Origin of the sequence: Variovorax sp. MSC1_012, from assembly GCF_023667525.1 — a bacterium.
Taxonomy (GTDB): Bacteria; Pseudomonadota; Gammaproteobacteria; order Burkholderiales; family Burkholderiaceae_C; genus Variovorax; species Variovorax beijingensis_B.
Genome location: NZ_CM174443.1, coordinates 3,427,545 through 3,883,072, shown reverse-complemented (window position 1 = coordinate 3,883,072; position 455,528 = coordinate 3,427,545). Strand labels below are relative to the sequence as shown.

The window sequence follows — 455,528 nt, the reverse complement described above, 5'->3', positions numbered from 1 at the left end:
GCACCACCGGTGTCTCGAAGGGCGCGGTGCTGCTGCACCGCAACGTCATTGCGAACGTGCTGCAGTCCGAAGCCTGGAACGAACCCGCGATGGCGCAGGTGCCAGCGGGCGAGCAACCCACGAGCGTGTGCGCGCTGCCGCTCTATCACATCTTCGCCTTCACCGTGGGCATGATGCTGAACATGCGCACGGGCGGCAAGCTGATCCTGATCCCGAATCCGCGCGACCTCGCGGGCGTGCTGAAGGAACTGTCCAAGCACACGTTCCACAGCTTCCCCGCAGTCAACACGCTGTTCAACGGGCTGGCCAACCATCCTGACTTCAACACAGTCAACTGGAAGAACCTCAAGGTGTCGGTGGGCGGCGGCATGGCCGTGCAGGCGGCGGTCGCGAAGCTCTGGCTCGAAAAGACCGGCTGCCCGATCTGCGAGGGCTACGGCCTTTCCGAAACCTCGCCCTCGGCCACCTGCAACCCCACCGACAGCAAGGCCTACACCGGCACCATCGGCCTGCCGCTGCCGAGCACCTGGCTCAAGCTGCTCGACGACGAGGGCCGCGAAGTGCCGCCGGGCCAGCCCGGCGAGATCGCGATCAAGGGACCGCAGGTGATGGCCGGCTACTGGCAGCGTCCCGACGAAACCGCCAAGGTCATGACGCCCGACGGCTACTTCAAGAGCGGCGACATCGGCATGGTCGACGAGCGCGGCTACTTCAAGGTGGTCGACCGCAAGAAGGACATGATCCTGGTGTCGGGCTTCAACGTGTATCCCAACGAGATCGAGGACGTGGTGGCGCAGATTCCGGGCGTGCTCGAATGCGCGGCGGTCGGCGTGGCCGACGACAAGACCGGCGAGGCCGTCAAGCTGGTGCTCGTCAAGAAGGACGAGTCGCTGACCGAAGCGCAGGTGCGCGAATACTGCAGAGCAAACCTTACGGGTTACAAGCAGCCTCGAACCGTGGAGTTTCGTACCGAGCTTCCGAAGACGCCGGTCGGAAAGATCCTGCGGCGCGAGCTGCGCGACGTCAAGAAGTAAGGGTTCGGCCCGGGTAGGGCCGCGGCATCGATCTTGCATATTGCGGGTCGATGCTTCGCTTCCTCCTCACGCGCGTGAGCCTGCTGGTGCCGACCTTCGTCGGCATGACGCTGCTTGCTTTTTTTCTGATCCGGCTGGTGCCGGGCGATCCCATCGAAACCATGGCCGGCGAGCGCGGGATCGATCCCGAGCGCCATGCCCAGCTGCGCGCGGCCTACGGCTTCGACAAGCCGGTGATCGTGCAGTACGGCATCTACATCGGCCGCGTGCTGCATGGCGATCTCGGAAAGTCGCTCATCACGCAGGAATCGGTCGCCAACGAGTTTCTCGCACTGTTCCCCGCCACGGTCGAGCTTGCGGCGTGCGCGATCGTCTTTGCGCTGCTGCTGGGGCTGCCGGCGGGCATCCTGGCGGCGGTGCGGCGCAATTCCATCTTCGATCATGGCGTGATGGCCACCTCGCTCACTGGCTATTCGATGCCGATCTTCTGGTGGGGGCTGCTGCTGATCCTGTTCTTCTCGGTGCAGCTGGGCTGGACACCCGTGTCGGGCCGCATCTCGGTGCAGTACTTCGTCGAGCCTGAAACGGGCTTCCTCTTGATCGATGCGCTGCGCGCCGGCGACACCGGCGCCTTCTGGTCGGCACTGCATCACCTCGTCCTGCCGGCCATCGTGCTCGGCACCGTGCCGCTCGCGGTCATTGCGCGCATGACACGTTCGGCCATGCTCGAGGTGCTGGGCGAGGATTACATCCGCACCGCGCGCGCCAAGGGCCTCTCGCGCCTTCGCGTGGTGGGGCTGCATGCGCTGCGCAACGCGCTGATTCCGGTGGTCACGGTGATCGGGCTGCAGGTGGGCGTGCTCTTCACGGGCGCGATCCTCACCGAGACCATCTTCTCGTGGCCCGGTGTCGGCAAGTGGCTGATCGAGGCCATCGGCCGGCGCGACTATCCGGTGCTGCAGGGCGGCATGCTGCTGCTGGGCGGCATCGTGATGCTGGTCAACCTGCTGGTCGACGTGACCTATGGCGTCATCAATCCACGCATCCGGCACTGACTGATCCCATGGCAACGACACACGCAGTTTCGAACAGCGCCGGGGGTTCGGCGCCCCCCGGTCCCTGGCGCGAGTTCTGGACGGCCTTCTCGGCCAACCGCGGCGCGGTGATCGGCCTTGCCACCATCGCCCTGCTGTTGTTTGTCGCGCTGTTCGCGCCGTGGATCGCGCCGCATGCGCCCAACGAGACCAACAGCGCCGTCTTCCTGCTGCCGCCGGCATGGCAGCAGGGCGGCTCCGCGAGCTATCTGCTGGGCACCGACGCCATCGGGCGCGACATTCTTTCGCGGCTGATGTACGGCGCGCGGCTGTCGCTGTCCATCGGCGTGGCGGTGGTGGCGCTGTCGGTGGTCGTCGGCGTGGTGCTCGGCCTCGTCGCAGGCTTCTTTCGCGGCGTGCTGGAGATCGCGATCATGCGGCTGATGGACATCGTGCTCACGATGCCGAGCCTGCTGATGGCCATCGTGATCGTCGCGATCCTCGGGCCGGGGCTGATCAACGCCATGGTCGCGGTGGCCATCGTCGTACTGCCGCACTATGTGCGCATCACGCGCGCCGCGGTCATTGCCGAGATCTCGCGCGACTACGTGACCGCCGCGCGCGTGAGCGGCGCCGGCACGCTGCGCCTGATGTTCCGCGAAGTGCTGCCCAACTGTGCGGCGCCGCTGATCGTGCAGGCCTCGCTCGGCATCTCCACGGCCATCCTCGATGCGGCGGCGCTGGGCTTCATCGGGCTGGGCGCGCAGCCGCCGTCGCCCGAATGGGGAACGATGCTGGCCGATGCGCGCGAGTTCGTGCTGCGCGCCTGGTGGGTCGTCACTTTTCCGGGGCTCGCGATCCTCGCGGCCGTGCTGGCCTTCAACCTGCTCGGCGACGGCCTGCGCGATGCGCTCGACCCCAAATTGAAACGATGAACAGTATTGACCGTCTCATTCCAGAGATACCGCGGAACCGGCTTTGCCGGGCCGCAGGTATCGCCCCCTGCAAGGGGGTTGGCGTAGCGACACGAAGTGCGCGAAGACTGGGGGTGGGATGAGTCTTCTGGACATCAAGGATCTGCACGTCGAGTTTCCCACTCAGGGCGGCGTGCTGCACGCGGTCGACGGCGTGAGCCTCACGCTCGAGGAGGGCGAGGTGCTCGGCATCGTCGGCGAATCGGGCTCGGGCAAGAGCGTGACCATGATGGCGCTGATGGGCCTCGTGGGCTTTCCGGGCCGCGTGCGCGCGCAGCACATGCGCTTTGCGGGCAAGGAACTGCTCGGCATCTCCGACAAGGCCCGCCGCGCGCTGGTCGGCAAGGAGGTGGCCATGATCTTCCAGGAGCCCACCACCAGCCTCAACCCCTGCTTCACCATCGGCTTCCAGTTGATGGAAACGCTGCGGCTGCACCTGCGTCTGGACCGGCGCACGGCGAAGAAGCGCGCGACCGAACTGCTCGAGCAGGTCGGCATCCCCGCCGCATCGTCGCGCCTGGGCAGCTATCCGCACCAGCTCTCGGGCGGCATGAACCAGCGCGTGATGATCGCGATGGCCATCGCCTGCAACCCGCGCCTCCTGATCGCCGACGAGCCGACCACCGCGCTCGACGTGACGATCCAGGCGCAGATACTCGACCTGCTGCGCGAGCTGCAGAGGGAGCGCGGCATGGCGCTGGTGCTCATCACGCACAACATGGGCGTGGTCAGCGAGATGGCGCAGCGCATCGCCGTGATGTATGCGGGCCAGGTGATGGAGCAGCAGCGCGTCGACCGGCTCTTCGCGGTTCCGCAGCATCCCTACACCGAGGCCCTGCTGGCCGCGCTGCCCGAACGCGCCGCGCCCGAGGGGCGGCTGGCCACCATCGCGGGCGTGGTGCCGGGCGTGCACGACCGGCCGGCCGGCTGCCTGTTCGCGCCGCGCTGCAGCTATGTGACGACCAGGGCCTGCAATGTGCGGCCGGCGCTGCGGGCGGTTGCGTCGCCGCCCGGCGCCGAGGTGCGCTGCCATTTCCCGCTCGGCGAGCCGGGGCGGATGGCGGACATCGAGGCCGACCGGCCGCGGCCGCAGGCCGTGGAGGTGCAGCCATGAACAGCGATGTCGTCGTGGAGGCGCGCAACCTGCAGCGCACCTATGCAGTACGGCGCGGCATGTTCCGCGCGCCTGCGCAGTTGCGTGCGGTGGGCGACATTTCGTTTCGCATCGAGCGCGGCCGCACGCTGGCGGTGGTCGGCGAATCGGGCTGCGGCAAATCGACGCTCGCGCGCATGGTCGCGCTGATCGAGAAGCCCACGGCCGGGCAGCTCGTGCTGGCCGGCCACGACGCGGTGGACCCGCCGCCCGCGTACCGGCGCGAGCTGCGCCAGGCCGTGCAGCTGGTGTTCCAGAACCCCTATGGTTCGCTCAATCCGCGCAAGAAGATCAGCGCCGTGCTCGAGGATCCGCTCGCCATCAACACCGCGCTCGGCAAGCCCGAGCGGGCCGCCAAGGCGCGCGAGATGCTTGCACGCGTGGGCCTGCGGCCTGAGCATGCGAACCGCTATCCGCACATGTTCTCGGGCGGCCAGCGCCAGCGCATTGCCATCGCGCGCGCGCTCATGCTGGAGCCGCGCCTCCTGGTGGCCGACGAACCGGTGTCGGCGCTCGACGTGTCGATCCAGGCGCAGGTGCTGAACCTGCTGGCCGACCTGCAGGCCGAGCTGGGCCTGGCCTATCTCTTCATCTCGCACGACCTGGGCGTGGTGCGGCACATCGCGCACGAGGTGCTCGTGATGTACCTCGGCCATGCGGTGGAGCAGGGCCCCAAGGCACGCATCTTCGAGCGGCCGCTGCATCCCTACACGCAGGCGCTGCTGGCGTCCACGCCCGGGCTCAGCAGCCAGCGCATCGTGCTCAAGGGCGAGCTGCCGTCGCCGCTCGATCCGCCCACGGGCTGCGTCTTCAACACGCGCTGCCCGCACGCGACGCAGCGCTGCCACGAGGAGCGGCCGCTGCTGCGCGCGCTCGACGAGCGCCTGGTGGCCTGCCACTACGCGGAGAAATTCCTCGATGGCGCGCCGCCGGTCAGCGCCGATGTGCCCTTGTCCCCGCCGTTCGTCGCGCCCCTGGCGATGAATCCCTAGTTCACTTCAACCGTGTCCCAAGGAGTTGCCATGAAGAAGATCACTCAGCCATCCGTTTCGCGCCGCTCACCCAGGCTTGCCGCGCTGCTCGCGCCGGCGGCACTCGCCGTGCTCGCACTGGGCGCGGGCGCCGTGTCCGCCAAGACGCTGGTCTATTGCTCGGAGGGCAGTCCCGAGAACTTCTATCCGGGCGTGAACACCACCGGCACCTCGTTCGACGTGACCACGCAGGTCTACAACACCATTGTCGAATTCGAGCGCGGTGGCACCAAGGTCGTGCCCGGCCTCGCCGAAAAATGGGACATCTCGGCCGACGGCACGGTCTACACCTTCCACCTGCGCAAGGGCGTCAAGTGGCACAGCACCAGCAAGAGCTTCAAGCCCACGCGCGACTTCAATGCCGACGACTTCATCTTCATGCTCGAGCGGCAGTGGAAGGAGAGCGATCCCTTCTTCAAGGTCACAAGCCAGAACCACTCCTACTTCAACGACATGGGCATGCCCAAGCTGCTGAAGTCGGTGGACCGCATCGACGAGTACACGGTGAAGATCACGCTCAACCAGGCCGAGGCGCCGTTCCTTGCCAACCTCGCCATGCAGTACGCGGGCATCCAGTCGAAGGAATACGCCATTGCGATGCTGAAGGCCGGCACGCCCGAGAAGGTCGACCAGGACCCGATCGGCACCGGCCCGTTCTACCTCGTGCAATACCAGAAGGACGCGGTCATCCGCTTCAAGGCCTTCCCGCAGTACTGGGGCGGCAAGGCGAAGATCGACGACCTGGTGTTCGCGATCACGCCCGACGCCTCGGTGCGCTGGGCCAAGCTGCAGAAGGGCGAATGCCACGTCATGCCGTATCCGAACCCGGCCGACCTCGACGCGATCCGCAAGGACGCGAACGTGCAGGTGCTCGAGCAGCCAGGCCTCAACGTGGGCTACCTTTCGTACAACACCACCAAGAAGCCCTTCGACGACGTGCGCGTGCGCAAGGCCCTCAACATGGCGATCAACAAGAAGGCGATCATCGACGGCGTGTACCTGTCGACCGGCGTGGCCGCGAAGAACCCGATCCCGCCGACCATGTGGTCCTACAACGACGCGGTCAAGGACGATCCGTACGACCCCGAAGCCGCCAAGAAGCTGCTGGCGCAGGCCGGCTTTCCCGACGGCTTCTCGACCGACCTTTGGGCCATGCCGGTGCAGCGGCCCTACAACCCGAACGCCAAACGCATCGCAGAGCTGATGCAGGCCGACCTTGCCAAGATCAACGTCAAGGCCGAGATCAAGAGCTTCGAGTGGGGCGAATACCGCAAGCGCCTGCAGGCCGGCGAGCACCAGATGGGCATGCTCGGCTGGACCGGCGACAACGGCGACCCCGACAACTTCCTGTACACGCTGCTGGGCTGTTCCTCGGCCAAATCGGCCAGCGGCAGCAATATCTCGAAGTTCTGCCACCAGCCGTACGAAGACCTCGTGCTCAAGGCCAAGAGCACGACCAAACAGGCCGACCGCGATGCGCTCTACAAGAAGGCGCAAGTCATCTTCAAGGAGCAGGCGCCGTGGTTCACCATCGCGCATGCGGTGCAGCTGAAGCCGGTGCGCAAGGAAGTTGTCGACTTCAAGCTCAGCCCGTTCGGCCGCCATACCTTCTACGGCGTGGATATCAAGTAAGCGGTGAGCGCGCCGGTCGCCATCGTCGCTGCCATGCACGAGGAGCTCCGTGCGCTCCTCGCGCAGATGCCGGACGAGCAGCGCGTGCGCGCCGCGGGGCGCGACTTCTGGGTCGGCCACCTGCACGGCCAGCCGGTGGTGGCCGTGCTGTCGCGCATCGGCAAGGTCGCGGCGGCGGTCACGGCCACGGTGCTGCTCGAACGCTTCGGTGTGCGCGCGATCGTGTTCACCGGCGTGGCCGGCGGGCTCGCGCCGGGCGTGAACGTCGGGGACGTGGTGGTCGCAACGCAGCTGCTGCAGCACGACCTCGATGCCTCGCCGATCTTTCCGAAGTACGAAGTGCCGCTCATGGGCCTTTCGCGCTTTGCGGCCGATGCCTCGATGGGCGATGCGCTGGCAGCCGGGGCCGAAGCCGCGTTGCGAGATCCGGTGGCGCTGGTGGGGCAGGCGGCCGTCGATGAATTCGGCCTCCGGTCGCCGAAGGTGCACCGCGGCCTGCTGGTGAGCGGCGACCGCTTCGTCTCGACGGCCGCCGAGAGCGATGCCTTGCGGCGCAGCCTGCCCGATGCGATCGCGGTCGAGATGGAAGGCGCGGCGGTGGCGCAGGTGTGCCACGACTACGGCGCGCCCTTCGCGGCGATGCGGACCATCTCGGACCGGGCCGACGACGCCGCGCATGGCGACTTCGCGCGCTTCGTCGCCGAGGTGGCGAGCCGCTACAGCCTGGCTTTGGTCGATGCGTGGCTGGCCACGCTGCCTCCGAGCGGAATGCCGGCTACTACTTGAGCCAGCCGCGCCGGCGGAAGTACCACATCGGTACCAGCGCGCTCGCTGCCATCAGCGCCAGCGCATACGGATAGCCGAGCGACCAGTCGAGTTCGGGCATGAACTTGAAGTTCATGCCGTAGATGCTCGCGATCAGCGTGGGCGGCAGCAGCGCCACGCTGGCCACCGAGAAGATCTTGATGGTCTTGTTCTGGTTGATGTTGATGAAACCGACGGTCGCATCCATCAGGAAGTTGATCTTGTCGAACAGGAAGGCCGTGTGGTTGTCCAGCGATTCGATGTCGCGCAGGATCTGCCGCGCCTCCTCGAACTGCTCGGCGTTGAGCATGCGGCTGCGCATCATGAAGCTCACGGCGCGGCGCGTGTCCATCACATTGCGGCGGATGCGGCCGTTCAAGTCTTCCTGGCGCGCGATGGCGCCCAGCACCTCGCCGGCCAGTTCGTCGCTCACGTTGCCTTCGAGCACCTTCTTGCCCGCGATCTCGAGTTCGTCGTAGATGTTCTCGAGCGTGTCGGCCGAGTATTCGGCGTCGGCGTCGAACAGCTTGAGCAGCACTTCCTTGGCGTCTTCGATGAGGCCCGGCGCGCGGCGCGCACGCATGCGCAGCAGGCGGAACACGGGCACGTCCTCGTCGTGGATCGAGAACAGCACGCCGCGGCTGCGAAGCTCGGTGTTGTGCTGGTTCAGGATGAAGGCCACGCGCACCGACCGCGGGTCTTCGTCGTCGTCGATCAGGAAGTCGGAGCGGATGTGCAGCTCGCCGTTGTCTTCTTCATAGAAGCGGGCCGACTCCTCGATGTCCTCGTCCATCGCGTCTTCGGGAATCGAAAGGCCGTAGTACTGCTTGATCCAGCGCTTTTCCTCGAGCGTGGGCGATTCGAGGTCGACCCAGATCGGCTGGAACTTGGAAAGCTCCTCGAGCGCCTCGATCTCTTCCTGGACAAGGCGGCCGTTGGCGAGCGTAAAGATATTGAGCATGGGCTCACTCCCGTGAAATGGCTGAGGCGATGGGGCGAGGGGAGGGGTGCTTTCAATCCCCGGGCCCTGGTGTCAGCGATCGAGGCGCGTCAGGACGCGGGAGTTGAAAGCTGCCGAGACGGTGCGGTTTCCATGATGCGGTCTCCAGTTGCAGCGAGCGGCGATTATGTCATCGGCCATGTGACGGCAGGCCCGCCGATCTGGATGGACATACAGTAAAGTCGCGGGCATGCAGACCGCTGCGCTCCCCGCTTTTTCCGCCGCCCGCACCACCGGCGCCACCCAGGCCGAGCGCCTGGCCGCGGCGCTCTCCGCGCTCAACGACGAGCAACGCGCCGCCGTCGAGCACGGCGTCGGCACGCTGACCGGGCGCGACGAGCGGCCGCTGCTGGTGATCGCCGGTGCGGGCTCGGGCAAGACCAGCACGCTGGCGCACCGCGTCGCGTACCTCATCGCCGGCGGCGTCGATCCGCAGCGCCTGCTGCTTCTGACCTTCTCGCGCCGCGCGGCGCAGGAAATGGAGCGCCGCGCGGGCCAGGTGCTGGCACGCGTGCTCGGGCTCCAATCCGAAAAGCCGCCCGCGCTGCCCTGGGCCGGCACTTTCCACGGCATCGGCGCGCGCCTGTTGCGCGAATACGCCGCGCACATCGGCCTGAACGACCACTTCACCATTCACGACCGCGGGGACGCCGAGGACCTGATGGGTCTGGTGCGTCACGAGCTCGGCCTGTCGTCGAGCGTGAACCGCTTTCCGCGCAAGGGCACCTGCCTTTCGATCTATTCGCGCTGCGTCAACACACGTGCCCCGCTGGCCGACGTGCTGGCCGAGGCCTTTCCGTGGTGCGCCGAATGGGAAGCCGAACTCAAGCGCCTGTTCGGCGCCTACGTCGAGGCCAAGCAGCAGCAGAACGTGCTCGACTACGACGACCTGCTGCTCTACTGGGCCGGCATGGTGGCCGAGCCCGCGCTGGCGGCGCTGGTGGGCGAGCGCTTCGACCACGTGCTGGTCGACGAATACCAGGACACCAACCTGCTGCAGGCCTCGATCCTGCAGGCGCTCAAGCCCGATGGCCGCGGCGTGACGGTGGTGGGCGACGATGCGCAGTCGATCTACTCGTTTCGCGGCGCAACGGTGCGTAACATCCTCGACTTTCCGTCGCAGTTCTCGCAGGCCGCTCGCGTGGTCACGCTGGAACGCAACTACCGCTCGACCCAGCCGATTCTCGATGTCTCGAACCGGGTCATTGCGCAGGCGGCCGAGCGGCATGCCAAGACGCTCTGGACCGACAAGCCCTCGGCCGGCCGGCCGCAGCTGGTGCTGGTGCCCGACGAGGCGCAGCAGGCCGTCTGGGTGGCCGACAAGGTGCTGGCGCACCGCGAGGGCGGCCTTGCGCTCAAGTCGCAGGCAGTGCTGTTCCGCGCCGCCACGCACAGCGCGCCGCTCGAGCTGGAACTGGCGCGCCGCAACATTCCGTTCGTGAAGTACGGCGGGCTCAAGTTTCTCGAGGCCTCGCACGTGAAGGACCTGCTCGCGGTGCTGCGCTTCGCCGAGAACCCGCGCGGGCGCATGGCGGGGTTCCGCGTCACGCAACTCATCCCGGGCATCGGGCCGGCCACCGGTGCGCGGCTGCTCGACGCGATGGACCAGGCCGCCGATCCGGTGGCGGCGGTGCGCGAGTTCCTGCCGCCCTCGGCCGCACGCGCGGAATGGGCGGTGTTTGCCGACGCCTATGCCGCGCTGTGCAAGCCCTCGCTGCCCTGGCCGGCCGATGTGGAGCTGGCGGTGCGCTGGTATTTGCCGCACCTCGACCGGCTCTACGACGACCCCTCCGGCGTGCGGCGCGGCGACGTCGAGCAACTGGCGCGGCTGGCATCGGGCTACGCCTCGCGCGAGCGCTTCCTGACGGAACTCACGCTCGATCCGCCCGAAGCCACCAGCGACAAGCCGGGCCCGCCCTCGCTCGACGAGGACTACCTGATTCTTTCGACCATCCATTCGGCCAAGGGGCAGGAGTGGAATTCGGTGCACGTGCTCAACGTGGTCGACGGCTGCCTGCCGGCTGACGTGGCGCAGAGTGCGCACGAACTCGAGGAGGAGCGGCGGCTGCTCTACGTGGCGATGACGCGGGCGCGCGACCACCTGCATCTTCTGGTGCCGCAGCGCTTCTACGTGACGCAGCAGGCCGTGCGCGGCGACCGGCACCTGTATGCCAACCGCACGCGCTTCATTTCCGAATCGGATCTTGCGGGCTTCGAGCAGCAGACCTGGCCGCCGCCGCCCGAGCGCCCGCCCGCGGTGCCGCCGCCGGCCGCGGTGATCGACCTGCGCAACCGCATGCGCGCGGCCTGGAGCTGAGCCGGCAAGCCCTTCGCCTGGCAGGGTCACCGCTGGTGACGCTCTGAAACACTTGCTGCCAACGTGCCGCATCGACGGGCCGGCATGCGCGGGCCGCTATGGAATCGCTAGCGTGAGTGGCGCATGGCGCGTTGGCGTCCGTCACCCGGAGAAGTCTGCTATTGCAATACCGTGACAGCTTGGGCATAGTGAATCGACCGTCCCTTCTTTTCTCTTCTTCCCCTTTTCTCCCCAACCCCCATATCTGTTTCGCCGGCCACGCCCCATCCCGGAGCGGGGCCATTTCCCCAACCGTCAATTCTCAGGAGGTCATTCATGAATTTGACGATCAGCGGTCATCACCTCGACGTCACACCTGCCTTGCGCACCTACGTTACGAGCAAGCTGGACCGGATCACACGGCACTTCGACCAGGTGGTCGATGTGAAGGTGCTCCTCACGGTGGAAAAGCAGAAGGAAAAGGAACGCCGCCAAAGGGCGGAGTGCAACATTCACGTCAAGGGTAACGACATGTTCGCGGAGTCGAGCCACGCTGATCTCTATGCTGCGGTCGATGAACTGGTCGACAAGCTCGACCGCCAGGTGGTGCGCCACAAGGACCGCCTGCAGGACCACCACCACGCCGCCCCCAAGCGCGTGATGTAGCAGGCCACGGGCAGGGCTGCGGCCCTTGCCGACAAGCCGCCTCCGGGCGGCTTTTTGCTGCCTGTTCCTGTTACCGGCACTGACAGGGACGCGAGGCCTCTGGGCAACATGTAGCCAAAAAGTAAGTAACGGGAGTGGGGGTTTTTACCAAGCGGGTGCATAATCGCCCCCGCCCTTCCCCCACCATGAATCGCCTCGCGTCCATCCTGCCGCCCGCTCAAGTGCTTGTGAGCGTTGACGCTACCAGCAAGAAACGTGCTTTCGAAGAAGCCGGCTTGCTGTTCGAGAGCCTTCACGGCCTCGGCCGCGCGCTCATCACCGACAGCCTGTTCGCACGCGAACGCCTCGGGTCCACCGGGCTCGGGCATGGGGTGGCCATTCCGCACGGCCGCATCAAGGGCCTCAAGGCTCCCATGGCCGCGGTCTTCCAACTGGCAAACCCAATCGGCTTCGACGCGCCGGACGAGCAGCCCGTCGGGCTCCTGATCTTCCTGCTGGTGCCCGAGGCGGCCACGCAGAAGCACCTTGAAATCCTCTCCGAGATCGCCGAGCTGCTGAGCGACGCCAACCTGCGCGAGCAGATCAAGTCGAGCACCGACGCGGCCGAACTGCACGGACTCATTGCCGGCTGGCAGTCGACGCAAGTCGCCTGAAGTGCCCGCCCGCAGGCTCCCGCGGCCCCGCCAGGCCGGTTCCGCGGTATTCTGGCCGGCCTCCAACTAGGCGCGCAGCGCCATCTCTCTACGCATGAAGCCGACCGTCATCAGTGCCGACGCCATGTTCGAGGAATTCCGCGGGTCGCTCCGCTGGGAATGGCTCGCCGGGCTCGGGGCGTCAGAGCGCCAGTTCGACCCTGAAGTCATCAGCCGCGCCCAGTCGGCGGCCGATCTGGTCGGTTACCTCAATTACATCCATCCGTACCGCGTGCAGATCCTGGGCGCGCGCGAAGTGGCCTACCTGACGCGCGGCAGCCAGGAAGACTGCGCCCGGCGCATCGCCCGCATCGTCACGCTGGAGCCGCCCATGCTGGTGCTGGCCGACGGCCAGGCCGCGCCGGACGAGCTGCTATCGATTTGCGAGCGAGCCCAACTGCCGCTGTTCGCCACCCGCGAGTCGTCGGCCTTCGTGATCGACCTGCTGCGCGCCTACCTGTCCAAGCATTTCGCGGAACGCACCTCGATGCACGGGGTGTTCATGGACATCCTGGGCATGGGGGTCATGATCACCGGCGAATCGGGGCTCGGCAAGAGCGAGCTCGGGCTGGAACTGATTTCGCGCGGCAACGGGCTGGTGGCCGACGACGCGGTCGACCTTTTCCGCATCAACCAGAACACCATCGAGGGCCGCTGCCCCGACCTGCTGCTCAACCTGCTGGAGGTGCGCGGCATCGGCCTCCTGGACATCCGCGCGATCTTCGGCGAGACGGCGGTGCGGAGGAAGATGCGGCTCAAGCTCATCGTGCACCTGGTGCGGCGCGACAGCTTCGAGCGCGACTACGAGCGCATGCCCTCGGCGCCGCTCACGCAGGACGTGCTGGGCATCCCGGTGCGCAAGGTCATCATCCAGGTGGTGGCGGGGCGCAACATCGCCGTGCTGGTGGAAGCCGCCGTGCGCAACTCGATCCTGCAGCTGCGCGGCATCGACACCTATGCCGATTTCGTGGCGCGCCACCACAAGGCGATGGAAAGCGGGCGCGACGGGGACTGAACGGGCGCGCGGCGTTGCGGGACCATGCGGCCGCCGCCGGGCCGCCCCAAGGCGGGCCGCGCCTCCCCCTCGGGGGGTGGAGTTACACGCAGCGAAGCGAAGTGAAAAGCCGGGGGGCCTTACCTCTTGCTGGCGCAGTCGCCGCACAGGCCGTAGAGCGACATCGCGTGGTCCTGCAGGATCCAGCCCTTGTCCTTGGAGATCATCTGCTGGCGGCGCTCGATCTCGGCATCGTAGAACTCCTCGACCTTGCCGCACGAGGTGCAGATCAGGTGGTCGTGGTGGGTGCCCTCGTTGAGCTCGTAGACCGCCTTGCCGCTTTCGAAATGGCTGCGCTCGAGGATGCCGGCCTGCTCGAACTGCGTGAGTACGCGATAGACGGTGGCCAGGCCGATGTCGGAGTGCTCGTTCAGGAGCACGCGGAAAACGTCTTCGGCCGTCATGTGGCGCTGGCTGCCGGTCTGGAAGATCTCGAGGATCTTCAGGCGTGGCAGAGTGGCCTTGAGGCCGGTGTTCTTGAGTTCGTCGATATTGGCCATGATGGTTCCTGCGCCCTGGGCTGCAGACGGGCCCCAAAAAGGGCCAGCCGCTACAATGGCCGATCATATCGCTACCCCCCTTTTTCCTCCCATGCCTGCCATTCTCCAACGCCGTCCCTGGCTGCTGGCCGCGGCCGTCGCCGCGACGTTCTGCCTCGGTGCCTGCAGCGGCTTCAGCGATCGCACGCGTGGTGCGCTGACGGCCATCACGCCCTACAAGGTCGAAGTGGTCCAGGGCAATTTCGTGTCGAAGGAACAGGTCGAGGCGCTCAAGCCCGGCATGTCGCGCCAGCAGGTGCGTGAAATCCTCGGCACCTCGCTTTTGACCGACGTCTTCCACAAGGACCGCTGGGACTACGTCTTCACGATCAGGCGCCAGGGCGTCGATCCCCAGGAGCGCCGCCTGACCGTCTTCTTCAACGGCGAACTGCTCGAGCGCTTCGAAGGCGACCCGATGCCCAGCGAGGAAGAATTCGTCGCCACGCTGGACACCCGCAAGAAGAGCGGCAAGGTGCCGTCGCTCGAGGCGTCGGAAGAAGAGCTCAAGAAATTCGCCCCCAAGGACGACGGCAAGAAGGCCGATGCCACCACCGCGGCCACCGGCCTGGCGCCGCTTCCCGCCGCGTATCCCCCGCTCGAAGCTGCGCGCTGAGCACGCGCCAAACACAGGGCGAGGGCGGGCGCACCCGCCGGGTCAGGCGGGCGTGCCGGTTTCCGTGCCAATTTCGAAGGCTGAATCCGCGTGACTGAATCCATTTCCACTTCTTCGCTTCATTCCGAGTCTTCCACGCCCCCGCTGCGGCGCATCGCGATCGCGGGCGCCTCGGGCCGCATGGGCCGCATGCTGGTCGAGGCGGTGCGCGAGGCGCCCGATTGCCGGCTGGCCGGCGCGCTCGACATGGCGGGCAGCAACGCCATCGGTGCCGATGCGGCTGCGTTCCTCGGCTTCACGAGCGGCGTGCCGATCGTGGCCGACCTGCGCACCGGCCTCAAGGACGCGCAGGTGCTCATCGACTTCACCCGCCCCGAAGGCACGCTCGCACACCTTGCGGCCTGCCGCGAACTCGGCGTGCAGGCCGTGATCGGCACCACCGGCTTCAGCGATGCGCAGAAGGCCGAGATCGCCGAGATCGCGAAGGACATCGCGATCATGGTCTCGCCCAACATGAGCGTGGGCGTCAACGTCACCTTCAAGCTGCTCGAAATGGCGGCCAAGGCGCTCTCGACGGGTTACGACATCGAGATCATCGAGGCGCACCACCGCCACAAGGTCGATGCGCCCTCGGGCACCGCGCTCAAGATGGGCGAAGTGATCGCCGGGGCACTGGGCCGCGACCTGAAGGACTGCGCCGTGTACGCGCGCGAAGGCATCACCGGCGAGCGCGACCCGTCCACCATCGGCTTCTCCGCCATCCGCGGCGGCGACATCGTGGGCGACCACACCGTGCTGTTCGCGGGCACTGGCGAGCGCATCGAGATCACCCACAAGTCGGCGAGCCGCGTCACCTACGCGCAGGGCGCGCTGCGCGCCGTGCGCTTCCTGGCCGGCCAGAAAGCGGGCTTGTTCGACATGTTCGACGTGCTGGGCTTGCGCTGAAAGAACGATGAGCGTCCTCGAACTGCTCACCCAGGGCGACGGCGTCAGCCGCTCGGTGGCGGCACTGTTGCTCGCCATGTCGATCGCCAGCTGGGTGGTGATTCTGTGGAAGGCCTGGCTGCTGCGCGGCGGCACGCGCGACGTGCTGCGCAGCATTGCGGCATTCTGGCAATCGGCCACGCTCGCCGATGCGCAGCAGCGGCTCCAGGCCTTCGACCGCGCCATGCTGGTGGGGCCGGCCGTGAGCGCCATCAGGAATGCGGCAGCGGCAGATGCAGGCGACGCAACGCTCGGCGCCACCACCGGCGACCGCAACCAGCGGCTCACGCGGGCGCTGCGCGGCGCGCTTCATGGCGCGCTGCGGCGCCTGCAGTCCGGCCAGATCCTGCTGGCCACGGTCGGCGCCACGGCGCCCTTCGTGGGCCTGCTCGGCACGGTGTGGGGCATCTACGGCGCGCTGTCGGGCATTGCGGGCCAGACCGGCGGCTTCACCATCGACAAGGTGGCCGGCCCGGTGGGCGAGGCGCTGGTGATGACGGCCTTCGGCCTGGCCGTGGCCATTCCGGCGGTGCTGGCCTACAACGTGTTCGGCCGCGTCATCGGCCGCATCGAAGCCGAGCTCGAGGGCTTTGCGCACGACCTGCTCGGCAGCTTCGGCAGCGCCCCGGCACCGGCTGCGCCGCCGCCCGCGCGGCCCATGCCGGTGTCGGCCTAGCCGAACGGAGCACGGCAGAACCATGGCCTTCGGTCGCACCTCCCTGGGCAGCAGTGCCGCCGGCGGCGGGCGCGCGACGGGGGCGGGCGGTCAGCGGCCGCTGTCCGACATCAACGTCACGCCGCTGGTCGACGTGATGCTGGTGCTGCTGGTGATCTTCATCATCACCGCGCCGCTGATGGCGAGCTCGATCAAGCTCGACCTGCCGCAGACCGATGCCGGCCAGCCCAACGACACGCCCAAGTTCGTGAGCGTGTCGGTCGATGCCTCGGGCAAGACCTTCTTCAACGACCAGGCCGTGACCGACGAGGAACTGGCCGCCCGGCTGCAGAAGGCCGCCGCCGACAGCAAGGACACCGAGGTGCAGCTGCGCGCCGACCAGACCGTGCCCTACGGCAAGCTGGTGGCGCTGATGGGCATTGCGAACAAGGCGGGCCTGAACCGCATCGGGTTCGTGACCGAGTCCGAGGCGGCAGGCGAAAAGAAGCCGCGCTGACTTTGCCTTGTCTTGCTCCTTCCCCTTCCGGGGGAAGGTTGGGATGGGGGCGCGGCGGCCTTGACGACTGCGCAGCGGTCGAGGCCGTCAGCCCCCACCCCAGCCCTCCCCCAGCGGGGGAGGGAGAAAGACGAAGACTCAGCCCAGCACCACCGGCTTGGTGTGCCAGATCTCGTGCGCGTACTGTGCAATCGTGCGGTCCGAGGAGAACGCGCCCATGCCCGCCACGTTGAGGATGGCCATGCGCGTCCAGGCGTCCGGGTCGCGGTAGAGGGCATCGACCTCGGCCTGCTTCGCGACGTAGCTCGCGTAGTCGGCCAGCAGCAGGTAGTGGTCGCCCCAGTTCACCAGTGCGTCGTAGATGCCCTGGTAGCGCGAGGGCTCGCCGGCCGAGAACGCGCCGTCGCGGATCGCATCGAGCACGCGCCTGAGTTCGGCGTTCTCTTCGTAGATGTCGCGCGGCTGGTAGCCGTGGGCGCGAATGTCGGCCACCTGCGGCGTGGTGTTGCCGAAGATGAAGATGTTCTCCGCGCCCACGTTGTCGCGCATCTCCACGTTGGCGCCGTCGAGCGTGCCGATGGTGAGCGCGCCGTTGAGTGCGAACTTCATGTTGCCGGTGCCCGAGGCCTCGGTGCCCGCGGTGGAGATCTGCTCCGACAAATCGGCCGCGGGCATGATCACCTCGGCCAGGCTCACGCTGTAGTTGGGCAGGAACACCACCTTCAGCAGCTTGCCGACGCGGCTGTCGTTGTTGATGGTGTGGGCCACGTCGTTGATCAGCCGGATCACGAGCTTGGCCATCTGGTAGGCCGAGGCCGCCTTGCCCGCGAACACCACCACGCGCGGCACCATGTCGATCGGCCCGCCCGCGGCCTGCGCATCGAGGATGCGGTGGTAGCGCGTGATCACGTGCAGCACGTTGAGCAGCTGCCGCTTGTATTCGTGGATACGCTTGACCTGCACGTCGAACATCGCGTCGGTGTCGAGCACCAGGCCCATGTGCTGCTCGACCCAGTTGGCCAGGCGCAGCTTGTTCTCGCGCTTGGCATGGCGGAAGGCGCGCGCGAAGGGCGGCTGGGCCGCCATCGGCCGCAGCGCCTCGAGCTGCGAGAGGTCGCGCCGCCAGCCCTTGCCCAGGCGCTGGTCGAGCAGGCTCGCGAGCGGTGGGTTGGCCTGTGCGAGCCAGCGCCGCGGCGTGACGCCGTTGGTCTTGTTGTTGAAGCGCTCGGGGAAGATCTTCGCGAAGTCCGCGAAGATCGATTGCTTCATGAGCTCCGAATGCAGGCCCGACACGCCGTTGATCGAGTGGCTCGCGAGCACCGCCACGTAGGCCATGCGCACGCGGCGCTCGCCCGCCTCGTCGACCAGCGACAGCCGGCGCAGCAACTCCACGTCGTTACCGGCCTTCTGCGTCACGGCCGCGAGAAATTTCGCGTTCATGTCGTAGATGATCTGAAGGTGCCGCGGCAGGATGCGCCCGAGCATCTCGACCGGCCAGGTCTCCAGCGCCTCGTGCATCAGCGTGTGGTTGGTGTAGCTGAACACCTTCTGCGTGTGGGCCCAGGCCGTGTCCCACGCCATGCCGTGCTCGTCGAGCAACAGGCGCATGAGCTCGGGCACTGCGAGCACCGGGTGCGTGTCGTTCAGGTGAATGCTCACCTTGTCGGCCAGCTGGTCGAAGGTCTTGTGGTTGCGCAGGTAACGCCGCAGCAAGTCTTGCACGCTCGCGCTGCAGAAGAAATATTCCTGGTGCAGCCGCAGCTCGCGGCCCGAGGGCGTGGAGTCGTCGGGGTAGAGCACGCGCGAGACGTTCTCGGAGTGATTCTTGCTCTCTACTGCCGCCATGTAGTTGCCGCGGTTGAAGGCCGAGAGGTCGATCTCCTCGGTGGCGCGTGCCGACCACAGCCGCAGCGTGTTGGTGGCCTGCGTGCCGTAGCCCGGAATGATGGTGTCGTAGGCCACGGCCAGCACGTCGTGCGTGTCGACCCAGTCGGCCGCGCCGTAGGGCGCGTTCTTTCCCTCGCGCTTTTGCACGTGGCCGCCGAAGCGCACGCGGTAGTTCACCTCGGGCCGCTGGAACTCCCAGGGGTTGCCGCGCGTGAGCCAGTAGTCGGGCGTCTCGACCTGCTGGCCGTCGACGATGCGCTGGCGGAACATGCCGTATTCGTAGCGGATGCCGTAGCCCATGCCCGGCACGCCCAGCGTGGCCATCGAGTCGAGAAAGCAGGCCGCGAGCCGGCCGAGGCCACCGTTGCCGAGGGCGGCATCGGGCTCGCGCTCGGACAGCGCCGCCATGTCCACGCCGAAGTCGACCAGGGCTTCCCGCACCGTCTCGTAAAGGTCGACCGCCAGCAACGCATTGGTGAAGGTGCGCCCGATCAGGAACTCCATCGAGAGGTAGTAGACGCGCTTGAGGTCCTGCGCATAGTTGGCGCGCGTGGTCGCCATCCAGCGCTCGACCAGCTGGTCGCGCACGGCCAGAGCGGTGGCGTGCAGCCAGTCGTCCTGGCTGGCCGCGACGGGGTCCTTGCCGACCGCATAGATCAGCTTGTTGGCGACGGCGCGCTTGAACGCGGCCACGTCGCGGTCGGGATGGTCGTAGGCGAAGTCTTTGATGGTCATGGGCTTCGGTGAAGAGTGGTGGGGTTGTGCGCCGTGGCGCTTTGTTCAGGTGCCGGCGGACTCGAGCGCCTGCCGGTAGACCTCGATGTACTGGCCGGCGGCGCTGGCCCAGTCGGCAGGGCGCCGCATGGCATTGCCGCGCACGCGGCGCCAGTCGGGCGCGCGCTGGTAGAGCGCGAAGGCGCGCCGCAGCGCGCGATCGTAGTCGGCGGCGTCGAAGCGGTCGAAGACGAAGCCGGTGGCGTCGCCGCTGGCCATGTCCTCGAGCGTGCAGTCGACCACGGTGTCGGCCAGGCCGCCGACGCGGCGCACCAGCGGCAGGCTGCCGTACTTCAGGCCGTACATCTGCGTGAGGCCGCAGGGCTCGAAGAGCGACGGCACCAGCGTCACGTCGCCGCCGCCGAAGAGCTGGTGCGCCAGCGTTTCGTTGTAGCCGATGGTGACGCTGACCGAGCGCGGCGCGGCCGCCGCGCGCTCGCGGAAGGCGTCCTCGAGCCAGGCCTCGCCGCTGCCCAGCAGCGCGAGCTGCCCGCCTTCGGCCAGCAGGGTATCGAGGCCGCCGAGCACGAGGTGCAGGCCCTTCTGCTCGGTGAGCCGGCTCACCAGGATGAAGAGCGGCGCATCGGGGCGCTCGGCCAGTCCGAGCTGGTGCTGCAGCACCGCCTTGCAGCGCGCCTTGCCCGCCATGTGGCGGCCTTCGGGCGTGTGGTAGCCCTGCACCAGCGCGCTGTCGGTCGCCGGATTCCAGACCTGGCCGTCGACCGCGTTGAGGATGCCCGTGAGCACGCCGCCGCGCAGGCGCAGCAGGCCGTCCAGGCCGAAACCCTGCTCGGGCGTCTGGATCTCGCGGGCGTAAGTCGGGCTCACGGTGGTCAGGTGGTCGGCAAAGTAGAGGCCGCCCTTCATGAACGACACCTGCCCGTGGTATTCGAGGCCGTTCATGTGGAACGCCGGCGCGGGCAGGCCGAGGTCGGCAAAGTTCCATGGCGCCGAGATGCCCTGGTAGGCCAGGTTGTGCACCGTGAACACGCTGCCCGCGCGGGTGGCGCCGGCCTCGCGCGCGAAGTGCAGGTAGGCCGGCGCCAGCCCCGCATGCCAGTCGTGCGCATGCACGACCTCGGGCTGCCAGGCGGGATCGAGCCCCTGCGCCAGCTGCGCCGCGGCCCAGCCCAGCAGCGCGAAGCGCCGGTGGTTGTCGCCGTAGGGCTGGCGCGTGGCGTCTTCATACGGGTTGCCGGGCCGGTCGTAGAGCGCGGGCGCATCGATCACGTAGGCGGGGATCGGCGCCGCCGCGCCGTCGATCGCGATGCGGCCCGCGCGCAGGCCGAAGCGTTCCGGACCCCAGGGCGCCGTGAACTCGGCCACCGGTGCCAGGTCGCGCACGCCGGCCAGGATGGCCGGGAAGCCGGGCAGCAGCACCCGCGCGTCCTGTCCGGCGGCCATGAGCGCGAGCGGCAGCGCGCCGGCCACGTCGGCGAGGCCGCCGGTCTTGAGCAGGGGGAAGAGTTCGGCGCTGACCTGGAGGATTCGCATCGGGGAAGCGGTGCGGCCTCAGGCAGCCAGCAGGCGCTTGAGCATTTCGCGGGTGACCAGCACCACGCCGTTGTCGGTGCGCTCGAAGCGCGCGGCATCGGCCGCGGCGTCTTCGCCGATCACCATCTCGTCCGGAATGACGCAGCCGCGGTCGATCACCACGCGGTTGAGCCGGGCGCCGCGGCCCACCTCGACGTCGGGCAGCAGCACGGCCTCGTTGATGTCGCAGAACGAATGGATGCGCACGCCCGAGAACAGCACCGAGCTGCTGACCTTGGAGCCCGAGACGATGCAGCCGCCCGAGACGATGGTGTTGACCGTCATGCCGTGCTTGCCTTCGCGGTCGAGCACGAACTTGGCCGGCGGCAGCTGCCGCTGGTAGGTCCAGATGGGCCAGTCTGTGTCATAGATGTCGAGTTCGGGCGTGATGGAGGCCAGGTCGAGGTTGGCTGCCCAGAATGCATCAATCGTGCCCACGTCGCGCCAGTAGGCCTTGGCGTCGGGCCCGCGCGAGGCGCGCGTGACGCAGGACATGCCGAAGGGATGCGCCAGGGCGCGGCCCTGCGCCACGGCGCGCGGGATGATGTCCTTGCCGAAATCGTGGCTCGAATCGGGGTTGGCGGCGTCTTCCTCGAGCAGCTGGTAGAGGTACTCGGAATCGAACACGTAGATGCCCATGCTGGCCAGCGCCACGTCGGGATGGCCCGGCATGGCGGGCGGATCGGCCGGCTTCTCGAGAAAGGCCGTGATCTGGCGGCCGTCGTCGATGGCCATCACGCCGAAGGCGGTGGCCTCCATGCGCGGCACCTCGATGCAGCCCACCGTGCAGCCCAGGCCGCGCTCGGCATGGTCCTTGACCATGATCGAGTAGTCCATCTTGTAGATGTGGTCGCCGGCCAGCACCACCACGTAGTCGTGCCTGGTGGAGCGGGTCTGGATGATGTCCAGGTTCTGGAACACCGCGTCGGCCGTGCCGCGGTACCAGTGCTCGTCGCCCGTGCGCTGCTGCGCGGGCAGCACGTCGACCATCTCGTTGAGCTCGGCGCGCAGGAAGCTCCAGCCGCGCTGCAGGTGGCGCATCAGCGAATGCGACTTGTACTGCGTGACCACCGCCATGCGCCGGATACCGGAGTTCAGGCAGTTCGACAGCGCAAAGTCGATGATGCGAAACTTGCCGCCGAAGTACACCGCCGGCTTGGCGCGCCGGTCGGTCAACTGCTTGAGGCGGGAGCCCCGGCCGCCGGCCAGCACCAGAGCGATGGTGCGGCGGACCAGTTGATGCGCCTGCAGGGAAGCCTGCGGCGTGCTGTTGCTGCTGATGCTGTTGTTGTCCATCCTGTGTCTCCGTTCGTTTGGCGGTTTGTCGTCTTGTGGTCAGCGTTTCTGCAGCCAGCCTAGCACCGTGCGGCGCGGCTGGCTTCTACCTTCTTGCAATCCGGAGGCTCGAACGAGGTACCTCCACCGTGCCGCCGGGGGACTGTGGCAGCGCGGCAGCGGCATTGGGCGCCGGATCGTCGGTCGCGAGCCGCCACTGCCACGAACCCGCCGGCAGCGCAAAGGAAACGGCCGCCGGCCCCGCATTCACCAGCACCAGCCAGGCGCCCGCATCCGCTGCCGCGGCTTCGAAAAGGATTGCAAGCGCCGTGCCGCCGTGCCAGTCGGCCTCCTGCATCGGCTGGCCGTCGGGCCGCAACCAGTGGATTCCCGGCGCGCCCTCTGCAGGCTTGGCCGGCCACCAGCGCGTGCTGCGCAGCACGGGCGCTTCGCGGCGCAGCGCAACGAGCCGGGCGACGAAGGCGCTCAGGCGCGCTGCTTCGCTCGCGGGATCGTGGGCGCCGATCCACGCGAGCCAGGTGGTTTCGTTGTCCTGGCAGTAGGCGTTGTTGTTGCCTTGCTGGCTGTGGCCGAGCTCGTCGCCGGCCAGCAGCATGGGCGTGCCCTGCGACAGCAGCAGCGCGGCGAGCAGCGCGCGCTGCAGGCGGCCGCGCTCGCCCTGCACGGCGGGGGCATCGCTCGGCCCCTCGACGCCGCAGTTGTTGCTCAGGTTGTGCGCATGGCCGTCGCGGTTGTTCTCGCCATTGGCCAGGTTGTGCCGCTCTTCGTAGCTGAGCAGGTCGCGCAGCGTGAAGCCGTCGTGCGCGGTGATGAAGTTGACGCTGGCGGTGGGCGCGCGGCCGTGGTGGGCGAACTGCGCGCTCGAGGCGGTGAAGCGGTGCGCGAAGTCGCCGAGGCCTGCGGCGCCCTCGCGTCCCTGCCGCAGCCAGAAGCCGCGCTGCGTGTCGCGGTAGCGGTCGTTCCATTCGAGCCAGCCCGGCGGGAATTCACCCAGGCGATAGCCGCCCGGACCGACGTCCCAGGGCTCCGCGATCAGCAGCGTGCGCGAGAGCACCGGGTCTTGCGCGATGGCCGCGAAGAAGGGGGCGCGCGGGTCGAAATTGCCATCGGCGCCGCGGCCCAGCACCGGCGCGAGGTCGAAGCGGAAGCCGTCGACGCCGAGCGCGCAGGTCCAGTGGCGCAGGCTGTCCATCACGAGCTGCAGCACGCGCGGCTCGGCCAGGTCGAGGCAATTGCCGCAGCCGGTCCAGTTGGCGTAGAGCGCACGGTCATCGGGGCGCAGGTGGTAGTACAGCGCGTTGTCGATGCCGCGCAGCGAGAGCGTGGGGCCGAACTCGTCGGTTTCGGCGCTGTGGTTGTAGACCACGTCGATCACCAGCTCCATGCCGCGCGCATGCACGGCGTCGGCCATGGCGCGGAACTCGCTGGCCGGCGTGGTGCCGGCGCGGCCGCTCCAGTAGCGCGCCTCGGGCGCGAACCAGCCGATGGTGTTGTAGCCCCAGTAGTTGCCGAGGCCCATGGCGAGCAGCCGCTGTTCGTCGGCACGGTGCTGCACCGGCATCAGGCTCAGCGTGGTGACGCCGAGGGCCTGCAGGTGGTCGAGCACCACGGGCTCGGCCAGGCCCGCATAGGTGCCGCGCAAGGCAGCGGGCACGCCCGGGTGCAGCCGGGTCTGTCCGCGCACATGCAGTTCGTAGAGCACGCGCTCGCCGGCCGGGATGCGGGCATGGCCCGGTGCGGCCGAGCTGCTGCCGGCCGGCGCGACGCGGGCCTTGAGCGCGACGGCGCCGTTGTCGCGGGTGTTGCGCTGATCCGGATTGGCGGGGTCGTGCCCGAGGAACAGGTCGCTGCCGTCGTAGGTGCCGACGATCTCGCGCGCATACGGGTCGAGCAGCAGCTTCGCGGGATTGAAGCGATTGCCCTCGTGCGGCGCCCACGGGCCGTGCACGCGATAGCCGTAGACCAGGCCGGCACGGCCGCTCGGCAACTGGCCGTGCCAGACGCCGTCGGTGAAGGCGGGCAGCCGCAGGCGCTGTTGTTCGTGCTGGCCTGTGCTGTCGAAAAGGCAAAGCTCGACGGTTTCGGCGTTCGGCGCAACCAGCGCGAAGTTCACGCCGTTCGGCGACAGCGTCGCGCCCAAGGGGGAGGGATTGCCTTGGCTCAGCATGTTGCTGCCGCCTCTGAGGGTTTGCTTCCCGAGGCCGGGACTCGCCCCGGCGGGCGACCTACTTTTCTTTGCTTCGCCAAAGAAACGTAGGCAAAAGAAAGGCGACCCCACTGTCTGCGACCCCTTCGCTGCGCTACGGGGCAACCTGCGGTGCTCGCGTTTCGCGGGGTCTCGCCCAAACTCGCTTCGCTCAAACAAGGGCGAGCCCTGATCCGCGAAACGCTGCGCTCCTCGGCGCAGCCAGAGGGGAGGGGAGACCGCACGGGCCATTGCTGCGCTCGGCCACCAAGCCACCGCGGCGCGCAGCGCCGCGGTGGTTGGTATTGGCTGTTGGGATTGGTATCGGGCCGAGCGAAGCGACGGCCCGTCGGCTCCCACCCCTTCTGTATGCGCCGAGGAGCGCAGCGTTTCGCGGACAAGGGCTCGCAGCTGTTTGAGCGAAGCGAGTTCTGCGAGACCCCGCGAAACGCGAGCACCGCAGGTTGCCCGCAGCGCAGCGGAGGGACGCAGACAGCAGGGTCGCCTTTTCTTTGCTTACTTTCTTTTGGCGAAGCAAAAGAAAGTGAGTCGCCCGCCGGGGCGAGACCCGGTCCCGAAACCCAAACCAAAGCCAAGAACCTCAAACCAGCACCCACATCACAGTCCCCAGCGGCGGCACGCTGATGACGATCGAATCGGCCCTCCCATGCCACGGCACCGGCGAACTCTCGACCACGCCATTGCCGACCCCGCTGCCGCCATACACCGCGCCGTCGGTGTTGATGGCCTCGCGGTACGCGCCCGCCGCAGGCACCCCAAGGCGGTAGCCGTGGCGCGGCAGTGGCGTGAAGTTGCACACCGCCACCACGAAGGAGCCGTCGCGGGCCCGGCGCACGAAGGCGAACACCGACTGCTCCCAGTCGTCGTGCACCAGCCACTCGAAGCCGGCCCTTTCGGTGTCGAGTTCGTAGAGCGCGGGGAAGTGCCGGTACACGTTGTTGAGGTCGCGCACCAGCCGCCGCACGCCCTGGTGCGGCGCCTGCTCGAGCAGGTGCCAGTCGAGGCTGCGGTCGGCGTTCCATTCCGCCACCTGGGCGAATTCATTGCCCATGAACAGCAGCTTCTTGCCCGGATAGGCCCAGAGGTAGCCATAAAGGTTGCGCAGCCCCGCGAGCTTCTGCCACTCGTCGCCGGGCATGCGGCCGAACATCGAACCCTTGCCGTGCACCACCTCGTCGTGCGAGAGCGGCAGCACGAAGTTCTCGCTGTGCGCATACATCAGGCCGAAGGTGATCTGCTGGTGGTGGTGCTTGCGGTGGACCGGGTCGATGCCCGCATAGGCGAGCGTGTCGTTCATCCAGCCCATGTTCCATTTGTAGTGGAAGCCGAGGCCGCCGTCCTCGGGCGGCCGCGTCACGCCCGGAAAGCTGGTCGATTCCTCGGCCAGCGTGATGGCGCCCGGGCGCTCGACGCCCACCACCCGGTTCATGCGCCGCAGGAAGTCGATGGCCTCGAGGTTCTCGCGCCCGCCGTGGATGTTGGGCACCCATTCGCCGGGCTCGCGGCTGTAGTCGCGGTAGAGCATGGAGGCCACGGCGTCGACGCGCAGGCCATCCACGCCGTAGCGCTCGAGCCAATACAGCGCATTGCCGACCAGGTAGTTGCGCACCTCGGTGCGGCCGTAGTTGAAGATGAACGTCTTCCAGTCGTTGTGGAAGCCTTCGCGCGGATCGGCGTATTCGTAGAGCGCGGTGCCGTCGAAGCGGCCCAGGCCATGCGCGTCGGTGGGAAAGTGCGCGGGCACCCAGTCGAGGATCACGCCCAGCCCCGCGGCATGCGCGGCTTCGACCAGATGGCGGAAGTCGCCGGGCGTGCCGAAGCGCGAGGTGGGCGCATACAGGCCGATCGGCTGGTAGCCCCAGGAGCCGTCGAACGGATGCTCGCTGACCGGCAGCAGTTCGATGTGCGTGAAGCCCATGTCGCGCGCGTACGGCACCAGCGTGTCGGCCAGCTCGCGGTAGTCCAGCCATTCATGGCCGTTCTTGCGGCGCCAGGAGCCCAGGTGCACCTCGTAGATGCTCATCGGCGCATGGCGGCCGTTGGCGGCGGCGCGCCCGGGCGGCATCGCCACCGGCGCGGGCAGCGGCGCGACCACGCAGGCGGTCTCGGGCCGCAGGCGCGAGGAAAAAGCGAAGGGGTCGGCCTTGCGCAGCACCTCGCCCTGGGCCGAGAGGATCTCGAACTCGTAGCTGTCGCCCGTGGCCACCTGCGGCGCGAAGATCTCCCACACGCCGCACTCGCGGCGCAGCCGCATCATGTGGCGGCGGCCGTCCCAGTTGTTGAAGTCGCCGACCACCGAGACGCGCCGCGCATTGGGCGCCCAGACCGCGAAGGCCACGCCCTTGACGCCATCCATCTCGCACAGGTGCGCGCCCAGCCGCTCCCAGGGCCGCAGGTGCGTGCCTTCGGCCAGCAGCCACACGTCGGTGGCGCCCAGCACGAACGCAAAGCGGTACGGGTCTTCGAGCCGCGAACTGTGCGTGCCCCAGTCGACCTGGAACGAATAGCCCAGCAGCGCCTCCGCCGCGGGCACCAGGCCCGCGAAGAGGTCGGATCCTTCCTGCCGCGACAGCAGCGCCAGCGGCCAGCCCGTGCGCGTGTGCACCACGGCCACGCTCTGCGCCCCGGGCAGCAGCGCGCGTACCAGCAGGCCGTCGCGCGTCTCGTGCGGGCCGAGCACCGCGAACGGATCGCCGTGCTCGGCGCGCATCAGCGCATGGACTTCGCGTTCGGACAACAGCAGGGAAGGCATGTTGTTCTTCACATCGGTTCTTCTTCACCGGCGGGGCGGCCGAAAAAGACACCATAGGGCGCCAGCTTCAGCATGCGCCTTTCGGTGCCGGCCTGCAGGGACGACGACGATGCCAGCGGATGTCCCGCGAGCGGCTCGACCGCTTCACGCAGCGCGATGGACACGGACTCGCCTCCCAGATTGAAGACGGCCTGCAACGATTGCTTCCCTTCGCGCCGCTCGAACCATAGCACCGGCTCCGGCGCATCGATGAAGGCGATGCTGCCGGTGCGCAGCAGCGGCTGGGTGCGGCGCCAGCGCAGCAGCGCGCGGCTGAAGGCGAGCATCGAGTCGGGATCGGTGGACTGGCGGTCGACGGCCAGCGGCAGGTGGCGGCCGTAGACCGGCAGCCAGGGCCCGCCGGTGGTGAAGCCGGCGTGCAGTTCGTCGGCCTTCCAGGGCATGGGCGTGCGGCAGCCGTCGCGGCCCTTGAATTCGGGCCAGAAGGCGCGGCCGTACGGGTCTTGCAGCAGCTCGAACGGCACCTCGGCCTCGGGCAGGCCAAGCTCCTCGCCCTGGTAGATGCTGGCGCTGCCGCGCAGCGCGAGCAGCAGCGCGAGCCAGAGCCGGTCGCGCCGCGTGTCTTCCGGGCCGCCGCCGCTCCAGCGCGTGGCCACGCGCGGCACGTCGTGGTTGGACACGGCCCAGCAGCCCCAGCCGCCGGTCGGCGCGAGCGCATGGTCGAGCGTCTCGACCTGGTGGCGCAGGTGCCGGGCGCTGTGCTCGGCCGTCAGCAGGCTGAAGCTGTAGGCCAGGTGCAGGCGCTTGCCCAGTTCGGTGTACTGCGCCATGACGGGCGGTGCGTTCTCGTCGCCGACCTCGCCGAGCGCGACCGCGCCATAGTCGTCGAGCAGCCCGCGCAGGCTTTCCAGGAAGCGCAGGTTCTCCATCTGGCTTTTGTCGTAGAGGTGCTGCTGCATGGCATAGGGGTTGTCGGCCCGCACCGTGCTCACCTCGTCCAGCGAGGCGGCGCTGGCCGGCGGGTTGTCGCGCAGCAGCGCATCGTGGAACTGGTGGTTGCAGGCATCGAAGCGGAAGCCGTCCACGCCGCGCTCGCACCAGAAGCGTACTTCGCCGAGCAGTGCCTCCTGCACCTCGGCGCAATGGAAGTTCAGGTCGGGCTGCTCCTGGAGGAAGCTGTGCAGGTAGTACTGGCGGCGGCGCGAATCCCACTGCCAGGCCGGCCCGCCGAACACCGAGAGCCAGTTGTTGGGCGGCGTGCCGTCGGGCCGCGGGTCGGCCCACACGTACCAGTCGGCCTTGGGGTTGTCGCGGCTCGTGCGGCTTTCGGCGAACCAGGCGTGCTGGTCGGAGGTGTGCGAGAGCACCTGGTCGATGATGATCTTCAGGCCCAGCGCATGGGCGCGCGCCAGCATCTCGTCGAAATCGGCCAGCGTGCCGAAGATCGGATCGACCGCGCGGTAGTCGGCCACGTCGTAGCCGAAGTCCTTCATCGGCGAGCGGAAGAAGGGCGACACCCAGATCGCATCGACTCCCAGGCTCGCCACATGATCGAGCCGCGACGTGATGCCGGGCAGGTCGCCGATGCCGTCACCGTTGCTGTCCATGAAGCTGCGCGGGTAGATCTGGTAGATCACCGCGCCGCGCCACCATTCGCCATTGCTGCTGTCGTTGCTGCGCATGCTGCCCCTGTGGTCTGAAAATCATTGTGGCATGCGAGATCCGGGCCCGGTCCGTGCATGGGCCTGTCCCGGTCCCGCCTGAAAAGCTTTCTACACTGGGCAGGGTTCCATGCGAACCCGCTTCCCGTTTCGTTTTGCAAGATGACCACCGACGCCGCTTCCCCCACCCCATCCTCCCGCCCGCAAGGCCTTGCCGCGCTCGAGCAGCGGCTCGCCAGGGATCTCGAATGCCTCGGCTGGCCCGCGCGCGCATGGATGCCGGCTCGCACGCACGGCGGCGAGCCTGTGCTGGACGTGGCCATCATCGGCGCCGGCCAGGCCGGGCTGGCGGCCGCGGCCGCCCTGGCCCAGCAGGGCATCCGGGCCGTGGTGTTCGACCGCTCGCCCGCGGGCAGCGAAGGGCCGTGGGCCACCACGGCGCGCATGGAAACCCTGCGCTCGCCCAAGGAGCTGACCGGTCCTGCGCTGGGGCTGCCCGCGCTGACCTTCCGCGCCTGGTTCGAGGCCCAGTTCGGCTCGGAGGCCTGGACTGCGATGGACAAGATCCCACGTCTGCAGTGGATGGACTATCTGCGCTGGTACCGCCGCGTGATGAACGTCGATGTGCGCAACGACACGGCCGTCACCGGCATCCAGCCGCTCACCGATGGCGCGGCGGTGCGGCTCGCGCTGCGCACGCCGGCTGGTGCAGAGCAGGTGCTGGCGCGCCGTGTCGTGCTTGCCACGGGCCGCGACGGGCTCGGCGGCCCCGCGGTTCCCGCGTTCGTCAACGCGCTGCCGCGCTCGCAGTGGGCCCACTCCTCCGACGAGATGGACTACAGCCGGCTCGCCGGGCTGCGCGTGGGCGTGGTCGGCGCGGGCTCGTCGGCCATGGACAGCGCGGCCACCGCGCTGGAGGCCGGCGCGCACAGCGTCGAGCTCCTGATCCGCCGGCCCGACCTGCCGCGCGTCAACAAGGGCAAGGGCGCCGGCGTGCCGGGCCTGACGCAGGGCCACTACGACCTGCCCGATGCGTTCAAGTGGCGAATCCGCCACTACATCAACGTGGCCAACGTGCCGCCGCCGCATGGCAGCACGCTGCGCGTGTCGCGCCATCCGAACGCGTTCTTCAATTTCGGCTGCCCGGTGCTTGCGGTCGAGCCGCAGGGCGCAGCGATGCGCGTGGCCACGCCCAGGGGCAACTTCGTGTTCGACTTCCTCGTTGTTTCCACCGGTTTCAAGATCGACTGGCGCTGCCGTCCCGAGTTCGACACCATTGCATCGCATGTGCGCACCTGGAAGGACCGTTTCGTGCCCGCGCCCGGCGACGAAGACCAGGAGCTGGCCGATTCGCCCGATCTCGGGCCGGTGTTCGAATTCCGCGAGCGCACAGCGGGCCAGTGCCCGGGCCTGGCCCGCATCCATTGCTTCTGCTACCCGGCGGCCTTGTCGCACGGCACGGTGTCGGGCGACATTCCCGCGATCAGCGATGGCGCCAGGCGGCTTGCGAGCGGCATGGCCAGCCTGTTCTACCGCGAGGACTTCGAGCAGCACTTCGCGAACCTCGAGGCCTACAGCGAGCCCGAACTGTTCGGCGACGAATGGGTGCCCGCGCCGCCGCCGGCCGAACGCGGCTGAACTCCAGACTTCTTCATCGAAACGCATGACCACTCTTTCCGATTCATCCCCCGCCATCGACGTGATCGACGCCACGGTGCCATTGGTGCCCGGCCACGCCATCCGCATGCTGCGCCAGCAGCGCGACAAGGTCGTGGCGGCCACGCAGGGCAGCTACGACGCGATGTTCTCGCCATCGGTGGAAGGCCTCTCGGTGGCCGAGCGCCTGCTGGTCGCGCTGCATGCATGCAGCGTGTCGAAAGCCGCGACGCTCGCCGCGCACTACCGCGAGCGCTTGCTGGCCGAGGGCGTGGACCGCGAACTGATCGCGGCCGTGGGCAGCGGCGCCCCGGTGGCCGATGCGCGGCTGCGCACGGTGCTGGCATTCACCGCGAGCCTGATCGAGCGACCCATCGAAGGCGACAAGGCCGCGGTGCAGTCGCTGGCGGATGCGGGCCTCTCGACGCCCGCCATCGTCGCGCTGGGCCAGCTGATCGCCTTTCTCTCCTACCAGGTCCGCGTGGTCGCGGGGCTGCAGGCGCTGGCCGCCGCGGAGGCTGCAGCATGAGCAATGCGAACGCGCCGATCCGCATCAAGGGCTTCACCAACGAGGTGCTGAGCTGGAAGCCCTGGCTCGACCCGGTCGATGTCGCCGCGGCCACGCCGGCCCAGCTGGCCGCGCTCGACGAGATGAGCCCGCAGGCGCGCAGCTCGCCGTATTTCCTGGTGCTCGCGCACCAGCCCGAGATGCTGCTGCAGCGCTCCATCGCCTTCAACGCGATCATGTTCGCGCCGGGCGGCATGCCGCGCGCGGAGCGCGAGCTGGGCGCCACGGTGGAGTCGCGCGTCAACGGCTGCGTGTACTGCGCCTCGGTGCATGCGCAGCGCTTCGAGCAGCTGGCCAAGCGCAGCGACGTGATCTCGCAGGTGTTCGAGGAGCCGGCCTCCGCGGGCACCACGGCGCGCGAAAGGGCCATCGTCGAATTCTCGATCCGGCTCGGCGCCGAGCCCGGCAAGGTGTCGGCCGACGATGTGCGAACGCTCAAGGAAGTGGGGCTCAGCGAGCTCGAGATTCTCGACCTGATTCACTCCGTGGCGCTCTTCGCCTGGGCCAACCGGCTGATGCTCAACCTGGGCGAGCCGGTCTTTCCGGCTGCGGCTGCCGCGTCATAGGCGGGCGAGCAGGCCGGCCACGGTTTCGCGGTCCAGCCCGAGCGGCGCCAGCAGGTCGTTTCGCTGCCGGAAGTCGATGCCGCTCACCAGCGAGGCAGCGTCCACGATGGTGCGCGTCGCGGGTGTCGCCACGCCGGCGATGGCGCCGAGCGCTTCCACGAAGGCCAGGCCGTAGGGCATGTCCTCGCTCAGGTAGCGGGTGTCGGTGCGCACGGGGCCGGGCGGCCCGCCGCGCTTGGCATGCAGTTCGGCCGCGATGTCCTCGAGCCGCGCCGATTCCGTGCCGAAGGAGCGCGCGAAATGCTCCTCGATGGGACCGAGCGCGATGCCGAAGGCGCTGGCCACGGCCCGCCGCTCCCGGTCCAGCGCCTCGATCGCGCGGGCCACGCCGGGCGTCAGGCAGTGGTACTGCGGCCAGTTCTCCGCATGCTCGATGCGGGTCCAGTTGAAGACGGCCAGCGGGCCGTGGGACTGCGGGTTGACGTTGGCGAGCGCGCTGGCGAGCGTGTTCTCCTGCGCGAAGAAGCCGCCGCCGAACAGCGCGGTGCACAGTTCGATGGCGCTCTCGATTTCCGAACTCGGCAGCGCGGAGACGCCGACCGCCTGCCTCCGCGTCATCACCCTGACCTGCGTGGCGGATTCCCGGCGCGCGGTCAGCACCGTGGTGCCGAAGCTCGCGACCGTCACCCGCTTGCCCGCGTGCCGTGCGCTTTCGTGCAGATAGAGCGACGACAGCGAGGCCATCGAGCTGACGATCACGGTCTGCCCGTCGCGCAGGAAGGGCAGCAGCGCATCCATGACGCGCTTGTGTCCGTTGACCGGCAACGCGAGCAGCAACACATCCGATGCGCCGCAAAGCTGCGCCGCATCGCCGGCCACTTCGACCGCCACGCGGCAGGGCTGCACGCCGACCGCTTCGAGCGGCTGCGTGCGCAGGGCCTCGGCACCCCGGCCGCCCGGCGACCAGAGCATGGCGCCGTGGCCCGCCTGGCACAGCCACGCCGCGCTGGCCAGGGCGATCGCCCCGGTGCCTGCGATGCAGACGTGCAGGCGCCCTGTCGCAGGCTCAATCAATTTTGATCCCGCCTTGCTTGATGACCTTTGCCCAGCGCTGGCTGTCCTCGGCAATTACCTTGCCCAGCGCCGCGCCGCCGCCGCAGGTGTTCACCGCGCCCAGCTGGGCGAAGCGCTGCCGGGTCTCGGGCAGGTTGCACACCTCGACCAGCGCCGCGGAGAGTTTTTCGATGCTGGCCGCCGGCATGCGCGCGGGCGCCATCACGCCCACCCACACTGGCACGTCCATGCCCGCGAGGCCCGCCGCCTCCGCGACCGTCGGCGGCGTGCCGAGGCCGGGCAGGGCGGCGCGCGAAAAGGTGCCGAGCACGCGGGCCTTGCCGCTCGCGACCATCGGTTCGATGGAGGCGGCGCTGGTCACGATCAGCGCCACCTGCCCGCCCACCAGGTCGGTCAGCGCCGGCGCCGCGCCGCGGTAGGGCACGTGCAGCAGGTTCACGCCGCTTGCCTGCGCCAGCAGCGCGCCCGTCAGGTGCGAGACGGTGCCGTTGCCGGTGGAGGCGTAGGTCACTTGCCCGGGTTTCGCCTTGGCGTCGCGCAGCGCGTCGGCCAGCGTCTTGTAGGGGCTTTCGGTGCGCACGGCCAGGGTCATGGGCGTGTCGCCGACCAGGGCCACGGGCGCGAGGTCGTTCACGGGGTCGTAGGGCAGCCTGGACTGCAGGTGGGGCGCGATGGTGATGGCGCCGCCGGTGGCCAGCAGTACGGTGGCGCCGTCGGTCGCCTTGGCCACCGCATCGGCCGCCAGGATGCCGCCCGCGCCCGCCTTGTTGTCGACGATCACGCTGCCGCCGAGCTTGTCGGTGAGCTTGGCGCCCAGGTAGCGGGCGATCACGTCCTGCGCCCCGCCGGGGGCGAAGGGCACCACGATGCGCAGCGGCTTGTCGCCGTTCGGCTGCGCATGGAGCGGCATCCCGGCCAGGCTGGCGGCGGCCGCGAGGCCCAGGGCGAGGTGTTTCAGGAGCAGTTTCATCGCGTTTTTTCCGTCTGCGTCACGTGGCAGGAACTCGTGCATTTTTCGCGGAACACCGAGGAACCGGCTTTGCCGGGCCTCAGGTGTTGCCCCCGGTAGGGGGTGGGAGTAGCGACACGAAGTGCGCGAAGCCTGGGGGCGAGTCTAGTCCGGCGCGATAATCCGTCCTCCCCGGCCACCCCGCGCCGGGTCTTGCCGAACCGCCATGAACCCCAGCTACAAACCCAGCGACGTCGAGTCCGCTGCCCAGGCGCAATGGAGCGCCGCCGATGCCTACCGCGTCACCGAGGACGCGAGCCGTAAAAAGTACTACGCCTGCTCGATGCTGCCGTACCCCAGCGGCAAGCTGCACATGGGCCATGTGCGCAACTACACCATCAACGACATGCTCACGCGCTACCTGCGCATGAGCGGCTACAACGTGCTGATGCCCATGGGCTGGGACGCCTTCGGCCTGCCGGCCGAGAACGCGGCGCTGAAGAACGGCGTGCCGCCGGCCAAGTGGACCTACGAGAACATCGACTACATGCGCGGCCAGCTCCAGGCCATGGGCCTGGCGATCGACTGGAGCCGCGAGATCGCCACCTGCGACCCAAGCTACTACAAGTGGAACCAGTGGCTGTTCCTGAAGATGCTCGAGAAGGGCATTGCCTACCGCAAGACCCAGGTCGTCAACTGGGACCCGGTCGACCAGACCGTGCTGGCCAACGAGCAGGTGATCGACGGCAAGGGCTGGCGCACCGGCGCCACGGTCGAGCGCCGCGAGATTCCGGGCTACTACCTGAAGATCAGCGACTACGCCGAAGAGCTCCTCGAGCACACCCAGCACAAGCTGCCGGGCTGGCCCGAGCGCGTCAAGCTGATGCAGGAGAACTGGATCGGCAAGAGCGAGGGCGTGCGCTTCGCCTTCACGCACGACATCAAGGACGCGAGCGGCCGACTGATCCAGGACGGCCGCATGTACGTGTTCACCACGCGCGCCGACACCATCATGGGCGTCACCTTCTGCGCCGTGGCGCCCGAGCATCCGCTGGCCGCGCATGCGGCCACGCTCGACCCCAAGGTCGCGGCCTTCATCGAGGAGTGCAAGGCCGGCGGCACCACCGAGGCCGAGCTCGCCACGCAGGAGAAGAAGGGCGTGCCCACGGGCCTGACCGTCAAGCATCCGATCACCGACGAGCAGGTGCCGGTGTGGGTGGGCAACTACGTGCTCATCAGCTACGGCGACGGCGCCGTGATGGGCGTGCCCGCGCACGACGAGCGCGACTTCGCCTTCGCCAACAAGTACGGCATCCAGATCATCCAGGTGGTGCTGGTCGACGACGAGCCGCACTTCGACTATCACAAGTGGCAGGACTGGTACGCCGACAAGCAGCGCGGCGTGACCATCAACTCCGACAACTTCAGCGGCATGACGCACAAGGAGGCCGTGGCCGCCGTGGCGCATGCGCTCGCCCAGAAGGGCCTGGGCGAGATGCAGACCACCTGGCGCCTGCGCGACTGGGGCGTGAGCCGCCAGCGCTACTGGGGCACGCCGATCCCGATCATCCATTGCGACGAGCACGGCGCGGTGCCGGTCCCCGAGAAGGACCTGCCCGTGGTGCTGCCGACCGACTGCGTGCCCGACGGCTCTGGCAATCCGCTCGCCAAGCACGAAGGCTTCCATGCCGGCGTCGTCTGCCCGGTCTGCGGCAAGCCCGCGCGGCGCGAGACCGACACCATGGACACCTTCGTCGACAGCTCGTGGTACTTCATGCGCTACTGCGACCCGAAGAACGACCAGGCCATGGTCGCCGAGGGCGCCGACTACTGGATGCCGATGGACCAGTACATCGGCGGCATCGAGCATGCGATCCTTCACCTGCTGTATGCGCGCTTCTGGACCAAGGTGATGCGCGACCTGGGCCTGGTGAAGGTCGACGAGCCCTTCAGCAAGCTGCTCACGCAGGGCATGGTGCTCAACCACATCTATTACCACCGCGACGAGAGGGGCGGCAAGAACTACCACCCGCCGCTGGAGGTCACGCCCACGCTCGACGCGCAGGGCCGCATCGTCGGCGGTACCACCGCGGACGGCACCAAGGTCGAATACGGCGGCGTCGGCAAGATGGGCAAGAGCGAACGCAACGGCGTCGATCCGCAGGACCTGATCGAGAAGTACGGTGCCGACACCGCGCGCCTGTACACCATGTTCACCGCGCCGCCCGAGGCCACGCTCGAGTGGAACGACGCGGCCGTCGAGGGCAGCTACCGGTTCCTGCGCCGGGTCTGGAACTTCGGCGTGGCGCAGGCCGACGTGCCGCCTGCGGCCACCGGCGGCCAGGCCTTCGGCAAGAACGCCCAGGCGCTGCGCCGCGAGGTGCATACCGTGCTGCGCCAGGTCGACTACGACTACCAGCGCATGCAATACAACACGGTGGTGTCGGGCGCGATGAAGCTGCTCAATGCACTGGAAGGCTTCAAGCCCGATGGCAGCACCGGCGATGCCGCCGCACTGCGCGAAGGCCTGGGCATCCTGCTGCGCTGCCTGTATCCGGCCACGCCGCACATCGCCTACCAGCTCTGGCAGCAGCTCGGCTACGACAAGGAACTGGGCGACCTGCTCGACGCGCCCTGGCCCGTGGTGGACGTGGGCGCGCTGGAGCAGGACGAGATCGAGCTCATGCTGCAGGTCAACGGCAAGCTGCGCGGCGCGCTGCGCGTGCCGGCCGGCGCCTCCAAGGCCGAGATCGAAGCGCTCGCGCTCTCGTGCGACGACTTCGTCAAGTTCGCCGAAGGCGCTGCGGCCAAGCGCGTCATCGTGGTTCCCGGCCGGCTGGTCAACGTGGTCATCTGAACGAAACGAACGATAGAAGCATGAACAATCGCAACGCCCCGCTGCCGCGCCGCGGCTTTCTCATGGGCCTGACCGCGGCGGGTGCCAGCCTCGCGCTGGCCGGCTGCGGGTTCGAACTGCGCAAGGCGCCGGTGTTCGCGTTCAAGACGCTGTCGCTGTCGGGCAATTCGGAACTGATCAACCGGCTGCGGCGCGAGATGCGCGCCGCCGGCACCGTCACGCTGGTGCCGCCCGAGCAGGCCCAGAGCGCCGACGCGGTCCTCGAGATCCTCGGAGAAAACCGCGACCGCATCGTGATCTCAACCAATTCGGCGGGCCTGCTGCGCGAGCTGCAACTGCAATTGCGCGTTCGCTTCAGCCTGCGCACGCCGGGCGGCAAGATGCTGCTGGCGCCCACCGAGGTGTCGCAGACGCGCGACCTGAGCTTCAACGAAACCAACGCGCTCGCCAAGGAAGGCGAGGCCGAGCTGCTGTACCGCGACATGCAGGCCGACATTGCACAGCAGCTGATGCGCCGCCTCGCGGCCGTCAAGGAACTCTAGGATTCCATGCAACTTGCCAGCGCCCAGCTGGGCTCCCATCTGCAGAAGGGACTGAAGCCCCTCTACACGATCCATGGCGACGAGCCGCTGCTCGCGCAGGAGGCGGCGGATGCCATCCGCACCGCGGCGCGCGTGGCGGGCTATACGGAGCGCAGCTCCTACACCGTGGCCGGCGCGCACTTCGACTGGAGCGCGGTGCTTGCGGCGGGCGGCTCGCTCTCGCTGTTCGCCGACAAGCAGATCGTCGAGATCCGCATTCCCTCGGGCAAGCCCGGCAAGGACGGCAGCACTGCGCTGCAGCAGCTGGCCGAGGCCGCGCAGGGCAACGACAGCACGCTCACGCTGGTGATGCTGCCGCGGCTGGACAAGGCCACGCGCACCGGCGCCTGGTTCTCGGCGCTCGAGAACAACGGCGTGAGCCTGCAGGTCGACCCGATCGAGCGCAACGCGCTGCCGCAGTGGATCGCGCAGCGCCTGGGCCTGCAGGGCCAGCGCGTGATGCCCGGCGACGAAGGCCAGCGCACGCTGCAGTTCTTTGCCGACCGCGTCGAGGGCAACCTGCTCGCCGCGCACCAGGAAATCCAGAAGCTCGCCCTGCTGCATCCGGCCGGCGAATTGAGCTGGGAGCAGGTCGAGGGCGCGGTCAACAACGTGGCGCGCTACGACGTCTTCAAGCTCTCCGAGGCCGTGCTGGCCGGCAACCCGCAGCGCGTGGCGCGCATGCTCGACGGCCTGCAGGCCGAAGGCGAGGCCGAGGTGCTGGTGCACTACACGATCGCCGAGGACATCCGCGCGCTCAAGCGCGTGAAGGACGCCATGGCCGCAGGCCGGCCGCTGCCCATGGCGCTGCGCGAGAACCGCATCTGGGGCCCGCGCGAGCGCGCCTTCGAGCGCGTGCTGCCCCGCCTCGACGACCGCATGCTGGCCAGGCTGCTGCGCGCGGCCCATGTGGTGGACGGCATCTGCAAGGGGCTGAAGCAGCCCGACTGGCCCGCCGGCGGCTGGCAGGCCCTGCAGCGGCTGGCGCTGATGCTGTGCCGGGCCTGCAGCAGTGCTGCTCGTGCTCCCTCACCCTAGCCCTCTCCCGGAGGGAGAGGGGACAACACGGCAAATGGGCGAAGCCTGGGGTTGATCCAAATGCGGGAAAATGCCCGCATGAACGCGTTCAACGTCAGCGAGCACATGCAGACCCTCGGCCTGCAGGCAAAAACCGCTGCATTCCTCATGGCCCGTGCGGATGCAGCTACCAAAAACAGAGCATTGAAGGCCCTGGCCAAGCGCCTGCGCGAAGCCGGCCCGGACCTGGCCGAGGCCAACCAGAAGGATCTGGCGCGCGCCACGGCCGCCGGCCTGTCGGCGCCGATGGTCGACCGCCTCAAGCTCACGCCCAAGGTCATCGAGACCGTGGCGCTGGGCTGCGAGCAGCTCGCCGGCATGGCCGACGTGATCGGCGAGATCATCGGCATGAAGCAGCAGCCCAGCGGCATCCGCGTGGGCCAGATGCGCGTGCCGATCGGCGTCTTCGGCATGATCTACGAGAGCCGCCCCAACGTGACCATCGAGGCTGCGAGCCTGGCCATCAAGAGCGGCAACGCGGCCATCCTGCGCGGCGGCTCGGAAGCGATCGAGTCGAACAAGGCGCTGGCGCTGCTGGTGTCGGGGGCGCTGGCCGAGGCCGGCCTGCCGGTCGATGCGGTGCAGCTGGTGCAGACCACCGACCGCGAAGCCGTGGGCCAGCTCATTGCGATGCCCGAGTTCGTCGACGTGATCATCCCGCGCGGCGGCAAGGGCCTGATCGAGCGCATCAGCCGCGATGCCAAGGTGCCGGTCATCAAGCATCTGGACGGCAACTGCCATGTCTACGTGGACGACACGGCCGAGTTCGAGATGGCGCTGCGCATCGTCGACAACGCCAAGACGCAGAAATACAGCCCCTGCAATGCGGCCGAAGGCCTGCTGGTGTCGGCGGTGGTGGCGGAAGACTTCCTGCCCCGCATCGCCGCCATCTTCGCGGCCAAGGGCGTCGAAATGCGCTGCGACCCGGCGGCGGCCCGGATCCTGCGCGCCGACGAGGCACTGGCCGCTTCAGGCGCAAGAATCGTCGATGCGGTCGAGTCCGACTGGTCCGAGGAATACCTTGCCGCCGTGATCAGCATCAAGGTGGTCGAAGGGGTCGACGAGGCCATTGCGCACATCAACCGCTACTCGAGCCACCACACCGACGCGATCGTCACGCGCGACCATGTGCATGCGCAGCGTTTCCTGCGCGAGGTCGATTCGGCCAGCGTCATGGTCAATGCGAGCACACGCTTCGCGGACGGTTTCGAGTTTGGCCTGGGGGCGGAAATCGGCATCAGCACCGACAAGTTCCATGCGCGTGGGCCGGTCGGCATCGAAGGGCTGACCTCGCTCAAGTACGTGGTGCTCGGGCAGGGCGAAGTCCGCAGCTGATGCGCCGGAGGCGGGCGGACTGAACCAAGTCCGCTCTACGTAGTCTTGTCATTGGGGCGGCCATCCCCAAATCCTACAATTCCGCTCTACCTTTCAAGTACAAATCCAACAAGGCCGCCGCATGGTTCCGCATCTTGTCACCGCCCTGACCGGCCCGATCAACGAACTGGAGCAGCGGGTACTCGACTCGACGCCCGCCATCGAGCGCTGGTTCCGCCTCGAATGGATGGAGCACACGCCGCCGTTCTACAGCGCGGTCGACATCCGCAACGCGGGCTTCAAGCTGGCGCCGGTCGACACCAACCTCTTCCCCGGCGGCTGGAACAATCTCACCAAGGAGATGCTGCCGCTGGCGGTGCAGGCTGCGCAGGCGGCCATCGAGAAGATCTGCCCGGAAGCGCGCAACCTGCTCGTCATTCCCGAGAACCACTCGAAGAACACTTTCTACCTCGCCAACGTCGCCCAATTGGTGCGGATCTTCCACATGGCGGGACTCAATGTGCGCGTGGGGTCGATCGATCCGGCCATCAAGTCGCCCAAGAAGATCGAACTGCCCAACGGCGAAACCGTGTGCCTGGAGCCCGTGGTGCGCAGCAAGCGTCGCCTCGGGCTCAAGAACTTCGATCCCTGCACCATCCTGCTCAACAACGAGCTGACGGCTGGCACGCCGGGCATCCTCGAAGACCTGCACGAACAATACCTGCTGCCGCCGCTGCACGCGGGCTGGTCGGTGCGGCGCAAGAGCAATCACCTGCACAGTTACGAAGAGCTGTCCAAGCGCTTCGGCAAGCTGCTGGGCATCGACCCCTGGCTGATCAACCCGATCTATGCGCGCGCCGACGGCGTCGATTTTTCCGAAGGCCGCGGCATCGACGTGCTGACCAGCCATGTGGACGCGGTGCTGACCAAGGTACGCCGCAAGTACAAGGAATACGGCATCAACGAGAAGCCCTTCGTCGTCGTCAAGGGCCATGTCGGCGGCGACGGCCCGGGCGTGGTCACCGTGCGCGATGCGAAGGAAGTCGAGGGCCTGGTCGGCAAGCCGCGCAGCGCCCCGGCAGGCAAGGCGGGCGCGGCCGCCAGGGAACTGCGCGAGCCCGGCGAGGTGATCGTGCAGGAAGGCGTGCTGACCAACGAGCGCGTGCACAACGGCGTGGCCGAGCCGGTGGTCTACATGATGGACCGCTACGTGGTGGGCGGCTTCTACCGCGTGCATGCCGAGCGCAACCCCGACGAGAACCTCAAGCTCCCGGGTGCGAGCTTCGTGCCGCTGGCGTTCTCCGAAAGCGCGCATCTGCCGCAGCCCGGCGCCAAGCCTGGCGCGAGTGCCCCGAACCGCTTCTACATGTATGGCGTGGTGGGCCGCCTGGCAATGGTGGCTGCGAGCTACGAAATGGAAGCCACCGATCCGGACGCCGAAATCTACGAATGATTTTCCGGGGCGGCTTGCGCGGGCGTCGGTCGGCGGCAAAATAGCGGCCCCACAGCAAAGGAAACAAAAGGGCGGAGGGCGCGTGCGGCGGCTGGAAATTCCACCGCGGCAGCGTCTCGGTGCGTGTGACGTCTGGTTACGCGCGGGCAACCTCCCTTTTTCCCATCGACTTCGTGTCACCTCCCAAATCCTCTTCCGCCGCCGCCTTGATCATCGGCACCATCGGTGTCGTCTATGGCGACATCGGCACCAGCGTGCTGTATGCAGTCAAGGAAGTGTTCGGCCACGGCCACCTGCCTTTCACTGTCGAAAACGTCTACGGCATCCTGTCGATGTTCTTCTGGACGCTCACCGTCATCGTGTCGATCAAGTACGTGGTGCTGGTGCTGCGCGCCGACAACGAAGGCGAGGGCGGCCTGGTCGCCATGCTGGCGCTGGCCTCGCGCGCGGTGGCCGACAAGCCCCGGCTGCGCCATGTGCTGCTGCTGGTGGGCATCTTCGGCACCTCGCTCTTCTATGGCGACGGCGTCATCACGCCGGCCATCTCGGTGCTTTCCGCGGTCGAAGGCCTCGAAGTGGTGTCGCCCCACTTCAAGCACTATGTGCTGCCGGTCACGCTGGTGGTGCTGTTCGGCCTCTTCGTGGTGCAAAAGCGCGGTACGGCAGGCATCGGCAAGTTCTTCGGGCCCATCACGCTCGCGTGGTTCCTGGCGATTGCGGTGCTCGGCGTATCGCAGATCGTCCACCACCCTGAAATCCTCAAGTCGCTGAACCCCTGGTTCGCGCTGAAGTTCATGTGGGACAACCCGGGCACCAGCTTCATCCTGCTGGGCGCCACGGTGCTGTGCGTGACGGGCGCCGAGGCGCTCTACGCCGACCTGGGCCACTTCGGCAAACGGCCGATCCGGGTGGCCTGGTTCACGGTCGTCATGCCGGCGCTCACGCTCAACTACTTCGGGCAGGGCGCGCTGCTGCTGGAGAACCCCGAGGCCGTGAAGAACCCGTTCTTCATGATGGCGCCCGAATGGGCGCTCGTTCCGCTGGTGCTGCTGGCCACGGCGGCCACGGTCATCGCTTCGCAGGCGCTCATCACGGGTGCCTTCAGCGTCACGCGCCAGGTCATCCAGCTGGGCTACCTGCCGCGCCTGAACATCGAGCACACGAGCGTGCGCACGGCGGGGCAGATCTACATTCCGCTGGTCAACTGGGGGCTGTTCGTGGCCATCGTGCTGGCGGTGGTCATGTTCCGTTCGTCGAGCAGCCTGGCCGCGGCCTACGGCATCGCGGTGACCACCGACATGCTCATCACCACGGTGCTGACCTTCTTCGTGATCCGCTACGCCTGGAAGCTGCCGCTGGCGCTGTGCATTGCGTCGACCGCGGTGTTCTTCGTGGTCGACTTCCTGTTCTTCGCCTCGAACCTGCTCAAGCTGTTCGAGGGCGGCTGGTTCCCGCTGGTGATCGGCGGCGCCGTGTTCACGTTGATGATCACCTGGAAGGAAGGCCGCCGCCTGATGGGCGAGGTGCAGCGCGCCGACGCGATCGAGCTGAAGGCCTTTCTCGATTCGGTGTTCGAGAGCCCGCCCGCGCGCGTGGACGGCACCGCGGTGTTCCTCACCGCCGAACCCGGCGTGGTGCCCAACGCGCTGCTGCACAACCTGAAGCACAACAAGGTGCTGCACGAGCAGAACCTGTTCGTGACCGTGCGCAACCACGAAGTGCCCTGGATACCGATGGACAAGCGCATCGAGATCGAGGCGCTCGGCCACCATTGCTGGCAGGTCATCGTGCACTATGGCTTCAAGAACGACATCGACCTGCCGCGCGCGCTCGACCACGCGCGCCTGCGCGGCTGCCAGCTCGAGCCGATGACGACGAGCTACTTCCTCTCGCGCGACGTCGTCATTCCCACGCTGGGCAGCGGCATGGCGCCATGGCGCGAGAAGCTGTTCGCGCAGATGCACCACAACGCGAGCGGTGCCGCCGCGTTCCTGGGGCTGCCGAACAATGCGGTGGTGGAGCTGGGCTCCAAGATCGAGATCTGACCGGTGGCGGCCCGCGCGGCCTCGCGCAGCCGCCGGCCTCTGCCCCGCCTCAGCCCAGTCCCAGCATCTGCCCCAGGCTGCGCTGCGAGGCGGGCCGGTCGAGCGCGATGTTCTTCTCGAGCACCAGCAGGTGCTCTTCCATCAGGCGCACGGCCTCGTCCGCATCGCCGCGCGCCATGGCATCGACCACGCCCGCATGCTCGCCGTGTTCGCACGATGCATTGCCGGGCGGTTCGTAGAGCGCCACGATCAGCGAGCAGCGCGACATGAGCTCGTTCAGGTAGCGCTCCAGGATCGGATTGCGCGCGAGCTTCGCCACGCGCAGGTGAAAGGTGCTGGCCAGGCGCGCCCACTCGGGCTGCGCATAGCGGTGCATCGCCGCATGCTCTTGCTTCAGGTGGCGCCGCAGCTCGGCGATGTCGGCGCGCGTGGCATTGCGCACGGCCATGCGCACCAGCGCGGCCTCGAGCGCGCGGCGCGCCTCGAAGATCTGCCGCGTCTCCTCGGGCGAGGGCATGGCCACGATGGCGCCGCGGTTCGGCCGCAGCTCCACGATGTGGTCGTGCGCGAGCCGCTGCAGCACCTTGCGCACCAGCGCGCGGCTCACGCCGAACAGCTCGCACAGCGACGCCTCCGGCAGCTTGGTGCCGGGCGCGAGGCGCTGGCTGGTCACGCCTTCGAAGACCGAGCGGTAGATGCGGTCCTCGATGTCGCTGTTGTCGCCGTTCTTCGCCGCCGCACTGTCGGTGGACGGCGGCTTGCGCCGGGCGGGGCGCGGCGCGATGGCGGGCTTGGGTGGCGGGGAAGAAGAGCGGGGCATGAAGCAGGCGATGGGGGAACCTGCCCATTATCGAGCGCGTGCGGCGCGTGCCCGGGCCTATGCAAAGTCCGCGGGCCGGTCCGCCGCAAGCTGCTGCATGTGCGACGCGATCGCACCCGGCGTGGTGAACCAGATGTCGCCGCAGTCGCGCGCACGCGCCAGGTGCGCCAGCGCGCTGCGCAGGTGGCGCAGCCGGTAGGGCTGGCCGACGATGTAGGGATGCAGCGCGAGGCCCATCACCAGCGGCTGCGCACGCGACTGCTCGCGCATCTCGTCGAAGTTGTCGATCACCATCGCGCTGAAGTCCCTGGCGTCCATGAGACGCCCCACGATCATCGGAATGTCGTTGAGCTCCTGCGGATACGGCACCGACCAGATCGAGCCGCCACCGCGCGTGCGCATGCGCACCGGCTGGTCGTCGTGGCACCAGTTGAGCGTGTAGCCGTAGCCGGTCTCGGCCAGCAGGTCGGGCGTCACGGCGCTTTCGGATATCCACGGCGACAGCCATCCGGCCGGCGCCTGGCCGCTTTCGCGCAGCATGCGTTCGCGGCAGCGCGACAGCAGTGCGCGCTCGTGCGCCTCGTGCCATGCGCCCTGGCGCTCGGCGTTGCTGTGGCCGTGGCCGATCAGCTCGTCGCCGCGCGCCACGCAGGCCTCGACCAGTTCCGGGCAATGGTCATAGAGCGCCGTATTGATGAGTGCGCCGGCCGGTAATGCCAGCGCATCGAACAGTTCGAGGCAGCGCCAGGCGCCCACGCGGTTGCCGTATTCGCGCCAGCCGTGGTTCAGCACGTCGGGCTGCGGCGAGGCCGGGCCGATGCAGGCGCCCAGGCCGTCCCCGAACGCGAAATGCTCGATGTTGAAGCCGATGTACACGGCCAGCCGCGCGCCGTTCGGCCAGGCGTAGTCGGGCCGCCGCGTGATCGGGCTGTAGCCGAAGCGGCCGTGCGTGGGCAGCCGTTCGGGCCAGCGTGCGGTCATGCGCGCGGCCTCACAGCACCGCCAGTCCGGCGCGCACCAGCAGCCATTCGGCGCTGTCGTTCCACACGTCCATGCGGCTGATGAGGCCGCGGCGCACCACGTAGCGGTCGACATAGCGATTGCCCTCGAAGGCGGTGCCGTCGGGCCAGGCGCCGTACAGCGTGCCGAGGCTGTAGACCACCGTTTCCTCGGGCGTACCGCCCGCCACCACTTCGGTGCGCTCGATCTTCTTCTTCACCCAGGCGTAGCGCTTCGCATTGAAGGCCGAGGTGTCGCCGGGCGCGTGCATTTCGCGGTTGCCGGTGAAGCGGATGCGGATGTCGGGCGCGGTGAAGCGCGATGCCGATTGCGGATCGGGAATCATCACGAGGCGAAGGAATTCGTCGACCACTTCGGCGGGTGTGGAAAGATGCGGCGATGTGCGTGCATCGGACGAAGCAGGCGTGTTCATGGGTTCTCCAGCATGTGGGCCATGGCGGTGCATGGCGGGAAGCACGACGGTGCTGCAGCAATTCTCGTGCCGATTGTCGACGTTAATTGATGAAAATTGTCGACAATCAATGAGCGCGCCGGCGAAACCGGCAGCTGCGCGCCGCCACGGCGTCCCCGGCACAATCGCGCGATGCGTTTCTTCAAGGATCTGAGCCTCTCGGCCTTCACCGCGGGCTTCGTCGCGGTGCTTGTGGGCTTCACGAGCTCGGTGGCCATCGTGTTCCAGGCCGCGCAGGCCTTCGGCGCCACGCCCGAGCTTGCGGCCTCGTGGATGTGGGCGCTGGGCATCGGCATGGGCCTGCCTTCCGTCGTGCTGTCGCTGTGGTGGCGCAAGCCGGTGATGATCGCCTGGAGTACGCCGGGCGCCGCGGTGCTCGCCGTGGCGGCCGGCAGCTATGGCATGGGAGAGGCGGTCGGCGCCTTCATCGCCTGCGCCGTGCTGGTCGTGCTGGCGGGCGCCACGGGATGGTTCGAGCGCGTGATGAACCGGATCCCGATGGCCATTGCCGCCGCCCTGCTGGCCGGGGTGCTCGCGCGCTTCGGGCTCGACGCGTTCATCGCCGCGAGAACCGCGCTGCCGCTGGTGCTGCTGATGCTCGGCACCTACCTGGTGGCCAGGCGCCTGCTGCCGCGCTATGCGGTGCCGCTCACGCTGCTGGTGGCCATTGCGTTCGTGGCGGCGCACGGCGAGATGAGCCTGTCCGCGGTGCAGTTCTCGCTCACCTGGCCGGTGTTCACCATGCCCGTGTTCAGCTGGCAGGCCATCGTGAGCCTGGCGCTGCCGCTCTTCATCGTCACCATGGCATCGCAGAACCTGCCGGGCGTGGCGACGATACGCGCGGCCGGCTACGGCGACCTGCCGGTCAGCAAGCTCATCACGGCGACCGGGCTGGCCACGCTGGTGCTCGCGCCCTTCGGTGCCTTTGCCCTGAACCTGGGCGCGATCAGCGCCGCCATCTGCATGGGCCGCGAGGCGCACGAGGACCCGGCGCGCCGCTACACGGCCGCGGTGAGCTGCGGCGCGCTCTACGTGGTGATCGCCTTCTTCGGCGCGGCGGTCACCGGGCTGTTCACGGCCTTTCCGAAAGAGCTGGTCGCCGCCATTGCCGGCCTCGCGCTGCTGGGCACCATCGGCAGCGGGCTGGCTGCCGCGGTGCGCGACGAGCCGCACCGCGAGGCCGCGGTCATCACCTTCCTGGTGACGCTCTCGGGCGTGGCCATCGCGGGCATCGGCTCGGCCTTCTGGGGCGTGGTGGCGGGCGCGCTCGCGCTCGCGGTGCAGCAGGCCGGGCGCGCAAAGGCCTCCGCCGGCAAGGACATCGCAGCTTCCGGCAACATCGCGCCAGACAGCAGCAACATGGCGGCCACCCCCGGCGCCGGAAAGACTCCCAGATGAAAAACATCCTCTTCGTCGCCGATCCGCTCGATCACTTCAAGATCTACAAGGACACCACCTTCTCGATGATGCGCGAGGCCCAGCGCCGCGGACACCGCATCGCGGCCTGCCTGCCGGAAGACCTGCAGTGGGTGTCGGGCGGCCTGGTCACGGCCAACGTGCAGCAGATCACGCTCACCGGCGACAGCAAGGCCTGGTACCGCGAGGACATCCGCGAATCGAAGGCGCTGAAGGACTTCGAGGCGGTGCTCATGCGCAAGGACCCGCCCTTCGACGCCGAATACATCTACGCCACCCACCTGCTCGAGCAGGCCGAGCGCGAAGGCGCGCGCGTGGTCAACAAGCCGCGTGCGCTGCGCGACCACCCCGAGAAGCTCGCGATCATGGAGTTTCCGCAGTTCACCACGCCCACGCTGGTCACGCGCAGCGCGCAGGCCGTGCGCGACTTCCATGCCGAGCACGGCGACATCATCCTGAAGCCGCTCGACGGCATGGGCGGCATGGGCATCTTCCGCGTCAGGCAGGACGCGCTGAACCTCGGCTCCATCGTCGAGACGCTCAACAAGAACGGCGCCGAGACCATCATGGTGCAGCGCTTCGTGCCCGACATCGTGCAGGGCGACAAGCGCATCCTGATCATCGCGGGCGAGCCGGCGCCGTTCGTGCTGGCGCGCATTCCGCAGGGCTCCGAAGTGCGCGGCAACCTGGCGGCCGGCGGCAAGGGCGTGGCGCAGCCGCTCACGCCGCGCAACCGCGAGATCGCCGAGACCGTGGGCCGTGCCCTCGCACCGCGCGGCCTGCTTTTGATCGGGCTCGACGTGATCGGTGATTCGGTCACCGAGATCAACGTGACCAGCCCGACCTGCTTTCAGGAGATCACCGAGCAGACCGGCTTCGACGTGCCGAAGATGTTCATCGACGCGCTTGAAGCGCATCTGGCCGCACTGCGCTGAGTTCCTTCGGTGCCAGCTCGCGCTGGCGGCGCACCTGCACCAGCCGCGCGCGCCGCTTGCGCCACCAGATCACGATGCCCGTGATCGAAAGGCCCGCCACCGCGAGCCCCATGAGCGACATCAGGATGCGCCCCGGCAGCCCGAGGATGCGGCCGCCATGCAGCGGCAGCTGCAGTTGCGCGAACACGTCGGCCGCGGTGCCATGCCAGGGCCGGTTGCTGCTGATGACGCGGCCGTCGCGGCCGTCCAGGTAGAGGTTCGACAGGCCCATGCCGTCGCTGCTGTCGTGCGTGGCATGGTCGAAGAACGACACGTTGTAGAAGCCGCCGCGCTGGTTGTAGAACACCCCGCCGAGCGGCGTGGTCCAGCCGCGCCGCCGCGCCTCGGCCTCGGCGTCGGCAACGATCTGGCGAAAGCCGATCGTGGGCTCGATGCGCGTGCCCAGCGGCGCGAGCGGCACCAGCGCCGACGGCCCCGGTGTGGTCTTCGAGACCAGCGACAGCATCGGATGGAAGATCTCCTTGTAGAGATTCAGCGAGAACGAGGTGAAGGCGATGACGATGATCAGCAGCCACATCCACAACCCGCCCGCGCGGTGCAGGTCGAAATTGAGCCGGTAGCCGCCGGCCGCCCAGCGCACGGCCCAGGCCGGCTTCCAACGTTTCCACCATTCGCGCGGGCCGCGGTGCTCGGGGTGCGCGGCAGGGCGCAGCCGGCGCGGCGTCGTGAGGTAGAGCGCAACGAAGCTGTCGAGCAGCCACACCAGCGCCACCGTGCCCATGATCCAGTAGCCCAGCCGGTCGGTGCCCCACATCGCCGGCACGTGCAGCGTGTAGTGCAGCTTGCGCAGGAAGGGCATCAGCGTCTCGGGCTTGAGCGAGATCGCGCTCGCGTCGCGGCGGCCGCGCACCTCGGCCGTCACCGGGTCGACGAACACCTGGTTGTAGCCGAGCCTGAAGGGCTTGCCCGTGGCGGGATCGGTGCGCGGCTGCACGAAGTAGCGGGCTGTGTGGCCCTCTTCGAAACCCAGCGGCAGGTACGCGACCCGCGCGCGCGGGTCGTGGGCCTCGACCGCGGCCACCAGGTCGAAGGGGTCGCGGAACGGCCCGCGCGAGGCGGTGTCGTAGAGCTTGCGGTTGAGCCAGCCGTCGATCTCGTGGTCCCACGAGATGACGGCGCCGGTCAGGCCCGAGACGACGAGGAACAGGGCCACCGCCAGTCCCGCCCAGCGGTGCACGGCAGTCGCAAGGGCGCGCATCAGAACTCGAGCGTGGCCGAGAGGTTGAACGTGCGGGGCGCGCCGAGCACCAGGTAGCCGGAGCCGGGATAGCCGCCGACCGAGGACCAGTAATTGCGGTCGGCCACGTTCTCGATGCGCGCGCGCAGGGTGAGCAGCTTGCCGCTCACTTCGGTCACGTAGCGCGCACCGATGTCCATGCGGGTCCAGCCCGGCACGCGCAGCGTGTTGGCGGCATTGGCGTAGCTCGATCCGCTTGTCACCACGCGGCCGTCGAGCGAGAGGCCCTGCACGCCCGGCACGTCCCACTCGACGCCGATGCTGCCCTGCGCCTTGGGCACGCCGATCACGCGCTTGCCGTCCGTAACGCTGCTGCCCGTGTCCTTCTGCTTGGCGTCCAGCCAGGTCACGCCGCCCAGCAGCCGCAGGCCCTTGCTGACCTGGCCGAAGACGCTGAGTTCGGCGCCCTGGTGGCGGTCCTTGCCGTTCGCGGAGAAGTAGTTGCCCTGCACGAAGGCGCGCGGCTTCTCGGTGGAGAAGAAGGCCAGCGTGCCGCCGACCTGGCCGGCGTCGTACTTGATGCCGACTTCCTTCTGCTTGGAGACGTAGGGGCGCAGCTGCTGGCCGGCATTGAGCACCGGCTGGCCGCCGGACTGGGCGGGCGCGCTCTCGCCCTGCGCCAGTCCTTCGATGTAGTTCGCATAGACCGAGAGCCGGTCGTTGGCCTTGAACACGATGCCCGCCAGCGGGCTGGTGCGGCTCTGGTCGTACGAGGTGACGGTGCCGCCGGCGGCGGTCTGCTGGCCGTTGCTCACGACGCGGTAGCTGATGTCGCTGGTCTCGATCGTCTGGTGGCGCGCGCCGAGCATCAGGCGCAGGCGGTCGTCCATGAAGGACAGCGTGTCGCCGATGGCCAGGCTCTTGAGCGTGGTGGTGCCGTTGAGCGCGGGGTTGGCAAGGTCGTTGCCCAGGTAGGTCAGCGCCGGCGGGAAATAGCTGCGCGGATAGTAGATGCCGGTGTTGAGCGTGCCGCCGGCGCCCAGGCCCATGCCGTAGGCGTTCTTCTTCTCGAGGTCGAAATAGGAATAGCCCAGCACCCATTCATGGCCCACGCTGCCGGTGCGCAGCTTGCCGCGCACGCCGATCTCGGCCGTCTTGACCTTGTCCTCTCGCGTGTTGTCGAAGCGGGTCATCGTGGCCGCTCCCGTAAGGCCGTTGGAGACTGTCGCGCCCGCGAGGGAATTGTTCTCGTAGCTGCTGCGCGCGCCGGCGGCAGCCCAGGCCGTGATGTCAGGCGTGATGTCGTACTCGCCGCGCACCGAGCCGAAGGTGTCGCGCTCGTAGGAATAGGTCCAGGGCTGCGCGAAGTTCGTGCTGTTGTCGGGTGCCCTGGGCACCACCGTGACGCCGCTGCCGAGCGTCACGTTGGGACGCGTGTTGCGCAGGCGGTGCTCCTGGTGGCCGATGTCGGCCGAGATGCGCGCGTCGCGGCTGCGCCAGTCCAGGCCCACCGAGAGCACGTCGAGCTTGACGCCTTCGCCGTCCACGCCGGTGCCGCCGTCGCGGTGCGCGGCGTTCAGGCGCACGCCCACGCTCTGGTCGGGGCCGAAGCGGCGCGCGATGTCGGTCGCGGCATAGGCCTGCGAGCCGCTGGCCGTGCCGAGCGTGACCTGCGTGAGCGGCTCGTTCGGCGCGCGCTTGGGCAGCAGGTTGATGTTGCCGCCGATGCCGCCGCCCGAGGGCGTGGCGCCGTTCAGGAATGCGCTCGCGCCGCGGAACACTTCCACGCGCTCGAACAGCTCGGACGAGATGTACTGCCGCGGCAGCAGGCCGTAGAGCCCGTTGTAGGCGATGTCGTCCGAATTGACGATGAAGCCGCGGATGAAATACGACTCCTGGAAGTTGCCGAAGCCGCGCGCCACGCGCACGGTCGGGTCGTTCTGCAGCACGTCCGCCACGCTCCTGGCCTGCTGGTTCTGGATCAGCTCGTGGGTGTAGCTGGTGCCGGAGAACGGCGTGCTCATCATGTCCTGGTTGCCCAGGATGCCGACGCGGCCGCCGCGCGCCACCTGGCCGCCCGCGTAGGGCTTGGTCAGGCCTTCGGCCGAGGCATCGGCGCTGGCTTCGACGGTGACGGTGGCGAGCGTGCCGGTTGTCGACGGCGAGCCTGCCGGCGCTGCGGGCGCCGGCGTGGTCTGGGCAAGGGCGGCCACTGCATGAAGGGCCAGCAGCGAGGCGGCCACGGTCGGGCGAAGCCGGGGAAATGGAGCAGCGGACATGGAACGGTTCAATATGTAATACAAATGAGAACCGTTATTATTCGCTAGCAAGCGCCCGATTTCGATACTTTCCTGCACTGTTGCGGAAAAGTGTCAGATAAAAGTTGTCAGCCGAGGCGGCTGAGCGGGGCCGCGTTCAGAACGCCGCCAGCTGCCCATCCACGAACACGTGCAATTCGCCGGGCGCGAAGGCGGTCCAGCTTTCGTTGGTGGTGAGCGGCGCGGTCACGACCACTGCCACGCGGTCGTTCGGCGTGGTGTGCTGCGCGAAGTCGATCTCCAAGTCTTCGTCCGACAGCTGCGCGGTCACGAAAGGATGGCGCCGTTCCACGTACCAGAGGTGCGTGGAGGCGTGGGCCCAGAGCGCCTGGCCGTTCGACAGCATGAAGTTGAAGGTGCCGTGGCCCGCAAGCTGCGGCGCCAGTTCGCGCAGCGTGAGCGTGAGCTCCTCGATGCTCGGCACCCCTGCATGCGACTTGGCCAGCTCCTGCATGATCCAGCAGAAGGCGTGCTCGCTGTCGGTGTTGCCCACCGGGTGGAAATTGCCGTGCAGCCGCGGGCGGAAATCCTTCAGGTCGCCGTTGTGGGCGAACACCCAGTAGCGGCCCCACAGCTCGCGCACGAAGGGGTGGCAGTTCTGCAGGTTGACGGCGCCCTGCGTGGCCTTTCGGATGTGCGCAATGACATTGCGGCTCTGGATCGGGTAGCGCCGGATCAGCTCGGCCACCGGCGATTCGCTCGCGGGCATGTGGTCGACGAAGTGGCGCAGCCCGCGGTCCTCGAAGAAGGCGATGCCCCAGCCGTCGGCATGGTGGTCGGTGCGGCCGCCGCGCTGCGCGAAGCCGGTAAAGCTGAAGGTCACGTCCGTGGGCGTGTTGCAGTTCATTCCAAGCAGTTGGCACATGGCGCTATTAGAGCGCGAGCGCCGACTGCTCGGGGAACCTGGCCGCCCGCTCAGCGCACGAAGCGGCCTTCGGGCGTCACGCGCACCATCTCGATGAAGCGCGAGCCGGCATTGGCGCCGGTCGAGAAGTCGATGTCCATGCCGGCCAGGCGCAGCCTGAATGCCCGCAGCGTTGCGTGCAGGCGGGCCCGCGTCAGGTCGCGGCCGGTGCGCTTGAGTGCCTCGATCATCACCAGCGCGTTCAGGTAGCCCTCGAAGCTGCCGTAGCCCACCGGCACCTGCGCGCGTTCGGCCAGGCGGCGGTAGTCGCGCGTGACGGATTCCACCTCCCCCCAGGGATAGGGCGTGACCTGCGAGATGGCCAGGCCGCTGGCCTGCAGCTGCACCACCTTGGCCGTGACCTCGCCCGGCACGATCGACATGCCATAGAACATCGGCTTGCTGCCGGCGCCATAGGTCGCCTTGATCACCTCGCCGGCCACGGTGCCGGCCAGGTACATCAGCACGGCCTGGGACTGGCTGTCGGCCAGCAGCTTGCCAGCGGCCGCGGAGGTCGAGCCGTCGCCCTTCACCGACACCACCAGGGCGGGCGCCTGCTTGTGCGTGGCCATGGCCGCCTCGATCAGCTTCACCGCCTCGACGCCGCCGGGGTTGTCCAGGTGGGCGATCGCGATCTTGTTCACGCCGATGGTCGACAGGTGCTCGACCAGCGCCTGCGCCTCGCGCGCATTGCTGGCGCGCACGAAGTAGGCCGAACCCGCCACGCGCTCACGCGCGCTGTCGCCCACGCCGTAGCCGCCGACGCTGGGCGCGCCGCTTTGCTGCAGCAGCTTGGCCGCGGCCGCCGTGGTGCCCGAACCCACGCAGCCGAAGAAGGCGAAGACGCGGTGGTCGTTCAGCAGCTTGCCGTAGTTCTCGAGCGCCTTCTCGGGCTTGAGCTCGTCGTCCAGCGCCACCAGCTTGATCTTGCGTCCACCCACGCCGCCCTGTTCGTTGATGGCATCGAAGGCCAGCGCGGCGCCGTTGTGCACCACCTTGATCTGCGAGCCGAGCGGGCCGCTCAGCACGGCCGAACTGCCGAGCACGATTTCGGTGTCGGTCACCCCGGCCTCAGCGGCCTGCGCGGACGAGAGATGGGCCAAGCCCGCTGCGAAAACCGCCGTTCCGGCGACAAAACTTCTGCGTTGCATCAAACCCATCCCATCATTAGCTAACAAATGCTAACAATTAGAAACGATGGGTGCTTAAGTATTACTTGGTGCTTACCCTTGCCGGCTCGGGTTGCCGAAGCTGCCAAGCCGCGCAGATGGCCAGCGCGCACAGCCCGGCCAGCATCAGGAACACCTCGTCGAAGGCCGCCAGCCGCGCGGGGCTGCTCGCGGCATTGGCCAGCGAATCGCCATGAGCGGCCAGGCGCCACTCGAGCACGATGGCGCACAGGCTCACGCCGGCCGCGCCGCCGAGCATGCGCAGGAAGTTGATCGCGCTGGCCCCCTGCGGAATCAACGGCTTGGCCAGCGGCCGCATCGAACCGAGGTTGAGCGAGGGCAGGATGAAGCCGAGCCCGATGCGCCCGATGACGGCAAACGCCACCAGCAGCCAGAGCGCGCTGTCGAGCCGGAGCACCACCATCAGCGCGAACGAAGCCGCCAGCAGCACCAGCCCGATGCTCACCAGCATCCACGTCGGCTGCCGGTCGGCCAGCCGGCCTACGCCCGCAATGGTCAGGGCCAGCACGATGCCCGCCGGCAGCAGGATGGTGCCGACGTGCGACGCGGACAGCTGCAGCCCGACCTGCATGTACACCGGCAGCAGGTAGGTCGAGCCGAACAGCGCCGTGCCGTAGATGAAGGCGACCACGCTGCCCATGGCGAACTGGCGGTACTGGAACAGCCGCAGGTTCATCAGCGGTTCGCCGCCGCTGGCCGCGTAGCGGCGCTGCCACCAGACGAAGGCGCCAAAGGCCAGCACCGCGGCCGCCAGCAGCAGGCCGGCCTGCACCGGCGAATCGCCGCGCAGCTCGACCAGGCCGTTCAGCAGGCAGAGCGTGCCCACGGTGCCCAGCGCGAGGCCGCGCCAGTCGAGCCCGCTGCCGCGCGTGGCTGCCACGCCGCCGGGCGCCGTGGTGGGCACGAACCTGTAGGCCAGCCAGAGCGAGGCCAGGCAGAACGGCACCACCATGAAGAAGATCGAGCGCCAGCCGAACAGGTCGACCAGCACGCCGCCGATGCTCGGGCCGATGGCCGGGGCCAGCACCACGCCCATGCCGAAGATGCCGCTCGCGCGCCCCTGCTCGTGCGGCTCGAAGGCGCGCAGGATGATGATGGCCGGGATCGGCTGCACCACGCCCGCCGCGAGCCCTTCGGCCACGCGCGCCAGCAGCACCAGCGAGAAGTTGTTGGCCAGCCCGCCCGCAATGCCGCCCGCGAGCAGAAGCACCATCGTGCCCACGTAGGTGCGCCGGTAGCCATAGCGCGACAGCAGCCATGGCGTGGTCAGCATCGAGACCGTCATGGCCACCATGAAGCCCGAGCTCACCCACTGCGCGCGCTCCTGGCCCAGCGAGAAATGGTGGCTCATGCCCGGGATCGCGACGTTGACGATGGTCGAGGACATGATCGACGCCATCACGCCCACCATCACCGAGAGCAGCAGGTACCAGCGGTAGCGCGGGCCGTAGCGTTCGCGCAAGGTGCCGATGGAAGGCGGGGCCGGCGAGGCGGCTTCGGGCTTGGGAGTGGTGGTCATGGGCGGGGGTCCCGGCTTTTTTTTCGATGCGGGTCCGTCGTCCTACAAGCATATCGGGCTTTGCGCGGCGGAGCCGGCGCCTGCGCGTCCCACAATGCACCGCTGTCCCGCGCTGCCTTTCCAGAACAATGAAATGAATACGCCACCTGACCCCGCCAGCGCTCCCGAGCCGGGTGCGCCCTCCCACCTTGCCTCGGAACTCGCGGCGCCCACCGTGAGCCGCGCCTACCGCTGCCAATGCGGCCGGCCGGTGTTCCTGCGCAACAGCCAATGCCTGGCCTGCCGCACGCCGCTGGGCTATGTGATCGAGCGCCTGGGCGTCGTGCCGCTGGCGCCCGTCGAGACCGACGACCAGGCCGAAGGCGGCGCGGCCGACGGCGCCGAGCCTGAAGAACAGCTCTTCACCGTGTTCGGCAATCCTGACGGCCGCACCTACCGCCGCTGCGCCAACCTCATGACCGCCGCCAGCTGCAACTGGATGGTGCCGGCCCCGCGCGAGGGCGACGACCCGTCGTTCAACACCGACGGCCTCGCGCCCGGCTACTGCCTGGCCTGCAGCGTGACCCGCACCATCCCCGATCTCTCGGTGGAGAGCAACGGCGAACTCTGGCGCAAGCTCGAGCATGCGAAGCGCCGGCTCATCTCGCAACTGCTCGCGCTCGGGCTGCCGGTGGTCAGCCGCCATGCCGATCCGGTGCACGGGCTGGCCTTCGACTTTCTCGGCAACATGCCGGGCGGCCCGCACGTGATGACCGGGCATGAACAGGGCGTGATCACCCTCAACGCCGAAGAGGCCGAGGACGCCGTGCGCGAGCGCATCCGCGCCGAAATGCGCGAGCCCTACCGGACGCTGCTCGGGCACTTCCGCCATGAGGTCGGCCACTACTACTGGGACCTGCTGGTGCAGCCCACGCCGTGGCTCGACGAATTCCGCGCGCTCTTCGGCGACGAGCGCGCCGACTATGCCGCGGCGCTCCAGCAGCACTACGAACAGGGCCCGCCGCCCGACTGGGCCAACCGCTTCGTGAGCAGCTACGCAAGCATGCATCCCTGGGAAGACTGGGCCGAGACCTGGGCCCACTACCTGCACATGGCCGACACCGCCGACACCGCCATGAGCTTTGGCGTGGACGCCACCAACGTCGAGCTTGCGACCGACCTGTTCACCGCGGAAGACCTCTGGCAGCCCGAGCATCCCGGCGCCGCCAAGTTCCTGGACTTTCTCAACGGCTGGGTGCTGCTCACCAACGTGCTCAACGAGCTTTCGCGCAGCATGGGCCAGCCCGACTACTACCCCTTCGTGCTGCCGCGCGTGGCGGTCGGCAAGCTGCAGTTCATCCACTGCGTGATCACGCAGCAGCGTGACCGCGGCGTGTCCGCAGCCGCTTCGCCCGGTGTGCCGCTGCCGCCGGAGGCAAAGGCCCCCGCACCCGCTTCCGAAGCGGCGCCCACGCAAATACCGCAGGCCCAGAACCAGCAGCAGGGCACCGCTCAGTCCTGACGAGGCTCGGCCGCCACCCCCGCGGCGCATCGCGCGCACATGCAGGCCTTGCCGCGCGATGCCGGCGGCAGGGCCCCAAACGGCGCCTTGCCGAAGTCCGCCGCCATGCACCAGCAGGGCGGCTGCGACTGGCCGGTCTCGCGCGCGGTTTCCATCGCGCAGCGGTTCTCCTCGCCGCACAGCGGACAGCGCGTGGTGTCGATGGTGGCGGTGGCCGTGTCCATTGCGTCAGGCGAGTTCGAAGGCCGGCAGCTTTCTGGGCACGGCCACGTTGCGCAGGGTTGCATACACCGGCAGGCCGTTGCGGTAGGCGGGATAGTCCTCGCCTTCGATCAGCGGCAGCAGGTAGCGCCTGCACTTGTCGGTGATGCTCCAGCCGTCGTCCGAGATGAAGTCGCGCGGCATCGGTTTTTCGACATTCGCCACCGCATCGAGCGGTGCGCTGCCGATGCGGTAGCTGTAGGGCACATCGGAGGTGCGTTCGATGGTCGGCATCACCGCGTTGCGGCCCTCGAGCGCGAGCTCGACCGCGCGCTGCCCCAGCTCATAGGCCTGCCGCACGTCGGTGGCCGAGGCAATGTGCCGGGCCGCGCGCTGCAGGTAGTCGGCCACGGCCCAGTGGAACTTGTGGCCCAGCGCCTCCTTGACCATCTGCGCCACCACCGGCGCCGCGCCGCCGAGCTGCGCATGGCCGAAGGCGTCGCGCGTGTCCTGCTCGGCCAGGAAGGTTCCGTCGGGGTAGTGGCAGCCCTCGGACACCACCACCGAGCAGTAGCCGTGCTGCTTCACCAGTTCGTCGACGCGCGCGAGAAAGCGCGCCTTGTCGAACTCGATCTCGGGGAACAGCACCACCACCGGAATGCCATGGTCGGCCACGAGCCCGCCGGCCGCCGCGATCCAGCCCGCATGCCGACCCATCACCTCGAGCACGAACACCTTGGTGGAAGTGGCCGCCATCGAGCGCACGTCGAACGAGGCTTCCAGCGTCGACACCGCCACGTACTTGGCCACCGAGCCGAAGCCCGGGCAGCAGTCGGTCAGCGGCAGGTCGTTGTCGATGGTCTTGGGCACGTGGATCGCCTGCAGCGGATAGCCGAGCGACTGCGACAGCTGGCTCACCTTGAAGCAGGTGTCGGCCGAATCGCCGCCGCCGTTGTAGAAGAAATAGCCGATGCCGTGCGCCTTGAATACCTCGATGAGCCGCTCGTATTCGCGCCGGTTCTTCTCGAGCGACTTGAGCTTGTAGCGGCACGAGCCGAACGCGCCCGAGGGCGTGCTGCGCAGCGCCGCAATGGCCTCGGCCGGCTCGGCGCCGGTGTCGATCAGTTCCTCGGTCAGCGCGCCAATGATGCCGTTGCGCCCGGCGTAGACATTGCCGATGCGGTCCGGGTGTTTTCGTGCCGTCTCGATCACGCCGCAGGCCGACGCATTGATGACCGAGGTGACGCCGCCCGACTGGGCGTAGAAGGCGTTGAGGATGGGCATGCGGCCATTCTCCCGCAGCCTCAAGTCGGGCGCCAGTGGCCCTGTTTCAGCGCCCGCCCAGGCCCATCGCCCGCGTGATCACTTCCTTCATGATCTCGTTCGTGCCGCCATAGATGCGCTGCACCCGCGCATCGGCATACGCGCGCGTGATCGGGTACTCCCACATGAAGCCGTAGCCGCCGTGCAGCTGTACGCAGGCGTCCATCACCTTGCACTGCAGGTCGGTGGTCCAGTACTTGGCCATGCTGGCGGTGGCGGTATCGAGCTTCTCGGCCATCAGCAGCTCGATGCACTTGTCGACGAACACCTGCGCCACCTGCACCTCGGTCTGCAGCTCGGCGAGCGTGTAGCGCGTGTTCTGGTAGCTGCCCACCGGCTGGCCGAACACCTTGCGCTCCTTCACATAAGTTACCGTCTGGTCGATGGCGGCCTGCGATGCCGCCACTGCGCTGATCGCAATCTGCAGCCGCTCCCACGGCAGCTGCTCCATCAGGCAGACAAAACCGCGGTTCAGCTGCGCGGCGTCGCCGAGCAATGCATCGGCTGGCAGCCGCACGTCGTCGAAGAACAGTTCGGAGGTGTCCTGCGCCTTCAGCCCGAGTTTCTTGAGCCGCTTGCCCTTCTCGAAGCCCGGCATGCCGCGCTCGACCAGGAACAGGCTGGTGCCCTTGGCGCCCGCGGCCGGGTCGGTCTTGGCGACCACGATCACCAGGTCGGCATGCCAGCCGTTGGTGATGAAGGTCTTGCTGCCATTGAGCAGGTAGCTGCCGTCGGCCTGGCGGATGGCGCTGGTCTTCACCGCCTGCAGGTCGCTGCCCGCGCCGGGCTCGCTCATCGCGATGGCGCCGACCATCTCGCCGCTCGCGAGCCTGGGCAGGTAGTGCTGCTTCTGCGCCTCGGTGCCGTAGCGCAGGATGTAGGGCGCCACGATCTCGCTGTGCAGCCCGAAGCCGATGCCCGTGAAGCCGCGCGCCCAGAGTTCCTCGAACTGGATCACCGAATAGAGCAGGTCGGCGCCCGCGCCTCCGTATTCCTCGGGCAGCGCCATGCAGAGAAAGCCGTTCTCGCCGGCCTTGGACCAGACGGCGCGGTCCACATAGCCCTGTTCTTCCCAGGCCTCGTGGAAGGGCGCGATCTCCTTGTCCATGAAGCGGCGGAAGCTGTCGCGAAAGGCCTCGTGGTCGGCGCTGAAAAGCGTGCGTTCGATCATGGCCTCAGCGCCCGGGGAAGCTTGGAGGGCGCTTCTGCAGGAAGGCGTTCACGCCTTCGCGGAAGGTGAGGCGGTCGATCAGCTCGCGCTGGCGCTCGCTTTCGTAGTGCAGCTGCTCGGCCAGCGTATGGCGCTCGGCGGCCTCGAAGGCTTCGCGCGCCTCGACCACCGCATGCGCCGGCAGGCGCGCGAGCCGCTGCGCGATCGCGCGTGCTTCTTCCAGCAGCTGTTCGTCGTCGGCGCAGGCCCAGATCAGGCCCCATTGCACCGCGCGTCCTGCGCTCAGGCGTTCGTCGAGCAGCGCCATGCCCATCGCGCGCGCCCTGCCGGCGCGCCGCGGAATGGCCCAGGTGCAGCCCAGGTCCGGCACGATGCCGAGCTTGGGCAGGAAGGGCAGGTAGAAGTAGGCGCTGCGCGCCGCGATCGTCACGTCGGCCGCGAGCGCCAGGCCCACGCCGGCGCCGGCCGCGGCGCCGTTGACGGCCGCCACCACCGGCACGGGCAGCGTGCGCAGCGTCTCGATCAGCGGGTTGCTGAGTGACTGCATCCACTCCGCGGTTTGCGCGCCGAGCGACTTGCCTTCTTCGCCGGGTGCCATGGCGCTGAGGTCCGCGCCCACGCAAAAGGCCTTGCCGGCGCCGGTCAGGATCACGGCGCGCACCGCGCGGTCGTCGCGGATGCGCTCCAGTGTGTCGCGCAGCTCGACCTGCAGTTCGCGCGCAATCGGGTTCAGCTTGGCCGGCAGGTTCAGCGTGAGGGTGGCGATGCCGTCGGCCAGCTCGTAGAGCACATGAGGCTGCGGTGCGTTCATCAGAGCCTCTCCACGATGGTGACGTTGGCCATGCCGCCGCCTTCGCACATCGTCTGCAGGCCGTAGCGCTTGCCGCGCCGGCCCAGCGCGTGGACCAGCGTGGCCATGAGCTTGGTGCCCGAGGCGCCCAGCGGATGGCCGAGCGCAATGGCGCCGCCGTTCACGTTGAGCCGCGCCGGGTCGGCATCCAGCGCCTCCAGCCAGGCGATGGGCACGGGCGCGAAGGCTTCGTTCACTTCATAGAGATCGATGTCCTGGATGCGCATGCCGGCCTTCTTGAGCGCGCGCAGCGTGGCGGGCAGCGGTGCCTCCAGCATGATCACCGGGTCGTGCCCCATCACGCTCATGTGGTGGATGCGCGCGAGCGGCTTCACGCCCAGCGTCTTGAGGCCGCGTTCGTTGACCACCAGCACGCCGCTTGCGCCGTCGCAGATCTGGCTCGCGGTGGCGGCGGTGCAGCGTCCGCCCTCGGCAATCAGCTTGACGCCTGCGATGCCTTCGAGCGTGGCATCGAAACGGATGCCTTCGTCCACCGTGTGCTGCTCGCCCGTGCCGCTGCCGTCGGCCTGCAGGATCTCGATGGGCACGATCTCGTCGTTGAACGCGCCCGAGCGCGTCGCAGCCATGGCCCGGCGATGGCTTTCGAGCGCGTAGCGATCCAGCGCGTCCTTCTCGATGCCGTAGTTCTTCGCGATCATCTCGGCGCCGGTGAACTGGCTGAACTCCACGCCGGGGTAGCGCCTTTTCATGGCCGGGCTCATGTAGGTGCCCAGGCCCGCCTTGGCCGGCAGCGCGTTGGGCGTGAACATCGGCACGCGCGTCATGCTTTCGACGCCGCCAGCAATCACCGCGTCCATGGCGCCCGACATCACGGCCTGCGCCGCGAAATGCAGCGCCTGCTGCGACGAGCCGCACTGCCGGTCGACCGAGGTGCCCGGCACCGACTCGGGCAGCTTCGAGGCCAGCACCGCATTGCGCGCCACGTTGGTCGCCTGTTCGCCCACCTGGCTCACGCAGCCGAGGATCACGTCCTCCACGGCGGCCGGGTCGATGCCGCTCCTTGCCACCAGCGCGTCGATCACCTGCGCCGCCAGGTCGGCCGGATGCCAGCCCGCGAGCTTGCCGCCGCGCCGGCCGCCGGCCGTGCGCGCGGCGGCGACGATGTATGCCTCTGCCATGGTCATGTCCCTCTAGAAAAGAAAACAGCGCGAACCGGATACCCAACGCAAAAAAGCCGCCCGTCACAGCGGCGGCGTTCGGTGCTTGGGAGGTCCATGCATCGAGGTTCGATGCCGGGGGCGCTCAGGTCAAGCCGGGGACAACCCGAGCGGCAGCAGTCGCCAAGGCGACCGGCGGCGCACCGGCGCGGGCAGCGGCATGGCCGCGGGCTGCGCGTCCGAGACCGTGATGCACGAGGCTTCGAGTGCCGACACCAGCATGCGCCGGTGCTCGCTGCCTTCGAAACGCTCGCCCGGCGCGAGCACGATGTCGCGCGGGTCGCGGTCGAGCGTCACCCAGACCGAGCCGCTGCGGCATTCGATGCCCACGCCGGCGCCATCGGGCACGGCAAAGATGGAACGGGTCGGCAGGCTGACGTGAAAGCGGGAAGAAAGAGGCTGGGTGCTCATGGCAAGCTCCATTGCATTCGTGATACGAATGAATATAGTGAGTTGACGCCGCTCTTACACGCGGTCATTTGGAACTCGTTGCATGCATGCAGAGAATGCGAAGGCCCCCGCGGACCCGCTTCCCCCGCTCGAGCTGCTGCGCAGCTTCGAGGCGGCGGCCCGCCGGCTGAGCTTCACCCTGGCGGCCGGCGAACTGCACCTGACCCAGTCGGCCGTGAGCCGGCAGATCCAGCAGCTCGAAACCAGCCTGGGCGTGCTGCTGTTCGAGCGCCGCCACCGCGCGCTGGCGCTCACCGAGGCGGGTGGCGTGATGCAGCGGGCCGTGACCGACAGCCTGGAGCGCCTGCGCGACGCCACGGCCCGGGTGCGCGCCAGCTCTGCGCCGCGCCAGGTGGCGATCACCACCACGCCGGGCTTTGCGTCGCTGTGGCTCATTCCGAAACTGGCGCGCTTCACCGGCAGCCATCCGCAGGTCGACGTGCGCGTGTCGGCCACGCTCGATGTGCTGGACCTGGAGAGCAGCCGTCTCGACCTCGCGGTGCGCTTTGCGCCGATCGGCCGCGGCGTCGGCCCGGCGCTATTCGAGGAGTCGGTGATCCCGCTGTGTTCGCCGCAGCTCGCCGCCTCGCTGCGCGCGCTGTCCGATTTTTCGAAGCTCACCCTGCTCACCGTCGAATACCCGGATCACAGCGAAGCGCCCACCGCCGATTGGGAGCCCTGGCTCAAGGTGATGGGGCTCGACGACGTGCGCATGAAGAGCACGCTGCGCTTCACCCAGTACGCCGATGCGGTGGCCGCCGCGGTGGCGGGGCAGGGCGTGGTGATCGGCCGGCTGCCGCTGCTGCGCGAGCTGGTGCAGGACGGCCGGCTGGTGGCACCGCTCGGCGAGGGAGCGGCTTCGCACCGCGGCTACTTCATCGAGGCCTCGCGGCGCGCCGCGGGCAACCGCGACGCACAGGAATTCGCGCAATGGCTGCGCGACGAAGCCGAGGCGGCGCAGCGGAACTGAAGGATTTGCGCGAAGCGAGGCGTGGGCTTTGCGCCACAGCCGCGGGCGCCGCGCTTGCGCGCCGCGCGCGTGCTCGCCAGAATCCGCCCTTCGTTTTTCAGCAACAGTTTTTTATCCGCGCCTGGCGACGACCAACCTCCCGGGCGGCAACACATTCAATGAACCGTTTCCTGAACACCTGACCCGCACACCGACCGCCCCGGCCGGATGTGCATCCACGCATCCGCCGAGGCCCATCGACAAAGGCCCCGCGCAGCCATTCGCCGGGGCTTTTCTTGTTTCTGGAGTGTGCGCACATGAGTGCTCAACGAAAGGCCCGCGACGACGACAAGCGTCTGGGCCGGTTCTATTTTTCGGTGCCGAACGCGGCACCTCGCAATCCCGTGGTGGCCGCGATCGCGCGCGGCGAATCGAACCAGAAGGCGGGGCGCCACCTGCGCACGCACCGTGCGGAGCGGCGCGCGCAGAAGGTCGCATTGCAGAAGGCTGCGCGCAGTCTGGCGCGGGAGGGCTGACGATGCGCGAAGACATGGACAAGGTCATCGTGGAACGCCCACGTCGCGGAGGCGGCGTGCAGGGCGATGGGCGCGCATTCCGAAACAGCAGGGAGCGCGGTTCGCATCTCGGCATGAAGCGTGGCTACGACCACCCGAAAGGGCTCAACGAGAACCTCCAGCCGCTCAGGCGCTGGCTGCACAAGCAGGTGCACCGGCCGTGGGACAAGGTGTGGAGCGAGCTCTGCGAGGGCATCGACCGGCGCAGCACGGTGCAGGCGCACATCTTCCTGCACATCGACGACTTCGTCGTGCGCGATGCGGTGATGCACGGCGGCGAGGTGCTGGTGCGTTCGCGGTGGTGGGCGGGCAGCGACCGCGTGCCGCTGCGCGAAGCGCCCCACGTCGAACTCTTCGTCCATCCGGGCACCGGCATCCTCTTGCCCAACCGGTATCGGCGCGGCTCGGCGCAGCGCCGCAAGGCCGAACGCGAGGCGAAGGTGGCGGCGGCGGCGCAAGGGGTGGTGAAGCCCTACGCGCCCTACCATGCGATCGACGCCGTCACGCAGTGGCATCGCATCGATGGCTGCTGGTGGGAGGTGACGCTTGCGCGTGTGCCCGAGGTGCGCCGGCTGGAGCCCGCGCCGCGCTGCTACGACGTGCTGCGGCGCTGCCTGGTCACGCGCCGCGGCTGCGAGCCGCCCGCTTTCGGCACCACCGACACGATGGCGATGTATGGCCGGCCTCACGTATATGCAGAGTGCATGCGCAAGCTCGGCCGCGCGGAGGTGCGCTCGCGGCTGGGCGAGCGCGGTTGAGCGAGCGCCTGCGCGATGCCGCTCAGGGCCGCGCGGACGAGAGGCTCGCGCTTTCGTGCGCACGCGGCAGCAACAGGAATGCCAGAGTGCCCACCGCCAGCATGCCCGTGATCGTGAGGAACACCGCGCGAAACGGCTCCACGCCGTTCGACGCGGCCCACGATGCGGCCACGCCCGTGGTCCACTGCATCAGCGACACGCCGAGGAACATCGCCATGTTGAGCAGCGAGAGCGCGCGCCCCGTCATGGCCGCCGGATAGGCGGCGCGCGTGTACGAATACTGCAGCACCGAGTAGCCCGAGAGCAGGCCGTAGAGGATCGGCAGGCCGATGTCGACGGCGAGCGAATGCGTGAGCGCCATGAACGCGAACATCACCGCGGCCGCAAACGCGCAGCCCATGAGCCAGCGGCCGCGCCGCGCGCCGCCCGGGTCGAGGCGGCCGAACATGGCGGGGCTGATCATGCCCGCGATGGTCATCACCAGCGCCACGTTGCCGCTGCTGACCAGCGACAGCCCATGGCGGTCGTGCAGCACGGGGCCGAGCCAGAGGCCGCGCAGGGTGATGAACGCGGCATACGACACGCAGGCGAAGCACAGCAGGCCCAGCGTGTGCGGCATGGCAAAGAGCGGCAGCAGTTCGCGCACGGCCTTGGCGAGCGTCTGGCGTTCGTGCGGCGCCGCCCGCGGCGGTTCGTGCACGCGCCAGAACACGAAGCCCCACGACAGCACCGCGAAGCCCGCGAGGCAGGCGTAGCCCGCGCGCCAGCTCGCGGCTTCGATCAGCAGTGCGAGCGGTGTGCCGGTAAACAGGATGCCGAGCCCCGCCATGCTCATCACGAGGCCCGACATGGCAGTGAAGCGCGCGGCTTCGAAGTGCCGTGCGATGAACACGGTGCAGGCGAGAAAGGCCGGCGCGCAACCGACGCCGATCATGGCCTGCCCGAGCAGCAGCGCATGGAAGCTGGGCGCCGCTGCACACAGCACCGCGCCCGCAATGGCAAGCGGAAAGGCCGTGAGCACCGTGCGCCGCACGCCGTAGATGTCGATCGACACACCCATCGCGAGCTGCGTCGCGCCGAACATGAAATGGAAGGTGCCGGCCCACAAGCCCAGCGCCTGGGCGGTGAGGCCGAAATGCTGTGCGAGCGGCGTGGCCATCATCGCGCCGACGGTGCGAAAGGCCTGGCTTAGCGCGAAAGCGGAGGCCAGCACGATCAGCATCGATGTGGCCGAACGTGCCGAAGCGGGGGAGAGGGTCATGGGGGAGGCGCAGCGCTGGAGACGGAGGCAGCACGGATCCTAACGGCATGCCAAACGAAAAACGGCGCCTCGGGCGCCGTCGTTCTCAAGCCGATGCGCGAGCGCGGTCAGGCCTCGCCCTTCACCTTCAGCCGCCACGCATGCAGCAGCGGCTCGGTGTAGCCGCTGGGCTGCTCGATGCCCTTGAACACCAGGTCCTGCGCCGCCTTGTACGCGGCCGAGGTTGCGAAGTTGCCGGCCATCGGCTGGTACATCGGGTCGCCGGCGTTCTGCTCGTCGACCACCTTGGCCATGCGCTGGAAGGTCTCGTCGACCTGCGCCTTGGTCACCACGCCATGCAGCAGCCAGTTGGCGATGTGCTGGCTGCTGATGCGCAGCGTGGCGCGGTCTTCCATCAGGCCCACGTTGTGGATGTCGGGCACCTTGGAGCAGCCCACGCCCTGGTCGATCCAGCGCACCACGTAGCCGAGGATGCCCTGCACGTTGTTGTCGATTTCCTGCTGCTTCTCGGCATCGGTCCACTTGGCCCCGGCCGCGATGGGCACCTGCAGCAGCGCGTTCAGGATGTTGTCGCGTTCCGCGTCGGCGTCGATCTTCTCGAGCTCCTGCTGCACGGCCGTGACGCTCACCTGGTGGTAGTGCAGCGCATGCAGCGTGGCTGCGGTGGGCGAGGGCACCCAGGCGGTGTTGGCGCCGGCCTTGGGGTGTGCGATCTTCTGTTCGAGCATGGCGGCCATCAGGTCGGGCATGGCCCACATGCCCTTGCCGATCTGCGCCTTGCCGCGCAGGCCGCACGAGAGACCGACCAGCACGTTGTTCTTCTCGTACGCGCCGATCCACGCGCTGGACTTCATGTCGCCCTTGCGGATCATCGGGCCGCCTTGCATGGCGGTGTGCATCTCGTCGCCGGTGCGGTCGAGAAAACCGGTGTTGATGAAGGCCACGCGCGCGGCGGCCTCGGCGATGCAGGCCTTGAGGTTCACGCTGGTGCGGCGCTCCTCGTCCATGATGCCGAGCTTCACGGTGTTGGCGGGCAGGCCGAGCAGCTGCTCGACGCGGCCGAACAGCTCGCTCGCAAAGGCCACTTCGGACGGGCCGTGCATCTTGGGCTTGACGATGTAGATGCTGCCGGTGCGCGAGTTGCCCTTGCGCTTCAGGTCGATCATGGCGATGGTGGTGGTGACCACGGCATCGAGGATGCCTTCGGGGATTTCCTTGCCGCCCGCGTACAGCACGGCCGGGTTGGTCATCAGGTGGCCTACGTTGCGCAGGAACATGAGCGAGCGGCCATGCAGCTTCACGGGCCGGCCGTCGGCGCCGGTGTATTCGCGGTCGGGGTTGAGGCCGCGCGTGAAGGTCTTGCCGCCCTTGGCGACTTCTTCCGTCAGCGTGCCCTGCACGATGCCCAGCCAGTTCGAGTACGCGACCACCTTGTCGGCCGCATCGACCACGGCCACCGAGTCTTCGAGGTCGAGGATGGTCGAGAGCGCGGCTTCGAGCACCAGGTCGCTGACGCCGGCCGCATCGCCCTTGCCGATGGGCGTGCTGCGGTCGATGCGGATGTCGAGGTGGATGCCGTTGTGCTTGAGCAGCACCGACGATGGCGCAGCGGCATCGCCCTGGTAGCCGACGAACTGCACGGGATCGGCCAGGCCGGTGCTGCTGCTTTGCAGCGTGACGACGAGCTTGCCTTCCTTCACGCTGTAGCCGGTCGCCATCTTGTGCGAACCGTTTTCGAGCGGCGCGGCCTGGTCGAGTACGTTGCGCGCGAATTCGATGACCTTGGCGCCGCGCACGGGGTTGTAGCCCTTGCCCTTTTCGGCGCCGCCGGTTTCGGGAATGGCGTCGGTGCCGTAGAGCGCGTCGTACAGCGAGCCCCAGCGCGCATTGGCGGCATTGAGCGCGTAGCGGGCGTTGAGGATCGGCACCACCAGCTGCGGGCCGGCCTGCAGCGCGAGCTCGGAATCGACGTTCGCGGTGGTGGCCTTCGCGCCCTTGGGCTGCGGCAGCAGGTAGCCGATCTTCTCGAGGAAGGCGCGGTAGGCGGTCATGTCGGAAGGATTCGACGGATCACCTGCGGTGATGGGACCGGGGTTCTTCTTGTGCCAGGCGTCGAGCTCAGCCTGCAGGCGGTCGCGTTCGGCCAGCAGCGCGATGTTCTTCGGCGCGAGGTCATGGACGATGGCGTCGAAGCCCTTCCAGAAAACCTCGCTGGCCACGCCGCTGGCGGGCAGGACCTTGTCTTCGATGAAGCGATGAAGCTCGGTCGCAACCTGGAGGCCGTGGGTGGTGGTGCGGGCGGTCATGTTTTTCTCTCCTTGAGAACGGTGCAATGCTGAATGAAATGAGGAGCGGTGTCTGTCAGAAGAACCCGAGCACGTCGCGCAGGCTGCTGCCGATGCGTTCGGGCTGCGTGCCGAGTTCTTCGAACGGGAGCTGGTAGCGGTTGACCCAGAGCGTGCGGAAGCCGAACCAGGTGGCGCCGAGCGCGTCCCAGCCGTTGCAGCTCACGAAGGCAATGCGCGAAGGCCGCAGGCCGGTGGCGGCGACGCCGAGCTGGTAGGCGTCGGGATGCGTCTTGTACTTGCGGATGCCGTCGACGCTCAGCACGTGGCCCAGCAAGCCATCGAGCCCGGCGTTGCGCACGGCGGCGTCGAGCATGCCGGGGTCGCCGTTCGAGAGGATGCCGGTGACCACGCCGCGCGCCTTGAGTGCCTGCAGTACTTCGCGGCATTCGGGAAAAGCCGTGAGCGTGCGGTACTGGTCCATCAGCTGCTGCTCGGCGGCTTCGGTCAGGGTGAGGCCCAGCCGCTTGCAGGTGTAGCGCAGCGCAGCGCGCGTGAGTTCGCCGAAAGGCCGGTAGTGCGCGCCGTGGTTGCTGGTGGTGACGAGGCGCGTGTATTCGATTTGCTTGTCGCGCCAGCCCGCGGCCAGCGCCTGACCCTGGCCCGCGAACAGCCGCTCGGCCGTCTGCCCGACGCTGTAGACATCGAACAGGGTGCCGTAGGCATCGAAGAGCACTGCGCCGGGTTGATCCATGGCTTGGACTTTATTCGATACTTTGCCGATCAGTAATAACCAGGATCGGGATTTATCAGTGACAAAAATGAACGTAATCGCAGGGAGGCCTGCGTTTTCTCCTCCTTTTTGTCAGAGGGTTCCGCTCAACTCGCGGGCCGCCGTGCGCACCGGCTCGATGTGGCGCGCGTCGTAGCGGTGCGCCGGCATCGTCAGCGTGACCGCCGCGGCCAGGCGGCCGTCGGCATGGAACACCGGTGCCGAGATGCCGGCCAGCTCGGCCGTGCGGTCGCCCACCAGCGCGCAGTACCCCTGGGCGCGGATCGCGTCGTACAGCTTGCGCTCTTTGGCGCCGCGCGGGCGCCCGGCTTCGGGCCCGAAGGCGATCAGCACGCGCGCGCCCGCACCGCGGTCGTTGGGCAGCAGGTCGCCCGCACGCACGTGGTCGCGCACCACATGCGACGAATCGACGCGGAACTGGCACAGCCGCACCCAGCTGTCGCCCTGTTCCTGCCGCACGTGGTAGGCCGCGCTCTCGCCCGTCGTTGCGGCGAGCGCGCGCAGCACCGGCAGCACGATGCGGTCGAGCGACAGCGACGCCGCATAGAGGCCGTGCAGCCGCGCGATCTCCGCGCCCAGTGCATAGCGCCCGTCGTCCTGCCGGCGGATCAGCCGCGCATGTTCGAGCGAGGCCAGAAGCCGCAGCACCGTGCTCTTGTAGAGCTGCGTGCGCTCGGCAAACTCCGCGAGCGTGAGTGCCTCGTCGCCGGGCCGGAATGCCGAGAGCAGGCTCAGGGCGCGGTCGACGGCCGCGGCGCCGCCGGGCGCGGCGTTGAGATCTGAAACCGATTCGGTCTGGGCTTTGCGGGGCATGGCGTCGGCTTGACAGTGAAAGTCGTTCGGCGGTCTAATTCTGTTTAACGGAATTTAGTTCTGTAAGATAGAACTGTCAAGAGATCAGTGCCCGATCGCTCAAGCTCAAAGGAGACGAAACCGATGACTCCCCCCGACGTCCTCATCAGCGAGGTTGGCCCGCGCGACGGCCTGCAATCGGTCAAGGCCACCATGCCCACGGACCACAAGCTGCGCTGGATCGACGCGCTCCACGCGGCCGGCGTGCGCGAGATCGAGGTGGCCTCCTTCGTGCCCGCCAAATTGCTGCCGCAGATGGCCGATGCCGCCGAGGTGGTGCGCCACGCCATCACCTTGCCCGGCCTCACCGTGATGGCGCTGGTGCCCAACCGCAAGGGCGCGCAGGCCGCGCTCGAAGCGGGCGTGCACAAGCTCACGATGCCGGTCTCGGCCAGCGTGGCGCACTCGCTTGCCAACGTGCGCAAGACGCCGACCGAGATGGTGGACGAAGTACGCGCCATCTCCGAGCTGCGCCGCGCGATGGCGCCGCATGTGAGGCTCGAGGCCGGCATCTCCACCGCCTTCGGCTGCACGCTGCAGGGGCTGGTGCCTGAAGACGACGTGATCCGCCTCGCGGCGCAGTGCATCGAGGCCGGCGCGGAAGAAGCGGGCCTTTCGGACACCGTCGGCTACGCCAATCCCGCGCAGGTGCGCCGTCTCTTCAGGCGCCTGCGCGCCGAACTCGGTGCGCACGCTGGCGCCGCCCACATGCACAACACGCGCGGCCTTGGCATCGCGAACTGCCTCGCGGCCTGGGACGAGGGCGTGCGCACTTTCGATGCTTCGCTCGGCGGCCTCGGCGGCTGCCCGTATGCGCCGGGCGCCTCGGGCAATGCGGTGACCGAAGACCTCGTCTTCATGTTCGAGGCCATGGGCGTTCGCACCGGCATCGATATCCAGAAACTCATCGCGGCGCGCGCGCCGCTCATGGCCGGCCTGCCCGGCGAACCGGTCTACGGCATGACGCCCGAGGCCGGCCTGCCCAAGGGCTTCGTCCAACAGGAAACCACCGCACATGCCTGAATCCCAACCCCTGCCGTACGCCGGCGTCCGCGTCGTCGAGTTCACCCACATGGTGATGGGCCCCACCTGCGGCCTGCTGCTGGCCGACCTCGGTGCCGAGGTCATCAAGGTCGAGCCCATCGAGGGCGACAGCACGCGCCGCCTGCTCGGCTCGGGTTCGGGCTTCTTCCCGACCTTCAACCGCAACAAGAAGAGCATCGCGCTCGACCTCAAGACACGAGAGGGCGTGGAGGCCGCGCTGCGCCTCGTCGCCACGGCCGACATCGTGAGCGAGAACTTCAAGCCCGGCACCATGAAGAAGCTGGGCCTGGACTACGACAGCCTGAAGCAGCTCAACCCGCGCCTCATCTACGTGAGCCACAAGGGCTTCCTGCCCGGCCCTTACGACCACCGCACCGCGCTCGACGAGGTGGTGCAGATGATGGGTGGCCTGGCCTACATGACCGGCCGGGCGGGCGACCCGCTGCGCGCGGGCACCAGCGTGAACGACATCATGGGCGGCATGTTCGGGGCCATCGGGGCGATGGCCGCGCTGCGCCAGCGCGAGCTCACCGGCAAGGGCTGCGAGGTGCAGTCCGCGCTGTTCGAGAACAACGTGTTCCTGGTCGCGCAGCACATGATGCAGTTCGCCGCCACGGGCAAGGCCGCCGACCCGATGCCCAGCCGCATCTCGGCCTGGGCCGTGTACGACGTGTTCACCGTGAAGGACGGCGAGCAGATCTTCCTCGCGGCCGTGAGCGACAAGCAGTGGGCCATCTTCTGCAGGGCCTTCGGCCTGGAAGAAATGCTGGCCGATCCGCGTTTGAAGACCAACAACGACCGCGTGCTCGCGCGCGACTGGATGATGCCGATCCTGCGCTCGCACCTGGCCGGCTACAGCGCGGCCGAACTCAGCGCGGTGTTCGAGCAGAACGAGCTGCCCTTCGCGCCCATCACCAGGCCACAGGAGCTGTTCGACGATCCGCACCTCAACGCCACCGGCGGCCTCGCGCCCGTGCGCATGAACGACGGCCACATGGCCAAGGTGCCGCTGATGCCCTTCACGCTCGACGGCGAGCGCCCCGGCATCCGCCTTCAGCCGCCGCGCATCGGCGAGCACACCGGCGAGCTGCTGAGGGAAGTGGGCTACAGCGACGCGGAGATCGCCGCCCTCAGGACACGCAACATCACCTTCGGAGACTGACCCAATGCCTTCCATCCCGCGGCGCGCCTTGCCCGTCTTGCTCTTCTGCGCCGCGACCGCGGCTTGCCTTCCCGCCCTGGCGGCGGACACGGCGTGGCCCGCCAGGCCGGTGCGCCTGGTGGTCCCGTACGCACCCGGCGGCACTACCGACTACGCTGCGCGCCAGATCGCTCAGAAGCTCACCGAGCAGACTGGCATCTCCTTCTATGTGGAGAACAAGGCCGGCGCGAGCGGCACGATCGGCTCCAGCCTCGTGGCCAAGTCCATGCCGGACGGCGGCACCTTCCTGATCAACGACACCACCTACGCGATGCTGCCGCACCTCTTCAGGAAGCTGCCGTGGGGGCCCGCCGACCTGGTGCCGGTGACAACGATCGTCGATGCGCCGCTCGTGCTGGTGGTGGGCGCGAATTCGCCGTACACCTCCCTGGAGGCGCTGATCGGCGCGGCCCGCAAGAACCCCGACAAGCTGACCTTCGGCTCGGGCGGCGTCGGCAGTTCCACCCACCTGGGCGGCGAACTGCTCAAGCAGAACGGCAAGCTCGCGCTGACCCATGTGCCCTACAAGGGCGCGGGCGAAGCGATGCTGGGCGTGGTGTCGGGCCAGGTCGACGTGCTGGTCACCGCCGCGCCCACGGCCATTCCGCAGGTCAAGGGTGGCAAGGTGCGTGCCCTGCTCGTGACATCGCCCAAGCGACTTGCCGCCTTGCCCGATGTGCCCACCAGCGCCGAGGCCGGCCTGAAGGAATTCACCGCCACCAACTGGTTCGGCATCGCTGCGCCCAAGGGCACGCCGCAGCCGATCATCGACAGGCTGCAGGCGGAAGTGAAGAAGGCGCTGGCATCGCCGGACCTCGTGCAGCGGTTTGCCGAGCAGGGCGCCAGCCCCGGCGGGCTGCCCTCGGCCGACTTCGGCAAGTTCGTTCACAGCCAGACGCAAACCTGGGGCCAGGTGATCAAGGCCGCGGGCGTGCAGCCCGAGTGACCCCGTCGGAGACCGTGCAGCCATGTGGAACCTGAGCTTCCAACCCCCCGAGATCATCGAAGCGCGCGTGCTCACGCGCCTGCCCGATGCGTTTCGTACGCCGCGCCGCACCGACTGGGTTGACGCCAACAAACCGGGCCACGTGATGGACAGCTTCCTGGAAGGCCCCGCGTTCGACCGGGCCGGAAACCTGTACGTCACCGACATTCCCTACGGCCGCATCTTCAGGATCGCTGCGTCGTCGCTCGAATGGCAGCTCATGGCGGCTTACGAGGGCTGGCCCAATGGCCTGGCGATCCATGCCGACGGCAGACTTTGGATCGCCGACTACCGGCGCGGCATCCTGCGGCTCGATGCGGCCGGTGGCGTGGTCGAGACCATGCTCGGGCATCGCAACAGCGAGTCCTTCAAGGGCGTGAACGACCTGAGCTTCGACCTGGAAGGGCGGCTCTATTTCACCGACCAGGGCCAGACCGGCCTGCACGACCCCACCGGCCGCGTCTACCGGTGGAGTGCCGACGATGGCCGCCTCGATCTGCTGTTGGCCAACGCACCGAGTCCCAATGGCGTGGCGACGAGTGCCGACGGCAAGGTGCTGTTCGTGGCCGTCACCCGCGGCAACCAGGTCTGGCGCGCACCGCTGCTGCCCGACGGCAGCCTTTCCAAGGTCGGCGCGCTGCAGACCTTCTTCGGAACCAGCGGCCCCGACGGGCTTGCGCTCACGGCCGATGGCGGGCTGGTCGTTGCCCATGCGAGCCTGGGCGGGGCCTTCGTGCTCAATGCGCGCGGCGAGGTCACGCACATGGTCCGCAGCCCGGCCGGCCAGACCGTGACCAACGTCGCCTTCCGGCCGGGAACGCGGCAGCTGGTACTCACCGATTCGGCCACCGGCAGCGTGCTGGAAGCCGACCTGCCGATGGGCGGGGCCCCGCTGTATTCGCACTCCACGTATTCGCGGGCCCAGAAATAGCCGCTGCAGGTACTGGCCCATGCCCGCGGCGCTGCGGGCTATAGTTCCGCCGCCATGGATCGCCTGAAACAACTCGAATCCTTCGTCTCCGTGGCGACCCGCGGCGGTCTCACGGCCGCGGCCAAGGCCGAGGGCGTGGCGCCCGCGATCATGGGGCGGCGGCTCGACGCGCTCGAGGCGCGGTTGGGCGTCAAGCTCCTGGTGCGCACCACGCGGCGCATCACGCTCACGCATGAAGGCAGCGCCTTTCTCGAAGATTGCCAGCGCCTGCTGACCGAATTCGCCAATGCCGAAGCGAGCGTGAGCGCGGGTGGCGTCAAGGCCAGCGGCCACCTGCGCGTGACGGCACCGGCCGGTTTCGGCCGCCGCCATGTGGCGCCGCTGGTGCCGCGCTTCCATGCGCTGCATCCCGAGGTCACGATCTCGCTGAACCTGAGCGACCGCGTGGTCGACGTGCGCGGCGAGAGCTTCGACTGCGCGGTGCGCGTGGGCGACATGCCCGACTCGTCGCTGGTCAGCGTGCGGCTGGCCGACAACCGCCGCCGCTGCGTCGCCACGCCGGAATTCGTGCGCCGCCATGGCATGCCGCGGCATCCGAACGAGCTGTCGCGCTTTGCCTGCCTCACGCTGTCGAGCGACGCCTCGCAGACGCGCGGCTGGGCGTTCCGTGTTCCGCGCCTCGCCCAGGGCCAGGACCAGGAGCGCCCACCAGCGGGTGCCGGCGAGGAGGGCGGCGAAGAGCTGATCTACCTGCGGCCCGAGGGCCCGCTCGATTGTTCCGACGGCCAGGTGCTGCACGACTGGTGCCTGGCCGGCCACGGCATCGCGTGGCGCAGCACCTGGGAGGTGGAGGCCGAGATCGATGCCGGCCTGCTGGTGCCGCTGCTCGACGAATTCGCCGCGCCGCCCAATGGCATCTACGCGGTCTTCGCGGGCACCAAGCACCTGCCGCTGCGGGTGCGACTGTGGCTTGATTTCCTCAAGGAGCAGTACGGGCGGCCCGAATTCTGGGGCGGCAGGAGGTAAAGCGCGCGAGCGGCGTCACAATCTGCAAGCATTTGCAACCCCATTGAAGAAGAAAGCCATCGATGACCCTCGAAGCCATCCTCGCCTACCTGCACTTGCTGGCCATCCTCACGATGGTCGTGTTCATCTCGAGCGAAGCGGCGCTGTGCCGCGTGCAGTGGCTCAATGCCGCCGTGGTGGAGCGGCTCGCCAAGGTCGACATGGTCTACGGCATGGCCGCCATCGCGGTGCTGGCCACCGGCATCGCCCGCACGGTGTGGGGCGTGAAAGGCACGGCGTGGTATTGGACCAACCCGCTGTTGCATGTGAAGCTGGGCTTGTTCATCATCATCGGCGTGCTCTCGATCTTTCCGACGCTCACCTACTTCCGCTGGCGCAAGGCGCTGCGCGCCAATGGCACGCTGCCGGCCGAAGCCGACATCCGCAAGACGCGCAGGCTGGTGATGGTGCAGGCCCACCTGATCGCGCTGATTCCGCTGGTCGCCGTGTTCCTCGCGCGCGGCTTCGGCAAGTAGGCCCGCATGGGACGCACCGGCATCCAGCTTCTGTTTGCCGGCACCATCTTCAGCAGCGCGTTCCTGCTGTTCCTGGTCCAGCCGCTGATCGCCAAGCAGATCCTGCCCTGGTTCGGCGGCTCGGCCGCCGTGTGGTCGATCTGCATGGTGTTCTTCCAGGCCGTGCTGCTCGCGGGCTATGCGTATTCCGACTGGGCCACGCGCCGCCTTCGCGTGCGGGCGCAGGCCGCGCTGCACGTGGGGCTGCTGCTGGCGAGCCTGGCGTTCCTTCCGATCGTGGTGGCCGCGCGCTGGAAGCCCACCGGCGCCGAAGACCCGGCGTGGCTGATCCTCGGGCTGCTGCACGCGACCATCGGCCTTCCGTACTTTCTTCTGTCGACCACCGGCCCGCTGGTGCAGTCGTGGGTGGCGCGCACGCCCTGGAGCGCGCGGGTGTACCGGTACTTCTCGCTTTCCAACCTGGCATCGCTGCTGTCGCTGCTGAGCTACCCGGTGCTGATCGAGCCGCGCAGCTCGCTGCTGCAGCAGGCAGGGGGATGGTCATGGGGCTACGGCCTGTTCGTGCTGCTGTGCGCCGGCACGACATTGCTTGTGGCGTACCGCTGGCCCGCGGCCGTCCCGGTGCCGCCGGCGCAGGGCCAGGCCGCGGCCGCCGACGACGGCGAGCAGCCGCCGCGCTGGTCCGACGGCCTGCTCTGGCTCGCGCTGCCGGCGCTGGCGTCGTGGCTGTTGCTGGCCGTGACCAACCACATCACCCAGAACGTCGCGGCGGTTCCGTTTCTCTGGGTACTGCCGCTCTCGCTGTACCTGTTCACCTTCGTGCTGTGCTTCGAGAGCGACCGCTGGTACCGGCGCGGCGTCTTCCTGCCGCTGGCGGCGGGCGTGCTGCTGCTGTGCGCCTTCGGGCTGCAGAACCCCGTCGGCTCGGATGTGCGCACGGGGCTGCCGATCTATGTCGGCGGCCTGTTCGTGCTGTGCATGTTCCTGCACGGCGAAACCGCCAGGCTGCGGCCGGCGCCGCGCTATCTCACGCGCTTCTACCTGATGCTCGCGCTCGGCGGCGCGCTGGGCGGTGCCATGGTGGGGCTGGTGGCGCCGCATGTGCTGCCGGCGTATTACGAGTTGGGCATCGGCCTGGTGCTGACGGCGCTCGCGGCGGCCGCCGTTCTGCGCCAGCGGATCTGGCTGCGGGTTTCCGGCGTGGCATTGGCGGCCGGCTGCGCGTACTTCCTGATGGCGCAGATCGCGAGCGACAGGTCGGACGCGCGCTACCTGATGCGCAATTTCCATGGTGCGCTGATCACCTTCGACGTGCGGCGCCTGCACCCGTCGGACAGCGTGCGGCTGCTGTCGCACGGCTCCATCAAGCATGGCGAGCAGTTCCTGGACCCCGCCCGCCGGCGCGAACCCACCACCTACTACGGCGCCACCTCCGGCATCGGCCGCGCGATGGCCGCCGCACCAGCCGGCCCGCGCCGCGTGGGGCTGATCGGCCTGGGCGCCGGCACGCTCGCAAGCTACGGCCGAAGCGGCGACGTCTACCGGATCTACGAGATCAATCCGCAGGTGTTCGAGCTCGCGGACAGCGAATTCACCTTCCTGCGCGACAGCCCGGCGCGCATCGAGCGCGTGCTCGGCGACGCGCGGCTGGCGCTGGAGCGCGAGCCGCCGCAGGGCTTCGACCTGCTCGCGGTGGATGCCTTCTCGGGTGATGCGGTGCCGGTGCACCTGCTCACGGCGCAGGCCATGGATGTCTATCTGCGGCACATGAAGCCGGACGGCGTCGTGGCCTTTCACGTGACCAACCGCTTCCTCGAACTGGCACCTGTGGTCGCGCGGATCGCCGAGCTGAAAGGCCTGCACGCGGTGCTCGTGAGCGACGACGCGCAAGCGTCGAAATCGCTCGACCCGACCGACTGGGTGCTGGTGGCTCGCGACCCGGCCGTGCTGGCGCGCGAGCCCCTGCGCGGCGTGGCCTCGCCGATCGCGCTGCGCGCCGGCGTCCGCCCCTGGACCGACGACTTCAACAACCTGCTGGGCGTACTGAAGTAGCAGCCGCCGGCGCGGCCCTCATGAAAAAGCCCGCGCGCGGCGGGCTCTTTCTTCCTTGGCGCGCAATCTTCGGCGCGGCGTGGCGTCAGGCCTTGGCGGCATCCGCTTCGCACTTCTTCATGAAGCTGTTCTTGGCGGCACCCGCGAGCGCCTTGCCGTTCTTGTCGACCGCCTTGGCCGCACAGGCGGGCGCCGCGGCTGCCTTGGCGTCCTTTTCGCACTTCTTGACGAAACTGGTCTTGGCGGCGCCGGCCAGGGCCTTGCCGTTCTTGTCGATGGCCTTGGCTTCGCAGCTCGCGCCGGCGGCGGGGGCTGCTGCGGTGGCGGGCGCTGCGGGGGTTGCCGCCGCAGGAGCGGCGGGGGTAGCGGGCGTGGCCGCGGGAGCGGTGACAGGCGCCGGAGCCTTGGCCGGGGCCTTGTCTTGTGCCTGTGCGACGCCGAAGGAGAGACAGGCGCCCAGGGCGACCAGGGAAAGGAACTTCTTCATGGTGATATGTCCTTGCAAGGTGGGTTGTGACAGGTGCCCCGCCTCGGGGCCGAGGCTTCTAACGGCCGAAGGTAACGATCGGATGACGATGGTCAACTGCGCCCGGGTTTGCCCCCGGTAAAATTCGCAGATGCTATTGGTCAAACAGGAGCTGCTCGCGGCGCTCGCGAACACGCTCGAATCCCTCTCGCCCGGCGCTGGCTCCAAAGCCGCGTTCGAGTCGCCCAAGGTGGCTGCCCACGGCGATTTCGCCAGCACGGCCGCCATGCAACTCGCCAAGCCGCTCGGGCGCAAGCCGCGCGAACTGGCCGAGGAGCTCAGTGCCGCGCTGCTCGCCACCCCGGTTTTCGGCCAGTGGGTCGAAGCCATCGAGATCGCCGGCCCCGGCTTCCTCAACATCCGCCTCAAGACCGCTGCCAAGCAGCAGATCGTGCGCGAAGTGCTGGCCGCCGGCAGCGCCTTCGGGCAACAGCCCGCCACCGGCGAAAAGGTGCTGGTCGAGTTCGTCTCGGCCAACCCGACCGGGCCGCTGCACGTCGGCCACGGCCGCCAGGCCGCGCTCGGCGACGCCATCTGCAACCTGCGCGCCTCCCAGGGCGACACCGTCTGGCGCGAGTTCTATTACAACGACGCCGGCGTGCAGATCCAGACGCTGGCCAACAGCACCCAGCTGCGCGCCCGCGGCTTCAAGCCCGGCGATCCCGAATGGCCGAGCGGCGAAAAGGCGCCCGCCTACAACGGCGACTACATCGCCGACATCGCCGAAGACTTCAAGCAGAAGAAAACTGTCAAGTCGGACGACCGCGAATACACCGCCACAGGCAACATCGACGACCTCGATTCCATCCGCGAATTCGCGGTCGCCTACCTGCGCCGCGAACAGGACCTGGACCTGCAGGCCTTCCGCGTGCGCTTCGACAACTACTATCTCGAATCGAGCCTCTACACCAGCGGCCGCGTCGAGGCTGCGGTCCAGAAGCTCGTGGCCGCCGGCAAGACCTACGAGCAGGACGGCGCGCTCTGGCTCCGGTCGACCGACTACGGCGACGACAAGGACCGCGTGATGAAGAAGCAGGACGGTACGTACACCTACTTCGTGCCCGACGTCGCCTATCACATCGCCAAGTGGGAGCGCGGCTTCCACAAGGTGGTCAACATCCAGGGCACCGACCACCACGGCACCATCGCGCGCGTGCGCGCCGGCCTGCAGGCCGCGGGCGTCGGCATTCCCGAGGGCTACCCCGACTACGTGCTGCACACCATGGTGCGCGTGATGAAGGGCGGCGAAGAGGTCAAGATCAGCAAGCGCGCGGGCAGCTACGTCACGCTGCGCGACCTGATCGAGTGGACCAGCACCGACGCCGTGCGCTTCTTCCTCTTGAGCCGCAAGCCCGACACCGAATACACCTTCGATGTCGACCTGGCCGTGACCAAGAACAACGACAACCCCGTGTACTACGTGCAGTACGCCCATGCGCGCATCTGCTCGGTGCTGGCGGGCTGGGGCGGCGATGCGGCCGCGCTCAAGGACGTGGACCTGTCGCCGATCGAAAGCCCGGCCGCGCAGGCGCTCATGCTGCTCTTGGCCAAGTACCCGGCCATGCTCACGGCCGCCGCCAAGGATTTCGCGCCACACGACGTCACGTTCTACCTGCGCGAACTGGCCGCCAGCTACCACAGCTACTACGACGCCGAGCGCATCCTGGTCGACGACGAGCCGGTCAAGCTGGCGCGGCTCGCGCTCGTCGCCGCCACCGCGCAGGTGCTGCACAATGGCCTCGCGATTCTCGGCGTCAGTGCGCCGAGCAAGATGTGAACTGACTATGAAGAAGACAACCAGACAACGCGGCAACATCGTCATCGGGCTCATCGTCGGCCTGGTGCTGGGGTTGGGTGTCGCGCTGGGCATCGCGGTCTACGTGACCAAGGTGCCGATCCCGTTCGTGACCAAGACCCAGCGCGGCGGCGCCGAGCAGGACGAAGCCGAAGCCCGCAAGAACCGCGACTGGGACCCCAACGCGCCGCTGGCGGGCAAGGCCGGCGCGCCCAAGCCGCCGGCCGCGGCCGGCCCGGTGGCACCACCGGCCGGCGGTGACACCGCGGCCGTGGCGCCGGGTGCGGCGCCGCCCGCTCCGCCGGTGCCGGTGGTGGTTGCGCCGAAACCCGCGCGCCCGGCGCCGGTGCCGGCCGAGGCCAATTCCCTGCCGCCGTCGAACGATCCGCTCGGCGACCTGGCCCGTGCGCGCGCCGGCGGCAGCAGCGGCAGCACCACCACGGCTTCCGCCGCGCCCAGCAGCAACAGCGCGGCGCCGGGTGCCGATCCGTTCATGTACTTCGTGCAGGCGGGCGCCTTCCGCACCACCGACGATGCCGAGGCCCAGCGCGCCAAGCTGTCGCTGATGGGCGTCGAGGCCCGGGTCACCGAGCGCGAGCAGGCCGGCCGCACGGTCTACCGGGTGCGCGCGGGCCCGTTCAACAAGAAGGACGACGCCGATCGCCTGAAGGAGCGGCTCGACAGCGGCGGCCTCGAATCGGCGCTCGTGCGCGTGCAGCGCTGAGCTCGTCGGCAGCCGTCACGGATATTCTTTAAGCTTCGCCGCGCGGCACGGGCCGCCGCCAGGATCGTCCTGGGCATGCCGCAAGCGGGAACTCCGCGCGGCGCGCCGGCTCAGTCTGCCGTACCCAACAGGAGAACTCTTTCAATGAAACGTCGTGACTTTTCGCTGGCCGCCACCTCGCTGGGCCTGCTTTCGCTGGCTGGCAACACCGTGCACGCCCAGGCGCGCGCGCCCAAGGCCGGCACCGAGTACCTGGTGCTCGACAAGCGCGTGCCGGTCGACGCGCCGGCGGGCAAGGTCGAGGTGATCGAGTTCTTCTCGTACAACTGCCCGCACTGCAACGACTTCGAGCCGCAGCTGGAAGCCTGGCTCAAGACGGCCCCCAAGGAAGTGGCCTTCCGCCGCGTGCCCGTGCCTTTCGTGGGCAACGACGTCGAGGCCAAGCAGCGCCTGTACTACGCGCTCGAAGCCATGGGCAAGATCGAGGAATTCCAGCCGAAGGTCTTCAACGCGATCCACAAGCAGCGCCAGAACGTGAACGGCGATGCCAACATCATTGCCTGGGCCTCGGCCAACGGCCTGGACGGCGCCAAGTTCAAGGAAGTCTTCACCTCCTTCGGCGTGGCCAGCAAGGCCAAGCGCGCCGCGCAGCTGACCGACGCCTACAAGGTGGCCGGCGTTCCGGCGCTGGCCGTGGCCGGCCGCTGGTACGTGGACGGCGAACTGGCCGGCAACATGACCAAGGCGCTGCAGGTCACCAACTACCTGATCGGCGAGGCCAAAAAAGGCTGACCCCAGGCTGCGCGGCACTTCGTGTCCGCTGCGCCCACCCCTTGCAGGGGGCGACACCTGCGGCCCGGCAAAGCCGGTTCCGCGGTGTCTCCCGATGGGGACACCGGCCCGCCTCGGCGGGCCTTTTTCATCGGCGGTGGTGGCTGGGGTTAATCCGCCGCATACAATGGTTCAGAGCAAGTTTCGTGCCTCTATGACATTGCCCTCCTATCCTCACACCATCCCCTTCGTTCGCCGCATCGGCCGCCTGGCCGCTGGCGCGCTGCTGCTGGCTGGCCTCGCCTCGGGTGCCCTGGCCGAGACCGCCGACCGCAGCAAGCCGATGAACATCGAATCCGATGCGATGCGCTACGACGATCTCAAGCAGACGAGCGTGTTCACGGGCAACGTGCTGGTCACCAAGGGTACGATCATCATCCGCGGCGCGCGCATCGACGTGCGCCAGGACGCCGAGGGCTACCAGTACGGCGTGGTCACGGCGGCGCCCGGCAAGCGGGCCTACTACAAGCAAAAGCGCAATGCGCCCGACGAGTGGATCGAGGGCGAATCCGAAGTCATCGAGTACGACAGCCGCGCCGACAACGTCAAGTTCATCCGCAATGCCGTCATGCGCCGGCTGATCGGCGCCACGCCCAACGACGAGAGCACCGGCGCGCTCATCGTCTACGACCAGAGCAACGATACCTACACGGTCAACGGCTCCACCGTGCCGCCCAACACGGGCGTGAACGCACCCGCGGGCGGGCGCGTGCGGACCATCCTCACGCCCAAGAGCGCCACCGCGCCGGCCCCCGGGGCCTCGGCGCCCGCCGGCGGACGGGCCGCGCCGGCGGCGGCCGCGCCCCAGCCGGCGCCCGGCGCCGGCCTGCGCTCGACCACCACGCTGGGCGGCGAAGGGGAAAGGCGCAAGTGATCGAAACCGCTGGAACCCAGAACGCCGACGGCACGCCGGGCAGCCGCCTGGTGGTGCGCGGCCTGCAGAAAAGCTACGGCAGCCGCAAGGTCGTGCGGGATGTCTCGCTCGACGTGCAAAAGGGCGAGGTCGTGGGGCTGCTCGGCCCCAACGGCGCCGGCAAGACCACTTCGTTCTACATGATCGTGGGGCTGGTGCGGGCCGATGCGGGCGAGATCACCATCGACGGCGAACCCATCGCCCACATGCCGATCCACCGGCGCGCGCGCATGGGCCTGAGCTACCTGCCGCAGGAAGCCTCGATCTTCCGCAAGCTCACGGTCGAGGAAAACGTACGCGCCGTGCTCGAGCTCCAGCGCGAACCCGACGCCAGCGGCAAGCCCGCGCCGCTGAGCCGGGAGCGCATCGAAGAGCGCCTCTCCGGCCTTTTGGCCGACCTGCGGGTGGACCATCTTCGCGACTCGCCCGCGCTCGCGCTCTCGGGCGGCGAACGGCGCCGGGTCGAGATTGCCCGCGCGCTGGCCACGCAGCCGCGCTTCATCCTGCTGGACGAGCCCTTTGCCGGCATCGACCCGATCGCGGTGATCGAGATCCAGCGGATCATCAGCTTCCTGAAGGAGCGCGGCATCGGCGTGCTCATCACCGACCACAACGTGCGTGAAACGCTGGGCATCTGCGATCACGCGTTCATCATCAGCGACGGGCATGTGCTGGCACAAGGCACACCCTCGGAGATCGTCGACAACGCCGAAGTACGCAGGGTGTACCTCGGCGAGCACTTCCGGATGTAAGGGAGGAGTCGGTCTCCATGAAGCAAGGGCTGTCCCTTCGCGTTTCGCAGCACCTGGCGCTCACGCCCCAACTGCAGCAGTCGATCCGGCTGCTGCAGCTGTCCACGCTCGAACTGAGCCAGGAAGTGGAGCAGATGCTGGACGAGAACCCGTTCCTCGAACGCACCGCGGAAGAAGCCGCGCGCGAGGAATTCGGGCTCGACGCCATCGACACGCCGGTGCCGCGCGACGAGGCCGGCGAGGCGGCCGAGGGCGAATTCGTCTCGGCCCCCGTCAGCAGCACGACCACCACGTCCAGCGAAACCGCCTCGACGGCCGAGTCCGAGGTTCCCGCCGCCGACGCCACCGAGCGCGAGCCCGACTGGGAAGGCGACGGCACTGTCGACATGGCGCCCGACGACAGCGAATGGGGCAGCGATGCCCCCGCGCGCCAGAACAACCTGGGCGACGACGAGCGCGCCGACGCCACCGAACTCGCGCGCAGCCAGGAATCGCTGCAGTCCTTCCTGCACCGGCAGGCGCTGAGCCTGCGGCTCAACGAGAACGACAGCGCCGCACTGCGCTTCCTGATCGAATCGCTCAACGACGACGGCTACCTGGAGGATTCGCTGCCGGCGCTGGCCTCGGGCCTCGCGGGCGACGACAACGACCAGTTCGACGAACTGGTGCACCACTTCCAGGTGGCGCTCGGCCTGCTGCAGAGCCTGGAGCCCGCCGGCGTCGGCGCGCGCGACCTGGGCGAATGCCTGTGCATCCAGCTGCGCGCGCTTGCCAGCGAAAGCGAGACCGAGGAACAGGCGCTGGTGCGCAAGACCGCCATCGCCATCTGCAAGCAGCCGATGGAGCTGCTCGCGCGGCGCGACTTCAAGCGCCTGGCCACGCTCACGCGCACCAACGAAGAGGTGGTGCGCTCGGCGCTGCAGGTCATCTCGCGGCTGGAGCCCAAGCCGGGCCGCCGCTTTGTCGACGTCGAGCGCAACATCGTCATTCCCGACGTGATCGTCACCAAGATCGGCCGCGGCACCAACGCCAAGTTCCGCGTCATGCTCAACCCCGAGGTGATGCCGCGGCTGCGCGTGCACGACATCTATGCCGGTGCGCTCAAGTCGCACAAGGGCGAGGGCAGCCAGGCGCTGTCGCAGCGGCTGCAGGAGGCGCGCTGGTTCATCAAGAACATCCAGCAGCGCTTCGACACCATCCTGCGCGTGAGCAACGCCATCGTCGAGCGGCAGAAGAGCTTCTTCGTGCACGGCGAACTCGCGATGCGGCCGCTGGTGCTGCGCGAGATTGCCGACGAACTCGGCCTGCACGAATCGACCATCTCGCGCGTGACCACGGCCAAGTACATGTCCACGCCTTTCGGCACGGTCGAGCTCAAGTACTTCTTCGGCTCGGCGCTCGGCACCGAGACCGGCGGCAATGCGTCGAGCACCGCGGTGCGCGCGCTGATCAAGCAGTTCGTGAGCTCCGAGAGCATCAAGAAGCCGCTGTCCGACAGCCAGATCTCCGAGATGCTCAAGGAGCAGGGCATCGAGTGCGCGCGCCGCACCGTGGCCAAGTACCGCGAAGCCCTGCGCATCGCGCCGGCCAACCTGCGCAAGGCCCTGTAGAAAGCCGCCGATGGCCCGCCGCCTGCTGTCGCGCTGTGGGCAATGGGTCTTCGCCATGGCGGCGGCGCTGCTCTTCGCCGGCTGCGCCACCCTGCCCGACGAGGCGCCGCGCCCCCCCACCAAGGCCATCGCCGCCTCGGCCGACACCGCGCTCGGCAAGATCGCGCTGGCCTCGCAGCCCGACCCCGACCTGAGCGGCTTTCGCCTGATGCCGGGCGGCGACTTCGCCTTCGACACGCGCATCCAGCTCGCGCGGCGCGCCCAGCGCACGCTCGACGTGCAGTACTACCAGATCGAGAACGACGAGACCGGCCGCTACCTGCTGCGCACGCTGCGCGATGCGGCCCGGCGCGGCGTGCGCGTGCGGCTCCTGATGGACGATCTCTACACCTCGGGCGAGGACGAGCTGCTGCTCGGCCTGGCCGCCACGCCGAACGTCGAGCTGCGCCTGTTCAACCCGTTTCCGGCCGGGCGCGGCAGCCTGCTCAGGCGCTTCACCGCTTCGCTGTTCGACTTCAGCCGCGTCAACCGGCGCATGCACAACAAGCTCTTCATCGCCGATGGCGCCATGGCGGTGGCGGGCGGGCGCAACATCGGCAACCAGTATTTCAGGCGCACGGCGGGCGAGAATTTCATCGATCTCGACACCTTCGTGGCCGGGGCGCTGATTCCGCGCCTGGGCGCGCTGTTCGACCAATACTGGAACAGCGCCTACGTGCGGCCGGTCCAGTCGGTGGTGGCCAGCGAGCTGCCGCCGGACGAGTTGCAGGCGCGCTTCGAAGCCGCCACCGGCCCGGGCACCACGCCGCCGCCGCCCCGGCCCGCGCCCAACGACCTGCTCGGCTACAGCCCGATCGCCGAAGACCTGGACGCCGGCAAGCTCAACCTGATCTGGGCCCTCGCCGAGGCGTACGCCGATTCGCCCGAGCGCGTGATCGGCAAGACCGCCTCGTACGGCGGCGTGCCGCTGCTCGACGTCGACAGCGTGCGCTACAACGTGGTCGAGCAGATGCGCCGCGCGCGCTCCGAGGTGACGCTGGTCTCGCCCTACCTGATTCCAGGCAAGGCGGGGCTCGAAGTGATGCGCGAGATCCGCCGCCGCAATGTGAAGATCAGCATCGTCACCAATTCCTTCGCCGCCACCGACGAGCCGCTAGTCCACACCGCCTACCGCCGCTACCGGCCCGAGATGCTCGAACTCGGCGCCGAGCTGTACGAACTGAGCACCACGCGCACGCGGCGCAGCGTGCGCCTCGGCCTGTTCGGCACTTCGGTGGGCCGGCTGCATGCCAAGTCGGCGGTGATCGACCGGCAGGTTCTTTTTGTCGGCTCGATGAATTTCGACCCGCGCTCCGAGACGCACAACACCGAGATCGGCCTTTTCATCCGCAGCCCCGAGATGGCGCAGCAGACGCTCAAGCTCATCGAGGTGCTGAAGCAGCAGGGCGCCTACCGGCTGCGCTTTGCGAAGGACAGCGGCAATGCGCGCATCGAGTGGATCAGCGAGGAGGAGGCCGGCAGGACCATGGTGCTGGCCGAGGAGCCCGATTCGGATTTCTGGGGCCGCACCATGCTCGAGCTGCTGGCGCCGCTGACGCCGGAAAGCCTGCTGTAGCCCGGCTCAACTGCCGCGCACGCCCGACAGCAGCTTGAGGCCCAGCAGCACCATCACGCCGCCGGCCGCGCGGTCGATCCAGGCCTTGTAGCGCAGGTAGGCCGAGCGCGGCGCCGCCGACGACAGCGCCAGAGCGACGATCGCGTACCAGCCCGTTTCGATGCAGAAGATCACCGCCGGCACCGCGAGTGCCAGTGCCAGCGGCACCTCGCGCGGCAGGAAGGCCGCGAAGATGCTGGCGTAGACCACGGCAGTCTTCGGATTGCTGATCTGCGTGCCCATGCCCAGGAGAAACGCGCGACGTGCATCGCCCGTGCCTGCGGCCGCGCGTTCGTCCTGCGCGGCGGCCAGCGGCTCGCGCGCACCGCGCCAGATGCGGATGCCCAGGTATACGAGGTAGGCACCACCGAGCAGCTTCACCGCCAGGTACAGCGCCGGAACCGCGAGGAACGCCGCCTGCAGCCCGGCCAGCGCCGCAATCGCGAACACGACGCCGCCCGCGCCCATGCCCAGCGCCGCGGCCAGGCCGTCGCCGCGCGACGACGACACGGCGGTGCGCGCCACCATGACGAAGCTCGGACCGGGGCTCATGGCCCCGACGATCATCGCGCCCGCAATGCCCAGCAACGGAACCGTGATGCTGCTCATGGTTGGCTCCTTCTTCTATTGCTGCACGTTGACCGCTTCGACCTGCACCAGCAGCTTCACCTTGTTCTCGAAGCCGAAGTTCAGGCCCCAGGTGATGCCCCAGTCGCTGCGCTGCACCGTGGTCTCGAAGTCGCCGCCGCAGACCTGGCGGTTGATGAGCGGGTTCAGGTAGCAGTTGAAGCGCACGGCCTTGAGCGTGACCGGCCTGGCCTGCCCCATCAGCGTGAGCGTGCCCGGCACGTCGACCACCTTGTCGCCGTTGAACTCGATGCGGTCCGCCACGAAGCGGCCGGTCGGGAATTCGGCCACGTTGAAGAAGTCCTTGCTCTGCACGTGGCGGTTGAGCAGGTCGACGCCGGTGTTGATGGAGCTGATGTCCATCGTGATGTCGACCTTGCCGCTGCTGCCGGTGCCGTCGATCTGCACCGAGCCGTCCTTGGTGCTGAAGCGGCCGCGGTTGGTGGTGGTGCCGTAGTGCCCCATCTCGTACATCACGAAGGTGTGGGTGGGGTCGATCACGTAGCTGGCGTTCTTCACCGGGCCGCCTGCGGGCTTGGCGGCGACAGGCGGGGCGGTGTAGTCCTGTGCCAGGGCGGGGGTGGCAAGGGCCACCGCAGCAGACAGCGCGGCAGCGAGGAGGAGCTTCTTCATGGCAATGGGCGTGCGTGGCGTGAGAAAGAAGTAAAGAATTTCAAAGCGGGCCGAGTCCCGCGAGCGTGAGCCTGAAGCGAACCAGCACCTCGTTGCCGACCACCGAGGTGTCCGTCCATTCGCCGTCGCCCACCTTGTAGTCGAGCCGCTGGATCGTAAAGCTTCCGCTGGCCACCGCGTGGCCGTTGGCCGGTGCAATGCTCACCGGCACCGTGACCTGGCGCGAGATGTTCTTGATGGTGAGCTTGCCCGCCATCTCGAAGCGGCCGTCGCCCAGCGCCTTGATCGCGCTCGACTGGAAACTGGCCCGCGGAAAATGCGCCGTGTCGAACCACGGTGCCTTGGGCAGTTCGGCGTCGCTCATCGGAACGCCGAGCGATGCGCTGGCCGTGTCGATCTGCAATGCGACGCTGCCGCCTTCGGGCTTGCGCGGGTCGAAGGCCACCTGCGCATCGAACTTCTTGAACGTGCCCTCCACGGGCACGCCCATCTGCTTGCTCACGAAGGCGATCTGGCTCTTGTCCGCGACCAGCCGGGTGGCCGCTGCGGGCTCGGCGAGCGCGGGCGCCAGGGCGGCGAATGCCAGGGCTGCAAGACAGAAGATGCGCTTCATCCGGCGGATTCCTTGCGTGGCGCGGGCCACATGCGTTTCAAGATGCCATCGCGGTCGATCCAGTGGTGCTTGAGCACTGCCACGACGTGGAGCAGCGCCACCGCGGCCAGCGCGAAGGCGCTGCCCTTGTGCAGCGGCTTGAGCACGGCCTCGGCCCATTCCTTGTCGACCGGCACGAAGTCGGGCAGCGGCAGCACGCCGAACCACACGACCGGAAAGCCCAGCGCCGAGCTGTAGGCCCAGCCGAACAGCGGAACCGCGAGGAACAGCAGGTACATCAGCGCGTGGCTCGCCCGATGGGCGCTGCGCTGCCAGCGCGGCATGGCGGCCGCCGCATCGGCCGGCAGCGGCGGCGGCGGACGGTGCAGCCGCCACAGCAGGCGCACGGCCGACAGCAGCAGGATCGTCACCCCGGTCCATTTGTGCCAGTTGTAGAGCTTGATGCGCCCCGGCGAGAGCGGCAGGCCGGTCATGTAGAGGCCGATGCCGAGCGAACCGATGATCAAGGCCGCGAGCAGCCAGTGGAGCGCGATCGCGACCGGGCCATAGCGCAGTTCGCGCAGGGCGCGCGGATCGGCGGGCGCATCGGCGGGCGCATCGGCCGTGGCGGCGGGATGGGAGGGTGTGTCGATGGACATCGGAAGCAGGACCGGCGGCCTGTGCGCGGAGCATATATCGGAAGCTGCGAAGGCGCCGCGGCCCGATCGGCCGGAGCAACCATGGACGCGGTGCTGGAATTGCTCGTCCGATCCACTGTGTGGAGAAGCGGCCCGGCGCGGCGACAATGGCATCCCCCAGCCGGCCAATGATGATGATGGCGAACCCCTTGTGAACGATCTTTCCCTTTTTCTGCCTTGCGCCGCCGGCGTCGAGGAACTCCTGGCGCAGGAAGTCCACGCGCTCACCGGCCGCGTCGGCCAGGACCTGCTCACGCTGCGCGGCGGCGTGCGGGTGCGCGCCGAATGGCGCGACGCGCTCAAGCTCAATCTGCACAGCCGGCTCGCGCAGCGCGTGCTGGTCGAACTGGCCCACGCGCCCTACCGCAGCGAGAACGACCTCTACGCCATCGCGAGCGGCGTGGCCTGGGAGATCTGGTTCACGCCCAGGCAGACCTTCAAGATCGAGACCACGGCGCAGCACAGCCCGCTGCAGAGCCTGAACTTCGCCACCCTGCGCATCAAGGACGCCATTGCCGACCGCTTCCGCGCCAAGGCGGGCGGCGTGCGCCCGAGCATCGAGACCCAGTGGCCCGACTGCCGCGTGTTCGCCCACCTGACCACCGAGCACTGCACGCTCTACATCGACACCTCCGGCGAGCCGCTCTTCAAGCGCGGCTGGCGCCAGGACAAGGGCGACGCGCCGCTGAAGGAAACCCTGGCCGCCGCCATGCTGGCCGCCAGCGGCTGGTGGAACCCCGAAACCGGCGCCGTGGCCGCCGAGCCGCTGTACGACCCCTGCTGCGGCAGCGGCACCATCGCCATCGAGGCGGCGCAGATCGCGCGCGGCATTGCGGCCGGGTCGCTCAGGCGCTTCGGCTTCGAGAAGCTGCTGCCGTTCCAGGCGCATGTGTGGGAGGCCATCAGGAAAGAGGCCCAGTCGTCGGCAGTGCCGCGCGATGTGGCCATCTTCGGCTCCGACGTCTCGCACCGCATGGTCGACTTTGCCGAGCGCAACGCGGAGCGCGCCGGTGTGGCCGATGCCATCGAGTTCCGCGGCGGGGACGCACTGCAGCGCATGCCGCCAGCCGAGGGTGGAGTGATCATGCTCAACCCGCCGTACGGCGAGCGCATAGAGGTCGGTGGCGTGGCGCGCTTCGGCGCCCGCGAAGCCGCGCAGACTTCGGGCGACGCTGGGGGTGAAAGCGGCGACGGCGGCGAGTTCTTTCCGCAGCTCGCCACCCACTGGAAGAAGAACTATGCCGGCTGGACCGCCTGGGTGCTCACGCCCGACCTGAAGCTGCCCAGGCAGATGCGGCTCAAGGAATCGCGCCGCGTGCCGATGTGGAACGGGCCCATCGAGTGCCGGCTGTTCCGCTTCGACATGGTCGCGGGTTCGGCCAGGAAGTAGCTTCGCGCGCCTGCGGGTGCACGCCACCATGACCGTTCCGGAACCCGGCCTCGTCGTCATCGACACCAACATCGCGCTCGACCTGCTGGTCTTCGAAGACCCCGCCTGGGTGCCGCTGATCGCCCTGCTGGCCGCGGGCGAACTGCGCTGGCTCGCAACGGCCGCGATGCGCGCCGAACTCGAGCGCGTGCTCGGCTATCCGCTGATCGCCCGCCGCATGGCGCAGCGCGGCCTGCAAGTGCCCGCCGTGCTGGCGGACTTCGATGCGCGGGTGCGCATGGTCGAAGGCGTTCCATCGCGCGCGCCCTGCGTCTGCAGCGACCCCGACGACCAGGTCTTCATCGATCTTGCGGTGGCGCACCGCGCGCTGCTGCTCAGCAAGGACCGCGCGGTGCTGTCGATGAAGAAGCGGCTGGCCTTGCGCGGCGTGGTGGTGCAGGCGGCGCTCGGGGCCTGACTGCATCCACAGTCTCGGCCAGTTGCCGCTGCGCGCCGAGAAGCGCGAAATCCGGCGGCTTGACTACTTCCTTCTCATCGACACCTGCCAGGGGTGGTGTTAGCTTTCCGGCAAGGCGAGGATGGTTGCGGCGAACGGGTATGGCAGTTCCTTGCCTTGTGCGGTCCCTGCGCCACCCTTCAGCTCTTGCTTCGACTGGAAATCATGCAACCATCATTCGCGACGCTCTGGGCGAATCATCCCAACATCAAGGGCGACGGCGCCTTGCTGGACAAGGACGTTTACAAGGACCAATGCGCCATCAATGTGGGCGCAGCATTCATGCGATCCAGCCTGAGCTTTGAGAGCTTCCCCGGTGTCTTCTCCTGGCAGAAGGACAAGCCGAAGTACCCAATCAGGGCGCAAGAATTGGCGAACTGGCTGGATTCCGGCAAGGCCGGGCTGATGTCCCGGACCGAAAAATACACGGGAAAAGAAGGCTTCGAGAAAATCGCCAACCGCACGGGGATCGTGTTCATCCAGAACTACTGGGGCGAGGGGCGGCAAGGCGACCACATCGATCTCTGGAATGGATCGCGCATGACGGAACTCATGTCATATTTCCGTGTTCAGTGGCATCTCTCCTGGGAGGGGGTCATCACTGACATGCGTCTGGCACGAGCCATATGGTTTTGGCAGGTTTTATGAAAATCCTACTTCGCCTCATCTGCATCGTGCTAGGGGGGCTGGCGCTGAGTTTTGTTGTGGCAAAGGGAGTGCTCGTTCCCATTGGCCAGTGGTACGAAATGAACAAGGCCCAAAGCGAGAGCGATCTAACTCAAGCTTTTGTAATCGCCCTTGCGGTGCAGGCAATTTGCGCCGTCTTGGGGGGCTGGCTAGGCGACTGGGTATTTCGCAAATGGCGACAGAAGCACGGTCATCATTGACAACGCGCCATATGGTCTTGGTCGGTCCAATGAAAACCCCCATTCGGCTGCTTTGTATTCTGGCCGGAGCAATTGCGCTCGGCTTTGTTTTCTACAAGCTCATCGGCCCTGTGGGCCATTGGTATGAGCTCAACTTTGCAAGGAACGATGGGGACCTGGGCCAGGCGTACATGGTCGCGCTCGCCGTTCAATTCCTCGCATTGATAGTGGGCGGCTGGCTCGGCGACTGGGCATTTCGCAAGTGGCGGCAGAAGCAGCCTGATCGCCCGTAGCTCATGTGGCGACTATCGGTTGGCCGAGTCCCGTGAAGATGCTCATTCGACTGCTCTGCATTTTGGCCGGGGCACTTGCGTTCAGTTTTCTTGTTGCGAAGGTCGTGCTCGTTCCCGTTGGGCAGTGGTACGAAATGAACAAGGTCCAGAGCTTCGACGATGTATCCGAAGCTTTTGTTGTCGCTCTTGTTGTGCAAGCGATTTTTGCTGTTGTGGGCGGCTCGCTTGGCGACCGCGCATTCCGGAAATGGCGGCACAAGGAACTCGGCCGCCAACAGCGCTCGTAAAAGAGCGCTGCTAGTTCCGGAGCGCAGCGGCCGGCGCCAGGTGCCAGCGCCCCAGCAGCCGTGCCACCGCCCGCACCCGCTGCGTATCCCGCCCCCATCGCCGGCTCGCAGGCAGCTTCTGCGCCCATTTCATGCGTCGCGCCGCCTCGGCGATGCGCTCGCGCACTTGTGCGTCCACCTCGGCCAGCGCCGCGTGCCAGTGCTGGCCGGCGGCTTCGGGTGCGGCGGCCTCCAGCATCATGGCCGTGGAGTGCAGGTAGCTGAGCCAGTCGCGCGCCTGGCACTCGGCCAGGGTCATGACCTCGGACGGGTCGTCCTCGAAGTCGATGTAGCCGATCACGCCGTCGGGGCACTGCACCAGGTTGCGGTCGAAGGCCTGGCTCAGGTGCTGGCCGCGCACATGCACCCTGGCGATCGCGGCCAGTCCTTCGCGCCAGACCGCGAGCAGCGCGGCCGGGCCGGCCGCGGCGGCCTGGTCGAGCCGCTCCTGCAGCACGATGGTGTTGCGGCCGCTTTCGCCGAGGTCCGAGATCAGCAGGCCGTCGGGCTGCTGCGCCAGCACCGCCGGCACGCGCAGGCCCGCGGCCGCGAGCTGCCGCAGGCGCCGCGCCTCGGTGGCGATGGCGGCCTCGCCGCCCGGGTTGGGCACCGGCTTGATGATGTCCAGCCGGGCCATGCGCGCGACCGCCGCCATCACGCGGTAGCCCCACTTGCCGTGGCGCGGGCCGGCCTTCTTGAGCCACACGCGCTCGCTGCCCAGGCGGTGGCTGGCCACGTTCTTCTGCTGCCTGGGCAGCATGAGGCGCAGGAATTCGGCGTAGTCGCCGGGTGCCGGCACGAAGGGCTGCGCGTCCAGCGGCGCGGGCGCGGAGGCCGCGCCCTTGGCGCTGTGCAGCCGCGCCGAAGCCCCGCGTCGCAAGGGGTTCATGCGGCCAGCGGAAGGTTCGACACCAGGCCGTGCGGCCCTTGCGTCAGGGGCTGGAAACTCTCGGCGCTGGCCAGCGGCCAGTAGGTGCGGAACACGTTGTGCTGCTTGTCCAGCGGGCCGAGCAGCGCGCCCGGCTGCACCTGCATCACCAGGTTGCTCAGCAGGCGCACCTCGGTGTCGGAAATGCGCCGCACGATGTGGTGCGCGGTGATCTGCTGCGGATGGTCGAGGCCGGCGGCCTGCACCAGCTCCTGCAGCGCATGCAGCGTGCTGCGGTGGAAGTTGCGCACGCGTTCGGCCTTGGTCGGCACCACCAGCGCCTGCTGCCGCACCGGGTCCTGCGTGGTCACGCCGGTCGGGCAGTGGCCGGTGTGGCAGCTTTGCGCCTGGATGCAGCCCAGGGCCATCATGAAGCCGCGCGCCGCGTTGCACCAGTCGGCGCCGAGCGCCATCATGCGCGCCACGTCGAAGGCCGTGATCACCTTGCCCGCGCAGCCCAGCTTGATGCGGTGGCGCAGGTTCACGCCGACGAGCGTGTTGTGCACCAGCAGCAGGCCTTCCTGCAGCGGCGCGCCCACGTGGTCGCTGAACTCGACCGGCGCCGCGCCCGTGCCGCCCTCGGCGCCGTCGACCACGATGAAGTCGGGCGTGATGCCTGTCGCCTGCATGGCCTTGACGATCGCGAACCATTCCCACGGATGGCCGAGGCAGAACTTGAAGCCGGTCGGCTTGCCGCCCGAAAGCTCGCGCAGCCGGGCGATGAAATGCATCATCTCGATGGGCGTGGTGAACGCGCTGTGCGACGACGGCGAAACGCAGTCGATGCCGATCGGCACGCCGCGCGCGGCCGCGATCTCGGGCGTGACCTTGGGCGCGGGCAGCACGCCGCCGTGCCCGGGCTTGGCGCCCTGGCTCAGCTTGATCTCGATCATCTTGACCTGCGGGTCGCGCGCGTTGGCGCTGAAGCGCTCGGCGTTGAACGTGCCGTCCTCGTTGCGGCAGCCGAAGTAGCCCGAGCCGATTTCCCAGATCAGGTCGCCGCCATGCACGCGGTGGTGCTGCGAAATGGAGCCTTCGCCAGTGTCGTGCGCAAAGCCGCCCAGCCTCGCGCCCTGGTTGAGCGCGAGGATCGCGTTGGCCGACAGCGCGCCGAAGCTCATGGCCGAGATGTTGAACACGCTCGCGCTGTACGGCTGCGTGCAGGGATGGTGGGACGACGCCCCGGCCGCGCCCGATGGCGGCGGGTTTGCGTCGGCGGTATGCGGCGTGCCGCCGATCACGATGCGGAAATCGTGATTCTCCAGCCGGGTGGGTTGCATCGAGTGGTTGATCCACTCGTAGCCCGCGATGGTCACGTCGAGCTGCGTGCCGAAGGGCCGGTTGTCGGGCTCGCCCTTGGCGCGCTGGTACACCAGCGAGCGCTGCGCGCGCGAGAACGGGGCGGCTTCGGAATCGCTCTCGATGAAGTACTGCCGCATTTCCGGCCGGATGAATTCGAGCAGGAAGCGCAGGTGGCCGATGACGGGGTAGTTGCGCAGGATGGCGTGGCGCGCCTGCCGCAGGTCGTGCACGCCGGTGCCCGAAAGCACCGCGAAGACGGCCACACCCACCCAGGCCAGCCACAGGTGCGGCGACACCAGCACCAGGGCGATGCAGGCCGCCAGACCGACCACGCACAGGGCGAAGGCGCTGTAGCGCGTCGGAAACGGAATAATCGTGGGCATAGAAATAGTGTCGACCGGAGCCTGCTGCATCATAGAGGGCTGCCCCGAACTTGCCATGACCAACAACCACGACACCCCCCAGGCCGAAGCGGCCGCTTCCGCCCCCCTCGGCCCCGACGATTTCGACGCCCTCGACCAGGCGCTCGACGCCATGCGCGAGCACGATGAGGAAATCCCCCAGTGGGAGTTCTGCGAAGGCTTCATGGCCGCGCTGATCTGCACCCGCCGTCCCATCGAGCCCGCCGAATACTGGCCCGTGCTGCTGGGCGAGGGCTTCGTGCCGGCCCAGCACATGGAGTTCGTCTGGAACTGGAAGCGCCGCTGGCTCGAGATCGAAGAGGGCCTGGATGCCGACGTGCAGTCGCTCGACGACGAGCGCAGCTGGCAGCCCGAGGTGCTCGACACCCGCGGCGCCATCGCCTCGCTGCCCGAGGAAGAGCGCGCCGAGGTGGCGGGTGAGGAGATTCCCTCGTTCGCGCAGGTCTGGGCGCTGGGCTTCATGTACGCGGTCGAGAACTGGCCGGAGGACTGGGCCGCGCCGCGCGACAAGGAAGCCGCCCAGATGCTCGACGACGCGCTCGACAACATCGTCGCGCTGACCGAGGACGACAAGGCCAAGCCCACGCTCTCGATGTTCAGCGACGACGGCCCGCCGAGCGTGAGCCAGCAGCGGCTGGACGATTTCGGCGCCGCCATCTGGGCCGTGTACGACCTGCGCCAGCTCTGGAAGAGCCTGGGCCCGAAGGTCGAGACCGTGCGCAAGGAAGCCACGCCCGGCCGCAACGATCCCTGCCCCTGCGGCAGCGGCAAGAAATACAAGAAGTGCCACGGTGCCTGACAGCGCCCCTGCCAGCGCACGGCTGACGCCACGCGCGGCGTGGGTCATGGTGCTGGCGCTGTGCGCCGGGGTGGCGCTGAGCCAGGCCTTCCGTACCGTGGGCGCCATCATGGCGAGCCCGCTGCAGGCCGACTTCAGGCTGTCGGCCCAAGCGCTGGGCATTTTCTCGGGCGCCTTTCATTTCGCCTTTGGCGCGATGCAGCTCTTCATGGGCATCGGCATCGACCTGCATGGCGTGCGGCGCACGGTGCTGGTGGCCTTTCCGGTCGCCATCGCGGGCGCGCTGCTGTCGGCGTTCGCGCCGAGCTACGCGGTGCTGGTGGCGGGGCAGGCGCTGATCGGCGTCGGCTGCGCGCCGGCCTTCCTGGTGTGCACCGTGTTCATTGCGCGGCACTTTCCGGCCGCGCGCTTCGCCACCGTCTCGGGCCTGGTGCTGGCCATCGGCGGCCTGGGCATGCTGGCCACCGGCACGCCGCTCGCGTGGCTGGTGCAGGCGTATTCGTGGCGTGCGGGCTTCCTGGTGCTCGCCGTGGCCTCGGCGCTGGCGTGGCTCGCGATCTGGCGCTGGGTGCGCGAGCCTGCGTCGGCCGTGCCGCAGGTGAACGAGTCCATTCCCGAGGCCATCCGCCAGTTCGGCGCGCTGCTCGCGATGCCGCACACGCTCGGCATCGTCGTGCTCGGGGCCGTGACCTACGCCGCCTTCATCTCGCTGCGCGGGCTCTGGCTCGGGCCGCTCATGATGGAGCGCCACGGCTATTCGCTGGTGCAGAGCGGCAACGTCGCCATCGCGGTGTCGGTGATCTCGCTGTTCGGTGCGCCGCTGTTCGGCCGCTTCGATCGCGACGGCGCCGCGCGCCGCCGCTGGATCGTGGTGTGCGCGCTCGGCTATGCAGCGCTGTTCGCGCTCATCGCCTTCACGCACTCGGCCTGGCTGGACATCGGCGGCATGGTGCTGATCGGCGTGCTCTCGGGCTTCATCGTCTGGCAGTACGCCGACGTGCGCGTGGCCTACCCGGTGACGCTCACGGGCCGCGCGATGGCGGTCTTCACGATGGCGATGTTCCTCGGCGTCGCGCTCATGCAATGGGGCACCGGCGTGGCGGCCTCGGTGGCCGCGGCGCATGGCGGCGACCCGCTCACGGCCGTGCTGGCCACCATTGCCGCGCTGCTGCTGCTCGGCATCGCGGCCTTCGCGTGGCTGCCCGCACCGAAGGCGCAAGCCCTCAGATCTTGAAGGCGCGCTGGATGTCGGGCCGCACGAGCTCTGCGTATTCGCGGTGCTTGCGGATGTAGCCCGCGATGAACTGGCACACCGGAATCACGTGCAGCCCCCTGGCGCGCGCTTCGTCGAGCACATGCCGTGCAATGCCCGAGCCCACGCCCTTGCCCTCGTGCTCGGGCAGCACCTCGGTGTGGGTGAACATGATGGCGTCGGTCAGCAGGTTGTATTCGGCGTAGGCCGCGAGCTGGCCCTCGAGCGCCGCTTCGTAGCGGTGCTGGGCTTCGTTGTTGGTGATGACTAGGTTGCTGTTGCTCATGGTTGGCGTGCGAGATAAGTGGCGAGATTGGCGGCCGCGGTGGCGCGGACCTTGTTGCGCAGCATCGGCGTCCAGCCGAGCAGCAGGCCCGGCGCGCCCAGCGCCTGGCGCGACCAGGTCCAGAAGGCAAAGCTGTCGCGGTGCGTGGCAATCAGCCCGTCGGGCGTGAAGCCGAAGCGCGCGTCGACGCTGTTGTCGACCAGCCGGCCGGTGGCGCTGAAGCGGTAGTGCGCGTCCCAGTGGGCCTGGCCGCTGGTGTCGTCGGCCTGCACGTCGCGCCAAGTCAGCCGCCAGACGTCGGCGCCCTTGGCCCGCGTGGCGTCGCAGAGCATGCGCCACATGCCGCCCACCTGTTGCCGGCCGCGCAGCGAGAAGGCCTCGTCGTCGAAGGCCGCATCGCTGGCGTAGCAGGCGGCCATGGCGCGGGCGTCGAGCCTGGAGAAGGCCTCGTAGAAGCGCTCGATGGTCTGGGCATTGGCGGTTGCGGCTGCTGTTGTCGTCATGTCATGGGGCCTTTGTTGTTGTGCCGGCGTGCGGGCCGAGCAGGCCCACCAGTGCCTGCAGGGCGTAGTGCACCGTGGCCGCGCGCACCGCGGCGCGGTCGCCGTCGAAGCGGCGGCGCTCGGTGCGCACCTGCCCGTCGACCGACCAGCCGAACCACACGGTGCCCACCGGCTTTTCGGGGCTGCCGCCGGTGGGGCCGGCCACGCCGGTCACGGCCACCGCGGCGCGTGCTGCCGAATGCGCGATGGCGCCTTCGGCCATGGCGCGCGCCACGGGCTCGCTGACCGCGCCGTGGGCTTCGATCAGCGCGGCATCGACGCCCAGCAGCTCGGTCTTGGCCGCATTCGAGTACGTGACGAAGCCGCGCTCGAACCAGGCACTGGAGCCCGCGAGCTCGGTGCATGCGCCGGCAATGAGCCCGCCGGTGCAGCTTTCGGCGGTGGCCAGCATCCAGCCCTTTTCCAGCAGCAGTTCGGCCAGGACCGCGACGAGCGCAGGCGTGTCCTGGTCGGCAAGAGAGTCCGTCGCAATCGAGGGTTCCATTGAATTCACCATGCGCGCCAGAGCGCGATGACCAGGAGCGTACAGAACGCCGCCACCAGGTCGTCGAGGATGATGCCGAAGCCCGCGCGCCACCAGCGCACCCGGGCGGCGTCGCGCTGCTTGAACAGCGCATCGGCCCAGGCCACCGGCCCCGGCTTGGCGGCATCGAAGAAGCGGAACAGGCCGAACGCGATGGCCTGCGCGAACAGGCCGGCGGGCGTGACGAGCCACAGCACGATCCAGAACGCGATCACCTCGTCCCACACGATGCTGCCCGGGTCGGCCACGCCCATGTCGCGCGCGGTGATGCTGCAGGCCCACCAGCCGATCGGCAGCGCGGCCAGGATGATCCAGCCGATGGTGGCGGGCGTGAACCACAGCTGCATCACGGCAAAGGCGGCCCAGGCCCAGAGCGTGCCGACGGTGCCGGGCGCCACGCGCGGCAGGCCGGAGCCGAAGCCCATGGCGATGAAGTGCGCCGGGTGGGACAACAGGAAAGCGATCGAAGGGCGGCGGGGCGTGGCTTGCGGCATGGGGCCTGCGGAGGAAGAAGCAGCTTGCATCAGGCCAGAGTGTCGCGCATTCGCGCGGCGGTCCAAGCCCCTCTATTTATCAAAGCAATAGCTTGTTTAATTCGCAGGGCCGGCCTAGTATGCAGGCCTTGCCACCTGTCGTCCGCCAAGGACCGCATCACATGCCCTCTGCCTCTTCCAGCTCTTGCGCCGTCGCCGATCCTTCTTCCTCGCAGTTGCATCCGCCGCCTTCCGCCACCTGGAGCGAACTGTTCAGCGGCCGCAACGGCTGGCGCGCGCTGGCGCTCACGGGCGGCGTCGCGCTGCATGCGGTCAACGTGCACATCGTGACGACCGTGCTGCCCTCGGTGGTGAACGAGATCGGCGGGCTCGACTGGTATGCCTGGAGCACCACCCTGTTCGTGGTGGGGTCGATCCTCGGGGCCACGCTGTCGGTGCGGCTGCTGGCGCGGCTGGGCCCGCGCGGCGCCTGCCTGGCGGCGCTCGTGGTCTTCGGCGCGGGCTCGATGGCTTGCGCGCTCGCACCGGCCATGCCCTGGCTGCTCGCGGGCCGCACGGTGCAGGGGCTGGGCGGCGGCTTGCTCGCGGCCCTGAGCTATGCGCTGATCCAGCTGGTGTTCGCGCCGCGGCTGTGGCCACGCGCGGTGGCGCTGGTGTCGGGCATGTGGGGCGTGGCCACGCTTTGCGGGCCCGCGGTGGGTGGCCTGTTCGCGCAGGCGGGGCACTGGCGCTGGGCCTTCTGGTCGCTGCTGCCGCTGGCCGCCGTGCAGGCGCTGCTGGTCGCGGTGCAATTGCGGCCCGCGGCCGGCGTGCGGCACGAACGGCCGTCGGCCATGCCGCGGATCCCGGCGCTGCAGATCGGCTTGCTGGCGGCCTCGGTGCTGGTGATCGCGGCCAGCGAGTTCCTGTCGGCAATGGCCTGGCAGGCCGCCGGGGTGGTGCTGGGCCTGGCGCTCGGCGTGGCCGCCACGCGGATCGACCGGCGTGCCGCGGTGCGGCTGCTGCCCACCGGTGCCTATGCGCTGCGCACGCCGATGGGCGCCATCTACGCGAGCGTGGTGCTGCTCCTGATTGGCACCACCACCGAGATCTTCGTGCCGTACTTCCTGCAGCTGCTGCATGGCCATTCGCCGCTCTCGGCCGGCTACCTCACGGCCGCGATGGCCGGCGGCTGGAGCGCGGGCTCGCTGCTGTCGTCCGGGCGAAGCGCCGCGGGCGCCGACCGCATGCTGCGCGCCGGGCCGGTGGCCTGCACGCTGGGGCTTGCCGCGCTCGCGCTGTTGCTGCCGGCGCCCGGGCGCTTCGCGCCGGGGCTCGAGATGCTGCTGGCCGCCATTGCACTGGCAGCCGTGGGGCTGGGCGTGGGCATCGGATGGCCGCACCTGGTCACGCGCGTGATGTCGCTCGCGCCGGCCGGGCAGGAAGGCCTGGCCTCGGCCTCGATCACGACCGTACAGCTCTACGGCATGGCCGTGGGTGCGGCGGTGGCCGGGCTGGTGGCCAATGCGGCCGGCCTCAGCGAGCCCGGCGGCGCGGCGGGTGCGCGCTCCGCCGCGGCCTGGCTGTTCGCGAGCTTCGCGTTCGCGCCCGTGCTGGCGGCGTGGCTGGTCGTCCGCTTCGTTGCCGCGCGCAGCTCGGTCGGCGTGCTCAGGCAATCGCTCTAGGCCTTCCTGCATGCCGTCCGGCGTATTCGCCCGCGGCATTGGGCATCGTATGCTTGGCGGCCCATCCAAGCGCGAGAGCCCATCCATCATGAACAGAACCGTGGTCCGTTTCAACGCGTTGTGGCTGTGCCTTGCGTTCAGCTTCCTGCTCGCCGCCTGCGGCAACAAGGAAGCCGAGCAGCGCACCGCCTTCATCGGCTTCCTGCAGGCCCGCGTGCTCGACAAGCCCGGCCTGCGCGTGCCCACGCCCAATGCCGACGAGAAGGCCTCCTTCGGCGACTATGCGCAGCACTATGCGGTGATTGCCGATTTCAACGAGGGCATGAACAAGTCGGTCAGCCAGCCGATGGGCCAGGTCATGGCCAAGGGGGCGCTGCGCTCGATTGCCGACCTGGGGTCGCGCCGCGACGACCTCAAGGCCGCCAAGGACGGCCTGGGCGGCCTGCGCACCGCGCTCGACCAGGAGCTGGCCAAGGCCGATGCCGCGCACGCGAAGCTCAAGCAGCCCGACGACCTGAAGCGGGTCTACGACAAGGCCTACGAGAAGACCGTCTCGGCGCCGGCCGCCACTTTCAAGGAAGTGTTCCCGGCCCTCGACAAGGTGTTCGACGGCGCGCTCGCGGTGGGCGACTACCTCGAGCAGAACAAGTCGAAGATCCAGGTCTCGGGATCGTCGGTCAGCGTGAGCGATCCGGCCGTGCAGGCGCAGCTCAACAAGATGCTGCAGGAGCTCAATGCTCACTCGAAGGACATCAACGCCGCGCAGGCCAAGATGCAGGCGATGGTCCGAGGGTCCTGATCAGACGAAGTGGTCGAAGGAGCCGAAGCGCTGCGATACCGGCGCGCCGCTGGCGTCCACGATGCGCAGGCCGGCTTCGGTATCGATGCGGCCGATGCGCGTCACGCGTGTGGCGCTTTCCCTGCCGGCTTGTTCGACCGCGGCGCGCGCCGCGGGCGGTGCGGTGAAGACCAGTTCGTAGTCGTCGCCGCCCGAAAGCGCGCAGGTGCGCAGCATCTCGGTGCCGAGGCCGCAGGACGCGGCCGCGGCGATCACGCCCGTGGCCGCATCGGCATCGAGCGTGGCGCCCACCTTGCTCGACGCGAGGATGTGGCCCAGGTCGCCCACGAGGCCATCGCTCACGTCCACCGCCGCGGAAGCCGTGCCCCGCAGCGCCTGGCCCAGCGCCACGCGCGGCGTGGGCTGCTCCATGCGCGTGCGCGCCTGCGCGAACACGTCGGCAGGCAGTGCGATCGTGCCGCGGAATGCCTCGAGCGCGAGCCGCGCATCGCCGAGCGTGCCGCTGACCCAGATGTCGTCGCCGGCGTGCGCGCCCGAGCGCAGCAGCGCCGCACCGGCCGGCACTTCGCCGAACACGGTGATGCAGATGTTGAGCGGGCCGCGCGTGGTGTCGCCCCCCACCAGTTCGCAGCCGTGTTCGTCGGCCAGTGCGAACAGGCCGCGCGAAAAAGCTTCGAGCCAGGGCTCGTCGACACCGGGCAGCGCGAGCGCGAGCGTGAAGGCCAGCGGCTTCGCGCCGCAGGCCGCCAGGTCGCTGAGGTTCACCGCCAGCGCCTTGTGGCCGAGCCGCGCGGGATCGACGGTCGAGAGAAAGTGCCGGCCCTCGACCAGCATGTCGCAGGACACGGCAAGCTGCATGCCGGGCGCGGGCGCGAGCAATGCGCAGTCGTCGCCCACGCCGAGCGGGGAACGCTTGGCGGGGCGCTGGAAGTAGCGTGTGATCAGGTCGAATTCACCCATGGGGCGAGCATAAGCGCTGAACCGCTCACCCCCGCGCGCGCCGGTTCGACATCACCACGTTGTCCTTCTCGATCGCCTGGCCGGCCTGCAGCGCGGCAATCCATGCCTCGGTGCTTGCCACGGCCGCGAAGTTGCTGTGGAACACGACGCTGAAGACGCGGTGGATTTCCTCGGCGCTGACCTGTCCGGCTGCATTCGAATAAGGCAGCGCGCCGCTCGCGTCCGACAGGAACTCCACGTTGAGGCCGCGGTGCATGGCCTCGAACACGGTGGACGCATCGCAGTTGTGGGTCATGTAGCCCACCACGCTGAGCGTGTCGATCTGGTGGCGCGCAACCCAGTCGGCGAAGTCGGTTCCGGTGAAGACGCTCGGGAAGGCCTTGGTGATGAGGTGGTCGCGCGGCCGCCTGGCAATTTCGGGATGCAGCTGGCCGTTGTGCGCGTCGGCCTGGAACACCGGCGCGCCCTTGGGCGCGTGGTGCTGCACCACGACCACCGGCGTGCCGGCCGCGCGCGCGGCGTCCATGGCCTGCGCGATCTTCGGCAGCGAGCTTTCGACCGGCGGGTACTCGATGGGCAGTCCGCCGCCTTCGAAGTATTCGTTCTGCACGTCGATCACGACAAGGGCGCGGCGCGGTGCGGGATGGTTGCTCATGGTGAAGGCTCCGTGTTGCAAGTGATTGGGATGGCGCAATTGTTCGCGCTGGAGCCTTTGTGAGAAAGTGGCCCGAAAGCCATTCATCGATAAAATCGGGCCATGGCTCGAAAAACCACGGAAACCATCGCCGTCGTGGCCTTCGACGGCATCAGTCCCTTTCACCTGTCGGTGCCGTGCATGGTCTTCGGCGAAGACCGCACGGAAGCGGGCGACCCGCGTTTTCGCCTGCTGGTGTGCGGCACCGAGCCGGGCCCGCTGCACACCAATGCGGGCTTCACGCTCGTGGTGCCGCACGGGCTCGAAGCCATCCGGCGCGCGCAGGTCGTGATCGTGCCCTCCTGGTGCGACGACGGCCGGCCCGCGCCGCCGGCGCTGATCCGCGCGCTGCAGGCGGCGCATCGGCGCGGCGCCATCGTGGTCGGGCTGTGCCTGGGCGCCTTCGTGCTGGCCGAGGCGGGCCTGCTCGACGGCCGCCCGGCCACCACGCACTGGAACCTGGCCGAAGCCTTTGCCAGGCAATATCCGAAGGTCCGGCTGCAGCCCGAGGTGCTGTACGTCGACGACGGCGACGTGCTCACCTCCGCCGGCACGGCCGCGGGCATCGACTGCTGCCTTCACCTGCTGCGGGTGCGCCATGGCGCCGAGGCGGCGAACCGTGCCGCGCGCCGCATGGTCGTGGCGCCGCACCGCCAGGGCGGGCAGGCGCAGTACATCCGCCAGCCGATGCCCGCCGCGGCCGACGGCGACCGCCTTGCGCCGCTGCTCGAATGGCTGGGGCGCCATCTTCAGAGCCCGCACGAGCTCGACAGCCTCGCGCGGCGCGCGCTGATGAGCCGGCGCACCTTCACGCGGCGCTTTCGCGAAGCCACCGGCACCACCGTCGGCCAGTGGCTGCAGAACCAGCGCCTCGCGCTCGCGCAGCGGCTGCTGGAGACCACCGACCGCCCGATCGAACGCGTGGCCGGCGACGTGGGCTTCGGCTCGGCGGTGTCGCTGCGAAAGCACTTCGCGGCGGCGTTCAAGGTGTCGCCCACGGCGTACCGCAGGCAGTTCTCGCAGGAGGCGGTGGCCGCCTAGGCCCCGCCACCGCGAAAGCGCAGCGCCGCCTGCCGCACCACCTCGGCCAGCAGGCGCTCCTTGCCCTGCTTCTCGCGCAGCCAGCGCGCATCGTTGCGGTTGGCTTCCACGCTGGTGCGCAGTTCGCCGAGCGCCTGCGTGGCGTTGAGCGCCTCGCTGTGCCATTCGAGCTGCGTCATGGTCATGAGGATGTGGTCGCGCAGCGGCATGTGCTGGCCGCTGGCCGGGTCCACGTACACCGCATCGAGCCCGAAGCGGCAGGCCTGGAAGCGGTTGTAGGTGTAGACGAGGTAGTCGTCCTCGGTCGGCTCGAAGGGCTGCTCCTGCAGGAACCATGCGGCCAGCGACTGCACGTAGCCCGCGAGCGCGGCCGCGCGCTCGACGGTGAGCGGCGTGTCGAACACGCGGATCTCGATGGTGCCGAACTCGGGCTTGGGCCGGATGTCCCAGTAGAAGTCCTTCATGCTGCGCACGACGCCGGTGCGGGTCATGCGCTCGAAGTAGGCTTCGAATTCCTTCCAGCTCAGCGTGAACGGTGCGCGGCCCGAGAGCGGGAACGCGAACACCGAGTTCAGCCGCGCCGAGTCGAACTGCGTGTCCTGCCCCTGCACGAACGGCGACGAGGCCGACAGCGCAATGAAATGCGGGATGTAGCGCGACATGCGGTGCAGCATCAGCAGCGCCGAATCGGCATCGGGGCAGCCGATGTGCACGTGCTGGCCGAAGATGGTGAACTGCTTGCTCAGGTAGCCGTACAGCTCCGACAGCTCGCGAAAGCGCGGCTTGTCGTAGATGCGCCGCTCGTGCCACTGCTGGAAGGCATGCGTGCCGCCGCCCACCACCGCGATGTTGAGCTTGTCGGCGTTCCTGATGAGCGCCTCGCGGATCGGCGAGAGCTGCGTGATCACGTCCTGCGCCGAATGGCAGATGTCGGTCGAGATCTCGATCATGCTCGAGGTCATCTCGGGCACCACGCTGCCGGGCAGCGGCGTCTGCGCCATCAGCCGCAGCATGTCTTCCGCATAGGGCGCGAGGTCGTAGTCGTGCGTGTTGACGAGCTGCAGTTCGAGTTCCACGCCGAGCGACAGCGCTTCGGAGCGGTTGAAGGGCTCGAGCTTGACCACGCGGCTCGCGGGGTCCGCGGGCAGCGCGGCGGAGCGGAAGTCGTCGCTGTCGGGAAAAGCCATGGCCGCGGTCATCGCTGCGTGTCCTCCGTGGTGCTGAAGGCCTGGGGCGTCCAGGGCACCGAGCTTTCGCCCACCGCGTGGATGGCCACGGTGGCAAGCACGGCGCCCATCACTTCCATCAGGAGAATCGAGGGCAGGGCCACCTGCGTGATCATGGTGCCGAGCAGCGGCGACGCGGTGGTGAAGTTCGAGGCGATGAGCAGCGCGATCGACGACAGCGGCGACATCGCGCAGCCGACCCAGAAGGCCTGGTTCCAGCTGGCGCCGCTGCCCGGGTTGGCAATGGCCACGCCGGCGATCTTGGCGAACAGGCGGATGCCGATCACCGCCAGCACCACGCTGGCCACGGGCAGCGTCCAGTCGGCCTGCGCCGCCACGATGGACACCAGCACGAACATCAGCATGGTGAGCAGCGACGAAGCCGTGCCGAGCTGCCGCTGCCAGGCCCAGGGCTTGGGGTTCAGCGTCTTGAGCAGCACTCCGCCGATTAGCGCGGCCAGCGGCGCCGAGCCGCCGACGTGGGCCGTGAGCGCGCTGGCGGCCGCGATGAGCGCGAGCAGCAGGATCGAGGTGTTCTCGCTCGTCGGGCTCATGAAGCGCAGGGCAGTGCGCAGCGCCAGCGCGAGGATCCCGCCGATCACGAACGACAGGCCGAGCACCACCGCCACCGGATAGAGCTTCTGCAGCAGGGTCTGCGGCGCCCGCTCGATCAGGCCGGCCTGCGCATAGCCGAGCGCCAGCGCGTAGAAGGTGTTGAGCGTGGCCAATGTCATGGCGCGCTCGGTCACCGGCCCCGAGGCGCGGGTGTCGATGATCACGCGGCTCAGCACCGCGGGCGAGGCGACGATGGCCATCAGCGCGATCGGGTTGGCCACCGGATCGGGCAGGCCCAGCAACTGCAGCATCCAGAACACGCCGAAGTAGGTGAGCGTGGCTTCGAGCAGGCTCTGCACCAGCACCATCGGGTTGTGGCGGAACCAGCGCAGCGGCAGCCGGCCACCGGCCTCGAACAGCACCACGGCCGCGCCGAGCTCCAGCAGGAACAGGCTGATGCCGCGCAGCGGCCAGATCGCGCCCTCGAAGCCGGCCAGGCCGAACACCGCGCCGACCATCGAATAGCCCACCACCTTGGGCAGCCCCAGGTAGCGCTGCACCAGGTGGCCCGAGGCCGCGGCCGCAGCCAGCAGCAGCGACCACAGCACGGTGGGCAGGCCCGCCGACGGGCGCAGCCACTCGGACCAGAAGCCCAGCAGATCGTTGAAGAGACTCGTCAGGTTCATGCAGGTAGAAAAAAGCTGATGGGCCGGCTGCGCCAGCGCGCCCGGATGGCGCTGCGGATGCGTGCACGGTCACCCAGGCTGACGCTGTGCGCACGCAGCGCCAGCCTGAATGCGAAATAGAAACTCACGCTCACATTGAGCGCGCCGATCACCGGGATGGCCGCCACCGCCCACCACAGCGCGGGCTGCTGGAGCACCGCGATGCCGGTGGAGGCCGCGGCCGCCGCGATCTGCCCGGCCGACAGTGTCACGTGGCGCACGTCCAGCCCGAGCCCGAAGAAACCCGCGAATGCGGGCAGCAGGCCGAGCATGAGCCCGAGCGAAATGTTGGAGGCAAAGCCCGATATGTTCGTGCGCATGAAGGTGGCCCACCGGCGGGCGCGGGCGGCACCCAGAAAAGCGCCGATGCGAGGGTTGTAACGCATGGCGGAGTCCAGGCGATGCAGGACAAAGGCGTTTTCTGTCCAGCCCGCGACGATGCTGGCTGCGAACAGCAGCACGCCGGTCATGGCCGCGAAGAGCGCGGTCGGCCCCGCCAGCGAGAGCGATTGCAGCGTGGCCGCGGCGTGCGCCGCGTCCAGCAGCGGCCGGCCGAGCGCGAACTGCACCAGCAGGGCGAGCGCCAGCATCGCGGGCACCACCAGCCCCACATTGCCCAGCACGGCCGCCACCTGCGAACGCACCAGGTTGGCCACTTCGTCGACGAAATCGGCCACCGCGGCATCGGTCTTGATGTCGCGCAGCCGCGCCGCCATGGCGGGCGCCGTCATCGCGGGCTGCTTGGTGGCCAGCGTGAGGTGCAGCAGCTGGATTGCGACAAAGCTGGCGGCATACATCAGGCCCGACCAGAGTCCGCTCCAGAAGGCCGACAGGGCGAGCGAATAGATGCCGAACTTGAGCAGCACCGTCAGCGCGGTGAGTGCGCCGCCGCCCGCGGCCTTGCGCACCATCTGCAGGTAGCTGCCGCGGTCGCGCGTGATGTAGTGCTCGCCGGTTTCGGCGCTGCGCTCGGTCACCTTGGCCGCCAGCATCGAGGAATTCGACGCGATCAGCGCGCGGATGCTGTTGCGCTCGCCGCCGGCCAGCACCAGCCGGCCCACCAGCCGCGCCACGCTGGGGGCGGGTGCGGGCGAGATCAGGCAGTCGAGCAGTTCGCGGATGCGCAGCACCCGCTCGCGCAGCTGGCGCAGACGGAACACCAGGCCAACCGAGATGCCGTTGTCCTCCAGGTGCGTGTAGACAGACGATGCGCTGGCGCGGCAGGCATCGAGCCGGTCGCGGAAGGCCACGAACGCGGCCTGCAGCGCGTCTTCGTCGCGGGGTGCCCGAAACATCTGCTCGCGCAAGGCGTCGAGGTCGGACATCAGCGCATGGAAGGCGCGGCTTTCACTGGCGGCGCTCATGCGCAGCCGCAATTCGGGCGAGAAGCCGGCCGCCACCACCTGGCTGCTGCAGTAGGTGACGGCGTCCATCACGGTGTGGCGCCAGCGCGGCGCGCCATCGATGTCGTCGAGCGCGGCGTCGGCCAGCAGCGCGCCGATGCGCGCGAGCTGTGCGTCGTCGAGCAGCGCGATCCAGCCCGCGTCGAAGGCGCCGGGCAGCACCATGCGGAAAAGATCCGAGGCATCGGTGGTCTCGGGCGTGCCGGGCAGGATCTTGCGGCGCAGCCGTTCGGTGAGCTCGCTCACGAAGGCGGTGCGCGGCGCAAAGCCGTAGTCCGCGAGCAGCGCGGTCAGGTCGACCGCCTGCGTGAAGGCGCGCCACCATGCACGCAGGCGCTCGCGCAGCTCGGGCCGCGCCTCGACCGCGTCGAGCAGCAGCGACACGCGCCCCACCGCGGCCTGCGGCGACGCACGGTCGCCGCGCAGCCAGTCGAAGACGTCGATCAGCCAGATGTGGCGCTGCGCCACCTCCGCCGTCGGATCGAGCCGGGCCAGCAGCCCCTGCAGGTCAAGCGATGCAGCAGCCATACAAAAGAATAAAGAACAAAAAGAACAAAAAAGGTCATCAGACGGGAAACACCGCGGAATCGGCTTTGCCGGGCCGCTGGTGTTGCCCCCGGTAGGGGGTTGGCGTAGCGACACGGAGTGCGCGAAGACTGGGGGCGAGCCAAGCTACACCGGGCCTCCGGTGTTGCCCCCGGCGAGGGGGAGGGAGAAGCGACACGAAGTGCGCGGAGCCTGGGGGAGTACTAATGAAGCACTCGCGAGACGGGTGCTCCGCCGATGTCCGCCTCCAGCACGAACATCGGAATCGGCACGTCGAAGCGCTCGCCGTCCTCGGTCACCATGAAGTAGCTGCCGTGCATGGTGCCGCTGGGCGCCTGCAGGCGGCAGCCGCTGGTGTAGCGGAACGATTCGCCGGGCGCCAAGAGCGGCTGCTGGCCGATCACGCCCAGGCCCTTGACCTCCTGCGCGTGGCCCGAGGCGTCGTTGATGAGCCAGTGGCGGGCGATGAGCTGGGCGCTCGTCTCGCCCTCGTTGGTCACGGTGACGGTATAGGCGAAGGTGTAGATCTTGTCCTTGGGCGAGGACTGGTCTGCGAGATAGCGCGGTTCGACCTGGACGCGGATGGGGCTGTGCGGCATGCGCGCGATGGTAACTGGAGCCTTCTCTTGCACTGCTTTCCGGGTTTTCCGCCGGCTGCGACAATCGGCGCATGAACACGCCGTTCCGCATCGCCCCCTCCATTCTTTCGGCCGATTTCGCCCATCTGGGCGACGAACTGGCCAAGGTCATCGCCGCCGGCGCCGACTGGATCCATTTCGACGTGATGGACAACCATTACGTGCCCAACCTGACCTTCGGCCCGATGATCTGCAAGGCCCTCAAGCCCTACGCCAGGACGGCCGACGGCGAGGCGGTGCCGATCGACGTGCACCTGATGATCCAGCCGGTCGACGCGCTGGCCGCCTCCTTCGCGGAAGCGGGCGCCGACTACATCAGCTTCCACCCCGATGCCTCGCCGCACGTGAACCGCAGCATCCAGGCCATCAAGGCCGCGGGCTGCAAGGCGGGGCTGGTGTTCAATCCGGGGCTGGGCCTGGAGGCGCTCGACTGGGCGATCGACGACATCGACCTGATCCTGATCATGTCGGTGAACCCCGGCTTCGGCGGGCAGAGCTTCATCGATTCGGCGCTGCGCAAGATCGAACTCGCGCGCAAGCGCATCGAGCAGAGCGGGCGCGACATCCGGCTGGAAGTGGACGGCGGCATCAAGGCCGACAACATTGCGCGCGTGGCCTCCGCCGGCGCCGACACCTTCGTGGCGGGTAGCGCGATCTTCAACGCCAAGGACTACGCGGCGGTGATCTCTTCCATGCGCGACCAGCTCGCGGGCGTGGGCCGCAAGTAGGAACTTCGGTCAGCGCTTGACCTTGTCGTTGTAGACGCGGTCCGCCACCGGCCCGCGGTCGGTGTCCACGCTGCCGCGCTCGATGTCCTCGTGGCCCTTGCGGCCGACTTCGGGCGGCTGCCCGTCCTGCGCTTCCTGGCTGTCGGAAGACTGGTCGTGCTCGTGCGGCAGGCGCGGCGCCGAATCGCCGCCCTGTTCGATCTTGGTGTTGCCGCTGCCGGCGTCCCGCAGCGGGTCGCTCGGTTGGGCCGGATCCTTGGTGCGGGGCTTGCTGCTGTTCATGGCTTTCTGTTCCTTCGCGATGTCTGTCTGTCCTGCCTGCATCTGCCGCGAGCCTGCATGGCGCGCCGGCCGCGGCCGGTAGGACAGGCCAGGCACGCCCTGTAGGCACGGCACGCCGGGCCGCGCTCGACGCGCCGCTATGAAAGGAGTAGCGGCTTTGCGCACAGGGGAAGGCCTCCGCAATAATCGCCGGGATGTCCTCCGATTCCCTTGCCGCCGCCGCAACCGACAACTTGCGCATCCACACCTTCGCCGCGCTGGAGCCGGGGCCGCGGCTGCTCGTGCTGGGCGGTGTGCATGGCGACGAGACCTGCGGCACCGAGGGCATCGAGCGCGTCCTGGCCGAGCTCGATGGCGGCACCTTCCAGTTGCGGCGCGGGCAGCTCACGCTGGTGCCGGTCGCCAACCCGCTGGCGCGGCGGCGCCTGCAGCGCGAAGGCGAGCGCAACCTCAACCGACTGTTCAAGCCGAGCGCGGAACCCGCGGACTACGAAGACCGGGTCACCAACGTGCTGTGCCCGCTGATCGAGCGGCACGACGTGCTGCTCGACCTGCACTCCTTCCAGAGCGAGGGCGAGGCCTTCGCGATGATCGGCCCGCGCGACAACACCGGCACGCTCGAACCCTTTGCGCGCGCCAGCGAGGAAGGGCTGCTTGCGCTGCACCTGGGCACGCCCATCGTGGTGGAGGGCTGGCTCGACATCTATGCCGCCGGGCTCGCGCAGCGTTCCGCCGGCATCGCGGTGGGCGAGGACGCGATCGACTTCGGCCGCGGCACCAACGAATACATCCGCAATTGCGGCGGCTACGGCGTCACGCTCGAATGCGGCCAGCACCAGGACCCGAAGGCGCCCGAGGTGGCGTGGCGCGCCATCCGCCGCGCGCTCGCGCTGCTCGGCATGGCGGCGCTGCCCCAGGGCCTGGCAGGCACGCCGCCCGCGCCGCCCCGGCTGCTGCGCCTGGCGAGCGTGACCGACCGGCTGCACGAGGACGACAGCTTCGTGCGCGACTGGGCCACCTTCGATGCGGTGCAGCGCGGCGAGCCGATCGGCATGCGCCACGACGGCGCGCTGGTGAGCGCGCCGGACGACGGATTCATCGTCTTTCCCAACGCGCTGGCGCTGCCCGGCGCCGAATGGTTCTACTTCGCGCATCCGAGCGAGCGCGTGCTCGGGCCTGTGGCCTGAAGCATTCGCTCCTTCCCCCTCTGGGGGAAGGCTGGGATGGGGGCGGCCAGAGCGCCCAGTAGACACGCCGCTTGCCCCCACCCCGGCCCTCCCCCGGAAGGGGAGGGAGAAAAACGCCGGCCCGCGCCTTACGGCAGGCGCCGCCGCGCTCCTACATCGCGCACCAGTGCGGGGCGCAGAGTCTCCAGGCTGAAGGAGTGTGTCCATGGCAGTCTCGAAAAAAGCCCCCGCGCCGCGCGTCCTGTGGAAGGGCGCGATCAGCTTCGGCCTCGTCCACATCCCGGTGGCGCTCTACTCGGCCACCACCGACCACGGTATCGACTTCGACTGGCTCGACAAGCGCACGATGGACCCGGTCGGCTACAAGCGCATCAACAAGAAGACCGGCAAGGAGATCGCGCGCGAGAACATCGTCAAGGGCATCGAGTACGAAGACGGCGAATACGTGGTGCTGAGCGACAAGGAAATTGCCGACGCGTATCCCAAGACCACGCAGACCATCGAGATCGAGAGCTTCGTTCCCGCCAACGGCATTCCGTTCGTCTATCTCGAGCGGCCCTACTATGTGGCGCCCATCAACCGCGGGGCCAAGGTGTATGCGCTGCTGCGCGAGACGCTGCAGCGCAGCCAGCGCATCGGCGTGGCGCGCGTGGTGATCCAGACCAAGCAGCACCTAGCCGCGCTCGTGCCCGTGGGGCCGGGGCTGGTGCTGAACCTGCTGCGCTGGGGCGCCGACATCCGGCCCTGGACCGAGCTTCCGCTGCCGTCGGAAGACGCGAAGAAGGCGGGGCTGCGCGAGCATGAGATAAAGATGGCCGAGCAGCTGGTCGAGGACATGAGCGCCGAATGGGACCCGGACGACTACAAGGACGAGTTCAAGGACGAGATCCTGCGGCTGGTCGACCGCAAGGTGGCCGCGGGCCAGACCGAGACCGTGACGCAGATCGAGCCTGAGGAAGGCCAGGCGGTCGAGAGCCGCGGCGCGAAGATCATCGACCTCACCGAGCTGCTGCAGCGCAGCCTGCGCAAGGGCGGTGGCGGCGGCAAGGCGGCCGCGGCCAGCGAAGACAGCGACGATGAAGAAGAGGCGCCCGCGGCAACCAAACCGAGGTCCAAGGCCAAACCCAGGGCCCACGGCAAGACCGCCGCAAAAAGCAGCAGCGGCGCCGCACGCAAGCGCAGCGCGGCCAAGAGCGCCACCGCCCGGCGCCGCGCGGCATGAGCGCGCGCATGGCCACGGCGCAGAAGGCGCCGCGCATCACCCACGCGGAGCGCGTGATCGACGCCGCCAGCGGCCTCACCAAGGGCGATCTTGCGGCCTACTACGCGCGCGTCGCGCCGCTGATGCTGCCGCACCTCGAGGGGCGCCCGGTGGCGCTGGTGCGTGCGCCCGACGGCGTGGGCGGCGAGCTGTTCTTCCAGAAGCATGCGCAGCACAGCGACATCGCGGGCATCAGGCTGCTCGATCCCGCGCTCGACCCGGGTCATGACCCGCTGCTGCAGATCGACACCGCCGAGGCGCTGGTCGGCGCGGCGCAGTTCAACACCGTCGAGCTGCACACCTGGAACGCCACCTCGCGCGCCCTCGGCAAGCCCGACCGCATGACCTTCGACCTCGACCCCGGCGAAGGCATCGACTGGCAGCAGATGCAGGAAGCGGCGCTGCTGGTGCGCGTGCTGCTCGACGAGCTCGGCCTGACGTCGTTCCTCAAGACCAGCGGCGGCAAGGGGCTGCACGTGGTGGTGCCGCTGCGGCGCCAGCTCGGCTGGGACGAGGTGCGCGGCTTCTCGCGGGCCATCGTCGAGCACCTGGCGCGCACGGTGCCCGAGCGCTTCGTGGCCAAGAGCGGGCCGCGCAACCGCGTGGGCCGGATCTTCGCGGACTATCTTCGCAACGGCTTCGGCGCCACCACCGTCAGCGCATGGTCGGCGCGCGCGCGTCCGGGCCTGGGCGTGTCGGTGCCGCTCGCCTGGGAGGAACTGCCCGACCTGGACAGCGCCGCCCACTGGACGGTGGCGAACATCGGCCCGCGCCTGGCCACCGGCAACACGCCCTGGGACGCGATGGAGCGCAGCCGCACCGGCCTTCGCGCGGCGATGGAGATGCTCGGCTTCATGCCCGCGTGAAGCCGCGGGCCTGCTACTGCGGCACTTCCTCGGTCGTCACTTCGAAGCGCTTGAGCGAGTTGGCGCCGAACACCATGGTGATCGGCACGTCGGCCGCGTCGCGACCGCGCGCAATCACGATGCGGCCGATGCGCGGCACGTTGTGGCGCGCATCGAAGGTGTACCAGCGCTCGCCCAGGTACACCTCGAACCATGCGCTGAAGTCCATCGGGGAGGGCACCGGCGGAACGCCGATGTCGCCCAGGTAGCCGGTGGCATAGCGCGCGGGAATGTTCATGCAGCGGCACAGCGTGATCGCCAGGTGGGCGAAGTCGCGGCACACGCCCGTGCGCTCGCGGAATCCCTCCAGCGCCGTGCGCGTGGCGCGCGCGCTCTGGTAGTCGAAGCGCAGGTGCTCGTGCACGAAGTCGCAGATGGACTGCACGCGGTGCCAGCCCGGCGCCACGCTGGAAAAGTTGCTCCAGGCGAAGGCGAGCAGTTCGCTGTCGACCTCGCAGTAGCGGCTCGGCAGCAGGAAGGGCAGTGTGGCGACCGGCAGGTCCGCCGCCGCGTGCTCGACGGCGCCGAAGTCCACCGGATCGGCCCAGCCCGGGTCGAACACCACCGCATGGTTGCGCAGCCGCACGCTCGGCACGCCCGCGGGAATGCGCACGCGCGCGCAATGGTTGTCGAAGCCGTCCATGTAGTAGTCGGTATGCAGCGGCGGCGTGAGGGTGACGTGCTCGCCGTCCTGCAGGTCCGCTGCACGCGAAGGGTGGACATGCAGCATGTAGACCAGTGCGGTGGGGGCCGTGACGGCGAGTTCGATGTCGAAACCGATCTTGATCTGCATGTTTCTTTCTTTCTTCCCTGTGTAAATGGCTTCGGTCCACGAATGCCCAAGCAGGCTTCGTGCCGCCCGTGCTCGATGCTACGGCTGCGCACGAGGCGCGGATGCGGGCCGACACGCCAGGCCGCGTAGGCGGCAGCCATGCGCTGTCGGCGTGCTCCTACCGCGTAGACGCCGCCTCTCCCACAAGCGCGGGCGAGGCGCCACTACGGGTAACAGTGTGAGAAAAACATAACCTTTGGATTCGCTCGCAACTGCCCCCGCGAACCCGCTTTCGTGGCTTCATGGAGGCCGCAGCGCAAGCATCGAGTTGTTCAATCTGATCTGCTGGAGCGAATCATGGATCTGTCGTCGCTGTTCGATTCACTTACCGGTGCTTGGGGAGATGAAATCCTGTTCTGGGTGGTGGCCGCCGTGGCGGGCTTCATCTGCCTGATTGCGCTGGTGAACGTGCTGGACCTCTTTATCGACAACGAAGCCGACCCTCCCATGAAAGACCCTCGATGACGCCTCAGAACAAGGCCGCCGCCGGACGCCGCTCGAAGGCCACGGACGGCAGCAACGCCAAGCAGCAGCAGCTCGATGGATTCGCAACCGATCATGCGCCCAATCTGACGACCAACCAGGGTCTTCAGATTCCGGACAACCACAATTCGCTCAAGGCCGGGGTGCGCGGGCCCACGCTGCTCGAAGACTTCATCCTGCGCGAGAAGATCACGCACTTCGACCACGAGCGCATTCCCGAGCGCGCGGTGCATGCGCGCGGCTCGGCGGCGCACGGCTATTTCCAGGTCTACAAGTCGATGTCGCAGTTCACCTGCGCCGACTTCCTGCAGGACCCGGACGCGAAGACGCCCGTTTTCGTGCGCTTCTCCACCGTGGCCGGCTCGCGCGGCTCGGCCGACACGGTGCGCGACGTGCGCGGCTTCGCCGTCAAGTTCTACACCCGCGAGGGCAACTACGACCTCGTGGGCAACAACATCCCGGTGTTCTTCATCCAGGATGCGATGAAGTTTCCCGACCTGATCCACGCCGTCAAGCCCGAGCCGCACCACGAGATGCCGCAGGCTGCCAGCGCGCACGACACCTTCTGGGATTTCGTCTCGCTCATGCCCGAGAGCACCCACATGCTGATGTGGGCGATGAGCGACCGCGCCATTCCGCGCAGCCTGCGCATGATGGAAGGCTTCGGCGTGCACACCTTCCGCTTCGTGAACCTGCGCGGCGAGAGCCACTTCGTGAAGTTCCACTGGAAGCCCAAGCTCGGCATCCATGGCCTGGCATGGGACGAGGCGCAGAAGGTCGCGGGCAAGGATCCCGACTTCCACCGCCGCGACCTGTGGGAAGCGATCGAGCAGGGCGACTTTCCCGAGTGGGAGCTCGGCGTGCAGCTGGTGCCGCCCGACAAGGCCGATTCGCTCGGCTTCGACCTGCTCGACCCCACCAAGCTGATCCCCGAGGAGATGGTGCCCGTGCAGCGCATCGGCCGGCTGGTGCTCAACCGCAACCCCGAGAACTTCTTTGCCGAGACCGAACAGGTGGCGTTCCATCCGGGGCACGTGGTGCCTGGCATCGACTTCAGCAACGATCCGCTGCTGCAGGGGCGCCTGTTCTCCTATACCGACACGCAGATCTCGCGCCTGGGCGGCGCCAACTTCCACGAGCTGCCCATCAACAAGAGCGTGTGCCCGTTCCACAACTTCCAGCGCGACGGCATGCACCGCCAGGCCATCGCGCGCGGCCAGGTGGCCTACGAGCCCAACTCGCTGGGCGACGGCAAGGAGTTCAGGGTCGACGGCGGCAGCGTCGGCTTCCAGCCGCATCCCGACGAGCTCGAGTCGCCCAAGGTGCGCCGGCGCAGCCCGACCTTCGACGACCACTTCACGCAGGCGCGGCTGTTCTTCAACAGCCAGAGCGCGGCCGAGAAGGAGCACATCGTTGCGGCCTTCCGCTTCGAGCTCTCCAAGGTCGACGTGCCGGCCATCCGCCAGCGCATGGTCGACAACCTGGCGCACGTCGACGAGAAGCTCGCGCGCCGCGTGGCCGAGCCGCTGGGCATCGGCGCGCCGGACGCGAAGGCGGCCGCGGGCCGCGCGGGCTACCGCGAGCACCGCATGACCCTGCCCATCGAGGAGTCGCCCGCGCTCAGCATGGCCGACAGCGGCGACGGCTCGATCCGCACGCGAAAGATCGCGATCCTCGCGGCCGACGGCATCGACTCCGCCTCGCTCAAGCCGATCCGCGATGCGCTCGAGCAGGCCGGCGGCAAGTGCAAGGTGGTGGGCGCCCGCCTGGGCACCATCGCCAGTGCATCGAAGCGGCAGATCGACGTCGACATGACCTTCGCCAACGGACCGTCGGTCGTGTTCGATGCCGTGCTGATCCCCGGTGGCGCCCAGGGCGTGGCGGCGCTGGCGGGCATGGGCGATGCGGTGCACTTCGTGCTCGAGGCGTACAAGCATTGCAAGGCCATCTGCACCGTGGGCGATGGCGTGCAATTGCTCTCCACGCTCGGCATCAGCGCGAACGCGCAGCAGGGGGACGCACCCGCCGGCGTCATCGTTGCGGCCACGCCGGTCACCAACCTCGGTGACACCAGCGAGGCGACGCAGATCGCGCAGGCCTTCATCGCCGCGATTGCCAAGCACCGCCACTGGGACCGCGTCAACATCGATGCCATACCTGCGTGACCGAGCGACGGCGTGATGTAGTCCATTCGCGCTAGGCCTTCTTGCGAATAGGCGCGGCAGGGGCCCGCTCCTAGACTTTCCCCACGAGGCCTGAACGGCGCGCACTTCCGCGGCGTCGACCCCCGCAACCGCGGGCACACGGGCCGCGCGCGGGGGTCCAATGACGTGGTTTTCGAGAAGAACGGAACGGGAGCGCTCGGCACGTCGTGCAGGGGCTGCGGGTGCGCTGGGGCTGGCAGCCATTCTTCTGCTGGGCCATGGGTCCCCGGCATCGGCGCAGCAGCAACAGGCGCCGAATGCCGAAGCCGCGGCCGGCAGGGCGGAGCAGGCCCGGCTCGCCGATACCGACACCTTGCTCGCATTGACCAGCGAGGGCGCGGTGCTCTATGGGCAGGATGCGGTCAAGCTGTCGGGCTACCAGTACTGCAGCCAGGCGGTGGCGCTGGCCGAGGCCGGTGAATTCCGCCAGAGCGTGCGCGCCGCCAGCAAGGCGCTGCACCTGGCCAATGCCACGCGCGATCCGAACCTGCTGGCCATGGCCAACCGCGACCTGGCCATCGTCTACAGCTATTCGGGCCAGCTCGAGAAGGCCGAGGAATTCGCGCGCGAGGCGCTCAAGCATCCGGCGCGCGATCCCAAGCTGGTGGTCGGCCCGGTGCAGAAGGTGATCGGCGACGTGCGCACCCGCCGCGGCGACTACGCGGGCGCCGTCATCAGCTATGACGAGGCGCTGGCCAACAGCTCGTCGCGCTATGCGCCGCTGGTGCAGGCCTCGCTCGTCAATGCGCTGATCGAATCGGGCGATGCCGCCAGGGCGCGTGAAGTGCTCGCGGGCATGGCGCCGCCCCGGGACGCGCCGCTCACGGCCCAGCTCGATCGCACTCGCGCGCGGCTGCTGCTAGCCGAGAACAAGCCGGCCGAGGCGCGCGACCTCTACCGCGCGCTCACTGCGCGGCAGGTCGGCACCGACACCGAGTACTACCGCCTCTGGGCCTGGGACGGCGTGGCGCGCAGCGAGCTCGCGCTCGGCCAGAAGCAGGCCGCGGCCGAGGCCGTGGCGCGCGCGCTGGGCGGCATCGACCAGGTGCGCGCCAGGTTCCGCAGCGAAGAATTCAAGATGGGCCTGTTCTCGGACCTGCAGTCGGTGTTCGAGCGCGGCGTTGCGATCTACAGCGACGCGGGCGATGCGCGCCAGGCCTTCGAGGTGAGCGAGCGCAGCCGCTCGCGCGCGCTGCTCGACGCGGTGCGCGGCCGCGCGAAGATCAACGAGCGCGCCGCGACCACCGTGGACCTGGCCGCACTGCAGGGCATGCTGGCGCCCGACGAGCGCGTGGTGCAGTTCCATTCGCTGCCCGACCGCCTGCTGGTGTGGGTGGTCGGCCCCGCCGGCATCGAGGCCAAGACCGTGGCCGTGCGCCGCGAGGAGCTCACCGAACTGGTCGAGGTGTTCCGCAACTCCATCGTGCGCGGCCGCCGCGCGGCCATCACCAATGCCGACAAGCTGGGCGCCGCGCTGCTCGGACCGCTGGCCCTGGCGCCGGGGCAGCGGCTGATCGTGGTGCCGCACGGGCCGCTGCACTACCTGCCGTTCCAGGCGCTGCGGCTCGACGGGCGCTACGTGATCGAGACGCATCCGGTGGCGGTGGCGCCCTCCATCAGCATCGCTGTGCAGCTCGCGCAGCGCTCGCCGCACGTGGGCGCATCGCTCACCGCCTTCGGCAATCCGCGCATCGAGGACAAGTACGACCTGCCCGGCGCCGAGGTCGAGGTGAAGCAGCTCGCGCAGCTGTTCCCGCGCAACACCGTGTACATGGGCACCGCGGCCACCAAGACGCAGTTCCGCGACGTGGCCGCGCGCTCGTCGCTGATGCACGTGGCGGCGCATGCCGAAGCCGACGCGGTGGATCCGCTGTACTCGCGCATCCTGCTGGCCAACGAGGGCGGCAAGCAGAATTTCCTGGAGGCCCACGAGATCCTCGGCCTGCCGATGGACGGCACGGCGCTGGTCACGCTCTCGGCCTGCGAGTCGGGGCTTGGGCGCATCGCGCAGGGCGATGAGGTGCTGGGCTTCACGCGCTCCTTTCTCTCGGCCGGCAGCTCGAGCCTGATCGCATCGCTGTGGCCGGTGTCGGACGACGCGACCGCAGTGCTCATGGGCACGCTCTATGGCGAGCTGGCCAAGGGCCGAGACATCCAGAAGGCGATGCAGGCCGGGCAGCTGGCGGTACTGAAGGATCCCAAGATGTCCCACCCCTTCTTCTGGGCGCCGTTCAACCTGATCGGCAACTGGCGCCTGACCGTTGGGAGCTGACATGAAAAGAAGAACTGCCATGTCTATTTGTCGCGTTGTGTCTGGAGTGCTGTGTTCGGGGCGCTGCTGTTCAGGGCGCGTGCCCAGGCCACCGGGTACTCCCCTCCGCGAATGTCCCCCGCCTTCGGCTCCTCCTTTATTTCGCTGCGGGGAGCACCCGATGCCCTGTGCACGAGGGCACGCTCGTTGCGCATCTCTGATCAACGACCGCTCTGAACAACGCTTCCGTCGATGGGGTGCCTTGCGCAGCGAAATCAAGGGGGAGGCCGCAGGCCGGAGGACATTCGCTTCGCCGCGTACCCCGTCGGCGGAAGCGCACCCTGAACAGCAGCGCCCACAACAACAGCAAAGCGCAACGGAGCACTGAGATGCGCGCCACCCAACGCTCGACGCCGATCGCTCTTGCCGTCACCGCCCTGGTGAGCGCAACGCTGCTTGTTGCCGCCCAGCGCACCCACGCCGCGGAACCCGATGCCAATGCGCTGCTGCCGACAAAAGATCCCTGCGGCAGCTGCGACCGCCCCCTCGCGCAGGCCACCGGCGGCGTCGCTCCGCAGAGCCTGCCGGCGCCGCTGCGGCCGCCCGCGGCCACCTTCAAGCTCAACGACCTGCGGCTCAACGGCGTCAAGGCCCTGAGCAACGAGGAACTGCAGGGCATCACCGCACCCTACATCGGGCGCGACGTCACGCTCGGCGATCTCGAAAGCCTGGCGCAGGCCATCACCGCGCGCTACAAGGAGCGCGGCTACTTCCTCGCGCAGGCCGTGGTGCCCGTGCAGACCGTGCGTGACGGCATCGTCGAGATCAGCGTCATCGAAGGCCGGCTCGGCAAGGTCGAGGTGATCGTTGCACCCGATGCGCCCGTCAGCGAGGCGCGCGTGCGCGGCTTTCTTGCACCATTGCAGCCCGGCGAGGCCGTCAACGCACCGGCCTACGAACGCTCGATGCTGCTGCTGTCGGACCAGCCCGGCATCAAGGTCTCTTCCGCACTGCAGGAAGGCACGCAACCGGGCACCACCGACCTGTCGGTCGAAGTGGCGGCGGCGCCGCGCTGGGCCTTCGCGGCCGAGGCCGACAACCACGGCACCAGGGAGTCCGGCCGCTACCGCCTCGGCGGCACGATGCGCTGGGCGAGCCCCCTGGGCATTGGCGACAACCTGGACGTGCGCGCCATGGTCTCCAACGGCAATGCGCTGCAGTTCGGCCGCATCGCCTACGAGGCGCCCATCGGCAGCAGCGGCCTGCGCGCGGGCCTCGGGCTGGCGCGCGTCAACTACGAGCTGGGCGGCGAGTTCGCGGAACTGGGCGCCCAGGGCAAGGCCGATGTGTTCGACGTCTCGTTGAGCTACCCGCTCATCCGCCAGCGCCAGCACAACCTCTTCCTGCGCCTGTCGGCCGACAGCAAGAAGCTCACCGACGAGTACACGGCGGTCGACTTCTCGGCGCGCAAGCGGGTGCGCGGCTTCGGCCTGGGCTGGACCTGGGAGCGCCGCGACGACTGGCTGGGCGGCGGCTACTGGGCGAGCACCGGCAATCTCTATCACGGCAGGCTCTCGATCCGCGATGCCGACAGCCTGCTGACCGACCAGGGCCTGGGCGGCCACCGCACCGAGGGCGGCTTCACCAAGGCCACCGTCCAGCTCTCGCGCCTGCAGGCGGTGCTGCCCCGGCACTCGCTGTACCTGGCGCTGGGCGGCCAGTGGGCCAGCAAGAACCTCGACGCCTCGGAAAAGCTCTCGCTGGGCGGCGCGCGTGCCGTGCGCGCCTATCCCTCGGGCGAACTGCTGGTGGACCAGGGTGTGATCGGCACCGTGGAATGGCGCTGGTCGCTCGACGCCGAGTTCACGCCCTTCGTGTTCTACGACGCGGCGCGCGGGCGCCAGACGAAGAACCCGACGATCTTCGACGCCAGCCCCGGTTCGCGCAGCCTGCGCGGCGCGGGCATCGGCCTGAGCTGGACGCGGCCCGGCAACTTCACCATCAACGCCACGCTGGCCTGGCGCGCCGGCACTGACCCGGCGCGCACCGACGGCGGCGGGCGCAACCCGCGGCTGTACGTGCAGGCGCAAAAGACCTTCTGAGGGCAGCATGAGAAACCATGATCTTTCCGCGAAAGCCCTGCCGCGGCACTGGCGCGTGCGGCCGCTCGTGCTGTCGCTGGCCTGCATGGGCATGGTGCCGGCCTGGGCGCAGCTCAACCTGCCGGCGGGCTTTCCCCAGAACGGCGCCGTGGTGTTCGGCAATGTGAGCGTCGCTCCCAATGGCACGGCGGCCATGCAGAGGCTCAACCAGAGCACGATGAATGCCATCGTCAACTGGAATGCGTTTTCGCTGGACGGCGGCAAGACGCTCAACATCAACCAGCAGATGGGCGCCGCGAGCGTGATGCTCAACCGCGTGGTGGGCAGCGGCGGCGTGATCGAGCGGTCGGTCATCAACGGCACGCTGTCGGCCAACGGGCATGTGTTCGTGGTCAACCCCTCGGGCGTTCTTTTCGGCAGCAAGGCCCAGGTGAACGTCGGCGGACTGGTGGCCTCCACGCTGGACATCAGCGACAGCCAGATCGCCAAGGAGACCAGCGTGGTGGGCAAGGGCGGCCAGCTGGTGTTCGGCGGCGGCATCAACGACGCCAACAGCATTGCCCGCGTGACGGTTCAGCCCGGTGCGGTCATCAACGTGGGCGACGGCGGCACGCTCGGGCTGATTGGTGCGCTGGTGCGCAACGAAGGCGAGATCAACGTGGCGCGCGGCTCGGCGGGCCTGGTGTCGGGCGCCCGGGTGACGCTGGACTTCGAGGGCGACGGACTGACGAAGTTCACGGTGCCGCTCGAAGGCGGACTCATGAACACCTCGGTGGCCAGCGAGCAGGCCACCGATCCCACCACCAAGGCGCTGGTGATGAACACCGGCACCATCACGGCCGACGGCGGGCGCGTGGTGCTGGTGGGCGCCTCCGGGCTGGTGCAGCAGGTGGTCAACCAGAGCGGCACGGTGCGCGCGCGTTCGCTGGTCGAGCGCGGCGGCGAGATCGTGCTGGAAGCCGTCGGCGCGCAAGTCGACAGCGGGGCCGGCCTCGAGGTGAGCGGCACGCTGGATGCGCGCGGCAATGCGGCGGGCGTGGCCGGCGGCAGCATCCGCACCACGGCCGGCAACCTGAATGTGCTGGCGAGCGCACAGATTGCCGCCGGCGGCAATGAAGGCGGCGCCAACGGCAGCTGGACGGCCGAGACGGGCCGCAATCTCTCGGTCGTGGCCGACACCGATTCCGGCAACATCGCGGCCAGCGTGATCGGCAAGGCGCTGAGCCAGGGCACCGACGTGACGCTGACCACGCGTTCGTCCAGCAAGGTGGCGCAGATCAACGATGCCGTCGTGTTCCAGCCCGGCGCCCAGGTGATCAAGGACGGCGGCGGCGCGGCCACGCTGCGCGTGAATTCGGTGGGCAACATCGACATGCGCTGGGACGCCGAAGGCGAAGGCGCAACCATCGCCTCCACCAGCGGCGTGCTGAACGTCGAGTTCAATGCCGACGCGCAGGGCCTGGCCGCCGCCGAGGTCGGCCAGGACAACGGCATTGCGGCAGCCATCCGGCTGGACCGCGCGCGCATCGATGCCAACGGCGGGAACATCCGCTTCTTCGGGCAGGGCGACAGCGAGAACGGGCGAGCGATCGGCGGGCAGGTCAAGGGCCCGGACGCCGATGGCGCCGGCGATATCCGCAGCGGCGTCTGGCTGGGCGGCAGCACCTTGAGCACGCTCGGGACGGGGAGCATTTCGCTGCGCGGCGAAGGCGGCACCGCCGAGGTGGGCAGCGGCTTCCTGAGCGCCACCGATGGCGTACGCATCGACGGCGACAGCACGCTGAGCACGCAGGCCGGCGGCATCGCGCTGGCTGGCCGCGGCGCCGCGGGAGGCTCGGGCGTGCGGCTGAACGGCGACGACTATTCGGTCGCCCTGTCTTCCGCGAGCGGCGACATCGCCCTGACCGGGACGGTGCGCGACTGGGCCAGCGGCGGTCCGGTCGGCGAGCCCCCGGACGGCGCCGGCGTACTGATCAGCGGCTCGAAGTTGACCACCGGCGGCGATGTGCGCATCACGGGCCAGGGCGGCAACCTGTCGGGCATGGCCGACGGCCTGCGCACGCAAGCCGTCGAACGCGGCACCAGCTTCACCGTGGGCGCCTCGAATGGCGTGGTGATCGACGGCACGCGGGTCGAGGCCGGCGCGGGTCGCAGCATAGAGATCAACGGCACGGCCGGCAGCGCGGGCTTCGGCTACGACGGCGAGGGCGTGGCGCTGGGCTTCGCGCCCATGGACGCGACGGTCACGCCCTTTGGTGTGCGGCTCTCGTCTTCGCAGCAGACCGACGGGCTGCATGCCGCGGGCGGCAGCATCCGGGTCGCAGCCGGCACGAGCGATGTGGCCTTGAGAGCCGGCGCCTTCGAAGGCACGCTGCTCGATGCCGCCAGCACCACCGGCATGGGCGGCAGCATCAGCGTGACGGGGCGCAACATCCTTGCGGAGTCCACAGCGGACGCCAGCGGCCTGGCGGACGCCAGCGGCGCGGGCGGCGGCGGCAGCATCGAGATCCGCGGCACGACCGCGCCCGGCGCCGGCAACGAGAATTCGGGCGTGGTCTCCATCGGCCCGAACCTCACGCTGCTGGCCAACGCCCTGGGCAGCGGCAACGGCGGCAGCATCACCGTCGTGGGCGAGCGCTCGGTGCGCGTCTTCGGCGACCTGCAGGCCAGGGGCGGCAGCGCCGGTGGCAACGGCGGCGCGATCGAAACCTCGGGCGGCTCGTTCGACGTGCGCGGCATTCGCGTCGATGCCTCGGCGCCGGCCGGCCTGGCGGGCCGGTGGATCGTCGACCCCTACGACGTGACCATCGAACACGGGACGGCCAGCGGCTCGCTGCCCACCAATCCCTTCGACCCGGTGGCCACCTCGACCATCCAGGACGGCGACATCAACAATGCCCTCAACGGTGGCACCAGCGTGACCATCACGACCGGCACCGGTGGCACCGACGCGGGCAACATCAACTTCGACAGCGGCGTGGCGATCGAGCGCAACACCGGCGCAGCGCCGGTGTTCTTCCAGCTGGACGCGGCCAGCAGCATCGGCCGCACCTTCTCCTCCTCGTGGCTGGCACCCACCATCCGCTCGACCAGCGGACCGATGGACGTGATCTTCAACGCGGGCACGGCCGGCGGTACGTTCGGGAGCATCTCCTTCCAGGGCAGCTCGGCCGCCGATGTGGCCACCATCTCCACGCAGGGTGGCCGCGTCACGATGCATGCCAACAGCGCGGTAAACCTGGGCAACGCCCGCATCGACACCGGCGGCGGGGCGGTGTCCATCACCACCGGTCCGTCCGGTGCGCCCGTGGGGCTGGTCAGCCTGGACGAAACAGTGATCGACACGCGGGTGGGCCAGTCCGATGCCGGCGCCGGAGGCGATGTCGGCATCGTCAGCGGCAGCGTGCGCCTCACCGGCTCGCAGATCGCCGCTTCCACGGGCGACATCGGCATCACGGGCGTGGGCAATCCGTCGTTTTCCGCCGGAAGCGGCGTCGTGATCGACCGCAGCAGAAACAACGTCGCCAGCAGCATCTCCACCACCAGCGGCGACGTACGGGTGCAGGGTGTGGCCCGAGCCAACCCGTCCTCGGCCTTCGCGGCCACGCACGGCGTCCTGGTGCGCGGCGGCAGCAGCATCACCGCTGGCAGCGGCAACATCGCCTTGCGCGGCAGCTTCGACGGAAACGTGTTCGACGGCACCGACAGCGGCGTGCGGCTGGAAGACGGCGCGCGCCTGGCCACCACGGGCGGCGGCAGCATCGAGCTCACCGGCGCTTCCAGCCGGGCCAGTCCCGGCGTGTCGATCCAGGCCGGCACGACGCCGGCCGGTGGTCCCGGTGCGGCGCCCCAGGTGCAAAGCAGCGGCAATCTGGTGCTGCGTGCGGCCAGTGATGGCACCGTGCCCGCCCTGGTGATCGACGCGCCGGTGAGCGCCGCCGGCACCATCAACCTGCGGCCGGGCGGCATGGACACGGCGCTCAACGCCTTCGATGCCACGGCCACCGGCATCACCGTCGGAGGCGCGGCGGGGCCCGGCTTCACGCTGTCCGATGCGCTGATGTCGCGCTTGAACGCGCCGAGCGTGGTGGTGGGCAGCAATACACACGCAGGCACCATCACCGTGGCCGGCCCGGTCGCGACCGGCGGCGCCCTCACGCTGCAGAACGAAGGCGTGGGCGGCGCCGGCGGCATCGTGCTGAATGGCGCCGTCACGGCGGACCGCCTGGGCCTGCTCTCGGCCGGCGACATCACGCAGACGGCGAACGCGCCGATCACCGCCCAGCACCTGCTGGCGCGCTCCAGCCGCGGCAGCGTGCTGCTGGACCGGGCGGCCAACAACGTGAGCGAGAACACGCTGGGCGGCGGCGCCGCCGGCGCTTTCCGCTACCAGGACGTGGACGGCGTGCGCATCGGTGCGCTGTCGGTCACCGGCTTCGACGCCGGCACCAACCAGCCGCAGGTGGTGTCGGCCACCTCGATGGCGGCGGACACGGTGTTTGTGCGCACGCTCTCGGGCGACCTCACGCTGGACACCGCCGTCAGCAGCACCTCGGGCACCGACCTGGTGGCCGCGTCGCGCTTCCAGAATGCGGGCGGCGGCAGCATCGGCGGCGCGCCCTGGCGCATCTGGGCCGACACCTGGGTGGGCGAATCGCGCGGCGGCCTCGCCGGCTCGGGCGCCACGCCCAACCTGTTCCACTGCGCCTACCTGGGCCTGTGCACCGTGAGCATCACGCCGGGCGACAACCATTTCATCTACGCCCAGCAGCCGCGGGCCACGGTGGTCATCGGCGACGCCAGCCGGCCCTTCGGCATGGCCAACCCGCCCTTCGGCTTCACCATCGGCGGGCTGATCCTGGGCGACGGCACGGCCGGCTTCCTGGGCACGCCCACGAGCCTGGCCGGCATCCTCAGCCCCGCCGGGCGCTATGCGATCACCGGCAGCTTCACCTCGGCGGCCGGCTATGCGGTGGACGTGGTGCCCGGGACACTGACCGTGACGGCCAGCCTGCGCCGGCCCGACTTTCCGAGCGTGGACCTGGTGCGCGAGCTGCCCAACACCAACACCTACACCTTCGACCGCAACCTCGGTGCACCGCCGATCTGCTTTGCCACCGGGCCGCTGGAGGGCGAACGTGCGCAGCAGGACGGCGACCTGCTGGCGCGCGAATGGTCGCGCGTGCGCTCGCGGCCCAACCTCACCAGCTGCGTGGCCACCGATCGCAAGAACGGCTGCGCGGATTTCTGAGAGCGAAGCTGGCCGTGGAACTGCCGCCGCCCCTGTTCCTGTTCATCCAGATGAACAAGCGCTGCAACCTGCGTTGCGAGCACTGCGACTTCTGGAAGCTCGACGACGCCGACCGTGCGCGCTACCTCGGCCCGGCGCGCCGGCACGAGGTGCTGGCAGAGTTTGCCGGGATGAATCCCCAGGGCAGCGTGGTGATCTGCGGCGGCGAGAGCATGCTCGACCTGGAGGACTACTTCCACATCTCGCGCACCTGCCGCGAACTGGGCCTGACCTGCCTGTCGGTCATCAACGGCACCCGCGTGCGCGACGAGGCCACGGCCGAGCGCATGATCCGCGAGGGCCCGCACGGCATCTCGGTGTCGCTCAACAGCCATCGGCCGGCCCTGCACGACCGCACGCGCGGCGTGAAGGGCGCCTTCGGCAAGGCGGTCGCCGCGCTGCGCCTGCTGCTGGCGGCGCGGGCGCGCACGCCGGGCAGCGACACGAAGATCAACGCCATGGGCCTCATCTTCGACGAGAACTATCTCGAACTGGAGGACTTCTACGCCTTCGTGCTGGACGAACTGGGCGCCGACAAGCTGAAGCTGAACTTCCTGCAGCCCAGCTTCGGCCAGATGGAACTGGTCGATCCGTTCTTCGCCGCCCACCGCGACGTGGACCCGGACCGGCTGGTCGAGGTGATCCGCCGCTGCGACCAGCGCTTCCGCCTGGGGCTGAACCCGCTCTGGCTGCATCAGGTCCACATGTACTTCTCCACGCTGCGCGCCTGCCCGGACGCGGCGCGCGGCTGGGGCTCGGACACACGCACGCCGGAACACATCTGCAACACCTACGAGCGCAACATCATGGTGGACCACTACGGCGTGGCGCGCCTGTGCTTCTCGGGCAGCTTTCCGGGCATGCGGCTGGACAAGCCCGGCGACCTGCACCTGTTCTGGCGCGAGGCGGAGTTCATCCGCGCGGCGATGCGCGGGTGCAACCAGTTCTGCGGCATCAGCCACAGCGTGCGCAGGGAGACCAGCACCTGCGCCTCGCGCCGCCCGGCCGCGCTCTTTCCCGCGTCGCGGCCTGCGGCCCGCAGCATCCCCATACTGGCAGACCGCGGGAGCTGAGGTGCACGGCACGCCGCTCCGGGTGGCTGTGGTCACCCCCTATCACCGCGAGCCGCCCGAGGTGCTGCGCCGCTGCATGCAGAGCGTGCGCGCGCAGGGCCATCCGCACGTGGTGCACTACATGGTGGCGGATGGCCTTGCGCAGCCCGGGCTGCTGGCCGAGTGGCCGCAGGTGCGGCACATCCCGCTGCCGCACGGCAACGCCAACTTCGGCTGTACGCCGCGCGGCATCGGCGCGCTGTGCGCGCTGGCCGACGGCGCCGATGTGGTGTGCTTCCTGGACGCCGACAACCTGTTCCTGCCCGGCCACGTCGCCTCGGTGGTGCAGGCCTACGCCGAGGCGCGGGCGCGGGGCCGTCCGGTCGACGCGGTGTTCTCCTCGCGCCACATGTTCCTGCCGGGCCACGAGCACCTGCGGATCGTCCCGCCGGACGAGGCACCAGGGTCGGAATTCGTGGACACCAACTGCATCAGCCTGGCCCGCTCGGCCGGCTTCCTCTGGGGCGCCTGGTCGCAGCTGCCGCGTTCGCTGACGCCGGTGTGCGACCGGGCGATGTGCTGGCTCATGCAGCACCACGGGTTGCGGGTGCGCTGGACGCAGCAGTACACCGTGCTGTACGAATCGCGCTGGCGGGCCACCTATTTGCAGGCCGGCCTGCCGCCGCCCGAGGGGCTGCACGACGAGCTGCTGCGCTCGGCCGGCGCCGGCCTGACGCCGGAGGAGCTCTGGGGCCTGCTGCGGGTGCGGTGGACCTTCGATCCGCCGGCCCGGCGGACATGACGGGCCCGGCGCGCCGGCTCACCGCGGGAGGCCGTGGCCGTCCAGCGCGTCCAGTGCGCCCAGGGCGCGCGGCAGGTCCCCGTGCCAGGTCTTCAGGCCCTGGTGCGACAGGCGCGACTGCAGGTCGACGAACACCTGGCCGCCCAGTTGCTGCCAGCGCCGGCAGAAGGCGAAGTCCTCGCTCAGGTAGCGGCCGGTGGCGGGCTCGAACTGGGTGTCAAAGAAGCGCCAGTGCGGCAGGTGTGCGTTGGCGTGGTCGCCGGCCTCGGGGGTGTAGCGCAGCTCGGGCATGGCCGCGGCCATGCGTTCGAACACGCCGCGGGCGATGAGCATGAAGCCGGTCGGCGCGTCCAGCACCTCGACGAAGCCGTCCGCGTCGGCCTGCGTCGGCGTGTGGCGCAGGTTCAGCGGATAGCGGGCATGCAGCGCGTCGAAGTCGGCCTGCGTGGCGCCCGCCGGCAACGGCCGCGCCAGGCCCTGGGCCGGCCAGCCGTCGTGCTTGTGCGGGTAGACGCCGGCCACCACGTCGCGGCCGGACAGCAGCAGGCGCAGGGCAGCATCGGGCGTGAAGCCGACGTCCGCGTCGATCCAGAACAGGTGTGTCCATTGCGCATCGGCCATGAACTCGGCCACCAGCCGGTTGCGTGCGCGCGTGAGCAGGCTGTCGCCGTCGAGGAAGCGCGTCTGCATGGCGAAACCGTGCGTCCACGCCGCATTGACCAGGCCCAGCAGGCTGCGCACGTAGAGGCTGGTCATGGCGCCGCTGTAGCTGGGCGTGGCGACGAAGGGACGGATGCCCTTGAGGGCGGCGGTGTCGAGCATGGCGTGGTCGATGCGTGGTGAATGCCTGGTGGAAGGGGGCGTGCAGTTCAGGCCGCGTGCGCATGGCGCCGCGTGGTGAGCAGTGCGCGCAGCTTGGCGGGCGCGACCGGCTTGGTCAGCAGCATCACGCCGCCGTGGCGCAGCCGCTGCAGCACCTCGGGGCCGGTGGCGCCCGAGACCAGCACCGCGAGCGCATCGGGCTGCAGGCGCCTGGCGGCGTCGATCACGTCCATGCCGTCGGCGTCGCCGGCCAGCTGCAGGTCGCACAGCACCGCATCGAAATGCACGTCGCCAGTGCCCAGCCGCGCAATGGCCTCGGCGCCGGTGGCCACGCATTCGACCTGGCAGCCCCATTGCTCCAGCAGTGCGCGGCTGCCGTCGAGGATGGCGGGGTCGTCGTCGACCACCATGCAGTGCAGCCCGGCCAGCGGCGTCAGCGCCAGCGGCGCGGGCTCGGGCGCGGTGGCGTCGGCTGCATGGGCCGCGGGCAGGGTGAGCGCGAAGGTGCTGCCCGCCTGAAGCGCCGAGCGCAGCGTGATGCGGGTGCCCAGCAGCGCCGCGATGCGCGCGCAGATCGCCAGGCCCAGCCCGAAGCCGCGGCGGCGGTCGCGCTCGGTGTTGGCCACCTGGTAGAACTCCTCGAAGATGCGGCCCTGGTGGATGGGCGCGATGCCGATGCCGTTGTCGCGCACCTCGATGCGCACGCTGTCGCCGTTCTTTCCGCGGGCGCGGCGCGCAGCCACCAGCACGGTGCCGCCGGCCGGCGCATGGCGCAGCGCGTTGGCCACCAGGTTGCCGACGATGCGCTGCAGCAGTGCCGCGTCGCTGCGCACCGCGAGGCCGCGGTCGCTCCAGCGCAGGCGCACATGCGTTTCGACCGCGGTGGCGGCATGCTGCGCATCGAGCTGGTCGAACAGCGCCGCGAGCGGCACCTTGGTGATCGCCGGCGTCAGCACCTGGGCATCGAGCCGCGAGATCTCCAGCAGGTCGTCGAGCAGCACGCCCATGAATTCGGTGCTCTCCTGCAGCCGCAGCATGGCGGGGCGCTGCGCGGGGCTGGCGCCCGGCAGCAGGCCGTCGATGAACAGGCCCATGGCATGCAGCGGCTGGCGCAGGTCGTGGCTGGCCGCGGCCAGGAAGCGGGCGCGCGAGAGCGCCGCCTGCTCGGCCTCGGCCATGCGCTGCAGCGCCACCGCGGTGGCCTCGCGCACGCGCTCCTCGCTGATCTGCCGGTTGCGCTGCAGGCGCTCGGCCAGGCGGTCGATGTCATGCGCGAGCACCGTGAGCTCGTGCGCGCGGCCCTTGCTGGAGCCTCCGGCGGCCGCGCGGCTGTCGCCCTCGGCCACGTCGCAGCGCGCCTCGAAGTGCCCGGCCTGGAGTGCGGCCACGGTGCGCGACACGCGCCGCAGCGGCCGCGCCACCGTGCGCGCCATGTGGCGCACCGAGGCCCAGGCCGCGAGCAGTGCCACCAGCGCGATGCCGATGCTCGCGATCAGCGAGCGGCTGCGCTCGCGCGCATAGGCCGTGGTATCGCGAAAGGTCTGCACCAGGCCGATGGGGGTTTCGCCGGCGGCGGTGGAGCCCGCCGGCGCGAAGGCGCTGGCACGCGAGGCCTCGCGCAGCGTGACCGGCGAGGTGAACATGCGCAGCTGCGCGAGCGACGAGGCCTTGGGGCCGGCCGTCACGTAGACGCCGGCGCTGTTGCTGATTTCCACGCGCATCACCTGGCCGCCGCGCAGCGCGGCATTGGCCACGTTCTGCAGCGCCGGCAGGTCGCCGGCATAGAGGCTCAGGTCGGACATGGCCGCCACCTGGCGCGCCACCGCCTGGCCTTCGGCGTCGAAGGCGGCCTCGAGCGTCTGCAGGCGGCTGTGGGTGAACCAGCCGGTGAGCGCGAGCGCCACCGCGGCGCACGGCACCACGCCGAGCCGGAACAGGTCGCGCTGCAGGTTGCCGCGCACCAGCAGCGTGGGCGTGGAGGCAGGGGAGGAGGGCGGTGCCGATGCATCGGCGAGCCCGCCCGCGGAGGGCAGCGTCTCGCTCATCGGACGACCGTGAGCCGCTCGGTCAGTTCCCGCTCCTCGGGCAGGCGCAGGCCGAGTCCGCGCGCCACGGTGACGTTGACCCGCACGGTCGCGGGCGCGGCCGATTCCACCAGCGGGTTGCCGCTGCCGCCGGCGCCGCTCGCAAGTTTCTGCCCGAGCAGGCGTGCCTGCTGGGCCAGCTGCGCCGGCGTGGAGACGGCCGCGGCCAGGCCGCCCGAACGCACCAGCCCTTCGCTGGCGCCGAACACCGGCAGGCCCGCGCCGGCACCCGCGTGCAGCACCGAGAGCGTGGCGGCCTGGTTGTCGCCGATCAGGTCGGGCAGCACCAAGAGGGCATCGCTGCGCGGCACCACCGAGCGCAGCGCGCCGGCCAGCGACCTGTCGTCGGGCGCGTACTCCACCTGGATGTCCCAGGGCGGAGTGCCGTTCTGCGCGGCGCGCTGCAGTTCGCGCACCAGCGGTTCGGATTCGAGCGTGGCGACCACGCCGATGCGGTGCTTCTGCGGCAGTACCGCACCGATCAGCGCGAGCTGGTCCGCCATGGCCGGGTCGCGCAGCAGCACGCCCACGCGCCGGTCGCCGCGCTTGAGCGCCGCGCTGCTGGCGCGAAGGCTCTCGTAGTCGAGCCGGCTCAGCATCGCGAGCACCAGCGGCTGCTGGCCCGGGCGCTCCAGCGCGGCGCGTGCGGCGGGCGCGCCCACCGCGAGGGTGAGCGCGGCGTTCGCGGGCGCGATGCGCAGGCTGCGCGTGCGCACGCCGGCATTGGCGCCGCGCTCGGACTCGGGTTCGGCGCGAGCCGTTTCCACCGGCTGCGCGGCTTCGGCACCGCCCGGCGCCAGCCGCACCAGTTCGAAGCGGCTGCCAGGCTCCTGGCTCGCGCGCAGATGCTGCACGAACTCGGCATGCGCCGGGAGTTCGTCGCTCACCAGCACCGTGAGCTCGGCCGCCCAGGCACTGGCGGCGAGCTGCGCCATGCAGACAAGAACCAGCACGGCGCAGGCGCCTTGGCGTCGCCGTTTCCGGAGGAGCGAGATGAGAGGGTTCACGGCGACAAACATGGGCTGCTTCAGCAGCAAGTGCAGCACCCAATGTACGGAAGCCGCCTGCCTCGCGCGATAAGGCAGAGGGCTTATGTCGCTGCCCGCAGCCCCGCGCGGCTGTGATGAAGATCACAGCCGCGGCAGCCGCTTGGCCTATGTCCGACGCACTACCCTTGTCAGGCGTCGGCGTTCGACAGCACCGCGGCGCGCTGCGCCTGGATCGCCTGGCGCAGCACGCGCGGCGACACCGGCTTGTAGAGCACCGCGATGCCGGCGCTCGCCACTTCGCGCAAGCGGTCCGGCTTGGTCTCGCCCGTGACCAGCAGCCGCGCCGTGCCCGGCCCGATGCCGCGCGGGTGGCGCTCCAGCGCGGCGATCACGTCCAGGCCGTTGTCGCCGCCCTGCAGCAGCAGGTCGCTCACCACCACGTCGGGCGGCTGCTCCCAGGCGTCGGCCAGCGCCAGCGCTTCGGCGCGCGTCTGCGCGGCCAGCACTTCGGCGCCCCAGTTGGCAAGCACCACCGTCAGGCCTTCGAGGATGGTGCGCTCGTCGTCGATCACCAGGATGCGCAGGTTCTCCAGGCTCGCTTCTTCTTCGGCACCGCCGGCCGCGGGCGCGGTGGCCGGCTGCGGCAGCGCGGCCGGCGCCGAGCGCACCAGTACGCGCACGCAGGTGCCCTTGTGCGGCCTGGACGTGAGGTCGACGCGCGTGTTGAGCAGCTCCGCCAGGCGCTGCACCGTGGCCAGCCCGAGGCCCATGCCGCGTGCGCCGCGCGGTGCCTGGCGGCCCGTGGCCTCCACCTGGTAGAACTCCTCGAACACGCGTGCCTGGTGCTGCGGCGCGATGCCCACGCCGGTGTCCACCACGTCGATGCGAACCCCCTTGCCGCGCCGCCGTGCGCCGATCAGCACGCCGCCCTCGAGCGTGTGGCGCAGCGAGTTCGACACCAGGTTGTTGAGGATGCGCGAGAGCATCACGTAGTCGCAGCGCACCCAGAGCTCGGTCTTGCGCGCGACCAGCCGCAGGCCCTGCTGCTCGGCCACCGGCCGGAAGTTGCGGCTGATCTCGTCGAACAGCCGGTCCAGCGGAAAGTCGGCCCACTGCGGCTGCAGCACGCCGGCGTCGAGCTGCGAAAGATTGAGCAGCTCGGAGAACAGCCGGTCGAGCGAGTCGACGCACTCGCGGATGTGGCCGATGCGCTGCAGGCGCGCCGGGTCGGTCTCGCCATTGGCCAGCCCGTCGGAAAAGAGCGTGAGCGCATGCAGCGGCTGGCGCAGGTCATGGCTGGCCGCGGCCAGCAGGCGCGTCTTGGCCTGGCTTGCCACTTCGAGCTGCTGGTTCTTGCGCGCGAGCTCGGCGGTGGCCTCGCTGATGCGGCTTTGCAGCAGGCGATGGCTCTCGGCCAGCGCGCGCGCCGCCTGGTTGAAGCCGTGCTGCAGATGCCGGATCTCGGAGGTGCCTTCGATCGATACGCTCGCGGCCTCGCCCGCGCCGAGCCGGTCCACGGCCTTGCCGAGCGCGCGGATCGGCTCGCTGATGCGCCGCGCCGCCCACCAGCCCGCCAGGCCCACGCCCACCAGGCTGATCGCCAGCACCAGCACCACGTTGAGCCACACCGAGCGCCGCGCGTCCTGCACCGCGTCCAGGCTCATCTCCACCATCACCTTGCCGTTGTGCCGGCCCTCGTCGCTGACGATCGGCACCACCACCTGCAGGCCTTCGCCGCGCGCGCGGTCCACCGTTTCGGAGTTGGCCACGATCTCGCCGTCCTCCGACCAGATCTGCACCTGCTGCACGTGCGGCTGGTAGGTGCCCGACTGGGCGGTGCGCTGCAGCATGCGGCGGTCCATGCGCACCAGCGGCGTCTGCGCCGCCGTGGCCACCTGCATGGCCACCGTCTGCGCATTGGCGCGCATCAGCTCGGTCAGGTTGTCCAGGTGCTGGCGCGTCAGCACGGCAATGGCGGCCAGCGTGGCCGCGGTGGCGGGCACCAGCGCAAGCAGGATCAGCTGCTGGGCGAAGGTGAGGCGCGCAAGCCCCCGGAGGACGCGGAAGTTCCAGTTCATGGGGGAATTTGGCGCATGAAGGTCAAGCTTAGGGGAGTGGCCGAGCGCGCGAAAGATGGGAAAAACATCACGAAAACTACTTGTATTTAGTATCTAATCGCGTCGCGTTGTCCATGTTAGACCCGCTGGTCCGCAGCGGCCCCATGTCTTCGTGTTCCAAAAATGCAGGCCTCTCCATGCCGCGCCCGGAAGGTTTCCGGCACTTCCGACGCCTCTGGCGCCTCCCGCCGCCCGGGCTTCGGGCGCGCTGCCGCCACCATGGCGCGCATGGTTTGCCGCGGCGCCGCAACCGCCATCCTGACGCTGCTTGCCAGCCTGCCGCTGGCAGCCCTTGCCCAGCCCGCGCCGCAGCCCGATGCGCCGGTGCGCTTCGGCATCCTGCCGCTGGGCGGCGCCTTCGAGTCGCGCAGCGACTGGGATCCGCTGCTGGCCGAATTGAGCCGCGCCATCGCCAGGCCCGTGAGCGTGCTGTCGGTCAACTCGTACGAAGCGCTCGAGCAGGCCATCCAGCGCGGCGAGGTCGACATGGCCTTCCTGTCCGGCAAGATGGCGCTGGACGCCGTCACGCAGCGGCGCATGAAGGTGGTGGCCCAGGTGGTGCGGCACGACGGGCTGCCCGGCTACCGGGCCCTGCTGCTGGCGCGCAAGGCGCCCCCCTTCAACAGCATGAAGAGCCTGCTCGCGGAGCCGGAGCGCTGGCGCCTCGCGCGCGGCGAGCGGCAGTCGGTGTCGGGCTTCATCGTGCCGCAGCTGCAGCTGTTCCTGCCCAACCACATCGCCATGGAAACGCGTTTCCTGAGCGAGATCGTCGGCACCCACCAGACCACCGCGCTGGCCGTGGCCAACAACGAAGCCGACGTGGCCACCAACAACACCGCCGATTTCGAGCGCTTCAAGCAACGCTTCCCGGCCGAGGCCGAGCGGCTGCAGGTGCTGTGGGAGTCGGAGCTCATTCCGCATGCGCAGATCGTGGTGCGGCGCGAATACCCGCCCGAACTGCGCAGCCGCGTGCAGGCCTTCCTGGTCGGCTATGGCCGCGCGAAGGGGCCCAAGGGCGATGCCGAGCGCGTGGTGCTCAAGTCGCTGCATGACCTGGCCGGCTTCATGGCGGCGGACAACAGCTCGCTGCAGCCTGCCGCCAAACTGGCCTACCAACTGGCCAGGCAGAACGCCATGAGCGCGCAGTGGGTCAACGATGCGGCGCGGCAGGCGCGGCTCTCGCGCATCGAAAGCGGGTACGCGGAACAGACCGCCGTGCTGCGCGACCTCTCTCCCTGACGCGGGCCCTGCCCATGTCCATGCTGCGTCTCCTGCGTTCGGTTGCCGCGGCGCTCGCGCTGCTGGCCGTTGCCGCCGCCTGCCTGGCGCAGGGCAGTGCCAGCATGGCGGACAAGGCAGGTTCTGCGCCGGTCAAGTCGATTCGCTTCGGCGTGCTGCCGCTGGGCGGGGCAGTCGAATCGCGTGCCTTGTGGACGCCGCTGCTGGCCGACCTGAGCCAGGCCATGGGCGTGCCCGTGAGCGCCTACTCGGTGGCGTCGTACGAGGAGCTCGACCGCGCCATCAAGCGCGACGAGATCGACATGGCCTTTCTCTCGGCCAAGATGGCGCTCGATGCCGTGATGCAGCGGCGCATGAAGGTGGTGGCGCAGATCGCGCGCCGGCCCGGCATGCCGACGCACCGCGCCGTGCTGCTGACGCGCAAGACCGGCCTGCCCAGCACGCTGGAGGCCGTGCTCGCCGAGCCCGAGCGCTGGCGGCTGGCGCGCGGCGACAGCCGCTCGGTGACCGGCTTCCTCATTCCGCAGAGCCAGCTTTTCCTGCCGCGCAAGATCGCGATGGAAACGCGCTTCCGCGGCGAGATCGTCGGCACCCACCAGGCCACCGCGCTCGCCGTGGCCAACGGCGATGCCGACGTGGCCACCAACAACACCACCGACTTCGAGCGCTTCAGGGAGCAGTTCCCGGTGGAGGCCGCGCGGCTGCACATCGTGTGGGAGTCCGAGCCGCCGCCCGGTGCGCAGATGGTGGTGCGGCGCAGCTATCCGCCCGAGTTCCAGGCGCGGCTGCAGGCCTTCCTGGTGGGCTACGGCCAGGGCAAGGGCGCCGGCGCCGATGCCGAGCGCGAGGTGTTGAAGACCCTGCGCGCGGCCCATGGCTATGCCGCCGCCGACGACAGCGCGCTGCTGGCCGAGGCCATGCTCGAATACCAGCTCGGCAAGCAGAGCGCCATGGCCGCCGCCTGGGTCAACGACGCGGCGCGCGAGAAGCGCCTGCAGCGCATCGAGAAGAACTACCGGGAGCAGGTCGAGGCCCTGCGCGCCGGAGTTGGCGCGCGCTGAGCATCTACAGCTGGCGTCTCAAGGCTGAGCCCTGCTGATGTGCTCGACAGCCCAGGCCCCGCTGACCCGAAGTGGGAACCTTGACCAACCGGCAGCACCCGTCCAGGCCGATATCATGGATCGGGCCTGCCAGGGCAACTGGCCAATCAAGGGAGAGAACAATGTCAACGAACATGAATTCGGCTGCGCGTGCGCAGCATTCGGAGCCCAACATCACTCTGTACGGGCGCATCGCTGCAGATCCTGTCGGCTATGTCACCTGGCCCACGCCCGACCTGCATTTTTCGATCGTCATCGACGACGCCTACAGCGGCATCACCGTGATCGATGGTCAGCCATCCTTCTTTGAAGCAGGCAGGCGAAATTTTGGTCTGATCCGATCGAACCGATACACGAACTCGCTTCCTGGCGAGGTGCGGGCCAAGATTCCTTTGAATCCCCCGCAGGACATGAGTCGACAAGAGTTTGCACGCCAGCTCATCGTCAACTCTCAGAAATTCGCGAGCTATGTTTCTCCGTACTCGGCGCCGAAGAACATCCTCGGCTCGCGCATGCGTCCCGGGGAGTACAAGCAGTTCCTATGTCGCAGGCTTGCTCAAGAGCGTGACGGGCTATGTGCCTTTGGTGTCCGTACCTGGATATCAGACGCCAGGTTGGGAGAGCCCCATGCCGGCGCATTACTACAAGGGCGAGGCGATCCGATGAAAACGCGGTGGTGGCTGCCGCTGAACATGCTGGCCTGGACCTTGGCGATGCCCTTGCTCAGTGTCGGCCTGCGCTTCCTGGAGCAGCATCGGATCCTGGCGATGTCGGGGAGCGTCGTGGCGGCCGGAGCGCTGGCGCTTGTACTGTGGGCCGCCTGGATCTACGCGAGATGCGTTCCGGCAGCGCCCGAGCTTTCGCGCCGCATCGGGTACTTCGTAGCGTTCGTCGCCGCGATGCTTGCGCTGGGCGCAGGAGCCCTTTGGCTGACCTTCTGGGCGATCGTCGCAATCTACGGCCTGTAGCACCCGCCCGGAGGTGCCCGTTTTCCTTTTGCCGGTGCATCTACTCCCTTCGCCGTAGCTCCAAAACCCCGCATCTAGGCCGTTAGGCGGATTTGCCCGCCGCGGCGCGCGCCGGAAACTTCGTGTTTCTTTCAGGCAGCCCTTGCCGTTGACGGAGTGCGGATGAGTTGGCGAACAAAAGTGGTCTGGAGCGAGGGGATGCTGCTGCAGCCCCAGCACCTGCAGCAAAGCGAGCGTCATGCCGACCATGCGAGGCATGTGCTGCTGCGTTCCACCACGCCCTATGCCTGGGGATTCGCGGAGATCGAGATCGATCAGGCCGCGCTCACGCTGGGCAAGCTCGCACTGGTGCGGGCGGTGGGCCTCCTCGGCGACGGCACGGTGTTCGACATGCCGGCAGTCGATCCGCTGCCCGAGCCCATCGACATTCCCCTCACCATGCGCGACGAGACCGTGGTGCTGGCGCTGCCGCTGCGCCGCGCCGGCGCCCGCGAGGCCGATGCCGAAGACTATGAAGAGCTGGTGCGCCACCGCGTGCTCGAGTCCGAGGTGCCCGACTCCAACACCGCGGGCGAGCGCACCGCGGTGCTGCAACTGGGCCAGCTCCACACGCGCCTGATGCGCGCCAGCGAAGCCACCGACGCCTGGACCACGCTGGGCGTGGCCCGCGTGCTGGAGCGCCGTGTCGACAACCAGGTGCAGCTCGACCGCGCCATGCTGCCGCCGCTCCTGGACGTGGCGGGCCATGCCGTGATCCGTTCCTGGCTCGACGAGCTGCTGGGCCTCCTGCGCCAGCGCGGCGAGGCGCTGGCCGGCCGCATGACGCAGGGCGGCACCGGCGGCGTGGCCGAGATCGCCGACTTCATGCTGCTGCAGACCGTCAACCGCAACGAGGCGGTCTTCGCGCACCTGGCCAGGAGCGCCATGCTGCACCCGCAGCATTTCTTCGAGCATGCGCTCGGGCTGGCCGGCGACCTGGCGAGCTTTCGCGATTCGCGCCGCGTCACGCGGTTCGGCCCCTACATCCACGACGACCTGGCGCTGAGCTTCCGTCCGCTGATGGACGACCTGCGGCGCAGCCTCTCGATGGTGCTGGAGCAGTCGGCCATCCGCATCGACCTGCACGACCGCAAGCATGGCGTGCGCGTGGCGGTGGTGACCGACGTGGAGCTGCAGCGCAAGGCGACCTTCGTGCTCGCGGTGAACGCCAACATGCCGAGCGAAGCGCTGCGCGCGCGCTTTCCCACGCAGGTCAAGATCGGTCCGGTCGAGCGCATCCGCGACCTCGTGAACCTGGCGCTGCCGGGTGTCACGCTCACGCCGATGCCGGTGGCGCCGCGGCAGATTCCCTTCCACACCGGCGCCAACTACTTCGAACTCGAAACGCGCAACAGCGACCTGTGGCGCCAGCTGGAGCAATCGGGCGGCATCGCGATGCACATCGCGGGCGACTTCCCGGGGTTGGATCTGGCTTTCTGGGCCATTCGTTCCTAGCCGCATCGGGCTGACGGAAACGGAACACCACCATGACAACACCCGATCCCTTCGCCGCCTTCGAGTCGGAGCGCACGGTCATCAAACCCAAGCCGCGCACGCCGGCCGGAACGCCGCCCGCGCCGGCTCCCGCACCGTTCTTCGGCGGCGCTGATCCGACGCCGGCCGTGGAGGTCGGCGAGATCGGCCTGCTCAATCCGCTGGTCTCTGCCGCGGGCAAGCTGCTGGTGCTGATCGGAAAGCTGCGCAACCTGGTGCAGCCGCCCAACGTGCCGGCGCTGCGCGCCTCCACCGCCGACGCGGTGAACCAGTTCGACGCCGCCGCGCGCCGCGCCGGCGCCAGCAACGAATCGGTGCTGGCCGCGCGCTACGTGCTGTGCACCGCGCTCGACGAGGCCGTGGCCAACACGCCCTGGGGCGTGCAGGCCGGCTGGAACAAGCAGAGCCTCCTGGTGCAATTCCACAACGAGACCTGGGGCGGCGAGAAGGTGTTCCAGCTGCTCGCCAAGCTCGCGCAGGACGTGCCCACCCACCGCCAGCTGCTGGAGTTGATCTACAGCGTGCTCGCACTCGGCTTCGAAGGCCGCTACCGCGTGGTCGACAACGGCCGCGCGCAACTCGATTCGGTGCGCCAGCGCCTGGCCGACCTGATCGCCAAGGACCGTCCGCCCCTCGAGGCCGAGCTTTCGCCGCATTGGCGCGGGCAGGGCGCGGGCACGGTGCGGCTGCGCGAATCGCTGCCGCTGTGGGTGTTCGCGGCCGGCTTCGCGCTGCTGCTCGCGCTGGCCTGGTTCGGCCTGCGGCTCACGCTCAACTACCGCTCCGACACCACCTATGCCGCCGTGTCGGGCCTGCGCGTGCCCAACATCCAGATCGCGCCGCCCGCAGCGCCGGCCAAGTCGCCGCGGCTCGCGCGCTTCCTCGAACCCGAGATCAAGCAGGGCCTGGTCACCGTGACCGACGAGGCCGACCGCAGCGTGGTGCGGCTGCGCGGCGACTCCTTCTTCGGCTCCGGCAGCGCCGAGCCCATGGCGGGCTCGCTGCCGGTGCTGCGCCGCATCGGCCAGGCGCTGGCCGAGGTGAAGGGCGAGGTGCTGATCACCGGCCATTCCGACAACCAGCCGATCCGCTCGCTGCGCTATCCCTCCAACTGGCACCTGTCGGCCGCACGCGCCGATGCGGTGAAGGGCGCACTCACCACGCTGGTCGATCCGGCGCGCATGCGCTCCGACGGCAAGGCCGACGCCGAGCCCGTGGCCGCCAACGACACGCCGGCCAACCGCGCGCGCAACCGGCGCGTCGACATCGTGCTCTTGTCCGAGCCGGACCGCGTTGCTGCGGCGGGAGTGACGAAATGATCAAGAAATTCTTCGGCTTCCTGTTCAGCCCGCTGCTGCTGACCCTGCTGGCGCTGGTCATCGTCGCGCTCTTGATCTGGTGGATCGGTCCGCTGGTGAAGATCGGCGCGTGGGTGCCGCTCGAAACCGAGCTCGCACGCGCACTGCTGATCGGCGCCATCGTGCTCATCGTGGTGCTGCGCGCGATCTACCGCCGGTGGCGCGCGCGCCGTGCGAGCCAGCACCTGACCGACGGTCTCATGAAGGCGCCGGCCGCCAAGACCGACGCGCCGGTCAACGGCGAACAGAAGATCCTCGACACGCGCTTCAGCGAAGCCGTGGCCACGCTCAAGCAAATGCGCCTGCACGCCGCGGGCAAGAAGCCCGGCTGGCGCGACTGGCTCTCCATTTCCGGCGGCAGCTACCTGTACGACCTGCCGTGGTACGTGTTCATCGGCGCGCCTGGCGCGGGCAAGACCACGGCGCTGGTCAACTCGGGCCTGTCGTTCCCGCTGGCCGAGAAGTTCGGCCCCGGCGCAATCCGCGGCGTGGGCGGCACGCGCAACTGCGACTGGTGGTTCACCGACGAGGCCGTGCTCATCGACACCGCCGGCCGCTACACCACGCAGGACAGCCACCAGTCGGAAGACAAGAGCGCATGGGAAGGCTTCCTGGGCCTGCTCAAGAAGGCGCGCCCGCGCCGGCCGCTGAACGGCGTGTTCCTGACCGTGAGCGTGGCCGATCTGCTGAGCCAGGGCCCCGAGCAGCGCACGCAGCTGGCCGCATCCATTCGCGCGCGGCTGCTCGAGCTCGATGCCAAGCTCACCACGCGGCTGCCGGTGTACGTGCTGGTCACCAAGAGCGACCTGCTCTATGGCTTCACCGACTACTTCGACGACCTCGGCAAGGAGCAGCGCGCGCAGGTCTTCGGCTTCACGCTGGCGGCCGACGAGAACGTGCAGGCCGACGAGAAGGGGCTGTCCACCGCCTTCCACCGCGAGTTCGCGCTGCTGCACAACCGCGTCAACGACGGGCTCATCGCGCGCATGCAGCGCGAGACCGATGGCACGCGGCGCGCGGCGATCTTCGGCTTTCCGGCGCAGTTTGGCTCCATCGGCTCGATGCTGTCCGACCTGCTCGACCAGGTCTTCACCGGCTCGCGCTTCGCGCAGCCGCCGTGGGTGCGCGGCGTGTACTTCACCAGCGGCACGCAGGAAGGCAGCCCGATCGACCGCGTGATGGGCAGCCTTTCGCGCAGCTTCGGCATCGAGCGCGCCATGCTCGCGCCGCAGAAGTCCAGCGGCCGCAGCTACTTTCTCACCGCGCTGCTGCGCGAGGTGGTGTTCCCCGAGCAGCGCCTGGCGGGTGCCAACGTGAAGCTCGAGCGCCGGCGCCATGCGCTGCGCGTGGCGGGTGTGTCGGCCATGACGCTGGTCACGCTCGCGCTGCTCGCGGGTTGGGGCTACAGCACGCTGCAGAACGTCAACTACCTGAAGTCGGTCGAGGCGCGCGTCGAGCCCGCGCGCCAGACCCTTGCGGCGCTGCCGTCGCGGGTGCAGAACCTGGTCGAGGTGGCGCCCGTGCTGCAGGGCCTGCGCGACATCTGGAAGACGCCCGACAACCGCCAGGGCGACGAGCCGCTGTCGATGACGCTCGGCCTCTACCAGGGCGACAAGCTCGACGCCGCCGCCATGCTCACGCACCAGCGCGCGCTCAACGACGCCTTCCTGCCGCAGATCGCCAAGCGCATCGAGGACCAGCTGCGCACCGCGCAGAAGGACAACCTCGAATACACCTACGAGGCGCTCAAGAGCTACCTCATGCTCTACCAGCCCGAGCACTTCGATGCCGAGGCGCTCAAGGCCTGGATCACGCTCGACTGGGCGCGCAGCCTGGACCGCGGCATTCCCGAAGACCAGCGCCAGGCGCTCGAAGACCAGCTCGACGTGCTCATTGCCCAAGGTCCGCCGCGCTCGCCGCTCAAGATGGACGAGAACCTGGTGCGCAGCGTGCGCGCCGTGCTCGCGAGCTATCCGCTGGAGCAGCGCGTGTTCAGCCGCCTCAAGCGCCAGCGCGCCACCAAGGACATTCCGGCCTTCAGCATTGCCACCGCGGCCGGCCCCTCGGCACCGCTGGTGTTCGAGCGCATCAGCGGCAAGCCGCTGACCGAAGGCGTGCCGGGCATGTTCACCTACGACGGCTACCACAAGCGCTTCCAGAATGAAGTGACGGTGCTCACCGGCCTGCTCGCGCAGGAAGACCCGTGGGTGCTCGGGCAGGACCGCAGCGCCACCGACCGCATGCGCGACGTGGCGGCGCTCGGCGCGCTGACCGACCGCGTGCGCCGGCTCTACCTGGCGGAGTACGTCAAGGTCTGGGAGGCGCTCCTGGCCGACGTGCGGCTGATCCGCGCCAGCGGGCTCGAGAAGAACATCGAGGCCGCGCGCATTCTCTCGGGCGTGGGTTCGCCGCTGGCGAACTTCCTGCGCGCGGTGGTGAAGGAAACCACGCTCATTCCCGCCGACCAGCCCAAGGACGTGGTGAGCAAGGCCACCGCCACCGTCGCGAGCACGCGCAAGGGCCTGGAAGACCTGTTCGGCGGCGATCCGAGCAAGCCCGTGGCCAGCGGCAAGCGCATCGAAAGCATCGTGGACGACCGCTTCGAGCCGCTGCGTCGCCTCGTCACCGCCGCCGGTCCGAACCAGCCCGCGCCCATCGACGATGCACTCAAGCTCTTCAACGAGGTGTACGTGTACCTCAACGCCGTCGACACGGCCGTGAAGGGCCGCACCTCGCCGCCGCCCGGCGATGTAGCCGGCAAGCTCAAGTCCGACGCGGGCCGCCTGCCCGAGCCGGTGCGCACCATGGTCGAGAACCTGAGCCAGTCGGGCGCGGCGCAGGCGCAGGTGGCCGAGCGCGGCAACCTGAGCCAGGACCTGCGCCCCGTGACCGATTTCTGCAACCGCGCCATCGCGGGCCGCTATCCCTTCGTGGGCAGCAGCAAGCGCGACGTGCTGCCCGAGGACTTCGGGCAGATGTTCGGCGCCGGCGGCCTGATGGACGAGTTCTTCCAGAAGCGGCTGGCCGCGCTGGTCGACACCAGCACCAAGCCCTGGCGCTACAAGCCCGTGGCCGAACGCGGCGCCGTCACCACGCAGGCGCTGGCGCAGTTCGAGCGGGCCGCGCGCATCAAGGACATCTTCTTTCGCGGCGGTGGCCGAGGCCCGTCGATGCGGCTCGACTTCAAGCCGGTGGAGATGGATGCGGGCATCACGCAATTCATTCTCGACGTGGACGGCCAGCTCGTGAAGTACGCGCACGGCCCGGTGGTGCCCATGGCCGTGCAGTGGCCCGGGCCGAAGGGCAGCAACCAGGTGCGCATCCAGGTGAGCCCGCCTTCGACCACCGGCAGCTCGGGCGCCGCGGTCGACGGGCCATGGGCGCTGTTCCGCGCGCTCGACGACGGCCAGCTCGAAGCCGGCGATGCGCCCGAGAAATTTTTCATCACCTTCCAGATCGGCGCCCGCAAGACGCGCTTCGAGGTGACGACGAACAGCGTGCAGCATCCGATCCGCTTGAAGGAACTGCGCGAGTTCTCCTGTCCGGAGGGGCTGTGAGCGAAGCCGCTGCCTTGCCCGGATGGTTCGGCAAGCTGCCGGGCATGGGCGACTTCGCGCACCGGCGCCTGCCCGAGTCGTTCCGCTCGTTGTGGGACCCGTGGCTGCAGCGCGGATTGGCGCGGCTGCGCGATCGGCATGCGGACTGGACCTCGCATTACCTCGAAGCGCCGGTCTGGTGCTTTGCGCTGGGGCCGCAGGTGGTTGGCGAAGGCGCATGGATCGGCGTACTGATGCCGTCGGTCGACGGGGTGGGGCGGTACTTTCCGTTCACGCTGGCGGTGGAGTTCGATGCCGCCTCGGGCGAGATGCTGCTGCAGGGCGAGGCGCTGCAGCAGGCGCTGCGGTGGTGGGCGCAGGGGACGCAGGCTGCGCTCGAAGGGCTCGAGGGGGATCTGGATGCGCTGCGGTTCGATGCGGTGCTGCAGAGGCTGTTTGCTGCGGATGGCCTCGCACCGCGCGAGGGGGCTGTGGAGTCGCTTGCCTTGCCGGGGGTGGGAGAGTCTCTATGGCTTGGCGATCCGGGCGCTGGTGAGGGAGCTCGGATGCTTGTTGCCGGATTGCCTTTGGATGCTCGGTTTGAGGCTTTGTTTTTGGGGGGTGGGGAATGAATTTCCTGCTTCCTTTTGGGTTTCGGGGCCGGGTCTCGCCCCGGCGGGCGACTCACTTTCTTTTGCTTCGCCAAAAGAAAGTAAGCAAAGAAAAGGCGACCCTGCTGTCTGCGTCCCTTCGCTTCGCTGCGGGCAACCTGCGGTGCTCGCGTTTCGCGGGGTCTCGCAGAACTCGCTTCGCTCAAACAGCTGCGAGCCCTGATCCGCGAAACGCTCCGCTCCTCGGCGCAGCCAGAAGGGATGGGGAGAAGACAGGCCATCGCTTCGCTCGGCCCCAATGTCAACTCCAGCAGCCAATACCAACCACCGCGGCGCTGCGCGCCGCGGTGGCTTGGTGGCCGAGCGAAGCAAAGGCCCGTTTGGTTTGCCCTCCCCTCTGTATGCGCCGAGGAGCGGAGCGTTTCGCGGATCAGGGCCGCAGCTGTTTGAGCGAAGCGAGTTCTGCGGGCCCCGCGAAACGCGAGCACCGCAGGTTGCCCCGTAGCGCAGCGAAGGGGTCGCAGACAGTGGGGTCGCCTTTCTTTTGCCTACGTTTCTTTGGCGAAGCAAAGAAAAGCAGGTCGCCTGCCGGGGCGAGTCCCGGCCCCGGAAAGCAAACACGCCAAGCAATACAAAAAGGAGCCAGTCAATGACCGAAGCTCCAGGAACAGGCATGCCCCCCGAAGACGACCGCACTCGCGTCATGTCGAGGCCCGGCCAGTCCGCGAGCAACGAGACCGAAGCCGACACCGCCGCCACCGTCATCACATCCGGCTCCACAAGCCTCTCCAACGCCCCGGCCGCCGCCGCAGCAGAAACCAGCGAGGCCGGCCTCCTCCCCGTAGGCAGCCGCCTCGCAGAATTCGAGATCACGCGCGTCGTCGGCCAGGGCGGCTTCGGCGTCGTCTACGAAGCCTGGGACCACACGCTGGAACGCGTGGTGGCGATCAAGGAATACCTGCCGACCTCGCTGTCGACAAGGCAGCACGACGGCACAGTGGTTCCGCTTTCGGAGCGCCACCGCGAAACCTTCGACCTCGGCATGCGCAGCTTCATCAACGAAGCCCGCCTGCTCGCGCAGTTCGACCATCCCTCGCTGCTGAAGGTCTACCGCTTCTGGCAGGAGCGCGGCACCACCTACATGGTGATGCCGTTCTACCGCGGCGACACACTGCGCCAGGCGCTGGTTTCCATTCCCGCGGGCGTGGACGAGGCCTGGCTGATCCGCATCATGGACGGCGTCACACAGGCGCTGGCGGTGATGCACGGTGCCAACTGCTACCACCGCGACATCGCGCCCGACAACATCATCCTGCTCGAAGGCTCCGGCCGGCCGGTGGTGCTCGACTTCGGCGCCGCGCGCCGCGTGATCACCGACAAGACGCAGGCGATCACCGTCATCCTCAAGCCGGGCTACGCGCCCATCGAGCAGTACGCCGAGATGCCCGACATGTCGCAGGGCGCGTGGACCGACGTCTACGCGCTCGCGGCGGTGATGCACGTGGCCGTCTGCGGACGCGCGCCGCCGCCCTCGGTGGCGCGGCTCTTGTCCGACAGCTACGTGCCGCTTGCGGGCAACGACATCCTGCGCCAGCGCTACAGCCTGCGTTTGCTGCAGGCGATCGACGCGGGCCTGGGCGTGCGGCCCGAGTCGCGGCCGCAGTCGATGGCCGAGTTCCGCGCCGCGCTTGACCTGGAGGTGGGCCACAGCATCGCGCCGCCGCCGCGCACCACGCCGGGGGGCTCCGGCGCGCGCAGCACCGGCAACGCCGACCTGCCGACCACGATCGGACGCGGCAAGGCATCACCCGCACCGGCACCTGCTCCGGGCGTGGGCGCCGGCCGAAAGAACAACGGCAAGGCCCTGGCCGCGATCGCCTCGGTGGCCGTGCTGGCCGCCGCCGGTGGCGGCTGGTGGTGGTACCAGGGCCGCACCACCGCGGGCGCGGAAGGCGACAACAGTGGCAAGCAGGTCGCCGTCGCACCGCCGCCGCCACCCGAACCGCGCGTGGTCCAGGCGCCGCCGCCACCGCCTCCCCCCCCGCCCGCGCCACGCACGCCGCTCGAATCGCTGCAGTCGCTCGCGGCGGGCGCGGCCCCGGGCTTCGACGTGACGGCCGCGCCCAGGAAGGCCGAGGTGTCGATCGGCAAGGACAAGCTCGCCTTCGAGGTCCGCAGCAAGCGCGAGGGCTTCGTCTACGTGTTCCTGCTGTCCAGCGGTGGCGAGATGTTCCTGCTGTTCCCGAACCTGCTCGACAAGTACAACAAGATCACCGCCGGCAGCCCGCTCTCGCTGCCGCGCGCCTCCTGGCCGATGGATGCAGGCGGCCCGGCCGGCACCAACCAGTTCGCGGTGCTCGTGAGCGAGCACGAGCGCGACTTCGGCGGCTCGGGCGTGCAGAACGACGGTGTGTTTCCGCAATTTCCGCTGCCCGTGCTGGCGGCGCTCGAGGCCAGCCGCGGCACGGGTCCGTCGCCTTTGCTGGGCAAGCCGGTCTGCGCGCCCAACACCCCATGCAACGACGTCTACGGCGTCGCGAATTTCAAAATCGTCGAGAAGTAATCGTCTGCAAAGCGTTGGCCCGATGGGCCGTTCTTTCCGGACAAGGAGGCTTTCATGTTCACAACACCGTCGCCGATTTTCATTTCCGCCCTGCGCCGGGCTGCCGCAACCGCAGCCGCCGTGCTTGCGGCGGGTTGCGTCAACACGCCGCCGGCCGCCACCGCCGGCGCCGACGCGGGCAGCAGCGCCACGGCCGGCACGGCGGCCGGTGCAACGACGACGACCACGCCACCGCCGCGGCCGGCCGCCACCGGCTCGAGCACGGCCGGCCAGGCGCGCACCTTCTCGACCCAGCTGGCCACCTACACCTCGGTCAGCTTCGATGCCGTGCCCGGATGGGCGCGCGACGACTTCTCCGAAAGCTGGCCGGCCTTCCTCGGCAGCTGCAAGGTGCTCACCGGCCGCGGCGCCGAGTGGAAGGAGGTGTGCGCGCGCGCCCTCCGGGTCGACAGCAAGAACAACACCGCGATCCGCGCCTTCTTCGAGCAGGAGTTCTCGGCCTACCAGATCCGCGACGACGACCGCAAGCCCGACGGCGTGGTCACCGGCTACTTCGAGCCCGAGATCCCGGGCAGCCGGCAGTACGCGGCGCCGTTCATCTATCCGGTCTACGGCCAGCCCGAGGACATGCTGTTTGCCGACGCGCGCAAGCTGCCGGCCGGCAACGGCACGGTGGCGGCGCGGGTCGAGGGCCGCAACGTGGTGGTGCAGACCGGCCTCAGCACGCGGGACATGGGCGCGCCCGGGCTCTATGCGCTCGACCTCTCGGGCGTCACGCGCGACACGCTCGACCGCAAGGTCCGCCTGCGCATCGAAGGCAAGCAGCTCTTGCCCTACTACACGCGCGAAGAGATCGAAACCAAGGGCGCGCCCAATGCCAAGGTGCTGGCTTTCGTGAGCAGCGCCACCGCGCTCTACGAAATGCAGATCCAGGGGTCGGGCCGCATCAAGCTGGCCAACGGCGACATCATCCGCGTGGCCTATGCCGAGCAGAACGGCCAGCCCTTCCGCCCCACGCTGGCGCAGGCGGCCAACGGCAAGCCGCGCACCCCGGTCAAGGTGCGCGGCTCGTCCATCGAACTGGAACTCGACGATGGTGACGAAGACGACGACGTCGGCGGCACCTCGACCAGCACCATCCGCACGCGCGGCTTCACGCTCGCGCGGCCCACGGCCAGCGGCGCGGTGCTGGTGCCGGGGCGGCGCACGGCCGGGCCGGTGGTCGGCTCGGGCATCAAGGACCCGAGCTACGTGTTCTTCAAGGAATCGCCGTCGCCCTCGGGCGGACCGGTGGGCGCGTTCGGCGTGCCGCTGTCGGCGGGCCGCTCGATCGCGGTGGACCCGCGCAGCACGCCGCTGGGCTACCCGGTGTTCGTGTCGACCCGCGCGCCCGGTACCGGTGCGCCGATGCAGCGGCTGACCATTGCGCAGGACACCGGCGGTGCGATCCGCGGCGCGGTGCGGGCCGACTATTTCTTCGGTAACGGCCAGCAGGCCGCGAACAACGCGCGCCGCATGAAGGAGCGCGGCCAGCTCTGGATCCTGCTGCCGCGCGGCCTGGCCGTGGCCACGGCAGCGGTGTCCTCGGCCATCCGCACGCGCGGCGGCCCGGCGGGCGCCGGCCTGCCGCAGTGCCTGGTGCCGACCGAAGGCGTATGCGTGGACGACTGACGGACTCGGCGCGAAGCCTGGGTTGAGCCAATGAATGAAACGCTGTCGTCCGCGGAAAGCACTGAACTCGTCCGCCTCTGGCGGCGCCGGCAGACGCTGTCCCCCGGCGACATGGGCACCATGTACCGCATCGTCGGCGATGCGCTCGTGGCCTGCAATCCGCCCGAGTTGCAGGTGCTGGGCGAAGGCCGGCAGGAGCTGGTGGCGCAGTTCATCTACGTGAAGGTGCTGCGGCTCGATGCCGATCCCGACGAGGCCGACGAGCGCGCGGGCCACAGCGCGCCCTCCACCGCCTTTGCGCTGTGCGCGTACTTCCGCCGCTACCTGATCGACTGCACGCGCGCGAGCGCGTTCCGCCGCAAGCTCTCGATCGGCGAGCAGGTCAGCGAAGCGCAGCTCGAAGATGCGCTGGGCGCCGGCGAAGACCTCGAGGGCTGCCTCGCGGAGCACGGCCTGAGCGTCAGCGCGGTGCAGCTGGCCGCGCGCGCCTTCATCGCCGGGCTGCCCGAGCCCGAGCGCATCCTGCTGTGCGAGGGCTTCGGCAAGGAGGCCGAGGGCGGCCTCTCGGGCATTGCCTCGCGCCATGCCATCGCCTCCTATCACTACCGCGCAGGACGGCTGGGCCTGGTGCACAAGCGCGAGGGCCTCACCGCCGACTACGCCAGGACCCGACTGGGCGGCTGGATCCAGCAGACCCTGGGCATTGCGATAGCGCCCGACAACATGGCGGCGATCCTGCAGGTTTTCAAAATCCTCGGTGCTGAAGCGTCTTATGCCTGAAGACATAGCCATTCAGGAACAGACCGCCATGAACACCGACCTCTGGCCCCCGCTCAGCGTGATCCGAAGCGCGTTCCAGGCCGCGGGCACCGCGCCTGCGATGCCTGGCATATCCGGCGCACCCGGCCAGGAAGCCGCCGTGGCGGCCGTCGTGATGCCCGGTGCCGCACCCCATGCCGCGCAGCAGGGCACCGCGGCCGCGCCGCCGCGCACCGTGCTCGATCTCGTGCTTCCGCTCACCGAATTGGCCCGGCGCCGCGAGGCTGTCGCCCAGCGCGCCTTCAGTGCGCGCTGGGCGCCGGGCCGCCTCGTGAGCGTGGTGCACGAAGGCCGGCTGCTCGGCGTGCTGCTCGACCGCTGCATCCACGGCAACCTGTGGCAGGGCTGGATGGCCGCGGGCGAGGCCGACTGGGCCGGGCCGTTCGACGTGCTGCTCGAGCCCGACGACGAGCCCTTCGAGCCGGCGTTCGGCTTGGTGCAGGCCTGGAATGTTCTCACCCTCGAACCCAGTCCGCAGCTGTGCGCGCGCGTGCTCGGCGAAGTCTCGGCCACCCGGCTCGCCGCGATCCGCGCGGTGCACGACGAATGGGCCGCACAGGCGCCGCTGGCCATCGCGCCCGAGCCCGGGCGCATCGCGCTGCGCACCGTGGGCGGCGTGTTCTCGGTGCTGTCCGGCACGCCGCTCGGTGCGCAGGACCCGCGCGCCGACTATCAGGCGCTGTACCGCGCCGCCGGTCTGCAACTGGGCCCGGCACGGGTGCAGTCCCCCGGCGCGACGCCGGCCGCCGCACCTGCTTCCCCGCGCGCCCGGCCGCAGGAGCGGCCCGAGGGCGGCTGGTGGGGCAGCATCCGGCACTGGTTCGGTTCCGGCGGATGGCTGCGTCCCGCGTTTGCGGTGCTGGCGCTGTTCGCGGTGGTGCAGAACGCCGGCCTGCTCGGCGGCCGGGATGCGGAACAGGACGATGTGCGCTTTCGTGCCGTGCCCGCAGCGCCCGCTGCAGCACAGGCCAACCTGGTCGTGCGCTGGAAAGACGGCGTGCGCATCGACGAGGCCGACCGGCTCTTGCAGGCGGTGTCGGCCGAGGTGGTGGGCGGGCCGGGTGCGAACGGCGTCTGGCGGCTGCGCGCGGCCGATCCGGTCGGCGGCCTCGCGGTGCTCGCGGCATCGCCACTGGTCGAGTCGGCCGGACCCGCGACGCAGCGGCCATGACGTTCACGGTGCGTCCGTTTTTCTCCCTCCCCCGCCGGGGGAGGGCAGGGGTGTCGCGCGTGCTGCTGGTGCTGGCGCTGATCGCATTCGCCGGCAGCGCCTTCGCCACCCAGCGCGCCCTGCTCGTCGGCGTTTCCGAGCTCGTCAACCAGCCGCAGTCGCTCTGGCTGCAGGCGCCGCGCAACGACGTGACGCTGATGCGCGATGCACTGCTGAAGCAGGGCTTCGCGGCATCCGACATCACCGTGCTCGCCGACGGCGTGAGCGGCGCGGTGCTGCCCGAATCGCAGGCCATCCACGATGCGCTCGGCCGGCTGCTCGCGCAATCGAGAAGCGGCGACTTCGTGCTGCTCTACTTCTCGGGCCACGGCACCCGCCTGCGCGACAGCAGCAAGCGCTACCAGGAGCCCGACGGCCTTTCGGAAAACTTTCTCGCACGCGATGTGCGCGGCGCACTCGGCAGCGACAGCGCGCTCACGGGCGACCTGCGCGATGCCGATTTCGATGCCTGGATCCAGGCCTTCCTGGCGCGCAACGTGTTCGTCGCCTCCGTCTTCGACACCTGCTCGGCAAACTCGATGACCCGCAGCAGCACGGCCGACAGCCCGCTCATCGCCGAAGGGCCGGCCGACGACGAGGTGCGCTGGCGCGGCTTGCGCACCGGCCAGCTGGTCGGCGCAACCGGTCCCGCAGCGCGCGTCGCCATGGCGCGGCCTGCCGCGGCCGAGCCGGTGCCGCGCGCGCGCTATGTCGCGCTCTTCGCCTCCGAGAGCCACCAGATCACGCCCGAGCTGCGCCTGCCGCGCAAGAGCCGCAATGCACGCCCGCAGGGCCTCTTGACCTGGGCCGTGGTGGAGGCGCTCTCGCGCAAGCCCGCCACCTGGCGCGACCTGTTCGACGGCGTGCTGGCAATCTATCCGCCGGTGATCGACGAACTCGCGCAGCGCTTTCCCACGCGCGAGCTGCCATCGCCGGTGGCCGAGGGCAACCTCGATGCGCCGATCTTCGCCAACCGCGCGCAGGCCGTTTCGACGCGGCCGGTCTGGCGCGCGCAGCGCTCCGGCGACACGCTGGTCCTGCAGGCCGGCCAGCTCGACGGCCTGGTGGCGCAGCAGCCGCTGCGCGTGCTGGCCACGATGGAAGACGGCACGGTGCGCAGCGCCGAAGGCCTGCTCCTGCAGGCCTACACCGACAAGGCGCGCATGGCCGTGCCGTCAGCGCTGCGCGAGCTGTCCGGCGCCGCGCTCTGGAACATCACGCCGCTCGGCGAACCGGCTTCGGTCGCGCTGCGCGTGCGCGCGGAGCAGGGCCTGCCGCCCGGGCTGAGCCTCGACTACCCCGCCTCGGTCGTCGCCGTGGCCGAGGCGGACGGCGCCGACGTGCACTGGAGCGCCACCCGGCTCGACGTGCTCTCGCCCGCGCTCGGCGCCGGCGCCAGGCCTGTGCCGGTCGATCCCGCAGCGGCCCGCCGGCATCTCGAAATGCTGGCCCGGCTCAAGTGGCTCAACCAGCTCTACACCATTGCCAGGGATGCGCAGTTCGATGGCTTCGACGTGGTATTCGAAGTGTGGAACGGCGATCGCCTGGTGCGCAGCGGCCCGGCCCGCCAGGCCGGTGCCGGGCTGCTGCCGCTGCGCAGCGGCGAGCGTGCCGTGCTCAATGTGCGCAACACCACCGGGCGCTCGGTGGACCTTGTCGTCGTCGGCATCGATCCGCAGGGCGGCGCGCGCCAGGTCTACCCCGGGGACCCGGGCGAGACCAATCGCTTCAAGCGCGGCACGCGCGATGCGCCCGCCGTCAAGCGCTTCGAATTGCCCTGGTTCAACGCCGAAGGCGGCCGGCTGCTGGTGCTGGCCGCGCCGGCAACGCCCTACAGCGCGCCGCGCCTGTTCGGCGCCGGCACGGCCGACGGGGTGGCCCAGGTGCGGGTGCGCGGCGCCCTGCAGCAAGACAGCGAGCGGCAGAGCTTTGCCGCGATGGTGCATTGGGCGGGCGAAGCCTTGTCCGCCAGGTAACGACAGACAACCGGATTTTTTCAGGAGATCGACATGAGCTGGACCTACGATGGAAAACTGGACCCCGACGAGGCCCTGCGCCTGCTCGACTACCTGTCGGGCGAATCGGGCAACGACTTCGCGATGATGATCGAGAGCAAGGGCTCGCCGATCGAAGGGGAGTCCAAGCGCACGTACGAAGACGGCAAGCAGCGCATGGACATCGGCGGCTACTCGTACAAGTCGGACGTCGTCGTTCCGCCCGGCTCCACCAAGGGCAAGCTGCGCAACCACGCCTTCATCGTGATCCGCGACTGCGATGCGGCCACGGCCTCCATCGCGAGCCTGCTGAAGAGCCAGGACAGTGACCTGAAGGTGACCATCTCCGTTTTCAAGGCCGGCGGCGACAGCTCGAAAGACCTGCAGTCGCACCTCGAATTCGTGCTCGAGGGTGCACGCGTGAACTGCCATGCCATCGTCACCGGCGGCACGCCCAAGCGGCCCTGCGACATCATCTTCTTCGACTACACGAAGCTGGAGATCCGTTCGGCTCCGCAGCAGCAGACGGGCGCGCGGGGTGCCGTTCGCACCTGCACCTTTTCGGGGAGCTGACATGGCCACCTCCGCCGAACTCCTCAAGTCCGCCGATCCCGTCGCCGCGCTCAAGGCCCTGAGCGACGAGGTCCGCGCCAGGCCCGCCGACAGCAAGCACCGCGTCTTCATGGCGCAGCTGCTGTGCGTGCTGGGCCAGTGGGAACGCGCGCTCAACCAGCTCACCGTCGCGGCCGAGCTCGATGCGCTGGCCGTTCCCATGAAGCAGGTGTATGGCGACGCCGTGCGCTGCGAAGGCCTGCGCGCCGAGGTGTTTGCCGGCACGCGCACGCCGATGATCTTCGGCCAGCCCGACGAATGGCTGGCGCTGCTGATCGAATCGCTGCTGCGCCAGGGCCGCGGCGAGAGCGAGCTGGCCGAGGACCTTCGCCAGCGGGCCTTCGACGGCGCACCTGCCATTGCCGGCACCATCGACGGCGTGCCCTTCGAATGGCTGGCGGATGCCGACATGCGGCTGGGCCCCGTGCTCGAAGCCTTCGTCAACGGCAAGTACTACTGGATTCCCTACGCCCGGCTCGCGCACATCAGGATCGAGCCGCCCGAGGACCTGCGCGACTGCGTCTGGATGCCCGCGCACCTGCAGTTCGAGAACGGCGGAGAGACGCTGGCGCTCATTCCCACCCGCTACGAAGGCACCGAGCAGAGCGAAGACGGCGAACTGCTTCTCGCGCGCAAGACCGAGTGGCGCGAACTGCGCCCCGAGGTCTGGGCTGGTCGCGGCCAGCGCGAGCTCGGCAGCGACGCCGGCGAGTACGCGCTCATGGACGTGCGCGAGATCCTCTTCACGCCGACTGCCTCTGCCGCAGCGCAGGACGGCCCCGGCGACGCAGGCGGCTGATCGTGGTTGAACTCACCGCCCAGGAACGCCTGCAGCCATCGCTGCTCGACCGCCTGGTCGACAACGCGCCCGCCGAAAAGCGCGAGAGCGACGACAAGCGCACGCTCACCAAGCAGGCGCTGCGCTCGGCCGTGCTGCGCGACCTGAGCTGGCTCTTCAATGCCACCGGCTTCGGGCTGGCGATGGACGACAAGCAATACCCGAACGCCGCGCGCTCGGTCATCAACTACGGATTGCCTATGCTGTCTGGCCAGTTCACCTCGTCGGTGCAGCGTGTCAGCATGGAACAGGCTTTGAAGAACGCAATCCTGCAGTTCGAGCCGCGCATTTTGTCCCGCACTCTCGAAGTTGAACTCGTCATGGAAGGCTCGGCACTCGACTCGCACAACAGCATCGGCCTGCAGATCCGCGGCATGCTGTGGGCGCAGCCCGTGCCGCTCGAGTTCCTGATGCGAAGCCGTGTAGACCTGGAAGAAGGACGCATCGAGATCGTGGACATGGCGCAAAACCCAAGGTGAGTCCGACATGGACCCTCGGCTGCTGAACCTGTATGAACAGGAACTGCGCTATTTCCGCGAGAGCTCCTCGGAGTTCGCGCGCGCCTTTCCGAAGATCGCGCACCGCCTGGGCATCGAAGGCCAGGAGGTTGCCGATCCATACGTCGAGCGGCTGATCGAGGCCACGGCCTTTCTGTCGGCGCGCGTCAACCTCAAGCTCGATGCCGAATACCCGCGCTTCACGGGCCACCTGCTCGACATCGTCTATCCGAATTTCCTCGCGCCTACGCCGGCCATGGCGGTCGTCTCGTTCTCGCCCGACCTGGACGACGCCAACCTCGCGACCGGTCCGAAGCTGCCGCGCGGCGCCGGGCTGCGCGCGCGGCAGGCCGTGGGGCAGAACACGCATTGCGAGTTCCGCACCTCGAGCGCGCTGCGCATCTGGCCGATCGAGATCCAGCGCGCCCAGTACTTCACCTATGCGCCCGACCTGCCGCTCGCAACGCACCCCCAGTCCCGTGCCATCCGCGGCGGCCTGCGCATCACGCTGCATGCGACGGCGGGGCTCAACTTCAGCCAGATCGCGCTCGACGACCTGGTGCTGCATCTGGGCGGCGCCGAAGACGTGGCGTGGCAGCTGCAGGAGTGCGCGCTGGGCCAGCCCATCGGCGTGATGGTGCGGCCGCTGTCGCCCACCGGTGCGCTGCAGGGCGCGGCGCAGAGCCTGCCGGCCACGGCGATCCAGCCCGTCGGCTTCGAGGACGATGAAGCACTGCTGCCGGTCACGGCCACCGGCTTCTCGGGCTTCCGCCTGCTGCAGGAGTACTTCGCGTTTCCGCAGCGCTTCCAGTTTCTGCGCATCGCCGGGCTGCAACCGGTGCTCGCGGCAATGCCGGTGGCCGAGGTAGAGCTCGTGCTGCTGTTCTCGCGCGGCGATGCGGCGCTCGAAAAACTGGTGAGCGCCGACAACGTGCAGCTGCACTGCGTGCCGGTGGTCAACCTGTTCAACAAGCGGCTCGACCGCGTGCCGCTGACCGAAGGTGTGAGCCAGTTCCACCTGGTGCCCGACCGCACGCGGCCGCAGGATTTCGAGGTGCACACCGTCACCGAGGTCATCGGCCACGGCGCACCGGGCGCCGATGCAGCGGCGGCCGAACAGGTGTTCCGCCCTTTCTATTCGGCCTTCCATGGCACGCGGCACAGCCACCCGGCCTACTTCACGATCACGCGCGAGCCGCGGATGCTGTCGGTGCGCCAGCGCACCGAGGGCCATCGCAGCAGCCACATCGGCTCCGAGGTCTACATGCAGATCGTCGATCCGCAGCAGGCGCCGTACGCGGCCACGCTGCGGCAGCTTGCGGTGGCCGCGCTGTGCACCAACCGCGACCTGCCGCTGCTGATGCCGCTGGGACGCGACAACGACTTCGATTGCGTCGACTCCTTCCCCGTGCAGCGGGTGCGCATGGTGCGCGGTCCTTCGCGGCCGGTGTCGCCGGTGGTGAGCCAGGGGCTGGGCTGGCGGGTGGTCGATCACCTGGCGCTCAACTACCTGTCGATCTCCGACAGCACGCCGGAGCAAGGCGCTGCCGCATTGCGCGAAACGCTGATGCTCTATGCCACGCATGCCGACGAGATGCGCCAGGGCCAGGTGCGCGGGCTGCTCTCGGTGAGAGCCAAGCCCGTGGCGCGCCGCCTGCCGCTCAAGGGGCCGATCGCCTTCGGGCGCGGGCTCGAAGTGACGCTCGAAGTCGACAAGGACGCATTCCACGGCCACAGCGTGTTCCTGTTCGGCGCGGTGATGGCGCGCTTTCTCGCGCGGCACGTGGAGGTCAATCATTTCGTCGAGACCGTGCTGCGCGTGGCGGGCAAGGGCGAGACCATGCGATGGAGGCCGCTGTGCGGGACCCGGCAGATCCTGTAGCTGTAGCCGCGCGGGTAGACACCGCATTGCGCGGGTGGTCGGCCGAGCCGTGGTCCTACGACTATTTTGCGGTGCTGCGCCGGCTGGAGTCGGTGGCCGCGACCACGCCGCGCTGGGGCCGCGCATTGCTGCCGAGCGCGGAGCCGGTGCGCGTGGGGCAGGAGCCGTCGCTGTCGTTCGCACCGGCCAGCTTCAGCCGCTTCGAGCCGGCAAGCACGCATTCGCCGCCGCGTCTGCGGCAGCATTTCTTCAGCTATGTCGGGCCCAACGGTCCGCTGCCGGTTCATTTGAGCGACTTCATCCGCGAGCGCAGCCTGAACCATGGCGATCCGACCTGGCTGGCCTTTCTCGACAGCTTTTTGCACCGCTTCTCGCTGCACTTCTATCGCGCATGGGCGCAGGCGCGGCCTGCAGTGGCGCTCGACCGGCCGGGCGAGGACCGCTTCCGCCTGCAGGTCGGCGCGTTCGTGGGCATCGGCACGCCGGGCCGCATCGGGCGCGACGAGGTGCACGACGATGCCCGCCTCCATTTTTCGGGCTGGCTCGCGCGCCGCGTGCACAACGCCGAGAGCGTGGAATCGGTGCTGTGCAGCTACTTCGGCGTGCCCGTGAAGCTGGAGCGCTGGGTCGGCCACTGGATGAGCCTGCCCGCGGGCGAGCTCACGCGGCTGGGGCAGGGCGAGAGTTCGCGCTCGATGGGCATGGGTGCGATGCTCGGCACGCGCGCGTGGGACCGGCAGCACCGCGTGCGCCTGCACATCGGCCCGCTCACGCTCGCGCAGTACCGCATGTTCCTGCCGATCGGCAACGCGCAGCCGGTGCTGCAGCACTGGATGCAGCAGCTGCTCGGCGACGAACTCGAATGGGACGCCGAGCTGGCGCTCGAGAAGGCCGAGGTGCCCGCCACACGCCTCGGCCAGGCCAAAGGCAACGCGCCGCGCCTGGGCTGGGTCTCGTGGCTCGGGCAGCGCACGCGCGCCAAGGATGCGGCGGACGTGCGCATCGGCAACCGCCCGATGAGCGCCCGTGCCGTCCAGTCCACCGTGGGAGCCGCCGCATGACGACGACGCCCGTGCAGCTGGACACGATGACGCACGCGGCCGCGCTGGCGCAAGCCGCGGCCCTGATCAAGGCGCAGAAGCTGGACGCGGCGGGCGAATTGCTGGACCGCATCCTGGAGGCCGCGCCGGCCGACCCCGATGCCCTGCACTACCAGGGCCTGCTGCGCCATACGCAAGGCCGCAGCAACGAGAGCATCGCGTTGATCGGACGGTCGCTCACGCTGCAACCCGCGCAGAGCGGTGCCTGGAACAATCTTGGCAACCTGCTGGTCGAGACCGGCCGCATCGACGACGCGATGCGCGCCTACGGCAACAGCGTCTCCTTCGCGAAAGGAGGCGACGAAGGCGCCGATGCGCTGAGCAACATCGCATCGCTCGAACGCCGCAAGGGCCACTGGCAAGCCGCCGAGCGCGTGAGCCGCCAGGCGATCGAACTGCGGCCGGAATTCAGCGAAGCCTGGTACAACCTGTCGATCGCACTGATGGAGCAGGGGCGCATCCATGAGAGCGTCATCGCCAACAGCCGTGCGGTGCTGCTGCAGCCGCGCAACCTGAGCGCCCGCTCGCAGGTGATTCGTGCGCTGGAACTGCTCGGCGAGCATGAGCAGGCCCTCGGCATGTACCGGGAGTGGCTGGCCGAGGATCCAGGCAATCCCGTGGTCACGCACCTGCTGGCCGCTTGCGAGGGGCATGCGCCCGCGCGTGCCAGCGACGGCTATGTGGAGACCGTGTTCGACAGCTACGCCGGAAGCTTCGATGCCAGCTTGGAGAAGCTGCACTACCGTGCGCCCGAACTGGTGGCGCAGGCGGTGCAGCAAATGCATGGCGCGCCGGCCGCGAACCTGGCCGTGGTCGATGCCGGCTGCGGCACCGGACTCTGCGCCCCGCTGCTGCGGCCCTGGGCCGCGCACCTGGCCGGCTGCGACCTGTCGGTCGGCATGCTGCAGCGCGCGGAGCAGCGCGGCGGCTACGACGTGCTGCACAAGGCCGAGCTCACCCACTACCTGCAGACCCAGCCCGGCCGCTTCGACCTGGTGATATCGGCTGACACGCTGTGCTACTTCGGCGACCTGCACGAGGTGCTGGCGGCAGCCGCGCGCGCGCTGCGTCCGGAGGGCGGGGTGGTGTTCACGGTCGAGGCCATGCCCGGGGGCCAGGACGACTTCAGGCTCGAAGGCAGCGGCCGCTACCGCCATGCGGCTGCGCATGTGGAGGCCTGTCTTGCGGCCGCCGGCTTTGGTGCCGTGCGCATCGAGCCGATCGTTCCGCGCCGCGAGGCGGGGCAGGACGTGCAGGGGTGGCTGGCCAGCGCAAGGCTTTCTGCGCATTGACGCCGGACACGGATCACCGAACTTCAAATTTTCCGGCATGAATCGTCTTCAACAGATACGGAGTCTTCCATGAGTGAAATCAGTCGCACCGCCCTTTTCGGCAAGCTCAACTCGCTGGCCTACAAGGCCATCGAAGGCGCCACGGTGTTCTGCAAGATGCGGGGCAATCCGTATGTGGAACTGGAGCACTGGTTCGCCCAGCTGCTGCAGGCGCAGGACTCCGACCTGCACCGCGTGATCCAGCACTACGGCCTGGACGTCTCGGTGATTGCCAAGGACATGACGGCCGCGCTCGACCGCCTGCCGCGCGGCGCCACCGCCATCAGCGACTTCTCCCCGCACATCGAGAACGCCATCGAACGCGCCTGGACCTATGCCACGCTGCAGTTCGGCGAGGCGCAGGTGCGCACCGGCTACATCCTGGTGGGCATGCTGAAGACGCAGAGCCTGCGCAACCCGCTGTTCGGCCTGTCCAAGCAGTTCGAGAAGGTCAAGGTCGAAGACCTGGCCGACAACTTCGTGAAGATCTGCGACGCCTCGCCCGAGTCGCAGATGCGCGCGCAGGACGGCACCGGCATGGGCAGCGGCGCACCGGGCGAAGACTCGGGTGCGATGGCGCCCGCCGCCATGGGCAAGGGCGATGCGCTCAAGAAGTTCGCGGTCGACCTGACCGAGAAAGCCAGGAAGGGCGAGATGGACCCGATCACCGGGCGCGACGAGGAGATCCGTCAGATCGTCGACATCCTGATGCGCCGCCGCCAGAACAATCCGCTGCTCACCGGCGAGGCCGGCGTCGGCAAGACGGCCGTGGTCGAAGGCTTCGCGCAGCGCCTGGCGCGCGGCGACGTGCCGCCGCAGCTGAAGGACGTGAAGCTGCTCACGCTCGACATCGGCCTGCTGCAGGCCGGCGCGAGCATGAAGGGCGAGTTCGAACAGCGGCTGCGCCAGGTGATCGACGAGGTGCAGGCATCGCCCACGCCCATCATTCTTTTCATCGACGAGATCCACACGCTGGTGGGCGCCGGCGGCGCGGCCGGCACCGGCGATGCGGCCAACCTGCTGAAGCCGGCACTGGCGCGCGGCAACCTGCGCACCATCGGCGCCACCACCTGGGCCGAATACAAGAAGTACATCGAGAAAGACCCGGCGCTGACGCGGCGCTTCCAGGTGGTGCAGGTGCCCGAGCCCGACGAGGTGAAGGCCATTTTGATGCTGCGCGGCGTGGCCAGCGTGCTCGAGAAGCACCACCGCGTGCAGCTGCTCGACGAGGCGATCGAGGCGGCCGTGAAGCTGAGCCACCGCTACATTCCCGCGCGCCAGCTGCCCGACAAGGCGGTGAGCCTGCTCGACACGGCGTGTGCGCGCGTGGCTGTGAGTCAGCACGCGACGCCACCGGAAGTTGAAGACTGCATGCGCCGTATCGAGGGGCTCACGGTCGAACAGGAGATCATCGGCCGCGAGGAAGCCATCGGCATCGACGTGACCAAGCGCGCTGCGCAGGTTGCCACGCTGCTGCTGGAATCGAACGGGCAGCTGGAAACGCTCAACGCCCGCTGGAAGGAAGAGAAGGGGCTGGTCGATCGGTTGCTCGAACTGCGCGCGAAGCTGCGGGCGGGGAACAAGCCGGTGGATGCGGCGTCCGCCGAGGGCGATGCGAAGGCCGACATGCCCCCACCCCAACCCTCCCCCGGTAGGGGAGGGAGCGAAGACCGCACCGCGCTGCTGGCCGAACTGCACGAGCTGCAGGCCAAGATCCACACGGTGCAGGGCGAATCGCCGCTGATCCTGCCCTCGGTCGACGAACAGGCCGTGGCCTCGGTGGTGGCCGACTGGACCGGCATTCCCGTCGGCCGCATGGTCAAGAACGAAGTGGAGGCGGTGCTCAAGCTCGCCGACACGCTCAACCAGCGCGTCATCGGCCAGAAGCACGGCCTGGAGATGATCGCGCGGCGCATTCAAACGTCTCGCGCGCGGCTGGACAACCCGCAAAAGCCGATCGGCGTGTTCATGCTCTGCGGCACTTCTGGCGTGGGAAAGACCGAGACCGCACTGGCACTGGCCGAGGCCCTGTACGGTGGCGAGCAGAACATCATCACCATCAACATGAGCGAATTCCAGGAGGCGCATACCGTCTCCACGCTCAAGGGCGCGCCGCCCGGCTACGTGGGCTACGGCGAGGGCGGCATCCTGACCGAAGCGGTGCGCCGCCGGCCCTACAGCGTGGTGCTGCTCGACGAGGTCGAGAAGGCCCACCCCGACGTGCACGAGATCTTCTTCCAGGTGTTCGACAAGGGCTGGATGGAAGACGGCGAGGGCCGCATGATCGATTTCAAGAACACGATCATCCTGCTCACCACCAACGCCGGCAGCGAGCTGGTGATGAGCATGTGCCGCGATCCCGAGCTGCTGCCCGATTCGAACGCGCTGGCCGATGCGCTGAAGGCGCCGCTCATGAAGGTGTTTCCGCCCGCGCTGCTGGGCCGCATCGTCACCATTCCCTACTACCCGCTGTCGCCCGACATGATGAAGAAGATCGTGCGGCTGCAGCTGGGCCGCATCAAGAAGCGCGTGGAGACCAACCACGGCGTGCCCTTCGAGTACAGCGACGCGGTGGTCGACCAGGTGGTTGCGCGCTGCCAGGACCCGGAGTCGGGCGGGCGCGTGATCGACGCGATTCTCACGAACACCGTGCTGCCCACCATCTCGGTCGAGTACCTGCAACGGCTGGCGTCGGGCGGCGAGATCCGCCGCGTCGCGCTGGATGTGAAGGACGCCGACTTCACCTACGCGTTCGACTGAGCAACTGCGCATCAAGAGTAAAAAATGGCCGATCACGAGTTCCGCATAGAGACAGATTCACCCGCCAAGGACGACCTGATGTTCTGGCGCATCGTGGGCCATGAGGCGCTGGCGCGCCCGTCGGCCTACGAGCTCACGGTGCTGTCGAAGAACAAGGCGCTCGATGCCAAGGACATTCTCGGCCGCGCCTTCGACGTGGTCATCCAGTTCCAGGACAAGGACGGCGGCATGCACGAGCGCCACTGCCAGGGCCACGCCGTGCGCTTCGTGCGGGCCGGGCATGTGGGAAGGCATTTCGAATACCGCATCACGCTGCGCTCGTGGTTCTGGCTGCTCACCAAGCGCACCAACTCGCGCATCCTGCAGGACAAGAAGGTGCTCGAAGTGCTCGACGCGGTCTTTGAAGACAGCCCGATCAAGCGCTTCAAGAAGACCAAGGCCGGCAACGTGATCGGCACCCACACACCGCGGCGCTACTGCGTGCAGCACCAGGAGAACGACTACCAGTTTCTCTCGCGCCTGCTCGAGGACGAAGGCATCTACTACTGGTTCGATTCGCACGACGCGCCCGGCACCATGCACCTGTCGGACGCCAGCGACCTGGCGCACGAGAAGCTGCCGGTGGAAGGCACCCTGCGCTACATGCACAGCGACGCGAGCGAGGCGCGCCACAACGAGATCTCGCGCTGGGTGAGCGCGCGCCAGTTCGACACCGGCAAGCAGGCCTCGCGCGACAGCGACTTCAAGGCGATCAAGAAGACGCTGGCTGCCACCATCGACGTGAAGGACGACCACGAACTCGCCGACTTCGAGGAGTTCGAATTCCCGGGCGGCTATTTCACCGGCGACGACGCCGAGAACCGCACCAAGCTGCGCGGCGACGAGCTCAATGCGCGCCGCGACCGCCACTGGGCACTGACCACCTGGCCCGACGTGAGCGCGGGCCGCAGCTTCAAGTTCGAGGGCGACCCCGACGGCACGCGCAACGGCGACTACGTGATCGCGGCCTGCACTTTCATGGCAAGCCATCCCGGCTATGAAAGCGTGGGCGCCGGCGCGGCCGTTTCGCAGGATGTGCATTCGGCACTGGCCGATGTGCTGCGCGACGATGCGGTGAACGCCGACACGCTGCAGGTGCTGGAAGACCTGATCGCCAGCACGCCGATGCTCAACACGTCGCAGCCGGGCACCAGCGCCTTCCTGATCACCGCGATCCCGATGGAGCGTGCCTACCGGCCGCCACGCCTCACGCCGCGCGTGACCATGCCCGGTCCGCAGACCGCCATCGTGGTCGGCCCCGCCGGCGACGAGCTGCACGTGGACGACCACGGCCGCGTGAAGGTGCACTTCCACTGGGACCGCTACGACGAGAGCAATGAGAAGTCGACCTGCTGGGTGCGCGTGTCGCAGCCCTGGGGCGGCAAGGGCTGGGGCGGGTATTTCATTCCGCGCATCGGGCAGGAGGTGATCGTCGACTTCATCAACGGCGACCCCGACCGACCGATCATCGTGGGCCGCGTCTACAACGACGACCAGCCCATTCCCTACAAGTCGCCCACGCAGAGCGGCTTCAAGACCCGCTCCACGCCCGGCGGCGGTCCCGCGAACTACAACGAGATCATGTTCGAGGACAAGAAGGGTGAGGAGAACATCAACATCCATGCGGAGCGCAACATGAGCCGCAGCGTGGAGCTGGATGACTCAACGACTGTAGACCGGGACCAGACGGTGACGGTCAAGCGCGACCAGACCTCCACCGTCGTGCGGGACCGCAAGCTGACCGTGGAGAACAACGACACCACCGAGATCCAGCAGTTCCAGAAGCTCACGGTCGGAAAGAACCAGGACAACCACGTCATCGGCTACCAGACCACCAAGGTCGACATCGACCATGCGTTGCTGGTGAAGGGCCATCACAAGATCCAGTCCGACGGCAACCGCACCGACGTCACCGGCGGCAACGAGATCCGGTCGGTCACAGGCACCCAGACCGTCACGGTGCAGGGTGGCATGAAGTACAAAGCCCCGACCATGCTGTTCGAGGCGGGGCACATGGAGTTCAAGGTGACCGGCGGCAATTCGATGAAGATCGATGCCAACGCCGCGCCCTATGCCGCGGCATTCCAGAAGTACACGCTGGTGAGCAACACCGAACTCAACATGGTGGCCATCGGCAACATCAACACCGTGTCGGTGGGCTCCAACACCACGGTGCTCGGTCCCAACACCAGCGGCTACATCGGGAACAACACCGACTTCAATCTCGGCGTGGCACGTTCGACTTTCGCGGGGCTGAGCATGGACAACGCGTTGGGTATCGCGATGTCGAACTTTCTGGGCCTGAAGATTGACAACACGCTGGCCATCAGCATGGAGTCGGTGGCGGGCCTGAAGATCGAGCGCGACGGCACCGCGGTGCGGCAGGCGCCGCTGCATTCGATCATGCCCGGTGCGGGCTCCGCCGGGACGGCGGACGCATCGGCGGCGCAGGCGTTCGCCGGCACCGTGGGCGCGGTCGCGGGTCTGGGCTACGGGATCGTCAGCGCCCTGAGCGGCATCGGCTCGCTGGGCGAGCAGTACGCCGGCGCCAAGGCGCTGATCGACGAAGTCCTCTCCAGCCCCGACATCGACAAGATTCCCGGCATGCGCGCACGCCTCACGCGCATGCGCGGTCTGGTTGACACCAACGTGAAGGACGGGCTCCTGGTCTGGGGGACCGCCGGCATCGCCGGCGCGGTGATGGGTCTGATGGGCATGACCTCGCCCATCGGCGACTCTGTGGGCAGCGAGCGCGGCGCCAGCGGTCTGCTCAGCCGCGACAAGAAGACCGGCGAGCCCAACGGCTGATCCGCAAGCAACATTCACATGCATACGCACAGCCCATGCAAGTCGTCAAACCCCAGGTCATTTGCCTGAGCACCCGTCCGATCGAGTACCGCAAGCGCTTCGGTCTCTGCGTGACGGCCATGCTGCACGTTCCATTCGCGCAGGCCGCAGGCGGCACGCTGTGGGGCGAGCAATCGGCCTGGAACTTCATCGGGCGTGAAATGCCCGTGCCCCTGGTGGACGAGGGTGTGGCCAAGCTCACGCCCGAGTTCCTGGTGCACGGCAAGGCCTTCGCGCCGCCCGGCCGTCCCAACGCGTGCGCAGTGCGCGCGCGCCTGGGCAGCCGCAGCAAGACCTTGCTGGTCTTCGGCGACCGCCATTGGGACGGCACCAACGCGAGCACGCCGATGGACTTCGAGGCCATGCCGGTCGACTGGGCGCATGCCTTCGGTGGTCCAGCGGTCGAGGCCAACCCCGAAGGCTTCGGCGCGGCGCCCGCCAATGGCGTGCACAGGCTGCCCAACATCGAGCGGCCCGACCAGCTGCTGCGCGATCCGGCGCAGAGCGTGGCGCCAGCCGGCTTCGGCCTGCGCGGGCCGATGCATCCGGAGCGCGCGCGCTTTCGCGGAACCTACGACGCGGGCTATCTCAAGGCGCATGCGCCGGGCTTCGCCCCCGACTTGGACTGGCGCTATTTCAACCTCGCGCCCGAGGACCAGTGGTTCGACGCGCCGCTGCGCGGCGACGAGCCCTTCCAGTTCGATCACATGCACCCCAAGAAGCCTTCCATCGAAGGTCGCTTGCCCGGGTTGCGCGCGCGAGTGTTCGCCGACTACCGCGCGGCGGGTGCCGCCGAGCCGCGCCTGCGCGAGGTGCCGCTGCGCCTGACGACGGTCTGGTTTTTTCCGCACGCGGAGCGCGCGCTGGTGCTCTTCCAGGGACTCGCCGAGATCGGTACCGACGACGGCTCCGACGTGTACGGACTGCTCGGCGCCGTCGAACGCATCGACGCACCCCGGCCGAACGCCCACTACCTGGATGCGCTCGCGCGGCGCGCCGATCCGCGTTGGGGCGGCATCGAGTGCCTGGACGACAGCGACCTGCTGCCCGAGGGCCTCGACGTGGTGGACCCCGAGGCCGAGCGCGCCGCCCAGGCCTTCGCGAGCCAGGGCCTGCAGGCCGAGGCGCAGTACCGCCGTGCCGAGATCGACGTGGCGCTGGCGCGCGAAGAGTTGCGCGCCAGCGGCCGCGATCCGGACGCGATGGGCGTGGTCATGCCGCCGCGCGAGAAGCCGCCCGCGCCGGCCGAGCGCGTGGCCCACTTGAAGCAGAAGCTGCGTGAGGCCGAGCAGCAGAAGCTGGCGGCCGTCGACGACGCGCTGGATGCGCTCGAGCAGGCGTTGACGGTGCGCAAGGCGCACAAGGGCATGCCGCCGGGCGAGCACCGCGGCCCGCCGGTCTTCGATGCCGACGTGGCGCTGCGGCGCCTGGCGGCCGCGAACGCGGGCGCCACGGGTAGCTTCGACCTGTCGACCACGCCGCCCCGGTTGATGCAGCAGGAAATGATGGAGCGCCTGGGCTACCTGCAGGGCGCGCACGAGCAACCGCCGGCCTACGCGATGCAGGCGGCGCAGGCCGAGACCCTGCGCCTGGGCATGAAGCAGGCGCTGGCCGGCGGACTGCGCTTCTTCGGCGGCATGGATTTCACGGGCGCCGATTTCTCGGGGCTCGACCTGCGCGGCGTCCATTTCGGCGGAGCCTGGCTCGAGAGCGTGGATTTCAAGGGAGCCAACGTATCGCAGGCGGACTTCACCGCGGCCGTGCTCGCGCATGCGAATCTCGATGGCGCGATCGGCGTGCGGGCCGTGCTCAAGGGCGCGAACCTTGGTCGCACGCGCTGGAAGGGCGCCGTGTTCGACGACGCCGATTTCAGTGAGGCGCAACTGAGCCATGCCGACCTGAGCGGCCTGGCGCTGCGCCGCGCGCGGCTCAAGGGCGCGATGCTGATCGGCACGCGCTGGGAAGGGGCCGATGCGCACGGAGTGCACGCGCCGGAGCAACTCTTCTACCGGCTGTCGTTGCCGGGCCTCGCGCTCGCCGAGGCCGAACTCGCGGGCTGCCAGTTCGTCGAATGTGATCTCGCGGGCGTCGACCTGCGCGATGCCGACCTGGCCGGCGCCAATCTGATCACCTGCAAGCTGTCGGGCGCGAAGTTCGGCGGCGCGCGCGGGCCGGGCATGGTGTTCGCGCAGTACTGCGATCTGAGCGATGCGGACTTCTCCAACGCGCAGATGCGCGGCGCGAACTTCGGCGCCGCAGACATGTCGCGCGCGTGCTTGGTCGCGAGCGTGCTGGACGGCGCCAACCTGTGCGAGGTACGGCTCGCCGACAGCGACTGGCACTTGGCCTCGGCCAAGGGCGCGTTGTTACGTCGCGCCGGACTGCAGCGCGCGAAGCTGGTCGGCGTGAATTTCAGCGAAGCAATCCTGCAGCATGCGGATCTGCGCGGCTGCGACCTGCGCAACAGCAATCTGTTCGCGGCGGACCTGTCGCGCGCGCGGCTCGATGGCGACGTGCGCCTGGAGGGCGCGCTTCTCAAGCGCACGCGCACCTGGCCGCGGCTCACGACCGAACAGCAGGCGGTGGGCTCGTGAGGACTCCCCCATGCTGAACGCAACGGCCCTGTCACTGGCGGTGCTGCTCGGCGAGTCGGTGCCCGACCTGGATCTGTCGGGCGGCCACTTCGAGCGCGCCCGGCTGGCCGGTGGACTGTTCGACCGAGTGAACTTCGCCAAAGCCGATCTGCGCGGCGCCGACCTGCGCGAAGCCGTGTTCAACCAGTGCGACCTGCGCGGTGCGTTGTTGGGCGGGGTGCAGTTGCAGCGCGCCGTGTTCAACCAGTGCCGCATGGACCACGTCGACCTGCGCGCGGCGGCCCTGCACTCGGCTGTGCTTAGCGAATGCGAGGCGCCGCATGCGAACCTGTCGGATGCCGACCTGAGCATGCTCGTGTGCACCAGGACTCGGCTCGACCACGCAATGCTGCGCGGTGCGTTGCTGGACGCCAGCGTTCTGACCGAGAGCAGCCTGATCGACCTGGGCGCCGAATCCACGCGTTGGGTGCATTCGACCGTGGCCGGTTGCGATCTGCGGCATGTGGCATGGCGCGGCGCCAGCATGCTGCGCGTGGCGTTCTCCACCACCCGGCTGGGCGGCGTGTCGTTCGACGGCGTGGCGCTGGAGAGTTGCCAGTTCGCCGGCGCCGACCTGCGCGCGGCCGTATTCAGCGGCGCGCCGCTGCGCCAGTGCAATTTCCAGGGGGCCACTCTCGACGAGGCCCGCTTCGACCATATCGATGCGCCGCTCGCGCTGTTCTGCGAAGCCCTGGGCAAGGGCGTCGATTTTTCCGGCGCCAGGCTGCCGCAGGCGCTGTTCACCGGCGCCAAGTTGCCCGAGGCGAACTTTGGCTCCGCCAACCTGTACCAGACCCATTTTGCGGGCGCTGTGCTCGACCGCGCTCGCTTCAATGGCGCGGACCTCACCTATGCCGACCTGCGGCATGCGCGCCTGCACCAAGCCGACCTGCGCGGCGCGACCCTCGTGCGCGCATGCCTCCACCGCGCCTTCACCGAAGAGGCGCAGATCGACGACCGCGCGCGTGCGCTCGAAACCGACCCCCAGCTCGCGGAGGCCGAGGACTGGCGCCCGCTGCCGGGCTGACGCGCCATCGTCGCGATGCTCCTGCTTCTTTCCATGGAAAACATGTCATGAAAACCACTGCCCACCATGCTGTCCACCGAAACGCCGCCGCACCGCGCCGCGCGCCGGCGCCTGAAGCCACGCAGCCGCCGCATGCTGAACCCGCCGGGAACTGCTGGACCGCGCTGCTCGAAGCGGACCGCAACGGACTGCTGCACGTACGCCGAGGCGGCATGGCGCTGGCTGTGCGCACGGCGGAGAGCTGCCTGCTCTCGCCAGTGGCGGGCGACACGGTATTGTGCTTTGGCAGCGCGCCCGGCGGCATCTGGGTGCTGTCGGTGCTTGCGCGCTGCGCGGGCGCGCAGGAACGAGTGCTCCGGTGCAAGGGCGACACCCGGCTCGTGGTCGAAGGCGGCAGGCTCGCGCTCGAAGCCGATGACCTGCACATGAAGTCGCAGCGCCTGGGCGTGCGCGCAGCCGCGGCGGCCCTGTCGCTCGATTCGACCGAGTTCGTCGGCGAGCGGGTGCGCGTCGTCGCCGGCACGCTCAAGCTGGTAGGCAGCCTGCTGAGCACGGTCATGGAACGCGTCAACCACTTCAGCCAGAACTACCTGCGCACGACCCGCGGGATGGACCGGGTGAACGCAGCCCACATCGAATGCGATGCCAGCGAGCTGCTGCACCTGCGCGGTGACCATACGCTGATCAACGGTGCCAAGCTCGTGAAGACGCGGGGCGCACAGATCCATTTCGGCTGAGGAGTACGCGCCATGTTCGCCAACTGCCAGATGATGGGAACGGACATGGGGTTTCCCGATGTCTGCATCACGCCCGCCGCGCCATCGCCGATTCCGGTTCCCTATCCGAACATCGCGATGGGGCCGATGGCCATACCGAACTGCCCGACCATCCTGTTCATGGGAACGCCGGCGCACAACCTCGGCACGACCATCCCCATGACCAACGGCGACAACTCGGGCGTGCTGCTGGGGGTGGCCTCGGGCACGGTGATGGGGCCGAGCCGCCATCTGACGGGCGCCTTCACCGTGCTGCTCAACGCCATGCCCGCAACGCGCCTGACCAGCACGAGCCTGCAGAACAGCACCAACTGCCCGGGCGTTCGCACCGTGCCGAGCCAGACGCTGGTGCTCCTGCTGGCGCCCTGAGGCCGCCGCGACTGCAGGCCGGAAGGTCCGCCGGAAAGAGTCGAAAACCGCAGAAATCGCAAGGGGGCCTCGAGCCGAAGCACATGGCCGATCACGAATTCCGCATCGAAAGCGACTCGCCCGCCAACGGCGAGCTGATGTTCTGGCGCATCGTCGGCCACGAAGCGCTCGCACGCCCGTCGACCTACGAGCTCACGGTGCTGTCGAAGAACCGCGCGCTCGACGCCAAGGACATCCTGGGCCGCGCCTTCGACGTGGTCATCGAGTTCCAGGACAAGGACGGCGGCATGCACGAGCGCCACTGCCAGGGCCACGCCGTGCGCTTCGTGCGGGCCGGGCATGTGGGAAGGCATTTCGAATACCGCATCACGCTGCGCTCGTGGTTCTGGCTGCTCAGCAAGCGCATCAACTCGCGCATCCTGCAGGACAAGAAAGTGCTGGAGGTGCTCGATGCCGTGTTCGAGGACAGCCCGATCAAGCGCTTCAAGAAGACCAAGTCCGGCAGCGTGATCGGCACCCACAATCCGCGACGCTACTGCGTGCAGCACCAGGAGAGCGACTACCAGTTCCTGTCGCGGCTGCTGGAAGACGAAGGCATCTACTATTGGTTCGACGCGCACGACGCGCCCGGCACCATGCACCTGTCGGATGCGAGCGACATCGCGCACGACAAGCTGCCCGTGGAAGGCACCCTGCGCCACGTGGCCACCGACACCACCGAGGCGCGCCACAACGAGATCTCGCGCTGGGTGAGCGCGCGGCAGTTCGACACCGGCACCTACGCATCACAAGACAGCAACTTCAAGTCGATCAAGAAGAAGCTCGAAGCCGCGGGTGGTGAACCCGACAAGAACGAGCTGGCCGAGTTCGAGGCCTTCGAGTTCGCGGGCGGCTACTTCTCGGGCAGCGATGCGGACGACAAGGGCAAGCTGCGCGGCGAAGAGATCGTCGCGCGTCGCCAGCGCCACTGGGCGCTCACCACCTGGCCCGACGTGGCCGCCGGCCGCAGCTTCACCTTCGAGGGCGACCCCGACGGCACGCGCGACGGCGACTACATCATTGCGGCCTGCACTTTCGTGGCGAGCCACCCCGGCTACGAGAGCATTCCCCATGCCACGCCGAGGATGCCGATCGAGCAGGCGCTGCGCGAGGCGCTCGACGACGACGCCGTGAACGCCCAGGCGCGGCCCGCGCTGGAGGCGCTGATCGCCGACGCACCCGCGCTGCGCACCGATCCGCAGGGCACCAGCGACTTCCTGATCACCGCGCTGCCGATCGAGGTGCCGTTCCGTCCGCCGCGCCTCACGCCGCGTGTCGTCATGCCCGGGCCGCAGTCGGCCATCGTGGTGGGGCCGGCCGGGGAAGAGATCCACGCCGACGATTTCGGCCGCGTCAAGGTGCACTTCCACTGGGACCGCTACGACAAGAGCGACGAGAAATCCACCTGCTGGGTGCGCGTGTCGCAGCCATGGGCCGGCAAGGGCTGGGGCGGGTATTTCATTCCGCGCATCGGCCAGGAGGTGATTGTCGACTTCCTGAACGGCGACCCCGACCGGCCGATCATCGTGGGCCGCGTCTACAACGACGACCAGCCGATCCCGTTCGGCTCGCACACGCAGAGCGGCTTTCGCACGCGCTCCACGCCCAAGGGCAGCGCCTCGAACTGCAACGAGTTCCGTTTCGAGGACAAGAAGGGTTCAGAGCAGGTGTACCTGCACGCCGAGAAGAACCAGGACATCGAGGTCGAGAACGACGAGACCCACTGGGTGGGCCACGACCGCACCAAGACCATCGACCACGACGAGACCACGCACGTCAAGCACGACCGCACCGAGACGGTGGACAACAACGAGACCATCACCGTGCACGGCCAGCGCACCGAAACGGTGGACAAGGACGAGACCATCACGATCCACCAGAACCGCACGGAGACGGTGGACCTGAACGAGACCATCTCGATCGGGCAGAACCGCACGATCACGGTGGGCGCGAGCGAGACGGCCACGGTAGCGCTGCAGCGCACGCATTCGGTGGGGATCAACGAGACCATCACAGTGGGTGCGGCGCAGGAGATCACGGTGGGGGCGATGCAGGCGGTGACTGTGGGAGCGAGTCAGACGATCAGCGTGGGGGCGAACCAGTCGAGCAGCATCGGGGCGAACCGGTCGGTGGATGTGGGGGCGGCGCTGTCGACGAACGTGGGCGCCGATGAATCGCGCAGCGTAGGCGAAGGGCGCTCGACCAGCGTGGGAAAGGACGATGCGCTCTCGGTCGGAAAGAACCTCGTCATCAGCGCGGGCGACTCGATCTCGATCACCACGGGCAGCGCGAGCATCACGATGAAGAAGGACGGGACCATCGTCATCAAGGGCAAGGACATCACGATCGACGCTTCGGGAAAGATCAATGCGAAGGCGAGCAGCGACATTGTGATGAAGGGCTCCAAGATTTTGCAGAACTGATTGCCACAAGCGAGGACACGATGAGCAAACGAGAGTCGATCGACGAGCTGCTGGCCGCACGGCTGGAGCCATTGCCATTGACACTGCCGGGCGTCCCGGCCGTGGTCCTGGGGGAACTGGTGGCGCTTGCAGACGAGGGCAGCACGCCGCTCGTGCTGTTCACGGGCCAGCCCACGAGCGCTGCGGTGCGCGCGCGCACGACTGTGGACTTGCACGGTGCCCACATCGGGCAGCAGGTGACGCTGGTCTTCGAGGCGGGCGATGCGGCGCGGCCCATCGTGACGGGCGTGCTGCGCCCGGCGCAGGGTTGGCCGCTCGCGGACGTCCCGGGGCAAGTCGAGGTTTCGCAGGACGGCCGGCGCATGGTCGTCGGCGCCCGAGACCAGCTGGTCATGCGATGCGGCAAGGCAAGCATCACGCTGACCAGGGCCGGCAAGGTCCTGATCCGCGGCGCATATATCGCCAGCATCTCCAGCGGGGTCAATCGCGTCAAGGGCGGATCGGTCCAGTTGAACTGAAGGGGGCGCGAGGCGATGGAACTGATCAACGCCACCCGCATGGTCACCGGGTACACGATGGGCGTGGAGCCCAGCGGCAGGGAACTGCTCGTCGTCGTGATCAAGGGCACCTTCGTACTTCCCAGGCCCGGCGAAACGGTGCGCCTGCACGACGAGCAGTTGCCATTGCTCATGGCAGACACATTCACCGGTGCGCCCGGTTTCAGCGCGCCCTTGCAGGAGGCCGACTTTGCACTGCGCAAGAACCACTGCGACGTGCTGCTTGCCGGCAGCGCCTACGCACCGGGTGGTCGCCCGGTCACGCGCACCCGCGTGGGGTTGCACGTCGGTCCGATGCACAAGAGCTTCGATGTTGTCGGCCACCGGGTCTGGGAGGCCGGGCTCGGCGCGATTCGCGCAAGCCTGCCTTCGCCGTTCGAGAAGGTGGACCTGAGCTACGGGTGTGCGTTCGGCGGGGTCGACGACGCTTCCGGGGACCCGGCCGAGCACAGCGCCTACGGGCCCAATCCGGTGGGGCGCGGCTACCGAAAGCAGCTGAAGGCGTCGTGGGTCGACGGCACGCCGCTGCCCAACACCGAGGAGTCGGGTGTCCTGGTGGATGCCCCCGACGGCGCCTTTCGTCCGATGGCCTATGGACCCGTCGGCCGCGGGTGGCCGCAGCGCGCCTGCCATGCCGGCACCTACGACCAGGCATGGCTGGACCACGGTTTTCCGTTTCCGCCCGCGGACTTCGACGAGCGCTACTACCAGGCGGCACCGCTCGACCAGCAGATTCCGATTCCCGAAGCCGCGCTCGAAGTTCGGCTGGAGAACCTCACCTCCGACGGGCTGCGTCATTTCGCGCTGCCGTTCTTCGAGGCGCCCGTCCATGTCTTTCCGAAGAACAACGCAAGGCGCGAAGACCTTGTCGCCCGGCTCGACACCATCGTTCTGGAGCCCGACCAGGAGCGCTTCACCATGCAGTGGCGTGTAGCGCGGCCGCTGCGCGACAACATGTTCGAGGTGTCGCAAGTCCTGGTCGGCCGCAAGGGCGAGGACTGGTGGCAGGCGCGCGACGAGATGACTTTCCCGATCCGTGTGGTGAGCGCCCCGGTCGATGGCGATGCGGACCTGGAGGTGTTCGAATGACCGGCGTTGCGGTCTCCGGTGTTGGGCTCGTCACCAGCCTCGGCCTGGACGCCGAGTCGACCTGTGCCGCGCTGCGCGCGAGCGTCACCAATCCTTCGATCTCCCGGTTTCGAGGACGCGACGGGCAGCGCATCAATGCGCACCAGGTCGAACTCGACGCGCCCTGGGTCGGCATCGCCAAGCTCGTGCAGATGGCGCTGCTGGCGGCCGACGAGTGCCTCGCCGGCACGCGCGATGCGCTGGCCGGCGACGCGATTCCCGTACTGCTTTGCACCGCCGAGCAGCGCCGCCCCGGCCGCCTGGAAGACCTGGACGATGCGCTCTTCGACGGCGTCCGGGCGGGGTTGGGCGTGCGCGTGGACGATCGGCACTCGGCAATTTTTCCGCTCGGCCGCGTGGCGGCGCTGGCGGCGCTGGAGCGCGCGAGGCGCCTTGTAACCGAGCATGGCTGCGGGCAGGTGCTGATCGTCGCGGCCGATGGGCTGCTCTCCTGGCCTGCGCTGAAGCACTACGTCGACCAGGACCGTGTGCTGCGGGAGGACAACTCCAACGGCTTCATGCCCGGTGAAGGTGCCGGTGCGCTGCTGATCGCCGCGGCGCATGCCGACGACACGCTGCGCTGCACAGGCATCGGCGCGGGCGTGGAGCCAGCGCCTGTGCTGAGCGGCACGCCGCTGCGCGGCGACGGACTCACCGCCGCCATCGCGCAGGCGATGCGCGAGGCGGGCCTGCTGGCGGACGACGTGGACTTCATCGTGGCCGACATTTCCGGCGAGCAGTACTTCTTCAAGGAGGCGGCGCTCGCGCGTGCACGCGCGCTGCGCGGACATGTGCGAACGCTGGACCTTTGGCACCCGGCCGAAGGCATCGGGGAGGCTGGCGCACTGGCCGGTGTGGCCGCGATCGCTGCCGCGTGGACCGCGATGCGCAAGGGTTACGCGTGCGGGCCACGGGTGCTGGTACACGGCTCGGACGACGGCTCGTACCGTTTTGCGGCCGTGCTGTGCCGCCCGGAAACCCGCAACATGGAGAGGATGTCTTGAGCAACGAGGTCTACGCCAACAACATGGAGGTGTCGTGCAAGGCGGCGGCGGGCAAGTCGATCTGCGCCTTTCCCGATGTCTGCTTCACGCCGCCGCAGACGCCCGCCACGCCGCCAGGCGTACCCATTCCCTACCCGAACACGGGTCTTGCGACGGACTGCACCAACGGCTCCACCAGCGTGAAGATCTCGGGCAAGGAGGTGATGCTGAAGAACAAGAGCTATTTCAAGAAGAGCACCGGCGACGAGGCCGGCTGTGCGCCCAAGAAGGGCATCATCAACAGCAAGATCACCGGCAAGGTGTACTTCAACGCCTGGTCGATGGACGTGAAGGTCGAGGGCGAAAACGTGGTGCGCAATCTCGATCTGACCACCCACAACCATGGCAGTACGGCCAACGAGGCGGTTCCGTGGCCCTACCAGGACGCGATCGCGATGAACGTGAAGGGCCATCCGTGCAAGGCCATGGCCAAGGACATCAAGGACAACTGCTCGGGCGCCAACGACTACGGGCGCGACTGCTGCAAGGCGCGCAAGTGCATGCTGGCGCCGTACTCGCCCAACACCTGCTGCAACGCGCCCAGCACCTCCAAGCAGATGACGCCGCACCACCCGCTGCCCTCCAAGGAGTTCGTGGCCCACGCGGGGCGTGGCAAGCCCGACCCGGCCACCAACTACGTGTCGAACAAGGCGCCTTGCGTCTGCCTGAAGGGAACCTCGCATGCCAAGCACACCGAGCACGGCAAGGTCGGGTGCAACTACACGGTCGAGAAGAACAAGTGGTTCAAGGACCCGGCCAACAAGGGCAAGAAGTACACGCTGAAAGAGGGCATCAAAACGGCCGCCAAGTCGGCCCAGGGAAAGATCAACGCGGGGGATTCCAAGGGCTGCGACGAGAAATGCATGGCGCGCCAGCTGGCCCTCGGACACAGCCGCATGAAGCTCACTGTGAAGACCAACGACCCGCTGCCGCGATCCAAGCAGCACGCATGAAATCTGAAAGGACCCGCTCATGAACCCGTTCCCCAAGGTGCTCAAGCGCCTGGACTACATCCAGGAGGGCGCCAACCCGGCGCCTGGCGTCGTGCTGCTGGGCTGCACCGTCGGCGACGACTACGACAACCCCGACAACCGCGTGGTGGTCGTGCGCGACGACGCAGTGGCCGCGTTCTCTTTCGGAGGGGATGAGCTTGTCTCGATCGACGCCGCGGCCGGTGGCGCGGGCTACGCGCTCGGCGAGAACGGCACCCTGATTTCCTTCGACTGGCTCGGCGGCACCACCGATGCGGCGCTTGCGCAGTCGCTGCAGCGCTTTGCCAACCCCGCCGTGGAAGATCTCGGACCCCTGCGGCGATTGCGTTTGCTGGGCGACGATGTCGTCTGCGCGGGATCGGTGGGGCAGGTCTATCTGTTCGCGAGCGGGCGCTTCGCGGCGCTGCCGCAGCTCACGGTCGAAGGCGAGGACGTGACCATCGAGGACCTGGCGGGCACCTGCGCCTCCGACTTCATGGTCGTCACCTCGGACGGCTACGGCGCGCGTTTCGATGGCCGTGCCTGGCACAAGCTGGACCTGCCGGGAAATTCGAGCCTGAACACGGTGTGCATGCTTGCTGACGGGCACTTCGCCATCGGGGGCGACAACGACACGCTGCTGATCGGCGCGGCCGACCAGTGGCTGGCCGTGGCCACGGACGACATGGAGCGGGACTACTGGGGCATCGCCGCCGAGGGGGACGCGATCTACCTGGCGCACGTCGACGGCATCGACACCTATGACGGCGCATCGCTGCAGCCGCTGGCCATTGCGAAGCGGCAGAAGAACGAGTTCGTCGTGCTGCGCTCGGGCCCGGACGGCGTGTGGTCGCTGGCCGGACGCAGCGTAGGGCTGATCGCTGGCGGCCGTTGGCAGGTCATGGTCTAGCGGCAGGCGCAGCGCCATGTCTGTTGCAGAGCATTCCGCCGCCGCAGTGCGGCCGCGCCGCAGCCCGGTGCCGCTGGTGGTGCAGCAGCACGTTGACGAGGCCGTGCAATTGAGGCGGGTGCGCTCGGTGCTGGTGCGCGCGCCGCACGTCGGGCTCACCCGGCTCGCGCGGCTGGACGAACGCATCGCCGCGCACCTGGACGGTATCGGGATCGCAGGCGCGCTGGGCTCGGCCCTAAGCCTGCGCGCGCTGGAGCGTGCGGGCACTGCCGAGTTCTTCGCCGTGACGGTGCGCGCCATCGAAGATCGCGACACCGACCGGCTCTCCAGGCTTCTCGCCGCGGCGGCCGCACTACCGCAAGGGCGTGCCGGCCTCTTGTCGGCGTTCGGCTGGGTCGAGGCTGCCGCGTTGCGAGGCCTGGTCCAGCCGCTGCTCGATTCCCGCGATCCGTGGTGGCGCGAAGTGGGGCTCGTGGCTTGCGACCAGCACGGCGTGGACCCGGGGGACACGCTCGTCGACGCACTGGCCGATGTCGACACGGGCCTGCGGCAACGGGCCCTGCGCATGGTGGGCCGGCGCGGCCGCACGGACCTGCGCGCCGCATGCCTTGCGGCCATGGACGATGAAAACACTGGCTGCGCCTTCGAAGCCGCGCGCGCCGCGTTGCTGACAGGCGATAGCGGTGCATCGATGGCCGTGCTCCAAACCATGGCGACCGCAGGCGGACTCCACGCGCACGAGGCACTGTCGCTCGTGCTGCAGGTCGCGCCCCCCGAGCGAGGCCTGATCATGCTGGCGGGGTTTGCAAAGGATCGCGCGCACATCCGGACGCTGGTTCGCGGTGCTGGCGAGCTGGGTGATCCGCACGGCATCGCGTGGCTCATAGAGCAGATGCACGATCCGAAGCTGGCACGGCTCGCAGGCGAGTCCTTCAGCCTCGTCACCGGGCTCGACCTGGCCCTCCTGGACCTGGAGTGCGATTCGCCCGATGGCCTGGCGTCCGGCCCGAGCGAAGACCCCGATGACAACGACGTGGCAATGGACGATGACGACGGCCTGCCCTGGCCCGATCCGGGCAGGATCGGCGCATGGTGGCAGGCGAACGGTCACCGGTTCCCGTCCGGCCAGCGCTTTTTCATGGGCGAGCCGCCGAGCGAAGGGCATTGCATCCGCGTGCTGCGCGAAGGCTGCCAGCGCCAGCGTGCGACGGCCGCACTGCACTTGAGCCTGATGAAGCCCGGCACGCCGCTGTTTCCCACTGCGGCACCGGCCTGGCGCCAGCAGCGGTGGCTCGACGGCCTGCTGGCATGAGAGCCTGAAGCACATGGCCGCCAAGCATGTACTTGCCGCGCTGGCGTTCGTGTTCCTCATCGCCGCCGTGCTGCGCTGGTCGCGCAACGCCCGACGCGTCGATTCGGCCACCCGCACCTGGCTCCTCATCGCCCTCATCTTCACCGCCGTCGCCGCCTGGCTGCAATGGCATACCTCTTAAGGCGAGATTGCCAACCCGCTCCACGGAATGAATACTCCTTCTGAGTTTTTTCGCCCGCATTCGCCAGCATTCGCGCGGGCTGTGTCGGGCATAGAAAGGCCGAGAGCCTCGGGGGCAGATTCATGATCCATATCGCTGTCATCACCCGGCAAGGCGCTCCGGCGGGGCAGCCCATCGCTGCCGATTTCGGGCCCAATGGGGGCACCATCGGACGCGCCGACACCAACACGCTGGTGCTCGTCGACCCGGACCGCACGGTCTCGCGCGTGCACGCCCAGGTGCTGTGCCGCGACGGCCAGTACTTCGTCATCGACCGCGGCAGCAATCCGATGCAGTGCAACGGCGTGTCGCTGGGCTCGGGCAAGGAGGCGCCGCTCACCGATGGCGCGCGGCTGGTCGTGGGCAGCTTCGAGCTCAGCGTGCGCATGACGGCCGCGGCGGCGCCGCCGTCGCTGGCGATTCCCAACACCATCATGTCGGCGCCGGCCGGCGCCGCTGCGGCCGCGGGCACCAGCGACGATCCCTTTGCCGACCTGCTTGCGGGACTCGGGTCGCCCGCCGCAGCCGCGCCTGCCGCGGCCGGCGCATCCCGTGCCAGGGCCGCCGCGCCCGCGAGCGCGGATCCGCTGCTCTTTCCCGACCCGATGGAAAGCGGCTCGCGCAACGCGCAGGCCGCACAGGTCGATCCGTTCGCCAACCTGCTCGGGCCCACGCCGGCCTCCGCGCCGGCCGCGGGCATCGGCGCGCTCGACGATTTCTCCGACCTCGGCGCGCCGCCCGCGCATGGCAAGGCCTCGGGCATCGACGAGCTCTTCGGCGGCATGGGCGGTGGCGGCGGCATCGGCGGCGATCCGCTCGCGCTGTCGCCGCTGGCCGACCCGCTGCTGCAGCCGAACACGGCTTCTTCCGCCGATCCGCTGGCCGCGTTGCAGAGCGCGGCGCCGGCCACGCCGACACCGCGCTCCGACCACCTGCCGATCGACCAGTTCGGCTTCACGCCACCGAAGGCGATCACGCCGGCACCGGCCGCCGCGCCGGTGGAAGCGCTGCCGCAGTTCGACGACATCACGGGGCAGCCGATCCGCATCAGCGGGCCCGAGGTCGCCAGCCGGCCGTTCGAGCCGCTGCCGCCACCACCGCCGCCGCCGCCACCCATCCAGCGGGCGCCCGCCGCGGCCCCGCGCACCGCTTCCGACGACGAGCTGCTCGCCGCCTTCCTGCGCGGCCTCGCCAGCACGCACCAGGCGCCCGAGATGCTCACGCCCGGCCTCATGGAGCGCATCGGATCGATCCTGCGAAGCGCCACCGAGGGCACGCTGCAGCTCTTGCTTACGCGCCAGGAGTTCAAGCGCGAGGTGCGCGCGGAGGTCACGATGATCGCGGCGCAGGCCAACAACCCGCTCAAGTTCTCGCCTACGGTGGAGGTGGCGCTTGCGCACCTGCTGGGGCCGGGCGTGCGCGGCTTCATGCCGCCGGAGGCCGCGATGCGCGATGCCTTCAACGACCTGCGCGCCCACCAGTTCGGCGTGATGGTGGGCATGCGCGCGGCGCTGGCCCATGTGATTGCGCGCTTCGAACCCGAGGAGCTCGAAAAGAAGATCAGCGCGAAGTCGGCGCTCGACGCGCTCTTCAGCGCCAACCGCAAGGCCAAGCTCTGGGACCAGTTCGTCGCGCTCTACGGCGGCATCGCGAGCGAGGCGGAAGACGACTTCCACAACCTCTTCGGCAAGGCCTTCCTCGAGGCCTACGAAGAGCAGATGGCGCGCCTCAAGTCGGACACCTGAAGAACGCCCGCCCCCTCAGGCACAGTACAACAGCACCAGCAAACGCGAGGCACCCCGCTTGGAAATCGAAATCGTCACGCTGTCCCGGCAGGGCGGCCGCAACTACAACGAAGACGTCCACGGCCACTGGCATGACGAGCGCTACGTCGCCTGCCTGGTGGCCGACGGTGCGGGCGGCCATGGCGGCGGCGATGTGGCGGCGGCAACGGCGCGCAGCAGCGTGCTGGGCGGCTTCTCGGCGGCGCCGGGGCTGGACGAATTCACCTTGCGCACGCTGGTCGAACAGGCCAACCGCGACGTGGTGGCGCGGCAGGCCGAAGGCGGCAAGCTCGCCGGCATGCGCTCCACGGTGGTCTTTGCGGCCATCGACCTGGAGAGCCAGGCGCTGGCCTGGGTGCACAGCGGCGACAGCCGCGCCTACCTGTTCCGCGGCGGCGCCATCGTGGCGCGCACCACCGACCACAGCCTGGTGCAGCAGATGGTGGCCGGCGGCATGCTCGACGAGGAGGGCGCGCGCCTGCATCCACAGCGCAACATGCTGCTCTCGGCGCTGGGCTCGGTGGAGGAAGCGCCCGATATCACCGTGTCCGACCGCATGCGCCTGATGCCCGGCGACGTGCTGCTCCTGTGCAGCGACGGCGTGTGGGAGCCGCTGGGCGACGAGTGCCTGGTCGACACGCTGCACGCCTCGCGAACGCCCAGCCAGTGGACCGAGCAGCTCGACGCGCAGATCAAGGCGCGCGCCAAGCCGGGCCACGACAACTACACGGCGCTCACGCTGTGGGTGATTCCCGATGACGTGGACGACGCCACGCGCCTGATGCCGGCGGCCGAGGAAGAGACGATGCCGGCGGCCATCGAGGCGAACGAGAAGCCGGCGGACTAGGCTCGGCGCTGCCGGCGCTCCGCCGGCAGGCTCCCTCAAGGCTTCTTCGGCCGATAGGCCTTGAGTTTTCCGCTCACCGTCACGTCCACCGTGACCACCACGACGGCCGATGCCAGCTTGCCGTTGTCCTGGCGCGTCATCTGCTTGCTGGTGGTGGTCGAGGTGGAGCTGCCCTTCCAGCGGATCGTGCTGGCGCGCACGGGCTCCTTGTTGCCCTCGTGGTTCTGCTCCAGCACCGTGATGGCGCCGGTGCCCGGGTTCTTGGAGAGGATCGAGGTGTGGTGCGGATGGCCGACCGTCACGTAGGGGCTGTCGGTCCAGCCCGAGCCATCGGCAAAGGTGACGTCGGTCGTGGTGGTCGTCGTCATCTCGTAGTCGCGGTACTGCAGGATGTCGCCGGGAAGCGCATCCTTGAGCGCGACTTCGTCGCCCCAGATGTAATCGTCGTCGTCGCCCATCGGGCCGAAATCCGACGAGGTGCCGGCGCCGGCCTGGCCCAGGGCCGAGTTGGCCAGGTCCCAGCATTCGCCCGCGCCGATCTGCTTGCCCAGCTGCGCGCTGGCCCACTGAAGGACCGTGGTGTTGAGTGTGGCCATCGCGTCTCTCCGGCTGGAAGGTCAAGGGGCGGCCGCCGTCCACCGGGCGGCCGCGGCGCAAGGCGCCTCAGACCTTCTTGTTGGCGGCGATGTCCCAGCCGGTTTCCTTGGTGCCGTCGCCGGAACCGTCGGCCTTCTGCGGCGTGTACTCGTACTTGAACTTCGAGAAGTTGAGCGTGATGGTCTCGGTCAGGCGGTCTTCGCCGCCGCTGCCGCCGGTGTGGACGTTGCTGACGATGATGTCTTCCATCGTGAGCTTGATGTACTCGAGCGGCGTGGCCCCGGCCTTGCGGACCACCAGCGTGCCCTTCTTGATGTGTTGGCCGTTGCAGCAATCGAGCAGCAGCAGGTGCGAGGCGGAGTCGACATACTTGGTGACTGAGAGATCCTGCACGCTCACCTTGCCCGCGCCCGAGCCGCCGCCGACGTGGCCGGTGCCGGACTGGGCGGCACCCCAGCTCCAGGAGAGAACGTCGATTTCCTTCTTGTGCGAATCGTCCTTGGATTCACCGTCGACGCCTTCGAGCTTCAAAAACATGTCTGCAGCCATGATGCTTACCTTTCAGTTGTGTGCGAGTCAGAGAAAAAAAGGGCTTCCGGGCGGTGCCTGATCGGCGTTGGTGCCCGGGAGCTATGGAGAGAACGAGCAATGGGCCCCGATTTCAAAGGCCCACCGAAGGCATATGCCGCCTGCTACTTGGCGCCCTTGCCCGAGGGCAGCTTCGACACCAGCCGCAGCGACACCGTGAGGCCTTCGAGCTGGTAGTGTGGGCGCAGGAAGAACTTGGAGGTGTAGTAGCCGGGGTTGCCCTCGACCTCTTCCACCACCACCTCGGCCGCGGCCAGGGGCTTCCTGGCCTTGGTTTCCTCGGAGGAGTTGACGGGGTCGCCGTCCACGTAGTTCATGATCCACTTGTTGAGCCAGCGCTGCATGTCGTCGCGCTCCTTGAAGCTGCCGACCTTGTCGCGCACGATGCACTTCAGGTAGTGCGCGAAGCGGTTGCAGGCAAAGAGGTAGGGCAGGCGGGCCGCCAGGTTGGCGTTGGCCGTGGCGTCCGGGTCGTCGTACTCGGCCGGCTTGTGCAGCGACTGTGCGCCGATGAAGGCCGCGAAGTCGGAGTTCTTGCGATGGATGAGCGAGAGCAGGCCGGCCTTCGACAGCTCCGCCTCGCGCCGGTCGCTGATGGCGATCTCGGTCGGGCACTTCTGGTCCACGCCGCCGTCGTCGCTCGGGAAGGTGTGCAACGGCAGGTTCTCCACCGCGCCGCCCGATTCGATGCCGCGGATGCGCGAACCCCAGCCGTACAGCTTGTAGGAGCGGTTGATGTTGGTGGCCATCGCATAGGCTGCGTTGGCCCAGGCGTACTTGCTGTGGTCGGCGCCGGCGGTGTCTTCCTCGAAGTCGAATTCCTCCACCGGATTGGTGTTGGCGCCGTAGGGCGTGCGCGCCAGGAAGCGCGGCATGCACAGGCCCAGGTACTTGGCGTCGTCGGAGTCGCGCAGCGACCGCCAGCCGGCGTACTCGGGCGTGAGAAAGATCTTGGTCAGGTCGCGCGGGTTGGCGAGCTCCTGCCACGATTCCATCTGCATCAGGTTGGGGCTCGCGCCGGTGATGAAGGGCGCATGCGCCGAGGCCGCGATCTTGGACATCTCGCCGAGCAGCTCGATGTCGGGCGGGCTCTGGTCGAAGTGGTAGTCGCCCACCAGCGCGCCGAAGGGCTCGCCGCCGAACTGGCCGTATTCCTGTTCGTAGATCTTCTTGAACATCGGGCTCTGGTCCCAGGCCGCGCCCTTGAACTTCTTCAGGCTCTTGGCGAGGTCCGTCTTCGAGATGTCCATCACCCGGATCTTCAGGTGCTCGTCGGTCTCGGTGTTGTTCACCATGTAGTGCAGGCCGCGCCACGCACTCTCGAGCTTCTGGTAGTCGGGGTGATGGATGATCTTGTTGACCTGGTCGGTCAGCTTGGCGTCGATCGCGGCGATCATCGACTGGATCGACTTGGTCACGTCCTTGCCGATGACGGTGCTGTTGCTCAGCGCCTGCTGCGCGAGCGTGAGCACCGCGGCTTCGACGGCGCTCTTGGCTTCGTCGCTGCGCGGCTTGAATTCCTTTTGCAGGAGCGACGAAAAATCGCTGCCCGCATAGGCGACATCCTTGAGTGCGCTCTGCTCGAGTGCTTCGGCCATGGTGGTTCTCCTCGGGGTCCGGTGTGTCGGGTGTTGGGGATCAGGCGGCCGGCTTGGCCGCTTCGTCGTCGGGCTTGGCGGTGGCCGCCAGCGACTGCAGCAGGGCCGGGTCTTCGAGCACCTTGGCCAGCAGTTCCTCGGCGCCGTTCTTGCCGTCCATGTAGGTCACGAGGTTCGACAGCTGGGTGCGCGCCTCGAGCAGCTTGTCGAGCGCACCGACCTTCCTGGCCACGGCGGCGGGCGAGAAATCTTCCATGTTCTCGAAGGTGAGCTCGACCTTGAGTTCGCCTTCGCCGGTCAGCGAGTTCTCCACCGCAAAGGCGGCGCGCGGCTTCATGGCCTTCATGCGCGAGTCGAAGTTGTCGACGTCGAACTCGAGGAACTTGCGGTCGGCCACGGGCGCGAGCGGATCGGCCGGCTTGCCCGACAGATCGGCCAGCACGCCCATCACGAAGGGCAGCTGGATCTTCTTCTCGGCGCCGTAGAGTTCCACGTCGTATTCGATCTGCACGCGTGGCGCCCGGTTGCGGGCGATGAATTTCTGACTGCTCTTGGCCATGGCGATGCTCCTTGCGGGGGTAGATGGGGCGGTTCGATCAACAGGAAAAAAAAGCGGGAACGGAAAAAGGCGGCTATTCGGACGGGCGCTTGCCGGTCACGGTCTCGATCGTGTCCAGCGCGCCGGGCGCGAGGTTGGCCATGATTTCGAGGAAGCTCACGCCGATGAGCTTCTTGGCGCGCTCGATCAGGAGCGGCGCGGGGTTGCCGGGCTCGGTCTGTTCGAGAAAGCGGATCACGCGGTCCAGCATCTGCAGTGCGTCCTGCCGGCTCTGGATCTCGCCGCGGGCGGCAGCGGGCCGGGGCGCGCCGCCGGCCTGCAACGCATCGCCTTCCATCTCTTCGGCGGCGCCGGCTTCTTCGGGTGCACCGATGGCGGCGCTGCAGGCCTTCTGCAGCATGCGGCCGATGGCGCGCAGCGGGGAGAGGTCGATTGCGTCGGAGCGGCCGGTGCGCTCCACCAGCAGGGCCTGCAGCTTCTCGACCAGGCTGGGCACGCCGATGGCGGCCTGGATCAGCTCGGGCCGCTCGGCATGGAGCGCTTCGAGGCCGCCCTGGATCTGTGCCGGCGAATAGGTGGCTTCGCCGCCCACCGCATTCAATGCATTGTTGGCCACCGCGATGTCGCGCACGCGGATCGCGCCCACGCCGGGCGCCACGCCCACCTGCGCGTCGTACAGGTCGCGCAGGCCCATGGCCTCGTCGGTCAGCGGCGCGAGCGCGTTCAGGCGCATGGTCGGATCGTTGTCGTCGTCGGCATCGAGCTTTGGATGTATGCCGTCCCAGAACTTGTCGAGCAGGCCGATCAAGAGCTGGAGCCCGGCCACGAAACCGGCCACGCCCTGCAGCCGCGTCGATGCGCGCAGCAGCAGCACGGCGGCGCGCACGTCCTTGCTGCGGCGCAGGATCGCGTCCGACTGCTCGGCCACCTCACGCCACTCCGGCTCCACCGCGGCAATGACGGTGTCGCCGAACTGCTGCTCGGGCTTGCCCTGCGCTGCGGTGGTGAGCGCGGTAAAGGCCGCGTCGTACTCCAGATCGTCGCCGCACGGCGAGGCCTCGCCGATGGGCGTGAGCAGGGCTTCGACAAGTTCGTTGGTCAGCATGTTGCCTGTTCGAGTTGGCTGGTGATAATCAAAGATGCGTCCGAACCGGTCAATGCAACGAAGGGAATAGCATGCGCACGCTGGGTACACACCATTCGTCCTATGGACGCTCTTTTGCTGCGGTCTCGCGGCGCCTTGCGCTGGCCTCCGGCCTTGCATTGACCGGTGCCCTGATCGCAGGCTGCGCAAGCAAGCCCGTGGTCACGCCGGTGTCGATCACGCTCACGGCCGGTGCCGATGCCAACCCCGATGCGCGCGGCCGCGCATCGCCGCTCACGGTGCGCATCTATGCGTTGAAGTCGCCCGGACCCTTCGAAGGGGCCGACTTCTTCTCGCTGTTCGAAAAGGACCAGGCCACGCTCGGCGCCGAGCTGGTGCAGCGCGAAGAGATGCTGCTGCGCCCGGGCGAAAGCCGGAAGCTCGACCTCACCCTGCCGGCCGATGCCAAGGCCATCGGCGTGATGGCGGCGTTCCGCGACCTCGACCGTGCGCGCTGGCGCGAAGTGCGCGCCGTGGAGCCCGGCAAGCCGCAGACGCTCACCGTGACCTTCGGCGCCCGGCAGATCCGCATCGACAGCAAATAATCCCTGCCTGCGGTCCATTCATGCCTTTGCCGCGCTGGCGTTTGGCGGACGGCCAGGCCGCGCGAGCGGCTGGTCGGCGGGCAGGAAGCGCTCGAACAAGTCGGTCACGAACGCGCCGCCGGCCGCGCCCGATGCGGCGGCCGTGAGATAGAGGCCGCGCCATCGCGGGCCGCGCGAGCCGCGGCCTTGGCTTTCGAACAGGGCGTCGGCCAGCTGGCGCAATGCGGGTTGCAGCGCACACACCGCCTCGATGAACTCATGGATCGCGAGCCGGCCCGATGCGCCCGGCTGTTCGCGCAGCAGAGCCATCCGCAGCGCATGCAGCTGCCGCGCCATGGGGTCGAACAGGGCATCGAGCCGTTCGGCCGCCGTCTCGCCATGGGCGGCGGCGCCGGCCAGGCGATGGCCGATGGCCTGCGCCAGCACCTCGGGTGGCAGCGCGCCGCGCAACGTCGCATAGCCGGCCAGCTGCTCCAGGCCGGTCACGACCAGATAGACCGGCAGCCGCAGGCGCAGCGTGTCCGCGGCCTCGTCGAGCAGCCGGCGCATCCTGCTGGCCAGCGGCTTCATGCCTGCGTCGGCCGGGTGCAGCAGTTCGCTCGCTGCCACGCAGACCACCACGCCGTTGATCGGCACGCGGTCGCGCCGCTCGGCCAGTGCGAGGAGCGCCTGGAGCCACAGCGCGCGCGTGTGCGGCGCCGCGGACACGTCGCTGACGGCGCTCGGGTGAAGTTCGATGGCCGTCATCGAGCCGGTAAGCCACCAGCGCCAGTAGGGTTCGCCGAAAGGCTCGCTGCCTGAAGGTGCCAGGTGCTCGGCATGGGCCGCCGCCAGCAGCCCCGGCAGGTTGGCCGCCGCATCGCCGAGAAAGAGAAACCAGGGCACCGGGGCGGCTTGCTGCCGCGGTGGCTGGCGCAGGAGCTGGCGTGCGTGCGACATGGCTTCCCTCATGGCTTCGATCGCGGCTTCGTCGGTTTCGGCCGCCGGCGGGCCGAGCGCGGCAATGCGCCGGCGCAGCGCGCGGCGGCGCGCACCGCGGCCGGCGTCGCGGGCCGCTGCGTACAGCAGTGCAAAACCGGCCAGACACAGCGCGAGCAGGAGCCAGAAGAAATGGGCGGACGACAGCGCGGCGGGCATGGCGGGGAGCGTGCTTGGGTTCTCAACGCGCGGTGGTTTCGAAGAACTCGAAATCGGCCAGCAGCCGCTCGTTGCCCTTGTTGGCCGCGAGCGCCTCGCGCAGCCGCAGCAGATAGGCCGAAGCGAGTTCATACGGCGGCCGGTCGGCGGCGCCGCCGAATGGCGTGGGGGACGAGAGCACGGTGACCAGCACGGTGCCGAAGGGCGGGGCCACCAGCCAGCTCGCCGGGATGTCGCGGCCCAGCTCCAGCTTCTCGCCGGCGCGCAGCCGCATCGGCTGGCCGGTGTTCAGGTGCATGACCGAACCGTCGGCGGTGTAGTAGTCCACCCACAGGTAGCTGTCGTGCCTGGGCGCGGCCACCTGCATGCGCACGTCGTCTCCTTCGCGCAGCCGGCCATCGCGGGCCGTCACGGCCGTCACGCCCAGTCCGTGGGCCTTCTCGCGATTGCGCAGCTGGTAGGGCTTCAGGATGGCGAACACCTCGCAGTGGGGCCACACGCGCAGCCTGACATCGAAGGTGGGCGAGCCCACATCGGGCAGCAGGCCGACCACCTCGCGCTCCACCCGCTCGACGTCGGCCGGCAGCGAGACGAAGCCGCTCACATGCAGCCTGCCGCCCTTGCCGGCGGAAGCCGAGAGATCGGCGCATGCATAGCCTTGAAGATGCTGCTCGATGCGCTGCGCCGGCCCCGGCTCGCCCGCGTGTGGCCCCGCCAGCCACTGCCACCACAGCAGGTAGAGCAGTGGCAGCAGCAGCGCGAGCGCGCCGACCGCGCGCAGCAGGGTGCGGTCGCGGCGGTGCAGGTCGTGTGGACCCGGCGGATCCGCCACGCCATAGGGCTGCGGCGTGATGCGGTCCTGCACCAGGCTGCCGAGCGCCAGGGGCCTGAGCCGCAGCTGGCGGCCGTGCAGTTCCTTCAGCTTGCCGAGCTCGCCGCGATCATCGCTCTCGAAGTAGTACTGGCCCTTGAAGCCGTGCACCAGCGCATGCCAGTAGACCTCGCGCAGCTCGTCGTCCTCGGCGCCCAGCGCGGACAGGTGATGGAAGAACTCGCTGTGCGCATTGTTCGAATTGAACAGCTGCACCTGCAGCGGCGCCGCGCCCGCGGCCGCTCCAGGGTGGCGCGCCAGGATTTCGTCGATCCAGGCGACCATCGCAAAGACCGCCGATTCGACCTGCGCGGCGGGCTGGCCCGATGCACGGGCGCGGGCCGCATCGAGCAGCCGGCGCGCCTGTTGCTGGGCGGCATCGTGCGAGGGCGGCGCGGCGCGGCCGGCGGCAATCGATGCGTCGAGGGCGAGGCCGAAGGAGACGAATGCGGAAAAACAGTCGAGCAGCCGGACCATGGATGACCGCGCCCGCTCACCGCGCCTGCATTGCGGAGGATGCCTTGCACCGGCGTCTGCTGCGATGGCACATCCCCATGTCCCCGGTTCCTTCGAGTAAGGATTCCATCTTCCGAACGCCGGGCGGCGGGCGCCATATCGCTTGGGGACTATGCCGTTCGTCGGGCAAACCGGCTTGCTGCGCGGGGCAATCGCCGGTATCTTCTGCATCCGCTGAGTTCAATGCACGCACGCTGGGACACCCGGGGACACTAGGACATGCCATGAAAATTCTGATCGCCGACGACCACCGGCTCGTCATCGAGGCGGTCAAGGCCAAGTTGTCGGAGCTCGAGCCCGGCATCGAGTTCGTCCTGGCGATGAGCGTCGACGAATTGCTTGCCGGCGCCACCGACGAGCTCGACCTGGCCCTGATCGACCTCAACATGCCCGGCGCCGATGGCCAGGCGCACATCGACGAAATCCGCCGCCGCCATCCGGCCGTGCCGGTCATCGTGCTCTCGGGCTACGAAGACCCGGCCATCATGCGCAGCGCGCTGGAGCGCGGCGTGCTCGGCTTCATTCCCAAGGCGTATTCGCCCGAGGTCATGCTGTCGGCCGTGCGGCTGGTGCTGGCCGGTGGCGTGTACGTGCCGCCGATGATGCTCACGGCGCTGCCGCCCGGCATCGTGGCCGGCGTGGCGCCAACGCAGGGGAGCGAAGCACGCGTGGCGGGCGCTTCCTCGCAGACCCTCGAGCACCTGCGCAGCGTGCTCACCGAGCGCCAGGTCGAGGTGCTGCAGCTGCTCTCGCAGGGCAAGCCCAACAAGCTCATCGGCCGCAGCCTCGGCATCAGCGAAGGCACGGTCAAGATCCACCTGGCGGCCATCTTCCGAGCGCTCAACGTGCGCAACCGCACCGAGGCGGTGGTGGCCGCGCAGGCGCTGACCGAAGCGCAGCAGGCCTGAACTGCGCGCCCGGGCCGTGCGGCGGGCCGCGAACCTAGGCTGCTGCGTGCAGCTGGGCGCCGGCCGGTTCCTCCTCCTGCGTATCGGCCCGGCCTGCCGCTGCCGCGTTCTTTCTCTGTTGGATCGCTTCGGCAAGAAACTCCGCATCGCGCGCCACGCCCGAGAAGCGGCCCGATCCCCAGGTGTGCAGCCAGGGCAGCCCCAGGAAGTAGAGCCCTGGCACGCCCGTCACGCCGCGCTGGTGCACCGGCGCGCCGCGGCCGTTGAAGACCGGCGCATCCACCCATTCGAAGTCGGGCGAGAAGCCGATGCACCAGAGCACGCTCGCAATGCCCGCCTCGGCAAGGTTCAGGCGCGTGCGCTCCTCGGGCGGCTCCCACACCGGCGTGTAGATCGAGGGCGGCGGCGCCTCGATGCCCCGGGAGGCAATGAACTTGTCGATCGAGGCGTTGATGCGGTTGTAGGTGGCGTCGGCGCTGTCCAGGTGCTCGCGCAGGTTGGGCTGGAACTCCAGCGTGCCGTCGCCGGCCAGGCCGGTCAGCAGGCCATACAGCTCCATGCCTTCGAGCGCGAAGCGCCGCAGGTCGATGTCGCGCCCGCCGTCGCGGCCGGTCACGTAGTGGTTGGTGTTGTCGCGCACGCCCTCGCGCAGCGGGTGCTCGGTCACGGACATGTCGTAGTACTTCATGTCGGCCAGCCAGTCGACCACTTCTCGGCCGCGGTAGAAGCGCGCGCAGCGCGGCGCATCGCCGGTGGCAAGGTACACCTTGCGTCCGGCCAGGTGCAGGTCTTCGGCGATCTGCGCACCCGACTGGCCGCAGCCCACCACCAGTACCGCACCCTCGGGCAGCTGCGCCGGGTTGCGGTACTGCGCCGAGTGGTACTGCACCACGTGCGGCGGCAGCTTCTCGGCCAGGCGCGGCACGATCGGGCGGTGGTAGCCGCCGGAGGCCACCACCACCTGGTCGGCGGTGTAGAGGCCGGCGTCGGTCTGCACCATGAAGCGGTCGCGCTCGCCCGTGCCGGGCACGCGCGCCACGCGCTCGACGGTCACGCCCTCGATGGCCGGCGCCTTCACGTGAGCGACGAAGCCGGCCAGCCACTCGTTGATCTGGTCCTTCACCATGAAGCCGTGCGGATCGTCGCCGGCGTAGGCCCAGCCCGGCAGCTGGCACTGCCAGTTGGGCGTGACCAGGCAGAACGAATCCCAGCGCTGCGTGCGCCAGCTGTGCACGAGGCTGCGCTTCTCGATCAGGAGATGGTCGATGCCGCGCTGCTGCAGGCAGTGGCTCAGCGACAGGCCGGCCTGGCCGCCGCCGACGACGATGACGCTGTAGTGGCTGCGTCCGCCAAATGGATAGGACATGGGGTCTTCTTTCTTTCTCTCTGGATGTGGTGCGCGTCAATCGAAGGCGACGACGGTGACTTCGGCATCGGCGGTGCCGGTGAAGCGGGTGGCGATGCGCTCGATCTCGGCGAGCTGGTCCATGGCCTGCGAGCACGCGAAGCCATACTTGGCGCGCACGCGTTCGGAGGCGATGCCCAACGCCTCGCGCGAGCGCCGCAGGAAGTCTTCGAGTGCATAGCGTTCGCCGGGCGCGAAGAATTCCTGCACCACGGAAGAGGGCGAGTAGCAGCGCGTTTCGCTGGCATCTGGCCAGCGCACCTGGAAGTGCATCACGGGCATGCGAGCGCCTCCTGTGATGGCTGGATGAAGGCATCGCGGCTGAAGTCCCACAGCAGCGCCTCGTTGCCGCCTGCCTGCAGCCGCACCTGCCGCGTCGAATCGACCTCGCCGACCACCGCGCAGGCGATGTCGCGCGCGGCGAAGCGGCCGAGCACCGGCGCGATCTGCGAAGGCGGCACGCTGAGCACGAATCCGTAGCTCAGAAAGGAAGAAAGCCAGCGCAGCAGCGGCACGCCGCCGGGTTTGGGCAAAGCATCGAGGTCGATGCGCGCGCCGACGCCCGAGCATTCGAGCAGCATCATCGCGGTGCCCACCGCGCCGGCCATGCTGATGTCCTTCGCGGCGCGGCACAGCCCGTCTTCCGCGATGGAGGGCAGCAGTTCGAGGTCCGCGCGCAGCCGCGCGGCCGGCGCCGCGGTCGATGCGTTCCAGTAGGGAAAGGGCTCCTCGTAGGCGCCGCGCAGGTCGACCGCCATCACCAGCAGGTCGCCGGGCTTGGCGTCGAAGCTCGTGAGCAGCTTGCGCGCATGGCCAAGGATCGCGACCGCCAGCTGCGGCCGTTCGCTGCGGTTGTTGCTGTGGCCTCCCACCACCGGCACGCCGTAGCGCACCGAGGCCTCGGCCATGCCGCGCAGCACCTCGTCGGCTGGGTTCATGCCCGTACTCCACAGTGCATCGACCACCGCCGTCGGGCGGCCGCCCATTGCATAGATGTCGCTCACGTTGACCATCACGCCGCAGTAGCCCGCGAACCACGGCATGCGCACGATGAAGTCTTCCACCATGCCTTCGATCGCGAACAGCAGGTAGCCGCCATGGCCGTCGGGGATGGCCGCGCAGTCGTCGCCGATGGGCACGGCCTGCGCAAGCGCTGCGTGGCCGCCGGGCAGCGACCGGCCCAGCGCCGACACCACGTCGCTGATGTCGCGCTTGTGGGCGAAGCCGCGCGTGGCGCGCAGGGCTTCGGCGATGGCGTGGACATCCGTCATGACAGCCCCTTCGCGCGCGTGACGAAGCCGCTCACCGGGTCGTGGCAGGGCGGGTAGCAAGCGAGCCCGGCCTGCATGCGAGCATGCGGGCGGCCGTGGATGGCGCTCTCCTCGAGCAGCTGCCAGCCGAGCTTCTGGAACAGCGGCACGTTCTGCATCTGCACCTGCGCGAAGAACGCATCGCAGCCCAGCGCGTTGGCGCGCGACACCGCGAGCCGTATCAGCGTGGCGCCCAGGTGGCCCTGGCTGCGGAACGCGGGATGCACGGCCAGCCGCGAGCCCCACCATTCGCCCGGTGCCTCGCCGCGGTGGATGCGCACCGTGCCCACCACCTGATCGGGCATGCCGGCGTTGCACGACATGGCGACCAGGAGCCGCGCACGGCCATCGATGGCGTCGCGGTCATCTCGCGCGAAGATGCCCTGCTCGATGCAGAACACCGCGCGGCGCAGCGCCATGGCTTCGTCGCGCTCCCACTGCTGCGCCGCTTCGCGCACCAGGTATTCGACCGGCGCGTAGTGCGGGTCGAGTTGGCTGAGGTCGTCGATGCACAGCATGTTCAGCTTTCGCTTTCTTTTTCGTAGATCGACAGCGACGAGCACGCGCCGCACTTGCCGCAGCCCGCCTTGATGTCGGCCGATCGCAGCCCGGCCGCCACCACGCGCTCGCCCAGCGGCGCGAGCAGCGACTTCATGAATTCCGGAGACGGTGCGGGATGGTCCTCGAGCGGCGTGCCGCTGATCGGCACGAAGGGCACGACGAAGGGGTACACGCCGCGCGCGAGCAACTGGTCGCAGGTGTCGAGGATGGCCTCGCGCGTGTCGCCCAGGCCGGCCAGGATGTAGGTGCTGACCTGGCCGCGCCCGAACACGCCCACCGCCGCCTCGAAGGCGCTCATGTAGCGCGAGACGGGCACGCTGGCCTTGCCCGGCATGATGCGTTCGCGCACCTCGGGCGTGACCACCTCCAGGTGCATGCCCAGCGTGTCGATGCCCGCGGCCTTCATGCGGTGGAACCACTGGTCGTCGTCGGGCGGCTCGCACTGACCCTGGATCGGGATATCGACCGCGGCCTTGATCGCGAAAGCGCTCTCGCACAGGATGGCCGCGCCGCGGTCGGTGGCGTTGGGCGTGCCGGTGGTCATCACCATGTGCTTCACGCCGTCGAGCAGCACGGCCGCGCGCGCCACTTCGGCCAGTTGTTCGGGCGTCTTGCGCGCGATGGTGCGGCCGGCCGCGAGCGACTGGCCGATCGCGCAGAACTTGCAGCTCTTCTTTCGGCTCTCGTAGCGGATGCAGCTCTGCAGCACGGTGGTGGCGAGCACGTCGCTGCCGTGCAGCGTGGCGATGTGCGAGTAGGGCACGCCGTCGAAGGTCTGCATCGCGTAGAAGCGCGGCTGCTTCGGAAAGCTGATGCTCGCAATGGGAATGCTGCCGCGCATCACGCGGCTCATGCCCGCTGCATCGGGCGCCTCGGCCGTGAACGGCGAATGCCAGGCGCTCGAGGTGTGGACCGGCACCATGATCGTGTGGCCGTCCACCGTCACGGCCTTGTGGTCCGATGGGCCCGCGCCGCCGCGGCGGCTCGCCACGCCGGCGGAAGGATCAACCAGCCGCAACCCGAAGGACTGGAGCTCGGTCATCAGCTGCCGGCTGTCCGGCGGGGTCGTCGTGGTGGTGGTCATGGTCGGAGCTCCGTTGAGCGAGGGGTTGCGTGAGATGCATCGGCACGGTGGTCTGCGCCGGCCGGTCGTTGATGGCGAGCGACAGCAGCTCGGGCCGCGCGTAGTGGCCGACCGAATCCATCATTCGCTTGCGCTTGGCGATCAGCGCCATGTCGAGATCGGCCACCACCATGCCTTCGCCCTCGGTGAGCGGCGGCGCAAGATGCTTGCCCTCGGGTGACACGATGGCGGTGTGGCAGCCGCCGCGCAGCGCCTTCTGCAGGTTGGCGTCGGGCGTCACGCTGCGGATCTGCTCGTCGCTGAGCCAGCCGGTGGCGTTGACCACGAAGCAGCCCGACTCCAGCGCGTGGTGGCGGATGGTCACTTCCATCTGCTCCGCGAAGATCGGGCCCACCAGCGAGCCCGGGAACTGGGCGCAGTGGATCTCCTCGTGCTGCGCCATCAGGGCATAGCGCGCGAGCGGGTTGTAGTGCTCCCAGCAGGCGAGCGCGCCGACGCGGCCGGCGGCGGTGTCGACCACCTTGAGGCCGGCGCCGTCGCCCTGGCCCCAGACCATGCGCTCGTGGTAGGTCGGCGTGATCTTGCGGCGCTTGAGCACCAGCGCGCCGTCGGCGTCGAACACCAATTGCGTGTTGTAGAGGCTGCCGTGATCGCGCTCGTTCACGCCGAGCACCACGACCATGCCGTGATGCCGCGCGCGCTCGGCCACGGCCTGGGTGACCGGACCCGGCACCACCACCGCGCGCTCGGCCAGCCTCAGGTGCGGCGCGCCTTGCAGCACCGGCGGCAGCACGAAGCTGAAGTAGGGGTAGTAGGGCACGAAAGTCTCGGGGAATACTGCCAGCTGCACGCCCTTGGCCGCGGCCTCGTCGATGGCGCCGCACACCCGCTCGAGCGTGCCGTCGGGCCGTTCGAAGTCGGGCGCGATCTGGATCGCCGCGGCACGCACGATGCGTGGGGAAGAGTTCATGGTCACCCCCTGTCCGCAGCGGCAAGCGAAGCGAAGCCAATTCGGGGAACACCGCAGAACCGGCTTTGCCGGGCTGCTGGTGTTGCCCCCGGCGAGGGGGTTGGCGAAGCGACACGAAGTGCGCGAAGACTGGGGGTGGACATGTTCACAGCGTCCAGGTGTCGAGGATCACTGCGCCGGCCTTCTTGTGCAGCAGCACGAGGTCCAGCACATCGAGCGGATTGATCGGCGTGATGCCCTCGATCAACGCGCCTTCGCCGTGGCCGTACAGCGCCTGCAGCGCGAAGCGGCACGCATACACCTTGCCGCCTTCTTCCATGAACTTGCTGATCTGCTTGTTGAAGTTCTGGTGGCCCGGAAAGGCCTCGTCGCCCAGCGTCGGAAAGCCGCGCTGCACGCCCAGCGTCACGCCGGGCCCGTACAGCAGGACCGAGGTCTCGTAGCCCTTGCGCCTGAGGCGCGTGGCCTGCAGCAGATTCACGAAGCCGATCGAGCCCTCGAAGGCCACGGTGTGGAAGGTGACGAGCGCCTTCTCGCCGGGCTCGGCCTTGACGTCTTCGAACACCTTCTCTTCATAGTCGACGAGGAACTCGCCTTTCTCGTTGCGGGGGCGGGTGACTTTGGGCATGGGGTACTCCGGTTGAAAGGGGAATGAACGCAGGTCCTGCGTGCCTTTCTCTTCGCAGGCGATGTGCCAGCGCTCGGTGCGGCGCATGCGATCAATGCGCGATCAATTCGCCGGGATGCGGCCTGGGCGCCCGAAAACTTTTTTGGGGCGCACGAAAAGACCCCTGCAGAGGCGGCCGGCACGGCCTCGCCTGCACCGGAAAGACGCATCCGCCATGCGATCAATGCACCCGATCAACGGAGTTGATCGCACCTGATCGAGGCGTGCGGCCCCTCTGGCGCGGGCGCGATTCGTGCGTGCCTGATCGGTGGCCCGATGCAATCAATGGATGCAATCAACTCCGCCGATGACCACGATCACCGCCCACTGGCGCAAGCAGTTGCGCAACACCGCCAAGCCGGCCTACCTGCTGCTGGCCGAATTGATCGCAGACGACATCAAGACCGGCCGCCTCGCCGTGCGCGACCGGCTGCCCACCTTGCGCGAGCTCGCGGCCGAGCTGGAGCTCAACTACACGACCGTGGCGCGCGGCTATGCCGAGGCGCGCAAGCGCGGCCTGATCGATTCGCGCGCCGGCACCGGCAGCTTCATCCGCTCGGGCAGCCCGAGCCTGCGGCTGCGCGGCGGCAGCGGCTCCGAGATGACCATGAACATGCCGCCCGAGCCCGACGATGCGCACCTGATGGCGCGGCTGCACGACAGCGCCAGCCGCTCGCTCGCAGAGGCCAACCTGCACGACCTGCTGCGCTACCAGGACTTCGGCGGCACCGCGCACGACCGCGAGGCCGCGATGCACTGGCTGCGTCCCTTCGTGCCCGACGCGGGCATCGACCGCATCCTCGTGTGTCCCGGTATCCACGGCGTGCTCACGGCGCTGTTCTCGCAGCTCGCGCGGCCGGGCGAGCTGATCTGCGTGGAGTCGCTCACCTATCCGGGCGTGAAGGCCATCGCGGCGCAACTGGGCGTGCAGCTGCATGCGCTGCAGCTCGATGACGACGGCCCCATTGCCGATGCCTTCGAGCACGCCTGCAGGACACTCAAGCCCAAGGCGCTCTATTGCAACCCCACGCTGCTGAACCCGACCGCCGGCACCGTGTCACGCGCACGGCGCGAAGCGCTGGCCGACGTGGCGCTGCGCTATGCGGTGCCGATCATCGAGGACGACGCCTACGGCATGCTGCCGCGCCAGACGCCGGCCGCGCTCGCCACGCTGGCGCCCGGGCTCACCTACTACGTGAGCGGGTTTTCCAAATGCTTTGGCGCAGGCCTGCGCAGCGCGTATGTGTGCTCGCCCACCGTGGTCCAGTCGCAGCGCCTGGCCGGCGCGATGCGCGCGACCACCGTGATGGCCTCGCCGATCACCAACGCGTTGACCACCTTGTGGGTCGAGGACGGCACCGCCGAGGCCATGCTGCAGGCCGTGCGCGGCGAATCGATGGCGCGGCAGGCGCTGGCCGCGCGGCATCTCGGCGGCAGCGGGCTGCAGGCGCATCCCGAGGGCTTCCATGCCTGGCTGCCGCTCGCGCCGGGCTGGAGTCCGGTGGAATTCGCCTCCTACCTGCGCACGCAGAACGTCGGCGTGGTGGCGAGCGCGGCCTTCTCCACCGACGGCGATCCGCCCGAGGCGGTGCGCATCTGCCTGGGCGGTCCGATGTCGCGCGAGCAGTGCGACCAGGCGCTGCGGCTCATTGCCGACACGCTGGCGCATCCGCTGCATCCGCACGCCACGCTGCGCGGTGGCTGAGCGCAGCGGCCGCGTTCAGGCGCAGTCGAGCTTCATCGCCTCGATGCGGCCGCCGAAGCCGAGCTTGCGCATCAGGCCGCCCTCGCGGCTGTTCGCCGGGAAGTCGACCGTGCGGTCCCTGAACATCGCGTGCTCGTACACCTTCAGCGTGGCGCGCGGGCCCACGCTCACGCTGTCGATGTCGCGCTTGAGCTGCCGTGCGGTGCCGCGGTCCATGCTCTGGACTTCGGCCGGCCCCACCAGCGTCAGCATGTCGCCCTGGAAGTTGCGCCCGGTATAGAACTGGGCCCAGCAGCCCGAGGCCAGCGCGGGGTCTTCGATGCGCACGGGCACCAGCAGGATCGTGGGATCGGGCCGGTTGTCCGCCGAGGCGGCCGGGCTGGCCGAGCGCGTGGGGCCGGACATGTTGGAGCAGGCACCGAGCGTCACGGCGCCGGCAATCAGGAGATAGCGGAAATTCTTCATTGGACAGGGATGGTGGTTGCTGCGGTTGGGAAGCGAGCCGTTCAGGCTACCGGCCACGGTTCCCCGCCGCGTAGGAGTAAGGCTCGAGCGCCCGTCCCCGCGCCGCGACGGCGGCGTTTGCCGCACGCAACGCCGGGCGCCAAACAAATCTCCGCGAATGGCTGCGCCCCGGATGCGCCCATTTCCTACGCCGGCCGGTGCTGCGGATGTCCAGTCTGGCGATTCGCACCCATCCAGTTCTTTTGTTCAACATCGAAGGAAGCCATGGCCACGAGCAGCATCCTGGGAGGCGAACGCCCGCCGGAGGAACCCAAAGGCAAGGACGTCGACAGCCTGGGCCCCAGCGACACGAGCGACAGCGGAAGCGACGTGCGCACCTCGCGCGAGCGCAGCGCCATTCCCGAAGACGCCGCGGAAGGCGCCATTCCCATTGCGCATGAAAGCCGCACCGATGCCGAGGGCACCGGCGAGCGTGCCTCGGCGGACGCTCCGCCGTCGGCGCCCGATGCGGACATCCTGCCGGACCGCACCGAGGACGCGGGCTCGGCCGCCGGGCTTGCCGGCACGGACGAAGAACACGACGACAACGACGACGAAGCGGAGGACGCCGGCAACAAGCCCGCTTGAGGCGAGCTCGGCGCAACGCCATGCACGGCCAACTTGACTGCGCGCTCCACGGGCTCCAGCAGCTTGCCTACGCACGGATCACGCGCGAATTCCACCTGGCCTGGCAGGCGAGGACGGACTGCCCTGCATCGTGCGAAGCCGCGATCGGCGAGTCGCACCGCCGGGTGCGGCACTGCGAGCAGGTGCTCGCGCAGCTGCGCCTGCTGATCGACGATCCACACCAGATCGCGGAAATCAAGATTGCGCGCGCGCTCTACCTGCGCCTGCTGCTGGAAAGCGCGCCCGTGCGCCTGCAGTCGTGGAGCGACAGCGAAAGCTTCGACGACATGCCGAAGTCCCACCTGCTCGAATGGATTTCCTACGACTTCGAACGGCTCGAACTGGCCGACCTCGAGGGCTCCATGACGCCGGAGGAAGCGGCTTCGTACGCGCAGGCGCTCGACGCGCGCGCCAGCAGCCTGCGCGAGGAGTAGCGCAGGGGCGGAGCGGTCAGCCCCGGCCCAGGACGATCGCGCCATCCTGGATGTATCGGTCGAATTCGAGCTTGGGAATGGCCGCGGTCAGCGACTGGCCGCCTTCGGTCCAGGTGAGCACGACGCTGTCGTCGGCCATCAGGATCTGGCAGTTCCCCTTCGGGATCTTCAGCTGTGGGCCATCGCCGGCACGGAAGGCGACATCGCCCACGATGCGGGCATCGATCTGCGTGGTGGAAGTCATGGGACTGTAGATCCTTCGAAAAGCTGCAAGCCTCATTTCTCGCGCGCTCCTGGCTCGCGCGTGTAGGCAAGAACAGCATTCCCGCGCCGGCCGCAGGCCTGCGGGGATTCGCAGGCCGGGGGCGCGCCCCGAAGAACACTTACAGCGGACGTCAGGCCAAACCGACACCGGTCCTCGTTCACTCGAACACCATTTCTCCTGGGACCAGCGCAATGCGGCTGCCTTCCGGCACCGCCTTTGCTGGCAATTTTCAACCCGCCTCCCTGTCGATGAGGCATACGAAGGAGTCAGACATGGCCAACCACACGAACACCGCGGACACCGCCACCACCGAGGACGTGGTCGAGGTGCTGAACGATCTGCTCGAAAACTCGCGCGACGGCGAATACGGCTTCCGCGCCTGCGCCGAGGAGGTCGACTCGCCCCAGCTCAAGCAGGTCTTCCAGAGCCGCTCGGCCGAATGCGCCAAGGCGGCGGGAGAGCTGGTCCAGCTCATCCAGCGTTTCGGCGGCTCGCCCGACAAGGGCGGCACGGCGACCGGCGCCATGCACCGCGGCTGGGTGCACGTAAAGGGTTCGGTGGGGGCCAACAGCGGGCTCTCCATGCTCGAGGAGTGCGAACGAGGTGAAGACGCTGCGGTGGCGCGCTACCGCAAGGCACTGAAGGCCGATCTGCCGGCCGATGTGCGCGCGCTGATCCAGCAGCAGGCCGAGGGCGCCAAGCGCAACCACGACCAGATCAAGCGGCTGCGCGACGAGATGCGCAACAAGTAAGGGGCTGCGCCCGATGGGGCCGCCCGGGGCAAAATGGACATCGTCCTGCAACTCCGGCGGCCTTGTCCTTGACCTCCATTCACTACGACCTCACGCGCTTCGATGCCACCATCGTCGATCTCGACGGCACCATGGTCGACACCCTCGGCGATTTCGCGGTGTCGCTCAACCATATGCTCGATGACCTCTCCCTGCCTGCAGTGGCGCCGGCTGCCATCGAGAAGATGGTGGGCAAGGGTTCGGAGCACCTGATTCTTTCAGCGCTCGCGCATGTGATGTCATCCGGCAGGGCGGCTCCCGATGGCGCCGGCGCAGAGGTGCTGCACGCGCGCGCACAGGCGCTCTTCGACCAGGCCTGGGAACGCTACCAGCACCACTATCTCGCCATCAACGGACAGCACTCGGCGGTGTACCCGGGCGTGGTCGAGGGGTTGAAGGCGCTGCGCTCGCGCGGCCTGCGCTTGGCCTGCCTCACCAACAAGCCGACCTCGTTCGCCAAGCCGCTGCTGGCTGCGAAGGGGCTCGACGGCTTCTTCGACGTTGTGTTCGGCGGCGATGCCTTTGTGCGCAAGAAGCCCGATCCACTGCCGCTCCTGAAGACCTGCGAGACGCTGGGCGTCGTTCCCGCGCGCACGCTGATGATCGGCGACTCCAGCAACGACGCCAAGGCCGCACGCGCCGCCGGCTGCCCGGTGGTACTGGTCACCTACGGCTACAACCACGGCGAGCCGATACGCGGCGTCGATGCCGATGGCTTCCTGGATTCGCTCGCCGAGTTCGACCGGGCTGCTTCCTGAAGAATTTGGGGAGAAGGCCGCGGCGCCGCGGCTACTTGCCGAGCAGCGCGTCCTTGAGCTTCCAGTCGGCCGGCGCCGGCCCGAGCCAGATGCGCAGCAGCGCGTTGAAGAACGCCGGCTCCTTCACCGGATCGGGCTGCGGCACGCCGCGCACCGTCACCAGCGTGCCCGTGCCGGGCAGCCAGTCGATGGTGAAGGTGTCGCCGGCCTTGAGCTGCTTCTGGTCGGAGAACATCCGGCCCATGCGCAGCAGCCCCGGAATGAGGTTGACCATTTCGCTCTTCGGCGAGTTTTCTTCCACGCCCTTGGTGAAGAACCTGCCCAGCTCGTCGGCATCGATGTCGCGCAGCATGGTGATGGCCACGCGCTTGGGGCCGGGCGCGGCCAGCGCCTCCTCGGGCGTGGAGACCTTCTTGCCCATGTACAGCCCGGCCGCGTACACCTTGAAGACGGCCTTGTAGCGCACCTCCGCGCCGTTGAGCTGCAAGGTGCTGCCGCGCAGGTCGAGGGTGTCGTTCAGCTTGACGCCGGCCACGTCGACCTGCGCGGCCGAGGCACCGAGCGCGGACCAGACGCAGGCCAGCATGGCCAGGCGGGAGAACAGGGTCGGGAGCGAAAGGGCAGCGGGCACGTGGCTTCCTTGATTTGCGAACGATCGTTCGAATGTATCTTTTCGTTTTACTCTTGGTCCTCGGGGGAACCCTGAAGGGGGCGGTTGCACCCGGCGGCGTTTTCGTGGGCTAAACTCCACGCTCCATGTTCGTTCATCACATCATTCAAACAGGTGAAGGCAGCCGGGGAGCCTGGCCCTGGCGTCGCCATACATCGCTGACTGTTTGATTGCACGGCGCACGCCGTGCGCCCGCGGCACCGGATCGCTTTTTTTCACGACTCCGGGCCACCAGTGAATGACCTTGCCACCGGCCAAGAAGCGCCGGCAGGCAACTGGAGAACGAATCCGTGATCACCGAACTTGAATTCAAGAGCCTCAGCGCCCAGGGCTACAACCGCATTCCGCTGATGGCCGAGGCCTTTGCCGACCTCGAAACGCCTCTTTCCCTCTATCTCAAGCTCGCCCATTCCCAAGGCGGCGGCAAGCACAGCTTCCTGCTCGAATCGGTGGTGGGCGGCGAGCGCTTCGGGCGCTACAGCTTCATCGGCCTGCCCGCCCGCACGCTGCTTCGCGCCAGCGGCTTCGGTGCCGAGGCGAAGACCGAAGTGGTGACCGATGGCCAGGTCGTCGAGACGGCCGCAGGCAATCCGCTCGATTTCGTCGCCGAATACCAGAAGCGCTTCAAGGTGGCGCTGCGGCCCGGCCTGCCGCGCTTCTGCGGCGGCCTCGCGGGCTACTTCGGCTACGACACCGTGCGCCACATCGAACGCAAGCTCGAAAAAAGCTGCCCGCCCGATGCGCTCGGCTGCCCCGACATCCTGCTGCTGCAGTGCGAGGAACTGGCCGTCATCGACAACCTCTCGGGCAAGCTCTACCTGATCGTCTATGCCGACCCGAAGCAGCCCGAGGCCTATGCGGCGGGCAAGCGCCGCCTGCGCGAGCTGAAGGAGAAGCTCAAGTACTCGGTGAGCGCGCCCGTCGTGAAGCCCACGCAGCCGCATCCGCCCGAGCGCAGCTTTGCCAAGGCCGACTACCTCGCGGCCGTGGAGCGCGCCAAGGACATGATCGCCGCCGGCGACTTCATGCAGGTGCAGGTGGGCCAGCGCATCAGCAAGCGCTACACCGAGTCGCCGCTGTCGCTGTACCGCGCGCTGCGTTCGCTCAACCCCTCGCCCTACATGTACTACTACCACCTGGGCGATTTCCACGTGGTGGGCGCTTCGCCCGAAATCCTGGTGCGCCAGGAGAACACCGGTGACGGCGAGCAGAAGATCACCATCCGCCCGCTGGCCGGCACGCGCCCGCGCGGCGCATCGCTCGAACTCGACAAGGCGGCCGAGGAAGAACTCATCAACGACCCCAAGGAGCGCGCCGAGCACGTGATGCTGATCGACCTCGCGCGCAACGACATCGGCCGCATCGCCAAGACCGGCACCGTCAAGGTGACCGAGGCCTTCGCGGTGGAGCGCTACAGCCACGTGATGCACATCGTGAGCAACGTCGAAGGCACGCTGAAGGACGGCATGACCGCCATCGACGTGCTCAAGGCCACCTTCCCGGCCGGCACGCTCACCGGCGCGCCCAAGGTGCATGCGATGGAGCTCATCGACCAGCTCGAGCCCACCAAGCGCGGCCTCTACGGCGGCGCCTGCGGCTATATCAGCTATGCCGGCGACATGGACGTGGCCATCGCCATCCGCACCGGCATCGTGAAGGACCAGATGCTGCACGTGCAGGCCGCGGCCGGCGTGGTCGCCGACTCGGTGCCCGAGCTGGAGTGGAAAGAAACTGAAGCCAAGGCGCGCGCACTCCTGCGGGCGGCCGAACTGGTCGAGGAAGGCCTGGAATGAGCAACCCACCCGACATCCAGAACGACTTCTCGCACGAGATCATCGGCGCCGCCGTCGAGGTGCAGCGCGTGCTCGGCACGGGCCTGGGCGAGGAGGCCTACGCCGCCGCGCTGGCCATCGAACTCGCCGAGCGCGAGATCGGCTTCGCCCGCGACGTGGCGCTCTCGGCCAGCTACAAGGGCCGCTCGCTCGGCGAGGTGTACCGCGCGGGCTTCGTGGTCGAGCAGTCGGTCATCGTCGAGCTCAAGGCGGTCGACGTGCTGACCGACCTGCACCGCGCGCAGGTGCTTGCCGCGCTGCGTCTCTCGGGCCTCAAGCTGGGCCTTCTGATCAACTTCAACGTGTTCCCCGTCGTCAAGGGCGTGCACCGGATTGTGAGCAAGCCATGAAACTGCTGATGATCGACAACTACGATTCCTTCACCTACAACATCGTCCAGTACCTGGGCGAGCTGGGTGCGGATGTCCAGGTGCACCGCAACGACGAGATCACCGTGGCGCAGATCGGCGAGCTGATTGCCTCGGGCGTCACGCGACTCGTGGTGTCGCCGGGGCCCTGCTCGCCGGCGGAAGCGGGCGTTTCGGTGGCGGCCATCAAGGAGTTCGCGGGCAAGCTGCCGATCCTCGGCGTGTGCCTGGGCCACCAGGCCATCGGTGCGGCCTTCGGCGGCACGATCGTGCGTGCGCAGCAATTGATGCACGGCAAGACCAGCGAGATCACGACCACGCAGGAAGGCGTCTTCGCGGGGCTGCCCGAGAAGTTCATCGTCAACCGCTACCACTCGCTCTCGATCGAGCGCGAGAGCTGCCCGAAGGCCCTGGCCATCACCGCCTGGACCGACGACGGCGAGATCATGGGCGTGCGGCACACCGGCTTTGCGCATGACGCGCGCATCGAGGGTGTGCAGTTCCATCCCGAATCGATCCTCACCGAGCATGGCCACGCGATGCTCAAGAACTTTCTCGATTGACCCCGCCATGACAGACCGCTCCACCCTCGTCGACCTGCGCAGCGACACCGTCACGCAGCCCACCCCGGCGATGCGCGAGGCCATGATGGCGGCGCCGCTCGGCGACGACGTCTTCGGCACCGATCCGAGCGTCAACGCGCTGCAGGAGAAGATCGCCGCGCTGCTGGGCTTCGAGGCGGCGCTGCTGGTGCCGACCGGCACGCAGAGCAATCTGTGCGCGATCCTTTCGCACTGCGGGCGCGGCGACGAGTACATCGTCGGCCAGCAGGCGCACAGCTACCGCTGGGAAGGCGGCGGCGCCGCGGTGTTCGGCAGCGTGCAGCCGCAGCCGCTCGACCATGCACCCGACGGCACGCTGCCGCTCGCGCAGATCGAAGCCGCCATCAAGCCCGACGACGCGCACTTCGCGCGCACACGGCTGCTGGCGCTGGAGAACACGCTGGGCGGCAAGCTGCTGCCGTTCGAATACGTGCAGGCGGCAACGGACCTGGCGAAGAGCAGGGGGCTGCAGCGACACCTCGATGGCGCGCGGCTCTTCAATGCGGCCACCGCGCAGGCCGCGCTGAACAAGAACGGCGACGTCCGCGCCGAAGCCCGCCGCATCGCCCAGTGCTTCGACAGCGTGTCGGTCTGCTTCAGCAAGGGCCTGGGCGCGCCCATCGGCTCGGCGCTGGTCGGTTCGCGCGAGTTCATCGCGCGGGCGCACCGCGTCCGCAAGATGGCGGGCGGCGGCATGCGGCAGGCCGGCTTGCTTGCCGCGGCGGCCTCGCATGCGCTTGACCATCACATCGACCGCCTCGCCGACGACCATGCACTCGCCCGGCGCCTGGCCGAGGGGCTCGAAGGCATCGAGGGCCTGAAGGTCGAGGCGCCGCACACGAACATCGTGTTCGTCGACCTTACGGGCGCGGCGAAGGCGCGTTCGCCCGAACTGCTCGCGAGCCTCAACGGGCAGGGCATTCTTGCCACCGGGCTCTATCGGCTGCGCTTCGTGACGCATCTCGATGTCGATGCGGCCGGCGTGGACCACGCCGTGGCGGCCATCCGCGGTTTCTTCAACGCCTGAACCTCAAGGAGCTGTGCGATGCCCGATCTTCCGCATCTGCTCGCTTTCATCGCCGCCGGCTGGCTGTTGAACCTCACGCCGGGGCCCGACGTGCTCTACATCGTCGCCAACTCGCTGCGCTCCGGCGTGCGCGCCGGCATCGTCGGCGGCTTCGGCATTCTGACCGGCTGCTTCGTCCACATCTTCGCGGCGGCGGTGGGCGTCGGCACGCTGCTGGCCACCTCGGCGGCGGCCTTCGCGGTGCTCAAGTACGTCGGCGCGGCCTACCTGCTGTACCTTGGCGTGCGCATGGTGTTATCGCGCGCCAAGGCGCCGGCCGATCTGCAGCAGGCGGCCGCCGCGCCGGGCGAGCGCGGGCTCAAGGCCATCTTTCTCGGCGGCTTCTGGACCAATGTGCTGAACCCCAAGGTCGCGTTGTTCTTCCTGGCCTTCGTGCCGCAGTTCATCGCGCCGGACGCCGACAGCAAGGGCCTGTACTTCGTGCTGCTGGGCGTGCTGTTCAACCTCAATTCCATTCCCGTCATCGTGGGATGGGCTGCGTTTGCCGGCTGGATGGCGCGCAAGAGCGCCGTGCAGAAGGGCATGCACTGGCTCGACCGCGCGGCGGGCGTGCTGTTCATCGGCTTCGGCCTCAAGCTTGCATTCACGGACGCGCCGGCCGGCCGCGCCGGCCCCTGAAAACTCCGAGGAGACTCTCCATGATCACCCCCCAGGAAGCGCTCCAGCGCACCATCGAGCACCGCGAGGTGTTCCACGACGAGATGCTGCACATCGTGCGGCTCATCATGAGCGGCGAATGCTCGCCCGTGATGATGGCGGCGCTGATCACCGGCCTGCGCGTCAAGAAGGAAACCATCGGCGAGATCACCGCGGCTGCGCAGGTGATGCGCGAGGTGTCGACCAAGGTGCCCGTGAAGGACACCACGCATCTGGTCGACATCGTCGGCACCGGCGGCGACGGTTCGCACACCTTCAACATCTCGACCTGCTCGATGTTCGTCGCGGCCGCAGCGGGCGCCAAGGTCAGCAAGCACGGCGGGCGCAGCGTGTCGAGCAAGTCGGGCAGCGCCGACGTGCTGGAGTCGCTGGGCGTCAACATCAACCTGCAGCCCGAGCAGATCGCGCGCTCCATCGAGCAGGTGGGCATCGGCTTCATGTTCGCGCCCAACCACCATCCGGCCATGAAGAATGTGGCGCCGGTGCGCAAGGAACTCGGCATCAAGACCATCTTCAACATCCTCGGGCCGCTGACCAATCCGGCGGGCGCGCCGAACATCCTGATGGGCGTGTTCCACCCCGACCTCGTGGGCATCCAGGTGCGCGCATTGCAGCGCCTGGGCACCGAGCACGCGATGGTGGTGTATGGCCGCGACGGCATGGACGAGATCTCGCTCGGCGCCGCCACCATGGTGGGCGAACTCAAGGACGGCGAGATCCGCGAATACGAACTGCACCCCGAGGATTTCGGCTTTGCCATGTCGAGCAACCGCGCGCTGCGCGTGGAAACGCCCGAACAGTCGAAGACCATGCTGCTCGGCGTGCTCGACAATCAGGCCGGCCCGGCACTCGATATCGTGCTGCTCAACGCCGGCGCGGCCTTGTATGCCGCCAACGTGGCCGATTCGATGGCCGCGGGCATCGAGCGTGCGCGCGAGGCCGTGGCATCAGGCGCGGCGCGCGCCAAGCTGGCCGAGCTGGTCAAGGCCTCCACGGCCGCCGCGTGAAGCAGGAAAACAGGTAGGAACGCAGAAAAATGTCCGACATCCTCGACAAGATCATTGCCGTCAAGCGGCAGGAAATTGCTGCAGCGCAGAAGAGAAGCCCGCTGGAAGCCGTGCGCTTCGACGCCGAAAGCCGCGTGCTGACGCGCGATTTCGAGGGCGCGCTGCGCGCCAGGATCGCCGCCGGCCACGCCGCCGTGATCGCGGAGGTCAAGAAGGCCAGCCCGAGCAAGGGCGTGCTGCGCGAAGACTTCATTCCGGCCGACATCGCGCAGAGCTATGCCGAGGGCGACGGCGAGATCAGCGCGGCCTGCCTGTCGGTGCTGACCGACAAGCAGTTCTTCCAGGGCGGCGTCGACTACCTCAAGCAGGCCCGCGCCTCGTGCGACCTGCCGGTGCTGCGCAAGGACTTCATCGTCGATGCCTACCAGGTGTACGAATCGCGCGCGATGGGCGCCGATGCCGTCCTGTTGATCGCCGCGTGCCTCGACGACGCGCAGATGAAGGACTACGAAGCCATTGCGCGCGGGCTCGGCATGGCGGTGCTGGTCGAAGTGCACGACGCCGCCGAACTCGAGCGAGCGCTCAAGCTCAAGACGCCGCTCATCGGCGTGAACAACCGCAACCTGCGCAATTTCGAGGTGTCGATCCAGGCCACCATCGACTTGCTGCCCGGGCTGCCGGCCGACCGGCTGGCCGTCACCGAATCGGGCATTGCCACGCGCGAAGACGTGGCAACCTTGCGCGCGGCCGGTGTTCACGCCTTCCTGGTCGGCGAGGCCTTCATGCGTGCCAAGGAACCCGGCGAGGCGCTCGCCGCATTGTTCAAATGAGCCGGCCCGATCAGCTGGCGAGCAGCGATCCGGCCGACTGGCCCGTGGCACCAGGCTGGCAGCCGCTGGTGGACGGCTTCTTTGCCGGCATCGTGGGCCAGAAACTGCTCAGTTTCCTGCGCGAGCGCCTCGATGCGGGCGCGGTCATCTTCCCGCCGCAGCCGCTGCGCGCACTGGAGCTGACGCCGCCCGAAGACGTGCGCGTCGTCATCCTTGGGCAGGACCCGTACCACGGGCGCGGCCAGGCCGAGGGGCTCGCGTTCTCCGTGGCGCCCGGCGTGGCGCTGCCGCCGTCGCTGCGCAACATCTTCAAGGAGCTCCAGCGTGACCTGGGGGCGCCGCCGCCGCCGTTTCCGAACCCCGGCGGCAGCCTGGTGAAATGGGCGACCCACGGCGTGCTGCTGCTCAACACCTGCCTCACGGTCGAGGAAGGGCAGCCGGCCAGCCATTCGGGCCGCGGCTGGGAGGTGCTGACCGACGCGGTCATCCGCCATGTGTCAGCCGGCGGGAAACCTGTTGTTTTTATGCTCTGGGGCTCGCATGCCCAGAGTAAGCGCGCGTTGATCGACATTGGCCGCCATAAGGTGCTGATGTCGAATCATCCGTCGCCGCTTTCGGCCTTGCGCCCGCCCGTTCCGTTCATCGGCTGCGGCCACTTCGGCGAAGCGCGCGCCTGGCGGCTCGCGCACCAGCCGGACGGCGAAATTCACGGATAATGCCGGCTGTTTCGCCTCGGGCAGTTCCCCCGCATCTTCTTGGTGCTGAGTTCTGCGTAGTCACAAAACCGTGCTATATTTCGAGGTTCGCCGGAGAGGTGGCCGAGTGGTTAATGGCAGCAGACTGTAAATCTGCCCTCTAACGAGTACGCTGGTTCGAATCCAGCCCTCTCCACCAGCGATGAATTTGGTTTCTAAGAGCGATTGGATCTAGCGCTTTGGGTGCCTTGAAGTGCCCCCGATGCGGGAGTAGTTCAATGGTAGAACCCCAGCCTTCCAAGCTGATGACGCGGGTTCGATTCCCGTCTCCCGCTCCAGAGACCCGGTTCGGCGCCGGAAAGCGATTGGTTAGACAAAGCCCTTTTGGCTCAGTGGTAGAGCACTCCCTTGGTAAGGGAGAGGTCGCGGGTCCGATTCCCGCAAAGGGCACCAGTTTTTAGGGGGTTGCAATAGCAGGGTTGCAACCCATCTGCATGCGTTGAAATCGTTTTTTTCGGAGTCGAAAAATGGCAAAAGGTAAATTCACCCGCACCAAGCCGCACGTGAACGTGGGCACGATCGGTCACGTTGACCACGGCAAGACCACGCTGACGGCGGCCATCGCCACGGTGCTGTCGGCCAAGTTCGGCGGCGAAGCCAAGGCCTACGACCAGATCGACGCGGCGCCCGAAGAAAAGGCCCGCGGCATCACCATCAACACCGCCCACGTCGAGTACGAGACGGCCAACCGCCACTACGCTCACGTCGACTGCCCCGGCCACGCCGACTACGTCAAGAACATGATCACCGGCGCTGCCCAGATGGACGGCGCCATCCTCGTGTGCTCGGCCGCCGACGGCCCCATGCCCCAGACCCGCGAGCACATCCTGCTGGCGCGCCAGGTGGGTGTGGGCTACATCATCGTGTTCCTGAACAAGTGCGACATGGTGGACGACGCCGAACTGCTCGAGCTCGTCGAAATGGAAGTGCGCGAGCTTCTGGACAAGTACGAGTTCCCCGGCGACGACACCCCCATCATCCACGGCTCGGCCAAGCTCGCCCTGGAAGGCGACAAGGGCAAGCTCGGTGAAGAAGCCATCATGAAGCTGGCCGAGGCGCTGGACACCTACATCCCGACGCCCGAGCGCGCCGTGGACGGCACCTTCCTGATGCCCGTGGAAGACGTGTTCTCGATCTCCGGGCGCGGCACCGTGGTGACCGGCGCCGTCGAGCGCGGCGTGATCAAGGTCGGCGAGGAAATCGAGATCGTGGGCATCCGCCCGACCGTCAAGACCACCTGCACCGGCGTGGAAATGTTCCGCAAGCTGCTCGACCAGGGTCAAGCGGGCGACAACGTGGGCGTGCTGCTGCGCGGCACCAAGCGCGAAGAAGTCGAGCGCGGCCAGGTGCTGTGCAAGCCCGGCTCGATCAAGCCGCACACGCACTTCACCGCCGAGGTGTACGTGCTGTCCAAGGACGAAGGCGGCCGTCACACGCCGTTCTTCAACAACTACCGTCCGCAGTTCTACTTCCGCACGACGGACGTGACCGGCGCGATCGAGCTGCCCAAGGACAAGGAAATGGTCATGCCTGGCGACAACGTCAGCATCACCGTGAAGCTGATCAACCCGATCGCGATGGAAGAAGGCCTGCGCTTCGCCATCCGCGAAGGCGGCCGCACCGTGGGTTCGGGCGTCGTGGCAAAGATCCTCGACATCTAAGCCGAGCAAAGAGTACCGGAGGGGTATAGCTCAATTGGCAGAGCGTCGGTCTCCAAAACCGAAGGTTGTAGGTTCGATTCCTACTGCCCCTGCCACTTAGGTGGCACCTCCGAAAAGCCCCATCGTTGACCCGATGGGAGGCTAAAAAGCCCATCGTGACCCGATGGGCTTCGGCGTCTCAAGAAGGCGCATTGAATTGAAGGCCGAAAGGCCACAGGAAATCAGCCGAACATGGCCACTTCTCAAATCGAAACCGTGAGCACGGGTGCCGACAAGGCCAAATTGGCCGCGTCGGTGGTGCTGGCAGTGGGCGCCATCGTGGCGTTCTACCTGCTGGCGCGCCAGGGCTCGCTGGTGCAATGGGCTGCGCTGCTGGTCGGCCTGGCCGCGGCCGTGGGTGCCTTCGGCAGCTCGGAGAATGGCCGCCAGTTGTGGGCTTTCGGTCGCGACTCGTGGCGCGAGGTCAAGAAAGTCGTCTGGCCGACCCGCAAGGAGGCCATGCAGATGACGGCTTACGTGTTTGCCTTCGTGGCTGTCATGTCCGTTTTCCTCTGGCTCACCGACAAGACGCTCGAATGGGTGTTTTTCGACCTCATTCTGGGCTGGAGAAAATAAATGACCGCTGATCCAGTGAACGCAGTTGACACCACGCCGGGTACACCGGAGGAAGAAAGCACTTCCGTGCTGGCTCCCGCCGCCAATCCTGATCTGCGTTGGTACGTGGTGCATGCCTACTCGGGCATGGAAAAGGCCGTCGAGCGCAACATCATCGAGCGCATCAACCGCGCCGGCATGCAGGATAAATTCGGCCGCATCCTGGTGCCGACCGAAGAAGTGGTCGAGATCAAGAACGGCCAGAAGCGCACCACCGAGCGCCGCTTCTTCCCGGGCTACGTGCTGGTCGAAATGATCATGGACGACGAGAGCTGGCACCTGGTGAAGCACACCAACAAGGTGACGGGCTTCGTCGGCGGCGCCAAGAACCGTCCGGCCCCGATCTCGCAGAAAGAGGTCGAAGGCATCGTCAGCCAGATGCAGCAGGGCACCGAGAAGCCGCGCCACAAGGTCGAGTTCACCGTCGGCGAATTCGTGCGCGTCAAGGAAGGCCCGTTCACCGACTTCAACGGCACCGTCGAAGACGTGAACTACGAAAAGAGCAAGGTCAGCGTGTCGGTCATGATCTTCGGCCGCGCGACGCCCGTGGAGCTCGAATTCAGCCAGGTCGAAAAGACCTGAGCCCCGCCGGTCCTCGGGCCGGAACCATTTTCGGCTGCGCGTTGTCCGACTCGGCGCGCGGCCTTGATCGAAGAGTCGTTCAACCCCGGGGAGCCGCGGCGAGAGCCAAGGCGATATCACCCGCAAGGAGCAAAGCATGGCGAAAAAAATCGTCGGCTTCATCAAGCTGCAAGTCCCAGCTGGTAAGGCCAACCCGTCACCACCCATCGGTCCCGCACTGGGCCAGCGTGGTTTGAACATCATGGAGTTCTGCAAGGCGTTCAACGCGCAGACCCAGAGCGTCGAGCCTGGTCTGCCGCTGCCGGTGGTCATCACCGCGTTCGCTGACAAGAGCTTCACCTTCATCATCAAGACGCCGCCGGCGATCACCTTGATCAAGAAGGCCATCAAGCTGGACAAGGGCTCGGCCCGTCCGCACACCGACAAGGTCGGCAAGATCACGCGCGCACAGCTCGAAGAGATCGCCAAGACCAAGATGAAGGACCTGACTGCCGCCGACCTGGACGCAGCAGTTCGCACCATCGCCGGCTCTGCCCGTTCGATGGGCGTGAATGTGGAGGGCGTGTAAATGGCCAAGATCACCAAGAAGCAAAAAGCGCTCGCAGGCAAGGTCGACAGCAACAAGCTGTACCCGCTGGCTGACGCGATCGTCATCGTCAAGGATGCCGCCACCGCCAAGTTCGACGAATCGATCGACGTGGCCGTGCAGCTGGGCATCGACGCGAAGAAGTCGGACCAGGTCGTGCGTGGCGCCGTCGTGCTGCCCAACGGCACCGGCAAGACCAAGCGCGTGGCTGTGTTCGCCCAGGGCGCCAAGGCTGAAGAAGCCAAGGCCGCCGGCGCCGACATCGTCGGCATGGACGACCTGGCTGCCATGGTCAAGGCTGGCGACATGCCTTTCGACGTCGTGATTGCCGCCCCCGACGCCATGCGCGTGGTCGGTACGCTCGGCCAGATCCTCGGCCCGCGCGGCCTGATGCCCAACCCCAAGGTTGGCACGGTGACCCCGGACGTCGCCACGGCCGTGAAAAACGCCAAGGCTGGTCAGGTCCAGTTCCGCGTCGACAAGGCCGGCATCGTGCACGGCACGATCGGCCGTCGCTCGTTCGACAACGACAAGCTGCAAGGCAACCTCGCCGCGCTGATCGACGCTCTGGTCAAGGCCAAGCCGGCGACCAGCAAGGGCGTGTACCTGCGCAAGGTGGCTGTGTCGTCGACCATGGGCCTGGGTGTCCGAGTGGACACGCAGACCATCGCGGCGAGCTAAAGAGATTTGCCCGATCCGCAAGGAGAGGGCAGATGTGGTGGGTCGCGGCAGCTCCGGTTGCTGCGAGCCATCCAAGACCGCTGGTGTGCAGGGCGCTGCACTTAATTGCCGGATCGATCCTTCCGGTATCCAGCGCAGATGGCGACCCCACTGCAAGGAATTTTGATTTTTGTTCCTGACAGTTGGTCGCTGCATGAAGCGCGATCCGAGGCCCCGGCCGAAGGTCGCATTAAAAGGAGTAGACCTTGAGTCTGAATCGCAGTGAGAAAGAAGCGGTCATCAGTGATGTGACCAGCCTCGCCGCTAAAGCTCAAACGCTCGTGATGGCGGAATACCGTGGCATCACGGTGGCCGATATGACCAAACTGCGCAGCGAAGCTCGCAGCAAGGGTGTGACCCTCAGCGTGTTGAAGAACACGCTGGCACGCCGTGCTGTCGCTGGTAGCGCATTTGAGATTGTTGGCGACCAGATGACCGGCCCGCTGATCTATGGCTTTTCCGAAGACGCAGTGGCCGCCGCCAAGGTGGTGGCCGATTTCGCGAAGACCAACGACAAGTTGGTGATTCGCGGCGGCGCATTCGGCGGCAAGGCCCTGGACGTGAACGGCGTGAAGCAACTGGCCAACATCCCTTCCAAGGAAGTGCTGCTGGCGCAATTGCTGGGCTTGATGCAATCCCCGATCTCTCGTACCGCCCGCGTGCTCGCGGCGCTGGCCGAGAAGCGCGGTGGTGGCGAAGCTGCACCCGCCGATGCACCGGCAGAAGCGCAGGCTGCATAAGCCTTGCGTTTGAAATATTCAACCCAATTGTTAGGAAACAAAAATGGCATTCGATAAAGACGCATTTCTGACCGCGCTCGACAGCATGACGGTCCTGGAACTCAACGACCTGGTGAAAGCCATCGAAGAGAAGTTCGGCGTGAGCGCCGCGGCAATGTCGGCTCCGGCTGCTGGCGGTGGCGCTGCTGCCGTCGTGGCTGAAGAGCAGACCGAGTTCAACGTCATGCTGATGGATGCAGGCGCGAACAAGGTCTCGGCGATCAAGGCCGTGCGCGAAATCACCGGCCTGGGCCTCAAGGAAGCCAAGGACCTGGTGGAAGCCGCTCCCAAGGCAGTCAAGGAAGGCCTGTCGAAGGCTGACGCTGAAGCCGCCAAGAAGAAGCTGGAAGACGCTGGCGCCAAGGTGGAACTGAAGTAATTCAGACCCCCTAGAGGGCTGGAGGTGCCTGAAAAGGCCCTCCAGCCTTTGCCGCTTTCAGAGCGCACCCGAAAACCGGAAAAAAGACGGTTTTCGAGTGTCTTCTGACCCCGACTGCAGAAGACCCCTTGGTTCGGGCGATGTGCAACGCATCGCTGTCCGCCAACGGCTGGTAGTGGCCAGCCGCCAAGCAGTAGTGCCTCGGCATTGCTGACAAGTCGCTGAAGATCTCAAGCTCCGGAGCTCTCATGGCCCAATCGTCCGCGTACAGTTACACCGAACGCAAGCGCATCCGAAAAAGTTTCGGTAATCGCGACAGCGTCGTCGAAATCCCCTACCTGCTGCAGATGCAGAAAGACGCGTACACCGCGTTCCTGCAAGCCGGCATTCCGCCCAAACAACGCACCGTCGAAGGCCTGCAGGCCGCGTTCGACGCTGCCTTCCCGATCGTCTCGCACAATGGTTTTGTCGAGATGAAGTTCCTCGAGTACAACCTTGCGAAGCCCGCCTTCGACGTGCGCGAATGCCAGACCCGCGGTCTGACCTTCGCCTCGGCCGTGCGCGCCAAGGTACAGCTCATCATCTATGACCGCGAGTCGTCGACGTCGCAGTCGAAGGTGGTCAAGGAAGTGAAGGAACAAGAGGTCTACATGGGCGAAGTGCCGCTCATGACCGAAAAGGGTTCCTTCATCATCAACGGCACCGAGCGCGTGATCGTCTCGCAGCTGCACCGTTCGCCGGGCGTATTCTTCGAACACGACAAGGGCAAGACGCACAGCTCGGGCAAGCTCCTGTTCTCGGCCCGCGTGATTCCCTACCGCGGTTCGTGGCTCGACTTCGAGTTCGACCCGAAGGACATGCTGTACTTCCGCGTCGACCGCCGCCGCAAGATGCCGGTCACGATCCTGCTGAAGGCCATCGGCCTGAACCCGGAATCGATCCTCGCGAACTTCTTCGTGAACGACAACTTCCGCCTGATGGACAGCGGCGCGCAGATGGAATTCGTTCCCGAGCGCCTGCGCGGCGAAGTCGCGCGCTTCGACATCACCGACAAGTCGGGCAAGGTCGTGGTCGCCAAGGACAAGCGCGTGACCGCGCGCCACACGCGCGAGCTCGAGCAGTCGGGCACCACGCACATCAGCGTGCCGGAAGACTTCCTGGTCGGCCGCGTCATTGCCCGCAACATCGTCGATGCCGACTCCGGCGAGATCCTGGCCAAGGCCAACGACGAACTGACCGAAGCACTGCTGAAGAAGCTGCGCACGGCCGGCGTGCAGGACATCCAGGTGATCTACACCAACGAACTCGACCAGGGCGCGTACATCTCGCAGACCCTGCGCATCGACGAGACGGTGGACGAGTTCGCGGCGCGCGTGGCCATCTACCGCATGATGCGCCCCGGCGAGCCGCCGACGGAAGACGCGGTGCAGGCCCTGTTCCAGCGCCTGTTCTACAACCCGGACACGTACGACCTGTCGCGCGTCGGCCGCATGAAGTTCAACGCCAAGGTCGGCCGCGACGAATCGACCGGCCCGATGGTGCTGACCAACGAAGACATCCTGGCCGTGGTCAAGATCCTCGTGGACCTGCGCAACGGCAACGGCGAAGTCGACGACATCGACCACCTGGGCAACCGCCGCGTGCGCTGCGTCGGCGAGCTGGCCGAGAACCAGTACCGCACCGGCCTCGCCCGCATCGAGAAGGCCGTGAAGGAACGCCTGGGCCAGGCCGAGCAAGAGCCGCTGATGCCGCACGACCTGATCAACAGCAAGCCGATCTCGGCCGCGCTGAAGGAATTCTTCGGTGCCTCGCAGCTGTCGCAGTTCATGGACCAGACGAACCCGCTGTCCGAAATCACCCACAAGCGCCGCGTGTCGGCCCTTGGCCCGGGTGGTCTGACGCGCGAGCGTGCCGGCTTCGAAGTGCGCGACGTGCACGTGACCCACTACGGCCGCGTGTGCCCGATCGAAACGCCTGAAGGCCCGAACATCGGCCTGATCAACTCGCTGGCCCTCTACGCCCGCCTGAACGAATACGGCTTCATCGAGACGCCGTACCGCCGTGTGGTCGACAGCAAGGTCACCAACGAGATCGACTACCTGTCGGCCATCGAGGAAGGCAAGTACGTCATCGCCCAGGCCAATGCGGTCCTGGACAAGGAAGGCAAGCTGACCGGCGACCTGGTCTCCGCGCGTGAAGCCGGCGAATCGATCCTGGTCGGTGCCGAGCGCATCCAGTACATGGACGTGTCGCCCGCACAGATCGTGTCGGTGGCTGCTTCGCTCGTGCCGTTCCTCGAGCACGACGACGCGAACCGCGCGCTGATGGGCGCCAACATGCAGCGCCAGGCCGTGCCGGTGCTGCGCCCCGAGAAGCCGATGGTCGGCACCGGCATCGAGCGCGTCTCCGCGGTCGACTCCGGCACCGTGGTCACGGCCACCCGCGGCGGTATCGTCGATTACGTCGACGCGACCCGCATCGTGGTGCGCGTGAACGACGCCGAAGCGGCAGCAGGTGAAGTCGGTGTGGACATCTACAACCTGATCAAGTATCAGCGTTCGAACCAGAACACCAACATCCACCAGCGCCCGATCGTCAAGCGCGGCGACAAGATCGCCAAGGGCGACGTGGTGGCCGACGGCGCATCGACCGACCTCGGCGAACTGGCCCTCGGCCAGAACATGCTGATCGCGTTCATGCCCTGGAACGGCTACAACTTCGAAGACTCGATCCTGATCTCGGAACGCGTCGTCGCGGAAGACCGCTACACCTCGATCCACATCGAGGAACTGGTGGTGATGGCCCGCGACACCAAGCTCGGTGCCGAGGAAATCACGCGCGACATCCCGAACCTGGCCGAGCAGCAGCTCAACCGCCTGGACGAGTCCGGCATCATCTACGTGGGTGCCGAAGTGCAGCCGGGCGACACGCTGGTGGGCAAGGTCACGCCGAAGGGCGAGACCACGCTGACGCCTGAAGAGAAGCTGCTTCGCGCCATCTTCGGCGAGAAGGCTTCCGACGTGAAGGACACGTCGCTGCGCGTGGACCAGGGCTCGCAAGGCACCGTGATCGACGTGCAGGTGTTCACTCGCGAAGGCATCACGCGCGACAAGCGCGCCCAGCAGATCATCGACGACGAGCTCAAGCGCTTCCGCCTCGACCTGAACGACCAGCTTCGCATCGTCGAAGCCGACGCGTTCGACCGTATCGAGAAGCTGCTGACCGGCAAGGTTGCCAACGGCGGCCCGAACAAGCTGGCCAAGGGCACCAAGCTCGACAAGGCCTACCTGTCGTCAGTCGAGAAGTTCCACTGGTTCGACATCCGCCCGGCGGACGACGAAGTGGCCACGCAGCTCGAGTCGATCAAGAACTCGCTGGAGCAGACGCGCCACAGCTTCGACCTCGCATTCGAGGAAAAGCGCAAGAAGCTCACGCAGGGCGACGAGCTGCCCGCGGGCGTGCTCAAGATGGTCAAGGTCTACCTGGCCGTCAAGCGCCGCCTGCAACCCGGCGACAAGATGGCCGGCCGCCACGGCAACAAGGGCGTGGTGTCGAAGATCGTTCCGGTCGAAGACATGCCCCACATGGCCGACGGCACGCCGTGCGACATCTGTCTGAATCCGCTGGGCGTGCCTTCGCGGATGAACGTGGGCCAGGTGCTCGAAGTGCACCTGGGCTGGGCCGGCAAGGGCATCGGCCACCGCATCGGCGACCTGCTGCAACAAGAGGCCAAGGTGGCCGAACTGCGCAAGTTCATGGAGCAGCTGTACAACGGCTCGGGCCGCAAGGAAGACCTCAGCCAGCTGAGCGACACCGACGTGCTCGAAATGGCGGCCAACCTGCAGAGCGGTGCGACCTTCGCCACGCCGGTGTTCGACGGTGCCTCGGAAGATGAAATCCGCGGCATGCTGAAGCTCGCCTATCCGGACGACATCGCCAAGCTCAAGGGGCTGACCGAGACGCGCACGCAGGCCTACCTGTACGACGGCCGCACCGGCGACCAGTTCGAGCGTCCCGTCACCGTCGGCTACATGCACTTCCTGAAGCTGCATCACCTGGTGGACGACAAGATGCACGCCCGTTCGACCGGCCCGTACTCGCTGGTCACCCAGCAGCCGCTGGGCGGCAAGGCGCAGTTCGGCGGCCAGCGTTTCGGCGAAATGGAAGTGTGGGCGCTGGAAGCCTACGGCGCCGCCTACGTGCTGCAGGAAATGCTGACCGTGAAGTCCGACGACGTGCAAGGCCGTACCAAGGTGTACGAAAGCATCGTCAAGGGCGAGCACTCGATCGAAGCCGGCATGCCGGAATCGTTCAACGTGCTGGTCAAGGAAATTCGTTCGCTGGGGCTCGACATCGAGCTCGAGCGTTCTTAATTTGAAAAGGGAAAGAGTCTTATGAAATCGCTACTCGACCTGTTCAAGCAATTCACGCCCGATGAGCATTTCGATGCCATCAAGATCGGCATGGCTTCGCCCGAGAAGATCCGTTCGTGGTCCTTCGGCGAGGTGAAGAAGCCCGAGACGATCAACTACCGCACGTTCAAGCCCGAGCGCGACGGCCTCTTCTGCGCGAAGATCTTCGGCCCCATCAAGGACTACGAGTGCCTGTGCGGCAAGTACAAGCGCCTGAAGCACCGCGGCGTGATCTGCGAGAAGTGCGGCGTCGAAGTCACGCAGACCAAGGTGCGCCGCGAGCGCATGGGCCACATCGACCTGGCCGCGCCCTGCGCGCACATCTGGTTCCTGAAGTCGCTGCCGTCGCGCCTGGGCCTGGTGCTCGACATGACGCTGCGCGACATCGAACGCGTGCTGTACTTCGAAGCCTACGTGATCACCGATCCCGGCATGACCCCGCTGAAGAAATTCGGCATCATGTCCGAGGACGACTATGACGCGAAGCGCAAGGAATACGGCGACGAGTTCGTCGCCAAGATGGGCGCCGAAGGCATCAAGGACCTGCTCGAAGGCATCGAACTCGACAGCGAGATCGAACGCCTGCGCGGCGACCTGACCGGCTCCGAAGTCAAGGTCAAGAAGAACTCCAAGCGCCTGAAGGTGCTGGAGGCCTTCCGCAAGTCGGGCATCAAGCCCGAGTGGATGGTGCTCGACGTGCTGCCCGTGCTGCCGCCGGACCTGCGTCCGCTGGTGCCGCTGGACGGCGGCCGCTTCGCGACCTCCGACCTGAACGACCTGTATCGCCGCGTCATCAACCGCAATTCGCGCCTGCGCCGCCTGCTGGAGCTCAAGGCTCCGGAAATCATCGCGCGCAACGAAAAGCGGATGCTGCAAGAGGCGGTCGACTCGCTGCTGGACAACGGCCGCCGCGGCAAGGCCATGACGGGCGCCAACAAGCGCGCGCTCAAGTCGCTCGCCGACATGATCAAGGGCAAGAGCGGCCGCTTCCGCCAGAATCTGCTGGGCAAGCGCGTCGACTACTCGGGCCGTTCGGTCATCGTGGTGGGCCCGACGCTCAAGCTGCACCAGTGCGGCCTGCCGAAGCTGATGGCGCTCGAACTGTTCAAGCCCTTCATCTTCTCGCGCCTCGAAGCCATGGGCATCGCGACCACGATCAAGGCTGCCAAGAAGGAAGTCGAATCGGGCACGCCGGTGGTCTGGGACATCCTGGAAGAAGTGATCAAGGAACACCCGGTGATGCTGAACCGTGCGCCTACGCTGCACCGTTTGGGCATCCAGGCGTTCGAGCCGATCCTGATCGAAGGCAAGGCGATCCAGCTGCACCCGCTGGTTTGCGCGGCCTTCAACGCCGACTTCGACGGCGACCAGATGGCCGTCCACGTGCCGCTGTCGGTGGAAGCGCAGATGGAAGCCCGCACGTTGATGCTGGCCTCCAACAACGTGCTGTTCCCGGCCTCGGGCGAACCGTCGATCGTTCCTTCGCAGGACGTGGTGCTGGGTCTGTACTACACGACCCGCGACCGCATCAACGGCAAGGGCGAGGGCCTGATCTTCTCCGACATCGGTGAAGTGCAGCGCGCGCTCGACGCCAACGAAGTCGAGCTGACCGCCAAGGTGGCAGTGCGTATCACGGAATACACCAAGGACAAGGAAACCGGCGTGTTCACGCCGTCGACCTCGCTGGTGGACACCACCGTGGGCCGTGCCCTGCTGTCCGAGATCCTGCCGAAGGGCCTGCCGTTCTCGAACATCAACAAGGCGCTGAAGAAGAAGGAAATCTCCAAGCTCATCAACGTCTCGTTCCGCAAGTGCGGCCTGAAAGAGACCGTGGTGTTCGCCGACAAGCTGCTGCAGAACGGTTTCCGCCTGGCCACCAAGGCCGGCATCTCGATCGCCATCGACGACATGCTGGTGCCCGCCGAAAAGCACGGCATCATCGAGCGCTCGGCCAAGGAAGTGAAAGAGATCGAGCAGCAGTACGTCTCGGGTCTGGTGACCTCCGGCGAGCGCTACAACAAGGTGGTGGACATCTGGGGCAAGGCCGGCGACGAAGTGTCGAAGGTCATGATGGCCAAGCTGTCCAAGCAGAAGGTCATCGACCGCCACGGCAAGGAAGTGGAGCAGGAGTCGTTCAACTCCATCTACATGATGGCCGACTCCGGCGCCCGCGGTTCCGCAGCGCAGATTCGCCAGGTGGCCGGCATGCGTGGACTGATGGCCAAGCCGGACGGCTCGATCATCGAGACGCCCATCACCGCGAACTTCCGCGAAGGCCTGAACGTGCTGGAGTACTTCATCTCCACCCACGGTGCCCGCAAGGGTCTGGCCGACACGGCGCTGAAGACGGCGAACTCGGGCTACCTGACCCGCCGCCTGGTCGACGTGACGCAGGATCTGGTCGTGACCGAGCAGGACTGCGGCACGCACGGCGGTTACCTGATGCGCGCCATCGTCGAAGGCGGTGAAGTGATCGAGTCGCTGCGCGACCGTATCCTTGGCCGCTCGGCTGCGGACGACGTGCTGCACCCGGAAAACCGCTCGGTGCTGCTGAAGGCCGGCGAGATGTTCGACGAGGACAACATCGAAGAGCTCGAGGCGCAAGGCGTCGACGAGGTCAAGGTGCGTACCGCGCTGACCTGCGAAACGCGCTTCGGCATCTGCGCGACCTGCTACGGCCGCGACCTGGGCCGCGGCGGCCTGATCAACATCGGCGAAGCCGTCGGTGTGATCGCTGCGCAGTCCATCGGCGAACCCGGCACGCAGCTCACGATGCGTACCTTCCACATCGGTGGTGCGGCATCGCGTGCGGCGGTGGCCTCGAGCGTCGAAGCCAAGTCCAACGGCGTGATCGGCTTCAACGCCACGATGCGCTACGTGACCAACAGCAAGAACGAGCTGGTGGTGATTGCACGTTCGGGCGAGATCGTCATCCATGACGAACACGGCCGCGAGCGCGAACGCCACAAGGTGCCGTACGGTGCGATCCTGGCGGTCAAGGCCGACCAGCAGATCAAGGCCGGCCACGTGCTCGCCAACTGGGATCCGCTGACGCGCCCGATCATCACGGAATTCGCCGGCAAGACGCAGTTCGAGAACGTGGAAGAAGGCCTCACCGTCGCCAAGCAGGTGGACGAAGTGACCGGCCTGTCGACCCTGGTGGTGATCGATCCGAAGCGCCGCGGCGCTGCCAAGGTCGTGCGCCCGCAGGTGAAGCTCATCGACGCCTCCGGCGCCGAAGTGAAGATCCCGGGTACCGACCACTCGGTGACGATCGGCTTCCCGATCGGTGCCCTGGTGCAGATCCGCGACGGCCAGGACGTGGGCCCCGGCGAAGTGCTGGCGCGCATTCCGGTCGAAGGCCAGAAGACCCGCGACATCACCGGCGGTCTGCCGCGCGTTGCCGAGCTGTTCGAAGCCCGTTCGCCGAAGGACAAGGGCATGCTGGCCGAAATGACCGGTACCGTGTCGTTCGGCAAGGAAACGAAGGGCAAGATCCGCCTGCAGATCACCGATCCCGAAGGCACCGTCTGGGAAGACCTCGTGCCGAAGGAAAAGAACATCCTGGTGCACGAAGGCCAGGTGGTGAACAAGGGCGAAAGCGTGGTCGACGGCCCGGCGGACCCGCAGGACATCCTGCGCCTCTTGGGTTCGGAAGAACTCGCGCGCTACATCGTGGACGAAGTGCAGGACGTGTACCGCCTGCAGGGTGTGAAGATCAACGACAAGCACATCGAGGTGATCGTTCGCCAGATGCTGCGCCGCGTCGTGGTCGACAACATCGGCGAGACCGGCTACATCTCCGGCGAACAGGTCGAACGCAGCGAAATGCTCAACACCAACGACGCCCTGCGCGCCGAAGGCAAGATCCCCGCGACGTTCACCAACCTGCTGCTGGGTATCACGAAGGCATCGCTGTCGACCGACTCGTTCATCTCTGCCGCTTCGTTCCAGGAAACGACGCGCGTGCTGACCGAAGCCGCGATCATGGGCAAGCGCGACGAGCTGCGCGGCCTGAAGGAAAACGTCATCGTCGGCCGCCTGATTCCCGCGGGCACCGGCATGGCCTACCACCAGGCGCGCAAGGCCAAGGATCAGATGGACGAGGCCGAGCGCCGCGCCATCGCCGAATCCGAAGCCGCCGAACTGGCCGGTTCGACCAGCGATGTTTCCACCACGGCCGACGCCAGCGAAGGCGCCGCGTCCGAATAACTGGTTAGCATCACCGGCCATGACCGGTATCCGACGCCCCCCGACCGCCCCCGGTTGGGGGGCGTTTTTCTTTGAGTTGTCTATTGCGAAGCGTTTTTGCCGATGAGCGTGTTGCCCGATTCGATGGTCGGCTGGATCGTCATTGCCGTGCTCCTGTTCTGGTTCGTGGGCGCATACAACCGGCTCGTGCGGCTGCGCGCTGCCGTGCTCCAGGCCTATGCCACGCTCGACGCGGCCCTTCGGAAGCAGCTGGATTTCGTCCAGACCAGCATCACGGCCGCGCTGCCGGAAAAGGATGCGTCCAGTCATTCGTCGGCCGTGGCGCCGCTGCAGGCCGCCACCACCCAGCTTGCGACCCTGCTGGGCGCCACCCGGCTACATCCGCTCGACCCCGGCGCCATGGCCGCACTGGCCACGGCGCTGCAGGTGCTGATCACGGCCTGGCAGCGCCAGCACCCGGACGCGGTGACGGTCTTCGAGGCGGACGGAACGCTCTCGCGGCCGGCGCCGCTGCTGCCGGCCGGTGCGGGTGCGGCCTCCGGCACACTCGAACCCATGGCCTGGCCCGAGCCTTCGGCCGCGGCGGAAATCGCACGCAGCCAATTCAACCTGGCGGTGGGGCAGTACAACGCCGCCATCGTCCAGTTTCCGGCGCTCCTGGTGGCATGGATGGTGCGTTTGCGTCCGGCCGCGCCGTTGCTTTGAAGCCGACCCGACGCCGGCGTTGCATTTTTTCTCCGTACGCTCGCGGGGCGCCGCACCTGCGGCGCGCCCGTTGACGCCCATTACCATCGCCCCAACTTGTCAGAACTATCTTCCGATCATTCCGCCGGCACCGCGCCGCCGATGCAACCTCCGCTGTGGCGCCAGCTGCAGCTGACCGCGGCGGCGCTCGCGTCGATCCGCGCCGGCAGCTCGGGCACCGTCGCGTTCGAAACCGTCGAGCCCGCCATGCGCCCCGGCGTGCAGGCGCTCGGCTTCCAGGTGCTGCGCTGGCTCGGCCGCGCCGAGGCCCTGCGCCGCCACCTGGCCAAGCGCACGCCGCCGCCGCTGCCCGACGCGCTCCTGTGCACCGCATTGGCGCTGGCCTGGGATGCGCAGCACGCGCCCTACGAGCCCTTCACGCTGGTCGACCAGGCCGTCGAGGCGGCCAAGCGCAATCCCGCCACGCGCGCGCAGGCGAGCTTCATCAACGCCTGCCTGCGCCGCTTCCTGCGCGAGCGCGACGAGCTCGTGGCCGCGACGGACCATGAGCCGGTCGCGCAATGGAACCATCCGCGCTGGTGGATCGAGCGGCTCAAGCGCGACCACCCGCGCGACTGGCAGCGGGTGCTCGCCGCCGACAACGCGCAGCCGCCGATGACACTGCGCGTCAACCTGCGCAAGACCACCGTGGCTTCCTATCAGCTGGCGCTCCAGGCGGTGGGCCTCGAGGCTGTCCGGGTGGGGGAGGCGGGCCTGCAGCTGGCGCGTGCGCGCCCGGTGCAGCAGCTGCCCGGTTTTGCCGACGGCGAATGCTCGGTGCAGGATGCCGCCGCGCAGCTGGCCGCGCCGTTGCTGCTCGAGGGCCTGCTGTCCGCGGCCGGGGCCGCGCCGCTGCGCGTGCTCGATGCCTGCGCCGCCCCCGGCGGCAAGACCGCGCACCTGCTGGAGTTTGCCGGCCCGGCGGCCGTCGAGGTGACGGCGCTCGAGGTCGATGCCGCCCGCAGCCGCCGCATCGACGAAACCCTGGGCCGGCTCGGCCTGTCCGCCAAGGTGGTGGTGGCCGACGCCGCGCGGCCGTCCGCCTGGTGGGATGGCACGCCATTCGACGCCATCCTGCTCGATGCGCCGTGCACCGCCTCGGGCATCGTCCGGCGCCATCCCGACGTGCGCTGGCTGCGCCGCGAGAGCGACACCGCCCAGCTGGCGGTCCAGCAGGCGGCGCTGCTCGCGGCCCTCTGGCCCCTGGTCCGGCCCGGCGGCCGGCTGCTCTACTGCACCTGTTCCGTATTCCGGGAAGAGGGCTCGCAACAAATCGATGCGTTCCTTGCGCACAACACCGACGCCCGATTGGGGGCATCGCCGGGCCATTTGCTTCCCCAAAGCGGGGCGAATGCCCGCGCCGTCCCGGACAATCCCTCAGGTGACCACGACGGCTTCTTCTACGCCCTGCTTGAAAAACGTCCGCGCTGAGGCCCGCAGGCGGCGCATTCTGACGCCGCTGGCCGGGCTCCTGCTGGCCTGGGCATTGCTGCTGACCTGCCTGCTCCCGATTGCGGTGGCGCAGGGGCGCGTCGTGCCATCGGTCACCCAGATGCGGCTGGAGCAGGCCGACGATGGCGTCTATCTCACTGCGGCCGTGCAGTTCGAGCTGCCGTCGCTGGTCGAGGAGGTGCTCGACAAGGGCATTGCCATCTACTTCGTGGCCGAGGCCGAGGTCTTCCAGGAGCGCTGGTACTGGACCGACCGCAAGGTGGCGCAGGTCACGCGCCACATGCGCCTGGCCTACCAGCCGCTCACGCGCCGCTGGCGGCTCAACGTGTCGCCGGTGCCCATCACCGGCACCGCGGGATTCGGCGTTTCGCTGAACCAGAACTTCGACAGCCTTGCCGACGCCATGGACGCCGTCAAGCGCGTCGGCCGGCTGCGGCTGGGCGACGCGGCCGAGGTGGGCGACGAGCCGCTGCACCAGGTCGTGTTCCGCTTCCGGCTCGACACCTCGCAGCTGCCGCGGCCGTTCCAGATCGGCGTGGTCGGCCAGGCCGACTGGAACATCGTGGCCGAGCGCAGCGCCAAGCTCGCGCTGGAGAAGCAGCGGTGAGCAACAAGCCGCGCAGCGGCGCAGCGGCCACGCCCGCCGCACGCCGCTCGCGCGCGGTCCGCTGGGCCGTGGGCGTGGGCGCCGCGCTGGTCACGGCCATCGGCCTGGTGCTGATGTTCCTGCTGGCCCAGGCCACCAACAACCGCGCGCTGTACGAGCGCTACTACGTGCGCCTGTTCGGCATCAACGTGGTGGTGGCGGTGCTGCTGGTGCTGGTGATCGGCTGGGTCGCCTTCAGGCTGCTGCGGCGGCTGCGCCAGGGCAAGTTCGGCAGCCGCCTGCTCATCAAGCTCGCGGCCATCTTCGCGCTGGTGGGCGTGGTCCCGGGCGCGCTGGTCTATGTGGTGTCCTACCAGTTCGTCGCGCGTTCGATCGAAAGCTGGTTCGACGTCAAGGTGGAGGGCGCGCTCGACGCCGGCCTGAACCTCGGCCGCGCCACGCTCGATTCGCTCGCGGACGACCTGGCCGCCAAGACGCGCGTGGCCAGCGCCCAGCTGGTGCAGGTGCCCGATGCGAGCGCCGGCCTTGTCCTCGAGCGCATCCGCGACCAGCTCCAGGCCAGCGACGTGGTGCTCTGGACCGGCACCGGCCAGCTGGTGGCCGGCGCCGGCGCCTCGCGCTTCCAGCTCAACCCCGAGCGGCCGACCACCCAGCAGCTGCGGCAGGTGCGCGCCGACCGCGCCATCGCCCACATCGAGGGCCTGGACGAAACCGCGGCACCGGGCGCCAGCCTGCCGCCTGCCAGCGTGCGCGCCCTCGCGATGGTGCAGCGACCGGGCTTCGACTTCGACACGGCGCCGCGCTTCCTGCAGGTGACGCAGCCGCTGCCGCCCGCGGTGGTGGCCAACGCGCTCGCCGTGCAGGAGGCCAACCGCGAATACCAGGAGCGGGCCCTGGCCCGCGAGGGCCTGCGGCGCATGTACATCGGCACCCTCACGCTGAGCCTTTTCCTGGCCGTGTTCGGCGCCGTGCTGCTGGCGGTGCTGTTCGGCAACCAGCTCGCGCGGCCGCTGCTCGTGCTGGCGGACGGCGTGCGCCAGGTGGCCGGCGGCGACCTGCGGCCGACCGCCGTGCTGCAGGGCAAGGACGAGCTGGGCGGCCTCACGCGCTCCTTCGCCGTCATGACCCAGCAACTGGCCGATGCCCGCGGCGCCGTCGAAAAGACCATGGGCCAGCTCGACGCCGCCCGCGCCAACCTGCAGACCATTCTGGACAACCTGACCTCCGGCGTGATCGTGCTCGACGCCAAGGGCACCATCCTTTCCACCAACCCCGGCGCCACCCGCGTGCTGCGCGCGCCCCTGGCCGCCTACGAGGGCATGCCGCTCGCCCAGGTGCCTGGCCTGGCCGACTTCGGCAACAGCGTGCAGCAGCAGTTCGACGAATTCCAGGTCGAGCGACTGCAGCACGGCCTGGACCACTGGCAGCACGCCTTCGAGCTGCATGCCAGCGGCATCGACCTGCCGCAGCAGGACAGCGCCATCAACATCGTGGCGCGCGGCGCGGAGCTGCCGGGGGCCGCGCGGCTGCTGGTGTTCGACGACATCTCCGAAATCGTCTCCGCTCAGCGCGCCCAGGCCTGGGGCGAAGTGGCGCGCCGGCTGGCCCACGAGATCAAGAACCCGCTCACGCCCATCCAGCTCTCGGCCGAGCGGCTCGAGATGAAGCTCTCGGGCAAGGTCGCGCCGCCCGAGCAGGCCGTGCTCGTCAAGTCGGTCAAGACCATCGTCGACCAGGTCGACGCCATGAAGCGGCTGGTCAACGAATTCCGCGACTACGCCCGCCTGCCCGCGGCCGACCTGAAGCCGGTCGATCTCAACGCGCTGCTGGCCGACGTGCTCCAGCTCTACAGCGCCGAGAACGCGCCCATCGCGCTGCGCTCCGAGCTCGACGAACGCTGCCCGCCCATCCGCGGCGACGCCCAGCAGATCCGCCAGGTCATCCACAACCTGCTGCAGAACGCCCAGGACGCCGCCGAGGCCGCCGCCAGCACCACTGGCCGCGCCGGCGAGGTCGTCATCCGCACCCGCCTGGGCGATTCGGGCCAGCGCGTGCGCCTCACCGTGCAGGACAGCGGGCCGGGCTTTGCCGAGAACATTCTCAAGCGCGCCTTCGAACCCTACGTCACCACGAAAACAAAAGGTACAGGTTTGGGGCTGGCCGTGGTCAAGAAGATCGCGGACGAGCACGGCGCCCGCATCGAGCTTTCCAACCGCGTTGTCGATGGGGCTGTAGCAGGGGCGCAAGTCTCGCTATCATTCGCGCTGGCAGGCGAGCCGCAAACAGCGGTCGCTCACACCGAAGATCCGAAGTCTTCCGCCGCCTGAGCGTGAAAGAAACCCGTCGCGCGCAGACGATGGGGCGGCTGGCGGACCCTACACACATTGCAGATACCGGCGCATACAACAAGCAGCACTCATGGCAAACATTCTCGTGGTCGATGACGAGCTGGGCATTAGGGACCTGCTCTTCGAAATTCTCAATGACGAAGGCCACAACGTGGAGTTGGCGGAAAACGCGGCCGAGGCACGCGCAGCGCGGCAGCGCGCACGGCCCGACCTCGTGCTGCTCGACATCTGGATGCCCGACACCGACGGCGTCACGCTGCTCAAGGAATGGTCCACCGCCGGCCTCTTGAGCATGCCCGTCATCATGATGAGCGGCCACGCCACCATCGACACCGCCGTCGACGCCACCCGCATCGGCGCCTTCGCGTTCCTCGAGAAGCCCATCACGCTGCAGAAGCTCCTGAAGGCCGTGGAGCAGGGCCTCGCGCGCGAGAACGCCAGGCGCGCGGCAGCCGGCGTGGTGCCCCCGGCCCCGGGCATCAACCCCTCGGCCGCCATCACCACCACCGGCGACAGCCTGCTGCTGGCCTCGCTCGCCTCCGTGCCGGTGCCCGACGCCGGCCCGCAGTCGACCCAGAGCTTCGACCTCGACCGCCCGCTGCGCGACGCGCGCGACGGTTTCGAGAAGGCCTACTTCGAATTCCACCTGGCCATGGAGAACGGCTCGATGACTCGCGTGGCCGAGAAGACCGGGCTGGAACGCACCCATCTCTACCGCAAGCTCAAACAACTTGGCGTCGATCTTTCGAGAGGGCGCAGAAGCGCTGTATAATTTAAGGCTGCACACCAAGGCCCGGTAGCTCAGTTGGTAGAGCAGCGGATTGAAAATCCGCGTGTCGGTGGTTCGATTCCGCCCCAGGCCACCATTTTTCTTTCTCGGTAGATCCCAAGACAGCTAAAAAGCCCTTGTACATCAAGGACTTAGCCTCAAAAAGGCGGCTCAAGCGGCATCACCGAACCTCACAAAGTCCCGTTCTTGCGCGTACCCCACGGTGTACCCCAGACTGCTTTTCAATCGCAGTCGATTTTGGGTACACCATGGGGCAACTCAACGAGCTTCAGATCAAGGCGGCAGCGCTGCGGGACAAGGAATATTTGCTGGCGGACGGCGACGGTCTCTACCTTCGCGTGCGCCCGACCGGCAAGGCGTGGGTTTATCGCTACAAGCGGCATGGCAAGGAGGCCAAGCTCAGCATCGGGCACTACCCGGTCGTGACGCTTGCGGCTGCGCGCAGGAAGGCGCGTGCCGAAGCCGAGAAGCGCGCCGAGGGTGTCGATCCCCGCGAGGCACGGCGGGTGGAGGAAGAACGCGATCGCGTTGCGCGCCTCAATACCTTTGAACGGACCGCCCGTGCATGGCATGCGCAGGCGCGGAAGGATCGCGAATGGTCCGCCGGCTACGCCGAGAAGGTGATGCGTCACCTGGAGCTGCACATCTTTCCGTGGATCGGTGCGCTGGCCATGGAGGCCATCTTGCCGACCGAGGTGGTCCGATGCCTTCACCGCATCAAGGAGCGCGGCAATCTGGAGACGGCGCAGCGCGTGCGCGAAGCGGTGCAGCATGTGTTCCAGTACGCCGTCGATGTGGGCGCGCTGGATCCGGCCAGGAACTTCGTGAACAGCCGCACGGCTGGCCTGCCGCCACCTCGCACGCGCCACTATGCAGCCATCACGGACCCGCAGAAGCTCGGCCAGTTGCTTCGGGACATACGTGCCTACAACGGCAACGTCATCACACGCGCGGCCCTGCAACTCTCGCCCTTGCTGTTCCAGCGGCCGGGTCAACTCCGGTTGGCGCACTGGGAAGATGTGGATCTCGATCAGGCGCTGTGGCGTTGCCCGCCCGAGAAGATGAAGCTGCGGGAATGGAAGAAGCGCGATGTACGCACGCCGGCGCATCTGGTGCCGCTGCCGACGCAGGCGGTCGAAATCCTGCGTGACATCCACCCGCTGACCGGTCCGAGCGGGCCGATCTTCCGCAGCATGTCGAAGCGCTCCGAGAAGACGCGCTACATGAGCGACAACACCATCAACAGCGCGCTGCGCACGTTGGGGTATGACACAAAGGAACAGATCACAGGCCACGGGTTCCGCGCCACGGCCCGGACCCTGATTCGCGAGCTGTTGGGATCGGACCGTGAGGTGATCGAGCGGCACCTGGCGCATGGTTCCGATGAGGAACTGGGTAGCGCCTATGACCGCGCCACTTTCCTGAATCAGCGGCGCAAGATGATCCAGTTGTGGGCGGATCTGCTCGATGACCTGGCCGCGAACAAGGCGTTGGCGATGCCTTCTTGCACGGGGTTCGCGACAGCAAGGGGGAGCGGGATGAGCGTGGAGGCTGGCCCTCTTGCCGGTGCGTTGCCCACGTTGACGCCCGATGCCGAGAGCCGTGTTGACCGGTTGCTGTGGCACACCTCCGGCGAAATTCAATCGGACGAGATTAAGTCGTAAGTCCCTTCTTCAAGGCAAGCGCTGCGACTTGGCCAAGCGGATCCGGGTGCGCATCGTCGAGATGCTCGATTCCTGAATCAGCGGCGCAAGATGATCCAGTTTTGGGCGGATCTGCTCGATGACTTGGCGGCGGGCAAACCGTTGGCGACGCGGTATTGCACCGAGTTCGCGACAGCAGAAGGGGACGAGATGAGGGTGGCAGGGGCGGGCTCTCTTGCCGGTACGCTGCGCATCTTGATTCGACAGGAATCGCAGGTATGTAAAAAATCCGCATGGATACTGGATTTTTTGGGCTGGCGGAAAAAAAGATGCCGACAAAAGTACCGTCAAACTTCAATGCATGGCTCAGTCTGATGCGCTGTCCGGCCCATCAACGCACCTATGAGAGCAATGCTTCGCAGTGAGCGAGAGCTACAAGTGAAGCGATCGGACCCGCATGCCGCGATAAGGGTCCTCCTTGGCCAAAGCGCGGAGCAAGCGTACGGCCACATGCTCTGGCCGCAGCTGCAGCTCATGCTCCCATATCCGCATTACGCGCCATCCAGCGCGGCGCAGATTGGCGGCAACCCTTTTATCCCGGGCGCGGTTGCCCTCTATCTTTTCGGTCCAATAGGACTCGTTTGACGTTGGGGCGCGGAAGCAAGTAGGGCACCCGTGCCAAAAGCATCCGTCCACGAAGACCAGCAGGCGCTCTGCCCGAAACGTGAAATCGGGCTTACCGATCAGCGGTTGATTTCGGCGCCAGCCGGTAATTCGGTGCTGCCTCATCAACTCGATGAGTCGTAGTTCAGTTTTAGCGTTACCGGATGACCGGATACGCCCCATCACCTCGGAACGCTTTTCAATGCTCCAAATGTCCGCCATGCGAGCCCCCAGCCCCTCTTGTAGTAGGGGCAGCTTGTGATCTAATGCTGTGTATGCATCCAGTTCGGCCTCTGACCATAGTTGACCTATTCGCTGGTGCTGGAGGCATATCTGAGGGGTTCAGACAGGCCGGGTTTCGGCCAATAGCCGCAAGCGACATCGATCCCGACGCTTGTGCAACCTATGCCCTCAACTTCCCAGATGCCAAGGTCGTCCATGGGGATCTCCGCAACAAGCGCGTGGCCGCAGAATTGCTGGAAGCAAGTCGGGGAGTGGACGTCGTGGTGGGCGGCCCCCCGTGCCAAGCATTTTCGCAGATGCGCAACCATGTGCGACTCATTGACGACCCGCGGAACAGCCTCTACAAGGAATTCGTTCGCCTCGTGTCAAAGGTGGTCCCATCGGCCTTCCTGATGGAAAATGTCACAGGCATTGACCAGATGGGCTTCAGGGAGCAGATCGTCGGGGATCTGGAGTTAGGGGGCAAGTACGTCGTAATGCCCCAAGTCATTGATGCTGCAGATGTCGGGACGCCCCAGACGCGGAAGCGCCTGATTTTCATCGGGGTCCTGAGGTCACTTGGTATCTCGCCGCCGATAGTCACCCAAGGGGGCGCCACGCGAGCCCTCGCGTTGCAAAGGGTAATTCGGAGGGGCAAGTGTAGGTATGAGCTTGCCGCTGACGACGATCTAGCCGCCCGTTGGTTACAGCGACTGGCGGACCCTCAAGACCTTTCGGTTGTCACGGCAGAGCAGGCCCTTAGCGACTTGTTGCCATTGAAGGCGGGCAATCGAATCGATGTACTCCCCTACGATCGCATGCTTCCGGTGCAGTCGGCTTACCAGCGATTTATGCGCGAAGGCGCTGGCGATGCACTTGCCAATGTCCAAGTTCCTAGGATGCTTGAGGACACTGCGCAACGACTGCAAGCCATCCCACCGGGAGGGAACCATCGAGACTTGCCCGAAACGCTAACCCAACGAAACCTTTCTGGTCAGAAGTGGGGGCAAGAAAATGGTACCGGCTTGCTGTCGCGGAAACATTTCTATGCCTACCGGAGGCTTCATCCCGACATGTGGTCGTGGACGCTCAACACCAAAGCCGACAGCGTCTATCACTACCGGCACATCCGAGCGCTATCGGTGCGTGAATTTGCCCGAATTCACTCCTTCCCCGATAAGTTTGTCTTCACTACGGACTCTCGTTCTGGTCCATTGCTGGGGCGGCACGATGGGGGGCCTGCGCATTCACGCTATCGACAGATCGGCAACGCTGTCCCGCCACTCCTTGCCCGAGCATGTGCAGTTGCAATTTTGGAGGCGGTGTTCACTTCTGCGGACTCTGCGCTTCCTGAATCGGCTCGATTGCGCCAAGCTGCTTGACCCACGATGCCAAATGAAACCTCGGCTTCAGCCGAAGAACTCAACTCCAGAGAAAGCGGCGCCATTGTCGAAGCGCCATTAGTTAAAGCGGCGTTCGGTGCCGCCAACCGAAACCGACTGATCGACCTTTTCCTAACGGACGCCACTGCTGACGAGCCTTGGAAGGCCGTTTACAAACTCATCCTGTGGGTGGATAAGACCACCGGTTTGGCGCACTGTTACGAGAGCGACAAATGCCAGCCCGGAAAGCCGTGGCACGTTCGAGCCTTGAGGTTCCACGACTGGCTGACAACCGCGTGTGGAGCAAGCCCCACCACGCTCGGCGAGCAACTCGATTGGCTCTTTAGGCACGTTTCCGACGACTACGCCCGTTTCATGGTCAATAGGTACCGTCAGTTGCTGGTGAAAGCCGAACTGCAACGTGCGCCTTACACCGGACGCGACTTCCCTGAACCCGGCGATGATCCTGGCATCGTAGCGACCATACGGGAGGTGTTGGGCCCCCATCTCGCATCAGAGCCGACCCACGAACAATGGCGCCAGCTGACTGGCCGTGTCCGGGATCTGATCACGTTGGAAAACAAGCGAAAAAACATTGTCGGGGAGGGGTTCGAAGATGTCCTCGGCGCGGTTGTGCGGCGCAGCGCTCCACAGGGAACTTTACAGGTACACGCGCGGCGCTTGCTGTATGAAATTCCCGGTTTCGCAAACCGCCGAAACGACGAGAAGCCAACGAAGGTTGACCTCTCGATTGTTCGCCCTGCCGACGGAAGACGCACCCTTGTCACTGCTAAATGGAGCACCCGGGCTGATCGCGAGGAGCAATTTAGGGCAGATTTCACCAAGTACCTAAATGCCCAATCCGAGAATGGCATCTTCGACTACGTGCTTGTCACCAACGAGTTTGATCCTGCGCGACTGAAGCGGGCTTGCGAACTGAACTCAGGCAACAACCTAATGCTCACCAAGGTAGTCCACATCTGCCCTGCCGCGCTGAGAGCGGTATACGGTAATCAGCCGCCGGAGCCGACGATGGCTCAAGTACTCGGGTACATCGACTCCGGACGCATCTTGGGGCTCGACGACTGGATTGCGAGCCTATCGCCCGCCACCGAGTAAACCGCGGCGCCCGGCACTAGGCGCCCAATCCGCCAATTCCGCCTAACTCCCGGTTTTTGCCAATTTGGCATTGCTGCCCTTCAGTTCGGCGGCGACAGGCGTGCGGCGCATCGGCTTCGATAGAGGGCTGTCCGCCCCGAGGCTGTAGCAAACCTAGGTGCTGTTCGATCTCTGAATGGTGGCAGTGCTGTAATCGGCACACTGCCCCGACCGGACGAGCTTTTGTGCGTTTGAAGAAGCTGGGGCGCGCCTGAGGGCCTCCTTGCACCCCAAGCGAGAGACACATCCCCGTATCATCGCGGCATGAATCCCTCTGAGCGCTCTGTATATACCCCGCTAGATTTCAACCAGTGGCGAGCGACACGCTCTCATTGACCCCCAAATTTCAGCGGCGAGGTGTCTGGAAGACCGCAGCCCGATCATTTTTCATTGACACGCTGCTGCGCAGCATGCCGATTCCACTAATTTATATCCGCCAGAAACAATCATCGCGTCGCGACAAAGTGATTCGCGAAGTTACTCATTCAATGCGCCGGTCGGTCACGAAGCTACGATGCGCGCACTGACACTCAGAACCTAGGACTGAAGCCGATGGTTGCCAACAAAGAATGACCGAACCTGCACCGCGCTTCCGAGCAGTCGATGACGCGCTTTCCGCACTGGGCGGCTCCACGATTGCAACGCTCTACCTCGACCGCTGTCAGGTGGACACGCCGCATCCGCTCGTCAAGAAGGTCTGGGACGTTGTCGCCAAGAGCCGGGCCCACATCGGCAAGGTTGTGGATTTCGGCGCCGGAGACGCGCGCTTTGCGCGATATGGGATCTACGACTCGTACGTGGGTTACGAGATCGATCCGTCGCGTTGCTCGCTGAAGGATCTGCCGGGTCACGCGGAGATCGTCAACGCCTGCGCGTTCTCGGAGGACATGCATGACGCCGACTTGTGCATTGGGAATCCACCCTATGTCCGAAACCAGGACTTGCCGGAAGGTTGGCGCCAGCAGGCGGCGGCAACCGTGGAGCGCCGCACTGGTGTGAAGATCTCTGGCTTGGCTAACGCTTGGCAGTACTTCTTTCTGCTTTCGTTGGCCAGCACCTGCGACGAAGGCTTGGTCGCTCTGGTGATCCCCTATGAGTGGGTTTCCCGCCCTTCCTCGGCGACTTTGCGTGATTACATCCGCGCCCAGGGTTGGGGTGTCAGCGTGTACCGCATGCATGACAAGACGTTCGACGGTGTGCTGACCACCTCGTCAATCACGGTGATCGACAAGGCGGCCGACAAAGGGACCTGGCGTTATTTCCGCGAGAACGATGACGGGCGTTTTTCCCCGATGAAGTCCGCGTCCGGTGGTCGGCTCAAGCTGCTGGCGTACGAACGCAATGACGGTGCGCAGATTGCGGCCAAGCGTGGTCTCAGCCCGGGCACCCAGGAATACTTGACCCTCACTGAGGGCGAGCGCGCCCGGTGCGGACTCAAGCGCAACGACGACGTCGTGCCGTGCGTGACCAGCCTGCGGATGGTCGACGATGACACGAGGGCGCTAACCGAGACCACTTTTCAGGCGCAATTCGTGGCCTCAGGCCGCAAGTGCTGGCTGGTGCGCACCGACAAGACCCCAGGAGCGCGCCTTCAGCGCTACCTGGACAGCGTCCCGGAAGAGGGCCGCCAGACCAGCACCTGCACGGGACGTTCGGTCTGGTGGAAGTTTTCCATGCCGGCTGTGCCTGCTTTGCTGATGGCGACCGGTTTTCGAAGCCGACCCAAGGTGATGATCAACGAGGTCGGCGCCATCGCTGTGGGCGGCGTCTGCGGCATCCACGGCGCCTCGTTGCAAAAAGCCAAAAAGATCGCCGAAGCGCTGCGCAGCGAGGACTACGATGGCCGCGTCGTGTCACACTCCAACGGCTTGCTCAAGCTTGAGATAAATCAGATCAACGCGCTGCTCAGCTCCCTAACCGACAAGTGAACAAACGCTCGGCACCACCTGCGGCTTCCACACCGATCCTGGAGTCGGGCGAAGAGGCTTTCACCATCGAGAGCCGCATCATCCGCGAGTTCGGCGAGCGACTGGTCAAGCACCCTGAAGTTGCGCTACTCGAGTTGATCAAAAACGGGTACGACGCCGATGCGCGGACTTGCACCGTCGATCACGACTATCCCGATCATCTCACCGTGACCGACACCGGCCATGGCATGACGCTCGAGGAGTTTCAAAACGGCTGGATGCGCATCGGGACGAGCTCGAAGGAGTCGAAGTCGACCAGTCGCGCGTTCAATCGCTCGATCTCGGGCGAAAAGGGAATCGGGCGGTTTGCCGTGCGGTACCTCGGTCGCCATCTGGTGCTCGAGACGACGGCTTTCGACAAGAAGCGCAAGCGCAAGACGACATTGCAAGCCAACTTCAATTGGCCGCAGTTCGACCGCAATGAGGATTTGGGGACGGTGAAAGTGCCGTACCAATTGGTCGAGGCGAAAGCTGACACCCCGCTAGGCACTGTTTTGCGAGTGACCCAGTTGCGCGCGAGCACTGAAAAGATTGATTTTCGGCAGGTGCTTACTGCCTCGCTGGGGCTGCTGTCGCCGTATCAAGCGCTGCTTCGCAAGCTGGATGATGACGACCAAGAGGATTTGCCCGCGGCCCCAAGCAACAACGCGACAACAGAGGATCCCGGGTTTAACCTGGTGATCAACTCAGCCGGATTCGAAGACAAGGCCTCGGTGGCGAATGCCATCTTGAAGAATTTCGTTTTCCGCTGCGTCGTCTCGGTCGAGGGTGGGCGTCTCGCCTTGCGGCTCTATAGACGCGGCGAGAAGAAACCGTGGCTGAGAGTGAACGACCGGTTTGAGAATCTGGTTGGACGTGTCTACGCGGACATCCGCTTCTTCCCGGCTCGAAAGGGCACGTTTTCTGGCATGCCCGTCGATGGCCGAGAGGCGCGCACCTGGGTGAAAAACCACGCCGGCGTCGCCGTGTTCGATAGGGACTTTCGCGTGCTGCCATACGGGACGGCGGGTGACGATTGGCTTGCTCTGTCCGCGGACACCGCGCGCAACCAGCGAAACCCCCAGTCGAGCGTGGCCCAGCGTCACTTCCCCATGGACGAGGCGACGAGGAAGTCGACGCAGCTGAACTACATGTTGCGTCTGCCGTATCCGAGTCAACTCGTGGGCGCGGTGCAGGTCTTCGGCGTCCGTAGCAAGGATCAAGACGGGGATGAAGGCTTGCTTGCCACGGCAGACCGTCAGGGATTCGTCGAAAACGAGGCCTACAAGCAACTGGTCGACATCGTGCGCGGGGCTGCTGAGGTGATGGCGTATGCCGACCGGGAACTTCAGCTTGAGGAAGAAGAGCGCGAGACCGCTGAGGCTGCAAAGACGGCACACGAAGAGACGCAAGAGGCGATAGCGCAGATTCGCTTGAATGCGAACCTGACCACGTCTGAAAAGGCCTCGCTCGTCAAGCGCCTCGCGCTCGCCCAAGAGGCCTCGGAGAGACACGGCAACTTAGCGCGAAGCCGGGACGCGGCTCTCGAAGTAATGAGCTTGCTGGGCGTTGTGGCGGGGTTCATGACGCATGAATTCGGGACTGCGATTAACCAGCTCGAACGTTCGCACGCGATTTTGGCCAAGCTGGCCAAAAACAACGCGGCGCTAGCCAAGGAAGCCACAGCCATTCACGCGCACATCGCGGTTTTGAAGGACTTCGTCGCCTACTCGCAGGGGTACGTGAAAGGCACGTCCATCGTGCCCGACAAAGCGCTTCCCGCGAAGCCGCGCATCAAGCAGGTGCTTCGCGTCTTTGGCAAGTACGCCAGCGACCGTCAGATCGAAATTTCTGAGGACGTGGGAGCCGACGTTCGAATCCCACGAGTGCCCATCTCGCTTTATAGCGGGATCGTGTTGAACCTGTACACCAACGCACTGAAAGCGGTGACGGCGCGAGCTGGCGCCGAGCATCAGGAAATCGCGGTGCGCGCCTGGAACGAAAAGGGCTTCCATCGGTTGCAAGTGTCCGATACCGGCGTGGGTATTCCCAGCGCGCTTCAGGAGCGCATCTTTGACCCCCTGTTCACGACGACTGATAGCAATCGAGATCCTCTAGGTTCGGGAATGGGGCTGGGCTTGACGCTCGTGCGCAGGGGGGCCAAGGCGTTCGGCGGATCGGTGCAGCTAGTCAAACCGCCGCCAGGTTTTTCGACCTGCTTCGAGGTGAAATTCCCCATGACGGAGGATGAATGACGCGCACGATTTTGCTCATCGACGACAAGGAAGACTTCCTTGGCGAACTCGAGGCGGAGCTGAAGTCCCGCCTCAAGGACGAGGCCTTGCTCTTGACCTGGGTGCCACGAAAGGCCGACCTTCCGTCTCAGCGCTTCGAGCAGTTGCTCAATGACAACGACATTCGACTCGTCGTGACCGACTACGACCTGACCGAGCAGGGGCAGCTGGGGTTCTTCGGCGCGACCGTGGTGGACTGGTGCCAAAACCGAGGCATTCCAGTCGGCGATTTCTCTCGCGGCAACGCAAGCTCGCTTGCCCAAGAGCCAAACCTGTTCGAGCTGCGCGTTCCCGTTGAATCGAACGATGCAGCTGCTGATTACGTTGCGGCGGTGTTTCGCGGCTTCACGGCCATTCGGCAGGCCATCGATGCAGACGACACCCTCCTGAGCCAGCGCAGCCCTGCAGCAGCCTTGGCACTCATGTTGGGTGCCAAGGGGCTGGAAAGCCAATTTTCCCAATACGGCATCAGGTATGGCGGCGCCAACAGCTCGCTGATCGACCGCGTCTCCGAGACTGCTCCGGAGCATTTGAAGCCGGCAAAAGAAAAGAAGGCAGCGCTTCTCACCTACATCATGGGTCACCTGCTGCGCAACGCCGTCCTGCGCTTTCCGGGACCGATCATGACTGGCGAGGCACTGGCTGCTTATTTGGCTGTTGATCGCGCTGATGAGTCAAAGTATCTCCCAGCCTTCGCGTCTACACGTTACGCAGGTCCTTTTGCGGAGCTGGATGACTATTACTGGACGAGGCAGGTCGACGAGGTGCTTTCCAGCTACGACAATCTAGTTCCAGAAAATGACGAGTTCGTGAGCACTGGCGCGTACAACCGCGCGCGCATCGAAGCCGGGCTGAGCGTGAAGTTGACGCTCTCGACTGTTTGCAAAAGGTGCGACGGAAGTGAGGGCGGGTTTCTGTGCCCCTTCACGCACCGGACGGTCTGCCAGCGACCGGACTGCTCGGTCGTGTCGAACGTGTGGATCCCTGCGGGTGCGCGCCTATCGCGGTTCGAGCGCGATTTCTACGACGAGTGGGCTCCGATACTGGGAATGTGATGGGCATGAATTCAGTAGAGATCCAGGCCAAGCGGCTTCTGGTCGATCAGTGGAGCAACGTGGTCACGCAGCTCGGGCGCCTGAACTTGCCTGATACGCGGCCAATCGACGGGCACCAGATCTTCGCGTTGATCGACTATCCCAAGGTCGACGGGCAATTAGCATTCACGGTCAACCCCGTAACTTTCAACGTCCCCGAACGGGCAGATGGTTCAGCGGACATGTACATCACCGTCAAGGGGCGCATCTACCTCGATGAAGCGGCGGTGCGTACGTCACGCAACCTGATGACCGTCAGCTTTGGGACGGAGGTCGCCTACTTCCGGATGCGACAAGGGAAGCTGAACCACGTGTACGGCGCGCATTACGACTTCTCGCTCAATGAGATCGGTCATCCGATTTTTCATGCTCAGATGAAAAGCTTTGTCGATCGCGGCAAGCTGGTTTCTGACACTTTCACGCTCGATTGCGAATCCGAGGACCACATCGCCAACATCCTGCGCACCGTCAGGGTGCCCACCGCGCAGATGGACTTCTTCGCGCTGGTGCTTCAGATCTGTGCCGATCACCTGATGAGCAAGAACTCAAGCGCTGAGCAACGCGAGGCGTTCGAGGATCTACGGAAGGCGAGTTATTCGATCCAGGGCGCCGGTCACTTGTGGGCCCAGTTGGCTGTGGCTCCGCCGTGCATGCGAACTCAGCATTGGTACCGCTAGCCACGCGTGCGGCCTCTGCTTGGTCGAGCCGCTGCAGGCCCTCTCCGCCTGCAAAAAGGCTGCGATCACTGCTGCCACATCCCGCTGACCATCGGGCAGGTCGAAGCGAAGCTGATCGGCAAGGCAGCCGGTCGATGGCCGGCGTTTCCCGCCCCTTCGGTTCGTGACCCCACCTTGAACGGGACTTTCTCGACGACGCGTTTCCCTGAAGCGCATCTATCGAGGGATAGTAGAACGCCCGACACAGTGATTAAGGAGGACAGGGAATGAATGAGTTCCACTCGATCGCCAGGACGTACTTCCGCCAAATCGAAGGCTGGCATCTTTATCGGACTGAGGGCGACAAGTTGCTCTGGCTCTGGACCGCGCTTGTTGCTCTGGGAGCGCTTTGCCTTGTGTGGCCGCTTTGGGATGCGATTCGCAAGAGTGAGTGGATCCAGTACGGGATCTGGCTTGGAATCGTCCTCGTCATCGAAGTGATCGTTCTTGCGATCACCTCGCGGATCTTGAAAAGGAAGAGCGCCGCATTGATCGCGGAAGTCAGCGAGCAGCACTCCGTCGTGATGAAGACTGAACAGGAGTGTCGCGCGTTCCTGTTGTCGAAACTGCTGGGCAGGCCAACAGATGAATTCTTCGCTGTGGCCAAGGAGATCAGCGATCTGCTGAAGATGCGCCAAGAGTTTCGCGCGCTGAATGAAAGCGAACCGGATCATTTCTGGAGGGCGGTCTACGATCGTGATTCGAAGCCAAGGTTGATCGCCGTGACGCTTGGCGCAATTACGCTGTTTACCGCTCTGACGATCCGGTCCATCCCGGAGGGGCCATCATTGTTTGATGTTCTGAACAATGAAGCTAGCCTAGACTTCGTGTGGAAGTTCGTTCTGCTCGGCGGTTCGATGTTCTTGCTGCTCGTGCTTGCACGCGTGGTGGGAACGAGCTTCTGGCATGTGGCGACGACTTGGTGGACCAAGTCGGTTTCTAGCAAGGAGAGTCGCACGGCACTGCGACACCTAGCGCGTGATCTTGTGCTGTATCACAAGCCCGTGGTCGCAAAGGATGGAGAGGACTCAACAGTGGGCGCAGCTGCCCAAGAGGTCCAGCATCACCGCTCTCCTGGCGAAGGTGGAGCGCCTGGCGACGTTCATCGGGCCGTTCAGCTTGCAGTGGTTTGTTCAGTGGTCCTTGTAGGTGTCCTTGGCGCCCGGCGCCTTCGAACCCAAAGGCAAGATTGATCTCCCTCGACTCTCGCAGCCCCATCGAATACCGACGAAGTCTCGGACTCGCGAAATGGAAACAGTCCAATTTTTATCCGCACCCCCCCTAGGTCAGAGGTCGAGGGAATCCGACAACCATGGTGTCTAGAGCCGCGCCTTGGCCGCTAAATCGGTTACGGAAACGCCAATGCCTGCGGCGATCCGAACAACGGTCATCACGCCAGGGTTTTGCATCCCTCTTTCGATACTGCTCATGTAAGAGCGATCGATGTGACTGCGATGCGCGAGTTCTTCTTGCGAGAGTCCGTGCGCTTTGCGCAATGCCTTGATGGCAGTACCCAGCGCCAACAGCGCTGGGTCGAGCGCGTGTTTGGGCGAGGCAATTGGCATGGACAAAATGCTCTCGCCTTGTGTACGATCGCACCACGGACGATCTTCCACATACCGGCCTTTCCTCCATATGTACTGCGTCGCCTCCAGACCGGTTCTCGCGCTCAAGCGCAGCTTCGTGGCTGTATGACTCGCAGACACGTCGCCTCACCTCTACCAACGGCTCGCCCTCTGCGGTTGCCGGTTTCGGTGACGCGTGTCCGCCCGAGGCAATCTGCCCCTGTCGTGCGAAGCCTGTCCGCGGCTCGCATCGGCGCGCAGGTGAGGGCGCTTCGCATGGCGGCCGAGGTGTCCGGCGGCGAACTGGCCAAGACCTCGGGGATTTCTGCTTCGATGCTTTCTCGCATCGAGCGCGGTCTGGTCTCGCCTTCGGTGGAGACCTTGGAGCGCCTGGCGAATGGTTTGGGTGTGCCGACGTCGCGCTTCTTCGGCGATCAGGCGCGCCGCACGGACTTCTGCCATGTGCGTGCAGGACATGGTGTCTTGGTCGATCGCATCGGCGCGGTGGCGGACTACCGCTACGAGCTGCTGGGTCACCTGCTGTCGGGCAACCTGTTCGTCGAGCCCTACCTGGTCACGTTGCTGCCCGGTGCCGATCCCTACGTGACCTTCCAGCACCCGGGCCTCAAGTTCCTGTACTTCCTGTCCGGGGAGGTCAGCTACCGCTATGGCGGCAGGACGGCGGAGGTGAGGGCAGGGGACTCGTTGCTGTTCGATGCAACCGCACTCCATGGGATCGAGGCCATTCAGACCCAGCCGGTCTCTTACCTGTCGGTGGTGTTCACGCTGCGAGAGTAGGCTGTTCTTGGCGGCCCTGCCGCGCTGCACGGGCGACGCGGATGCCCATTCGATGGTTTCCCCTGCGAATTCGCTACGTGCCGAATTCACCTCTCCGCCCATCGCTTTTTCTCGGTGTTCGGCATGCCGAACACCGAGAAGGTCTCGAACGGTAGCAACAGCGGAGGTCTTCTGCTTGATGGAGCCGACCACGAAGGGCCGGATCGCGTTCTCCACCGGGTTGGAGTCCAGCGGCCAAGCGCCGTTGTCCAGGAACCGCACGAGCTTGGGCCACTGCCCGTGCAGGTAGTGCAGTGCCTCGCCCAGCAGGCTCGACGGTGCAACACTGTGCAGGTGCGTCAGCAGCAGTCGCTCGATCTCGCGCACGACCGCGGCGCTGTAGCGCGAACGCAGCCGCAGCCGGCGCGCGGGCGCCCAGTCCCTGGCCAAGGCCTCCGCACGGTACAGCTTGCCAATCAGCCGCACGAATCGGGTCGCGATCTGATCCGGTGAGCGAGCCGCCTTCGGGGTGGCTTCCTCGGCCTTGATGAACGGCCTACGCGCGTGAACCCAGCACCCGAGATGCGTGAGGCCGCCGGCCTTCGCGATGCCGTTGTAGACCTCGTAGCCGTCGGTGATGAGCGTGGTGCCTGGGCGGATGCCGGCATACAGCTTCTCGGCGTGCACGGCGCCGCGCCCCGGCGCATAGGCGAACAGCCGTACCGGTGGGCCGGTGCCGTTCATTTGCGCCCACATAAAACTCTTCGTCTGTGCCTTGCGCCCAGGCTCCTTCAGTACCTGGACGTGGGTCTCGTCGCCATAGATCAGATCCGAGTCCAGCAAGTGATCGCGCAGCAGGTTGATGACCGGCTGCACGGCCTGGCCGATGCGCACGATGCCGGCAGCCAGCGTGTTGCTCGCGATGTCGCCGCCGAAGCGGCGCAGCAATACGGCCGTGCGGTACAGCGGCATGCCGAACTGGTACTTGCCGGTGATGACCCAGGCCTGGGCCTCTTCGGTGAGGAGGCCTCGCGGGATGATGCGCGCCGGCGCCGACGCCGGTGCAAGCTTCAGGCTCTGGTCGCAGCACGGACAGGCGTACTTGATGCGGTGGTGCTGCAGCACACGCACCTGCTCGGGGATGACATCCATCTGCTCGCTGACCTCGGCGCCGATCTCCACCAGCGCGTGCCCGTCATGGGCGCACACCCGCTCGGCCTCGGGCAGCTCGTGGCGCACGATCTCGCGCGGCAGCGCGGGGTCCAGCGGCTTGCGTCCACGCTTCTTGCGCTGGTGCCCGGCGACCGGCGTCGATTCCTCTTCGTCGATGTCTTCGACCTCGGCCTGCGGCGTCTGATCGGTGGGCGCGAGTGCCTCGGCCTCGTTCAGGAACAGGTCCTTCTGATCGGTGCCACGGGCTTCGCTCTTGGCGGCGAAGAGCTGGCGCTGCAGCGCCTTCAACCGCTCCAGTGCGAGGTCCCGCTCGGTGGTCGCTACCCGCAACGCGCCGGCCAGCGCATCGCGCTCGGCAATGAGCGCGGCGAGTTCTTCAGCGGTGATGGTGGCAGGGGCGGCTGGTGGCGACACGCCCGCTTGGATCGACATGCCCCATCATTGTTCCGTCAAACCTCAAGCCACGCTGGAATAGCGCAGACGGGAGTGGCGTTGCATCACCGCGATGTCGATGCCCTCGAGCAACCAGTGCAGTTGCTCGGGGGTCAGCGTAGGAACCGCCTCGGCCGAGGGCCAGATGAACCTGTCCTTCTCCAGGCGCTTGAGCAACAGCCAGAAGCCGTTGCGCTCCCAGCCCAGGATCTTCACCCGGTCGCGCCGGCGGTTGCTGAACACGTAGGCGCACGAGGCGAACGGGTCCAGGCCCAGGGCCTGCTCCACCAGCACCGCCAGACCGTTGATGCTCAGCCGGAAGTCCACCGGCTCGCGGTGCAGGTAGACCTTCAGCCCTTCGTCGAAGCGGAACATGGCAGTCGGCTCAACATCTGCACCAGCGTCGGCAATTCTTGCAAGCTCATCTCGCCCAGATCGAGCTGCACGCCGTTGGGCAGCCGCACCTGCAAACCGACCATCGGGATCGGTGCCGCTGCCAAGGGGCTGTCATCCGGGATCACCGCCACTGCCGTAGCAGGTGCGTGGGCCATCGCGGGCGCAGCCACTGCACACTCGCGATGAGGCAGATCTTGCTCACCCTCGACGTGTACAGCAACGAATGCTGCATCGTGCGTTCGCGCGATGTCACCTGTCGGCACCTGGGCACTTCGCCGCTGGTAAGCCGTGATCCACGTCCTCAGAAGGTTTGTGTTGACACCGTGCTCCATCGCCATGCGTGCCACCGACACTCCCGGCTTGAGGCAGGCAATGATCAATTCCTTCTTGGCAGCTTCGTCGTAGACGCCGCGACCGTCACTCTTGCGTCCCACAAACCAACCGGCTTCTCAACTCTGCGTACTGCTCTGTCATTTCTACATGTCCATGTTGCTCTACATGGACACGTAGCCTCACAGCTCATCATTCACTCAACAAGGGCGTGGTTAGTTGACCGCATACGATGGAGCCGTGAGCAAACGCGGCGGCCGTGTGGGCTCGCTCTGCGAGCGGAATGAATTTTCGGTTTCGGTGGCCGGGACGCGGCGAGCGCAGGACGACGTCGAAACTTCGAGGGCAAAGTCCTTATGCGGCTATGAGGGCAGGCCGCCATGCCAAAGCCAAAAGGAAAACGTCGATGCTTATGAAACGAAACTGGCCGTGCTGCTGCTGGCTATGCTGAGTGATGCGCCAGCAGTTCGCTGCCTTTGCCACCCGTGATCGGAACCAAGCCGCAAGCGACCCCGCCGCCGGTCAGCGTAGCGCGGATCCGCGGTTCTCGGAGACTTGGCTGCGCGAGGTCGATTCGTTGTTGAGCAGCGAGATGCCGTGGTGAGGTTCCTGCTCAGGTTCGAACTTCATTGAACGTGTCGCACGTACAAACCACATAGGACGCATCTCTTCCTAGCGCGCACTGACAGCGCGGCCGACAAAAGCAGGGCCTTCGGGCTCTCGTTGTGCGGGTTTCGTCCACACACTTCCACCGCAAAGTGTGCAACCATAAGCCGTTAGCAAGCGTAACGAAGCGCGCTTCCCCTGCCTTTATTTTTAATCTCAACGGACCTACAGGGATTATATATGCGAATTCTGGATGAAATTAAGGAATGGAAATTGGAGGCCAAATCCGAAAATACTGCGCGCTATTTTTATCATGTCGAAGAACTTAAGAATATCGCCAAAGGATCGGCTGCATATGTAATTGGGCGCAAAGGCACCGGGAAAACCGCAATTGCGGAGCATTTGCTGCGTGTCAAAGAATTTGACACATTCACGGAGAAGGTGACTTTCAAGAACTTTCCCTTCAACAGTTTGTATAAATTGGAAAATTCTTCTTACACGAATCCCAATCAATACATTACTTTTTGGAAATATCTTATCTACGGCCTCGTTTGCAAGATGATGGTGCGGAATGAGGCTGTGGATCTCGCTACGCGCCAAGTCTTAGAGAAAATTTATGCACCCCCTCCGCTGAAGGCGCTGGAAAAATGGATCTCACGTTGGACCGCAAGCGACTTTTCTTTGTCTATTTTTGGTAGTGGCGGAAAATTATCGCTTAAAGAAGAGTCATCTTCTTCACAAACATGGATTGAGCGTATAGATATACTTGAACAGGTAATCGCTGAAAATGCAGGAAGCTTCAAGTATTACGTGGTTTTCGATGAGCTAGACGAAGACTATAAAAACATGACGGACCCAGATCATTATCAGCAGTACACGGATCTAATTACCGGGCTTTTTAAAGCGGTCCAGGACGTCAAATCAGTCTTTAAGGAACAACGATCAAGCATCTTGCCGGTAGTCTTTCTTCGAGATGACATTTACGCCGTTTTGATGGACTCGGATAAGACCAAATGGGATGACTTTAAGATTGAGCTGGAATGGGACAAAGAACGTATTCGGCGGCTGCTTGCATTTAGACTAACAAGGGCTTCAAACGAGTCCGCAACAAAAATTTTTGGATTTGACCCCGCGTGGTTTCGAGTTTTTGCTCGACAGGAAATGGACTTGGGGCATGCTCATCATAGGAAAATACCCATTTTTGAATACATCGCTCGCAATACTCAGCAGCGCCCGCGGGATTACATAAAGTACATTCAGACCTGCGCGCTAGAGACTAGAACAGGCGATGTTATTTTCCCTAATACCGTCAAAAGGGTGAGCCGGGCATTTTCGACGCATCTAAGGAAGGAGATTATTGATGAGATACACAGCGTTGTCCCAGACATAACTGCGGTGCTTGGAATTATCTCTGAAATAAGAAAGCAAACCTTCTCAATCGAAGATTTTACTAGGGCATACGACCGACAAGTAGCCAAAGGGATATTGAAGGAAAAAGACGTTTCGTTCGTTTTAAACGTGCTTTTTAACTTCAGTGTGATTGGAAATCAACCAAGCCAAAAAAACAACACGGTGTTTAGGTATGAAAAAAAGGATTCGCAGCTGAATTTCCGAGAACCACTAGTAGTTCATCGAGGTCTATATAGTGCGCTGCAAATACTATAGGTCGCCGAAGTCTATCTATGGCCAGATGTGTTGAATGCATCTAGCGTCGGCTTGCAGGCAAACGGACTTCAAGTACAAGGTGGAGGATGCTCAGGACCTTTCGTCATCTTTGTCCGGCTGTGGATAGCTATCAATAATGTCAAACGCGAATATTCCTGCAATCGATGAAGTGGCTTCTTGGTATCGAGACGCTGAGCCACGCTTCAAAGCCTTGGCAGACATCGTCGCGGCCACGATAAATAGCCTGCTAAAAGAGCAACGCGTTGCGTATTTGGCGGTTTCTGCTCGTGTAAAAACTCTTGAAAGCATTTTGGAAAAGTTCTCGCGAAAGAGCTACGAGTCATATAAGGATCTAACCGATTTTTTGGGGGTGAGGGTAATCGTTTATTTGGACTCTGAAATTTCAACGGTTTGCCAGCTCTTGGAGAAGGCGTTTCAAGCTCACCCTGAATTGGGGGTTGATAAATCCGAAGAGCTTGCGGTGGATCAAATTGGCTACAGATCTGTGCATTATATATGCGATTTGGGAAGCAAACGCCTCGAATTGCCGGAATTGTCGCAATATAAGGGGCTGAAATTTGAGGTTCAAATTAGGACGGTGCTTCAGCACGCATGGGCAGAAATTGAACATGATCGAAGCTATAAGTTTTCTGGGGATCTTCCTCAGATTATGCGCCGCCGCCTGAACTTGCTGGCAGGTACTTTAGAGTTGGTTGATCGCGAATTTTCGACCCTCGCAAAAGATCTTGATGAGCATGTAAGGCAAGAAACTAAGAAGAAGCCAATTGAAGTAAATGATTCTCAAGAATTGAACCCAGAAGTAGTTAGTCGGTTTTTGAATTCTCTACCATTCGGTAAGAATGTGCAGTCTGAAGGAAAAAACTCCTCGCTGGCTTCGATGTTTGAAGAATTGACGAGTTTTGGGCTTTTGAATGTCGAAGATTTGCGAAAGATATTTTCTCCCGAATTCTTGGCGGAAGTGGCTATAGATTCCCCTGGGACAAAGGTCGGAATCTTGAGGCGAGCAATGATGTTCAATGATGTCGATAAATATTTTGCTCGGGCTTATAAAAAAAGCTTTAGTGGCTTGAGCAAGCAGACAAAGGATATGCTGCAGAGGAAATATGGAAAACAAAAATTGAATGAGATAGTAAATTTGCTCGCGCCAAAGAAAACAAGTTAAGAATGGCATTTGATGCGTGTTGGTGGGCGTCGTAGGCGCGCCCAATTTCGCGGCGTGACACGACTATTGCTATCGCTTCTGTTCCGTAAGGGCGCGGTGATCCCGTCTTGACGACGATCGATTGGCGCACTGCGGTTGACTGCCAGCGATGCGGCGCAAGTCTCCGACGCGACTGGCCGGATGCGTGGGCAGGCGCGCGAGGAATCGCTGAGGTATGCGTGCGGCGCGTGCCCGTTGAGCTTGGCCGACGGGATCAAGCTCCTGATGGCCGTGTGCGCCAGGACCTTCATGCGATTGGCACGCCGGTTGGCGAACAGGTGGGCCTGGTGCAGACGCGCGGCGCTGAAGACACGAACCACGCGCGCCGGTGCCGCTTCAGTGCCTGCACGCATGGCCACTGCCTTCGAGCACTTAAACGGAGTGCATCCACACTCGGCATAAAGATGAAATCACCCCGAGAATTCGGGCGGCATCGCGCTACCCAATAGCGGCTTGTGAACGGCGGTCAGGAACCGCGCTTATTCGGCGGCCAGACGGCGGTTTTGGACGAGACGTGCCGAAGCTCGGTTTGTCGTTGATGGGTTGATGCACGAGAGACGCCTGAGCAGGCCGCCCTGCAGGGCGGCCTGCTCAGGCGTTGGCGATCGTGGTGTCGTCGATGAGGCGCGAGCGAGCTCGGAAGGGCTGAGTCCAGCAGACCGCGAGGGGCAGACGGGACACGCGGACGTGGTGTAGAACCACGGCGTACCCCGAGTCATAGGCGGGCACGGCGTCGGCCCTGATCGCCTGGAAGCTTTAGCACCGAACGCCATGCCCTACACCGAGCCGAAGCTGCGGATGCAGCGCCAGTGTTGCATTGCCGGACATCCTCGTCCAGTGCGACGCGGCGCAGTTTGGGCGCCCTCGGGGGAGCTTCTCCGGAGGAGAGACGCGCCTGGCCGACCATCCTGCCCGCCTGTTCGTGTGTGCGCGTTGCCATGCGCAGGTGCTGCTGTGCAGCCGCTGCGATCGCGGCCAGCGGTATTGCGGCCGAGTCTGCTCCCGCGCGGCGCGCAGCGAGTCGCGGCGCGATGCCGCCGAGCGCTACCAGCGTAGCCTTGCCGGGCGCATCGCTCACGCTGCGCGTTCTCGCCGATAGCGACAGCGCCAACGCGAGGTCGCCCGGATCGCCTGTAGCGGCGATGTCGTGGACAGTGCCGTCATCAACTTCGTGACGCATCAGGGTTCCCCGATCACAGCCCTTGATGCTCCACTGCCCCTGAACGAGCAAGCCGCCGAAGTCTGCGTCGTCGCCAAGCCCACCCCGATCGCCCCGGCACGCTGCCAACACGGCTAGCTCAGTTCGAGCAGACGCGATATTGCGAATAGCCTGCGTCCTGAAATATGGGGCAGGATCACCAAGGCCTGCAGGCGTCTTGGAGGTCAAAAGAAAGGCGTGCAGGCGATGGCGCTTTCGAGCCGTGTTGCGGATCGCCCGCTTTTCTATGCTAGCCATGCTGCTGCCGCTACGCGCTCTGGCGGGCGAGATTTCGGGCTCTACGTTGGAGAAGGAAAAGATTTCATCGTGGCGCTCCAAATTCTTCCGGCAGGCCAAGGCCGGATGATGGGCGATTGCGCACCACTTTGCTTAATAAAAAAGCAAGCTCCGAATCTACGACGGCCCCTCTCCGGCGGGGCGAACGGGGAATCGTTTGTTGGAAAACTAGAGGCCAGCTGGGACAACGGGCTATGTTGCAATCTCTGGCAATTTGAGTGGCAGATACCTTCTGGTCCCTGCTGCAAATGGCTTGAAGGTTGCACTGCGCGCACCTTCACAGCAGGCGGATGAGAAGGCCGGTCACTAGATGCCTGCGCCGTCTGTCGATCGTCGGAGGATTACTCGGCTCGACGAATTCTTTTTCTGAGTGTGACTGGGGCTGTTAGCCGGCTCGGCGGACACGTTTGACCACCCGCGCGGGCAGCGTTTCCACAAGTTGAGATACCGAGACCTCCAGGCCGCCGGCCAGCCTCCAAATGTTGAAGAGAGACAAGTTGCGCTCGCCGCGTTCAACAGAACCCACGTAGTTGGGGTGCAAGCCGGCCAACTCCGAAAGTTGCTCGATCGTGATGAGGCGGTCGTGCCGTAGGGCGCGCAGATGCTCGCCAAATGCTTGTTGCAGACGCTTCAGCTCTCTGCTGGACGCGGAGTCCAGTGGCTGGGGCTTGTTTGCAACTACTCGGGGCATGTGCCCAAGTTTTCAATCTCCAACACTAAGAGTACACAAACTATCAGTTTGGTTATGAGGCGGATTCTGGCAAACTAGCCGAAAACAAAACGCAAAGTGTGTTTTGTTTCGACCAAGCTTCTTTCTTCGTCAGCTCAACTATCCGGAGCGGAGTGGAGATTCAAATGATGCGTCGACAGATCGCTTCGCCTCTGCCAACGGCCCGACCCCTGCGGTTGCCGGTTTCGGTGACGCGTGTCCGCCCGAGGCAATCTGCCCCTGTCGTGCGAAGCCTGTCCGCGGCTCGCATCGGCGCGCAGGTGAGGGCGCTTCGCATGGCGGCCGAGGTGTCCGGCGGCGAACTGGCCAAGACCTCGGGGATTTCTGCTTCGATGCTTTCTCGCATCGAGCGCGGTCTGGTCTCGCCTTCGGTGGAGACCTTGGAGCGCCTGGCGAATGGTCTGGGTGTGCCGGCGTCGCGCTTCTTCAGCGACCAGGCTCGGCGCACGGACTTCTGCCATGTGCGTGCAGGACATGGTGTCTTGGTCGATCGCATCGGCGCGGTGGCGGACTACCGCTACGAGCTGCTGGGTCACCTGCTGTCGGGCAACCTGTTCGTCGAGCCCTACCTGGTCACGTTGCTGCCCGGTGCCGATCCCTACGTGACCTTCCAGCACCCGGGCCTCAAGTTCCTGTACTTCCTGTCCGGGGAGGTCAGCTACCGCTATGGCGGCAGGACGGCGGAGGTGAGGGCAGGGGACTCGTTGCTGTTCGATGCAACCGCACTCCATGGGATCGAGGCCATTCAGACCCAGCCGGTCTCTTACCTGTCGGTGGTGTTCACGCTGCGAGAGTAGGCTGTTCTTGGCGGCCCTGCCGCGCTGCACGGGCGACGCGGATGCCCATTCGATGGTTTCCCCTGCGAATTCGCTACGTGCCGAATTCACCTCTCCGCCCATCGCTTTTTCTCGGTGTTCGGCATGCCGAACACCGAGAAGGTCTCGAACGGTAGCAACAGCGGAGGTCTTCTGCTTGATGGAGCCGTGAGCAAACGCGGCGGCCGTGTGGGCTCGCTCTGCGAGCGGAATGAATTTTCGGTTTCGGTGGCCGGGACGCGGCGAGCGCAGGACGACGTCGAAACTTCGAGGGCAAAGTCCTTATGCGGCTATGAGGGCAGGCTGAGTTGGATGTTTGCTCGTGAATTCGCTGCCGCTGGACCGTGCTAGTTCGCTCCATCGATGTTCGGCATGCCGAACATTGATGGTGGTCTTCGAGCTGTCGATCGACGGCAACGCTCCGGAGCCGCGAAACGGCGAGGTGAGTTCGACGCTGGAATTCCGAGGGCAAAGTCCTTGTGCGTCTATGAGGGCAGGATAGACTGACGTCAGACATTGTTTACTGCCACGGCGTTGCAATGACCCAGACCTCTCTTTCGAGCCGCGTGATATCCACCCGGGTGCCGCCCGATACCAGGGCGCGGTTCGCCGCGCTGGCCGCGCGGCATCATCTCAATGCGTCGAGCCTGCTTGCGAAGATGGTCGACGAGGTGCTCAAGACCCACGGCGACATCTCGCTGGGCTCGGGTGGTCAGCGCTCCCTACGCGAAACGGAAGACAGCGTTGGCCTGGCGGATCGCGTCACGCTGCGGCTTCGCACAGGCGATCGCGCGTTGGCGGCGCGGCGCGCCCATTCCCGTGGAATGAGGACAGCCAGCTACCTCGCCCTGCTGATCCACAACCATGTGCGTGACGCGGCCGTGCTGCCGCCGAACGAACTGGACCAGCTCAAAGTGACCAATGCCCAGCTGGCCGCGCTGGGACGGCAGCTTCGAATGTTCGGCATGCCGAACACTCCGTCTCAGTCGACATCGGACCTCGGCGAAGCGATCGCGCGGGTCCGGCGGGAAGTCGAGGCGGCACGCGAAGCCGCGGCCGCCCTCGTGCGCCGCAACCTCCTCAGCTGGGAGACCGGCGCTGGGAGTGCCCGTGCCTGAACAGACGGCGCGCATCGGCCGAAGCGGCCGCGGCGCGGCCGGTGCGCCGCGCGACATGGCGCTGGACATCGTGAGCTACGGTCGGCGCGGGCCGGGCGGCACGCTGCGCCTCGGCGCCGACCAGATCGCGCAGATCCAGCGCACGGTGGGGCGCACGCCCGAGGTGATGGTGAAGGTCTCCGGCGGCGCACGGGACGTCGGCGGCGTCGAGGCCCATCTGCGCTACATCGGCCGGCACGGCAAGCTGGAATTGGAAACCGACGAGGGACTGGCGCCGCAGGGCCGGGGTGCCGCCAAGGAGATCACGGCCGACTGGCAGCTGGCGCTTTGCAGAAGCCAGTACAAGCCGAGACCCGCGCTGGGGCAGAAAGACACGCGTGCGAAGCTCGTGCACAACATCGTCCTGTCCATGCCCGCCGGCACGCCACCGGAAAAAGTACGGGCTGCCGCCCGCGACTTTGCGCGCGAGAACTTCGCGCTGCAATATCGCTACGCCATGGTGCTGCACACCGATCAGCCGCACCCGCATGTGCATCTGGTGGTCAAGTGCGAGCACGAGTTCGAGCCTGGCAAGCGTCTCTACATCCGTAAGGAGACATTGCGGCAATGGCGCGAGCAGTTTGCCGCACTGATGCGGGAGCAGGGCGTGGCGGCCAATGCCACGCCGCGTCAACTGCGAGGGCAGATCCGCAAGCCGTACAGGGATGCAATCCATCACCGGCTCCGCGCGCTTTGGGCATTCGGGCAACTGCCCCCGAGCGACCGGACCAGGCATCGGCCGCCGAAGACTTCGACCTTCATGCGCGCCAAGCTGGACAGCGTGCTCCAGGCCTTACAGACAAAGCGAGGCACCCTGGATGCCGGCAAAGAGACCATGCAGCGCACGCGGCAGGAGGTGGTGGGGGACTGGCACGCCATTGCGGATGCGCTTCGAAGGCGGGGCCAGGCCGAGTTGGCCGACCGGGTGGAGCGCTTCGTCGCGCGCATGCCGGCTGTGCAGACTGATGCGCAGCGAATCGCGGATCGGTGGAGGGAGACAGAGAGAAGTCGATCGCCGGAGCGCGCGGATGCCAACTCGTTTGGGCCACGTGTCCGATGATGGTTGAGTCGTCCTCGTTCCAGCGACCTTCTGCGGGGTCGCCGCATTGATACCGTGACGGTGTGGTCGTCTGTGCGTGGTAGTGAAGGTGCCCGGGCAGGGCGTTGCCTCCTGTCAAAACTGCTAGTTGTCAGAAGCTGTGAGTCGTCGCACGCTCGGCGCAAAAAAATCCATGCGAAAGACGGGTCTAGGGGGCGCTGGGTTAGGCCGCAATTGCCGGGGTCCGATGGCCGCGCTGCTCTGGTTCCGGTGCCGGTTCTGCTTTTGCCGGGGGTCTTCAAGTCAGAAATTCACCGTCGGTACGCAAGCCGCTACTTGAGGGCTCGACCCAACTTCAAGGAGTTGTCATGCAATTTGAACCCCACGCCAATCACCGCCATGTTGAGATGTCGAGTGCGACAGGCCCCGCGTTTTTTCGCATGGCCGACGTGATACGCATCACCGCACTGAGCCGCGCCACCTTGTATCGCAGGATTGCTGGAGGCAAGTTTCCTCCTCCTGTGCATTTGGGCGGACGCGCCTGTGGATGGCCGCGTGGGGCACTTCAGCGCTGGATCGACGATCCGGAGGGGTACTCGGACGACTCCCGAACCAGCTGATTTCAATATTGGAACCTGTCCACGTCTTGGCTGGTTGACTTCTACCGGGCAGTCGGAGATCCAGTGGCTACGACCGGTCTGGTTGAGGGTTGTCCGACACCTGCCCGTGTGAGACCACGAACCCGCGCGCGACGACGGCATGAGGGCAGGTGTTGGACAACCCTTAACCGTTGCGGTCGGTCACCGCCGCGACCTTGAGTGCACGCCAGCGGACAATTGCAAGGGTCCGGCGGTTGGCGATATCAATCCGCGGAGCGCCACAGGCACCATGCCAAGCACCAGTCTCCGATGTGCGTATGCCCGACGAACGCTGCGCTCGGCCGCCGTTCTGGGCGCGTTCATGGATCCGCGAAGTGCTGGAAACTGACGAACTCATGCACGGCCCGACGCGGCGTGGCCACCTGATTGACAGGCACATCGCGATCGGGGTAGCCCAGCGACATGCCGCACACCGTCAGCTCGTGCTCCGTGAAGGCCAGGTGCTGTGCGATGACCGGATGGAACCGCGCGAACGACACCTGCGGACAGGTGCCCAGGCCGCGCGCTGCGGCGGCGATCATCACGTTCTGGACAAATAGGCCCAGGTCGAGCCAGCTGTGGGGCGCCAGGCGCCGGTCGATGGTGAAGATCAGGCCGACCGGCGCGCCGAAGAACACGAAGTTCTTTTCGGTCTGCCGGATGCGGCTCGGCATGTCGGCGACGTCAACGCCGAGCGTCTGGTAGTAGATCGCGCCGAAATCGCGCTGCCGCTGGGCGTATTCGTCGGGCAATGGGTCGGGGAAGTGCGGGGATGGCGGAAGCGTGTTCTCGCGGCAGGCGCTCACCAACGCGGCGCCCAGTGCTGCCAGGTGCGCACCGGCGACGGCGTGCACCTGCCATGGCTGGGTATTGGAATTGCTGGGCGCGCTCGATGCCACGTCCAGGATCTCTTCCAGCAGGGAACGCGGAACGGGGTCCGGCTTGTAGGCGCGCAGGCTGCGCCGCCCCCGCAGTACACCGTCGACCACGCGCGTGGTGTGCGCGATGTCGCCCTGCGTCATGGCCGCTCCTCGGCCTGCGCTTCGACCGGTGGCGCGTGGTATGCAATGCGCCCGGCAGGCAGGTAGAACAAGGCGATGACCGCGCCGCCGCGGGCTTCCGGGTAGTGGTGGCTGCCCGGGCCGGGCGCCGTCCAGCCCGCTTCGCACCAGCCGTTGGGCCCTGCCAGCGCTGCGCCGGCGTTGAGGGGGACCACCATGTTCAGCTCGCCATAGGGATGCGCGTGGTACTGCCCGCGAAAGGTGTTGCCCGGGTTGCCCTGCGTGTTGGCCGTGCTGTCCATGTACACGGCCGTGATGCTGAACCAGTGCGTGCGCTCCGACGGCTCCACGAGGCGGCTGCGCCGGTAGTGCGGTCCGGTGATCTCGACGTTGGCGGCCCAGCCGTCGCGCACGCCGGCCTTCACCAGGCGCGCGAGCTGTTCGTACACCTCGCTGCCTGGGCCATGGGTCTGGTTCAGCCAGCGCTCGACGTCTGTGCCCGCGGTCATGTCCTTCACTTCGCCGAGAAAGGCGATGCTGCGCGCTATCAGTTCTTCCCGATCTTGGTTGCGGTCGTGCTTGCTCATGGTCACTCCTCTGATGTGAAGCCGGAGGCCCGCACGACCGGACCCCATTTGTCGCGTTCGGTCCGGATGTGGCTTTCGTAGGCCTTGGGCGCGAGCGTGAACAGCTCCATCCCGACCTCCTCGAAGCCCGCCACCAGGGCCGGGTCCTTGCTGGCCGCGAGCACGTCGTCGTACAGCTTCTTCACCACGGCTTCGGGTGTGCCGGGGGGAGCGAAGACACCGTAGGATTCGACGCCGGTGATCGCGGGGTAGCCCTGCTCGGCGAAGGTCGGAACGCCAGGCATGGCGCGCGAGCGCTTGTCGCCGCTCACGGCCAGGATGCGCAGTTTGCCGCTCTGCAGGTACGGCAGGAAGTCGGCGACAAAGCCCAGGTACGCGGGGATCTGACCACCGAGCAGGTCGTTCATGGCCGGCGCCGAACCCCGGTAGCCCACGTGCTGCAATTTGAGCGCCGCCGCCTCGGACAACTGGAAACCCAGAAAGTGCGCCATGGAGCCCGCCGCCGGCGACGCGAACATAGCGCGGCTGGGAGCCTGTTGCGCCCACCGCACGTAGTCGGCGAGGGTCTTGGCGGTCGCGGGGACGGCGTTGCTGACGGCCAGGGCACAGGTCGCCGAGACGACCGGTGTGATGGGCACGAAATCGGCCGCCGCGTCGTACGCAAGCTTCGTGTAGACGTGCGGGTAGATGCTGAGCGCCGAGGTGTGCGTGCACAGCAGGGTGTTGCCGTCCGCGCGTTCGCGCTTGAGCTGTGCGTTGGCCAGGCGGCCCGCGCCGCCGGGCCGGTTGTCGACGATGGTGGTGATGCCTTGCTTGCGCCATGCCTCGGCCACGCGGCGCGCGGTCTGGTCCAGCGTGCCTCCTGCGGGGTAGCCCACGATGATCCGTCGCGGGGGCGCCGGGGCTTGCGCCCAGCCCATGGTCGGCAGTGCCGAGGTGGCCAGCGTGACGAGACCGAGGGCACCGAAGCGCCGGCGTGATAGTGGGTTCATGGGGGGCTCCGCGAGGTTGCAAGGGGTTGAGGGCTCCATGATCGTCATCCGTCGCCATGAACGGAATCGCCCATTTTGCAAGAGCACAATGCACGCCGTGCAATATCGGAGACGCGCACCATGAGCATCGGACGCATCGACCTGAACCTCATCAAGGTGTTCGACGCGGTCTATGAAGACCGCAACCTGCTGCGTGCGGGAAAGCGCCTGAACCTGAGCCAGTCGGCAGTCAGCCACGCGCTCACGCGCTTGCGCGAGGTGGTGGGCGACGAGCTGTTCGTCCGCACGTCCAAGGGCATGGTGCCCACGGCACGGTCAGCGGCGATGGCCGACGGGCTGCGCGACTCGTTGCGCCGGATCGAGGCCACGCTGGGGGTGGAGCCCTTCGACCCGGGCAAGTCCACACGCCGCTTCGCGGTGGCCGCCAACGACCACCTGACGGCGGTGATGGTGGCGGAGCTGAGCCGGCTCATGGCGGTGGAGGCCCCCGGCATCGACCTCGTGGTCCGGCCGTCCACGCGCCTCGATCTCGCCGAGCAGATCGACGTCGGCAAGATCGACATCGCCGTGGGCATCTTCGCGCAGGTGCCGTCGCGCCTGAGCGCGCGGACCTTGATGACGCAGGGCGAGATGATCGTCATGCGCAAGGGGCACCCGGCTTCTCGCCGCAAGCTGGCACTGCGCGACCTGGCGCGTTATCCGTTGGTGACGGTGTCTGTGGGCGGCCAGGAGGAGGGCGCCGTCGGCGGCTTCATCCTGGAGCGTGGCCTGGCGCGGCAGGCCGAGATGTTCGACCGCCATGCGCTCGAAGAGGCGTTGTCGGCCGAGGGCCTGGCGCCGCGGTATCGCACGACCGTCCCGCATTCCCTTGCGATTCCGGCCTTGCTACGCGGCTCCGACATGTTGTCCATCATGCCGTCGTCGCTGGCGCGCAGTCTGGCAGGTGCGGGCGAGTTGCTGGTGCGCGAGCCGCCCTATCCAACCGCGCTGTCCACGTTCCGCGCGGTCTGGCACCGCCGCAATGACCACGACCCCGCGCAGGTGTGGCTGCAGGAAAGCATCGCGCGGGTGGCGCAACAGGTGGCCTAGCCGTTCGCCGGGGGGTGTGGGTGGTCGTGGTGCGGGCAGCCGCCTGCCGCTTGGCAGCCCGTTCGGCGGGTCCAGTCCGAAGCCAGGATGATGCTGCACATGTCCATGCGCTGGAAGGCGGGGTCCTTGAAAGCCAGGACATCGTCGTTGAAGGTGCCGAAGGTGCTGAGCGGGCGGTGTTGCATGCCTTCGTAGAAGGCGTCGAGGATGCCCTGCGCGAAGTCTGCTTCCCGCGGAGAGGCGGCGACCACGGCCGCGCGCTGCGCCTCGGAAAACTGGTCGTAGCCGCGGCCCGCCACGTCCATGCCTGCCCCGGCCTGGACCAGTGCGATCTCCGGGCGCATGAACTGCGGTATGCCCGGCGTGGTGTGCAACGCAACGGCGTTCCAGACGGTCTCGATGTCGGCATCGCGCACGCCGTGGCCCCGCAGGAATTCCCGTGCGGCATTCGCACCGTCCACTTCGAAACGCAGCTGGCTGTCGCGGTAACGTGCGGTGAGGCCGATGTCGTGGAACATCGACGCCGCGTAGAGCAGCTCCGGATCGAAGCTCAAGCCTGTGCGGGCCCCGGTCAGGTAGCCCCAGCAATACACGCGCACGGAGTGGTGGAAGAGCAGATCGCTCTCGGTGTCGCGGATGAACTGGGTCATCTCCCGCGCGAGCTGGCTGTCGGGTATGTACACCCCTGGGATGGCTGAGTGCGTCATGGCGTGGTCCTTGTGCTGGTGGATGTCGCTTGTGCGTGCGCGCCGCTGCAGTGGCCCCGCATCACAGGGCGGCCAGGGCCTGGGGCGTGTTGCGGAACGCGATCGCCATCCGGTTGTAGGTGTTCATCAGACCGATGGCGATCGTCAGGTCCACGAGTTCGGGCTCGCCGAGCACGGAGCGGGCGGCGGCGAAATCGCTGTCGGGCACGCCGGTCTCTGCCACGCGGGTCACCGATTCAGCCCAGGCCAGAGCAGCGCGCTCATGCGCGTCGAAGAGCGCGCCTGCCTCGCGCCATGCCTGCAGCAGGGCGATCTTTTCGATGGGCTGGCCCTTCTTCAGCAGATCGCGCGTGTGCATGTCCAGGCAGTAGGCGCAGTTGTTGATTTGGGAAACGCGCAAGTACACCAGGTCGACGAGAACAGGCGACAGGCTGCTCTTCGAGATGTACCCATGCACGCCGCCCAGCGCCTTGACGCCAGCCGGGGCGACCGTGTTGTAGTCGATGCGGTTGCTCATGGTCGTGATCCTCTTGGCCGGTTATTGAATGGGGGTGGTGAGTGCCGTGTCGTCGCTGTCCACGACGAACACCGCCAGCAGTTTTGCGGGCCGGGTCTTGCTGGCATTCCTGCTGACGGTGTGCCGTGCGCCGGGAGGCTCATAGAAACTGTCTCCAGCACGCAGGATCTGCCTGGGGCCTTCATTCACCTGCGACTCGACGGCGCCCGAGACCACGTAGCCGTAGATGAACGCGGACGTCGCGTGCACATGGGAGGGCGAACCGGCGCCGGGCGCGTAGTCGACGACCACGGCAACCAGCGACTTTCCGGGAAGGTTCGCAATCTGCTGCTGTAACGCGGGCGTGACTTTTTCGCCCGCGCCGTGTGCGTTCGCGGCAGGGGTCGTCAACAAGCCGGTCGCTCCGGCGGTGAGCGTGATGGCGAGCAGCCAGGAAGCATGCATGGAGCTTCTCCTTGAAAAAATGATGGGTGGCGTTGCAGGGGTTCAGCCGGCGAACCCGAGGATCTGCGCGAAATCCTGCAAGCGAACCCGGGGCATGGCAGCCCGGTTCACCGGGGCCTGCGTGTCCCCGTATCCCATGGACATGCCGAACGCGGTGATCTCTTCCTGCGGCATCTGCAGATACGACGCAATCGGCTCGTGGAACTGCGCGAAGGCCACCTGGGGGCAGGTGTCGATGCCGCGTGCCTTGGCCGCGAGCATCACGGTCTGCGCGAACAGGCCGAGGTCGATCCAGCTGTGTGGCTTCAACCGGCGGTCGATGCTGAAGATGAGGCCGACCGGGGCGCCGAAGAAGGCGTAGTTGCGCTCGGTCTGGCGCGTGCGCGCAGCGGTGTCGGAGCGTTCGATGCCGAGCGATGCGTAGTAGCGGGCACCGAAGTCCTGCAGCCGGTTGCGAAACATGTCGGGCAAGGGTTCAGGGAAATGCGCCGGTGCTGGCGCAACGCCGGCGCGTGACGCGGTGACCAGCGCATGGGTCAAGCCGTCCTTCACCTCGCCACTGACCACGTACACGCGCCAGGGCTGGATGTTGGCGCCACTGGGGGCGCAGGCTGCCTCGGTCAGGATCTCCTCCACGGCTTCCCGAGGAAGAGGGCTGGCTTTGAATGCGCGCGTGGCCCGGCGCGAACGCACGACGCAAGAAACGCATGCTGCGGTGGTTTCTGGCGACCATGGCGCAGCGATGGCGCTCGGGACGTCGCGGTGTTGGGTGAGGGTTTCAGTCATCGTGTTCTCTTCGTGATCGCTTGGAGAAACGCGATCTTCGAGGAGATCCGACTTGAATGGAATTGATGTGTTTGCAGTTGCATATTGCACGCAATGCACTGCGCAGACCGGCATCTGGGGGTCCCACCGAACTGCGGATCTACACCGACCTCAGCGCCCGCGGGGCGACTCCAAACCGAGAGCAACGGCGTCTGAAGCCCCGGCCGGAGTTGATCACCGTGGGATAGCGGCGAATCGCCTGCGGTACTCTGCGGGCGTGACGCCGACTTGCCGCATGAACGCTCTGCGCAAGACGTCCGCATCGGAGAACCCGCAGCTCGCCGCAACCTGCTTGGGCGCCAAGTCTCCCTGCTCCAGCAGGCGACGCGCGGTGCCTACGCGCACTTCTTCCACCCAAGTCGCCGGCGTGATCCCCACCGCCACGCGAAACAGCCTCGAAAGGTGTCGAGGACTCAAATGCATGCGTTCGGCCAGGCGTGCGACGCTGTGATTGAGCGCGGGGTGCGCGGCGACCCAACGCTGCAGATCCTGCAGCGCCGCCCGACCGACAGGCGCAGCTGTGCCTTGCCTGCTGAACTGCACCTGGCCGCCGGGCCGCTTGAAGAACATGACAAGCTGGCTCGCGACCCGGATCGCGATGTCATGCCCGAGATCTTCTTCTACCAACGAAAGTGCCAGGTCGAGCCCCGCGGTGACGCCAGCAGCCGTGCGTAGCCGCCCGTCGCGCACATGAATGGCATCCTTCTCGACCACCACGTCAGGGAATCGCTCGCTGAGCTGCTCGGCCACGGCCCAGTGTGTGGTGACCCGCTTTCCGCTCAACAAGCCGGCTGCCGCGAGGACGAAAGCGCCACTGCAGACAGATCCGTAGCGTCTCGTGCCCGGCGCACTTTGCCTGAGCCAGTCGAGCACCTTGCCAGACACCGGCAGTTCAACGGGGTTCGGGCAGCCAGCGACGAGCAAGGTGTCGATGGGTTCGTCAGCGTCCCGGTTGATGGTCCAGTCCGGCATCAATCGCACGCCGGACGAACTGCGCAGGGGCCCCGGGGCAGCGGCGGCGACGACCAGTCGGTACACCTCCCGCTGCGCCTGCGTATTCGCTTCGGCAAAGACGTCCAGCGGACCCGACACATCGAGAAGCTGCACACCCGGAAATGCCAGCAGCACGATCGTCTTCAACTTCTTGGTCACCGATGGCCGCTCCGGTCTTGAAATGTCTTAAATCGACGTGCCACGTTGATTTAGGACGTGGCACGACGATCCTATCCTTCTTCAGACCACTCAGCGAAGGAAACCCATGTCATCCGCCCAAGACGCCGCCATCCCCGACTCCACGCTGGCGAGAGCCATCACGGAGTTCATTCGCGACAACGAAACGGACTTGCTCTTCAACCATTCGAGTCGCGTGTACCAATTCGGTGCACTGGCCGGCGTCAAGCGCGGCCTGAAGTTCGACCGCGAGCTGCTCTATGCCGGTGCAATGTTCCATGACATCGGTCTGATGCCGGGCTACAGCAGCCAGGATGAGCGCTTCGAGGTAGACGGGGCACATGCTGCCCGCGCCTTCCTGCGCAGCCACGGCATCCCTGAGCAGGACGCCTACACCGTGTGGACCGCCATCGCGCTCCATACGACGCCCGGTGTGCCACAGCACATGCATCCTGTCGTCGCGCTGGTGACCGCCGGCGTCGAGATGGATGTGCTGGGACTGACATACGCTGACTATTCGGAAGCTGAACGCCACGCGGTAACAAGCGCATTCCCGCGCACTGCCAGGTTCAAGGAGCACATCATCCAGGCCTTCTACGACGGTATCAAGCACAAGCCCGGCTCGACATTCGGCAACGTCAAGGCAGACGTCATGGCCGACAAGGAGCCGCACTTCCATCGTGGGAACTTTTGCAGCGCGATCCGCTGCTCGCATTGGCACGGCTAAGTTGCCTAGCCTCTCGCTCTGTCACTTGCACATAACGGCACGTTGGGAACTATCGCCGATGGAGTCGTGTTCATGATCGCCGCCCGTTGATCAAGGTGGCAAGGCTGCCTCGCGGATAGCAGCAGCTCAGGGATGACGCGCCCACGTATCGGTTGTGGCGCTCACAGATCGAGCGGCAGTGGCCAGAGTGGCTGAACTCCTGTCTGTCTTGGGTTAGTAGGCACCCATGTAGTCGCGCTTGCCGATCTCAATACCGTTGTGGCGCAAGATGGCATAGGTGGTGGTCACGTGGAAGAAAAACTGCGGCAGACCATAGTGCACAAGATATGCACCTGCGGTCAGCTTCTTTTCCTTGGGGGTGCCGGGGCGCAATACGATCTCGCGGCTCTCGCTTGAATCAAATTGCTCTGACTTGAAGGAGCCGATATGGGCCAAAGCTTTGGCGATCAACGCTTGCAGGTCGGCGAAGCTGACCTCAGTGTCGGGCCAGGACGGCACCTCGGCATCAGCCAGGCGGGAGGCAATGCCCTTGGAGAAGTCTGCGGCGATCTGTACCTGACGTACCAGCGGAAACATGTCAGGGAACAGTCGCGCCTGCAGCAGCGCATTTGGATCGATATTTTTTTGCGTCGCGTGGTCTTCGGCCTTCTTGAGCACGTCGGACAGGGCGCGCAGCATCTGCTGCATGACGGGAACGGAGGCGTTGTACAGTGGGCTGGTCATAGTGAGTTCACTTCTAAAATTGGGCACATGGCCGGAGTTGGCGTGGCAGAGGCCCTGCCGACCATGTAAGGCTAACAGCACAGAGCGAACTGAATCGCCTACATGGTCCGCCCGAGAGGAGCAACAGGCTTTTTGCGCTGCGAGATTCAGGAAGGCGTGCGACCTTACATTCGGGCTGGTGTTGCAGTGATCCTGCTGCCCATGATGGCTATACGCGGCCAGGGTTCCTATCTCCGGGATGTACTCGAGGTACAGGCGATTCATCGGATTTCCCCCGGCCCGGCTTGACCTTCAATCCATCACAACGCTTGCTGCCGGCTCTTCTCAAAAACTTAGGGTAAGCGATCGACTTGCCGTGACTGTCCTTTTGCTTAGGCGCCGCATTTGGCCGGGTTCCATTTGGCTTGGTCGAAGGCCGCGCCTCTGGTCAGTACCGCCCAAGCGGTACGAGCGATCTTGTTGGCCAGCGCCACAACCACCACGTTGTAGTGCCTGCGCTGAAGTAGCAACTCGATCCACTTCGATTTGGTCGACCTGGTGATCACGGCTCGGGCGCCGGCAATCAGCAGCGTTCGCAAGTACGAGTCGCCGCGCTTGGATATGCCCAACTGCTGCGTCTTTCCACCGGTGCCTACTTGCCGCGGCGTCAATCCCAGCCACGAGGCAAACTGGCGCCCGCTCTTGAACGCCGAGAAGTCGCCGACGGCAGCCACTAGCGCCGAAGCGCCCAGCTCTCCTATTCCAGGGATCTGCCGTATCGCCTGCATCTGCCGATCCTCCCGGATCATGAACAACAGCCGTTGGGCAATGCTATCGATGTCGCTTTGCAAGGCATCGATGCGCTTGATCTGCTCTTGCACGCTGATCACGAGATCTGCTGGCAGAAGATCCAGCTGCTGAGCCCGGGCCAGTTCGCCCTGGATCGTCTTGAGCAGCTGTTTGTGCCCCACAGGCATCGCGATTCCGAACTCGGCCAGGATCCCGCGCAACGCATTGGTCTGCATGATGCGCATCTTCATGAGCTGGCGGCGCATCCCGTGCAGCGCCATGCAGGCTTGTTGACGTTCCGTCTTGACGGGCACGGCCTGAATATGCGGCTGTTGAGCTGCCACCCAAATCGCTTGAGCATCCATCGCATCGGTCTTGTCGCGAAGCAAGAATGCCTTGACATGCTGAGCCGGCAGAAGCCTGACCTCGTGCCCCAATTGCCGAATCGTTCTGGCCCAGTAGTGGGAGGCGCCACACGCTTCCATCGCGACCAGGCTGGGAACACACTTGGCGAAGAACTCGGTGAGTCTCGCGCGTTTGATTTGACGCCGTTGGATCTCGCCTGTCTTTGCATCGACGATGTGCAGTTGGAACACCGACTTCGCCAAATCCAGGCCAATAACCGGCAGATTTGCGATAGATTGCATGGTGGGGCCTCCAGGTTTAAGTGGTTGCGTTGAACCTCCACTTTGGCACGCTGATGCCGTATCCGCGAGGCCCCATCCCTGTTCGGCAGATGCCTCACGTCAACCGCGGCACTGTAGGTGGGCGGACCATGCCATCTCCGGCTTTTGTGGCCAGCTTTTCTTCCCGCTGGTAGTCGGAGCAGCCGCGTTGAAGGGCCGTTCACTAGCAAGAAGCGGACGTCAATTGCAGACGCACGACAGACCGCGATCGCTGCAAAGCCGACATCGCTATCGAAAAATGCGAACTAGGCTAGCGTCCTCGCCGCCGAATCGCGCAATAATCTCTCAAGACCAATCAAGTGCACTACCTGCAAATTTGCATTTGCACAGGTCTTAAATGGTCTGGTGTACCCGAAGTTGTACCCATAGAACCGGAACAGAGACTGAAAGCAAGTACTGGTGCAGGTCGCGAGTGATTTTTCGATTCCGCCCCAGCTTTAATTGGGGCTTTGGCTGCTCAGCCAGTCTCGTAAAATCAATGGCTTACCGCCGCGAACCGCGGTATGTGATTCGATTCCAAGTTTTCGTGAGAGATGCTTGCTTTCATTTTTCGCCTTATAGGCGTGTCCTGCAAGCATAAATATCTGACCTTAGTGGCCGCTTCGACGCGCGATCTCGTGCCTCAATCGCGAGCACGGTCGCGAGCTTCTCGGCATAGGGATCGAGCTTGCTTGAACTCGTCCGCTTGGCGTAGCGCCGCTGTTCATCGCCCGCTCGTAGGTACTTCTTCACGGTGTTGCGAGACAGGCGTGTACGTCTAGTTGGCGGACGAAGTCCAAGACGGCTGGCTCCCACTCCGAACATTTGCCGATCAACTTCGGGGCCATGCCGAGGCACTTGAGGGATTTCGTACCACAGGGTCACGGAGGCTCAGCTCGTGCAAGGACCGGTTCTCCAGGCGATTGAAATGGGTCGGGAAGTCGAGGTTGATCGCGAGGCCCTCGTCGGATGGTTGCGAACTTGGATTGCCAATCTTTCCGTTGCCAGCGCCTGATCGGTGCCAGGCCAGCAGTCGGCCAGGAGCGGTCGTTCGACCCGGGCTGCAGCCCATAGCACGTGCACCCTCTTGGGATAGCTGCCGGAGCAGGCAGCCGACGTGGCATTGCGCCAAGCGCCAGGGAAATGACAAAATTCCGGGATCTAAGCCCTAAAATGCAGGAAATCTTGTAACACTTAGGAAAAGAATGGCCTACGTGGGCTACGAATACGTGCGGTCAAGCTTGGACCTGCCCATCTTCGAAGTGAGCCGACCCGCTCTGGTCAAACCGGTCACGCGCATCATGTCATCGGCGGAAGCACTTGGCGTGCCGGCCGCCATGGCGCCGGCCGACGGCGACCTGGTAGCGCACTTGCTCTTCGCCCTCAAGCATGAGGGAGTGAACCTGCAGGTGCTTGCTGGCGCATCCAAGCACCTCGCAGGCGCCGACCTTGCCGCGGCGCTTGCCGCGACTCCGAATGGACAATACGTGCGAATGCTCTGCAGCACGTGGGAACACTTCACTGGCAACCAAGTGGTGGCCCAGCCGGTCGTCACCGCGGGCTATGTTGACTTGTTCGACGAGGGTCGTTACTACACAGGCGGCACCGACCGCGACTCGCGATGGCGAGTCAACTTCAACGGCCTCGGAACCTGGGACTACTGCGTCACAGTGGAGCGCACGCCGGCGATAAAGGATGCGCTGGACTTTGATGTGCTGGGGGCCACCCGTGAATTCGTCACCTCGCTCAACCGCGAACTCCTTGATCGCACGTTGACCTGGGCTTATCTGCACGAGACCCAAGACAGCTACGCCATAGAGAATGAAGCGCCATCGGAAGACAAGGCGCGCACATTCATTCGCCTGCTGCGTCAGGCGCACGAGCCGCGCTCCCTCGACGAGTCGTATCTGGTGGAGTTGCAGGCCTCGATCGTCTCCAATCCTTACAACCGGGCGATTCAATACCGGACAGAGCAAAACTGGCTGAGCGACGGCGGCCGCGGTGCGCTCGGCGTGACCTTCGTGCCTCCGCGGCCTGATGATCTGCCGGAGCTGATGGATGCGTGGTCACGTTTCGCTAACGACACCGCGAAGCATCTGGATCCACTGATGGCCGCCAGCATTGCCTCTTTCGGTTTTGTTTACTTGCACCCATTCATGGATGGCAACGGACGTCTTTCCCGCTTTCTCTTTCACAAGGTCCTATGCCAGTCCGGCCAATTGCCCGACGGCATGCTCCTCCCGGTTTCTGTGGCGATGAAGCGCCACGAGGCACAGTATCTGAGCGTCCTACAGGACTTCTCCCGTCCGGCGCGCGCGTTGGTCAACGCCAGGGCGGCCGGCGAGGGCGACTTTGAATTCACCTTCAAGTGTGACGACACGATCTTTCGGTTCTGGGATGCAACGCGCTGTGTGGAATTCGGCTTGAGCATGGCGCGCGAAGCACTGGAGGTGGAGTTGCGCAACGAGACGAACTTCATCGTTCATTTCGACGCGGTGCGCAAACAGATTGACGACCAGTACGACCTGCGCGGTTCGACGCTGGCAACACTGGTGTCGATTGCGCTGAACAACGACGGTACGATCTCCAATAAAAAGCGAAAGCGCTACGCCGATGAGGTCGCGCCTGAGATCTTCGATGCGATCGAGGGCAAGGCCCGAGAAGTTCTCACTGATGCCCTTGACGAATCTGATGGCGCGACAAACAACACCGACCGTGGCGGGGTGCCCCGCTAAACGCTGACGCTGCCGGCGCTTCCAAAGGTCGCGGCGGTCGGCCTTTTCTCGGCCAAGAGCAAACATCGTGGGGCCGTTCCAACGCATCCCTCGATTGAGTAAGTTCGACAGAGAAGGTGCGTGCACGCTAACCCGCGCGTGTCAACAATTGGCCGAGGCTGTCTGAAAAGACGTACGCGGCTGGTCGCCCCACCTTGACGACTTGGTGGCTCTGGAAGCCGCAGGCTAGACTTCAGCTGTCGGCCAGAAGCGGCCGGTCGGCCACTCCGCAGAATTCGCGGCTTAGCACCCGTTCGAGGCCGCGCACAACGATTCCGTTCGGAGTCGAGGTGGCTTGACCTGAAGCGCGCGCACACAAACCGGCGGTTATGGTCAATCGGGCACAGATGGGCGTTGGGCACATGACAGAGAATCGACCGTCATGAGCGATGGTTTCCTTGCAACACTGTCCTGGCCTTCGGCGCTTGCCTTCGTGTTCGCGCTGCTGATCGTCGTGCTGGGCCTCGTCATCTGGTCGATCCGCCGCCATCGCGACCCGCGGCTCGTCATCGACTGCGAAGCGCCGATCACCGAGCTGCTGCCCTCGCTCTCGGGCCTGACGCAGGGCACCATCTACGAAGGCAACGCCGTCGAGCTGCTTGAGAACGGCGCCTTCTTCGATGCCATGTTCGAGGAGATCCGTGCGGCCGCCTGCTCGGTGCACTTCGAGACCTTTCTGTGGAAGGACGGCGTGCTCGGCACGCACCTGGTCGATGCGCTCGTCGAACGCCGGCGCGCCGGCGTGCCGGTGCGCGTGCTGGTCGACGCCGACGGCGGCAAGAAGATGGGCGAGGCCGCGTCGCGCCGACTGCGGGAGGCCGGCTGCCTGCTCGAGATGCATCACCCGCGCCACGTGCGCAACATCGGTGTCTTCAACGACCGCGACCACCGCAAACTGGTGGTGGTCGACGGCAAAGTCGCCCTGGTCGGCGGCCATTGCATCGTCGACGGCTGGCTCGGTGAAGGGCGGGAGTGCGATAACGTGCGCGACCTCGGCGTGCGCCTGCGGGGGCCGATCGTGCATGCGGTGCAGGCCGCCTTCAGCGAGAACTGGGTGGAAGACACTGGCGAGCTATTTGTCGGCGACGCGGTGTTCCCGCCGCTCAACCGCATGGGCGACGTGGCCGTGCACGTCGCGAGCATCAAGCCGGAAGGTTCGCCGCCGGCGGTGAAGATCTTGCACCACTTGGTGGTGTGCATCGCACGCCAGCGCATCCGCATCCAGAACCCATACTTTCTGCCCGACAGCGAGGCGATTGATGCGCTGTGCAAGGCGGCGAAGCGCGGCGTCGACGTGCGCGTGATGGTGCCGTCGGCCGAAGCTTCCGACATGCCCATGGTGCAGCACGCCGCGCACCGCAACTTCCACCTGCTGCTCGCCGGCGGCGTGCGCATCTTCGAGTACCAGAAGTGCCTGCTGCACCAGAAGGTGATGACGGTGGACGGCGCGTGGTGCGCCATCGGTTCGAGCAATTTCGACGACCGCTCTTTCGAAACCAACGACGAAATCACGCTCGGCCTGCGCGACGACGCGCTGGCCGCGCAACTGGACGCCATCTTCGAGCGCGACACGCGCGACTGCATCGAGCTGCAGGCCGACGCGTGGGCGCACCGCGGCCTGTGGCATCGCTGCAAGGACAACGTGTTCTACGCGTTCAACGAGCTGCTATGACAGGAAGCCGCGCGATCACAGATTTCCGGGCCGACAGGCGGTTGACGGCCAGGAGCGGACATCTGGTAAGCGTTGCTGGTGGCGTCCAAAAACTCTCCAGACAAGTTATAGCTTCGCCTTGCGCACGGTTGCCGTGCAATCTCCGAAGCCGATCCAACGGCGGCCCGGTTGCTCGCAGCGGCCCCGCAATATGATTGTGTCGTCATCGTGCAGGAAGAGACGTTCCTCGCCGTTTGACAGTCGCAGTGGATGCCTTCCACCTTGTGTGATTTCCAGTAGACACGCTGCCTCGCCGGTTCCGGCGCCGGACAGCGTCCCCGTTCCAAGAAGATCGCCTGCCATCAGGTTGCACCCGTTGATGGTGTGATGCGTCACCAACTGGGCGACCGTCCAATACGCCGCCTGGGCGAGGCCGGTGCGAACAATGCATTCCCCGCTCTGACCCTGAGCCCTCATTTGAGACGTCTGTAGCCAGCCCTCGAGTCTCACATCGATCGCTCCGAGTTCACGCGCCGACTGCGCCTCCAGGTAGGCCAGCGGCTGCGGTTCATCGGCCGATCGAACGAAGGGCGTGCGGAAGGGCGCCAGGGCCTCCATCGTCACGATCCACGGCGACAGCGTCGTGGCGAAACTCTTCGCCAGGAACGGCCCGAGTGGCTGCGCTTCCCAAGCTTGGAGATCACGCGCGCTCCAGTCGTTCAGGAGCGTCAGGCCTGCAATGTGCTCCTCTGCCTCGTCGATCGGGATCGCATCACCTTGCTCGTTGCCTCGGCCAATGACGATGCCCATCTCCAACTCAAAATCCAGCCGGGCGCTTGGCTGCATCGACGGCACCTCGACACCTGCAGGCTTGACTTGCCCCTTGGGTCGCGCGAAATCGCGCCCGCTGACTTGCACCGATGAGGCGCGTCCGTGATAGCCGATGGGCACCCAGCGGTAGTTCGGCAACAATGGCGTGTCGGGCCGGGACAAGCGACCGGTGTTGTGCGCATGGTGGATGCCGATGAAGAAGTCGCTATAGTTGCGGATCTCGCACGGCAGGCCCAGCTCGACCTCCGTCATTGGCACCAGCCAGGGCTTGATGCGCGCTCGGTTGCCGTTGCCGTGCATCAGGGCTAGCGAGATCGCCCGCCGCTGCGCCTGTCGCTGGGAACTGCTCAACGCCAGCCAGTGGCCCATCTCCGAACTGTGGGCGAGCCCGGCGCCATGAACATCCAGGACTTGGTCACCAATGGCTACGCCGATCGACCACGGATCGGATGCATCCCGTCGGAATCTGCCGTAAGGCAAGTTCTGGATGGGGAAAGGGGTTTCGGGCGCGTTGGCGCTCTCGACCCAACTGACGAGGTCGGGCGAGTTCGTATCGAACGGGGCGGTCAAGGTGGATCCTTCGTGGTCGAAAGTGCTGTGGGCTCGCGAGCCGACGCCCAGGTCACCTTGGTGAGGGGAGTGGCCGGGAAACGCGCTTCAGTCGTTGCGGGAGGGGATCAGCGGCAGCATCAGGTGCGAGTCGTAGGGACCGCCCGTGAGGATGGTGTTCTCGCCGCTGAAGAGGTCTGGCTTGCGATCCAGCGGGTCGGTATGCAGGAACGGCCCTGATCCCTTGCGCGGCCCTGTTGCGCCCTCGCGTTCGAAGTCTTGCGCGTCGACGCGCACCGCGAGCCGATACCCGCGCGGAAGCACGATGGACGTCGGCCAGATTTCTACCTCCACCCGATAGTCTTCGCCGGGTGTCAAAGGCTCGACCTCGGTATGCGTGTGGAACGGCTGCCCCGGCCGGGACCGCTCGGGGTCAGTCCTGCGGTGGGAGGCACGCAGCCATCCTTGCGCCACCGGCACCTGCGGATCCGTCGCCCCTCGGAAGAGCACTTCGCGGCCGTCGGGGTCATACGCCCGGACGGTGACGAAGAGGTCCATGTCTCGGGTACTCGAGCGAATCCACAACACCAATGACAGCGGCCCGGTGAATTCCACCGGCACGTCCATCGGCGCGCTCAGGAATTCGACGCCGCGCCCTGGCGCACGGTAGGTGGCCGTGGCGATTGAATCGAGAGGTTCGGATGCCAACTCCCTGCCCTGCGCATCGAGGTAAAGCTTGGTCCACTGCGTTCGAGCGATCGGCCATTCCTGCTCGAAGCGCTGTTCGAACCGGTCCGGATGGCGCACCTCCAGCATGACAGGGGGTTGCTCGTCCCATCCATTGGGCTCGTCTTTCAAGAACCTGTCGAAGAAGCGTTTCTGCATCTGCACATACTCTGGCAGGTAGAAGGATTCCCAGTGCGTGCCGCCGTGCATCTGCAGCCACTTCTGCTGCGAACCTGCGCCCAGGAATCCCTGGACGTTGCCGCGAAGATGCAGCCCCATCCCGCCCCAGTTCCCTGCGGACAGGACCGGTACCTCGATGTCCGCGAGCTTCGATGATCTTGCGGCGTACCAGTCGTCTACCAGCGGGTGCGACCTGAACTCATCGATGACATCCACCCGGTTCGCGCGAAGAGCCTCTGCGTCCAGCGCCGCGCCTGTGCTCGTCGTCCCCGTTTCCCGGTCGATGTAGGGACTGTCGGCGTTGCCGTTCTGCACCGAAAGGATCTGCTTCGGAAACCAGAGTTCGAAGAAGAAATTACCGAAGATTCCGCCGTGATGACTGGCATCGCGATAGAAGTCGCTGGCCCCTTCCCATGGACATATGGCCGCCAGATGAGGGGGGCGATGCGCAGCGACCTGCCATTGATTCATCGCGTAATAGGAGATGCCCAGTAGACCGACCTTGCCGGTAGACCATTCCTGCGTTCCCGCCCATTCGATGCAATCAGCATAGTCCTCCGTTTCCTGCGGCGACCACACCCAGAGTGTGCCGGGGGACTCGCCAGCGCCTCGGCTGTCGACCACCACGATCGCATAGTTCCAGGGTATCCAACGCTCTGGATCGGCCACCTCCCAACGCAAGTATTTTCCGGAGCTGCCTTCCGTGTCGATGCCCGGGTAGAGGCGTTTCAGTTCGTCCCACTGCGGCTTGAAGGCATCCTCGAAATGCGCGTCTTTGCCATAGGGGCCGTGCGTCATGAGCACAGGCACGGGTGCGTCCCCGTCCGGACGGAAAACATTTGCCTTGAGGACTGCGCCGTCGCGCATGCGGATCGGTGCATTTTTTTCAAAGATCATGGGTCTTCCGATCTATGTCACTGAAACAGCGCTACCGCGCGCGTCCACCCCGCCGAACCGCCGCGGATCTTGGCGGGGAAACAGGACAGGAAGAACCCGTCTGCGGGCAGCACTTCGAGGTTGTGCAACTTCTCAAGGTGGCAGTACCCGATGTCGCGGCCGGCCTTGTGACCTTCCCAGATCACCGCCGGATCCTTGTCTTGCGCGTAGCGCTCGGCGGTGTACACAAAGGGGGCGTCCCAACTCCAGGCGTCTGTGCCGGTCACGCGGACGCCGCGCTCGAGCAGGTACATCGTCGCGCCATAGCCAATGCCGCACCCCGACTGCACGAAGTCCGGCTTGCCGTAACGGCTACCTGCGCGGGTGTTGATGACCACGATCTCCAGCGGCTTCAGCGTGTGGCCGATGCGTTTCAACTCCGCCTCCACATCAGCCGCTTGCGCCACGTACCCATCCTCGAAATGGCGGAAGTCGAGCTTCACGCCCGGCTGCAGGCACCACTCCAAAGGCACTTCGTCGATGGTGATCGCTGGCTCTCCGTGGTTCATCGTGGAGGCAAAGTGCCAAGGGGCATCGAGGTGCGTGCCGTTGTGCGTGCTGAGTTCCACCTTCTCCACCGCCCACGCCTCGCTGTCGGGCAGGTCCTCGGCTTGGAGGCCTGGGAAAAACTGCGCCAGCCGGCTGAAACTCTCCGTATGGTTCATGTAGTGGATCTTGGGCGCGAACGCCGGAGGATCCGAGATCACATCGTTCTCGAGAAAGATGGAAAGGTCGACGATCTTCTTGAACATCACGAATCCATTTCAATGCCGAGTGGAGGCAGGATGCGCTGGTAGCGCGCGAACTCCTTCTCAAGGTAGGCCTTGAACCGGTCCGGCGGCATACCCGAGACCTTGTTGCCGAACGTGACCATCTTGTCCTTGAAACCGGGGTCGGCCAGCGTCTTCGCGACGCCTTCGTAGAGTGCGGCCAAGACCTGGGGCGGCATCTTCGGCGGCGCGAGCATCCCGATCCATGCAGGAATGTCGATGTCGGGCATACCCAGTTCCGCGAACGTAGGCACGGTCGGCAACGTCTCTGCGCGCTGGGCCCCCGTGATCGCGAGAGCCTTGATCTTCTTGGCTTCGATGTACTGCATCACCGACGATGGCGCAATAAAGGAGACGTCCACCACGCCGCTGATCAAATCCGTGAGAGGCGTTCCCTTGTAGGGAACATGGATCAGATCGATCCCGGCCTGTTTGGCGAACAGGGCACCGACCACATGGGTCGTGTTTCCGTTGCCCGCCGACGCATAGCTCAACTTGCCAGGTTGCTTCTTTGCCGCGGCGACGAATTCGGTCAAGTTGTTGAATGGCCCGTTCGTCCTATGCAACAGCGCGAAGCCGTAGGTCGAATACACCATCGACACGGGCGTGAAGCCATCGATCGGGTGGTAGGGCAGCTTCTTCATCAGCACCCCATTCGTCAGGTGCCCGCCGGTGGTCCAGAGCACCACGGAGCCGTCGGGCTTCGCACGCGACACCTCTGACGCACCGATGGTGGTGGCCGCGCCGGGCTTGTTGTCGACGATGCACTGCCGACCTGTCACCTTTTGATAGGTGTCCGCAAAGATGCGCGTGATCCCGTCGAGGGCGCCTCCGGCGGGGAACGGCATCACGATCCTCATCATCTCGGGCAGGTCCGTCGGCGCCGCTCTCGACATGGGGGCCGCGAGGGCGGCAGCGACGCCTGCAAGCGCCTCTCTTCGATTCAACATGGGGCTTGTCTCCTATGGCACCGGACGGCGCTGACTACGCCGGAAGCCGGGCACGGTCGCATTCTAGGCAGATAAAACATCTGTTTCAATCGAGTGTTTATACGGATCTCCGCCTCTGTTTTGCGTGATTGAAACAAGTGATTGACTGGATGATGCAGAATGTCGCGTGATCATCGCGAGGCGTGCCGCCGTGGCACGCATTGACCTAACCCTTTTGCCTCCTGCGGAAATGCCAGGACGAACGCTCCCTTCATCCGATCGCCTCACCCGGCAGAAGATCCTCGATTCCGCCTTGGCCCTGTATGCCGAGAAAGGCATAGACGGGGTGCCTGTGCGAACGCTGACCAGCCATGCGGGCGTCAACGTCGCGGCGATCCACTATCACTTCGGAAGCACCGAAGCGCTGGCCGAGGCCCTTTTTGATGAGCTGTCAGCGCGCGTCAACAAGCGCCGCACCCTGGCCCTGAAAGAGATCACAGCGGCAGCTGGTACAGCAGGCACACGACTCGAAGTCAGGGCGATCGTCAGAGCTTTTGTCGCTCCGTACGTCGGGGTTGGCGCTGCAACTGAGGGGCAGTTGCTTGCGCAGTTGATCCTGAAGCACCGCCTCTCTCCTTCGCCGATGACGGAGCGGGTCATCAAGAAGCACTTCGACCCGATGGCCAAGCAGTTCGTAACGGCCCTTCACGAGGCGGTGCCCGAGATTCCGTTGAGCCTGATGTACCTTCGGTACATGCTGATGGTCAGTACCGTGGTGCTCTTCCTGACCGACAGGGGTCGACCTAGTCGCCTTCATCGCCTCTCGGGCACAAGGGCTGAAATAACCGACAAGCAGGCCATCGCGAAAGCCCTTGTCGACTTTGTCGTTGGTGGCATCCTGGCGCCCGCATCTTCTTAGGTACGCGCTACCCCAGCAGCACTTTGTCGATGGCGATGGTATGGAGCGCGTTTCGCCGCCCTTCACCAACACAACGTACCGAATGCCCGCTTTCGGAGACCATCAACTTCCGCTTGGAGCGAGGGCCAATGTCTCAGATGGTTAAGGGTTGTCCGACACCTGCCCGTGTGAGACCACGAACCCGCGCGCGACGACGGCCTGAGGGCAGGTGTTGGACAACCCTTAACCAAAGCCGAAGTTCGAATCGCTCGAAAGCGGCCGCTCGCCGCCGCCTCAAGTACCGGATCTCGATGCGCAGCGTGCTGGCGACTGCGATTACTGGGCACGCGGATGCGATCGTGACGTGGAACGAAAAAGGACTTTCCCAGGAAGTGCGGGACCCGTTCGGCATCGAGGTACAGCCCCCTGACGAATTCGCCCTCAACCAGTTGATGCTGGAGAAGCTCACGCCCTCGCGGCTTTGAAGCGAATGCGCGAGCGCTGGGCCCGGCCGCAGTACGACGCGATCGCGTTGGTCGCGCTGCTCGAGAAGCGCGGGTTGCCCCAGACTGCAGCGCACCTGCGCGATGTTGTGGGACTCATCTAGCCGGCTTGGTGCACCGCCGCGCGTAGCTTGGCGCGCCGATTCGCAAGTGGGATAATTCTGTTTCGGCGGCCCGTTTGTCTCTGGTGTGATGCCTGAAACATGGGGCTGCTTCCGGCAGTTTTGGTGTACCCAAACGTGTACCCGGCAGATTGGACGAATTGGTGAAAGCGAGTGCTGGTGCGGGTTGAAGGCGATTTTAAGATTCCGCCCCAGCCACCATTCATCATTTTGAGGTCGTCCGCAGGCGACCATCAAAATCAAAAAAGCCCTTAAGCAGATCAGCTGCTTGGGGCTTTTTTTCGTTCCAGAGCAGCCAGCAGCGTTCCGCGACAAGCCGGGCGCTCGTGGAGCGAACCCCGGGTTTACGCCTAGACCCGCACCCTCAAGTTCCGCCGCAGCACTGCCGATATACCAGGCAACCTGGCCTCCGCATCGGCGGCCGTCACGGGAAAAGCACATGCGCAATTGGAAGATCAGTGCCCAGCTGGGCGCGGCGTTCGGTATCGTGTTGCTGTTGATGGCGACGGGGCTCGTGATCGGCATCGCGGGCCTTCAGGACATCGCCGGCAGTGGCGGCGCCCCGGAGCTCGCAGGGCTCATCGCTTCGACGCGGAACCTCATGGCGGGCTTCGGGGTCGCTGCGCTGCTGGCGGGCGCGGGCTGCAGCATCTGGCTCGCGCGCAGCATCATGCAGCCGCTTGGCGAGGCGATCTTCATCGCCGAGACCGTGGCCTCGGGCGACCTCAGCAAGGAATTCGAGACCGAGCGCGGCGGCGATTTCGGGCGGCTGCTGCGCGGCATGGGCGAGATGGAAGACACCCTGACGGACGTGGTGACGCGCATCAAGGCATCGACCGATTCGATCGTGGTGGCATCCGGACAGATCGCTGCCGGCAACCAGGAACTGTCCTCGCGCACAGAAGAGCAAGCCAGTTCGCTGGAGCAGACCGCGGCCTCGATGGAAGAGCTCACGAGCACCGTGAAGCAGAACGCGGACAACGCGCGCCAAGCCAACCAGCTCGCGCTCTCGGCCTCCGAAGTGGCCGTGAAGGGTGGCAGCGTGGTGGGGCAGGTGGTCGACACCATGGCGTCGATCAATGCTTCGTCTCGGAAGATCGTCGACATCATCGGCGTGATCGACGGCATCGCGTTCCAGACCAACATCCTGGCGCTCAATGCTGCAGTCGAAGCCGCGCGTGCAGGCGAGCAGGGCCGCGGCTTCGCGGTCGTCGCGTCGGAAGTGAGAAACCTCGCGCAGCGCTCGGCTGCGGCGGCCAAGGAGATCAAGGGCCTGATCGACGATTCGGTGGGCAAGGTCGACGTGGGCAGCGCGCTCGTGGGCGAGGCCGGCAAGACGATGGAAGAGATCGTGAGCGGCGTGAAACGCGTGACCGACATCATCGGCGAGATCACGGCGGCCAGCCATGAGCAGGCCCAGGGCATCGAGCAGGTGAACCAGGCGATTGCGCAGATGGACCAGGTGACGCAGCAGAACGCGGCGCTGGTCGAGGAGGCGGCGGCTGCGGCCCGGTCGCTGCAGGAGCAGGCCGACAGCCTCTCGCAGGTGGTCGCAACCTTCAAGCTCGACGACGACGACGAAGAGGAACCCGCCGCGGCGCCGCCCCTCCAGGCGCGTGTCGTGCAGCCGGTCCAGCCGGCCCGGCGTACCCTTGTCGCCGCACCGCAGCACAAGCCGGCGGCTGCCATCGCGGGAACATCCGCTGCCAGCGGAGACTGGGAGACTTTCTAAGCCCGTGCGTGCGCGCCGGCCGCGGGCGGCAATGAACGGTCAGGCCGGCTGCCAGCCAGCCGTGTGCGCATCGGGGTTCTTGTCCGCGACTAGATTCAGCTTGATGCCATGCTCAAGGAACGCCTTGAGCCCTGCAAGCGTCCAGGTGAAGCCCTGAGTCGACTCGGCAACGTACTTGAAGAGTTCGTCTCCGTCACCCGTCCAGCCAGACTCCGTGATGACGACATAGGTCGTGCCATCCTCGCGTGCGAAAAACTTCCATTCGACCGTCGTACGACCGCTGTATCCGTCCCACTCGATCACGATGCGCTCGTTGGGTTCAATGTCTTTCACGAGCACCGATGTGGATGCTCCATACATCTCCCAGTCCCATCTGACTTCATGACCGGCCTCGAGCCGGCCGCTGCTTTTGGTGAACCAGAAGTTGGTTGTCACACGGGGGTCGATGAACGCCCCGAACACCTCTGCCACGGGCTTGCGGATGAGCATCTCCGTTTGCGCGACAGGTGCTTTGGTGATCTCGACTTTCATGGTGGCCTCCGTGGCAGGACTCGATGCGGCGCCTGCCAGTCGATCTTGGCATGAAGCGCCTCGCACCATGGGCGCTCGGTGCCATGGACCCACCTGCAGCGCAGTTTTCTTTCAATATGCAACGCTCCACTGCACCTACGCGAATGTGAGCATCGCCCTACAGAAGAATCGCCGCAAAAAAATAAGGTGACCGATGGCGAGGCCGAGCAAAAGTGTGAAGTGCCTCGCGCAAAGGAAGCCAAATTGGACCCCCCATCCAGAACCTTCGAGCGCCGCGCGCTCCGAATTCCGCTGCGCTCTTCCGTGACGCTGGAGGCCGACCTGTGCCTGCCGGCGACCTCGCGCGGGATCGTGCTGTTTGCGCATGGCAGCGGAAGCAGCCGCTTCAGCCCGCGCAACCGCCAGGTCGCGGAGAGCCTCAACGAGGCGAAGCTGGCCACGCTGCTCGTCGACCTCTTGACCTCCGACGAAGAGGCCGTCGACGAGCGCACGCGTGAGCTGCGCTTCGACATCGACATGCTGGCCGACCGGCTCGTCGGCCTGACCGACTGGCTGAGCGACTACGAGGCCGCCGCGGGCCTGAGGATCGGCTACTTCGGTGCGAGCACCGGCGCAGGTGCCGCGCTGGTGGCGGCGGCGCAGCGGCCCGATGCGGTGCACGCCGTGGTTTCGCGCGGCGGGCGGCCCGACCTGGCCGGGCAGGCGCTCGAGCGCGTGCGTGCGCCGACGCTGCTGATCGTCGGCGGCAACGACGGGCCGGTGATCGACATGAACTGGCAAGCCCTTGCGGCGCTGCGCGGCGAGAAGCGGCTTTCGCTCGTGCCCGGTGCGACGCATCTTTTCGAAGAGCCCGAAGCGCTGGGTGCGGTGTCGAAACTGGCGCGCGACTGGTTTCGGGACCATCTCGATCCCTCCAGGAGTACGAAGAAATGAGCAAATCACCAGGACACCAGAAATGGCCTGACCACCAGGTGCGCGAAGAGCCGCTTCGCCAGCCGATGGAGGTCGAGGTCGAAGGCGTGGTCGTCGCGAGCTCAGCGGACGTGATCAAGGTTGTCGAAGACAAGTCGCCGGTGCGCTACTACTTTCCGCGCACCGACGTCCGCACGGACAAATTGAAGCGTTCGCAGACCACGTCCGAATGCCCGTTCAAGGGCACTGCGAGCTACTACAGCCTGAGCGTGGGCGAGCGGCAGCTCGACGATGCGATCTGGTCGTATGAAGATCCGTACGACGAGCACCAGGCGCTGAAGGGCCGCATGGCCTTCTATGACGACAGGCTGCCGGAAATCCATGTCCGCCCGAAGAGCTGACGCGCTGCAACGCATGAAGAAGAAGGTTGCCCGCGCATGAGTGAAGCACTCGGCGCTCTGGCCGATGCAACGCTGCTGGGGCTGGCCGTGCCTGACCTGGCGCTCGCCGCGGCCGCCGCCCTTGCCGCCTACCTGGCGATGCGGCTGGTGCTGCGCTACATGATCGGGCGGATGCGCGGCATCGCGCAGCACACGAGCAATCGCGTCGACGACACGGTGGTCGAAGTGCTGGCCGGCACCAACCGCGCATTCCTGGTGCTGGCCGCGCTGCTCGTCGGCGTGGGCATGCTCGACCTGCCCGAGCGCTGGAACCAGCGCGTCGGGCAGCTCTGGTTCATTGCGCTTGCGCTGCAGGCGGGCCTGTGGTTCACCCGGGCCATCGGCTTCGGGCTGCGCCGCTACGAGCAGCGCCATTCCTCCGCGAGCATGACGCAGGTCAGCGCGTCGGCCACGCTGATGTCGTGGTCACTGCGCACCGTGCTGTGGGCTGTGATCCTGCTGGCGGTGCTGTCGAACCTGGGTGTCAACATCACCGCATTCGTGGCCAGCCTTGGCGTGGGCGGCATTGCGATTGCCCTTGCGATGCAGAACATCCTGGGCGACCTGTTCGCCTCGCTGTCCATCGCGGTCGACAAGCCGTTCGAGGTGGGCGATGCGATCGGCATCGGCGATCTCTCGGGCACAGTGCAGCACGTGGGGCTCAAGACCACGCGGCTGCGCAGCCTGAGCGGCGAGCAGATCGTGATCGGCAACACGGACCTGCTCAAGCAGACCGTGAAGAACTATCGCCGCATGGACGAGCGCCGCGTCGCCTTCAAGTTTGGCGTGAGCTATCGCAGCACGCCCGAACAGCTGGAAGCCATCCCGGGCATCGTGAAGCGGTTGATCGAGTCGGGGTCCTCGCTGCGGCTGGACCGCGTGCACTTCCAGGCCTTCGGCGAAAGCTCGCTCGACTTCGAGGTGGTGTACTTCGTGACCACGCCGGACTACGGGCTCTACATGGACGAGCAGCAGCGCCTCAACCTGCAGATGATGCGCGAGTTCGCGCGCCTGGGCGTGGAGTTCGCGATTCCGGCGCGAACCCTGCATGTGCTGTCGCCCGAGGGCCGACGCGCGGTGGCGAAGGAGCTGGCCACTCAGGAAGAGTAGGAACGCTGCAGGCACTGTGCCACCGACGCCAGCAGGTCGTCCGGATGCAGCATGGCCGCGCGTGCCTTCTGCGCGGTTTCGTACTGGTGCAATGCGGCCTGCAGCCGCGGTGCCGTGGCCAGCGCGTGCCAGACCGGAGCCAGCACGGCATGCGACGGCGCCTCGCCGCGCGCGAGTTGCTGCGCAAACGCGAGGCTCGCGGGCTCGGCGAGCAGCACGGCCTTGGTTGCGGCGCCCAGCGGCTGCGGCAAGGCTTCGGGCGGTGCCGAGCAGCAATAGATCACGTGGGGCGGCAACAGGCGGCGGATCGGGCGCAGGCCCTGCAGCGAGGCGCCGGCGATGCGCTGCTCGCCGTCGGCCGATGCAAAGGCGTAGACCGCTTCGGCGCGGGCCTGCGCAAGGCGCCGCAGGCCGCGCAGCAGGCGCGGAAAGTCGGACGTGGCCGCGGCGGGCGATGCCTTGGTTTCGGCAAGAAGAACGAGGTCGGCGCCGCCACCCGCTTCGTCGCGTGCGTCGCCGCGCACGATGGCAGCGTCCCATTCCTCCTTGGCCTTGTTCGCTTCTCCCGGAAACCCGCGCGGCGTGCGAAGACCGCGTGCGACGCGGTAGCTGGCGACTCCCTTGCGATGGCGGTTCAGCATGTCGGCGATCTTGCGGAATGCCTCGACCGCGGCGTGTTCTGCGATCCGGCCCTGCTGCGCCGATGCGCGCCCTTCGGCGGCCGCGGCATCGCTGCCCGCGAGCGGTCCGCGCCGTTCGCACAGCGCCTGGTAGCGCTGCACGCTCTCGAGCCGGAACAGCTCGCTGCCGCGTACCAGCCGCTGCAGCGCGGGGCTGGAGTGGATCGCATCCAACGGCATGCGAAAGTTTTCGGGGCCCGGGAGTTCCTGTGCGAGCAGCTGCCCGATGGCCTCTGCAAGCTCCGCCCAAGCTCCCGTTGCCGCAAGGCCGTGCAGTCGGCCCAGCGCATCGCGCAGGGCGCCGGCTGCCTCGCGCCGCAGCTTGCCGGGGTGCGCGATGGCATCGACCGCCATCCTCAGGGTGCGCCGATCGGCCGCGCGCTGCCGGGACAGCTGCACATGTTCATGCACCTGCGCGTCCCGCGCCTGCAGCATGGCGGCCTGGAACGCCGGGTCGCCGTATTCGGGCGCGAGCGCCTCGCGGATCAGCTGCGCCAGCGCGCGGGTGAAAAGCGCCTGGATGCCGCCGTGGCTGGGTAGCGTTGCGGGCGATGCCTTCTCGATGCGCGCAGCCTCGATCGCAAAGGCGAGCGTGGCTTCGGTGCCGCCGGCCACGGCCGCCTCGGCATCGGCCGGCAGCGGCGGCAGGCGGTACCTGCGTGGTGCCGTGCGCAAGGCAGCCAGGAGAAGCGCGTCGAGGTGATGCTGTTGTTGCTGCTGCTGCAAATCCATTCGAATCCTGCTGCTGGATGCCCTCGGGTTTCTGGGCGGAAGCCGCCGTCCACTCTACGCCGCCCGGGCGCCTTGGCGCAGGCGGCTCTTGAAAGCGGGCGGGCCTACCCCAAAATGTGCGCCGGAGGCTGTGCCGCCTCCATTCTTCGCCTTGTTCCTTGTTCATTCATTCCCTTGCGAGGAGATTGTCTTGACGATGAAGATCGCGCAGATCGCGCCCCTGTACGAAGCCGTTCCGCCGCGGCTCTATGGCGGCACCGAACGGGTCGTTGCCCACCTGGCCAATGCGCTGGTGGACCAGGGCCATGAGGTCACGCTGTTCGCCTCCGCGGACACGCAGACCCGGGCCCGCCTGGCGCCCATGCGGGCCCAAGCCTTGCGGCTGGACCCGGCGCCGTTGAAGTCCGACCTGGCCAGCCACCTTTGCATGCTCCACGAGGTGCGACGACGAGCGCACGAGTTCGACGTGCTGCATTTCCACGTCGACCTGCTGCACTTCCCCTTCTTCGAGGACATGGCCGGCCGCACGCTCACCACGCTGCATGGGCGCCTGGACATTGCGGACCTGCCCGGCGCGTACATGCGCTGGAACCAGTTTCCGCTGGTCTCCATCTCGCGGCACCAGCGCAGGCCGCTGCCCTTCGCCAACTGGTTCGCGACCATTCCGCACGGACTCGAAGAGACGCCCTACGCCTTTGAGCCGAACCCCGGCGGCTACCTGGCCTTCCTCGGCCGCATCTCGCCCGAGAAGCGGCCCGACCGCGCCATCGAGATTGCCAGGCGCGCGGGGCTGCCGCTGAAGATCGCGGCCAAGGTCGACGCGGCGGACGCGACCTACTTCGCGCAGAAGATCCGGCCGCTGCTGGACGATCCGCTGGTCGAATTCATCGGAGAAATCGGTGACGCCGACAAGGCCGCGTTCCTCGGCGGTGCGCGCGCGCTGCTGTTCCCGATCGACTGGCCGGAGCCCTTCGGCCTGGTGATGATCGAGGCCATGGCCTGCGGCACGCCGGTGATCGGGTGGCGCTGCGGCTCGGTGCCCGAGGTGATCGAAGACGGCGTGAGCGGGCTCATCGTGGAGGACGAGGCGCAGGCCGTCGAAGCGGTGCACGCCATCGGCGGGCTCGACCGCCGCCGCGTGCGGCAGGCCTTCGAGCGGCGCTATTCGGCACCGGCCATGGCCAGCGCCTATGTCGAGCAGTACGCGCGGCTGGCCGGCGGCGGCGGGCTCCTGCCACAGGAGCCGCAAGAGCCGCACGAGCCCCTCTACCGCGAGGCCGCCTGAGCATGAACATGAGCGCCGAAGTGCCTGCCACCGAGCAGGCCGAGCCCGCGCCCGAGCGCGCGGTGCAGCATGCCTTCGTGCTCAAGGAGGGCGACACCTACTTCGTCATGGACGGCCATGGCGACGTGGGCGGCGGCGTGGACGGGCTCTTTCACGACGACACGCGCATGCTGTCGACCTTCGTTCTCAGGCTGGACGGCGCGCGGCCGCCGCTTTTGTCCAGCGGCGTGAGCCACGACAACGTCTTCTTCATCGCCAACCTCACCAACCGGCCGCTGCCGGTGCTCGGATCGACGTCCATGCCGCAGGGCGTGATCCACATGGAGCGCAAGCGTTTTCTCTGGGGCGCGCGGCTGTTCGAGCGCATCCGGCTGGTCAACTACGGCGACCAGCCGGCGCAGGCGCCGCTCGCGCTGCAGTTCGGCGCCGACTTCCGCGACATGTTCGAGGTGCGCGGCCAGCGGCGCGCGCGGCGCGGCGACATCGGCGCGCCCGAGGTCTCCGCGCAGGGCGTGGTGCTGCGCTACCAGGGGCTGGACACGGTCACGCGGCTGGCCTGCATCGATTTTTCCGAGGCGCCGCAGCATCTCGACGCGGGCACCGCGGAATTCACGGTGCCGCTGGCCGCGCGCGGCCACTGGACGCTCTACCTGGAAGTGGGCACGGCACCCGCGCGGCCCAATGCCCAGCGCTTCCGCGAGGCCTGCGTGCTCGCGCGCTGGCGCATGCGCCAGCGCCAGCGGCGCGGCTCGCGGCTGCACGCTTCGGGGCGCCTGTTCCAGGCCTGGCTCGACCGCTCGCGCGCCGACCTCGCGCTGCTCACCACCGACCTGCCCACCGGCCCCTATCCCTATGCGGGGATCCCGTGGTTCTCGACGCCATTCGGGCGCGACGCCATCGTCACGGCCTTCCAGATGCTGTGGATCGACCCGCGGCTGGCGCAGGGCGTGCTCGAATTCCTGGCGGCGCGGCAGGCGCACCAGACCTCGAGCTTTCGCGATGCGGAGCCCGGAAAGATCATGCACGAGACCCGCAAGGGCGAGATGGCCGCCGTCGACGAGTTGCCGTTCGGCCAGTACTACGGCGGCGTCGACACCACGCCGCTGTTCGTGGCACTGGCCGGCGCCTATGCACGGCGCACCGGCGACCGCGCCACCATCGACCGCATCTGGCCCGCGCTCGGCGCGGCCTGTGAATGGATGGAGCGGAACATGGCGCGCCATCCGGACGGCCTGCTCGCCTACCAGCGCGGCGAGACCAGCGGCCTGGTCAATCAGGGCTGGAAGGACAGCCACGATTCCATCTTCCACGCCGACGGCCGCACGCCCGAGGGGCCGATCGCGCTGGTCGAGGTCCAGGGCTATGCCTATGCGGCCTTTCTCGCGATGTCGGCCATGGCCGAGTGGCGCGGCGATGCGGGCGCGAGCCGCTGGCGCCAGCGCGCGGCGGCCATGCGCCTTTCGGTCGAGAGCCGGTTCTGGCTCGACGACCTGGGCTTCTATGCGCTGGCCATCGACGGCGCCAACGAGCCTTGCCGCGTGCGCGCTTCCAATGCGGGCCACCTGCTGTTCGCCGGCCTGCCAAGCGCCGAGCGGGCCCAGGCCGTGGGCCGCCAGCTGCTGTCGTCCGCCTTCGCATCGGGCTGGGGGGTCCGCACCCTGCCGGCCGAGGCGGTGCGGTTCAATCCGATGTCCTATCACAACGGATCGGTGTGGCCGCACGACGCCGCCCTGTGCGCGGCCGGCCTCGCGCGCTACGGCGAGCGCGACGGCGTGGTGCGCATCCTGGACAACCTGTTCGAGTCGGCCTCGCACTTCGGCATGCGGCTGCCGGAACTGTTCTGCGGCTTCGACCGCGAGCCGGGCCAGTCGCCCGTGGCCTATCCGGTTGCTTGCCTGCCGCAGGCCTGGGCCGCGGGGTCAGTGTTCATGCTGCTGCAGGCCTGCCTCGGCCTGCAGGTGGACGGCATCCGGCGCGAGGTGAAGATCGTGCAGCCGCGGCTGCCGGCCGACATCGACCAGCTGCATGTGCAGCGGCTGCAGGTAGGCCAGGCGCGGGTGGACCTGCATTTCCAGCGGCTCGAGGAGCGCATCGTGGTGGTCGCGCAAGCAGCGCCCGGCACGCCCGGCGTCCAGGTCAACCTGCAGCTCTAGCGCGGCGGCCCGCGGCGGGCTGGCATGACATTTCTGAGCGCATGGGCGCGCCGGGTGTGACACTGAATGTCATCCGGGGCGCGGCTTCCTGCACTGTCGCGTCCCGCGCCGGCGATTCGGTGAATGGAAAAGGATGCATCCGCGGATTGGGCATGCATGTTGCGGTAACGAGGTTTAACAAAACTCGATCCCGACATGCATCAGTCACAAAGCGAAAACAACAGCCATCCCCTGGACCGTCGCGCGTTCTGCGTGAGCGCCATGAGCCTCGCCGCGCTCGGCACCACCGCGTGCGGAGGAGGAGGTGGTGGTGGTGGCGGCGGTGTGGCGGGCGGCTTCGGCGTGCTGGGCAGTGCGCCGCAGGCGGACGCATCGGCCCCGGCGGCCGCCCCGCCAGCCGCGCCTGATGCGCCCGTTGCGCCCGACGAGGCCCCTCCCGCGCCGCAGGCGCGCAAGTTCGTGCACCCCGGCCTGCTGCACACCGAGGCCGACTTCGAGCGCATGCGCCAGAAGGTTGCGGCCAATGCGCAGCCCTGGGTCGCCGGCTGGAACGCGCTCACGTCCAACGGCCGTTCGCAGCTCGGCGCCAGGCCGCGGCCGCTGGCCACGGTGATACGCGGCGGCGACGGATCGAACTTCGGGCAGATGTTCATCGACATCGCGCGCGCCTACCAGCTCGCGCTGCGCTGGAAGGTGTCCGAGGACACGCGCTATGCCGACCTCGCGGTCGTGTTCCTCAACGAGTGGTCGTCCACGCTGACCTCGATCCAGGGCAATGCCGACCGCTTCCTGGCGGCGGGCATCTATGGCCAGCAGTTCGCCAACGCGGCCGAGATCATGCGGTCCTATCCGGGATGGGCGGCCAGCGATTTCGCGCGCTTCCAGAACATGATGCTCACAGTGTTCTACCCGCTCAACCACGACTTCCTCACCAGGCACAACGGTGCGGTGATCACCAACTACTGGGCCAACTGGGACCAGTGCGCGATGGGCTCGATCCTGGCCATCGGCGTCCTGTGCGACCGCCCGGACCTCTACGACGAGGCGATCAGCTACTACAAGACGGGCCAGGGCAACGGCGCCGGCCTGCAGGCGGTCTACCACGTGCATCCCGGCTATCTCGGCCAGTGGCAGGAGAGCGGCCGCGACCAAGGGCACTGCACGCTGGGCATCGGCCTGGCGGGCGCGTTCTGCGAGATGGCCTGGAACCAGGGCGACGACATCTACGGCTACGAGAACAACCGCTTCCTGGCCGGCGCCGAGTACGTGGCCAAGTCCAACCTGCGCGACGGCGCCGGCAACTTCTACACCGTGCCCTTTCTCACCAGCGCCAACCGCCAGGGAACGAAGACCGTGCTGTCGGACGGCCTCGGCCACCGGCGCGGCATCTGGGAAAGCGTCCACAACCACTATGCCAACCGCCTGGGCATTGCCACGCCCTACACCGCGCTGCAGGCCGAGCAGCTGCGGCCCGAGACGGACGGCAACAACGGCGACCAGCTCGGCTTCGGAACACTCACCTACACGCGAGACCCCATCGCAACGCCGGTGCGGCCGAGCGGGCTCACCGCGCGGGTGCATGGATCGCAGGTCGAGCTGTCGTGGTGGGGCTGCACCGGCGCGCTGAGCTATTCGGTCAAGCGCGCGACCATGGCGGGCGGCCCGTATGCCACGGTGGCCACGGGCATCAGCGATACGCTGACCTTCACCGACAGCACCGTCGCGCCCGGCGTGGTGTACCACTACGCGGTGGTGGCGCTGACCGCGGCCGGGGAAGGCAACCCCTCCGACGAGGCCCGCGCCGCCATCAAGTCCGAGCTGCTGCTGCAGCGCGACTTCAGCGAGACGCAGGCGGCCGCCGACTACGCCGAACTTCCCGCGGGCGTGGTCAAGAACGTGGCCGACTTCACCATCGCCTGCCGGGTGTTCCTGGACGAGATCTCGACCTGGTCGCGAGTCTTCGACTTCGGCTCCGGCGAGCGCCGCTACATGATGCTCACGCCGCGCAGCGACACCGGCAAGGTGCGCTACGCCATCTCGCCGGTCCACGGCTACAACATGCAGATGATCGAAGGCGCGTCGCCTCTGCCGACCGGCCGCTGGGTGCATGTGGCGGTGACCCTGTCCGGCACGCTCGGAACGCTGTACATCGACGGCGTGGCGGCCGGCAGCAATGCGCAGATGAGCTTCGCGCCCTGCGAGCTCGGCGAGACGACGCGGAACCTGCTCGGGCGTTCGCAGTATCCGAACGATCCGCCGCTGCGCGGCCGCCTCGGCGATTTCCGCATCTACCAGGGCGCGCTGGGCGCCGCGGAGGTTGCGGCGCTGGTGTAGGGCCGAACGCTGGACCGCTAGACCGCGCCGTGCGCCTCCACGTAGAGCGCATAGAGCGAATGGCTGCTCGCCATGTAGAGGCGGTTGCGCTTGGGCCCGCCGAACTCCAGGTTGGCGCAGCGTTCCGGAAGGCGGATGAAGCCGATCGGCTTGCCGTCGCGGTTGAAGACCTTCACGCCGTCCATCTCTTCGGATTTTCCGAGCGGCAGGTGGGCCTTCAGGCCGCCGCCGACGTCGGTGGGCTCGGGCGCGAATGCGCCGCTGAAGCCCCATCCGCACCAGAGATTGCCGTCGCGGTCGACGCGGAATCCATCGAGCGCGCCGGGGCCGTCCGCGTCGATGAGCTTGGTCTTGTTCGACACGCTGGCGCCATCGGCTGCAACGTCGTAGCTCCAGATGCTGCGGTTGGGCGTGCCCTTCCACTCGACCACGTAGAGTTTTTTCTCGTCCGGCGAGAACGCGAGCCCGTTCGGGTTCACCAGATCGGTGATGACGGCGCTGAGCTTGCCGTCCTTCGCGATGCGGTAGACGTTGGTGGTGGCCTGCTCCGGCGTGGCCTTCGATCCTTCCCACTCGCCATTGATGCCGAAGGTCGGGTCGGTGAACCACACGCTGTCGTCGGATTTCACGACTACGTCGTTGGGCGCGTTGAGCTTCTTGCCCTCGTAGCTGTCGGCCAGCACGGTCATGCGGCCGTTCTTCTCGGTGCGCACCACGCGGCGCGTGACCGAATGCTCGCAGGTGACGAGGCGGCCCTGCCGATCGCGCGTGTTGCCGTTGGCGTAGTTGGCGTTCTGCTTGTGCACCGTGAACTTGCCGGTCTTCTCGTCGTACTTCATGAGCCGGTTGTTCGGGATGTCGCTGCACAGCAGATAGCCGCCCTCCGGAAAGTACACCGGCCCCTCGGCCCAGCGCATGCCGGTGCCCAGCTGCTCGACGGTGCTGCTGTAGATGCGGTACTTGGCAAAGCTCGGATCCAGGATCAGCACCGAGGGGTCCGGGTAGCGCTGGTTGGGCTTGAAGTCGAAGGACTGCGCGCCGGCCAGCCCGGCGAAGGCGGCCAGACCCGAGCCCGCGGCATTCTTCAGGAAGCGCCGGCGCGGCTTGAGGGTTGCGTTCTGCATCTGTGAATCTCCTTGTGTCGTTGCGGAAATCGGCGCACGCGATCTTACGTATTCGACCGCGGCATCCGCGCCCCGCCGTGCCAAGTGCGACATGGCTGACTTGCGTTCCGCGAGACCGCCGACATGGCCCGGCCGGCGCCTGCCTAAGCTCGGATCTGCAGGGGGCTTTCCATCCGGCTTCGCTGCAGAAAGACATGCGATGACTCAAGTTCATGAAGTGATGACGCGCGGCGTGCGCACGGTGGCGCCGGGCGACACCATCGTGCAGGCCGCCAAGGCCCTGGAAGAACTCGAAGTGGGCGTGCTGCCGGTCTGCGACGGCAACCGGCTGGTCGGCGTGGTGACCGACCGGGACATCGCCGTGCGCGGCGTGGCCCGCGAGATCGACCTGAGCGCATCGCCGGTCAAGCAGATCATGATCGCCGACGCGTACTGGTGCTATGCCGACGACACGGTCGACGAGGCGCTCAGCCAGATGAGCGCGGTGCAGATCCGCAGGCTTCCGGTGGTCGACCGCGACAAGCGCCTGGTGGGCATCCTGTCGCTCGGCGACGTGGCGGCCAAGGGCGAGGCCGGTGCGGCGGCCGATCCGCTCGAAACGATCTCCGAGCCTGCGCGGCCGAGGCACTTGTAGCAATGGCCGGCAGGCCGTGCGTCGGGGGCTGTGTCGTTCAGGCGCTCTGAGCGCGGGCCTGGCTTGGCGCGCGCCGGCGGATCTCGCTGTGGAGCGCGCGCTGTCCCGCGGCCAGCGCGGCTTCATAGGTGTCCGCCGGATCGAAGGCGTCGCGAAGCACCTTGGGGTTCGCTCCGTTCGCATCCGTTTCGAGCAGGCGCCAGACAAATGAACCGAGGGCTGGCTCCTCGATGATGAGTTCGATGGGCTGTGTCATCCGTCCAACTTGCATGAACCCGCGCCAAATGTATGTAGGCCGAATTCGAATGCCGTCAGGCCGGCTTGCCGCCCGTGCCCTCTGCTCTCAGCCGCAAGGCATTGGTGATGACCGACGCCGAGCTCAGGCTCATCGCCAGCGCCGCGATCATCGGCGACAGCAGCCAGCCCGTGAACGGAAACAGCACGCCGGCGGCCAGCGGCACACCGAGCGCGTTGTAGACGAACGCGAAGCCCAGGTTCTGCTTCATGTTGGCGATGGTCTTCTCGGAGACGATGCGCGCCTGCGCAATGCCGCGCAGGTCGCCCTTGACCAGCGTGACCTGGGCGCTGTTCATCGCCACGTCGGTGCCGGTGCCCATGGCCACGCCGACGTCGGCCTTGGCGAGCGCGGGCGCATCGTTGATGCCGTCGCCGGCCATCGCGACGATGCGGCCTTCGCGCTGCAGCTTCTCGACCAGCGCCAGCTTGTCGGCCGGCTTGACTTCGCCGTGCACCTCGTCGATGCCCAGCCTGGCGGCCACGGCGCGCGCGGTGGTCAGGCCATCGCCCGTGGCCATGATCACGCGCATGCCCGACGCCTTGAGCGCCGCGAGCGCTTCCGCGGTGGTGGCCTTGACCGGATCGGACACGGCCAGCAGGCCGGCGGGCTGCCCGTCGACCGCCAGGAACATCACGCTGGCCCCTTCGGCGCGCAGCGCCTCGGCCTGCGGCCTGAGCGCATCGACCGGCACGCCCAGCTGATCCATGAGCGCGGTGTTGCCGAGCGCGAGCCGGCGGCCGCCGGCGCTGCCGCTCACGCCGATGCCGCTGGCGGACTCGAACTCGTCGGCCGCGGCCAGCGCAAGCCCGCGCTCGCGCGCCGCACGCACGATGGCATGCGCGAGCGGATGCTCGCTGCCCTGGTCGAGACTCGCCGCGAGGCGCAGCACCTCGTCCTCGCTGAAGCCGGGCAGCGCCACCGCGCGTTCGAAGCCGGGCTTGCCTTCGGTCAGCGTGCCGGTCTTGTCGACGATGAGCGCGTCGACCTTGCGGAAATTTTCGATGGCGGCCGCATCGCGGAACAGCACGCCCTGGGTGGCCGCCTTGCCCGTAGCCACCATGATCGACATCGGCGTGGCCAGGCCGAGCGCGCAGGGGCAGGCGATGATGAGCACCGCCACCGCATTGATGAGCCCGTGGGTCCAGCTCGGCGCCGGCCCGAAGAAGCCCCACGCGAAGAAGGTCAGCAGCGCGATGGCGATGACGGCCATCACGAAGTAGCCGGCCACGTGGTCGGCCATGCGCTGCATCGGCGCCCGGGAGCGCTGGGCCTGCGCCACCATCTGCACGATGCTCGCGAGCACAGTCTGCGAGCCGACCTTTTCCGACTGCATCACCAGGGCGCCGCTCGTGTTGAGCGTGGCGCCGATGAGCTTGTCGCCGGGCCGCTTGGTCACGGGCAGCGGCTCGCCGGTGAGCATGGATTCGTCGACCGCGCTTGCGCCCTCGACCACCACGCCGTCCGCCGGCACCTTCTCGCCGGGCCGCACGCGCAGCTTGTCGCCCACGTGCACATGCGCGATCGGCACGTCTTCTTCAGTGCCATCGGTGCCGATGCGCCGCGCCGTCTTGGGCGCGAGGCCCAGCAGCGACTTGATGGCCGCCGAGGTCTGCGAGCGCGCCTTGAGCTCGAGGATCTGGCCGAGCAGCGTGAGCGAGATGATCACCGCGGCCGCCTCGAAGTACACCGCCACGCGGCCCATCGACATGAACGAATCGGGAAACACGCGCGGCGCCACCGTAGCCACCACGCTGTAGGCGAATGCGGCCGCGGTGCCCAGGCCGATGAGCGTCCACATGTTGGGGCTGCGGTTGGCGGCCGATTGCACGGCGCGCCTGAAGAAGGGCCATCCCGCCCAGAGCACGATCGGCACCGAAAGAACCAGCTCGATCCAGCTCTGCGTGGCCATCTCGAACCACTGCAGCCGGTGTCCCGCCATTGCGAGCACGGTGACCGCGAGGGTGAGCGGCAGCGTCCAGATGAAGCGCCGCTTGAATTCGCGCAGCTCGGGGTCTTCGCCCTCCTCGAGCGTCGGCATCAGGGGCTCCAGCGTCATGCCGCACTTGGGGCAGTTGCCTGGATGGTCCTGCCGGACCTCCGGATGCATCGGGCAGGTGTAGATGGTGCCGGCGGGCTGGGTCGGCGCCTCGGCCGTGGGCGCATGCCGGTGCGGTGCGTGGTGGGAGTGCGTGTCGCGGGAGTGCGTGTGGTTCATGGCAGTCAGCTTCGGGTCAGGCAGGCCGCCGGAGAATGGCCGCGCCGCAGGTCATCGACTGAATCTCGAACTCTTGCATGAGGTCTCCTTCATTGAAGCGGGCTTCAGTTTCAGGGTTGACATCGTGGCAAGGTCAAGAGGCGTGCGGCAGGCCCCTCTCACAACTTCTTGCCGGAATTCCTGCCCATGCCTCCCGTCTTTCGCCATCTCCTGGCCGTTGCGCTGCTCGCGACCTCAACCCTCCATGCCCAGACGCTCGACTACGAGCACCAGGACAGCTGGAAGGCAGTGCACGACAGCGCCCAGTCGCCGATCGACATTCCCACGCAGGAGGCCCGGGCCGGCGATTCGCTTGAGCCGCAGGACATCCGCCTGAACCACGCCCGCGCAAGGCTCGAAGTTGTCGACAACGGGCACGCGGTGGAGGTCGAGGCGAAGGGGCCCGAGGCCATGATCCGCGGACGGCATTTCAAGCTGATGCAGTTTCACTTCCATGCCGAAAGCGAACACACGCTGAACGGAAAGCATTTCCCGCTGGAGGGGCACTTCGTGTTCCGTGCCACAGATGGCCGCCTGGCAGTGGTCGGCGTCATGTACCGCGAGGGGGCGGCCAACCCGCTGGCGGCCAAGGTACTGGGCGCGCTCGGCAAGGACGGCCGCGGCGAGCTGCCGGCGACCGACATCTCTGTGCTCCTGCCCAGGGACAAGGCCTACTTCCACTACCTGGGTTCGTTGACCACGCCGCCGCTGACGGAGAACGTCGAGTGGTACGTGCTGCAGGCGCCCGTGCCGCTGGCGCCCGCCCAGATTGCGCAGTTCCGTGCGCGCTATGCCCACAACAACCGCAGCCTGCAGGCCCTCAACGGGCGCCCGCTCATCCGTTTTCCGGCGGTGTCCCTGACGGCGGCGGAGAGTCGCCCCGCATCCGCGGCCCGCTGAACCCAGGGCGGTTTTTCTTCAGACGGTGGAGACGTCCGCGTCCGCAGGCGCGCCGCTTCGCGAGCCCGGCGGCGCCGTGACGATCGATGTGAGCGCAGGCTCGGCCGCGCGCAGCGATGCGATGTCGGGCCGCGGGCGGCGCAGTTGCGCATCGGCCGCGAAGGCCTGTTCCATGGCACGCGCCGCGCCCAGCACCTGGTGGTCGGCCCTGAAGGCGCCCACGATCTGCAGCCCGAACGGCATGCCCGCATGGTCGAGCCCGCAGGGCAGCGACAGCGCCGGATGCGTCGTCAGCGTGACCACGTAGGTCAGCGCGAGCCAGCGGTAGTAGTTCGCCTGCTTCTCGCCGTTGATGGTGTCCGCATAGAGCTGCGTCCACGGAAAGGGCGACACGGGCGTGGTGGGCGAGAGGATCAGGTCGTAGTCGGCGAAGGCGGCCTGGAAGCGCTTGATGAGCCGCGTCTGCTCGGCCTGGGCCCAGGCGCTGTCGAGCAGGCTCATCTGCGCGCCCATCTCGTAGTTGGCGCGGGAGTTGGGTCCCAGGCTGGCCGGGTCGCGCTGGTAGGCGGCATGCATGCCGGCCACGAAGGCCTCGGCGCGCAGCACGTCGAAGCAGCGGTGCGCTTCGCCGAGGTCGAGCTCGATCTTGTCGCAGCGCTTGAACAGGTGCCGCATCGCGCCGATCTTTCCGCGCATGGTGGCGCGGATGCCGTCGTCCACCGCGCAGGTGCCGAAGTCTTCGGTCCACGCCACGCGCAGGTTGCTCAGGTCGATGCCGGCCGGCTTCAGGAAGCTGAGCGGATCGAGCGGATAGCTCAGCGGATCGCCCGCGTGCATGCCGGCGGAGGCCGCCATCTGCAGGCAGGCGTCTTCCACCGTGCGGCCCATCGGGCCCACGACCGAGATCGGCGTCCAGCCCAGCAGCTTGCGCACGCTCGGCACGATGCCCGGCGAGGGCCGAAAGCCCACCACGCCGCACTTGGCGGCCGGAATGCGCAGCGAACCACCGGTGTCGGAGCCGGTGCACACGGGCAGCATGTCGCAGGCCAGCGCGGCGGCCGAGCCGCCGGAAGAACCGCCGGCATTGAGGTTCGGGTTGAAGGGGTTGCCGGTGGCGCCCCACACCTCGTTGCGCGAGTTGGCGCCGGCGCCCATTTCGGGAACGTTGGTCTTGCCCGCCACGATGGCGCCGGCCCTGCGAAGGCGCGCCACCAGTTCGATGTCTTCCTGCGGCACGTGGTCGCGGAAGATCGCGGAGCCCCAGGTGGTGAGCAGGCCTTCAGTGGGCTCCAGGTCTTTCACGCCGAGCGGCAGGCCGTGCAGCAGGCCCAGCGCGTCGCCGCGCATCACGGCGCTTTCCGCCGCGCGGGCCTCGGCCCGTGCGCGCTCGAAGCAGGTGGCCGTCACGGCGTTGATGAAGGGGTTCACGCGCTCGATGCGCGCGATGCAGGCTTCGAGCAGCTCGACCGGCGAGACCGCCTTGCTGCCGATGAGCCGGCGCAGTTCGACGGCGGAGTGTTCGATCAATTCGGTGTGGCTGCTCATGTCGCTTCGGGGGGCGTCCATCAATCTGCGGTGATGTTTGCGCGGGCGGCGATGGCGCGCATCAGCGGCAATTCCTTGGCGATCAGTTCGCTCACGGCGGCCGAATTGCTGTAGCCCGGCTCGAGGCCCTGGGCACTGAGCTTAGCCCGCGTGTCGGGATCGGCGATGGTCGCGGCCAGGGCTTTTTCGAGCTTGGCCTTCACCTCGGGCGGCAGGCCCTTCGGCGCGGCCAGGACCAGCCAGGTGTCGGTGCTGACTTCGGGGTAGCCGCTCTCGGCCATGGTGGGCACGTCGGGCAGCAGCGTCGAACGCTTGGCCGTGGTCACGGCAATGGCCTTGATCTTGCCGCTCTTGAGCTGGGGAATGGCCGCGCTCACGGTGTCGACGCTGAACGGAACCTGCCCGCCCATCAGGTCCGTCATGGCCGGGGCGCTGCCCTTGTAGGGCACGTGCGTCATCTTGAGGCCGGCGGCATGCAGGATGGTTTCTCCCGCGAACTGCGAGGTGGTGCCGGTGCCGTAGGACGCGTACGAATACTTTCCGGGCGAGGCCTTCACGTAGTCGACGAACTGCTTGACGGTCTGCACCGGCACCTCGCTGTTCGCAAGCAGGATGAGGCCCACGCGTCCGGCCAGGCCGATCGGCTCGAAGCCCTTGACCGGGTCGTAGGGAAGGTTGGGGCGGATGGCGGGGTTCACGGTGAAGGTGGTGCCCGAACTGATCAGCAGCGTGTAGCCATCGGGCGCCGCCTTGGAGACATAGCTCGCGCCGATCACGGTGCCGGCGCCGCCGCGGTTCTCGATGACCACGGGCTGGCCGAGTTCCTTGCCCAGGCGCTGGGCGATCACGCGGCCGTTCACGTCGGTGGCGCCGCCGGGCGGAAACGGAATCACGAGCGTGACCGGGCGCGACGGAAACCCGGTGTCGGCGGCCAGGGCCGCAAAGGGCGCGAGGCCAAGGCAGGACAGCAGCACCATGCGGGCCAGTGCGGGGAGGCGTTTCATGAAGGACTCCTGGAGGAACAGAGCGGGGATGCAGGTTCATCCTAGGAGGCGCAGCGCGCTGCCACAAGCGCAATGTTTAGAATTGTGGATTGCCGATTCGGCAATCGATCGCCGCGCGTCGCCCCACTGCCGCAAGGAAGAAACATGTCGCTTCACACGCTGCAGGAGACCGCGGTCCGCTACTTCCTGGAGGTGGTCAGGACCGGTTCGGTGAAGGAGGCCGCGCTCAAGCTCAACGTGGCGCCTTCCGCCGTGAGCCGGCAGGTGGCGCGCCTGGAGCGCGAGCTCGACACGCTGCTGTTCGACCGGCACGCGCGCGGCATGGTGCCCAATGCGGCCGGCGAGCTGCTGGCCGCGCATGCCAAGCGGGTGCAGCAGGACATCGAGCGCGTGGCCGGCGAGATCCAGGGCCTGCGCGGCCTGCGCAGCGGGCGCGTGCGCGTGGCGAGCACCGAGGGTTTCGCGTTCGACTTTCTTCCCACGCTGATCTCGCGCTTTCGCGCCAGGCACGAAGGCATCCGCTTTCACCTCGAGGTCTGCCCGCCCCACGAGATTCCCGGGCGCATCCGCGACGGCGAAGCGGACGTGGGCATCACGCTGAGTTCGGTGCCAGAGCCCGGCATCCGGATCGAGCTGCGCCACCCGAGCCCGATCCTCGCCGTGATGGCGAGCGACCATCCGCTGGCGGGGCAACGGCAGCTCTCGCTGCGCCAGGTGGCGGCCTATCCGCTGGGCCTGCCGCCGCGGGACAGCTCGATCCGGCAGCTGCTCGACATCAGCTGCAGCAGGCAGGGGCTGCAGTACGTGCAGGCCATGTCGAGCAACCATGCGAATGCGCTGGTGAGCTTTGCGGCCGCGGGTGGCGGCACCATCGCCTTCTATGGCGAGCTGTCGATCCGTACGCAGCTGAAGTCGAAGGCCCTGGTGGCCATCCCGTTGAAGGACCGCGAAATGAACGAGCGCCACCTCGAAGTCGAGACGCTCGCGGGCCGCTCGTTGCCCGATGCAGGCAAGGCATTCGTGCGGTTTTTGACGGATGCCATCAAGGCCTCGGCCTGAAGGCGGCCGCGCGTGCGCTACACTCCGCGCCGCTTGCAGACGGCCTCAGCCGCTGCGCCGTCATTGGCAACATGACGAGAACAAACCAAAGGAAATTTTTCAAGTGAACCGTATCGAACTGGTCGAAAAGATCGCCACCGCCCACAACGTCAGCAAGGCCGAAGCCGCCCGCATCCTGGAAACCGTCACGGGCTCCATCGTCGCCGCAGTGAAGAAGGGCGACCCCGTGCAGCTCATCGGCTTCGGCACCTTCAAGCAAGTGGCGCGCGCCGCGCGCACTGGCTTCAACCCGCAAGCCGGCGCCAAGATCAAGATCGCCGCGCAGAAGGTGCCCAAGTTCGTGCCGGGCGCAGCCTTCAAGGCCGCCATCGACCCCAAGGCTGCAAAGCGCAAGGCCGACAAGGCCGCCGCAGCCAAGCCCGCCGCCAAGAAGGCAGCACCGGCCAAGAAGGCAGCACCCGCCAAGAAGGCTGCCAAGAAGTAAGCAAGTGGATCGCAGCCGCAAGGCTGCCTCCACGCAGAACGGCCTTCGGGCCGTTTTCTTTTTCCCGGGCGGAATTTCAGCTCAGGCCGGCGTGCCCAGCCGCGCAAGGATCAGGTCATGCAGCGTCTGCGCCGCCACCGACAGGCTTCCCTCCCGGCGCTGCACCAGGTAGATGGTGCGCGTGAGGCCGGGCAGCGGCAGCGGCCGCGTCACCAGCGTCTCGCGCTGGAAATGAAAGAGCGTGAGTTCCGGCACCACGCTGATGCCGATGCCGGCCTCGACCAGCCCCATCACCGTGGCCAGGTGCTCGACCTCGAACACCGCGTTGAGCCGCAGCGGGTGCAGCGCAGCGTCGAGCGACTGGCGCACGCTGCTGTTGCGCGCCATCTGGATGAAGGGCCATGGCGCGAGCTGCCGTGCAGTCAGCCTGGCGGCGCCGGCGAGCGGATGGTCCTTGCGGCAGACCAGGTGAAAGCGGTCGCCGCAGAGCTTGCGTCCGCGCAGGTCGCTGGCCGCCGCGGCGCCGGCACCCGTTGCCGCGAGCGCGAAATCCGCCTGGTGGCTGCGCAACTGGGCAATGCAGGCGTCCGACAGCGCATCGTGCAGTTCGACCGTGATGCCGGGCCATACCTGCATGAACTCCGCCAGGATCGCCGGCAGCCGGCCTGCCGCCAGGGAGGGCAGGGCCGCCACGCTCACGCGGCCCTTGCGCCGCTGGGCATGGTCGGCCAAGTCGCCGATGGCGCCCTGCATGTCGTCCAGCAGCCGCCGCGCCGAGGGTTCGAACAGCCGGCCCTCGGGCGTGAGCTGCACGCTGCGCGTGTCGCGGTCGAACAGCCGGGCGCCGAGCGTTTCCTCGAGCGTGCGGATCAGTGCGCTGAACGCGGGCTGCGACAAATGGCAGGTCTGCGCCGCGCGTGTGAAGTTGCGCTGCTCGGCCAAGGCCGTGAACGCGCGCAGTTGGCGGCTGGAAAGCTCGGGCGCTGGCATCGGTCTGGATCTGGGTGAATGGGGCCGGGAATCGGGGCTTGTGGATGGTATTCCTGTGCCCTGTACGCAACGTGCCTTGGCGATTCCGGCCGGCGGGCGCCAGAAACGGCGTTTTTGTAAAAAATTTGTGACTTAAGGCCCAATTCGGCATCATGATCCGGGCCATGAGGTCCGGCGAAGTTTCTTCCGCTTGGCGACGCGTGCTCTGGACGCATGTTGCCGTTCTTTTTCTTGCTTTCGCTGCAACGAACAGCAAGGCTCAGCAGCCGGCGTCTGCGCAGGGGCTGCGGATCGTGGGCGGGCTGGCGAGCGTGAGCCAGTACACGCTGCATGAAGAGCGCTTCTGGAGCCAGGACCTGCGCCGCCTGAGTGGCGGGAAGTACGGCGCGAGCATCGTTCCGTTCAACCAGGCCGGCGTTCCGGGGCAGGAAATGCTCAATCTCATGCGGCTGGGCGTCATTCCGTTCGGCACCGCGTTGCTCAGTCAGGTCAGCAACGAATACCCCGAACTCGGCACGCCCGACATCGCCGGACTGAACCCCGACATGCCCACGATGCGGCGGGTGGTCGCAGCCTTTCGGCCCTACCTCGAGAAGACGCTGCGCGAACGCCATGGCGTCGAGCTTCTTGCGGTGTATGTCTACCCCGCCCAGGTGATCTTCTGCAAGCGGGCCGTGACGCGGCTTTCGGACCTGGCGGGACGGCGCGTCCGCGTCTCGGGCAGCAGCCAGGCCGACTTCATCCGCGCGCTCAACGGCGTGCCCGTCTTCACCGAATTTGCGGAGCTCATGGCCAACATGAATTCGGAGAACACCGAATGCGCCATCACCGGCGCGATGTCCGGCAACACGCTGGGCCTGCACAAGGTGACGAATTCGCTCTACACCATGCCCATCAGCTGGGGCCTGGCTGTCTTCGGCGCCAACACGGATGCCTGGAATGCACTCCCCGCGGACCTGAAGGCCTTGCTGAAGACCGAGCTGCCGAAACTCGAGGCCGCGGTCTGGAACGAATCGGAGCGCGACACCGGCAACGGCATTGCATGCAACACGGGCGCTGCAAGCTGCATGAAGGGCACCAAGGGCGCGATGGTCGAGGCGCGCCCTTCCGCGGATGACGAACGGCGCAGGCGCGAGATTTTTGCCACCAGCGTACTGACCCGCTGGGTGCAGCGGTGCGGGGCCGTGTGCGCTGAGGTCTGGGACCAGACCATCGGTCCCATCTCCGGCATCAAGGCTCCTGTCGGGCAGTGACCAAGCCGTTGCCCAGCCGTATCACCGGCTTCGTCTATGGCGTTGCGGCGCTGTTTCTCGCGGCCGTGCTCGCGATCGCCGGCTTGATGGCATGGCAGATGTACCAGAAGGAGATGGCCGACAGCGAGGCCCAGGCCGTGCGCTTCATCGGCACCTCGGAGGCTGCTCTCAACCGCAGCCTGCTCGGGGCGAATACGCTGCTGGCGGGCCTCGGGCAGTTCCTGCGCAGATCCAGCGAAGCCAGCATCGCAGGCGACATCGCGCAAGCCGAGACCGCGCAACTGATCGAAACCAGCGTTCGCCAGAGCCTGCTGGCGCGGTACGTCGCCTTCCTGACCCCCGAGGGCCAGGTGATCGGGTCTTCCGACCGGCGGGGAGCCAAGCTGGCGGTACAGCTGCCCGACGGATTCCTGAAGGAAGTTCTGGCCCATCCAGGATCCGTGATGTCGATCAGCACGCCGTCGATCAGCCCTGTGACTTCCCAGCAGGTGCTGTATCTCGCGCGCGTCCTCACGCTCGCGGACGGCGGCAAGCTGGTCGCGGTGGCCGAAGTGCAGGTCTCGATGCTCACCACGATCCTTGCGCAAGGGGCCAACATCAGGGGGCTCGAGGTCACGCTGGAGCGCGAGGGCGGGCTGCTGCTGGCCAGCATGCCGCCGCGCGACGATCTTGCGGGGCGCACCATCAGCCCCGCGTTGACGGACCAGGCGGACGGGCGTCCCCGGCACATGCATTCCCGGCTCAGTGGCGCTCCGGCCATCGTCGTTGCCCGGCCCACGCTGCACCGGAGCCTGCTGATCGTCGCGAGCATTCCGCTCGAGTCCGCCCTCGCGGATTGGCGCAGGGACCGCAATGTCATTGCGGCCGCGGCCCTGGCCTTCGCGCTGATGATCCTGGCCGTCACTTACTTCGCCCTCGCGCAGCTGCGGCGGCAGTGGCACGCGCGCGCGGAGCTGCTGCGCTCCAAGGCCACGCTGGACCAGGCGCTCGAATCCATGGTGGACGGCTTCGTGCTGCTCGATCCCAATGACCGCGTCGTCACCTGGAACCGCCGCTTCGTCGATTTCTTTCCCTGGACGCAGCCGCTGCTCGCGCCGCTGGTGCCGTTCCAGCAGATCGTGGAGCAGAACGCGCGCCACCTGCTGACGCAGAACGAACAGGAGCTCACGCTGCTGAACGGCCAGGTGATCGTCGCGGTGAACAGCCCCACGCCGGACGGCGGCCTGGTCTGCGTCTACCGCGACGTGACCGAGAAGAAGCGCCACGTTGCCGACATCCTCGAAGGCAAGGCGCAGCTGCAGGCCACGCTGGATGCTTTGCCCGACGTGCTGATGGACGCCGGCATCGACGGCCGCTGCTACAGCTTCCATTCGCCGCGCCGCCCCAGGCCCGCGTTCAAGGTGCGCGAGCCGGTGGGCAAGCTGATGTCGGACCTGCTGCCGGCGAATGCCGCGGCCGAGGTGATGGTGGCGCTGCGCGATGCCTTCGAAACCGGCTTTTCCACCGGCCGGCAGTTCGAGATCCGGACGGCCCGTGGCGTCACGTGGTTCGAGATTTCGGTCTCCCGCAAGGTCATCGGCGAAGGCGCCGCCGCGCGTTTCATCGTCATCCTGCGCGACATCACCGAGAGCAAGCTGGCCGCCCGCGAGATCGAGCACCTGGCCTTCTACGACATCCTCACGGGCCTGCCCAACCGCCGGCTGCTGCTGCACCGCCTGCAGGCCACCATCGATTCGAACGTGCGCCGCTCGCGCCACGGTGCACTGCTGTTCCTGGACCTGGACGCTTTCAAGACGCTCAACGATGCACTCGGCAACGCCACGGGCGACGAGCTGCTCAAGCAGGTGGCCCTGCGGCTGCAGGACAGCCTGAAGGAGGGCGGCACGGTCGCGCGGCTCGGAGGCGACGAATTCGTGGTGCTGCTGGACAACCTCAGCGACGACGCCGGCGTTGCCGCGATGCAGGCCAATGCCGCCGGCGAGGCCATCCTCGCGGCGCTGAACGGGACTTTCCAGCTCGCGGACCACCAGTACCACAGCACCGGCAGCATCGGCGCCGTGGTGTTCAGCGCCACGCAGCAGTCGCTGGAGGATCTGCTGAAGCAGGCGGACATCGCCATGTACTACGCCAAGTCCGCGGGCGGCAACGCGCTGCGCTTCTTCGAGGCCTCGATGCAGACCGCCATCACGGCCCGCGCAACTCTGGAGAGCGAGCTCCACGCGGCGCTGGCGGGCGAGCAGTTCGTGCTGCACTACCAGTCCCAGGTGGCCTCGGAAGGCCGCATCGTGGCGGCCGAGGTGTTGATCCGCTGGCAGCATCCGGTGCGGGGCATGGTGCAGCCCGGTGGCTTCATCGAGCTGGCGGAGGAAACCGGGCTGATCGTGCCGATCGGCATGTGGGTGCTGGAGACGGCCTGCATCCAGCTCGAGCGCTGGAGCCACGATGCGAGGCGCCGGCACCTGCGGCTGGCGGTCAACGTCAGCGCGCGCCAGTTCCGCACCGACGATTTCGTGGACCGCGTGCGCGACGTGCTCCGGCGCACCGGTGCCGACCCGACGCGGCTGGAGCTCGAGCTCACGGAAAGCCTGCTGCAGGACAAGGTGAGCGAAACGATCAGCAAGATGCAGGCGCTCGCGACGCTGGGCGTGCGCTTCTCCATGGACGACTTCGGCACCGGCTTCTCGTCGCTCTCCTACATGACCCAGCTGCCGCTGAACCAGATCAAGGTCGACAAGTTCTTCGTGCAGAACATCGGCATCGATCCGAAGGTCGAGCTGATCATCCAAGCCATCATCGGCATGGCCCGCAACCTCGATCTCGAGATCGTGGCGGAAGGTGTCGAAACGCAGCAGCAGTACGAATTCCTCCAGGCGCACGGCGCCATGCTGTGCCAGGGCTACCTGTTCAGCAGGCCGGTGCCGCTCGAACAGTTCGACGCCCAGCTGGATGTCGAGATGGCGAACTGAACCCGCGCCGCGCTCACCAGGCCACTGCGATGCGCCTTCCACTCCCCGCCGTCCCCCGCCTGAGCCTGCGCGCCCGCCTGTCCGCCGGCGTGCTGGCAATCGTCTTCCTGACGGCGATGGGAGTCACCGCCGCTGCGCTCCATTTCCTCAAGCGCAGCATGGAGGCGGCCATTGCGAGCGAGGAATTCGAACGAATATCGGCCATTGCCGGCGCCGTGGACCAGAAGTTCCTGAGCCGGCGCACCCTGCTCAAGACCTTCGGCGACGGTGTCGAGAGCCGCAACCTGGCCGGCCCCGAGGGACTGCAGGAACTGGTCATGCAGCACCAGTCGCTGAGGGAGGCGTTCGACAACGTGGCCTTCACCGGCATGGACGGCGAACTGGTGGCCAACCTCAACGGCACGCAGCCGATCGGCAAGGTCAACATCAAGGACCGCGAGTACTTCCAGCGCACGGTCGCCGCCCGCGCGGGCGTCATCTCCAAGCCCTTCCGCAACCGCGTGAGCGGTCTGGCGCAGATCGCCCTGACCGAGCCCGTGCTCGATCGCGGCGGCAACGTCGCGTATGTCATTTCCGCCTTCGTCAACCTCAAGGAACAGAACTTCCTGGGCGAGCTTGCCAACGTGAAGTTCGGCAAGAGCGGGTACATGTTCATTACGGACACGGACGGCATCGTGATCGACCATCCCGACAGGTCCCGGCTGCTCCAGCGCGCGGATGCCGGCGGGGCCCGCAACCTGGCCACCGAGCGCGCCATCGCCGGCTTCGAGGGCACGATGGAAGCCGTCGATCCCACGGGCGTCCACGGCCTCTACGCCTTCAAGCGGATCGGCCAGACCAACTGGGTGCTGGGCGCGATGTATCCGCGGGACGAGGCCTTTGCCCGGATCGACCGGATCGAGCGCTACGCCTGGGCCGGCGCGCTGCTGCTGACGCTGCTGGCCGGGGGGCTGGCCTTCATGACCGCGCGGGCGCAGCTCGCGCCGCTGTCGCGCCTGCGCGAGCACATGCAGGTATCGCGCGCCGCCACCGCCTATGCGCCGATGCAGGAGGCGCCGCCGGACGACGAGGTCGGTGATCTCTCCCGAACCTTCGACCTTCTGATGACGGAGCGGCAGGCCGCCAACGAGAAGCTGGCCGCCAGCGAAAGATTCCTGCGCGACGTGACCGACAACCTGCCGGCCGTGGTTGCCTACTTCGACAGCAGCCAGCGCTGCCTTTTCGCGAACAAGGCCGGGCTCGGCATGCGCGGCAGGACCATGGCCGACATCGGGCGCATGACCATGCAGGAGTCGCTGCCCGACCACGTCTACCAGCAGCTCGTGCCGGGCATCACCAAGGTGCTTGCGGGAACGCCGACACGCACCGAAGGCACCTACGAGCGCAACGGCAAGCTGGGCTTCTTCGAATGCCACCTGGCGCCTGACATCCGCGACGACGGCGTATTGGCCGGCTACTACGTGATGACCTTCGACGTGAGCAAGCGCAAGCAGGCCGAGATGCACAGCGCCGAAAGCGAGCGGCGCCTGCGCGGGCTGACCGACAACGTGCCGGCGCTTCTTGCCGAGCTCGATCTCGAGGAGCGCGTGGTCTTCTGCAACGGCAAATACCAGGCCTGGCTCGGCGTCTCGCCGGACGCGATGGCGAACCGCCCCATCCACGAGGCCATCGGCGAGGCGCACTATGAAATCCGCAAGCCGCTGCTGGCGCGGGCATTCGCGGGCGAGGTGGTGTCCTTCGAGCAGACCGCCAGCCTGCTGATCGGCGAGCGGACCTTGCAGACCACCTATCTGCCCCAGCGCAATGCGCAAGGTGCGGTCACCGGGCTGTACATCCTGTCGAACGACGTCACCGAGCTCAAGCAGAAGCAGATGAAGCTGGACGCCCTCGCGCGCGAGGACGCGCTCACCGGCCTGCCCAATCGCCGCTCGTTCGAGGAGCACGCGCGCGACGCCATGGCCAGGTCCCGGCGCGCCGGCCTGCCGGTCTGCCTGCTGTTCCTGGACATCGACTACTTCAAGTCGATCAACGATTCGCTGGGCCATGCGGCGGGCGATGCGGTGCTGCGGGAATTCGGCCGTCGGCTCAAGGAGAGCGTGCGCGAAACCGACATGGCGGCGCGCTACGCGGGCGACGAGTTCGTGATCCTGCTCGAAGGCGCCAGCGGCGCCGCAGAGGCGCAGGTGGTGGCCGGCAAGGTGCTGGCCGCCATGCGGCCGGCTTTCCATCTGCCCGGCCGCACGCTGCAGGCCACCACCAGCATCGGCGTCGCGATCTCGGAGGACGACGAGGATTTCCCGTCCTTGTTCGTGCGCGCCGACACCGCGCTCTATGCAGCCAAGAAAGAGGGAAAGAACCGCTTCATGATGGCGGCGCCCGGGTCCGGCAAGCCCGGCGGCGCGTCGTGGCCGCGCGAAGAGCCTTCCAGCGCCTGAGGCTCGCCGGACCGCGCCTGCGGTGCGCAATCTGGACCTTGTCCTACGCGAAAAGTAACCGTTGCTGGCCTAAATTGGCACCACCGTTTTACGGCGGACACCGCACGCCGTGGCATCGATCGCGCGGCCACTGAAGGGAAAAAGAGCAATGGCAGATCACGGCGCTGGGAGTGCACCCCTGAATCAACGCACTCTGACCGACGCCGATTTCAGGCTGATGGTCGATTCGGTCACCGACTACGCGATCATCGTCCTCGATCCTGGCGGCATCGTCATCAGCTGGAACGAGGGCGCCCGCAAGCTCGAGGGATACGACGCCCCCGAAGTCCTGGGCCGGCACTTCTCGCTTTTCTATCCGACCGAACTGCTGGAGCAGAACCGGCCGGAGCAGGCACTCGAAACGGCACGCCGGGATGGCCGCCTGGAGGAGGAAGGCTGGCGCCTGCGCAGCGACGGCACGCGCTTCTGGGCCAGCGTGGTCATCACGCGGATCACCGGCGCGGGCGGAGAAGTCCGCGGCTTCTCGCTGATCACCAGGGACCGCAGCGAGAACCGCCGCCAGGACGAGATGCTGCGCATGAGCGAGGAGCGCTTCCGGCTGCTGGTCGAGGGCGTGAAGGACTATGCGATCTTCATGCTCGACCCGGGCGGCCACATCGTGAGCTGGAATCTCGGCGCGCAGAAGAACAAGGGCTACGAGGCCTCGGAGATCATCGGGCAGCACTTCTCCCGGTTCTATCCGCCGGAGGTCGCCGCCAGCGGCTGGCCCGAGCAGGAACTGCGCAACGCGCTGCGCGACGGGCGCTTCGAGGACGAGGGCTGGCGCATCCGCAAGGACGGCAGCCGGTTCTGGGCCAGCGTGGTGATCACCGCGCTGCACGACGCCACCGGCAGGCACCGCGGCTTTGCCAAGGTCACGCGCGACCTCACGGAGCGCCGTCGCGTGACCGCGCTCGAGGACGAAGGGCGCCGCGTGACGAACTTCCTTGCGATGCTCGGGCACGAACTGCGCAATCCGCTGGCGCCGATCTCGAATGCGCTCGAGCTCCTCAAGCGGGAAAAGACGGAGTCGGCCGCGGTCGTGCACACCCGCGACATCATCGGCCGGCAGCTGCGCCAGATGACCCGGCTGGTGGACGACCTGCTCGACGTGGGCCGCATCAGCAGCGGCAAGATCCAGCTCGAGAACAAGCCGGTTCGCCTGCGCGACGCCATCGCCGAGGCCATCGAGGCGGTGCGCCCGCTGATCGACGGCAAGTCGCAGACCCTGCACCTGCAGGCGCAGGACGCGGACCCCTGGATCGCCGGAGACAGCGCGCGCGTCATCCAGATCGTGAGCAACCTGCTCCACAACGCCGCCAAGTTCACCGGGAACGGCGGCAACATCCACGTGTCGCTCTCGCGAAGCGCAGCGGATGCGGACATCAGCGTGCGCGACGACGGGCCCGGCATACCGCCGCAGGACCTGCAGCGGATCTTCGATCTGTTCGTGCAGGGCGAGCAGAACATGGCCAGGACGCAAGGCGGGCTGGGCCTGGGGCTCAGCCTGGTGCAGCAGCTGACGACGCTGCATGGAGGACGCGTCAGCGCGTTCAGCACCGGCAGGCCGGGCGAGGGCAGCGAATTCGTGGTGCAGTTCCCGACCACGCAGGCGCCGGTCTCCATGCTCGAGGCGCAGCCGCGGCCAGTTGGCGAGCAGCGCGTGCTGGTGGTGGACGACAACGTGGATGCGGCCGAGACCATGGCAATGCTGCTGGAAGCGCTGGGCTACAAGTCCAGCGTCGCGCATGGCGGATTGGCCGCCATCGAGGCAGTGAGGGCGCAAGACCCGGATGTGGTGCTGCTGGACATCGGCCTGCCCGACCTGAGCGGCCATGAAGTCGCCCGGCGCCTGCACTCCGAGATGATCAACCCGCCGCCGCTGATTGCCGTCACCGGCTACGGGCAGGCCAGCGACAGGGAAGCCAGCCTCGAGGCGGGCTTCCGGGCCCACCTCACGAAGCCGGTCGATGTCGACAAGCTCTCGGCGCTGCTCGAACGCCTGCTGGAGCCGCCCCGTTTCAAGGCTGCGTAGAGCCCGTGGAGCCGGGCTGGAAAGCTAGGCCGGGTGCGGCGGCTCCACCGGCAGCGCGCGCTTGTGGGCGCTCTTGCGATGCGTGGCAAGAATGATTTCGCGCGCCGCGGCGGCCACCGGCTTGCCTTCGAGGAAATCGTCGATCTGCTCGTAGCTGACGCCAAAGGCGTCTTCGTCGGGCTTGCCCGGCACCAGCGATTCGAGGTCGGCCGTCGGCACCTTGAACACCAGCTCGTCGGGTGCGCCCAGCCGCTGCGCGAGGGCGCGCACGCGGCGCTTGTTGAGGCCGGTGAGCGGCGTCACGTCGGCCGCGCCGTCACCGAACTTGGTGAAGAAACCCATCAGCGCCTCGGCGGCATGGTCGGTGCCGATGACGATGCCCTCGTGCGCGCCGGCCACCGCGAACTGCGCGATCATGCGCTGGCGCGCCTTGATGTTGCCGAGCACGAAGTCTTCGTGCGCCGCGTCGCGAAAGGCCAGGTCGCCGGTCTTCAGCGCCGCGAGCATGCTGTCGGCCGCCGGGCGGATGTCGACGGTGAGGATGCGGTCCGGCCTGATCACCGCGAGCGAGGCCTGCGCCTCGGCCTCGTCCTTCTGCACGCCGTACGGCAGGCGCATCGCGATGAAGGTGGCTCCATAGCCTTGCGCGCGCAGCTTTTCGACGGCGCGCTGCGCCAGGCAGCCGGCCGTCAGCGAATCGACGCCGCCGCTGATGCCGAGCACCAGCGCCTTGAGGCCGGTGCGCTGCAGGTAGTCCGCGAGAAACGCGGTGCGCCGCTCGATTTCCGCTGCGGCATCGAAAACGGGCGCGACATGCAGCGCCGCGATGATCTCGCGCTGCGTGGCGTCGACGGGAGTCAGGTCCTGATCCATGAAGCTATCCTTGCTGGCAGTCTTTCGGTGAAACACCGCGGAACCGGCCTTGCCGGGCCGCTGGTGTTGCCCCCGGTCGGGGGAGGGAGAAGCGACACGAGGTGCGCGAAGCCTGGGGGCGAGCCTAGAAGTCCACCAGGCTCAGGCCGATGCTGAGCACGGTGCGCTTGCGGTTGTAGTCCACCAGCGTGTCGCCGTAGCCATGGAACAGCTGCGTGTGGAAACGCAGGTTGCTCCTGGTCGAATCGCCGATCGCCTTGAGCCATTCGAGCCGCACCGAACCGCGGCCGCTCTCGCGCAGGTTGTTGCGCACCGTGATGCCCAGGGTGTTGTCGCGGTTGAAGTTCCAGCGGCCTGTGATTTCGGCGCGGCCGATGTAGTTGGAGATGTCGGGGTTGTCGTCCTTCGCGGCTTCTTCCGACATGCGCTGCCAGATGCGCCCGGTGATGGTGAAGCGGTCGCCCAGTTCGGCGCCGCCCATCAGGTAGACGCGGTTCCAGCTGCGCGACAACGGCAGGCTCTGGCCGTTCGACTGGTGCACCACGCCCACGCCCGCATAGCGCCAGCGCCAGCCGCCGGGCAGGTTGAAGTCCAGCGGATAGACATACATCAGCTCGGGCTCGTGGTCGGTGGTGCGGAACGGCCGCGAGATCGAGCCGTTGAACAGCTGCCAGGTCGATTGCTGCGAGTACGCGAACCACAGCGAGTCCTTCTTGGCCGGCTCGTTCTGCGTGAGCAGGCCCTGCGCGATCTTGGTGCGCACCGACAGGCCGATGCGCATCTCGTTGGCCTGGTAGGCCACGGGCGTGCCGGTATGGCCCTCCGAGGGCGAGGTGGGCGTGTCGGGCTTGCTGGTGGCGGCCGAGGCCGACACGTTCAGCGGCCGGTAGCCGCGGAAGCCGAAGGTGCCGCAATCGGTGCCGTTCTCCAGCTCCCAGAAGCGCGACAGCGCCGAGTACTGGCGGTCGCGGCAGCCTTCGTTGGTGTCGACCGAAATCACGCGCGTGGCCGGTATCGAGGCGTCCACGGGCGGCGCCGGCTGCGTGTTGGCCAGCACCGGCGGCGCCACGGGCACCGAGACCGAAGGCAGCGTCTGCTGCTGCGCCCAGCGGTCGAAGCAGGCCAGGCGCGCTTCGTTGCTGTTGCCGAGCGCGGCGCATTGCTGCCACGTCAGCTGCGCGTCGGCCAGCGGGCTGCGCGGCTGGTCCGTGGCTTGCGCATGCGCGGCAGCGGCGCCGCCAAGGCAGGCCGCGAGGGCCGCCAGCCCGGAGACGGAGAAGATGGCGTGTGTTCGTTGTTGGGTCATTGGTTTCCTTGCATTCCCCCCTCTTTGTTCAGCACGAACGGATGCGTGCTTTCGTCCGCGGCGTTGCGCCACGTGCCCCTGAATTCCCGGCCGCAGGAGCCGGGTTGCAGTGTGCCGGCCCAGACGCCGCTGATCGCGCGGCCGTCCAGCGATTCGTCGATGGAGAGGGCGCCGTCGTCGTCGACGTCGCCCGCGAGTTGCGCCACCTGGGGCCGGGCGCTGCCGTCCGCGGCGGGGCGAGTGATGGTGCCGCGCACGCCGGCGTAGTCGGGGTGCCTGCCGAGCTGCACGATGGCCACGGCGGGGGCGCCGTCGAAGCGCGCCTCCCAGCGGCCGTAGAGCGACTGCAGCGGCAGCTCGCGCGCATCGGCGGGGCAGCCGGCGCCGCCGCCCTGCGTTGTCGTGGCACAGCCCGTGGCGGCAAGAAGCGCGGCAAGGAAGGCGGGCAGCAGCCTCTTCATGGCGCTGCCGCAGCCGCGGCCTTGGCGGCCGAGCTGTCCTGCGCCTTGCGCGCGAACTCGGCGCGCAGCGCCTTGAGCTTTTCGCGCGGGTCTTCGCGGGTGGTGGTCTTGTCCAGCCCCATCTCGGCGATGAAGCGGCTCGGCACGCAGGCCACCATTTCGCGGCCCTGCTTGCGCTTCTTGGTCCAGCTCACCGCCAGGCTGCGCTGCGCGCGTGTGATGCCCACGTACATCAGGCGGCGCTCTTCCTGCAGCCGCTGCAGCGTGTCGTCGCTCACCTGGAGCTGGCGGCCGTTGTCGTCCTCGAGCTTGAAGGGCAGCAGGCCCTCGGTCACGCCGATCAGCATCACGTGCGGCCATTCGAGGCCCTTGGAGGCATGCAGCGTGGACAGCGTGACCACGTTCTGGTCCTGCTCGCGCTCGCTGATGGTCGACAGCAGCGAGATGGTCTGCGCCACCTCGAGCAGGCTCTTGCGCTCGGTCTCGATGTTGCTGTCGGCACCCGAAGCATCGTCGATGGTGCCGCCGGCACGCAGCGACATCCAGTCGACGAATTCCATCACGTTGGTCCAGCGCGCGGCCGCGGCCTGTTCGCTGTCCTCGCCGTCGTAGAGATGCTTCTCGTAGTCGATCTCCTTGAGCCAGTCGAGCATGAAGGTGCGCGAGTCTTCAGCGCCCATGGTGCGGCGCGCACGGTATTCGAGGTCGTTGATGTAGCGGCCGAATTCATGGATGCCTTCGAGCGTGCGCTTGGGCATCACGCTGGGCAGCGAGGGGCTGAACAGCGCCTCGAACAGGCTCAGCTTGTACTGGCTCGCAAAGGTGCCCAGGCTCGCGAGCGTGGTGTGGCCGATGCCGCGCTTGGGCGTGGTGATGGCGCGCAGGAACGCCGGGTCGTCGTCGTTGTTGACCCACAGGCGGAACCAGCCGCACAGGTCCTTGATCTCGGCGCGGTCGAAGAAGCTCTGGCCGCCCGACACCTTGTAGGGAATCTGCGCCTTGCGCAGCGCCTGCTCGAACACGCGCGCCTGGTGGTTGGCGCGGTAGAGGATGGCGAAGTCGCGGAACTCCTTGTATTGCTTGCCCTGTATGGCGGTGTCGCCCGCGCGCAGGCTGACGATGCGCGCCACCGCGCGCTCGGCCTCGTGCGCCTCGGAGTCGGCATCGACCACGCGCACCGGCTCGCCTTCGCCGAGTTCGGAGAACAGCGTCTTCGGAAACAGCTTGGGGTTGGGGCCGATCACGTTGTTGGCCGCGCGCAGGATCGCGCTGGTGGAGCGGTAGTTCTGCTCGAGCTTGATGACCTTCAGGGCCGGGTAGTCGACCGGCAGCTTGCGCAGGTTGTCCAGCGTGGCGCCGCGCCAGCCGTAGATCGACTGGTCGTCGTCGCCCACCGCGGTGAAGCGCCCGCGCTCGCCGGCCAGCGCCTTCAGCACTTCGTACTGCGTGGCGTTGGTGTCCTGGTATTCGTCCACCAGGATGTGGCCCAGCGCGGCCTGCCACTTGGTGCGCACTTCGTCGAAGTCGCGCAGCAGCTTGAGCGGCATGCCGATCAGGTCGTCGAAATCGACGCTCTGGTAGGCCGTGAGCCGCTCTTCGTAGCGCGCCATGATGCGCGCGGTGATGCGCTCGTTGTCGTCCGCCGCAGCTGCTTCCGCCTGCGCGGCGTTCAGGCCCATGTTCTTCCACTTGCTGATGGTCCACTGCCAGATGCGCGCGGTGGCGGTGTCGGTGGTGCCGCCCGCGTCCTTCAGGATCTTGGTGACGTCGTCGCTGTCCAGGATGCTGAAGGCCGGCTTCAGGCCCAGCACGGCGCCGTCTTCGCGCATCATGCGCACGCCCAGCGCGTGGAAGGTGCAGATCACCACGTGCTTCGCCTCGCGCCCGATCAGCCCCTTGGCGCGCTCGCGCATTTCGCTCGCGGCCTTGTTGGTGAAGGTGATGGCCGCGATGCGCTTGGGCTCCAGGCCGGCCTGGATCAGCCGCCCGATCTTGTGCGTGATGACGCGCGTCTTGCCCGAGCCCGCGCCCGCCAGCACCAGGCAGGGGCCGTGCAGGTAATTGACAGCTTCTTGTTGCGCGAGATTGAGACCGGAAGACATGGGGAGTGGGATCGGAAGGCCGCGAAGGAACGGCAGGCGCAAAGCGCGCAATGATACGGGGCGCATGCTTCCGGGAAGGCCGCCAGAGTTCACGATGCGGGACGCGGCGACAATCGGCCCGTGCTGCCTGTATTTCTCGTAACTTTTCCTTTCTTTGCGCTGATCGCGGCCGGCTATGGCGCCGCGCGTGTCCGGATCCTGCCGCTGGACGCGATCCCGGGCCTCAACACCTTCGTGCTGTATTTCGCGCTGCCGTGCATGCTGCTGCGCTTCGGCGCGGGCACGCCGATCGGGCAACTGCTCGACGGCAGCGTGGCACTGGTCTGGGGCCTGAGCGCGCTGGCGGTGGTGGCGGGCGTGGTGGTCTTTACCCGCAATGCGCGCATCGGCTGGAACGACGGCGCCTTCGGCGCGCTGGTCGCGGCCTTCCCGAACACCGGCTTCATGGGCGTGCCGCTCTTGGTGGCGCTGCTGGGCGCGCAGGCCGCGGGGCCGATGATCATCACCATCGCGTTCGACCTGGTCGTGACTTCTTCGCTGTGCATTGCGCTGTCACGCCTGGACGGCGCCGGCGGGCAGCATGGCCCGCGGCTGGCGGCGCGCCAGGCGCTGCGCGGCGTGCTGGTCAATCCGATGCCGTGGTCGATCCTGTTGGGCGTGCTGCTCTCGGCGGCCCGCTGGCGCCTGCCGGGGCCGGTGGAGCGCACCATCGCCATGCTGGCCGATGCGGCTTCGCCGGTGGCGCTCTTCACCATCGGCGCGGTGCTGGCGCGCTCGGCGCTGCTCGCGCGCGAGCACGGTGCCAGCGCGGCGGTGGCGGCCGCCATGGGCACGAAGTCGGCGGTGCCTGCGAAGGCGCCGCTGGCCGATGTGCTGCCGGTGGTGGCCGTCAAGCTGATCGTGCATCCGGTACTGGTGTGGGCGGTGGGGCAGGCGGCCATTGCCCTGGGCCTGCCGCTCTCGTCCCAGGCGCTGATGGTGATCGTGCTGGTGGCGGCGCTGCCCAGCGCCAGCAACGTCTCGATGCTGGCCGAGCGCTTCGGCGCCGACAACGGCCGCATCGCACGCATCATCCTGTGGACGACGGTGGCGACCTTCTTCAGCTTTCCGTTCGCGGTCGGCGTGCTGCGCTGAGCGGCCTCAGGGCGTCAGCACGCCCAGCTTGAACGGATCGGCATCGGGCAGGCGCTCGCACTTGGAGAAGTCGCGGCCCTGGGTGCCGTCGCAATAGAAGGCGTTGTAGATGCGGCCGAAGAGCGTCGGGCTGGCCGTGAAGAGCACGCCGTGCTCGGGTTGCCAGTTGTCCCTGGCGTTGTCGCTGGGCGTGCCGGCGGCGCGGGTTTCCGTGGCCTGGATGGGCGCGGCCGCCGCAATGGGCGTGAATTCGGCCAGCGTCTTGTGAGCCTCCTCGCCGCGCCAGCGCACCGCCAGCTCGGCCGCCGTGGGCCTTGCCGCCACCGGCAGCAGCACGCCGTTCACCTGCAGGCCGTCGTCGAAGCGATGCGCCTTGCCGGCCAGGAAGGCATAGGCGCAGGCGGCCATGCACTGGCCGCGGATCTCGGTGTCCACGCCGCTCGCGCGGATGGCGTCGGCAAAGGCACCCGCCGCCTCGGCGGTGCCGCCGAAGGAATCCTCGAACACCACAGTGCGCACGGTGCCCTTGCCCAGGTGCTCGGTGAAGGTCTTGATGGCGCTGCCGTCGAGCATGCCCGACACCACGAGCCGGCTGCCCTGCAGGTCGAGTTCGGCCGCCGAGCATGCAAGGCATGCGAACAGGAGAACCGCAACCACAGATGAAGGCAGTTTCACGACAGACGACCCCGCAGACCAGCGTGCTTGCTTGAGATGCGGAGCCGGAACGGGCTTCGCACAGCGACAGCTTGCGCAGCGCGCGGGGGCGCAGTCAACGGTTTTTTCAGAATATTTCCGCTGCGGCGTAACGGCCGTAAGGCATAGCTACTGCTAGTACTTCAGATGAATACTTGAGTTTGCACAATGCCTGATAGAGTGTTTGCGAATCAAAGTATGAATGGGGCAGCACGATGGCAATACTTATTCGTATCCTGCTGTGGCTCGCCTGGGTTGCCGGCGTGAGCTGGGCCTGGCAGGCCGGCATGCTCGGCACCGGCACCTCGCTCGCGCTGGGCGCCCTGAGCCTGGTCGTGTTCGCATGGCCCGCCAGCAGCGCGCGGCGCCGCAGCACCGAGTTGCGCTACGTCGACGTCGGCAAGGAGCCCGCGGGCCTGCACTGACCGCCGCAGCCGGGGCCTGCGAGGCAGAAGGCAGTTGCTAGATGCTGTGCGGATCGACGTCGACCAGCCAGCGGATCACACCCTTGCCTTCGGGCGTGCGCCTGAGGGCGTGCAGCAGCGGCTGCCACTGCGCCAGCAAGCGCTGCAAGGCGGCGCGCGAGGGGCTTTCGATCAGCATCTGCGCACGTTCCACGTTGGCCACGCGCTGGATCGCAAGCGGCACCGCGGGATAGCGCACCACCCGGTCGGCGCCTTCCAGCGCATCGGCGGCGGCGCTGGCCGCGTTCAGGAAAGCCTGCGCGGCCTCCTGGGTGCGCGCATCGGCGCGCAGCAGCGCCTGGAAGGCAAAGGGCGGCATGCCGGCGGCGGCGCGTTCCTCGAGCTGCTGCCGCGCGAAGGCCGTGTAGTCGTGCCTTCGGAGCGCCGAGAAAAGCGGGTGCTGCGCATGGTGCGTCTGGATCCACATCTCGGCCGTGGTGCCCTGCGCCGCCAGGTAGGCGGCGTCGCGGCCCGCGCGGCCGGCCGACTGCATCAGCAGGCTGAACAGCCGCTCGGGCGCGCGGAAGTCGCTGGAGAACAACGCGCCGTCGGGGTTCACCGCCGCCACCAGCGTGATGCGGCGGAAGTCGTGCCCCTTGGCAATCATCTGCGTGCCCACCAGCACGTCGACCTCGCCCGAATGCACGGCCGCGAGCTGCGATTCGAGCGCGCCCTGCTTCTTGGTGCTGTCGGCGTCGATGCGCGCAATCCTTACGGGCCCGGGCACCGCGCTGCCGTTGGGGCGCGTCACCCCAGCGAACAGTTCCGCGAGGTGCTCCTCGAGCCGCTCGGTGCCGCGGCCCACGGGCGCGATGTCGGGGTTGCCGCAGGAAGGACAGGCGCGCGGCACGCGTTCGGTGAAGCCGCAGTGGTGGCAGCGCAGCGTGCGGTCGATCTTGTGGAACACGCGGTAGGCGCTGCAGTGCGGGCATTCGCTTTTCCAGCCGCAGTCGGCGCAGGCCAGCACCGGCGCATAGCCGCGGCGGTTCAGGAACACCATGCTCTGCTCGCCGCGCGCGATGCGCTGGCCGATGGCGTCGAGCAGCGCACCCGAGATCACGGTCTTGGGCGGCTGCAGGTTCATGTCGACCAGCCGCACCGTGGGCAGCTCGCCGGCGCCGATGCGCGACGGCATGGCCAGCCGCACATAGCGCCCGCCCGGGTCCTCGCCCTCGGCGGGGCGGCTCTGGTGCCAGCTTTCGAGCGAGGGCGTGGCCGAGCCGAGGATGACCTTCGCGCCCTCGCGCTGGCCGCGCCAGACGGCGAGGTCGCGCGCCGAATACCGCGCGCCTTCCTGCTGCTTGTAGCTGGGGTCGTGCTCCTCGTCGACCACCACGAGCTTCAGGCCCGGCATCGAGGCGAACACCGCCATGCGCGTGCCCAGCACGATGCGCGCGGCACCGCTGTGCGCCGCGAGCCAGCTCGCGAGCCGCTGTGGGTTGGTCATGCCGCTGTGCAGCGACACCACCGCGTCGTCGCCGAAGCGCGCCTTGAAGCGGGCTTCGAGCTGCGGCGTCAGGTTGATCTCGGGCACCATTACCAGCGCCTGTGCGCCGGGGTCTGCCGCGAGCAGGTCGGCCACGCAGCGCAGGTAGACCTCGGTCTTGCCGCTGCCGGTGCTGCCGACCAAGAGGAAGATGCCGGCCTCACCGGCCTCGATGCGGGCCAGCGCGGCGGTCTGCTCCCCGCTCAGGGCGACCGGGTGGGCGGCCTCGGCCGTCTCGGCCACGGGGCCCGCCGCTGTCTTGCGCCTGAGCCGGCGCGCCAGCTGCGTTCCGCTCAGGTCGCGCAGCTGCGGCGGCAGGGCGGCCAGGGCGATTTCGCCGATCGAGCGCTGGTAGTAGCGCGCGGCAAAGGCCACGAGGTCGCGCCAGGCCTCCCCGAGCGGGGCCAGCGCGTCCAGCGCGGCGCCCACGGGCTTCAGGGCCATGTCGGGCTCGGCATCTTCGAGCGAAACCGGCGGGTTCCAGACCACGCCCAGCACCTCGCGCCGGCCCAGCGGCACCCGCACCAGCGTGCCGGGCACCAGGGGGGCGGGGCTGGCGTAGCTCAGCAGGTCGCCGAGCGCGGCATGCGCGGGCGTCTGCACCGCGATGTCGAGCCGCCAGGCCATCGCGGCGGGCACGCCCGCCGGCGCGGGGGCGGAACCGGCCGCGGGCGCTGCTGCTGTTTCGGAGGCGGGGCTGACGGTGGGAATGGGCGTCCTTGTTGGCAAGGTTTGTTAATGCGACTTTGAACAAGATCGCTTAAGTCGTTGATTTTTCAGTGCTTTGGGAGCCATCCAGAGTTTCTGTGGATAACTTTGTTGACAACCGGGCTCGACACGCCGGCGAGCCTTGAAAATCAAGCCTCTGACTGGATTGCCCTCAAAAAAAGCAAAGTTCAATTTCTATATAAATCAACAACTTAGCGTCGCTATTGGTTTAGGAGCAAAGAAGGAAGGCCTACAGATAATCTTGCGCAGTGCAACACGTGTTTTGTGCATAAGTCGGTGTTCCTACACCGTTTTTATGCTTGACAAACGGCAGGAAATCGATTTTTGGGGCCGCGGCCGTGTTCCTGTGCGGCTCGCGGCTTGTTTACCGTTTTTAACCTTTGCGCAGGGCGCGCGATTGTGCGTGCACCGCCTGCACCAGCGCCGCCACGTGGTCCGGCGGCGTGAACTGGCTGATGCCGTGGCCCAGGTTGAAGATGTGGGACGGGCCCGTGGAAGTGGCATCGGTGTGCGGCGTGCCGAAGGCCTGCAGCACCTTCGCCACCTCGGCCTCGATCTGCGCGGGCGGTGCGAACAGCACGTTGGGGTCGATGTTGCCCTGCAGGGCCTTGGCCCTGGCGTCCATGCCTTCGCCGACCAGCCGGCGTGCGGCCGAGAGGTTCACGGTCCAGTCGACGCCGAGCACCTCGCAGGCGAGTTCGCGCATGGCCTCGAGCCACAGGCCGCCGCCCTTGGTGAAGACGATGCGCGGCACCGGCTGGCCGTCGGCGCCGTTGCGCTTGAGGCCGGCCAGCACGCGCGCGGTGTAGGCGAGGCTGAATTCCTGAAACGCGCCGTCGGCCAGCACACCGCCCCAGCTGTCGAACACCATCACGGCCTGCGCGCCGGCATCGATCTGCGCATTGAGGTAGGTGGCCACCGAATCGGCATTGACCGCGAGCAGGCGGTGCATCAGGTCGGGGCGGCTGTAGAGCATGCTCTTCACGAGGCGGTAGTCGCTCGAGCCCGCGCCTTCCACCATGTAGCAGGCCAGCGTCCAGGGGCTGCCCGAAAAACCGATCAGCGGCACGCGGCCATCGAGTGCCTTGCGGATCGACGCCACGGCGTCGAACACGTAGCGCAGCTTGGCCATGTCGGGCACCTCGAGGGCCGCGACGGCTGCTTCGTCGCGCACGGGGCGTGCAAAACGCGGGCCTTCGCCGGCCTCGAACGAAAGGCCCAAGCCCATGGCGTCGGGCACGGTGAGGATGTCGGAGAAAAGAATGGCGGCATCGAGCGGATAGCGCTCAAGCGGCTGCAGCGTGACTTCGGTGGCGTAGTCGACGTTGGTCGCCAGCCCCATGAAGCTGCCGGCCCTGGCGCGGGTGGCCACGTACTCGGGCAGGTAGCGTCCGGCCTGGCGCATGAGCCAGACGGGCGTGTGGTCGGTGGCCTGGCGCCAGCAGGCCCGCAGGAAAGTCTCGTTTTGCAAGGGGGCGAAAGGCATGCCCCGATTGTCGCAGGCCCTAAACCACCGGCACCCGCACCGAATCCGCCGGGTCCACGTTGCGCCGGTAAAGCACCAGCGTCGCCACCAGCCCGCAGACGGCCGCGGCCGTCATCCACAGGCCCGGCGCGCCCTTGTCGCCGGTCATCTCGATCAGGCCGGTGGCAATGGCGGGCGTGAAGCCGCCGAACAGCGCCGTCGCGAGGCTGTAGGCCAGCGAGAAGCCCGCGGTTCGCACATCGACCGGCATCACCTCGGTGAGCGCCACCACCATCGCGCCGTTGTAGCTCGCGTAGAGGAACGACAGCCAGAGCTCCACTTCGAGCATGCGCGCGAAGCTCGGCGCGCCGACCAGCCACTTGAGCGACGGGTACGCGGTGAGGATGGTCAGCACGGTGAACAGGATCAAGAGCGGCTTGCGGCCCACGCGGTCGGACAGCGCGCCCATGACCGGCAGCCAGATGAAGTTGGAGATGGCCACGCACAGCGTGACGACCAGCGCGTCGGTCGTGCTCAGGTGCAGCACCGACTTGCCGAAGGTGGGCGTGTAGACCGTGATCAGGTAGAACGACACGGTGGTCATCGACACCAGCATCATCCCGGCCACGACGAGGCCCCAGTTGGTCACCATCGACCGGAAGATCTCGCGCGCGTCGGGCCGGTGCTTGCGCGCCATGAACTCCTCGGTTTCCTGCAGCGAGCGGCGGATGACGAACAACACCGGCACGATCAGGCAGCCGACGAAGAACGGAATGCGCCAATAGAAGTCGCCGATCTGCTGCGACGTGAAGGTCACGTTGAGCCAGTAGCCGAGCGCGGCCGCCACGATGATCGCCACTTGCTGGCTGGCCGACTGCCAGCTCACGTAGAAGCCCTTGCGGCCCGGCGTGGCCATCTCCGACAGGTAGACCGAGACGCCGCCCAGCTCCACACCGGCCGAGAAGCCCTGCAGCAGCCGCCCGGCGAGCACCAGCAGCGGCGCTGCGAAGCCGATGGTGGCGTAGGCCGGCACGCAGGCAATGAGCAGCGTGCCGAGCGCCATCAGCGCGAGCGTGGCGATCAGGCCCTTGCGGCGGCCCACGCGGTCGACGTACGCGCCCAGGAAGATCGCGCCCAGCGGCCGCATCAGGAAGCCCGCGCCGAAGGTCATGAAGGTCAGCATCAGCGAGGCGAATTCGTTGCCCGCCGGAAAGAAGGTCTTCGAGATCTGTGTGGCGTAGAAGCCGAACAGGAAGAAGTCGAACATCTCCATGAAATTGCCGCCCGTCACGCGCAGCACGGTGGCGAATTTCGAGGAGGGAGGGGCGCTGGAAGAAGCGGTGCCTGGAGCGGCACGGGCGGCGGCCGTGGCCGATGGTTGCGCGGCGGAGTGCGCAGGATTCATCTCGTTGTCCCCTTGGGCGATGTCGTTCGTCCGAGGGTAGGCCGGGGTTCCCGACCACTGCCTGACCGCGCGAGTCAGGTACCTGTCACTGCCCGTGGGGCTTCGTCAGCTCTTGTACTTCACCGAGCAGCCGTAGGGCCGCGTGGAGGCCGTCGAGATCGGCTTGCCGCCGAAGGCTTCGCCGAGCGCCTGGTTGACGTAGTTGGTCGCGCTCTTGATGTCGTCGGGCCGGGCCGAGGCGATGCTGTCGATGCCGCCGGCATACACCAGCATGCCCTTGGGATCGATGATGAAGATGTGCGGCGTGGTGCGCGCGCCGTAGGCCTGGCCGATCACGCCGTCCTCGTCCATCAGCACCGCGGTGGGCGCGGCCTTCTGCGACTTCATCCAGGCGTCGAGTGCGGCGGGCTGCAGGTAGTCGCTGGCGGCGCGCTCGGTGGAATTGACCGACAGCCAGACCACGCCCTGGGCCGTGGCGGCCTTCTGCGTGGCGGGCATGTTGCCGCTGTTGTAGTGCTTGCGCACGAAGGGGCAGCCGGGGTTGGTCCACTCGAGCACCACGAACTTGCCGGCAAAGTCGGACAGCTTGTGCTTGGCGCCGTTGGTGTCCACCGCGACGAAATCGGGTGCCTGCTGGCCCACGGCGGGCGCGGCGAAGGCATTGTTGCCCATCAGGAAGGTGGCGCCCAGCGCCACGGCGGCCGCCACCACGGCGCGGCGCGAGGCGCGGCTGAGGGCCGCGCGGGCATGGCGCGCGGCACGAATGGAACGCGAGTCGGACGATGGCGAAAGTGACATGGCCAGCTTGAACTCCAAAAGAAAAAACGAACAACGGCGACAGCTTAGGGCGCTTTGCTCATGTGCATGTGACAACCCATGTCACGCCGGGGGTCAAAGCGCAGCGAGCGCGGCGCGCACCTCGTCCTTGCCCAGGATCTCGGTCAGCACGACCGGCGCCTTGCCGGGCGCCTGCAGCACGTACAGCGGCACGCCGCTGCGGCCGAGCGCGGTCAGCGCGGCGGTGATGGCGGGGTCGCGGCGCGTCCAGTCGGCGCGCAGCATCGCGACCTTCTTGCTGTCGAAATCGGCCAGCACCTCGGCATCCGCGAGCGTAGCCTTCTTGTTGTACTGGCAGGTCACGCACCAGGCGGCCGTGAAGTCGATGAACACCGGCTGCCCGGCGCCCGTGAGCTCGGCCACGCGTGCGGCCGACCAGGGCTGCCAGCGCTCTGCGGCGGTGGAGGCCAGCCTGGCCGGCTCCACCGTCTGCAGCACGTTGCGGCCGATGGCGGCAGCCAGCACCGCGGTGAACGCGACCATCAGCGTGGCGATCACCAGCCGCGTGCGGCCGCGCAGCGTGAGCGCCCAGACGATGGCGGCCATGCACACCAGCAGCGCGAGCAGCGTGCCCGCGCCGTCGATGCCGCTTTGCTGGCCCAGCACCCAGACCAGCCAGGCCACGGTGGCGAACATCGGAAACGCCAGCAGCCGCCGCAGCGTGTTCATCCAGGGGCCGGGCCTGGGCAGCAGCAGCGCCACGGCCGGAATGAAGCCCGCAACCAGGTACGGCAGCGCCAGGCCCAGGCCCAGCGCGGCGAACAGCAGCAGCGCCTGGGTGGCGGGAAGCCCGATGGCAAAGCCGAGCGAAACGCCCATGAATGGCGCGGTGCAGGGCGAAGCGATCACCACCGCCAGCACGCCCGAAAGAAAGTCGTTGGCAATCGGATGCCGGGCCTGCGCCGAACACAGCGACAGGGGCGCCGCGCGGCCGAACTCGAACACGCCCGCCAGGTTGAGCCCGATCAGCGTGAACAGCGCCGCCAGCGCCGCCACCACGGCCGGCGATTGCAGCTGGAAGCCCCAGCCGAGCTGGGCGCCGGCAGCGCGCAGCGCCAGCATGGCACCGCCCAGCGCGAGCATCGAGAACATCACGCCGGCGGTATAGGCCAGGCCCGCCGTGCGATGCGCGCTGTGGTTGCCGGCCTGCCGCGCAAAGCCGAGCACCTTGATCGCCAGGATCGGGAAGACGCAGGGCATGAGGTTCAGCAGCAGTCCGCCGAGCAGGGCGCCGAGCAGCGCGGCCATCAGCGTGACCGTGGGTTGCGGCGGCAGTTCCGAAGAAGACGGGGACGCAGCGGCGGCTGCGTTGGCGGCAAGGGCCGCCTGCAGCGCGGGCGAAACCTCCGCGCGCGGCGCCGCGGCCGGCCAGCTGCCGCTGACGGGCGCCTCGGCGCGCCAAGCCACCGGCTGGCCCGGCTGCCGGTCGGACTCGGCCAGCGCCACCACCAGCGGCAGGGTCGTCGGGCTGGCGCTGCGCTGGTCGGCCAGCGGCAGCGTGGCGGTCCAGGTGCCGCCTTGCCAGTTCTGGGTCCAGTCCTTGCCCGATTCCGCGGCGGTGCGGATCAGCTCGGGCGTTTCGGGGAAGAAGCCCAGGGTCTTGCCGCGGGCCGAGGCGGGCAGGCCCTCCAGCCGCACCTGCAGCGTGTTGCCGCTGACCTCGACCGCGCCCGGCTTGCCCAGCGGCTGCGGCTGCGCGGCCTGCGCTGCGTCGAACTCGGCCTTGTGCAGCGCGGTCGAGCCCTGCAGCGGCAGGGCGAGGGTGAATTCGCCTTCCTCGGGAATGCATTCCTTGCGGCACACCAGCCAGCTGGCCTTGAGCCGGACGTCGAGCGCCGAAGCGCCGGCGCCCAGGGCCAGCGGCGGCTTGAAGCTGCTCGACACCTCGAGCGGCACCGGCAGCAGCACCGTGCCTTCGTAGCCGTAGTTGGCGAGGTTGCCGACCGGGATCTTGCGCGGCACCGGCCAGGCGATGTCGCCGGCCGCCACGCCGCTCGGCAGCGTCCAGTTCAATTCGGTGGGAAGACCCGAATCGCCGGCGTTCTTCCAATAGGTGTGCCACTCGGGCTGGTGGGTGATCTGCAGCCCGACCCAGACCGGTGCGCCCGGCACAACGCCTTCGGGCGCATGCGCCACCAGTTCGGCGCGCACGTGGGGGGTGGTGACCACCGCTCCCGGCCGGGATGCCAATTGGGCCGCAGCCGGCATGCAGGCTGTGGCGGCTGCTACCAGAAACGTAGCGATGTGAAAGCGGGAAAAGATCATGCCGTCAGTCGGAGCAGGGGAGCGGTGCGAAGTTCCGATGGTTGCGGCGGCTCAGGCGGCCCAGCCCAGCACCACGCGGCGGCTGCTGGCGCTCTTTTTCTCGATCTTGGTGACCATCACCGCGCCGATCTCGGCGGTGTTTGCAACATGCGTGCCGCCGCAGGGCTGGAAGTCGATCTGCGCCGCGCCCTCGCCGCCGATGCGGATGGTGCGCACCGTGCCCGTGCCGCGCGGCGGCTGCACGCTCATGCTCTTGACCAGCGCGGGATTCGCGTCGAGCTCCTCGTCGGTGATGGCGCCCACGGTCAGCGGATGCGCGGCTTCCACCAGCCGCGCGAGGCCGGCCGTCAGCGCTTCCTTGTCGAGCGGATCGGTCATGTGGAAGTCGATGCGCGCGTAGTCGGGCGTGATCGAGCAGCCGTTCACCGGCACCGGCACCAGGTGGCAGAGCAGGTGGCTCGCGGTGTGGAAGCGCATCAGCCGGTGGCGGCGCTCCCAGTCGAGGCGCGCGGTCACGGCGGCACCGGGTTCGAGCGCGGCCAGCAGTTCGGCCTGGCCGGGCGCCGGCACGTGGACGACTTCCTGCGTGGGCTGGCCTTCCTCGTTCTTTGCCTTGCGCGTGTCGGCAATGGCCACTTCGCGGCCGTCGGCCAGTGCCAGCACGCCGGTGTCGCCGGCCTGCCCGCCCCCCAGCGGATAGAACACCGTGCGGTCCAGCACGATGCCGGTATCGTCGATGCGCAGGATGCGGGCTTCGCAGGCGCGCAGGTAGGCGTCGGCGCGGAACAGGTCGTCGGTCATGCGGCCGATGGTAGCGGCGATGCGTGAATGGGGTGCGCCCACGCCAAAAAGCGCCCATGGCCGACAGTCCATGCCGGTGCCGTCCTCATGATCTGCCGAAAAGGACGCCGAAGAAGCGACGCCGAAGAAAGGCGGCCCTCGCGCCGCAGCAACCAAGGAGCGCGAATGAAGGTACCGAGCATTGCCATTTCCCCGCTGGCCGGGGTGGCCGCCGTGGCTGCAGCGCTGGCGCTGGCCGGCTGCGGCGAAACCGCCAAGGTGGCGCCCGAGGCCACCATCGGGCCGCGCCCGCAACTGGCCGAACCCAACAAGACGCTGATTCCCACCGTCAACGTGGCCACGGCGGTCGGCTGGACCGACACTGCCGCCCCCAAGCCCGCCCAGGGCCTGCGCGTGAATGCGCTGGCGCGCGGGCTGGACCATCCGCGCTGGGTCTACACGCTGCCCAACGGCGACGTGCTGGTGGCCGAAAGCAACAAGCCGCCCAAGCCCGAGGGCAGCAGCGACGGCGGCCTGATGGGCAAGATCCGCAACTGGGTCATGGGCAAGGTCATGGGCCGGGCCGGCGCCAACGTGCCCAGCGCCAACCGGATCACGCTGCTGCGCGATGCCGACGGAGACGGCGCGGCCGAGGTGCGGCAGGTGTTCCTGTCGAACCTGAGCTCGCCGTTCGGCATGGCGCTGGTGGGCAATGAGCTGTTCATCGCCAACGCCGACGCGCTCGTCAAGGTGCCCTACACCGAGGGCCAGACCTCGGCCAGCGCAACGCCCACGGTCGTCACGCCGCTGCCCGCAGGCATCAACCATCACTGGACCAAGAACGTGATCGCCAACGCCGAAGGCACCAAGCTCTACGTCACGGTCGGCTCCAACAGCAACATCGGCGAAAACGGGATGGCCGTCGAAGAAGGGCGCGCTGCGATCTGGGAAGTGGACGTGAAGAGCGGCGAAAAACGCCTGTTCGCGAGCGGCCTGCGCAACCCCAACGGCATGGCCTGGAATCCCGAGACCAAGGCGCTGTGGACCGTGGTCAACGAGCGCGACGAGATCGGCAGCGACCTGGTGCCCGACTACCTGACCTCGGTGACGGACGGCGCCTTCTACGGCTGGCCCTGGAGCTACTACGGCAGCAAGGTGGATGCGCGCGTCACGCCGCAGAACCCCGAGATGGTGGCCAAGGCCATTGCGCCCGACTACGCGCTCGGCGCCCACGTCGCGGCGCTCGGCCTCGTCTTTTCGGACGGCCGCGGCATGCCGCCCCAGTTCGCGGGCGGTGCCTTCATTGGCGAGCATGGCTCCTGGAACCGCAAGCCGAAGTCCGGCTACAAGGTGGTGTTCGTGCCGTTCGCCGGCGGCAAGCCGAGCGGACCGCCGGTCGACGTGCTGACCGGCTTCCTCTCGGCCGACGAAAAGGCGCACGGCCGCCCGGTGGGCGTGGCGCTCGACAAGAGCGGCGCGCTGCTGGTGGCCGACGACGTGGGCAACGTGGTCTGGCGCGTGTCGGCGCAGGCGAAGTAGCGCGCGGCCTTCATCCTTGCTTCGGCCGCGCGATGCGATAGAGCCTGTGCCGCCGCAGCGCGTGCCCTTCGGGTACGGCCGGGTGGTCGAAGGCGCCATCCAGGTCCTCGCGCATGCCAAGGCGCTCCATCACCGCCGCCGAGCGGTGGTTGCCGAACGCGGTGAATGCCACGATCTCTTCGAATCCGAGCCGCTCGAAACCCACCTGCAGGGCAGCGTGCGCGGCCTCGGTCGCCAGCCCCTGGCCCCACCATTGGCGGGCGAAGCGCCAGCCGATCTCGACGCAGGGCGAGAAGGGCAGCGCCGCCAGCGGCACGTTGAGGCCCGTGAAGCCGGCGAACTCGCCCGATGCCTTGTGCTCCACGGCCCAGAGGCCCCAGCCCTGCTCGGCGATGCGGGCCCTGATGCGCGCGGCCAGCGCATCGCTGTCGGCCCGCGTGGGCACGGGCAGCAGGAACTCCATCACCTGCGGGTCGGCCGCAAGCGCGGCAAAGGGCGCGAGATCGCTCCCCCGCCACTGGCGCAGCCGAAGGCGCGGGGTTTCGAATTCGATCGGGGGCTGGGTGCTGTCTTCGGCCATGCGGCCGATTGTGCTCAGAACCCCGCGAGCACCACCTTGCCCTGCGCCTTGCCGCTTTCGATCAGCGCATGCGCCTTCCTGAGGTTGGCGGCGTTGATGGTGCCGAAGCTCGCATTGGCGGTGGTGCGGATGCGCCCCGCGTCGACCAGCGCGGCCACCTGGGCCAGCAGCGCGCCCTGCTCGGCGATGTCCGGCGTTTCGAAGCGCGAGCGCGCGAACATCATTTCCCAGTGCAGCGAGATGCTCTTGGTCTTGAGCGGCATCGCGTCGAGCGACGGCAGGTCGTCGATCACCGCGAGCTGGCCCTGGGGCTTCAGGCTTTCGATGATCTGCGCGTAGTGCTGGCCGGTCTGCGTGAGGCTCGCGACCATGTCGACCTCGCCGATGCCCGCGGCCTTGAGTTCGGCCGCGAGCGGCTTCGAATGGTCGATGACCGCGTGGGCGCCGAGCGCGAGGCACCAGGCCCGCGTCTCGGCGCGCGAGGCCGTAGCCACCACGCGCAGTTGCGTGAGCTGGCGCGCGAGCTGGATCAGGATCGAGCCGACGCCGCCGGCGCCGCCGGTGACCAGCAGCGTCTGGCCCGCACCGCCGTTCTTCGGCACCCGCAGGCGGTCGAACAGCAGCTCGTAGGCGGTGATGGTGGTCAGCGGCAGCGCGGCGGCCTGCGCATCGTCGAGGCTCGTGGGGGCGAGGGCCACGATGCGCTCGTCCACCGCATGCAGTTCCGAATTGGCGCCGGGCCGCACGATCGAGCCGGCGTAGTACACGCGGTCGCCGACCTTGAAATTCTTGACCCCGGCGCCGACGGCCTCGACCGTGCCCGCGGCGTCCCAGCCCAGCACCTTGGGCTGGCCGGCTTCGGGCGCCATGTTCTTGCGCACCTTGGTGTCGACCGGGTTGACCGAAATGGCCTTCACGCGCACCAGCAGGTCACGCGGGCCGGCCACCGGGGCGGGCAATTCGATGTCCTGCAGCGACTCGGGGTTGTCGATGGGCAGGGGCTGGTAGTAGCCGATGGCTTTCATGGGGAGAACCTTTCCTTGTGTGTTTCCTGAACGATGGCTGGACTGTAGGATGGCAATCAAGAATTGATAAGACCGCTTCGATGAGCAACACTTTCAAATGAAGATTGAAAATCTCTCGGACCTCCAGGTGCTGGTGCAGACCGCCCGCGGCGGCACGCTCACGGCGGCCGCCCGTGCGCTGGGCATGACGCCGGCGGCGGCCAGCGCCACGCTCAAGCGGCTGGAAACGCAACTCGGCGCCCGGCTGTTCGAGCGCTCGACCCGCGCCATGCGCCTGACATCGCAGGGCCAGACGCTGCTCGACTACGCCGTGCGCGCCTTCGAGCTGCTCGATGAGGGCGAATCGCTGGTCACGGCCGAGCGCGGCGAGCTCGTCGGCACCTTGCGCGTGGCCGCCCCATCGGACCTCACGCGCAGCACGCTGCTGCCCTGGTTCGACGAATTCCTTGAACGGCACCCTGGCGTGCAGCTGTCGCTGTCCGTTGGCGACCGGCTGCTCGACGTGACGCGCGACGAGGTCGACGTGGCGCTGCGCTACGGCGCGCTGGCCGATTCACGGCTGGTGGCGCGGCCGTTCGCGCTGACCAATCCGCTGCTCACCGCATCGCCCGCCTACCTGCGCCGCCACCCCGCGCCGAAGACGCCGCAAGACCTGGTGCACCACAACTGCCTCACCTTCGACCGCGGCGGGCGCCGCCACCGCACCTGGCGCTTCGCGCAGAACGGGCAGTGGACCGAAGTGCGCGTGAAGGGCGACCGCAGCGTGGACGACGCTTCGCTTGCGCGCGAGTGGGCCGTCGCGGGGCGCGGCATCACGCTGAAGTCGGCGCTCGACGTGCGCACCGACATCGAGAGCGGCCGGCTGGTACACCTGCTGCCTGAGTGGGACACCGAGCCCTATCCGCTGCATGCATTGCTGCCGAGCGGACGCTTCGTGCCGGCGCGCGTCCGGGCGCTGGTGGATTTTTTGGCGCTGAAGTTCGAGGCGCTGACGGCTGCCGCTGCGCTCAGATCATCGGCGTGACCGCACCGTCCATCGCAACGATCGCGCCGGTCACATAGCTCGCCTTCGGCGACGCCAGAAACACGACCGTGTTGGCAATCTCCTGCGGCGTGGCGATGCGCCCGAGCGGCAGCCGGGCCTTGGCGCGCTGCAGCGCCTCGTCGCTGCCGATGCCCTGCAGCTTCGCATCCGCCTTCATGCCTTCCTGCAGCCGCTCGGTCAGCGTGAGGCCGGGGTTCACCGCATTCACGCGCACGCCCTTGGCCGCATAGGCCGCGGCCATGCCGGCGCTCACCAGCATCAGCGCCGCGTTGGCCGCGCCGCCGGCCATGTGCACCGGGCTCGCGACCTTGCCGCCCTGGCCGATCACGTTGACGATCGCGCCGCGGCCGCGCTGGCCCATGCGCTTGACCACCGGATCGATCATGTGGATGTAGGTGAAGTACTTGGCGTCCATCGCGTCGTGCCAGGCGACGGCATCCAGCTCGTCGGGCGGTGTGCGGCGCGCGGCGCCGGCCGAATTCACCAGCACGTCGACCGGGCCGAAGGCCTGCTCGGCCGCATCGAGCGCGGCCACGGCGCTGGCCGGGTCCTTGAGGTCGGCCGCATGCACCGAGACCCGGTCCCCGGCCTGTGCGAACGCTTCGGCCAGCGTCTTGCGGCCCCGCTCCAGGTTCTGCAGGTCGCGCGACACGAGGCTCACGCGCGCGCCCTCCTGCAGGAAGCCGAGAGCGCAGGCCAGGCCGATGCCCTTGCTGCCGCCGGTGATGAGAACGTGCTGGTCCTGGAGCTGGAGATCCATTGAAGAGTCCTTGAAGGGTTGCTGCGAACCGGAGCGATTGAATCACCGACGCGAAACCCCTGCAGGGATGCGGCCGTACCGCTTAGCGCGCGGCGGCCGCCGTTTGCAGCGCGGGCTCCGGCAGGCCGAGTGCCGCGTCCTCGGCATGGCGCAGCTGGCCGTCGCGGTCGTGGTGCACCAGCAATTGGCGGGCGCGCTGCCAGGTGGACAGGCGCGCCGGCGGCACGGCGATGTAGGAGGCCAGCGCGAACAGCGACGACTGCTCCTGGTCCGGCGGCGTCTCGCGCAGCTGCTGCAGCCGGCGGAACGGCGCCATCAGCAGCATCGAGACCAGGATCGCGCCGATCACGGTGGCATAGAGGCCGAGCAGGTGCAGCACCTCGGGCTGCGAGCGCGCGCCAAGCACATAGGGCCATGCATACCAGATCGCACAGAACCAGATCGCCACCGTAACGGCCGGGCGCAGCACGCGCAGCCACAGGTACATGGCCAGGGTGCGCTGCCGCGAGCGGCCGCTGCCGAAGGCGCGCAGCGAAATGCGCGCGGCGTCGATGATCGGCTCTTCCCCCGCGGGCTGGCCCCAGGAGCGGCGCCGCACCGGCGGCAGGGTGTGGGATTCAGGGTGGTGGTGCATCGGAAACTCCTCGGTCAGGGCTCGTCCACACCGCACGCTTGCCGCGGCGGCGCATCAGGGCTTTGGGAAGGGCGATGACGGTGGCCGCCATCGTGATGGTCCAGAAAGCGATCGGGTACCAGATCGTTCCGGCGAAATAGCGCAGCAGGTCGCGGTCGTAGCGGCGATCGATCCACAGGCTCAGCAGCATCTGCAGGATGCAGGTCATGGCCAGCAGCGTGCCCTGCCAGTGCGGCAGCAGCGCCGAATGCCACGCCGACGCCGCGGGCAGCCACGGCCGCAGAAAGCCGATGAGCAGCACGAGCGCCATCGCATAGGCCCACACCACGCTGACCATGTACTCGGCATAGACCAGCCACATGCGCCATTGCCGCGGTCGCAGGATGCGCGGGGTGTAGCGCAGCATGGTCTGGATGCCGCCGACGGCCCAGCGCAGGCGCTGCTTCCAGAGGCCGCGCAAGGTCTCGGGCATGAGGATCCAGCACAGCGCGCGCGGCTCGAAGCGCAGCTGCCAGCCGCCGAGCTGGAGCTTCCAGCTCATGTCGATGTCCTCGGTGAGCACGTCGGGGCTCCAGAAGCCCACGTCGATCACGGCGCGGCGGCGGAACATCGCGATCACGCCCGACACCGTGAACAGCGTGCCCACCAGCTGCTGCGAGCGCTTGATGAGCCCGATGATCGAGGAGAACTCGCCCACCTGCATGCGCCCGAGCAGCGTGGTGCGGGTGCGGATGCGCGGGTTGCCGGTCACGGCGCCGATGCGCTCGGATTCCAGCATCGGGTTCAGCATCCAGGCAATGGCGTTGGCGTCCACCAGCGCATCGCCGTCGATGCCCAGGATGTACTCGCCGCGCGCGAGCTGGCAGGCGGTGTTCAGGCCCACGGCCTTGCCCTGGTTGCTGGCGTTGTGGATCACGCGCAGGCGGCTGTATTCCTGGGTCATCGCGTCGAGCAGCTCGCCCGTGCCGTCGGTGCTGCCGTCGTTGACCGCGATCACCTCGAAGTTCGGATAGCGCGTGCGCATCAGCTGCTCGATCACCTCGCGCAGGTGCGGCGCTTCGTTGAAGCAGGGCACCACCACCGTCACCAGGGGCTGCGACGCAAGCACTTGCAGCGGATCGATCTCGACGTCGCGCCGGCGCTCGAACACCCAGGCATGGGACAGCCCGCCCGCCATCCATACGTACGCCATGAAGAAGGGGTAGTAGAAGACGAAGCCGAACAGCAGCGGCGGCAGCGCTTCGGACAGGGCTTGGAGGGTGGTCATGGCGAGCGGCCTTCTTCCGCGGATGTCGCGGCGGATGTTGGCGCTGGCGCGGGCGCGGGCAGCGCACGCGGCAGCAGCGCGCGCACCGAGATCGCGCGGCGCACCACCTCGAGGGAGGGCTGGTTGGCCAGGAAGTCGTCGGGGTAGTAGCCCAGGTGCCGCACGCCCATGCGGTGCAGCAGCGCCCACTGGCGCGCGAGTTCCTCGTCGGGCACGGGTCGGCCGGTGCGCCAGTCGCGTGCCTGCAGTTCGAAGACAGTGCCGTCCAGGCCGCGCGGCGTGCCGGCGGCGCGGCGCGCAAGGCGTGCGAGCCAGGCCTGCGCATCGGCCTCGCGCTCCATGCGCGGCATGGCCATCAGCGCCACGTAGTCGTAGGCCGCGAGCGAGGCTTCGTAGTTCTGCGCGAACCATTGTTCCGCCGCGGGTTCGAGCATCGGCCGCGCATAGAGATTGCGCGCGGTTTCCAGCCCGGGCCGCCAGGCGCCTGCGCGCGCGGCGAGCTCTTGGGTGAATTCCGTCAGGTAGCGCGTCTTGGCGCTGGTCCAGCGCGCCATCAGGGCCGGATCGGCGCGGATGGCGGCCACGTCGGCCGGCAAGCCCCAGCGGCCGTATTCGGCGAGCGCGGGCGGGCTTGCGTCTTCGTCGTCCGAAAGCATCGCGTCGTCGTGGAACAGCAGGCCCTCGAAGAAGGCATGGCGCGCGAGGTCTTCGTAGATTTCGCCGATCAACGCACGCACTTCGGGGTCGAAGGGCGACAGCCGGTGGTAGCGGTCCGCGGGCATGCCGCCGTCCATGGTGCGCACCGTATGCGCCGCGAGCGGGTGGGGCGCCGGCAGGCGAAACGCCATCACCGGCATCCATGCATAGACCTTCACGCCGGTGCGGCTGCGCAGCTGCCAGGCGACGCGGCTGAAGAGGTCGGCGCGCATCGGCAGCTGGCGGTTCGGGAAGTAGAGCGCATCGGCCACGCCGTCGCCATCGGGGTCGGCGTAGGCCTGCAGGAACACGGAGCGGGGCCGGATGGCCGCGACGCGGTCGAGCAGGGCCGAGAGATTGCGCTCCTGCTGAGCGGGATCGGGGTCGTAGACGTAGTCGAGGTCGACGTGCATCACGCGGTTGACCGGCCGCAGCTCGCCGCCCACGGGGCTGCTCAGCAGCCGGGCGTATTCGGGCGCCTCGTTGTCGTAGGCCACCAGCGCGCGGCGAACCTGCGAGAGCGGCACCGAGGCCGTGTTCGGCCCGTCGTCGAGCGTGAAGGTGACGGGCATCCCCGCGCGCTCGGCAGCCTTCAATGCCGCGTTGTTGTAGGCGCCGTAGGGCCACACCATCGCGCGCACCTTGGCGCCGGTGCGGGCCTCGATGATGCTGCGGCTGAGGCGCAGGTCGGCTTCGATGCGCTGCGCGTAGGCGGCGTCGTCCTCGTAGCGGCCCGTGGCCGGGTCGTAGCGGTGCGTGGCGGCGGACGGCAGCATGTTGCCTTGGGGATTGGCCAGCACGCCGTGGTGCATCGCATGGCTGTGGCTCGCCAGCTCGACCAGGCCGGAGCGCGCCATCTCGGCGGCCTCGCTCCAGCGCAGGAAGTCGCCGCGCGGCGCGGGCTTGTCGCCGTAGGGAACGCTTGCGCCTTCCGGCACGTCGAGCCAGCTGGTCACCAGCGCCAGCAGCGCGGGATAGCCGAAGTGCTTGAGCAGCGGGAAGACCTTGGTGTAGGCGCTGCGGTAGCCGTCGTCGAAGGTCAGCAGCACGGGCTTCGGGGGCAGCGGCTGGCCGCCGGCGCGCGCATCGATCGCCTGCTGCAGGCTGATGGGGTGGTAGCCGTTGTGCCGGAGCCAGGCGAACACCTCGGCCAGCGTGCGTTCGTCGATGGCGGTGCCGTCGGGCGAACTCTCGAAGCTCGCACGCACGTTGCTGCGCACGTCGTGAAAAGAGAGCACGCGAAAGCTCACGCCGTCGTCGGGGTCGGCAGGCGGCAGCGGCTGCGCCGCGCCGGGCAGCGCGAGCGCCAGCAGCAGCCAGGCCATGGCCGCGCGCAGGAGGATGGTCAGGTTGGTTCGCATCAGGGCAGGGGCATCGAAAGATTCAGGAAGACGCTGCGCTGCCGTTCGCGCACGCCGTCATAGGGATGGCTGGAAATGCCCAGCCCGTAGCGCAGGGTCAGCTTCGGACCCAGGTTCCACCGGTGTTCGTAGCGCACGCTCCACAGCGGGCCGGTTCCGAAACCGGCCTGGCGATAGCTGCCGCCACCGATCTCGATGGCCTGGAAGAACTGCCTGTCGTCGCTTTTCCAGTGGAGCCATTGCGCGCGCACGGTGAGCAGGGCGCTGGCATCGCGGGGCGAGCTGAAGTACGCAACCTCCTGCTGCCGGCCGCGGCTGGTGCCGGCGCCGAGCCGGGTCTCGAGCTGGAAGCGCGGCGTGCTGATCCAGCGTTCGCGCCAGGTGAAGTCGAGGCCGTTGCGCAGGTTGCCGTCGCTGAAGTCGAGCCGCTGCCATTGCAGTTCGAAGCGGCGCGCTTCGTTGACCACGTGGCTCAGGGCCAGGCCGGTCTCGCGCGCGCCGATGCCTGCGATGCGCGCCTTCCAGGGCAGCTCCTTGCTGTCGCCGTCGAAGGTGGCCGAGAGCCGCCATGCGTCCCCGGCGCGGTAGTCGATGCGTCCGGCTGCGCTGGTGCGATAGGGGCTGGTGTTCGAGTGCTGCAGAGCGCCCTCGGCCAGCCAGCGGCCGCGTTGCCAGGCGAGGCCGATGCCACCGCGCGCCCAGTTTCCGTTGCCGTCCGAGGTGTCTCCGCGGCCCAGCACCTGGTCGTAGAAGACTCGCCATTCGTCGTCGATCAGGCCCGAACTGAGCCGGCTCGCAACGCGCCATTCGCGGTTCGCGATGGCGGCCCCGCCGGAGGCTGCCTCGGCATCGAGATCGAGCCGCGGGCCGGTGGCTGCGCGCCGCTTGCGGGCCAGGTCGCGCACTTGGGCGGTGTCGGGCGCGTCGGCCTCGAGCGATTCGGCGCGGCGGCGAGCCTCGCGGAATTCGCCGGCATCGAGCAGCGCCTCGACGTGGCCGGCACGTGCGCCGATGTCATGCGGGTGGTCGGCGGCCAGTGCCTCGTAGCGCGCGAGCGCCGCTTCGGGGCGATCGCGCAGCCGTTCGGCCAGGCCTGCACCGGCCGCGAACCCGGCGTTGAGAGGCGCTTCGCCCGTGAGCAGGGCGAAGCGCTGCTGCGCGAGCGCGTGCCGGTCGCCATAGAGCAGCAGCATGGCGCGCATGCCGGTCGCTTCGGTGTACTCGCCGTTCGGCAGGCCCGCTTCCGGCGCGAGGCGCAGTGTGGCGGGCGTGGCGCCTTCGATGCGCGCGAGCAATGCATCGGCGTCCTCGAAGCGGCCGGTATCGAGGTAGGCGTAGGCCAGTCCCTGGTAGATCGGATCTGCCGCCGGCAGACCCGAGCCGCTGCCGGCCACGGCCGCCTCGAACAGCGGCACCGCATCGACCGAGCGGCGTTCCTGCGCGAAGGCACGGGCCACGGCGCCGAGCGCATACGGCGGCAGGGCCGATCCGTCGGCGCGCAGTGCCTCGTACAGCGCAATGGCATCGGCCGGGCGGCCGCGCTCGACCAGGGCCAGCAGCCGATCGGACTGCAGTTGCAGTCGAATGGAACGCCACGCATCGACATCGGCAGGTTCGGCGCGCAGCGCCGATGCATCGAGCCGGGCCAGCGCGATCTCCTGCTGCGCCAGCACCTTGTCGAGCGCGGCCACGCGCGCCGTGCCGATGCGCTCGTCGCGCTCCAGCACGGCCCAGCGCAGTTGCTGTGCGAGCGCCTGCTGTTGCAGCGAGGACAACACCAGCGCCGTGAAGGTGCCGGGACTCGCGCGCTCCGCCGCTTCGGCCTCCTCGAAGGCCGCGGATGCGGCGCCGCTCGAGGCCAGGAGCAGTTCGGCTTCGCGCTGCGCATCGCGCGAAGCCGGCAGGCGGGCGCGCCAGACGGCGATGGCCTCGCCCTGCAGCGCGAGGTCCTGCGTGCGGCGCGCCGCCAGGGCCAGCGGGCCGAGCGCATAGTCATGCAAGCTGGCGGGCGGCCCCTGCCGGCCCAGGGCCGCGGCTTCGGCGAACTGGCCGTCCGCGGCCGCGATCGCCACGGCATCGGAGACGACGCGCTGCCGCTCGGCATGGCCCAGCGCCGTTGCGAGCCACGTCTTCAGCTGCTGCAGCGCTTGCGGCGGCGCGATGCGGTTCGCGCGGTACGCGGCGATGAGCGCGTCGTGCCTTTGTGGATCGTAGGAGGGGGCTGCGGTGCGATCGACCGCTGCGGGCGATGCGATGGCAGCCGGTGCCGCAACCGCAGCGGAGGCGCCGAACGCCAGCAGGCAGACGACCGGAGGCAGCTTCCGCATGGCCTGTGCGAGGTATCGAGGCCACGGGTCGGCCAGCGCCGCATTGCGCCCAGCCACGACCGTGCCTCCATCATTCTTGTGGATTGACACTCTGCTCCCTTTGATTGCGCCCTCTGCACGGCGGGTCGCCGTTCAGAAGAGAACTTTTCGAAGCCACGAAAGCTGTATTGAAAAGTTCCTAAAAAGTGACTCTATGGGAGTTTGTTAACAAATGACTCACAAGCAGCGAAAGATGTGGCCGGAGCGTGAACTGAGTCGCATATCGATGGGCATGAAGGCATCCGCGTGCGCATCGCGCGGCCCTCTGGGCGCCGGCAGCGCCTCAGCCTAAGATCGCAAGATGCACGCACAACCGGCCTCCTTGCCCCGCTTCTGGTCCCAGCTCACCACGCGCGATTTCGCAGCGCTCGACGCGGCTGCCACGGTCGCGGTGCTGCCCCTCGGCGCCACCGAACAGCACGGGCCCCATCTGCCGCTGGGCGTGGATACGGTGCTGGCCGACGGCATCGTGGCCGCGTCGCTGCCGCTGCTGCCCGCCAAACTGCCGGTGCTGTTCCTGCCGACACAGCAGATCGGCCTGAGCCCCGAGCACGCGCGCTTTACGGGCACGCTCACGCTGTCGGCCGAGACCCTGATCCGCATGTGGAAGGAAATTGGCGCCGGCGTGGCGCATGCCGGCGTGAAGAAGCTGGTGCTGTTCAACGCGCACGGCGGCCACGTGGGTGCGATGGACATCGTGGCGCGCGAACTGCGCGCGGCGCACGGCCTCATCGTCTACAGCGTGAGCTGGTTCAACCTGCCGCTGGGGGATGCGGGCGCGCAGTTCGGCGCGGACGAGCACCGCTTCGGCGTGCATGCGGGCGAGATCGAGACCTCGATGATGCTGGCCCTGGCGCCGCAGCAGGTGCGCATGGGCGAGGCGAAGAATTTCCGCTCGACCTCCGAGCAGCGCGCGGCCGGCTACGCGATTCTCGGCAACGGCAAGAGCGCCAAGCTCGGCTGGGCCATGGAGGACTACAACGCACAGGGCGCGGCCGGCAACGCCGCCGCCGCGACGGCGCCGCGCGGGCAGGCTGTCGTCGATGCGGCTGCGGAGCAGCTCGCACTGTTGCTGGCGGAGGTGTCTCGGCTGCCGCTGGATACGGCCCGTACGGGGCCGCTGCCTTAGGAGTACCCGGTGGCCTGTGCACGCGCCCTGAACAAAGGCGCCTCCTAGTCACGCCACCGCGCCAACGCCCCCCAGCACCCCGGCAAACATGCCGGAATCGACATTGCCGCCGCTCACGCAGATGCCCACCGTCTTCCCGCGCCAGCGCTCCTGCTGCTGCAGCGCGCCCGCCAGCGCCGCGGCGCCAGCGCCTTCGGCCACGTTGTGCGTGTCGCTGAAGAGAATGCGCATGGCCTCGGCGACTTCGTCGTCGGTGACGGTGATCACGTCGTCCGCCTCGCGCAGTATCACGTCGAGCGATTCGGGCACTGGCGTACGGCAGGCCATGCCGTCGGCCAGCCGCGTGCCGGCCGGCGACTCGACAGGCCGGCCCGCGCGGAACGAATCGCGATAGGCCGTGGCATGCGCCGACACCACGCCGACGAGCCGGGTCGACACGCCGCAGTGCGCCCGCGCGGCGGCCGCGGCCGCGAAGCCGGAGCCCAGCCCGATCGGCACGAACAGCACGTCGGGCGGCGCATTCTTCAGCGCGCTGAAGAATTCGACATACGCCGTCGACACGCCGCGCACCAGCTCGCGATGGAACGAGGGCACGCGATGCATGCCGTCGCGCTCGGCGAGCAGGGCCGCATGCTCCGCGGCCGCCTGGAAGTCGTCGCCATGCTCGACCAGCTGCACGCCCAGCGCGCGCATCGCGGCGTTCTTCTCGAGCGAGTTGCCGTGCGGCACCACGATGGTGGCCGCGAGCCCGTGGCGCCGTGCCGCGAAGCCCACCGACTGGCCGTGGTTGCCGCGCGTGGCGCTGATCGCATGGCGCACGCCGGGTTGCTCGCGCGCCAGCGTTTCGAAGTAAGTCAGCCCGCCGCGGATCTTGAAGGCGCCCGCTGGCGTGTGGTTCTCGTGCTTGGCCCAGACCGTGCAGCCCAGGCGCTGCGCGAGCAGCGGCCATGCATATTGCGGCGTGGGCGGCATGGCGGCGCCGACGGTGCGCTGCGCGGATTCGATTTCTTCACGGCTGAATCTCACGCGCTTTCCTTTTTTACTTGCGTTCCGTCAGCGCCACGCGCACCGCCAGCACGGCCAACACGCTGCCCATGACGTAGCGCTGCGCGCGCAGCCAGCCGGCGCTTTGCGAGAGCACGGCCGTGATGCTCGCGGCACCGAGGATCATCACGGTGTTGACCGCGGCGCTGCTCGCCATCTGCGCCATGCCCAGCTGCATGCTCTGCAGCAGCACCGAGCCGCGCTCGGGGTGGATGAACTGCGGAAAGAACGAGAGGTAGAACATCGCGACCTTCGGGTTCAGCAGGTTGGTGAGAAAGCCCATGCGAAACAGCTTGCCCGGTGGATCGGCCGGCAGCGCGCGCGGCTCGAAGGGCGCATTGCCGCCGGGCCTGACGGCCTGCCATGCGAGCCACAGCAGGTAGGCTGCACCGGCCAGCCGGATCGCGTCGAACGCGAGCGGCACCGCCAGCAGCAGCGCGGTGAGGCCGAGCGCGGCCGCGAACAGGTGCGCGAGAAAGGCCATCATCACGCCGCCGAGCGAGACCAGGCCGGCGCGCCGGCCCTGGATGAGCGTGCGCGACACGCAATAGATCATGTTCGGCCCCGGCGTGAGCGCCAGCAGCAGCGAGGCGAGTGCGAACCAGGCGATTTCGGTCAAGCTCAGCATGTCAGAGTCCTTCGGATTGAAGCGTGACGGGGCCGCGGGGCGTGTCGAGCACGGCCACCAGATTGGGCGCGCCGGGCTGCACCGCCATGCCGGCCATGCCGATGGCCGACAGCGCCGCAGAGAGGTCGGCCGCGCGCGGATGCGTGGCCTGCAGCGAGCGCATCGCCAGCCCCGAGGCCGGCATGGCGTCGGTGGGGTGCACCGGGCCCCACTGGATCAGCGTGGGCAGCGCGCCGTAGAACAGGCGCTGGCCATCGTCGCGCACGGTGATCTGCCATTCGAGCCGGCCGGCGGGCGTGTCGCGCGAAGCTTCGAGCAGATGGCCGCGGTCGATGTGCGCGTGCTCCTCGCGCGCCAGCGCCTGCAGCGCGGCCTGCGCGTCGGGCACGCGCGCAACGAAGTGCACCAGCCGCGGTCCGCGCCGCACGAGCCCGGCCTGCAGCACAGGGTCGTCGAGATCGAACCAGCGGCGCGTGCCGGGGCGCGATGGCCGCTTGCCGGGCTCGATCGCGATGATTTCCAGGTAGGCCTGCGGGAACGCCTCGGCCGCGATGTTCAGCAGCCGGTTGTGCGTGCCCATCAGCGGATGCGAGCCGCCGGGGCCCGGCGTGACGCCCAGCGTGGCCTCGCACCACGCCACGCCCTCGGCCAGCGAGGCGGCGGCGATCACCAGGTGGTCGAGTTGCGCGTGCATGGTGCCTTGCCCCTACAGCGTGACCTGGCCGTCGACGCAGGTCACGGCATCGCCGCCGACCCACACCTTGCCGTCGGCGTCGCGCTCGATGTACACGCGCCCGGAGCGACCGAGGCACTGGCCCTGCGCGGCCACGTAACGCGCGGGCATGTGGCCGTCGGCAATCAGCCATTCGGCCAGGCTGGCGTTGAGGCTGCCGGTGACCGGATCTTCTTCCACGCCGATGGGCGCGGCGAAGGCGCGCACCTCGAGGTCGATCTTCGGGCCGTCGTCGTCTCCGGCGGCAACGGCCTTGCCGCCGAAGGCGCGCGCCTCGCGGTTCGAGCGGCCGATCAGCATCGACGAGCCCTGCTCGGCAGGCACGCCCGCCACGCCGGCCTTCACGCCCAGTTCCTTGAGCATGCGGTGGTCGGGCACCAGGCGGAGCACGGTGTCCGCATCGCTGAGCAGCAGGCCGAACCACACCGGGCCGTTGTCGAGCACCTGGGCCGCGACGACCTGCTGCGCCTTCAGGCCCAGCGCGCCCGCCACCTTGGCGAGCAACGTGGGGCTGGGCGCGCTGCGCTTGAGCGGCGGGGCCGAGAAGGCCAGGCGCTCGCCTTGGTGGCGCAGCGGCACCAGGCCGGCCGCGCATTGCTGCACGATCCGGCCCGCCGCCTTGGGCTTGCCGCCGGCCTGCAGCCAGGCGTGGCAGCTTCCGATGGTGGGATGGCCCGCGAAAGGCAGTTCGCCGCCGGGCGTGAAGATGCGAACGCGGTAGTCGGCCGCGGGCTCGGTCGGCGGCAGCAGGAAGGTGGTTTCCGAGAGATTGGTCCACTGCGCGAAGCGCTGCATCTCGGCGTCGTCGAGGCCGCCGCCGTCGAGCACCACGGCGAGCGGATTGCCGAGATAGGACGTGGCGGTGAAGACGTCGACTTGTTTGAACGGGCGGGGTTTCATGCTTTTCATTCGAGCGGGAGGTCGAGCACGCCGCGCGTGCCCGGCCGGGAGATCAGTTCGCCGTACCAGCGTTCGAGGTTCGGCCAGCTCGGGCGCTGGTATTCGGCCGGCGGCAGGCCGAACCAGCGGTGCGCCTCGCAGCCGATGGGGATGTCGGCCATGGTGAAGCGGTCGCCGGCCATGAAGGGCTGGCGCGCCAGGTGCGCGTCGAGCATGGCGAACAGCGCCTCGCTCGCATGGACGGAGGCTGCGATCAGCGCCGGGTTGCGCTCGGCCGGCAGCGTGCGCACCCATTGCACGAAGGCGTCGCGGCTCGCGCGGTTGAGCGTGGTCTGCTGCCAGTCCATCCAGCGCTCGGCATCGAAGCGCGCGGGCAGCTCGCTCGGGTAGAACTTGCCGTGCGAATGCTTGGCGCAGAGATAGCGCACGATCACGTTCGATTCCCACAGCGTGACGCGCTCGCTGCCTTCGCCGTCGTCGATGGTGGGCACCATCGCATTCGGGTTGAGCGCCAGGTATTCGGGCGTCTGCACCACGCCGAACCGGCCGCCGGCCTCGGTGCGTTGGAAGTCGAGCCCGAGTTCCTGCGCGCACCAGACAACTTTGCGCACGTTGATCGAACTGATGCGGCCCCAGATATTGAGCATGGTCTTCAGCTTCCTTGGACAGGTGTGGCGGACAGGGCGGATGGCACGGCAGGACGGTCGAGCAGCAGCAGGCGGATCGCCAGGCCGACCATCACCAGGGCCAGCAGGCCGCGCTGGAACTTCTCGGCTCCCGGGCGGCGCTGCAGCCAACGGCCGACTTGCCCGCTGCATGCGCCGAGCAGCGTGTTGAACGCGAGCGCGGCTGCCGACAGCATGACGCCGAGCTGCACCAGTTGCAAGGGCACGCTGCCGCGCGCCGGGTCGACGAACTGCGGCAGGAACACCATGAAGAACAGCAGCGCCTTCGGATTGACGAGGTTGTTCAGGAAGGCCATGCGCACGATGCGTGCGAAGGCGGACGGCTGCGCACGCGCACCCACGGGGAGGCCGCTGCCACTGCGAACGGCCTGCACCGCGAGCCACAGCAGGTACAGCGCACCGGCATAGCGCAGCAGGTCGAAGGAAGGCGGCCAGGCTGCCACCAGCGCGGTCACGCCGGTGGCGGCGAACAGCGTGTGCACCAGGTCGGCCGACGAAATGCCGAGCGCCGCCGCGAAGCCGCCGCGCGGCCCGTGGGCCACGCCGTGCGAGAGCACGAAGGCCATGTTCGGCCCCGGCGACAGGAACAGCGCCAGCACGGCCAGCAGGAAGAGCGCGAGCGTGGCGAGGCTGATCATGATGTGTGTCCTGCAGCGCTTCCTTCAGGCGGCGTCGGCCGTGGCCGCCGGAACCGAGGGGAGATAGGGCTCGATGTTGCGCAGGGCGCGCGCCACGTAGTCTTCTTTCTCGCCCACCGGCGCAACATAGTGCAGCGCGCTCTTCGCGGCCTCGATGCCTTCGCTGCGTGCGATGAGCCAGGCCGCAAGGTAGGGCGCCGACAGGCAGCCGCCCGCCGTCGCCACGTTGCCCTTGGCGAAGAAGGGCTGGTTGAGCACCTCGACGCCGGCTTCCTGCACCCAGGGCTTGGTCGTGAGGTCGGTGCAGGCCGGCACCGCACCCAGCAGGCCCAGCTTGGCGAGCAGCAGCGTGCCCGAGCACTGCGCGCCGATCAGCTGCCGCTTCGCATCGAGGCGGCGCAGCGCGCCCATGATGGCTGGATCGGCCGCGATCTCGCGCGTGCGGATGCCGCTGCCGACGAGCACCGCACCGGCCTCGGCGGCCGCCTCGAGCGTGGAGCTCGCATGCACGGTCACGCCGTTCATCGAGGTGACCGTGGCGCTGGGCGCGGCCAGCGTCACGCGCCAGCCCGGCCTCTTGATGCGGTTGAGCACGCCGAGCGCGATCAGCGAGTCGAGTTCGTTGAAGCCGTCGAAAGTCAGGATGGCGATGTGCATCGTGGTCTGCCTTGTGTTGCGGCTCAGACAGGCTCGGGTGCGAGCCTGCGTTCGCCCAGCAGCGCCAGCTCTTCGCGCAGCGTCAGGGCCAGCGCGGCGATGGCGGTGTCGATTTCATCGACGCTGGCCGTCACGAACGACAGCCGCAGCGTGCGCGGATCGCCCTGGTCCGCATAGAAGGGCGCACCCGGCACGAAGGCCACGTTGCGCTCCACCGCCTTGGGCAGGAGCGCGACGGTGTCGATGCCCTCGGGCAGGCGCGCCCACAGGAACATGCCGCCCTTGGGCGCGTTGAACTTCACGTCCAGCCCGGCCATCTCGCGCGTGAGCGCAGCCATCATCGCGTCGCGCTGGCGCTTGTAGAGCGCTCGGATGGTCGGCACATGGCGCTCGAGGAAGTTGTCCTTCATCACGGCCGAGACCATGCGCTGCGTGAAGATCGGCGTGTGCAGGTCGACCGCCTGCTTGGCCTGCAGCAGCTTCGGAAAGATGGCCTTCGGCGCCACCAGGAAGCCCAGGCGCAGGCCCGGTGCGAGCACCTTCGAGAACGAACCCAGGTAGATGCAGCCTTCGGGGTTGCGTGCGGTCAGCGGCAGCGGCGGGGCTTCGTCGAACCAGAGTTCGCCGTAGGGGTTGTCCTCGACGATCGGCAGGCCGGCCGCGGCCGCGGCAGCCGACACGGCCGCGCGGCGCGCCTCGGTCATGGTGCGGCCGGTGGGGTTCTGGAAGTTCGGCAGCAGATAGATGAAGCGCGCATCCTTGGCCTTGGCCGCGAGGTCTTCGACGATCACGCCTTCGTCGTCGCTCGCCACGCTCACCGGGTTGGGCTCCATCGGACCGAAGGCCTGCAGCGCGCCCAGGTAGGTGGGCGTCTCGACCAGCACCTTGCTGCCCGGATCGATCAGCACCTTGGCCACCAGGTCCAGGCCCTGCTGCGAGCCGGTGGTGATGAGCACCTGCGCGGGATCGACGTTCCACGGCAGCATGTCGGCCACCGCCTGGCGCAGCGGCGCATAGCCTTCGCTGGCGGCGTATTGCAGCGCCGCTTGGCCGTCGTTGTGCAGCACCTCGGCGCAGGCGTCGGCAAAGGCCTGGATCGGGAAGGTCTTGGGCGAGGGCAGGCCGCCGGCCAGGCTGATGATGCCGGGGCGCTCGGTGACCTTGAGGATTTCACGCAGCACCGACGGATTCATCTTGGCGGCGCGGGCGGCGAGTTTCCAGTTCATGGGTTCTTCTTTCAGGCGGGGGGTGAGATCAGGATTGTTCGGCATGCGCGGCACGCGGCGAAACGACAGGAGTGGGCTGCGGCTGCGAAAGGCGCTTGCCGAGCACCACCGTGCAGACCACGGCCATGGCAAAGCCCAGTGTGACCACGTCGAGCGGTTCGCCCAGCAGCGGAATGGATGCAAGGATCGAGAGAAAGGGCTGCAGCAGCTGCGTCTGGCTCACGCGCAGCGTGCCGCCGAGGGCCAGGCCGCGGTACCAGGCGAAGAAGCCGATCCACATCGAGAACACGCCAACATAGATGAAGCCCAGCCAGGCCGAGGTGGCGATGGGCTCCGTGGGCCACATGGCCAGCGTGGCGGGCAGCGTCACGGGCAGCGCCATCACGCAGACCCAGCAGATCACGCGCTCCGCGCCGAGCGAGGGCGTGACCTGCGCACCGTAGATGTAGCCGAACGAAGCCGCGACCACCGCGCCGACCAGCAGCAGGTCGGCCCATTCGAAGCCGAAGCCATGGCCGTTCTGGCTCGCGCGCAGCACCGAGAACAGCACCACCAGCACGCTGCCCGCAATGGCGCAGAGCCAGAAGCCGAGCCGCGCGCGCTGGTGCAGCACCCAGGCCGCAACCGCCGCGGTCACGAGCGGCAGCAACGCCGTCACCACCGCCGCGTGGCTGGCCGTGACCACGCGCAGGGCGTAACCCAGCAGCAGCGGATAGCCGATCACGTTGCCGAGCACCGCCATGCCAAGCGGCCTCCACTGGTGCGGCGCGGGCCGCGGCGAGCGCGTGGCGAGCAGGAAGACCGCGGAGAGAATGCCCGCCAGTGCGGCACGCCCGAGCGTGACGAACCAAGGCGAGAGCTGCGGCGCGCCCTGCGTGCCGGTGGCCAGCCGCGTCATCGGCAAGGTGATGGCGAACAGCGCCACGCCGATCACGCCGAGCCACATGCCCAGCGTTTCGTCTTTGATCTTGAGGCGGCTGCTCATTGGATGACCTCCGTGCTTCGCACTGCGGTGCGAGCTTGCCTGGGGCGGCCCGGCGCGGCGCTCATACGCCCAGCATCCACCAGGCCGTGAGCACCAGTACCAGCCCCATTGCGCGGTTGAACCACAGCAGGCGCTTGCCCTTGGAGAGCCATTCGCGCAGCAGCGCGCCCGCCAATGCATAGGTGAAGTTGCTGATGAAGGCGTAGACCAGCATCACCGGCGCGACGATGGCGAAGCGCCCGAGCGCATCGGGCTGCCCCGCGATCCAGCCGGCCACCAGCGTGAGCGCGAGCAGCCAGGCCTTGATGTTGACGAACTGCAGCATCACGCCCTGGCCGAAGCCGATGTTCAGGCTGGCGCCGTCTGCGCGGCCGAGCGTGCCGCTGCCGCTCAGCTTGTAGGCCAGCCACAAGAGGTAGCCGACACCCAGCGCCTTGATGGCCAGGCGCAGCGAAGGCACCGCCACCACCAGCGCGCCGATGCCGGCCGCGCACAGCACCAGCAGCAGCGTCCAGCCGACCGGCACGGCCACCACGAAGCGCATGGCGCGCGGCAGGCCGCCATTGGCCGCCAGGGCGGTGGAAAGCGTGGTGTTGGGGCCGGGCGAGAAACTCATCGCCGTGGCCAGCACCAGCAGCGCGGTGAATTCTTGCCAGTTCATTGCATACACTCTAAACTTTCACACCATTACAGTTCCGATACAGTTGATCGAACATATTCGAAAACTGTATTGGTCTTTCTTTCGACACAGAAGCCGAGCCCCAGATGCTGACACGAACCTCCACCCAGTCGCTCACGGGGCAATTGGCCGACCGGCTGGCAGAGCGCATCCGCACCCGGCTGCTTCCGCCCGGCGCGCGCCTGCCCTCGGTGCGCGAATGCGCGCGCCAGCAGGGCGTGAGCCCCTACACGGTGGTGGCGGCCTACGACCAGCTGCTGGCGCAGGGCCTGGTCGAGGCGCGCCGCCAGCGCGGCTTCTACGTGCGCGACTCGGCGCCGGCGCCGGAGGGGCGCCCGCCCAATGCGGCGCCCATGGTCGTCCAGATGATGGCCTCGCGCGTGCCGGCCGATGCGAGCTCGCTCATCCGCAGCATGTTCCACCGGCCCAGCGACAAGCCGCAGCCGGGTATGGGGGTGTTTCCACCCGAATGGATGTCGTCCACCTTCATGCCGACGGCCGTGCGCCGCATGACCAGTACAGCGGCGCTGCAAGAGCTGTCGCTCCAGTACGGCGAACCCTCGGGCGACGCGGCACTGCGGCGCAGCCTGTCGAACAAGCTGGTGGGCATCAACGTGCCTGCCGCGCCCGACCAGATCGTGACCACGGTAGGCGCCACGCATGCGCTCGACATCGTGAGCCGCACGCTGCTGCGCGCGGGCGATCCGGTGATGGTCGAGGAGCCCGGCTGGGCGCTCGAATTCGCGCGGCTCGAGGCGCTGGGCATGCGCATCCTGCCGGTGCCGCGCCGCGCCGACGGGCCCGACCTGGAGGTGATGGCGCAGTACTGCAAGCTGCACGGCCCCAAGCTCTTCGTGAGCGTGAGCGTGCTGCACAACCCGACCGGCTACAGCCTCACGCCCGGCAGCGCGCACCGTGTGCTCAAGCTGGCCAACGAGCACGACTTCCACATCGTCGAGGACGACACCTACAGCCACCTCGCGCCCGAGCACGCGACGCGGCTCAGCGCGCTCGACGGGCTGCAGCGCACCATCTACGTCAGCGGCTTCGCCAAGATCCTGGCGCCCAACTGGCGCATCGGTTTCCTCGCCGCCTCGCCGGAACTCAAGGAACGGCTGCTCGAGACCAAGCTCCTGGCCACGCTCACCACGCCCACGCTGTTCGAGCGAGCGCTTTCGTGGTGCATCGACCAGGGCCAGCTGCGGCGGCATGCCGAGCGCATACGCATCCGGCTCGATGGCGCGCGCGGCCGCGCGGTGAAGCTTGCAATGGCGCACGGCTGCAGCTTCGCATCGGAGCCGGCCGGGTTGTTCGGCTGGGTCGACACCGGCGTGGACACCGATGCGCTCACCCAGCGCATGCTCGACCAGGGCTACCTGCTCGCGCCGGGCTCGCTGTTCCATGCGCGGCGGCCGCCGAGCACGATGATGCGGATCAATTTCGCGACCTCGCAGGATGCGGCGTTCTGGAAGGTGTTCAGCAAGGTGCGGGCGGAACTTTGACGGGGCAACGGGGAGGGCCCGGGGGCCCAAAACGGCGATGCCTTGGAGTAAGCTGGCATCACAAGAAAACCCAACCCGGAGACCTCCGCATGAGCAATGCCAGCCAACCCTTCGACTTCAGCCAATTCGTCCCCGGATTCGATTTTCTGAAGAATCTTGCCGGCGGTGGCGCCGGCGGTTCGGCGGGCGGCGCGGTGCCCGGATTGCCGAGCCTCGCAAGCTGGGTGGCCCCCACGCTGAGCGTGGAAGAGGTCGACAAGCGCATCCAGGAACTCAAGACGGTGCAGTACTGGCTCGAGCAGAACGGCCACGCGCTCAAGGCCACCATCCAGGCGCTCGAAGTGCAAAAGATGACACTTTCGACCTTGCGCGGCATGAACGTGCGGATGGAAGATATCGCCAGCGCGTTCACCAAGCAGGCGGCCGCCGCGGCGCCTGCCGCTGCTGCCGCGCCGGCACCTGCAGCAGCCGCTGCGCCGGCCGAACCGGAGGCCGAGCCCGAGGAAGAAGCCCCGGCACCGGCAAAGAAGGCGCGCAGCAAGCCGGCCTCGGCCACTGCCGCTTCGGGCGGCAATGGCAGCGGTGCCGGAGTGATCGACCCGATGCAATGGTGGGGCTCGCTGACCGAGCAGTTCCAGCAGATCGCGAGTTCGGCGCTGCAGGATGCGGCCCAGCTCAAGGTGCCGGCCATGGCCCAGCCATTGGCCGATGCGGTGGGCAGTGCCATGGGCAAGCCGGCGGCGGCGGCTCCCGCGGCCTCGAAACCCGCAGCCAGGAAGGCGGCAGCGCCCGCCGCCGCAAAGAAGGCATCGGCCGCCGCGCGCAAGCGAACTGCCGGCCGCCGCTGACGTCATACACACATTCCTTGATTGAAGAGAACGGGTTGGCACGCATCATGAAGCTGTTTCCTTCCGGCCATGCCACCCACCCGCAATGGCGCATGGCAGCCGGCCTCGTGCTGGCCCAGTTGCGCGCGCAGATGGCGCTGCCCGACTACGCGGCGTCGCCCACGCTCGGGCTGCTCTACATCACCGACCATTACGCGGCGGACGCGCAGGACATCCTCGACCACCTGAGCGCCGAACTGCCCGAGGTCACCGACTGGTCGGGCACGGTCGGCATCGGCGTCTCGGCCAACAACGCCGAATATTTCGACGAGCCCGGCCTCAGCCTGATGCTCTGCGCGCTGCCAAGCGACCAGTACCGCGTGTTTTCCGGCGTAGCGCCGCTGGGCAATTCGGAAATGAGCGGCTTCGAGGCCCATACGGCGCTGGTGCACGCGGACCCCGCCACCCCCGACCTGACCGAACTCATCGGCGAGATGGCGGGCCGCACCGACACCGGCTACCTGTTCGGCGGGCTGTCGTCGGGGCGCGGCGGCGCGCTGCAGTTCGCGGTCGGCGGCAACGGCAACATCCGCGGGCACGGCGCCGCGGGCGGCGTGTTCTCGGGCGGCTTGTCGGGCGTGGTGTTCGGCGAGGGCGTGCGGCTGGTGTCGCGCGTCACGCAAGGCTGCCAGCCGCTGCGCTCGGGCGCGGGGCGCGAGCGCGAGATCACCGAAGCCGACGGCAACCTGCTGCTCAAGCTCGACGGCGAACCTGCGCTCGACGTGCTGCTGGCCGACCTGCAGGTATCGCTCGAGCGGCCGCAGGAAGCCATCGACGCTGTGCGCGCCACCCTGGTGGGCCTGGCTGACGCCGGCAGCGACGGCATCCGCCGCACCGGCGACCTGGGGGCCGACGTGCTGGTGCGCCACATCATCGGCCTGGACCCCACGCGCCGCGGCATCGCGATTGCCGACGTGGCGGAGGCCGGCATGCGCCTGACCTTCTGCCGCCGCAATGCGCAGGCCGCGCGCGCCGACCTGATGCGCATCTGCGCGGAAATCCGCGAGGAACTTGAACCCGAGGAGCAGACGCTGGCCACCGCGCGCGCCGTTGCGGCCGGGGAGGCTGAAGCCGCGCCGCATCCGGCACGCCGCATCGCGGGGGCCGTGTACGTGAGCTGCTCGGGACGCGGCGGGCCGCATTTCGGCGCCCCCGGCGCCGAGCTGCAGATCGTGCGGCACGCGCTGGGCGACGTGCCGCTGGTCGGCTTCTTCGCCGCGGGCGAGATCGCCCGCCACCACCTGTACGGCTACACCGGCGTGCTGACGGTGTTCACCAGCAAGGACTGAGCCTCGCCCTGCCTGCCGGCATTCAGGCCGGCTGCAGCACGCGCGCCACCGGCGCAGGCATGCCGGTGAACGCAAAGTCCACCTCGGGCGCGAGCCCGCTCACGATGCGCGCAATCGACTTGCCCGAGCCGCAGGCGTGCGTCCAGCCGAGCGTGCCGTGGCCGGTGTTCAGGTACAGGTTCGGCAGTTTTGTCTTGCCGATCAGCGGCACGTTGCTCGGCGTCGCGGGGCGCAGGCCGGTCCAGAACTGGGCCTGCGTGGTGTCGCCAGCACCCGGAAAGAGCTCCTCGACGCGCCGCACGATCGCCTCGCAGCGCACGCGGTTCAGGTCGCGGTCGTAGCCGTTGAGCTCGGCCGTGCCGGCAATGCGCAGGCGGTCGCCCGAGGCCGAGGTGTAGCGCGAGAACACGAGCTTGAACTCGTCGTCGGTCAGCGAGACCTGGTGCGCCCTGGAGGAATCCTTCACCGGCAGCGTCACCGAGTAGCCCTTGGCCGGATAGATCGGGAGCCGAATGCCCAGCGGCGCGGCAACGATCGGGCTCAGCGAACCCATCGCGAGCACGAAGGCGTCGCCGCGGATGCGCTGGAAGCGGCCTTCGCTGTCGGTGGCTTCGACGTGGTCGATGCTGCCGCCGGCCTCGCGCAGCGCGGTCACCGTGTGGCTCATGAGGAACTTCACGCCGGCTGCGGCCGCGCGCTTCGTCAGCTCGCGTGCAAAAAGATTCGCATCGCCGGACTCGTCCTCCGCCGTGTAGGTGGCGCCGGCCAGCTTCGGGCGGATATGGGCGAGGGCGGGCTCGATCTTCACGGCCTCGTCGGCAGAGATCACCTGGCGCTCGCAGCCGAGTGCGCGCATCTGCTCGGCGGGCTTGAGGGCGCCGTCGAACTCTTTCTGCGTCGTATAGAAGTGCAGGATGCCCTGCGTGCGCTGGTCGTAGTCCAGGCCGGTGTCGCGGCGCAGCTGCTGCAGCACGTCGCGGCTGTAGGTGCCCAGCCGCACGATCTGCTCGATGTTGTGCCGGGTGCGCGCCGGCGTGCATTCGCGCAGGAACTGCAGGCCCCAGAGCCACTGGCGCATGTCGGCGCGGATGCGAAAGAGCAGCGGTGCATCTTCCTTGCCCAGCCATTGCAGCACCTTGAGCGGAGCGCTCGGGTTGGCCCAAGGCTCGGCATGGCTGACCGAGATCTGCCCGCCGTTGGCAAAGCTGGTTTCGGCCGCCGGCGTGGCCTGCCGGTCGATCACCGTCACCTCGTGGCCGAGTTGCTGGAGGTAGTAAGCAGAAGTCACGCCGAGCAGGCCGGCGCCAAGAACGATCACGCGCATTTCAATTACCTTTGGGTAGATTGGCGCTTGAACGACGGACTTGGTGTGCTACTGATTCAATAGCGAGCAACCGGACGACCGCCGTCCAAGTTGCCGCTCCCCCTGTCCTTGGTACCTGAGAGATTCACCTGTTGCACCTTGCAACGGGTTTGCTCCTTCGGCGCATCACGCGGGGCGATGGCTCTCCAGACGGCTTGTCAGTTGGTGCAGTACATGCCACGCAACTCTTTGAAAGAATTTCAAGGAATCTGTGGGCCGACCTGAGCGTTTATGGGAGTTTGCGCCTTCGGTGGAGTAGTAATAAGTACTACTCTCTCTCCTGCAGTGAAACGATTGTAGGCGGGGACCGCAAAGCCGCCAACCATGAATTTTGACAATTCGGACCAATGGGATAATTGTCATCGATTCGAAACTTCGGGGAGACTCATGATCCTGGTAACCGGCGGCGCGGGCTTCATCGGCGCCAACTTCGTACTCGACTGGCTGGCGCAAAGCGACGAGCCAGTCGTGAACCTCGACAAGCTGACCTACGCCGGCAACCTCGAGACGCTCGCGTCGCTCCAGGGCGACCCGCGGCACATCTTCGTGCAGGGCGACATCGGCGACAGCGCGCTGGTCGACCGCCTGCTGGCCGAGCACCAGCCGCGCGCCGTCGTGAACTTTGCCGCGGAATCGCATGTGGACCGCTCCATCCACGGCCCCGAAGACTTCGTGCAGACCAACGTGCTGGGCACCTTCCGCCTGCTCGAGTCCGTGCGCGGCCACTGGAGTGCGCTGCCGGCCGAGCAAAAAGCCGCCTTCCGCTTCCTGCACGTGTCCACCGACGAGGTCTACGGCTCGCTCTCCAAGACCGACCCCGCCTTCACCGAAGACAACAAGTACGAGCCCAACAGCCCCTACTCGGCCAGCAAGGCCGCCAGCGACCACCTCGTGCGCGCCTGGCACCACACCTACGGCCTGCCGGTCGTCACCACCAACTGCTCCAACAACTACGGGCCCTTCCACTTCCCCGAGAAGCTCATCCCGCTGATGATCGTCAACGCCCTGGCCGGCAAGCCCCTGCCCGTGTACGGCGACGGCATGCAGGTGCGCGACTGGCTCTACGTGAAGGACCACTGCAGCGCCATCCGCCGCGTGCTCGAGGCCGGCCGGCTCGGCGAGACCTACAACGTCGGCGGCTGGAACGAGAAGCCCAACCTCGAGATCGTGAACACCGTCTGCGCCCTGCTCGACGAACTGCGTCCGCGCGCCGACGGAAAGCCCTACAAAGAGCAGATCAGCTACGTCACCGACCGCCCCGGCCACGACCGGCGCTACGCCATCGATGCGCGCAAGCTCGAGCGCGAGCTCGGCTGGAAGCCCGCCGAAACCTTCGACAGCGGCATCCGCAAGACCGTCCAGTGGTACCTGGCCAACGCCGAATGGGTGCGCAACGTGCAAAGCGGCGCCTACCGCGCCTGGGTCGAGAAGCAATACGACGCCGCACCCCCCGCGGCCCAGGCGGCGGCATGAAGCTGCTGCTGCTGGGCAAGGGCGGCCAGGTCGGCTGGGAGCTGCAGCGCAGCCTCGCGCCGCTGGGCGAGCTGGTCGCGCTCGACTTCGACAGCACTGAGTTGAACGCCGACTTCAGCCGCCCCGAGCAACTGGCCGACACCGTGCTGAAAGTGCGCCCCGACGTCATCGTCAATGCCGCGGCCCACACCGCCGTCGACAAGGCCGAGAGCGAGCCCGAGTTCGCGCGCACCCTCAACGCCACCTCGCCCGGCGTGGTGGCCGAAGCCGCCCAGCAGATCGGCGCGCTCATGGTGCACTACTCCACCGACTACGTCTTCGACGGCAGCGGCACCACGCCCTGGCAGGAAGACGACGCCACCGGCCCGCTCAGCGTGTACGGCCGCACCAAGCTCGAAGGCGAGCAGCTGGTGGCCGGGCACTGCGCGAAGCACCTGATCCTGCGCACCAGCTGGGTCTATGCCGCGCGCGGCGGCAACTTTGCCAAGACCATGCTGCGCATCGCCAAGGAGCGCGACCGCCTGACCGTCATCGACGACCAGTTCGGCGCCCCCACCGGCGCCGAGCTGCTGGCCGACGTCACGGCGCATGCCATCCGCGCCACCCTGCAGGACCCCGCCAAGGCCGGCCTGTACCACGCCGTGGCCGGCGGCGAGACCAGCTGGCACGGCTATGCGCGCTTCGTGATCGAGCAGGCGAAGGCAGCGGGCGTCGCGCTCAAGGCCGGCCCCGAAGCGGTCGACCCCGTGCCCACCAGCGCCTTCCCCACCCCCGCCACGCGCCCCGCCAACTCGCGCCTGGACACGCGCAAGCTGCAGGCCACCTTCGGGCTGGTGCTGCCGCACTGGCAGCAGGGCGTGGCCCGGATGCTGCGCGAGACCCTTTGACAGGCGGCAGGACAAGCGACCCACGCAAGCAAGCAGCAAGAAGCACGCAGCAAAAAGCGGAGAACACAACAATGACCACGAAGACCACCCAACGCAAAGGCATCATCCTCGCCGGCGGCTCCGGCACCCGGCTGCACCCCGCCACGCTCGCGCTCAGCAAGCAGCTGCTGCCGGTGTATGACAAGCCGATGATCTACTACCCGCTGAGCACGCTGATGCTCGGCGGCATGCGCGACATCCTGATCATCAGCACGCCGCAGGACACGCCGCGCTTCCAGCAGCTGCTGGGCGACGGCAGCCAGTGGGGCATCAACCTGCAGTACGCCGTGCAGCCCAGCCCCGATGGCCTGGCACAGGCCTTCATCATCGGCGACAAGTTCGTGGGCAACGACCCCAGCGCGCTGGTGCTGGGCGACAACATCTTCTACGGCCACGACTTCGCGCACCTCTTGGCCGATGCCGATTCGAAGCCCGCCGGCGCCACCGTCTTCGCCTACCACGTGCACGACCCCGAGCGCTACGGCGTGGTGGCCTTCGACGACAAGGGCAAGGCCAGCAGCATCGAGGAGAAGCCGGCCAAGCCCAAGAGCAGCTACGCCGTCACGGGCCTGTACTTCTACGACAACCAGGTGGTCGAGATTGCCAAGGCCGTGAAGCCCAGCGCACGCGGCGAACTGGAGATCACGGCCGTGAACCAGGCCTACCTCGACCGCGACCAGCTCAGCGTGCAAATCATGCAGCGCGGCTATGCCTGGCTGGACACCGGCACGCACGAGAGCCTGCTGGAAGCGGGCCAGTTCATCGCCACGCTGGAGCACCGGCAGGGGCTGAAGATCGCCTGCCCGGAAGAGATCGCGTGGCGCAACGGCTTCATCGACCGCGAGCAGCTGGCCCGGCTGGCCGCGCCGCTGCAGAAGAACGGCTACGGCAAGTACCTGAACCATCTGCTGGCCGAGGAGGTGCGCTCGTGAAGGCCACGCCGACCGCCATTCCCGAGGTGCTGATCATCGAGCCGAAGGTCTTCGGCGATGCGCGCGGCTTCTTCTACGAGAGCTTCAACGGCAAGGCCTTCGACGAGGCCGTGGGCCGGCACGTCGAGTTCGTGCAGGACAACCATTCGCGCTCGGCCAAGGGGGTGCTGCGGGGCCTGCATTACCAGATCCAGCAGCCGCAGGGCAAACTGGTGCGCGTGGTGCGCGGCGCGGTGTTCGACGTGGCGGTGGATATCCGCAAGTCGTCGCCGACGTTCGGCCAATGGGTGGGGGTGGAGCTCAGCGAGGACAACCACAGGCAGCTGTGGGTGCCCGAGGGCTTTGCGCACGGGTTTCTGGTGCTGAGCGAGACGGCGGAGTTCTTGTACAAGACCACCGACTACTATGCGCCGGCGCATGAGCGCAGCGTCATCTGGAATGACGCCGCTTTGAATATCCAATGGCCAGCCATTGGTATGGCGCCTCAGCTATCCGCCAAAGATCAAGCTGGTTCCACCTTTGCGGGCGCTGAAATATTCAGCTGACGGCCGGACAAGTGTCTGCCTCAGCTCAAGTCATAGTTGAACATTCTTGAATTGGCGAAGTAGTTGGGCCCTGATGCCTCGCTGTTGGCGTGCTCTGGCAGGCAAGTTGAGATACCCCAGAGAGCCTGCGTTGATTGGCGGTGCTGAGGTCTTGGCTCCAAACTTGCTCACCGAAGTCGGCAAGAGGCGCGGTAAAGCCGTTGCTGGTTTTGGTCAACTGACTTTTGCAGGCAGGCCGAAGGAGTTTCGTCTGTGACGCCTGATTCCACCCATACGCTCCTTTGCGGCCGATGCTTTGGCTGAGTAGCGCATCAACAAAACAACCACATGGCACGCAGCACTCTCGCAACACTCTATTCCAAGCACCAAGGCAAGCTCTCGGACAAATGGTCGATCTATATTTCGATCTATCAGCGGTTGTTTTCCGAACTGGTCGACCAGTCCCTGCGGATCCTGGAAATTGGCATCCAGAACGGCGGTTCTTTGGAGATTTGGTCTGAATTTTTTCCACAGGCCACGAGGATCGTCGGGTGTGACATCAACGAGGCGTGCAGGCAACTGACTTATGGCGATCCGCGCATCAGCGTCGTCGTTGGAGACGCCAACACCAACGGGGTGGAGGAGGCTATCGCAGCGCACTCGCCCAAATTCGACCTCATCATCGACGACGGTTCGCACCGTTCTAGCGACATCATCCGTTCGTTCGTGCGCTACTTCCCACGTCTTGAAGACGGAGGCCTGTTCGTCATCGAGGATCTGCATTGTTCCTACTGGGCCGAGTTCGAAGGCGGCTTGTTCGATCCAGCGTCCTCGATGGCGTTCTTCAAGCGCCTTGCCGATGTCATCAATCACGAGCACTGGGGCGTTCCCGATGCGCGGATCGCATTGTTCGAGTCCTTCGCCAAAACCTACGACATCGCATTTGATGAAGAGTTGCTTGGCCATGTCCATGCCATCGAGTTCTTGAACTCAGTCTGCGTGATTCGCAAAAAGGCGCCTGCCGATAACCGGCTCGGTACGCGTGTGATTGCGGGGCAGGAAGCAATTGTTGATGCTGACCCACTGGTATTGCACGGCTCTGTTTCGCGGAAATCCGATCAAACGGGCAATGCTTGGTCAAGGGTGGACCCGTTGCCGGAGGATGAACTCGTGGGCCTTCGTGCTTCGGCAAAAGACCTTGATGCGGATCTGGCGGCATGCACCGAGGAACTGCACGACGCTCAGAAAGCGGCTCTCTACGCGGATATCCGATCGACCGTTGCGCAGAACCACATCCACCAGACGAGGGCTAAGTTGAGCGAGAGGACGCGGGAGACGCAACAGCTCGTCGCAGCGCTTCAAAGCCTTCGTGCACATACGAGTGCGCTCGAGGATGCGTTGCAGCATCGTCAGGCGCAGGTCGATGAAATATTCAACTCCACGAGCTGGCGGGTCACCAAGTCTCTTCGATGGGCCGGCCTTCAGAAGGGACGGGTCGCTCGCGCGATCAAGCTCTTGCCGGTGCTCTCTCAACGTGCGGGCGGGTTCTCGAATCTGACTCGCCGCGGCATTCAAGTGCTGAGCGAATCTGGCTTGGGCGGCATACGCAGGTCTATTCGTGCCGTTGAGACTGGCCATCTGGTATCGAAAGTCTCTCCCGTGCCGGATTCCCTCACTTCGGGCGGCGATCCATTCGAGGATGTTGCTCGCCAGATCTACGCCAGGCAACAGGCGGAGCTCGCCCCTCGCGAAATTTTTGACTCCATCAAAAACTTCAAACAAAGGCCTCTGATCTCCGTGATCATGCCTGTTTATAAAACGCCGGTGCAGTGGCTGAGCCGTGCCATCGAATCGTTGCAGGAGCAGTTCTATGACAACTGGGAACTGTGTGCTGTAGATGATTGTTCACCGACTGCGGATCAGCGAGAAATTTTGGAGCATTACGCGACGAACGATCCTCGCGTTCGTTATCGGGTGCTTGAGAAGAACAGCGGCATTGCCGCGGCGTCTAACGCGGCGCTTGAGATGGCCCAGGGTGGATTCATTGCGTTGCTAGATCACGATGACGAGTTGCCAGGCGATGCGCTCTTCTGGATCGTGGATGCCATCAACAAGAATCCGGGTGTCGATTTCATCTACACCGACGAATGCAAGATCGACGATACATCGGAGCGCCAACTTTCCCATTTTGTATTCAAGCCGGATTGGTCGCCCGAGATACTGTTCAACTCGATGTTGACCGGACACCTGACGGTTTACAAGAAGGATGCGGTCGATGCGCTGGGAGGCTTCCGCAGTCCGTATGACTTTTCGCAGGACTACGATCTCGCACTGCGAATGGCCGAAGTGGCGAAAAAGATCGTGCACGTAGAGCGGGTGCTCTATCTCTGGCGTTCTATTCCAGGTTCTGCGGCAAGCGGTGGAAAGGACTTCGCACGCGAGTCCAACATTGCCGCGTTAGACGATGCGCTAGTTCGACGCGGGATTCAGGGGAAAGCGATACCGCTGTCTTACGCTAACTATGTCAATGTCGCCGTGCCAAGGGCCGTCAAGGTTTCAATCGTCATTCCCTCGGATTCCTTCAAAAATCTTAAGCTCGCATTGAATGCGATTCTGGAGAAAACCGACTACCCGAACTACGAGGTAGTCGTCGTCTGCAACGGTCCGCTGGCGGAGCAACTCGAAGGCGAGTTCCGCAACTCACCGGACATCGTCTTTTTGCCGTACGACAAGAAATACAACTTCTCCGACAAGTGCAATGAGGGGGCGCGAGCGGCCACCGGCGAGATCGTGGTTTTCTACAACGACGATGTATTTCCCGCCCAGCCCGATTGGATCGAAAAGCTGATCGAGTACCTCTCTGTATCGGGTGTCGGAGGCGTCTCACCCAAGCTGCTGCACGAGGACGAGACGATTCAGTACGCGGGCATGATCTCGGGAACGCCAGGCCTTTGTGGTACCGCCTACAACAATATCCCAAGAGAAGCGAACGATTCGTTCCTCTCCATGCACAAGTACGTGCGCAACGTTTCCATCCTGTCGGGCGCATGCTGTGCGCTGAAGGCAGAAGTGTTCTGGCGTATCGGCGGCTTCGATGCAGTCAATACGCCCGACGGCCATTCGGACATGGATCTGAGCTACAAGCTGATAGAGGCGGGTTACCGGTGCGTCTACACGCCGTACGCTGTTCTTTATCACATCGGGAATCACTCCTGGGGTGCAAAATCCGTTAAATACAAAGCCGACATCTACATGTTGAAGCGCTGGGGTGTTTACGTTTCCAAGGATCCGAATTTCACGGATTCGATGAAAAAGGTGCTCTATCGAGATTTCCAGTTTGACTACAGGATTTTTGCATCGCACGTGGATGCAAATGCCACGTACACGGGCCCCGACGTGCTGTTCTTGTCGCACGAACTTTCGCTGACCGGGGCGCCTCGCATGCTCCTGTGCGCAGCGGTTGCGGTGTTGCGCAGTGGTGGCTTTCCCGTCGTGGTTGCACCGGAGGATGGCCCGATGCGAAAGGAATTGGAGCAGGCGGGCGTGGTTGTGATCGTGGATCAGTCGCTTGCCGAACGGCATCCTCTCTTCGAGCGGTTTGCAAGGAACTTCGATGTTGTCGTCGTGAATACGACGGCCCTGCGCAACGTGATCCGTCAGCTTGAACCGATTGAAGACCTTGACGTGGTCTGGTGGCTGCACGAAGGACGCGCGCTCGAAGCTACGCTGGAGGCAGAAACCGAAATCGACAGGGCGCGCGTGCGGTTGCTTTGTGTCAGCGAGTACGCCCGCAGTTATCTGCCCACCAGTTTTCGAGCTGATGTGCTCTATAACGGGATCCCGGACCGGAGTGGCGACATTCAGCAAAAGCCTCTGGCCGATCGGTGTACCTTTGTGCTTGCGGGAACGCTCGAAAAACGCAAAGGGCAAGACCTGTTCGTGGATGCCATCCTTCGGTTGCCGGAGGATGTACGCGTTTCCTGCCGATTCTTGATGACCGGCACGCTCGGGGAACCGAATCTGCAATTCTGGTCAAGCGTGTGCGAACGGATGGAAGCGGCTCCGGAAATCGAATATCTGGGCTTGCTGGACCATCGTGAATTGCTCGAACTTGTGGCCGGCTCGGATGCGGTCGTCTGCTGCTCGCGCGATGAAGCATTTTCGCTGACGGTTGTTGAAGGCGCGATGCTCGCCAAGCCGTCGATCATCAATCCAAATGTTGGCGTCGCGGAGGTCTTGGCGCACGACAAGTCTTGCCTCCTCTTCGAGGCAGAGGACGCAGCTTCGCTGGCAGAACAGTTGCTCGCGGTGTTCCAGGATCGGGCCAGGATGCGCGACATCGGACTTCAGGCGCGCAAAGTCTATGAAGAAAAATTCACCGTCGACCGCTTCTCCGAAGAGTTTCTTCGGCTCATGAGACAAGAGGGCCCTGCAAAGCAAGTATGAGCGATAGCGGGAAAAATGTAGAACAAGAACAGTTCGACGCCGTACAGCGAAAAATCGCTGCGCCGCAACGGCAACTAGAGCTGCGAGAACGGGCACTTCAACCACCTCTTGGTAAGGCTGCGGCAGTAGCCCCTGTCTCTTCCGTCGGAATTTTAGAAAAAACAAGGAAATAGCGATGATTGAGCGATGGAGGCGATTTTTGGCATTTTGGAATGAGCAAGGCACAGTTGCTGTGATGCGGCTCATTCGCACCAAGGCAGGTGCTGCGATTGAGGGGCGCCCAATTTTTAACAACGTGGCCCTTGGCAATCGAGCGATCGACAGTCACGCGATGGACATTGCGGTCGTCAACATAGGCGATCAACCAATGGCCGCGGACAAAGTCGTTCGCGCACGCTTTCTGACCACTCAGTCGCTGGAGACCTATCTCATTCCTAAGACGTCGATCCCGCGGGTGAGCTTGGTGACCGACAGTATTGGTAGAGGGAGCCTGTTTGGCGGCGTGGGGACTGCGCTGTTACTGGCTGCACAACTGGCAAATCGGTTGAATGCCACGTTGCGGATCGTGACGCGCACCGAAATACCATCGGCTTTGAATGCTGCGCAAATCCTGGGTGCTTACGGAATCCAATTGAAGCACGAAATTCAGCTGGTGTTTTCTCCCTTGGTGGTGGATGGCGCAAGACGGGAGAACGCAGGGGCTACAGGCCTGGATATCCACCCTGACGAGACTTTCATCACCACCTCTTGGTGGACGACCGCCGCCACGCTGGGCAGTGTGCCTCCTGCTTCGATCATCTATCTCCTTCAGGAGGACGAACGGATGTTCTATCCGTTCGGGGATGATCGGGTTCAATGCGAACGAATTCTGAGCAACCAAGACATCAGATTCGTAGTCAACACACGGCTCCTCTACGACCATCTGGTCGCGAACGGCTTGGACCATCTGAAACGCAATGGCCACTGGTTCGAACCGGCGTTCCCGAAGTCGCTGTTTCACGAGCGCCCGCGGGATCCGGGTGGCAAGAAAAGATTTTTCTTTTATGCGCGGCCGAATAATCTGCGTAATCTTTTTTATAGTGGCATCGAGATCATCGACAGAGCAATCAACGAAGGAATCTTCGACCTTGAGCAATGGGAGATCCTGTTGGTCGGGAAGGACATCCCCAACGTGACATTCGGCAATGGATATATGCCTGTTCGTTGCGAAGGCCTTGACTGGGAGGCGTACGCCGATCTTGTAGGGACGGTCGATCTCGGACTCTGCTTGATGTATACGCCACACCCCAGCTATCCGCCGCTCGACTTGGCGGCCAGCGGCGCAGTCGTAGTGACCAACAAGTTCGCCAACAAGCAGGATCTGTCCAACTACTCACGCAACATCATTTGCGCCGAACTGAATGCAGAGGCATCGCTCGACGCGCTTCGCATGGGTGTAGTGCTTGCGGAAGACAAGGAAACGCGCGCACGCAATTTCGCGGCCAACGAACTGATCGTGGACTGGACCCAGTCGTTCGAGCCAATCCTTCAATCGCTCTCGCGACGGCACGCTGATGTTTGAACTGGATACTCCGCCCGTACCCTATGCGGACCCCTGGCTGCAGCCTCTTTCGAAACGGCTGGCGATGCTGTATCAGCGTAAGGTGCGCGTGGCCTACTTCTACGAAGAGCCGAACAACAGCACGTTTCGCTATCGCGCCTACAACATGGCTCAGGTGCTCAACGGCAACCATACGGGCAATGTCTCGGCGAGCTATTTCTTCCTGTCCGATAGCGAGCGTTTTGGTGAAATTGCAGACGCAGCCGACGTGCTGGTCATCTGCCGCTCGCGTTATTGCCATCAGGTCAGCGGATTGATCACCAAGTTTCGTGCGCGACGAAAACGAGTTCTGTTCGATGTCGACGATCTTGTTTTCGATACGGACTACGCCCATCTCCTGGTGGCCACCCTGGGTCTCGACGTCACACAAAATGGCCTTTGGGACGACTGGTTCGCAATGATCGCCCGCATGGGCCAGACGCTGAAGCTGTGCGATGGCGCCATCACCACCAATGAGTATCTCGCGCAGAAACTTGCGAACTACTCGGGCCTCCCGGTGTTCGTCGTGCCGAACTTCATGAACAAGGAGCAACTCGAACTCGCGGAAAAAGTATTTGCTGAGAGGCAGCGCACGCGTTTTTCCGGGAATGGCAAGGTATGCCTTGGCTACTTCAGTGGCTCACCGTCTCATCGCCTCGACTATGCGATGGTCGAGCCTGCGCTGGCCGAGGTAATGGCCGAACGACCAGACGTGGAAGTCATGGTCGTCGGCTACATCGACCATGGTCCAGTGATGCGCGAGTTTTCCCACCGCATCAGTCGGAAACCATTTCACGACTACGTGAATCTGCAGCGCCTGCTCGGAACCGTTGAGTTCAATCTCATGCCGTTGCAATCGAATGCCTTCACCGACTGTAAATCCGAGTTGAAGTACTTCGAGGCCGCTGCCGTCGGCACCTTGAGTATCGCTTCGCCGAGCTTCACCTATCGGCGGGCGATTCGCGACGGCGAGAACGGGTACTTGGCGAAAGCACACGAATGGACGGAGATGATTCTGCGAGCTTTGGATCGCAGTGAGGCTTATGAAGCGATGGCGGCAGAGGCCCGGCGAGATGCCCTTTCGAAGTTTGGCTGGCAACACCAAGCCGAAGCCATTCTTCGTGCGCTGCAGATCGGCTAATTTTGTATGGGAAGCAGCATGTGTCCCAGCGTTTCTTCCAGCGCGGGTTCGTATAACGTGGCCCCGTGTTCAAAGAGGAGGGTTCGGAGTTTCTGCGGGTTCCCGCACAGACGATGCACTTCATTCCCCCTGACGAAGGCCGGATTGATCTCGATACGCAGCTGGTGTGAGGTCATCCGCGCAAAAGTCTCGATGATTCGGCGCAGCGCATACGGCCGACCGGAGCAGATGTTGTAGGTTTCACCCGGTTCTCCGTGCGCGAGCAGTAGCAGGTAGGTATCACAGACCATCTGCACATCGTTGAACTCGCGTTCGACATCCAGGTTGCCCAACTCGATCGACGGCGCACGCGCGGCGAAGTGCGCGGCAAGTTTGGGAATCAGAAAATGAGCGTCCTGTCCCGGCCCGGTGTAGTTGAAGGGGCGCGCGACGACGAGGTTCAATCGCTCGTTGTAGGTCTTTGCCATGAACTCCATGGCAAGCTTGCTCATGCCATAGTGGTTGATTGGTGCCGGCGGCTGGCTCTCGGTGATGGGCGATTGGGCCGTGTTGCCGTAGACATTGGCGCTGCTGGCCAGGAGAACGCGGGCAGGCATGGCGGACAGTTGCACCAGTGCGTCCAGCAGATTGGTGGTCCCGACCACATTGACTGCATAGAACGCCGCTTCGTTGGCGTGCCCCACAAAGCTGATGGCTGCCAGGTGCACCACGGCTTCGGGCGCAAGCGCCAGTACTTCCTGGTGCAGCGCGTCGCGATGCGTCAGATCGGACTGAAGTGCGATCACGCTGTGACCGGCCTCAACCGCTCGCTTGGCAAACACCCGGCCGGTGAAACCTTCGGCGCCGGTCAGCAATATCCTCAAAACGACATGCCCTGGGCGTTTCGCCGGAGGTCTGCCTCCACCATCAACTGGCACAGCTGTTCGAGCGTGGTCGCGGGTTCCCAGCCAAGTCTGGCCTTGGCCTTGGCGGGATTGCCGATCAGAAGTTCCACTTCGGCCGGGCGATAGAACGTTGGATTGATGCGCATCACGGTCTTGCCGGTGGCCGTGTCGACCGCGGCCTCCGAATCGCCGGTACCCCTGAATTCGATGGACATGCCAGCGCTCTTGAACGCCATGGCAACGAACTCGCGCACGGTTTCCGTGCGATTCGTCGCGAGCACGTAGGTGTCGGGCTCTTCTGCCTGCAGCATGCGCCACATGCCCTCGACGTATTCCTTTGCAAAGCCCCAGTCGCGCTTGGCATCGAGATTGCCGAGTTCCAGCACGTCCAGCTTGCCGAGCTTGATCTTCGCAACGCCGTCGGTGATCTTGCGCGTAACGAACTCCCGGCCGCGCAGGGGGCTTTCATGATTGAAGAGGATGCCGCTGCAGCCGAAGATGTCGTAGCTCTCGCGGTAATTGATCGTCATCCAGTGGGCGTAGAGCTTCGCAACGCCATAGGGACTGCGCGGATAGAAGGGCGTTTCCTCGGTCTGAGGGATGGCTTGGACCTTGCCGAACATCTCGGAGGTGGAGGCCTGGTAGAAGCGGATTTTCGGGTTGACAAAGCGAATGGCTTCCAGCAGATGCAGCGTGCCCAGGCCGGTGATCTGCGCTGTGGCGATGGGCTGATTGAAGCTGACGCCGACGAAGCTCTGGGCCGCGAGGTTGTAGACCTCGTCCGGCGCTGCATCGCGGATCAGCGTGATCGAGCTGCCAAGGTCGGTAAGGTCGTATTCGACCAGATGAAGATCCGGGTTGTTCTGGATTCCAAGCTCTTCGATGCGCCAGAAGTTCACCGAACTGGTGCGCCGGTAGGCCCCGTAGACAACATAACCCTTGGCAAGCAGCAACTCGGCCAGATAGGCGCCGTCTTGCCCGGTGATGCCTGTGACAACCGCATGTTTCTTCATGGAATCCTCTCTCTTGATTCAAGGAAAGCGACCAGATTTGCACGTCGGATGCCGATACGTGCTGCAGACGCTTGAATTCTGCCTTGGAAGAGAGAGATTTGACATATGGGCTGCAGGCCTGCTTGCCCATGTGTGCGCCCGAAGGGCAGGTCCCTAGGGCCGGTCGTCCAGTTCTGTCGCGTCGACGATCTGGGAAATCTCGGCAGCTTCGAGCCGTCCATGGCTGAGCTTCACGACCATGTTGCATTCCTTCGCGATCAGCGCCGGCGAATGCGAGGCGAGGACCAGGATGCCCGACTTGGAAACCACGTCCCGCATGCGCTTTTCGGCTTTTTCGGTGAAATCCGCATCGCCCACCGAGAGCCATTCGTCCATGAGGAGAATGTCTGCTTCGACGCTGGTGGAGATCGAGAAGGCGAGCCGCATCATCATCCCGGTGGAGTAGGTGCGCACGGGCATGTTCACGTACTGCCCGAGGCCGCTGAATTCGCAGATCTCAGGGATCCGCGCGTCGATCTCCTTTTTGCTCAGGCCCATGACGAGCCCGCGCAACATGATGTTCTCGATGCCTGTCGCATCGGCCTCGATGCCGAGTGACGGGTCGATCAGGCTCGATACCGTTCCTTCACGCTTGAACTCGCCGGCGGAGGGTTCGTAAACGCCGGCCAGCGTGCGCAGCAGGGTCGATTTGCCTGCGCCGTTGTGTCCGATCAGCCCCAGGCGGTCGCCGCTCTTCAACTCGAGGTTGATGTCGCTCAGTGCCTGAACGACGGTGACGCCGGTCTCTTTGCCAAACCTGCCGCCGGTGACGGATGCCGCCAGCGTTTTCTTCAATGACGCTGCGCCAGCGCCATAGATCGGAAAATTGACAGCTACGTTTTTGAGTGAAATGGAAGCCATGTGTCAGAGCCAATAGACAACGCGTCGACGGTATCTGGAAAACAAAATTGCGGAGCCGACGAGAGTCAAGGCCGACCATCCCAGGATGCCCAGCCAGCTGTGCGCAGCAGCAACTCCGCCCATCAGCGGCGTGCGCAGCAGATCGAGCATCTGGGCAAACGGGTTCCACAGGATGTACTTGGCGCGGTCCGGCAGACTCTCGGGCAGCCAGAACACGGGTGTCAGGAACATCAGCATCTGCATGACGCTGCTCACGATCTGGGTGACGTCGCGGAAGCGGGTGCAGATGAGCCCAAGCAGTAATCCGAGTGCATGTGCATTGACGATTGCAATGGCCATCGCAGGAATGACCAGCATGGCAGACCACGAAAGAGAGATGCCCGCCCAGAGCGCAACCGGGATGTACAGGACGATCTGATGCGCAAATTGGATCAGGTTGCGCGCGATGCTCCGCCAGACAAATAGGCTGATTGGGAAATAGCCTTGCTTGAGGTAGTTGGAGGACCCCACGAAGGCGTTGCATGACTCCGTGACGACGCTGGAAAAGAAGCCCCAAAAAATGATGCCTAGGGCGAGGTGAGGGAAGAACTTGGAGAGTTCCGTTCCGAACAGCGAGCTGTACAGAGGCCCCATGCCGCCGATCATGGCACCCATGCTCAGCGTGAGCCAGAGCGGGCCCAGCATCGAACGGCGATAGCGCAGCACGATGTCGAACCATGCGAGCGTCCACCAGATGTCGGTGCGGCGGGTACCTTCCCACCAGTCAGCCCATGGGCTGCGGTGCAAGTTGGAATGGATTTGGCTCATACGCGTCCGCAGGTATTTGCCAGGCGGACGATCTCGTTCTTGCCCGGATGTTCCCAATACTGGGCTTCAATAAGCACCAGATACTCGTTGCCGATGTTCGTCAATCGATGTTTCTCTTTCAAATGGGTGTGGCGATATCCGCCGAGGAAGGTCCTGTGCTGGACGTTGCCAATCTGGTCAATACCTCGGCCCCGGACACCGGCCCAGTGCGCTGCGCATTGGTGATGATATTGCAGTGACAGTTCCGCCCTGATTCCATAAATGCCAAGCGGACCGGGGATTCTGCGCCTCCGGGAGAACAACTGACAGGACGCGCATTTTCTTGTTCGAATGTGAAGAAGTGGATAATTTTACCGGCCCTCGTCTTGGAGGGCCCGTAACTATTGGAACCCGCCATTTCATGAGCATCGCTCGCCCCCTTGAGGTCTCCGTTGCTCTGTGCACCCACAACGGCGCTCGTTTCCTGCGCGAACAGGTGCGCAGCATCTGCCTGCAGACCTTGCCGCCGGTGGAGATCGTGCTGTCCGACGACGCATCGACCGACGGTTCGGTGGATGTGGTGCGCGCCGCGGTAGCCGAATGCGCGGCCGAGCGGCCGCAGCACCCTGTGGCGCTGCGCATCTTCGAGAACCGGCCCGCGCTGCGCGTCGTCAAGAACTTCGAGCAGGCGATCGGCGCCTGCACCAGCGAACTGATTGCGCTCAGCGACCAGGACGACGTCTGGCTCCCCGAGCGCCTCGCGCAGATGGTGCCGCATTTCGAGCATGACCCGAAGTTGCTCCTTCTGCATACCGACGCGCGTCTGGTGGACGCCGAGCTGCGCGACATCGGCCATACGCTGTTTCATGCGCTCGAGGTGACTCCGTCCGAGATCGAGCGCATCCACGGCGGCAAGGCTTTCGACGTGTTCCTGCGGCGCAACCTCGTGACAGGCGCGACCACGCTGTTTCGCCGCGCGCTGCTCGAACACGCCATGCCTCTGCCCGTCGAATGGGTGCATGACGAGTGGCTGGGCATCATCGCATCGGCCATCGGGCGAGTCGACCTGCTGGAGCAACCGCTCATCGACTACCGGCAGCACGCGTCGAACCAGATCGGGGCACGGCGCGACACCTTCGAAGCCAAGGTGCGCAAGGCACTGGCTTCCAGGGGCAACACGCACATCGAGCGGGCCATCAAGGCCGAACTGCTCCTTGCACGGCTGCAGAAGATCGGAGGCCGGGTCCCGCCGGAAATTCTCGACAAGGTGCGCAGCAAGATCGAGCACCAGCGCTTCCGCGCAGCCTTGCCCGCGTCCCGGCTCGCCCGTTGCCTGCCCATCCTGCGCGAAGCCATGACCGGCCGCTACGACAAGTTCGGCCGTGGCTTCCGGGGCGTGGTGCGCGACCTCTTCGAATCTGTGTAGGCTTGCGCCCCAAGCGAATCGCGTCACTCCACAAAAACAATGACTCCCACGAATCCCTCACCTGCATCCATCGCCGGCGCGCCAGGCGCGTCACCCAGCGTGGTGGTGATCATCCCGTTCTACAACGGCGCCGATTTCATCGAGCGCTCGGTGCACAGCGTGTTCGAGCAATCGGTGCCTCCAGCCGAGGTGATTGTGGTGAACGACGGCTCGCGGCCGGAGGAGCGCGCGGCGCTCGACGGGCTTGCGAAGCGCTATCCCTTCCGCATCCTGGACAAGGAAAACGGCGGGCAGGGCTCCGCACGCAATGCCGGAGTCGCAGCGTCCACCTCCGACTTCATCTGCTTCCTGGACCAGGATGACTTCTACCTGCCCAACCACATTGAAACGTTGGCGTCTTCGATCCCGCAGGACGACCGGCTGTTGGGTTTTGTCTATGCCGACCTGTACGAAGCCGACGCCGATGGAAACGTGATCCGGACCGGGGTTGTGAAGGAGCATGCGACGCATCCCAAGCGAAACATCAACGACCTGCTGCGGCACGACATGTTCGTGCTGCCCTCGGCCACGTTGATCAGTCGCAAGGCCTTCGAGGCGGTGGGTGGATTCGACTCGCAGTTCATGGGCTTCGAGGATGACGACCTCTTCCTGCGCGTGTTCCGCAAAGGCTACAGCAATTACTTTGTCGACAAGGCCGTGACGGTGTGGTGCATTCATACGGCAAGCACCTCGTTCGGCATTCGCATGATCCGCAGCCGCTTCAAGTACTTCAAGAAGCTGGTGCAGATGTTCCCCGACGAGCACCAGCGCGGGCGCTATTACTTCCGCGACTGCCTCGTGCCCCGGTTTCAGCCGTACTTCGTCAACCACGCGATCGAGTCGATCAAGAACGACGACCAGTATCGCGAGGAAATGACCGCGATCCTCTTCGAGTACGGCGCGATGGTTTTGGCCAACCCCTATGTCGGCCGCAAGAAAAAGCTCCGCTTGCGGGCTACGCTGTTTTTGCTGAAGCACAGTTCGCCCGGCATGGTGCGCCTGGTTGGGGCGATCACGCGGCTGCCGGGCGTGCGCAGCCTGCGGAAGCTCTATTCCTGAGTTCTAGCGCCCCGTGACCGGCACGGTTGCGGGTGTTTGCTGCTGCTTCTGCGTGCTCATCGCCACGTCGATGTACGTTGCGAACTTGCGCACGTACTCGGCCCGCAAGTGCCCTGCGTCCTTGTAGATGGGCGTGGCGTCGGCGTCCGCCCGGGTGCACTGGGTGCCCTTGCAAAGCGTCGGAATCGGGTCGATCACGATGGCGCCGCTTCGGATCGCGATCTGGCGCATGCGTTCGTGAAGGGCCCTTTGTGCTGAAACCCATTCCGTCGTGGGTGACATCGGCGCCACGCTCATGTTGCCGAGCCGCCCTCCCTTCACGAATTCTTCCGGCCCATACCCTTCCCCCACCGGGTTGTCCAGCACCAGATAAACCTGCTTGTGCTTGGCAAGGTTCGTCATCACCGCCTCGAGCATGTTGAGCGCAAAGTCCGCGCCGCCGCCGCCCATGAAGCGGCGCTTGGTCTTGCCGTCGAAGTAGTAGTAGCGGTCGGCCTCGGCGTTCGCGGCATTGGGCTTGCCGGTTTCCGAGAAGTAGCAGTTCCAGCAGCCGCCGAACACCACCGCGTCGAACTTGTCGCTGATGGCCAGGCGCATGGCGCCGTCGCGGCGCTCGCCGCACAGGTTGTTCTTTTCGTCGACCACGTTGGGAATGGGCGGGCAGGCGCCCCAGGTGGCGAAAGAGAGCGAATCGAGGGTGTCGGGCGCGATCTTGCTCAGTTCGACGGCGCGCGGGCCATATTGCTCGATGTGGCTGTCGCCGAAGAGGAGCACCCGGCGCTTGCCGTGGCCGATCTGCTGCAGCACCTCGCCATCGACCTTGATGGGGCTCAGCCCGTCCGGGTAGCCCCAGTCCTTGGCGGCGGCGGCCGTCTTGTTGAAGTAGGGGTCGCTGTGCCGTCCCACGTAGTAGCGCGTGGCCGCCAGCGTGCCCAGCACCACGAAGCCCACCATCAGGGCCACCAGCACCGAGATGACGGTGCTGTTCTCGCTGCGGCGCGTGCCGCGCTCGACGAAACGGTAGGTCAGCCAGGCCAGCACGAAGGCGGCCAGCAGCATCAGCGCGCGCAGGCCGTTGGACGGCACGTCGCCCTCGACGATGCGCGCGTAGACCAGCAGCGGCCAGTGCCAGAGATACAGCGGATAGCTGATCAGGCCGACCCATACCATGGGCTTCGAGGCGAGCACGTAGCGGTTGAGCACGCCCGTAGGCCCGGCCGCGATGCAGTAGAACGCGCCCAGCGTCGGCAGGATGGCCCAAAAACCCGGAAACGCCTTGCCGCCGCGGATGTAGGCGAGGCCCAGGCCGATCAGCACCAGCCCGGCAATCGACTGCGCATGGCGGCCCCAGCCCGGCTTGGGCAGGGGACGGTGCAGCCGCATGTACGCCAGCATGCCGCCGATCATCAGCTCCCAGAAGCGCGACAGCGGTGAATAGAACGCCGCCGTGCGGTGGCTGTGGATGGTCGTGACGTTGAGCAGGAACGACATGGCCGCCACCGTGCCCACCACCGCGAGCACGCGCCACTTGCGCTTCCACGCCAGGCCCAGCAGCACGGGCCAGAAGATGTAGAACTGCTCCTCGATGGCCAGCGACCACAGGTGCAGCAGCGGCTTGGTCTCGGCCGCGTTGTCGAAGTAGCCGGCCTCGCTCCAGAAGGCGAAGTTCGAGACGAAACCGGCGCCCGCGGCCACGTGCTTGCCGAGCTGCTCCCACTCGTGCGGCAGCAGCGCATACCAGCCGAAGGCAAAGGTCGCCGCCAGCACCAGCACCAGCGCCGGAAAGATGCGCTTCACGCGGCGGGCGTAGAACTCGCGGTAGCTGAATCCGTCGCCCTCGAAGCTGCCCAGGATGATCGTGGTGATCAGGAAGCCCGAGATGACGAAGAAGATGTCGACCCCGATGAAGCCGCCCTTGATCCACTGCGGAAACGCGTGGTAGCCGAGCACGGAAAGCACGGCGACGGCGCGCAGGCCGTCGATGTCGGGTCGGTACTTGGGATGGAGCAGGTGGGCGTGTTCCTGCGGGGCTGTCGGGCTGCTCGTGGTCGTCATCGTCGTGGTTGGGAGGGGACGGCGCCTGCGGTCTCTGCTGGCTTCCCGGCCCCGGATTGTCTGCGCAAACGCGGGAGCGCTTTTTTTCAGGTCCTGCGGGAGCGGGCCCGCAGGTAGCGCCAGAACGCGCCCGAGGTCCACACCTTGAGCAGGCTGGTCACGTGCCAGTAGAGGTGCTTCCTGCTGCTGCGGCTGGCGCGCTGGGCCTCGTGGCGCGCGAGCAGGTCTTCCCCCACCTGCAGCTTCCAGCCGGCCAGCCGGGTCCGGGCGCAGATGTCGAAGTCTTCGCCGTACATGAAGAAGCGCTCGTCGAAGCCCCCGATCTGGCGGTAGGCCTGGCTGCGGAACAGCATGAACAGGCCCGGAATCCAGTCCGGCACCGCCGGGCGCACATACCCCGGCTTGCGCCGCGTGAGGATCTCGAGCGGCGTGATGATGGCGCGGTGCTGCTCGGGGGTGCTGCGGCCGGGTTCGAGGATGCGCGGCGTCAGCAGGCCGGCGTCGGGCGCGGCCTGGGCCAGCAGCGGCGCCAGCACGTCGCCGTCGAGGCGGATGTCGGGGTTGAGCACCAGGAACCAGGGCGTGTCGCAGTGCCCGAAGGCCTGGTTGTGGTTGGCGCCAAAGCCCTTGGGGCTGGCGTTTTCGATCCGCTCGACCGCAAACCCCCAGTCCAGGCCGGCCAGCACGTCGGGTTCGGGGATGTTCAGCGTGAGCACCACCTTGGCGGTCGAACTGCGGCAGAAACGGTCCAGCTGCTCGAGCAGCGGGCGCACCAGCGCGAGCTGGCCGTGGCTGACGATCGAAATGGTGATCGGGGGGAAAGAAGGGGAAGGGGGCGCTGGCATGGTCTAATTTCGCTCGGGAATTCTAGGGTTCCCCAACACCCACACATGATTGCTCTGATCGTCATCAGTTTCTTCGTCTCCGCCTTCGGGGTCCAGGTGTTCATGCGCCGCGCGCGCAGGCACGCCCGGCTCTATGGCGCCGACATGCCCCAGCGCTTCCACAAGGGCCACGTGCCGCGGCTCGGGGGGGCGGGCATCCTGCTCGGCATGGGCGTGGCCTGGATGGCCTCCGGCATCACCGGCACCGACCCGTTCAACGTGTCCTGGCCGCTCAAGACCTCGATGCTCACGCTGCTGTGCATCGCGCCAGCGGTCCTCGGCGGCATCGTCGAAGACGTGACGCAGAACGTCAAGGTGCGCTGGCGGCTGGCGCTCACCATCGGCTCCGCGCTGCTCGCGTGCTGGGTGCTGGGCCTTGGCCTGTCGCGCACCGGCATCGAGGCGGTCGACGGCTGGCTGGCCCTGGTGCCGTACGGCGCCGTGCTGTTCGCGGCGCTGGCCATCGGCGGGCTGCCCCATGCCTTCAACATCATCGACGGCTACAACGGGCTGGCCGGCACGGTGGCGGTGCTGGTGTGCCTTGCCATCTCGCACGTGGCGCTGCAGGTGGGGGACCGCCAGCTCGCGGCCATGATGGTCTGCCTGGTGGGCGCCACCATCGGCTTCCTGATCTGGAACTATCCGCGCGGCAAGATCTTTGCCGGCGACGGCGGCGCCTACGTGTGGGGCATGGTGATTGCCCTGGCGTGTGTGACGCTGGTCCAGCGGCACCGCGTCGTCTCGCCGTGGTTCCCGATGCTGCTGCTGATCTACCCGGTCTGGGAGACGCTGTTCTCCATCTACCGCAAGCTCGCGCGCGGCCAGTCGCCCGGCACCGCCGACGCACTGCACTTCCACCAGCTGATCTTTCGGCGCATCGTGCGCGTGGCGTTCGCGGACGACGAGGCGCGCCAATTGCTCGCCCGCAACAACCGGACCTCGCCCTACCTCTGGATGTTCGCCGCGCTCTCGGTGGTGCCGGCGGTGCTGTTCTGGAACAACACCATCGTGCTGATGCTGTTCTGCCTGCTGTTTGTCACGACCTATGTGGGCGCCTACCTGATGATCGTGCGATTCAAGGTGCCGCGCTGGCTGCGCCCGTGACGGCATCCTTGCTGCAAGAATTCTCTCTTTCCATCGTTCCCACCGTTTTGGAGCCCGCCCGCCCATGACCGATCCCGTCCTCAACATTCCCCCGCGCGACAAGGCCGAGATCCTGGCCCAGGCGCTGCCGTACATCCGCAAGTTCCACGGCAAGACCATCGTCATCAAGTACGGCGGCAATGCCATGACCGATCCGGCCCTGCAGGCCGACTTCGCGGAAGACGTGGTGCTGCTCAAGCTGGTCGGCATGAACCCGGTGGTGGTGCATGGCGGCGGCCCGCAGATCGAGGCGGCGCTCAACCGCCTGGGCAAGAAGGGCAGCTTCATCCAGGGCATGCGCGTGACCGACGCCGAGACCATGGAGGTGGTCGAATGGGTGCTGGCCGGCGAGGTGCAGCAGGACATCGTGGGCCTGATCAACCAGGCCGGCGGCAAGGCCGTGGGCCTGACCGGGCGCGACGGCGGCATGATCCGCGCGCAGAAGCTCAAGATGGCAGACCGCGCCGATCCCAACCTGCACCACGACGTGGGCCAGGTGGGCGACATCGTCTCCATCGACCCCAGCGTGGTCAAGGCGCTGCAGGACGACGCCTTCATTCCCGTGGTCAGCCCGATCGGCTTCGGCGAGGAGAACGAGAGCTACAACATCAACGCCGACGTGGTGGCCGGCAAGCTCGCCACCGTGCTCAAGGCCGAGAAGCTCATGCTGCTGACCAACACGCCCGGCGTGCTCGACAAGGACGGCAATCTGCTCACCAACCTGAGCGCGCGCGAGATCGACGACCTGTTTGCCGACGGCACCATCTCGGGCGGCATGCTGCCCAAGATCGAGGGCGCGCTCGATGCGGCCAAGAGCGGCGTGAACGCGGTGCACATCATCGACGGCCGCGTGCCGCACGCGATGCTGCTGGAGATCTTGACCGACCAGGCCTACGGCACGATGATCCGCGCCCGCTGAGGCCTCAGCAGCCTCAGCAGCCTCAGCAGCCTCAGCAGCCTCAGCAGCCTCAGCAGCCTCAGCAGCCTCAGCAGCCTCAGCAGCCGCTGGCGCCCACTCGGGCCCCCGGGGGTTTCCGGCCCAGGAACTCGAAGCCCGCGGCGCCGACCTCCTGCACCGACTGCGGCAGCTTCTCGAAATCGGTCCACAGCGGCGTGTCGCGCAGCGACGGATCGCGCCACAGGTCCACGAGCTCGCCCGCGGAGGACTCCCGGAAGCGCTCCGCGGCTTCGTCGGACACGTTGGCGCGCAGCGCCTGCTCGCACTCCGACGCGAGCCAGCTGACGGAGTGATTCGGCGCGAAATTCTCCGACACCCGCACGCGCTCGGCCTCGAACTCGCGGAACCACTGCTCCAGCCCGTAGCGCGTGCAGTTGAAGAAGTGCCAGGGCCGCTCGTGCAGCGGCTGCATGAAGGCGGTGCGAACCAGGATGCGGCCGCCGGGCTTGAGCACCCGAAGCAGTTCCGCCGCCACCTTCTGCGGTTCGCGGTAGTGCTCGAAGGCGTTCATGACGATCACGGCGTCGAAGACCGCGTCGTCGAACGGCAGCACGTGGGCATCGGCGACCACGTCGGTGTGCCTGAACAGGCAGTATTCGACCTCGACCACGTTCTCGATCTTTTCCTGCGAGCCTCCGCCGCTGAGATTCAGCACCCACCCCTTGGTGCTCTTCGCGAGCTTCAGGGCTTCGGGCGGCAGCGGGTTGCTGACGTGCTCGGCGGGCTTGAGCTCGGGCTCGCCGATGTCCTCGCAAAGGACCGGGCGGCCCTGGACGACGGGCCAGCGCCGCCAGCCGTCCACGGTCACCAGCGCGCCGCTTGCCGCGTCGGCCGTCAGCTTGAGGCCGGTCTTGGGACAGCGAAGAATCGGCAGCAGCGCCTGGAGCCGCGACTTCGCGCCGCCGTCGCTCAGCGCCACCTGCAGCGCTGGCGCCTTGCGCGCGAGCCGCTCGTCGATCAGCGACACCCAGGGATGCTGGGCCTTGAAGTTCTCGATCAGCCGCTGGTAATTCTGCGGGACCGTCGTCTCGGCCTTGATCATCGAACCCGCATGCACGCGGTAGTCCGCAAGCGTTTGCTCTTCCCAGAAGCCGCGCTGGCCCTGCTCCGCGAGCCGGCACCAGAAGTCGTAGTCCTCCCAGCCGTGGCGAACGTGGTTGTAGCCGCCGACGATCGCCCACGCCTCCTTCGAGACCAGCGCCATCGCGTCGATGTAGTTGCCGGCCACGAAGCGTTGCGGCTCGTAGGAGGCTTCGCCGAGCAGCGCGCTGGAGGCGCCGAAGTGCTGGATGGTCGGGTAGGCGAAGGCCACGCGCTCGGCGCGAATGGCGCGGCGCAGCTCTTCGCAGCATTTCGGGCGCAGCCGGTTGTCGGCATCCAGCGGCAGCACATAGGGGCTGTCCGCGAGGTGGAAGCCCGCATTGCGCGTGAGGCCCAGGCCGCTGTTGGCCTCATGCCGGGCGACCACCACGCGGTTGAAGCGCCTGGCGTGCTGCCGGGCCCATGCCAGCACGGCGTCCAGCGAGCCGTCGGTCGAACAGTCGTCCACCACCACCAGATCCAATACCGCCAGCGTCTGGGCGCGCACGGATTCCAGCGCCTCGACGATGAACTGCTCGTAGTTGTAGAGCGGAATGACCACCGTGACGTCCGCAAGCGCCACCTCGTCGGCCCGGTGCTCGAACAGCACTTCCAGCGGCATCAGCTGGGGCCGGCGGATCGGCGCCGAGCGAACGCGCGCATCGAGCGCAAAGGCCCGCGCGGCCAGCGCATCGCCTTGCAGCTGGTCGAGCACGCGGCCGAACTGCGTGGCCCGCTGCAGCGGCCCGTACGAGGCCATCGTGCGCAGGAACGCGGCCGAGCCGACACTGGCCCTCAACGCGGGTTCCGAAGCCAGGGTCGATAGATGGTGGTACCAGTCGTCGGCGCTCGCGGCCAGAAAGCCCGACACGCCGTGCTCGATCGCCCGCGTGAACGGGCCTGTCGGCGACGCGATGGTCGGCACGTCGACCAGCGCGGCCTCGAAGAACTTCAGTTCGCTCTTGGCCTCGCAGAAGGGGTTGCCGAATTCCAGCGGCGCGATGTTGATGTCGAAACGCGCAATTTCGCGCGGCAGTGTCTCCAGGGTCTGGAAGGGTCGCCATTCGATGCGGTGCTCCAGACCGACCATCACCGGGTATTCCTCCACGTCGACTAGGCGCATGCCCGATTCGGTCTGGAAGAGCACCAGCCGGCACAGCTCGTTTTCGCGCAGCACGCGCGCGATCGCTTCGATGGCCAGGCCCAGGTCGCGCTGGTGCGTCCGCGATCCGCCGGCATAGCCGATGCGCACCAGGTTGTCGGTGCGCGTGCTGCGCCACTGCCGTGCGCTGCGCCTGGAGAGCTCGAAGGTCTGGTCGTCGAAGCCGTTGAACAGCACATGGGTGGACTTGCCCGCCCAGCGCATGTGATAGGCCAGCTCCTGGGTGCTGGCAATGCACACGTCGGCCGCGAGCATGGCGCGGCGCACACTGGCGAAGAGCTCGCGCACCGCGGCCTCCGGATGGGCGTTGGAGCGGATGCCGTCGATCACCTTGGTGTCGGCCAGGTCGGGTTCGATCATCAGGTCATCGATGTCGAACGCCACCTTCTTGCCTTGCGCATGCATCAGCCCGATGGCTTTTTCGAGCACCGGGCTCCACTGGGTGCGCCAGAGAATCATCACGTCGTGCCGTGACGTCAGTTCGAGCCGCGCCTCCAGCTCTTCCTGCCGGACCCATTCCGCCGGCACGCCGTTCATCCGCGCCGCCTCGATGTAGCGCGCGACGCGGTACAGATGGCCGGGCGTATCCGCCTCGCCGGAAACATAGAAGATCGAGAACACCCGGCTGGGCAACGCAGGAATGGGCGGCGGCTCGGTGTCGTCGCCGCCGAGCAGGCCGGCGCGCCGGCCCTCTCGCGCGCCGACCAGCGTGTAGTGAATCAGCGGATTGAAGCCCGCGGCGTCCCCGTGGCGCGCGGCATATTCGGTGCCCGAGAACCACGGGCCGGGCTGGCGCCCTTCGGCTGCGCCGTGGGTGACGTAGTGCTCCGCGGGGTCCGTGCCGGCCGATGCGACGTCGGGGTAGGTCTTCAGGTACCACTCGCGGTCGAAGTAGGGCGAGAACCGGACGATCTCCACCGCGCCCAGGTCCACCGGCTTGCCGGCAAGGCGCCGGGCAAGCAGCCGCAGGCGCCTGCGCAACTTGGCCTTCACGCTCAGGGACGGATCGACCCGCAGTCGCGTGAAGCGCTCCATCAGCGATTCGACCCGGTCTTCCTTCCGGTCGGCAAGGTTTTTCCAAGCCAGCGCGGTGCGCTGCTGCAGGCTCCTGGCTTCGCCGGTCTCGTTCAGGTCGTCGCGGGTCTTGTTCAGGTCGGTGGCCAACTGCGCCACGACATTCCGGAGCTCCGCCACGCGCCGGTTCGCCTGCTCGTGGGCGAAGCCGGTTGCACGCGCGGCGGCTTCGGCCTGGGCGGCCTTCGCCTGCGCATCGCTGGTCTGCCGGTTCAGGTCTTCCAGCTGCGCGGCCTTCTCGGCCACCTCGTGGGCCAGGGCGTCCAGCTTGCCTTCGGCGCTGGCGCGGGCCTCGGCCTCGGCCGCGCGGGCGGCCGCCACCTGGGCCAGCTCGGCTTCCACCGGCGCACGCAGGGCATTGGCTTCGTGGATGCGCTGATGCAGTTCGGCCGAGCCGAGCTGTTCGCGCGTGGTCACGAACCAGCGCGTCCCCAGATGAGCGAAGCGCGCTCTGGCGGCATCGGCGCGCTCGGGCTCGAGGTTGCACAGCGCCATGGCGGCGGCCGGCGCGCGGTCTCCCACGGCCAGCACGCCGAGCCCGTGACCGTGCAGGAACTCGAATGAGGGGTAGTGCCGTGCCTGCTCGGCGAAGAAGCGGAAGACGCCGAAATTGCCGCTGCGCACGTTGGTGTCGTGGAACAGCACCACGGCCTTGTCCGACAGCTTGGGAAGCCAGGTCTCGAAGTCATGCTTGACCGCCTCGTAGGTGTGGAAGCCGTCGATGTGCAGCAGATCGATGGAGCCGTCGGCAAAGTACGGCAGGGCGTCGTCGAAGGTGGACTTGAGGAGCTCGGAGAAGGCGCTGAAGTGCTTGTCGTGGAAGTCGCGAAGCTCGTGGTAGACCTGCGCGTCGAAGTGCCCGGCATGCTCGTCTCCGGCCCAGGTGTCCACGGCGTAGCAGCGCGTGGCCGACTTGAGCCGCGCAACGGCCTCGCAGAACGCCGCGTACGAGACGCCGTTGTGCGTGCCCAGCTCCACCAGCAAACCCGGCTTGCAGGCGGCCACGATCCAGAACGCGAACGGCGTGTGAGTCCACCAGGCGCTGGCCTTGCCGAGCAGGTGCGGCGTCCAGAAGAGCGGGTCCAGCACCGGGTGCGTCAGCACGTCGAGCGACCGGTCGACTGTCGGAAGAATGAGGGTGGGTTCTTTCATTTGTATTCCTGCCCGGACGAGTCCGGGCCTCCGCTAGATTCGATTCGATGAAACCGCCGCGCCCGCCTCAGCGCGCGAGCTGCCATTGCGGGCCGACGTTGGGGGCCAGGTGCGCGCCGGTGACCCAGTCCAGCTGGACATTCGGGTTGTGATAGGGGTCGTGCTCGAAGCGATCGATCCACTTGGTGCTGGCATGCGCCTGCTCGCGCGCTGCCCGCTGCCGCTTCTCTTCGGAAACATGGTCGTGCCCGCGCGAGGCGCTCTCCAGGTGCAGCAGCGAGGCGAACGGCGTGCAGATGTTGCGGTAGCCCGCATCGTTCACCTTCAGGCACAGGTCGATGTCGTTGTAGGCCACCGGCAGGTGCTCGCCGTCGAAGCCGCCCACCTGCTCGAACACCGCGCGCCGAACCGCCAGGCAGGCTCCCGTGACCGCCAGGTAGTCGCGCGTGCCGGCGAGCCGCCCGTCCAGGCCGGTGTCGGTGGCGCCGTCGGTGCGGCAGACATGCATTGCCAGCGGGCCGCTCTGCAGCATGACGCCGGCATGCTGGACCGTGCCGTCGCCGTACAGCAGCTTGGCGCCGACGCAGCCGATGTCCGGCCGCATGGCTTCGCCGACCATCTCCCTGAGCCATCCGCCATCGAGGATCTCGATGTCGTTGTTCAGGAAGAGCAGCACCTCGCCGGTCGAGGCCTGCACGCCGACGTTGTTGATGGCCGAGAAATTGAACGGGCCGGGCACGCGGAGCACGCTGACGCGAGGATCCACGGCCAGCTCGGCGAAGAGGGACAGCGTGGCCGGCTCGACGCTGTCGTTGTCGAGGATGAGGACTTCGAAATCCGGATAGTCGGTCTTGCGCAGCAGGCCGTCCAGGCAGGTCCTCACCAGATTGGCGCGGTCGCGCGTCGGCACGAGCACGCTGACCCGTGGCGCGGGACTGGGCAGTGGGCGGCGGACATGGTTGACGAACTCCGCGATCGGCGAGGGCAGCACCTCGGCCGCCATACCCGTCTGCTGGAACGCCGCTTCGGCCGCCACCCGCCGGGCCGCCGCCGCATAGGCCTCGATGGCCTGCCGCGTGTCGCCCGCATCCATGATCGGTGGAACCTGCCGGTGGTACAGCACCGAGGGAATATGGCGGACCTGGCTGCAGTGCAGCGGCATGGCCACCCTGCAGTGCAGGTCATAGCTGGCCGCCGGCTCGAATTCGGCACGAAAGCCTCCGGCCTCCAGGACGTTGGCGCGCTTCATCACGCACAGGCCGTCCAGCAGGTCGAAACCGAGCTGGGCCTCGGGGTCCCATGCCGACTTGAAGCGCGGCTTGCATCGCGCCTGGCCTTCGCCGATCCAGTCCTCGTCCGCGTAGATGACGGCCGCGTCGGGCCATTTCGCGAGCGCGAAGTGCATGGATGAAACGGCCTGCGGTGCGAGCCGGTCGCCCGCGAGGATCACTCCGAACCAAGTCTCGGCCGTGTGCTCGAGCGCGAGTTGTTGCAGTTCGAGCCGGCTTGCCGGCGCGCTTGCGGCCACGAGGCGGACATTGATCGAATCGCGGACGAACGAGAGCGCGTTGGTGACTGCTTCCGCGCGCAAGGGGGTGCATGCCACCACCACATCGAACCGCTGGCACAACTGTGGGGAAAGCGAGGCCAGGGTGGCGCGCAACTCTGCATCGTCGCCGCTGTCGGCAATTGCGAAGGTGATGCCATGCCGGTACGGGAGATGCGCCAACTCCAGGCGCAGCGCCGGATCTTCTTCCTTTGCGCAGGATACTTGTGCGTCGGTCCATGCCAGGTATTGGGCATCCGCGAAAGAGGAAAACCTGCACGCTGCAGCCCAATGGGCATATCGCGCTTGATCGATAGACAAATCATTCTCCAAGTCTTCAAGGGTCGGCAGTACCGAGGGCTCTCTGGCGTGCAGAGGTCCACCGATTCAGAATACCGAGAGAAGCAGCCAAGGAAGAATTGCAGGCTGGTAACAGCCTGTTTGAGCTTCGGCTTATTCAGTACGGATGTATGTGCTCGTTACCAGCGTACGCAGCGGTTTGCCGCGACCTGAAGGACAACGTGCCGACTGAATACCAGCACTTGTCTGATTTCGACGGCGGCGAGCTGGTGCCCCCGAGCGGATACCATGCCGCAACGGTTCCAACCGCCCGCGGCCAAAGCCGCTAGCGATCCATGGCTCAGGTGTCGTATCCGTTCGGATTGCCGTGCTGCCAGCGCCAGCTGTCAGCGCACATCTGGTCGAGCCCACGGCGGGCGCGCCAACCGAGCGTGACCTCCGCCAGCGAGGGATCGCCCCAATACGCGGGCACGTCGCCAGGCCGGCGCGGACCGATCTCATAAGGCAGTGGACGCCCGCTCGCGCGCTCGAAGGCATGCACCACCTCCAGCACCGAGGCGCCACGGCCGGTGCCGAGGTTCAGCGTGACCAGGCCCGCATGGCCTTGCGCATGGCGCAGGGCCGCCACGTGTCCTTCGGCGAGGTCCATCACATGCACGTAATCGCGCACGCCGGTGCCGTCGGGCGTGGGATAGTCGTTGCCGTGGATCAGCAGCTTGTCGCGCTGCCCCACCGCCACCTGGCATACGAAAGGCATCAGGTTGTTCGGCTTGCCCTGCGGGTGTTCGCCGATGAGCCCGCTTTCGTGGGCGCCGACCGGGTTGAAGTAACGCAGCAGCGCAATCCGCCAGCCGGGCTGCGCGCGCTGCAGGTCGGCCAGCGCTTCTTCCACCATGCGCTTGGAGCGGCCATAAGGGTTCGCCGGCCTGCAGGGCGCGTCTTCCGGAATGGGCGAGTGGTCGGGTTCGCCGTACACCGTGGCCGACGATGAAAAGATCAGCGTCCGCACGCCCGCTTGCTGCATGGCCGAGGCGAGCACGAGGCTGCCATGCACGTTGTTGTCGTAGTAGGTGAGCGGGTCGGCCACCGAGTCGCCCACGGCCTTGAGGCCCGCGAAGTGGATCACGGCCGCAAAGCTTTCTCCGCCCAGCACGCGGTCAAGCAGCGCCCGGTCGCGCACATCGCCCTCGATCAGCCGCGGCGCGCTGCCGGTGATCTGCCGCAACCGCTCCAATACCCGGATGTCGCTGTTGCCCAGATTGTCGAGAATGACCGGTGTGTATCCGGCGGCGGCGAGCGCGACGCAGGTATGGCTGCCAATGAAACCTGCGCCACCCGTCACCAGAACGCTTTTTGGGGCCATGAGAACTCTTGCTTGGTTGAATGGGCCGATTCTGTACGAGCTTTCCCGGGGCCGGTTTGCGCGCGCTCACTGCGCGGCCCTGTGCGAGAATCAATTGATTACATCTTTGCACGCGCTTCCATGCAGAACGAAGAGACAAGCTATCCCGGCATAGAAACCCAGACCGAAACGCTGACGCCCGTCGCGCCGGTCCGAAAACGCCCCAAGCCCGGGGAGCGGCGCGTGCAGATCCTGCAGGCGCTGGCCGCCATGCTCGAGCAGCCCGGCGCCGAGCGCGTGACCACCGCGGCACTGGCCGCGCGGCTCGACGTCAGCGAGGCCGCGCTCTACCGCCACTTCGCGAGCAAGGCCCAGATGTTCGAGGGCCTGATCGACTTCATCGAGCAGAGCGTCTTCACGCTGGTGAACCAGATCCTCGAGCGCGAAGGCGCAACAGGGGCCCAGCAGGCCGCAAGAATCCTCACGCTGCTCGTGCAGTTTGCCGAGCGCAACCCCGGCATGACGCGCGTCATGGTGGGCGACGCGCTGGTGTTCGAGAACGAGCGGCTCCAGCAGCGCATGAACCAGTTCTTCGACAAGATCGAGGCCACCCTGCGCCAGGTGCTGCGCGGGGCAGCCGCCGCGGACGGCTCGGCCACCCCGAGCGTGGATGCGCAGGTGCGCGCCGCGGCGCTCACGGCCTTCGTGGTCGGGCAGCTGCAGCGCTTCACGCGCTCGGGCTTCCGCCGGGCGCCGTCGGAACACCTCGAAGCCACGATCGCGCTGATCGTCTAGTTCGCTCGCCTATCGAGGCGATAGCTCAATGTGATGCAGCAAGGCTGCATTCATTGACAGAATGTATGGGCCCCTACAACTCCAGAGGAAAGCCCACCCATGACCGACTCCCGCAAGCTCACCACCGAAAATGGCGCGCCCGTCGAGAACAACCAGCAGTCGCAGACGGCCGGCCCCGGCGGCCCGGTGCTGATGCAGGACCACCACCTGATCGAAAAGCTCGCCCGCTTCGACCGCGAGCGCATTCCGGAGCGCGTGGTGCATGCGCGCGGCTCGGGCGCCTTCGGCACCTTCGAGGTGACGGCCGACGTATCGAAATGGACGAAAGCCAAGTTCCTCGGCCAGGTCGGCAAAAAGACCGAAGTGCTGGCGCGTTTCTCGACCGTGGCGCTCGAGCTCGGCTCGGCCGACACCGTGCGCGACCCGCGCGGCTTCGCGCTCAAGTTCTACACGGAAGAGGGCAACTACGACCTCGTCGGCAACAACACGCCGGTCTTCTTCATCCGCGATCCGCTCAAGTTCCCCGACTTCATCCACTCGCAGAAGCGCGACCCCTACAGCCACGTACAGGAGCCGAACAACGCCTGGGACTTCTTCTCGCACTCGCCCGAAGCCACGCACCAGTTCACCTGGCTGTTCGGCGACCGCGGCATTCCGAAGAGCTACCGCCACATGGACGGCTTCGGCTCGCACACCTTCCAGTGGGTGAACGCCAAGGGCGAGGCCTTCTGGGTCAAGTACCACTTCAAGACCAACCAGGGCATCGAGACCTTCGTGGCCGAAGAGGCGCAGCGCGTGGGCGGCGAAAACCCAAACCACCACCACCTCGACCTGCTGCATTCCATCGAGCGTGGCGAGTTCCCGAGCTGGAAGGTGCAGGTGCAGATCATGCCCGTGGCCGAGGCGCAGACCTACCGCTTCAACCCCTTCGACCTGACCAAGGTCTGGTCGCACAAGGACTATCCGAAGATCGACATCGGCGTCCTCACGCTCAACCGCAATCCCGAAAACTACTTTGCCGAGATCGAGCAGGCCGCGTTCAACCCGGCCAACTTCGTGCCCGGCATCGGCCCCTCGCCCGACAAGATGCTGCAGGGCCGGCTGTTCAGCTATGGTGACACGCAGCGTTACCGCCTGGGCATCAACCACACGCAGCTGCCGGTGAACCGCCCGCATGCGACCACGGCGCAGAACTACGGCCGCGACGGCGCGATGCGCGGCGACGGCAACGGCGGGCGCGGCCCCAACTACGAGCCCAACAGCTTCGGCGACGCGCCCAAGCAGAGCAACGAGCCGGTCTACGCGCCGCTCGAGATCCATGGCTGGACCGGCAGCCACCAGTGGCAGAAGCACCCCGAGGACAACGACTTCGTGCAGGCCGGCGACTTGTATCGCCTGATGGACGAGGAAGCGAAGCAGCGGCTGGTGAACAACATCGCGGGCGGCCTGGGCGCCGTGACGCGGCAGGACATCATCGACCGCTCGGTGAGCTACTTCCGCCAGGCCGATGCCGACTACGGCGCGCGGCTCGACAAGGCCATCAAGGCCGTGCAGGCGAAGCTCAAGGGCGAGGAAGTGAGCGTGCAGGTCGGCAAGCCGGCGCACGACGCCAGCCGCAGTTGATCCGCGGCGGCCCCATGTACCCTGGGTACCCAGGGTACGGCGTGGGGGCCGGGCGTCGCGCTCGACTTGCCCGGTTGCGAAGCGTAGGATCAGCGCCCCCTTGCCGCTGAGTCGCGGCGACAAGTTCCGTGTTCGTGTGGCTTCTGAACGGAGGTTCGTATGAGCTATCACCTGGAAGGTCGCCTGCTCGAGGTATGCAACTGCAACGTCCTGTGTCCCTGCTGGATCGGCGAGGACCCTGACAACGGCACCTGCGACACCATCGTCGCGTGGCGCATCGACAAGGGAACCATCGACGGCGTCGACGTCGGCGGCAACACCATCGCGGCCGTGGCGCATGTGCCCGGAAACATCCTCGAAGGCAACTGGACGGCGGCGATCTTCGTCGACGACAACGCCTCCAAGGCGCAGGAAGAGGCGCTGCTCAAGGTCTACACCGGGAAGGCCGGCGGGCCGATCGCCGATCTGGCCGCTCTCATCGGCCAGGTGGTGTCGGTCGAGCGGGCGCCCATCCGCTTCACTGTGAACGAAGGCAAGGGCGAGCTGGAGATCGGCACCAACTACTACGCCGAACTCGAGCCCTACCGCGGCGCAACCGGCGGCCAGACCACGCTGTCGGACACCGTGTTCTCGACGGTTCCGGGCGCGCCGGTGTTCGTCGGCAAGGCGCCCACCTACCGGTCGAAGAACCCCGCCCTCGGCATCGACCTAGACATCAAGAACCACAACGCCCTGCAGAGCACCTTCGTCTTCGACGCATGAGCGCTGCGCCGGGCTGCCCCAAGCAAGCTCGCACCGCAGTGCGGAGCACGGAGCTTACCCAGTGAACCCGACGGCCGGCTCGCCGCCGCGCAATGTCACCCGTCACCGCCGCGTGTTCCTGCCGGTTCTCGCTGCGCTGGCCGCGCTTGCGTGGATGGCGTTGTGGGCCTGGGCGCGCAGCCCCTACGGGCGCTATCTCGAACACGGCGACTGGACCGCCTCGGGGCCGGCCGCGTTCCTGTGCCAGGCCATTCCCGCCGGCGGCTTGATCGTGCCCGCGGTGCTCTACGCCGCGGCATGGATCCTCATGACGGCGGCCATGATGCTGCCGACCACGCTGCCGCTGTTCAACGCCTTCGACCGCCTGACCGCGGGGCGAGCGGACCACGCGCGCCTGCTCGTGATGCTAGGGCTCGGCTACATGGCCGTGTGGGGTGCCTTCGGGCTGCTGGCGCACGGCCTCCACAGCGCGGTGCTGGCGCTGCTCGCGAGCGCGCCCACGCTGGCCTGGCACGGCTGGGTGATCGGTGCCGCGACCATTGCGCTGGCCGGCGCCTTCCAGTTCAGCCGCCTCAAGCACCGCTGCCTGGAGAAGTGCCGCACGCCGCTCAGCTTTGTCATCGAGCACTGGCGCGGCCACGCGCAGGCCCGCCAGGCCTTCGCGCTGGGCATGCACCACGGCCTGTTCTGCGTCGGCTGCTGCTGGGCGCTGATGCTGCTGATGTTCGCGCTCGGCACCGGCAGCCTGGGCTGGATGCTTCTGCTGGCCGCCGTCATGGCGCTGGAAAAGAACGTTCCCTGGGGCCATCGCCTGAGCGCGCCGCTCGGGTTCGCGCTGCTGGGCTGGGCCGTCTTCATGGTGGCGACGCATGTCTGAAGCCATGTCCGAAGCGCGCCGCGCGCCGTCCACCCTGCAGACCGTCGCGCTGACCGCGGTGGCCATGGTGGCGTTCGCGGCCAATTCGCTGCTGTGCCGGCTCGCGCTGCAGCAGCGCGGCATCGACCCGGCCAGCTTCGGCAGCATCCGGCTGGTTTCCGGTGCGCTCACGCTCGCGCTCGTCGTGCAGTTCCGGGCACGGCCTGCCGCGCCCGGCAGTGCCGACTGGCTCGCGGCAGCCATGCTGTTCGCCTACGTCGCCTTCTTTTCCTTCGCTTACCTCAGCTTGTCCGCGGGCACGGGCGCGCTGATCCTGTTCGGCGCGGTGCAGCTCACGATGCTGGGCGCGGGCCTGGGCTCCGGCGAGCGCTTCGGGCCCGTGGCATGGCTCGGCTTCGTGCTGGCGGCCGGCGGGCTCGTCTACCTGGTGCTGCCGGGCGTCGCGGCGCCGCCGCTGCTCGGCGCCGTGCTGATGGCCATCGCCGGCGTGGCATGGGGCGTGTATTCGCTGCGCGGCCGCGGCGTCCCCGATCCGCTGGCCGCCACGGGCCGCAACTTCATGCGGGCCGTGCCGCTGGCCCTGGCACTGAGCCTTGCCTTCGCGATGCGCGCCCATGCGGATGCGACCGGCATCGCGCTGGCCGTGGCCTCCGGCGCATTGACCTCGGGCCTCGGCTATGTCGTCTGGTATGCGGCGCTGGCACGCCTTTCGGCCATGCAGGCAGCCACCGTGCAGCTGTCGGTGCCGCTCCTGGCTGCCTTCGGCGGCGTGCTGCTGCTGTCGGAGGCGATCACGCCGCGGCTGGCGGCCGCCTCGGTGGCCATCCTGGGCGGCATTGCAATCGTGCTGAGCCAGAAGTCGCGCAACGCGCGCCGTTAGAAAGGAGCGCGGGCCTTTACGCGGCGGCGACCGCCACGCCCACCTTCGTTCCGGCCGCGACGATCTCGCCCCAGGTCGCGTCGTCCAGCCAGATGCCGTCGCGCTCGCGTGCCGTGCGTGCAGCGCGCTCCGGTTCGCCCGCGATCTGCACCTGGTCGAAGCCGGCGCCCGGCGGGCTCTGGCGCAGCCACTCGACGAAGGCCGTCGCTTCCTGCGCGAAGCTGGCCTGGGTTCCCAGTTTGGCGGGGTCGATCAGGATCGTCAGCATGCCGTTGAGCACCGTGCGTGCCGTGTCGGCCGGGCGGTGCCAGGTGCCGCCACCGGTGAGCGCACCGCCCAGCAGCTCGCATGCCATCGCCATGCCGTAGCCCTTGTGCTCGCCGAAGGTCATGAGCGCGCCGAACAGGCCGTTGGCTTGCGGCACCACCACCACGCCCGGGTCGTTGGTGGGCGCGCCGCGCTCGTCGATCAGGTAGCCGTCGGGCACCCGTTCGCCCTTGTTGTGGGCGACGCGCATCTTGCCCTGCGCCACGCGGCTGGTTGCAAAGTCGAGCAGGAAGGGCTCGGCGCCCGCCAGCGGAATGCCGATGCAGCACGGGTTGGTGCCGAAGCGTCCGTCGCCGCCGCCCCATGGCGCCACCACGGGCCGCGACAGCACGTTGACGAAGTGCATCGAGACCAGGCCCTCGGCCGTCGCCATCTCGGCGAAGTGCCCGATGCGGCCCAGGTGGTGCGCATTCGCAAGCGTGAAGATGCAGCTGCCGTGCTGCTTCGCCCGCTCGATGCCGAGCGCCATCGCCTGCACGCCCACGATCTGGCCGTAGCCACGCTGGCCGTCTAGCGCGAGCAGCGTGCCGATGTCGGTGTTGATCCTGACCGCGGCATTGGGCACGAGCCCGCCTTCGGCCACCGCATCGACATAGCGCGGCAGCATGCCCACGCCATGCGAATCATGGCCGCTCAGGTTGGCCAGCACCAGGTTGGCGGCCACCTGCGCGGCTTCGGCCGGCGTGCTGCCGGCGGCCGTCAGGATATTGGCGCATTGCGATTGCAACGCCGCGGCGGGAAGGGTCTTGGGCATCAATTGACTCCGTTGGTTTGATCAAGGGCCGCGCAGCAAGGCCCGTTCGTGAAACACCGCGGAACCGGCTTTGCCGGGCCGCTGGTGTTGCCCCCGGTGAGGGGGTTGGCGAAGCGACACGAAGTACGCGCAGCCTGGGGGGTGAGCTACATCACAGCGCCGACTTGCCACGGCACGAATTCATTTTGGCCGTAGCCGTGTTTCTCGCTCTTCGAAGGTTCGCCGGATGCCGTGGCCAGCACCAGCTCGAAGATCCGCTGGCCCATCTCCTGGATCGAGCTGGTGCCATCGACGATCTCGCCGCAGTTGATGTCCATATCCTCTTCCTGCCGCTGCCACAGCGCCGAGTTGGTCGCGAGCTTGAGCGAAGGAGAGGGAGCGCAGCCATACGCCGAGCCGCGCCCGGTTGTGAAGCAGATGATGTTCGCGCCGCCGGCGACCTGCCCGGTGGCGCTCACCGGGTCATAGCCCGGCGTGTCCATGTAGACGAAGCCGTGCGCCGTGACCGGCTCGGCGTATTCGTACACCGCCTCGAGGTTGCTGGTGCCGCCCTTGGCCACCGCGCCAAGTGATTTCTCGAGGATGGTCGTCAGGCCGCCCGCCTTGTTGCCCGGCGAGGGGTTGTTGTTCATCTCGCCTTCGTTGATCTCGGTGTAGTGCTCCCACCACTTAATGCGGTCCACCAGTTTCTGGCCGACCTCGCGCTTGACGGCTCGACGCGTGAGCAGATGCTCGGCGCCATAGACCTCGGGCGTTTCGCTCAGGATGGCCGTGCCGCCGTGCGCCACCAGCAGGTCGACCGCCGCACCGAGGGCCGGGTTGGCGCTGATGCCCGAGTACCCGTCCGAGCCGCCGCACTGCAGCCCGATCGTGATGTGCGCCGCGCTGCAGGGCTCGCGCTTGACCGCATTGGCGCGCGGCAGCATCTCGTTGATCAGCGCAATGCCTTTTTCGACCGTCTTGCGCGTGCCGCCGGTGTCCTGGATGTTGAAGGTGCGGAAATTCTCGCCTTCGGCCAGGTGGCCGGTCGCGAGCCAGGCGTTGATCTGGTTCGCCTCGCAACCCAGGCCCACCACCAGCACGCCCGCGAAGTTGGGGTGCGTGGCGTAGCCCGTGAGCGTGCGCTCCAGGATCTGCATGCCCATGCCCTGCGTGTCCATGCCGCAGCCCGTGCCGTGGGTGAGCGCCACGATGCCGTCGACATTCGGGTAGCCGGCCAGCGCCGACGGATTGGTCTTGCGCGAGAAGTGGTCGGCAATGGCGCGCGCCGCGGTGGCCGAGCAGTTCACGCTCGTGAGCACGCCGATGTAGTTGCGCGTGGCCACGCGGCCGTCGGCCCGCCTGATGCCCATGAAGGTGGCCTCGCGCTTCGCGGGCGCGGGCTTCACGTCGGCGCCGAAGGCGTAGTCGCGCTCGAAGTCGCCCTTGTCGGGCCCCATGTCGAGGTTGTGCGTGTGCACGTGCTCGCCGGCCGCAATCGGCTTGCTCGCGAAGCCGATGATCTGGTTGTAGCGGCGCACCGGTTCGCCAACGGCAATGGCGTGCGTCGCCACCTTGTGGCCGGCGGGAATCAGGCCGCGCACGGCGAAGTCTTCGACCTTGGCGCCGCCGACCAGCTGGCTGCGCGCGATCACGACATCGTCGGCCGGATGCAGGCGAATGAAGGGATTCATCGTGGAACTCGTGTTGTGTTGGGGATCAGAAGAACATTTTGGGCAACCAGAGTACCAATGAAGGTACATAGGTGATCACCACCAGCGCCAGCAGCAGTGGAATGAGCCACGGAAGAATGGCCATCGTGGTGCGCTCGAAGCTCAGGCCCGCCACGCGCGCCAGCACGAACAGCACCATGCCCATCGGCGGATGCAGCAGGCCGATCATCAGGTTCAGCACCATCACCAGGCCGAAGTGGATCGGGTCCACACCCAGCTGCGTGGCAATCGGCAGCAGGATCGGAACCAGAATGGTGATGGCGGCCGTCGGCTCCAGGAAGCAGCCCACGAACAGCATCAGCAGGTTGGCCAGCAGCAGGAACACCCAGGCTTCCTTGGTGAAGCCCAGCACCCAGCTCGCGATGTCGGTGGTCACGCCGGTGGCGGTGAGCATCCAGCCGAAGATCGACGCGGCCGCCACGATGAACAGCACGGTGGACGTGGTCTCGATGGTGTCGAGGCAGACCTTGACGAACATCTTCCACGACAAGGTCTTGTACCAGCCGAAGCCCAGGATCATCGCCCACACGCAGGCGGCAATCGCGCCCTCGGTGGGTGTGAACAGGCCCGTGCTCATGCCACCGATCAGCAGCACCGGCGTCATGATGGGCAGCAGCGCCTCGAAGCGGAAGATTCGGTCCAGCACGAACAGCGAAGCCAGCCCCGCAAGCACCGTGAGCTGCGGCGGCGTGCCCAGCTTGGCCACCAGCAGCCACATCAGGAGCGGCCAGGCGATCACCACGGCCAGCTCGCACATGGCCTTGAAGAAGCGCGTGCTCGAGAACTTGACGTCGCCGCCCCAGCCGTTGCGGTGCGCGAAATAAGCCACCGTGAGCATCATCAGAATGGCCAGCAGCGCGCCAGGCAGGATGCCCGCGAGGAACAGCGCCCCCACCGACACGTTGGCCATCATCCCGTAGATCACGAAGGGCAGGCTGGGCGGAATGATCGGGCCCAGCGTGGCCGAGGCGGCGGTCACGCCCACCGCGAACTCGGTCGAATAGCCATGCTCCTTCATCGCCTTGATCTCGATGGTGCCCAGGCCCGCGGCATCGGCAATGGCCGTACCGCTCATGCCCGCGAAGATCACCGATCCGAGCACGTTCACATGGCCCAGCCCGCCCTTGAGCCAGCCCACCAGCGCGAGCGCGAAGTTGTAGATGCGGGTGGTGATGCCCGCGTTGTTCATCAGGTTGCCGGCCAGGATGAAGAAGGGCACCGCCAGCAGCGGAAAGCTGTCGATGCCGCTCACCATGCGGTGGATGACGACGAACGGCGGCAGGCTGCCGCTCACCACGATGTAGGCCAGCGAGGCGCCGGCCATGGCCACGGCCACCGGAATGCCGCCCGCCATGAAGATCAGGAAGAATATTTTCAGCATGCAGTTGTTCTCGGGGGCTCAGCGGTCGGCGAGAGTGGACTCGGGGCGTTCGAGCACGCTGTAGCCGCGCTTCCAGTGGATGCGCGCCACCTGCACCGAGCGCCAGGTCATCGCGACGAAGCCGAACAGGCACAGGCCGTAGACGATGTTCATGGGCGCATCGACGATGGTCATGCGCGTGGTGTTGCCGATCTTCAGCATCATCTGCACCGTCATGACCACGGCTGCGGCAAAGAAGGCGGTGCGCAGCACGTCGACCGCGCGCGACACCCAGCGCCCCATGGCCGCCGGCATGTGGCGATAGAAGAAGTCGACCTGGATCTGGTTGTTCTTCGCGACCCCGATGGCGGCGCCGATGAAGACCACCGCGATCAGCATGTAGCGCGCCACCTCCTCGGTCCAGGCGGCCGAGTCGTTCATCACATAGCGCGTGACGAACTGGTAGAACACCGTGAGCGCGAGCATCCAGAAGATCGCGAGCGAGATCCAGCCTTCGGCGATGGTGTGGGAAAGGTCGACGGCTTCGTCTTCCGCGTGGAAGTGGCCCTCGTCGTCGATGATCTTCTGTTCGTCAGTCAACGCAATCTCCTGTACGGCTTCAGCGGCAAGCGAAGCGAAGCCCTTTCGGGAGGCACCGCGGAACCGGCTTTGCCGGGTCGCTGGTGTCGCCCCCTTGAGGGGGAGGCGGCTACACGAAGTGAGCCGCTTCGGGGGTGTTACTTAATTGCTGTGATGCGGTCGTAGTCCTGCTGGCGGTAGCCGTGGTCCGTGGGCTTGGTGTTCTTCAGCACCGCTTCGCGGAAGGCGGCCTTGTCCACGGTGATCACGTTGTTGCCGCGCTTCTTGAACTCCTCGGTCAGGCGGATTTCCGAGGCGATGATCTCGCGGCCGGTCTTTTCGGCGGCCTCCTGCATCACGTCGCTGAAGATCTTCTTCTCGTCCGCCGAGAGCTTGCCCCACAGCTGGCCGGAGACCACGGTCAGCAGCGAGTCGACGATGTGGCCCGTGAGCGAGATGTTCTTCTGCACCTCGAAGAACTTCTTGGCCTCGATGGTGGGCAGCGGATTCTCCTGCGCATCGACCGTGTTGTTCTGCAGCGCAAGATAGACCTCGGCGAACGCAATGGGCGTGGCGTTGGCGCCCAGCGCCTTGGGGAAGGCCAGGTAGGCCGGTGCGTCGGGCACGCGGATCTTCAGGCCCTTCATGTCTTCGGGCTTGGCCACCGGCCTGGCGGCGCTCGAGGTGACGTGCCGCGCGCCGTAGTAGTTGAGCGCCGTGATGTGGTTGCCGCTCTTGTCGTCGTAGCCCTTGGCAAGTTCCTTGAACACATCGCTCTTGGCGTACTTCAGCAGATGCTCCGCATCGCGGAAGATGAACGGAAAGTAGGTCACGGCCAGCGGCTTGTAGGTGTTGCCTGCAAAGCTCGCGCCGGTCAGCACGATGTCGACCGTGCCCAGCGTCAGGCCCTGGTTGATGTCCGACTCCTTGCCCAGGCTGGAGGCCGGGAACACCTGGATGTCGTACTTGCCGTTGGTGCGCTTCTTGATTTCTTCCGCAGCCCACACCGAGTACTTGTGGAACGGTTCGGAGGTTTCGTAGACGTGTGCCCACTTGAGCTTGGTCTGCGCGCCGGCGATGCCGGCCGTGCCCAGCGCGGTGGCCGCCAGGGCGCAAGCGGCGATGGCCTTGAGGGTGTTGCGTTTGCTGTTCATCGGTTTGTCTCCGTTGTAGTGATGGGGTGGGAAGGTTGCTGGCGGTTCAGGACGAAGCTTTTTTTGCGCGGCGCCAGCTCGCGCTGAATCGTTGGTGCGAGTTGTCCATGTGGAGGTGCATGGCGGCGCGCGCGGCCTCGGCATCGCGTGCCGCCACGGCGTCGCGGATGGCCTCGTGCTCGGCAATGGCCGAGCGCCAGGAGGCCACCGTCTCGAAGTAGCCGCCCAGGCGCGTGAAGATCGGGCCGTTGCGCGAATCCCAGAAGCTCTGCACCGTTTCCACCAGCACGGCATTGCCGCTGGCATTGACGATGGCTACGTGGAACTCGCGGTCGCCCTCGAGCGGCAGTATTTCGCGGTCGGCGAGCCCGCGCATCGTTTCGATGGCGCGGGACATGGCGTCGATGTCCTTGCGCTTTCCCACGGCGGCCGCAATGGCGGCGGTCTCGCCCTCGATCACGCGGCGCGCGCGGATCAGCTCGAGCGGCCCCCATTCGGTGGGCGCCACCGGCTTGCTCGCGCGGTGCGAGCGGTCCAGCACATACACGCCCGAGCCCGTGCGAACCTCGACCCAGCCCTCGACCTCGAGCGCGATCAGCGCCTCGCGCACCGAGGGCCGGCTCACGCCGAGCTGCTGGGCCAGGTCGCGCTCGGCCGGCAGCCGCGCGCCGACGGCGAACTCGCCCTTGCCGATCAGCCCGCGGAGCTGGTCGGCAATCTGGCGATAGAGGCGTTGGGGTTCGACGGTCTGGAGCGGCACGGGTGGGCGGGGTTAAGGGTTGTCCTGAATTGGACAAGTGGTAAGGCCAATTCAGAATACGATCCGCACCGCGCCGCTGCCATCGGGCCAAACCCTGAACGCTGAACGGCCGGTGCTCCACTTTCCAAGGAGACATGCATGAGACTCAAGGGCAAGACCGTGCTCGTGACGGCGGCAGGACAGGGCATCGGCCACGCGAGCGTGCTCGCCATGGCCGCCGAAGGCGCGCAGGTCTGGGCGACCGACGTGAACGAGAAGCTGCTCGAGCGCTACGCGGGCGTCGCCAACGTGCGCACGGCCAGGCTCGACGTGCTCGACAAGGATGCGATCGGCGCCTTCTTCAAGAGTCTTCCCGCGCTCGACGTGCTGTTCAACTGTGCTGGCGTGGTGCACAACGGCACCGCGCTCGACGCCACCGACAAGGACCTCGAATTCGCGTTCGCGCTCAACGTGCGCGCGCAGTTCTGGACCATCCAGGCCGCGCTGCCCGGCATGCTGGCCGCAGGAAGCGGCAGCATCATCAACATGGCGAGCGTGTGCTCCAGCATGAAGGGCCTGCCCAACCGCTTCGTCTACGGCACCACCAAGGCCGCGGTGCTGGGCCTGACCAAGAGCGTGGCGGCCGACTTCGTGGCGCGGGGCATCCGCTGCAATGCGGTGTGTCCCGGCACGGTCGACACGCCCTCGCTCGGCGAGCGCATCAACGCCAACGAGGACCCCGAGGCGGCGCGCCGCGCCTTCATCGCGCGCCAGCCCATGGGCCGGCTCGCGCAAGCCGAGGAAATCGCGCCCGTGGTGGTGTTCCTGGCCAGCGACGAATCGGTGTTCGCCACCGGCCAGGCCTTCACGGTGGACGGCGGCATCACCATATGAACCAGCTCGACTTCGCGGGCCGCCACGCAGTGGTGACCGGCGGCGCGGCGGGGTTGGGCTTCGGCATTGCCGAGCGGCTGGTCGCATCGGGCGGCAGCGTCACGCTCTGGGACCGCGACGAGGCCGCCGCCGCCAAGGCCGCAGCGGCGCTCGGCCCCAAGGCCTTCGCGGTGAAGGTCGACGTGGCGCAGCAGTCTTCCGTGGCCAGCGCCTTGGCGGCCACGCTCGCGCATTCGCCGCGCATCGATGCGCTGGTCAACAGCGCCGGCATCACCGGCCCCAACACGAAGCTGTGGGACTACCCGGTGGACGACTGGCGCCAGGTGATGGAGGTCAACATCAACGGCGTGTTCCTGTGCTGCCGCGAAGTGGTGGCGCAGATGCGAAAACAAGGCTACGGCCGCATCGTCAACATCGCCTCGGTCGCGGGCAAGGAGGGCAACCCCAACGCCAGCGCCTACAGTGCAAGCAAGGCCGCCGTGATCGCGCTCACCAAGTCGCTGGGCAAGGAGCTGGCCGACACCGGCATCCGCGTCAACTGCGTGACGCCCGCGGCGGTGAAGACCGCCATCTTCGACCAGATGACACCGGAGCACATCGCGTTCATGCTGTCGAAAATACCGATGGGCCGCTTCGGCACGGTGGAAGAGGTGGCCGCGATGGTCGGCTGGCTCTGCACCGAAGATTGCTCGTTCTCCACCGGCGCCGTGTTCGACCTCTCCGGCGGCCGCTCCACTTACTAGTCTCCCAAAGAAAGGACAACATGAAACTCGTTCGCTATGGCAATCCCGGCAAGGAAAAGCCCGGCCTCATCGACGACAACGGCCAGCTGCGCGACCTGAGCGCGCTGGTCAAGGACATCGGGCCCGAGCAGCTCGGCGACGCCGCGCTGGCCAAGCTGCGCAAGCAGAAGGTCGACAAGCTGCCGCTGGTCAAGGGCAAGCCGCGCTTCGGCAGCCCGGTGGCCAACGTCGGCAAGTTCATTGCCATCGGCCTGAACTATGCCGACCATGCGGCCGAGTCCGGCCTGCCGATCCCGAAGGAGCCGGTGGTCTTCATGAAGGCCACCAGCTGCATCCAGGGCCCGAACGATCCGGTCATGCTGCCCAAGAACTCGGTCAAGAGCGACTGGGAAGTCGAGCTCGGCGTGGTCATCGGCACGCGCGCGCGCTACGTCTCGCAGAAGGACGCGCTCAACTACGTGGCCGGCTACTGCACCATCAACGACGTGAGCGAGCGCGAGTTCCAGATCGAGCGCGGCGGCACCTGGGACAAGGGCAAGGGCTGCGACACCTTCGGCCCCATCGGTCCGTGGCTCGTGACGCGCGACGAAGTGCCCAATCCGCAGAAGCTGTCGATGTGGCTCGACCTCAACGGCAAGCGCATGCAGACCGGCAGCACCAAAACGATGATTTTCAGCATCGCCAAGATCGTGAGCTACCTGAGCCAGTTCATGACGCTCCTGCCCGGCGACGTCATCACCACCGGCACGCCGCCCGGCGTGGGCCTGGGCATGAAGCCGCCGCTCTACCTGAAGAAGGGCGACGTGATGACGCTGGGCATCGAAGGCCTGGGCGACCAGCGCCAGGAAGTGGTGCCGTTCAAGCTGTAAGCGGCAAGCGAGCAGCCACGAACGGCGCGGCGGGCGATGTCCCGGCGCGCCGTTCTTGTTTGTGCCGCTGCGGTTTTAAATGTCCCATTGACAGAACATTGAAACTGCAAAAACATCAAAGGCATGTCGCAGATGCCTTTGCCGAAGTACCACCAGATCTACCTGGTCCTGCGTGAGCAGCTGCACGAAGGCCGTTTCGCGGAGGGGCTGCCCGGCGAGCTCGCGCTCATGGCGCAGTTCAATGTGGCGCGCGTCACGGTGCGGCGCGCACTCGAGCAGCTGTCCTCCGAAGGCCTGATCGCGCGCAACCCGGGGCGCCGCACGCGCGCGCTGCCGCCCGTGCTCGCGGGCGAAGCGAACGGAGGCAACAGCATGGAGCGCGCCAATCTGCGCGGCCTGCTCGAGAATCTGGTGACGATGGGCCTGCACACCTCGGTGAAGGTGATCGAGGTGGCCACCATCACGGCCTCCACCCAGGTGGCCGAGGCGCTGCAGCTGCAGTTGGGCGACCCGGTGCAGAAGGCGGTGCGCGTGCGCTCCACCAAGGAAGGCCCGCTCTCGCACATCACCACCTACGTGCCCGACACGATCGCGCGCCGCTTCGGCCGCCGCGAGCTGTCGAAGAAGCCGATCCTCGTGCTGCTCGAGGAATCGGGCGTCAAGGTGGGGCGCGCGCACCAGACCATCTCCGCGCGCCTGGCCGACAACCTGATCGCGCAGCACCTCGACGTGTCGGTCGGCTCCGCGCTGCTCGCGGTGCGCCGCCTGATCTACGACGAGGACGAGCGGCCCGTGCAGTGGCTGCACGGCCTTTACCGCCCCGACCGCTACACCTACGAAATGCAGCTCTCCCGCGTGGGCGGCATCGACGCGAAGGTGTGGGTCAGCAAAGACGTGTCAGCCAAGTTCAACTGAAGAGAAAAAGGAAAGCCCCATGCAGAACCGCCGCAGTTTCGTGTCGCAGTCCGCCGCCCTGGCGACTGCCGTCGCCTTCCCGCTCGTGGCCGGCGCGCAGCCCAAGACCATCAAGGTTGGCGTGCTGCATCCGGTCACCGGGGCGTTGGCCTATTCGGGCCAGCAGTGCCGCCTTGGCGCGCTGATGGCCATCGAAGACATCAACGCCGCCGGCGGCATCAAGTCGCTCGGCGGTGCGAAGCTCGAAGCCCTGCTGGGCGATGCGCAATCGCAGCCGCAGGCCGGCGCGGCCGAGGTCGAGAAGATGAACGAAGCCGGCGCCTCGGCCATCGTGGGCGCCTACGCCTCGGCCATCTGCCTGGCGACCACGCAGGCGGCGGCCAAGTACAACCTGCCGCACGTGGTCGACGTGGGCGTGGCCGACCAGATCGTCGAGCGTGGCCTGAAGAACACCTTCCGCTTCGGCCCCGGCTACAGGAAGTCGACCGAGGTGGCCATGGCCAACCTGCTGGTGCTCAACAAGGCCGCAGGCAACCCGGCCAAGACGGTGATGATCATTCATGAGGAGTCGCTGTTCGGCGCCGGCACCGCGCAGCTGCTCTCGCGCGAGCTGCCGGGCTACGGCTTCGAGGTGAAGGAGGTGGTGAAGCACGCCAACCCCACGCGCGACTTCAACAACATCGTGCTGCGCATGAAGTCGGTCAACCCCGACATCGTGATTCCCGCCAACTACTACAACGAATACGCGCTGCTGGTGCGGACCATGCAGCAGCAGAAGGTGGTGCCGAAGGCGATCTTCTCGGTGCTGGGCGGCGCCGCATCGAGCTACAAGTTCGTGAAGGAGTTTCCGGATGCGGCCAACGGCATCATCGACTGCAACCACTGGTTCAACCCGAAGGACAAGCGCTCGCAGGAGCTGCGCAAGCGCGTGGAGGCCAAGGGCCAGTTCTTCAGCTACGAGGTCTTCATGACCTACACATCGATGTGGCTGCTGGCCGATGCGCTGGAGCGCGCGAAGTCGGCCGAGCGCGCGGCCATCGTCGACGCGCTGGAGAAGAGCACCTTCTCGAATCACATCATGCCGTACGGCCCGACGAAGTTCGTCAACGGACAGAACGAGGGCGCGCAGCCGTTGATGACGCAGGTGGTGAAGAATGACATCAAGGTGATCATCCCGCGCGACTACCGCGAGGTGGAACCTGTGTTTCCGCTCAGGGCATGAACACGTCGCTGCATGGCTGCGGGTGCGTCCCCCTGTATTCCGGCCGCGCTTGTTTCACCCTGAAGCCCGGTATGCGGTGCGGGCCGGGCGAACCCCTCTGCGCCGCCGAGGAGCGCAGCGTTTCGCGGATCAGGGCTCGCAGCTGTTTGAGCGAAGCGAGTTCTGCGAGACCCCGCGAAACGCGAGCACCGCAGGGCAGCCCGAAGGGCCGGCGCAGTGGGGTCGCACGGCCCGCACCGCATACCGGGCGGCTCCCACAAAGCGCACAAAACAAATGTTCGATCTAAGCATCCTCTTCCCCTCGATCCTGAACGGCCTCACCACCGGTGCCGTGTACGCATTGATCGCGCTGGGTCTCACGCTGATCTACGGCGTCCTGCACATCATCAACTTCGCTCACGGTGCGAGCCTGATGCTGGCGCTGTATGCGGTGTACTTCCTCAAGGAGCGCTGGGGCATCGACCCCTACATGGCACTGCCCATTGCGGTGGCAGGCATGTTCACGCTCGGCTATGCGCTGCAGCGCGTGGTCATCAACCGCGCAGGCCACGGCAAGGACGAGAACATCCTGCTCGCCACGCTCGGCATCGCGATCGTCATGGAGAACCTCGCGCTGCTGTTCTTCAAGTCGGACACCCGCAGCATCGACACCGCCTATTCGCTCAGCACCGTCGCCATCGGCCCCGCGATGATCGCCGTGCCCAAGCTCGTGGCCTTCGCGGGGGCGCTCGTCGTCTCCGGCATCCTGTTCTGGATCATGGGCCGCACCGACCTCGGCCGCGCCATCCGCGCCGTCGCCAAGGAGAAGGAAGGCGCCAAGCTCATGGGCATCGACGTGGACCACGTCTACGCCACGAGCTTCGGCATCGGCCTGGCCTGCCTGGGCGCTGCCGCGTGCTTCCTGCTGCCGGCCTATTACGTCAACCCGCAGGTAGGCGGCGGCTTCGTGCTCGTGGCCTTCACCATCGTCGTGCTAGGCGGCATGGGCAGCTTCGTCGGCGCGCTCGCCGGCGGCTTCCTGGTCGGCGTGGTCGAGTCGCTCGGCGGGCTGTACCTCGGCGAGTCGCTCGGGCAGATCGGCATCTTCGCGATCTTCATCGGCGTGGTGCTGTTCCGGCCCCAGGGCATGTTCGGAGCCAGGGCATGAGCAGCGCGCACAGACAACTCGCGGGCATCGCGCTCTTCGCGGTGCTGGCCGGCTGCGTGCCGCTCGTCACGAAGTCGGGCGTGACGCTGAACTTCGTGATGATGGCGCTCTACGCCACGCTCATCGCGCAGGCCTGGAACATTCTCGGCGGCTTCGGCGGGCAGTTCTCGTTCGGGCATGCGCTGTTCTTCGGCACCGGGGCCTACATCCAGGCCATCGCGCAGCTGCAAGGCGGCATCAACGCCTGGGTCGCGCTGCCGCTGGCGGTGGCCGGTGCCGCGCTGGTCGGGCTCTTCGTCGGCGCGCTGAGCTTCCGCTACGGCCTCAAGGGCTCCTATTTCGCGCTCGTCACGCTGGCCTTCGCGGAAGTGTTCCGCATCCTCGCGCTGTCGGTGAACTTCACGGGCGGCGGCGTGGGCCTGATGGTGCCGTTGCGCGAATCGGTGGCCAACCTGCAGTTCACCTCGCGCGCCGGCTACCTGTGGGTGGTGCTGGCCATGGTGGTGCTGGCGCTGCTCGTGACCTGGTGGCTGCGCAACGGCCGCTTCGGCGCCTACCTCCAGGCCGTGCGCGACAACGAGGATGCGGCGCGCGCCGTGGGCGTGAACCCGTTTCGCGTCAAGCTCGCGGCCATCGGCATCTCGGCCGCCTTCATGGGGGCGGCCGGTGCCTTCTACGTGCAGGTGTTCCAGTACATCGACGCCGGCATCGCCTACGGCCCGGCCGTGTCGGTCGAAGCCCTGGTGGCGGCCATCGTGGGCGGCATGGGCACGCTGTGGGGCCCGGTGCTGGGCGCGGTCGTGCTGCACCTGCTGTCGGACCTCACGCGCAACCTGTTCGGCGAACTGCCGGGCATCAACATGGTGATCTACGGCACGGTATTGGTCGTGATCGTGATCTTCCTGCCGCGCGGCGTCGCGGGGCTGGGGCTGTCGGTGCGGCAGCTGTGGAATGCCAAGGGAGGCCGTCATGACTGAGGCGCTGCTGGCCGTGGGGGGACTCTCGCGTTCCTTCGGCGGACTGAAGGCCGTGCAGGACGTCAGCCTGTCGGTGAAGGAGGGCAGCCTGAGCGCGCTGATCGGCCCCAACGGTGCCGGCAAGACCACGCTCTTCGCGCTGATGTCGGGCTTCCTCAAGCCCGACGCCGGCACCGTGCGCTTCGCGGGCCAGGACATCACGGGCCGCGAGCCGCACCGCAATGCGCTGCTCGGCATGACGCGCACCTTCCAGATCGTGAAGCCCTTTGCGGCGCAGACGGTGCGCGAGAACATCGCGGTCGGTGCGCACCTGCACCTGCGCGGGCGCCGCGAGGCGCTGGCGCATGCCGAGGCCATCGCGCTGCGCGTGGGCCTCGCGCCGCAGCTCGACAAACCCGCGTCGGACCTCACGGTGGCCGGCCGCAAGCGGCTCGAACTGGCGCGTGCCCTGGCCACGCGCCCGCGCCTGCTGCTGCTCGACGAAGTGCTTGCCGGCCTCAACCCGCAGGAGATCGCCGAGATGATGCCGGTGGTGCGCGGCATCGCCGACAGCGGTGTGACCGTGCTGATGATCGAGCACGTGATGCAGGCCGTGATGCACCTGGCCGAGCATGTGTGGGTGCTGGCGCAGGGCCAGCTGATTGCCGAAGGCAGCCCGGCGCAGGTGACCTCCGACGACAAGGTCGTCGAAGCCTACCTGGGCCAGGGCACCGCGGCGCGGCTGCGCAAGGCCGCCTCGGGAGTCCAACCATGACCGCATTGCTGGAGATTCAAGGCCTGCGCGGCGGCTACGGCCGCGTCGAGGTGCTGCGCGGCGTCGACCTGCAGGTGAACGCCGGCGAAATGGTCGCGCTGCTCGGCAGCAACGGCGCGGGCAAGTCCACGCTCAACAAGATGGTCTGCGGCCTGTGCCCCGCCTGGAGCGGCAATGTGCGCTTCGACGGCAAAGACCTGAGCGGCGCGCACTACCGCGACGTGGTCAAGGCCGGCCTGATCCAGGTGCCCGAGGGGCGCAAGGTGTTTCCCAACCTCAGCGTGCTGGAGAACCTGGAGCTCGGCTCCTTCACGCGGGCGCGCGAGCGCCGCGCGGCCAACGTCGAGAAGATGTTCCACATCTTCCCGCGGCTGCGCGAGCGCATGGCGCAGCACGCCGGCACCATGAGCGGCGGCGAGCAGCAGATGCTGGCCATCGCGCGCGGGCTCATGGCCGAGCCCGTGCTGCTGATCCTCGACGAGCCCTCGCTCGGGCTTTCGCCGCGGCTGGTGGAAGAGATGTTCACGCTGATCCGCGAACTGCGCGACGGCGGCCTCGCGGTGCTGCTGGTGGAGCAGAACGTGGGCCAGTCGCTCGAGATCGCGGATCGCGCCTACGTGCTGGAGAACGGCAGCGTTCGCTTTTCGGGCCTGCCCGGCGAGCTGCTCGGCAGCGACGAACTGCGGCGCGCCTACCTGGGGCTCTGAAGCCCGCGTACCCATCGGGACACCCTCGATTTTCCCGGAGACAAGACACATGAAGAGACGCGACACCCTTCTTTTTCCGCTGGCCGCCGCGTGGGCCGGCAGCGCCTTCGCGCAGATCGGCAATGCGCCGGTGCGCATCCTCGTCGGCGCACCCGCGGGCGGCTCGACCGACACGCTGGCCCGTTCGCTGGCCGTCAGCATGGGCCCGGCGCTGGGCCGCACGGTGATCGTCGAGAACCGGCCGGGTGCGGGCGGCAACATCGCCGCCGATGCCGTGGCCAAGGCCGCATCCGACGGCAACACGCTGCTGATGAGCTTCACCAGCCATGCGATCAATGCCACGCTCTATCCGGCGCTGCCTTTCGACCCGGTGAAGGACTTCACCGCGCTCACCTGCGTGGCGACCTCGCCCTCGATCCTCGTCGCGCATCCGTCGGTGCCCGCGAAGGACGTGCGCGAACTCATCGCACTCGCCAAGGCGAAGCCGGGCCAGCTCAACTTCGCGATCGGCGCGGTGGGCTCGTCGCTGCACATGGCGGGCGAGGCCTTCAAGATGCAGTCGGGCGTCGACATCGTGAACATCCCCTACAAGGGCACCTCGCCCGCCGTGCAGGACGTGCTCGCCGGCCAGGTGCAGCTGATGTTCGCGGCCGTGGGCAACGTCAAGGCGCACATCCAGGCCGGCAAGCTCAGGGCACTGGGCGTGACCACGGCCAGGCGGCTTGCGGCCTTTCCCGACGTGCCCGCCATTGCCGAGGCGCTGCCGGGCTACGAATCGAGTGCATGGTTCGGCCTCTTCGGCCCGGCCCGCATGCCGGCGGACCGCGTGAAGCAGGTCGGCGATGCCGCGCGCCATGCGCTGCAGCAGGCCGACATGCGCCAGCGCCTCGACACCGAGGGTGCGATACCGGTGGGCAACTCGTCCGAACAGTTCGCCGCCTTCGTGCAGAGCGAGATCACGCGCTGGGCCAAGGTCGTCAAGTTCTCGGGAGCCAGGCCGGAATGACCTTCAATGTTCCAGGCCGCGCGCTGGCGCAGACGCTGGCGCAGAAGCTCATCGCACGCGCCAGCGGCCGCGCGCAGGTGGCGGTGGGCGAGATAGTGACCTGCGGCGTCGACATGGCCATGTTCCACGACTCCTCCGGCCCGCGCCGGCTGCAGCCGATGCTCGAGGAGCTCGGCGCGCAGATCTGGGACCGCTCCCGCGTGGTGCTCGTGATGGACCACTACGTGCCCGAGCGCGACGACGATTCGCGCCGCATCGTGCGCATTGCGCGCGACTGGGCGCGCGAGCAACAGCTGCCGCACGTGTACGACAGCCAGGGCATCTGCCACGTGGTGGTGCCGCAGCACGGCCACATCCGACCCGGCATGCTGTGCGTGGGCGGCGACTCGCATTCGCCCACGGGCGGCGCATTCGGCGCCTACATGTTCGGCATCGGCAGCACCGAGATGCTGGGCGTGATGGTCACCGGCGAGATCTGGCTGCGCGTGCCCGAGACCATCCGCATGTGGTGGGACGGCGCGCTGCCCGCCGGCGTGACCGCCAAGGACATGATGCTGCACATGATCGGCCGCTTCGGCATGAACGGCGGGCGCTACCAGGCGGTGGAGTTCGCCGGCCCGGCCGTCGCCGCGCTGTCGATGCAGGAGCGCATGACGCTCTCCAACATGAGCGCCGAGCTGGGTGCGCAGGCCGGCCTGATCGCGCCCGATGCCACCACCGCCGCATTCCTCGCACAAGCCGGCGCCCCGCCGGTCGACATGGCACCCTGGTTCACCGACGAAGGCGCCGCGCTCACGCACCACCGCTTCGACGCCGCCACGCTCGAGCCCTACGTCGCCGCGCCGCACAGCCCGGCCAACGCGCACGGCGTGAGCCGGTACCTGGGCACGCATGTCGACGTGGCCTACATCGGCGCCTGCACCGGCGCCAAGCTCGACGACCTGCGCGCCGCGGCCCAGGTGCTGCGCGGCCACAAGGTGGCGGCGGGCATCCGCCTGATCGTGGCGCCGGCCAGCCTGCACGACCAGGAGCGGGCGCGCGAAGAGGGCGTGCTGCAGGTGCTGATGGACGCCGGCGCCGAACTCTTCCCGACCGCCTGCGGCGCCTGCTCGGGCTACGGCGATCCGATGGGCGACGGCATCACGGTGATCTCGACCACGGCACGCAACTTCAAGGGCCGCATGGGCTCGCCGACCGCGCAGGTGTACCTGGGCTCGCCCTACACGGTGGCGGCGGCCGCACTGCGCGGCTGCGTGACCGATCCGCGCGAGGTGCTCGCGTGACTGCCGACATCCTGCACCGCCCGCATCGGGTTTGGCGCCTGGGCGCCGACATCGACACCGATGCGCTCGCGCCCGGCCATGCGATGAAGCACGGCATCGACGTGATCGCGAAGCATTGCCTCGAAGCCGTGCGCCCCGAGTTCGCCAGCGAAGTGCAACCGGGCGACGTGATCGTGGCCGGCCCCAGCTTCGGCATCGGCTCTTCGCGCGAGCAGGCCGCGGCCGTGCTCGTGCAGTTGGGCGTGGCCGCGGTGATTGCGCCGTCGTACAGCGGCCTGTACTTTCGCAATGCCTTCAATCTCGGCCTGCTGCTGCTGACCTGTGCCGAGGCCGAGACGCTGAACGATGGCGAGCGCATCGCCCTGGACACCACGGTGCCCGTCGTCGTCTCGCCTGGCGGCGCGCGACTGGCCTGCGAGCCCGTGCCCGGATTCCTCATGGACATGGTCCGCGCCGGCGGATTGATGAACCAGTTACGCCAGCGTGGCGGCTCCCCGGACCCCCAGAAAGCAAGCAATGTCTGACCCTTCTTCTGCAGTCGCGATCGACCCCGTCACGCTCGCCGTGCTGCGCGGCCGCCTCGAACAGGTGGCCGACGAGATGGACGCCACGCTCTACCGCAGCGCGTTCAATCCCATCATTGCCGAGGCGCACGACGCCTGCCACGGCCTGTACGACGCCGCGACCGGCGACACGCTGGTGCAGGGCAAGTCGGGCCTGCCGGTGTTCGTGGGCGCGATGGCCTTCGCGGTGCGCGCCACCGCCAAGGCGGCCGCGCCGCGCGGCGGCATGAAGGACGGCGACATCTGGATCAGCAACGATGCCTACGACGGCGGCACGCACGCCAACGACTTCAAGCTGGTCAAGCCCTTCTTCCGCAACGGCAAGCTGTATTGCTACATGGCCTCGGCCGCGCACTGGCACGACGTGGGCGGTGCGGTGCCCGGCAACTACAACCCTGCGGCCACCGAGTGCTGGCAGGAGGCGGTGCAGATTCCGCCGGTGCGCATCGTGCAGGGCGGCGTGCTCGACGCCGACGTGCTCGCTATCCTGCAGGCCAACACGCGGCTGCCCGACAGTCTCTGGGGCGACCTCAACGGCCAGCTCGCCGCGCTCGAGCTCGGTGCCAAGCGCCTGCACGGCCTGCTCGACGAATACGGCGACGGCCTGGTGCTGAATGCGCTTGGCGAGCTGCGCAGCCGGGCGCTGCGCCTCATGCGCGCGCACATCGCCTCGCTGCCCGACGGCCGCTACAGCTTCGAGGACGTGCTCGACAATGACGGCATCGTCAACCAGCCGCTCACCATCGCGCTCGACATGACGGTGGCCGGCGACCGGCTCTCGCTCGACTTCTCGCGCACCTCGCCGCAATGCGCCGGCCCGGTGAACATCTCGCGCGCCACGGCGGTCGCGGCCTGCTACGTCGCGCTCAAGCACCTGTTCCCCGACGTGCCCGCGAACGCCGGCGTGCTCGACGCGGTGGACTTCGTGATTCCCGACAAGCTGGTGATCAGCGCCGAGCGCCCGCGCCCGGTCGGCGGCTACACCGAGACCATCCTGCGCATGATCGACGTGATCTTCAGCGCTGCCGCGCAGGCCGACCCCACGCGCGCCGTGGCGCAGGCCTACGGCACCATCAACGCGCTGTCGATCGCGGGCCACCGCAGCGACAAGGGCCGCGAAGGCCAGCGCTGGGTGATGTTCAGCTTCTTCGGCGGCGGGCACGGCGGCCATTCGGGCGGCGACGGCCTGTCGCACGGCAACGCGCCGATCTCGACCGCGACGATTCCGCCGCTCGAAATCCTCGAGGCCGCGTACCCCGTGCGCTTCACCGAATGGTCGCTGCGCGCCGACTCGGGCGGCGACGGCCGGCACCGCGGCGGCCTCGGCGCCGTCTACGAGATCGAACTGCTCGAGAAGGATGCCGAGGTGTTCGTCTTCGGCGAGCGCGGCACCTCGCCGCCCAAGGGCATCGCGGGCGGCGGCCCGGGCGCCCTCAACGTGTTCCGCTACGAGAACGCGGGCGAATGGCACACGCCGCCCATGGTGTCGAAGATGCGCGGCATCCAGCTCGTGCGCGGCGAGCGCGTGCGGCTCGAAACGCCCGGCGGCGGCGGCTGGGGCCGTGCCGGCGAGCGGCCCGCTTCGCAGCGCGAAGCCGATGCCGCCATGGGCTACGTCACGGCCGCTAGCGGCGGCAAGAAAGCATCCGAATGAGCACCACAAGCAAATCCCTGGTCGTCGGCGTCGATGTCGGCGGCACCTTCACCGACCTGTTCGTGCTCGACGAGGCCAACGGCAGCGCGCGCATCGTCAAGGTGCCCTCCACGCGCGGCGAGGAAGCGCGCGGCTTCATGAACGGCGTGGCGCGCGTGGCCGATTCGGTCGCGGCCATCGCCACCATCGTGCACGGCACCACCGTCGGCACCAACGCGCTGCTCGAACGCAAGGTGGCGCGCACCGGCATCATCACCACGCGCGGTTTCCGCGACGTGCTCGAGATGCGCCGCCGCGACCGGCCCGAGACCTGGGGCCTGCGCGGCAGCTTCGTGCCCGTGGTGCCGCGCGACCTGCGCCGCGAAGTCGACGAGCGCGTGCTGGCCGACGGCACGCTGCACACGCCGGTCGACCTGGAACAGGTGCGCGCCGAGGCGCGCTCGCTGCTCGAAGCGGGCTGCGAAGCGGTGTGCGTGTTCTTCATCAACACCTACGCCAACCCCGAGAACGAACGGCTCGCCGTGGCGGCCGTGCGCGAGCTCTGGCCCAACCCGCACGTCACCTCGGCCAGCGAGGTGCTGCCCGAGATCCGCGAGTTCGAGCGCTGCTCGACCGCCACCCTCAATGCGGCGCTGCAGCCGGTGGTCGGCAGCTACCTTGGCCGCCTCGAAGCCGACCTGCGCGCGCAGGGCTTCGCGGGCGAGCTGCTGGTGGTGCAGAGCAACGGCGGCGTGATGTCGCGCCAGACCGCGAGCGACCTGCCGGTGCGCACCGCGCTCTCGGGCCCGGCGGCCGGCGTGATTGCCTGCGCGGCCATTGCGCGCGCAGCGGGTTTTCCGAGCGCGATCACCGGCGACATGGGCGGCACCTCGTTCGACGTGTCGCTGGTGGCCAACGGCGAGGCCGCGCTGGCCGCGCAGACCGCCATCGAGTTCGGCATGGTGATCCGCTCGCCGATGATCCAGATCGAGACCATCGGCGCCGGCGGCGGTTCCATCGCTTCCGTGGATGCGAGCGGCATGCTGCAGGTCGGCCCCGAGTCCGCCGGCAGCGTGCCGGGACCGGCGTGCTACGGGCGCGGCAACATGCGCCCGACCGTGACGGATGCGAACGTGCTGCTCGGCCGCATCGCCGCCGACCGGCCGCTCGGTGGCGGGCTGCTCGCGGCGCTCGATGCGCAGAAGTCCCGACAGGCCATCGAGGAGCACGTCGCGCGCCCGCTGGGCCTCGACGTGCACGCCGCGGCCGAGGCGATCCTTACCGTGGCCAATGCGCGCATGGCGGGCGCGATCCGCCTCGTGTCGATCGAGCGCGGGCACGATCCGCGCCGCTTCGCCTACATGCCCTTCGGTGGCGGTGGTGCGCTGCATGTGTGCGCGATGATGCGCGAGGTGGGCGTGGCCACCGGCATCGTGCCACGCTATCCCGGCGTGACCTCGGCGCTGGGCTGCGTGATCGCCGACATGCGCCACGACGCGGTGCAGACCCTCAACAGGCCGCTTGCCGAACTCGACGTGGCCGACCTGCAGCGCCGCATCGACGAACTCTCGGCCGCCTGCCAGCAGCGCCTCGACTCCTCGGGCGTGCGCTTCGACGAAGTGCGCGAGCTGATCGCGCTCGACATGCTCTATGCGGGCCAGACGCACACGCTGCCCGTGGTGCTGGCCGATGCGGGCAGTACGCCGATCACCGCGCAATCCATTCGCGCCGCATTCGAGGCCAGTTACAGCGCCGCCTTCGGCCGGGTGCTCGACGGCATCCCGATCCGCGTGATGAACCTGCGCTATGCGCGCATTGGCGTGCGGCCCAAGTTCGACCTGAAGGTGCTCGCGCCCGAAGGGCAGGGCAGCACCGCGCCGCTGGGCACGCAGCGCGTGTTCCACCACGGCCAATGGCACGAGGCCGTGCGCTACGCGCGGCTCGAACTGCCGGTGGCCGCGCGCATCGAAGGGCCTGCGATCCTCGAGCAGGCCGACACCACCGTGTGGCTCGAACCCGGCTTCCACGCCGAGGTCGACGCGCACGGCAACCTGCTGGTGAGGCTGTCATGAGCACAGTGGCGAAGACTGCGTTGGTCATCATCGACCTGCAGAACGACTTCCTCGACGCCAAGGGCGCCTATGCGCGCGGCGGCGACACCAACCCGCCGGCTCTGCTGCTGCCGGTGCGCGTGGCCGAAGTGGCGCGCGCGCTCAAGGCCGCGGGCGGCCTCGTGGTTGCCAGCCAGTTCACGCTGTGGCCCGATGCGGCCGGCGAGCCGATGGTGTCGCCGCACCTGAAAGCGCTGCGTCCTTATCTGAAGAAGGGCGACTTCGCGCCCGGCAGCTGGGGCCAGGCGAATGTCGACGCGCTGGCCGGGCTCGTCGACGTGGCGGTCAGCAAGGTCGCGTACTCGGCCTTCTTCAACACGCAGCTCGACTGGGTGCTGCGCCGCGCGGGCATCGACACCGTGGCCGTGTGCGGCATCGTGACCAACGGCGGCGTGGCCAGCACCGTGCGCGATGCGCACATGCGCGACTACCGCACGCTGGTGCTGGCCGACGGCTGCGCGGCCTTTGGCGAGGAGCGCCACCAGACCTCGCTGGCCGACATGCGCAACGTGGCCGAGGTGACCGACTGCGCGGCCTTCATCGCATCGCTCGCATGACGGCAAGCCCCTCGCGCCTCATCCGCCGTGCGGCACAGGTCGAGGCCGAGGTGCATGTGCCGGTGGCCATCGTCGGCGGCGGCGCGTGCGGGCTGACGGCCGCGCTGATGCTGGCCGATGCGGGCGTGGACTGCGTGGTGTTGGAGCGCGACGCGCTGCCCAGCGGATCGACCGCGCTGTCTTCCGGCTTCATCCCCGCGCCCGGCACCCGCACGCAGCGCGCGCATGGCGTGCAGGGCGACAGTGCCGAGCGCTTTGCTGCCGACATCCAGGCCAAGGCCCGCGGCCGTGCGGCGCCTGCGCTGGTCGAGGCCTATGCGGCTTCCATCGGCCCGGCGCTCGATGCGTTGCAGGAACGGCATGGGCTGCAGTGGATGCTGCTCGACGGCTTTCTCTATCCGGGCCACAGCGTGCGTCGCATGCATGCGTTGCCGCAGAAGACCGGCGCATCGCTGATGGCGGCGCTGCAGGCGGCCGTCGAGGCGGCGGGCATTCCGGTGCTGACGCAGGCGCTGGTCGACACGCTGGTGCTCGACGACGGAGACCGCGTGATCGGCATCGACTGTGCGCGGCCCGACGGCCGCCGCGAAACGCTGGGCTGCGACGCCCTGCTGCTCGCCTGCAACGGCTTCGGCGGCAATTCGGAAATGGTCCGCACGCTGCTGCCCGAGATGGCCGAAGCCACCTTCGGCGGCCACGCCGGCAACGACGGCAGCGCGATCCTCTGGGGCGAAGCACTGGGCGCGCGCCTGCGCGACCTGGGTGGCTACCAGGGCCATGGCTCGTGGGTCACACCGCAAGGCGCGCTGATGTCGTGGGCCGTGATGATGGAAGGCGGCGTGCAGCTCAACTGCGAGGGCCGGCGCTTTCACGACGAGACAGAGGGCTACTCGGAAGCCGCCGTGCACGTGCTCGCGCAGCCGGGCGGCATTGCGTGGAACGTGTTCGACGCGCCGCTGCTTGCACTGGCGCGGGGCTTTCCCGACTTCTGCGAAGCCGAAGCGGCAGGTGCGCTGCGCCGCTGCGAATCGGTGGCTGCGCTGGCGGATTGCATCGGCTGCGAGCCTTCCGTCTTGCAAGGCACGCTCGACGCCATGCGCGCCGGCACGCCACCGCCCGATGGCCGCGTGTTCGCACGCGCACTCGAAGCGCCGTACTTCGCAGTCAAGGTCACGGGCGCGTTGTTCCACACCCAGGGCGGCCTCGACACCGCGCCCGACATGCGCGTGCTGCGGCACGACGGCACGCCCTTCGCCAACCTGTTCGCCGCCGGCGGCGCGGCGGGCGGCGTTTCCGGCGATGCGGTGTGGGGCTATCTCTCCGGCAACGGCTTGCTGAGCGCCGTGGCCGGCGGCTACATCGCGGCGCGCACGGCGACCGCACTGATCCAATCGACGGAAGCATCCGCATGACGAATCCCTCCTTCAAGACCCGGCTCGCGCGCAAGGACATCGTGCTCGCACCCGGCGTGTACGACGCCCTCAGCGCCCTCGTGGCCGAGCAGGCCGGCTTCGAGGCGCTGTACCTCTCGGGCGCATCGATCGCCTACACGCGGCTCGGCCGCTCCGACATCGGCCTGACCACCTTCACCGAGGTGGCCGACACGCTCGCGCGCATCACCGAACGCGTGAACCTGCCGGTGATCGTCGATGCCGACACGGGCTTCGGCAACGCGCTCAACACGCAGCGCACCGTGCGCGGCTTCGAGCGTGCGGGCGCGGCCATGGTGCAGATCGAGGACCAGACCTTTCCCAAGCGCTGCGGCCACCTCGACGGCAAGGCCGTGGTGCCCGAGCGCGAGATGGTCGGCAAGTTGAAAGCCGCGCTGGACGCGCGCACCTCGAGCGACACGCTGATCCTCGCGCGCACCGATGCGGTCGCGGTCGAAGGGCTGGAGGCCGCGCTCGACCGCGCCGAGGCCTACCTCGCCTGCGGCGTCGATGCGCTCTTCATCGAGGCGCTGCGCTCGCCCGGGCAGATGGACGCCGCCTGCCGGCGCTTCGGCGACCGCGTGCCGCTGCTCGCCAACATGGTCGAAGGCGGCAAGACGCCGATCCAGGATGCGGACGCGCTGCAGGCCCATGGCTTTCGCATCGCGATCTTTCCGGGCGGCACCGCACGCGCCGTGGTCCATACGCTGCAAGGCTACTACGCGAGCCTGCACCGGCACCGCACCACGCAGCCCTGGCGGCCGCAGATGCTGGACTTCGACGCCCTCAACGAGGTGATCGGCACGCCGGAACTGATGCGCACCGGACAGAAGTACGACTGACCTGCCGCCTCAGCGCAGCACGCGGACCAGCTCGTCATACACCAGCCGCACGCGCGCCGGCACCGGCGCGCGCTGCGAGCGGTAGACGTGGATCGGCCAGGGCTCGGGGGCTTCGGCCTCGAGCACCGCCACCAGCTCGCCCGACTGCAGCAGCGGCTCGGCCAGCGGCCCCACGAGCTGGCCGAAGCCCAGGCCCGCGCGCACCGCGGCGCATTCGGCATCGACGTCGTCGGTGACGAAGGCCGGCGCGGCGACCGGCACCTGCCGCCCCTTGCTGAAGAACCAGGACCACGGGCGGCCCGAGCTGCGGTCCATCAGCGCGGTGAGCGGAAAGCCGGGCAGCGTGTCGAGACTCTTCGGGATGCCGGTGCGCTCGACCAGCGCGGGTGCGGCCACCACGTGGAGCCGCATCTTGCCGACCGTGCGCGCAACGAAGCGCGCATCGCGGATCGGGCCCGCGCGCACGCCGATGTCGATCTGTTCGTCGACCACGTCGGCATGCGCCTCCGAAAGCCGCAGGTCGAGCACCAGGCCCGGATGCGCGGCCAGCATCGGCGCGAGCGCTTCCGGAATCAGGCGCCGGCCGAACACATTGGGCGCAGTGACGCGCACCGTGCCCGCGTGCTGCGACAGCGCGCGCCGGTCGGCGCGGTGGAACAGCGCATCGACGCCGCCGACCGCGGCACGCGCGCGCTCGGCGAGCTGCCGGCCGAAGTCGGTGAGCTGCACGCCGCGCGTGCTGCGGTGGAACAGCGGCTCACCCAGTTCTTCTTCCAACTCGCGCACCGCCCGCGTCACGACCTGCGGCGAGACGGACAGGCGCGCGGCGGCCTCGCGGAAGTTGGCGGCGGCGGCGGCGGTGCAGAACACGCGCAGGGCTTCGAGACGGTTGGCCATGGGGGCTTTCAAGTGAAGGCGTGTTCCAGATCAAGGAATTCTGAAGTCGCGAGAGTTTCATTTACGGGAACGCGTGGATTTTCCACACTGCATGCACTTCTTCAAACACACCCGAAAGGAATTTCCCATGACATCCGTTCAAGACAACATCCGCGGCAAGGTCGCCATCGTCACCGGCGCGAGCAGCGGGCTCGGCGAATCCACGGCGCGCCACCTGGCCGCGCGCGGCGCCAAGGTGGTGCTCGCGGCGCGGCGCACCGACCGTCTGGAGAAGGTCGTCGCCGAAATCCGCGAGGCCGGCGGCGAGGCCATCGCCGTGGCCACCGACGTGGCCAAACGCGCCGACCTGGAGCAGCTCGCCGCAGCGACGGTCGAGGCCTTCGGCCGCATCGACGTGCTGGTCAACAACGCGGGTGTGATGCCGCTGTCGCCGATCGAGAAGCTCAAGGTCGAGGAGTGGGACCGCACCATCGACGTCAACATCAAGGGCGTGCTCTACGGCATTGCCGCGGTGCTGCCGCGCATGCAGGCGCAGGGCAGCGGCCACATCGTCAACGTGGCGTCGATCGCGGGGCTCAAGGTGTTCACGCCGATCGGCACCGTGTACAGCGCGACCAAGCATGCGGTGCGCGCCATCTCCGAAGGGCTGCGCGTGGAAATGGGCAACAGCGGCGTGCGCGTGACGATCGTCTCGCCCGGTGCGGTGGAGTCGGAGCTGAAGTTCGGCAGCACCGACGCCGAGAGCGCGGCCGGCGTGAAGGCGTTCTACGAGGCCAACCAGATTCCCGCCGATTCCGTGGCGCGCGCCGTGGTCTATGCCGTGGAGCAGCCCGCGGACGTGGACATCAACGAGGTGGTACTGCGGCCGGTTTCGCAGGAGTTCTGATCCGGGCGGCGGGGCGCGCGGCCCCGCTGCGCACCCATTAACCTTCAACCGCAGAAGGTCATTGACAGCCAAAAGTGCAAAGCCCCTGCAAAATAGAACGACCGTTCGTTTTATTCCGGAGCTTCCACGATGTCTGTCAATGCCGTTCCCGCCAAGCCGGTCCGCGCTGCCCAGAAGGGCCAGCAGACCAAGGCCGTCATCGTCGACGCCGCGCTGGCGCTGGCGGCGCAGATCGGGCTCGAGGGCCTGTCGATCGGCGCGGTGGCCGAACTCACCAAGATGAGCAAGTCGGGCGTGTTCGCCCATTTTGGCTCGCGCGAGGAGCTGCAGATTTCCGTGGTGCGCGAGTATCACGCACGTTTCGAGCAGGAAGTGTTCTTTCCCGCGCTCGAGGCGCCGCGCGGCCTGCCGCGCCTGCGCGCCATGTTCGCCAACTGGATGAAGCGCACCTCGGCGGAGATCGACTCGGGCTGCATCTACATCAGCGGCGCTTCCGAATTCGACGACCGTCCCGGCCCGGTGCGCGATGCGCTGGTGGAGTCGGTCAGCATCTGGCAGGCGGCCGTGCTGCGCGCGATCGTTCAGGCCAAGAGCGAAGGCCATTTGCGCGCCGACGCCGACGAGCGGCAGTTGGCCTTCGAGATCCACGGCCTGATCCTCGCGCTTCACTACGAAGCGCGCTTCCTGCAGGTGCCGGGCTCCATCGGCCGCGCGAATGTCGGCTTCGACAACATCCTTGCGCGCAGCGCCACGCTCGATGCACCCCCCGCCGAAGCCGCGGCGTCGGCCAAGCCCGCCGCCTCCCGCCGGCTCAAGCCGGTGCGCTGAGCGGCCCCTTTTTCGCTTTTCTTTTTCCCTTTCAGTTTTCGACCAGGAGAGTCCCGGATGCCCAGCTACAACCCACCCGTACGCGACATGCAGTTCGTGCTGCACGAAGTGCTCAACGTCGCCGACGAACTCAAGGCGCTTCCGGCCCACGCCGAGACCGATGCCGACACCATCAACGCGGTGATCGAAGAGGCCGGCAAGTTCGCGGCCGAAGTCACGTTCCCGCTCAACATCAGCGGCGACGAAGAGGGCTGCACGCTCGACAAGACCACGCACGAAGTGAAGACGCCCAAGGGCTTCAAGGACGCCTACGCCAGGTACGTCGAAGGCGGCTGGCCCGCGCTGTCGTGCGACCCGGCCTTCGGCGGGCAGGGGCTGCCCTTCGTGGTGAACCAGTGCCTGTTCGAGATGCTCAACAGCGCCAACCAGGCCTGGACCATGTACCCGGGTCTCTCGCACGGCGCCTACGAAGCGCTGGTGGCGCACGGGACCGAGGAGCAGAAGAAGACCTACCTGCCCAAGCTCACCAGCGGCGAATGGACCGGCACCATGTGCCTGACCGAGCCGCACTGCGGCACCGACCTGGGCCTCCTGCGCACCAAGGCCGAACCGCAGGCCGACGGCACGTACCGCATCACCGGCAGCAAGATCTTCATCTCGGCCGGCGAACACGACATGGCGGACAACATCATTCACCTGGTGCTGGCCCGCCTGCCCGACGCGCCCAAGGGCAGCAAGGGCATCAGCCTGTTCGTGGTGCCCAAGTACAAGGTCAAGGCCGACGGCTCGCTCGGCGAGCGCAACCCGATCTTCTGCGCCGGCCTCGAGCACAAGATGGGCATCCACGGCAACGCCACCGCGCAGATCGTGATCGAGGGCGCCACCGGTTCGCTGGTGGGCGAGCCCAACAAGGGCCTGCAGGCCATGTTCGTGATGATGAACGCCGCGCGCCTGGGCGTGGGCAACCAGTCGCTCGGCCTGACCGAAGTGGCTTACCAGAATGCACTGGCCTACGCGAAGGACCGCACCCAGATGCGCTCGCTCTCGGGCGTGAAGGCCAAGGACAAGGAAGCCGATCCGATCATCGTGCACCCCGACGTGCGCAAGATGCTGCTCACGGCCAAGGCCTATGCCGAAGGCGGCCGCGCGCTGCAGATCTTCTGCACGATGCTGCTCGACAAGGAGCACCACCACCCGGACGAGAAGGTGCGCAAGGATTCGGGCGAACTGGTGGCGCTGCTCACGCCCATCGTCAAGGCCTTCATCACCGACAACGGCCACATCGCGACCAACGCCTGCATGCAGGTGTTCGGCGGCCATGGCTTCATCAAGGAATGGGGCATGGAGCAGTTCGTGCGGGACAACCGCATCAACATGATCTACGAGGGCACCAACACCATCCAGTCGCTCGACCTCCTGGGCCGCAAGGTACTGGGCAACAACGGCGCGTCGCTCAAGAAGTTCGGCAAGCTGGTTGCGAAGCTGGTGGAAGAAGAGGGCGTGAACGAGAAGATGGCCGAGTTCATCAACCCGATCGCGGGCCTGGGCGACCAGCTCACCAAGTTCACGACCGAGATCGGGTTCAAGGGCTTCCAGAACCCGGACGAAGTGGGCGCCGCCGCGGTCGACTACCTGCGCGTGGCCGGCCACTTCGTGTTCGGCTACCTGTTCGCGCGCATGGCGCAGGTCGCGCTGCGTCAGATCGCCGCAGGCAACACCGATCCGTTCTATGTCGCCAAGCTGCAGACCGCGCGCTTCTACTTCGCCAAGCTGTTCCCCGAGACCGCGACGCTGATGCGCACCGCACGCGCCGGCAGCAAGGTGCTGATGGACACCGACGCGGCGCTGGCCTGAGGCTTCGGCCTTTCTTCTCATCGTCCAACCGGAAGCCGTTCATGAAATCGACGCTTGCAGCCATCGTTCTTGCCGCCACCTCCGCCGTGGCCGCGGCCCAGACCACGCCCGTGGGGCTGTGGCGCAACGTCGACGACAAGACCGGCGAGGCCAAGGCCGAGATCCGCATCGGTGAAACCAACGGCGCCCTCATCGGCCGCATCGAGAAGTCGCTGAAGAAGGACGCCAAGCCCGACGCGATCTGCGATGAATGCAGCGACGACCGCAAGGGCAAGCCCATCACCGGGCTCGACATCATCCGCGGCGGCAGGAAGGCCGAGGGCAAGGACGTCTGGGAAGGCGGAAAGATCCTCGACCCCGAGAACGGCAAGGAATACCGCGCGAGCTTCACGCCGATCGACGGCGGCAAGAAGCTGGAAGTGCGCGGCTACCTGGGCCCCTTCTGGCGCACCCAAACCTGGAACCGTATTCCTTGACCCACCCCCGTAGCTGCTCACTTCGTGTAGCCGCCTCCCCCTCAAGGGGGCAACACCAGTGGCCCGGCAAAGCCGGTTCCACGGTGTTCCCCGAACTAACACAACACTTCAAAGCCCAGTTATGTCCCGATTCCAAGTGAAGAAAGTCGCCGTGCTCGGCGCCGGCGTGATGGGCGCGCAGATCGCGGCCCACCTCGTCAACGTGCGCGTGCCTGTCGTGCTGTTCGACCTGGCCGCCAAGGAAGGCCCGAAGAACGGCATCGTCTCGCGCGCCATCGACAACCTCAAGAAGCTCAAGCCCGCGCCGCTCGGCGACGTGGCCGATGCGGTGCTCATCGAGCAGGCCAACTATGAAGACGACCTCGCCAAGCTCGGCGAGTGCGATCTCGTCATCGAAGCCATTGCCGAGCGCATGGACTGGAAGCTCGACCTGTACAGGAAGATCGCGCCGCACGTCGCCAAGCATTCGATCCTGGCCTCGAACACCTCGGGTCTGTCGATCACCAAGCTCAGCGAGGCGCTGCCTGAAGCGCTGAAGCCGCGCTTCTGCGGCATTCACTTCTTCAACCCGCCGCGCTACATGTTCCTGGTGGAGCTGATCAACACGCCCACCACCGAGCCGCAGGTGCTCGACGATCTCGAGGCCTTTGTCACCAGCACGCTCGGCAAGGGCGTGGTGCGCGCGCACGACACGCCCAACTTCATTGCCAACCGCGTCGGCATCGCCGGCATGCTGGCCACGCTGAAAGAAGTCGAGAAGTTCGGCCTCACGCCCGACGTCGTGGACGACCTCACGGGCAAGAAGCTGGGCCGCGCGAGCTCTGGCACCTTCCGCACCGCCGACGTGGTGGGCCTGGACACCATGGCGCACGTCGTGAAGACGCTGCAGGACAACCTGAATGCAGAGACCGACCCGTTCTACGCCAACTTCTCGACGCCGCCGGTGCTCGCGAAGCTGCTCGAACTCGGCAACCTCGGCCAGAAGACCAAGGCCGGCTTCTTCAAGAAGGTGGGCCGCGACATCCTGCGCTTCGACCTCCAGAGCGGCGAGTACGTGCCCGCCGGCGCCAAGGCCGACGAGGTGTATGGCCGAATGCTGAAGAAGCCCGCGGGCGAGCGCCTGAAGCTCCTGCGCGAGAGCGAAGGGCCGCAGGGGCAGTTCCTCTGGGCCATCCTGCGCGACGGGTTCCACTACGCCGCAGTGCATCTGGCCGACATCGCCGAGAGCGCGCGCGACATCGACTTTGCGATGCGCTGGGGCTTCGGCATGAAGCAGGGCCCGTTCGAGCTCTGGCAGGAAGCCGGTTGGGCGCAGGTCGCCAAGTGGGTACAGGAAGACATCGACGCGGGCAAGGCACTGAGCAGCGCACCGCTGCCCAAGTGGGTGTTCGAAGGCCCGGTCGCTCAGGCCGGCGGCGTGCACACGCCCGAAGGCTCGTGGAGCGCCTCGCAGAACACCTTCGTGCCACAGCGCAGGCTGCCGGTGCATGAGCGGCAGCTGTTCCCCGAAAGCGTGCTCGGCGCGAACGCGGCCGATGCCAACACGGCCGGCACCACCGTCAGCGACGAAGGCGATGTGCGCGTGTGGACGCTCGATGGCGAAGTGCTGATCGCCAGCATCCATTCGAAGATGCACGCGATCAGCCCCGACGTGGCCGAGGCGCTGGGCGCCGCGGTCGACCTGGCCGAGGCTGAATACAAGGGCCTGGTGATCTGGTCGCCCGACGAGGTGTTCTCGGTCGGCGCCGACCTGCAGGCCATGCTGCCGGCCTTCGTGGTCGCGGGCATCGGCGCGGTCGAAGGCGCGGAGGAAGAGCTGCAGAACGTGATGCTCAAGATCCGCTACGCGAGCGTGCCGGTGGTCTCGGCCGTGCGCGGCATGGCGCTGGGCGGCGGCTGCGAGCTGGCCGTGTATTCGTCGAAGCGCGTGGCGGCGATGGAGAGCTACATCGGCCTGGTCGAAGTCGGTGTGGGCCTGATCCCCGGCGCGGGCGGCCTGACCTACATTGCGCGCCGCGCGGCCGAGAACGCATCGGCCTCGACGGGCACCGACCTGCTGCCGTTCCTGACCGAAGGCTTCACCGCCGCCGCGATGGCCAAGGTGGGCACCGGCGCGCTCGATTCGAAGAAGCTGGGCTACCTGCTCGACAGCGACATCATCGTGCCGAACAAGGACGAGCTGCTCTACGTGGCGCTGCAGCAGGCCAAGGCGATGGCCGACGCCGGCTACCGCCCGCCTTTGCGCCGCACCTTCCGCGTGGCGGGCCGCAGCGGCGCCGCGACGATCAAGGGCCAGCTCGTGAACATGCGCGACGGCGGCTTCATCAGCGCGCACGACTTCCACATCGCGAGCCTGATCGCCAACGTGGTGACCGGCGGCGACGTGGACGCAGGCTCGCTCGTGACCGAGGAATACCTGATGGCGCTGGAACGTAAGGCGTTCTGCTCGCTCATCGTGCATCCGAAGACGCAGGAGCGGATCATGGGGATGCTGAGCACGGGGAAGCCGGTGCGCAACTGACCTGCATTTCTCCTTCCCCCTCCGGGGGAAGGCAGGGATGGGGGAGACCTCCAACCAAGCACGATGCGAAACCAGTCCACGCCCAACGCACGCGCAAACGCGCAGGTGCTTCGCCGCGAGATGACCGATTCGGAGCGAAAGCTCTGGGGCGGACTGCGCGCTGAGCAGCTGGGTATGAAACTTCGGCGCCAGCATCCGCTGGGCAATTACGTCGCGGATTTCGCGTGCTTTGCACCCAAGCTGATCGTCGAACTCGACGGATCACAGCATCAGGTGCAGCAAGGCTACGACGCGCGGCGTGACGCATTCTTCCGCGCGCAGGGTTTCGATGTGCTGCGCTTTGCATCGAACGATCCGTTCACCAATCTTGATGGGGTTCGCCAGGCTATCGCCAATCGGCTTGCCGAGTTGATGCCGCCGGCCCCCATCCCGGCCTTCCCCCGGAGGGGGAAGGAGCAAGAAAATCCAGGAGCTTCTTCATGAGCAGCAAACAAGTCCAAGACGCCTACATCGTCTCCGCCACCCGCACCCCCATCGGCAAGTCGCACCGCGGCTACTTCCGCAACTACCGGCCCGACGACCTGCTCGCGACCACTCTGAAGGCAGCGTTGGCCGCCGTGCCGGGCCTCGACCCCAAGGCCATCGAGGACATCATCTGCGGCTGCGCGATTCCCGAATCGCAGCAGGGCCTGAACGTCGCGCGCATCGGCGCGGTGCTCGCGGGCCTGCCGACCAGCATCGGCGGCATCACCGTGAACCGCTTCTGCGCATCGGGCCTGTCGGCCGTGCAGATGGCCGCGGACCGCATCCGCGTGGGCGAGGCCGACGTGATGATCGCGGCGGGCGTCGAGAGCATGAGCATGGTGCCGATGATGGGCAACTCGCCGTCGCTGTCGCCTTCCATTTTCGAGCGCGAAGGCGACGTGGGCATTGCCTACGGCATGGGCCTCACGGCCGAGAAGGTCGCGCAGCAGTGGAAGGTGAGCCGCGAGGCGCAGGACGAGTTCGCGCTCGCCTCGCACCAGAAGGCGCTGGCCGCGCAGAAGGCCGGCAAGTTCACGGACGAGATCACGCCCATCGATGTGACCGACCGCACGCCCGATCTCGAGACCGGCGAATCGATCGCCAAGACCCGCACCGTCAACCTCGACGAAGGCGCGCGCCCCGACACCAGCCTCGAAGGCCTGGCCAAGCTGCGCACCGTGTTCGCCGCGCGCGGCACCGTGACGGCGGGCAACAGCTCGCAGACCTCCGACGGCGCGGGCGCGCTGATCCTCGCGAGCGAGAAGGCCGTGAAGCAGTACGGCCTCACGCCGCTCGCGCGCTTCGTGAGCTTTGCGAGCAAGGGCGTGCCGCCGCACATCATGGGCATCGGCCCGATCGAAGCCATTCCGGCCGCACTGCGCTACGCCGGCCTCAAGCACGAGGACATCGACTGGTTCGAGCTCAACGAGGCCTTCGCCGCGCAGTCGCTCGCGGTGATCAACACGCTGGGGCTCGACCCGAGCAAGGTCAACCCGATGGGCGGCGCCATTGCGCTCGGCCATCCGCTCGGAGCGACGGGCGCGATCCGCGCGGCCACGGTGGTGCATGCGCTGCGCCGCGAGAACCTGAAGTACGGCATGGTCACGATGTGCGTGGGGATGGGACAGGGCGCCGCGGGAATTTTCGAACGGGTCTAGCGGCTACTGCGCGGGCGATCTGCGGCGTTGCGGGGCCCGTCGGGAAATCCTCACGACCTTGAAGGTCGCTCCGGTTTCCCGCCACCCGCGCCTTGCATCTCATTCCGCTCGCTACGCCGGCAAGATTGCGGTCGATGGTTCAAGAAAACGAAGGAGACAACTTCATGCAGACGCAGCAGATCCCGGTCGACAACGGCGTGCAAGTGGCCGCACGCCGCTACGAGCCCGCCGGTGCAGCCCGCGCCAGCATCGTCATCGGCGGTGCGATGGGCGTGCGCCAGTCGTTCTACGAACCCTTCGCGCAGTGGCTCGCGCAGCAGGGCCTGCGCGTCTGGACCTTCGACTACCGCGGCTCGGGCGATTCGCGCAACGGCGCCTCGCTGCGCGGCTTCGAGGCCGACCTGTTCGACTGGGCGCGCGACTACGAAGCGGTGATCGATGCCGCCAAGGCCGCGTTGCCCGAGCAGCCGCTCTACCTCCTCGGCCACAGCCTGGGCGCACAGCTGCCGGGTTTCCTGCAACGGCCCGAGCAGGTGGACGGCCTCGTCAGCATTGCGGCCGGCAGCGGGTACTGGCGCGAGAACGCGCCGAAGCTCAAGCGCAGCATCCTCTACTTCTGGTTCGTGCTCGTGCCGCTGGCCACGCGGCTGTGCGGCTACTTTCCGGGCCGCCGGCTCAAGAAGGTGGGCGACCTGCCGCGCGGCGTGATCCTGCAGTGGCGGCGCTGGTGTCTCCACCCGCGCTACAGCGTGGGCGCCGAAGGCGAGCTGGCGCTGCAGAGCTACGGGCGCGTGCGCTTCCCGGTGCTCGCGCTTTCCATCACCGACGACGAACTCATGACGCTCGCCGGCACCGAAAGCCTGCTGAGCTTCTATGCCGGCGCGCCGCGCGCCATGGAGCGCATTGCGCCGGCCGACGTGCAGGCACGGCGCATCGGGCACTTCGGCTTCTTCCGCGAACAGTTCAGCCAGAGCCTGTGGCCGAGCATGGTCGACAAGCTGCACCGGCTGGCCGCGCTTACCGCAGTGCAGCAAGCCGGCGTCCCGCACACGACTGCGTGACGCCATCCACCGGAGGCACACTGCAAATCATCATGAGCACGCAACACCCCTTCGACAAGGCCCTGGCCCTGCAGCACAGCGACATCCGCGCGGGCCACTTCACCGGTGCCACGAGCCCGGACTACTGGAACATGGTCGGCCCATTCGGCGGCGCCACCGCGGCCATTGCGCTGCAGTCGGTGATGCAGCATCCGGATGTGCTGGGTACGCCGATCGCGCTGACCGTCAACTTTGCGGCCGCGCTGGAGGCCGGCGCATTCGACGTGCAGGCCATCGCGGTGCGCACCAACCGCTCGACCCAGCACTGGACCGTGCAGATCACGCAGCCTGGCGCAGGCGGCGCGCCGAACATGACCACCACTGCCACCGTGGTGACGGCCGCGCGCCGCGAGACCTGGGGCCAGAGCGACATGCCGATGCCCGAGGCGCCCAGGCCCGAGACGGTCGAGCGCCTGAGCGTCGGCCCGGCCGGCGTGGCCTGGCTCGACCAGTACGAAATGCGCCTGTTCAGCGGCAGCATTCCCGCGAAGTGGGACGAGAGCCTGCATCACAGCGAGAGTCGGCTCTGGCTGCGCGACGCGCAGGCGCGGCCGCTCGACTTTGCCTCGCTGGCCGCGATGAGCGACGTGTTCTATCCACGCGTCTGGCTGCGGCGCGCCAGGCATGTGCCGGCCGGCACGGTGTCGATCACCACGTATTTCCACGCCGGGCCGGCGCAGTTGGCCGAGGTTGGCACGGGCTACCTGCTGGGCCGCGCGGCGGGGCAGCAGTTCTTCAACGGCTTCTTCGACCAGAAGGCGCATCTGTGGAGCGAGCAGGGCGTGCTGCTCGCCACTTCGAACCAGATCGTCTACTACAAAGAATAGCGATCGATGACTTCCATGCAAAAGACCGCACTCATCGTCGGCGCCGGCGACGCCACCGGCGGCGCCATCGCCCGCCGCTTCGCGCGCGAGGGCTATGCCACCTGCGTCACGCGCCGCAGCCTCGACAAGCTGCAGCCGCTGGTCGCGCAGATCGAGGCCGCGGGCGGCCGTGCCCACGCCTTTGCCTGCGATGCGCGCAAGGAAGAAGAAGTGGTCGCGCTCGTCGAGCAGATCGAATCGACGATCGGGCCGATCGAGGTGATGGTGTTCAACATCGGCGCCAATGTGCCCGAGAGCATCCTGAGCGAGACCGCGCGCAAGTACTTCAAGGTGTGGGAGATGGCCTGCTTCTCGGGCTTTCTCAACGGGCGCGAGGTGGCCAGGCGCATGGTGGCGCGCGAGATGCCGAAGAGCGGGCATCGCGGCACGATTATCTTTACGGGCGCCACGGCATCGCTGCGCGGCGCTGCGAATTTCGGCGCCTTCTCGGGCGCGAAGATGGCGCTGCGTGCGCTGGCGCAGTCGATGGCACGCGAACTCGGGCCGCAGGGCATCCATGTGGCGCACGTGGTGGTCGACGGCGCCATCGACACCGAGTTCATCCGCAGCAATTTTCCCGAGCGCTATGCGCTGAAGGAAAGCGACGGTATCCTGAACCCCGAGCACATCGCCGACAGCTACTGGATGCTGCACTCGCAGCCGCGCGACGCCTGGACGCATGAGCTCGATCTGCGGCCTTGGTCGGAGAAGTTCTGAGATGATTTCGGGCGCTTCGATTCATCGATTGGATGTCGTTCGGGGCGCGATCACGCCGACGGGGTACGCGGCGAAGCGAATGTCCCCCGCCTTCGGCTCCTCCTTTATTTCGCTGCGCAAGGCACCCCATCGACGTGTTCGTTGTTCAGAGCGGTTGTTGATCGCAAGATCAATAGCAGCGTGCCCAGGTGCACAGGGCATCGGGTGCTCCCCGCAGCGAAATCAAGGAGGAGGCCGCAGGCCGGGGGACATTCGCGGAGGGGAGTACCCGGTGTCCTGTGCACGCGCCCTGAACAACAGCGCCCCCGAACAACAGCGCCAAGAACAAGAGCACCCCATAAGGAGACCCCAATGACAAAGACCGTCGAGTTCTATTTCGACTTCGGCAGCCCCGCCGCCTACCTCGCCGCCACGCAGCTGCCCCACGTCTGCGCCGACACCGGCGCCGAACTGGTCTGGAAGCCCATGCTGCTGGGCGGCGTGTTCCAGGCCACCGGCAACCGCTCGCCGGCCGAGGTCGTGCCCAAGGCGCCGTACATGACCATCGACCTGCAGCGCTTTGCCAAACGCTACGGCGTGCCCTTCGTGCACAACCCGCACTTTCCCATCAACACGCTGCTGCTGATGCGCGGTGCGACCGGCCTCCAGATGAAGGAGCCGGCACGCTTCGGCGCGTATGTCGATGCCGTCTTCCATGCGATGTGGGTCGAGCCGAAGAACATGAACGACCCGGCCACCGTGGCCGCCGTCTTGCAGAATGCGGGCTTCGATGCCACCGCCTTGCTCGCGCTGGCCGGCACGCAGGAGGTGAAGGACCGCCTGAAGGCCGTCACGCAGGAAGCGGTGGCGCGTGGCGTGTTCGGCGCGCCCACCATGTTCGTCGGCGATCAGATGTTCTGGGGCCAGGACCGCCTGGATTTCGTGCGCGAAGCGCTCGACGCCTGATCGCGCCGCCATCAAAACCGTTTTATCCAAGGACCATTCCCATGAGCGACATCCTCGTCCACACCGAAGCCGGTGTGATGACCCTCACCTTCAACCGCGTCGACAAGAAGAACTCCATCACCAGCAGCATGTACGGCGAACTCGCCGATGCACTGGCCGCGGCCGAAGGCGATGCGGCCGTGCGCTGCGTGCTGATCCAGGGCGACCCCACCATCTTCAGCGCAGGCAACGACATCGGCGACTTCCTCAACGCGCCGCCCGCCGGCAAGGACTCGCCGGTGTTCCGCTTCCTGCGCGGCATCGCGGCCTTTCCCAAGCCCATCGTGGCTGCGGTCTGCGGCCCGGCCGTGGGCATCGGCACCACGATGCTGTTCCACTGCGACCTGGTCTACGCCGGCGACAACGCGGCGTTCTCGATGCCTTTCGTGAACCTGGGCCTGTGCCCCGAGGCGGCGTCGAGCCTGCTGGTGCCGCAGATGCTGGGCTACCACCGCGCGGCCGAGGCACTGCTGCTGGGCGAACCCTTCATGGCCGAGGCGGCGCTCGAAGTGGGCCTGGTCAATCGCATCGTGCCGCCCACCGAAGCCAATGCCATCGCGCAGGTGCAGGCCCGCAAGCTCGCGGCCAAGCCGCTGAGCGCGCTGGTCGAGACCAAGCGCCTGCTGAAGAAGGCGCAGATGCCGGCCGTGCTCGAACGCATGGACGAAGAAGGCGCGAGCTTCGGCCGCATGCTGCGCGAACCCGCAGCGCGCGAAGCTTTCGGCGCCTTCATGGAGAAGCGCAAGCCCGATTTCTCTAAGGTCTGAGGCGCGTTTTCACGCTTGCCGGCAAACGGCGCATGCGTACACTTCTGCCGTGCAAGTTTTCGAGACACGATCGCCGGCAACGCCCACCCAGCGCGCGAATGGTGCTACTGAAAAAGTAGCAATCAATGCGGCGCGCAGGCGTACTTTAGGCCTGCTCGCAGGCGCCCTGGCCGCGCCTTCGCTGGCCTTGGCCCGCATGCGGCCGCTGCGCATCGGCGTCATCGGCTCCTGGTCCGGCCCCTATGCCGCCGGCGGGCGCCAGTTCGATGCCGGCATGTCGGTCTGGCTCGCTGCGCACAACCAGCGCATCGCGGGGCGCCCGGTCGAACTGCTGCGCCGCGACGTGCCCGGCAGCGCGCCCGAGCAGGCGCGCCGCCATGCGCAGGACCTGGTGGAAAGCGAGCGCGTCGATCTGCTCGCGGGGCTGGACTTCAGCTCCAACGCCTACGCCGTCGGCGCCGTGGCTACGCAGGCCAAGGTGCCCCTCCTGGTGATGAATGCGGCCTCGTCAGGCATCACGGCGCGCTGTCCGGTTGCGGTGCGGGTGTCCTTCACCATTGCGCAGGTCACGATGCCGCTGGCGCGCTGGGCGGTCCAGCAAGGGTTGCGCGATGTCTGCACCGTGGTGGCCGACTACGCCTCGGGCGTCGATGCCGAAAGCGCCTTCGTCTCGGCCATCACCGCCGGCGGCGGGCGCGTCGGCGCGATGCTGCGCGTGCCGCTCAACACGCTGGACTATTCGGCCTACATGCTGCGGCTGCGTGAGCTCAGGCCGCAGGCGGTGTTCTTCTTCCTGCCTTCGGGCCAGATGCCCGCGACCTTCCTCAAGTTCTGGCGCGACCGCGGCATGGCCGACACCGGCATCCGCCTGCTCGCGACCGGCGATGCCACCGACGACCACTACCTCCAGGGCATCGGCGAGCTGGCCGAGGGCCTGGTGACCAGCCATCACTATTCGTTTGCCCACGATTCGGCGGCCAACCGCCGCTTCACCGGTGTCTTCGAGACCGAGTACGGCAGCCACCTGCGCCCCGGCTATTTCGCGGTGGCGGCGCACGATGCGCTCGCGGCGGCCGATGCCGCGATGAGTTCGCCGGCCGCGCGCGGCGGCCTGGGCGGCGAACGGCTGGTGGACGCTTTCCGGGGCCTCCAGCTCGAGAGCCCGCGCGGCCCGATCGAGATCGACGCCCACACGCGGGACATCGTGCAGGCCGTCTACATCCGCCGCACCGAGCGGCTCGGCGGGCGCTGGGTCAACCGCGAGTTCGAACGCTTCGAGCGGGTGCGCGACCCGGCGCTGTGAGCGCGCTCAGGGTTGCTGCTCGATCGGCCGGGGCCGGCCGTTGTCGTCGATGGCCACGTAGGTGAAGGTGGCTTGCGTCACCTTGACGTATTCGCCCTGCGCCTTGAAGCGTTCGGCGAAGACCTCGACCGTGACGGTGATCGAGGTGCGCCCGATGCGCACCAGCTTCGAATAGAAGGACAGGATGTCGCCCAGCCGCACCGGCTGCTTGAAGATGAATTCATTCACCGCGACGGTGGCCATGCGCCCCCTGGCGTAGCGTGCCGGAATGACCGAGCCGGCCAGGTCGCACTGCGCCATGACCCAGCCGCCGAAGATGTCGCCGTTGGCATTGACGTCGGCCGGCATTGGAATGACCTTGAGCACCAGCTCCATGTCGGTGGGCAGGCTCTTGAGGGTCGCGGCGGCGGCGGTGCTGGAAATATCGGACATGGGCACAATCTGGAACAAACAAAGCAACCACGATTGTCCCTCATGCGCCGCAGCGGCGAAGCCCTACCTCCCCCCTCCCATACCGCCACCGGCCACGCGCCGGCGCGCAGCGACCGCTCCGACTGGGCGACGCTGCGCCGCCTTTTCCCCTATCTCTGGCAGTACAAATGGCGGGTGATCGCCGCGCTCGGCTTCATGGTGGGCGCCAAGGTGGCCAACGTGGGCGTGCCGGTGCTGCTCAAGGACCTGATCGACACGATGACGCCCAAGCCGGACATGGCGCAGGCGCTGCTGATCGTGCCCCTCGGGCTCCTGCTGGCCTACGGGCTGCTGCGCTTTTCGACCGCGCTCTTCGGCGAGCTGCGCGAGCTGATCTTCGCCAAGGCCACCGAGGGCACGGCGCGGCAGATCGCGCTGGAGGTGTTCGGCCACCTGCATTCGCTGAGCCTGCGCTTCCACCTGGAGCGCCAGACCGGAGGCATGACGCGCGACATCGAGCGCGGCACGCGCGGCGTGCATTCGCTCATCTCGATGTCGCTCTACAGCATCGTGCCCACCCTCATCGAGCTGGCGCTGGTGCTCACCATCCTGGGCGTGAAGTTCGACTCGCTGTTCGTCTGGATCACGGCCGCGGCGCTGGTGCTCTACATCACCTTCACGGTCACCGTGACCGAGTGGCGCACCCAGTTCCGCAAGACCATGAACGAGCTCGACTCCATGGCCCAGAGCCGCGCGGTCGATTCGCTGCTGAACTACGAAACCGTCAAGTACTTCAACAACGAGGAGTTCGAGGCCAAGCGCTACGACGCCAGCCTGGACCGCTACCGCAAGGCCGCCATCAAGAGCCAGCGCACGCTGAGCATGCTCAACATCGGCCAGCAGCTGATCATCGCGACCAGCCTGGTGCTGATGCTCTGGCGCGCCACCTCGGGCGTGGTCGAAGGCCGCATGACGCTGGGCGACCTGGTGATGGTCAACGCCTTCATGATCCAGCTCTACATTCCGCTCAACTTCCTGGGCGTGATCTACCGCGAGATCAAGCAGAGCCTGACCGACCTGGACAAGATGTTCGTGCTGATGGAGAAGGAGCGCGAAGTGCGCGACGCACCCGGCGCGCAGCCGCTGTCTTTGCTCCCTCTCCTTCCGGGAGAGGGCAGGGGTGAGGGCGGCGGCGTCGACTCCACCATCCGCTTCGAGGACGTGAGCTTTGCCTACGAGCCCGACCGGCCCATCCTCAAGCACGTGAGCTTCGAGATTCCAGCCGGCAAGACGGTGGCCGTGGTCGGCCCCTCGGGTTCGGGCAAGTCCACGCTCGCGCGGCTGCTCTACCGCTTCTATGACGTGCAGCAGGGCCGCATCACCATCGGCGGCGAGGACATCCGCGAAGTACAGCAGTCGAGCGTGCGCCGCGCGATCGGCATCGTGCCGCAGGACACGGTGCTGTTCAACGACACGGTCGAATACAACATCGCCTACGGCCGCCCCGGTGCCACGCGCGAAGAGGTGGAGAACGCCGCGCGCGCCGCGCGCATCCACGACTTCATCGCCGCCACGCCCAAGGGCTATGAAACCACCGTGGGCGAGCGCGGCCTCAAGCTGTCGGGCGGCGAGAAGCAGCGCGTGGCCATTGCGCGCACGCTGCTCAAGAACCCGCCGATCGTGATCTTCGACGAGGCCACCTCGGCGCTCGATTCGGCCAACGAGCGCGCCATCCAGTCGGAGCTCAGGAGCGCCGCGCAGGACAAGACCACGCTGGTGATCGCGCACCGCCTGTCGACCGTGGTCGACGCGCACGAGATCCTGGTGCTCGAAGCGGGCGTGATCGTCGAGCGCGGCACGCATGCCGAGTTGCTCGCCAAACAGGGACGCTATGCGCAGATGTGGGCTTTGCAGAAGAGCGAAGCCACGCCACTGATGTAGCCCGATCATTCATCTTTTCAAATCGACCCAGGAGTTCAGACGTGCCGACCAAGATTCCCCTGCTGGTGCTCAACAGCCTCTCGAGCGCCCACCAGGCCCAGATTGCCGAGGTCTACGACATGACCTATGCCTTCGACCCCGCCGCGCGCGCCGCAGCCATTGCCGAGCACGGAAAGAAATTCCGCGCGGTGCTGACCATCGGCGTGATCGGCATCACGCCCGAAGAAATTGCGGCCATGCCGGCGCTCGAGCTGGTCTGCTGCATGGGCGCAGGCTACGAAGGCGTGCCGCTCGAAGTGACGCGTGCGCGCGGCATCGCCACCGCCAACGGCGCGGGCACCAACGACGACTGCGTGGCCGACCATGCCTTCGGCCTCCTGATCGGCATCGTGCGTGAGTTCCGCAAGCTCGACCGGCTGTGCCGCGAGGGCGTGTGGCGCGAAGCCATTCCGCAGCCGCCGAACGTCTCGGGCAAGAAGCTCGGCATCCTGGGGCTCGGCACCATCGGCCAGAAGATCGCCAAGCGCGCGGCCGCGTTCGACATGGAGATCGGCTATCACAACCGCAAGCCGCGCGAAGGCGCAGCGCACCGCTACTTCGATGACCTGAAATCACTGGCCGCCTGGGCCGACTTCCTGGTGCTGGCCGCGCCGGGCGGGCCGGCGACCAGGCACCTGGTCAATGCCGAAGTGCTCGATGCGCTCGGGCCGCAGGGCTACCTGGTCAGCATCGGTCGCGGCAGCGTGGTCGATACCGAGGCGCTGGCCGCGGCACTGCGCGAGAACCGCATTGCCGGGGCCGGCCTCGATGTATACGAAAGCGAGCCGAAACGGCCCGAACCGCTCGTCGGCCTCGACAACGTGCTGCTGACGCCGCACATGGCGGGCTGGTCGCCCGAGGCCACGCAGAAGTCGGTCGACCATTTTCTTGCGAATGCCGAAGGGCACTTCGCGGGGCGCGGTGTGTTGACGCCGGTCTGAGGTCTTGCTCCTTCCCCCGCTGGGGGAAGATTGGGATGGGGGCAGGCAGGGCGCTCGATGGATGCGCCGCTTGCCCCCACCCCTGCCCTCCCCCGGAAGGGGAGGGAGTCACGCCAATACCGGGGGGCGATGAGAGCCCCAGCCGCAGGCCTGGTCATAGGCATGCCCGAGCCGCAGCACGTCGAGGTCCGCATGGATCGGCCCGGCCAGCTGCAGGCCCATCGGCAGGCCGCCTTCGCCGAAACCTGCGCGCACATTGAGCGTCGGCAAGCCCGCCAGCGTGAACGGCGTCACGATCTCCATCCACCGGTGGTAGGTGTCGCTCGGCACACCGGCCACTTCGGCGGGCCAGTGCAGTTCAGCATCGAAGGGGAACACCTGCGCCGTGGGCGCCAGCACGAAATCGAAGCGCTCGAACAGCCTGAGGAACGCGCGGTACACGTTCGAGCGGTAGAGCGAAGCCTGGTAGAGCGAGGCCGCATCGAGGTGCCGGCTCTGCTCGATTTCCCACTGCGCTTCCGGCTTGAGCTGCGCGAACAGTTTAGGGTCGCTCAGGTAGGCACCGAGCTTGCCGCCGACCAGCAGCTGGCGCAGCCGCAGCCAGGCGCTCCAGTTGTGTTCGCGCGGCACGTCGAGCGTGCACGGCTCGACCTCGCAGCCGATGGTGCGGAAGGTGCCGAGTGCCTGCTCCCCGAGTTCGCGGATGCCGGGCGCGAGCGGCAGCTCGGGCCAGAGGCTGCCGAGCCAGCCGATGCGCTGGCCTTTTCCATCGCCCTCGAGTGCGATGGCATCGGGCGAGGGCAGGGCGTGCGGCGACGACAGCGGCACGCGCGCATCGAAGCCCGCCTGCACCGCGAGCAGCCGCGCGGTGTCTTCCACCGTGCGGCCCATCGGGCCTTCGGTGCCCAGCTGCTGGAAGAACAGTTCCTGCTCGGGGTCGCCGGGCACGCGGCCGCGCGAGGGCCGCATGCCGATCACATTGTTGAACGCGGCCGGGTTGCGCAGCGAACCCATCATGTCGCTGCCGTCGGCCACCGGCAGCATGCCCAGGGCCAGCGCCACGGCCGCGCCGCCGCTGCTGCCGCCGGCGCTGCGTTCGGGCGCATGGGCGTTGCGCGTGATGCCGAACACCGTGTTGTAGGTGTGCGAGCCCAGGCCGAATTCGGGCGTGTTGGTCTTGCCGATCACGATGGCGCCGGCCGCGCGCATGCGCGCGACGTGCAGGCTGTCGGTGCGCGCCGGCGAGCGCGGCGAAAGCGGCGAGCCCATGGATGTGGGCAGGCCCGCCGCATGGCTCAGGTCCTTCACCGCCAAGGGAAAGCCATGCATCCAGCCGCGCCGTTCGCCGCGTGCCAGTTCGGCATCGCGCTCGCGGGCTTCGGCCAGCAGCACCTCGGATTCGCGCAGCGAGACGATCGCGTTGAAGCGCGGGTTGAGTGCCTCGATGCGGGCCAGCGAGGCCTGCATCAGCTCGTGGCAGGACACGCTGCGGGCCGCGATGCGGCGCGAGAGTTCGGTGGCGCTCAAGTCGAGCAGATCGGCTGAAGGCATGGCGAATGCGGGAAAAGGAGGGGGAACCCAGTATGGCGCGGCGCTCGCATAATCGCCGCGTATGGAAACAAAGTGGCTCGAAGACTTCATCAGTTTGGCGGAAACGCGCAGCTTCAGCCGCTCGGCCCAGTTGAGGCACGTGACCCAGCCCGCGTTCTCGCGCCGCATCCAGGCGCTCGAAGGCTGGGCCGGCACCGACCTGGTCGACCGCAGTTCCTACCCCACGCGCCTCACGCCCGCGGGCCAGACGCTCTACAGCCAGGCCATCGAGATGCTGCAGTCGCTGCAGAGCACCCGCGCCATGCTGCGCGGCCACTCGGCCGCCGGGCAGGACGTGATCGAGATCGCGGTGCCGCACACGCTGGCCTTCACTTTCTTTCCGTCGTGGGTGACCAGCCTGCGCGAGCACTTCGGCCCCATCAAGAGCCGGCTCATCGCGCTCAACGTGCACGACGCCGTGCTGCGCCTGGTCGAGGGCAGCTGCGACCTGCTGATCGCCTATCACCATCCTTCCCAGCCGCTGCAGCTGGACGCCAACAAGTACGAGATGGTCAGCCTGGGCGAGGAAACCGTGGCGCCCTGGGTCAAGGCCGATGCCGACGGCGCGCCGCGTTTCCGGCTGCCCGGCCGGCCGGGCCAGCCGCTGCCCTACCTGGGCTACGCGCCCGGCGCCTACCTGGGACGCGTGGTCGACCAGCTGCTGAAGGAGTCGGGCACCGCCATCCACCTCGACCGGGTCTATGAAACCGACATGGCCGAAGGCCTGAAAGTCATGGCGCTCGAAGGCCACGGCATCGCCTTTCTGCCGCAGAGCGCGGTGCGCAAGGAGATCAAGGCGCGCAAGCTCGTGAGCGCGCTGCCGCCCGAGATCGACAGCCTGGAGGCGACGATGGAGATCCGCGCCTACCGCGAGCGGCCGAGCACGCCGGCGGCCCCCGTGAAAACCGGCACCGGCCGCTCGGCAAAGGCTGCCGCTGCTTCCGAGAACCTGCAGCCCAAGCGCACGGCCGATGCGCTGTGGTCGTACCTGGTCGGTGCCCAGCCGCCGGGCCGCTGACCGCCACCCGATCGATTGACGCGCGGAATTTGTGCGCTGCACAATCTATAAATGCAGCGCATAAGCCCCCCCCGCAAACGGCATTGGCGCTGCAGACCCGCGGCCACTACAGTCGCGGCAGTTTTTTGCCGCTGTCACACAGCAATCTTTACGGCACGCGCCATCCGCGTGCTTTTTTTTAGCCGAGGAACCTGTATGAGCCCCAATTTCAGGACCGAACACGACTTTCTCGGCGAGAAGCAGATTCCTGCCTTTGCCTACTGGGGCGTGCACACGGCGCGCGCGGTCGAGAACTTCGCCATTTCCGGCACCCGGGTGTCGGCCATGCCCGACCTGGTGCGCGCGCTGGCCTTCGTGAAGAAGGCGGCCACGCGCGCCAATGCCGACCTCGGCGCCATCGACCGCGAGCGCGCGGCCGCCATCATCCTGGCCTGCGAGGACCTCATCGAGGGCAAATTGCTCGATGAATTCGTGGTCGACGTGATCCAGGGCGGCGCCGGCACCTCGACCAACATGAACGCCAACGAGGTGATCTGCAACCTCGCGCTCGAGAAACTCGGCCACGAAAAGGGCCGCTACGACGTGCTGCATCCCAACGACCACGTCAACGCCTCGCAGAGCACCAACGACGTGTATCCCACGGCGGTGCGGCTGGCGCTGTGGTTCGCCATCGGCCGGCTGCTCGAATCCATGGCGGCGCTGCGCAAGAGCTTCGAAGCCAAGGCGCTCGAGTTCAAGGACATCCTGAAGATCGGCCGCACCCAGCTGCAGGACGCCGTGCCCATGACGCTGGGCCAGGAGTTCCTGACCTACGCCATCATGATCGGCGAGGACGAGGCCCGGCTCGGCGAGGCGCGCGCGCTCATCGAGGAAATCAACCTGGGCGCCACCGCCATCGGCACCGGCATCAACGCGCCGCACGGCTATGCCAACCTGGCCTGCCAGTACCTGGCCGAGCAGACCGGCGTGCCGCTCAAGCAGTCGGCCAACCTCATCGAGGCCACGCAGGACACCGGCGCCTTCGTGCAGCTGTCGGGCGTGCTCAAGCGCGTGGCCACCAAGCTCAGCAAGACCTGCAACGACCTGCGCCTGCTCTCCAGCGGCCCGCAGGCGGGCTTCGGCGAAATCCGGCTGCCGGCGCGCCAGGCCGGCTCGTCGATCATGCCGGGCAAGGTGAATCCGGTGATCCCGGAAGTGATGAACCAGGTGGCCTTCGAGGTCATCGGCAACGACATCACCGTGACCATGGCGTCCGAGGCCGGCCAGCTGCAGCTCAACGCCTTCGAGCCGATCATGGGATGGAGCCTGTTCAAAAGCATCCAGCATTTGGGCAACGCCTGCATCACGCTGCGGCAGAACTGCGTCGACGGCATCGAGGCGAACCGCGAGTTCCTGGCCAAGCGGGTGAGGGAGTCGGTCACGCTGGTCACCGCGCTCAATCCGCTGATCGGCTACGAGAAGGCAGCACTGATCGCCAAGACCGCGCTGGCCACCGGCGGGCCCATCGACCTGGTGGCCGAATCGCTCGGCATCATGACCCGCGCCGAGATGGAGGCGCTGCTCGTGCCCGAGAACCTGACCCAGCCGGTGCGCCTGTCCGCGCCGGTGCCGCCGGCTGCCGAGCCCTCGGGCACAAAGGCTGCTTAGTGAAAGTCGGACAATGCCAATGGGTCCACCTGCACCACCACAGCGCCCGGATGCGCGCGGCCGGTGCGGCCGTCGTCGAGAATGCACCGGGTTGGTCCGGGTATTCCCCATCACGTGAATGTCTAGAATTTCGTTGTATCTGTATCTTCCAGTCACCTCAGGAGTTTTCCGTATGAAAAAGCAAGTATTGGCATTGGCAATCGCAGCCCTGGCTGCCGGCGGCGCTTTTGCACAGGCCAATGACACCCTGGCCAAGATCAAGGCCTCGGGCAGCATCACCGAAGGCGTGCGGGAATCCTCCGGCCTCTCGTACACGCTGGGCAACGGCCAGTACACCGGTTTCCACTACGACATCTGCGCCAACATCATCAAGGACGTCCAGAAGCACCTGGGCCTGGCCAAGCTGGAAACCAAGTACCAGCCCGTCACCTCGCAGAACCGCGTGCCCCTGGTGCAGAACGGCACCGTCGACCTCGAGTGCGGCTCCACCACCAACAACGCCACGCGCCAGAAGGACGTTTCCTTCGCGGTAACCACCTACGTTGAGGAAGTGCGCATCGCGGTCAAGGCCAATTCGGGCATCAACGGCATCAAGGACCTCAACGGCAAGACCGTGGCCACCACCACCGGCACCACCTCGGTGCAGACCCTGCGCAAGAACGAGCGCGCCGGCGGCATCGACTTCAAGGAACTCTATGGCAAGGACCACTCCGACAGCTTCCTGCTGCTCGAATCGGGCCGCGCCGACGCCTTCGTGATGGACGGCTCCATCCTGGCCTCGAACATCGCCAAGTCGAAGTCGCCCGCCGACTTCAAGATCGTCGGCGAAGTGCTCAGCGTCGAACCCATCGCCATCATGATCCGCAAGGACGACCCGGCCTTCAAGAAGGTGGTGGACGACAGCATCAAGGCACAGATCAAGAACGGCGAGCTCGCCAAGCTCTGGGACAAGTGGTTCCTGAAGCCGATTCCCCCGGCAAACGTCACGGTGAACCTGCCGCTGTCCGAAGCCACGAAGGCGGCCTGGGCCAACCCGAACGACAAGCCGATGGAAGAGTACGCCGCCAAGAAGTAAGCACGGCAAGGTCATCCGCGCAACGCCCGCCGCCCCCGGCGGGCGTTTGTTTTCGCAAATGCGGCGCGCGGGCATGGCCTTTCGCAAGCTAGCTAGCAGTCTGGAAATCTGAAAGAAGGAGAGTCCCCGATGGGATCAAACTGGGATTGGCAGGTCTTCTTGCAAGACCCGGGCGGGAAGTACCCGACCTACTGGGAGTGGATGCTGTCCGCATGGGGCTGGACCGTGTCCGTGGCCCTGCTGGCGCTCATCGTTGCGCTGGTGCTGGGTTCGCTGATCGGCATCATCCGCACCTTGCCCAACAGTCCATGGCTCATACGCCTGGGCAATGCCTGGGTCGAGCTGTTCCGCAACATTCCGCTCCTGGTGCAGATCTTCCTCTGGTACCACGTGATTCCGGCCATGATTCCGGTTATGAAGGGCGTGCCTAGCTTCGTGCTGGTGGTGCTGGCGCTGGGCTTCTTCACCTCTGCGCGCATTGCCGAGCAGGTGCGCTCGGGCATCCAGGCGCTGCCCAAGGGCCAGCGCTACGCGGGCATGGCGGTGGGCTTCACCACGCCGCAGTACTACCGCTACGTCATCCTGCCGATGGCCTACCGCATCATCATTCCGCCGCTCACGAGCGAAACGATGAACATCTTCAAGAACTCGTCGGTGGCGTTTGCCGTGTCGGTGACCGAGCTCACGATGTTCGCGATGCAGGCGCAGGAAGAAACCTCGCGCGGCATCGAGGTGTACCTGGCGGTGACGGGGCTCTACGTGATCTCGGCCTTTGCGATCAACCGCATCATGGCCTTCATCGAGAAGAAGACGCGCGTGCCGGGCTTCATCGTCTCGGCCAGCGGCGGCGGGGGACACTGACATGATGAATCTCGACCTGTCGTTCTACAACTGGGACGTCATCAGCAACTTCGTCGTCAAGGGCTTCTACTTCAGCATCATGCTGACGATCGTGGCCACCATCGGCGGCGTGCTCTTCGGCACCGTGCTGGCGCTCATGCGGCTGTCGGGCAAGAAGTGGCTCGACGCGCCCGCCGCCATCTACGTCAACGGCATGCGCAGCATTCCGCTGGTGATGGTGATCCTGTGGTTCTTCCTCCTGGTGCCGGCCTCGTTCTACGCGGCCTTCGGTTCCATCGGCTCGAACTACCGCTCGGAAATCTCGGCCGTGATCACCTTCATCGCGTTCGAGGCGGCCTACTTCAGCGAGATCATGCGCGCGGGCATCCAGTCGATTCCACGCGGCCAGGTGAATGCGGGCCAGGCGGTCGGCATGACCTACGGCCAGAACATGCGCCTGATAGTGCTGCCGCAGGCCTTCCGCAACATGCTGCCGGTGCTGCTCACGCAGACCATCATCCTGTTCCAGGACACCTCGCTGGTCTACGCCATCGGCGCCTACGACATGCTCAAGGGCTTCGAGACCGCGGGCAAGAACTTCGGCCGCCCGATCGAGGCCTACCTGCTCGCGGCCGTGGTTTACTTCATCATGTGCTATGCCTTGTCGTGGCTCGTCAAGCGCCTCCACAAGAAGATCGCCATCATTCGCTAGCCGAGTGGCTGAACCGGAGAAAGAAATGTCCGAAAAAATGATTGAAATCAAGAACGTCTCGAAGTGGTATGGCCCGGTGCAGGTGCTCAACGATTGTTCGGTGAGCATCTCCAAGGGCGACGTGGTGGTGGTGTGCGGGCCATCGGGCTCGGGCAAGTCCACCCTCATCAAGACCGTGAACGCGCTCGAGCCCTTCCAGAAGGGCGAGATCACCGTCAACGGCATTCCACTGCACGACCCCAAGACCAACCTGCCGAAGCTGCGTTCCAAGGTCGGCATGGTGTTCCAGCATTTCGAGCTGTTCCCGCACCTGTCGGTCACCGAGAACCTCACGATCGCGCAGATCAAGGTGCTCGGCCGCAGCCCCGACGAGGCCAAGACCCGCGGCCTCAAGATGCTCGACCGCGTGGGCCTGATGGCGCACAAGGACAAGTTCCCGGGCCAGCTCTCGGGCGGCCAGCAGCAGCGTGTGGCCATTGCCCGCGCGCTCAGCATGGACCCGATCGTGATGCTGTTCGACGAGCCCACCTCGGCGCTCGACCCCGAAATGGTCGGCGAAGTGCTCGACGTGATGGTGAGCCTGGCCAAGGACGGCATGACCATGATGGTGGTCACGCACGAAATGGCCTTTGCGCGCAAGGTGGCGAGCCGCGTGATCTTCATCGACGTGGGCGGCAAGATCCTGGAAGACTGCCCGAAGGACGAGTTCTTCAGCCACCCCGAGAACCGCCAGCCGCGTACCAAGGACTTCTTGAACAAGATCCTGCAGCACTGATCCACTGCGGCGCAAGGACAAGAGCCACGCTGTTTTGCAGCGTGGCTTTTTTATTGCCTACGGCAGCCGTGCGATGTGCTCCGTCAGCAGGTCGAAGAAGCCCTGCGCATCGCCATCGACGATCCAGTTCACGTTGGGTGGGCGATGCAGGCTGCCGTGCCAGTCGGCCGCGGTCTGGCCGAAGCCCATGCCTTCGCGGCTGTCGACCTCGACGTGGATGCGCCTGCCCTGGAAGAGCGAGGGCCGCAGCAGGTAGGCCGTGACGGTCGCGTCATGCACCGGCCCGCCGGGCATGCCGTAGTGCTGCATTTCCTGGGGGGCATAGGCGTCGAGGATGTCGGCGACGATCGCGCCGGCCCGGTTGCCGAGGCTGCGCAGCCGCGCGATGCGCTCGTCGCTCGTGAGGATCTTGTGCGTGACGTCGAGCGGCAGCATGGTGATCGGCACGCTGCACTTCAGCACGGCCTCGGCCGCATGCGGATCCGCGAACACGTTGAACTCCGCCGTGGGCGTGATGTTGCCGCCATTGAAGTGCGCGCCGGCCATGAGCACCAGTTCGCGCAGGCCGCGCACGATGTCGGGCGCCTGCTCGAGGGCGAGGGCCAGGTTGGTCTGCGGGCCGAGCATCGCGAGCGTGATGCTCTTCTCAGGCGCGGCGCGCAGCGTGCGGACCAGGTAGTCGACCGCATGGCCTTCGGCCAGCGGTATGGCGGGCTCGTGCACCTTCACGCCCGTGATGCCTTCGCGGCCATGGATGTTGGCCGCGTGGATCGGCGTGCGCTGCAGTGGCCGTTCGGCACCCGCATACACCGGAATCTCCGGTCGCCCGGCCCATTCGCAGGCGAGGCGCGCGTTGCGTGAGGTCTTGGCCAGCGGCACGTTGCCGGCCACCGTGGTCAGCGCCTGGACCGCGAGAGATTCGGGCGCCGCCAGGGCGAACAGCAGCGCGATCACGTCGTCCGCGCCGGGGTCCGTGTCGATGATCAGGGTGTGCATGGCCGCATTGTCGCGGCCCCCACCCCGATCCACAGGGACGCGAGCTTTACTTCTGGCGCGCCGCGATGGATTTCTCGGCCTTGGCCACGAGGTCCGCACCCACGGTCGACTTCCACTTGTCGTACACCGGCCGCGTGGCCTTCACGAAGGCGTCGCGCTCGGCGGGCGTGAGCTGGGTCACGGTGACGCCCATGGCGGCAATGTCCTTGAGCACCGGCTTGTCGGCTTCCACCAGGCCCTTGCGCGCAAGCGCGATTTCCTGCTTGCCGGCATCGACGGCGGCCTGGCGCACGATGGCCTGGTCGGCCGGCGTCCACGAGGCCCAGATCTCCTTGTTGACCACGAACACCAGCGGGTCGGCCACGTAGCCCCAGGTGGTCACGAACTTCTGGCCCACGGTGTGCATCTTGAGCACGGTGAACAGGAAGAGCGGGTTCTCCTGGCCGTCCACGGCGCCGCTGGCGAGCGCGGGCTGCGCATCGGCCCAGCTCATCTGCGTAGGGTTGGCGCCGAGCGCGGTGAACATGTCGGAATAGATCGGCGAACCGACGACGCGGATCTTCATGCCCTTGAGGTCGGCGGGCGACTTGATCGGCTTCTTCGAGTTGGTGATCTCGCGGTAGCCGTTCTCGCCCCAGGCGAGCGGCACGACACCGGCCTTGTCGAGGGTCTTGAACATGTCCTTGCCGACCTCGCCCTGGGTGAGGGCGTCGATGGCCGCGTAGTCGGGCATCAGGAAGGGCATGGAGAACAGGTTGAGCTGCTTGACCTGCGGCGACCAGTTGATGGTCGAGCCGACGGCCATGTCGATTACGCCCTGGCGCAGCGCGCTGAACTCGCGCGTCTGGTCGCCCTGGATGAGGGACACGCCGGGGTAGAGCTTGATGTTGATGCGGCCCTGGGTGCGCTCCTTGACGAGGTCGGCCCAGATTTTTCCGGCCTGGCCCCAGGGGGTGGGCGGGCCGAGCACCAGGGACATCTTGTATTCGGGCTTGTAGGCGGCCTGCGCCATGGCGCCGGTCGAGAACATGCCCAGGGCGGTGGCTGCGGCGGCAAGGCCCAAGAGGGTGCGGCGGAATTTCATGAGAGGTCTCCTTGTTTTCTGAACACAACTAAGCGATGGAATATTTTCGGGAACGTTCGGGGCGATGCTGTTCAGGGCGCGTGCACAGGCCACCGGGTACTCCCCTCCGCGAATGTCCCCCGCCTTCGGCTCCTCCTTTATTTCGCTGCGGGGAGCACCCGATGCCCTGTGCACCAGGGCAGGCTCTGGGTGTACCGCCGATCAACGACCGCTCTGCGCAACGCTCCCGTCGATGGGGTGCCTTGCGCAGCGAAATTAAGGGGGAGGCCGAAGGCCGGAGGACATTCGCGGAGCAAGGTACCCCGTCGGCGGGAGCGCGCCCTGGACAAAGCACCCAAACGCACGGCCTCATCTTCAATACCCCAGCTTCCTCGGAAGCCACAAGGCGAGTTCAGGGAAGACGATCACCAGCACCATCACCACGAACATCGAGAACAGCATCCAGCCCACCCACGGCACGGTCTCTTCCATGCGCACCTTCGCGATGCGGCACGACACCATCAGGTTGACCGCGAGCGGCGGCGTGAACTGGCCGAGCGCCACCTTGAGCGTGAGGATCACGCCGAACCAGACCGGGTCCCACTTGTAGTACTGCACGATCGGCAGCAAGAGCGGCACGAAGATCAGGAAGATCGACACGCCGTCCAGGAACATGCCGACCGTGATGAGCAGCAGGATCAAGAGCGCCAGGATGCCGTATTCGCCCAGGCCCGAATTCACGATGGCGCGCGTCACCGGGTCGATGATGCCCAGCGTCGAGAGCGAATAAGCGAAGATCCCCGCGAGCGACACCACCAGCAAAATCACCGCCGAGAGCTCGCCCGATTCGCGCAATATGACGAACAGGTCGCGCACCTTGATGGTCCGGTGCACGCACATGCCCACGAACAGGCCGTAGAACACCGCCACCACCGCGGCCTCGGTCGGCGTGAACCAGCCCGCGCGCATGCCGCCCAGGATGAGCACCGGCGCCGCCAGGCCCCAGATCGCTTCGCGCAGGCTCTTCCAGAACGGCGGGCGCGGCAGCGTCGCTTCGAGCGCGCCCATCCTGTGCTGGCGGGCCAGCAGCACGGCCGGGATCATCAGCGCCAGGCCGGCCATCACGCCCGGGATCATGCCGGCCGCAAAGAGCGCCGGCACCGAGGCGCCGGGCACCAGCACTGAGTACACGATGAACGCGACCGAAGGCGGAATCAGGATGTCGGTGGCCGCCGCAGCGCCCACCACGCTGGCCGAGAAGGCGGCGGGGTAGCCCGCGCGCGACATGGCCGCGATCATCACCGCGCCCACGGCCGCGGCATTGGCCGGGCCCGAGCCCGAGATGCCGCCGAGGAACATCGCCACCGCAATCGCCACCAGCGGCAGCATGCCGGGCCCGCGCCCGACGACCGCCACCGCAAAGTTCACGAGCCGCAGCGCCACGCCCGAGCGGTCGAAGATGGAGCCCACCAGCACGAACATCGGAATGGCCAGCAGCGGGTACTTGCCGAGGCCGGCATAGAAGTTCTGCGGCACGGCCAGGAGGCCGAACCACTGGGCGTCGCTGTTGGCCAGCGCGATGCAGGCCGCGCCGGCCAGGCCCAGCGCGGCGCCGATGGGCACGCCCACCAGCATCATCGCGACGAAGGCGACGAAGAGCAGGGTGGGGATCACGATGCGTCGCCCTTGCCGCCTGGGTTCTTCGCCTCGCTGCGGTATTCCTTGCGGCCGCGGCGGATCATGAGGCCCACCGCACGCAGCGCGATGGCGAACGACACGACCGGCAGCCAGATCGAATACCACCACGCCGGCAGGCCGATGCCCGGCGTGGTTTCGTCGAAGCGGTAGTCGTCCCACACCATGCGGATGCTGAGCGCGCCGATCAGCGTGAACAGGAGGGCGATCATGAGCGCGCCGAACTGCGCGAGCCGCTTGCGCCGCGCCATGGAGCCGTTCTCGGAAAAATACTCGATGCGGATGTGGCGGTCGCGCGCCACCGCGGCCGAACCGGCCACCAGCGCCAGCATGATCATCAGGAAGACCGAGAACTCTTCGGTCCACGCGAACGAGGAGTCGGTGAAGTAGCGCACCAGCACGTTGGCAAAGGTGATGAGCGCCAGCGCGCCCATGATGACGACGGTGAGCCAGTCCTCGATGGCGAGCGGCACCCGGGTGGGCTCGTCGGCGGCTTCGATGTCTGGGGGAAGGGGGCTGGCGGCGTCCAGCAGGGGGCCGGACTCGTTGGGAGTGGTCATCGAGGGGGAGGGGAAAAGCAGCTATGGATGGTAACGATCCATGCCCATTCGTTCATCGGGGTTTTCCTAAGCTGCGGCCCCGTCCGCCCCCTTTGGCCCTCTAGCAACGGGCTACTCGAGCTTGGCGCCCGAATCCTTGATCAGGCGCTCCCAGACCGGGCTCTCCTTCTTGTAGACGGCGGCAAAGGCCTCGGGCGAGCTCTCCTTCAGGTCGAAGCCCATCGCCGCCACGCGCGCCTGCACGTCGGGCTGGCGGGTGGCCTTGCCCACCTCCTCGGCAATGCGCTGCACGATCGGCCTGGGCGTGCCGGCCGGCATGGCAATCGCGAGCCAGCCGGCCACGCGGTAGGCCTCGTCGTCCAGGCCCTGCTCGGCCAGCGTGGGCACGTTGGGCAGGGTGGCCATGCGGCGCTCGCCGCTCACGCCGATGGCCTTGAGCTTGCCGGCCTCGATGTGGGGCTTGGCCACCAGCGCGCTGGCAAAGGCCATCTGGATCTGGCCGCCGATCAGGTCCTGCAGCATCGGCGCCTCGCCCTTGTAGGCGACGTGGTTCATCTCGGCCTTCTGCGTGAGGCTCATGTGCGCGCCGGCCAGGTGCGGGTAGGCGCCCACGCCGTACGAGCCGTAGGCCACCTTGCCCTTGTTGGCGGCCACGTACTTCAGGAGCTCGGGCCCGCTCTTCACCGGCACGCTGGGATGCACCACCAGCACCAGCGGCGCGGTGGCGATCTGGTAGACCAGCGTGAGGTCGCGCTGCGTGTCGTAGGGCAGCTTCTGGTAGAGGAACTGGTTGGTCAGCAGCGAGTTGCTCAGCGCCAGCACCAGGGTGTAGCCGTCGGCTGGCGCCTTGGCCACCGCGTCGGTGCCGATGATGCCGGCGGCGCCGGGCTTGTTGTCGATGATGACCGGCTGGCCCAGGCCCGCCGCCATCTTCTCGCCGATCACGCGGGCCAGCACGTCGGTGGCGCCGCCCGCGGCAAAGGGCACCACCATGCGGATCGGCTTGCTCGGATAGGCCTGCGCCCAGGCGGCCGGGGTGGTGGCTGCGAGCGCGAGCGAGGCGATGCCGCAGTGCAGGGCGCGGCGGGTGATCCCGCGGATGTTGGTGAAAGTCGCGTTCATGTTCGATGTCTCCGGATGTCGTTGTCGTCTGTCGAAAGAAACAGGGCGTGGCTATTCGGCAAGCACCTGCGTCTTGAAGGGAAGCGCCTCGAGCGCCGTGCGGATCTGCGCCTGCAGCGGCGCCGCGAGCGCGCCTGCGGCCTCTGCATCGATGCGCACCTGCACCAGGCTGTCGCCCTCGCTGCGCACACGCGGCCGGGCGGCCGGCGCCACGCCGAGATCGCCGCAGACCTGCGCCACCGTGGCCGCCACCACGCGGCTCGCGGCCATGGCGCGAAGCTCGGGCTTGTAGATCTTGCCGACGTTGGTCATCGGCATGTGCTCGATGACGGTCACCGAGCGGGGCCTGGCGGGCGCCTCGTCGACGCGCGCGGCGGTGAAGGCCAGCAGTTCGTCCTCGGTGGCCGAGGCGCCCGGCACCAGCGTGGCGAAGACCACCGGCAGCTCGCCCGCATAGGCATCGGGCGCACCCACCGCGGCGCACAGCTGCACCGCGGGATGCGCGCCCAGTGCGTCCTCGATCACCTTGGGGTCGATGTTGTGGCCGCTGCGGATGATCAGGTCCTTCGAGCGGCCGCTGAGATTGAGCCTGCCGTCACCGTCGATCCAGCCCAGGTCGCCGGTGGCGAGCCAGCCGTCGGCGGTGAAGGCCTTGGCGTTGTCGGCCGGATCGACAAAGCCCGAGAACAGGTTGGGCGCCTTGAACAGCACCATGCCCTGCTCGCCGGGCGGCAGCTCGCGGTCGCTGGCGTTGCCGTTCTCGTCGAGCGCCACGATGCGCATCCGCATGTAGGGCAGCGCAAAGCCGACGCAGCCCGCGGGCCCGTCCACGCCCGGCGGCGTGATGGTCGAGATGCCGGCCATCTCGGTCATGCCCAGGCTCTCGTGCACATGCAGGCCGAACAGGCGCTCGAAGCGCGCGGCCAGTTCGGGCGAGAGCACGGCGGCGCCTGTGCGGCAGTAGCCGATCGACGAGATGTCGGCGCCGTCCAGCGGCACGTTCGCAAGCGCGGCAAGCACCGTGGGCACGGCCGAGAGCGAGGTCGGGCGGTACTTCTCGACCAGCTTCCAGTAGTTGGCGAGCACTTCCTTGTTGCGCAGCAGCGAGGGGGTCGGGATGATCACTTCCATGCCCGCCGAGAGCGAGGCCAGCGAGGCCGGCAGCACGCCCGCCACGTGGAACAGCGGATAGCCGTTGATCGAGATGCCGTCTTCGTTCATGCCCGCGACCTGCACGCTGGCCCAGGCCGTGAACACCTGCGCGCCGTGGCTGTGGCGCGCGAGCTTGGGCGCACCGGTGGTGCCGCCGGTGTGGAAGTAGGCGGCGATGTCGCGGGGCGCGATGTCGCGGCCGCTCACGAGGCGGTCAGATGGTTGTGCCGAACGCAATGCGTCGAAGTCGGCCACGCCTTCAGGCAAGGCGCCGGCCGCGCCCGGTGCTTCGTCGTGCGGCGCCACGCGCAGCACGGTGGCGAGCGTCGGCACCTGGCCGCGCAGGCGCATCGCCTTCGACCACATGCCCGACTCGCTGTCCGAGCCGTAGGCGATCAGCACCTTGGCGCGGCCGGCGGTCATCAGTGCCACCAGCTTCTCGTCGGTCAGCAGCGGATTGAGCGGCTGCACGATGCCGGCCGCCTCGCCGCCCCAGAGCGCGAGGTGGTATTCGAGGCAGCCCGGCAGCAGCACCGCCACTGCATCCTCGGGGCCCACGCCCAGCGCGTGCAGCATGTTCGCGGTCTGGTGGATGCGCGCGAGCAGTTCGGCGTACGACCATCGGATCGGCGCGTCGGCCGGGTTGCCGGTGCGAAGAAAGGTCAGCGCGGTCTTGCCGCCGAAGGCCGCGCCCGCGTTGCGGAAGATCTCGTAGGTGCTGCGGACCGTCAGCGCCTCTTCGAGCGGGGTTTCTTCGAGCTTGCGGATGTCGGCAAGGCTGCGGACCGGGAGCGTCGGGCGAAAGGGTGCACCGGCCGCGTTCGTCTTCTTGCTGTCTGCCATGGCGTGTCTCCTGGATATTGTTGTCTGGCCGGCCGCGCGAAGCGCTGTTCTACTGGTTTGTGATCTTGTTGTCGCGAATGACCTTGCCCCAGCGCTCGAAGTCCTGGCGCATGCGCGTGCCCGTCTGCTCCGGAGTGCCGTAGGCCGCGAAGGAACCGACACCCTCGAGCTTGTCCTGCACTTCCTTGTCGGCGAGCGCGGCCTTGAGCTCGGCGCTCATGCGATCGACCACGTCCCGGGGCGTGCCCGCCGGTGCCAGCAGACCACCCCACGAGGTCGCATCGAAGCCCGGGAAGCCCTGCTCTGCGACCGTCTTCACGTCGGGCAGCAGGCTCACGCGCTTGCCCGAACCGACCGCGATGGCGCGCAGCGTGCCCGAGCGGATGTGCGGCATCACCGCCACCAGGTCCGAGAACATCGCAGGCACCTGCCCGCCGATCAGGTCGGTCACCGCCGGTGCGCTGCCGCGGTAGGGCACGTGCTGCATCTCGAACTTGCCGATGTTCTTGAGCTGCTCGGTCGTCAGGTGGCCGAAGCTGCCCGCGCCGGCCGTCGTGTAGTTGAGCTTGCCGCCCTCGGCCTTGGCCTTGGCGATCAGGTCCTGCAGGCCGTTCACGCCGGGCAGTACCTTGGGGTTCACCACCATCACGATCGGCAGGTCGTACACCGTGCCCACCGGCGTGAAGCTCTTGAAGATGTCGTAGGGCGTCTGGCCGTACAGGTGTGCGGCCAGCAGCGTGGGCGTCGCCAGCATCACGAAGGTGTAGCCGTCGGGGGCGGCCTTGGCGGCCACCGCCGCGCCGATGGTGCCCGAGGCGCCGCTGCGGTTGTCGATGAGGATGTTCTGCTTCAGCCCCTGCGACATCTTCTGCGCCACGATGCGCGTGGCGACGTCGGTCGGGCCACCCGGCGGAAAGGGCACGACGAATGTGATCGGCTTGGCCGGCCAGGCCTGCGCGAAGGCGGCACCGGCCACGAGCGGAAGGGCCAGCGCGAGGAGTGCGCGGCGTGCGGGATTGCGAAGGGAGCGGGAAGAAGAAGAGGCCATGGACTTGTTCAAGAGATCGGAAGATGGGCGCCTTCAGACGACGCCGTTCGTTTTCAGTTGCGCGAGCCGGTCGTCCGACAGGCCGAGCAGGGACTGCAGCACCTCGTGCGTGCCTTCGCCCAATTGCGGCGGCGCGCTGCGCACGGGCAGGCGCTCGCCGTCGAAGCGGTAGGGCGGCGCCAGCACGTTGACCTTGCCGGCCACCGGATGCGGCTGCTCGGTGACGAGGCCCGCATCGGCCGCGCGCCTGGAGTTGAGCGCTTCGAGCAGGCCCAGCACTTCGCCGCAGGGAATGCCCGAGGCGCTGAGCCGGGCCAGCAGGTCGGCGCGCTGGCGCCTGGCGAGCTCGGCGTGCAGCTCGGGCAGCAGCACCGCACGGTTCGCCGAACGCAGGATGTTGGTCTTGAAGCGCTCGTCGGCCGCGAGGTCGGGCCGCTCGATCACCTCGGTGCAGAAGCGCGCGAACTGCGCGTTGTTGCCCACGGTGATCACCAGCGGGCCGTCGGCCGCATCGAACACGCCGTAGGGCACGATCGACGGATGCGAGTTGCCGTAGCGCGGCGGGTCCTCGCCCATCAGCAGCGCTTCGAGGCCGTAGTAGGCGGTGATCATCAGGCCGCAGTCGAACAGCGCCATCTCCACATGGCGGCCCTTGCCGGTCTTCTCGCGCTGGTAGAGCGCCGCGAGCACGGCCTGCGCCGAGTACATGCCGGTGAACAGGTCGACCATGGCCACGCCGAACTTCAGCGGCGGCTGGCTGGCTTCGCCGTTGAGCGCCATCAGCCCGGCCTCGCCCTGCACCACGAGGTCGTAGCCGGGGCGTGCGGCCTCGGGGCCGGTGCGGTCGTAGCCCGAGATCGAGCAGTAGATGAGGCCGGGCTGCTCCTTGCTGAGCTGTTCGTAGCCGAGGCCCAGCTTGTCGATGCCGCCGAACTTGAAGTTCTGGATCACCACGTCGCACTGCTTCGCGAGGTCGCGCGCGATCTGCTGGCCCTCGGGCGTCTGCAGGTCGAGCGTGACCGAGCGCTTGTTGCGGTTCACGCTGTTGAAGTAGGCCGTCTCGGTCTTGCCGACGCGCAGGCCCCAGTCGCGCGTGTCGTCGCCGCGACCCGGGTGCTCGACCTTGATGACCTCGGCGCCCATGTCGGCCAGCACCATGCCGCACCAGGGGCCCGCGAGGATGCGGGACAGATCGAGGACGCGCACGCCGGCCAGCGGCAGCGAGGAATTCAGCATGGGCATGAGGGCAACTCCAGGAAAACGAAAAACCCCCGCGTCCGCATGCGAGGGCGGGGCACGACGGGCGTCAGGACGCGTCCGGCTTTTGGCGGCGCAGCGCGACGAAGTCGGCGCGGCGCTTGCCGAGGAAGGCGCCGATGCCTTCGGCCGCTTCGGCATCGGCCTGCGACTCGACCATGTACACGGCCTCGGCATCGAGCTGCTGCTCGAGCGTGGCGCGGTGCGCCTGGCGGCACAGCGCCTTGATGCGTGCGATCGCGCGCCCGGGGCCGTCGGCCACCCTGGCCGCGAGCGCAATGGCTTCGGCCAGCGCGGCGCCCTTGTCGGTCAGCCGGTTGACCGCGCCCAGCGCATGCAGGCGCTCCGCCGTCATGCGGTCGCCGGTCAGGCACATCTCGGTCAGCACCTGGCGCGAGACGAACTCCGCAAGGAAGGCCGTGGCACCGCCGTCGGGCGTGAGGCCGACCTTGACGTAGGCCACCGTGTAGAACGCGTCGCGCGCCGACACCAGCATGTCGCAGGCCAGCGCCATCGACAGGCCTGCGCCCGCCGCGCCGCCTTCGACGGCTGCGATGACCGGCTTGCCGAAATCGCGGATGCCGCGGATCAGGTCGTGCAGGCCTTCGAGCTTTTCGCGGCGCTCCGCAGCGGGCAGCTCGCGGCGCTTGGCCAGCAGGTTGAGATCGCCGCCCGAGCAGAAGAAATCGCCCGCGCCGGTGAAGACGACGGCGCCGACTTCCGGGTCGTTTTGCGCATCGGCGAGCGCGGCGCTCAGCTCCGCGTACAGAGTCGGCGTGATCGCGTTGCGTGCCCCCGGGTTGCTGTTGGTCAGGATGCGGACGGCGCCCTGCTGCGAGATCAGGACGGTCTTGTTGTCATCGCTCATTGCGCAGCCTCCTTGCCCAGCGCGATGTAGCGCTGCAGGTGGTGGTCTTCGTCGCCGAGCTGGTGGTCGATCATCACGAGCCGCTTGGCGTAGTGCGGCAGCGGCAGCTCCCACGTCATGCCGATGCCGCCGTGCATCTGGATGCTTTCTTCGGCCACCAGCGCGCCGATGCGGCCGATGCTGAACTTGGCAGCCGACAGCGCACGCTCGCGCGCCACGCGGTCCGCGCCGTCGATGGCGGCCGCGGCGTTGATCACGGCCGAGCGCGCCTGTTCGATCTCCAGCAGCAGGTCGGCCATGCGGTGCTGCAGCGCCTGGAAGCTGCCGATCAGCGTGCCGAACTGCTTGCGCGTGCGCAGGTAGTCGAGCGTGGCGGTCTTGGCGGCATCCATGGCGCCGAGCGCTTCGGCGCACAGCGCCAGCACGCCGCGGCCGATGGCGCGCTCCAGCGTGGCGTGGCCCTGGCCTTCGGCGCCGAGCAGCGCGTCGGCGCCGAGCTTCACGCCGTCGAGCGCGAGTTCGGCGACACGGCCGCCGTCGATGGCGGGGCAGCCGCGCACCGTGAGGCCTGCCGTCTTCGCGGGCACGAGGAACAGCGAGATGCCGGCTTCGTCGTCCACGCTGCCCGAGGTGCGGGCCGAAACCAGGAACAGGTCGGCCTGCTCGCCTTGCGGCACGACGGCCTTGGCGCCATGGAGCAGCCAGCCGTCGCCGCTGCGCTCGGCGCGGGTCGCCACGCGCGTGCGTTCGTAGTGCGTGTCGGCCTCGTCGTGGGCGAAGGCCGTGACGGCCACGCCGTTGATGATGTCGCCGAGCCTTTCCTTTTGCGCATCGCTGCCGGCCGCGCTGATCGCCTCGCCGACCATCACCGCGCCCAGCAGCGGCTCGACCACTAGCCCGCGGCCCAAGGCCTCGAAGACCACGGCGATGTCGAAGCCGCCGCCGCCGAAGCCGCCATCGGCCTCGCTGAACAGCGCGCCGATCACGCCCAGTTCGGCGAACTGCTGGAAGATCTCCTTGCTGAAGCCGTGCTCCGACTTCGCGATGCGGTCACGCGCATCGAAGGCGTACTGCTCGGCGATGAAGCGATTCAGGCTGTCGGCGAGCATGCGCCGGTCTTCGGTGTGTTCGAAGTTCACTGCGTGTCTCCTTTACAGGCCGAGAATCATCTTGGAGATGATGTTCTTCTGGATTTCATTGGAGCCGCCGAAGATCGACAGCTTGCGGTTGTTGAAGTAGCGCGCGGCCGCGGCCGATGCGTAGGGCGGGCCGAAGGCCTCGCCCTCGAAGCCGTCGTGCAGCGCTTCCTCGACGAAGGGCCGGCCATAGACACCCATCGCGCGGCGCGCGAGCGACGAGATCTCCTGCCGGATCTCGGTGCCGCGGATCTTGAGCATCGAGCTTTCTGCACCGGGCACGCCGCCGCCGGCCACGGCCGCAATCACGCGCAGGTTGGTGGTCTTCATGTTCTCGAGGTCGATCTCGACACGCGCCATGCGTGCGGCAAACGCCGGGTCGTCGGCCAGCGGCCTGCCGTTCTTCGTCTGCGTGGCCGCAATGCTCTTGAGCTGTTCGAGCGCCGCCACCGAGAAGCCCACGCCCGCGATGTTGGTGCGCTCGTAGGTCAGGAGGTACTTGGCGCAGGTCCAACCCTTGTTTTCTTCGCCGACGAGGTTCTCGGCCGGCACGCGCACGTCGGAGAAGAACACCTCGTTCACTTCATGCTCGCCGTCGAGCGTGATGATCGGGCGCACTTCGACGCCCGGCGACGCCATGTCGATCAGCAAAAAGCTGATGCCTTCCTGCTTCTTCGCCTCGCGGTTGGTGCGCACCAGGCAGAAGATCATGTTGGCGTGCTGGCCCAGCGTGGTCCAGGTCTTCTGGCCGTTCACGATGTAGTGGTCGCCCTGCGCGTCGATGCCGCGCACCGCCGAGGTCTTCACGGCCGCCAGGTCGGAGCCCGCGCCGGGTTCCGAATAGCCCTGGCACCACCAGTCGGCGCCGTTCAGGATGCGCGGCAGCCAGTGGCGCTTCTGTGCCTCGTTGCCGTACTTGATGAGCACCGGGCCGAGCATGTTCACGCCGAAGGGCACGATGCGTGGCGCAAACGCCAGCGCGCATTCGTGTTCGAAGATGAACTTCTCCACCGCCGTCCAGCCGGGGCCGCCGTACTGCTCGGGCCAGTGGTTGGCGAGCCAGCCGCGCGCGTTGAGGATGGCGTGCCATTCCTCCATGTCGGCCTTGGCGAGGATCTTGCCGCTGCGCACTTTTTCGGAAAGCCGCACCGGCAGCCTGGCCGCCAGGAAGGCGCGCACTTCGCTGCGGAAGGCTTCTTCTTCGGGGGTGAAGTTCAGGTCCATGTCTTATCTCTCGGATGGAGGGTTGACGTATTCAAGTGGAACCCCGCGGAACCGGCTTTGCCGGGCCGCAGGGGTTGCCCCCGGAAGGGGGTTGGAGAAGCGACACGAAGTGCGCGAAGCCTGGGGGAGAGCGAAGGCTGTCAGTAGATTTCGAACAGGCCGGCCGCACCCATGCCGCCGGCAATGCACATCGTGACCACCGCGTACTTCGCGCCGCGGCGCTTGCCTTCGATCAGCACGTGGCCCGTGAGGCGCGCGCCGGTCATGCCGAAGGGGTGGCCGATGGAGATTGCGCCGCCGTTCACGTTGAGAAGTTCCGACGGAATGCCCAGCTTCTCCTGGCAGTAGATCGACTGCGAGGCGAAGGCTTCGTTGAGTTCCCAGAGGCCGATGTCCTCGACCTTGAGGCCATGGCGCGCGAGCAGCTTGGGCACCGCGAACACCGGGCCGATGCCCATCTCGTCGGGTTCGCAGCCGGCCACCGCAAGGCCGCGGAAAGTGCCCAGCGGCTTGAGGTTGGCGCGCTCCGCATCCTTCGCTTCCATCAGCACGCAGGCCGAGGCGCCATCGGACAGCTGCGAGGCGTTGCCGGCGGTGATGAACTTGTCTTCGCCCATCACCGGCTTCAGCTTGGCGAGCGCCTCGTAGGTGGTGCCGCGGCGGTTGCAGTTGTCTTCCGTGGCGGTGACTTCACGGTAGCTGACTTCCTTTGTCTCCTTGTCGGTCACGGCCATGGTGGTGGTGCAGGCGACGATCTCGTCCCTGTAGCGGCCGGCCAGCTGGGCCTCTTCGGTCTTGCGCTGGCTCTCGGCCGAGAAGCGGTCTTGCGCCTCGCGGCTGATGCCGTAGCGCTGGGCCACGATGTCAGCCGTTTCGATCATGGCCATGTAGAGCGCGGGCTTGTGCTCGACGATCCACGGGTCCATGCCGCTGTCGCCGGCATCGGTGGCACTGCGCGAGCGGATCTGCGAGATGCTCTCGACGCCGCCCGCGATCATGGCCGGCGCGCCGTCCACCACGATGCGGCCCGCGGCCATGGCGATGGCCTGCAGGCCCGAGGCGCAGAAGCGGTTGACCGTGGTGCCGGCGATCGAAATCGGCAGCCCCGCGCGGAGGATGGCCTGGCGCGCGATGTTGCGCCCGGTCGTGCCTTCGGGATAACCGCAGCCGAGGATCGCGTCCTCGATCAGCGCCGGGTCCAGGCCCGAGCGCTCGACCGCGGCCTTCACCGCGAAGGCCGCGAGCGTGGGGCCCGGGGTGATGTTGAATTCGCCGCGGTGCGCCTTGGTGAGCGGGGTGCGGGCGGTGGAAACGATGACGGCTTCGCGCATGGGGAGGGCTCCTGGACGGCTGGCTCTGGTTACTCGGATTGATTCAGGCTCGCGAAATCGGCACCCCGCTCGACCAACTCCACCAGCAGCGGCGAAGGCTTCCAGAAGATCGGGTCTTCCTTGGCGAACTCGCGGATGTCGGCCAGCACCTTGGGCAGGCCCACGGTGTCGGCGTACTTCATCGGGCCGCCGCGATGCCGCGGGAAGCCGTAGCCGTAGAGAAAGGTCACGTCCACGTCGAGCGGGCGCAGCGCGATGCGCTGGAGCACGACGTTGGCACCCTCGTTGATCATCGCGGCCATGTAGCGGCGCATGATTTCTTCCTCGGTGAAGGCGCGCGGCGTGATGCCCGCGCGCTTGCGCTCGGCGTCGATGATGGCCAGCACCTCGGGGTCGGGCTGGCCGGTGCGCGCGCCCTCGGGGTACAGGTAGTAGCCGCGCTGCGTCTTCTGGCCGAACCAGCCGCGCTCGCAGATGCGGTCGGCAATCTGCACGTAGCGCGCCTGCGGATCGCGCGTGGCGGCCTTGCGCTTGCGCGTGGCCCAGCCGATGTCGCCGCCCGCGAGGTCCGACACCTGGAACGGACCCATCGGGTAGCCGAAGTTGCGCACGGCCTCGTCGATCTGGTAGGGAGACGCGCCGTCTTCCATCATGTGGTCGGCGGCCTGGCGGTACACCGCGAGGATGCGGTTGCCGATGAAGCCGTCGCACACGCCCGCGCGCACCGGCACCTTCTTCAATTTCTTCGCGAGCTCGAAGCCGGTGGCCACCACGTCGGCGCTGACCTTGGCGGGCACCACGATCTCGAGCAGCTTCATGATGTTGGCCGGCGAGAAGAAGTGCAGGCCCACCACGTCCTGCGGACGCGAGATGCTGTCGGCAATCTCGTCGATGTCCAGGTACGAGGTATTGGTGGCGAGCACCGCGCCGCGCTTGCACACGCGGTCGAGTTCTGCGAACACGGTCTTCTTGACGCCCATGTCCTCGAACACCGCCTCGACCACGATGTCGACCTGCGCGAGCGCGTCGTAGCTCGTGGAGCCCGAGAAGCGCGCCATCACGGCGGTCTTGGCCTCGGGCGTCATGCGGCCCTTCTTGATGAGGCCGTCGTACACCTTCTCGACATGCTGGCGGCCGCGCGCGAGGCTGGGCTCGTCGCGCTCGATCATGGTCACGGGCAGGCCCGCGTCGAGCATGGCCACCGCGATGCCCGCGCCCATGGTGCCGCCGCCGACGATGCCGGCCGATGCGAGCGCGCGCGGCGCGGCGGACCGGGTCTCGGGCGCCTTCAGCACTTCGCGCTCGGCGAAGAAGGCGTGGATCAGGCCGGCGCGCTGCGGGCTGTCGATGCATTGCAAAAACAGCTTGCGCTCCAGCGCCATGCCTTCGTCGAATGGCAGCGTGAGCGCGGCGTCGACGGCTTCGATGATCTTCATCGGCGAGAACAGGCCGCGGCTCTTCTTCGCAGTGTCGGCGCGCGCGGCTTCGAGGGCGGCGCGGCTGGCTTCCTTGTCGGCCAGGCCGGCCGCTTCGCGCGTGCGGCGCACCGGCGCGTTGGCGGCAACCAGTTCCTTCGCGTAGGCGAGGCCTTCGGCGCGCGCGTCGGCTTCGGTGCCGAGACGGTCCACCAGGCCGAGCGACAGCGCCTCCTTCGCGCCCGCATGGCGGCCGCTGAGCATGAGTTCGAGCGCGGGCTTCACGCCGATCAGGCGCGGCGCGCGCTGCGTGCCGCCCGAGCCGGGCAGGAGGCCGAGCTGCACTTCGGGCAGGCCCAGCTTGGCCGACGGTGCGGCCAGGCGGTAATGCGCCGACAGCGCAACTTCGAGCCCGCCGCCGAGTGCGGCGCCATGAATGGCGGCGACCACCGGCTTGCTGCAGTTCTCGATCTTCAGGCACACCTCGGGCAGCGAGGGCGGCTGCGGCGTCTTGCCGAATTCGCGGATGTCGGCCCCGGCGATGAAGTTGCGGCCCGCGCCGACGATCAGCACCGCGGCCACGGCGCCGTCGGCCTCGGCCGCCTCGATGGCGGCCACGAGGCCGCGGCGCACATCCACGCCCAGGGCGTTGACGGGCGGGTTGTCGATGGTCACCACGAACACGTCGCCAAGACGCTCGAAGCTGACGGGACCGGAAGACGTGGAAGGGCTGGAGGATGTGGTGGCCATGTGCTTTGTCTCTTGCGTGGCGAGCCCTGCAAACGCGAGGGGCCCGAGGCTCTGGGGTGAACCCCGCATTCTTGGCCCGTGCCGGTGCTTTGACAATTGCATAGACCATTGACAGACTGTCAAAGAATTTTTGACACAATCGGCTCATGGATCTCCAATCGCTGACCCTGCTGGTCGAAATCCTTGACGCCGGCAACCTGAGCGCAGCCGCGCGCCGGCTCAAGATGAGCCGCGCCAACGTCAGCTATCACCTGAACCAGCTCGAGCGCTCGGTCGGCGCCCAACTGGTGCGCCGCACCACCCGCCGCGCCGAACCGACCGAGATCGGCCTGCGCCTGTACCAGCACGGCGTGGCGATCCAGACCGAGCTGCTGGCCGCGAAGGAATCGGTCACCACGCTGGGCCAGGGCCTGCAGGGCCGTGTGCGCCTGAGCGTGCCCAGCGGCTACGGCCAGCTCGTCATGGCCGACTGGCTGATCGATTTCAAGCGGCAGTACCCGGGCATCGTGCTCGACGTGGTGTTCGAGAACCGCATCGAGGATCTGCTGCGCGACGAGGTCGACATTGCCATCCGCGTGATTCCCGAGCCGCCGCAGAACCTGGTGGCGCGCGAGATGGGGCCGGTGCGCTATGTGGCCTGCGCTTCAAGCGGCTATGCCGAGAAGCATCCGCTGCCGGTGCAGCTCGACGAACTGCAGGGCGCACCCGTGGTCACGGCCGCTGTCATCGGCCGGCAGCTGCGCGTGTCGGCCTACCAGGGCCAGAATCTGGGAGAGGTGCGGCGCGAGGTGATCCTGGAGCCGACGCTGATCTCGGAGAATTTTCTATTCCTGCGCCAGGCCATCCTCGCGGGCCTGGGTATCGGCCTGGTGCCCGACTACGTGGTGCAGGAGGACGTGCGCAAGGGCGACGTGGTGACCACGCTGGACGACTGGCGCCTCAGCATCTTCGGCACGCAGATGTTCATGCTTTACATGCCCAACCGGCAGCACACGCGGGCGATCCGCACCTTCATCGATTTCATCCTGGAGCGGGTGCGGACGCCCGGCGTGGTGGAGCCGGCCGATCAGTCGCAGCGGTAGCTGACTTCGCCGGCCAGTGCGCCGGCTGCCGCCTTCGGGTCGATGAAGCGCATCGGTGCGCCGAAGTTGCGGCAGTAGGCTTCGGCCTCCTGCACGGTGGGCGACTTGAATACACCGTCGCCGAGCCAGCTGACGCGCGGCGCGGGGCCCGACGCGCATGCTGCGACAAGAAGAGCAGCCGGAACGAGAAGGCAGAGGGTGAGGGAGCGTCGCATCGGGAAGCGCTGACTGCGCAGGTGAGGAAGAAGGAGCTCGCGACTGTAGCGCCTGGTGCCTGTTTCTTTGAAGCGCAGGCGGGCCCGGTGACATCGGCATGTTTTCTGCTGTACTCCGCCGCATGAACGATGCTGCTTCCCAAGTCCTGGTGCCGCTCGAGGTGCAACGGCTGACACCCCAGGCCTTCGCGCCCTACGGCACGGTGCTGGCCGCGCCCGCCGGCAAAAAGGGCCGCCCGATCAATGGCGGCAATGCCGAACGCTTCGACCTCATCGGCGACCTGCAGCTCGGCGCGCAGGGCGGCCAGCCGATGCTCGCGCTGTTCTGTGCGCAGGCGCGGCGTTTTCCGCACGAGGTCGTGGAGATGGAGCGCCACGCGCTCGGCAGCCAGACTTTCGTGCCCTTGGGAGAAAGGCGCTTCGTCATCGTCGTGGCGCCGGCCGGCGAGGCGCCCGCGGCCGATGCACTGGCCGCGTTCATCACCGACGGGCGGCAGGGCGTGACGCTCGCGCCCGGCACCTGGCACCACGCGCTGCTGGCGGTGGATGCGGGCGACTTCGTGGTGGTGGAGCGGGCTGCGGCGAGTGTCGATTGCGATACCTGCGCGCTGGCGGCGCGGGTGGTCGTCGACTGGAAAGGCTAGGGGTCCGTGCCGGCCCGCTATGTCTTGGCAAGGCTTGCGACATGTTGCTGTTCCATGATGGACGGCCTCAGCGTCGCCCGGGCCAGGACGCGATGGCCTCGTCAGCTGCCGGCAATGCGCTCCGCCAACGCAATCAGCGAACGGTCCGACCCCGCCGGCCCGAGCAGCGAAATGCCGAGCGGCGCACCGTGGCGTTGCGCGAGCGGCATCGACAGCTGCGGAAGGCCGGCAAGGCCCGCGATGCACAGCATCTGGATCGCACGGTTGCGGTAGTCCTCCAGGCCGGCCTCGCTTTCGCTGCGCAGCGGCGCGATGTCGGGCATGGTCGGCATCAGCAGCACGCCGTCGCTGCCGAGCAGCTTGGCGAGATGGCTGCGGAAGGCGACGCGAAAGGCGCGGCCGGCAACGATCTGCGCATCGGTCACGCCGCGCGACCAGGCAAAGCGCTCGGCCACGCCCGGGCCCAGCGGCGGCGCGTAGCGCTCGATCAGCGGACCGTCGGTCAGCCAGGCCTCGTGCGCCTGCACGTAGCGGAAGTTCCAGTACATCGCATCGAAGGAGTCGAGCGCGACCTCGATGCGCTGCGCATCGCCGAGCACGCGCTGCACGCGCGCGGCGGCATCCGCCAGCGCGTCGGCCGCGGCCGGCACGGCCAGCGACCACACGTCCTCGGGGCGCAGCAGCCGCACGCGTGCGGGCAGCGCGGCCGTGTCGGTGCCCAGCAGCACGTCGGCCACGCGCGCGAAGGTGCCGATGTCGCGCGCGAACCAGCCGCAGGTGTCGAGGCTGGGCGCGAGGTCCAGCGCGCCTTCGAGGCTCACGCGGCCGTGCGTGGGGCGCAGGCCGTACAGCCCGCAATGGTTGGCCGGCGCGCGCACCGAGCCGCCGGTGTCGGTGCCGAGCGCGAAGTCGCACAGGCCCGAGGACACGGCCGAGGCCGAGCCCGACGACGAGCCGCCGGTGATGCGGTCTTTCGCGGCACCGTTGACCGGCGCGCCGAAGTGCGCGTTGTTGCCGTTCATCGAGAACGCGAGCTCGTCGGTCACGGTCTTGCCCGCGAAGCGCGCACCGGCATCGAGCAGCTTCTGCACGGTGGGCGCGGTGCGGGTCTTGATGCCCGACATCGCGAGCACGATCGGACTGCCGCCGCCGGTGGGATAGCCGGCCACGTCGAACAGGTCCTTGGCTGCAAAGCTCAGGTCGGCCAGTGGGCCGGTGGGCGCGTGCGGCACCGGCGCGTCGGGGTACGGAACGAAGGCGTGGGCGGGATCGTGCAGGGGCATGGCGTGTTGTCGTGTGTGTGTGCGTTGCAGGGGCGGGTCAGGCGACCAGCGTGGGCGCAATGGCTGCGGCGGCATCGGTATGGATGCAGCGCGCGCGGTGCTTCGGGGCAAGCTCGACCACCAGCGGCTGCGCGGCGCGGCAGGCGTCGGTGGCGAGCGCGCAGCGTTCGGCAAAGGCGCAGCCCGGCGGCAGCGCCGACAGGTCGGGCGGCGCGCCGCCGATGGTCTCCAGCCGTGCGCCGCGCGCCAGCGCGCCGTGTGCGCGGCTCTTGAGCAGCGCGATGGTGTAGGGGTGGCGCGGCGAGCGGATCAGCTCGCGCGCTGTGCCTTCCTCGACGATGCGGCCCGCATACATCACGGCGATGCGATCGGCCACCTCGACCGCGGCGCCGATGTCGTGCGTGACGAAGATCACCGACAGCCCCAGGTCGCGCTGCAGCTCGCGCAGCAGCAGCAGGATCTGGATCTGCACCGTGGCGTCGAGCGCGGTGGTCGGCTCGTCGGCCAGCAGCAGCTGCGGCTTGCAGGCGAGTGCGAGCGCGATCATCGCGCGCTGGCGCATGCCGCCCGACATCTCGTGCGGATAGGCCGAAAGGCGCCGTTCGGGGCTCGGAATGCGCACGCGTTCGAACAGCGCGAGCGCACGCTGCTGCGCCTCGGCCTTGCTCACCGACTCGTGGCGGCGGATCGACTCGACGATCTGCGCGCCAACCGAATACACCGGATCGAGCGCGAGCAGCGGCTCCTGGAAGATCATCGAGGCGACCTTGCCGCGGAAGTCGTCGAGTTCGCGTGTCGACATCGCGAGCACGTCGCGCCCCGCCACCTGCACCTGTCCGCCGATGCGCGTGCGGCGCTCGGGATGCAGGCGCAGCAGCGTGCGCAGGGTCACGCTCTTGCCGGAGCCCGATTCGCCGATCAGCGCGACCACCTCGCCGCGCTGCACCTCCAGGCTCACGCCGCTGACTGCGTGCACGGGCTTGCGGCCGCCGCTGAAGCTGACGCTGAGGTCGCGCAGGCGGACCATCGGCTCGGGGGAAGAAGTCGGGTTGTTCATCGTCGTCGTGGTCATGCGTTCACGCCGCCCTGGCCAATGGCACGGCCAGCGGGTGGCCGCTGCCAGGCTCATGGACCAGGCAACTCGCCGCATGCCGCGCGCCGGTGGCAATGGGCTCGGGCACCACCTGGCTGCACACCGGTGCGGCCAGCGCGCAGCGCGGATGGAAGCGGCAGCCCGTGGGCGGGTTGATCGGGTTCGGCGGGTCGCCGGCCAGCGCTGCCTCCTCGGTGCGGTGGTCGGGGTCCATCGAGGGCATCGACGAGAGCAGGGCGCGGGTGTAGGGATGCGCGGGTGCATCGTAGAGCGCGTCGGCCGGGCCGATCTCGGCCACCTGGCCCAGGTACATGACCATCACGCGGTCGCTCACGTAGCGCACCACATTGAGGTCGTGGCTGATGAACAGATAAGTGAGGCCGAACTCGGCCTTGAGGTCGAGCAGCAGATTGATGACCTGCGCTTCCACCGACTTGTCGAGCGCCGACACGGCCTCGTCGAGGATCACCATGCGCGGCTGCAGCGCGAGTGCGCGCGCAATGTTGACGCGCTGGCGCTGCCCGCCCGAGAGCTCGTGCGGATAGCGTTCGGCAAAGCGCTGCGGCTCGAGCCCGACGCGCGCGAGCAGGTCGCGCGCACGCGCCACGGCCTCGCGCCGGCCGACGCCGTGCACCTGCGGGCCGAAGGCAACGGAGTCTTCGATGGTGAGGCGCGGGTTGAGCGAGGCGTAGCTGTCCTGGAACACCATCTGCACCTGGCGCCTGAATTCCTTGAGCGGCAGTTCGCGGCCACCGACTTCGCGCCCATCGAAGATCACTTCGCCCCGCGTTGGTGCAATCAGCTGCATCAGCAGCCGCGCGGTGGTCGACTTGCCGCAGCCCGATTCGCCGACCACGCCGAGCGTCTCGCCCTTGATCACCTCGAAGTCGACCCCATCGACCGCGCGCACCACGCCACCGCCGCGGCCCAGCGGATCCTTCTTGAGCGGGAAGTGCTTGACGAGTCCTGTGATGGTGAGCAGCGGTTGTGCGGGGCCGCCGATGTCTTTCAGTGCATCCATGTTGTCGCGCTCCTTTGTTGCTTTTGTTCTGGGCGTTGTTGTTCTTGGCGCTGTTGTTTCAGGGCGCGTGCACAGGCCACCGGGTACTCCCCTCCGCGAATGTCCCCCGGCCTTCGGCCTCCTCCTTGATTTCGCTGCGGGGAGCACCCGATGCCCTGTACACCTGGACACGCCGCCGGTTTGCGGCCGATCAACCACCGCTCTGTCCAACGCTCCCGTCGATGGGGTGCCTTGCGCAGCGAAATCAAGGGGGAGGCCGCAGGCCGGAGGACATTCGCGGAGCAAGGTACCCCGTCGGCGGGAGCGTGCCCTGAACGAAGCAACTCAAACACAACGCGCAGAACAAAAAGAAACCCCATCCCTACCCCTTGTTGTCCATCGCCGACCGCAACCCATCGGATAGGAGATTGAAGGAGATCGAAGTGACGAAGATCATCGCGCCCGGCAGTGCCGCGACCCACGGCTGCACATAGATCGCGGTGCGCAGCGTATTGAGCATCAGGCCCCACTCCGGCTCCGGCGGCTTCACGCCCAGGCCCAGGAACGACAGGCCCGAGGCCAGGATCATCGACACCGCGATCAGGCTCGTCGCGTAGACAAAGATCGGACCGAGCACATTGCCCAGCACATGCACCCGCACGATCGTGAACGGGTTCGCGCCCGAGGCGCGCGCGGCCTCCACGTAGTCCCGCGTGCGCACCTGCGTGGTCACGCTCTCGGCCACGCGCGCGATCTGCGGAATGAACACGATGGTCAGCGAGATCAGCGAATTGACCACGCCCGCGCCCAGCGTGCCCGACAGCGCGATCGCCAGCAGCACCGAAGGAAAGGCGTAGAACACGTCGATGGTGCGCATGATCAGCGTGTTGGTAAAACCGCCCGCGTAGCCCGCGACGATGCCGATCACCGTGCCCAGCACGAAGGCGCAGATCACCGGCGTGATGCCGATGAACAGCGACAGCCGCGCGCCGACGATCAGGCGCGACAGCATGTCGCGGCCCAGCTCGTCGCTGCCCAGCGGCAGGCCCTCGGTGCCGATCGGCTTGAGCCGCTTGAGCATCGAGGAGGCATAAGGGTCGGCCGGCGCGAGCCACGGGCCGAACACGGCCAGACCGATCAGCAGCAGCACCACCAACGCGGCACCCATCGCGACCGGATCGCGCGTGAACCGCAGCAGCGCCGAGGTCCAGTAGCCGCGCGAGCGCTGCATCGGCAGCAGCGGCTTCACGTCGGCGGAGGAGGAAGGAGAGGGGAGGGGCAGTGCGCTCATGGTGGTCATGCCCGCGCGATCCGCGGATCGAGCATGGTTTGCAGCACGTCGACCAGCAGGTTGAGCAACACGAAGAACAGCGCCAGCACCAGGATGGTTCCCTGCAGCAGCGGCAGGTCGCGCTGGAAGATCGCGGAGTTCAACAGAAAGCCGGTGCCGGGCCACGAGAACACGGTCTCGATCAGGATCGAGCCGCCCAGCAGATAGCCCAGCTGCAGGCCCATCACCGCGAGGGCCGTGGGCGCCGCGTTCTTCACCATGTGGCGGAACACGCCGAAGTGCGTGAGACCCTTGGCGCGCAGGCCGACGATGAATTCCTGGTCGAGGATGTCGGCCACCATCGCGCGCACGGTGCGCGCGATGATGCCCATCGGGATCACCGACATCGTGAGGGCCGGCAGGATCAGGAACTGCAGGTGCTCCCAGTCCCAGGCCCAGTCGCTGGAGCCGCCCGGGCCGGCACCCGTGGCAGGCAGCCACATGAGCTGCGACGAGAACACGATCACCATCACCATGCCCAGCCAGTAGTGCGGCACGCTCACGCCCAGCACCGACAGCATCGAGGCGAAGCGGTCGAGCCACGAGTTGCGGAAGTAGCCAGCCACGAAGCCGAACAGGCAGCCCAGCACGAAGCCGATGAAGGTCGCCACCACCGCGAGCCGCAGCGTGTTGCCCACGGCCGTGAACACCTCGCCCGCCACGGCGCGGTTGCTCGCGATGGACACGCCCAGGTCGCCATGCAGCGCGCGCCAGACCCACATCGCGAACTGCTCGGGCAGCGAACGGTTGAAGCCATAGAGCTCGCGCAGCTGCGCCTGCAGGTCCGCCGAGGCGTCGGGCGGCAGGATCGACACCAGTGGATCGCCGGGCGCAATGTGCACCAGCAGGAAGCACACCAGCGCCACGCCGACCATGATCGGCACGGCGTAGACCACGCGGCGGATCAAATATGAAAACATGAAGCTCTATCGTCAGGGCGAGGCAAGCGCAGCGAAGCCCCTTCGGGGAACACCGCGGAACCGGCTTTGCCGGGCCGCTGGTGTTGCCCCCGGTGAGGGGGAGGGAGAAGCGACACGAAGTGCGCGAAGCCTGGGGGAGAGTCCATGGAGTCAGTCCATCGTCATGGTTGCGATGTCGATGAACCAGCTTTTCGGCTGAACCACGTTCTTGACCTTGGCCGACATTGCGCGCGGGCCGACGTCATGCGCAATCCAGACGAAGGGCGCGTCGTCCACGATGTGCGCATGCAGCCTGGCCAGCGCGGCGTCGCGCGCCTTGTCGTCGAAGCTGGTGCGCGCATCGGCCACCAGCTTGTCGACCTCGGCGTTGCCGTAGTAGCCCCAGTTGTTGGACACCGGCGG

At 67.3% G+C, this 455,528-nt stretch carries 395 protein-coding genes, 5 tRNA genes, 1 pseudogene and 2 riboswitches (2 of these 403 cut by a window edge); of the genes and pseudogenes, 236 read left to right on the top strand and 165 right to left on the bottom strand.

Annotation, left to right across the window (positions count from 1 at the left end):
• From L1081_RS18220 to L1081_RS18190, 7 genes are all read left to right on the top strand, one after another.
• Positions 1-1,034, top strand: partial view of a long-chain-fatty-acid--CoA ligase gene (locus tag L1081_RS18220; RefSeq protein WP_489413432.1) — the 3' portion only. It extends 646 nt beyond the left edge of the window; only the last 1,034 of its 1,680 coding nucleotides appear in the window; the start codon falls outside the window, past its left edge; it ends in the stop codon at positions 1,032-1,034.
• A 50-nt stretch (positions 1,035-1,084) separates the two neighbouring features.
• Positions 1,085-2,089 (top strand): ABC transporter permease subunit, encoded by a 1,005-nt coding sequence (locus L1081_RS18215; RefSeq protein ID WP_489413431.1) that lies wholly within the window; start codon positions 1,085-1,087, stop codon positions 2,087-2,089.
• An 8-nt stretch (positions 2,090-2,097) separates the two neighbouring features.
• The gene (locus L1081_RS18210; protein ID WP_489413430.1) at positions 2,098-3,003 is read left to right on the top strand and encodes an ABC transporter permease subunit; all 906 of its coding nucleotides are present in this window, start codon (positions 2,098-2,100) and stop codon (positions 3,001-3,003) included.
• A 118-nt stretch (positions 3,004-3,121) separates the two neighbouring features.
• Complete coding sequence (locus L1081_RS18205; RefSeq protein WP_489413429.1) at positions 3,122-4,156, top strand: oligopeptide/dipeptide ABC transporter ATP-binding protein; 1,035 nt, start codon at positions 3,122-3,124, stop codon at positions 4,154-4,156.
• Positions 4,153-5,187, top strand: coding sequence for a dipeptide ABC transporter ATP-binding protein (locus tag L1081_RS18200; RefSeq protein WP_489413428.1), 1,035 nt, complete (start codon positions 4,153-4,155; stop codon positions 5,185-5,187). The genes L1081_RS18205 and L1081_RS18200 overlap by 4 nt, the downstream gene beginning before the upstream one ends.
• Before the next feature lie 30 nt (positions 5,188-5,217).
• Entirely contained in the window at positions 5,218-6,858 is a 1,641-nt protein-coding gene (locus tag L1081_RS18195; RefSeq protein WP_489413427.1) for an ABC transporter substrate-binding protein, read from the top strand.
• Between the two features lie 3 nt (positions 6,859-6,861).
• A complete protein-coding gene (locus L1081_RS18190) occupies positions 6,862-7,644 on the top strand; it encodes a 5'-methylthioadenosine/adenosylhomocysteine nucleosidase (protein ID WP_489413426.1) in 783 nt (260 codons plus the stop codon).
• Here the strand turns inward: L1081_RS18190 and corA are convergent.
• Positions 7,637-8,623 carry a magnesium/cobalt transporter CorA gene (gene corA / locus L1081_RS18185; RefSeq protein WP_124958484.1) on the bottom strand — a complete coding sequence of 329 codons (987 nt, stop codon included), beginning with the start codon at positions 8,621-8,623 and terminating at the stop codon, positions 7,637-7,639. The two genes, L1081_RS18190 and corA, sit on opposite strands and share 8 nt — an antisense overlap.
• Before the next feature lie 229 nt (positions 8,624-8,852).
• On the opposite strand from corA, the gene L1081_RS18180 reads away from it, so the two are divergent.
• The 4 genes from L1081_RS18180 (at position 8,853) to hprK (ending at position 13,331) form a co-directional block, all read left to right on the top strand.
• The gene (locus L1081_RS18180) at positions 8,853-10,979 is read left to right on the top strand and encodes a UvrD-helicase domain-containing protein (RefSeq protein ID WP_489413425.1); all 2,127 of its coding nucleotides are present in this window, start codon (positions 8,853-8,855) and stop codon (positions 10,977-10,979) included.
• A 315-nt stretch (positions 10,980-11,294) separates the two neighbouring features.
• Positions 11,295-11,624 carry a ribosome hibernation-promoting factor, HPF/YfiA family gene (gene hpf / locus L1081_RS18175; protein ID WP_012745566.1) on the top strand — a complete coding sequence of 110 codons (330 nt, stop codon included), beginning with the start codon at positions 11,295-11,297 and terminating at the stop codon, positions 11,622-11,624.
• Positions 11,625-11,809: 185 nt separating this feature from the next.
• Positions 11,810-12,277 carry a PTS sugar transporter subunit IIA gene (locus L1081_RS18170; RefSeq protein ID WP_012745567.1) on the top strand — a complete coding sequence of 156 codons (468 nt, stop codon included), beginning with the start codon at positions 11,810-11,812 and terminating at the stop codon, positions 12,275-12,277.
• A 94-nt stretch (positions 12,278-12,371) separates the two neighbouring features.
• On the top strand, positions 12,372-13,331 hold the full coding sequence (hprK, locus tag L1081_RS18165; protein ID WP_012745568.1) for an HPr(Ser) kinase/phosphatase: 960 nt from the start codon (positions 12,372-12,374) through the stop codon (positions 13,329-13,331).
• 119 nt (positions 13,332-13,450) lie between these two features.
• Here hprK and fur read toward each other — a convergent pair whose 3' ends face one another.
• The gene (gene fur, locus L1081_RS18160; protein WP_055800769.1) at positions 13,451-13,870 is read right to left on the bottom strand and encodes a ferric iron uptake transcriptional regulator; all 420 of its coding nucleotides are present in this window, start codon (positions 13,868-13,870) and stop codon (positions 13,451-13,453) included.
• A gap of 91 nt (positions 13,871-13,961) precedes the next feature.
• Here fur and L1081_RS18155 point away from each other — a divergent pair, with 91 nt between their 5' ends.
• From L1081_RS18155 to L1081_RS18140, 4 genes are all read left to right on the top strand, one after another.
• On the top strand, positions 13,962-14,522 hold the full coding sequence (locus L1081_RS18155; RefSeq protein WP_489413424.1) for an outer membrane protein assembly factor BamE: 561 nt from the start codon (positions 13,962-13,964) through the stop codon (positions 14,520-14,522).
• A 180-nt stretch (positions 14,523-14,702) separates the two neighbouring features.
• Positions 14,703-15,467: a 4-hydroxy-tetrahydrodipicolinate reductase gene (gene dapB, locus L1081_RS18150; RefSeq protein WP_012745571.1), complete on the top strand. Its 765-nt coding sequence runs from the start codon at positions 14,703-14,705 to the stop codon at positions 15,465-15,467.
• Positions 15,468-15,474: 7 nt separating this feature from the next.
• Positions 15,475-16,182: a MotA/TolQ/ExbB proton channel family protein gene (locus tag L1081_RS18145; RefSeq protein ID WP_489413423.1), complete on the top strand. Its 708-nt coding sequence runs from the start codon at positions 15,475-15,477 to the stop codon at positions 16,180-16,182.
• A gap of 22 nt (positions 16,183-16,204) precedes the next feature.
• Positions 16,205-16,678 (top strand): biopolymer transporter ExbD, encoded by a 474-nt coding sequence (locus tag L1081_RS18140; protein ID WP_489413422.1) that lies wholly within the window; start codon positions 16,205-16,207, stop codon positions 16,676-16,678.
• Positions 16,679-16,816: 138 nt separating this feature from the next.
• On the opposite strand, the gene L1081_RS18135 is transcribed toward L1081_RS18140, so the two are convergent.
• The 6 genes from L1081_RS18135 to L1081_RS18110 all read right to left on the bottom strand — a co-directional run bounded on the left by L1081_RS18135 (position 16,817) and on the right by L1081_RS18110 (position 28,808).
• On the bottom strand, positions 16,817-19,300 hold the full coding sequence (locus tag L1081_RS18135; protein ID WP_489413421.1) for a glycogen/starch/alpha-glucan family phosphorylase: 2,484 nt from the start codon (positions 19,298-19,300) through the stop codon (positions 16,817-16,819).
• Between the two features lie 45 nt (positions 19,301-19,345).
• The gene (gene glgA, locus L1081_RS18130) at positions 19,346-20,833 is read right to left on the bottom strand and encodes a glycogen synthase GlgA (RefSeq protein WP_489413420.1); all 1,488 of its coding nucleotides are present in this window, start codon (positions 20,831-20,833) and stop codon (positions 19,346-19,348) included.
• Between the two features lie 18 nt (positions 20,834-20,851).
• A complete protein-coding gene (gene glgC / locus L1081_RS18125) occupies positions 20,852-22,168 on the bottom strand; it encodes a glucose-1-phosphate adenylyltransferase (protein ID WP_489413419.1) in 1,317 nt (438 codons plus the stop codon).
• A gap of 85 nt (positions 22,169-22,253) precedes the next feature.
• Positions 22,254-24,335 carry a glycogen debranching protein GlgX gene (gene glgX / locus L1081_RS18120; RefSeq protein WP_489413418.1) on the bottom strand — a complete coding sequence of 694 codons (2,082 nt, stop codon included), beginning with the start codon at positions 24,333-24,335 and terminating at the stop codon, positions 22,254-22,256.
• Positions 24,336-24,954: 619 nt separating this feature from the next.
• Entirely contained in the window at positions 24,955-27,126 is a 2,172-nt protein-coding gene (gene glgB / locus L1081_RS18115; RefSeq protein WP_489413417.1) for a 1,4-alpha-glucan branching protein GlgB, read from the bottom strand.
• Between the two features lie 8 nt (positions 27,127-27,134).
• On the bottom strand, positions 27,135-28,808 hold the full coding sequence (locus tag L1081_RS18110) for an alpha-amylase family glycosyl hydrolase (protein ID WP_489413416.1): 1,674 nt from the start codon (positions 28,806-28,808) through the stop codon (positions 27,135-27,137).
• A gap of 141 nt (positions 28,809-28,949) precedes the next feature.
• Between L1081_RS18110 and L1081_RS18105 the strand changes: the two genes are divergently transcribed.
• From L1081_RS18105 to L1081_RS18095, 3 genes are read left to right on the top strand one after another with little or no spacing between them, the layout of a single operon-like run.
• Positions 28,950-30,425, top strand: coding sequence for an FAD-dependent oxidoreductase (locus L1081_RS18105; protein ID WP_489413415.1), 1,476 nt, complete (start codon positions 28,950-28,952; stop codon positions 30,423-30,425).
• A 25-nt stretch (positions 30,426-30,450) separates the two neighbouring features.
• Positions 30,451-30,972, top strand: a complete 522-nt coding sequence (locus L1081_RS18100; RefSeq protein WP_489413414.1) for a CMD domain-containing protein — start codon at positions 30,451-30,453, stop codon at positions 30,970-30,972.
• The gene (locus tag L1081_RS18095) at positions 30,969-31,577 is read left to right on the top strand and encodes a peroxidase-related enzyme (protein ID WP_489413413.1); all 609 of its coding nucleotides are present in this window, start codon (positions 30,969-30,971) and stop codon (positions 31,575-31,577) included. Before L1081_RS18100 ends, L1081_RS18095 begins: the two co-directional genes overlap by 4 nt.
• Here the strand turns inward: L1081_RS18095 and L1081_RS18090 are convergent.
• Both L1081_RS18090 and L1081_RS18085 read right to left on the bottom strand, forming a co-directional pair.
• Positions 31,572-32,651 carry an NAD/NADP octopine/nopaline dehydrogenase family protein gene (locus tag L1081_RS18090; protein ID WP_489413412.1) on the bottom strand — a complete coding sequence of 360 codons (1,080 nt, stop codon included), beginning with the start codon at positions 32,649-32,651 and terminating at the stop codon, positions 31,572-31,574. The genes L1081_RS18095 and L1081_RS18090 overlap by 6 nt on opposite strands.
• Entirely contained in the window at positions 32,644-33,621 is a 978-nt protein-coding gene (locus L1081_RS18085) for a tripartite tricarboxylate transporter substrate-binding protein (protein WP_489413411.1), read from the bottom strand. The genes L1081_RS18090 and L1081_RS18085 overlap by 8 nt, the downstream gene beginning before the upstream one ends.
• A gap of 205 nt (positions 33,622-33,826) precedes the next feature.
• Here L1081_RS18085 and leuS point away from each other — a divergent pair, with 205 nt between their 5' ends.
• The 6 genes from leuS to L1081_RS18055 all read left to right on the top strand — a co-directional run bounded on the left by leuS (position 33,827) and on the right by L1081_RS18055 (position 42,927).
• On the top strand, positions 33,827-36,457 hold the full coding sequence (leuS, locus tag L1081_RS18080; RefSeq protein WP_489413410.1) for a leucine--tRNA ligase: 2,631 nt from the start codon (positions 33,827-33,829) through the stop codon (positions 36,455-36,457).
• A gap of 20 nt (positions 36,458-36,477) precedes the next feature.
• Positions 36,478-36,999, top strand: coding sequence for an LPS assembly lipoprotein LptE (locus tag L1081_RS18075; protein ID WP_489413409.1), 522 nt, complete (start codon positions 36,478-36,480; stop codon positions 36,997-36,999).
• 6 nt (positions 37,000-37,005) lie between these two features.
• Positions 37,006-38,076 (top strand): DNA polymerase III subunit delta, encoded by a 1,071-nt coding sequence (holA, locus tag L1081_RS18070; RefSeq protein WP_489413408.1) that lies wholly within the window; start codon positions 37,006-37,008, stop codon positions 38,074-38,076.
• Between the two features lie 78 nt (positions 38,077-38,154).
• Complete coding sequence (locus L1081_RS18065) at positions 38,155-39,450, top strand: glutamate-5-semialdehyde dehydrogenase (protein ID WP_489413407.1); 1,296 nt, start codon at positions 38,155-38,157, stop codon at positions 39,448-39,450.
• Between the two features lie 121 nt (positions 39,451-39,571).
• Positions 39,572-40,882 carry a glutamate--cysteine ligase gene (gene gshA / locus L1081_RS18060; RefSeq protein WP_489413406.1) on the top strand — a complete coding sequence of 437 codons (1,311 nt, stop codon included), beginning with the start codon at positions 39,572-39,574 and terminating at the stop codon, positions 40,880-40,882.
• 173 nt (positions 40,883-41,055) lie between these two features.
• Positions 41,056-42,927, top strand: coding sequence for a KUP/HAK/KT family potassium transporter (locus tag L1081_RS18055; RefSeq protein WP_489413405.1), 1,872 nt, complete (start codon positions 41,056-41,058; stop codon positions 42,925-42,927).
• 49 nt (positions 42,928-42,976) lie between these two features.
• Here L1081_RS18055 and L1081_RS18050 read toward each other — a convergent pair whose 3' ends face one another.
• From L1081_RS18050 to L1081_RS18035, 4 genes are read right to left on the bottom strand one after another with little or no spacing between them, the layout of a single operon-like run.
• A complete protein-coding gene (locus L1081_RS18050; protein ID WP_489413404.1) occupies positions 42,977-43,747 on the bottom strand; it encodes an FCD domain-containing protein in 771 nt (256 codons plus the stop codon).
• Positions 43,748-43,804: 57 nt separating this feature from the next.
• Entirely contained in the window at positions 43,805-44,728 is a 924-nt protein-coding gene (locus L1081_RS18045; RefSeq protein WP_489413403.1) for a polysaccharide deacetylase family protein, read from the bottom strand.
• A 10-nt stretch (positions 44,729-44,738) separates the two neighbouring features.
• Positions 44,739-45,179, bottom strand: a complete 441-nt coding sequence (locus L1081_RS18040) for a nuclear transport factor 2 family protein (protein WP_489413402.1) — start codon at positions 45,177-45,179, stop codon at positions 44,739-44,741.
• Complete coding sequence (locus L1081_RS18035; RefSeq protein ID WP_489413401.1) at positions 45,176-45,364, bottom strand: hypothetical protein; 189 nt, start codon at positions 45,362-45,364, stop codon at positions 45,176-45,178. The genes L1081_RS18040 and L1081_RS18035 overlap by 4 nt, the downstream gene beginning before the upstream one ends.
• On the opposite strand from L1081_RS18035, the gene L1081_RS18030 reads away from it, so the two are divergent.
• Both L1081_RS18030 and gshB read left to right on the top strand, forming a co-directional pair.
• A complete protein-coding gene (locus tag L1081_RS18030) occupies positions 45,351-46,616 on the top strand; it encodes a benzoate/H(+) symporter BenE family transporter (protein ID WP_489413400.1) in 1,266 nt (421 codons plus the stop codon). The genes L1081_RS18035 and L1081_RS18030 overlap by 14 nt on opposite strands.
• Entirely contained in the window at positions 46,613-47,569 is a 957-nt protein-coding gene (gshB, locus tag L1081_RS18025) for a glutathione synthase (RefSeq protein ID WP_489413399.1), read from the top strand. Before L1081_RS18030 ends, gshB begins: the two co-directional genes overlap by 4 nt.
• Here gshB and L1081_RS18020 read toward each other — a convergent pair.
• From L1081_RS18020 to L1081_RS18000, 5 genes are all read right to left on the bottom strand, one after another.
• Positions 47,529-48,827, bottom strand: coding sequence for a PepSY domain-containing protein (locus L1081_RS18020; RefSeq protein ID WP_489413398.1), 1,299 nt, complete (start codon positions 48,825-48,827; stop codon positions 47,529-47,531). The genes gshB and L1081_RS18020 overlap by 41 nt on opposite strands.
• Positions 48,827-51,085, bottom strand: a complete 2,259-nt coding sequence (locus tag L1081_RS18015; RefSeq protein ID WP_489413397.1) for a TonB-dependent siderophore receptor — start codon at positions 51,083-51,085, stop codon at positions 48,827-48,829. Before L1081_RS18015 ends, L1081_RS18020 begins: the two co-directional genes overlap by 1 nt.
• A 136-nt stretch (positions 51,086-51,221) precedes the next feature.
• Positions 51,222-51,989 (bottom strand): class II glutamine amidotransferase, encoded by a 768-nt coding sequence (locus L1081_RS18010; RefSeq protein WP_145742589.1) that lies wholly within the window; start codon positions 51,987-51,989, stop codon positions 51,222-51,224.
• Positions 51,990-52,039: 50 nt separating this feature from the next.
• Positions 52,040-53,092, bottom strand: a complete 1,053-nt coding sequence (locus L1081_RS18005) for an ABC transporter substrate-binding protein (RefSeq protein ID WP_489413396.1) — start codon at positions 53,090-53,092, stop codon at positions 52,040-52,042.
• Positions 53,093-53,240: 148 nt separating this feature from the next.
• On the bottom strand, positions 53,241-54,737 hold the full coding sequence (locus tag L1081_RS18000; protein ID WP_489413395.1) for a DHA2 family efflux MFS transporter permease subunit: 1,497 nt from the start codon (positions 54,735-54,737) through the stop codon (positions 53,241-53,243).
• 133 nt (positions 54,738-54,870) lie between these two features.
• Between L1081_RS18000 and L1081_RS17995 the strand changes: the two genes are divergently transcribed.
• Complete coding sequence (locus L1081_RS17995) at positions 54,871-56,238, top strand: putative zinc-binding metallopeptidase (protein WP_489413394.1); 1,368 nt, start codon at positions 54,871-54,873, stop codon at positions 56,236-56,238.
• Here the strand turns inward: L1081_RS17995 and L1081_RS17990 are convergent.
• The 6 genes from L1081_RS17990 to L1081_RS17965 all read right to left on the bottom strand — a co-directional run bounded on the left by L1081_RS17990 (position 56,229) and on the right by L1081_RS17965 (position 61,372).
• Complete coding sequence (locus L1081_RS17990; protein WP_489413393.1) at positions 56,229-56,462, bottom strand: cysteine-rich CWC family protein; 234 nt, start codon at positions 56,460-56,462, stop codon at positions 56,229-56,231. The two genes, L1081_RS17995 and L1081_RS17990, sit on opposite strands and share 10 nt — an antisense overlap.
• 4 nt (positions 56,463-56,466) lie before the next feature.
• Positions 56,467-57,723: a diphosphate--fructose-6-phosphate 1-phosphotransferase gene (locus tag L1081_RS17985; protein WP_489413392.1), complete on the bottom strand. Its 1,257-nt coding sequence runs from the start codon at positions 57,721-57,723 to the stop codon at positions 56,467-56,469.
• A 46-nt stretch (positions 57,724-57,769) separates the two neighbouring features.
• The gene (locus tag L1081_RS17980; protein WP_489413391.1) at positions 57,770-58,933 is read right to left on the bottom strand and encodes an acyl-CoA dehydrogenase family protein; all 1,164 of its coding nucleotides are present in this window, start codon (positions 58,931-58,933) and stop codon (positions 57,770-57,772) included.
• A gap of 4 nt (positions 58,934-58,937) precedes the next feature.
• Positions 58,938-59,744 (bottom strand): enoyl-CoA hydratase-related protein, encoded by an 807-nt coding sequence (locus L1081_RS17975; protein ID WP_489413390.1) that lies wholly within the window; start codon positions 59,742-59,744, stop codon positions 58,938-58,940.
• Positions 59,744-60,922 carry an acetyl-CoA C-acetyltransferase gene (locus L1081_RS17970; protein WP_489413389.1) on the bottom strand — a complete coding sequence of 393 codons (1,179 nt, stop codon included), beginning with the start codon at positions 60,920-60,922 and terminating at the stop codon, positions 59,744-59,746. Before L1081_RS17970 ends, L1081_RS17975 begins: the two co-directional genes overlap by 1 nt.
• A 129-nt stretch (positions 60,923-61,051) precedes the next feature.
• On the bottom strand, positions 61,052-61,372 hold the full coding sequence (locus L1081_RS17965; protein ID WP_489413388.1) for a DUF2917 domain-containing protein: 321 nt from the start codon (positions 61,370-61,372) through the stop codon (positions 61,052-61,054).
• An 82-nt stretch (positions 61,373-61,454) separates the two neighbouring features.
• On the opposite strand from L1081_RS17965, the gene L1081_RS17960 reads away from it, so the two are divergent.
• From L1081_RS17960 to L1081_RS17950, 3 genes are all read left to right on the top strand, one after another.
• Positions 61,455-62,381: a LysR substrate-binding domain-containing protein gene (locus L1081_RS17960; RefSeq protein WP_489413387.1), complete on the top strand. Its 927-nt coding sequence runs from the start codon at positions 61,455-61,457 to the stop codon at positions 62,379-62,381.
• A gap of 296 nt (positions 62,382-62,677) precedes the next feature.
• Positions 62,678-62,896, top strand: coding sequence for a hypothetical protein (locus L1081_RS17955; RefSeq protein WP_489413386.1), 219 nt, complete (start codon positions 62,678-62,680; stop codon positions 62,894-62,896).
• A 2-nt stretch (positions 62,897-62,898) separates the two neighbouring features.
• Positions 62,899-63,693 carry a hypothetical protein gene (locus L1081_RS17950; protein WP_489413385.1) on the top strand — a complete coding sequence of 265 codons (795 nt, stop codon included), beginning with the start codon at positions 62,899-62,901 and terminating at the stop codon, positions 63,691-63,693.
• 22 nt (positions 63,694-63,715) lie between these two features.
• Here L1081_RS17950 and L1081_RS17945 read toward each other — a convergent pair whose 3' ends face one another.
• The 4 genes from L1081_RS17945 to L1081_RS17930 form a co-directional block, all read right to left on the bottom strand.
• Positions 63,716-64,954 carry an MFS transporter gene (locus tag L1081_RS17945; RefSeq protein WP_489413384.1) on the bottom strand — a complete coding sequence of 413 codons (1,239 nt, stop codon included), beginning with the start codon at positions 64,952-64,954 and terminating at the stop codon, positions 63,716-63,718.
• 107 nt (positions 64,955-65,061) lie between these two features.
• On the bottom strand, positions 65,062-67,260 hold the full coding sequence (locus tag L1081_RS17940; protein WP_489413383.1) for a malate synthase G: 2,199 nt from the start codon (positions 67,258-67,260) through the stop codon (positions 65,062-65,064).
• Between the two features lie 55 nt (positions 67,261-67,315).
• Positions 67,316-67,993 (bottom strand): haloacid dehalogenase type II, encoded by a 678-nt coding sequence (locus tag L1081_RS17935; RefSeq protein WP_489413382.1) that lies wholly within the window; start codon positions 67,991-67,993, stop codon positions 67,316-67,318.
• Between the two features lie 111 nt (positions 67,994-68,104).
• On the bottom strand, positions 68,105-68,845 hold the full coding sequence (locus L1081_RS17930) for a helix-turn-helix domain-containing protein (protein ID WP_489413381.1): 741 nt from the start codon (positions 68,843-68,845) through the stop codon (positions 68,105-68,107).
• Positions 68,846-68,968: 123 nt separating this feature from the next.
• Here L1081_RS17930 and L1081_RS17925 point away from each other — a divergent pair, with 123 nt between their 5' ends.
• The 7 genes from L1081_RS17925 to L1081_RS17895 all read left to right on the top strand — a co-directional run bounded on the left by L1081_RS17925 (position 68,969) and on the right by L1081_RS17895 (position 76,638).
• Positions 68,969-69,907 (top strand): hydroxymethylglutaryl-CoA lyase, encoded by a 939-nt coding sequence (locus L1081_RS17925; protein ID WP_489413380.1) that lies wholly within the window; start codon positions 68,969-68,971, stop codon positions 69,905-69,907.
• Positions 69,900-71,090: a CoA transferase gene (locus L1081_RS17920; RefSeq protein ID WP_489413379.1), complete on the top strand. Its 1,191-nt coding sequence runs from the start codon at positions 69,900-69,902 to the stop codon at positions 71,088-71,090. The genes L1081_RS17925 and L1081_RS17920 overlap by 8 nt, the downstream gene beginning before the upstream one ends.
• Before the next feature lie 4 nt (positions 71,091-71,094).
• Positions 71,095-72,075: a tripartite tricarboxylate transporter substrate-binding protein gene (locus L1081_RS17915; protein WP_489413378.1), complete on the top strand. Its 981-nt coding sequence runs from the start codon at positions 71,095-71,097 to the stop codon at positions 72,073-72,075.
• Positions 72,076-72,097: 22 nt separating this feature from the next.
• Complete coding sequence (locus L1081_RS17910) at positions 72,098-73,045, top strand: SMP-30/gluconolactonase/LRE family protein (protein WP_489413377.1); 948 nt, start codon at positions 72,098-72,100, stop codon at positions 73,043-73,045.
• A gap of 54 nt (positions 73,046-73,099) precedes the next feature.
• Positions 73,100-74,071: a LysR substrate-binding domain-containing protein gene (locus tag L1081_RS17905; RefSeq protein WP_489413376.1), complete on the top strand. Its 972-nt coding sequence runs from the start codon at positions 73,100-73,102 to the stop codon at positions 74,069-74,071.
• Between the two features lie 62 nt (positions 74,072-74,133).
• Positions 74,134-74,586 (top strand): DUF2214 family protein, encoded by a 453-nt coding sequence (locus L1081_RS17900; RefSeq protein WP_047784255.1) that lies wholly within the window; start codon positions 74,134-74,136, stop codon positions 74,584-74,586.
• A 6-nt stretch (positions 74,587-74,592) separates the two neighbouring features.
• Positions 74,593-76,638, top strand: coding sequence for a fused MFS/spermidine synthase (locus L1081_RS17895; RefSeq protein WP_489413375.1), 2,046 nt, complete (start codon positions 74,593-74,595; stop codon positions 76,636-76,638).
• 85 nt (positions 76,639-76,723) lie between these two features.
• Here L1081_RS17895 and L1081_RS17890 read toward each other — a convergent pair whose 3' ends face one another.
• On the bottom strand, positions 76,724-77,125 hold the full coding sequence (locus tag L1081_RS17890; RefSeq protein ID WP_489413374.1) for a hypothetical protein: 402 nt from the start codon (positions 77,123-77,125) through the stop codon (positions 76,724-76,726).
• A 130-nt stretch (positions 77,126-77,255) separates the two neighbouring features.
• Between L1081_RS17890 and argS the strand changes: the two genes are divergently transcribed.
• From argS to L1081_RS17855, 7 genes are all read left to right on the top strand, one after another.
• Positions 77,256-78,941: an arginine--tRNA ligase gene (gene argS, locus L1081_RS17885; RefSeq protein ID WP_489413373.1), complete on the top strand. Its 1,686-nt coding sequence runs from the start codon at positions 77,256-77,258 to the stop codon at positions 78,939-78,941.
• A 7-nt stretch (positions 78,942-78,948) separates the two neighbouring features.
• Positions 78,949-79,683: an SPOR domain-containing protein gene (locus tag L1081_RS17880; RefSeq protein ID WP_489413372.1), complete on the top strand. Its 735-nt coding sequence runs from the start codon at positions 78,949-78,951 to the stop codon at positions 79,681-79,683.
• Between the two features lie 144 nt (positions 79,684-79,827).
• The gene (locus L1081_RS17875) at positions 79,828-80,475 is read left to right on the top strand and encodes a DsbA family protein (RefSeq protein ID WP_489413371.1); all 648 of its coding nucleotides are present in this window, start codon (positions 79,828-79,830) and stop codon (positions 80,473-80,475) included.
• Between the two features lie 193 nt (positions 80,476-80,668).
• Positions 80,669-81,388 carry a lipopolysaccharide transport periplasmic protein LptA gene (gene lptA / locus L1081_RS17870; RefSeq protein WP_489413370.1) on the top strand — a complete coding sequence of 240 codons (720 nt, stop codon included), beginning with the start codon at positions 80,669-80,671 and terminating at the stop codon, positions 81,386-81,388.
• Positions 81,385-82,179, top strand: a complete 795-nt coding sequence (gene lptB, locus L1081_RS17865; RefSeq protein ID WP_489413369.1) for an LPS export ABC transporter ATP-binding protein — start codon at positions 81,385-81,387, stop codon at positions 82,177-82,179. Before lptA ends, lptB begins: the two co-directional genes overlap by 4 nt.
• A gap of 17 nt (positions 82,180-82,196) precedes the next feature.
• Positions 82,197-83,789: an RNA polymerase factor sigma-54 gene (locus L1081_RS17860; RefSeq protein ID WP_489413368.1), complete on the top strand. Its 1,593-nt coding sequence runs from the start codon at positions 82,197-82,199 to the stop codon at positions 83,787-83,789.
• Between the two features lie 10 nt (positions 83,790-83,799).
• Entirely contained in the window at positions 83,800-85,404 is a 1,605-nt protein-coding gene (locus L1081_RS17855) for a phospholipase D-like domain-containing protein (RefSeq protein WP_489413367.1), read from the top strand.
• A gap of 6 nt (positions 85,405-85,410) precedes the next feature.
• Here the strand turns inward: L1081_RS17855 and L1081_RS17850 are convergent, their stop codons facing one another.
• From L1081_RS17850 to L1081_RS17835, 4 genes are read right to left on the bottom strand one after another with little or no spacing between them, the layout of a single operon-like run.
• A complete protein-coding gene (locus L1081_RS17850) occupies positions 85,411-86,052 on the bottom strand; it encodes a LysE family transporter (protein ID WP_489413366.1) in 642 nt (213 codons plus the stop codon).
• A 15-nt stretch (positions 86,053-86,067) separates the two neighbouring features.
• Positions 86,068-86,703: a YceI family protein gene (locus L1081_RS17845; protein WP_489413365.1), complete on the bottom strand. Its 636-nt coding sequence runs from the start codon at positions 86,701-86,703 to the stop codon at positions 86,068-86,070.
• A gap of 40 nt (positions 86,704-86,743) precedes the next feature.
• Positions 86,744-87,316, bottom strand: a complete 573-nt coding sequence (locus tag L1081_RS17840; protein ID WP_489413364.1) for a YceI family protein — start codon at positions 87,314-87,316, stop codon at positions 86,744-86,746.
• A complete protein-coding gene (locus L1081_RS17835) occupies positions 87,313-87,954 on the bottom strand; it encodes a cytochrome b/b6 domain-containing protein (RefSeq protein ID WP_489413363.1) in 642 nt (213 codons plus the stop codon). The genes L1081_RS17840 and L1081_RS17835 overlap by 4 nt, the downstream gene beginning before the upstream one ends.
• A gap of 190 nt (positions 87,955-88,144) precedes the next feature.
• Between L1081_RS17835 and L1081_RS17830 the strand changes: the two genes are divergently transcribed.
• From L1081_RS17830 to L1081_RS17805, 6 genes are all read left to right on the top strand, one after another.
• A complete protein-coding gene (locus L1081_RS17830) occupies positions 88,145-89,383 on the top strand; it encodes a THUMP domain-containing protein (RefSeq protein ID WP_489413362.1) in 1,239 nt (412 codons plus the stop codon).
• A 28-nt stretch (positions 89,384-89,411) separates the two neighbouring features.
• Positions 89,412-89,840, top strand: coding sequence for a putative toxin-antitoxin system toxin component, PIN family (locus tag L1081_RS17825; protein WP_489413361.1), 429 nt, complete (start codon positions 89,412-89,414; stop codon positions 89,838-89,840).
• A 204-nt stretch (positions 89,841-90,044) separates the two neighbouring features.
• Positions 90,045-90,527 carry a T6SS effector amidase Tae4 family protein gene (locus L1081_RS17820; protein ID WP_489413360.1) on the top strand — a complete coding sequence of 161 codons (483 nt, stop codon included), beginning with the start codon at positions 90,045-90,047 and terminating at the stop codon, positions 90,525-90,527.
• Positions 90,524-90,766 (top strand): hypothetical protein, encoded by a 243-nt coding sequence (locus L1081_RS17815; RefSeq protein ID WP_489413359.1) that lies wholly within the window; start codon positions 90,524-90,526, stop codon positions 90,764-90,766. Before L1081_RS17820 ends, L1081_RS17815 begins: the two co-directional genes overlap by 4 nt.
• Before the next feature lie 29 nt (positions 90,767-90,795).
• Positions 90,796-91,038 (top strand): hypothetical protein, encoded by a 243-nt coding sequence (locus L1081_RS17810; protein WP_489413358.1) that lies wholly within the window; start codon positions 90,796-90,798, stop codon positions 91,036-91,038.
• A 38-nt stretch (positions 91,039-91,076) separates the two neighbouring features.
• Positions 91,077-91,325: a hypothetical protein gene (locus tag L1081_RS17805; RefSeq protein WP_489416812.1), complete on the top strand. Its 249-nt coding sequence runs from the start codon at positions 91,077-91,079 to the stop codon at positions 91,323-91,325.
• Between the two features lie 10 nt (positions 91,326-91,335).
• On the opposite strand, the gene L1081_RS17800 is transcribed toward L1081_RS17805, so the two are convergent.
• Together L1081_RS17800 and L1081_RS17795 are read right to left on the bottom strand one after the other, a co-directional pair.
• Entirely contained in the window at positions 91,336-92,253 is a 918-nt protein-coding gene (locus tag L1081_RS17800; RefSeq protein ID WP_489413357.1) for a BUD32 family EKC/KEOPS complex subunit, read from the bottom strand.
• Positions 92,250-93,977 carry a glutamate synthase-related protein gene (locus tag L1081_RS17795; RefSeq protein ID WP_489413356.1) on the bottom strand — a complete coding sequence of 576 codons (1,728 nt, stop codon included), beginning with the start codon at positions 93,975-93,977 and terminating at the stop codon, positions 92,250-92,252. The genes L1081_RS17800 and L1081_RS17795 overlap by 4 nt, the downstream gene beginning before the upstream one ends.
• Positions 93,978-94,032: 55 nt before the next feature.
• On the opposite strand from L1081_RS17795, the gene L1081_RS17790 reads away from it, so the two are divergent.
• Together L1081_RS17790 and L1081_RS17785 are read left to right on the top strand one after the other, a co-directional pair.
• Complete coding sequence (locus L1081_RS17790) at positions 94,033-94,815, top strand: UPF0149 family protein (RefSeq protein ID WP_319440542.1); 783 nt, start codon at positions 94,033-94,035, stop codon at positions 94,813-94,815.
• A 46-nt stretch (positions 94,816-94,861) separates the two neighbouring features.
• A complete protein-coding gene (locus L1081_RS17785; protein ID WP_489416811.1) occupies positions 94,862-96,049 on the top strand; it encodes an MFS transporter in 1,188 nt (395 codons plus the stop codon).
• Here L1081_RS17785 and L1081_RS17780 read toward each other — a convergent pair.
• From L1081_RS17780 to L1081_RS17765, 4 genes are read right to left on the bottom strand one after another with little or no spacing between them, the layout of a single operon-like run.
• Positions 96,039-96,353 (bottom strand): GNAT family N-acetyltransferase, encoded by a 315-nt coding sequence (locus L1081_RS17780; protein ID WP_489413355.1) that lies wholly within the window; start codon positions 96,351-96,353, stop codon positions 96,039-96,041. The two genes, L1081_RS17785 and L1081_RS17780, sit on opposite strands and share 11 nt — an antisense overlap.
• Complete coding sequence (locus L1081_RS17775) at positions 96,350-96,856, bottom strand: nuclear transport factor 2 family protein (RefSeq protein WP_489413354.1); 507 nt, start codon at positions 96,854-96,856, stop codon at positions 96,350-96,352. Before L1081_RS17775 ends, L1081_RS17780 begins: the two co-directional genes overlap by 4 nt.
• A 1-nt stretch (position 96,857) precedes the next feature.
• The gene (locus tag L1081_RS17770; protein WP_489413353.1) at positions 96,858-97,400 is read right to left on the bottom strand and encodes a nicotinamide-nucleotide amidohydrolase family protein; all 543 of its coding nucleotides are present in this window, start codon (positions 97,398-97,400) and stop codon (positions 96,858-96,860) included.
• Between the two features lie 5 nt (positions 97,401-97,405).
• Positions 97,406-97,933: a phosphatidylglycerophosphatase A gene (locus L1081_RS17765; RefSeq protein WP_489413352.1), complete on the bottom strand. Its 528-nt coding sequence runs from the start codon at positions 97,931-97,933 to the stop codon at positions 97,406-97,408.
• 161 nt (positions 97,934-98,094) lie between these two features.
• On the opposite strand from L1081_RS17765, the gene L1081_RS17760 reads away from it, so the two are divergent.
• Both L1081_RS17760 and L1081_RS17755 read left to right on the top strand, forming a co-directional pair.
• Entirely contained in the window at positions 98,095-99,597 is a 1,503-nt protein-coding gene (locus L1081_RS17760) for an MFS transporter (protein ID WP_489413351.1), read from the top strand.
• 88 nt (positions 99,598-99,685) lie between these two features.
• The gene (locus tag L1081_RS17755) at positions 99,686-100,396 is read left to right on the top strand and encodes a DUF3053 family protein (RefSeq protein ID WP_489413350.1); all 711 of its coding nucleotides are present in this window, start codon (positions 99,686-99,688) and stop codon (positions 100,394-100,396) included.
• Here the strand turns inward: L1081_RS17755 and thiL are convergent, their stop codons facing one another.
• Positions 100,397-101,356 (bottom strand): thiamine-phosphate kinase, encoded by a 960-nt coding sequence (gene thiL / locus L1081_RS17750; RefSeq protein WP_489413349.1) that lies wholly within the window; start codon positions 101,354-101,356, stop codon positions 100,397-100,399.
• Positions 101,357-101,381: 25 nt separating this feature from the next.
• A complete protein-coding gene (locus tag L1081_RS17745; protein ID WP_489413348.1) occupies positions 101,382-102,011 on the bottom strand; it encodes an isochorismatase family protein in 630 nt (209 codons plus the stop codon).
• 102 nt (positions 102,012-102,113) lie between these two features.
• On the opposite strand from L1081_RS17745, the gene L1081_RS17740 reads away from it, so the two are divergent.
• On the top strand, positions 102,114-103,091 hold the full coding sequence (locus tag L1081_RS17740) for a helix-turn-helix domain-containing protein (protein ID WP_489413347.1): 978 nt from the start codon (positions 102,114-102,116) through the stop codon (positions 103,089-103,091).
• Here L1081_RS17740 and L1081_RS17735 read toward each other — a convergent pair.
• The 4 genes from L1081_RS17735 to apaG all read right to left on the bottom strand — a co-directional run bounded on the left by L1081_RS17735 (position 103,088) and on the right by apaG (position 108,145).
• Positions 103,088-104,290, bottom strand: coding sequence for a YbdK family carboxylate-amine ligase (locus L1081_RS17735; RefSeq protein WP_489413346.1), 1,203 nt, complete (start codon positions 104,288-104,290; stop codon positions 103,088-103,090). The two genes, L1081_RS17740 and L1081_RS17735, sit on opposite strands and share 4 nt — an antisense overlap.
• Entirely contained in the window at positions 104,287-105,558 is a 1,272-nt protein-coding gene (locus L1081_RS17730; protein ID WP_489413345.1) for a cation:proton antiporter domain-containing protein, read from the bottom strand. Before L1081_RS17730 ends, L1081_RS17735 begins: the two co-directional genes overlap by 4 nt.
• Positions 105,555-107,528 carry a transporter-like protein TlpB gene (gene tlpB / locus L1081_RS17725; RefSeq protein ID WP_489413344.1) on the bottom strand — a complete coding sequence of 658 codons (1,974 nt, stop codon included), beginning with the start codon at positions 107,526-107,528 and terminating at the stop codon, positions 105,555-105,557. The genes L1081_RS17730 and tlpB overlap by 4 nt, the downstream gene beginning before the upstream one ends.
• A 221-nt stretch (positions 107,529-107,749) precedes the next feature.
• Positions 107,750-108,145, bottom strand: a complete 396-nt coding sequence (gene apaG / locus L1081_RS17720; protein WP_012745656.1) for a Co2+/Mg2+ efflux facilitator ApaG/CorD — start codon at positions 108,143-108,145, stop codon at positions 107,750-107,752.
• A 71-nt stretch (positions 108,146-108,216) separates the two neighbouring features.
• On the opposite strand from apaG, the gene rpe reads away from it, so the two are divergent.
• Positions 108,217-108,912 (top strand): ribulose-phosphate 3-epimerase, encoded by a 696-nt coding sequence (gene rpe / locus L1081_RS17715; protein WP_489413343.1) that lies wholly within the window; start codon positions 108,217-108,219, stop codon positions 108,910-108,912.
• Between the two features lie 9 nt (positions 108,913-108,921).
• On the opposite strand, the gene L1081_RS17710 is transcribed toward rpe, so the two are convergent.
• The gene (locus tag L1081_RS17710) at positions 108,922-109,194 is read right to left on the bottom strand and encodes a hypothetical protein (protein ID WP_489413342.1); all 273 of its coding nucleotides are present in this window, start codon (positions 109,192-109,194) and stop codon (positions 108,922-108,924) included.
• A gap of 194 nt (positions 109,195-109,388) precedes the next feature.
• Between L1081_RS17710 and L1081_RS17705 the strand changes: the two genes are divergently transcribed.
• From L1081_RS17705 to ligD, 3 genes are all read left to right on the top strand, one after another.
• The gene (locus tag L1081_RS17705; RefSeq protein WP_489413341.1) at positions 109,389-110,381 is read left to right on the top strand and encodes a M14 family metallopeptidase; all 993 of its coding nucleotides are present in this window, start codon (positions 109,389-109,391) and stop codon (positions 110,379-110,381) included.
• Positions 110,382-110,586: 205 nt separating this feature from the next.
• Entirely contained in the window at positions 110,587-111,603 is a 1,017-nt protein-coding gene (gene ku / locus L1081_RS17700; protein WP_489413340.1) for a non-homologous end joining protein Ku, read from the top strand.
• A complete protein-coding gene (gene ligD / locus L1081_RS17695) occupies positions 111,600-112,508 on the top strand; it encodes a non-homologous end-joining DNA ligase (protein ID WP_489413339.1) in 909 nt (302 codons plus the stop codon). Before ku ends, ligD begins: the two co-directional genes overlap by 4 nt.
• Before the next feature lie 13 nt (positions 112,509-112,521).
• Here ligD and L1081_RS17690 read toward each other — a convergent pair whose 3' ends face one another.
• Entirely contained in the window at positions 112,522-113,340 is an 819-nt protein-coding gene (locus tag L1081_RS17690; protein ID WP_489413338.1) for a transglutaminase domain-containing protein, read from the bottom strand.
• 336 nt (positions 113,341-113,676) lie between these two features.
• On the opposite strand from L1081_RS17690, the gene L1081_RS17685 reads away from it, so the two are divergent.
• The 7 genes from L1081_RS17685 to L1081_RS17655 all read left to right on the top strand — a co-directional run bounded on the left by L1081_RS17685 (position 113,677) and on the right by L1081_RS17655 (position 127,563).
• Positions 113,677-113,844, top strand: coding sequence for a hypothetical protein (locus L1081_RS17685; RefSeq protein WP_021005272.1), 168 nt, complete (start codon positions 113,677-113,679; stop codon positions 113,842-113,844).
• Positions 113,841-116,027, top strand: a complete 2,187-nt coding sequence (locus L1081_RS17680) for a catalase (RefSeq protein WP_489413337.1) — start codon at positions 113,841-113,843, stop codon at positions 116,025-116,027. Before L1081_RS17685 ends, L1081_RS17680 begins: the two co-directional genes overlap by 4 nt.
• A 160-nt stretch (positions 116,028-116,187) precedes the next feature.
• The gene (locus tag L1081_RS17675; RefSeq protein ID WP_489413336.1) at positions 116,188-118,338 is read left to right on the top strand and encodes a CHAT domain-containing protein; all 2,151 of its coding nucleotides are present in this window, start codon (positions 116,188-116,190) and stop codon (positions 118,336-118,338) included.
• A gap of 368 nt (positions 118,339-118,706) precedes the next feature.
• A complete protein-coding gene (locus L1081_RS17670) occupies positions 118,707-120,419 on the top strand; it encodes a ShlB/FhaC/HecB family hemolysin secretion/activation protein (RefSeq protein ID WP_489413335.1) in 1,713 nt (570 codons plus the stop codon).
• Between the two features lie 7 nt (positions 120,420-120,426).
• On the top strand, positions 120,427-125,670 hold the full coding sequence (locus L1081_RS17665; protein WP_489413334.1) for a two-partner secretion domain-containing protein: 5,244 nt from the start codon (positions 120,427-120,429) through the stop codon (positions 125,668-125,670).
• A 14-nt stretch (positions 125,671-125,684) separates the two neighbouring features.
• Entirely contained in the window at positions 125,685-126,782 is a 1,098-nt protein-coding gene (locus L1081_RS17660) for a radical SAM protein (protein WP_489413333.1), read from the top strand.
• 22 nt (positions 126,783-126,804) lie between these two features.
• Positions 126,805-127,563, top strand: coding sequence for a glycosyltransferase (locus L1081_RS17655; RefSeq protein WP_489413332.1), 759 nt, complete (start codon positions 126,805-126,807; stop codon positions 127,561-127,563).
• Positions 127,564-127,581: 18 nt separating this feature from the next.
• On the opposite strand, the gene L1081_RS17650 is transcribed toward L1081_RS17655, so the two are convergent.
• The 4 genes from L1081_RS17650 to L1081_RS17635 all read right to left on the bottom strand — a co-directional run bounded on the left by L1081_RS17650 (position 127,582) and on the right by L1081_RS17635 (position 133,536).
• Positions 127,582-128,385 carry a hypothetical protein gene (locus L1081_RS17650; protein ID WP_489413331.1) on the bottom strand — a complete coding sequence of 268 codons (804 nt, stop codon included), beginning with the start codon at positions 128,383-128,385 and terminating at the stop codon, positions 127,582-127,584.
• A 47-nt stretch (positions 128,386-128,432) separates the two neighbouring features.
• Entirely contained in the window at positions 128,433-130,430 is a 1,998-nt protein-coding gene (locus L1081_RS17645; protein ID WP_489413330.1) for an ATP-binding protein, read from the bottom strand.
• Positions 130,427-131,422, bottom strand: coding sequence for an ABC transporter substrate binding protein (locus L1081_RS17640; protein WP_489413329.1), 996 nt, complete (start codon positions 131,420-131,422; stop codon positions 130,427-130,429). Before L1081_RS17640 ends, L1081_RS17645 begins: the two co-directional genes overlap by 4 nt.
• A 224-nt stretch (positions 131,423-131,646) precedes the next feature.
• Positions 131,647-133,536 (bottom strand): ATP-binding protein, encoded by a 1,890-nt coding sequence (locus L1081_RS17635; RefSeq protein ID WP_489413328.1) that lies wholly within the window; start codon positions 133,534-133,536, stop codon positions 131,647-131,649.
• Between the two features lie 267 nt (positions 133,537-133,803).
• On the opposite strand from L1081_RS17635, the gene phnD (L1081_RS17630) reads away from it, so the two are divergent.
• The 34 genes from phnD (L1081_RS17630) to L1081_RS17465 all read left to right on the top strand — a co-directional run bounded on the left by phnD (L1081_RS17630) (position 133,804) and on the right by L1081_RS17465 (position 180,122).
• On the top strand, positions 133,804-134,814 hold the full coding sequence (gene phnD / locus L1081_RS17630) for a phosphate/phosphite/phosphonate ABC transporter substrate-binding protein (protein ID WP_489416810.1): 1,011 nt from the start codon (positions 133,804-133,806) through the stop codon (positions 134,812-134,814).
• A gap of 8 nt (positions 134,815-134,822) precedes the next feature.
• On the top strand, positions 134,823-135,875 hold the full coding sequence (gene phnD / locus L1081_RS17625; RefSeq protein ID WP_489416809.1) for a phosphate/phosphite/phosphonate ABC transporter substrate-binding protein: 1,053 nt from the start codon (positions 134,823-134,825) through the stop codon (positions 135,873-135,875).
• 161 nt (positions 135,876-136,036) lie between these two features.
• Positions 136,037-136,882 (top strand): hypothetical protein, encoded by an 846-nt coding sequence (locus tag L1081_RS17620; protein WP_489413327.1) that lies wholly within the window; start codon positions 136,037-136,039, stop codon positions 136,880-136,882.
• 162 nt (positions 136,883-137,044) lie between these two features.
• Positions 137,045-138,376 carry a type VI secretion system baseplate subunit TssK gene (tssK, locus tag L1081_RS17615; RefSeq protein ID WP_489413326.1) on the top strand — a complete coding sequence of 444 codons (1,332 nt, stop codon included), beginning with the start codon at positions 137,045-137,047 and terminating at the stop codon, positions 138,374-138,376.
• Positions 138,377-138,408: 32 nt separating this feature from the next.
• The gene (locus L1081_RS17610) at positions 138,409-139,734 is read left to right on the top strand and encodes a DotU family type VI secretion system protein (protein WP_489413325.1); all 1,326 of its coding nucleotides are present in this window, start codon (positions 138,409-138,411) and stop codon (positions 139,732-139,734) included.
• Positions 139,731-143,330 carry a type VI secretion system membrane subunit TssM gene (gene tssM / locus L1081_RS17605; RefSeq protein ID WP_489413324.1) on the top strand — a complete coding sequence of 1,200 codons (3,600 nt, stop codon included), beginning with the start codon at positions 139,731-139,733 and terminating at the stop codon, positions 143,328-143,330. Before L1081_RS17610 ends, tssM begins: the two co-directional genes overlap by 4 nt.
• On the top strand, positions 143,327-143,941 hold the full coding sequence (gene tagF, locus L1081_RS17600) for a type VI secretion system-associated protein TagF (RefSeq protein WP_489413323.1): 615 nt from the start codon (positions 143,327-143,329) through the stop codon (positions 143,939-143,941). The genes tssM and tagF overlap by 4 nt, the downstream gene beginning before the upstream one ends.
• 628 nt (positions 143,942-144,569) lie before the next feature.
• Positions 144,570-146,483: a protein kinase domain-containing protein gene (locus L1081_RS17595; RefSeq protein ID WP_489413322.1), complete on the top strand. Its 1,914-nt coding sequence runs from the start codon at positions 144,570-144,572 to the stop codon at positions 146,481-146,483.
• Positions 146,484-146,537: 54 nt separating this feature from the next.
• Entirely contained in the window at positions 146,538-148,154 is a 1,617-nt protein-coding gene (mltA, locus tag L1081_RS17590) for an MltA domain-containing protein (protein WP_489413321.1), read from the top strand.
• Positions 148,155-148,184: 30 nt separating this feature from the next.
• A complete protein-coding gene (locus L1081_RS17585) occupies positions 148,185-148,934 on the top strand; it encodes a hypothetical protein (protein ID WP_489413320.1) in 750 nt (249 codons plus the stop codon).
• A 28-nt stretch (positions 148,935-148,962) separates the two neighbouring features.
• Positions 148,963-150,144, top strand: a complete 1,182-nt coding sequence (locus tag L1081_RS17580; protein WP_489413319.1) for a hypothetical protein — start codon at positions 148,963-148,965, stop codon at positions 150,142-150,144.
• A gap of 50 nt (positions 150,145-150,194) precedes the next feature.
• Positions 150,195-152,159, top strand: a complete 1,965-nt coding sequence (locus tag L1081_RS17575; protein WP_489413318.1) for a caspase family protein — start codon at positions 150,195-150,197, stop codon at positions 152,157-152,159.
• A 33-nt stretch (positions 152,160-152,192) separates the two neighbouring features.
• Positions 152,193-152,750: a hypothetical protein gene (locus L1081_RS17570; protein ID WP_489413317.1), complete on the top strand. Its 558-nt coding sequence runs from the start codon at positions 152,193-152,195 to the stop codon at positions 152,748-152,750.
• 1 nt (position 152,751) lies between these two features.
• Complete coding sequence (locus L1081_RS17565) at positions 152,752-153,588, top strand: type VI secretion system accessory protein TagJ (RefSeq protein ID WP_489413316.1); 837 nt, start codon at positions 152,752-152,754, stop codon at positions 153,586-153,588.
• 2 nt (positions 153,589-153,590) lie between these two features.
• On the top strand, positions 153,591-154,106 hold the full coding sequence (gene tssE, locus L1081_RS17560) for a type VI secretion system baseplate subunit TssE (RefSeq protein WP_489413315.1): 516 nt from the start codon (positions 153,591-153,593) through the stop codon (positions 154,104-154,106).
• A gap of 7 nt (positions 154,107-154,113) precedes the next feature.
• Entirely contained in the window at positions 154,114-156,006 is a 1,893-nt protein-coding gene (gene tssF / locus L1081_RS17555; protein WP_489413314.1) for a type VI secretion system baseplate subunit TssF, read from the top strand.
• Between the two features lie 26 nt (positions 156,007-156,032).
• Positions 156,033-157,067: a type VI secretion system baseplate subunit TssG gene (tssG, locus tag L1081_RS17550; protein ID WP_489413313.1), complete on the top strand. Its 1,035-nt coding sequence runs from the start codon at positions 156,033-156,035 to the stop codon at positions 157,065-157,067.
• Positions 157,064-158,398 (top strand): methyltransferase domain-containing protein, encoded by a 1,335-nt coding sequence (locus tag L1081_RS17545; protein ID WP_489413312.1) that lies wholly within the window; start codon positions 157,064-157,066, stop codon positions 158,396-158,398. Before tssG ends, L1081_RS17545 begins: the two co-directional genes overlap by 4 nt.
• A gap of 69 nt (positions 158,399-158,467) precedes the next feature.
• Positions 158,468-161,197 carry a type VI secretion system ATPase TssH gene (gene tssH / locus L1081_RS17540; RefSeq protein WP_489413311.1) on the top strand — a complete coding sequence of 910 codons (2,730 nt, stop codon included), beginning with the start codon at positions 158,468-158,470 and terminating at the stop codon, positions 161,195-161,197.
• A 24-nt stretch (positions 161,198-161,221) separates the two neighbouring features.
• Complete coding sequence (gene tssI, locus L1081_RS17535; RefSeq protein ID WP_489413310.1) at positions 161,222-164,044, top strand: type VI secretion system tip protein TssI/VgrG; 2,823 nt, start codon at positions 161,222-161,224, stop codon at positions 164,042-164,044.
• 35 nt (positions 164,045-164,079) lie between these two features.
• Complete coding sequence (locus L1081_RS17530; RefSeq protein ID WP_489413309.1) at positions 164,080-166,677, top strand: DUF2169 domain-containing protein; 2,598 nt, start codon at positions 164,080-164,082, stop codon at positions 166,675-166,677.
• 10 nt (positions 166,678-166,687) lie between these two features.
• A complete protein-coding gene (locus L1081_RS17525; RefSeq protein WP_489413308.1) occupies positions 166,688-167,743 on the top strand; it encodes a pentapeptide repeat-containing protein in 1,056 nt (351 codons plus the stop codon).
• A 47-nt stretch (positions 167,744-167,790) separates the two neighbouring features.
• Positions 167,791-168,480 carry a DUF3540 domain-containing protein gene (locus L1081_RS17520; protein WP_489413307.1) on the top strand — a complete coding sequence of 230 codons (690 nt, stop codon included), beginning with the start codon at positions 167,791-167,793 and terminating at the stop codon, positions 168,478-168,480.
• A 12-nt stretch (positions 168,481-168,492) separates the two neighbouring features.
• The gene (locus tag L1081_RS17515) at positions 168,493-168,888 is read left to right on the top strand and encodes a PAAR-like domain-containing protein (RefSeq protein ID WP_489413306.1); all 396 of its coding nucleotides are present in this window, start codon (positions 168,493-168,495) and stop codon (positions 168,886-168,888) included.
• A gap of 83 nt (positions 168,889-168,971) precedes the next feature.
• On the top strand, positions 168,972-171,350 hold the full coding sequence (gene tssI, locus L1081_RS17510; RefSeq protein ID WP_489413305.1) for a type VI secretion system tip protein TssI/VgrG: 2,379 nt from the start codon (positions 168,972-168,974) through the stop codon (positions 171,348-171,350).
• 20 nt (positions 171,351-171,370) lie between these two features.
• Entirely contained in the window at positions 171,371-171,868 is a 498-nt protein-coding gene (locus tag L1081_RS17505; RefSeq protein WP_489413304.1) for a DUF6484 domain-containing protein, read from the top strand.
• Positions 171,869-171,883: 15 nt separating this feature from the next.
• Complete coding sequence (locus L1081_RS17500) at positions 171,884-172,996, top strand: DUF2169 domain-containing protein (RefSeq protein ID WP_489413303.1); 1,113 nt, start codon at positions 171,884-171,886, stop codon at positions 172,994-172,996.
• Positions 172,993-174,039 carry a hypothetical protein gene (locus L1081_RS17495; protein ID WP_489413302.1) on the top strand — a complete coding sequence of 349 codons (1,047 nt, stop codon included), beginning with the start codon at positions 172,993-172,995 and terminating at the stop codon, positions 174,037-174,039. Before L1081_RS17500 ends, L1081_RS17495 begins: the two co-directional genes overlap by 4 nt.
• A complete protein-coding gene (locus L1081_RS17490) occupies positions 174,036-175,031 on the top strand; it encodes a PAAR-like domain-containing protein (RefSeq protein WP_489413301.1) in 996 nt (331 codons plus the stop codon). Before L1081_RS17495 ends, L1081_RS17490 begins: the two co-directional genes overlap by 4 nt.
• A 19-nt stretch (positions 175,032-175,050) precedes the next feature.
• Positions 175,051-175,959 (top strand): hypothetical protein, encoded by a 909-nt coding sequence (locus tag L1081_RS17485; protein WP_489413300.1) that lies wholly within the window; start codon positions 175,051-175,053, stop codon positions 175,957-175,959.
• A 16-nt stretch (positions 175,960-175,975) separates the two neighbouring features.
• On the top strand, positions 175,976-177,271 hold the full coding sequence (locus tag L1081_RS17480; protein ID WP_489413299.1) for a TIGR02270 family protein: 1,296 nt from the start codon (positions 175,976-175,978) through the stop codon (positions 177,269-177,271).
• Positions 177,272-177,284: 13 nt separating this feature from the next.
• Positions 177,285-177,452 carry a hypothetical protein gene (locus L1081_RS17475; RefSeq protein WP_489413298.1) on the top strand — a complete coding sequence of 56 codons (168 nt, stop codon included), beginning with the start codon at positions 177,285-177,287 and terminating at the stop codon, positions 177,450-177,452.
• A 122-nt stretch (positions 177,453-177,574) separates the two neighbouring features.
• On the top strand, positions 177,575-179,236 hold the full coding sequence (gene tagH, locus L1081_RS17470) for a type VI secretion system-associated FHA domain protein TagH (RefSeq protein ID WP_489413297.1): 1,662 nt from the start codon (positions 177,575-177,577) through the stop codon (positions 179,234-179,236).
• Between the two features lie 58 nt (positions 179,237-179,294).
• Complete coding sequence (locus L1081_RS17465; RefSeq protein ID WP_489413296.1) at positions 179,295-180,122, top strand: SpoIIE family protein phosphatase; 828 nt, start codon at positions 179,295-179,297, stop codon at positions 180,120-180,122.
• Positions 180,123-180,157: 35 nt separating this feature from the next.
• Here the strand turns inward: L1081_RS17465 and L1081_RS17460 are convergent, their stop codons facing one another.
• The 5 genes from L1081_RS17460 to tssA form a co-directional block, all read right to left on the bottom strand.
• Positions 180,158-180,718, bottom strand: a complete 561-nt coding sequence (locus L1081_RS17460) for a hypothetical protein (protein WP_489413295.1) — start codon at positions 180,716-180,718, stop codon at positions 180,158-180,160.
• Between the two features lie 67 nt (positions 180,719-180,785).
• Positions 180,786-181,268 carry a type VI secretion system tube protein Hcp gene (locus L1081_RS17455; protein WP_489413294.1) on the bottom strand — a complete coding sequence of 161 codons (483 nt, stop codon included), beginning with the start codon at positions 181,266-181,268 and terminating at the stop codon, positions 180,786-180,788.
• A 143-nt stretch (positions 181,269-181,411) separates the two neighbouring features.
• Positions 181,412-182,905, bottom strand: coding sequence for a type VI secretion system contractile sheath large subunit (gene tssC, locus L1081_RS17450; RefSeq protein ID WP_047787128.1), 1,494 nt, complete (start codon positions 182,903-182,905; stop codon positions 181,412-181,414).
• Between the two features lie 40 nt (positions 182,906-182,945).
• The gene (gene tssB / locus L1081_RS17445) at positions 182,946-183,464 is read right to left on the bottom strand and encodes a type VI secretion system contractile sheath small subunit (protein WP_012745713.1); all 519 of its coding nucleotides are present in this window, start codon (positions 183,462-183,464) and stop codon (positions 182,946-182,948) included.
• 73 nt (positions 183,465-183,537) lie between these two features.
• On the bottom strand, positions 183,538-184,569 hold the full coding sequence (tssA, locus tag L1081_RS17440) for a type VI secretion system protein TssA (protein ID WP_489413293.1): 1,032 nt from the start codon (positions 184,567-184,569) through the stop codon (positions 183,538-183,540).
• Positions 184,570-184,640: 71 nt separating this feature from the next.
• Here tssA and tssJ point away from each other — a divergent pair, with 71 nt between their 5' ends.
• The gene (gene tssJ / locus L1081_RS17435) at positions 184,641-185,153 is read left to right on the top strand and encodes a type VI secretion system lipoprotein TssJ (RefSeq protein WP_489413292.1); all 513 of its coding nucleotides are present in this window, start codon (positions 184,641-184,643) and stop codon (positions 185,151-185,153) included.
• 18 nt (positions 185,154-185,171) lie between these two features.
• Here tssJ and L1081_RS17430 read toward each other — a convergent pair whose 3' ends face one another.
• Both L1081_RS17430 and L1081_RS17425 read right to left on the bottom strand, forming a co-directional pair.
• On the bottom strand, positions 185,172-186,290 hold the full coding sequence (locus tag L1081_RS17430; protein WP_489413291.1) for a type VI secretion protein IcmF/TssM N-terminal domain-containing protein: 1,119 nt from the start codon (positions 186,288-186,290) through the stop codon (positions 185,172-185,174).
• Positions 186,291-186,312: 22 nt separating this feature from the next.
• Positions 186,313-187,638, bottom strand: a complete 1,326-nt coding sequence (locus L1081_RS17425; protein ID WP_489413290.1) for a DotU family type IV/VI secretion system protein — start codon at positions 187,636-187,638, stop codon at positions 186,313-186,315.
• Between the two features lie 263 nt (positions 187,639-187,901).
• Between L1081_RS17425 and L1081_RS17420 the strand changes: the two genes are divergently transcribed.
• Positions 187,902-188,585: a response regulator gene (locus L1081_RS17420; RefSeq protein WP_489413289.1), complete on the top strand. Its 684-nt coding sequence runs from the start codon at positions 187,902-187,904 to the stop codon at positions 188,583-188,585.
• Between the two features lie 34 nt (positions 188,586-188,619).
• On the opposite strand, the gene L1081_RS17415 is transcribed toward L1081_RS17420, so the two are convergent.
• From L1081_RS17415 to L1081_RS17385, 7 genes are all read right to left on the bottom strand, one after another.
• The gene (locus L1081_RS17415) at positions 188,620-189,951 is read right to left on the bottom strand and encodes an MSMEG_0569 family flavin-dependent oxidoreductase (protein WP_489413288.1); all 1,332 of its coding nucleotides are present in this window, start codon (positions 189,949-189,951) and stop codon (positions 188,620-188,622) included.
• Positions 189,952-189,987: 36 nt separating this feature from the next.
• Entirely contained in the window at positions 189,988-190,272 is a 285-nt protein-coding gene (locus L1081_RS17410) for an MSMEG_0570 family nitrogen starvation response protein (protein ID WP_489413287.1), read from the bottom strand.
• Positions 190,263-191,261, bottom strand: coding sequence for a sll0787 family AIR synthase-like protein (locus tag L1081_RS17405; protein ID WP_489413286.1), 999 nt, complete (start codon positions 191,259-191,261; stop codon positions 190,263-190,265). Before L1081_RS17405 ends, L1081_RS17410 begins: the two co-directional genes overlap by 10 nt.
• The gene (locus tag L1081_RS17400; protein ID WP_489413285.1) at positions 191,258-191,818 is read right to left on the bottom strand and encodes an MSMEG_0567/Sll0786 family nitrogen starvation N-acetyltransferase; all 561 of its coding nucleotides are present in this window, start codon (positions 191,816-191,818) and stop codon (positions 191,258-191,260) included. The genes L1081_RS17405 and L1081_RS17400 overlap by 4 nt, the downstream gene beginning before the upstream one ends.
• 2 nt (positions 191,819-191,820) lie before the next feature.
• Entirely contained in the window at positions 191,821-192,903 is a 1,083-nt protein-coding gene (locus tag L1081_RS17395; RefSeq protein WP_489416808.1) for an MSMEG_0568 family radical SAM protein, read from the bottom strand.
• On the bottom strand, positions 192,866-193,915 hold the full coding sequence (locus tag L1081_RS17390) for a Nit6803 family nitrilase (RefSeq protein WP_489413284.1): 1,050 nt from the start codon (positions 193,913-193,915) through the stop codon (positions 192,866-192,868). The genes L1081_RS17395 and L1081_RS17390 overlap by 38 nt, the downstream gene beginning before the upstream one ends.
• Before the next feature lie 145 nt (positions 193,916-194,060).
• The gene (locus tag L1081_RS17385; RefSeq protein ID WP_018904096.1) at positions 194,061-194,543 is read right to left on the bottom strand and encodes an MSMEG_0572/Sll0783 family nitrogen starvation response protein; all 483 of its coding nucleotides are present in this window, start codon (positions 194,541-194,543) and stop codon (positions 194,061-194,063) included.
• A gap of 346 nt (positions 194,544-194,889) precedes the next feature.
• Between L1081_RS17385 and L1081_RS17380 the strand changes: the two genes are divergently transcribed.
• Positions 194,890-196,287, top strand: coding sequence for an aminotransferase class I/II-fold pyridoxal phosphate-dependent enzyme (locus L1081_RS17380; RefSeq protein ID WP_489413283.1), 1,398 nt, complete (start codon positions 194,890-194,892; stop codon positions 196,285-196,287).
• Between the two features lie 15 nt (positions 196,288-196,302).
• Here L1081_RS17380 and L1081_RS17375 read toward each other — a convergent pair whose 3' ends face one another.
• Positions 196,303-196,752 carry a beta/gamma crystallin domain-containing protein gene (locus L1081_RS17375; protein WP_489413282.1) on the bottom strand — a complete coding sequence of 150 codons (450 nt, stop codon included), beginning with the start codon at positions 196,750-196,752 and terminating at the stop codon, positions 196,303-196,305.
• Between the two features lie 264 nt (positions 196,753-197,016).
• Here L1081_RS17375 and L1081_RS17370 point away from each other — a divergent pair, with 264 nt between their 5' ends.
• Positions 197,017-197,379, top strand: coding sequence for a hypothetical protein (locus L1081_RS17370; RefSeq protein ID WP_489413281.1), 363 nt, complete (start codon positions 197,017-197,019; stop codon positions 197,377-197,379).
• A 20-nt stretch (positions 197,380-197,399) separates the two neighbouring features.
• Positions 197,400-197,852, top strand: coding sequence for a hypothetical protein (locus tag L1081_RS17365; RefSeq protein WP_489413280.1), 453 nt, complete (start codon positions 197,400-197,402; stop codon positions 197,850-197,852).
• A gap of 16 nt (positions 197,853-197,868) precedes the next feature.
• On the opposite strand, the gene L1081_RS17360 is transcribed toward L1081_RS17365, so the two are convergent.
• Positions 197,869-198,096, bottom strand: a complete 228-nt coding sequence (locus L1081_RS17360; RefSeq protein ID WP_489413279.1) for a hypothetical protein — start codon at positions 198,094-198,096, stop codon at positions 197,869-197,871.
• 293 nt (positions 198,097-198,389) lie between these two features.
• Here L1081_RS17360 and L1081_RS17355 point away from each other — a divergent pair, with 293 nt between their 5' ends.
• Positions 198,390-198,869: a PA2169 family four-helix-bundle protein gene (locus L1081_RS17355; RefSeq protein ID WP_489413278.1), complete on the top strand. Its 480-nt coding sequence runs from the start codon at positions 198,390-198,392 to the stop codon at positions 198,867-198,869.
• A gap of 68 nt (positions 198,870-198,937) precedes the next feature.
• Positions 198,938-199,666 (top strand): phosphoglycolate phosphatase, encoded by a 729-nt coding sequence (gene gph, locus L1081_RS17350; RefSeq protein ID WP_489413277.1) that lies wholly within the window; start codon positions 198,938-198,940, stop codon positions 199,664-199,666.
• Positions 199,667-199,697: 31 nt separating this feature from the next.
• On the opposite strand, the gene L1081_RS17345 is transcribed toward gph, so the two are convergent.
• Positions 199,698-200,297 (bottom strand): chalcone isomerase family protein, encoded by a 600-nt coding sequence (locus L1081_RS17345; protein WP_489413276.1) that lies wholly within the window; start codon positions 200,295-200,297, stop codon positions 199,698-199,700.
• 329 nt (positions 200,298-200,626) lie between these two features.
• Here L1081_RS17345 and trpE point away from each other — a divergent pair, with 329 nt between their 5' ends.
• The 29 genes from trpE (at position 200,627) to L1081_RS17200 (ending at position 229,418) form a co-directional block, all read left to right on the top strand.
• On the top strand, positions 200,627-202,129 hold the full coding sequence (gene trpE, locus L1081_RS17340; RefSeq protein WP_489413275.1) for an anthranilate synthase component I: 1,503 nt from the start codon (positions 200,627-200,629) through the stop codon (positions 202,127-202,129).
• Entirely contained in the window at positions 202,126-202,518 is a 393-nt protein-coding gene (locus L1081_RS17335; protein ID WP_489413274.1) for a GxxExxY protein, read from the top strand. The genes trpE and L1081_RS17335 overlap by 4 nt, the downstream gene beginning before the upstream one ends.
• On the top strand, positions 202,515-203,099 hold the full coding sequence (locus tag L1081_RS17330; RefSeq protein WP_489413273.1) for a glutamine amidotransferase-related protein: 585 nt from the start codon (positions 202,515-202,517) through the stop codon (positions 203,097-203,099). Before L1081_RS17335 ends, L1081_RS17330 begins: the two co-directional genes overlap by 4 nt.
• Positions 203,100-203,106: 7 nt before the next feature.
• Positions 203,107-204,165: a low-specificity L-threonine aldolase gene (gene ltaE, locus L1081_RS17325; protein WP_489413272.1), complete on the top strand. Its 1,059-nt coding sequence runs from the start codon at positions 203,107-203,109 to the stop codon at positions 204,163-204,165.
• 18 nt (positions 204,166-204,183) lie between these two features.
• Complete coding sequence (locus tag L1081_RS17320; RefSeq protein WP_489413271.1) at positions 204,184-204,843, top strand: LysE family transporter; 660 nt, start codon at positions 204,184-204,186, stop codon at positions 204,841-204,843.
• Positions 204,844-204,863: 20 nt separating this feature from the next.
• Entirely contained in the window at positions 204,864-205,889 is a 1,026-nt protein-coding gene (trpD, locus tag L1081_RS17315) for an anthranilate phosphoribosyltransferase (protein ID WP_489413270.1), read from the top strand.
• A 29-nt stretch (positions 205,890-205,918) separates the two neighbouring features.
• The gene (trpC, locus tag L1081_RS17310) at positions 205,919-206,719 is read left to right on the top strand and encodes an indole-3-glycerol phosphate synthase TrpC (RefSeq protein ID WP_489413269.1); all 801 of its coding nucleotides are present in this window, start codon (positions 205,919-205,921) and stop codon (positions 206,717-206,719) included.
• Complete coding sequence (locus tag L1081_RS17305; protein WP_489413268.1) at positions 206,716-207,435, top strand: uracil-DNA glycosylase; 720 nt, start codon at positions 206,716-206,718, stop codon at positions 207,433-207,435. The genes trpC and L1081_RS17305 overlap by 4 nt, the downstream gene beginning before the upstream one ends.
• Positions 207,436-207,527: 92 nt before the next feature.
• Positions 207,528-207,613: transfer RNA gene (locus L1081_RS17300), tRNA-Tyr, on the top strand.
• A 65-nt stretch (positions 207,614-207,678) separates the two neighbouring features.
• Positions 207,679-207,752: transfer RNA gene (locus tag L1081_RS17295), tRNA-Gly, on the top strand.
• 40 nt (positions 207,753-207,792) lie between these two features.
• Positions 207,793-207,867: transfer RNA gene (locus tag L1081_RS17290), tRNA-Thr, on the top strand.
• A 74-nt stretch (positions 207,868-207,941) separates the two neighbouring features.
• Positions 207,942-209,135, top strand: a complete 1,194-nt coding sequence (gene tuf, locus L1081_RS17285; protein ID WP_012745744.1) for an elongation factor Tu — start codon at positions 207,942-207,944, stop codon at positions 209,133-209,135.
• A 19-nt stretch (positions 209,136-209,154) separates the two neighbouring features.
• A tRNA-Trp gene (locus L1081_RS17280) sits at positions 209,155-209,230 on the top strand.
• A 136-nt stretch (positions 209,231-209,366) separates the two neighbouring features.
• On the top strand, positions 209,367-209,750 hold the full coding sequence (secE, locus tag L1081_RS17275; protein WP_012745745.1) for a preprotein translocase subunit SecE: 384 nt from the start codon (positions 209,367-209,369) through the stop codon (positions 209,748-209,750).
• A complete protein-coding gene (gene nusG / locus L1081_RS17270; protein ID WP_489413267.1) occupies positions 209,751-210,371 on the top strand; it encodes a transcription termination/antitermination protein NusG in 621 nt (206 codons plus the stop codon).
• 136 nt (positions 210,372-210,507) lie between these two features.
• Positions 210,508-210,939, top strand: coding sequence for a 50S ribosomal protein L11 (gene rplK / locus L1081_RS17265; RefSeq protein ID WP_012745747.1), 432 nt, complete (start codon positions 210,508-210,510; stop codon positions 210,937-210,939).
• Positions 210,940-211,638, top strand: coding sequence for a 50S ribosomal protein L1 (gene rplA, locus L1081_RS17260; RefSeq protein ID WP_319429245.1), 699 nt, complete (start codon positions 210,940-210,942; stop codon positions 211,636-211,638).
• A 245-nt stretch (positions 211,639-211,883) separates the two neighbouring features.
• A complete protein-coding gene (gene rplJ / locus L1081_RS17255; RefSeq protein WP_012745749.1) occupies positions 211,884-212,417 on the top strand; it encodes a 50S ribosomal protein L10 in 534 nt (177 codons plus the stop codon).
• Positions 212,418-212,460: 43 nt separating this feature from the next.
• Complete coding sequence (rplL, locus tag L1081_RS17250) at positions 212,461-212,835, top strand: 50S ribosomal protein L7/L12 (protein ID WP_319429248.1); 375 nt, start codon at positions 212,461-212,463, stop codon at positions 212,833-212,835.
• 248 nt (positions 212,836-213,083) lie between these two features.
• A complete protein-coding gene (rpoB, locus tag L1081_RS17245; protein ID WP_319440623.1) occupies positions 213,084-217,208 on the top strand; it encodes a DNA-directed RNA polymerase subunit beta in 4,125 nt (1,374 codons plus the stop codon).
• A 21-nt stretch (positions 217,209-217,229) separates the two neighbouring features.
• Positions 217,230-221,459: a DNA-directed RNA polymerase subunit beta' gene (gene rpoC, locus L1081_RS17240; protein ID WP_027730225.1), complete on the top strand. Its 4,230-nt coding sequence runs from the start codon at positions 217,230-217,232 to the stop codon at positions 221,457-221,459.
• Positions 221,460-221,561: 102 nt separating this feature from the next.
• Positions 221,562-222,164: a LemA family protein gene (locus tag L1081_RS17235; protein ID WP_489413266.1), complete on the top strand. Its 603-nt coding sequence runs from the start codon at positions 221,562-221,564 to the stop codon at positions 222,162-222,164.
• 141 nt (positions 222,165-222,305) lie between these two features.
• Complete coding sequence (gene rsmB / locus L1081_RS17230) at positions 222,306-223,634, top strand: 16S rRNA (cytosine(967)-C(5))-methyltransferase RsmB (RefSeq protein WP_489413265.1); 1,329 nt, start codon at positions 222,306-222,308, stop codon at positions 223,632-223,634.
• The gene (locus L1081_RS17225; RefSeq protein ID WP_489413264.1) at positions 223,615-224,262 is read left to right on the top strand and encodes a DUF4390 domain-containing protein; all 648 of its coding nucleotides are present in this window, start codon (positions 223,615-223,617) and stop codon (positions 224,260-224,262) included. Before rsmB ends, L1081_RS17225 begins: the two co-directional genes overlap by 20 nt.
• Positions 224,259-226,589, top strand: a complete 2,331-nt coding sequence (locus tag L1081_RS17220) for an ATP-binding protein (RefSeq protein WP_489413263.1) — start codon at positions 224,259-224,261, stop codon at positions 226,587-226,589. The genes L1081_RS17225 and L1081_RS17220 overlap by 4 nt, the downstream gene beginning before the upstream one ends.
• Before the next feature lie 91 nt (positions 226,590-226,680).
• Positions 226,681-227,382 (top strand): response regulator, encoded by a 702-nt coding sequence (locus L1081_RS17215; RefSeq protein WP_012745757.1) that lies wholly within the window; start codon positions 226,681-226,683, stop codon positions 227,380-227,382.
• An 18-nt stretch (positions 227,383-227,400) separates the two neighbouring features.
• Positions 227,401-227,476, top strand: a tRNA-Phe gene (locus tag L1081_RS17210).
• 172 nt (positions 227,477-227,648) lie between these two features.
• Positions 227,649-229,064 (top strand): phage integrase central domain-containing protein, encoded by a 1,416-nt coding sequence (locus L1081_RS17205; protein ID WP_489413262.1) that lies wholly within the window; start codon positions 227,649-227,651, stop codon positions 229,062-229,064.
• A 90-nt stretch (positions 229,065-229,154) separates the two neighbouring features.
• Entirely contained in the window at positions 229,155-229,418 is a 264-nt protein-coding gene (locus tag L1081_RS17200; RefSeq protein ID WP_489413261.1) for a hypothetical protein, read from the top strand.
• Between the two features lie 57 nt (positions 229,419-229,475).
• Here the strand turns inward: L1081_RS17200 and L1081_RS17195 are convergent, their stop codons facing one another.
• Positions 229,476-229,889: a DNA mismatch endonuclease Vsr gene (locus L1081_RS17195; protein ID WP_489416807.1), complete on the bottom strand. Its 414-nt coding sequence runs from the start codon at positions 229,887-229,889 to the stop codon at positions 229,476-229,478.
• On the opposite strand from L1081_RS17195, the gene L1081_RS17190 reads away from it, so the two are divergent.
• The 7 genes from L1081_RS17190 (at position 229,871) to L1081_RS17160 (ending at position 239,711) form a co-directional block, all read left to right on the top strand.
• The gene (locus L1081_RS17190; protein ID WP_489413260.1) at positions 229,871-231,310 is read left to right on the top strand and encodes a DNA (cytosine-5-)-methyltransferase; all 1,440 of its coding nucleotides are present in this window, start codon (positions 229,871-229,873) and stop codon (positions 231,308-231,310) included. The two genes, L1081_RS17195 and L1081_RS17190, sit on opposite strands and share 19 nt — an antisense overlap.
• A gap of 6 nt (positions 231,311-231,316) precedes the next feature.
• On the top strand, positions 231,317-232,429 hold the full coding sequence (locus tag L1081_RS17185) for a hypothetical protein (protein ID WP_489413259.1): 1,113 nt from the start codon (positions 231,317-231,319) through the stop codon (positions 232,427-232,429).
• A 608-nt stretch (positions 232,430-233,037) separates the two neighbouring features.
• Positions 233,038-234,396 (top strand): Eco57I restriction-modification methylase domain-containing protein, encoded by a 1,359-nt coding sequence (locus L1081_RS17180; RefSeq protein ID WP_489413258.1) that lies wholly within the window; start codon positions 233,038-233,040, stop codon positions 234,394-234,396.
• A complete protein-coding gene (locus L1081_RS17175; protein WP_489413257.1) occupies positions 234,393-236,669 on the top strand; it encodes an ATP-binding protein in 2,277 nt (758 codons plus the stop codon). Before L1081_RS17180 ends, L1081_RS17175 begins: the two co-directional genes overlap by 4 nt.
• Positions 236,666-237,763, top strand: a complete 1,098-nt coding sequence (locus L1081_RS17170) for a hypothetical protein (RefSeq protein WP_489413256.1) — start codon at positions 236,666-236,668, stop codon at positions 237,761-237,763. Before L1081_RS17175 ends, L1081_RS17170 begins: the two co-directional genes overlap by 4 nt.
• A gap of 5 nt (positions 237,764-237,768) precedes the next feature.
• Positions 237,769-238,479, top strand: coding sequence for a hypothetical protein (locus L1081_RS17165; RefSeq protein ID WP_489413255.1), 711 nt, complete (start codon positions 237,769-237,771; stop codon positions 238,477-238,479).
• Positions 238,480-238,745: 266 nt separating this feature from the next.
• On the top strand, positions 238,746-239,711 hold the full coding sequence (locus tag L1081_RS17160) for a hypothetical protein (protein ID WP_489413254.1): 966 nt from the start codon (positions 238,746-238,748) through the stop codon (positions 239,709-239,711).
• A gap of 126 nt (positions 239,712-239,837) precedes the next feature.
• Here the strand turns inward: L1081_RS17160 and relB are convergent, their stop codons facing one another.
• Complete coding sequence (gene relB, locus L1081_RS17155; protein ID WP_489416806.1) at positions 239,838-240,083, bottom strand: type II toxin-antitoxin system RelB family anti-toxin; 246 nt, start codon at positions 240,081-240,083, stop codon at positions 239,838-239,840.
• Between the two features lie 276 nt (positions 240,084-240,359).
• Between relB and L1081_RS17150 the strand changes: the two genes are divergently transcribed.
• Complete coding sequence (locus L1081_RS17150) at positions 240,360-240,881, top strand: cupin domain-containing protein (RefSeq protein ID WP_489416805.1); 522 nt, start codon at positions 240,360-240,362, stop codon at positions 240,879-240,881.
• Between the two features lie 183 nt (positions 240,882-241,064).
• Here L1081_RS17150 and tnpC read toward each other — a convergent pair.
• The 3 genes and pseudogenes from tnpC to L1081_RS17135 form a co-directional block, all read right to left on the bottom strand.
• A pseudogene (gene tnpC / locus L1081_RS17145) lies at positions 241,065-242,465 on the bottom strand (IS66 family transposase); the annotation flags it as partial.
• A 24-nt stretch (positions 242,466-242,489) separates the two neighbouring features.
• Entirely contained in the window at positions 242,490-242,840 is a 351-nt protein-coding gene (tnpB, locus tag L1081_RS17140) for an IS66 family insertion sequence element accessory protein TnpB (RefSeq protein ID WP_489413253.1), read from the bottom strand.
• The gene (locus L1081_RS17135) at positions 242,816-243,295 is read right to left on the bottom strand and encodes a transposase (protein WP_489413252.1); all 480 of its coding nucleotides are present in this window, start codon (positions 243,293-243,295) and stop codon (positions 242,816-242,818) included. Before L1081_RS17135 ends, tnpB begins: the two co-directional genes overlap by 25 nt.
• Before the next feature lie 742 nt (positions 243,296-244,037).
• Here L1081_RS17135 and L1081_RS17130 point away from each other — a divergent pair.
• The gene (locus L1081_RS17130) at positions 244,038-245,462 is read left to right on the top strand and encodes a P-loop ATPase, Sll1717 family (protein ID WP_489413251.1); all 1,425 of its coding nucleotides are present in this window, start codon (positions 244,038-244,040) and stop codon (positions 245,460-245,462) included.
• A gap of 136 nt (positions 245,463-245,598) precedes the next feature.
• On the top strand, positions 245,599-246,645 hold the full coding sequence (locus L1081_RS17125) for a RelA/SpoT-related domain-containing protein (RefSeq protein WP_489413250.1): 1,047 nt from the start codon (positions 245,599-245,601) through the stop codon (positions 246,643-246,645).
• 1,919 nt (positions 246,646-248,564) lie between these two features.
• On the opposite strand, the gene L1081_RS17120 is transcribed toward L1081_RS17125, so the two are convergent.
• A complete protein-coding gene (locus tag L1081_RS17120) occupies positions 248,565-248,870 on the bottom strand; it encodes a helix-turn-helix domain-containing protein (RefSeq protein WP_489413249.1) in 306 nt (101 codons plus the stop codon).
• Positions 248,871-249,133: 263 nt separating this feature from the next.
• Between L1081_RS17120 and L1081_RS17115 the strand changes: the two genes are divergently transcribed.
• The 4 genes from L1081_RS17115 (at position 249,134) to L1081_RS17100 (ending at position 252,540) form a co-directional block, all read left to right on the top strand.
• Complete coding sequence (locus tag L1081_RS17115) at positions 249,134-249,706, top strand: helix-turn-helix domain-containing protein (protein ID WP_145746441.1); 573 nt, start codon at positions 249,134-249,136, stop codon at positions 249,704-249,706.
• A 557-nt stretch (positions 249,707-250,263) separates the two neighbouring features.
• Positions 250,264-250,842: a hypothetical protein gene (locus tag L1081_RS17110; protein ID WP_489413248.1), complete on the top strand. Its 579-nt coding sequence runs from the start codon at positions 250,264-250,266 to the stop codon at positions 250,840-250,842.
• Positions 250,843-250,897: 55 nt separating this feature from the next.
• Positions 250,898-251,941 carry a relaxase/mobilization nuclease domain-containing protein gene (locus tag L1081_RS17105; RefSeq protein WP_489416804.1) on the top strand — a complete coding sequence of 348 codons (1,044 nt, stop codon included), beginning with the start codon at positions 250,898-250,900 and terminating at the stop codon, positions 251,939-251,941.
• A 347-nt stretch (positions 251,942-252,288) separates the two neighbouring features.
• Complete coding sequence (locus tag L1081_RS17100) at positions 252,289-252,540, top strand: AlpA family phage regulatory protein (protein ID WP_489413247.1); 252 nt, start codon at positions 252,289-252,291, stop codon at positions 252,538-252,540.
• Between the two features lie 338 nt (positions 252,541-252,878).
• Here the strand turns inward: L1081_RS17100 and L1081_RS17095 are convergent, their stop codons facing one another.
• Genes L1081_RS17095 through L1081_RS17085 form a run of 3 tightly spaced genes read right to left on the bottom strand, consistent with a single transcriptional unit; the run spans position 252,879 to position 255,138 of the window.
• Positions 252,879-253,580 carry a nitroreductase gene (locus L1081_RS17095; protein ID WP_489017691.1) on the bottom strand — a complete coding sequence of 234 codons (702 nt, stop codon included), beginning with the start codon at positions 253,578-253,580 and terminating at the stop codon, positions 252,879-252,881.
• Positions 253,577-254,146, bottom strand: a complete 570-nt coding sequence (locus tag L1081_RS17090; protein WP_489413246.1) for a 4-hydroxylaminobenzoate lyase — start codon at positions 254,144-254,146, stop codon at positions 253,577-253,579. The genes L1081_RS17095 and L1081_RS17090 overlap by 4 nt, the downstream gene beginning before the upstream one ends.
• A 2-nt stretch (positions 254,147-254,148) precedes the next feature.
• A complete protein-coding gene (locus tag L1081_RS17085) occupies positions 254,149-255,138 on the bottom strand; it encodes a tripartite tricarboxylate transporter substrate-binding protein (RefSeq protein WP_489413245.1) in 990 nt (329 codons plus the stop codon).
• A gap of 120 nt (positions 255,139-255,258) precedes the next feature.
• On the opposite strand from L1081_RS17085, the gene L1081_RS17080 reads away from it, so the two are divergent.
• Positions 255,259-256,227: a LysR substrate-binding domain-containing protein gene (locus L1081_RS17080; RefSeq protein WP_489413244.1), complete on the top strand. Its 969-nt coding sequence runs from the start codon at positions 255,259-255,261 to the stop codon at positions 256,225-256,227.
• Here L1081_RS17080 and L1081_RS17075 read toward each other — a convergent pair.
• The 5 genes from L1081_RS17075 to L1081_RS17055 form a co-directional block, all read right to left on the bottom strand.
• Positions 256,224-256,934 (bottom strand): HD domain-containing protein, encoded by a 711-nt coding sequence (locus L1081_RS17075; protein WP_489413243.1) that lies wholly within the window; start codon positions 256,932-256,934, stop codon positions 256,224-256,226. The genes L1081_RS17080 and L1081_RS17075 overlap by 4 nt on opposite strands.
• Positions 256,935-256,995: 61 nt before the next feature.
• Complete coding sequence (locus tag L1081_RS17070; protein ID WP_489413242.1) at positions 256,996-257,451, bottom strand: carboxymuconolactone decarboxylase family protein; 456 nt, start codon at positions 257,449-257,451, stop codon at positions 256,996-256,998.
• Between the two features lie 21 nt (positions 257,452-257,472).
• The gene (locus tag L1081_RS17065) at positions 257,473-257,895 is read right to left on the bottom strand and encodes a cupin domain-containing protein (protein ID WP_489413241.1); all 423 of its coding nucleotides are present in this window, start codon (positions 257,893-257,895) and stop codon (positions 257,473-257,475) included.
• Between the two features lie 42 nt (positions 257,896-257,937).
• A complete protein-coding gene (locus tag L1081_RS17060; RefSeq protein ID WP_489413240.1) occupies positions 257,938-258,681 on the bottom strand; it encodes a nitroreductase family protein in 744 nt (247 codons plus the stop codon).
• A 213-nt stretch (positions 258,682-258,894) separates the two neighbouring features.
• Positions 258,895-259,872: a DJ-1/PfpI family protein gene (locus L1081_RS17055; protein ID WP_489413239.1), complete on the bottom strand. Its 978-nt coding sequence runs from the start codon at positions 259,870-259,872 to the stop codon at positions 258,895-258,897.
• Positions 259,873-259,978: 106 nt separating this feature from the next.
• Here L1081_RS17055 and L1081_RS17050 point away from each other — a divergent pair, with 106 nt between their 5' ends.
• A complete protein-coding gene (locus L1081_RS17050) occupies positions 259,979-260,617 on the top strand; it encodes an HD domain-containing protein (RefSeq protein WP_489413238.1) in 639 nt (212 codons plus the stop codon).
• A gap of 213 nt (positions 260,618-260,830) precedes the next feature.
• Here the strand turns inward: L1081_RS17050 and L1081_RS17045 are convergent, their stop codons facing one another.
• Positions 260,831-261,340 (bottom strand): DUF1993 family protein, encoded by a 510-nt coding sequence (locus tag L1081_RS17045; protein ID WP_489413237.1) that lies wholly within the window; start codon positions 261,338-261,340, stop codon positions 260,831-260,833.
• Between the two features lie 371 nt (positions 261,341-261,711).
• The gene (locus L1081_RS17040) at positions 261,712-262,755 is read right to left on the bottom strand and encodes an IS110 family RNA-guided transposase (RefSeq protein WP_489413236.1); all 1,044 of its coding nucleotides are present in this window, start codon (positions 262,753-262,755) and stop codon (positions 261,712-261,714) included.
• Between the two features lie 1,223 nt (positions 262,756-263,978).
• Between L1081_RS17040 and L1081_RS17035 the strand changes: the two genes are divergently transcribed.
• Both L1081_RS17035 and L1081_RS17030 read left to right on the top strand, forming a co-directional pair.
• Positions 263,979-265,508 carry a Fic family protein gene (locus L1081_RS17035; RefSeq protein WP_489413235.1) on the top strand — a complete coding sequence of 510 codons (1,530 nt, stop codon included), beginning with the start codon at positions 263,979-263,981 and terminating at the stop codon, positions 265,506-265,508.
• A gap of 421 nt (positions 265,509-265,929) precedes the next feature.
• Entirely contained in the window at positions 265,930-267,219 is a 1,290-nt protein-coding gene (locus L1081_RS17030) for a phospholipase D-like domain-containing protein (protein ID WP_281148694.1), read from the top strand.
• Positions 267,220-267,324: 105 nt separating this feature from the next.
• Here the strand turns inward: L1081_RS17030 and fahA are convergent, their stop codons facing one another.
• From fahA to L1081_RS17010, 4 genes are all read right to left on the bottom strand, one after another.
• Positions 267,325-268,599, bottom strand: coding sequence for a fumarylacetoacetase (gene fahA / locus L1081_RS17025; RefSeq protein ID WP_489413234.1), 1,275 nt, complete (start codon positions 268,597-268,599; stop codon positions 267,325-267,327).
• A gap of 87 nt (positions 268,600-268,686) precedes the next feature.
• Entirely contained in the window at positions 268,687-270,381 is a 1,695-nt protein-coding gene (locus L1081_RS17020) for a CocE/NonD family hydrolase (RefSeq protein ID WP_489413233.1), read from the bottom strand.
• Between the two features lie 17 nt (positions 270,382-270,398).
• Positions 270,399-271,172 carry a cyclase family protein gene (locus tag L1081_RS17015; RefSeq protein ID WP_489413232.1) on the bottom strand — a complete coding sequence of 258 codons (774 nt, stop codon included), beginning with the start codon at positions 271,170-271,172 and terminating at the stop codon, positions 270,399-270,401.
• Positions 271,172-272,140: a tripartite tricarboxylate transporter substrate-binding protein gene (locus L1081_RS17010; RefSeq protein ID WP_489413231.1), complete on the bottom strand. Its 969-nt coding sequence runs from the start codon at positions 272,138-272,140 to the stop codon at positions 271,172-271,174. Before L1081_RS17010 ends, L1081_RS17015 begins: the two co-directional genes overlap by 1 nt.
• A gap of 190 nt (positions 272,141-272,330) precedes the next feature.
• On the opposite strand from L1081_RS17010, the gene L1081_RS17005 reads away from it, so the two are divergent.
• The 4 genes from L1081_RS17005 (at position 272,331) to L1081_RS16990 (ending at position 275,374) form a co-directional block, all read left to right on the top strand.
• Entirely contained in the window at positions 272,331-273,038 is a 708-nt protein-coding gene (locus tag L1081_RS17005) for a TetR family transcriptional regulator (protein ID WP_489413230.1), read from the top strand.
• A 290-nt stretch (positions 273,039-273,328) separates the two neighbouring features.
• Entirely contained in the window at positions 273,329-273,502 is a 174-nt protein-coding gene (locus L1081_RS17000; protein ID WP_489413229.1) for a hypothetical protein, read from the top strand.
• 5 nt (positions 273,503-273,507) lie between these two features.
• Positions 273,508-273,624, top strand: a complete 117-nt coding sequence (locus L1081_RS16995) for a VapC50 family PIN domain-containing toxin (protein ID WP_489413228.1) — start codon at positions 273,508-273,510, stop codon at positions 273,622-273,624.
• Positions 273,625-274,081: 457 nt separating this feature from the next.
• A complete protein-coding gene (locus L1081_RS16990) occupies positions 274,082-275,374 on the top strand; it encodes a methyl-accepting chemotaxis protein (RefSeq protein ID WP_489413227.1) in 1,293 nt (430 codons plus the stop codon).
• A gap of 39 nt (positions 275,375-275,413) precedes the next feature.
• Here the strand turns inward: L1081_RS16990 and L1081_RS16985 are convergent, their stop codons facing one another.
• The gene (locus L1081_RS16985; RefSeq protein WP_489413226.1) at positions 275,414-275,905 is read right to left on the bottom strand and encodes an SRPBCC domain-containing protein; all 492 of its coding nucleotides are present in this window, start codon (positions 275,903-275,905) and stop codon (positions 275,414-275,416) included.
• A gap of 243 nt (positions 275,906-276,148) precedes the next feature.
• Between L1081_RS16985 and L1081_RS16980 the strand changes: the two genes are divergently transcribed.
• Genes L1081_RS16980 through L1081_RS16970 form a run of 3 tightly spaced genes read left to right on the top strand, consistent with a single transcriptional unit; the run spans position 276,149 to position 278,367 of the window.
• Positions 276,149-276,838, top strand: coding sequence for a dienelactone hydrolase family protein (locus tag L1081_RS16980; RefSeq protein ID WP_489413225.1), 690 nt, complete (start codon positions 276,149-276,151; stop codon positions 276,836-276,838).
• Positions 276,835-277,218: a DUF427 domain-containing protein gene (locus tag L1081_RS16975; protein WP_489413224.1), complete on the top strand. Its 384-nt coding sequence runs from the start codon at positions 276,835-276,837 to the stop codon at positions 277,216-277,218. Before L1081_RS16980 ends, L1081_RS16975 begins: the two co-directional genes overlap by 4 nt.
• A 36-nt stretch (positions 277,219-277,254) precedes the next feature.
• Positions 277,255-278,367 carry a mechanosensitive ion channel domain-containing protein gene (locus L1081_RS16970; RefSeq protein WP_489413223.1) on the top strand — a complete coding sequence of 371 codons (1,113 nt, stop codon included), beginning with the start codon at positions 277,255-277,257 and terminating at the stop codon, positions 278,365-278,367.
• On the opposite strand, the gene L1081_RS16965 is transcribed toward L1081_RS16970, so the two are convergent.
• Positions 278,355-279,779 (bottom strand): hypothetical protein, encoded by a 1,425-nt coding sequence (locus L1081_RS16965; protein WP_489413222.1) that lies wholly within the window; start codon positions 279,777-279,779, stop codon positions 278,355-278,357. The genes L1081_RS16970 and L1081_RS16965 overlap by 13 nt on opposite strands.
• A gap of 196 nt (positions 279,780-279,975) precedes the next feature.
• Here L1081_RS16965 and L1081_RS16960 point away from each other — a divergent pair, with 196 nt between their 5' ends.
• From L1081_RS16960 to L1081_RS16950, 3 genes are all read left to right on the top strand, one after another.
• The gene (locus L1081_RS16960) at positions 279,976-281,064 is read left to right on the top strand and encodes a glycosyltransferase (RefSeq protein ID WP_489416803.1); all 1,089 of its coding nucleotides are present in this window, start codon (positions 279,976-279,978) and stop codon (positions 281,062-281,064) included.
• A 2-nt stretch (positions 281,065-281,066) separates the two neighbouring features.
• Positions 281,067-283,217, top strand: coding sequence for a glycogen debranching N-terminal domain-containing protein (locus L1081_RS16955; protein WP_489413221.1), 2,151 nt, complete (start codon positions 281,067-281,069; stop codon positions 283,215-283,217).
• 195 nt (positions 283,218-283,412) lie between these two features.
• Entirely contained in the window at positions 283,413-285,551 is a 2,139-nt protein-coding gene (locus L1081_RS16950; protein WP_489413220.1) for a LamG-like jellyroll fold domain-containing protein, read from the top strand.
• A 17-nt stretch (positions 285,552-285,568) separates the two neighbouring features.
• On the opposite strand, the gene L1081_RS16945 is transcribed toward L1081_RS16950, so the two are convergent.
• Positions 285,569-286,675 carry an SMP-30/gluconolactonase/LRE family protein gene (locus L1081_RS16945; RefSeq protein WP_489413219.1) on the bottom strand — a complete coding sequence of 369 codons (1,107 nt, stop codon included), beginning with the start codon at positions 286,673-286,675 and terminating at the stop codon, positions 285,569-285,571.
• Between the two features lie 199 nt (positions 286,676-286,874).
• Between L1081_RS16945 and L1081_RS16940 the strand changes: the two genes are divergently transcribed.
• Complete coding sequence (locus L1081_RS16940) at positions 286,875-287,309, top strand: CBS domain-containing protein (protein ID WP_489413218.1); 435 nt, start codon at positions 286,875-286,877, stop codon at positions 287,307-287,309.
• A gap of 37 nt (positions 287,310-287,346) precedes the next feature.
• Here the strand turns inward: L1081_RS16940 and L1081_RS16935 are convergent, their stop codons facing one another.
• A complete protein-coding gene (locus tag L1081_RS16935; protein WP_489413217.1) occupies positions 287,347-287,565 on the bottom strand; it encodes a hypothetical protein in 219 nt (72 codons plus the stop codon).
• A gap of 55 nt (positions 287,566-287,620) precedes the next feature.
• A complete protein-coding gene (locus L1081_RS16930; protein ID WP_489413216.1) occupies positions 287,621-289,822 on the bottom strand; it encodes a heavy metal translocating P-type ATPase in 2,202 nt (733 codons plus the stop codon).
• A 186-nt stretch (positions 289,823-290,008) separates the two neighbouring features.
• Here L1081_RS16930 and L1081_RS16925 point away from each other — a divergent pair, with 186 nt between their 5' ends.
• Complete coding sequence (locus tag L1081_RS16925; RefSeq protein ID WP_489413215.1) at positions 290,009-290,761, top strand: carbonic anhydrase family protein; 753 nt, start codon at positions 290,009-290,011, stop codon at positions 290,759-290,761.
• A gap of 18 nt (positions 290,762-290,779) precedes the next feature.
• On the opposite strand, the gene L1081_RS16920 is transcribed toward L1081_RS16925, so the two are convergent.
• Together L1081_RS16920 and L1081_RS16915 are read right to left on the bottom strand one after the other, a co-directional pair.
• Positions 290,780-292,306: an amidase family protein gene (locus L1081_RS16920; protein WP_489413214.1), complete on the bottom strand. Its 1,527-nt coding sequence runs from the start codon at positions 292,304-292,306 to the stop codon at positions 290,780-290,782.
• A 20-nt stretch (positions 292,307-292,326) separates the two neighbouring features.
• Positions 292,327-293,310 carry a tripartite tricarboxylate transporter substrate-binding protein gene (locus L1081_RS16915; RefSeq protein WP_489413213.1) on the bottom strand — a complete coding sequence of 328 codons (984 nt, stop codon included), beginning with the start codon at positions 293,308-293,310 and terminating at the stop codon, positions 292,327-292,329.
• Positions 293,311-293,454: 144 nt separating this feature from the next.
• On the opposite strand from L1081_RS16915, the gene L1081_RS16910 reads away from it, so the two are divergent.
• Together L1081_RS16910 and L1081_RS16905 are read left to right on the top strand one after the other, a co-directional pair.
• On the top strand, positions 293,455-294,369 hold the full coding sequence (locus L1081_RS16910; protein ID WP_489413212.1) for a LysR family transcriptional regulator: 915 nt from the start codon (positions 293,455-293,457) through the stop codon (positions 294,367-294,369).
• 103 nt (positions 294,370-294,472) lie between these two features.
• Positions 294,473-294,853 (top strand): HU family DNA-binding protein, encoded by a 381-nt coding sequence (locus L1081_RS16905; protein WP_018903798.1) that lies wholly within the window; start codon positions 294,473-294,475, stop codon positions 294,851-294,853.
• An 81-nt stretch (positions 294,854-294,934) separates the two neighbouring features.
• Here the strand turns inward: L1081_RS16905 and L1081_RS16900 are convergent, their stop codons facing one another.
• Positions 294,935-295,843, bottom strand: coding sequence for a LysR substrate-binding domain-containing protein (locus tag L1081_RS16900; protein WP_489413211.1), 909 nt, complete (start codon positions 295,841-295,843; stop codon positions 294,935-294,937).
• Between the two features lie 152 nt (positions 295,844-295,995).
• On the opposite strand from L1081_RS16900, the gene L1081_RS16895 reads away from it, so the two are divergent.
• The 4 genes from L1081_RS16895 (at position 295,996) to L1081_RS16880 (ending at position 304,571) form a co-directional block, all read left to right on the top strand.
• Positions 295,996-297,096, top strand: a complete 1,101-nt coding sequence (locus L1081_RS16895; RefSeq protein WP_489413210.1) for a TRAP transporter substrate-binding protein DctP — start codon at positions 295,996-295,998, stop codon at positions 297,094-297,096.
• Positions 297,093-300,062 (top strand): EAL domain-containing protein, encoded by a 2,970-nt coding sequence (locus tag L1081_RS16890; RefSeq protein WP_489413209.1) that lies wholly within the window; start codon positions 297,093-297,095, stop codon positions 300,060-300,062. Before L1081_RS16895 ends, L1081_RS16890 begins: the two co-directional genes overlap by 4 nt.
• A gap of 29 nt (positions 300,063-300,091) precedes the next feature.
• Positions 300,092-302,497 (top strand): diguanylate cyclase domain-containing protein, encoded by a 2,406-nt coding sequence (locus tag L1081_RS16885; RefSeq protein WP_489413208.1) that lies wholly within the window; start codon positions 300,092-300,094, stop codon positions 302,495-302,497.
• Between the two features lie 148 nt (positions 302,498-302,645).
• Positions 302,646-304,571, top strand: a complete 1,926-nt coding sequence (locus L1081_RS16880) for a PAS domain S-box protein (RefSeq protein ID WP_489413207.1) — start codon at positions 302,646-302,648, stop codon at positions 304,569-304,571.
• 24 nt (positions 304,572-304,595) lie between these two features.
• On the opposite strand, the gene nadE is transcribed toward L1081_RS16880, so the two are convergent.
• From nadE to L1081_RS16860, 4 genes are all read right to left on the bottom strand, one after another.
• Entirely contained in the window at positions 304,596-305,444 is an 849-nt protein-coding gene (gene nadE, locus L1081_RS16875) for an NAD(+) synthase (protein WP_489413206.1), read from the bottom strand.
• A gap of 124 nt (positions 305,445-305,568) precedes the next feature.
• Entirely contained in the window at positions 305,569-306,750 is a 1,182-nt protein-coding gene (locus tag L1081_RS16870) for a phospholipase A (protein ID WP_489413205.1), read from the bottom strand.
• A complete protein-coding gene (locus L1081_RS16865; RefSeq protein ID WP_489413204.1) occupies positions 306,747-307,211 on the bottom strand; it encodes a hypothetical protein in 465 nt (154 codons plus the stop codon). Before L1081_RS16865 ends, L1081_RS16870 begins: the two co-directional genes overlap by 4 nt.
• Positions 307,208-309,313: a UvrD-helicase domain-containing protein gene (locus L1081_RS16860; protein WP_489413203.1), complete on the bottom strand. Its 2,106-nt coding sequence runs from the start codon at positions 309,311-309,313 to the stop codon at positions 307,208-307,210. Before L1081_RS16860 ends, L1081_RS16865 begins: the two co-directional genes overlap by 4 nt.
• A gap of 120 nt (positions 309,314-309,433) precedes the next feature.
• Here L1081_RS16860 and L1081_RS16855 point away from each other — a divergent pair, with 120 nt between their 5' ends.
• Positions 309,434-310,447 carry an AEC family transporter gene (locus L1081_RS16855; protein WP_489413202.1) on the top strand — a complete coding sequence of 338 codons (1,014 nt, stop codon included), beginning with the start codon at positions 309,434-309,436 and terminating at the stop codon, positions 310,445-310,447.
• 6 nt (positions 310,448-310,453) lie between these two features.
• On the opposite strand, the gene L1081_RS16850 is transcribed toward L1081_RS16855, so the two are convergent.
• Positions 310,454-311,104, bottom strand: coding sequence for a hypothetical protein (locus L1081_RS16850; RefSeq protein ID WP_489413201.1), 651 nt, complete (start codon positions 311,102-311,104; stop codon positions 310,454-310,456).
• A gap of 251 nt (positions 311,105-311,355) precedes the next feature.
• On the opposite strand from L1081_RS16850, the gene L1081_RS16845 reads away from it, so the two are divergent.
• A complete protein-coding gene (locus tag L1081_RS16845) occupies positions 311,356-311,565 on the top strand; it encodes a hypothetical protein (protein WP_489413200.1) in 210 nt (69 codons plus the stop codon).
• 37 nt (positions 311,566-311,602) lie between these two features.
• On the opposite strand, the gene priA is transcribed toward L1081_RS16845, so the two are convergent.
• From priA to L1081_RS16815, 6 genes are all read right to left on the bottom strand, one after another.
• Entirely contained in the window at positions 311,603-313,717 is a 2,115-nt protein-coding gene (gene priA / locus L1081_RS16840) for a replication restart helicase PriA (RefSeq protein WP_489416802.1), read from the bottom strand.
• Positions 313,718-314,192: 475 nt separating this feature from the next.
• Entirely contained in the window at positions 314,193-315,305 is a 1,113-nt protein-coding gene (gene hemE / locus L1081_RS16835; protein WP_489413199.1) for a uroporphyrinogen decarboxylase, read from the bottom strand.
• 19 nt (positions 315,306-315,324) lie between these two features.
• Positions 315,325-316,689 carry a tricarballylate/proton symporter TcuC gene (locus L1081_RS16830; RefSeq protein ID WP_489413198.1) on the bottom strand — a complete coding sequence of 455 codons (1,365 nt, stop codon included), beginning with the start codon at positions 316,687-316,689 and terminating at the stop codon, positions 315,325-315,327.
• 105 nt (positions 316,690-316,794) lie between these two features.
• Positions 316,795-317,487, bottom strand: a complete 693-nt coding sequence (locus L1081_RS16825) for a redoxin domain-containing protein (protein WP_489413197.1) — start codon at positions 317,485-317,487, stop codon at positions 316,795-316,797.
• Positions 317,488-317,580: 93 nt separating this feature from the next.
• A complete protein-coding gene (locus L1081_RS16820) occupies positions 317,581-319,791 on the bottom strand; it encodes a thioredoxin family protein (RefSeq protein ID WP_489413196.1) in 2,211 nt (736 codons plus the stop codon).
• A gap of 51 nt (positions 319,792-319,842) precedes the next feature.
• A complete protein-coding gene (locus L1081_RS16815) occupies positions 319,843-320,592 on the bottom strand; it encodes an alanine--tRNA ligase-related protein (protein ID WP_489413195.1) in 750 nt (249 codons plus the stop codon).
• A 165-nt stretch (positions 320,593-320,757) separates the two neighbouring features.
• Between L1081_RS16815 and L1081_RS16810 the strand changes: the two genes are divergently transcribed.
• Positions 320,758-322,110 carry a DUF7133 domain-containing protein gene (locus L1081_RS16810; RefSeq protein WP_489413194.1) on the top strand — a complete coding sequence of 451 codons (1,353 nt, stop codon included), beginning with the start codon at positions 320,758-320,760 and terminating at the stop codon, positions 322,108-322,110.
• A 10-nt stretch (positions 322,111-322,120) separates the two neighbouring features.
• On the opposite strand, the gene L1081_RS16805 is transcribed toward L1081_RS16810, so the two are convergent.
• Complete coding sequence (locus L1081_RS16805) at positions 322,121-322,690, bottom strand: GNAT family N-acetyltransferase (protein ID WP_489413193.1); 570 nt, start codon at positions 322,688-322,690, stop codon at positions 322,121-322,123.
• 14 nt (positions 322,691-322,704) lie between these two features.
• Positions 322,705-323,715 carry a zinc-binding alcohol dehydrogenase family protein gene (locus tag L1081_RS16800; RefSeq protein ID WP_489413192.1) on the bottom strand — a complete coding sequence of 337 codons (1,011 nt, stop codon included), beginning with the start codon at positions 323,713-323,715 and terminating at the stop codon, positions 322,705-322,707.
• Between the two features lie 97 nt (positions 323,716-323,812).
• Between L1081_RS16800 and L1081_RS16795 the strand changes: the two genes are divergently transcribed.
• Positions 323,813-324,739 carry a LysR substrate-binding domain-containing protein gene (locus L1081_RS16795; protein WP_489413191.1) on the top strand — a complete coding sequence of 309 codons (927 nt, stop codon included), beginning with the start codon at positions 323,813-323,815 and terminating at the stop codon, positions 324,737-324,739.
• Here L1081_RS16795 and L1081_RS16790 read toward each other — a convergent pair.
• The 5 genes from L1081_RS16790 to pgaA all read right to left on the bottom strand — a co-directional run bounded on the left by L1081_RS16790 (position 324,723) and on the right by pgaA (position 331,805).
• Positions 324,723-325,520 carry an SDR family oxidoreductase gene (locus L1081_RS16790; protein ID WP_489413190.1) on the bottom strand — a complete coding sequence of 266 codons (798 nt, stop codon included), beginning with the start codon at positions 325,518-325,520 and terminating at the stop codon, positions 324,723-324,725. The two genes, L1081_RS16795 and L1081_RS16790, sit on opposite strands and share 17 nt — an antisense overlap.
• Positions 325,521-325,602: 82 nt before the next feature.
• Entirely contained in the window at positions 325,603-326,154 is a 552-nt protein-coding gene (locus tag L1081_RS16785; RefSeq protein WP_489413189.1) for a poly-beta-1,6-N-acetyl-D-glucosamine biosynthesis protein PgaD, read from the bottom strand.
• On the bottom strand, positions 326,138-327,421 hold the full coding sequence (pgaC, locus tag L1081_RS16780) for a poly-beta-1,6-N-acetyl-D-glucosamine synthase (RefSeq protein WP_489413188.1): 1,284 nt from the start codon (positions 327,419-327,421) through the stop codon (positions 326,138-326,140). Before pgaC ends, L1081_RS16785 begins: the two co-directional genes overlap by 17 nt.
• Entirely contained in the window at positions 327,418-329,478 is a 2,061-nt protein-coding gene (pgaB, locus tag L1081_RS16775) for a poly-beta-1,6-N-acetyl-D-glucosamine N-deacetylase PgaB (RefSeq protein ID WP_489413187.1), read from the bottom strand. The genes pgaC and pgaB overlap by 4 nt, the downstream gene beginning before the upstream one ends.
• Complete coding sequence (pgaA, locus tag L1081_RS16770) at positions 329,478-331,805, bottom strand: poly-beta-1,6 N-acetyl-D-glucosamine export porin PgaA (protein WP_489413186.1); 2,328 nt, start codon at positions 331,803-331,805, stop codon at positions 329,478-329,480. Before pgaA ends, pgaB begins: the two co-directional genes overlap by 1 nt.
• 340 nt (positions 331,806-332,145) lie before the next feature.
• On the opposite strand from pgaA, the gene L1081_RS16765 reads away from it, so the two are divergent.
• Complete coding sequence (locus tag L1081_RS16765; protein ID WP_489413185.1) at positions 332,146-332,973, top strand: creatininase family protein; 828 nt, start codon at positions 332,146-332,148, stop codon at positions 332,971-332,973.
• Positions 332,974-333,021: 48 nt separating this feature from the next.
• Here the strand turns inward: L1081_RS16765 and L1081_RS16760 are convergent, their stop codons facing one another.
• The 10 genes from L1081_RS16760 to L1081_RS16715 all read right to left on the bottom strand — a co-directional run bounded on the left by L1081_RS16760 (position 333,022) and on the right by L1081_RS16715 (position 341,131).
• On the bottom strand, positions 333,022-333,999 hold the full coding sequence (locus L1081_RS16760) for a threonine dehydratase (protein ID WP_489413184.1): 978 nt from the start codon (positions 333,997-333,999) through the stop codon (positions 333,022-333,024).
• Positions 334,000-334,012: 13 nt separating this feature from the next.
• On the bottom strand, positions 334,013-334,645 hold the full coding sequence (locus L1081_RS16755; protein ID WP_489413183.1) for a LysE family translocator: 633 nt from the start codon (positions 334,643-334,645) through the stop codon (positions 334,013-334,015).
• A gap of 1 nt (position 334,646) precedes the next feature.
• Positions 334,647-335,339, bottom strand: coding sequence for a VOC family protein (locus L1081_RS16750; protein ID WP_489413182.1), 693 nt, complete (start codon positions 335,337-335,339; stop codon positions 334,647-334,649).
• A 12-nt stretch (positions 335,340-335,351) separates the two neighbouring features.
• Positions 335,352-336,278 (bottom strand): PhzF family phenazine biosynthesis isomerase, encoded by a 927-nt coding sequence (locus L1081_RS16745; RefSeq protein WP_489413181.1) that lies wholly within the window; start codon positions 336,276-336,278, stop codon positions 335,352-335,354.
• Positions 336,279-336,283: 5 nt separating this feature from the next.
• Entirely contained in the window at positions 336,284-336,925 is a 642-nt protein-coding gene (locus L1081_RS16740) for a glutathione binding-like protein (RefSeq protein ID WP_489413180.1), read from the bottom strand.
• Positions 336,926-336,930: 5 nt separating this feature from the next.
• Positions 336,931-337,602 carry a LysE family transporter gene (locus L1081_RS16735; RefSeq protein WP_489413179.1) on the bottom strand — a complete coding sequence of 224 codons (672 nt, stop codon included), beginning with the start codon at positions 337,600-337,602 and terminating at the stop codon, positions 336,931-336,933.
• Between the two features lie 24 nt (positions 337,603-337,626).
• Positions 337,627-338,259 (bottom strand): DJ-1/PfpI family protein, encoded by a 633-nt coding sequence (locus tag L1081_RS16730; RefSeq protein ID WP_062363431.1) that lies wholly within the window; start codon positions 338,257-338,259, stop codon positions 337,627-337,629.
• A gap of 23 nt (positions 338,260-338,282) precedes the next feature.
• Entirely contained in the window at positions 338,283-339,485 is a 1,203-nt protein-coding gene (locus tag L1081_RS16725) for an aminotransferase class I/II-fold pyridoxal phosphate-dependent enzyme (protein ID WP_489413178.1), read from the bottom strand.
• A 28-nt stretch (positions 339,486-339,513) separates the two neighbouring features.
• A complete protein-coding gene (locus L1081_RS16720) occupies positions 339,514-340,470 on the bottom strand; it encodes an EamA family transporter (protein ID WP_489413177.1) in 957 nt (318 codons plus the stop codon).
• Between the two features lie 61 nt (positions 340,471-340,531).
• Entirely contained in the window at positions 340,532-341,131 is a 600-nt protein-coding gene (locus L1081_RS16715; protein ID WP_319440700.1) for a LysE family translocator, read from the bottom strand.
• Between the two features lie 104 nt (positions 341,132-341,235).
• Between L1081_RS16715 and L1081_RS16710 the strand changes: the two genes are divergently transcribed.
• The 3 genes from L1081_RS16710 (at position 341,236) to L1081_RS16700 (ending at position 344,827) form a co-directional block, all read left to right on the top strand.
• A complete protein-coding gene (locus L1081_RS16710; RefSeq protein WP_489413176.1) occupies positions 341,236-342,651 on the top strand; it encodes an aminotransferase class I/II-fold pyridoxal phosphate-dependent enzyme in 1,416 nt (471 codons plus the stop codon).
• 89 nt (positions 342,652-342,740) lie between these two features.
• Positions 342,741-343,499, top strand: coding sequence for a PhaM family polyhydroxyalkanoate granule multifunctional regulatory protein (locus L1081_RS16705; RefSeq protein ID WP_489413175.1), 759 nt, complete (start codon positions 342,741-342,743; stop codon positions 343,497-343,499).
• 47 nt (positions 343,500-343,546) lie between these two features.
• Positions 343,547-344,827 (top strand): FIST signal transduction protein, encoded by a 1,281-nt coding sequence (locus L1081_RS16700; RefSeq protein ID WP_278881099.1) that lies wholly within the window; start codon positions 343,547-343,549, stop codon positions 344,825-344,827.
• Positions 344,828-344,849: 22 nt separating this feature from the next.
• On the opposite strand, the gene L1081_RS16695 is transcribed toward L1081_RS16700, so the two are convergent.
• Positions 344,850-346,151 (bottom strand): D-amino acid dehydrogenase, encoded by a 1,302-nt coding sequence (locus L1081_RS16695; protein WP_489413174.1) that lies wholly within the window; start codon positions 346,149-346,151, stop codon positions 344,850-344,852.
• 92 nt (positions 346,152-346,243) lie between these two features.
• Positions 346,244-346,350, bottom strand: a riboswitch (glycine riboswitch).
• Positions 346,351-346,385: 35 nt separating this feature from the next.
• Positions 346,386-346,479: riboswitch (glycine riboswitch) on the bottom strand.
• Positions 346,480-346,577: 98 nt separating this feature from the next.
• Here L1081_RS16695 and rfbB point away from each other — a divergent pair.
• From rfbB to L1081_RS16660, 7 genes are all read left to right on the top strand, one after another.
• Positions 346,578-347,663, top strand: a complete 1,086-nt coding sequence (gene rfbB / locus L1081_RS16690) for a dTDP-glucose 4,6-dehydratase (RefSeq protein ID WP_489413173.1) — start codon at positions 346,578-346,580, stop codon at positions 347,661-347,663.
• On the top strand, positions 347,660-348,550 hold the full coding sequence (rfbD, locus tag L1081_RS16685) for a dTDP-4-dehydrorhamnose reductase (protein ID WP_489413172.1): 891 nt from the start codon (positions 347,660-347,662) through the stop codon (positions 348,548-348,550). The genes rfbB and rfbD overlap by 4 nt, the downstream gene beginning before the upstream one ends.
• 71 nt (positions 348,551-348,621) lie before the next feature.
• Positions 348,622-349,521, top strand: a complete 900-nt coding sequence (gene rfbA / locus L1081_RS16680) for a glucose-1-phosphate thymidylyltransferase RfbA (protein WP_489413171.1) — start codon at positions 348,622-348,624, stop codon at positions 349,519-349,521.
• On the top strand, positions 349,518-350,066 hold the full coding sequence (rfbC, locus tag L1081_RS16675) for a dTDP-4-dehydrorhamnose 3,5-epimerase (RefSeq protein ID WP_489413170.1): 549 nt from the start codon (positions 349,518-349,520) through the stop codon (positions 350,064-350,066). Before rfbA ends, rfbC begins: the two co-directional genes overlap by 4 nt.
• Positions 350,067-350,393: 327 nt before the next feature.
• Complete coding sequence (locus tag L1081_RS16670; RefSeq protein ID WP_489413169.1) at positions 350,394-354,491, top strand: glycosyltransferase; 4,098 nt, start codon at positions 350,394-350,396, stop codon at positions 354,489-354,491.
• 175 nt (positions 354,492-354,666) lie between these two features.
• Entirely contained in the window at positions 354,667-356,052 is a 1,386-nt protein-coding gene (locus tag L1081_RS16665; RefSeq protein ID WP_489413168.1) for a rhamnosyltransferase WsaF family glycosyltransferase, read from the top strand.
• A complete protein-coding gene (locus tag L1081_RS16660) occupies positions 356,045-357,211 on the top strand; it encodes a glycosyltransferase family protein (protein WP_489413167.1) in 1,167 nt (388 codons plus the stop codon). Before L1081_RS16665 ends, L1081_RS16660 begins: the two co-directional genes overlap by 8 nt.
• Here the strand turns inward: L1081_RS16660 and L1081_RS16655 are convergent.
• The 5 genes from L1081_RS16655 to L1081_RS16635 all read right to left on the bottom strand — a co-directional run bounded on the left by L1081_RS16655 (position 357,208) and on the right by L1081_RS16635 (position 361,117).
• Positions 357,208-358,074 (bottom strand): GDP-mannose 4,6-dehydratase, encoded by an 867-nt coding sequence (locus L1081_RS16655; protein ID WP_489413166.1) that lies wholly within the window; start codon positions 358,072-358,074, stop codon positions 357,208-357,210. The two genes, L1081_RS16660 and L1081_RS16655, sit on opposite strands and share 4 nt — an antisense overlap.
• A complete protein-coding gene (gmd, locus tag L1081_RS16650) occupies positions 358,071-359,108 on the bottom strand; it encodes a GDP-mannose 4,6-dehydratase (RefSeq protein ID WP_489413165.1) in 1,038 nt (345 codons plus the stop codon). The genes L1081_RS16655 and gmd overlap by 4 nt, the downstream gene beginning before the upstream one ends.
• Before the next feature lie 153 nt (positions 359,109-359,261).
• Positions 359,262-360,008, bottom strand: coding sequence for an ABC transporter ATP-binding protein (locus L1081_RS16645; RefSeq protein WP_209502627.1), 747 nt, complete (start codon positions 360,006-360,008; stop codon positions 359,262-359,264).
• Positions 360,009-360,011: 3 nt separating this feature from the next.
• Positions 360,012-360,815 (bottom strand): ABC transporter permease, encoded by an 804-nt coding sequence (locus L1081_RS16640; protein ID WP_489413164.1) that lies wholly within the window; start codon positions 360,813-360,815, stop codon positions 360,012-360,014.
• Positions 360,812-361,117: a cupin domain-containing protein gene (locus L1081_RS16635; protein ID WP_489413163.1), complete on the bottom strand. Its 306-nt coding sequence runs from the start codon at positions 361,115-361,117 to the stop codon at positions 360,812-360,814. Before L1081_RS16635 ends, L1081_RS16640 begins: the two co-directional genes overlap by 4 nt.
• A gap of 98 nt (positions 361,118-361,215) precedes the next feature.
• On the opposite strand from L1081_RS16635, the gene L1081_RS16630 reads away from it, so the two are divergent.
• Positions 361,216-362,220 (top strand): glycosyltransferase, encoded by a 1,005-nt coding sequence (locus tag L1081_RS16630; protein ID WP_489413162.1) that lies wholly within the window; start codon positions 361,216-361,218, stop codon positions 362,218-362,220.
• Positions 362,221-362,319: 99 nt separating this feature from the next.
• Positions 362,320-363,318: a glycosyltransferase gene (locus L1081_RS16625; RefSeq protein WP_489413161.1), complete on the top strand. Its 999-nt coding sequence runs from the start codon at positions 362,320-362,322 to the stop codon at positions 363,316-363,318.
• A gap of 3 nt (positions 363,319-363,321) precedes the next feature.
• Here L1081_RS16625 and L1081_RS16620 read toward each other — a convergent pair whose 3' ends face one another.
• Together L1081_RS16620 and L1081_RS16615 are read right to left on the bottom strand one after the other, a co-directional pair.
• Positions 363,322-365,373 (bottom strand): acyltransferase family protein, encoded by a 2,052-nt coding sequence (locus tag L1081_RS16620; RefSeq protein ID WP_489413160.1) that lies wholly within the window; start codon positions 365,371-365,373, stop codon positions 363,322-363,324.
• A gap of 86 nt (positions 365,374-365,459) precedes the next feature.
• On the bottom strand, positions 365,460-366,218 hold the full coding sequence (locus L1081_RS16615) for a galactosyltransferase-related protein (RefSeq protein ID WP_489413159.1): 759 nt from the start codon (positions 366,216-366,218) through the stop codon (positions 365,460-365,462).
• Positions 366,219-366,263: 45 nt separating this feature from the next.
• Between L1081_RS16615 and L1081_RS16610 the strand changes: the two genes are divergently transcribed.
• Positions 366,264-367,361, top strand: coding sequence for a glycosyltransferase family 4 protein (locus tag L1081_RS16610; RefSeq protein WP_489413158.1), 1,098 nt, complete (start codon positions 366,264-366,266; stop codon positions 367,359-367,361).
• Between the two features lie 64 nt (positions 367,362-367,425).
• Positions 367,426-368,319 carry an acetylglutamate kinase gene (argB, locus tag L1081_RS16605; RefSeq protein WP_012745926.1) on the top strand — a complete coding sequence of 298 codons (894 nt, stop codon included), beginning with the start codon at positions 367,426-367,428 and terminating at the stop codon, positions 368,317-368,319.
• Between the two features lie 76 nt (positions 368,320-368,395).
• On the opposite strand, the gene L1081_RS16600 is transcribed toward argB, so the two are convergent.
• From L1081_RS16600 to galE, 3 genes are all read right to left on the bottom strand, one after another.
• Complete coding sequence (locus L1081_RS16600; protein ID WP_489413157.1) at positions 368,396-372,826, bottom strand: class I SAM-dependent methyltransferase; 4,431 nt, start codon at positions 372,824-372,826, stop codon at positions 368,396-368,398.
• A gap of 67 nt (positions 372,827-372,893) precedes the next feature.
• A complete protein-coding gene (locus L1081_RS16595) occupies positions 372,894-374,555 on the bottom strand; it encodes a glycosyltransferase (protein ID WP_489413156.1) in 1,662 nt (553 codons plus the stop codon).
• Between the two features lie 457 nt (positions 374,556-375,012).
• Positions 375,013-376,035 carry a UDP-glucose 4-epimerase GalE gene (gene galE, locus L1081_RS16590; RefSeq protein ID WP_489413155.1) on the bottom strand — a complete coding sequence of 341 codons (1,023 nt, stop codon included), beginning with the start codon at positions 376,033-376,035 and terminating at the stop codon, positions 375,013-375,015.
• 120 nt (positions 376,036-376,155) lie between these two features.
• Between galE and slmA the strand changes: the two genes are divergently transcribed.
• The 5 genes from slmA to L1081_RS16565 all read left to right on the top strand — a co-directional run bounded on the left by slmA (position 376,156) and on the right by L1081_RS16565 (position 380,951).
• Positions 376,156-376,809: a nucleoid occlusion factor SlmA gene (gene slmA / locus L1081_RS16585; RefSeq protein ID WP_124959796.1), complete on the top strand. Its 654-nt coding sequence runs from the start codon at positions 376,156-376,158 to the stop codon at positions 376,807-376,809.
• A 99-nt stretch (positions 376,810-376,908) separates the two neighbouring features.
• Positions 376,909-378,432 (top strand): catalase, encoded by a 1,524-nt coding sequence (locus tag L1081_RS16580; protein ID WP_489413154.1) that lies wholly within the window; start codon positions 376,909-376,911, stop codon positions 378,430-378,432.
• Positions 378,433-378,591: 159 nt separating this feature from the next.
• Positions 378,592-379,194 carry a DUF1326 domain-containing protein gene (locus L1081_RS16575; RefSeq protein WP_489413153.1) on the top strand — a complete coding sequence of 201 codons (603 nt, stop codon included), beginning with the start codon at positions 378,592-378,594 and terminating at the stop codon, positions 379,192-379,194.
• Between the two features lie 61 nt (positions 379,195-379,255).
• The gene (locus L1081_RS16570) at positions 379,256-380,071 is read left to right on the top strand and encodes a copper chaperone (RefSeq protein ID WP_489413152.1); all 816 of its coding nucleotides are present in this window, start codon (positions 379,256-379,258) and stop codon (positions 380,069-380,071) included.
• Positions 380,064-380,951, top strand: a complete 888-nt coding sequence (locus L1081_RS16565) for an EamA family transporter (RefSeq protein ID WP_489413151.1) — start codon at positions 380,064-380,066, stop codon at positions 380,949-380,951. The genes L1081_RS16570 and L1081_RS16565 overlap by 8 nt, the downstream gene beginning before the upstream one ends.
• A 16-nt stretch (positions 380,952-380,967) precedes the next feature.
• On the opposite strand, the gene L1081_RS16560 is transcribed toward L1081_RS16565, so the two are convergent.
• The 6 genes from L1081_RS16560 to L1081_RS16535 form a co-directional block, all read right to left on the bottom strand.
• Positions 380,968-382,032: a malate/lactate/ureidoglycolate dehydrogenase gene (locus tag L1081_RS16560; protein ID WP_489413150.1), complete on the bottom strand. Its 1,065-nt coding sequence runs from the start codon at positions 382,030-382,032 to the stop codon at positions 380,968-380,970.
• A 146-nt stretch (positions 382,033-382,178) separates the two neighbouring features.
• On the bottom strand, positions 382,179-383,705 hold the full coding sequence (locus tag L1081_RS16555) for a D-arabinonate dehydratase (RefSeq protein WP_489413149.1): 1,527 nt from the start codon (positions 383,703-383,705) through the stop codon (positions 382,179-382,181).
• A gap of 25 nt (positions 383,706-383,730) precedes the next feature.
• Entirely contained in the window at positions 383,731-385,125 is a 1,395-nt protein-coding gene (locus tag L1081_RS16550) for a TRAP transporter large permease subunit (protein WP_489413148.1), read from the bottom strand.
• Between the two features lie 18 nt (positions 385,126-385,143).
• A complete protein-coding gene (locus L1081_RS16545) occupies positions 385,144-385,704 on the bottom strand; it encodes a TRAP transporter small permease subunit (RefSeq protein ID WP_489413147.1) in 561 nt (186 codons plus the stop codon).
• Positions 385,705-385,841: 137 nt separating this feature from the next.
• Complete coding sequence (locus L1081_RS16540) at positions 385,842-386,837, bottom strand: DctP family TRAP transporter solute-binding subunit (RefSeq protein ID WP_489413146.1); 996 nt, start codon at positions 386,835-386,837, stop codon at positions 385,842-385,844.
• Between the two features lie 46 nt (positions 386,838-386,883).
• Entirely contained in the window at positions 386,884-387,597 is a 714-nt protein-coding gene (locus L1081_RS16535; RefSeq protein WP_489413145.1) for an FCD domain-containing protein, read from the bottom strand.
• 138 nt (positions 387,598-387,735) lie between these two features.
• On the opposite strand from L1081_RS16535, the gene L1081_RS16530 reads away from it, so the two are divergent.
• The 17 genes from L1081_RS16530 (at position 387,736) to L1081_RS16450 (ending at position 405,229) form a co-directional block, all read left to right on the top strand.
• Positions 387,736-388,470, top strand: coding sequence for an SDR family oxidoreductase (locus L1081_RS16530; RefSeq protein WP_489413144.1), 735 nt, complete (start codon positions 387,736-387,738; stop codon positions 388,468-388,470).
• On the top strand, positions 388,467-389,213 hold the full coding sequence (locus L1081_RS16525) for a glucose 1-dehydrogenase (RefSeq protein WP_489413143.1): 747 nt from the start codon (positions 388,467-388,469) through the stop codon (positions 389,211-389,213). The genes L1081_RS16530 and L1081_RS16525 overlap by 4 nt, the downstream gene beginning before the upstream one ends.
• A 20-nt stretch (positions 389,214-389,233) precedes the next feature.
• A complete protein-coding gene (locus L1081_RS16520) occupies positions 389,234-390,082 on the top strand; it encodes a fumarylacetoacetate hydrolase family protein (protein WP_489413142.1) in 849 nt (282 codons plus the stop codon).
• A gap of 132 nt (positions 390,083-390,214) precedes the next feature.
• Positions 390,215-390,997, top strand: a complete 783-nt coding sequence (locus tag L1081_RS16515) for a UTRA domain-containing protein (RefSeq protein ID WP_489416801.1) — start codon at positions 390,215-390,217, stop codon at positions 390,995-390,997.
• Between the two features lie 19 nt (positions 390,998-391,016).
• Positions 391,017-392,219, top strand: coding sequence for an ABC transporter substrate-binding protein (locus L1081_RS16510; protein WP_489413141.1), 1,203 nt, complete (start codon positions 391,017-391,019; stop codon positions 392,217-392,219).
• A 274-nt stretch (positions 392,220-392,493) separates the two neighbouring features.
• The gene (locus L1081_RS16505; protein WP_489413140.1) at positions 392,494-393,366 is read left to right on the top strand and encodes an ABC transporter permease subunit; all 873 of its coding nucleotides are present in this window, start codon (positions 392,494-392,496) and stop codon (positions 393,364-393,366) included.
• Positions 393,363-394,343, top strand: a complete 981-nt coding sequence (locus L1081_RS16500) for an ABC transporter permease subunit (protein WP_489413139.1) — start codon at positions 393,363-393,365, stop codon at positions 394,341-394,343. The genes L1081_RS16505 and L1081_RS16500 overlap by 4 nt, the downstream gene beginning before the upstream one ends.
• Entirely contained in the window at positions 394,336-395,097 is a 762-nt protein-coding gene (locus L1081_RS16495; RefSeq protein WP_489413138.1) for an ATP-binding cassette domain-containing protein, read from the top strand. The genes L1081_RS16500 and L1081_RS16495 overlap by 8 nt, the downstream gene beginning before the upstream one ends.
• On the top strand, positions 395,094-395,804 hold the full coding sequence (locus L1081_RS16490; protein WP_489413137.1) for an ATP-binding cassette domain-containing protein: 711 nt from the start codon (positions 395,094-395,096) through the stop codon (positions 395,802-395,804). Before L1081_RS16495 ends, L1081_RS16490 begins: the two co-directional genes overlap by 4 nt.
• Before the next feature lie 49 nt (positions 395,805-395,853).
• Complete coding sequence (locus tag L1081_RS16485) at positions 395,854-396,810, top strand: tripartite tricarboxylate transporter substrate-binding protein (RefSeq protein ID WP_489413136.1); 957 nt, start codon at positions 395,854-395,856, stop codon at positions 396,808-396,810.
• A complete protein-coding gene (locus tag L1081_RS16480; RefSeq protein WP_489413135.1) occupies positions 396,807-398,093 on the top strand; it encodes an aconitase/3-isopropylmalate dehydratase large subunit family protein in 1,287 nt (428 codons plus the stop codon). The genes L1081_RS16485 and L1081_RS16480 overlap by 4 nt, the downstream gene beginning before the upstream one ends.
• Positions 398,090-398,617 (top strand): LeuD/DmdB family oxidoreductase small subunit, encoded by a 528-nt coding sequence (locus L1081_RS16475; RefSeq protein ID WP_489413134.1) that lies wholly within the window; start codon positions 398,090-398,092, stop codon positions 398,615-398,617. The genes L1081_RS16480 and L1081_RS16475 overlap by 4 nt, the downstream gene beginning before the upstream one ends.
• Positions 398,610-400,310 carry a hydantoinase B/oxoprolinase family protein gene (locus tag L1081_RS16470; protein WP_489413133.1) on the top strand — a complete coding sequence of 567 codons (1,701 nt, stop codon included), beginning with the start codon at positions 398,610-398,612 and terminating at the stop codon, positions 400,308-400,310. Before L1081_RS16475 ends, L1081_RS16470 begins: the two co-directional genes overlap by 8 nt.
• Positions 400,307-402,361, top strand: coding sequence for a hydantoinase/oxoprolinase family protein (locus L1081_RS16465; protein WP_489413132.1), 2,055 nt, complete (start codon positions 400,307-400,309; stop codon positions 402,359-402,361). The genes L1081_RS16470 and L1081_RS16465 overlap by 4 nt, the downstream gene beginning before the upstream one ends.
• Positions 402,358-402,957, top strand: a complete 600-nt coding sequence (locus L1081_RS16460; protein ID WP_489413131.1) for an isochorismatase family protein — start codon at positions 402,358-402,360, stop codon at positions 402,955-402,957. Before L1081_RS16465 ends, L1081_RS16460 begins: the two co-directional genes overlap by 4 nt.
• Positions 402,954-404,369, top strand: coding sequence for an FAD-dependent oxidoreductase (locus L1081_RS16455; protein WP_489413130.1), 1,416 nt, complete (start codon positions 402,954-402,956; stop codon positions 404,367-404,369). The genes L1081_RS16460 and L1081_RS16455 overlap by 4 nt, the downstream gene beginning before the upstream one ends.
• Complete coding sequence (locus L1081_RS16450; RefSeq protein ID WP_489413129.1) at positions 404,366-405,229, top strand: isocitrate lyase/phosphoenolpyruvate mutase family protein; 864 nt, start codon at positions 404,366-404,368, stop codon at positions 405,227-405,229. Before L1081_RS16455 ends, L1081_RS16450 begins: the two co-directional genes overlap by 4 nt.
• Positions 405,230-405,238: 9 nt before the next feature.
• Here the strand turns inward: L1081_RS16450 and L1081_RS16445 are convergent, their stop codons facing one another.
• The gene (locus L1081_RS16445) at positions 405,239-406,126 is read right to left on the bottom strand and encodes a LysR substrate-binding domain-containing protein (RefSeq protein WP_489413128.1); all 888 of its coding nucleotides are present in this window, start codon (positions 406,124-406,126) and stop codon (positions 405,239-405,241) included.
• Positions 406,127-406,253: 127 nt separating this feature from the next.
• Here L1081_RS16445 and L1081_RS16440 point away from each other — a divergent pair, with 127 nt between their 5' ends.
• The 13 genes from L1081_RS16440 to L1081_RS16380 all read left to right on the top strand — a co-directional run bounded on the left by L1081_RS16440 (position 406,254) and on the right by L1081_RS16380 (position 420,110).
• A complete protein-coding gene (locus L1081_RS16440; protein WP_489413127.1) occupies positions 406,254-407,012 on the top strand; it encodes an SDR family NAD(P)-dependent oxidoreductase in 759 nt (252 codons plus the stop codon).
• 129 nt (positions 407,013-407,141) lie between these two features.
• The gene (locus tag L1081_RS16435) at positions 407,142-407,840 is read left to right on the top strand and encodes a TetR family transcriptional regulator C-terminal domain-containing protein (protein WP_489413126.1); all 699 of its coding nucleotides are present in this window, start codon (positions 407,142-407,144) and stop codon (positions 407,838-407,840) included.
• A 57-nt stretch (positions 407,841-407,897) separates the two neighbouring features.
• The gene (locus tag L1081_RS16430) at positions 407,898-409,694 is read left to right on the top strand and encodes an acyl-CoA dehydrogenase C-terminal domain-containing protein (RefSeq protein ID WP_489413125.1); all 1,797 of its coding nucleotides are present in this window, start codon (positions 407,898-407,900) and stop codon (positions 409,692-409,694) included.
• 41 nt (positions 409,695-409,735) lie between these two features.
• Positions 409,736-410,170 (top strand): DUF2147 domain-containing protein, encoded by a 435-nt coding sequence (locus tag L1081_RS16425; protein ID WP_489413124.1) that lies wholly within the window; start codon positions 409,736-409,738, stop codon positions 410,168-410,170.
• A 121-nt stretch (positions 410,171-410,291) separates the two neighbouring features.
• On the top strand, positions 410,292-412,691 hold the full coding sequence (locus tag L1081_RS16420; protein WP_489413123.1) for a 3-hydroxyacyl-CoA dehydrogenase NAD-binding domain-containing protein: 2,400 nt from the start codon (positions 410,292-410,294) through the stop codon (positions 412,689-412,691).
• Between the two features lie 63 nt (positions 412,692-412,754).
• On the top strand, positions 412,755-413,174 hold the full coding sequence (locus L1081_RS16415; RefSeq protein ID WP_489413122.1) for a DUF559 domain-containing protein: 420 nt from the start codon (positions 412,755-412,757) through the stop codon (positions 413,172-413,174).
• A complete protein-coding gene (locus tag L1081_RS16410; RefSeq protein WP_489413121.1) occupies positions 413,171-414,373 on the top strand; it encodes an acetyl-CoA C-acyltransferase in 1,203 nt (400 codons plus the stop codon). The genes L1081_RS16415 and L1081_RS16410 overlap by 4 nt, the downstream gene beginning before the upstream one ends.
• Before the next feature lie 164 nt (positions 414,374-414,537).
• On the top strand, positions 414,538-415,434 hold the full coding sequence (locus tag L1081_RS16405; RefSeq protein WP_489413120.1) for an alpha/beta fold hydrolase: 897 nt from the start codon (positions 414,538-414,540) through the stop codon (positions 415,432-415,434).
• A 32-nt stretch (positions 415,435-415,466) separates the two neighbouring features.
• The gene (locus L1081_RS16400; RefSeq protein ID WP_489413119.1) at positions 415,467-416,300 is read left to right on the top strand and encodes an acyl-CoA thioesterase domain-containing protein; all 834 of its coding nucleotides are present in this window, start codon (positions 415,467-415,469) and stop codon (positions 416,298-416,300) included.
• Between the two features lie 6 nt (positions 416,301-416,306).
• Positions 416,307-417,056 carry an SDR family NAD(P)-dependent oxidoreductase gene (locus L1081_RS16395; protein ID WP_489413118.1) on the top strand — a complete coding sequence of 250 codons (750 nt, stop codon included), beginning with the start codon at positions 416,307-416,309 and terminating at the stop codon, positions 417,054-417,056.
• A 351-nt stretch (positions 417,057-417,407) separates the two neighbouring features.
• Complete coding sequence (locus L1081_RS16390) at positions 417,408-418,001, top strand: DsbA family protein (RefSeq protein WP_489413117.1); 594 nt, start codon at positions 417,408-417,410, stop codon at positions 417,999-418,001.
• A 41-nt stretch (positions 418,002-418,042) separates the two neighbouring features.
• A complete protein-coding gene (locus L1081_RS16385; protein ID WP_124959754.1) occupies positions 418,043-418,807 on the top strand; it encodes an enoyl-CoA hydratase in 765 nt (254 codons plus the stop codon).
• 196 nt (positions 418,808-419,003) lie between these two features.
• The gene (locus L1081_RS16380) at positions 419,004-420,110 is read left to right on the top strand and encodes an ABC transporter substrate-binding protein (protein ID WP_489416800.1); all 1,107 of its coding nucleotides are present in this window, start codon (positions 419,004-419,006) and stop codon (positions 420,108-420,110) included.
• A 6-nt stretch (positions 420,111-420,116) separates the two neighbouring features.
• On the opposite strand, the gene L1081_RS16375 is transcribed toward L1081_RS16380, so the two are convergent.
• Positions 420,117-420,542 (bottom strand): acyl-CoA thioesterase, encoded by a 426-nt coding sequence (locus L1081_RS16375; RefSeq protein WP_209502584.1) that lies wholly within the window; start codon positions 420,540-420,542, stop codon positions 420,117-420,119.
• Positions 420,543-420,584: 42 nt separating this feature from the next.
• On the opposite strand from L1081_RS16375, the gene L1081_RS16370 reads away from it, so the two are divergent.
• Together L1081_RS16370 and L1081_RS16365 are read left to right on the top strand one after the other, a co-directional pair.
• Positions 420,585-422,462, top strand: coding sequence for an ABC transporter transmembrane domain-containing protein (locus L1081_RS16370; RefSeq protein ID WP_489416799.1), 1,878 nt, complete (start codon positions 420,585-420,587; stop codon positions 422,460-422,462).
• Between the two features lie 41 nt (positions 422,463-422,503).
• Positions 422,504-423,442: an NAD(P)-dependent oxidoreductase gene (locus tag L1081_RS16365; RefSeq protein ID WP_489413116.1), complete on the top strand. Its 939-nt coding sequence runs from the start codon at positions 422,504-422,506 to the stop codon at positions 423,440-423,442.
• A gap of 108 nt (positions 423,443-423,550) precedes the next feature.
• Here L1081_RS16365 and L1081_RS16360 read toward each other — a convergent pair whose 3' ends face one another.
• Positions 423,551-424,993 carry an amidase gene (locus L1081_RS16360; protein ID WP_489413115.1) on the bottom strand — a complete coding sequence of 481 codons (1,443 nt, stop codon included), beginning with the start codon at positions 424,991-424,993 and terminating at the stop codon, positions 423,551-423,553.
• A 61-nt stretch (positions 424,994-425,054) separates the two neighbouring features.
• On the opposite strand from L1081_RS16360, the gene L1081_RS16355 reads away from it, so the two are divergent.
• The 6 genes from L1081_RS16355 (at position 425,055) to L1081_RS16330 (ending at position 431,099) form a co-directional block, all read left to right on the top strand.
• A complete protein-coding gene (locus tag L1081_RS16355) occupies positions 425,055-426,050 on the top strand; it encodes a LysR substrate-binding domain-containing protein (protein ID WP_489413114.1) in 996 nt (331 codons plus the stop codon).
• 195 nt (positions 426,051-426,245) lie between these two features.
• Positions 426,246-427,697, top strand: a complete 1,452-nt coding sequence (locus L1081_RS16350; RefSeq protein WP_489413113.1) for an aspartate ammonia-lyase — start codon at positions 426,246-426,248, stop codon at positions 427,695-427,697.
• Between the two features lie 172 nt (positions 427,698-427,869).
• Positions 427,870-428,772, top strand: coding sequence for a transporter substrate-binding domain-containing protein (locus L1081_RS16345; protein WP_489413112.1), 903 nt, complete (start codon positions 427,870-427,872; stop codon positions 428,770-428,772).
• A 129-nt stretch (positions 428,773-428,901) separates the two neighbouring features.
• Complete coding sequence (locus L1081_RS16340) at positions 428,902-429,633, top strand: ABC transporter permease subunit (RefSeq protein WP_489413111.1); 732 nt, start codon at positions 428,902-428,904, stop codon at positions 429,631-429,633.
• A gap of 1 nt (position 429,634) precedes the next feature.
• A complete protein-coding gene (locus L1081_RS16335; protein ID WP_258503943.1) occupies positions 429,635-430,324 on the top strand; it encodes an amino acid ABC transporter permease in 690 nt (229 codons plus the stop codon).
• A gap of 37 nt (positions 430,325-430,361) precedes the next feature.
• Positions 430,362-431,099: an amino acid ABC transporter ATP-binding protein gene (locus tag L1081_RS16330; RefSeq protein WP_018903696.1), complete on the top strand. Its 738-nt coding sequence runs from the start codon at positions 430,362-430,364 to the stop codon at positions 431,097-431,099.
• Between the two features lie 57 nt (positions 431,100-431,156).
• Here L1081_RS16330 and L1081_RS16325 read toward each other — a convergent pair whose 3' ends face one another.
• From L1081_RS16325 to L1081_RS16265, 13 genes are all read right to left on the bottom strand, one after another.
• Positions 431,157-432,095, bottom strand: a complete 939-nt coding sequence (locus L1081_RS16325) for a nucleoside hydrolase (RefSeq protein ID WP_489413110.1) — start codon at positions 432,093-432,095, stop codon at positions 431,157-431,159.
• 46 nt (positions 432,096-432,141) lie between these two features.
• Positions 432,142-433,179 carry a TRAP transporter substrate-binding protein DctP gene (locus L1081_RS16320; RefSeq protein WP_489413109.1) on the bottom strand — a complete coding sequence of 346 codons (1,038 nt, stop codon included), beginning with the start codon at positions 433,177-433,179 and terminating at the stop codon, positions 432,142-432,144.
• A gap of 354 nt (positions 433,180-433,533) precedes the next feature.
• Entirely contained in the window at positions 433,534-434,832 is a 1,299-nt protein-coding gene (locus tag L1081_RS16315; protein WP_489413108.1) for a TRAP transporter large permease subunit, read from the bottom strand.
• Complete coding sequence (locus L1081_RS16310) at positions 434,829-435,413, bottom strand: TRAP transporter small permease subunit (RefSeq protein WP_489413107.1); 585 nt, start codon at positions 435,411-435,413, stop codon at positions 434,829-434,831. Before L1081_RS16310 ends, L1081_RS16315 begins: the two co-directional genes overlap by 4 nt.
• 111 nt (positions 435,414-435,524) lie before the next feature.
• Positions 435,525-436,535: a tripartite tricarboxylate transporter substrate-binding protein gene (locus tag L1081_RS16305; RefSeq protein ID WP_489413106.1), complete on the bottom strand. Its 1,011-nt coding sequence runs from the start codon at positions 436,533-436,535 to the stop codon at positions 435,525-435,527.
• Positions 436,536-436,586: 51 nt separating this feature from the next.
• Positions 436,587-438,530: an acyl-CoA synthetase gene (locus L1081_RS16300; protein ID WP_489413105.1), complete on the bottom strand. Its 1,944-nt coding sequence runs from the start codon at positions 438,528-438,530 to the stop codon at positions 436,587-436,589.
• 49 nt (positions 438,531-438,579) lie between these two features.
• Positions 438,580-439,578, bottom strand: coding sequence for a tripartite tricarboxylate transporter substrate-binding protein (locus L1081_RS16295; protein WP_489416798.1), 999 nt, complete (start codon positions 439,576-439,578; stop codon positions 438,580-438,582).
• A gap of 33 nt (positions 439,579-439,611) precedes the next feature.
• The gene (locus L1081_RS16290) at positions 439,612-440,820 is read right to left on the bottom strand and encodes a CoA transferase (RefSeq protein ID WP_489413104.1); all 1,209 of its coding nucleotides are present in this window, start codon (positions 440,818-440,820) and stop codon (positions 439,612-439,614) included.
• A 64-nt stretch (positions 440,821-440,884) separates the two neighbouring features.
• On the bottom strand, positions 440,885-441,703 hold the full coding sequence (locus L1081_RS16285; protein ID WP_489413103.1) for an oxepin-CoA hydrolase, alternative type: 819 nt from the start codon (positions 441,701-441,703) through the stop codon (positions 440,885-440,887).
• On the bottom strand, positions 441,700-442,842 hold the full coding sequence (locus L1081_RS16280) for an acyl-CoA dehydrogenase family protein (protein WP_489413102.1): 1,143 nt from the start codon (positions 442,840-442,842) through the stop codon (positions 441,700-441,702). The genes L1081_RS16285 and L1081_RS16280 overlap by 4 nt, the downstream gene beginning before the upstream one ends.
• Positions 442,843-442,854: 12 nt before the next feature.
• Positions 442,855-444,063, bottom strand: a complete 1,209-nt coding sequence (locus tag L1081_RS16275; RefSeq protein ID WP_489413101.1) for an acyl-CoA dehydrogenase family protein — start codon at positions 444,061-444,063, stop codon at positions 442,855-442,857.
• Positions 444,064-444,203: 140 nt separating this feature from the next.
• Entirely contained in the window at positions 444,204-445,394 is a 1,191-nt protein-coding gene (locus L1081_RS16270) for an acetyl-CoA C-acyltransferase (RefSeq protein ID WP_489413100.1), read from the bottom strand.
• A 29-nt stretch (positions 445,395-445,423) separates the two neighbouring features.
• Entirely contained in the window at positions 445,424-447,559 is a 2,136-nt protein-coding gene (locus L1081_RS16265) for a 3-hydroxyacyl-CoA dehydrogenase NAD-binding domain-containing protein (RefSeq protein ID WP_489413099.1), read from the bottom strand.
• A gap of 146 nt (positions 447,560-447,705) precedes the next feature.
• Between L1081_RS16265 and L1081_RS16260 the strand changes: the two genes are divergently transcribed.
• A complete protein-coding gene (locus tag L1081_RS16260; RefSeq protein ID WP_489413098.1) occupies positions 447,706-448,641 on the top strand; it encodes a LysR substrate-binding domain-containing protein in 936 nt (311 codons plus the stop codon).
• Here L1081_RS16260 and L1081_RS16255 read toward each other — a convergent pair.
• Positions 448,626-448,856, bottom strand: coding sequence for a hypothetical protein (locus tag L1081_RS16255; protein ID WP_489413097.1), 231 nt, complete (start codon positions 448,854-448,856; stop codon positions 448,626-448,628). The genes L1081_RS16260 and L1081_RS16255 overlap by 16 nt on opposite strands.
• Before the next feature lie 122 nt (positions 448,857-448,978).
• Here L1081_RS16255 and L1081_RS16250 point away from each other — a divergent pair, with 122 nt between their 5' ends.
• Positions 448,979-449,500, top strand: coding sequence for an ureidoglycolate lyase (locus L1081_RS16250; protein WP_489413096.1), 522 nt, complete (start codon positions 448,979-448,981; stop codon positions 449,498-449,500).
• Positions 449,501-449,601: 101 nt separating this feature from the next.
• On the opposite strand, the gene L1081_RS16245 is transcribed toward L1081_RS16250, so the two are convergent.
• The 6 genes from L1081_RS16245 to L1081_RS16220 form a co-directional block, all read right to left on the bottom strand.
• Complete coding sequence (locus tag L1081_RS16245) at positions 449,602-450,783, bottom strand: amidase (protein ID WP_489413095.1); 1,182 nt, start codon at positions 450,781-450,783, stop codon at positions 449,602-449,604.
• A gap of 37 nt (positions 450,784-450,820) precedes the next feature.
• Complete coding sequence (locus L1081_RS16240) at positions 450,821-451,855, bottom strand: oligopeptide/dipeptide ABC transporter ATP-binding protein (RefSeq protein WP_489413094.1); 1,035 nt, start codon at positions 451,853-451,855, stop codon at positions 450,821-450,823.
• A 4-nt stretch (positions 451,856-451,859) separates the two neighbouring features.
• Positions 451,860-452,897, bottom strand: coding sequence for an oligopeptide/dipeptide ABC transporter ATP-binding protein (locus L1081_RS16235; RefSeq protein ID WP_489413093.1), 1,038 nt, complete (start codon positions 452,895-452,897; stop codon positions 451,860-451,862).
• 361 nt (positions 452,898-453,258) lie between these two features.
• On the bottom strand, positions 453,259-454,167 hold the full coding sequence (locus tag L1081_RS16230) for an ABC transporter permease subunit (RefSeq protein WP_489413092.1): 909 nt from the start codon (positions 454,165-454,167) through the stop codon (positions 453,259-453,261).
• A 5-nt stretch (positions 454,168-454,172) separates the two neighbouring features.
• Positions 454,173-455,126 (bottom strand): ABC transporter permease subunit, encoded by a 954-nt coding sequence (locus tag L1081_RS16225; RefSeq protein ID WP_489413091.1) that lies wholly within the window; start codon positions 455,124-455,126, stop codon positions 454,173-454,175.
• Positions 455,127-455,276: 150 nt separating this feature from the next.
• Positions 455,277-455,528: the end of an ABC transporter substrate-binding protein gene (locus tag L1081_RS16220; protein ID WP_489413090.1), read on the bottom strand. 1,407 nt of this gene lie beyond the right edge of the window; only the last 252 of its 1,659 coding nucleotides appear in the window; its start codon lies off the right edge, out of view; its stop codon occupies positions 455,277-455,279.

Bases quoted from the DNA above. Each gene is read 5' to 3' on its own strand.
- L1081_RS17185 (WP_489413259.1), top strand. From the start codon at position 231,317: ATGCCAAATGAAACCTCGGCTTCAGCCGAAGAACTCAACTCCAGAGAA.
- L1081_RS16420 (WP_489413123.1), top strand. From the start codon at position 410,292: ATGTCCCGATTCCAAGTGAAGAAAGTCGCCGTGCTCGGCGCCGGCGTG.
- L1081_RS17580 (WP_489413319.1), top strand. From the start codon at position 148,963: ATGAACACCGACCTCTGGCCCCCGCTCAGCGTGATCCGAAGCGCGTTC.
- L1081_RS17050 (WP_489413238.1), top strand. From the start codon at position 259,979: ATGTCATCCGCCCAAGACGCCGCCATCCCCGACTCCACGCTGGCGAGA.
- L1081_RS18205 (WP_489413429.1), top strand. From the start codon at position 3,122: ATGAGTCTTCTGGACATCAAGGATCTGCACGTCGAGTTTCCCACTCAG.
- L1081_RS17710 (WP_489413342.1), bottom strand. From the start codon at position 109,194: ATGAACAGCAGCAAGCCCCGCACCAAGGATCCGGCCCAACCGAGCGAC.
- L1081_RS16520 (WP_489413142.1), top strand. From the start codon at position 389,234: ATGAAACTCGTTCGCTATGGCAATCCCGGCAAGGAAAAGCCCGGCCTC.
- L1081_RS17320 (WP_489413271.1), top strand. From the start codon at position 204,184: ATGCCCGATCTTCCGCATCTGCTCGCTTTCATCGCCGCCGGCTGGCTG.
- L1081_RS16820 (WP_489413196.1), bottom strand. From the start codon at position 319,791: ATGATCTTTTCCCGCTTTCACATCGCTACGTTTCTGGTAGCAGCCGCC.
- tssK (WP_489413326.1), top strand. From the start codon at position 137,045: ATGAGTTGGCGAACAAAAGTGGTCTGGAGCGAGGGGATGCTGCTGCAG.
- L1081_RS17190 (WP_489413260.1), top strand. From the start codon at position 229,871: ATGACCGGATACGCCCCATCACCTCGGAACGCTTTTCAATGCTCCAAA.
- L1081_RS16450 (WP_489413129.1), top strand. From the start codon at position 404,366: ATGACGAATCCCTCCTTCAAGACCCGGCTCGCGCGCAAGGACATCGTG.
- L1081_RS16730 (WP_062363431.1), bottom strand. From the start codon at position 338,259: ATGCACATCGCCATCCTGACTTTCGACGGCTTCAACGAACTCGACTCG.
- L1081_RS17635 (WP_489413328.1), bottom strand. From the start codon at position 133,536: ATGAACTGGAACTTCCGCGTCCTCCGGGGGCTTGCGCGCCTCACCTTC.
- L1081_RS16615 (WP_489413159.1), bottom strand. From the start codon at position 366,218: ATGCCAGCGCCCCCTTCCCCTTCTTTCCCCCCGATCACCATTTCGATC.
- rpoC (WP_027730225.1), top strand. From the start codon at position 217,230: ATGAAATCGCTACTCGACCTGTTCAAGCAATTCACGCCCGATGAGCAT.
- L1081_RS16735 (WP_489413179.1), bottom strand. From the start codon at position 337,602: ATGATCAGCCTCGCCACGCTCGCGCTCTTCCTGCTGGCCGTGCTGGCG.
- L1081_RS17530 (WP_489413309.1), top strand. From the start codon at position 164,080: ATGCAAGTCGTCAAACCCCAGGTCATTTGCCTGAGCACCCGTCCGATC.
- L1081_RS16910 (WP_489413212.1), top strand. From the start codon at position 293,455: ATGTCGCTTCACACGCTGCAGGAGACCGCGGTCCGCTACTTCCTGGAG.
- glgB (WP_489413417.1), bottom strand. From the start codon at position 27,126: ATGCCTTCCCTGCTGTTGTCCGAACGCGAAGTCCATGCGCTGATGCGC.
- L1081_RS17925 (WP_489413380.1), top strand. From the start codon at position 68,969: ATGACTCCCCCCGACGTCCTCATCAGCGAGGTTGGCCCGCGCGACGGC.
- tssM (WP_489413324.1), top strand. From the start codon at position 139,731: ATGATCAAGAAATTCTTCGGCTTCCTGTTCAGCCCGCTGCTGCTGACC.
- L1081_RS16435 (WP_489413126.1), top strand. From the start codon at position 407,142: ATGTCTGTCAATGCCGTTCCCGCCAAGCCGGTCCGCGCTGCCCAGAAG.
- galE (WP_489413155.1), bottom strand. From the start codon at position 376,035: ATGGCCCCAAAAAGCGTTCTGGTGACGGGTGGCGCAGGTTTCATTGGC.
- fur (WP_055800769.1), bottom strand. From the start codon at position 13,870: ATGGCCAATATCGACGAACTCAAGAACACCGGCCTCAAGGCCACTCTG.
- L1081_RS16260 (WP_489413098.1), top strand. From the start codon at position 447,706: ATGGATCTCCAATCGCTGACCCTGCTGGTCGAAATCCTTGACGCCGGC.
- L1081_RS17180 (WP_489413258.1), top strand. From the start codon at position 233,038: ATGACCGAACCTGCACCGCGCTTCCGAGCAGTCGATGACGCGCTTTCC.
- L1081_RS16705 (WP_489413175.1), top strand. From the start codon at position 342,741: ATGAGCAATGCCAGCCAACCCTTCGACTTCAGCCAATTCGTCCCCGGA.
- argS (WP_489413373.1), top strand. From the start codon at position 77,256: ATGCTATTGGTCAAACAGGAGCTGCTCGCGGCGCTCGCGAACACGCTC.
- L1081_RS16295 (WP_489416798.1), bottom strand. From the start codon at position 439,578: ATGGCCTCTTCTTCTTCCCGCTCCCTTCGCAATCCCGCACGCCGCGCA.
- L1081_RS16845 (WP_489413200.1), top strand. From the start codon at position 311,356: ATGGCAATACTTATTCGTATCCTGCTGTGGCTCGCCTGGGTTGCCGGC.
- L1081_RS16445 (WP_489413128.1), bottom strand. From the start codon at position 406,126: ATGGCCAACCGTCTCGAAGCCCTGCGCGTGTTCTGCACCGCCGCCGCC.
- L1081_RS17380 (WP_489413283.1), top strand. From the start codon at position 194,890: ATGACCACGATCACCGCCCACTGGCGCAAGCAGTTGCGCAACACCGCC.
- L1081_RS16865 (WP_489413204.1), bottom strand. From the start codon at position 307,211: ATGAAGAGGCTGCTGCCCGCCTTCCTTGCCGCGCTTCTTGCCGCCACG.
- L1081_RS16480 (WP_489413135.1), top strand. From the start codon at position 396,807: ATGACCTTCAATGTTCCAGGCCGCGCGCTGGCGCAGACGCTGGCGCAG.
- rplK (WP_012745747.1), top strand. From the start codon at position 210,508: ATGGCGAAAAAAATCGTCGGCTTCATCAAGCTGCAAGTCCCAGCTGGT.
- L1081_RS16400 (WP_489413119.1), top strand. From the start codon at position 415,467: ATGAGCACGCAACACCCCTTCGACAAGGCCCTGGCCCTGCAGCACAGC.
- pgaA (WP_489413186.1), bottom strand. From the start codon at position 331,805: ATGCGGAAGCTGCCTCCGGTCGTCTGCCTGCTGGCGTTCGGCGCCTCC.
- L1081_RS16320 (WP_489413109.1), bottom strand. From the start codon at position 433,179: ATGAAATTCCGCCGCACCCTCTTGGGCCTTGCCGCCGCAGCCACCGCC.
- L1081_RS18075 (WP_489413409.1), top strand. From the start codon at position 36,478: ATGAACAATCGCAACGCCCCGCTGCCGCGCCGCGGCTTTCTCATGGGC.
- L1081_RS16660 (WP_489413167.1), top strand. From the start codon at position 356,045: ATGTTTGAACTGGATACTCCGCCCGTACCCTATGCGGACCCCTGGCTG.
- L1081_RS17150 (WP_489416805.1), top strand. From the start codon at position 240,360: ATGGCGGCCGAGGTGTCCGGCGGCGAACTGGCCAAGACCTCGGGGATT.
- L1081_RS17410 (WP_489413287.1), bottom strand. From the start codon at position 190,272: ATGCCCGTGATGCACTTCCAGGTGCGCTGGCCAGATGCCAGCGAAACG.
- L1081_RS16925 (WP_489413215.1), top strand. From the start codon at position 290,009: ATGCCTCCCGTCTTTCGCCATCTCCTGGCCGTTGCGCTGCTCGCGACC.
- L1081_RS16530 (WP_489413144.1), top strand. From the start codon at position 387,736: ATGAGACTCAAGGGCAAGACCGTGCTCGTGACGGCGGCAGGACAGGGC.
- L1081_RS16930 (WP_489413216.1), bottom strand. From the start codon at position 289,822: ATGAACCACACGCACTCCCGCGACACGCACTCCCACCACGCACCGCAC.
- tssC (WP_047787128.1), bottom strand. From the start codon at position 182,905: ATGGCCGAAGCACTCGAGCAGAGCGCACTCAAGGATGTCGCCTATGCG.
- L1081_RS17770 (WP_489413353.1), bottom strand. From the start codon at position 97,400: ATGGAACCCTCGATTGCGACGGACTCTCTTGCCGACCAGGACACGCCT.
- L1081_RS16430 (WP_489413125.1), top strand. From the start codon at position 407,898: ATGCCCAGCTACAACCCACCCGTACGCGACATGCAGTTCGTGCTGCAC.
- L1081_RS16330 (WP_018903696.1), top strand. From the start codon at position 430,362: ATGATTGAAATCAAGAACGTCTCGAAGTGGTATGGCCCGGTGCAGGTG.
- L1081_RS16240 (WP_489413094.1), bottom strand. From the start codon at position 451,855: ATGACCACGACGACGATGAACAACCCGACTTCTTCCCCCGAGCCGATG.
- L1081_RS16755 (WP_489413183.1), bottom strand. From the start codon at position 334,645: ATGCTGAGCTTGACCGAAATCGCCTGGTTCGCACTCGCCTCGCTGCTG.
- L1081_RS17755 (WP_489413350.1), top strand. From the start codon at position 99,686: ATGAACAGAACCGTGGTCCGTTTCAACGCGTTGTGGCTGTGCCTTGCG.
- L1081_RS17400 (WP_489413285.1), bottom strand. From the start codon at position 191,818: ATGCTGTGCATCGACGACCTCAGCCAACTCGACCCGCACTACGCGCCG.
- rsmB (WP_489413265.1), top strand. From the start codon at position 222,306: ATGCAACCTCCGCTGTGGCGCCAGCTGCAGCTGACCGCGGCGGCGCTC.
- L1081_RS16380 (WP_489416800.1), top strand. From the start codon at position 419,004: ATGCGGCCGCTGCGCATCGGCGTCATCGGCTCCTGGTCCGGCCCCTAT.
- L1081_RS17745 (WP_489413348.1), bottom strand. From the start codon at position 102,011: ATGAGCAACCATCCCGCACCGCGCCGCGCCCTTGTCGTGATCGACGTG.
- L1081_RS16895 (WP_489413210.1), top strand. From the start codon at position 295,996: ATGATCCGGGCCATGAGGTCCGGCGAAGTTTCTTCCGCTTGGCGACGC.
- L1081_RS18215 (WP_489413431.1), top strand. From the start codon at position 1,085: ATGCTTCGCTTCCTCCTCACGCGCGTGAGCCTGCTGGTGCCGACCTTC.
- L1081_RS16880 (WP_489413207.1), top strand. From the start codon at position 302,646: ATGGCAGATCACGGCGCTGGGAGTGCACCCCTGAATCAACGCACTCTG.
- gshA (WP_489413406.1), top strand. From the start codon at position 39,572: ATGGTTCCGCATCTTGTCACCGCCCTGACCGGCCCGATCAACGAACTG.
- L1081_RS17060 (WP_489413240.1), bottom strand. From the start codon at position 258,681: ATGACTGAAACCCTCACCCAACACCGCGACGTCCCGAGCGCCATCGCT.
- L1081_RS17730 (WP_489413345.1), bottom strand. From the start codon at position 105,558: ATGAACCTGACGAGTCTCTTCAACGATCTGCTGGGCTTCTGGTCCGAG.
- L1081_RS17370 (WP_489413281.1), top strand. From the start codon at position 197,017: ATGGCCACGAGCAGCATCCTGGGAGGCGAACGCCCGCCGGAGGAACCC.
- L1081_RS16565 (WP_489413151.1), top strand. From the start codon at position 380,064: ATGTCTGAAGCCATGTCCGAAGCGCGCCGCGCGCCGTCCACCCTGCAG.
- L1081_RS17085 (WP_489413245.1), bottom strand. From the start codon at position 255,138: ATGAACCCACTATCACGCCGGCGCTTCGGTGCCCTCGGTCTCGTCACG.
- L1081_RS17545 (WP_489413312.1), top strand. From the start codon at position 157,064: ATGACGACGACGCCCGTGCAGCTGGACACGATGACGCACGCGGCCGCG.
- L1081_RS16870 (WP_489413205.1), bottom strand. From the start codon at position 306,750: ATGACCCAACAACGAACACACGCCATCTTCTCCGTCTCCGGGCTGGCG.
- L1081_RS16990 (WP_489413227.1), top strand. From the start codon at position 274,082: ATGCGCAATTGGAAGATCAGTGCCCAGCTGGGCGCGGCGTTCGGTATC.
- L1081_RS18030 (WP_489413400.1), top strand. From the start codon at position 45,351: ATGCGTTTCTTCAAGGATCTGAGCCTCTCGGCCTTCACCGCGGGCTTC.
- rpoB (WP_319440623.1), top strand. From the start codon at position 213,084: ATGGCCCAATCGTCCGCGTACAGTTACACCGAACGCAAGCGCATCCGA.
- L1081_RS17500 (WP_489413303.1), top strand. From the start codon at position 171,884: ATGGAACTGATCAACGCCACCCGCATGGTCACCGGGTACACGATGGGC.
- L1081_RS16955 (WP_489413221.1), top strand. From the start codon at position 281,067: ATGAACATGAGCGCCGAAGTGCCTGCCACCGAGCAGGCCGAGCCCGCG.
- L1081_RS17860 (WP_489413368.1), top strand. From the start codon at position 82,197: ATGAAGCAAGGGCTGTCCCTTCGCGTTTCGCAGCACCTGGCGCTCACG.
- L1081_RS17775 (WP_489413354.1), bottom strand. From the start codon at position 96,856: ATGACGACAACAGCAGCCGCAACCGCCAATGCCCAGACCATCGAGCGC.
- L1081_RS17495 (WP_489413302.1), top strand. From the start codon at position 172,993: ATGACCGGCGTTGCGGTCTCCGGTGTTGGGCTCGTCACCAGCCTCGGC.
- L1081_RS17930 (WP_489413381.1), bottom strand. From the start codon at position 68,845: ATGCCCCGCAAAGCCCAGACCGAATCGGTTTCAGATCTCAACGCCGCG.
- L1081_RS17995 (WP_489413394.1), top strand. From the start codon at position 54,871: ATGAATACGCCACCTGACCCCGCCAGCGCTCCCGAGCCGGGTGCGCCC.
- L1081_RS16725 (WP_489413178.1), bottom strand. From the start codon at position 339,485: ATGAACTGGAAACTCGCCGCCCGCGCCGCCAAGATGAATCCGTCGGTG.
- L1081_RS16965 (WP_489413222.1), bottom strand. From the start codon at position 279,779: ATGGATTTGCAGCAGCAGCAACAACAGCATCACCTCGACGCGCTTCTC.
- L1081_RS17915 (WP_489413378.1), top strand. From the start codon at position 71,095: ATGCCTTCCATCCCGCGGCGCGCCTTGCCCGTCTTGCTCTTCTGCGCC.
- L1081_RS17670 (WP_489413335.1), top strand. From the start codon at position 118,707: ATGCGCGCCACCCAACGCTCGACGCCGATCGCTCTTGCCGTCACCGCC.
- L1081_RS16975 (WP_489413224.1), top strand. From the start codon at position 276,835: ATGAGCAAATCACCAGGACACCAGAAATGGCCTGACCACCAGGTGCGC.
- L1081_RS16795 (WP_489413191.1), top strand. From the start codon at position 323,813: ATGAAGATTGAAAATCTCTCGGACCTCCAGGTGCTGGTGCAGACCGCC.
- L1081_RS16860 (WP_489413203.1), bottom strand. From the start codon at position 309,313: ATGTCTTCCGGTCTCAATCTCGCGCAACAAGAAGCTGTCAATTACCTG.
- gmd (WP_489413165.1), bottom strand. From the start codon at position 359,108: ATGAAGAAACATGCGGTTGTCACAGGCATCACCGGGCAAGACGGCGCC.
- L1081_RS17520 (WP_489413307.1), top strand. From the start codon at position 167,791: ATGAAAACCACTGCCCACCATGCTGTCCACCGAAACGCCGCCGCACCG.
- L1081_RS16920 (WP_489413214.1), bottom strand. From the start codon at position 292,306: ATGAGCAGCCACACCGAATTGATCGAACACTCCGCCGTCGAACTGCGC.
- L1081_RS17385 (WP_018904096.1), bottom strand. From the start codon at position 194,543: ATGCCCAAAGTCACCCGCCCCCGCAACGAGAAAGGCGAGTTCCTCGTC.
- L1081_RS17375 (WP_489413282.1), bottom strand. From the start codon at position 196,752: ATGAAGAATTTCCGCTATCTCCTGATTGCCGGCGCCGTGACGCTCGGT.
- L1081_RS17015 (WP_489413232.1), bottom strand. From the start codon at position 271,172: ATGTTCAAGAAGATCGTCGACCTTTCCATCTTTCTCGAGAACGATGTG.
- L1081_RS17665 (WP_489413334.1), top strand. From the start codon at position 120,427: ATGAGAAACCATGATCTTTCCGCGAAAGCCCTGCCGCGGCACTGGCGC.
- holA (WP_489413408.1), top strand. From the start codon at position 37,006: ATGCAACTTGCCAGCGCCCAGCTGGGCTCCCATCTGCAGAAGGGACTG.
- L1081_RS18015 (WP_489413397.1), bottom strand. From the start codon at position 51,085: ATGTCCGCTGCTCCATTTCCCCGGCTTCGCCCGACCGTGGCCGCCTCG.
- L1081_RS17645 (WP_489413330.1), bottom strand. From the start codon at position 130,430: ATGAGCGAGACGCTGCCCTCCGCGGGCGGGCTCGCCGATGCATCGGCA.
- tssF (WP_489413314.1), top strand. From the start codon at position 154,114: ATGGACCCTCGGCTGCTGAACCTGTATGAACAGGAACTGCGCTATTTC.
- L1081_RS16375 (WP_209502584.1), bottom strand. From the start codon at position 420,542: ATGTCCGATATTTCCAGCACCGCCGCCGCCGCGACCCTCAAGAGCCTG.
- L1081_RS16275 (WP_489413101.1), bottom strand. From the start codon at position 444,063: ATGGACCTGAACTTCACCCCCGAAGAAGAAGCCTTCCGCAGCGAAGTG.
- L1081_RS17395 (WP_489416808.1), bottom strand. From the start codon at position 192,903: ATGACCGAGCTCCAGTCCTTCGGGTTGCGGCTGGTTGATCCTTCCGCC.
- L1081_RS16810 (WP_489413194.1), top strand. From the start codon at position 320,758: ATGAAGGTACCGAGCATTGCCATTTCCCCGCTGGCCGGGGTGGCCGCC.
- L1081_RS17815 (WP_489413359.1), top strand. From the start codon at position 90,524: ATGAAAATCCTACTTCGCCTCATCTGCATCGTGCTAGGGGGGCTGGCG.
- L1081_RS16490 (WP_489413137.1), top strand. From the start codon at position 395,094: ATGACCGCATTGCTGGAGATTCAAGGCCTGCGCGGCGGCTACGGCCGC.
- L1081_RS17195 (WP_489416807.1), bottom strand. From the start codon at position 229,889: ATGGGGCGTATCCGGTCATCCGGTAACGCTAAAACTGAACTACGACTC.
- L1081_RS16915 (WP_489413213.1), bottom strand. From the start codon at position 293,310: ATGAAACGCCTCCCCGCACTGGCCCGCATGGTGCTGCTGTCCTGCCTT.
- L1081_RS16505 (WP_489413140.1), top strand. From the start codon at position 392,494: ATGTTCGATCTAAGCATCCTCTTCCCCTCGATCCTGAACGGCCTCACC.
- L1081_RS16395 (WP_489413118.1), top strand. From the start codon at position 416,307: ATGACTTCCATGCAAAAGACCGCACTCATCGTCGGCGCCGGCGACGCC.
- rplA (WP_319429245.1), top strand. From the start codon at position 210,940: ATGGCCAAGATCACCAAGAAGCAAAAAGCGCTCGCAGGCAAGGTCGAC.
- L1081_RS17890 (WP_489413374.1), bottom strand. From the start codon at position 77,125: ATGAAGAAGTTCCTTTCCCTGGTCGCCCTGGGCGCCTGTCTCTCCTTC.
- L1081_RS17035 (WP_489413235.1), top strand. From the start codon at position 263,979: ATGGCCTACGTGGGCTACGAATACGTGCGGTCAAGCTTGGACCTGCCC.
- tagH (WP_489413297.1), top strand. From the start codon at position 177,575: ATGATCCATATCGCTGTCATCACCCGGCAAGGCGCTCCGGCGGGGCAG.
- L1081_RS17895 (WP_489413375.1), top strand. From the start codon at position 74,593: ATGGGACGCACCGGCATCCAGCTTCTGTTTGCCGGCACCATCTTCAGC.
- L1081_RS16355 (WP_489413114.1), top strand. From the start codon at position 425,055: ATGGAAACAAAGTGGCTCGAAGACTTCATCAGTTTGGCGGAAACGCGC.
- L1081_RS17650 (WP_489413331.1), bottom strand. From the start codon at position 128,385: ATGCTCGACACCGCCGCCCTCAAGGGCATCCGTCCCTTCGTCGCCACG.
- L1081_RS17850 (WP_489413366.1), bottom strand. From the start codon at position 86,052: ATGAGCAGCATCACGGTTCCGTTGCTGGGCATTGCGGGCGCGATGATC.
- L1081_RS17975 (WP_489413390.1), bottom strand. From the start codon at position 59,744: ATGAACGCACCGCAGCCTCATGTGCTCTACGAGCTGGCCGACGGCATC.
- L1081_RS16710 (WP_489413176.1), top strand. From the start codon at position 341,236: ATGCTGACACGAACCTCCACCCAGTCGCTCACGGGGCAATTGGCCGAC.
- glgC (WP_489413419.1), bottom strand. From the start codon at position 22,168: ATGGACAACAACAGCATCAGCAGCAACAGCACGCCGCAGGCTTCCCTG.
- L1081_RS18065 (WP_489413407.1), top strand. From the start codon at position 38,155: ATGAACGCGTTCAACGTCAGCGAGCACATGCAGACCCTCGGCCTGCAG.
- L1081_RS16640 (WP_489413164.1), bottom strand. From the start codon at position 360,815: ATGAGCCAAATCCATTCCAACTTGCACCGCAGCCCATGGGCTGACTGG.
- L1081_RS17100 (WP_489413247.1), top strand. From the start codon at position 252,289: ATGCAATTTGAACCCCACGCCAATCACCGCCATGTTGAGATGTCGAGT.
- L1081_RS16720 (WP_489413177.1), bottom strand. From the start codon at position 340,470: ATGAGCAGCCGCCTCAAGATCAAAGACGAAACGCTGGGCATGTGGCTC.
- L1081_RS16790 (WP_489413190.1), bottom strand. From the start codon at position 325,520: ATGGATCTCCAGCTCCAGGACCAGCACGTTCTCATCACCGGCGGCAGC.
- tlpB (WP_489413344.1), bottom strand. From the start codon at position 107,528: ATGGCTGCTGCATCGCTTGACCTGCAGGGGCTGCTGGCCCGGCTCGAT.
- L1081_RS17460 (WP_489413295.1), bottom strand. From the start codon at position 180,718: ATGGCCACACTCAACACCACGGTCCTTCAGTGGGCCAGCGCGCAGCTG.
- lptA (WP_489413370.1), top strand. From the start codon at position 80,669: ATGACATTGCCCTCCTATCCTCACACCATCCCCTTCGTTCGCCGCATC.
- L1081_RS16695 (WP_489413174.1), bottom strand. From the start codon at position 346,151: ATGCGCGTGATCGTTCTTGGCGCCGGCCTGCTCGGCGTGACTTCTGCT.
- L1081_RS17685 (WP_021005272.1), top strand. From the start codon at position 113,677: ATGGATCTGTCGTCGCTGTTCGATTCACTTACCGGTGCTTGGGGAGAT.
- rfbB (WP_489413173.1), top strand. From the start codon at position 346,578: ATGATCCTGGTAACCGGCGGCGCGGGCTTCATCGGCGCCAACTTCGTA.
- L1081_RS18140 (WP_489413422.1), top strand. From the start codon at position 16,205: ATGGCCTTCGGTCGCACCTCCCTGGGCAGCAGTGCCGCCGGCGGCGGG.
- L1081_RS16550 (WP_489413148.1), bottom strand. From the start codon at position 385,125: ATGCTGAAAATATTCTTCCTGATCTTCATGGCGGGCGGCATTCCGGTG.
- L1081_RS18145 (WP_489413423.1), top strand. From the start codon at position 15,475: ATGAGCGTCCTCGAACTGCTCACCCAGGGCGACGGCGTCAGCCGCTCG.
- L1081_RS17920 (WP_489413379.1), top strand. From the start codon at position 69,900: ATGCCTGAATCCCAACCCCTGCCGTACGCCGGCGTCCGCGTCGTCGAG.
- L1081_RS17955 (WP_489413386.1), top strand. From the start codon at position 62,678: ATGAGTGCTCAACGAAAGGCCCGCGACGACGACAAGCGTCTGGGCCGG.
- L1081_RS17785 (WP_489416811.1), top strand. From the start codon at position 94,862: ATGGTGCTGGCGCTGTGCGCCGGGGTGGCGCTGAGCCAGGCCTTCCGT.
- L1081_RS17835 (WP_489413363.1), bottom strand. From the start codon at position 87,954: ATGTCCATCGACACACCCTCCCATCCCGCCGCCACGGCCGATGCGCCC.
- L1081_RS16350 (WP_489413113.1), top strand. From the start codon at position 426,246: ATGAGCCCCAATTTCAGGACCGAACACGACTTTCTCGGCGAGAAGCAG.
- L1081_RS16290 (WP_489413104.1), bottom strand. From the start codon at position 440,820: ATGCCCATGCTGAATTCCTCGCTGCCGCTGGCCGGCGTGCGCGTCCTC.
- L1081_RS16335 (WP_258503943.1), top strand. From the start codon at position 429,635: ATGATGAATCTCGACCTGTCGTTCTACAACTGGGACGTCATCAGCAAC.
- L1081_RS16740 (WP_489413180.1), bottom strand. From the start codon at position 336,925: ATGCTCAATATCTGGGGCCGCATCAGTTCGATCAACGTGCGCAAAGTT.
- hpf (WP_012745566.1), top strand. From the start codon at position 11,295: ATGAATTTGACGATCAGCGGTCATCACCTCGACGTCACACCTGCCTTG.
- L1081_RS16340 (WP_489413111.1), top strand. From the start codon at position 428,902: ATGGGATCAAACTGGGATTGGCAGGTCTTCTTGCAAGACCCGGGCGGG.
- L1081_RS16825 (WP_489413197.1), bottom strand. From the start codon at position 317,487: ATGTCACTTTCGCCATCGTCCGACTCGCGTTCCATTCGTGCCGCGCGC.
- tssH (WP_489413311.1), top strand. From the start codon at position 158,468: ATGAGTGAAATCAGTCGCACCGCCCTTTTCGGCAAGCTCAACTCGCTG.
- L1081_RS17825 (WP_489413361.1), top strand. From the start codon at position 89,412: ATGACCGTTCCGGAACCCGGCCTCGTCGTCATCGACACCAACATCGCG.
- L1081_RS16415 (WP_489413122.1), top strand. From the start codon at position 412,755: ATGCGAAACCAGTCCACGCCCAACGCACGCGCAAACGCGCAGGTGCTT.
- L1081_RS17215 (WP_012745757.1), top strand. From the start codon at position 226,681: ATGGCAAACATTCTCGTGGTCGATGACGAGCTGGGCATTAGGGACCTG.
- L1081_RS16670 (WP_489413169.1), top strand. From the start codon at position 350,394: ATGGCACGCAGCACTCTCGCAACACTCTATTCCAAGCACCAAGGCAAG.
- secE (WP_012745745.1), top strand. From the start codon at position 209,367: ATGGCCACTTCTCAAATCGAAACCGTGAGCACGGGTGCCGACAAGGCC.
- L1081_RS16785 (WP_489413189.1), bottom strand. From the start codon at position 326,154: ATGCACCACCACCCTGAATCCCACACCCTGCCGCCGGTGCGGCGCCGC.
- L1081_RS16225 (WP_489413091.1), bottom strand. From the start codon at position 455,126: ATGTTTTCATATTTGATCCGCCGCGTGGTCTACGCCGTGCCGATCATG.
- hemE (WP_489413199.1), bottom strand. From the start codon at position 315,305: ATGCCTTTCGCCCCCTTGCAAAACGAGACTTTCCTGCGGGCCTGCTGG.
- L1081_RS16460 (WP_489413131.1), top strand. From the start codon at position 402,358: ATGAGCACAGTGGCGAAGACTGCGTTGGTCATCATCGACCTGCAGAAC.
- slmA (WP_124959796.1), top strand. From the start codon at position 376,156: ATGCAGAACGAAGAGACAAGCTATCCCGGCATAGAAACCCAGACCGAA.
- L1081_RS18010 (WP_145742589.1), bottom strand. From the start codon at position 51,989: ATGTGCCAACTGCTTGGAATGAACTGCAACACGCCCACGGACGTGACC.
- L1081_RS16510 (WP_489413141.1), top strand. From the start codon at position 391,017: ATGCAGAACCGCCGCAGTTTCGTGTCGCAGTCCGCCGCCCTGGCGACT.
- L1081_RS16885 (WP_489413208.1), top strand. From the start codon at position 300,092: ATGCGCCTTCCACTCCCCGCCGTCCCCCGCCTGAGCCTGCGCGCCCGC.
- L1081_RS17040 (WP_489413236.1), bottom strand. From the start codon at position 262,755: ATGCAATCTATCGCAAATCTGCCGGTTATTGGCCTGGATTTGGCGAAG.
- L1081_RS17985 (WP_489413392.1), bottom strand. From the start codon at position 57,723: ATGCCCATCCTCAACGCCTTCTACGCCCAGTCGGGCGGCGTCACCTCG.
- ligD (WP_489413339.1), top strand. From the start codon at position 111,600: ATGAGCGCGCGCATGGCCACGGCGCAGAAGGCGCCGCGCATCACCCAC.
- L1081_RS17965 (WP_489413388.1), bottom strand. From the start codon at position 61,372: ATGAGCACCCAGCCTCTTTCTTCCCGCTTTCACGTCAGCCTGCCGACC.
- L1081_RS17430 (WP_489413291.1), bottom strand. From the start codon at position 186,290: ATGCCCGCCGCGCTGTCGTCCGCCCATTTCTTCTGGCTCCTGCTCGCG.
- L1081_RS16360 (WP_489413115.1), bottom strand. From the start codon at position 424,993: ATGCCTTCAGCCGATCTGCTCGACTTGAGCGCCACCGAACTCTCGCGC.
- L1081_RS17200 (WP_489413261.1), top strand. From the start codon at position 229,155: ATGATCCAGTTTTGGGCGGATCTGCTCGATGACTTGGCGGCGGGCAAA.
- L1081_RS17095 (WP_489017691.1), bottom strand. From the start codon at position 253,580: ATGACGCAGGGCGACATCGCGCACACCACGCGCGTGGTCGACGGTGTA.
- L1081_RS17305 (WP_489413268.1), top strand. From the start codon at position 206,716: ATGAGCCGGCCCGATCAGCTGGCGAGCAGCGATCCGGCCGACTGGCCC.
- rfbD (WP_489413172.1), top strand. From the start codon at position 347,660: ATGAAGCTGCTGCTGCTGGGCAAGGGCGGCCAGGTCGGCTGGGAGCTG.
- L1081_RS17355 (WP_489413278.1), top strand. From the start codon at position 198,390: ATGGCCAACCACACGAACACCGCGGACACCGCCACCACCGAGGACGTG.
- L1081_RS16345 (WP_489413112.1), top strand. From the start codon at position 427,870: ATGAAAAAGCAAGTATTGGCATTGGCAATCGCAGCCCTGGCTGCCGGC.
- L1081_RS17010 (WP_489413231.1), bottom strand. From the start codon at position 272,140: ATGTTGAATCGAAGAGAGGCGCTTGCAGGCGTCGCTGCCGCCCTCGCG.
- L1081_RS17455 (WP_489413294.1), bottom strand. From the start codon at position 181,268: ATGGCTGCAGACATGTTTTTGAAGCTCGAAGGCGTCGACGGTGAATCC.
- L1081_RS17365 (WP_489413280.1), top strand. From the start codon at position 197,400: ATGCACGGCCAACTTGACTGCGCGCTCCACGGGCTCCAGCAGCTTGCC.
- L1081_RS18095 (WP_489413413.1), top strand. From the start codon at position 30,969: ATGAGCAATGCGAACGCGCCGATCCGCATCAAGGGCTTCACCAACGAG.
- L1081_RS16745 (WP_489413181.1), bottom strand. From the start codon at position 336,278: ATGAAACCCCGCCCGTTCAAACAAGTCGACGTCTTCACCGCCACGTCC.
- tssJ (WP_489413292.1), top strand. From the start codon at position 184,641: ATGCGCACGCTGGGTACACACCATTCGTCCTATGGACGCTCTTTTGCT.
- L1081_RS18180 (WP_489413425.1), top strand. From the start codon at position 8,853: ATGCAGACCGCTGCGCTCCCCGCTTTTTCCGCCGCCCGCACCACCGGC.
- L1081_RS16900 (WP_489413211.1), bottom strand. From the start codon at position 295,843: ATGCCAGCGCCCGAGCTTTCCAGCCGCCAACTGCGCGCGTTCACGGCC.
- tnpB (WP_489413253.1), bottom strand. From the start codon at position 242,840: ATGTTCCGCTTCGACGAAGGGCTGAAGGTCTACCTGCACCGCGAGCCG.
- L1081_RS16370 (WP_489416799.1), top strand. From the start codon at position 420,585: ATGCGCCGCAGCGGCGAAGCCCTACCTCCCCCCTCCCATACCGCCACC.
- rfbA (WP_489413171.1), top strand. From the start codon at position 348,622: ATGACCACGAAGACCACCCAACGCAAAGGCATCATCCTCGCCGGCGGC.
- L1081_RS17760 (WP_489413351.1), top strand. From the start codon at position 98,095: ATGCCCTCTGCCTCTTCCAGCTCTTGCGCCGTCGCCGATCCTTCTTCC.
- L1081_RS16525 (WP_489413143.1), top strand. From the start codon at position 388,467: ATGAACCAGCTCGACTTCGCGGGCCGCCACGCAGTGGTGACCGGCGGC.
- L1081_RS16230 (WP_489413092.1), bottom strand. From the start codon at position 454,167: ATGAGCGCACTGCCCCTCCCCTCTCCTTCCTCCTCCGCCGACGTGAAG.
- L1081_RS16715 (WP_319440700.1), bottom strand. From the start codon at position 341,131: ATGAACTGGCAAGAATTCACCGCGCTGCTGGTGCTGGCCACGGCGATG.
- L1081_RS18100 (WP_489413414.1), top strand. From the start codon at position 30,451: ATGACCACTCTTTCCGATTCATCCCCCGCCATCGACGTGATCGACGCC.
- L1081_RS16600 (WP_489413157.1), bottom strand. From the start codon at position 372,826: ATGAAAGAACCCACCCTCATTCTTCCGACAGTCGACCGGTCGCTCGAC.
- L1081_RS17795 (WP_489413356.1), bottom strand. From the start codon at position 93,977: ATGCCCACGATTATTCCGTTTCCGACGCGCTACAGCGCCTTCGCCCTG.
- L1081_RS17680 (WP_489413337.1), top strand. From the start codon at position 113,841: ATGACGCCTCAGAACAAGGCCGCCGCCGGACGCCGCTCGAAGGCCACG.
- L1081_RS16425 (WP_489413124.1), top strand. From the start codon at position 409,736: ATGAAATCGACGCTTGCAGCCATCGTTCTTGCCGCCACCTCCGCCGTG.
- L1081_RS17390 (WP_489413284.1), bottom strand. From the start codon at position 193,915: ATGAACTCTTCCCCACGCATCGTGCGTGCCGCGGCGATCCAGATCGCG.
- L1081_RS17335 (WP_489413274.1), top strand. From the start codon at position 202,126: ATGAGCAACCCACCCGACATCCAGAACGACTTCTCGCACGAGATCATC.
- corA (WP_124958484.1), bottom strand. From the start codon at position 8,623: ATGCTCAATATCTTTACGCTCGCCAACGGCCGCCTTGTCCAGGAAGAG.
- L1081_RS17415 (WP_489413288.1), bottom strand. From the start codon at position 189,951: ATGTCCTATCCATTTGGCGGACGCAGCCACTACAGCGTCATCGTCGTC.
- L1081_RS16270 (WP_489413100.1), bottom strand. From the start codon at position 445,394: ATGCGCGAAGCCGTCATCGTTTCCACCGCCCGCACCCCGCTCACCAAG.
- L1081_RS17675 (WP_489413336.1), top strand. From the start codon at position 116,188: ATGACGTGGTTTTCGAGAAGAACGGAACGGGAGCGCTCGGCACGTCGT.
- gshB (WP_489413399.1), top strand. From the start codon at position 46,613: ATGAAAAACATCCTCTTCGTCGCCGATCCGCTCGATCACTTCAAGATC.
- L1081_RS17940 (WP_489413383.1), bottom strand. From the start codon at position 67,260: ATGACCGCCCGCACCACCACCCACGGCCTCCAGGTTGCGACCGAGCTT.
- L1081_RS16410 (WP_489413121.1), top strand. From the start codon at position 413,171: ATGAGCAGCAAACAAGTCCAAGACGCCTACATCGTCTCCGCCACCCGC.
- L1081_RS16310 (WP_489413107.1), bottom strand. From the start codon at position 435,413: ATGACCACTCCCAACGAGTCCGGCCCCCTGCTGGACGCCGCCAGCCCC.
- L1081_RS16945 (WP_489413219.1), bottom strand. From the start codon at position 286,675: ATGCAGAACGCAACCCTCAAGCCGCGCCGGCGCTTCCTGAAGAATGCC.
- tssA (WP_489413293.1), bottom strand. From the start codon at position 184,569: ATGCTGACCAACGAACTTGTCGAAGCCCTGCTCACGCCCATCGGCGAG.
- L1081_RS16665 (WP_489413168.1), top strand. From the start codon at position 354,667: ATGATTGAGCGATGGAGGCGATTTTTGGCATTTTGGAATGAGCAAGGC.
- L1081_RS17170 (WP_489413256.1), top strand. From the start codon at position 236,666: ATGACGCGCACGATTTTGCTCATCGACGACAAGGAAGACTTCCTTGGC.
- L1081_RS18170 (WP_012745567.1), top strand. From the start codon at position 11,810: ATGAATCGCCTCGCGTCCATCCTGCCGCCCGCTCAAGTGCTTGTGAGC.
- L1081_RS17905 (WP_489413376.1), top strand. From the start codon at position 73,100: ATGGATCGCCTGAAACAACTCGAATCCTTCGTCTCCGTGGCGACCCGC.
- L1081_RS16700 (WP_278881099.1), top strand. From the start codon at position 343,547: ATGAAGCTGTTTCCTTCCGGCCATGCCACCCACCCGCAATGGCGCATG.
- L1081_RS16305 (WP_489413106.1), bottom strand. From the start codon at position 436,535: ATGAACGCGACTTTCACCAACATCCGCGGGATCACCCGCCGCGCCCTG.
- ltaE (WP_489413272.1), top strand. From the start codon at position 203,107: ATGACAGACCGCTCCACCCTCGTCGACCTGCGCAGCGACACCGTCACG.
- L1081_RS16645 (WP_209502627.1), bottom strand. From the start codon at position 360,008: ATGGCTTCCATTTCACTCAAAAACGTAGCTGTCAATTTTCCGATCTAT.
- L1081_RS17165 (WP_489413255.1), top strand. From the start codon at position 237,769: ATGAATTCAGTAGAGATCCAGGCCAAGCGGCTTCTGGTCGATCAGTGG.
- L1081_RS17205 (WP_489413262.1), top strand. From the start codon at position 227,649: ATGGGGCAACTCAACGAGCTTCAGATCAAGGCGGCAGCGCTGCGGGAC.
- L1081_RS17855 (WP_489413367.1), top strand. From the start codon at position 83,800: ATGGCCCGCCGCCTGCTGTCGCGCTGTGGGCAATGGGTCTTCGCCATG.
- L1081_RS16495 (WP_489413138.1), top strand. From the start codon at position 394,336: ATGACTGAGGCGCTGCTGGCCGTGGGGGGACTCTCGCGTTCCTTCGGC.
- L1081_RS16620 (WP_489413160.1), bottom strand. From the start codon at position 365,373: ATGACGACCACGAGCAGCCCGACAGCCCCGCAGGAACACGCCCACCTG.
- L1081_RS17030 (WP_281148694.1), top strand. From the start codon at position 265,930: ATGAGCGATGGTTTCCTTGCAACACTGTCCTGGCCTTCGGCGCTTGCC.
- L1081_RS16610 (WP_489413158.1), top strand. From the start codon at position 366,264: ATGATTGCTCTGATCGTCATCAGTTTCTTCGTCTCCGCCTTCGGGGTC.
- L1081_RS16455 (WP_489413130.1), top strand. From the start codon at position 402,954: ATGACGGCAAGCCCCTCGCGCCTCATCCGCCGTGCGGCACAGGTCGAG.
- L1081_RS18155 (WP_489413424.1), top strand. From the start codon at position 13,962: ATGCCTGCCATTCTCCAACGCCGTCCCTGGCTGCTGGCCGCGGCCGTC.
- L1081_RS16985 (WP_489413226.1), bottom strand. From the start codon at position 275,905: ATGAAAGTCGAGATCACCAAAGCACCTGTCGCGCAAACGGAGATGCTC.
- L1081_RS17480 (WP_489413299.1), top strand. From the start codon at position 175,976: ATGTCTGTTGCAGAGCATTCCGCCGCCGCAGTGCGGCCGCGCCGCAGC.
- glgX (WP_489413418.1), bottom strand. From the start codon at position 24,335: ATGCTGAGCCAAGGCAATCCCTCCCCCTTGGGCGCGACGCTGTCGCCG.
- L1081_RS16250 (WP_489413096.1), top strand. From the start codon at position 448,979: ATGAACGATGCTGCTTCCCAAGTCCTGGTGCCGCTCGAGGTGCAACGG.
- L1081_RS17980 (WP_489413391.1), bottom strand. From the start codon at position 58,933: ATGATCGAACGCACGCTTTTCAGCGCCGACCACGAGGCCTTTCGCGAC.
- L1081_RS16630 (WP_489413162.1), top strand. From the start codon at position 361,216: ATGAGCATCGCTCGCCCCCTTGAGGTCTCCGTTGCTCTGTGCACCCAC.
- L1081_RS16385 (WP_124959754.1), top strand. From the start codon at position 418,043: ATGAGCGACATCCTCGTCCACACCGAAGCCGGTGTGATGACCCTCACC.
- L1081_RS17570 (WP_489413317.1), top strand. From the start codon at position 152,193: ATGAGCTGGACCTACGATGGAAAACTGGACCCCGACGAGGCCCTGCGC.
- L1081_RS17595 (WP_489413322.1), top strand. From the start codon at position 144,570: ATGACCGAAGCTCCAGGAACAGGCATGCCCCCCGAAGACGACCGCACT.
- L1081_RS18040 (WP_489413402.1), bottom strand. From the start codon at position 45,179: ATGAACACGCCTGCTTCGTCCGATGCACGCACATCGCCGCATCTTTCC.
- L1081_RS16940 (WP_489413218.1), top strand. From the start codon at position 286,875: ATGACTCAAGTTCATGAAGTGATGACGCGCGGCGTGCGCACGGTGGCG.
- L1081_RS16390 (WP_489413117.1), top strand. From the start codon at position 417,408: ATGACAAAGACCGTCGAGTTCTATTTCGACTTCGGCAGCCCCGCCGCC.
- tssI (WP_489413305.1), top strand. From the start codon at position 168,972: ATGGCCGATCACGAATTCCGCATCGAAAGCGACTCGCCCGCCAACGGC.
- L1081_RS17065 (WP_489413241.1), bottom strand. From the start codon at position 257,895: ATGCATGCTTCCTGGCTGCTCGCCATCACGCTCACCGCCGGAGCGACC.
- L1081_RS17900 (WP_047784255.1), top strand. From the start codon at position 74,134: ATGACCCTCGAAGCCATCCTCGCCTACCTGCACTTGCTGGCCATCCTC.
- L1081_RS16515 (WP_489416801.1), top strand. From the start codon at position 390,215: ATGCCTTTGCCGAAGTACCACCAGATCTACCTGGTCCTGCGTGAGCAG.
- L1081_RS16440 (WP_489413127.1), top strand. From the start codon at position 406,254: ATGACATCCGTTCAAGACAACATCCGCGGCAAGGTCGCCATCGTCACC.
- rplL (WP_319429248.1), top strand. From the start codon at position 212,461: ATGGCATTCGATAAAGACGCATTTCTGACCGCGCTCGACAGCATGACG.
- L1081_RS17945 (WP_489413384.1), bottom strand. From the start codon at position 64,954: ATGACCCTCTCCCCCGCTTCGGCACGTTCGGCCACATCGATGCTGATC.
- tssI (WP_489413310.1), top strand. From the start codon at position 161,222: ATGGCCGATCACGAGTTCCGCATAGAGACAGATTCACCCGCCAAGGAC.
- L1081_RS16950 (WP_489413220.1), top strand. From the start codon at position 283,413: ATGCATCAGTCACAAAGCGAAAACAACAGCCATCCCCTGGACCGTCGC.
- L1081_RS16470 (WP_489413133.1), top strand. From the start codon at position 398,610: ATGTCTGACCCTTCTTCTGCAGTCGCGATCGACCCCGTCACGCTCGCC.
- L1081_RS17845 (WP_489413365.1), bottom strand. From the start codon at position 86,703: ATGAAGAAGCTCCTCCTCGCTGCCGCGCTGTCTGCTGCGGTGGCCCTT.
- L1081_RS16960 (WP_489416803.1), top strand. From the start codon at position 279,976: ATGAAGATCGCGCAGATCGCGCCCCTGTACGAAGCCGTTCCGCCGCGG.
- relB (WP_489416806.1), bottom strand. From the start codon at position 240,083: ATGCCAATTGCCTCGCCCAAACACGCGCTCGACCCAGCGCTGTTGGCG.
- L1081_RS17475 (WP_489413298.1), top strand. From the start codon at position 177,285: ATGGCCGCCAAGCATGTACTTGCCGCGCTGGCGTTCGTGTTCCTCATC.
- L1081_RS17110 (WP_489413248.1), top strand. From the start codon at position 250,264: ATGACCCAGACCTCTCTTTCGAGCCGCGTGATATCCACCCGGGTGCCG.
- L1081_RS17070 (WP_489413242.1), bottom strand. From the start codon at position 257,451: ATGAGCAACCGCATCGACTACAACACGGTCGCCCCGGCTGGCGTCAAG.
- L1081_RS16935 (WP_489413217.1), bottom strand. From the start codon at position 287,565: ATGACACAGCCCATCGAACTCATCATCGAGGAGCCAGCCCTCGGTTCA.
- L1081_RS17120 (WP_489413249.1), bottom strand. From the start codon at position 248,870: ATGCCCCGAGTAGTTGCAAACAAGCCCCAGCCACTGGACTCCGCGTCC.
- L1081_RS17960 (WP_489413387.1), top strand. From the start codon at position 61,455: ATGCATGCAGAGAATGCGAAGGCCCCCGCGGACCCGCTTCCCCCGCTC.
- L1081_RS16815 (WP_489413195.1), bottom strand. From the start codon at position 320,592: ATGACCGACGACCTGTTCCGCGCCGACGCCTACCTGCGCGCCTGCGAA.
- L1081_RS17020 (WP_489413233.1), bottom strand. From the start codon at position 270,381: ATGATCTTTGAAAAAAATGCACCGATCCGCATGCGCGACGGCGCAGTC.
- L1081_RS18050 (WP_489413404.1), bottom strand. From the start codon at position 43,747: ATGCCCCGCTCTTCTTCCCCGCCACCCAAGCCCGCCATCGCGCCGCGC.
- L1081_RS17565 (WP_489413316.1), top strand. From the start codon at position 152,752: ATGGCCACCTCCGCCGAACTCCTCAAGTCCGCCGATCCCGTCGCCGCG.
- L1081_RS16970 (WP_489413223.1), top strand. From the start codon at position 277,255: ATGAGTGAAGCACTCGGCGCTCTGGCCGATGCAACGCTGCTGGGGCTG.
- L1081_RS17525 (WP_489413308.1), top strand. From the start codon at position 166,688: ATGCTGAACGCAACGGCCCTGTCACTGGCGGTGCTGCTCGGCGAGTCG.
- L1081_RS16540 (WP_489413146.1), bottom strand. From the start codon at position 386,837: ATGAACAGCAAACGCAACACCCTCAAGGCCATCGCCGCTTGCGCCCTG.
- L1081_RS17840 (WP_489413364.1), bottom strand. From the start codon at position 87,316: ATGAAGCGCATCTTCTGTCTTGCAGCCCTGGCATTCGCCGCCCTGGCG.
- L1081_RS17820 (WP_489413360.1), top strand. From the start codon at position 90,045: ATGCAACCATCATTCGCGACGCTCTGGGCGAATCATCCCAACATCAAG.
- L1081_RS18135 (WP_489413421.1), bottom strand. From the start codon at position 19,300: ATGACCATCAAAGACTTCGCCTACGACCATCCCGACCGCGACGTGGCC.
- L1081_RS17735 (WP_489413346.1), bottom strand. From the start codon at position 104,290: ATGACCGCGGCCATGGCTTTTCCCGACAGCGACGACTTCCGCTCCGCC.
- tssB (WP_012745713.1), bottom strand. From the start codon at position 183,464: ATGGCCAAGAGCAGTCAGAAATTCATCGCCCGCAACCGGGCGCCACGC.
- L1081_RS17740 (WP_489413347.1), top strand. From the start codon at position 102,114: ATGGCTCGAAAAACCACGGAAACCATCGCCGTCGTGGCCTTCGACGGC.
- L1081_RS17780 (WP_489413355.1), bottom strand. From the start codon at position 96,353: ATGAGCAACAGCAACCTAGTCATCACCAACAACGAAGCCCAGCACCGC.
- L1081_RS17125 (WP_489413250.1), top strand. From the start codon at position 245,599: ATGTCAAACGCGAATATTCCTGCAATCGATGAAGTGGCTTCTTGGTAT.
- glgA (WP_489413420.1), bottom strand. From the start codon at position 20,833: ATGCGAATCCTCCAGGTCAGCGCCGAACTCTTCCCCCTGCTCAAGACC.
- L1081_RS16285 (WP_489413103.1), bottom strand. From the start codon at position 441,703: ATGAGCGATGACAACAAGACCGTCCTGATCTCGCAGCAGGGCGCCGTC.
- hprK (WP_012745568.1), top strand. From the start codon at position 12,372: ATGAAGCCGACCGTCATCAGTGCCGACGCCATGTTCGAGGAATTCCGC.
- L1081_RS17045 (WP_489413237.1), bottom strand. From the start codon at position 261,340: ATGACCAGCCCACTGTACAACGCCTCCGTTCCCGTCATGCAGCAGATG.
- L1081_RS17875 (WP_489413371.1), top strand. From the start codon at position 79,828: ATGAAACGTCGTGACTTTTCGCTGGCCGCCACCTCGCTGGGCCTGCTT.
- L1081_RS17485 (WP_489413300.1), top strand. From the start codon at position 175,051: ATGAACCCGTTCCCCAAGGTGCTCAAGCGCCTGGACTACATCCAGGAG.
- L1081_RS17765 (WP_489413352.1), bottom strand. From the start codon at position 97,933: ATGCCGCAAGCCACGCCCCGCCGCCCTTCGATCGCTTTCCTGTTGTCC.
- mltA (WP_489413321.1), top strand. From the start codon at position 146,538: ATGTTCACAACACCGTCGCCGATTTTCATTTCCGCCCTGCGCCGGGCT.
- L1081_RS17705 (WP_489413341.1), top strand. From the start codon at position 109,389: ATGTCCTCCGATTCCCTTGCCGCCGCCGCAACCGACAACTTGCGCATC.
- L1081_RS18110 (WP_489413416.1), bottom strand. From the start codon at position 28,808: ATGCGCAGCAACGACAGCAGCAATGGCGAATGGTGGCGCGGCGCGGTG.
- L1081_RS17090 (WP_489413246.1), bottom strand. From the start codon at position 254,146: ATGAGCAAGCACGACCGCAACCAAGATCGGGAAGAACTGATAGCGCGC.
- L1081_RS17515 (WP_489413306.1), top strand. From the start codon at position 168,493: ATGTTCGCCAACTGCCAGATGATGGGAACGGACATGGGGTTTCCCGAT.
- L1081_RS17585 (WP_489413320.1), top strand. From the start codon at position 148,185: ATGAATGAAACGCTGTCGTCCGCGGAAAGCACTGAACTCGTCCGCCTC.
- L1081_RS17910 (WP_489413377.1), top strand. From the start codon at position 72,098: ATGTGGAACCTGAGCTTCCAACCCCCCGAGATCATCGAAGCGCGCGTG.
- L1081_RS17620 (WP_489413327.1), top strand. From the start codon at position 136,037: ATGTCAACGAACATGAATTCGGCTGCGCGTGCGCAGCATTCGGAGCCC.
- nadE (WP_489413206.1), bottom strand. From the start codon at position 305,444: ATGGATCAGGACCTGACTCCCGTCGACGCCACGCAGCGCGAGATCATC.
- L1081_RS18200 (WP_489413428.1), top strand. From the start codon at position 4,153: ATGAACAGCGATGTCGTCGTGGAGGCGCGCAACCTGCAGCGCACCTAT.
- L1081_RS17075 (WP_489413243.1), bottom strand. From the start codon at position 256,934: ATGACGCACTCAGCCATCCCAGGGGTGTACATACCCGACAGCCAGCTC.
- ku (WP_489413340.1), top strand. From the start codon at position 110,587: ATGGCAGTCTCGAAAAAAGCCCCCGCGCCGCGCGTCCTGTGGAAGGGC.
- L1081_RS16805 (WP_489413193.1), bottom strand. From the start codon at position 322,690: ATGGCCGAAGACAGCACCCAGCCCCCGATCGAATTCGAAACCCCGCGC.
- dapB (WP_012745571.1), top strand. From the start codon at position 14,703: ATGGGCCGCATGCTGGTCGAGGCGGTGCGCGAGGCGCCCGATTGCCGG.
- L1081_RS17405 (WP_489413286.1), bottom strand. From the start codon at position 191,261: ATGACGGATGTCCACGCCATCGCCGAAGCCCTGCGCGCCACGCGCGGC.
- L1081_RS16555 (WP_489413149.1), bottom strand. From the start codon at position 383,705: ATGAATCCCTTCATTCGCCTGCATCCGGCCGACGATGTCGTGATCGCG.
- apaG (WP_012745656.1), bottom strand. From the start codon at position 108,145: ATGCCGCACAGCCCCATCCGCGTCCAGGTCGAACCGCGCTATCTCGCA.
- leuS (WP_489413410.1), top strand. From the start codon at position 33,827: ATGAACCCCAGCTACAAACCCAGCGACGTCGAGTCCGCTGCCCAGGCG.
- L1081_RS17950 (WP_489413385.1), top strand. From the start codon at position 62,899: ATGCGCGAAGACATGGACAAGGTCATCGTGGAACGCCCACGTCGCGGA.
- L1081_RS18020 (WP_489413398.1), bottom strand. From the start codon at position 48,827: ATGCGCGCCCTTGCGACTGCCGTGCACCGCTGGGCGGGACTGGCGGTG.
- L1081_RS17160 (WP_489413254.1), top strand. From the start codon at position 238,746: ATGAATGAGTTCCACTCGATCGCCAGGACGTACTTCCGCCAAATCGAA.
- L1081_RS17610 (WP_489413325.1), top strand. From the start codon at position 138,409: ATGACAACACCCGATCCCTTCGCCGCCTTCGAGTCGGAGCGCACGGTC.
- L1081_RS16405 (WP_489413120.1), top strand. From the start codon at position 414,538: ATGCAGACGCAGCAGATCCCGGTCGACAACGGCGTGCAAGTGGCCGCA.
- trpC (WP_489413269.1), top strand. From the start codon at position 205,919: ATGTCCGACATCCTCGACAAGATCATTGCCGTCAAGCGGCAGGAAATT.
- L1081_RS17790 (WP_319440542.1), top strand. From the start codon at position 94,033: ATGACCAACAACCACGACACCCCCCAGGCCGAAGCGGCCGCTTCCGCC.
- L1081_RS16830 (WP_489413198.1), bottom strand. From the start codon at position 316,689: ATGAATCCTGCGCACTCCGCCGCGCAACCATCGGCCACGGCCGCCGCC.
- thiL (WP_489413349.1), bottom strand. From the start codon at position 101,356: ATGGGTGAATTCGACCTGATCACACGCTACTTCCAGCGCCCCGCCAAG.
- rpe (WP_489413343.1), top strand. From the start codon at position 108,217: ATGAACACGCCGTTCCGCATCGCCCCCTCCATTCTTTCGGCCGATTTC.
- pgaB (WP_489413187.1), bottom strand. From the start codon at position 329,478: ATGCGAACCAACCTGACCATCCTCCTGCGCGCGGCCATGGCCTGGCTG.
- phnD (WP_489416810.1), top strand. From the start codon at position 133,804: ATGGTTTGCCGCGGCGCCGCAACCGCCATCCTGACGCTGCTTGCCAGC.
- L1081_RS17420 (WP_489413289.1), top strand. From the start codon at position 187,902: ATGAAAATTCTGATCGCCGACGACCACCGGCTCGTCATCGAGGCGGTC.
- L1081_RS16580 (WP_489413154.1), top strand. From the start codon at position 376,909: ATGACCGACTCCCGCAAGCTCACCACCGAAAATGGCGCGCCCGTCGAG.
- tuf (WP_012745744.1), top strand. From the start codon at position 207,942: ATGGCAAAAGGTAAATTCACCCGCACCAAGCCGCACGTGAACGTGGGC.
- L1081_RS16485 (WP_489413136.1), top strand. From the start codon at position 395,854: ATGAAGAGACGCGACACCCTTCTTTTTCCGCTGGCCGCCGCGTGGGCC.
- L1081_RS17425 (WP_489413290.1), bottom strand. From the start codon at position 187,638: ATGGTCCGGCTGCTCGACTGTTTTTCCGCATTCGTCTCCTTCGGCCTC.
- L1081_RS18085 (WP_489413411.1), bottom strand. From the start codon at position 33,621: ATGAAACTGCTCCTGAAACACCTCGCCCTGGGCCTCGCGGCCGCCGCC.
- L1081_RS17810 (WP_489413358.1), top strand. From the start codon at position 90,796: ATGAAAACCCCCATTCGGCTGCTTTGTATTCTGGCCGGAGCAATTGCG.
- L1081_RS17880 (WP_489413372.1), top strand. From the start codon at position 78,949: ATGAAGAAGACAACCAGACAACGCGGCAACATCGTCATCGGGCTCATC.
- L1081_RS17080 (WP_489413244.1), top strand. From the start codon at position 255,259: ATGAGCATCGGACGCATCGACCTGAACCTCATCAAGGTGTTCGACGCG.
- nusG (WP_489413267.1), top strand. From the start codon at position 209,751: ATGACCGCTGATCCAGTGAACGCAGTTGACACCACGCCGGGTACACCG.
- L1081_RS17360 (WP_489413279.1), bottom strand. From the start codon at position 198,096: ATGACTTCCACCACGCAGATCGATGCCCGCATCGTGGGCGATGTCGCC.
- L1081_RS17235 (WP_489413266.1), top strand. From the start codon at position 221,562: ATGAGCGTGTTGCCCGATTCGATGGTCGGCTGGATCGTCATTGCCGTG.
- L1081_RS17970 (WP_489413389.1), bottom strand. From the start codon at position 60,922: ATGGCAGAGGCATACATCGTCGCCGCCGCGCGCACGGCCGGCGGCCGG.
- L1081_RS17805 (WP_489416812.1), top strand. From the start codon at position 91,077: ATGCTCATTCGACTGCTCTGCATTTTGGCCGGGGCACTTGCGTTCAGT.
- L1081_RS16765 (WP_489413185.1), top strand. From the start codon at position 332,146: ATGCACGCACAACCGGCCTCCTTGCCCCGCTTCTGGTCCCAGCTCACC.
- L1081_RS16500 (WP_489413139.1), top strand. From the start codon at position 393,363: ATGAGCAGCGCGCACAGACAACTCGCGGGCATCGCGCTCTTCGCGGTG.
- L1081_RS16245 (WP_489413095.1), bottom strand. From the start codon at position 450,783: ATGCCCCTGCACGATCCCGCCCACGCCTTCGTTCCGTACCCCGACGCG.
- trpD (WP_489413270.1), top strand. From the start codon at position 204,864: ATGATCACCCCCCAGGAAGCGCTCCAGCGCACCATCGAGCACCGCGAG.
- L1081_RS16750 (WP_489413182.1), bottom strand. From the start codon at position 335,339: ATGCACGCGCAACTCGACCACCTGGTGATCGCCGCCGCCTCGCTGGCC.
- L1081_RS16300 (WP_489413105.1), bottom strand. From the start codon at position 438,530: ATGGCAGACAGCAAGAAGACGAACGCGGCCGGTGCACCCTTTCGCCCG.
- L1081_RS17935 (WP_489413382.1), bottom strand. From the start codon at position 67,993: ATGGATCAACCCGGCGCAGTGCTCTTCGATGCCTACGGCACCCTGTTC.
- L1081_RS16560 (WP_489413150.1), bottom strand. From the start codon at position 382,032: ATGCCCAAGACCCTTCCCGCCGCGGCGTTGCAATCGCAATGCGCCAAT.
- L1081_RS18210 (WP_489413430.1), top strand. From the start codon at position 2,098: ATGGCAACGACACACGCAGTTTCGAACAGCGCCGGGGGTTCGGCGCCC.
- L1081_RS18000 (WP_489413395.1), bottom strand. From the start codon at position 54,737: ATGACCACCACTCCCAAGCCCGAAGCCGCCTCGCCGGCCCCGCCTTCC.
- L1081_RS16465 (WP_489413132.1), top strand. From the start codon at position 400,307: ATGAGCACCACAAGCAAATCCCTGGTCGTCGGCGTCGATGTCGGCGGC.
- L1081_RS16800 (WP_489413192.1), bottom strand. From the start codon at position 323,715: ATGAAAGCCATCGGCTACTACCAGCCCCTGCCCATCGACAACCCCGAG.
- priA (WP_489416802.1), bottom strand. From the start codon at position 313,717: ATGGCCTGGCGGCTCGACATCGCGGTGCAGACGCCCGCGCATGCCGCG.
- L1081_RS16325 (WP_489413110.1), bottom strand. From the start codon at position 432,095: ATGCACACCCTGATCATCGACACGGACCCCGGCGCGGACGACGTGATC.
- pgaC (WP_489413188.1), bottom strand. From the start codon at position 327,421: ATGACCACCCTCCAAGCCCTGTCCGAAGCGCTGCCGCCGCTGCTGTTC.
- L1081_RS17990 (WP_489413393.1), bottom strand. From the start codon at position 56,462: ATGGACACGGCCACCGCCACCATCGACACCACGCGCTGTCCGCTGTGC.
- L1081_RS17105 (WP_489416804.1), top strand. From the start codon at position 250,898: ATGGCGCTGGACATCGTGAGCTACGGTCGGCGCGGGCCGGGCGGCACG.
- L1081_RS17690 (WP_489413338.1), bottom strand. From the start codon at position 113,340: ATGCAGATCAAGATCGGTTTCGACATCGAACTCGCCGTCACGGCCCCC.
- L1081_RS16575 (WP_489413153.1), top strand. From the start codon at position 378,592: ATGAGCTATCACCTGGAAGGTCGCCTGCTCGAGGTATGCAACTGCAAC.
- L1081_RS17130 (WP_489413251.1), top strand. From the start codon at position 244,038: ATGCGAATTCTGGATGAAATTAAGGAATGGAAATTGGAGGCCAAATCC.
- L1081_RS18045 (WP_489413403.1), bottom strand. From the start codon at position 44,728: ATGACCGCACGCTGGCCCGAACGGCTGCCCACGCACGGCCGCTTCGGC.
- L1081_RS17800 (WP_489413357.1), bottom strand. From the start codon at position 92,253: ATGAACCCCTTGCGACGCGGGGCTTCGGCGCGGCTGCACAGCGCCAAG.
- L1081_RS18195 (WP_489413427.1), top strand. From the start codon at position 5,218: ATGAAGAAGATCACTCAGCCATCCGTTTCGCGCCGCTCACCCAGGCTT.
- L1081_RS17330 (WP_489413273.1), top strand. From the start codon at position 202,515: ATGAAACTGCTGATGATCGACAACTACGATTCCTTCACCTACAACATC.
- argB (WP_012745926.1), top strand. From the start codon at position 367,426: ATGACCGATCCCGTCCTCAACATTCCCCCGCGCGACAAGGCCGAGATC.
- L1081_RS16255 (WP_489413097.1), bottom strand. From the start codon at position 448,856: ATGCGACGCTCCCTCACCCTCTGCCTTCTCGTTCCGGCTGCTCTTCTT.
- L1081_RS16235 (WP_489413093.1), bottom strand. From the start codon at position 452,897: ATGGATGCACTGAAAGACATCGGCGGCCCCGCACAACCGCTGCTCACC.
- L1081_RS16995 (WP_489413228.1), top strand. From the start codon at position 273,508: ATGCGCGAGCGCTGGGCCCGGCCGCAGTACGACGCGATCGCGTTGGTC.
- L1081_RS16265 (WP_489413099.1), bottom strand. From the start codon at position 447,559: ATGGCCACCACATCCTCCAGCCCTTCCACGTCTTCCGGTCCCGTCAGC.
- L1081_RS17000 (WP_489413229.1), top strand. From the start codon at position 273,329: ATGCGCAGCGTGCTGGCGACTGCGATTACTGGGCACGCGGATGCGATC.
- L1081_RS18105 (WP_489413415.1), top strand. From the start codon at position 28,950: ATGACCACCGACGCCGCTTCCCCCACCCCATCCTCCCGCCCGCAAGGC.
- L1081_RS17505 (WP_489413304.1), top strand. From the start codon at position 171,371: ATGAGCAAACGAGAGTCGATCGACGAGCTGCTGGCCGCACGGCTGGAG.